The sequence below is a fragment of the Pedobacter sp. P26 genome, from assembly GCF_050632135.1.
In the GTDB taxonomy this organism is placed as follows: Bacteria; Bacteroidota; Bacteroidia; order Sphingobacteriales; family Sphingobacteriaceae; genus Pedobacter.
The window spans coordinates 4325365-4786737 of record NZ_CP192574.1 but is presented as its reverse complement, the minus strand read 5'-3'; the positions used below and the strand labels follow the sequence as shown (position 1 = coordinate 4786737).

Sequence of the window (461373 nt, the reverse complement as noted above, 5' to 3'; positions counted from 1 at the left end):
CAAAAAGGTTTCGAGTTTTGGTATGAACGATAGGGTTTTATAAAAAAAAGCAGCTGATAAAAATGAAAAGAACAGAATCTGGCAACGGTTTTCTCTGAGTAATCAACCAAATACTGCTGTTTGTTTAATTTGACTGGAGATAATCAGATTTATTCCTTTGTGAGGTAGATATTCATCACGCCCCTTGCAGCAGTTTGGTTGGTTCCATAAATAAGCGATTGTTTATCTGTTACCTCCGAGCTAATCCGCATGTACTGATCAGTTTGAGCTACAATGCTCCAAGTGGTCTGTACAGCAAAAATTAGGATTGCTGAAAGTGAGGATACGATTATCTGCATTTCGCCTCAAAATATAGTCTGAAAACTTTACTGATGTATTAATATCAGTAGAAACTTTTACCTGTTTATCATCAAATGTCCAGTAAGATTTTACGGCATCAGCTATGATATGGCTAACTTTGATTCCCGAAGAGTTGTAAAGCTCGAGGTCATACCCTCCGGTCGACCATTTGCCACTCAAGCTTTCACTTGTGGTGTTATCGGTGTCTTTCTTGCAAGCTGATACATTGATTAAGATAAATAACAGAAATAAAATACGTTTCATGCCTGGGCTTTAAGTAATTGAAGTTAAATAAATCAAAATGAATTCGCAAATCTTATTAAGTGAGCTTTTTTAAATTTATTTACCTCAGTTTGTAGCATGTAACGCTATATCCACGTTTATACCTTAAATTAACACTAAGCCTTAATGAAAAAAATCTTACCAATTTTGCTCGCATTATTTTGTATCGCTGGATGTAAAAAGGAAAAACAGGGAAATTATTCTGAAACCATAACAAAGGGAGAAAAATGGGGAATAAAGATAGGCAGCTCGCATGCTGAGGTATACACCCAGCTCCAAAAGGCAGGCCCAACCCTCGACTTTCAGCATGTGGCAATTTTTGGCCACAAGCCTTATAGTTCGCCAGAAAGCCTGGGTCATCTCCTTCCTTATTATTATGCGCTCACTATTTATAACAATGCCGGAACCTTAGATCGTGTAGTGCTGCTTTTTAGCGGAGATAAAGTGCAGCAGATTGCTACAGGCGGCGGTCTCACCACACCAGTAAATAAATGGCCTGAAAATGCGGCTGATGATACCGCGATAAAAGTTGATGATCCGGTTTCAGGTTTAACAGCAAAGCTGATCAAAATCCATCAGTTACCAGCCTATGCAGCTTACGGATTTGTACTTTCTGATAAACCATTAAACAAACCGTACGATCCGGATATGAATAATCACGACGAATGGCAGTTTGGCTTTTCAGACTTTGTAAGTGCGAGCATCAGCGGATCTTCAACAGTAACCCTTCATTTCAAAGCAGGTAAGCTGGAGAGTATAGCGCATGATTATCGCGAAGGGCAAATATTTAATTGATCCAATTTACTGAAATTAAAAGGAAAGTATCAAAAAAATGAGGTGGCCCCGTAAGTGTTTTATCAAATTTAGGGAATCACCTCAAAGAAATACTTTTTTAATGATAGAGGTTTCTTAATCAGTTTTCATATTGTCCATTAACAACACATTGAATTTATGCCCGTCAGGATCGGTAAAGGCAAAACCGTAATAATTGGATTCATCCCGCTCAACCTGCTTAATGATATTGCCGCCGGCCTTTTCTACTTTATTAGCAAATTCGTTAACTTCTTGTTCTGTTTCTGCCGAAATCGTAAAAATAATTTCATTATTATCATTTGCCCCCGGTTTTAAAAACTCGTCTATTTGTGATCCTTGCTCAAAAAAATGAATCACAAAGCCGTCTTCACCAAAAAGAAAACTCGCCAGTGTGGTACCTTTAAATTGTCCATTTGCAGTAAAGCCCAGGTCTGAATAAAATTGATGGGTTCGCTTTGCGTCTTTTACGCTAAAGTTAGCCCAGATTTTTTGTTTCGAATTCATATACAAAGTTTTTTTAGTAGTTGTAGTTCAAAATTATCATTCGGAAATCATAAATCTAGGGTGCATGCGCGACATTTGAAGGTGTTATTTATGCCACAAGTTTCCTTTTATTTGCAAAAAAAGCTGCATCATCCCGCCAATGATACAGCTCCTTTAAAGCAATGAATAATAGAACTATTTTGCTAATGAAGCAGTTTGTGTTGTTTTGGCTACTGGTAAACTCATTTGTGTTTTCATAGCTGCAAATCTGTCCAGATTCAATTTTGGTGTGCTTCCCATTACTAAGATATGTTCTGCAGTAGCTCCGCTCAATTTTAAATCTGCACGACCTTCAATTACGGTATATAAACTTTCTGTATCTGAATCTATCTCGGCAACAGCATCTCCTTTTAAGAATAATTGAAGATATTTTGAATCCAATCTGCCAGCCGTTTTTACCACCGCATTTTCAGAAGCCTGTATTCTATAGATATCTTTTACATAAACGGTAATCTTAGCTATATTCCTATCAGTTGAAGTGATTTTTAATGCATGTCCATACTGGATTACTTTTACGCTACCGGTATTATCGTCATTATAGCTCACACTTTCTTTTTGTCCTTGTACCAAGGTAATCTCCACATTTCCGCTTACAATAACCTGGCTGATGTTTTTAGGTGCCGACATTTTGACTGGCTGTTTCTCGCCTGCCATTACACTTGTTGAGAAAATAGCAGAAGTTAAAACGATACCTGCTAATACTGATTTTGTTAGGGTTTTGATAGAGGTTTTCATAATGCTGTTGTTTATATTTTAATTATATTTTGTTTCTGTTTTAAAGATAAGACGCAGGTAATACAGAAACGTTGCAGCATCAATCAGGGTATTATACCAACACAGGTAAACAATCGACGAACAGCTATAAAAATCGGGTAAACAATATTTTTTTTGAAAGATTTTTAGATCGCTTTTGGCTCCAGTTGGATAATCCAATTTTTTGTAGCCTTTATTTTAACACCAGGAGGTTAGTGAATCAGCTTAAAAATAAAATGGGAACTTCCTGATGGAAAGCTCCCGTTTTTCTTTTGATAAACTATGCTAAGGCTGTATTGTAACTATAGAACTGCCATCCTTGAACTTGTCGAAGGACCCTGTTTTAGATATCTTAGAAAGTGTTTCAACAGGCTCAACATGACAAATTCAATTGGATTACAATTTATGATACAGCATCTAATAAATTGAGGTATCCATTAAATTAATGGGTCAGAACCCTGACTGCGGGGATTGTGCTCCGGAAAGTTCTTATCAAAATGATGGTGACGATAAAAATTTGCACGGTCAATCTCTACAATTTCATCTTCCATCCGCAGTGCCGCCGGACTTCCAATTATATTGCGGATTTGGTTCTCCAATTCAGGCGTAACTTCACCAATAATATATCTCGGCATTGCCCTGAACTGGTCATGATGAACGTTGGGCAAAATAACTTCTTTTTACCTTCGCCTAAATTTACGAGGCCGATTGGGATCAGCACAGCTTTTTCCTCCAAATCTTCGCCCATATCGGCAAGTTCCACAATAACGTACCGAATTGCTTTTTGCTCGGGATCAAATAAGAGATCGCGCACTTTTCCAACCGAATCGCCGACTTCATTTCTTACAGGCCAGCCTTTAATGTCAGCCTCGCCATCTGTTAATTGATAAATACTATTTGAGAGCTCTTCTAAATTGCTGTATACGATAGTTCCTGAATTCATAATTGCTTTTTTAAAAGGGCATTAATTAACGATGCCCATTTTTACAACAAGTTTTTCGGGAGATGGTTTTTATGCTAGTGCACCGGGTTAAAAAGATTGGGCAGCTTGAATAAATATTTTAAAGTGGTAAATTATTGATATTTAGTGTTTTATGTTGGTGTTACGGGATGTGAAAAGCTACAGGATATAAATTAAAATAATTTTTATCAGGTGGCTATCATACCGTTTTACGATTATTTTGTATAATCGTTAAAATAGAATCAGAAGTTAATGAAGAATATAGCTGAATTTAAGATTTCATTAGAAAAGAATGAGCCAGATCGCAATATGTCGGTTCAGCTGCTGGCACTCTGGTACGATGCAAAGGGAGATTGGCATACGGCCCATAACCAGGTCGACCATTTAGGCGATGTTGCCTCAGCCCGCATCCACGCCTACCTGCACCGCAAAGAAGGCGATATATGGAATGCCAATTATTGGTATGCTAAAGCTGGCGAAAAAAGACCACAATTATCATTAGATCAGGAATGGGAAGAATTGGTAAAGTGTTTTTTATCATGACAGGCATAAATCATTTACCATTCAACTCATCCAATAGTAAATGATATTGGGTAGCAGGGGGAGATAATAACAGAAAATGATCTGCTCTCCCCGCGATCTCCAATCCTTTTATTTGGCAGGCATTTTAAATGAAGGTGGAATTGAAGCTTCATCCGCTGCCCAGCGTTTATTCGGACGTTTGCCCATTACCAGCTCCAATTTGCCCCCTCGCATTAAATCCTCGTGAGCAAACCACGATTTGTTCCATACCTGCCCGTTCAGTTTAGCCGATTGAATGTATTTATTTTCAGGAGAATAGTTTATACAGTTCAGCTCAAACTTTTTGCCATTTCCCAAATCCAGTTTTACGTTGGCAAAAGTGGGACTGCCAATTACATACATAGGCAAGCCCGGGGTTATCGGGTAAAAGCCCATCTGCGAAAATACCACAAAAGAAGTAAGGCCACCGCCATCTTCATCGCCTGGAATACCCATCAAATCGTTACGGAACCACTGGCTTAATAAACTCCGTACCCTTTTCTGCGTACGCCAGGGTTGTCCGGCATAATTGTACAAATAAGGAATATGCATAGCAGGCTCATTACCCATAGAGAACTGCCCAACATTACCTGTATGATCGGGCAACTGCGAATAAAAATCAAACCTGCTTTTCCCAAGCGGGGTATTATACATTTTCTCCAGTTCATCAACAAAGGCCTGTTTGCCGCCAATCATATTTACCAAATCGCCCAGGTTGTGCAGTACATCCCAGCGGTAAAGCCAGCCATTATTTTCATCGTAAGTTTCTCTGGCACCAAGTCCGCCTGAAAAGCGGTAATCCAGCGGTTTAATAAATTTACCTTCTGCATCCTTCGGATGAAAAAATCTGGTTTCCGGATTAAACACTGTATGGTAGCTGGTACTTTTATCTAAAAAGTATTTTGCCTCATCGGTTTTACCCAATTGTTGAGCAATATTGCCGAGGCACCATTCATCATAAACCGTGCCCAGGGTTACCGCTATAGGTTGGCGTTTTTCAAAACCATGAACTTCTGCTGCGGTTTCTTTTTCGCCTTCAGGTAAAGCAGGAAAATAGCCCTTATCTTTAAAAAACTGATCTAAAACACCTGCTTTTTTTGACGACCATGGCGCCAGGGTTTTTTCGGTAATGGCTGCTTTACAATACTGATAAGCTTCATCAAGATCAAAACTCCTCAAGCCCTTGTTATAAGCATCAATTATAGTAGCCACACCATGGTTGCTGTTCATCCTCCGGCTATCACCAGTTACCTCCGGAAAAGTTGGCATCCAGTGGTTGTTCATCTGTTGCGCCATTCGCAAATAAGAATTAATCATATTGCCTTCCATTTTGGGCTCAATAATCACACGGAGTGGATGTGTTGCCCGGTAGGTATCCCAAATCCAGTCGTCAGTAAAAAATGGTACGCCATGATCATTGTGCACTTTTCCGTCGAAGGCGCTAAAATAATTTCCATCTTCAGATAGGCTGATCATCCTTTCATAGGTTCGGTAGAGGGAAGTGTAAAATATGGTTTTGGCTGTTTCATCTGTGCCTGTTACTACGATTTTTCCAAGCGTGGCATTCCAGATGTTTTTTCCTGTCTGCGCCACCTGGTTTAGGTTATAGTCCTTAATTTCGCGACGAAGATTCTGCTTTGCCTGTTCTTCACTGATAAATGAGATGCCGTAACGTGCCTTAATTTGTCTGGTTTGCGCGGGAAACTTTAAAATAAGATAAGCATCATGTCCGGAAACAGATTGTTCACCGGATTCAATTTTAGTCTCCTTGTGCCTGCCCGATTCAACAGGTATTAAATCAGTTTCGAAGTAGAGGTAAACCTTGGTGTTATTGTCTAGTTTCTGAAAACCACTTACCACATTGCGGCTCACCTTCAGCGCGCCGTTTCTGGTGTTTAAGATCAGATAAGGCGGAACATTTGTCTGCGAAAAGTTGAGCGCATAGATCCCTGATTGGTGCGATGGCGCAAATTGTACATTTATCCCATAATCATCAAGGTCAACCTCGTAATAATAAGGTTTGATCACTTCATTGTCGTAACCATAAGAAATTATATTGCCTGCGTTTTTGAGATCGCCCTGAAAAGGACTCAAATTAAAGGCCGAGCTGCCCCGGTGGCTGGTAATCACAACAGGCAAGCCATCTATCGTATTACTGGTAAAATTATCACGCTCCGGATAAACCCGCAATAAGCTGTTAGGTAAATGAACAGTAGGGTAAGTGGGCACAAGTAAGTGGCTAATGTTGCCAATGTATGGGTTAACATAGTCTATGGGTTGTTTTTGGGTTTGTGCATGTGCAAAATTGATACCGGCCGTTAACAAAAATATTGTGCTCAATAAAGGATATGTATATTTTTTCATGTCAGGGATTTCGATTAGATACGGCAAATTCAATATCTTTTAAACGATATTTAGCTGATGATGAGTTGCCAGTTTAAAAGCTAAAACGATTTATCAAATCTAACAGAAAGGATCAGTTTATCAAAAAAATCAACAGCAGAAAAGTACGTCCCTGTTTGGCCTATTTGCAACTACTCTGGTAAAATTTAATGCTTTTGCCAAAAAAATACGCTACAGCTTATGGCTAAGCACAGTATGAACAAAAAAAGAGCGATGAATAGATTGCATCGCTCTAAGGTTCTGTCTAAAAATTAAATTAATTCGTTATGTCAGTCTGAGCCTAGTCGAAGACCATTTCAATGCGTTAGTAAAAGCGATCCTGTTATTCAATTGCAGTAATAATTAAAATTTAATCGATAATTTTTCAGAAATAAGCGCATTATTTTTATAGTACTCGAAAAACCAACTTCCATTCTTTTTTAAAACTATGCCATTTGCGCTCCCGTTGTTCGAAATATAACAATCCTCAACCGAGGTTTTTAGTAAGGTCATTACAATTTTAGGTGTTGCATCTATCAGTTGGTAGCCATTGCTTGTGGGTTGTGCATATAACAGTGCACCCTGTTGTTCTATTTTGGTAGCCATAGGCTGATCAGCAGGTAAAGGCGCCGTTTTGATCTCCGTGTTTGTATTGGCTGGCACTGTGCTGGTCGCCACAGTAGGGCTACCCGCTACATATTTAAGATCATTAAAAGATGTAAAAGCATCTTTCAGGGCCAAATTATAAGAAGTTTCATATTCTTTCTCTCTGCTTTTTCCTTCCTTGCTCTTTATTACTACAGCACCCTTACAATCTTTAAGTAAAAGGGTAAGATTGGTAACAAACATGCTGTTTTTTTCCTGCAGTTCTACTACTAAAGCCTTGCATCTGTCGGTTGCAATTTCTTCCGGTATTTCGGCATTGTCAAAGTAGACCGTAAAGCCTTTTTCCTCAAAAAAAGCCTTGATAAGGGTATTTAAGCCATATTGGTTTACCTGCTTGAGAAAATTGAATTTCTCGGGGACTATGATGTATTTATAATTTACAATATTAGACTGTGCATTTACAGAAAAAGAGATTGCTAAAAGGATAATAAAAAGATATCTTTTCATATTGTTAAATGGAGTTTGGATAAGATTCCGCCTCAATTTATAGAATGAAACGGAGAAAATCAAATTTATCGTTTCCATACTACATTCCGTATTAATCAATCGGATATTCGATCAGATCTCACCAGTAAAAGAACAAAGTTTACCATCATCCATTGCATTAATCGATTCAATTGTTTATTATTATAGCGATTAATGATCATAATCTAATCATCACATTGCGCTTGTCGCGTGTAATAAAAACCAAATATTCCAGAAAAATGGAGGAGCGCCAACTCATTAAATTAGAAGGCTGGTTTAAATCCAGGCATATTTCCTGCCTGAAGATTGTAGCCGGAAACCTAAATAAACTACGTACCTGGATTCCTGTTAAAGAACAACTAGCCTGCTTTATTTTAAAAAATCTTTTTATGCCAAATTAAAACCAATTATAACCTAAATCTGAGCACATGCTTAACATTCAAACCACAAAACTATTCTGGGCAAGTTGTCTTGCATTACTAGTCACCTCCCTTTCCTTCGGCATCCGCGCTGGTATAATGAACCAGCTTGGGGTCGATTTTCAATTAAGTACCGCCCAATTAGGCACCATTACGGCTGCTGCTTTCTGGGGGTTTCCACTGGCCATTGTAGTTGGAGGATTTGTAGTGGATATCATCGGTATGAAACGTTTGCTGGTCATGGCCTTTATCTTTCACCTGGCCGGCATTATCCTTACCGTTTTTGCGCAGGGCTATTGGAGCCTGTTTTTATCTACCCTGCTGATTGGCATTGCCAACGGTACTGTAGAGGCCGCCTGTAATCCATTAGTTGCCTCTCTGTACCCTGGGAATAAAACAACCAAATTAAATCATTTTCACTTATGGTTTCCCGGAGGTATTGTAATTGGTACATTGCTGGTTACCCTGTTTGTTCACCTTGGATTGGGCTGGAAGGTGCAGGTTGCCATGATGATTATTCCTACTTTAATTTATGGATACCTGTTTTCAAAATTAGATTTCCCAGTTACCGAGAGGGTATCATCCGGTTATTCCAGTTCAGATATGTACAAAGCAGTACTTTCTCCATTGTTTATCTTTATGTTCATTTGCATGTTCGGTACAGCCATCACCGAGTTGTTTACAGGGCAATGGATAGGCTTACTGCTGAAAAATGTAACAGATAATGCCATTTTGTTGCTGACCCTTACAACTGGGATCATGGTAATTGGCCGGGGTTTTGCCGAACCTGTAGTACACCGTCTTGCTCCTCAGGGCGTCTTGCTCTTATCTGCAATATTTGCTGCAGCCGGACTTTACATGCTGAGCACTTTTACCGGAAATTCAGTTTTCTTCGCTGCAATTGTTTTCGGTATAGGTGTTTGTTATTTCTGGCCAACGATGATCGGTTTTGTCGCTGAAAATGTTCCTAAATCAGGAGCTCTTGGCTTAAACCTAATGGGAGGTGCCGGAATGTTTGCCGTTTCTATTTATACCATGTTTATGGGGAGTTTTTACGATAACCTGATCGTTAAACATTTACCCGCTGGCGCCTCTTATGATGCGTATTTAAAAGCTCCTGAAAATTCTGAATTTGCGCAGGTGCTTGCCAGTGCCAAAAATCTGGCTGGTCCTGAAATTCTGCGTGCTACACTGATCATTCCAGTAATATTAATTGTGGCTTTTGGCGGATTGGTGATCTATCTGCGTTCGAGAAAAAAGGCCAGCGCTTTAGCATCATAATTAACAGATGATGACTTTATAAACTATCCGTTTAATAAATAAGAAGAACAATAGCTGCAAGTTTATGATGCTAAATTTATCATAACTTGTAGCTATTTGAGTTTTTAGTTTTGCTGCCGTTATACCGTTCTTCAATAAATTAATTATAAGAGGGAACTACCCGGTGGGCATTCGTATGGGGCTTTGCCTGGTTCAAAGATCCTGGTGTTTTCACTGCCCTCTGTAGTGATTTTATTAGCTGATATCCTGATCCAATTGCCTTCACGTAAGCCTATTACTTTGATGTCGTTCTGTGTTAGAAATTCCATAATCCTCGTTTCCCTTGTCTCTCCATTATGTTTTAACTCCGGATTTGGGTCAAGATAATGAGGATTAAGGTTAAAAGGAACCAAGCCCATACATTCAAAAGAGCCTGGGTACACGATAGGCATGTCATTGGTGGTTTTCATATTCAAGCCGCCGATATTGCTTCCGGCACTACAGCCCAAATAAGGTTTGCCCAGTTTGATGTTTTCGCTGAGATGCTTCATCAATCCCAGCTCATGGAGTGTTTTTACCAGAAGAAAGGTATTTCCGCCACCAGTAAAAAAACCTTTGGCTGCATAGATGGCGCGAATGGGATCATTAAATTCATGCAGACCTTTAACACTGATATTTAGCTGAGAAAAAAATCGCGTACTTTGCCCGTATATTCATCATGAGAAATACCTCCAGGTCTTGCGAAAGGGATAAATACAATTTCATCTATTCCGGCAAACAGCTTAATAAGCTCATCTTTCAGGTATTCGAGGTAATTGCCGCCGAAGAGGGTCGAAGTAGAAGCAAGGATGACATTCATTTTGTTGTACTTTAAAGGCAATTATAATGTTTTTCATTGAAATAATTGTCCTTTGATCATTAGGTTTTCGGAAAATAACAGGATCAAAAAAATCAGTACCGACATTACCAGTTGCAACACAAGGTTTATTTTGTTACCGGGATGGGATCTACATCTGCAAACGGTTACAGAAACCTGCATTTAAAGCATCTAATTATACTTTCATCATCGCATCTCCATCTTCCGTCATCCTTAATCTATTATGTTCTATTATAGCAAATAAATACTAATTTTGCGCTCTAATTTTTATAACATGAGGCTGGCAATAAATGGTTTTGGTAGAATAGGAAGAACATTTTTACGCTTGGCACTGGCTGAAGGCTTTGACGTGGTGGCCATTAACGATCTGGCAGATGCTAAAACAATGGCACATTTGTTTAAGTATGATAGTGTTCATGGTGTTTTTGCAGGGAACGTTTCGGCAGAGCCTGACGCACTTGTGATTGATGTCCTTTCGATTCCGGTTTTTGCCATTGCAGCAGCTGATAAGCTACCCTGGTCTGCATTGCATGTTGATTTGGTTATTGATTGTACGGGCAGAAATCTCACAAAATCATCAGCTGAAAAACATATTGCATCAGGCGCAAAACAAGTATTAATTTCCGCTCCGGCAGCCGATGATATTCCTATGGTAGTATTAGGGGTAAATGACGATCATGTTGATTTAACGAGTGCTGTACTATCAAATGCGAGTTGTACAACTAATAATATTGCTCCCATGATTAAGATTTTGAACGATAACTGGGGCGTTGAAGAAGGTTATATTACCACTATCCATTCCATGACGGGCGATCAGAATTTGCATGATGCAAACCACAAAGATCTGCGTAGGGCAAGGGCAGCATCATCCTCCATCATCCCAACTACAACTGGTGCAGCAAAAGCCATTACTCATATTTTTCCCGAATTGGATGGCCGTCTGGGAGGTGCAGGTATCAGGGTTCCGGTTTTAAACGGATCCTTAACTGATTTTACCTGTCTGTTAAAGAAGAAAACGACCATTGAAGAAATCAATTCAGCTTTCAAGTATGCTGCCGAAAATGAATTGAAAGGTCTTATTGAGTACACCGAAGATCCGATTGTTTCAATCGATATTATTAATAATCCACATTCGTGCATATTCGATTCGCTGCTAACCTCAATCGTTGGCGACCTTGTTAAAGTAGTGGGTTGGTACGATAACGAATATGGCTACAGCAGCCGTTTAATCGATGTGGTCAGGAAAATCGAAACGCTTTCTAAAGGCTGATTTTAGTCTTTTGCGTAGATTTTAATGCCCAATAAACCAATACCGGTTGAAAAAACAGACGTAAAAAACGTTTACCATCAGTATTAAGTCCAAAGGCACTGCGTTTATGGGTATACTGTGAAATATTTCCCGGAAAAACACTGACAAATAGGCCGGCTGCAATTTTCCCGATTAAAGGTTCGTGTTTTTTCGGAGTAAGCACTAATGCGGTACCCAATGCAATTTCAACAAAACCAGAATAAACAACGGTATCGTCTTTTTTCAAAGGCACCCAATCTGGTACCTGCGCCTGGAAAGGTTTGCGGGCAAAGGTTAAATGTCCGATTCCGGCAGTAATTAAACCTGCGCCGAGTAAAATTCTTGCTGCTGTTTTGATGTTTTCTTCTTTCACTTTACCTGCTTTAAATTCATAATGTTATAATTATCAACAAGTAAATTGGAGGTCTGTTTGCTAATATGTACATTTTACCTTTATTATAGATAATAACTGTTTGATCAGGTTGGTTCTATATCCAAAATGTTAGCACTTTATAACCATTTATATTATCGGGTTTCAATTGCTTTATTAACTTTGCAAACGTTTGCAATGCATCCTATAGCAATGTCTCCAGATATAAGCTAATGATAAATATATGGTCAAATTTATTCTTCCGGAAGAAGTTCTACCTTTAAGAAGCCTTGTTTTACGCAATGGCAAGCCATTTGAAGCATGCGTTTTTGAAGGCGACCTGGCTTACGATACTTTTCACCTGGGGTTTTTAAAAGATGGTGAAATAAAATCTATAGCCACATTTATGCGTAACGATTTTTTTCCCGAAGAAGGAGAGGGCTATCAGCTCCGTGGCATGGCTACACATCCCGATGCCAGCGGAAAAGGTTATGGTGCTGCACTCGTTACTTTTGCCATCGATTACCTGAAAGAATACAATACCGATTATTTGTGGTGTAACGCCCGCTCAACAGCAGCAGCTTTTTATAAAAAAATCGGTTTTACAACCGAATCGCCGGAATTCGATATCCCAGGTATCGGTTTCCATTACGAAATGAAATTAAACTTAAATCAAAAATAATTAAACATGAACACCATTGACCAGTTTGACTTTAAAGATAAAAAAGCATTAATCAGGGTAGATTTTAACGTGCCTTTGGATGATGAATTTAAAATTACCGACGATAAAAGAATCAGGGCTGCATTACCAACCATCAGCAAAATTTTAAAAGATGGCGGCGCGGTTATTTTAATGTCGCACTTAGGGCGCCCAAAAGATGGCCCTACAGATAAATATTCTTTAAAACACATCTTAACTGATTTATCTGCTCTTGTTGGTGTCGAAGTTAAGTTTGCTGACGATTGTATTGGCGAAAGTGCAGTAAAACAGGCCGCTGATTTAAAATCAGGTGAAGTTTTATTATTAGAAAACCTTCGTTTTTATAAAGAAGAAGAAAAAGGTGATGTAGCCTTTGCAGAGAAATTATCAAAATTAGGCGATGTTTATGTAAACGATGCATTTGGTACTGCTCACCGCGCACATGCCTCAACTTCAATTATTGCCCGGTTTTTCCCGGATGCAAAATACTTTGGTTATTTAATGGCGTCGGAAGTAGAAAATGCAGAGAAAATTCTGAACCACGCGGAAAGACCTTTCACAGCAATTATGGGTGGTGCTAAAGTATCTGATAAAATTCTTTTGATTGAAAAATTATTAGATAAGGTAGATAACCTGATTATTGGTGGTGGTATGGCTTATACTTTTGCTAAAGCACAAGGTGGAGAAATCGGTACTTCATTATTAGAAGCTGATAAACAAGAACTTTCTTTAGAACTGATCGAAAAGGCAAAAGCAAAAGGTGTAAACCTGATTTTACCTGTGGATACGGTAATTGCAGATAAATTTGCAAATGATGCCAATAAAAAAGATGTAACCTCGGGGCAAATTCCTGCAGACTGGATGGGATTGGATATCGGTCCGAAATCGGTTGAGTTATTCCAGGAGGTAATCAAAAACTCTAAAACTTTATTATGGAATGGTCCGATGGGCGTTTTCGAGATGGAAAGCTTCCAGGTAGGTACTAAAGCTGTAGCAGAAGCAGTTGTGGCGGCTACTAAAGATAACGGTGCTTTCTCCTTAATCGGTGGTGGCGATTCGGCTGCAGCGATTGCAAAATTTGGTATGGAAGATGAGGTAAGTTATGTTTCTACCGGTGGTGGTGCTTTACTCGAATATATGGAAGGTAAAGAATTGCCGGGGGTAAAAGCCATTAATGGATAAACGACAAAAATCAATAAAAAGGCCTTGCAAATGTCATTGTAAGGCCTTTTTTGTTTAAATCAGGTAAAAATATTATCACCTGTGATTTGAGATGTAGTAATTACCCGTAATCCGTACTTTCGGCGAATTCCGGCTAATTTTACATCTCGGAACTAAATGAATCGAAAGAGGCAGCGTTTAGAGAAACTTATTTTATAATAAAGCCGGCCCGCCTAAAAAACTTCTAATCCGGTATTCAGCAGTAACATATAAACAGCTAAATAACAAATCAAAAATGCCGTTGATAATGCAAAATACCGTGTTACCTTATGGCTGCCTTTTTTAAATGGGAGTAAAAACAGGATATTGAATACTTCAGATAGCAAAGCACAGATGAAATTTAAACAGACCATTATGCAGCTAAACGCCACAACGAAAATGGCCGGCTGGATGATTATTCCTGACGGAAGGCCATAGAGTCCTCCCATAATAAAACTGATCAGCAGGATAATCATAGCATATTTTAAACCCGATTTAAACTGGATCAGGAAATAGCTGCCCAATTTTGGCAGTGGTGTCCCGATTTTTGCAGGCTTTGGTTCTTTTTCAACTTTAGGGATTTCTAAAGCTTTATTTAAAGCTGCTTCATTTGTTTTTTGTTTTTTACCCTTCTTTTGTTTTTGATAACGTGGCCACCAGATGATAAATCCGGTAATAAAAAGCGCCAAAGGCATTAAGCCGGCAATAAGCGCAATAACCTGTGTTGGCCGGCCGCCGAAACTGCCATAATGGATAGGTGTTAACCAGCTGAGATAAGCATTACCAACATTAGGGAAATCCTTGCGGCTGTTCAGCAGTACCTTGCCCGTATATTGGTCAACAATAATCATTTCTCTTTTTCCAGCTTTAGGTAGGTTTCCGCTTAGCATATCTAAACGGTAAGTACCGGTTTTATCGGCCGGAAAAGCAATGCCGCCAATATAGGCATCAGGCATGTTTTGTTTGGCAGCTGCTGTAATGGCTTCGAGCGGGAGTGGAGTGGCCTGCGCATGCCAGGACGATTTAGCGCCTAATAATTGAGCTACGCCCTGCGGCGATTTTCCGCTAAGCGCAAATAACAGCGGAATAACAAGCGTAGAAAAAGTAATAGAAAAACCGGTAAGGCTCAATATCGCCACAATGGGAGAGGAATAAAAACCTAGCGAGTTATGCCAATCGTAATTTTGTCGCTTAAATGATCCGCTAAACCTTACCGTAAGTACCGATTTTAATTGTTTCCATTTTTTAGGGATCCATAATCGCAGACCCGAGATCGTCAGGATTAAAAGGCAGAGCGAGGCAAGGCCGCAAATGTAACGCCCTGCAACAGGAATCAGCAGCGTTCGGTGCAGTTCGGTAACCACGTGGATGAAAGAACTGGTATGTATTCTTTTACCACCTGTTTTTCCGGTATAGGGATTAATAAAAGTTTCCTCATTACTTTTTAAATTCATCACGCTATAAGCTTCATTGGGGTTTTTGAAGTTATTTAGCATCAGGTAATCTACTTTTAGCCTGGGGTAATTCTTTTTTATGAGTGGCACAATTTCTTCCACCGGCATCTTTTGCTTTTGCGCAATCACCTCAAACAGATCTGGATTCAAGGCCCGGTCAATCTCGTCCTGAAAAACAAGAATGCTCCCTGTAACGCCTACAAAGGCTACAATTGCCCCGGCAATAATGCCTGTATAAAGATGCCATTTACCAAACCACCTTTTTTGATGTTTTGCCCAGCTTAATTTTTTAGAATTCTGTTCTGATTTCATTTTGAGCGTAGTTACGCTTATATAATAGTTAATCCGTTTATATCCACAAAGAAATCATTTTAATTGTTATTGTACAAATTATATTTAATAAGTCTAAATAAGATATTTATGGGTGAGATAAATATGAAGAGGTAGCTCAAACGACGGCTTATTTTTTCGGCTGGTTTATTTTTTAGGATGGCTATTCTTATTGGCATTTAGTCTTAGTCTTTAGGAAGCGATAATTGAGGTATATTATACCATGATATAAGGTATTAAGGCACTCATTTTTAACGCTATTTAAATTTTATGATGAAAATTGGGTGAACGTGACACTTTCGGATAATATATTTTTAACCTGCTTATTATCAGTTATTAATGCTTTTGTAATAGCGCAATTAGGCTTATTCTAACTATATTGGCTGACCATTATTGTAACAAAAAAGATGTGGAAAACTTTTTTGTGGTAAAAAGTGGTAAAAAGTGGTAGAACTATTTACTTTTACACTAGATAAAAAGTGTAGATACCACTATGACCCAACTTTTAGGAGAATTCGATTGTAAACTTGACGCAAAGGGACGCCTTATGGTGCCTGCTGCGCTTAAGAAACAATTGCCTGAATCTGAGAAAGAAGGGCTGATCATTAACCGTGGTTTTGAGAAAAACCTGGTGATTTATCCAAAGAAAGTCTGGGATGCTATCGTTACTGATTTAAGCAAACTGAATATTTACGAAAAAAACAACAGAGAATTTATCAGGTCCTTTACCAGGGGTGCAACTGAACTTTCGCTTGATGCGGCGGGTCGTGTGCTTTTGCCAAAATCGCTGGTTGATTATGCAGGTATTGGAAGTGATCTTGTGCTGGCTTGTCAGTTAGATCGTATCGAGGTTTGGGATAAAAAATCTTACGAAGATATTTTTGATGATGTGCCGGAGAATTTTGCAAACCTTGCTGAGCAGGTAATGGGTGGAAAGAAAGGAGTGGCTGATGGAGAATAATTATCATGTGCCTGTAATGCTGCAGCCGTGTATTGATGGCTTGAATATTAAGCCTGATGGAGTTTATGTTGACGTAACCTTTGGTGGCGGTGGTCATTCGAAAGAGATTTTGAAGCATCTTGGGTCAAAAGGAAGATTAATTGCTTTTGATCAGGATCCTAATGCTCAGGCAAATGTTCCTGCTGATGATCGTTTTATTTTTATCGACCAGAATTTCGGTTTTCTGAAAAATAACCTCCGTTTAAAAGGTTTTAAGCAGGTTGATGGTATTCTGGCAGATCTTGGTGTTTCCTCTCATCAGTTTGATGTGCCGCAACGTGGTTTTTCGATCCGTCATAATGCAGATCTGGATATGCGTATGGATCAGCACCGCGATTTAACGGCTGCTGAAATATTGAATACCTATACGGAAGATAAACTGCATAAGATATTTGGAATTTATGGAGAAGTTAAAAATGCGAAATCTTTAGCACGTGCTATTGTGACTTCACGTTTAGAGCAGCCCTTTACCGATATCGATAGTTTGAAATCAGCCATTGCTGGTTATATCCCCAAAGGAAAAGAGAATAAATATCTGGCGCAGGTGTTTCAGGCATTGCGAATAGAGGTGAATGCGGAAATTCAGGTGCTTGAAGATTTTTTAATGCAGGCTGCCGATGTGTTGAAGCCGGGTGGTCATTTAGTAGTGATGTCTTATCATTCTTTAGAAGACAGGCCGGTTAAAAACTTTATGGCGAAAGGCAAATTTCAGGGTGAGGTAGAAAAAGATTTTTTCGGAAATCAGCAAAAGCCATTTAATGTAATTACAAGGAAAGCGATCATTGCCACAGAAGAGGAGATTGCTCAAAACAATAGGGCCCGCAGTGCGAAACTTAGAATTGCAGAGAAGATATGAACAGGTTTAGGGAGGAGATAGAAGAGGAAGAGGTAGGGCCCGAACCAGAGCTAAAAGCTGCGCCCAAAAGGCCAAAAACTGCTGAAGAAAAAATGGATAGCAATTCATTTATCAGCAAGCTTTTTAATGATGGCTTGGTAAGTAAAGAGGCGGCAACTGATGCTTTGCCTTATTTATGCTTTCTGGCTCTTTTAGGGATGATTTATATCGCCAATAGCCATTTTGCGGTAAACAATGTGCGCCGTATTGATAAATTAAATAAAGAAGTAAAAGAATTAAGATGGGAGTATAAATCCCTTAAGGCCGACCTGATGTTCAAGAGTAAACTGACGGAGGTTGCTAAAAAGGTAGATACCCTTGGTATAAAAGAACTGATTGAACCACCAAAAAAAATAATTGTTAAAAGCGATGAATATTAGAGCAAACATCTTGCTTCGTGTATATCTGGCATTTGGCTTAATTGTGCTTTTTGCTTTCGCGGTGTTTTTACGCCTCGGTCAGGTGCAGTATGTGCAGGGAAAAAATGGAGGGCTATGGCAGACAGCCTCTCTACTAGATATGTAAATGTGGAGGCTACCCGTGGAAATATTTATTCTAACGATGGTAGTTTGCTCGCGACTTCGATACCGGAATACGAGCTGCGTATGGATATGTTTGCAGGCGGCATAGCTGATGATAAAGTATTTAATGAAAAGGTAGATTCCTTAGGTTATAAATTAGCGCAGCTTTTTCAGGATAAAACCGCCAAAGAATATGCCCGGTACCTGCGCAAAGGTCGCCAGGATAGTGCTCGTTATTTATTGATTCACCGTAAAGTAGGTTATGCCGATCTTAAAACCATCAGAACTTTTCCGCTTTATAATATTGGTAAGTTCAGTGGTGGCTTAATTGCTGTACAGCAAAATAAACGTATTCTTCCTTTTCAGGCTTTAGCTGCCCGTACCATTGGTTATAAAAACGAAAATGTGGCTAATGGTGTAGGCTTAGAGGGCGCGTATAAAGAATATATCAATGGTGAAACGGGAAAAAGATTAATGCAGCGTATTGCGGGCGGTGTTTACATCCCGGTGAACGAAGAGGCTGAAGTAGCGCCAAAAGATGGTGCTGATATTATCTCGACCATTGATGTAAACATGCAGGATCTGGCACAAAGTGCTTTAGAAAAACAGCTGATTAAATCGCAGGCCGATCATGGTACTGTGATATTGATGGAAGTGGCCACGGGCGAAATCCGTGCGGTAGCCAATTTTTCTAAAGTAGAAGAAGGGGTGTATAAAGAGAAGTTTAATTATGCTATTGCGGGTAACCAGGATCCGGGATCGACTTTCAAACTAGCCTCTTATATGGCTTTGTTGGAAGATAAGCTAATAGATACCAATACGATGATCGGGACAGGTTACTATCAGATCCCCGGAAAACTGATCACAGATTCGCACCCGAAAATTGAAACGGTTACCGCAAAAAAGCCTTTGAAACGTCTTCCAATGCTGCAATTGCAAAGCTGATCAATATGCATTATGGCAACGATCCGATAAAATTTACCAATCACTTATATGATTGGCATCTGAATCAAAAAATGGATTTACAGATCCCTGGCGAAGCAATGCCTGTGGTTAAAAATCCTAAAACAAACAAAAGCTGGAACAAAAACATGACCCTTCCTCAAATGGCTTATGGTTATGAAATGCAGCTAACACCGTTAAAGATGCTTATCATGTATAATGCGGTAGCCAATAACGGAAAAATGGTGGCACCAATTTTTGTAAAAGAGATCAGAAGATTGGGCAATCCGATCGAACAGTTTAAAGCAAGGGTGATCAATGATAAAATCTGTTCGGATGTTACCCTTAGCAAAATTAAAAAAATGCTAGAAGGGGTAGTGACTGAAGGCAGTGGAAAGCAGGTTGTTTACAATCCATTATATCCGATTGCAGGTAAAACAGGTACTGCCCAGGTGGCTGATGCGAATAAGGGATATAAAGCTAATAAACAATATCAGGCTTCTTTTGTGGGGTATTTTCCTGCAGATAAACCGAAGTATTCTTTGATCGTAGTAATCAACGATCCAAAAGGGGCCTATTATGGTGCTACGGTTTCGGGTCCGGTGTTCAGGGAGATAGCTGACCGTATTTACGCCAGCGACATGCAAATGTATAACGATGTGCCTACACGTTTGGTGGGGAATACCGGAACACCACCTACTAAAGCAGGGCAAAGTAAAGCGACTCAGAAAGTATATAAAGCATTCGGATTTAAGCCGCTTTTTGCTTCAAAATCTGAGTATTACAATATTATAGATACCAGTGCAGGAACAATTTTTCAGGAAAATAGCGAGCGTAAAGGCGTAATGCCTAACGTGGCAGGAATGGGACTGAAAGATGCATTGTACCTTTTAGGTAACGCTGGTTTAAAAACAAAAGTTTTTGGATCGGGCAAAGTGATCAGTCAGTCTATAGCTGCTGGTACAAAAGTGGGCAAGGGATTAGGTGTACAAATTGAGTTGAATTAAGGTTAGGGTAGAAGGTATAGGATTTAAGGCCTTGCTACTCGATACTAAACAAAGGTAGAAGGTTGAGGGTAGAAAGGTTTAAGGCCTTGCTACTCGATACTAAACAAAGGTAGAAGGTTGAGGGTAGAAAGGTTTAAGGTCTTGCTACTCGATACTAAATACCTGATACTAAAAGAATAAAAAATGCAATTACAAGATTTACTTTATGGCGTAACGATTAAAGAATTGGTTGGTAAAACCGATAGGGAAATCAGTGCACTGAATTTCGATTCGCGTAAAGTAGGTAAAGATGATATCTTTTTTGCAATAGTAGGTACTTTGGCTGATGGGCACCAATTTATTGAGCAAACCATTCAACAAGGCGCAGCTGTAATTATCTGTGAAAATTTGCCAGAAATCAATGATTTTACGGTTACCTATATTAAGGTGGAAAACACATCGGTTGCTTTAGGGATCATTGCCGGTAATTATTTTGGAAATCCGTCAGCAGATTTAAAATTGATCGGTATTACAGGAACAAACGGAAAAACTACCATTGCTACCCTTCTTTTTAAATTATTTAAAGATCTGGGTTATAAAACCGGGCTTTTATCAACAGTAGAGAATTATATCAACGATACTGTAGTAACTGCTACGCACACTACACCGAATCCTATTGCCTTAAACCAACTTTTAAGGGATATGGTAAATGCGGGCTGCGATTTTTGCTTTATGGAAGTGAGTTCGCATGCAGTATCACAACACCGGATCGAAGGCTTGACTTTCTCGGGCGGGGTGTTTTCGAATTTAACACATGATCATTTAGATTTTCATAAAACTTTTGATGCTTATCTGAAAGCTAAAAAGGCATTTTTTGATATGCTACCTAAATCGGCATTTGCATTAACCAATATCGACGATAAAAACGGTACGGTGATGCTGCAGAATACCAAAGCACATAAAAAGACTTATGCCCTTAAACAACTGGCCGATTTCAAAGCAAAAATAATTGAAAATCAGTTTAGTGGCTTGCATTTAGATATCGATAATGAAGACGTTTACTTCAAACTGGTAGGCTCTTTTAATGCGTATAACCTACTGGCTGTTTACGGGACTGCAATTTTGCTGGAACAGGATAAATTAAAAGTGTTGACCTTATTGAGCCGTTTATCAGGTGCTGAAGGGAGATTTGATTATATCACTTCCGCCGATAAAATTATTGGTATTGTGGATTACGCGCATACGCCTGATGCTGTTCAGAATGTGTTGAGTACCATTGCCAATATCCGCAAAGGAACTGAACAGGTAATTACTGTAATCGGTTGCGGTGGAGATCGTGACAAAACCAAACGTCCGATTATGGCTCAGGTGGCCTGCGATTGGAGTGACAAGGTGATCTTAACTTCTGATAATCCACGTACAGAAGATGCACAAGCTATAATTAACGATATGGAAACTGGGGTTTCGCCAACCAATCAGCGTAAAACCTTATCCATTTTAGATAGAAGAGAAGCCATAAAAACAGCCTGTCATTTGGCACAACCGGGAGATATTATTCTTGTTGCGGGTAAAGGACATGAAAAATATCAGGAAATTAATGGTGTAAGGAACCATTTTGATGATAAAGAAATTTTACTTGAACAATTAAAACCAATCAGCTAATGTTATATTTATTATTCGAATACCTGCATAAGCATTATGATATACCTGGGTTAAGGTTGTTTCAGTACATCACTTTCCGTGCTTCTATTTCTATAATTTTATCATTGATCATTACCACCGTTTACGGACGTAGGTTGATTGATTACCTGCATAAAAAACAGGTTGGAGAAACGGTAAGAAATTTAGGTTTAGAAGGCCAGATGCAAAAACAGGGTACGCCTACCATGGGTGGTATCATTATCCTGCTGGGTATTTTGATCCCTACCTTATTATTTGCAAATATTTCCAATATCTATGTGATTTTAATGATTATCACCACGATCTGGATGGGTGCAATTGGATTTTTAGACGATTACATCAAGGTTTTCAAAAAAATAAAGAAGGTTTAGCTGGCCGTTTTAAAGTGGTTGGCCAAGTAGGACTCGGACTGATAGTAGGCATTACGATGTATTTTCATCCAAATATTGTGGTGAGGGAAACCGTTCAGGATAATGTTAAAAGCACTTCTACGGTTCCAATGGTATTGCGTCAGAAAGGCGAAACTTTTTATTATACGCAAGATGTAAAATCGACCAAAACCAATATGCCCTTTTATAAGAACAATGAGTTCGATTATGCCAAGGTATTGAAGTTTTTAGGTGGCGATTATCAGAAATATGCATTTATCATATTCCTCATCTTTACGGTGTTTATTATTACGGCAGTTTCAAATGGGGCCAATATTACCGATGGTATTGATGGGCTGGCTACCGGAACCTCAGCGGTAATTGGGATCACCCTGGGTATTTTGGCTTATGTATCTGGTAATACAATCATGGCCGATTACCTGAACATCATGTATATCCCAAACTCAGCAGAGCTGATGATTTTTGCCGGAGCCTTTGTTGGAGCATGCGTAGGTTTTCTTTGGTACAACTCTTACCCTGCCCAGATTTTTATGGGTGATACCGGAAGTTTGGCCATTGGAGGTATTATAGCCGCATTCGCCTTAATGATCCGTAAAGAACTGTTGATCCCGATTTTATGTGGAATCTTCCTGATAGAACTGGTGTCGGTAATTATGCAGGTATCTTATTTTAAGTATACCAAAAAGAAATTTGGCGAAGGACGGAGGATTTTCCTGATGTCGCCGCTACACCACCATTATCAAAAGAAAGGTTATCACGAGGCCAAAATTGTAACCCGCTTCTGGATTATCGGAATCATGCTTGCGATTATGACTATTGTAACATTGAAGTTAAGGTAGAGGGTTAGAAGGTTTAGGGCTTAGCGGTTTAATGCCGAAAGACTAAAGCTGAAAAGTAAAAGAGAGAATAATAAATAAATTAAAAAATTAAAATGTGATGGTATTAATGTCTTGATACTTGATACTCACCACTTGATACTAAAATAAAAATGAGCACAAATAATACTACATCAGGCAATACTACGTCAGCAATGGCAGGGCATGGTCGTGTAGTTATTTTAGGTGCTGGTGAAAGTGGTGTTGGCGCCGCAAAATTGGCACAGGCAAAAGGCTTCGGTGTTTTTGTTTCCGATTATGGGGTAATCGCCGATAAATACAAAGCCGCATTGGAAAAGCTTGGCATACCATTCGAATCTGAAAAGCATACTGAAGAATTGATTTTAAATGCTACGGAAGTAATTAAAAGTCCGGGTATTCCGCCGACAGCGCCAATTATTAAAAAACTTGTCGCTCAAGGTATTCCGGTGATTTCAGAAATCGAGTTCGCCGGAAGATATACCGATGCAAAAACAATCTGCATTACCGGTTCAAATGGTAAATCAACTACGAGCCTGTTAACTTATCACATCTTAAAAAATGCCGGGTTAAATGTAGGCTTGGCCGGTAATATCGGACAGAGTTTTGCTGCGCAGGTAGCTACAGAAGATTATGAATATTATGTGCTGGAAATCTCAAGTTTTATGCTCGATGATATGTTCAAGTTTAAAGCCGATATCGCAGTTTTACTGAACATCACACCAGATCATTTAGATCGCTACGATTATAAACTGGAAAATTATGCCGGATCCAAAATGCGCATTGTCCAAAACCAAACGGCAGATGATGTTTTTATCTATTGCGCTGATGACGAAGAAAGTTTAAAAGCAATCGCTCTAACAAAACCTTTGGCGAAAACCTATCCATTTTCAATTGTTAAAAAGGTTGAAACTGGTGCTTACTTAGAAGAAAATACGATACATATCCTTACAGAACCTAATAACCAACTAACCATGTCTATTTCAGATTTAGCCTTACAGGGCAAGCACAACATTTATAATTCTATGGCCTCAGGCATTGTGTCTAAAGTTTTAGAATTAAGAAATGAAACCATCCGCGAAAGCATGGGTAATTTCAAGAATATTGAGCACAGGTTAGAACATGTGGCCAAAATTTCGGGGATCGATTTTATCAACGATAGTAAAGCCACAAATGTGAACTCCACCTGGTACGCTTTAGAAAGTATGACCAGTGATGTGGTGCTGATTATGGGTGGTGTGGATAAAGGTAATGATTATAACATGCTTAAGGATTTGGTTAAAAGTAAGGTAAAAGCCATTGTTTGTTTAGGTAAAGATAATAGACGTATTCACGATGCTTTTGAGGATGATGTAGACATAATCGTAAATACTTTTTCGGCTGAAGAAGCTGCGCAGATTGCTTTCCACCTGGCTAAACGTGGCGATGCAGTATTGTTATCGCCTGCATGTGCAAGTTTTGATTTATTTAAAAATTATGAAGACCGCGGTAACCAGTTTAAAGCGGCAGTTAGAGAATTATAATAGGAGGCTTAAATATGTTTCAGGCATTGCTTAATAAAACAAAAGGAGACAGGTGGATCTGGTTGATCATCATCCTGCTTTCGCTTATATCAGTAATGGCTGTGTATAGTGCAACAGGTACTTTGGCGTATAAAAAAGGGGAAGCTGTAGAAAAGCTTTTGCTTACTAAACACTTAATTTTTGTGTTGATGGGTATTGGGATGATTTATATCGCTCACCTGCTCGATTACCGCTATTACGCTGGTATTTCGAAGGTGCTGATGATTGTAACCATTCCTTTGCTGTTTTATACATTAATATTCGGTACCAACTTAAACGATGCTTCGAGGTGGGTTAAAATACCGGTAATCGGATTAACCTTTCAAACTTCCGATTTGGCCAAGCTGGCATTGATTACCTTTTTGGCACGTATGCTAACCAAAAAGCAGGAAAATATTAAAAACGTAAAAGAATCATTTATACCAATTATGGGTTCGGTTTGTGTGGTGTTTGTTTTAATCGCACTGGCCAACTTGTCCACAGCATTAATGCTGTTCGGTGTAAGTATATTGCTGTTGATTATCGGTAGGATCAGTATTAAACAGATTGCGATTGTTTGTGCGGGCGGCTTTGTGCTGCTGTTGTTCGTTTTCTTTTTGGGTCCAAGGAGAAAAACATACATGTCGCGTATCAATACGTTTATGCATCCCGAAATGCAGCATTCAGACAAAACTTTCCAGGCAGATCAGGCAAAAATTGCCTTGGCTACTGGTGGTGTTTTTGGTAAAGGACCAGGTAATAGTACACAACGCAATTTCCTGCCACACCCGTATTCCGATTTTATTTTCGCCATTATTATTGAAGAATGGGGAACGGTGGGAGGAATTGTAATCATGATACTATACCTGGTGCTTTTATACCGGTGTATCAAGATCGTAACCCGGGCGCCCAAGGCATTCGGGGCTTTACTGGCTGCAGGACTAAGTTTTAGTCTCACCATCCAGGCTTTTGCTAACATGGCCGTAGCGGTAGGTTTAGGCCCGGTAACAGGGGTTCCACTTCCATTGGTGAGTATGGGTGGTACATCAATGATTTTTACCAGTGTGGCCTTCGGAATTATTTTGAGCGTAAGCCGCGATGTGGAAGAAAACGCAAAACTGACACCGAAAGATGAAAAAATAAATAATAAAATAATTGTTGGAGAGATTCCATCATTTGGATAAATAAAAATAACCACAAAGAAACAAAAGAACACAATAGCTAAAATGAAACCTAGTAAAGCATACCTAACGGATTTAACTTATCAGGTCAATGGGGCTGCTATTGAAGTGCATAAGTCTCTTGGGGCTGGATTGTTAGAAAGTGCGTATCATAAATGCATGAAACATGAGCTAGTGTTACGAGGGATTTCTTTTATGACTGAAATGCTTGTGCCAGTGAATTATAAAGGAATGGCTATAGATGCAAATTTGAGGTGTGATTTATTTATTGAAAATATATTAACCGTTGAATTAAAATCTGTGGATAGATTAATGCCTATTCATGAAGCTCAAATCATTACTTATATGAAGCTATTAGGTTCTCCACAAAGAATAATTTATAATTTCAATACAGTTAATTTATATAGTGAAGGACAAAACATACGTAAACGATTTATTCAGACTATTACCTGAATAATAGAATATTAACTATTGTTCCATTGATGGGCGATACTTACAATAAATAAAAAACAACTTTTGTTCACTATTGTGTCTTTTGTGGTGAAATGGTTAACATTAAAAACAGTTTAAAATGAATAATTCCCCAAAAATTATCATATCAGGTGGTGGCACCGGCGGGCACATTTTTCCCGCCGTAGCCATAGCCAATGCGCTAAAACGCTTGGTGCCAGCCTGTGAAATCTTATTTGTGGGTGCAATAGGTCGAATGGAAATGGAAAAAGTTCCTGCAGCCGGATATAAAATTATAGGATTAAACATTAGCGGGATGCAACGCGGCTCGATTATTAAAAATCTGGCACTCCCGCTCAAAGTAATCGGTAGTGTGCGTAAAGCCATGCAGATTATCAATGATTTTAAACCAGATGCTGTAGTAGGCGTTGGTGGTTATGCTTCAGGACCGTTATTGTACGCAGCTTCTTTGAAGAGAATTCCTTACCTCATCCAGGAACAGAATTCTTATGCAGGAATAACCAATAAGTGGTTAGGCAAAAAGGCTTCGAAAATCTGTGTCGCCTTTGATGACATGGATCAGTTTTTTCCAGCTGACAGGATTTTGAAAACAGGAAATCCGGTTCGCCAGGAAGTGGTTGATATTAAAGGTAAACACCATGCAGGAGCCGAACTATTAAAACTCGATCCATTGAAAAGAACCATTATGGTAACCGGTGGAAGTTTAGGTGCAGGAACACTGAATAAAGCAATTGAAAAACATTTACCCGAGATTATTGCACAAGATGTGCAGGTAATCTGGCAAACAGGTAAGTATTACTACAAAGGGATTATAGAAAGATTGGGTTTAGCCTATCATCCCAATGTGCGTATCCTAGAGTTTTTAAATAAAATGGATCTGGCTTATGCCGCTGCAGATGTGATCATCAGCCGTGCTGGAGCAGGAACCATAGCAGAGCTTTGTTTGATTAAAAAGCCGGTGATTTTGGTGCCTTCGCCAAATGTAGCAGAAGATCATCAAACTAAAAATGCCATGGCCCTGGTTAAAAATGGAGCAGCAATATTAATTAACGATCGCTCCGCGGAAGATACCCTGGTTAAGGAAGCACTGACATTGCTAACAAATAAAGAACAGTGTGAAACGCTGGCTCAAAACCTGGCTAAGATGGCATTGCCAAAGGCAGATGAAATTATTGCGAATGAAGTGTTGAAATTGATTAATAGAGATATGAGAAACTAGATGTGTAATTTGAGATTAGACTATTTGTATAGTGTCTCAAATCTCCCATCTCAAATCTAAAAAAATGGAACTAAGTAAAATAAATAGGGTTTTCTTTGTAGGTATCGGTGGTATCGGCATGAGTGCGCTTGCCCGTTATTTTGCTAAACGCGGACAGGTGGTTTGTGGTTACGATAAAACATGTACCAAGCTGACCGAAACTTTGGAACAGGAAGGAATTTTGATTACCTATCTTGATGAAACCACTTCATTGCCTGGGGAATTTTTGGATAATCAGGATGACACCCTTGTAGTTTATACACCCGCAATTCCGAAAGATTCGAAAATTTTAAACCATTTTATTGATAAAGGTTTTGCACTTAAAAAGCGTTCAGAGGTTTTGGGTATCATCAGCAAGGGCATGTTCTGTATTGCGGTTGCGGGTACACATGGTAAAACCACCACATCGTCTATTGTAGCGCATATTCTAAAGGATACCGGTTACGATTGTACGGCATTTTTGGGTGGTATAACCAGTAATTACAACAGCAATGTACTTTTTGGCGATAACAATGTGGTGGTAGTAGAAGCCGATGAATATGACCGTTCTTTCCTGACATTGCATCCTGATGTAGCCGTGGTGACCTCGATGGATGCTGATCATTTGGACATCTACGGAGATAAAAGTCAACTCGAAGAATCTTTCAGGTTATTTGCCGGGCAGCTGAAGGCCGAAGGTACACTTTATGCACATGAAGGATTGCCTTTGGAAAATAGCATCAGTTATGCTGCAAGTCCAACTGCTACGGCAAAAGCAGAAAATTTAAGGGTAGAAGGCTCGAAATTTGTTTTCGATTATGCAGATACCACGCAACGCATAAAAGATATCAGCTTGATGATTCCCGGTAAACATAATGTAGAAAATACAACCGTTGCCATTGCCATTGCTTTGCAATTGGGTATTGATGTGGAAAAGGTGAAACAGGCTGTTGCAAACTTTAAAGGGGTGAAACGCCGTTTCGAATATATTGTAAACAGTGGGACTCAGATTTATATTGATGACTATGCACATCACCCTGAAGAACTGAAAGCCTGTTTTGATGCGGTGAGACAATTGTATCCCGATAAAAAACTAACAGTAATTTTTCAACCGCACCTGTTTACCCGTACGAGGGATTTTGCAGATGAATTTGCAAAAGTTTTAAGCACCGCTGACGAACTGCTGCTGTTGGAAATTTATCCGGCAAGAGAATTGCCCCTTGAAGGCATTAACGCACAGTTTTTATTGGATAAAATCACTTTGGCAGATAAAAGAGTATGTGGAAAAGATTTTGTGGTTCAGCATGTTAAGGACACAAAACCGGAATTAATTTTAACAGTAGGAGCGGGCGATATCGATACCATTATAGAACCCTTAAAAAATATATTGAACAATGCTTAAACGGATAAACTGGAGTGCAATTTTTACTGGCTTTGCCTGGCTGATCAGTCTGGCAGGGGTGGTTGTGCTTTTGAGTTTTATCAATGTGAAAAAGCAAACTGTTAAATGTACAGATATTAAAATCCTGATTCCTGGAGCAGATAATTTTATTGAGCGCGAAGAGATCGATGCTATTTTAAAAGAAGATCAAGGTGTGCTTTTAGGGCGTAACCTCGAAAATATCAATATTCATAAAATTGAGAAAAAACTGCAGTCTAACCCTTATATCGGTTTTGCTAAAGTGTATATAGATATGGATGGGGTGCTGCACATCGAAGTAAAACAGCGTCAGCCTATCCTTCGCATATTTAACGAGAATGGACAGGATTTTTACATTGATAATGATGGATTGAAAATGCCTATTTCATCAAATTTCACTGCCAATGTGCTGGTGGCAACGGGACATATTACCGAGGTTTTTGGCAGTAGAATCGATACCCTGCATACACAATTGGCGAGAGATTTATATAAAACTGCACAGTACATTAAAAAAGATACGCTTTGGGATTCTCAGATCGAACAGATTGTGGTTGATCAGAAAAACGATATCGAACTGATCCCGAGAGTAGGTAATCAGCGGATTATTTTAGGTAATGCTGATTCTCTTGAAAAGAAAATGAAAAACCTGTTGTTGTTTTATAAAAAAGCAATGCCGCAGGTAGGATGGGATACTTATAAAACGATCAACATTAAATATACCAACCAGATTGTTTGCGAAAAAAGAGATTCGACAGCATTAGGAAAAAAAGCGAAAACAATTTCGGCGGCAGATAGTTTGAGGATACAGCGGAACGTAACCGATTCACTGATCAGAAATACCATCAGCACGGTAATGGACGATCGATCTGAAGCCGATCAGCCAGAAGAGGTAGCGCCTAAAAAGCCTGAACCTAAAAAGGTGGAAGCCAGGAAAGAAGAGCCAAAGAAAACAGAAATAAAAAAGGTAACGCCTAGAAAGGTTGAACCAGTAAAAACAGAAGTAAAAAAGCCGGTAGTTGTAGCGGCTGTTAAACCAAAGGAAACAAAACCAGCGGATAAAAAAGAGAAACCGAAGCAAACCGGAGCAACGCAGCCAAAGACGGCAAAATCTGAGGCTCAGTTGAAAAAAGAAAAAGAAGCAAGAGAAAAAGAAATCAGAGCCCTAGAAAAACAGTATAAAACTCAGCAAAATTAACGAATATGGACAAGGCAAAATTTACCAGTCAGTCGCCCATTGTAGTAGGATTGGATATCGGTACTACAAAAATTTGTGTTATCGTTGGTCGTAGAACACAGCACGGTAAGATAGAAATCTTAGGAATAGGCAAGGCAGAATCGGCGGGTGTGACACGTGGAGTGGTTTCTAACATTCAAAAAACCGTACAGGGCATTGCTCAAGCAGTTGAAGTAGCAAGCGGACAATCCAATGTAGAAATACAGGTGGTAAATGTGGGTATTGCTGGTCAGCACATTAAGAGCTTACAGCACAGAGGAATTTTAACAAGAAGAGAATTAAATAACGAAATCGGTAAAAAAGACATCGATAAGTTGATCGATGATATGTTTAAACTGGTAATGCCACCGGGTGAGGAGATCATCCATGTTTTGCCGCAGGAATTTACTATCGATAACGAGCCTGGAATCAAAGATCCAATTGGTATGGCAGGGGTTCGCCTTGAAGCTAACTTCCATATCATCTCTGGTCAGGTTACAGCCGTCAAAAACATTATCAAATGTGTCAACAATGCAGGACTTCAAACTCAGGATTTGATTCTTGAGCCGTTGGCTTCTTCTGAATCGGTGTTGAGCGAGGAAGAAAAAGAAGCTGGTATTGCATTGGTTGATATTGGTGGTGGTACTACAGATATAGCCATTTTCCATGAAGGTATTATCCGTCATACTGCAGTTATCCCTTTTGGCGGCAATAGTGTTACTGAAGATATCAGAGAGGGTTGCTCAGTAATGCGCAATCAGGCTGAATTGTTAAAAACACGCTTTGGTTCGGCATTGGCTGAGGAGAATAAAGAAAACGAAATTATTTGTGTTCCCGGATTACGCGGCCGCGAACCAAAAGAAATTTCGGTTAAAAACCTGGCCTACGTCATTCAGGCACGTATGGAAGAGATTATTGAGCACGTATATTACGAGATCAAATCTTCCGGATATGAGAAAAAACTTATCGGTGGTATTGTAATTACCGGTGGCGGAGCATTATTAAAACACTTATCTCAGGCGGTTGAATATGTAACCGGTTTAGATTGCCGTATTGGTTATCCGAATGAGCATTTATCTAAGTATGAAGATATGCCTAAAGCCATTTACGACGATCTGAAAAGCCCAATGTATGCAACCAGTGTAGGTTTACTGATCAAAGGAATCCAAAAAGCAGAAGAGTTAATTGAAGAAATGAAACAGCCTGGTGTTTTTGTAGAAAAACCAAAAACAGCAAAAGAAAAAGAGAAACGCGGACCGGGTTTGTTTGATAAATTACTGGCAAAAACAAGAACTTTCATTCAGGACGACATGAATGTAAGTGATGAGGATTACTTGAAAAGTTAATTATTTTTCCACAAAAGATGAGTTTTCCACATTATTAACAGTTGTGGAAAACGTCTGTTGAAAAAATGTTAATATTACATTGAGTAATGAACAGAATTTAAAAATTTTTAAACAACTGATTCATAAAGATATGCAGTTCGAAATGTTAAAAGATAAGTCTTCAATCATCAAGGTAATTGGTGTTGGGGGCGGTGGCGGCAACGCAGTGAACCATATGTACCTGTCTGGTATTACTGGTGTAGATTTTATTATTTGTAATACAGATGCCCAGGCATTGGAATCTAGCCCTATACCTAACAAGGTACAATTAGGCGCTAGCTTAACCGAAGGAATGGGAGCTGGCTCTATTCCTGAGGTTGGTAAAAACTCAGCTATAGAAAATATAGATGATATTAAAGCCATGTTAGGTAGTACAACCAAAATGCTTTTTATTACAGCAGGAATGGGTGGTGGTACCGGAACAGGGGCTTCTCCAATCATTGCGAAAGCAGCTAAAGAGCTTGACATTTTAACTGTGGCCATCATTACTACACCATTTTCTTTCGAAGGAAAAAGACGTAAACTGCAGGCTGATGAGGGAATGGAAGAGTTGAAAAAGTACGTAGATTCTTACCTTGTGATCTCTAACGATCGCCTGCGCGAAATCTTCGGAAACTTAACTTTGGGTTCTGCCTTTGGTCAGGCCGACGATATTTTAACCACCGCTGCAAAAGGTATTGCAGAAATCATTACAGTTCCCGGTTATATCAACGTGGATTTTAAGGATGTGCGTACTGTAATGAAAGATAGTGGCGTAGCCATTATGGGTAGTTTTGCCGCTGAGGGCGAAGACCGTGCATTACAGGCGGTTGAAGGTGCTTTGGCTTCTCCGTTGTTAAAAGATAATGAAATTGAAGGTGCCCGTTATATCTTATTGAATATCAGCTCTGGTTTGCGTGAGGTAACCATGGATGAGGTTTCTATTATTACGGACTATATTCAGGAGAAAGCTGGTTTATCAGCAGACTTAATTTGGGGTAACTGTACCGAGGAATCTTTAAGCGATAAACTTTCTGTAACCATTATTGCAACAGGCTTCCAAACCTCAGAAGAACGTGTGCATGAAGAAAAAAATAAAAAGAAAATATCACTTTTAACACCAGAAGAAGCGCCGCTGGTTCGCCCTGTTGAACCAGTAAACTCTTTTATTCAGCCCAAAACAACGCCATCTTATGAGCCTGTTTTAAAAACGAAGGAAGAAGTTTCACAAGCAGATCTTTTTGGTGGTATGTTCAATAAACCGGAACCTCAAAAAGTTCAGGAACCAGAAAGTAATGTGGTTCGTCATACTTTAATTGAAGAAGAGCCTCAGGTAGAAGAAGTCAAAGAAACCGGATTCGAGTTTGAAGTTAAATTGGCAGAAACCAACTTTGTATTCGAAACACCAGTAGCTCAGTCAGCACCTATGCCACAACCTGAGCCAGAAATCGAAATGCCGGTTGTTGGATTAGACGACGACAAAAGTGACGAATCAATGGAAGAACAATTGAAAAAATCTAAAGAGCGTATTTTACGCTTGAAAGATCTGAGCATGAAATTGCGTACAACCAATGGTTTACAGGAATTGGAAAACGAACCTGCATACAAACGCAAGCAAATGCAGTTGCAACAAGTTCAGCATTCTTCTGAATCGCAGGTAAGCAGGTTTACTTTAAGTAACGACCAGGACGGTGGTACTGAAATCAGACCTAATAATTCTTTTCTGCACGATAACGTTGATTAAAACAAACCAAATATAATTATAGAGCCCCGTTGTAAAATCGGGGCTTTTTTGGCATAAAATTGGATCACTAAAAAGCTTAATTGGAGCCTGAAAGATCATTAGGTTGATTTTAAGCCGAATAAAGCGTAAATTCGCAAAATTTCATTATAAAAAATACATAATACATTGGATATATTTGATAAGATAGCAAAGCACATGGGGCCACTTGGCCAACACCAGAAATGGTCTCATGGGTATTTCTCATTTCCAAAATTAGAGGGAGAAATTGCACCTCACATGCAATTTCGTGGAAAAGAGCATTTGGTTTGGAGTTTAAACAACTACTTAGGCTTAGCCAATCACCCGGAAGTTAGAAAGGCAGATGAAGAAGCTGCTGCAAAATTCGGCATGGCTTATCCTATGGGAGCCCGCATGATGAGCGGTAACTCGAACTATCACGAACAGCTGGAGCAAGAGCTTGCAGAATTTGTAGGCAAACCTGATGCATTTTTATTAAACTATGGCTACCAGGGCATGGTGTCTATTATCGATACCTTGGTTGATAGGAATGATGTGGTGGTATATGATGCAGAATCACACGCCTGTATTGTAGATGGATTACGTTTGCACATGGGTAAACGTTTTGTCTACAAACATAATGATATTGAGAGTGCCCGTAAGCAGTTAGAACGTGCAACTAAACTTGTTGAAGAAACTGGCGGCGGTATTCTTCTAATTACAGAAGGTGTTTTCGGAATGAGCGGCGCTCAGGGGAAATTAAGGGAAATCGTTGATCTTAAAAAAGATTTCAATTTCCGTATCCTGGTTGATGATGCACATGGTTTCGGTACCATGGGTAAAACCGGTGCCGGTACGCATGAAGCACAAGACTGTATTGAAGGAATTGATGTTTACTTTGGGACCTTTGCCAAATCAATGGCAGGTATTGGTGCGTTCGTTGCTTCAACAGAACAAATTACCAATTTCTTGAGGTATAATATGCGTTCTCAGACTTTTGCTAAAGCATTACCTATGCCAATGGTAATTGGTTTATTAAAGCGCTTAGAATTGCTAAAAAGCAAGCCTGAGTTAAAAGATAAACTTTGGGAAATCGCAATGACCCTTCAAAAAGGATTACGTGAGCGCGGATTCGATTTAGGTGTTACCGATTCAGTAGTTACTCCGGTTTTCTTAAAAGGTGAACTTTCTGATGCCACAGCAATTACTTACGATTTACGCGAGAATTATAGCATCTTCTGCTCAATTGTAGTTTATCCGGTAATTCCAAAGGGCATGATCGAACTTCGTTTAATTCCTACAGCTGTTCACACGCTTGAAGATGTACAACGTACGCTGGATGCTTTTAGCGAAGTTGCTGAAAAATTGGAAAATGGATATTATAAAGAAAATCTTTTCGCTACCGTTTAAGATCAATGAAAATTTTATAAAGCCCTTTAAATATGTTTAAAGGGCTTTTTTGTGTAATTTTATTTTTTAAAAATCTGTATTTCAGTTAGTTAATCAGGTTTCTTGTTGCATAATATGTTTATAAATCCATTCATGTGGAAAAAAACGTTTTAGAAGGCTGTTTTTTATTATTCTAAAAATTTTTTTATTTCGTTAAACCTTTTAAATTAGATAATTAAAACCAAAAACCTTAAAGAACCATAGGAGCAATTAAAAATGAAAAAATTCGAAGAAGTAAAAAGTTTAGTGGCAGCTTTAGAAGCTGATGCAGACAAATTTTATAACAAAGGTAACAGCGCAGCTGGAACCCGTATACGTAAAGGCATGCAAGATTTGAAAAACTTAGCTCAGGCCATTCGTTTAGAAGTTCAGGAAACCAAAAATAAAGCTTAAACAAATAAAATATTATAGTGAAGAGCCTCAGAATTTTCTGGGGCTTTTTTGTAACCTATATTTTCTTATTCGTCAGTAAATATTATCTTTGCTGTAAAATATATAAGACAAATTAACATTCAATGCGTAAGTTTTCTTATTATTTATTATTTGCTCCAGGTAGTCTTTCAGATATAGACATTTGCGGAAGTTTTGATTTTACGATGTGTCGCAAGCTTTGTGTAAGGCAAAGTAAGTAGAATACTGAAGTGCGCGAATGATTTGGTTTGAAGTGATAATATTATTAGCAGGATACGGTGTCAAAACATTTGCAATACAACAAGGCAGAAAGTAAGGATGTAGGTTATATATTGAATGTGCTCAGTAGCGTACATACAGTAGATCAAAAATTGAAAGAAGAATTTGAGAAACATCTTTTAAGGCTCAGGATTAAAAAGGATCAGATACTCTTCAATGAGAACGAGGTATGCGAATACATATACTTTATTGTTAGAGGCGCTTTAATGGGATGCACCACGCATAATAAACAAAAAATAACTACCTATATTTCAATTGAAAATGATTTTGTAAGTTCTATATCGGGGCTTCATGGATCTGATCATTCTCAGGAATACGTAATCGCTGTTGAAGATACAGATTTGCTGGCCATCCACAATAATGAACTCAATCGTCTTTTTACATACCATTTCGGGCTCAATTATATCTTTAGAGTTGTTTTAGAGAAATATTATAAAGCTGCTCAACAAAGGTCACATATTATCCGTGTTGGAAACGCAAAGGAAAGATACCTGTATTTTGCAAAAACCAATCCGGGTTATTTAAACCGACTGCCCTTAGATCTGGTAGCTTCATTGTTAAATGTTAAAACTTCAACACTATTGTCCATCAGGAAAAATTCTTCTAAACCCAAAGAAGGCAATGTTGATCTTGCTGAATTTGGGCAAAAACTGGAGCGTTATGTTAACGATCATCAGCTATTCAGGCAAAAGAATATCAGGCTCCATTCTCTCGCTCAAAAGGTCGGTATAGGCAGTCATAAGCTTTCTGTTGTGTTAAACAGTTATTTCAATAAAAGTTTTATTGATTATATTAATCAGTATAGGGTAAACTGGATAAAGGATAGTATCCGTAATCCAGAGATTATGCAAAATTTCACGCTGGAGGCATTGGCTTATAGTGCAGGTTTTTCATCCAGGAGTGCCTTCTATAATTCTTTTAAAAAATTAGTGGGAATGAGCCCTCTTGAGTATTCAAGAAATATTGGAGAAGAAATACTTTAGCTTAACGTTTTTGTTACTGATATGCTGCTTGAGGTTACTTTTAGCCGGGCTTTTGTATTGATTTATAATACAGGACAAACTTGATCCTGTTCTCTTCGACAAATGAGGCCTGGTTGGCTAAATTAGTTTAATTGACAATTTAATATATAGCTTTTACTGGCTTTGAGCCGCAATTGATTAAACTATGATAAGGATGATGCGCGCTGCAGATTGGAGTGAGATAAATGACATTTATCAGGAAGGAATCGATACAGGTACCGCAAGTTTTAGAACCCCGGATATTTCATGGAAGGACTGGGATTCATCACACCTCAAGACCTGCAGATTTGTGAGTTTACAGGGTAAGGAAATTGTTGGGTGGTGTGCACTTTTGCCGGTAATCGCCAATTATGACGTTGGTGGTGTTGGAGAAATTGAAGTTTATGTTAAACAGGGCTACAAAGGCCAGGGGATAGGCTCTGCTCTATTAAATGCCCTGATTATCGAAAGTGAAAAAAAGGAATCTGGATGCTTCAGGCAGGAATTTTCCTTCAGAATTCAGCCTCATTAAAAATTTATGAAAAAGCTGGATTCAGGGTGGTAGGCTATCGGGAAAAAATAGGTAAAGCAAAAGGTGTTTGGCAGGATAATCTCCTGATGGAAAGAAGAAATAAATTGATCGCCTAATATTTTAAGACTAAGAACGTGTTTAAAATAAAATAGAAGTTATTTCGTATGTCAGTCTGAGCGTAGTCGAAGACCATTTCTGCTTTTGGGAATTTCTGAATTTTTTAAAATGACCTGGAGCAAAAGGTTTCTTTAAATTGTTACCAAGTGTAAATATTTTAAATAAAATAAGCGCACATGTCTAATTTTATTATCTGAATTAGCTAAATTTAGTGCATGTTTAAGCACGTTTTTTTAGGTCTCCTGTTGTTTTTTTCTCATGTAGCTGCACATGCTCAGTTTCGTTATGCTAAAATAGCCGACAGTTTATATGCTGTTAAAATTTATGATCAGGCAGCGCATTATTACCTGCTTTCTGGAGAGGCCAGTGAATTTTCCCGTGCAAAACAAGGGGCCTTTTATAATGCTGCCTGTTGTTTTGCCCTATATGGCAAGGCCGATAGCGCAATGCTATTGCTGAAACAATCCATTCAACTTGGGAACGATAATGTGGCGCATATCAGTAAGGATACCGATCTTAACTCGTTGCACCAACGCGCCGACTGGCAGAAACTCATTGCAGGTTTGCATCCACGTATTAAAAGCACTAACGATCCGACAAAAGCACGGTTAATTACTACCGACGTACGCAATTTCTGGGATGCTTATGACCGTGCTCAGAAAGATACGGCCAACCGTTTAAACATTTACCGCAAATATTACATCCAACCCGGAACGCCCGGTTTACAGGATTATTTTACTTACAAGGTATTTGACCTGAAATACTTTGTTATGGGGCATGATAAGCGCCCTAATTTTTATGCCGCCATCCGCAAAAATACTTATGCTGTAGAGCAACAGAAGCCACAGATGATAAGCAGCTTTGTAAAGCTTAAAGCACTATATGCCAAAGCTTCGTTTCCTGATGTTTATTTTGTTATCGGTGATTTCTCTTCAGGTGGTACCTCTTCAGATAATGGCTTGCTCATAGGTCTAGATCAAGGTGTGCGTACACCCGATATCCCTACCAACGAACTAAACTTATGGCAACGCAACAATTTCAACAACCTGGTTGATTTGCCGCATCTTATTGCGCACGAGCTGATCCATTTTAATCAGGGCGGCATGGCTGGCGATACAACCTTATTACGTGCTGTCTTAGCTGAAGGCATGGCCGATTTCCTGGGCGAACTGATCTCTGGTAAAACGGCTAACGAACGACTGCATGTTTGGGCCAGGGGTAAGGAAAAACAGATTTGGAGCGATTTTGAAAAAGAAATGTATCTGAACAGGGCCAAAAACTGGATAGCCAACTCTGATCAGGAAACTGCCGACAAACCTGCTGATCTGGGGTATTGGGTAGGTTACCAGATCTGCAAAGCTTATTATAACCAGGCTGCAGATAAAAAACAGGCCGTGGCGGATATGCTTAACGTTAAAGATTACAAGGCATTTTATGATAATAGTGGCGCAAGCCGGATGTTTAAATGACAGGGCGATAAATAGAAGGCGGTTAATTTATTTGAGTAATTTTTTATTTGCACAAAAAAACAGATTGTTTTCATTTACTTTTCAGCAAAATCAAACAATCTGTTCCTGAAAATATTCTTGTAAGCGAATTTAAGCAACTTCGCTTAGCTTTTCTATTTCTGCAATTATTGATTTTTCTAAAAATGCAGATGCTTTAACCAATGGCAACCTTACGGTATCGCCGCAAACACCTAAATGTTTTAATGCAGCTTTTATGCCTGCCGGATTACCTTCTGCAAATGCCAGGCGAGTAAATTCTATTAAGCCTAAATGAGCAGGCAAAGCGGCCTTGTAATCGCCGGCTAAACAAAGTTTTACCATGTCAGAAAATTGCTTAGGTACAGCGTTTCCGATTACCGAGATAATGCCTGCAGCACCCAAAGCGATCATTGGCAAAGTAACCGGATCATCTCCGGAGATTAAAAGAAAATCTGCAGGCTTATCTCTCATAATCTGGTTAAACTGATCGAAGCTTCCTGATGCTTCTTTAGTAGCAATAATATTTTTAAAATCATGAGCCAGCCTGCAAGTTGTTTCCGGACTCATATTGCTTCCTGTACGACCTGGTACGTTGTATAAAATCAAATCTAAAGGAGAAATTTCAGCTAAATATTTATAGTGTTGATAAATTCCTTCCTGAGTAGGTTTGTTGTAATAAGGACTAACAGATAAAATTGCACTATAACCGGAAGCATCGAAAGATTTAATGTCTTCAGCTACAGCTAAAGTGTTATTGCCACCTATGCCGGCAACCAATGGTAATCTATTGTTGTTAATTTCAGCAGTATAGGCCCACACTTTCTTCTTCTCGTCCTTGGTCATTGTAGCAGTTTCGCCGGTTGTACCTAAAGAAACGAGGTAATCGATCCCTCCTTCTACCAAATGATTAATCAGGTTTTTTAAACCATCATAGTCAACTGATCCATCTGTGTTGAAAGGTGTAACCAACGCTACACCAGTACCCTGAAATTTGTTCATTTTAATTTATAATTATTGAATTTTGAATGAGAGATTGACCAAATGCTTTTACATGCTATCATTCACCAATTCCGTCATTCTCTCATTTTATCATTTCCAAAAGCTCAGCATCGCTGATGATCGGAACGTTTAGTTTATTTGCCTTTTCCAGTTTCGATGGACCCATATTATCGCCTGCTACGAGGTAATTCAATTTGCCCGAAATGCTGCTCAGCATCTTTCCTCCATTGGCCTCAATCATATCTTTGAGCTCATCGCGGCTAAAGTTTTCAAAAACGCCCGAAATTACGAATGTTTTTCCAATAAGTCTATCACTATCCAGCGTAATTACCTTTTCTTCAATTTCAAACTGTAATCCTGCTAATTTTAATAATTCTACCTGCTTTAAATGCTCAGATTTTCCAAAATACTCAACAATACTCTCCGCAATGCGCTGTCCGATCTCATCAATGGCGATTAATTCCTCTACGGTAGCCTTAGCAAGATTGTCGATATTTTTTACACCAGCGGCAGTTTTTCTTGCTACTGTTTCGCCTACATAACGGATGCCCAGGCCGAAAAGCACTTTTTCGAAAGGCATTTCCTTCGATTTTTCGATTCCGGTAAGCATGTTTTCTATCGAACGTTCTCCAAAACGGTCTAAGTTTTTGAGCTGATCCGATTTTTGATACAAAGTATATAAATCACTAATATGATTTACAAGCCCATGTTTGTAAAAGGTTTCGATGGTTTCATCGCCGAGTCCATCAATATTCATGGCCTTGCGCGAGATAAAGTGCTGAATTTTTCCAACAATCTGCGGCGGACAACCTTCATCATTAGGACAGTAGTGCACTGCTTCTCCTTCTCTCCTGATCAATTCTGTTCCACATTCGGGACAATTGTGTAAATATTGAACCTTTGTAGCGCCGGGCAATCGCTTATCTAAATTTACTATGATAATTTTTGGAATAATCTCACCACCTTTTTCTACATAAACGGTATCACCTTCATGTAAATCTAAACGATCTATTTCGTTCGCATTGTGCAATGTAGCACGTTTAACCGTAGTACCGGCCAATAAAACAGGTTTTAAGTTGGCAACCGGCGTAACTGCACCGGTTCTGCCTACCTGATAGGTTACTTTTTCTAAAACAGTTTCAACCTCTGCTGCTTTGTATTTATATGAAATGGCCCAGCGTGGTGATTTAGACGTAAACCCCAATTCCTGTTGTTGTGCATAACTGTTTACCTTAATCACAATACCATCAATATCGTAACTTAATTTAAAACGTTCGTTTTCCCAATGGTGGATAAATTCCAGAACTGCATCGATATCAGAAACCAGTCGGTTATGTTCACAAACATGGAAACCCCAATCTTTTACAGCATTTAAACTTTCCCAATGAGTTTTGAATTCGTTTTTATCGGTGTACAGGAAATAAATAAAACCATCCAAAGGCCGTTTTGCAACTTCCTTGCTATCCTGCATTTTTATGGTGCCCGAAGCAAAATTTCTGGGATTTGCATAAGGGATCTCACCAAGTTCTTCACGAGCAGCATTTAAGCGTAAAAATGCCGCTTTGTGCATAAAAATCTCCCCACGGATTTCGAAATGGTCAGGGGCAACGGTCGATTTGATCTGGTGTGGAATGGTATGGATGGTTTTTATATTATTGGTTACATCGTCGCCTTTGGTGCCATCACCACGGGTAACCGCACGTAAAAGCTTGCCATTTTCGTAAGTAAGACTGATAGAAAGGCCATCAAATTTTAACTCACAAACATATTGGAAATTATCGCCGATGGCTTTACGGATGCGTTCGTCAAAATCACGGAGATCTTGCTCGTTATATGTATTCCCCAATGATAGCATGGGGTATTTATGGTTTACGGTAATAAAGTTTTTGGTAATATCGCCACCAACACGCTGTGTAGGCGAATTCGGATCGGCAAAATCAGGATTTGCTTTTTCTAGCCCGGCGAGGTGTTTTAATTTTTTATCAAACTCATAATCTCCAATGGTGGGCATAGCCAGCACATAATAGTTATAATTGTGCTGGTTTAATTCGGCCACCAGGGCATCCATTTCTTCTTTTATTGCAGTTAAAGGCATCTACAAATATAAAAAAAGGATGAATCGGTTTTTAAAATGAGTTGAAATAAATATACATAATACTCTGGTTAATTTAGCGATTTGAACTATTAAAATCTATCAAAGAAAGCTATCGATTTTAATGATTATTAACTACTGTTTGTATAACGCGTTTGGCCTTTTTAAAGATTTCTCCTTTTGAATTGTGGCATTGAATTTGTATTTTTACATTAGATTAAAGTATTGCAATTATGGAGTTGACTAATCTAGAAACAGAAACTAAGCAAGAGAAATATCTTGATGTTTTACGTAATCTGCGTGCAAAGAACTTCAGTCGTAATCTGCCTTTTCTTATCCTCTCTAATAAGCTTCCGAAAGGTCAGGTTTATAAAGAATATAATGATGGTCGCATAGAGATTCAGGAAGTTTCTTCAGCCGGAAAAAAATTAATGTTAAAGTATTGAAGACTTTGGCAGTAAAAGAAGCAGATCTGGTTCGTATTGACTATGGATTATTCTAATCCAACACTCTTGGTTATTTCGGGTCCAAATGGAGCAGGTAAATCTACCTATATTCAAAGTATGCTTCCTGTAGAATTTGAAGGAATATGGTCTTTTAACAGAGATGAAGTTCGCGTTCAGTTCGAAACCCAACTTATAGAAGAAGGAATTCCTAAAACAGATAGATTAAAAAAAGCCACAGCAATGATGGAGGCGAAACTGGTTAGTGAAATGAAAAGTGCAATCGTTGGGCAACAACATTTTGTGCTGGAAACTCCTCTGTCTGATCCATACTACTGGACTTATTTAAATTTATTTGAGGATTCCGGTTATCATATTCAAATTAATTATTTATGCCTGAATACAATCGAGCATTGTAAGGCAAGAGTTCAGCAAAGGGTTTCAGAAGGTGGACATGCCGTTTCTCCTGAAACAATAAAGGGAGTTTATAATATGAATCTAGTTCATATAGATAGTCAAATGGCTAGTTTTAAGAGGTTAGAATTTTACGATGGGACTATTATTCCAATCATGCTATGTGCCATTGAAGATAACCAGGTAGAATATTTCTCTCCCGAAGCTTTAAAAAAGAAATGGATAAAAAATGGGCTTCAATCGCTTTATAAAATGTTAAGGGATGCAAAGGCCTAACTATTTTCGCTAAAATATTTAAGCCAACTTCCCCTCAATCTCCTCAAAAATATGCATGTAATCTTTTTCTAGGACGGTTTTATAAATCCCAAGTTCAAAAGTAAGTGACTGAAGTTGATTTTCGTTCAATGTTTCGGGCCATAAACGCATGCAGATTCTGTTCAGCGCATAGCTGATATTTTCGAGTTTTTGATAACTCAGCAGATACTTGCTGCTGATAAACTTTTCCAAAAAATTAAAAAATACCTCAGGGTTTTTAAGGTTACAGTGTTCAAGGAAATCACTTAACGATTCTTTTTTTACCGAACTCAGCTTGTCATAAAAATGGTTTACCTGGATTAAGTTATCCTCCACCAATAAATGATCTAACAAAAGTTCCAGGCCGATGTGGGCAAGAAAAGAAGGACGCACAGCGGTATTTTCTACAACCGGCTTAATGAGTTGTTTAAGTTCGGTGGTTTTCTCCAGGAAAAAATTAGAGGAATGAAAAAGCAGGTCGACGGCTAAATGTCTTTTCCAGCCAAGCAACAGATTTTCTTCATCTGGGTTTCCTTTAAACAGGAATTCATTCTTCTGGGGGTATAAATTCGCCTCTTTTGCTGCATTTTTAATCAGATCTGGCAAAACCGTTCCCATTACCACATGGGCATCATTATTTGTCCGGTCGAAATAATAATGGGATAAAAAGTTCATCTTGCAAGGTAATGTTTTCTGGTATGGTTGTAAAGGCCGAGTTCAATTATGATAACTCATTTACAAAACCAACTAATTTGCTTTAAACTAAGCTAAAATTTTATCTTTGCACGCACATTATTAAAGTGTTTGTACAATGACGAATTTTGTTGAAGAGTTAAGATGGCGTGGCATGCTGCATGATATTATGCCGAATACGGAGGAAAAGTTAAACGAGGGTATGACTTCCGGTTATATCGGTTTCGACCCTACTGCAGATTCGTTGCACGTTGGTCACTTAACGCAGATCATGACCCTGATTCATTTTCAAAATGCTGGTCACAAGCCGTTTGCTTTGGTTGGCGGAGCTACGGGTATGGTGGGCGATCCGTCAGGAAAATCTGATGAACGTAACCTTCAGACACCTGAAATGATTGAGCACAACCTGAAAGGAATGAAAAAGCAATTGGCTAAATTCTTAAAATTTGAGGAAGGCGGGAACGGTGCAGTAATGGTTAATAATGCCGATTGGTTTAAGGATATGAATCTTTTTACCTTTATCAGGGATGTTGGTAAACACATTACTGTGAACTACATGATGGCAAAGGATAGTGTTAAAAGACGTTTGGAAGGTGATTCTGGTCTGTCTTTTACTGAGTTCTGTTACCAGTTGATTCAGGGTTACGATTTCTATCATTTATGGAAAAATGAAAACTGTTTGGTGCAGATGGGCGGATCTGATCAATGGGGCAATATTGTTACCGGCACCGAACTGATCAGAAGGAAAGACGCTGGTACAGCTTATGCCATTACTACACAGCTGATTAAAAAGGCAGACGGAACCAAATTCGGCAAAACCGAAAGTGGTGCAGTTTGGCTGGATCCGGAAAAAACTTCTCCATATAAATTCTACCAGTTTTGGTTAAATGCATCAGATGATGATGTGAAAAAATGGATCCGTATTTTTACGCTTAAAAATAAAGAAGAAATTGAGGCTTTGGAAAAGGAACATGATGCCGCACCGCATTTGCGTATCCTTCAAAAAGCTTTAGCTGAAGATATCACCATAAAAACCCACTCAGTAGAAGCTTTGGAAGCTGCCATTAAAACATCTGAGTTTTTATTTGGAAACGGTACACTTGAATTCTTGAAAAGCCTAACAGAAAAGCAAGTATCAGAGATGTTCGAAGGTATTCCTCAGTTTAACATTTCGAAATCAGAACTAAATATTGGAATTGATGCTGCAACTTTACTGGCAGAAAAATCGACCATTTTTCCATCAAAGGGAGAGGCTAAGAAAACCATTCAGGGAGGCGGAGTTTCTGTAAACAAAGAAAAGGTAGCTGAAATGGCCCAAATATTCAATACAGATCATTTAATAAACGATAAGTTTATCGTAGTACAAAAAGGAAGAAGAAATTACTTCCTTTTAATTGCAGAATAACATTTTCAAGCCCAATGAAATTAAAGATAAGAGATCTATTCATTGGGCTCGAATTTAAAATTGAACGGGAAGTTGAAATCCCGGAAGAAATTCTAATAAAACGTATCATCCAGGAATTAAGAAAACTGGATTATGAAGTTGTTGACCGAACGGAGAAAAAATCTTGTTCGGAGAAAGATGGCATGGCGGTCCATATATTACCAAACAATCCGATTGGGATAGGGTAAATAATGGAAGTTTCGAAATTATCGGGGCTAGCGAAAAACAAAGTTTAAAATTTCAATTTTCGGTATCCATATTTGGTATCATGCTAGGCATTTTAATGCTCGTTGGATTGTCTTTTGTTGCGCACTACTTCATTTTGCCTTTTGTACTTTGTTTTGTTGTCTTGAACATACAAAGAGCTATTGATCTAAAAAATAAAATTCACCAAATCTTTAATGCAGTTACCCGACCAGAAGTAAATTGATTAACAGTGTTCTAATAAATTTGAGATCAATTGACATGATTTACTTCTTCTAAAAAGACTCTTTTTTAAAAAATGATAAGATCTTCGTTAGATTTGTGTTTCTGGATCTACTCCTGGTCTGGCAAGCGATCCTTTTCATCTTTCTTGCGGTTAAAACTGCCATTTTTTTCATATCATAGACTATTTTTTAAAGTAAGACACGTTCAAAAGGATTCTTAAAGTGGTTTTTTGTTTTGTAAATTTCCACTTCTGTTTCAGTTAAGAGGCAATATTCAAGCGATTTTTTTAACTCATCATTGTTCATTTCCTGCCCAATAAAAACAAGCTCGTTTTTACGGTCCCCATAATCATTGTCCCAATCTGCATCAATTTCAGCTCTGTTTTCCTGGTAGTCCTGGTATTGCTCACGTTCATGCTCTTGCATACTTGCCCACCAAACACCTGCCAGATCGATGCGTAAAGAACCACCGGCTTGCGAGAAATTAATAGCCTTTTCGGGCATGGCAGCTAAATAGAAAATACCTTTCGAACGGATAATGTTCTGTGGAAATTCTTTATTGATGTAATGCCATAATCTTTCAGGGTGAAAAGGTTTTTTGGAGCGGAATACGGTTGAACTAATTCCATATTCTTCAGTTTCGGGTTGATGGATTTCTACCAGCTCTTTTTCCATCCGGCACCATCTGATGCGGATTCAAAATCGAATAAACCGGTATTTAAGATTAAGGCTGGATTTATTTCTCCAAAAAGTGTCTGATAAATTTTAGCTGTAGGGTTAAGTTTTGCAATTAACGCCTTAAGTACATTAAGATCGATATCACTTACCAGATCTGTTTTGTTTAATAAAATCACATTGGCAAATTCGATCTGGTCGGTAAGTAGATTTACGATAGTGCGTTTATCCGCTACGTTATCAACCATATTACGGTCGGCAAGTTTATCTGCCGAGCCAAAGTCCTTATAAAAGTTATAAGCATCTACAACGGTTACCATTGTATCTAACCGGCTAAATCTGCTCAGATCGATACCAGAAGCTTCATCAATAAAAGAAAATGTTTGTGCAACCGGGATGGGTTCAGATATCCCTGTGCTTTCGATCAGCAGGTAATCGAATCGGTTTTCTTTTGCCAGTTTTTCCACTTCAATCATCAGGTCTTCACGCAAGGTACAGCAAATGCATCCATTGCTCATCTCTACCAGTCGTTCTTCCGTTTTGGATAGGGTGTTTTGGTTTTTAACCAGTGAGGCATCGATGTTGACCTCACTCATATCGTTCACAATTACGGCAACTTTTAAATCTTGTTTATTTTTTAAAATAGCGTTTAGCAAAGTGGTTTTGCCACTGCCCAGGAAACCGCTTAATACGGTTACCGGTAATTTTTTCATCATGTTAATGCAATTATATTGCAAATATAGTATTGATTATTTTAAATGCAACTAAATTGCTTTTGTATTTGTGTATTAAATTTTTTAGTTATCTTGATGGTGCCTTTACATCATGAGATATTCTTGCCGTAATACGCGCCTGCCTGGATTAAGAATGGTAATTTCTTATTTATCATTCTTAATTATTGGAACCTGTTTAAAATTAAATAGAATTTATTTCGTATGTCAGTCTGAGCGTAGTCGGAGACTATTTCAACGCATTAATAAAACAATCGACTACGCTACTATTAACAGACTCCAATAGAATGGTCGTCATCTCGACCGGAGCAACACGAAGTGGATAGATCTTTGTACTATTTATTGAAATCAAATTTAAAAGATTTTGCTTCTCAGAGCGTTCGGGTTCTCTACTGCGGTCGAAATGACTGTCCATTAAGATCATTCACCTTCTTTATCCATCTGTCAGTTCATATTGATTTTTATACCATAAATTATCTCTCAGTGTAATAGCAAATGGTCATTTATATTTGTTGTAAAAATTTAAACAGGCTCTTACTTTCAGTAAATTAAACCAATCTTTACACCTGTACATTTGCCGCTGTGCATACCAGCGCTTGCCTAAAATGTAAGATTATATCAGGGCAGGTCAATGAAATGATCGAATAATTTTGGAGTCGTTGTTATGACTTTTATGCTTTTTTGAAGTAAAAAGGCACTTTTAGCGCTACTTAAACAAACTGGGTATAAATTTAAACAATTGTGGTATCCTTAAAATGGTAGTTTTCTTAGCTTCGAATATTCAATACAGGTAGAACCATTACCTTTCCGTTCGAACATGATGCTGAAGTAAGTAAGACCAAACACTTACCCTAAGAGCCTTAACGCTGATCTCAAATCTCAATGAGATGCCAAAGGCAGATTGTTCAAAATCAGGAAAGCTAAAATTGGTTTTTTATTGTAAGGAGCTAACCAAATAAATATGAACCAAACTGAACAAATGCTCATGGAAGCACCCGGTTAAATCTAAATCGATCTCATACCGATACAGATGAATTCGTTCAACGGTATCGAATACAACTCTAACCAAAATAAACCAAAATTTATGACCAAAAACTACTACTACTACAAAGAGGGATTAATCCACTCTTCGCTTCCTGAAACAGTTGAAAAATCTGTTTTGATGACCCTAATTGATTAGGCCTGACATACAATTATCCAATTCTATTTCTCTTTAAATGATTTTAAATAATGGAAAAAATAACCAATATGGGTAATGGTGCGCGCTCCGGATATAAGGGGGCAAAGCAGTTATTACTCGTGATGTATTTAACACTGATTACTTCCGCTCTGTTCGTTAATCCAGCTGTAGCCCAACAACGACGAAGGATAACCGGGACGGTAGCTGATGAACAAAAGCAGCTGCTAATAGGAGCCACTATTACTGTAAAAGGCACTAATTCTAAAGTACAAACCGGTACGAATGGCGAATTTGCCATAGAGATACCCGCCGACAGGCAGATACTTATCATTGCATATATAGGTATGAAGACGCAGGAGGTGAGTGTTGCCGGCAAAAACACCGTAAACGTAACAATGAAATCTAATTCCGATCAATTGGGTGATGTAGTGATTGTGGGATACGGCGTTCAGAAGAAACAAAGTGTAGTTGGTGCGATTTCTCAAACAACCAGCGAAGTGTTGGAAAGAACAGGTGGTGTATCTAGTTTAGGTGCCGCATTAACTGGAAATTTGCCAGGTGTGATTACTACTGCCAGCACCGGAATGCCTGGAGATGAAGATCCTCAGATTCTTATTCGCGGGCGCAGCACCTGGAACAATGCCAGTCCGCTTATTTTAGTTGATGGAGTTGAGCGATCGATCAATAATATAGATATCAGCTCTGTGGCTTCTGTTTCAGTACTTAAAGATGCATCAGCAACTGCGGTATTTGGGGTAAAAGGAGCAAACGGAGTAATCTTAATCACAACTAAAAGAGGGCGCGATGGGAAGGCAGAAATCAGGGCAGCTGCTAATACAGTAGTTAAGTCTGCATCTAAACTGCCTGGTAAGCTCGATTCTTATGATATGTTCCAGGCACGTAACCGAACAATCGAATATGAACTGGCACTCGCTCCGGGGGCCTGGAGTTCCTATCTTCCCGAAGCTGTGATGCAAAAATACCGCTCGCCAGCCAATCTTGAAGAAGCCGAGCGTTACCCCAATGTAGATTGGGTAAATACCCTGTTCAGGGATAATGCAATGTCTTATAATGCCAATCTTAACATCAGCGGTGGAACACCATTCGTAAAGTATTTTTCTTCTGTTGATTACCTTGACGAAGGAGATTTGTTTAGAAGGTTTAGTAACGATCGTGGCTATAGCGGTGGCTACAGTTTCAAAAGATTGAATGTAAGAAGTAACTTAGATTTTCAAATAACGCCATCAACGGTCTTCAGAACAAATATCTCAGGTTCACGAGGCGTATCTGAGCGTCCATGGATTGATGTTAACCCTTACAATACCTGGACTGCTGCTTACTCTGCAGCGCCAAATCTCTATCTTCCTGTTTATTCTGATGGTACATGGGGGTATTATAAACCTAATGAACAACAAAGTTTAAACTCTGTACGAATTTTATCTACCAGTGGTATGCAGACCACCACAACTTCACGTATTACAACAGATTTTACCTTAGATCAAAGCTTAAATTCTCTTGTTAAAGGACTGAGCCTGAAAGGAACATTATCTATCGATAATACATTTATCGAAGCTGGCCGCGGAATCGATGACCGTAATAACGGAACACTGAGTAAATACATTGATCCTGAAACAGGAGTAGTAAGTTATTCACAAACTAAGGATGCGGCAACGGAGCTTGAATGGAGAGAAAGTGTAAGATGGGCAAGCCGTGCAGGTGATGTTAACGATGGCGCAACTTACCGCCGGATGTTTTCCCAAATGCAAATCAATTATGCCCGAACCATTGCTCAAAATCATAATGTAACGGCTATGGGGCTTTGGAGCAGAGATAATACGGCTACCGGAAGTATTATTCCTTCTTACCGTGAAGACTGGGTTTTCCGTACCACTTATAATTATGCAGGTAAATACAGTTTCGAATATAACGGAGCTTATAACGGTTCTGAGCGATTTGCACCTGCCTATCGTTTTGATTTCTTTTCTTCCGGAGGACTTGGATGGATGATCTCTGAAGAAAAATTTATGAAACCGATCAAATTCATCAATTCATTGAAATTACGTGGATCGTATGGTGGAATTGGTGATGATGGTGGTTCTCCCAGGTTTGCCTTCCTGACAAACTGGGCATTTGGAGGCACTACACCACTGGGTACTACTGGTGAAGCTGCAGAGAATAGTCCTTACAACTGGTATAGGGAAACTTCGGTAGGTAATCCAAACGTACGTTGGGAAAAGGTTGTAAAAAAGAATATTGCACTTGATTTCGGATTTTTGGAAACATGATCTCTGGAAGCGTAGATTTCTTCCAGGACGACAGGAGCGATATCCTTACCAGCAATCGTGCTGTTCCAAGTTACTATGGTGCCACTCCACCTACGTTTAACGTTGGGAAAGTGAAATCAAGAGGATTTGAAATAGATCTGCGTTTTAACAAGAAAATCAACAATAACCTTACATTATGGAGCAACATTAATTATACACATGCCAGGAACAAAGTTACCTATGCTGATGTTGCCGGATTGTTACCGTTATACGCTAAGCCTATTGATAAACAGATTGGACAGGCTTATTCTTATGTAAGCGCTGGTTATTACAATACCTGGGATCAGCTCTATGGAAGTACTATGCACAATGCCAATGACCAATTGAAAATACCGGGAAACTATCATCTGGTAGATTACAATGCGGATGGGGTAATTGATGCAAATGATAACATTCCTTATGGTTACTCCGGTGCTCCTGAAAACACCTACAATGCCACTATAGGTTTTGAATGGAAAGGATTTAGTGCATTTGCTCAGTTTTACGGAGTGAACAATGTTACCCGCCAGGTTGTATTCGGAACATTTTCTGGAAAAAATACGGTTGCCTATGATGAAGGAAGTTATTGGTCAAAAGACAATACAAACCCTGATGGCCCGATGCCACGTTGGGAAACAACACCTGCGGGTTTTTACACGGCAGACAGGTACTTCTATGATGCTTCTTATCTGCGTTTAAAAAATGCTGAGATTGCTTATACGTTTAGACAGGACTGGGTTAAAAAAGCCGGAATATCAAGTATACGTGTATTCCTAAACGGGAACAATTTATACGTGTGGACTAAGATGCCTGATGACCGTGAAGCAAATTACCAAAGTGCGGGCGGGCAGGGCTGGGCATCGCAAGGTGCATACCCAACTGTAAAGCGGTATAATCTGGGTGCTAATTTCATCTTTTAAACATGATCGTTATGAAAAAATATATAAAACGCCTATTATTAATAGGAATGATTTGGGCGGGAACCGGCATGGTATCTTGTAAAAAATATTTAGACAGGGATCCCGAAGCAACTGTGACGGCAGAATCTGCCTTTAAAGACTTTCGTAGTTTTCAGGGTTTTACCGAAGAGCTCTATAACTGTATTCCAGATTTTACCAATCGTTATTGGACCAACAGTTTCAACTGGGGTGAAGATGAAATCCAGTCTACAGTTCAAAATTTCCACTTTGTTAATAAAATTGATAATGGTGATTTCTGGGGATGGCAGCGTGAGTTTGACGGATGGGGTGCAGGATTTTTAGATAATGCCAACGCCAATACAAATAACGATCGTTTTACCAAGGGCCTCTATCCATTAGCCTGGTATGGCATTCGTAAAGCAAATTTAGGTCTTGAGAACCTGAACCTTATGGTAAATGCAACTGATGAAGAACGTAATCTGATCAGGGGTCAACTGCTGTTTTTTAGAGGCTGGTTCCATTTCCAGCTCATGCAATATTTTGGAGGGCTTCCTTATATTGACAAGGTATTGCCAGCCGATGAAGAATTGAGATTGCCGAGGCTAAAGTATCAGGAATGTGCAGCAAAGGCCGCGCTGGATTTAAGAGCAGCCGCCGATCTTTTGCCAATCAATTGGGATAATACAACAGCCGGGATCCAAACCCTGGGTAAAAACCAGTTGCGCATTAATAAAATCATGGCGCTAGGTTATTTAGGTAAAAACTACCTGTGGGCTGCTAGTCCATTAATGAACTTAGAATCTACTGGTAGCAAAACCTACAATGCAGAACTGAGTAAAAAAGCGGCTGCTGCATTTGCCGAGTTATTGAAACTAACAGAAAGCGGAGTTGCTCCTCATAAATTATTGCCTTTTGCACAATACAGTACCAATTTTTACACAACCGGTCAAAATTTCTTAATCCCGGGAGGTACTGAAGTCATATTTACAGGGCCATATTGGGGCGCACATGGTTCAACCTATGGTACGGCAAAACAGTATACACCAGCAATTGTAGGTGCCGATGCACTGGTATTTGCGCCTACCGCAAATTATGTTAATTATTATGGAATGAAGAATGGCTTGCCCATTTCGAATTCTGCCCAGGCTGATCCCAGTGGCTCTGGATATGATCCGCAATTTCCCTGGCGTGATCGGGATCCCAGGTTTTATAATGACATTATATACGATGGGGTTAAAGTGGTACAGGGAACTTTGGCCGCAAATATGGAACCACACCGATATGCAAACCTGTATACAAACGGCAGTTACAGAGATGAACGTTCTGGTAGCCGTACCGGATATATGATGTTCAAATTTGTGCCCAGAACTGCCAATAACTTTGATCAGGGCTGGAATTATGGACAGAATCTGAACATTAAGGTTTCATATATGCGTTTGGCCGATATATACCTGATGTATGCAGAATCGGTTGCTGCAGGGTACGACTCCCCAGGCGCAACCGCAGAGGGATTTAGCAAAACTGCCGTAGATGCCATCAACGTAATTCGGGATCGTGCCGGTGTTGGTCACGTTGCCACACAGTTCTTAGCATCAACAGCAGAATTTATGAAAGAAGTAAGACGCGAACGAGCTGTTGAACTTGCCTTTGAAGGACATCGGTTTAATGACCTTCGTCGCTGGCATTTGCTTGCCGAAGTACCATATACTTTAAAAACAGCCGCAGAATTTGATCGTGCTGCTCCTTTAAATACCACAACCGATACCAAATTAAACAAGGTTGTAAACTATCGCGAGCGGTTAATATTACAACGCCCATTTAGTGAAAAGCATTATTGGCTGCCACTTAAGCGAGCAGATGTAAATATGTATAAGGAGTTTGCGCAAAACCCCGGATGGTAAGGTAGTTCATGATCATAAATAATTAAAGACAAGAATGATGAAATTTTTAAGAAATGCATTGGCGCTGTGTGTCTTTTTTACACTGTTTGTCGGTGTAATCAAAGGTCAGGACGCCGTTAAGATACCTATAAAAGCTGTTGTTCGTGATATTAATGGAAATCCGGTAAAAGGGGCATCCATAACTGTTGAAGGAAACGACGTGCTCACTATAGCAAACCAGGCAGGTGAATTCTCTTTATCCGTAAATGAGAACAGCACATTTTCGGTAAGTGCCAAAGGCTACAAGACCTCACTGGTAACCGCATTAGCCAACCTAAAGCAAGTTACTTTAACTAAAGAGGATAGACTGATAAACGTGGGCTTTAAAAACGCCGCCGAAAGTAATCTTCCTGCCGGCGTTTCAAGTGTTAACCTGGCACAGCTATTTGAGAAAAACTTTATAACCTATGGTTTGGACGGGATAGAAGCTTTTGCTCCTGGCTTTAATGGCAACAACCTTTGGGGTATGAATACCTCGTTTATATTGGTTGATGGAGTTCCGAGAGATGTGAATAGTGTTACACCAAATGAAATTGAGGAGATCACTTTTCTCAAGAGTGCCTCGGCCGTTGCCCTATATGGCAGCCGCGGTGCAAAAGGGGTAATCTTGATCACCACAAAGAGAGGTACACCAACTAAGCAAAAAATAAATGTTCGTTCCAATATCGGAATAAATACGCCAAAAAGATTTGCTCAATACCTGGGCTCTTCTGAGTACATGACCTTGTACAATGAGGCTTTATCAAATGATGGTTTGGCGGCGGCTTATACTCCGGAAACTATTTATAATCACTCTGGTGTTAACCCATATCGTTATCCAAGTGTAGATTACTACTCATCAGAATACCTCAAAAACAGTTTTTCACGTTATGATGGCGTGGCAGAAATTTCTGGAGGGAACGACCGTGCCCGTTATTACACTAATGTTGGGTTCGTATCTACAGGTTCGCTGCTTAATTTCGGCGAAGCAAAAGAAAATAATACATCAGAACGCTTTAACATCCGCGGAAATGTTGATATGCAGCTCACCAGAGCACTAAAAGCCCGTGTAGATGCAAGCGCTGTGTTTTCCAGCAGTGGCGGAGTAAATACGAATTACTGGGCTAACGCTGCAACACTGCGGCCTCATTTATTTACTCCATTAATCCCAATTAATTTATTGGAACAGAGTGATGAGGTGAGCAAAGCGATGATCAAAAATGCCACAATTATTGATGGGCAATACATTCTTGGTGGTACGCAATTAGATCAAACCAATCCCTTTGCGGCCATTTATGCAGGCGGTAACAATAAATTTGTACAACGCCAGTTTCAGTTTACCACTGGTATTGATGCTGATTTGAAAGGAATTTTGAATGGACTTACTTTTAGTACCACTATGGGGGTTGATTATCTGAACAGCTACAATCAGGGTTATCGAAACGGATATGCAACTTACCAGCCCAATTGGACAACCTACTCTGGTACAACCCTAATCGGAAGTTTAACACGTTGGGGAGAAGATACTAAAACCGGAGTTCAGAACATTGCAGATAGTTATTACAGACAAACTATTTCGTTATCTGGCCAATTTAATTACAATACTACATTCCGTAATAACCATCATATCTCAGCAGTATTGCTGGCTGCGGCATATCGTCAATCTCAATCTGAAATCTATCAGCCAATAACAAATTCTAATTTAGGGTTGCAGTTAAATTATGATTTCAGCCGTAAATATTTTGCCGAAATTACCGGAGCTGTTGTACGCTCGCCAAAAATGCCGCCAGGAAACAGGACTGCACTTTCTCCTGCAGCTTCTATCGGATGGCACCTTAGCGAAGAGCCGTTTTTGAAAAAAGTTTCATTCATTAACGACTTAACGCTAACCGCATCAGCAGGTGTTTTAAATACTGATCTCGATTTTGATGAGTATTTTGCTTATGAAAGTATTTATACAGCCACAGGCGGTAACTGGTATGGCTGGAACGACGGTACAGGCACACAGTCTACAGATTCGCGCCGTGGTTCCAACATGGACTTAACTTTCGCTAAAAGAAAAGAAATCAGCATCGGGATAAAAGGTGGAATGTTCAAAAATCAGCTTAATTTCGGAGCAAATGTTTTCAGAAATAACATCACCGGAATTATCGGTCAGATTAATGTTCTTTATCCAAATTATTTCACTACCGCATTTCCTAGTTCTTCTTTTGTTCCTTACAGTAATTATAATAGCGATCAGCGTACCGGTTTGGATTTTTACTTAAATTTCAATAAGCGCATTGGTGCTGTCGACTGGATATTGGGAGTTTCAGGAACGTATTATACGACCAAAGCAACTAAACGTGCTGATATGTTAACTTACGAAAACAGTTATCAGTACCGTGCCGGAAAACCACTCGACGCGATCTGGGGATTAAAAAGCAATGGTTTTTACATGGATGCCAGCGAAGTGGCAGCAGCAGATGGAATTAACAGCGCAAAACCTGCATTTGGTTCGGCATTGGCTCCTGGTGATATCAAGTACATCGATCAGAATGGGGATAAAATTATCGATGATAAGGATCAGGTATATCTTGGACGCGGTGGATGGTTCGGTGCTCCTTTTACAGCAGGATTAAATTTAACTGCTAAGTGGAAAAACCTTACCTTGTTTGTTTTGGGTACAGGCCGCTTCGGTGCAAGCGCCATGAAAAGCGATAACTATTTTTGGGTTAACGGAAGCGATAAGTATTCGGCAGTTGTGCGCGACAGATGGACACCTCAAACAAAAAATACGGCAACCTTTCCGCGACTTACCACTTTAAATGGAGATAATAATTTCAGAGCGTCTGATTTCTGGTTATACAGCACAGATCGGTTTGATTTATCTAAAGTTCAAATCTCCTATACAGTATCCGATAAATTGTTCAAAAGTAAAGTATTAAAAGAACTGGGGCTGTATGTGGCAGGATTTAATCTTTTAACAATAGCAAAAGAAAGAGAGATACTGGAGCTGAATTTAGGAGGTGCCCCACAAACAAGGTTATATAACCTGGGCGTAAAGGCAATGTTTTAATTGAATATTAGATTAGAAAAGATGAACAGAATATTAATACGATTTGTAGTTGTCGTTGTGATGCTCTCGGGCTGTAAAAAGTTTACCGACCCCGCTCCACAAAATAATGGAGATTTTGATAACATCTATACTGAACCCGCACTTGCACATGGGTTATTGCTAAATGGTTACACAAGGCTTCCATCAAATGGCTGGTCCTTTAACGATGTAGCTACAGATGACGCGGTAAGTAATGATATCAATAATAATTTTAGGAAAATTGCCACCGGGCAGTGGTCGGCTGCAGTTAATCCATTAGATCAATGGACCAATGCCAGAGCTGGTATCCAGTATATCAACTTATTTTTGGCAGAGACAGACAAGGTGCTATGGGATTCTAAAGACCCGGTGTTGAGTAAAATGTTTAACGACAGGCAAAAAGGTGAAGCCTATGCTTTAAGGGCCTACTTAATGTCGTATATGCTACAGGCACATGCCGGAAAAGTAGGGGGTAATTTATATGGTTTTCCTATTGTCCTCGAACCCGAAACACCGACTTCTAATTTTAACCAGCCAAGGGCTACATTTGATGCCTGTATTAAACAGATTTACAGTGATTTGGATAAGGCCGAACAATTGCTTCCCTTAGATTATGCCGATATCAATAGCACCGGTCAGATCCCGGCAAAATATGCCGGAATTAATGTAGAAACCTATAACCGGGTTTTCGGTAAGTTCTTTAATCAGCGAATGACTGGTCGTATTTCTAAAGCCATTCGGGCCAGGGTAGCACTAATGGCTGCAAGTCCGGCTTTCAGTACAGGAAACTCTACCACATGGGCCGATGCGGCCGGTTACGCAGCACAGGTACTTACACTTAATAACTGGTTAGCTAACTTAGATCCTAACGGTGTTACCTGGTATGATAACAAGTCAGAAATTGATGCATTGGCTTCCGGCGCTAGTCCCAGAGAAGTGCTTTGGCGCACAAATGTTGGGTCAAACAGTGATTTAGAAGCAGCTAACTACCCACCAACCTTGTCCGGACAGGGCCGTATAAACCCAACTCAAAATCTGGTTAATGCTTTCCCGATGCAAAATGGTTATCCAATTGCCAATACGCCGCAGAGCGGATATAATCCTGCCACTCCATTTACAGGTAGAGATCCGCGTTTAGCAAAATTTATAGTGTACAATGGAAATACGATCGGGCCAACAAACAAGGTAATTAATACCACTACAGATGTGGCAACCAATGATGATGGACTGAATAGAAAGGAAGTTTCTACACGAACTGGCTACTACATGAAAAAGTTGTTGAGGCAGGATGTTAGCCGTACACCAACCGTAAATAATCAGAAACACTACAGGCCACATATCCGCTATACGGAAATATTCCTCATCTATGCAGAGGCAGCAAATGAGGCATGGGGCCCTACAGCAAATGGTGGCAATCCTTATTCTGCTTATGATATTATTAAAGCTATTCGCGCCAGGGCTGGTGTTGGAACTGCAAACGGTGATGCTTACCTCGAATCGATTAAAACAGATAAAGATGCCATGCGAACATTGATTAGGAATGAACGTAGGTTAGAGTTGGCTTTTGAAGGATTCCGTTTCTGGGATCTTCGCAGATGGAATGCAACATTAACTGAACCGGTGAAAGGAGTAAGTATCTCACAGGGTAACTATCAGGAAATCAATGTGGAGGCAAGAAACTATCAGGAGTATATGAGATTTGGACCAATTCCTTATAGTGAAACGCTAAAGTATAATGCTTTACAACAGAACACAGGGTGGTAATATTCAATCGCTATAAAAAATAACATCATGAAAAATAAAATATATATTTTACTTGCGCTTGTCTTAGCACTTAGCGCCTGCAAAAACGAAGAATGGGCATTTCCAGATAACGATGTACAAACGGTATATTTTGCGTACCAGGGACCTATTCGGACCATCACCATGGGCGAAGATATTTTTGATACTTCATTGGATAACCAGCATAGATTTCAGATTATGGGTACAGTCGGCGGAGTTTACTCAAATAAAGAAGATATTACGATTGGTATCAGTGTGGATAATGCGCTAACTCAGGGATTATCCTTTCCATCGCCCTACAGCGGTATTGTAAGGCCTATGCCAGCTAACTATTATACACTTGCGGCTAACAAAATTGTTATCCCGAAAGGAAGTTTGGTAGGTGGTGTAGATGTTCAGCTAACCGATGCTTTTTTCGCAGACCCATTGGCTGTTAATACCACTTATGTGATCCCTTTAACAATGACCAGTGTTGATCAGAATAAAACGATCTTGCCCGAAAAAAATATACATTGTATGCTGTAAAGTATATCAATACATGGCAGGGTTTTTATCTCCGCAGAGGAAAGGATGTGATTACCGGGAAAAATGGCAATACCTCACTCAATCAATCGACCGTTCGCCACATGAAATATGTGGAGAATGATGAAATCAATAAGTTAAACACACGTTCACTAACCCAGGCCGAGTTTCCTGTTACATTTAAAGTAACAGGGGGAACCAGCATCAGCCGGACCTTATTGTTAACTTTCGATAATACGGGCAACTGTGCAATTACAGCTGGTGATGCCAGTTTTACAGCGAGTGGCACCGGAAAATTTGTTAAACGGGGTGAGAAAAACAGCTGGGGCAACCAGGATCGCGATGCCCTTTATCTGAACTATCAGATCGATTTGAATGATAGAACGGTGAATAGCTTAGATACCTTGGTAATGCGCGACCGTGGCGTGAAGGCCGAAACATTTACACCGGTCAAATAATTAATATTTAATCAAACAATTGAGAAAATGAAACGATTATACAAAATAGCATTTGGTCTGGCAGTGGCAATGTTGCTTGCTTCCTGTCACAAATACGAGGCACTGGATTATCAGGTGGCTAAACCCACCAGTTTCGCGGCCCAAGAGATGATTGATGCCTATCAGCCATTAAAAACCTATATTGATAGGGCAGCAAATCCTAAATTTAAATTTGGTGCCGGAGCAAGTCTGCAACCTTATCTCTCCAAGGGCGTAATTTACAGGCTCATCAACAGCAATTTTGATGAAATTACACTAGGTTATGAAATGAAGCATGGTGCCGTTGTACAGGCTGATGGAAGCCTGGCCTTAACTAATGTGAAAAACCTGCTGGAAACAGCATCTAAAGCCGGTATTACAGTTTTTGGGCATACACTGGCCTGGCATGCCAATCAAAATGCAACATATTTAAAAGGACTGATTGCTCCGGTGGTAACCGCTTCAAGTAGTGGTCCTACCTGGGACTTGGTAATTGGAGCGGATTTTGAAACAGACAACGCTTCGGTTTATCAATCCAACACCAATGCTGTTGCCTCTTTCACTGCAGCTGGCGAAGGCTTTAACGGTACAGGGCGGGCTTTGAAAATTAGTAACTCGGCGGTACGAACCAATGATTATGATGCGCAATTATTTCTTAAGTTTCCGGCGGTAGCAGTAGGAGAGAAGTATGAACTTAAAATGAATGTACGTTCTGATGTAGCGGCATCGTATCCTACACAGGCTCATACTACGCCTGGCGCCTATAAATTTTATGATTTTTTTGGTGCAATTTCTTCAACACCAACCTGGACAACCTATACCAAAGAAATTACAGTTACCGCAGAAATTGCAACAAGTGGTTCTGTGGCTTTTAATCTGGGTAAAACAGCAACAAATTTTTATTTCGATAATATCACGCTTAAAAAATACAATCCGCTTGGTGGCACTACCATTGTAGAAAAAACTGCCGAGCAGAAAAAGGCCATTTTAACTACTGCACTAGAGACCTGGATTAAAGGTATGGTTACTGCTTCAAAAGATTATATTAAAGCCTGGGATGTGGTAAACGAGCCAATGGATGATGCAAAGCCAACTGAGCTTAAAACTGCTGCGGGCAGAACTACCATTGCAGCTGATGAATTCTTTTGGCAAGATTACCTGGGTAAGGATTATGCGCTAAAGGCATTTCAATTGGCCAGGCAGTACGGCAATGCAAATGATATCCATTTTATTAATGATTATAACCTGGAATATAGCATCGATAAATGCAAAGGATTAATTGAATACGTAAAGTATTTAGAAGACAAGGGCGCAAAAATAGATGGTATTGGTACGCAAATGCATATTGTAGCTACTTCTGATAAAGCCAAGATAGAGGAAATGTTCAAATTATTGGCCGCAACCGGCAAACTGATCAAAATATCAGAATTGGATATGGGTTTTACAGGAAATGTAAAAACTGCACAGGCAACAGCCGAGCAATATGCCGCTCAATCAGAGATGTACAAATATGTAATCAAGAAATACTTTGAACTTATTCCGGCCGCTCAGCGATATGGAATTACGATATGGGCCCCTCAGGATAGCCCGGCCACCTCAAGTTGGAGAGCAGGGGAGCCAATAGGCTTGTGGACAGAAGGTTTTGTGCGAAAACCAGCCTATGTTGGCACAGCCGAAGGCTTAAAGAATAAATAAAAAAATACGCTCTTAAAGCCAGAGACTTCGGTTAACGTTGTTTCTGGCTTTTTTATTAGAAAACTACTAATAAGCTTTGCCAGGATCTGTTTTTAATTTATGCTATCGCTCCTGTTACCATAAATGATCACCTCATTTCCCCTTGTCTCCCGATACCCCTGATTATAAAAATTCGATGTAGCAATGCAATCGATTGTTTTTTTCGAAATTAAGTGATATATTCGGTTAGGAATTACTCAGATATTGAGTATACCTTCTTAAAAGGATAACCAAATATTAATACCTTAATGATGCATTGCTGTAATAAAACCAAACGAGGGATTGGTAAGCACCCATATTTTGCCGGAAATTATATATTGTCATATTTCATAAGTATGATCATAAACACTTATCTTCCGCTTTATGCTTTGCTCTTTACTACTTTAGTTCAGCAGCAGGCTTACTAACAAACCTTAAAAGGTTTGTTAGTAAGCCTGCTGTTCCAGTTCTAGACTTGAATAAAATAGTTTAAGACAGAGCTGTTATCTATATTTAAGCGCAAACCAAATACAAACTATTGTGTACCAACCTCAGTTAAGCGGGCCTGCACAAATACAATCACAATCCAGATCGCTAAAGCTTGAATCTATTGTTATGATGTTAAAACAAGTATCGAGTATCGGCGCAATGTCATTCCTAATGATGTTGTTATTAAGCTACACTATTGTAAGGGGACAAAATAATCCCAACTTCATTACCCTTAATACTAAAAATGGTCTTTCTTCAAATACTGTAAATACTATACTTCAGGATCATAATGGTCTGGTGTGGTTTGGTACCAGCGATGGATTGAATAAGTTCGATGGTACCAATTTTACCGTTTATACCACTAAAAGCGGTGATAGTACAAGCATTCCGTCTAACAATATCTCAGCTCTTTTAGAAGACCGGAGGGGAAGACTTTGGGTAGGTACAAACGGAGCTGGCTTAGCTTATTACGATGCTAAGCAAAATACATTTAAATCATTTGTAGGTGAGGGTATCCCGAATCGTAACACCCCTTCAATGTATTAACACTCTACGAAGATAAAAGCGGAAATATATGGGTGGGTACCTTTGGTGGGTACCGGGTGATCAATCCAAAAACGCTTAAGGTAAAAAACGTGGGAATAAATGCCCTGATGGGCAATGGTTCTAGCGTAATTTCTTTTCTTCAGGCTAACGACAACAAGCTATGGATTGGCACCAATGTTGGGCTTTTGGCACTTAACTTAACCAGCGGTGGCACTGAGAAATTTATCCATCATCCCAATGACCCTTCAAGCCTAACTGATAATTTCATCAAAACTATTGTAAAGGATGAAAAGGGACGGATATTTTTTGGCACCAACAATGGCCTCAATATGTTGCTGGATGATGAAAAGCATTTCAAATCTTTTTTGCAATCGGATAATAAGCTATTTTCAGACGACATTATTTATGCCGCCAGCTTAGAAAAGGAAGGTAAATTGTGGTTAGGGACCGAGGACGGGGTAACAATTTTTGATACCGCCACCGAGGCTTTCTCTAATATTCGTCCCAACAAACGTGAATCCTTTGGTCTTAGCCATAAGTCGGTTAGGAGCATCTGTATGGCTGATAATGGCATTATCTGGCTGGGTACCTATCAGGGTGGCGTTAGTAAGTTCGATCCAAATTTAGCATTGTTTAACCTAAAGCATAGCAGCCCGTTTGATCCCAAAGGACTTTCATCACCCATTGTTACCTCCTTTGCCGAATTCTCAAAACGAAAAATATTTGTAGGCACGGATGGAGGAGGATTACACTTTTTCGATCGTGATCAGGGCGTTTTCGAGCATATTGACATGAAGAGCAAAATTGATTTTTCCCGAAATCCATTGGCGATACTTACTTTAATGCTTGATTCGAGGGGTATGCTTTGGGTGGGGACGTACCAACATGGCTTATTTGCCTATAATTCCAAAACTAAAACCTACAAACAATACCTGGCCGGCCCATCGGCAACCGATCTTAGCCAGAATGAAATTTTCGCTATAAAGGAAGATAGCAAGGGTTTAATATGGATTGGTACAAACGGAACCGGTGTTAATGTATTTGATTATAAAACGAATTCATTTACGAAATCTGGCACACAATCCCTGCCACCTATGCTGCTCCCCAGCAATGGCTTTATACGGGCAATTGTAGAAGATCCTTATGGCGATATGTGGCTATCATCCAGCGGAACGGGAATAGCTGTATTTCAGCGTAGTAATGGGAAATATAAAGTATATCGAAAAGCAAATAGCGGACTTTCCAACGATGTGGTATTAAGCTTGTTATGCGATAGTAAAGGGAATATATGGGCCGGAACTGATGGTGCCGGGCTTGATCTTTTCAACCGCCGTACTGGAAAATTTACCAATTTTAACGAAACAAACGGATTGTCTAACGCTATTGTTTACAAAATACTGGAGGGTAAAGACGGATTGATTTGGCTCAGTACCGATAATGGCATCAGTTGTCTTAATCCTGAAACAAAAAAATAAAAAACTTCGGGCGTCCCAATGGGGTACAAGACAGTCCTTTTATATTGGGTTCTGGAATAAGCACTTCAGATGGAGAGTTTTATTTTGGCGGGCAAGACGGTTTCAACTACTTTAATCCGCTCGAATTGCCCACCAACACTGTGGTTCCTAATGTGCTGCTTACCGAACTAAAGGTCTCTAATACCGTTGTGCTCCCTGGCGAAAAATCACCCATTCAGGAACAAATTGGCTTCGCAAAAGAAATTAAACTGAGTTATGGACAAAATTTCTCAATTAGTTATGTAGCGCTTAATTACACAGCGCCCCAGCAAAACCATTATTCCTATCGCCTGGTTGGTCTGGATGATGATTGGAACGAGGTTGGCAAAGAGAAGACAGCATATTATACGAATTTAGATCCTGGAGATTATATTTTTCAGGTAAGGGCAAGTAATAACGACGGCGTTTGGAGTAACAAAATCACTTCAATTTCTGTTCATATACAGCCACCCTTATGGAGAACCACTTACGCTTATATTTTTTACGTAGTTTTAACTGGTACAATCCTATTTGCCATCCGGCGAAGGGGAATTCAGCGCATCAAACAGCAACTTGCCATTGAACAGGCCCAGATCAATGCTGAACAAAGGATATTACAACAGCGAAGGGATGCCGAACGTGCCCATGCGTTAGATATACAAAAGATTAAATTTCTTACCAATCTAAGTCATGAGTTTAGAACACCAATCTCGTTGATTTTAGCACCTGCTGATAAGTTGCTTGCTGTTAAACAGGAATCTTCTGTAGCCGGCCAGGTAAAGATGATACGTAGAAATGCACGAAGACTGTTAAATCTGGTAAATCAACTGCTCGATTTTAGAAAAATGGAAGAACAGGAACTGAAATTAAACCTGAATGAGGCCGATCTCATTACTTTTATCAGGGAAGCCGCAGAAGCATTTCAGGATCTTTCAGAGCGCAAGAAAATTTCACTTCATATTAACAGCGATATCAAAAGTCTGAAAACACATTTTGATCAGGATAAAATGGAAAGAATTATATTTAACCTCCTTTCCAATGCATTTAAATTTACAAAAGAAGGTGGTGAAGTATCTCTTAACATGTTCATCAGAGCCGCAGTCCATGAGACTAAACCTTTATTTTGTATTGAGGTTTCAGATACTGGGATAGGGATTGCACATCAAAGTAAAGATAGGGTGTTCGATCGTTTTTTTATGGATAACAATGTAACCGAGATTTTAAATCAGGGAAGTGGAATAGGGTTATCAATTGTAAAGGAGTTTGTAGAACTGCACGGTGGGCAGATTACCGTGGAAAGCGAACCTGGAAAAGGAACTACGTTTCTGGTTTCGCTGCCGGTTGATATGATAAATGAAGATAATAATCAGCAAATTGACGATGCAGAATACAGTTTAACGAACGAAGAAACAGGTGAAACTGCTGTAGAAATGGTACCTGCCGAGAGCAAGATGGCTACGATCCTGCTGGTAGAAGATAATGAAGAATTTAGATTTCACCTGAAAGATAGCTTACAGCCTTTTTATCATATCATAGAGGCGGCAAACGGAAAGGAGGGTTGGCAAAAAACACTTTCCGGACACCCAAAATTAGTTGTTACCGACATCAGCATGCCCGAAATGAATGGTATTGAGCTTAGCCAGAAAATAAAGGCAGACAAGAGAACAAGTCATATCCCGGTTATTCTGCTTACCGCAATTAGTGGAGAAGAAGACCAGATTAAAGGTTTAAAATCCGGAGCTAACGATTACCTGACCAAGCCTTTTAATTTTGACATTCTTCACGCAAAGATTGACAACTTATTGTCCTTTAATCGTTCCGTTAAAAATGCGTATTCTAAACAAGTGCAGGTACAGGCTAAAGAAATCGAAATTGAGTCTGGCGAAGTTAAATTGTTGAATAAAATTGTTCAATACATTGATGAAAAACTCAACAACCCGGAACTTTCAGTAGAAGAACTAAGCAGGCATGTGGGGATGAGCAGGGGGTCTCTTTATCATAAACTACTTGAAATTACCGGTCTAACGCCAATCGAATACATTAGATCTGTAAAACTGGAAAGGGCAGTGGAGTTGCTGGAGAAAAGTGATTATAATGTTGCACAAATTGCATACATGACAGGTTTTGGTACACCAAGCTATTTTTCTAAGCTTTTTAAAAATCAGTTTAATATGCTTCCCTCTGAATATATTAATGCAAAACGAAAAGATAAACGCGAGAAGATTTAAAAATCTATTTAATTACATTTTCTAATCTAAAAACAAACATCATGGACTTTCTTTAAATAAATGGTTCATGGAGGTATGAGCCTGTTTAAAATTAAATTAATTCGTATGTCAGTCTGAACGTAGTCGAAAACCATTTCAACGCATTAAGAAAAGCAATCCATTATGTTGTCAATGACAGATTTAAAATCACTGGCATTTCGACTGAAGCGCGGCGAAATGGAGAAATCTTTGAACTATGTTAATAGAGTTACTACCTTTAAAGAAAACGGTTTCTTGGTAATTTACTACTACTTTTGGTTAGTTTGATTGTTTTCTGTAACGGGATTGATTCAATTAAAAACATTCGTCACATAGATTTGAACAAAGCCGTTCATTGATCTGTATATTTGTGAATAGCTTTGAAAACCGAATATAAACGCAGTGCAAATTGAAAAGCTGACTAACCTGTATGAAGAATCTTAAATTATTTACATTATCGCTCTTTTTTGTGTTAATTACAGTTGGTGTTAATGCCCAAAAAGCTACCAATCCGATCATTTTTGCTGATGTTCCCGATCTTTCGATGATCAGAGTAGGAAAAGTGTATTACATGAGCAGCACCACAATGCACATGAATCCAGGTGTGCCGATCATGAAATCAACCGATTTGGTAAACTGGAAAATTGTAAATTATGCTTATGATATTCTAGGAAATACTGATGAATTAACTTTATCTAATGGAAAGTGGGATTATGGACGGGGATCCTGGGCAAGTAGTCTTCGTTTTTATAAAGGCATTTATTATGTGAGCACTTTTTCCGGTACTACAGGCAAAACGTATATCTACAGTACAAAAGATATCGAAAAAGGCCCATGGAAGCTCGCATCATCATTTAAACCTTCATTGCACGACCATTCCCTGTTTTTTGAGGAAGATGGAAAACCCTATATGGTATATGGGACTGGAAAAATTACCTTGGTGGAGTTAAAGGAAGATTTATCTGGAATAAAACCCAATACGGAACCTTTAACGATCATCGAAAACGCAAGTCTTCCGGCAGGTACGGGTGCCGGATTACCAGCTGAGGGTTCCCAACTGTTTAAAATTAAGGGTAAGTATTATCTTTTCAACATCACCTGGCCGCGAAATGGGATGCGTACGGTTGTTGTACACCGTTCCGACAAACTTACAGGACCGTATGAAGGTAGGGTAGCGCTTAAAGATCAGGGTGTTGCACAAGGTGGTTTAATTAATACCCCAGAGGGGAAATGGTTTTCTTATCTTTTTAGAGATTTTGGATCCGTTGGCCGCATTCCGTATTTAGTTTCGGTTAGCTGGGAAGATGGGTGGCCGGTACTTGGCATTAACGGTAAAGTTCCGGAAACACTGGAACTTCCGGTTAACAAAGGTTTAATCCCAGGCATTGTAGCATCAGATGAATTTACCCGCAAAAAGGGAGACCCCGCGCTTCCACTGGTATGGCAATGGAATCACAATCCAGACGATGCACTCTGGTCGCTAACTAAACGCCCTGGATTTTTACGGATTACCACTTCAAGAGTGGATACTAATATTCTTCTGGCCCGTAATACACTAACCCAGCGTACCATTGGGCCGGTATCAACCGGAACCACTTCAATTGATGTTTCCGGCATGAAGGCTGGAGACCAGGCAGGATTGATGCTGCTGCAGCGCAAATTTGGTTGGGTTGGCGTAAAACAAACAGGATCAAAGAAAACGGTGGTAGCGGTAAGTGCCCAAAATGGTACTATAAATGGTGAAGATGTTCCGGCTGGACAGCAAACCATTTATCTCAAAGCAAGATGTGATTTTGAGAACCGGACAGATAAAGGTTATTTTTTTTACAGCTTTGATGGTAAAACCTGGAAACCTATTGGTGGGCCGCTGCAAATGTCATATACGCTTCCCCATTTTATAGGATACCGTTTTGGACTGTTTAATTACGCAAGTGAAAATGCCGGAGGATATGTTGACTTTGACTATTTTAGAATTGAAGCAAAATAATATTCACCACTAAGATAACGGCTACTCTTAAATCTCATCTATTTTCTTAACATCGTATTGAGCGGCCTGGCCGCAACCGCTTAATACGGTTACTGGTAATTCCTTTATCATTTTAATGCAATTATGTTGCAAATATTAATTTGGTTGTTTTAAATGCAACCAAATTGCTTTTATATTTGTGCACTAAATTTATTTTAATGAAACAGCGGAGCTACAAAATTAACCTCGACCGCATAGGCATTACGGCTTCAACGCTTTGTGCCATACATTGCGCAGTATTGCCATTTATAATTACTGTTTTACCTATATGGGGAATGGGTTTCCTGGCCAATGAAGCGGTTGAAATCACGATGATTGCAGTTTCGTTGATTATTGGCATCTGGAGTTTAAGTTCGGCATATCGCAAACAGCACCGCCGTATGATGCCAATTCTGGTACTCATTGCGGGATTTGCCTGCATTGCATTGGGGCATTTTTCAGGCATTGAACCATTAGAACCAATCTTAATTCCTATTGGTGGCTTCACCATTGCTGCGGCTCATTATATCAATTTAAAAATGCTTAAATCCTGTCCATTGGGTCATCAATAGTCAATTAATTATGTCAACGAACCATAAGATCTTATTTATTCCTGCATTGCTGTTTATGATTATGTTAAACCCTGCCTGTAAACATAGTACAAACGATGGGATAGAACTTTACAGGCGTTATGCCATCAAAAATCTAAACCTCAAAAAAGTGCAGAAGGCGGTACACCATGATTAAGATCAGTTCTTTAGCACACGTTTATGAAAAGGGGAGAAGATTGAAATTTCCTTCATGGGAAATTGCCGATATGGAACAATGGCTTTTGTTAGGTGCATCCGGCAGTGGCAAGAGTACCCTTCTAAATATTATTTCAGGTCTTTTAAAGCCAGCCCAAGGGGAAGTTTTAATTAACGGAACTGATTTGTATACTTTGTCTGCAAGAGGGCGGGACAGGTTCAGGGGGCAGCACATCGGCATCATTTTTCAAAGGCCACACCTTATCCGATCTCTTGACGTGCTCGATAACTTAGAGCTTGCTGCGGTAATGGCGGGTTTGCCAATAGATTATGAACGAAACCTTTCGCTTTTAGCAGATTTGGATATAGCCGGGCTGGCTAAAAATTATCCTGATGAATTAAGTCAGGGGCAGTTGCAAAGGGTTTCAGTAGCACGTGCATTGGTAAACAGGCCCGATTTGTTGATTGCAGATGAACCTACCTCTAGCTTAGATGATAAAAATGCCAATCAGGTAATTCAGATGCTGACTAGCCAGGCCAAAGATAATGGTGCTGCACTGATTATTGCTACGCACGACGGGAGGGTTCAGGACTACATTACTAAAACGTATCTACTCTAATGAATATCTTTAAAATCAGTAGCAAGAACCTCGTCAGAAATAAGCTTACAACAATTTTGAATATCATTTTAGTTGCCTTTGGTGTGGGCATCCTGTCTATTCTCTTTTTAGCTTCCACACAGATTAACAATAAACTGGAAAAAAATGCGAAGGATATAGACCTGGTTGTGGGGGCAAAAGGAAGTCCTTTACAGCTAATATTAAGCAGCATTTACCATATCGATTACCCAACGGGAAATATCCCGGCCAAAGATGCCTGCAAATTGATGCGCAACCCAATGGTTAAAAGGGCCGTTCCATTGGCGTTGGGCGATAATTATAATGGTTACCGGATCGTTGGTACTGATAGTACTTTCTCCAAGCTTTATGGTTTATCTATCCAAAAGGGCAGTTTTTGGCATAAAGATTTGGAAGTAACCATTGGTAGCACTGTTGCCATAACATCAGGACTGAAGATTGGCGATACTTTTTTCGGTGCACATGGTTTAACCGGTAACGGAGATGTTCATAAACAACATGCTTACCTGGTAAAGGGGATTTTGAAATCAGAGGGGAATATAACCGATAATCTGATTCTTACCAATATTGGGAGTGTCTACAAAATGCACGAAGAGAAGCATGCTGAGGGCCATAGCCACTCGGCGGCAGAAGAAGCCAAAGAAATTAATGATAAGCAGATTACAGCTTTACTGATTCAGTATAAATCACCAATGTCGGTTATCCTTTTTCCGAGGATGGTTAACCAGAGTACAAACATGCAGGCTGCATCTCCGGCGATGGAAAGTGCAAGGCTGTTTTCGCTCATCGGTGTTGGAATAGATACCCTGCAATGGTTTGCCATATTTATTATGGGAATTGCAGCCCTGAGTATTTTTATCAGCCTCTACAACGCGATGAAAGAGCGGAAATACGATCTGGCTATTATGCGTTGCCTGGGCGCATCAAAATCGAAACTATTTTTCCTGGTTATGTTTGAAGGGGTTTTAGTTACGTTTATCGGTGCCTGTTTGGGACTAATAATCGGGCATACTGCCCTGGAGTTAATCGGCAGCTACCAGGAATCCTCGCAGGCAAAATTAACGGGACTTACTGCAGTTCCGCAAGAGATCTATTTAATCTGCATCGGGCTGGTTATAGGTACTTTGGCTTCGCTTATTCCTGCTATGCAGATTTACAAAGTTGATATTACTCAAACCTTAACCAAAGACAGGTAAATCTGAAGATTTATAAAATGAAGAAATTGATTTTATTGGTTGTTTCTTGTTTAGTTATCCACGTAGTAGCGGCACAGGTTAAGGTACATACCGACATGCGCACGCCTACCTGGAATCTGCTCGGTTTAAGGTATGACACCGAAATTGCTCCAAAGAAGTGGGGAAGCGTTTTTCCTCCGGCATTAAAGGCATTAAATAATAAGGTTATAGAACTGCCTGGTTACATCATCCCAATAAAAGTGGGATCGAAATTTAGCGAATTTATGTTCTCTATCGTGCCCATTGCCTCCTGTCCTTATTGTGGCTCAGGCGATATTCCATCAATGGTACAGGTAAAGATGTTAAAAGCTATACTCATTACAGAAAAACCCGTCAAACTCAGGGGCATCTTCATCATTAACGATTCTGGCGATGATAGGAGTGAATTTTTTCTTTTAAATGCAAAACAGCTATAGTCTTATGGGATCATGAAAAAATATATTCCGATACTTTTGGTTTTAATCTCCATTACTGCATCTGCCCAGGTAGCTGTTCATACCGAGATGCGAACTGCCACCTGGAGCCTGATCGGTTTAAAATATGATAAACAGGTAAAGCCTTTGGTTTGGCAGGCTGTTTTTCCACCCGAGTTAAAGGCCATCAATAATAAGGTAATTGAACTTCCTGGCTATATTATTCCCACAAAAGTTGGCAATAGCTTCAGCGAGTTTATGTTTTCTATGGTACCTGTTGCCTCGTGCCCATATTGCGGTACGGGCGATATTCCTTCGATGATAGAAGTGAAGACTCTGAAACTCATTAACTGGACCGAAGAGCCCATTATCCTTCGGGGGAAATTTATAATCAACAATTCTGGCGATAGCCGGTCTGCCTTTTTCTTTTAGATGCGGTAAAACGATGAAAAAGTTATATGTTCTGCTCCTTTTGCTATGGGGAAGTGCTGCTTTAGCGCAGACACAAAAACATAACCCAAACGATCAGCTGCGGTCTTTAAACTGGGATGTAATCGGATCGGTGAAGTTTGAATTAACCGAAAAGAATGAGCTCTTGCCTCTTTTTACAGAATCGATCAGGCGTTTTGAAAATAGGGAATTTGATCTCACTGGCTACCTCATCCCGATAAAAAGCGGACAGAAACAGCAGAAGTTCTTATTGGCAACTTTGCCCATAAACCAATGTTTTTTTTGCGGACAAAATGGTGTTCCGGTAATGATTATGATTGAAATGGAAAGTGCTACAGTTTACAGCCAAAAACCTATCCATCTGAAAGGGATTTTGAAACTGGAGCAGAAGGATGCGAGTTATGCCCCGCCAATCACCATCAAAAATGCAAAACTCATTAATTAATTGCTTATTTTTGTATTGCTATGGAAAACAAAACAGAGCGTTTCGAAAAACTTTTGGTTAAAAACGGTTTAAAAAGGACCGCGCCACGTTTGCAGGTGCTGGAAATTTTGAGTGGGAGAGATTCTGCAACTTCACAGCCTTATTTAGAACAGGTAATGGGCAAGGATGCAGACCGTGTTACTTTGTACCGCGTTTTGCAGGCTTTTGAAGAGAAGGGCATTATCCATAAAGTTTTAGATCAACAGGGAACCGCCAATTATGCCATTTGTTCGGATGGTTGCAGTGCGCATGAGCATCATGATGAACATGTGCATTTTAACTGCAATAACTGCCATAAAATTTACTGTTTGGATACTGTTAAAATTCCGGCATTAAAAGTTCCGGCAGGGTTTAAAGTAGATCACCTTAATCTGATTGCTACCGGTTTATGCGCCGGCTGCTCAGATAAGGTAAATTAAGAATTATTGTACTAAAAGGTTACATCCCCTGATATCCGCATTATCAAACCGGCCCAGTACTTCAAAACTTTGATCAGGATTAATCCTGCCCAGATCCTGTGTGGCTATAAACGAACACGAATTGAGATTGGCCAGGTCAATTACATTGATGCCGCCAGTCCTGCCATTTGCTATCAAACTTAAAGGATCGTTGGTATCACGAATCAAAACCTGCATCCAGCCAGGACAATTGAAGATACCTTCACCCAAAGAATAGGCTTGAGATAGTAGCTCGGTCATTCCATATTCGCTATGAATAGCTTTTACGCCAAATCCTTTAGTTAACTGTTCATGAAGCTCCTCGCGCACCATTTCTCTACGTTTCCCTTTCATTCCTCCGGTTTCCATCACAATGAGTTCAGGAAAATCGATATCGAAATTTTCAATGAAATCAAGCAGGGCATAGGTAACACCGATTAAAACGGTTTTCTGTTTTTTTGATTTAAGATCTAGAAGGGTTTTCAGCAATTCATCATGGTTGTTTAAAAAGTAACCACTTTGTGGATGCCTGCTTTTTTCGATTAGATCGTTAACCATGTAGATTAGCGATGATCCAGCTCGCTGTTGGTAGGAAGGAAGCAGGGCCAAAAAGCAATATTCGGTAATGTCTCCGTAAAATTGTGCAAAAGCCTGCAAATAGCTCTGCTCATACAATTTAACGTTAGTTACATGATGGCTGCTCTGTACCATGCCCGTAGTGCCAGAACTGCTGAAAGTAATCTCTACGGGGTCATTATTGCTCAGAATAGAATGGCTTTTAAAAAAGCTGATGGGCAAAAAAGGGATTTTTGCTATTTCGGTTACCGCATCAGCATCAACACCCAGGTGAAAGATATATTCACGGTAAACATTGCAATTTTGGGCCTGTAACTTAAAAATATTTAAGGCAATGGCGTTAAATGTATCTTTATCTTTTACAGAAAATATATCGTTAGCGGTTAAATTCACAACGCAAAAGTACAAAGCATTATGCTATTTTCTCGTCAGTTTTTTTAGCCAGCATAGCCATTCGGAACTGATAGCCACAATAACCGCTAATTCCGGCCACTAAACCACTTAATAGGCCGGTAACCAATAACAATGCCCACCACAGTTTTATACCTGTCATGATCGCTACACGGCCAGCGAGTACATTATCGTTAGGCAAGCTTTTAAATAAAGCATACCCTATCCAAAGCAAGAAGATGGCAAGAAAAGATTGCCAAAAGGCTATTTTTCCAGTTTTGCCAATAATGCCACAGGTGGCAAAAGAAATCACAATAATGATCCACCAGGGGGCAATCATTTGTAAAAGGAAACAGATTATTAATATAACAATGAAAACCATTTTAGCCTATTTAGAAATTTTTAAACGAGAAATAACTGTACCCGATTGATCATCAGGACTTTGCATATAAAATAGATCGTACAATTTGCCATTTGCCCAGGTATCGATCATATTATCATAAAATTTGCTTCCGGGATTGCCTGATTGACCGCCCGGATAAACGCCGTGCCCTTTTGGCGTTTTACCCAGTTCAATTACCATCCGCCACGAAGGCCCATTGGTTTCGCTCAAAGCATTAATAGTGGTTTTGGCACCACCAATCTGTAAAACCTTCGAACCGAATCCAGGTATTTTGGCCAGGTGCGGTACATTGGTCTGTTTTACATTTGCCCAGTTCCAGTCTTTATTTATTGGTCCGAAGCGCCTTTCCAGACTATCACAGCTATATTTAAAAGCTTCATTAACCAGGTCAGATAATGTTTCTTTTTGCTGGTATTGATATTATCATACCAGGTTGCATTGGGTTCTTTCAAGATCATTTCTACCGTACGGTCTCTTGAGGGATAACGCATCGGAATGCCTTTCACTTCAAATTCATCTGCCCAGATATCATACGATAAGCGTTTTGTCCATATTTCGAATACGCTGGCTGCAATTTCATCTGCATCATAACGTTTGTTCCATTTTTTCAGGTAAGCCAATGCTTCTTTTTGTGTAGCATTTAACTGTTCATTGTTCAATAAAGGTAATAATGCAGGAACCAGGTTTTGCGCCATAATGCTATAGTTGTCGGTCTGCATCAGGCGGATACTGTCTAAAGTGGCTTTGTTCATCGCCGATAAACGGTCGTTGATGCGCTTGCCCCGCTCGTACGGAGCAAATTCCCAATTAATGTAATATGGATAAGTAGTATCGGTGGAAGACTGGTTGGCCGAACTCACAAAACCGCGTGGTGGATTTTTAACCGTTGGATTCTGTGCATTTGGGATCCATCCCTGCCAATCGTAAGCCGGGTCTGTTCCATCCAGTATAAATTTGCCCTGATCTTTCCATTTTAAAGGGAATTTTCCGTTTGGCGTAATGGCAATATCATTATCCACACTGGCAAAGACGAAGTTCTGCGCAGGTGCGGTGTAAAAAGTTAACGCCTTGCGATAGTCATTATAGTTTTTACCACGGTTGAGGTAATAAAAAGTCATGAGTTCATTCGATTCATCATGTGCTATCCACCTTAAGGCATCGCCAACAGGCACATTGTCTGCCCTGCCATATTTCGGTTTCTGGAAATAGACTACCGGCCCATGATGGGTGTAGTAAACGGTATCTATTTCATCTTTTCCACCACGGATTTTAATCGTTTCCAATCTCTTTGTTGTGGCTTTCCATTTATTATTGTACCAATATTCATTATGGGTCGAATCCTTAAATTTGATCTGATAAAAATCGAGCACATCAGCAGCAACATTGGTTACACCCCAGGCTATTTTCTGGTTAAAACCAATAATTACCTCAGGGGCACCAGGTAAAGAAACACCATAGGTATTTACACCCGGCGCATGTAACTGAATCTGGTACCAGATAGACGGAAGTGTTAAATCTAAATGGGGGTCATTTGCTAAGATCGGATATCCTGAGGCGGTTTTAGCGCCAGATAGTGCCCAGTTATTACTACCGATACCTTCTACTTTTTCAGTTGTTTTAACCTCACCGGTTTGAGCCTGAGTGAAGCTTTCTGGTGTTTTAGGTATTGTTAATGGAGAGAAATCCCATTTTGTGCCCACAGGTATAATCGGGTCTTCGCGGAAAGGGTAATCCGGGAAAAGATTTTTGGTCACCTCCGGACCGAATTTTTTCAGGATATTGGTCATGTAAAATTCATCTGAACCCATGGCCAACACTGCCGACATCTGTTTTAAAAGTAAAGCACATTTTACAGGTGTCCAGTTTTCAGGTTTAAAATCGAGTATTTTATATTCTAAAGGGTAATTGGCTTTAGAAAGTGTTTTGATGTAGGCATTGATCCCTTCAGTGTAAGCTAAAATCATTTCTTTTGCTTTGGGATCAGCCATCATGCCTTTTAATGAGTTTTCTGCGCCGTAAACCATGCCCATTCTGCGTTGGTACCGGTCTACCTCTATCGCTTTGTCGCCCACAACTTCACTAATTCTTCCAGCGGCAAAACGGGTCTGGAAATCCATTTGCCAAAGGCGGTGCATGGCGGTTACGTAACCTTGTGCCAGATACAGATCGTGATCATTCTGCGCAAAAATATGCGGGATCATGCGGTCGTCAAAAACGATTTCGATTTTATCTATTGCACCTTTAATCTTCGCTTTATGGTTAAACATAAAATGATTGTTCTCTGCATTTTGCCAGAAACCCATAAAAGGATTTAGAAATTTTAGCAATGGAGGCGTATTGCCTAATTTGGTATTAAATAAAAAAGCTAATGCTATCGGAATGACGATGCAGAAAATGGCTTTAATTTTATTCATAATGGCTAGCTAACAAGTCTTTTGCTAAGATAGGGCAAAATGACGGTTTATGTTTAATGCAAAATACAACAAACTGTATATCAATCAAAATTATAATTGAATTGGAATTATTATGCTTACATAATTTGTTTAATTCAAAAAAGAATTTATGTTTATATAACTAATAATACAAATAACCAAATTAAATCGCGTATGAGCAGAATTTTTACACAGATCTTCTATGTGTTAATATTTGTGTTTGCTGGTAATATGGCAGCACAGGCACAGAGTATTACGGTAAGCGGAACCGTAAAGGATAAGCAATCTAAAGAAGGACTGGCAGGGGTTAGTTTAACCATCAAAGGCCAATCCGGCGGTACAGCATCAACAGCCAATGGAAGTTTCAGCTTTAGTACAACAGCAAAAGTGCCCTTTACATTAGTCGCATCTTATGTAGGATATGGTACAGTAGAACAGCAGATTACCGGAAGTACTTCAGGTATTAACCTGGAACTGGAAACAGCGGTTGTACTGGGAGGTGATGTAGTTGTTTCTGCTTCGCGTACACCAGAGCGTATTTTAGAATCTCCTGTTTCCATCGAGCGGATGAGTGCAGCTACCATCAGGGAAATCGCTGCGCCATCGTTTTACGATGCTTTGAACAATATGAAAGGCGTAGAAAGCAGTACGCAGAGTTTAACTTTTAAATCAATAAACACCCGTGGATTCAACTCTAACGGAAACACGCGTTTTAACCAATATATTGATGGAATGGATAACCAGGCACCTGGCCTGAATTTCTCAGTAGGTAATATTGTGGGCATTACCGAACTCGATGTAGATAATGTAGAGTTATTGCCAGGTGCTTCCTCAGCGCTTTATGGTGCGGGTGGTATTAATGGTACTTTGTTAATGACTTCAAAAGATCCGTTCAAATATCCTGGCGCGAGTTTTCAGTTTAAAACTGGTATGAATCATGTGAACGATGGCGACAGTAAAGTGCAGCCTTTTAAACAACTGGATGTACGCATGGCAAAATCGTGGAACAATAAATTTGGGGTAAAAGCAGCATTCTCGTTTTTACAGGCCAAAGATTGGTTCGGTAATAACTATTCAAACTTCGATAGGGTTGCAAGAACCGCGAAATCGGGTGACAGAAGTAGCGATCCCAACTATGATGGTATCAATGTGTATGGTGATGAAGTGAGCCAGAATATGCGTAATGTTGCACTAAGCGTTCAAAACGGAACTATAGCTGGGATCAATGCCGCTACCGGTGGTTTAATTCCTAATATAAAATCAACTTTGGATGGTGCTTTTGGAGCAGCCATTCCAAATGCAGCCCAACAGGCAGGTTTCTTAGCCACCTTACCAGCGGCTTTACGTTCTACCGTACAAAATTATCTGCCTTTTTATGTTGGTTTAAAAGCAGGTTTAATTCCTGATCAAAATATATCGAGAACAGGTTACAATGAAGAAAACCTGGTTGATTATGACACCAAATCCTTAAAAGCATCAGGTGCTTTATATTACAACATCAGTAATACAGTTCAGGTAGTGGGTCAGGCCAATTGGGGTACGGGAACTTCTGTTTACACCGGTTCTGACCGTTATTCACTGCGTAATTTTAATATCGGCCAGTACAAGTTGGAGCTAAAAGGTGAAGACTTTTTCTTAAAAGCCTATACCACCCAGGAACGTTCAGGTGATTCTTATATCTCTTCTATTTTGGGAAGTTACATCAATGAGGTTTCTAAACCATCAACTACCTGGTTTCCGCAGTATATCGGTAATTATGTAGGTGCAAGGGCTGCAGGACAAACAGATGCACAGGCACAGGCTTTTGCACGGAGTGTTGCAGATCAGGGACGTTTTGTGCCAGGTAGTGCGCAGTATGAGGTAGCAAAAGATAAAATTTTAAACACGACCATTAGTGCAACTAATATAAACTCGGCTGACCCTTCTAAAAGTGTTTACGGAGCAAAATTCGATGATAAATCGAATCTTTACCATTATGAAGGCATGTACAACTTCACCAACCTTTTTAATAAGGTAGTGGAGTTTCAGGTAGGTGCATCTTATCGTTTATATGATTTAAATTCGGCAGGTACTATTTTTAACGATTTAAACGAATCTATCGATATTAAAGAATACGGCGCTTTTGCACAAATCGGTAAAAAACTCTTTAACGATAAAGTTAAATTTACTTTTGCCGGCCGTTATGATAAAAGCCAGAATTTTGAAGGCAGGTTTACCCCTAGGATAACTGGTGTATTCACCGTTGCCAAAAACAATAACATCAGGGTTTCTTATCAAACCGGTTACCGTAATCCAACTACCCAGAATCAGTACATCGATCTTTCGGTAGGTGGCGGATCTCAAAGACTGATCGGTGGTTTACCTGAAATCATGTTCAATAAATACCATCTTGATAGCAATAAACCTTTTACAGATGTAAGTTACCGTGCGTTTTTAGCTTCAGCAGCAACAGGAGCACCTAATCAGGCACTTTTACAACAATATACTTTTGATTCAAAAGGTGTTCGTCCGGAAAGTGTTCAGTCTTACGAATTAGGTTACAAAGGTCTGATCCTTCCTAATTTATTGATTGACGCTTATGGTTATTACAACATTTACAAAGATTTTATCACCGCTGTTGATGTATACCAGAATGTAAACGGCAGTTTTGTGAAATTCGGTGTTCCCGTAAATGCGGCAGGTAAAGTAACCTCCTATGGTGCTGCCTTAGGCCTGGATTACCTGGTGGGTAAATATGCCATTAGCGGTAACGTTTCCTATAACCAGATTGGCGATCTTCCTGAAAACTACATAAACGATTTCAATACGCCAAAAATCCGTTATAACCTTGGTTTAGGTAATAAAGAGATCATTAAAAACTTTGGTTTCAATGTTTCTTATCGCTGGCAGGATCAGTTCTACTGGAATTCTTCTTTTGCCTCAGGTCAGGTGCCTGCATACAGCTCGCTTGATGCACAGGTGAGTTTAAGAATCCCTTCAGTACAATCGGTAATTAAACTGGGCGGCTCGAACGTATTGAATAAATATTATTTCACTTCTTACGGTAACCCATCGGCAGGAGCAATCTACTACGTGGCCATTAGTTTTAATCCATAACTAGTTAATTGAGCTTTTAAAGGCCTTCTATGCTAAAAAGTATAGAGGGCTTTTTTGTGCCGTTTAAAAGGCTCGTTTATCATTGTTGCTGTCAATCGCCTCGATCAGATCTTCTTTAATGAACTCCCAAACTTTTCCTTTTAAACATATTGGATCAAAGTCATTGTCTGCAGTGAAAAAATTTGTAAAGTTTCTTCTGATCATATCTTCATCGTGAGTCCATTCAAAACGTTTTTTATGAAGTTCAATCATATCATTTATGCTATAATTATCTAGCAATTCATGCAAGTCCCAAAAATCTTTCTTTCTGCCTCCTCTTTGTATAATATCAATCTTCATTGCAATGATTTCAGGTATGGTTGCCATGCGAACGCCATCATGATCCGCAAAATCTTCAAAAAATGGGTCCATGCTGTAAAAGAGGTCTAGTTTAACTATATTTTCTTTATTAGTACCAATCAAGTATGACTTTCCTAAGCCTGCAAATTGACCAAAATCACCTTGAACGAAGGCAAACTTATCTGTGAGTAACTTCTCAATTCGGTCAAAGTCGATTGATCCATATGTTACATCAGTAAAAAGATCGATATCTACTGATAAACGATGACCGAGATAAAGACTAAGTGCTGTTCCGCCAACCAACCTAAACTCAGATAGCTCCTTTGCCTGCATAAGTTCAAGCAAGCTGTTTTTTAAGATTTCATTTACGGTATTCCAATACATAATTTGATCTTTAATTATCTCGAACGGTTCGGTCAGTAGTATTAACAGCTACTTTGTTCACTAAATCTTGTCCGTAATATCGGATTAGCTCATTTTTTTCATCACGATTTCCACGCTCCCATACTCTTTGAATGACAGATTTATATTGGTTTTTCCAGTTTATTTTATCAAAGTCTGTATCCCAAAAGAGAATTTTTCTGAGTATTGATAAATTGGGTTTATCGGATGCATTCAGTTTATCTTTTTCTTTCTGTATCTCATAGTAAGCCTGAAGTATCAGCATTGTACCTTCTTCCAAACCCAAAATTTGATCTAACTTAATGGAAAGTGAAGCTGTTACTCCTCTTTTGCCTTTTGTAATATCGTTTAAGGTTTGAGGATATTCATTTAAGGAAAGTGCTAGCGGACCCTTTTTAATCCCCTTTTTTTGAGTTCCCTTTCAAGTATAAGGCCAGGATGGATACCTTTAAACTTTGCGATCAATTTTTCCATATTCAAAAATAAACAAAAATGTTTATAATTTTATGTTTATAAATTGATTTACTAAAATGCTACTTTAACTGTCAAATTAAAACAGAATAAACGATCATACTTCGTTTATCTTGCTATAAATTTACATTTTTGAATGCTATGGCTATAATAATTAGATCATTCAGCTCAGCCATTTCCTTATTAAATGCCTTAGCTTAGTGTAAAACTTACACTATTAAAACCATCTTTTCAAAAAAAGCTACATCCCTTTTATAAAATATTTGTATTATAGTACTTTCTTAAGCACATCCCGGTTTAAGAGTTATGAATTTAAAATTTGAATAAATAAGGATGGAAGCGCAAAACGACAAACCGAATGAAACAAATGACCTGATCGAAAAGGAGCAGGAAATACAGCATTTAAACAATCCGGTTGATATATCGGTTAAACCAATCGTTAAACAATACCTCGGAGAAGTTAAAAAAGTAAAGAAAGAAGGTAACCGTTTTTATTTTTCTGATGGAGATGCAAGAGTAGAAATTCGGGTGGTAAGCGATGACATCATCAGGGTACGCCTGGCACCACACGGCGTTTTTCTTGATGATTTTTCTTACGCAGTACCTGAAGTAGACCAGAAAGTTTCTGTTTTTAAGATGCAGGAGCATGATGATCATTATACTGTTTCTACCCATGCAGTAACCTGTAAAATAGAAAAGGCAAATTTCCACATTTCGTTTCACGATAATATTACCAATGTGATGATGGTTGATGAAGCCAACTCTATGCACTGGGAAGAAAATGTAGATTTTGGTGGTTATTATATCTACGCAACCAAAAAATGTCACCCTGAAGAGAATTTCTTCGGTCTGGGTGATAAATCTGGCAATTTTAACCTGCGTGGCAGGCGGTTCGAAAACTGGAATACCGATGCTTATTCTTTCGGTTGGAACCAGGACCCGCTTTACCGAACTATACCTTTTTATATCGGTCTGCATAATCAGGCTGCCTACGGTATTTTTTTCGATAATACCTTTAAATCGTATTTCGATTTCGGTTCGGAAGATGTAAATAAAACGAGTTTCTGGGCTGATGGAGGAGAACTGCAATACTATTATATCCACGGGCCACATATTATGGACGTGGTTAAACGTTATGCAACTTTAACCGGCACACACCCGATGCCTCCAAAATGGACTTTGGGTTATCAGCAGTGTCGTTGGAGTTATTATCCTGAAACAAAAGTTAAAGAAATAGCCAGGCAGTTCAGGGAGCGTAAAATTCCTTGCGACGCCATTTATCTGGATATCGATTACATGGATGGCTACCGCTGTTTTACCTGGAATAAAAAGTATTTTCCAGATCCACGGAGAATGATTAAAGAACTTTCTGATGATGGCTTTAAAACGGTGGTCATGATCGATCCGGGAATTAAGGTAGATGATGATTACTGGGTTTTTAAAGAAGGTAAAGAGAAAAGATTTTTCTGCCGCCGCAGCGATGATTATTATATGGAGGGACATGTTTGGCCGGGCCGTTGTCAGTTTCCCGATTTTACCAATCCAAAAGTAAGGAGCTGGTGGGGTAATTTATACAAAGAGTTGGTTGATATGGGCGTGGCAGGCTTCTGGAACGATATGAATGAACCAGCTGTGTTTGGCTCAGGAACTTTTCCTAACGATGTTCGTCATAATTATGATGGTTACCGCGGCTCACACCGTAAGGCACATAACGTTTATGGCATGCAGATGGTACGTTCTACCTACGAGGGTTTAAAGAAATTGATGCGCAATAAACGCCCCTTTACCATTACAAGAGCTGGTTATTCAGGCATGCAACGTTATGCAAGTGTCTGGACAGGCGATAATATTGCAACCTGGGAGCATTTAAAGATTGGAAATATTCAGTGTCAGCGTTTATCGGTTTCCGGCGTGCCTTTCTGTGGAACAGATATTGGTGGATTTAGCGGAGAGCCGGATGGCGAATTATTTACCCGTTGGATCCAGCTGGGTACATTTTCTCCTTTCATGCGGGCACACTCTGCCGGCGACACTGCTGAACGGGAACCCTGGAGCTTTGGCCAGTTTTTCGAAGATATTAACCGTAAGTTTATCGAATTAAGATACCGTTTAATGCCATATCTGTATTCGGTATTTTGGGAGCATCACCGTTATGGTTTTCCTATCTTAAGGCCGCTGGTCATGCTTGAACAGGAAAATATCAGCAACAGTTTTCGCCAGGATGAATTTTGCTATGGTGATAAACTATTAATCTGCCCGGTTTTAGAACAAGGTGCAATTTCCAGAAAAGTTTATCTTCCAAAAGGCACCTGGTACAACTTCTGGACCAATGAAATTCTTGATGGCGGTAACGAATATACCGTTGATGCCAAGATAGACAGTATGCCGATGTTTGTGCGTGCTGGTACGGTTTTGCCAGAATATCCGGTAATGCAATATGTAGATGAAAAATCGATCACCGAGGTAATCCTGAATATTTATCATAGCGATTACGAAGTGAACTCATACATGTATGAAGATCATGGCGATACATTTGCCTACGAACAGGATATTTACCTGGAAAAGAAATTTACCGTAAAAGGAGATAACCAGGCTATCAGGATAAACCAACGCAGCGAAGGTTTATATACACCTAATTACGAATTTTATGTTTGCAATATTATGGGGGTAAAATTCCAGGTTAAAAAGATCATTATCGATAATAAAGAGGTAAAAGATTTTTATACCGACGATCAGAATATTCTACATTTTAAATGCAATAAGAACTTTTTAGAAATACAGATCTTAAGTCTGTAACAATGAGCCCCAAATGCTGTTTAGTATTTGGGGTTTCATTTAATAACCAAAATACCTATGCCAGCACCAAAAAAAGTTCCAGTAAAAAAAGTATTCGAACCAGAAATTGATAAACAGAAATCCGTTTGGATCCACAGTTTATTTACCGATTACGATATAGATCTTTTTCTTGTAGGAAAGCATTTTAGGCTTTACGAGAAAATGGGCTCACACTTAATTACCGTTGACGGGACGGCCGGAACTTATTTTTCAGTTTGGGCCCCAAATGCCATTCGTGTAAGTGTAGTGGGTGATTTTAATAATTGGGACAACAATTCTCATCCGCTGAGTGTAAGGTGGGATAAATCGGGTATTTGGGAAGGTTTCATCCCTGGCATTGCAAAGGGCGAAGTTTATAAGTATTTTGTCAAAGGCTTTGATGAGTCGGAACATTTAAAAGGCGATCCATATGCCAGAAGATGGGAACATCCTCCACAAACAGCCTGCATTGTTTGGGATACTGATTACACCTGGAAAGATAAAGCCTGGCTTAAAAAAAGAGCAAAAATAAATGCTTTGGATCAACCCATCTCGGTATATGAAATACATTTGGGTTCGTGGGAGCGTGATCCGGATAATCCGGAACGTGTTTTAACCGCGAAGGAAGTGGCTGGCAGGTTAGTGCCTTATGTTAAGGAAATGGGTTTTACGCACGTAGAACTGATGCCTGTAATGGAGTTTCCATATTTTCCGAGCTGGGGTTATCAGATAACAGGTTATTTTGGGGCAAGTTCACGCTATGGTTCTCCGCAGAATTTAATGTATCTGATTGATGAACTCCATAAAGCAGATATTGCGGTGATATTAGATTGGGTCCCTTCTCATTTTCCCGGTGACAGGCATGGTTTATATGAGTTCGACGGAACACACTTGTACGAACACGCCGATATGCGGAAAGGCTTTCATCCCGATTGGAAATCATATATATTCAATTACGACAGAAATGAGGTGCGTTCCTTCCTCATCAGTAATGCTTTGTTTTGGTTGGATCAATATCATGCCGACGGATTGAGGGTAGATGCAGTGGCATCAATGTTGTATTTCAACTTCTCCAGAGAAGATGGAGATGCCGCAACAAACGAATATGGAGGAAGTGAAAACCTCGGAGCCATACAGTTTTTGCAGGACCTGAATGTCGCCGTTTATGGAAATTTTGATGGTGTACAAACTATTGCTGAGGAAAGCAGTACTTATCCTGGTGTAACTCATCCGGTACACGACGGAGGACTAGGCTTTGGTATGAAATGGATGATGGGCTGGATGAATGACACGTTAAAGTATTTTAAAGTTGAAACTATCGGCCGGAAACACCACCACCATCAGTTGAGTTTCAGCATGACTTATGCTTTTACCGAAAACTTTATGTTACCTTTCTCTCATGATGAAGTAGTGCATGGTAAATCGCCAATGCTTTATAAAATGCCTGGCGACGATTGGCAGAAATTCGCCAACCTAAGAGCACTTTATGGTTACATGTTTACTCATCCGGGAGCAAAACTGCTGTTTATGGGCAATGAATTTGGCGAAACCAATGAGTGGAACTTTACACAATCATTGGATTGGCATTTATTGCAATATGCGCCGCATAAAGGTATGCAGGAAACCGTTAAAGCTTTAAATTTTCTGTATCGCAAGGAACCAGCATTGTATCATTTCAATTTTAGTTATGAAGGCTTTCAATGGATTGATGCCGATAATGCAAACGAATCTGTATTTGTGTATATGCGAAAAGGACCAAAGGCTAAAGACACTTTGGTTATTGCCATAAACTTAACTCCGGTGGTTCGGGAGAATTATAGAATTGGGGTGCCGTTTAAAACCAAATGGAAAGAGATTTTTAATACCGATGATATTGTTTATTATGGCGGCGGCATAAACAACAGAGGTGATATTGTTCCCGCTCTGGAAGAATATAATGAACAGGAGTATTCAATAATTGTTGATTTGCCACCTTTGGCCGTAACAATTTTTAAAAGCAAGTAGAATATTATTGGTTCCTATATCGCGCCAAAACCACATATAAAAACATAGTTTGGTGTGATATGGGTTTTTGTATTGCACCAAAACTAAATTTTGGGTCACATTTTTTTCTTTAAATTAAATGTTTATGCAACAGGTTGTTGAAAGGACTGAAGAAAAATGCTGCTAAAAAAGATTGATAAATCTGGCAGGAGCAAATTGAGCGTTTTTCTTAACTATGATCACAACTTATCGAAACGCAAATAGTGAACGTTACCCAGGTTTAGTACAAAAAGAGATGACGATGCATGCAGTATCTGATGATTCGCGGGGAAACCGTCTATCAATTTAAATAAGAAAAGCTTCCCATTGCTGGAAAGCTTTCTTAAACTCTGGAGTGGAAGCTTCCAGAGAGGGTGCAAAGATACAATAACCATTGTATCCTGCAAATATTATTTTTTGAATAATATTTATGCTAACAATAGCTGTTTGAAATTTTAATATAAAGTGTTGATAATTAATGTTTAATTTTTTTTGGCGTTAATACTTCTTCTTTAGAATGGGCCGAATATTATCGGATTTAGATTAAGGTTCACGCCCTTAACCACAATTTGTACCTGTTCTGGCAGGTATCAGTAAGTTTTGCATGGATAAACCAACATTCTAACAAATCATATAATTAATCCGGAAGTGATGCAAGCGTTCGGCCAATCTAAAAAAGATCTTCATTGCGAATAAACATGAGGTATGTGGCCTAAAAAATAGGAATAACGTCCTATATATGCTTTCTAACATATTGGGTTTAAGATTTTGCATCCTGCAAAACTCATTGAGCTAAGATATCTATGGTGGTCGTAAAAATTAAAGACTAGGCAGTTTAATTAACCACTTTAGACACCTAAGAACATCTAATTCATTAAATAATCCTTTAGGCTTTCCTACTATAGGACATATAAGCTTATATGGTTCTTAAATGTCTTATATGGTCAAAAAAATAACGCTAAATATCAGTTTTTTACATAAACGTCATGATAAGGAGGCCTTATCAGTGGACCAAGCAATCTTACAACTATCGCAAGTAATAACATTGAGTAATCGGCAGGGTGCGAAGGTTTAATAGCTGGGCCGAAATTTTCATCCTGAAGTAGGTACCAATTACCTCCAGGTGATTTAGTCTGGTTGATGAGTAGTAATAAAACAGGTGTTCATGTCTTGATTGAAAGACTTTAATGAATAAAGTGAACGGATAATGTAACGTTAGTTCGCAATACTTTTGTATTACTAGTAAACAAACAAACTAAATTTTACATTATCCCAAACTTACATTGAAAAGGCGCTCTGGTCAATTTTTCTTGATATTTGTGTTATTTTTTATACCTGCGTATTTATATGCACAGTGTGAAAATACATCACGTACATACGCAAATTTTCAGGGGGCATATCTTGATGGATTGAGTGTTTTAGGAGTGGGGAGTTTATATGGCAGTATCGCTAATGCGCCGAATGCTGTAAACGGACAGGTTAAAGATGCATCAACATTATCAGTTCCTATTGGCCTCGTTGGGCTTACAGGTTCAGCTACACAATTTCTGGAATTTACTACTGATGGTACCAACGCTGGTAAACGTACAATTGCTGCAAATACTCCTGTAACAGTTAAACTGGCCTTACCAAAGGAACTTCTTGGACTTTTGAGCAGTTTTGAAATTGGAAGTTTTACTAATCTAAATGCTGTTGCAATAAATAAACCCGTATTTGGTACTGGGAATGAGGCTGGTTTTGATGCAACGAAGAGTCCGATTTATACTTCTGCGAATATTGCCGGGGTAATTGGCGGGGGAGGAGAGATGGAGATTAGGGTAACACCTACACAGGCTTTTAACGGCATATATATCAAGATTGTGGGTGCGGTATTATCTACAGCTTTATCAGTAAAAGTTTTCCATGCTTATATTATGGAGCCTAGTACAGGATCAATCAATTGCGACGAGGCGATTGATGTGCTCTCAGGTGTAAAGCCAACTCCTTTAGGTGGTATTGCAAACCTAACTGGTACGGTTACCAATCCCTTTAATGCCATTGATACAGATCCAAATAGCTTCGCACTGATTGATGTGGGCACTTCCGTGCTCAATCAGGTATATCTTACATCTATTTTTAATAAACCTTCGCAACCTGCCGATTCAGTTAGTATCATACTCGATAATCCAGGTGGCGGACTATTAGATCTGAGCCTTTTAACAGGTTTTACCATACAACCTTATTTGAATGAAGTAGCGGCCGGACCAGCATTTAAAAACACAAGCACGTTTTTGAACCTTAAATTACTACCCGGATCAACAAGTAAATATATCTTAACGTTTTTGGTAACCGATGTATACGATCGTTTGGAGATCACAATGGGCGGACTTACTGGTGCATTTAGTCGTTTAAGGATTTACGACATTAAACGTAAACTGGCAAAACCACGTACATTGGTTAATCCCTCAACTACTGATGAAAAAATAGTTTGCCAGGGACAGACTGCAATTTTTTCTGTTCAGAATGCGCAGGCCTGCACCGAATACAAATGGTACGATGCCGAAACAGGCGGTAATTTTTTGTATACCGGTTTAACCTTCACTCCCCCAAATACGCTCGCAGCAGGTGATTACAATTATTATGTTCAGGCGAGCAGGACGTATTGTGTTACCGCGGTTTCTGAAATGTTGAGGGTGAAACTTAAGGTTAATCCCTTACCTACGCTTACAGTACCCGGAGTAATAATCTGCAGCGGCTCTTCAACAGTGCTCTCGGTTACTGCGCCTGATGCAGGTTTTACCTATAACTGGTATTCATCATCATCTGGCGGAACCCCATTTAATGTTGGCACCACTTATACTACTCCTGCCTTAATGGCTACTACTATTTATTATGTTGAAGCAGTTAACACGGCAACAGGATGTAAAAATGCTGGCGGTGCTCTGGCCGTAGAAGTTAAAGTAAAACAGTATGCTCCTGTACCTACAATAAACGGCGCAGCTACCATCTGTGCAGGTACAAGTGCAACATTTACAAATATTTATCCAAACGGAACATGGAGCACGAGTGATGCTGCCATTGCAACAATAGATGCAACAGGTAAAGTTACCGCAATGGCTGCCGGTAATACCGTTATTAATTATACAGTTGCTGATGATGCTACTTATTGTGGTAAAAAAGTAGATTTCCCTTTAACCGTAAATCCACAGCCCAATTTAATATTGGGGCCAGATGCGAGTATTTGTGAAGGATTAACCACAACCAAAATTACTTACAGCAATCCTGTTTTTAACCCAATAACCTATAGTATTTCCTGGACAGGGAATTTACTCCCCGCTGTGCTAAATCAGGCTTTACCAGCAAATGAAATCACCATTACTATACCCTCAACAACTCCTGTAGCAGTTTACCAGGGAGTCTTGACTATTAAAAATGCAAACGGCTGCGTACGGGCTATCCCTTTTAGTTTTAGGGTAAAGCTTGTGCCACACAAACCAATAGTATCTATTAACTAAAAACAAAATAAATTATTCACTCAAACAAATTAAAATCATGACAACAAAAACTAAAAAACGTAATCTAAGAATCTTTGTATTCTTAATGTTCTTATTGCCACTGGGTGCCTTTGCGCAAACGCCAAATGCATACCTGTGCGGAACCAGTACAGTGAAATTGACTCCAACTTTTAACGGGTATACGCCTGCAAATGGTGATAAAATTGTATGGACCGTCGACGGAACTGCGGAAGCTCCGGTAGTATATAATGGATCAAATGCTTTTTACCAGATCGCTGCAGGATTAGCTGTTGGAAACCATACTTATTCAGTTGTGGTAATACCGGCTGATGCAAATCTTTGTCCTAGTGATGCCTCTGATAATACGGTTATAGAAAAATTACCTACTCCTGTTATCGCTGTTGCAGCTCCGGGAAGTACTTATTGTACCGATCAAACAGCGGCTACTGTAATTACGGCGAGTAAGGATGCTTCAATAACATTACCAGCTGGGGTAACTATGACTTATGTCTGGTCAGCAACACTAGGTGGCACTGCGGTAACTGATATTTCAACTTTGGGTACAGCATCTGGTTCAGGAGATACTTTTACACTTAAAGCTGGCGTGGCTCCAGGTGATTACGCTTTTGCTGCTGTTGGAAGTTATGCTACTGGTGCTGTTCAGATCGTGAATGCAGCAAGTTGTACTGCAACTGCAAGTAAAGCCATAACGGTTACTGCTAAACCAGGTAAAGCAACTATCTCTGTAGCGCCATAGGTATTACTGTTGAGCAGGTTTAATCATTGTGATGTTTAACAGATTTGGGATAATTGCGTTCAGCGTGCTGCTGCTTGATGCAGTGGCATGCTTTGCGCAATCTTCTAATCCGAACACGCTGAACATTAAACCAGGCGTTGCCGTTAAACTTCGGGCTAACGGTACAGGTGCTACATCGTATCAATGGTTCAAAAATGGAGAGGCCATTCTGGGTGCTACCTTGCAAGATTATGTGGTAAATGCTGCCGGAAAATATACGGTGATTACTTTTAGTTTAGGTGGCTGTAGTTCCGATCCTTCTGAAGAGATGGAAGTGATTGTGGAGTCACAGATCTCAGCAGATGTTTCCATTGTTAAAAGGTCAGAAAGCAGGCAGGTAATAAATACAGAGACATTTAAATACAATTTATTGGTTCGTAACAATGGTCTGGGCACGGCTACCAATTTAAAGGTGAAAGACGATCTTCCGGAAAATCTAACCTTTGTAAGTGTTGATCCTGCGGTTGTTGGTACTACAAGTTATAATGATCAAACCAAAACAGTTTCATGGACTATACCATCACTTGCTTACGGTAGTTTTGTTGAACTGATCATTAACGTAAGGTCGATGAAACCTGGTAATGTGGTTAATAGTGCCACTGTTTCCATTGATGAGCCAGATCCCGATCCATCAAATAACATTTCTGTGGATACTAAGGAAATTACTGGGCTTAAAATCCCAAATGTGTTTACTCCAAATGGTGATGGAAAGAATGAAACCTTTTTTATTGAGCGGTTGGACCTTTACAGCGAAAATCAGCTTACCATTATTAACCGCTGGGGAAGTACAGTTTATGAAAAGAAAGGCTATTTAAATGACTGGACAGCGAGTGGTCTGGTAGATGGAACTTATTTCTATGTGATTAAGGTGAAAACGGCAAGTGCTCAATGGCAGGAATTTAAAGGTTATGTAACCGTAATGAGATAAATGAAAGTTAAAATGTGAGGATATGAAAAAGATAGTTTTAACGACATTGTTTAATTTATTCTGCCTCTGTCTGTTTGCCCAGCAGAATGCACAGTTTGGACAATATATGTTTAATGGTTTGTATATCAATCCGGCTTATGCAGGCTACAAGGAAGAACTCTATATGCAGGCTTTCGTCCGGGCCCAATGGACGGGTATTCAGGGTGCTCCCCAAACGCTTTCCATATCGGTAGATGAAGCAGTTAAAGAAGAAAGTATGGGTTTGGGTTTATTGGTATCTAAAGATAAAATTGGTGCACAAAACTCGTTAAACCTATCCGGAAATTTTGCTTATCGTATTAAATTGAACCGTACTGAAACCAACGTACTTGCATTTGGTCTTGGAATTGGTGTAATGCAGATGGGACTGAATGGAAGTTTACTAGATCCGACCGAAACTGGCGATAACAGGATTCCGACCGGATATGAAAGTAGGACTGTGCCCGATGTTAGGGCAGGGGTACATTACTCGAACGAGAAATTCTTTATCGGTTTCTCTGCCAATAACTTGCTTGCGCAGTATCTTCCGGTTTTCAGAGATAATAATCTTCTTAGTATTACTTCCAAGCCGCATTTTTATTTAACTGCCGGTATGTTATTTCCAATGGATAATGATTTTAAGTTCAAGCCTACTTTTTTGATTAAAGATGATTTGAATGGGCCAACTTCATTAGATCTCAATGCTTTTTTAATGATCAAGGAAAAGCTTTGGTTAGGTGTAGCGTATAGAACCTCTGTAAAACTTTATCCTAAGCCAGCACTGCAAAACGATTTAAGGGCAAGAAGTGCCATCGGACTCGTAACCGAATTTTTTGTCCGCGAAAACCTCCGGATTGGCTATGGTTACGACTACAGTTTAAATAAATTGGGTAGCTATGATTATGGCTCACACGAAATTTCTATCGGTTATTACTTGCAAACCGCAAAAAGCAGAAGACCAAAGTGTTACTTCTGATAATCAGACATCTCTAAGCCAAATTTCTGGTTTTAGCTTTTTATCTGCTAGCCTAAATTTCTTTGAACATATACTATTTTGCTATTCACTTTTTCTGTAAAAAATTAACAAAATAAATATTGTAAAGTGCTTCGCCGGAAATTTTCGTGTTTTATTTGTCACGTTATGTTGCTTATACTCCATTCGGTTGTTTGATTTTTGACCAATGTATAAACAAACAAATATTCAGTCTGTTAAACAATAATGTCAAATCATTCAGGCAATCTTTATGTAAAAAAGTTACCCTTCCAAATAAGTGTTGGTCAGGGATCTGGTTTATCCGGCGATAAGCTCTTTTTTACTACAGCAATAGCGGATGATCGTGATGCATTTAAGTCCCTCTACAAGAGGTATTCGGCAGCAATTTATGGTAATATTATTCGGCGTGTAGGCGATGAAGAAAAAGCTAAATTAATCTTAGAGGAAACATTCTGTGAAGCATGGCATTCTTTCCCACAATTTGATGAGACTAAATTCAGAATTTTTACCTGGATAAATCAGTTTGCGATTCAAAACATTAAGAAATCTACATTTCAAAGCTTGGAAACAGCATAATGGGCTCATTAATTTAGCTTATTTTTGTATTTCATTCTTAATTACTATTCTTAAGGATTTAAAGTCTATCTCTATTGGTGTATGCCTGAATCCTGAAAGGTATTTTGGTAAACGATGTATTAAATAATTTCAGCTGGTTATGTCATATAACTTCCGGATTTATCCAGGAAATAAAAATGTGTGGGTCTTTAATCGTGAAGAATAAATACACATTATCATCTATTGATAATAATGTTATGCTTTTTTTGTGGTATCAGGTTTGGAGATAGGTTTGTCAAAGATGGGAATAAGAAGATTACCACCTGATCAGATTACACTAGTATGCCCCTCTTTTAAGGAAGGTTTATTGTTATCAGCCTGCCTTTGTTTATATAACAGTTAAGCCTTGGTTAGATATTGTTAATGTGTCTGATTAGTAGTATATTTATGTATGGAAGTAATACTTGGATTATTAATTATGGCGCTTAGCATTCCTTGGAAAAAGTTAGAGAAATGGATGGGGGCTGAAAAGTAGTGGCATCGAGATATGAATGAAACGCTCTGGAAAAGTATACAGCAATTTGATTTCGATCATCCACCGGGCGAATATAGCTTTTCGATCAGGTTGGCTAGTGAAAACCAATGGACAAAAGACTTTACCGAAAAAGCTATATTAGAATATAAGAAATTTATGTATCTGGCTGCCATTTCTGATGTAATGGTTTCGCCTTCCAACATTGTTGATACGGTTTGGCATCAGCACCTTATCTTTACACAATCTTATCAGAATTTTTGTGCGTTGGTTGGCAAGCAGATCCAGCATGTGCCCTCTACACATCAAAAAGAGCAGGCAGATCAGTTTAGGCAGGCAAAAGAACGGACGAAGCGCATTTACCTGGAACATTTTGGAGCACAACCCAAAGCGATTTGGGAATATGACACCATGTTGGCCAGCTTAAAGATTGAACCGGCCAAACTTAAGACTGGTTTTTTTGTCTTATACATTGTACTTGTTTTTATCCTGCTAATTGTTCCTTTTTATTATTTGCTTAAACCTGTTTATATCCATATTGATAACCCTTATTTTATTTTGGGTTTTCTCGGGTTGGCGCTTCCCGTCTATGTAATACTCAGTTTATATACCAAAAACAGATTTAAACAGATTGCCCGTGATTTTGATCGGCAATCGTTCGTTTACCACCTTAAACCATTTGAACTGGTTTACCTTGAAAGACAGAAGCTTGTCGAGGTAATAAACGGGGCTATAGGCGAACTTATTCATGCAGGTGTACTAAATGTAAATGCTCATCACCGTATTTATATTTTAAAGGATGTAGATAACCTCTCCGGAGAGCAGCTCCAGGTTGTTTCGGTGTTAAAAGATAGAGGAGAAATCTCCTATCCCGAACTGTTAAAGCAATTGCAGACAAGTGCAATTTTTAGAAATACCGCCAAAAGTATGGACATGTTTAAATGGCATTTCAGCCAATCGAAACAATTTGCGCGACTGTTTTACATAAATTTTACAGTTTTTGCAACACTTATCATGTTTCCACTCATTCGCCTGGCAACAGGTATTATTAGGGAAAAGCCCGTTTTTCAGATCGTACTTCTGACAGGATTTTTGATAATTTTTATGATTAAACGTCTTTATGGGCTTGATAAGCAGTTTTGTATACGTACGATCCCTGATTTGTATAAATCTGCAATTTTGCCTGTAATAAAAGATGAACAGGATTGGCGATGGAGTTACTTTTTATATGGATCAGCTGTGTTAACCGCAACCCTTGCTCCATTGATAAATTACGAAAGGAGTAGAGGGGGAGACGGCGGCGGAGCCAGTTCTTGTGGTTCATCCTGTGGAAGTTCTTGCGGTAGCTGCGGTGGCTGTGGAGGCGACTAATAATTTTTTTTGCAATAACTTAAAATCTTCATCAAATCTTAATCTTTGTGCCGTAATATTGTAGGCATAAGGGGTGAGAGCCTTATACCAACTTCATAAGTTGAGAGCGTTAATTTAGATAGGGGATGTAGCCAGTGGCTACATCCTTTTTTTGTTCTGGGTTTGGATATGATTGTTATGACCAAAGTTTGCAGTTGGTTTTCTTTTGGTTTTTTATAATCAGTTACTTTGTTCCAATGGCTTATCTCTGGTGATCTTTTTCTGTCTTATAGAATGTGGTACATTAAAGACCATCCTTCGGAGAAAGGAAGGTTTTGCAATGATCGTCAATTAAATAGTCGGTATCGATAATACTTTTGTTGCCCGCGAAGTAGATTTATTTCAAGGTATTTTGAAATAAGTGATGAAATAATTTTGGAATTAATTTATGCTAGTCGGTTATCGGCATGCTTTCTAATTTGGGTAACGAAATAAAAAAGAGCTACCTAAATCTTTACCTGCGCTATTTGCCCAAACCTTGCCACCATGCAGTTGCACGAGTGTTTTAACAATATAAAGTCCAATGCCATTAGAGCGTTCTTTTGCAGTTGGTACTGACGATAGTTTGGCGAACTTGGTAAACAATTTGGCGATATCGTCGGTGGTCATGCCTAAACCATAGTCTTTAAATTCAAATACAATATTGCTGTCCTCTGCGATACAAATTATCTCTATGGTTGCACACATGTGCGAATATTTAATCGCATTGCTGAGCAGGTTATTGAAAACATCATTGATGCGTTCCTGATCTACCTGGATATAACCATCTGTTTGGCAATTTATTTTGAGCGTTTGTTGCTTTTGTTTTAAGGTAAAATCAAAAGTTGTGGCCACTGCCTGTAGTAAATCCATTACTTTAACGGTTTTAAATTCGAGGTCAATAGCGGCATTCTCGTTTTTGGCCTCGTTTAGCAGATTATTCATTGTTAGCTCAATTTTGCGACCAGTGTGCTCAATTTTGTTGCCTAATGATGCAAGTTTTTCCTGGGAAAGCAAATTTTTGTCCAATAGTTGCCCATAAGCAATCAAAGAAGTAGCTGGGTTTTTCATGTCGTGGGCCAGGCGATGCAAACGGTCATCGTAAGCGCGTACAGAAATACGGTTAATTAGTCGCGATTCCAGTTTCTCGAGGGTAATCCGGGCTAACCATTTCAATACGCTTAGCTGGTCTTGTTTAATATCATACCTGGGTTTATCGTCCATTACGCTAACCGTTCCAATTACAAAACCTTCCATAGTGGTAATTGGTGCGGCTGCATAAAATCGGATTCCGTTATTTATTTTAACGTAGGTGTTATCTTTTACTTCTATACAAGTTTCGGTATTCTCGATCAGGGTGATGTCTGCCGATTTTGAAGCAATGGCGCATAAGCTATCTTCTTTACTGATTATTGAAACCTGTATCGGGCTGGTATTGGCTTTAAGATATACCTGAGTTTCGTCGATAAATGAAACAAATGATCCTGCTGCTTTAAAGGTGATCTTCGCTATCTCGGCGATCAGATCGAAAAGAAGTTCGGGCGGTGTATCAATAATGTCATAACGCTTAAGCTTATTAAGACGCTGTGATTCATATTCAGGTGTGGTATTTGAGGGCTTGCTAAACTTACTCATGAATGAGGACTGTTTTAAAATTCACGATGATCATGATTTCTAACAAATATAAAGTAAAGAAGTTTTATTCCGGAATTTAGCTTATTCTGATGGGGAATGTTTCAGAATAGTGAATCTAATCGTAAAAATCCACAGTTGGGTTGAAAGGAATCTGTGTTCTTAATTTACTGCATTGCAGTTGTGGTTCTGTATTACTTTACTTTTTAAATTAATAAAAATCCCATATAAAAGAAAAGAGATACTCCATCCAGACGTATCTCTTTTTTCTAACCAAATATAAACCTGTTATGAGCCAGGCTTTGTCTTTAACTTTCTTTCTAAACCGGGGTCTATCCAGAAGGTGATTTATCTTTTTTTATTGTTAACAAACATCGTTCCGTTTATTACTCTACAAATATAGTAAAAAAAATGATAGTGTAAAAAATACACTAAGAAAATTTTAAGTATTTTTTTTGTCATTTTTTATTTCTTGTCCTTTTTTCATGAGCTTTTGGGATTTAAAATGATGGTATTGCAAATATAGGGTTAAAATATGTTAACAAATTGTTAAATATTACCAATTTATGGTATTATTTAGTCAAATATTGGTTGGTTGTTGGTTAAAAATTAATTTAGCATGATTTTTTTTAAATTATTCTGGTTTTTATGCTTTCTAAATGAATTTTTAATGTAAGAATTTAATAAAATTATTTTTTATGTGATTTTAAAAAGTGGTTTTACAGGTGAAAATCATATTTAAAACAAAAAGGCAACATTAATTGAATAATGTTGCCCTTTATATGATTTAAAATATCGCTTAAAGCATTTTTCCGTTACAAACTTGCGTAATATTCTACAAATTTAGCTAGTGCAGAAGAATATCCCCATTCGTTATCATACCAGGATACCACTTTAACGAAATTATCATTTAATGAAATACCAGCTTTGGCATCAAAAATAGAAGCGTGGTCATCACCGATGAAGTCAGAAGAAACAACTTCATCCTCAGTATAAGCCAACACGCCTTTCAATTCGCCTTCAGAAGCTGCTTTCATAGCAGCTTTAATTTGCTCATAAGTAGCTGGTTTTTCTAAACGTGCAGTTAAATCTACTACTGACACGTCAGCAACAGGAACACGGAAAGACATACCTGTTAATTTACCTTTTAATTCAGGTAAAACCATACCTACAGCTTTAGCAGCACCAGTAGAAGAAGGAATGATGTTAGAAAAACCACCGCGGCCACCTCTCCAGTCTTTAGCCGAAGGACCATCAACTGTTTTTGAGTTGCAGTTACTGCGTGAATTGTGCTCATTAAACCTTCTACAATACCGAAGTTATCGTTTAAAACTTTAGCAATTGGTGCTAAACAGTTTGTAGTACAAGATGCATTAGAAACAATAGTTTGATCTGCAGTTAATTTATGGTGGTTAACACCCATTACATAAGTAGGGATGTCGCTATCTTTAGCAGGAGCTGAGAAAACTACTTTTTTGGCACCAGCAGCGATGTGTTTCTCTGCATCAGCACGGGTTAAGAATAAACCTGTTGATTCGATTACTACTTCAACACCTACAGCATCCCATTTTAAATCAGCTGGATTTCTTTCTGCAGTTACGCGGATTGTTTTGCCATTAACAACTAAATTACCATCAACAACTTCAATAGTGCCATCAAATTTGCCATGTGTAGTATCATATTTTAGCATGTAAGCCATATAATCAGGCTCGATCAAATCGTTAATCGCTACAATATCTAATCCTCTTTTTAATGCGGCTCTGAAAACCAGTCTGCCAATACGGCCAAAGCCGTTTATTCCAATTTTGCTCATTGTTTTGTTAATTAGTGTAATGTTTTAATAAATTTTGTATTGGTTCTTTAATGATGCTTTTAATTTTTAAATCGTATTTACCGGCCACAAACCTTAAGCGGTCTTCCAGTTCGGCGGCCACTTTGCCTACAATATGCAGGTCACTATGTTTATGTTTCTGTGATGTAGGCAGGATATAGGTTTCGAAATATTTTTCGAATCCATCATCAATCAGTTTACGGATATATTCATGTTTGCTGTTCTGGGTAATGAAATCGAAAAACGAAGTTAGAAAAATATTCGCCTGTGGCTTATTGTAAATACGTTCTAATATTTGAGGGCGGTCCAGATTGTGTGTTAATATAAATTTGGCCTCGATATCCTTTGGCATTTTTTGGCTTAAATATTCTTTCAGGAGTATTTTCCCAAAATAATTTGAAGAGCCTTCGTCCCCAAGAATATAACCTAATCCGAAGTTATTATTCAGTGGTTTTTTTCCGTCGAAATAGGCACAATGTGCCCCGCTGCCCAGCATGCCAACTATACCGGGCTGATCGTAACAAGCGGCTTTAGCTGCCCCGAATAAATCATTTTCGACTACAATTTTGCTGTATTTGAAAAATGACGCCAGGGTTTTGGCTAATTCCACTTTTCTATCTGATGATGATGCGCCGGCAGCAAAAAAATAAATCTTTTTAATATTTTCTGCATTATTAACCAATACAACTTTTTTGTTTAATATCTGTAAAATTGTTTTTGGATCAACAAAGCAGGGATTTAAGCCGGTAGTATTACAATGTGCTACTACCTGTCCATTTTGTGTTATTTTCCAAAACGCTGTTTTCGATCCGCTATAAACAACTGCTACCATATTATATTGAAAGTACCTCTGTCATTTCCATTAAATCGGGTTCGAGTTTAAAAGAATGAGCCGTTAAAGCCTCTCTTATGCTGGTTAATCTTATTTCATTTCCTTTTAAACCTACCATTTGCTCCGTTTCGCCTGCAATTAACGCATTTACTGCGGCAAAACCTAAACGACTGCCCAAAATTCTGTCAAAACTGCTTGGACTACCGCCTCTTTGGAGGTGGCCAAGAATGGTTACTTTGGTGTCGTAATGATCAAAAGTTTCCTTTACTTTTTTGGCAATATCGTAAGCACCACCTTGTTTATGGCCTTCGGCCACGATAACGATACTTGATGATTTTTTGGTTGCTGCGCCTAAGGCCAGTTTATCAATCAATTCATTAACACTGGTTTCCTTTTCTGGTAGCAATACCGCTTCTGCACCGCAGGCAATCCGAACTTCTTAAGGCAATACAGCCAGAATCGCGCCCCATTACTTCTATAAAGAATAACCGGTCGTGCGCATCTGCCGTATCCCTGATTTTATCAATCGCTTCGATTACAGTGTTAATAGCTGTATCGTAACCTAAAGTAAAATCAGATCCAACTAAATCGTTATCAATAGTTCCGGGTATACCGATAACCTTAACACCAAAAGTTTCCGAAAAACGTTTAGCTCCGGTGAATGTTCCGTCGCCACCGATTACCACTAATCCATCGATGTCGTTTTTCTTTAAGTTATTGTAGGCAATCTGCTGACCTTCGTCTGTCTTAAATTCTAAACAGCGTGCCGTTTTTAATATGGTACCGCCCAAGTGTAAAATATTACTTACAGAACGGGCGTCCATTGGTTTTATGTTGTCGGTTATTAAACCCTGGTAACCTTGCATTACACCAAACATGTTAATGCCATGGTAAATTCCGGTACGAACAACAGCTCTGATTGCTGCATTCATTCCAGGGGCATCGCCTCCGGAAGTTAGTACAGCTATATTTTTTATATTTGGTTCCATCTTTATAATACGAATATAGTGTGTATTTTTTACACTAAGTAATTTATTTTATTTTTTTACTTAATATTGAAAGTCATACCTTTATCTGCTTAAAATAACTAAATTTTACTTTGGAACAAATTTTACCTCATTTAGATTCTGTATTCTCGATAGATTGCGTTTTGTTTGGATTTGATGGTAAGGAATTAAAAATCCTGCTAATTGAAAGGAATGAAGAACCATTTAAAGATTGGTGGGCATTGCCTGGTAACATTGTTGGCCCTGATGAAAGTTTAGATCAATCAGCCTCCCGGATTTTATACGAACTTACCGGTTTGCGCGGTATTTACATGGAGCAGTATTACGCTTTTGGCGATCCGCACAGGCACCCGCAAGGTAGGGTAATTACTTTGGCATACTATGCTTTAATCCGTTTGGGGGAGATAAAGAACTCCGCCCGATCAGTACCTATGCCAAGCGGGCCAATTGGTTACCGATTACGGATCTGCCCAAACTGGCTTTTGATCACCAGAAAATTTATGATAAAGGATTAGAAAAAATAAAACGCCGGATTAAACACCAGCCTATTGCTTTCGAACTCCTGCCGGAGAAATTTACCTTAACACAATTGCAACATGTGTATGAGTTGGTTTTGGGTAAAAAACTGGATAAACGCAACTTTAGAAAGAAAATTGTAAGTTTCGGGGTATTAAAAGAACTCGACGAAAAACAAAAAGGTGTATCGTACCGTGCAGCTACTTTGTACCGCTTTGATAAACGTAAATACGCGAAACTTTTTGGCAAAGGAGATTTCGTTCTAGCGTTGAGCGGAGGGAGTTTGGCGTTGAGCTGGAACTAAAGACCAAAAGCAATATGGCTTTTTATAAATAAAAAAACCCGGTTTGAAATTTCAAACCGGGTTTTTTTGCTTGTTTATTATATACGACTCCGGACTAAAGACTCCAGACTTAGGACTGAAGACTAAGCCTTAGGCGCTAACTCCAGGTGATAATGTACCAGGTCATCTATAGGTGAGCGGATAATTTTACCCACCCCCATTTCGTAACGGTCGGCTACAATACTTAAAATATCACGGAAACTATAACCTACTGAACCTACACAGTTCAATTTGTGGTCTTTGTAGTTGGGATAGTGAATGACCAAAGCTTCGAAAAATGCAGTAAAAGCATAATCGATGGTAGCAAAAGCATAATCTTCGTAATTATCTTTAAAATCGTATAAGAATTTACTAAAGCTTGCGCAGAAACGGTTTGGCAATGGCTTATTGTAAATGTTATCGAAAATATCTTCGTTGGTTAAAGCATAATTATCGTAAAAAGCTTCGCGTAGTCCTTTTGGCATGTAACCTTTCATGTAATCGCTTAAAATACGTTTACCAATATACGAACCGCTACCTTCATCACCCAGGAAATAACCCAATGAATCGATGTTCATGGTAATTTCAGATCCATCATACAGGCATGAGTTTGTTCCTGTGCCTAAAATAGCAGCAAATCCTGGTTCGTTTCCAAGGAGCGCTCTGGATGAAGCAAGTAAATCATGGCCTACAAAGATTTTTGCATTAATGAAGATCTCTTGCATGGCATCAGCCACAATCTTAACATTTGCAGGTGTAGAACAGCCGGCACCGTAGTAATAAACTGCTGTCAATTTCTCTCTTTCCAAGTGGTCTGGAAGAGTCTCATTCAAAGACTTTACAATGTACTCTCCTTTTGAAAAATATGGATTGTAACCTTCGGTGTTAAAGTAAATTTTTCTGCCGGCCTCGTTAATCAAACACCAATTTGTTTTGGTAGATCCGCCGTCTGCAATTACTATCATTTTATTTATTTTTGGTTTTAGCACGATAAAAGTATAAAAAGTCTTATATTTTGTATCCTTTTTTTAATAATTTTTTAACAATTTGTTGTTGTCGAAAATTAAGTGTGTAAAAAATACACTATATAGGGCATTTAATGGCCGAAAAACCTTAAAATTATACCAGAAAGGGCAATGGTATTTTTTTATTGTCAACAATATTTTACAACAAAATAGCGAAATGAACAACAGATTTTTAGATTTCAGGAGTGATACGGTAACCAGACCAACTGCGGGAATGTTGGATGCGATGATGAATGCAAAAGTTGGCGATGATGTTTTTGGCGAAGATGAAACGGTGCATGCATTAGAGACAAAATTGGCCTCGACCTTTAATATGGAAGCGGGATTGTTCTGCCCATCCGGAACGATGACCAACCAGATTGCGATCAAGTGTTTTACCCAGCCCATGGACGAGGTAATCTGCGATCAGACGGCACATGTTTATCGTTATGAAATTGGGGGCATTGCTTTCCATTCCGGCGCATCGGTAAGGCTGTTGCATGGCGAACGTGGAATTTTGACTCCAGAGCTAATCGAACCTGAAATTAACGAAGATAATATCCACTATCCCAACACCAGCTTGGTTGTTTTGGAAAATACAGTAAATAAAGGTGGCGGGAGCTGTTATACCTTATCACAGATTGCGCCTATTCATCACCTTTGTAATATAAAAGGATTAAAACTGCATTTAGATGGTGCACGTATTTTTAATGCACTAACAGCCACAGGCGATAAGGCAGGAGAATATGGTAAATATTTTGATGGCATTTCAGTTTGTTTATCTAAAGGACTCGGCGCACCCGTTGGTTCGGTATTATTAGGCAGTAAACAGATGATCCGCAAAGCGCGTAAAATCAGGAAAGCTTTTGGTGGAGGCATGCGACAGGCCGGGTTCTTAGCCGCTGCTGGTATTTATGGGCTTGATAACCATGTAACACGTTTAAAGGATGATCATGCCCATGCACAGGTTTTAGCCGATGCACTGGCGAGGGCAAAGTATGTAAAATCGGTAATGCCGGTTGAAACTAACATCGTTATTTTCGAAGTAGAAAAAGGTTCGGCAGAGAAAATTGTGCATAATTTGAAAGAAAAAGGCTTGCATTGCAATACCACCAGTGCCAGCACCATTCGTTTGGTAACACATTTGGATCTGAGTGCTGAAATGATCGATCAGGCAATCGAAATAATATTACATTTGTATTAGCCGGAGGTCCGAAGTCGGGAGTCCGAAATCAAATAGTTTTATAGTTCATGGTCAATAGTCAGGTAGTTCATTTACGATCTGCATATACATAAAGTCTAACCAACATGCCCAATAACTCCAAACCCCTAACTCCCATCTCCAAACTCTTAATCGCTAACCGTGGCGAAATTGCTTTGCGTATCATGCGCTCAGCAAAGGAAATGGGGATTAAAACCGTTGCTGTTTTTTCTGAAGCAGACCGGAATGCACTGCATGTGCGTTACGCCGATGAGGCAGTTTGTATTGGTCCGGCTCCCTCTAATCAGAGTTATTTGGTCGGTGAGAAAATTATCGATGCCTGTAAACTAATGGGTGCTGAAGCCATCCATCCGGGATATGGGTTTTTATCAGAAAATGCAAATTTTGCACAAATGGTTGCCGATGCCGGACTCATTCTGGTTGGTCCTTCACCACAAGCGATGGAAACCATGGGTAACAAATTATCTGCAAAGGCAGCAGCACTACAATATAACATTCCTATGGTTCCTGGAACGGAAGAAGCCATTCAGGATGTAAACGAGGCAAAACAACGTGCAATCGAAGTTGGTTTCCCGATATTAATCAAAGCAGCTGCAGGTGGCGGAGGTAAAGGGATGCGTATTGTAGAGCGGGCTGAAGATTTTGAAGAACAGATGCAGCTTGCCGTAAGTGAAGCTACTTCGGCATTTGGAGATGGGGCCGTTTTTATTGAACGATATGTTACTTCGCCAAGGCATATCGAAATACAGGTTTTGGGTGATACGCATGGCAATATCGTGCATCTTTTTGAACGGGAATGTTCTGTGCAGCGCCGTCACCAGAAAGTGGTAGAAGAAGCCCCCTCATCTGTTTTAACTGAAGAAATCAGACAACGGATGGGTAAATGTGCGGTAGATGTAGCCCGTTCGGTTAATTATACGGGTGCTGGTACGGTAGAGTTTATTTTAGATGAGCATCTCGATTTCTTTTTCCTGGAAATGAATACCCGCTTGCAGGTAGAGCATCCCGTAACCGAACTTATCACCGGCATAGACCTGGTGAAAGAACAGCTAAAAATTGCTTCTGGCGAAAAATTGAGCTTTACTCAGGAAGATTTAAAAATCAGTGGACACGCCATCGAACTTAGGGTTTATGCCGAAGATCCGGCCAATAATTTCCTGCCTGATATTGGTACTTTACACACCTACAATACCCCTAAAGGAAACGGCGTAAGGGTTGATGATGGCTTTGAGCAGGGTATGGAAATCCCGATTTATTATGATCCGATGATCGCTAAACTGATCACTTACGGTAAAGATAGGGAGGAGGCTATTGAGCGTATGGTCAGGGCAATTGAAGAATATGATATTACTGGGATAGAAACTACTTTGGGTTTTGGTAAATTTGTCATGCAACATGAGGCTTTTAAAACAGGTGATTTCGACACACATTTTGTAGGTAACTACTTTAAGCCAGAAAGTTTAAAGGTACAGGATGAAACGGAAGCCTTAATTGCTGCGGTTATTGCTGCAAAACTGTTTGAAAAGAAAGAGGGGAAGTTGAGTGATAGCTTTGTTAAAAATAGCTCTGATTGGAGAAAGAACAGATTGAAGTATTAAAATAAATTATTCATTGCAGGGATCGTCATTCCCAACTTGATTGGGAATCTTGATGCCATAGTCGAGTTTGTATATAGCATTAAGGTTCCCGCCTGCGCGGGAATGACGTGTAGAAAAAAGAGAAACACAAAATGTTCACAGGAATTATAGAAACACTTGGCGAGGTTACTGCCATTAAAAACGACCATACCAATATTCACTTTACCATCTCTTCTGCAATCAGCCATGAGTTGAAAATTGATCAGAGTGTAGCCCATAACGGCGTATGTTTGACGGTGGTGGCGCTGAATGATGGAACACATACCGTTACCGCTATAGATGAAACGCTAAACAAAACCAATCTCAATGGTTTAAAAGTGGGTAGTAAAGTTAACCTTGAGCGCTGCATGCAGATGAATGCCCGTTTAGATGGACATATAGTACAGGGCCACGTAGACCAGACGGCAGTTTGCATTAAACGCGAAGAACTGGATGGCAGCTGGGAATATCGCTTTAAATATGATGCCAGTGCCGGAAATGTAACTGTAGAAAAGGGTTCTGCCTGTGTAAACGGTATCAGCTTAACTGTCGTAAATTCTGCAGACGACGAGTTTTCGGTATTTATCATCCCTTATACTTTTGAACATACCAATTTACAGGAAGTTGAAGTTGGTGATACCGTAAATTTAGAATTCGATATAATCGGGAAATATGTAGCCCGACTAATGAATAGGTAATTCTATCTCCCTTTTTAGTTAAATATCTGTTTTTGTAGCTGGGTGTGGTAACAGGCGTTACTTTAACGCTTAATTTTTCATGACAGTACAGGATGGTTGGTTGAATTATATTGCTGAATATAGTAGTGTTAAAACTAAAAAATTTAACGCTAACCATTTATGAACAGAATCTCCTGCAAGTTAAGCGCAATGTTTGCCATTGCTTTACTATTTTTATTTACAACTAATGCCTCAGCACAGAAAATCTCTTTAAAAGATTTAACTGTTGAGCATTTAGTAAATCCTTTTAGTATTGATAATCCGAAACCCAGATTTAGTTGGAAAATTGTCTCTGTCATCAAAAACACCAAACAAAGTAATTATGAAATTAGACTGGGAACTACTGCAAAAATTGATAAAGTTTTGTGGAAGACTAGGGTAAATAACGATCAATCGGTATTGATTGCTTATGATGGTCCTCAATTATCATCAAAAACTAAATATTACTGGCAGGTTAGGGTAAAAGATAATCATGGAAATGCATCTGCATGGTCGCCCGTTCAGTTTTTTCAAACAGGTTTAAAACCTGAAGACTGGAGCGCAAAGTGGATTTCGGTATCAGGAAAGGATACTTCCCTGGCCAGCCCTTTGTTCAGAAAAGAATTTAACCTTAAAAAAGAAGTAAAATCTGCAATGGCTTACATTACCGCTAAGGGCTTGTATGAAGCCAGTATCAATGGCGGGCGCGTTAGTGATGCTTATTTTGCACCAGGCTGGACAAGTTATAAAGATCATATTCAATACCAGGTTTATGATGTTAAGCAATCGCTAAAAAAAGGTGCCAACGTAATTGGCGTTTCACTAGGCGATGGCTGGTATAAAGGGCGTATCGGATTTAGTAATCAAAAACAATTTTATGGCGATACCAGGGCATTGTTAATGCAACTGGAAGTTGAATATACCGACGGAAGCAAAGAAACCATCGTAACGGATAATAGCTGGAAAACAGGTTATGGGCCGATACTGGCTTCCAATATTTACGATGGAGAAACCTACGATGCCCGGTTAGAACGCAGTGGCTGGAACAATATTGGATTTAAAGACGCTGGCTGGAAACCTGTACAGGAGCTGACCAAGGGGTCGGAAAAACTGGTTGGGATGAGCGGACCGCAGGTAACCAAACACGAAACGTTTAAAGCCTTAAAAATATTTAGAACCCCAAAAGGTGAAACCGTGGTTGATTTCGGGCAGAACTTAGTGGGCTGGGTAATGTTAAAAGCTAAAGGTGCAGCAGGTAACAAAATTACCATTAGCCATGCTGAAGTACTAACCAAAGAAGGCAATTTTTATACCACTAACCTCCGGTCAGCCAGGCAACAGAACAATTATATTTTAAATGGCAGAACCGAACAGGTATTCGAACCACATTTTTCTTTTCAGGGCTTTAGGTACGTCAAAATAGACGGATACCCGGGTGAACTGAAGTTGGAAAACCTGACCGCAGTAGCTGTTTATTCGGACATGAAAACCAGTGGTAAATTCAGCACCTCTAATCCTTTACTAAATCAATTGCAGCATAATATTAGCTGGGGACAGAAAGGGAATTTTGTTGATGTGCCAACAGATTGTCCACAAAGAGATGAACGTTTAGGCTGGACAGGGGATGCCCAGGCATTCGCCCTAACTGCGGCATATAATATGGATGTATCGGGCTTTTTTACCAAATGGCTAAAAGATGTTTCTGCAGATCAGCTTCCGAATGGTAGTGTTCCATTTGTAATACCAAATGTGCTGAACCAAAATGATGCAGGTTCTGCAGGTTGGGCCGATGTGGCTACCATTGTGCCATGGGACATGTATGTATCCTATGGAGACAAAGGCATTTTGGAAACGCAGTATGAAAGTATGAAAAAGTGGGTTGATTATATTTCATCAGTGGCAAAAAATAACCTTTGGAATACGGGTTTCCACTTTGGCGATTGGCTGTTTTACCGGCCCAATGATGACAACGATGGACGTGCCGCAGTGACAGATAAGTATATGATTGCCCAAACATTTTACGCACACTCAACCCAGTTGCTGATAAATGCCGCAAAGGTATTGGGTAAAACAGACGACGTAAAGAAGTACAATGCGCTTTTGGAACAGATTAAAACAGCTTACATCAAAGAAAATATGACGCCAAGCGGCAAATTGGTCTCTAATACCCAAACGGCTTACGTACTGGCTTTACAGTTTGATATGCTGCCTGAAAACTTACGTGCGAAGGCTGCGCAAAGACTGGTAGATAATGTAAGGGATTATGGAAACCACCTGACTACAGGTTTTTTGGGTACACCATATCTTTGTCATGTATTGAGCCGTTTTGGACACGAAGATGTTGCTTATGACCTGTTATTGCAGGAAAGTTATCCTTCATGGCTGTATCCGGTTAAGATGGGGGCAACCACCATTTGGGAGCGCTGGGATGGCATTAAACAGGATGGATCTTTTCAAACAGCAGATATGAATTCTTTTAACCACTACGCTTATGGTGCCATTGGCGATTGGATGTATAAAAATATTGGCGGTATTAATCCCGTATCAGCGCAAGCAGGTTACAAAAACATTTTAATTGCACCCAGACCAGGTGGGAAATTAACCAATGCTTCAGCAGAACTGGAAACGGTTTACGGTACGGTTAAATCATCATGGGCTATTGCAGATGGCATTTTTAAGCTGGATGTAACCGTGCCAGCCAATGCAAGTGCTACAGTTGTATTGCCAAAAGCAGATAAAAAAGAAGAAATAGGATCAGGTAACTATCATTTTGAATACAAATATTAATCGCTTATAATTGCAGCTTTGCTAAAAGTAGGCGAATGGTCGTCATTCCCAACTTGATTGGGAATCGTAATGCGGTGAGTAGTAAGATTCCCGCCTGCGCGGGAATGACGATTTTAGTTTAATAATGATAAGCCTCTATTAGATGCTAAAAAAATAATGTATAGTAAAGAAGAAGCAGCCCGTTTGCGGCAACAATTTTGGATCAGTTTTGGGCAATATATGAAACCTGTCCCTTCAGCAAGTGGTTCAACCGTAAACTGGACGAACTACAAAACTGGAGTGAAGAACATCTTCTTTAAAATGGATGTTGATGGTAAGAAGGCATTTATCAGCATTCAACTGTCGCATCCTGATGCTGAAATCAGGCACCTCATCTTCGAGCAGTTTGAAGAATTTAAACTCCTGTTTAGCAATACTGTAAACGAAAAGTGGGACTGGATTAAAGATGCAACTGATGATTTCGGAAAAACGGTATCTCAGATTTCCATCAGCATAACCGGAGTAAGTATTTTTAATCAACAGCACTGGCCGACGTTAATTTCCTTTTTTAAACCTAGAATAATTGCCCTGGATGAATTTTGGGATAATGTAAAACCTGTTTTCGAAGATCTGGTTTAATCCGTCAGGTTCAGTTGTGCAATCCTATCTCTTGAAAATTTGATTTCTTCTTTATCATCAGTCAAGCTGGGCTTGCTTTTTAAGTAAAGGTTATAATATTTAAGTGCATTTTTCCCTTGTTTTAATCTGGTATCGTAAAATACTGCTAAACGGTAATACAGGGTAGGCATTGCTTTAAACTGCAGTCCTTTCTTGTAGGCGGCGTTAGCCAATGTTAACTGGTTGTTTTCTTCGTAAACCAGTCCTAATAGCGAGTAATAATTAGAGGTATTTGGCGAAATGGCTTCATCTATGGTTTTCTTAGTATAAAGAGCCGCCTGTGGATAATTTTTTAATGCCCGGTAACTGAGTGAGGTATAATATAAAGTAGCCTCATTCTGCATGGCTGCAACTCCTAACAATTTAAAAAGATCAATCGCTTTCTGATATTTTTTGGTGTAATAATAAGCTTTTGCTACATCTTTTATTACTCCAGCATCGGCACCATCCTTCAATAATTTTTCTCCGGAGGAAATTACCTCTGCATATTTTTTAAGCTGATTGGTTATCGGGAGTTTTGCTCTTTGCAGCACCAGGTTGTCACTATCTCCCTTAATGGCAATGTCAAGTACATCATAAGCCTTTTCGTATTGCTGATATGCAGCATGAACCTCAGCCAGATCCGCAGCAACATGACCCTCCAAGGGATTAATCTGATTAGCCTTTAACAGGTAAACGAGTTTCATTGAATCTGTTGGCAATGGATAAAGATTGGCTAACAGTTTGTAAACATTAAAATTATTACGGTCTATCTGCACAATTTCCCCATAATACTTTTTGGCCTTTTCGGTATTCCCCCTTTTGTTATTGATGCTGCCCAAACTAAAGAGAATAGGGAGGTTTTGTGGCTGCAGTGTATAGGCTTTGCTGTAAAATTTTTCGGCTTCTACATTATTGCCAGCCATTAAAAAACAATAGCCAATCTGGCTAAGGGTTTTAAAATCGTTTACTTCTTCTCCATAAATGCTTTTTAAATATTGAGCAGCATCGGCATAACGCTGGGTCTGATAGAAGTCGAAAAGTTTTTCCTTATCTACAGCGCTTGCATTTTGTGCGTAACCGGCTAAATTTAAATTAAATAAGAACAATAGTGTAAGGAAATTTTTCATAAAAGTTCATAAAAGATAATTTTAACTAATTTATTAGTTGTTTTAGATAATTCCAAATCTGTTTATTAAAAGATTGAGAAATAAAACAAAATACTGGCTAAGGGGTTTATAAGGAATAGTTTAACTAAAAATAAGAATCTATGAATACTTTAAAGAAGTTTGAATTGATGGAAAAGATCGTGCGTGAATTGGAAGATTTGCAAAACTCTCAGCAGGCACTTATTCAAAAAATTGGTAAAATTGAAGTAGATAACATCGAATTGGGCGATAGCCGCCTTGAAAAAGATTTACCAGATATTCATCAAAATTTAGCTGATAACTTAGATACTATATCAGGAATTTTAGATTACTTTGCGGGTAAAACACAAAACTTTGGTGATAAAAACAATGTTGATGCTTTAAAAGAACAAGAAGCCATTAACAATGCCACCAGCTAAATTTAATCGCATATGAAATTTTTATCTTTAACCGTTGCCTTTTTGCTTGTTGGCTTATTCGCCAGCGCACAGGTACTACCGTCTTTCCAGCTGGGCATTAAAGCTGGTGCAAATTTTTCGAAATTTGACAGTGAAAACACTTTTAACAGCAATAACCGCACAGGTTTTTACGGAGGCCTTTGGGCTAGAGTAGGTGCCGCTGGAGTTTATTTTCAACCAGAGCTTTATGTATCAGGGAAAAAAGCGGATTTAGTAAGTGATGCAACGGGAGAGGTAAATAGAGTGCGTTTTACAAGTCTTGATGTGCCACTATTGGTGGGTACAAAATTTGGTGCCGCCGGAGTCGGACTCCGTTTAAACACGGGACCAATGTTCTCATTGATATTAGATGAAAACCAAAGTTTTGGTCAGGCTGCAGGGAACGTTTTCAGGGCCGATTTTAAAAATCAGGCCTTGGCATGGCAGTTTGGTGCAGGTTTAGACCTTAAAAAACTAAGCTTTGATGCACGTTACGAACTGGGCTTATCAAAAATCAATAAATCAGGCTATCCTGGTACTAAGTTAAACTTATTTACCGTTGGCTTAGGTTATAGGATTCTGTAATAGAAATTAATAAAAACCGAAAGGTGTTCATTAAAAAATGGACACCTTTTTTTATGCATTTTGTATTATTTCCAACTGTATGGAAAAGGCCATACCTGAACTGCTAAAAATAAAAATTTGCTTTTGTAAAATAGTTGATTAAATTTGTATCGTAAACGATACAATCGTTTGCGATACAAATAAAAATAGAATATGAAAACGTTGTATGAAACAAGCGCCACAGTAACTGGCGGACGTAATGGAAAAATAACAAGTGAAAATGGTGTTTTAGAACTTGAAGTGAGAATGCCAAAGGAATTGGGTGGTACCGGTGAGGGCTACACCAATCCTGAACAGCTTTTTGCAGCAGGTTATGCAGCTTGCTTTGATAGCGCACTAAACTTAATTATGCATCAGGATAAGGTGAAGTCCGAAGAGCCTTCTACCGTTAAAGCAAATGTTTCGCTGCATCCAGATGAAAAAGGAGGCTTTAAGTTAGGCGTTTCGTTACAGGTGCATATCCCAGGCATTGAAGCCGCACAGGCTCAGCAATTGGTAGAGAAAGCGCATACAATATGTCCATATTCAAATGCAACCCGTGGAAACATCGATGTTAAATTGGAAGTAATTTAATTATTGAATTAAGTAGGGGGGATGACAGATGGAGATGGGGCGTCATTTCGATAGTAGTGGAGAAATCTTTAAAATAGCTTAAAGATTTCCCTGCTCCATCTAATTAACAACAACCGATCTTTTGTATTCAACAGCAAATTCGGAGAAAATGATTTACTTTTTTGTATATTTTAATGTTGATTATTGTTAAAGAAAAACAGAGTGATGGAAATAGATGAGTCTTTAAAACTGGAAAATCAATTGTGTTTTCCACTTTATGCTGCTTCGAGGTTAGTAACCAAGTGTTATCAGCCTGTGCTTGATACCCTGGGCATAACCTATCCCCAATATCTGGTATTAATGGTGTTATGGGAAAACGATTCAGTTAGCCTAAGCCTGCTTTCACAGAAATTGATGCTGCAATCGAATACCTTAACCCCTTTGCTTAAACGTATGCAGGAAACCGGACTTGTGGAACGCGTGAGGTCATTAAAAGATGAAAGAAGCATCGTGATATCGCTTACAGAAAAAGGATTGGCATTGAAAGAAAAAGCACCAGCTTTACGGGCTCAGCTTGGCGATCATCTGGGTATAAACCTTGAAGAAATTATCCAATTGAAAGCCCTGCTTGATAAACTGATCAAAAACCTCGCGGTATAAATTAAGTTTACCAATTAAAAGGCTGCATTTAGTCTTAATTTTCCGGTTCAACTTCGGTTAGTTCATAAGCGAAAGACCCATTTTTGGGTATAATGGGGGTGGCCCTTCCCACGCTCAATGCTTTAATAAATGAAGCGCCGAAATAGAATATCAATGAAGAGTAGAATACAAAAAGCATAATTACGATAATCGATCCAGCTGATCCATAGATGTTGCTGATGTTACTCAGTGGCAATAAAATCCGTAAGATATATTTTCCGGCAGTAAATAAGCATCCGGTGAGTAAGCCTCCTGAAATTGCTGCCCGCCAGGTAGGACGACCATTGGTTAAATACCTGAAAAGTATAGTAAACCAGGTGGTTACAATGATTACAAAAACCAATTGATTGATTATTGAAGTTAAGACCAATCCAAAAGAAGGGGCTCCGTTTTTTAGAAATGCACCAATATAGGCCTGCATACTATCTGCAAGCAAACCTATAAAGAATAATATCCCGGCCAATAAAATAATGGTAACAGATATAGCTCTTGATTTAAGGGTGTTGATGATACCTTTTTTATCTTTCTGGCCTATATTCCAGATCTGTTCTAAAGAGTTTTTAATCACATTGAATAGCGTGGTAGCTACAAAAAGGAAAAATATAAAACTGAACAGCGTAACATACCAGGCTTGATCAATCCCCCGGATGTTTCTTAATGTAGTTCTTATTTGTGTAATACTTTCATTATCAAGAATACTGGCCAATCGTTCGAACAGGTGTGTAGCCAATAGCCTTCTATCAGTAAACATACCAAAAAGTCTGATCAGGATAATTAATATTGGAGGTAAAGCGAAATTGGTGAAAAAGCGGTAGCACCGGCCAAACGTAAGGGATCATTCTGTTGAAATAAATTAAATGCTTTTCTTATGGTCGAGAAAAAAAACTTCAGATCTGGTATTATCGATGGCATTACTTCTGCGTTAACTCAAAAGGCCGAAAATAGTAAAAAATACTTTGTTCAGCCTTTTTATACATGTAAAGATTCTAGTTAGTTTTGCTGAAAACCATCAAGGTTTTATCGCCATTTAACAGATATAGTTTATTATCAGTCATTTTAGCACTATTAACCTGATTAAGGGCGTGTAAGTATGCGCGTTCGGCAGCATCTGTTTCCTGACAGAACATTTTTGTGCTAAAAACATTTTTAACGGTTATTTTATGATCAGCAATTTCTCCCTGTCCGCCATAACTGTTACAGAATGATTTTCCGCTGATTTTAAGACTGTCAGCAAAGTTTAGTGTTGCTTTTGCTGTTGAGGGTAAAGTTAATCCTGGCAGCTCCGTTAATTCCCATTTGGTATTGGTAAAACTTGCCAGATTTAATTTTTCTTTACAAGAACTCAATAATAAGATCAACATTCCACAGTAAATAAGGTGTTTCATAACAAAAGTTTTATGTGATTTTCCTTTTTAACATCAAAAACTAAACCATAAAAAGATAAAATTGTCTTTTGATTAAAATCGTGCTTATTTTTCAATCTTCATCCAATGGTGTTTTATACTATTGTAATCGAAAATAGAGATCCGTTTTAAACCTGCTTTTTCCAGAACATGGATAGATCCCAGGTTATTGATATCTGCAATACCAATAATCTCATTCAATTTGAGTTCATTAAAACCATAGTCGCGTGCGGCAATTGCAGTTTCTGTAGCATAACCCTTTCCCCAAAACTGTTTACTAAACCGATAGCCCAAATCGTAATAATTAATATGGTTATTTGTAGCTTCTTTGATGAGTTTTAAGCCAGACCAACCTACGAAATTACCTGTTGCTTTTTCGACAACAGCCCATCTCCCTATACCATTTTCGGTATATTGTTTTCTGATAAATTCGATCTCTGCGATACTTTGTTCAATTGATTTTACAGGCCTGTTGCCAAGATAAAGATGAACATCGGGGTCACTGTCCATTACAAACATACCCTCAGCATCGGTAGGCATTAGTTCGCGTAAAATTAAGCGTTCGGTTTCGGCAAAAATCTTCATTTCTATAGTCTTTTGATCAAAATTAGTATAAATATATATCATGGAATGGATTCTGCATAGCAATGCGGAATCAGCAGAAACCACCAGTTTTTGTTCCCGCATATTTAAGGAGATTTGTGGAGACGGTAGAGAATATAAATTTAATACGGATGATGGAATTAACTTACATTCAACTCTGCGAACTGTGCGTCATCGTCGTGTTTTTTATGGTTAACAAACTTGTACTTAAACTGCTTTTTCAACTATTGGTATGCCTGGTTTTCTTTTTAAGATCAGTGCGGCAACGAATGATATCAAAATACCTACTGGTAAAATTTCCATATAGGTAAACAATACCACCATTATGGGGTTTTTATATAACTCCTGACCTGAAGCCAACTCCTTAGCTTTGTTAGCAAGTTCTGTTGCAGATGCACCACTTTCTTTGGCTTCTCTTAATGCCTGAGCAATATACCTATCCATAAAATCAGGAATAAATATATAAAAATCGATCAGCCATACCACAACGTATATACTTGAAGCAATCAAACTGATTAATAGCCCGATTTTTAAGGCTTTACCAAAGGTAATCAATCCATCGTTGTACTTATCACGGTAATTTTTAATTCCTACAAAAATAAAAGAGAAAGCCAATACCATCGAAGCATAGCCAACAAGCATGCTGTGTTCAAGGTTCGGGTCGTTATAACATCTTGATATTGAAATTATCATTAATACCGATACGATTAAGCCGGCAATTAATCCGAATACAATTACGTTCTTTTTCATGTCTGATTTTTTTATTGGTTTACACCACAAAATTGCTCTGATTAATCTTTTTTAGCTTCATACTTTAGGGTGATTTTTCTGAAATCAGCTTATTTAATACTAAAGTACCAATGCGATCAAGCGATGAGGTTAAGTTTTTTAGCGGTTTCTATGGCCTGTATCCGGCGTTTTACTTCCAGTTTTTCGAAAAGCCTGGCATTATGTGTTTTAATGGTATTCAATGAAACAAATAACCGCTCTGCCATTTCCTGGTTGCTCAAACCTTCCGACATCAATTGTAAAACTTCCAGTTCTCTTTTGCTGATGTTTAACCTGGCCAATGCTGTTTTGTTAAGAATGAAATTTTCAGGCTGCTCAATAAAAACCTGTTTTTCGATCAGTATGGTTTTGGGGCTGGTTAATTTTAAGGCCAGCCAAATACCTAAAGCAGTAAAAATTATAGCGATTGAACCTGCATAAATTTCGAAGGCATGGTTAATGATAAGAAAACGAAGCTCTAACCACTTCAATAAAAAAAGTAATGCCGCGAGGAACACCCCATATAAGATTATACTTTTATTTCTAGTGAGAAAGTTTGTTGAGCCCGGCATTGGATGATCGTTTAATCAAAAATAGGAAATTTAGTTTTAAGTGTGGAGGGTAAAATTGGAGAGGTTAGGTAAGGAGGAAGAATGGAAGATGAGAAATGTAAGGCGAATGATGGAATGAGTTCTGCGGTGATCTGTGGAAACCTTTTGATTTTTGTTCCCGCAGATTTAAGAAGATTTGCGCAGACGTTAGAGCATGTAATATGGATGATGGAATGGGGTCTGCGGTGATCTGCGAAATCAGCGGGAGACTATTGGGTTATTGCTCCTGCCGATTTACGTAAAAGGTAAAAAATGGAAGATGGGAAATGTAAGGCGAATGATGGAATGGGTTCTGCGGTGATCTGCGAAATCAGCGGGAGACTATTGGGTTATTGCTCCTGCAAATTTACGTAAAAGATAAAAATGAAAGATGGATAATGTAAAACGGATGATGGAATTCCAATGCTGTGCCTTTTCCTTGTGATCTCTATGGTAAAAATGAAAGATTGCATCGAGAGCTATTGTCTGCCTCGCGGTTAAAACTCTTCTAATATCCCATAAATCAAATTTTTAACCAAAAGCGGTAATTTTCTGGTGACTTTAATAACAGAAAAGCAATAAAGGTTATAAATTAGCAAAAAAATAAATAGCTAAACCCATGAAAATTACGCTTTATGCACTCTTACTTTCCGTTGTTTTATCTGGCTGCGGAGGCAATTCTGAAAAAACTTTTAAAGCACGCGCATTTGCGACGACTGATGATTTTAATGTATTTCCAAAATCAACAAAAGATATATTAACCATTGTAAAAACCGATTCAGGAAAACTAGCCGCTGCCGATCGCTTTGCCATTAAATATAAGGATACTGTCATTACGATTGATGATGCGCCAAATGCTGAAACAAAGAAATTTAAGGTTGCTTCTTTCATCAATACGCAAAAAACAGCCGTATTGGTGCAGAGTGCAAATGAAAAAGAGAAAATGGATCCTTTTTATATTATTTATGTAAATGGAGGAAAAGCAGATGTGGTGAGCTTAAACAAGTCATCAAAAGGTGCTGAAGATAAAAAATATACAAATGGATTAGAGGAGTTAACGAGGAGCAATCTGTTGGTGAACAACGATTTCTTTATCACAACGATCAACTCAAGGGTTTACCCGATTAAGCGTCAAAATGAAGATGAGCGTATCCAGGGGAAATTCTTTATGTATTCCAGCGATAAAACTACATTGGCATTTTTGACGGCAAATGCTTTATACCAGGTAAATACCAAAACAGGAGAAACTTTTAATCTACCTCTGCCTGCATCATTAACCAGTCAGCCTGAAACCTTGGTAGCAAATATCCAAAGAGACTACACGTGGGTACCAAATGAGCACGGAACCTCTTTCTTAAAGAAAAATGCCGACGACGACCGCATTGTAGATATTAAGGAGTTTAAGCATTAAAAAAAAATGCTTTGGTTCGTAGTGGCAGAAACCAAAGCAAATTAAAGTACTTTTTAATCAGTCAGGATTAAACCACCATTGTTCTAAAGGTGAGGTTTACCCTTGGCTGATTTACTTTTTTAGTAGGGGGAAGGCGATGAAGCCAATTCGTTTGCGTTTCATCTTTCATCACCAGCAAACTGCCATGCTCTAAAAATAAAGTAACCGTTTCTTTGCTCTGCTTGTGTTTGAAAAGAAATCTCCTTTCGGCGCCAAAACTTAAAGATGCAATGGCAGAATCTTTTGCCAAAGCTTTTTCATCATCACTGTGGTAAGCCATGCCTTCATCTCCGTTATGATATAAATTGAGCAGACAAGAGTTATAAGTTTGGCCTGTTTGTTCTTCCGAAATTCTTTTGAGTTCAAGAAGTTCTTTTGTCCATGGTAAAGCTGTTTTGGATTTATTAGAATAGGTGTACGCATAGGATTCATCTCCATACCAGGCTACTTTTCTTTTGGTAATAATGTGTTTGCCCATAATAAAAGCTTCATCATTTTTCCACTCAATCGTATTCATCAATGCATCGAAATAATGATCAGCTTCTGGTATCGGGAATAATTTGCCATAATAATTTACTGTTCCGCCATGAGGAAGCAGATTTTGGTTAATAGCTATTGTGGTGTTGAATAAATCCATTTTTTATATGCCGTTTTTAAGCAATGCCCGCAAGGGCGGTAGCCATGTTGAAGCACTTCATCTACAGAACGGAAAAATACACGGTTTTCTTTCTTCATCCGCTTTCCCGACTTACATTTAAGTAGTCCGTAAATTTTCAACCGGGCATTTCCGCCGAAGCAAATATCTTTGTTTTTAAAATGCTTTTTTAATTCTTCAGTTGAAATATCAATATGTTTGATCATGCGGAACTAAACATTGGTTTTTGCTGCTTCCCAACCAATCATGGCTGTTTTTCGGTTTACTCCCCAATGGTAGCCGCCCAAAGCACCGCTTGATTGTATTACCCGGTGGCAGGGAATGAGGAAGGCTACCGGATTATCGCCAATGGCTGTACCTACCGCTCTGGATGCGTTGGGGTTTTGTAGTTGTTTTGCAATGTTTCCATAAGTGGCTAATTTGCCCATAGGGATTTTTAACAGCGCTTCCCAAACTTTTAACTGGAAATTCGTCCCTTTTAAATGCAGTTTAATCTGGTGCAGTTTGCTCCAATCGTGACTGAAAATGTATAAAGCATTTTGCTGTTCTTTATCCAATATCTGCTGGTATTGAGCCGCTGGAAACTGGCATTGCAGATTTGCAAAAGCAGTATTTTCATCGTCGAAAAAAGCGATATGGCAGATTCCTTTTGAGGTGCTGGCTACAATAACATTACCAAATGGACTTTCTGCAAAACTATAATTGATACAAAGGTTTTCGCCGCGATTTTTGTATTCGCCAGGTGTCATACCTTCAATATTTACAAAAAGATCGTGCAGTCTGCTGGTTCCCGATAAGCCGGTTTCTAATGCAGTGTCGAATAAACTTTGGTTTTCTTTCAGCATTTCTTTAGCATAACCAATGCTAATGTATTGCAAAAAACGTTTAGGAGTAGTGCCTGCCCACTCGCTAAATAATCTTTGGAAATGAAAAGGGCTTAGGTTTACTTTTTCTGCAATTTGTTCTAAACCAGGCTGTGTTTTGAAATTCGCCTTGATATAGCTTATGGCTTCGGCTATCCGGTTAAAATTGATTTCTCCTTGTGCTTTCATGGTCTTGAATAATTTAATATCCAAAAATAGTTTGGAAAGAAACGCTAAACTACCCGAAACTTGCTAAGTTTAACCGGATTTTAAAATCCCGTTTATTTAATTCCGTTGTCAATTAATTTCTTCGCCCTTGTAAGATCGGTATTTCCATTGATGTCAATATGAAGAAAATAAGGCGTTTGCCACTGTTGGGTTTTCTCTGCCTGTTTATTTGTTACTATATCCCAGGGTGGATAAACCCTAATCCCTCTTTTACCTTCTATTCCATTTGCCGTGATAATTTTATATTTTGCCAATATGGCTTTTGGAAAAATGAACTGGCCTGATTGGCCGGCATCATTAGCAGATATAATCAATAGGTCAAATTCATCCTGATCTGTAAACGGAGTCGTAATTCCGGCTTCATCCCGCTTCCATATAGTTACAAATTGCCCTGTCTTGGTTGGGGTGATTTTAGAAAGGCGGTGTTTAATTTTTAGCCTGTTTAACTCAAAAGTACAAGCTACATATTCCTGACTTTCATTTTCAATTTGCAGATTGTTTATTTGATAATCAAGCGGGCTGTAAACTAAATCGGATGCGGTTAGTAATATAGATGATAACCGGTTTGTGAGATTTTCTTTGATAAGCATAACAATTGTAAAGAGGTCTATTTGTAATTATGCTTATTGCTCTTCAATGATAGATTGTCCTTTCGATTGATCTCTCGATGTCTACTGCCAGGTTTCATGGAGTCTGATTTTGACATTGGCTAATTGTTCTGGCTTTGAATTGCAGATTCCGGTCATTAATTCACCTTGCTTATTTACATGGTGATAGCACATTTCGATGTTGCCATTTTCATCCACTAAGCCAATCAAATGCCCAGAAATAATCTTTCCACCCTCATATTCAGCAGTTAGGATATTTCCTGATTGTTTATATTTAAAAACGGTTTCATTTGATGTTTCGCCGTTTTCTGTATGATTTACGGGTTTAAAAAGCTTATCATTATAGTTTATCATAGTTGATAAAACTAATCATCTCCTCTTGAATAAAAAAATCACGCGCCTGGCTTCCGCAAATTTTAGGTGTTTAAATAGCGGCAAACCGAAGCATTTTAATGAGGCTAACCTAAGCTTTCTTCTTTTTTTACCAGCAGATAGCTATCATCATTTAGAATTAAGTAACCGTATTCGTAGCAAAAAATATAGGTGTTCCCATTGTGGGTTTCATAACTATAGGTGTGATATTCAAAATTAAAGCCTGCTGAAACCAGCTTTTTACTGGTAACCTTTGTTTTACCATTTGGATTAAGCGCAGCCAGGATAGCACGATTCTTTTTTAGTATGTTATTTACCCTTTTAATCACGAGGTTATCTTCAATCTTTAAACGATTGTTGTAATTGCTGCGGCAAGAATCATCGCAGTATTTTTTATCGGCCCTTCCTCTAATCAGGGTTCCGCAGTCTAAACATAAACGTTCCATAATAATTTCTTTTTTTATTATGGGATGATGTTCTAATTTATAAAATAAAATGGTGGAATAAAAAAATAAAAACATCATATTGAAGGTTCAGAAGTATATTATCCGTGTATAAACGTTTATAAACGACTATAAATGTTTACAATCCGACTAATTTTTGATGCTGTTTGCAATTTTGTCCTGTCGGTTATCGAGGTGATGACTGTTCGTTAAACATTTAGAAACTTAAAATTTAAAGATCATGGAAAGTGCAATTAACAAAGTAGTATTGAGCGGATTTGCAGGAGCAGATGCAGAGATTAAAACTTTTGGAACTCAAAAATTGGCAAAGGTTAACCTGGCCATAAACGAAACCTATAGAAATTCTGGGGGTGAGGAAGTAAAAAGAGTACAATGGTTTAATTTAACTTTCTGGAATGCAAAAGCCGAGCTTGCCGAAGCTCAGGTTAAAAAGGGTACAGGCTTAACTGTAGAAGGCAGGTTACAAACAAATGTTTATGATGGTACAGACGGTAAAAAGCGCTATGCCATAGAGATAGTAGTGAGCGATGTGACCATCAGGGAAAGAGAAAAACAAGAAGCCTTTTAGTTTATAGCATAATCGCATCATATAGATGTTCAATTTATATGATGCGATTTAAAGATTACAATTGAATAGAGAGGCCGGTATAAAAATTAATTCCTGGGGCTGGGTTAAAATACCTTCCATTGGTTGCGTTTAAGTCATTGCCTAAACTGTATTTCATGTTGAGCAGGTTATTTACCCCCGCAAATAGATCTAAATGAATTTTGTTGACGCTTAAATTTCTGATGCCTAATTTGCTTTCAACCAAATGATATCTTTTTGCAAAAACGGTATTGTTATCGTTTAAAGGGATTGAAGCGGTATAATTGTGTTGCACAAAAAGGTAAAATGCTTTCGGAAAATTAAACTCCAAACTATTAACTAAAATGCTTTCCGGAACTCCGGTAAGTTTGTTGCCGCTAAAAGTAATGGTGCCGTTTACAAAATTTTCAAATCTAAAATGGCTAAAAGTATAATTACTTCTCCATTGTAAACCTGTTAAAAAGGAGTCATCATTTCTGATGATCCAAAGGGTAGTTTCCAGTTCAATTCCCTGTTGTTTGGTTCCCCCGGCGTTGATAAAATACTCGGCATCGTTTTGATTTAACCTTCTAACTATAGCATCCTTCAAACGGTAAGTGAATAAGTTTCCTGTGGCATAAAAACGTTTATTTTTGGTTTTATAACGCAGCCCTAATTCATAATTCCAACCGAGTTCTGCCTGCAGGTTGTTATTGATATTGTTATCAGATGACCTTACTTCTGCAATCGTTGGTGGCGAATAACCTTTACTGATTGAAGCCCTGGCCGAAAAATCAGAAGTGATGAGATAAGATACTGCTGCCTTTGGCATAAACCGGGCATCGAATTTTCTTTGTTTTGAGGCAATAACAATTGGGAAATAACTCCCATAATTGTACCTGTAGAAATTTAAACTCGAAGCAAGTTCGATCAGGAATTTATTGCTGATATCGAAATTTAGCATGAAATAAGCAAAATCCTGACTGGCTTTTAAGCGGTCTGAGGCCTGCATTTTAGTCGCTTCACCACCATTATTATCGAAATTTTTAATCTGGCTTTTTGTGGCTGAACTTTCTAACCCGATCTGAGCGTTAAATTTGAAATCTTCTTTTGTCTGCGCATATTCTAAAAATGTTCTTAATCCGAATGTACTTTCATAGCGCTGTTCGTAATTGGTAATAAAAGGGTTCTTGAAATCGGTATAAGAGGTGAATAAAGCAATAACGTGTTTAAACCGCCGGCTGATCTGGTAGGAGTTAGCTATTCCCCCGAAAATGGTTTTATTATAAATGGCAGCTTGCTGTGAAATGGCGCCGGGTAATGTTGCTGTCGCGGGGCGGGCCAGCTTAGGATCTTGATCTAATTGTGCAGCTGTTAAACCACCTGGTGTTTCGTATTTTAAATCGCTATAAAAAGCAAAAGCCTTTAAATTACCGGCATTGCTATAATTCCATTGCTGCAAAGTTTGAAAATATTTTCTACCCATTGCACTGTTTTGTCGATACCCATCACTTCTCTCGTATCCTTCGTTAAAACTGAAACTATACTTTTTATATTGCTGTGTGATTGATGCCGTTTGATGGAAGAGGCCGTAGGAACCGCCATTAGCTGAAATATCAATTTCATTGCGGTTTATTGCAGGAGGATTGATTAAGATAGCACCACCTGTATTTGCACCAAAAATACTGGCTTCCGGCCCCTTATAAATTTCCATCATACCTACCGCAGAAACATCTAAAGCGTTTAGGTAGGTATTTCCACCTGCATCAGTTAAGGGGAAATCATCGATGTAAATTTTAATATTTCGTATGCCAAAAGGAGACCGGAGTAAACTGCCACGGAGCGATAAACGATAGCTGCCAGGCGAACGTTCTTCCATCCGTACCCCGGGCACAGTATTTAACACGCTCACAAATGAACTGTTGGATTGGTTTTTTATTAAGCTACTATCTACCACGCTTACAGCCGATACCGATCTTAGTAAGGTTTGGTGATTATAGTAACCTTTTACGGTAACTTCTTCGAGTTTTTTGGTCGAATCTGGTTTAAGAGTCTGCGCTAAGCTGGTAAAAAAATAAGGTAAAAAGTAAAGTAAAATTCGATTTCAAGTGAAAAGAGATTAGTAGTTTAGCCACAAACAGGCAGATAAATTTACTGCATATTCTGCTAATCTGTGGCTAATTATAAATTATTTTACAGCTACTTTCCAGATTATACCGCTAACATCGTCTGCAATCAGTAAAGCACCATCGGGTGTTAAAGTAACGCCTACCGGGCGTCCATATACCTCTGCCTTATCTGCATCTGCGATAAAACCAGTTAAAAAATCTTCAGGTTTTCCAGTTGGTTTGCCATCTTTAAAAGGCACAAAAGCTACTTTATACCCAGAAATTGCAGACCGGTTCCATGAGCCATGCTGACCAATAAATGCACCTCCGTGGTATTTTTGAGGATATTTTGTTGCTTTATAAAATGCGAGGCCCAAAGAAGCCGTATGCGCACCAACAGGAACATCCGGAGCGATGGCTTTTTTACCATTTCGGGGTTTTGGCCTTTTAGGCGAGGATCTTCATTCTGGCCATAATAGGAGTACGGCCAACCATAAAAAGCGCCTTGTTTAACACTCGTAATGTAATCTGGAACCAGATCGTCGCCTAATCCATCCCGCTCGTTAACAGCTGTCCAAAGCATATTTGTAGATGGTGCCCAATCTATTCCCACTGGATTTCGCAAACCACTGGCATAAATCTTTTCGCCGGTTCCATCTGGATTAATTTCTAAGATATTGGCTCTTCTTACCTCATTTTCCATTCCGTTTTCGCCAACATTACTACCCGATCCAACAGTGATATAAATCTTACTTTTATCGGCATTGGTAATCAGGTTTCTTGTCCAGTGGTTATTGTATCCACCTGCCGGAAGGCTCAGGATCTTTTTACCTGTTGCAGTAATTTTGGTGTCGCCGGTTTTGTAAGGATATTGCCACAAACCATCGGTATTGGCTACATAAAATGAATTGCCAATAATCAGCATACCGAAAGGTTGGTTCAGGCCATTTAAAAAGGTGGTAACCATTTCGGGTTTACCATCTTTATTCTCATCGCGATACAGTAGAATGGCATTGGCACTTTTTCCTGGTACTTCTGATTTTGCCTTACCTGTTACCGCATTGGCGACTGCTTCTACTGTACTTCTTTCTGAATTGGAAAGTGCTACCAATACATCACCATTGGGTGCTATATACGTATTGCGCGGACTTTTAATGTTGGCTGCAAATTTGGTTACCGTAAAGCCTTCTGGTGCAACAGGTGTTTTTCCGTCTGGCCAGCCAATTACCTTACTGAATTTATTTTTAGCGGCATTGGTATCCGGAGCGGGCAAATTTACTGTCCCGTTTTTAGTTGTTATGGTGGTATCTTCTCCCTGTTTTTGTGAATTGGAATCAGATTGACATCCAAAAAGGACGGCGGTAGAAAGCATTGATGCGTAAAAAATCTTATTTTTCATGTTAACCGGTTTTTTGATTAAGAATTTATCCTTAAAAAATATAACATCGAAAACGTAGAGAAGTTTTTAGCGCTGGCATAATTGCTGCAAGGCTTAAATAATAAAAGGAAAGCACCCGAGAGCACCTTCCTGGAGAGCGCATATTATTTCCCCTGATTTAATGCTATAATGATAACAGGGAAGTACTTTTATATTCCTTTAAATTAAGTTCTTGATTGTTTATAAAAATCAGTTCATCAAAAGATGATATAATTTTAGCTTGGAGGAGTGGAGTAAAGAAATTTGATCATAAATTTTCCGGCGTTAAATTTGAAGGCGATTAGTTAGAACTAAATTACAGTATTACACCTAATTTTTTAGTTAAATTTTGTTAAATTGTTTTTAATTTAGACCTGGATTTTCTGGCCTTTATTTCACCAAATTTTCCTGTAATTTTTTCTCGATGTCTTTAGCACTTAGTAACAGTGCAGAGAATTGTGGATCGGATTTTACCAATAAGAATTTCCCATCAGGAAGCACAATGGCTGAAGTACCGCAGGTGGTTGCCTCGTTAAATAGTAGCTTTTTTAAAAATCCCGGATCAGTTTCTATTTCCAATCCTTTTGATTAATCTGACTAAAGCTTTCGCCTACCTCGCGGTATTGATAAATGGCAACTTTTGGTCGGGCCTCGGCTTTTTCCTGAATGTTTTTTTGAAAGGCCCATCTTACATTATTCAGGAATTCTGCGTTCTGGTAGCTAAGGTATTTCCAACAGTTGTCTTTATTGAAATCATATTTAATAATGACGGTGTCTTTTAAAGCAAGCCTGTCGTTTTGTTATAAGAAAGTATGCAGCGAATCGATCTGTGCCTCGGTTAATGTACCCGCCTGATAACGTTTGTTTTCGTCTACATACAATTTGGGAGAGCAGGCATAGAAAAAAGGGAAAGAAAGAGAGAAGTAGATAACTGGATTTTGAGTTTAGGGATACATTTCATTTGTGTGAGCATTAATATTGACTAATAAATTTAGAACTAAAAATTTATTAGTCAATATTTTTCAGTAGAAATTTCGTCCTTTTGGCTGAAGCGCAGCGAAATAGAGAAATCTGCTACTATAGATCTCCCGACCATATTGCACTCCCTGCCATTGAGATTCCATTAGCTTATTCGTCATTCTCGCGCAGGCGGACTTTAAAGCTTATTGCATTAAGATTATTCACAAGTTTCCCTTGTTTCAAAGGCATTCATGAGCACTTCGTGGTTCCCAATCGTGTTGGGAATGACGACTCCCAGCAGTATAGCAATTCTCTAAAATCCAGCCGTTATCTATGTTACTTTATGAAATAAATTGAAACACAGCATTGAAGTACCTTAAAGCTAATCAGCTACATTGGAGTTTCAACTCAAACTTTTAAAATCTTCGCTTTCTCCGCATCGAATTCTTCCTGCGATAAAATCCCGGCATCCAGTAGCTCTTTTAAATCTAATAAAGCCTGTTTTTTTGCAGCCATATCATTTTTGGAGCTTCGGCAGTATGACCTGTTGATGCTGTACTGGTAGCCTGTACATTAGAATTAGCCGCGGGACCGTATTTCAACAAGAGTTCAGTAATTTCATTAAAGCCTTTAATATTGGAATAATCAATTGCCTTTTGCTCTTTCACATTCACAATGGACGGATCGGCAGACTTTTCGAGTAAAAACTTAACTACATCTTTTTTACCGTTTGCAGCGGCATAATGTAAAGCTGTGTTGCCGCTTTCATCCTGAATATTCACATTGGCGCCTTTTTCCAGTAATAATTTCAACATGCTTAAATGGCCACTTTTGGCTGCAACATGCAACATGCTTTCGCCGCCGTAATTGTAATTGTTATCGAAAGAGAAACTTGCCGAAATGGAAATGTTATTGGCGGTTTCTACCCACTCAAGATACGAATACATTGAATCATCATTACCTGAAAGTGGTTTGGCATAATTTACATCCACACCATTTTCCAAAAATAAATCGACAATCTCTTTCTGGTTATTGGCGCAGGCATACCAGATTGGCGACAAACCATTTTTTGAAGATACAAATACATCTGCACCCTTTTCTACCAGGATTTTGGTGAGCATCCGGTTGGCATCGTAACAGGCAAGCAATAGTGCCGATTCGCCTCCATGGTTAACATGGTTAATGTTGGCACCTTTATCAAGGATCAATTCAACCATTGGTGTATTTTTAGATTTAACTGCAAAAATCAGTGGTGAATCGCCATTTTTATTGGTGGTATTGATATTGGCGCCAAATTCCAGTAGTTTCTGAACTACTTCTTTATTTCTCCAGGCAGATGCGAAAAGCAGGGGCGTTTCTGCTTCGTTATTTTCAACGTCCACACCCAGGCCTTTATCAAGCAATTTTTCTAAAACTTCAATCTGGCCGTTTTGGGCAGTTAAATGCAGTAGACTATTACCTTTAAGGTCTTTAATGTCAACCCTTGCACCTTTATCTAACAGATATAGTGCCGTTTGTTTCTGTTTTTGCAGGCAGGCAAAATAAAAAGGTGTTTCGCCGTCATGGTCCTCATAATCTAAATCTGCGCCACGCTCGATTAAAATTTTTACCAGGTCTAAATATCCATGATGGGCGGCATAATGCAATGCAGTTCGGCCTTTTTCATCTGTATAACCCACTTCTACCTCATTATTGGCCAATAAAAGTTCGGCTATTTTCCGTTTGCCACTTTCGCAGGCAATTATAAATGACATCGACATATTTTAAGATTGTTTCATGAGCAGTTCAACAGTTTTTATTTTCAGGTTATCGTCGGAGGCCAGCATTAAAGCCGTTTGATCCTTATCGTTACTCAACGTCGTATCTGCTCCGTTTTCGATCAGGAGTTTCACTTTACGATAGGTTTCTTTTGCTTTTTCGGCTTCATAATTGACATTGTAAGCACAAACTTTATGTAGCAAAGTATTTCCCTGATCATCAGTTCTGTTGATATCTACCTGTCCGCTTTCTAACACTGCTTCCAAAATATTGGCCTGTTTTTCTGCAATTACGTCCAATGGAGTTTTATCAGCATTGTACCAGGTACTGTTTTGGTATAAATCGGCCCCATCGCCAAGCAATTTTTTAAGAAAGTTGATGCTGCTTTCACTGTTCGACATCATGCGTACGTATTCAAATAACAATGTTTCTCCTTTTTTGCTAACCTGATCAAATTCTGGTGTGGCAAAATTGCGCATTGTATCGTATATGTTTTCGCTTTGCGAATGTGCCACTGCATAAAAGAAGGCCGAATTTCCATCGCGGTCTGCTTGATTTGGATCTGCACCGTTTTCGAGCAGATGTGAAATTAGACTTTTCTTGTTAAATTTTATCGCAGTAATTAAAGGTGTTTCCTGTACTATATTGCCTTCATTAATGTCGATACCTTCGTTAATGAGGATATCGATATAACCCTTAAGCAGATCAGTAGTTTGTTCATCGTTTAAGTTGTAACGGCGAAAATTGCTTTTTACCACCTGATGAATATAATTTTCTTCCGCATTGTTTTTAAAATTGATGGTGCAGCCTGCGTCGATACAGGCTTTGATTACGCCTAGACTTACACCATTTTCGAAGAGGTAACCCAATAAGGTTTTTGCATTTACTTCGTCGTTCAGGTTATCGAAGTGGCCAATAAATTCGTTGAAGAAAGCAATGTCTTCATCTTCGTTGCCCAGGTTGTAGATGATACTATGAAAAATACTTTTGTCAAAATTGTCGAATTCATAAATATCGGTTTCGATGGTTTTATCCTTTATCATCATGTTTAGGATTTCATACTGTTTTTCTTTGATGAGGTTGTCGAAAATTGATGATTTCTGATGATCCTGTAGGTTTTTGGAGAGTTTTTCGCCGTTTTGCATCAAGCTTTTGGCTTCGTCAAATTTTCGGGCATTTAACTGTTGATCTAAGGTAGTTTCGGTCATTTCAATTAAAATTTTTAAAATAGATATATATGCTTCCTACTACAAAAGTTTAGCCAAAGAATTTGCGTAATCTAAAACTATCGGGAATGTTGCAGTGAATCAGAATGATAAAGAATGTCTTGTTAGTCGCTTATTTTTTGGAAAGCAATTGAAGTGTTCTATAGGTTAATTACTTCCTGCTCTACCTGCTGCCATGAAAAATGGCATTCGTTCGATCAGGTTTAACTTGGTCATTTTTCTGCTGCTATGCAGGTTGTCCGTGCCACAGGCCTGAGTTCATAGCCCTGATCGGAGCGGCATCCCCGATATTTCATCGGGATAAAGCGCAGAGCAGGACTAATTTAAAAAAAGCGAATGACAATGCGCTCCACTATCTTAATATTTATTATTAGATGGGTTTTTATTTTTAGGAATTTTAGGAAAGCAATTGTAGTATTTCATAGGTTAATTACTTCCTGCTCTACCTGCTGTCATGAAAAATGGCATTCGTTCGATCAGGTTTAGTTTAGCCATTTTCTGTACTATGCAGGTTGTCATGTGCCACAAGCCTGAGTTCATAGCCCTGATCGGAGCGGGCATCCCGATTTTTTCCATCGGGATAAAGCGCAGAGCAGGACTAATTTTAAATATAGTAAATGACCCTGCGCTTCCTAAAAACAATAGTATGTTGTATTATTATTTCACTATGATGAAGATTATCGGTTTTTAATAAATGAATGGTTCATCCAAACCAGAAATAACATTGCGATGTTCCTTAATTCATTCGATTATTTTATCTTTAGGCGATTTTAAAAAGATCGGTCTACAAAGCCATAAACTGATCGGATCATTAAATAAATAAGCAAAATCAATATAATATGTCAAATACATCAAAAATTATCTACACCAAAACCGATGAGGCGCCAATGTTGGCAACCTACTCACTTTTACCTATCGTACAAGCTTTTACCGCATCAGCAGGTATTGATGTAGAAACCAGAGATATTTCTTTAGCAGGAAGAATTTTGGCCAACTTTCCGGAGTATTTAAAAGACGATCAAAAAATTGGTGATGCGCTAGGAGAGCTTGGTACTTTGGCTACCACCCCGGAAGCAAACATTATCAAATTACCAAATATTTCTGCTTCTATCCCACAATTGATAGGCGCAATTACTGAGCTTCAGGCGCAGGGCTTTGCTATTCCAAATTACCCTGATAATGCACAGAGCGACGAAGAAAAGGCAATTAAAGCTAAATATGCAAAAGTTTTAGGTTCGGCTGTAAACCCGGTTTTACGTGAAGGTAACTCTGACCGTAGGGCACCTAAAGCCGTTAAAAACTACGCTAAACAAAACCCGCACTCCATGGGTAAATGGTCAGCAGATTCAAAAACCAAAGTGATCAGCATGACTGAAGGCGATTTTTATGGCTCGGAGAAATCTACAACTGTTGCTGAGGCAAGCCAGTTTAAAATAGAATTTGTAGCTGCGGATGGTACTGTGACCGAATTAAAAGGTTTATCGCCACTAAAAGCAGGAGAGGTGATTGATAGTTCTGCATTGAGTTTATCGGCATTGAAAACTTTTGTGGCCAAAGAAATTGCTGAAGCTAAAGCTGAAGGCGTTTTATTATCAGCGCACTTAAAAGCAACGATGATGAAGGTTTCCGATCCAATTATTTTCGGTGCCATTGTTGAAGTTTATTTCGCAGCTGTTTTTACCAAATATGCAGACCTTTTTAAGGAACTAAATATTGATACCCGCAATGGTTTAGGTGATGTTTATGCAAAAATTGCAGGCAACCCTAAACAAGCAGAAGTTGAAGCCGCTTTGGAACAAGCCATTGAAAACGGACCAGCTTTAGCCATGGTAAACTCTGATAAAGGGATTACCAATCTACACGTACCATCTGATGTGATTGTTGATGCTTCTATGCCGGCAATGATCCGTACATCAGGCCAGATGTGGAATAAAGAGGGTAAACCTCAAGATACAATCGCTTTAATTCCAGACCGTTCTTATGCTGGTGTTTACACTGCAACCATTGATGACTGTAAAGCACATGGTGCTTTTGATGTAACCACCATTGGTTCGGTACCGAATGTTGGTTTAATGGCTCAAAAAGCTGAAGAATACGGTTCACACGATAAAACTTTCCAGGCTACAGGTTCGGGAATAATTCGCGTGACCGATGCTGATGGAAAAGTATTTTTGATCAGAAAGTAGAAAAAGGCGATATCTTCCGCATGTGCCAAACTAAAGATGCACCAATTCAGGATTGGGTAAAATTAGCGGTAAACAGGGCGCGTTTATCAGAAACCCCTGCGGTTTTCTGGTTAGATGAAAAAAGAGCACATGATAGAGAAATCATTACTAAAGTAAATACTTATTTAAAAGATCACGATACTACAGGTTTAGATATCCGTATTTTAGCTCCAATAGAAGCGACTAAGTTTACTTTAGAGCGGATTCGTAAAGGTTTAGATACCATTTCGGTTACCGGTAACGTACTGCGCGATTATTTAACCGATTTATTCCCGATTTTAGAGTTAGGAACTTCAGCGAAAATGCTTTCTATTGTTCCGTTAATGAACGGTGGTGGTTTATTCGAAACCGGTGCTGGTGGTTCTGCTCCAAAACATATTGAGCAGTTTATCGAAGAAGGTTATTTACGCTGGGATTCGCTTGGTGAGTTTTTAGCGCTTCAAGCTTCCTTAGAGCATTTAGCTCAAACTCAAAACAATGCAAAAGCACAGGTATTGGCTGATGCTTTGGATGAAGCAAATGCTAAGTTTTTGGCAACTGATAAATCACCGGGTAGAAAATTAGGAACAATCGATAACCGTGGTTCTCACTTCTATTTAGCTTTATATTGGGCTGAGGCATTAGCGGCTCAGAGCAAAGATGCTGATCTGAAAGCCAGATTTGCACCATTGGCTAAAACTTTGTTAGAAAATGAAGCCAAAATTAACGAGGAGTTGATCGGTTCGCAAGGAAAACCTCAAAACATTGGTGGTTACTACAACCCTAACGATGAATTGGCAAGCAAAGCGATGCGCCCAAGTGAAACATTAAATACCTCTTTGGCTAGTTTATAAGCTGAGTTGTCAACTTTAATATGCTTCTGGCATAGGAGTTAGCAAATGTTGAAATATTTAGCGTCCTGATGTGAAAATCGGGACGCTTTTTTTATGATGTATAATTCTCAACTTTTATTCATTTTGCCAGGATTTGAAGATTCTTATACATTTGGAAAGCAGATGCAGAAGCTTTTGGGTTACAACAGTCCCGCTCCCGCTTCTGCTCCCGATGAAGGATCGGGAGCATCCCGCTTGATCGGGTTTAGGTGGATTGGCCAGCGATACTATTTGCGTAGATGTATCTATCGGTCTGTGTCCCCACAGACCGAAACGGAAACCCAATTAAGTTATAACAATCTACATGTCATATTTAATCTATAGCTTACAATTCGATGATTACCGGCGCTTTGCCAGCGTGAGGGATAGTAACGGAAAGTCCACAGCCATTAGGAACGAATGGCAAGGACTTGGAGTGTATAGCCCGACCCTTGCGCAGCTTGGGGGACGCCCAAATAATAACAAAATTCTTTAGCTAAAGAAAAACCTTATCTACACCGCTTTGTTATATCCATATAAATTAAAGGAGACCTATACCATGGCAATTAACGAAAATAAAGGATCGCAGGATAAAATACACAGCACTACAGAAAATAGCGAAATCAATAAAGAGAACCTGGCTTACGATGAAAATAAGCAAAGTTATGAGCTGGATGTAAAAGGAACGGACAGCGAATACGATCATCCGATGGGATATGAAACGGTGGCTGCAGGTGCAAAGGATGATGATTCTACCTATGATGAGGCAAACCCTTATGTTGGTGATGAATATGCCAGGAATGAAGAAATTGCTGAAGATAACTTAGAAGAACTAGGTATGCATGTAGACAACGGTGAAAGTGTAAAACTTAGTCCGGAGGATGAAATCCTTGCCCGTACACCAGAAGATAACCGTGATGATCTGGATGAAGAAGGTTATCCGATTAATGATGCGCCGAAAGACTAATCAGCAGTTTCCAGTTGGCAGTTTTTAACTATAGTTTAGTGGAAAGCTGCGAGCTGGAAAGTGACTAAGGATTAATATCTAAATTAAACCTTCTCCGCAGGTCATCTAATTTTGGATTTTTGTTTACCAGGTAATCGTACTTCTCGCGGTTGCCGTAAAGCCTGTTTTCTATTTTACGTTCCATTAACTTATAAGTAACCTCAACACCAAAGTTTCTAAGTTCATTCCGTAAAAAATTTAAAAGTTCAACAGATTCTTGTTGTACAAGATGTTCCTGCGTTTTACTCTCTACCGAAATCTCGATCAGTTCAGGATTTAAAAGTGTCGGGGCAAAGTTGTTTAAGATGGTAAAAAGATTAATCCGATCGGTGGCCTTCATCTTTTGGGTAAAGGCATTCCATACTTCCAGTAAGCGGTCGTAACTGAAAGGTTCTCTGGCATCGCCGGTAACTTTCTTTGGCCCCTTATCATCATCTCCCTGGGCTACACGTTCTAAATCATTCAATGAAGGGATGAGTGTACTGATTGCGTTTGCTTTCTGAATATTGATGCTGATAGAAGTTGCAGATGGTGGAGGACCAACCCGCGGACTTTCTTTTGGCTTTTCTGCTACTGGTAGGCTAGGCGAAACAGGAGTATTAACAACAGGTGCTGCAGCTTGATCGGTATTTTCAACCTCAACTTTAGGCTTTGGGCTTTCAGCTGGCTCAGCTACGACATTAGTTTTTTTTATCCTGATCTGCGTCAGTTGCTGTGTTATTAGGGCTTAAAGGCTGTTGTGCTAGATTGACGACTGACCTGATGTGGCACATTTTAATCAGTGCCAGCTCTACCTGTAAACGCTGATTTTTAGAGTTTTTATAGTTTAAATCGCAGGTATTAGCTAAATTCAGGGCTGTTAACAAGAACGATAATTCTGTTTGCCTGCACTGATCGAGATACTTTTGTTTGATGTTCTCACTCACCTCCAACAATTTAATGGTAGCAGCATCTTTACCTACTAATAGGTTCCGGAAGTGAGTAGCTAAACCATTGATAAAATTATTGCCGTCGAAACCATTGTTTAAAATTTCGTCGAAGAGGAGCAGTGTCTGACTAACTTCTGCTGCGGTTAAATAGGAAGTAAGCTTGAAAAAATAGTCGTAATCTAAAATGTTAAGGTTGTCGATTACCGCTTTATAAGTGATGTTTTTATTGGCATAACTGGCAATCTGATCGAACATCGAAAGCGCATCACGCAAACCACCATCAGCTTTTTGCGCAATAATATGCAAACCATCACTTTCGAAAGCAATATTTTCGCGCCGGGCAATGGTTGACAGGTGACTGGCAATATCCTCTACCTGGATACGGTTGAAATCAAAAATCTGACAACGTGATAAAATGGTCGGCAGGATTTTATGTTTCTCGGTAGTGGCCAGGATAAAAATGGCATAAGAAGGTGGCTCTTCCAATGTTTTCAGAAAGGCATTAAATGCACTCTGCGACAACATGTGAACCTCATCAATAATATAAATCTTATACTTTCCGGCTTGCGGTGGTATTCGAACCTGTTCAATTAAACTACGGATATCGTCAACAGAGTTGTTCGAGGCCGCATCTAACTCGTGCACATTAAAAGAATGTCCGTTCTGGAAGGAAAGACAATTGTCGCATTGACCACAAGCTTCCATATCGGCTGTAGGGTTGGTACAGTTAATGGTTTTGGCAAGGATACGAGCACAGGTAGTTTTACCCACCCCACGCGGGCCGCAGAATAAAAATGCCTGCGCAAGCTGGTTGTTTTTGATGGCGTTTTTTAACGTACCGGTAATATGCTGCTGGCCAACAACGGTTTCGAAGGTGGCTGGGCGGTATTTACGGGCAGAAACGATAAAATTTTCCATCGGCACGAAAATAGGAAAAATTTAGGTGTTGTAAGATTGAAAAGTTGGAATGTGGAAAAGTTGAAATACTGAAATGATTTGTAAAAGATTGCGTAACATTTAATGATAAAATTAATCTAATCGTAAAACTTTATAAATGAGGATTTTAATTTTTATTAGCGCGATATTGTTGTCTTTTACGGGCACTTCGATGGCACAGGTTGATACCATAAATGCACAAAATCATAAATTGGTGATGAGCAATCTGAAAGAGGGGAAAAACAGCTATCTGGTTTATATGACTGATTCTCTTGAAACGAAACGGACTATTGGAGATATATGGGAAAGAACAACTGCTTTTAAAAAAAGAGATAAAAATGAAATTGTAGAATTTGCTTGGAAATGGTTCCATAACGATTCACTTTTCGCCACAATAACAAACATTTGTGACCGAAAAACGATGTCTCCAATTTATCATTATGCCAGTTATAAACGCAGAGGTATTTTTGCCTACGATTATAAAAATGGCTTGATGCAGCCGTCCGATACCGTAAAAAATAATGATGCAATCAAAAAAGGTCCGGTTAAATTGGATATTCCGATCATTTCGTGGGAGCAGGATTTAGAAACTTACCCATTATTGCCAATTAAAAAAGTTGGCCAGCAGTTTGATATTTCCTTTTTTGATCCAAACGAAAAATCAGCAACCTATCATCGTTATGAAGTGGTTGGCAAAGATAATTTGAAATTGAATGCAGATATAACAGCTAATTGCTGGCTGCTTAAAATTAATTACAGCAAAGACAGTTATGCCATTTTCTGGTTAGCCGAGAAATCAAAAGAGGTGGTTAAAATGAAAGAATATTATAAAGGTAACTACCGTATAAAAGTGAAGCAATATTGATGTATTAATGATGCAGGTTGTAAAACTGTTTATATCTTTCTTCAAACTTGTCAAAACTGCCAAAAGTTAGTTCAATTGATTTTTCGGTATCGTAGCCTTGAGTGTTTAGTTTTATTATATTTTTAAGCAGGTCTGTTCTTTTCGATTTTATAAAAAAGTAGATCACACTGTAAGCCGTATTGTAGTTGTCATCTACATCATGCCGGTAAAACGAACCGCTATATATTTTAAAGAAATTTTTTAACCTTTCGCTGTCTTTCGAATCTATTCCCGCTTTTATGCTCTTAATTCTGCCACTTTGCGGGTAAGCATATAAATTCCCCTCGCTGTCAAAATCCAGTGTTTCAAAAAATTCTGCTAATCCTTCGTTTAACCATTTGGGAGAATTTTTAAAATTGAACTGAAAAATACTATGACTGGCCTCATGGAGTGCTACCGAAATGAAATCGCTGCTCTTGTATACAAAGGCTTCATTAATTGCGGCAATATAAAATCCGGCACTATTTATTGGTGCGTTATATGTTTTTTGCGCTAACCTGTAATCTTTATTTTTTCCATAGAGGTTTATTTTTACCGGGGCAGTAATGTTTTCTCTTGTCTCAAAAATTTCGTTGCAGAACATGCGCTCATAAGCAATTAGTTTTTCTATTTTCTTTTGCTCGTTGTCGTTTATTTTACAGTTAATCAAATTAAGGTCAACGTATTGGGCGTAAAGAGATATACTGATCATATTTGCTATTACAAGCAAGATAAATTTGTTCATGTTTACTTTCTTAAATCTCTGTTACAAGTGTTCTTCTAAAAGTTTTTTAATTTGTCTGTTATCCATAAATCCCAAAGCCGGGTTTACCACTTTGCCTTCTTTATTAATCAGCACCTGATGCGGAATGCCTGTAATTTTAAATTTGTCAGCTAAATAACGCCATTCATCACTTTTTAACCTATAGTGCTGTCCTTTTATAGTGGGTACTAAGTTCTGGTAAGTAGCTAAAGGTGAGCTTTCATCAGTAATGTAAACGAATATAACATTGCTATCTTTCATTTCTTCTTTCAATGGCCTGATTTCTGCAATTCCGTTAAGACAGGGACCACACCATGTTGCCCAAAAATCAACTAAAATAACCTTGCCTGCATGTTTGCTGATAATGTTATCTAAAATTTTATCCGCTTCTACTTTTGGTGTTTGGTTTACAAAATATCCCCCGTTTTTTTTATTGGCGATGATCTGTTTTTCGGAATCGTTGTTTCTGAGTTTAATATAATCTTTTACAAACTGATTCTTAATATCTGATAGGGCATAAGGCAAATTGTTCTGGCTGATTGGAGAGAGTTCACTAACAATTGGTCTTAAAATATCTTGTGCGTTCATAATATCAACTAAAATCCCTTGGTTAATATTAAATGCCGAATCGACTAATTTGATATAATAATTTGAGAAATTTTTTTCGTTAAAGATTTTGATAAAATCATCATGATCTTGCAACCATGCATCTTGTATGGGTTTATCAGCACTATCTATTTTTAATGAAAGTCCATCTGATGATATCAATTTTTCGAAAGATTTGTCTAAATCAGTAAGTGTGATATTACTGGCTTTAAGCGCATGTAACATATCAGCATAATTATGAGTATAGCTATATCTTTCAGGTCTTACTCCCGGTAAGAATTTAAATCTGTTAATAAAGGTGTTATAATTTCCACTGATTACTGAAAGTTCATCATTGATGATTTTTTGGTCTAAAAAATTATAGTAATCGCTTGGATATTTTTCAGCCTTTTTTTAGTCTCCTTGTTTGCAGATTCATAATTCCAGTTATACTCAATAATATGGTTGGCATAACCGCATACAATATCTAACCTTTTAACTTGATAGGCTTTCTCTGAAAGGGTTCCTAGCTGGTGGATGGAGTCTAACCTGGAAAGTTCTGTTTTTTGAAGGTTCAGTAAATAAGTTTTATAGTCGTTTGGCTTCATATCAACTATTCTTTTTTGGATGTCTTCATAGTCAAATAAATCAAATTTATTTAAAAGAGAAAGATCCTCATTTAATTGTGCCAGCTCACCTGTATATCTGGTATTTTCATCACCAATGACAACAAAAAGTTCTTTGCCAGGCTCCAGGTAGATGTCGTTTTCATTGCATATATCCGACCTCAGGAAAATCCTTTCGGGGTGATAAATCCCTACCTTGGTTGAAAAATAACCGTTTTTCTGAATTGCTATGATCTGGTTTTCCTGTCCCCCCGATATAATATTGTCTATGTACAACATCAGGGTTTTAGTAGCCAATTTAGGACTGTAGTTTTTAATATAACCACTAAAAGTAGCACTGTCGTTTTTGAAGATGGGAAGCTGATAGTTTTCCTTGTTAAGAATTCGTTTACAATCTGCCTGGTTTTTACTTAACTGAACTGTTTTATTATCTATGGTAAGTTTGATCGTGTTGTTTTTTAACCCGCTAATTGAAAGCTGTTTGGTTTCTTTCCCGTTGGTAATAAATATAGTGGTATTAGCGCTGTTGGTTTTTTTAACGATATTTTTATACGACCAAATTTTATTTTTGTAAACTATTTCTTTATTAAAAAAAGCAACTTCAAGATTACTATTGTTTTTGTTATACCAGCTCGTATAAATAGAGTTTGGAAGTAAGTTTTTATTTTCTTCCAGTGCAATATCATAGATTTTCCAGCCATTATCATCCTCTTCTCCATAATCAATACTTGTGGCTTTTGTATTAATTTTTGGAAAAATAAGCTGATAAGATACGCTACCACTTGGCGGCATATAGTACTGCTTATCTAATGGAATGCCTATTGTTTTCCTGATGTAGTATTTGGCGATACCGGTATTGTCTTGAAGATAAGTGTTCTTAGGTATCCTGATCCATTGACCCGCAGGATGGGTGGTGGTGAACCATAACACAGTAGCGGTATCTGATGTTACTATTTTTGTGATTTTCAGCGTTGATGAGGCGCTGTTAAAACCAACAACGGGATTGGTTATTGTTTTTTGAGCATGCAGGCCAACTGTAACTATCGACAGAAAAAAGGCCAGAGCGATTTTTTGGTGTAGAGAACTGGTTTTCATTGTTTTAGATTGAAAAACAATGATAACTAAAAACGGGTTATTGCCTGTTAAATTCTGTTAAATAAGCAATGTAAGTTATTTAATCACCGATTTCAATTCATTTCTATATTCTGAAGCGCTTTTGCCCGTAAACTCCTTAAATAATTTATTGAAATGGCTAAAATTGTTAAACCCACTTTCATAAGAAATATTGGCAATGCTGGTTGGTTTTTCGGCTAAAAGCTTTGACGCGTGTACTACACGATATTCGTTTACGAAATGCGTAAATGTTTTCTTGGTGATTTTTTTGAAATAACGGCAAAAAGAAGGGACAGTCATGCTCGACATTTCTGCAACATACTGCAAACTGATCTGTTCCTGAAAATGGTCTTTCACATAGTTGAAGATCATATTGATGCGGTCATTATCCTGTACCTGCATTTCCATCGAAAAACCATCGGCATTTAAGATTTTATAATCTTTCGCATGTTCAAGTTCCTTTAGTACGCTCAATAAAGTTAAAAGCCTTTCAAAGGGCTGCTGGTCGTCCATCATTTCTATTCTGTCGCCAACAATACGCATGGTTTCACTACCGAAGGCAATTCCGGCCTTTGCTTTGTCGAACAATTCTTGTATCCCTTTTATTTCCTGCAGGCCTAAAAAAATGCTGCCCAAAAAATTGGGTTTCATCTGGATAACAGTTTCGTTTTTGTTTCCGGTATTGGTATCGGTAAAGCCACAATGGGGAAGATTGCTGCCAATGAGAATCAGGTCACCTTCGGTGTAATAGGACACGTGGCTGCCGATCTGCCTTTTGCCGGCCCCGCCGTTAACAAATACCATTTCAATTTCAGGGTGGTAATGCCAAAGGTGCGCCATATTATTGGCGTTCTCTACATATTTTGAATAATAAAATGAACTTCCAAAAGAGGGCTCAACAACTTCAAAACTTGGTTTCATGTTTTGCTGAATTATAGTTCTAAAATACATAAAAAATATGCTTTATTATATATTCTGTTAAAATAACAGTTAGTTGAAGGTAATATAGCATAGATATTGGCAAATATGCAATCAACTATCTTTCAGATGTGTCCGTACCTTAGTGGTATCATATAGTTATTAATTATTTAAAAATATTGGTTATGAAAAAGTTCTTAAAAATCGGTTTAATAGCAGCGTTATTTTTTACTGCTACGGGTGTACACGCTAACGATGATGATTTTACTTTAAAAGTAAAAGGTGAAAAGGAAAAATTTATCCGTTTCTCTGTAGATAAAGCAGAAAACGTTAATTTGTCGCTCATTGATGCATACGATGAAGTTTTATTTGAAGAAAACATCCATGCTTCAGCCTCTTCCAGCAAAATTTATGATCTGAATGAACTTCCTGATGGAAAATATACGCTTAAAGTAGAGTCGGATGTAAAAGTTGCAAAATATAATGTGGTCATTAAAAACGGCGAGGCCCTTGTTTCTGAGCCGAAAGTTTCTAACATATTTAAACCTGTTTATACTAAAAAAGATCAGGTAATTACGCTTAATCTTGAAAACCTGGAGAATAGTCCGGTGGAAGTTAAAGTGTATAACGAATACAATGATTTGGTTTATAGTGAGGCATTCAAAGATAAATCGCAATTGGTAAAGAAATTCAATATTGGTAAAACAGATTCTAAAGAATTAACTTTTGTAGTGAAGTTCAAAGAAGAGAGTTTTGTTAAAACGATAGAAACATATTAAAAATTTTACAGCTAATTGATGGGGGAGATTGTCGGATAGATAGTCTCCCTTTTTTATACGTAAGACGGACGATTTGAGATGGATGATGTAGTGCGCATTGTTCCCATTCTCCATCTTCCATATTCCATCTTCCATTTACCTTATTACATTATGTCTCATAAATTCTCATTAATCATTTGATTTTAAGAAATATATTGTTACTTTTGCATCCCCGTAATATACCTCGGGATTAAAAAAATTAAAAACATAATTTATAACAATGAATCAGTACGAAACTGTTATCGTTCTAACCCCGTTGTTATCTGAAGAGGCTGCGAAAGAAGCATTAGCTAAATTCAAAGCAGTTCTAACTGATAACGGAGCCGAAATTATCCAGGAAGATAATTGGGGTTTGAGAAAATTAGCGTATCCAATTGAGAAAAAATCAAACGGATTCTTCAACTTAACTGAATACAAAGCTTCAGGTGATTTGATCGCAAAATTAGAGCTTCAATTAAAACGCGATGAGCGTGTGTTACGTTTCTTAACTATCCGTTTAGACAAACACGCTGTTGCTTACAATGAGAAAAAGCGTAGTGGTGCTTTTAACAAAAAAACTAAGGAGGTTGCAGCGTAATGGCAAGAGAACAAATACAATACGTAACAGCCCCTAAAGTAGAGGATAACCGTAAAAAATATTGCCGTTTCAAGAAAAACGGAATTAAATACATCGATTACAAGGATGCAAACTTCTTGTTGAAATTTATTAACGATCAGGGTAAATTATTACCACGCCGTTTAACCGGTACTTCGTTAAAATTCCAACGTAAAGTGGCTCAGGCCGTTAAACGTGCCCGTCATATCGGTTTGTTACCTTTCGTTGCTGATCAATTAAAATAGGAGGCTAGAGATATGGAAATTATTTTAAAACAAGATATTAAAGGCCTTGGTGAGAAAGATGATGTAGTTACAGTAAAGCCAGGTTATGGCCGTAACTATTTAATCCCTCAAGGATTTGGAGCACTAGCTACATCTTCTGCTAAAAAAGTTTTAGCTGAAAATTTAAAGCAAGCTGCTTTTAAACAAGATAAAATTAAGAAAGATGCTGAAGGTGTTGCTGAGCGTTTAACTGATGTTAAACTTTCAATCGGTGCTAAAGCTGGCGAAAGCGGAAAAATCTTTGGAGCGGTTAACACCATCCAGATTGCTGAAGCATTAAAAGCTCAAGGCTTTGATGTTGACCGTCGTCGTATCACTTTCGAAACTGAACCTAAATTTGTTGGCGAATATGTAGCTAACTTAAACTTACACAAAGAAGTTAAAGTTCAGGTTCCTTTCGAAGTAATCGCTGAATAAGCATCCTTTAAAGAATCAATAAAAAAGTCCCGATTTTCATCGGGACTTTTTTTATGGAAAACGGATAAGGTAAGAGAGATGATGGAGACGATTGAGTGAACAATTTTCTGTATTGATTTTTCAATTGATTTAAATTTTCCTTAATAGATTGTTTAAACTCTATTTTATTGATTTTGTAACAAAGTCAACCCAAATAATTGCATTTTTTGTAACAAAGTCAGGGCAATTTATATTGTAAATAATAATTACTAGTATAAAACAGACTAAAATGACGTTAAATTAGCAAAGTCTACGGGAAACAATTAATGCTTCCCGCAGTAAAAAATAAGAATAATTTATTCATGTCGTAGAATTAACTACATCTTCCATCATCCATCTCACATCTTCCACTCTTACTATCCTTTTGGTGTTGTTGGTCTGATTTCCACTTTGCTTGGTAGTGTTCTTGCTGGCATGGCTAATAAATCAACAATCAATTTGCCCATATCCTCTGGCTGGATTTTCCAGGCATCATCTTCAGCATTCGGCTGATGATCGTTAAAATGGCTCGCTACCGATCCTGGCATAATGGTACTTACCTTTACGCCATATTTTCTTAAATCGAGCATAATCGATTGAGTAAAACCGGTCAAGCCAAATTTACTGGCATTATAAGCCGATCCTCCGGCGAAAAAATTCGTGCCTGCCAAACTGGAAATGGTGAAGATATGTCCCTTTGTTTTTTAATCTCCTCTACCGAGGCTTTAATGCTGTAAAAAACACCTGTTAAATTGGTGTCAATGGTTTCTTTCCATAAATCTATATCCAATTCATCAACCGGTGCAAAATGACCAACACCTGCATTGGCAATCAGTACATCCAATTGTCCCCATTTTTCGAGTATCAGATTTACAGCATCCTGCTGAGATTTAAAATCCACAACATCTGCTTCAATGGCCAATACGTCACCGTATGCTACCAGATGAGATGCGGCCTGGTTTGCGCTGGCCATTGTCCTGCTGGTAATGGCTACTTTATAGCCTTCTTTTAAAAGTGATTCGGCAATGCCGAAACCAATTCCTTTGCTTCCGCCTGTAATTAATGCAACTTTCATGTTGTTGTAACGTATGATATCGAAAAATGTTTAATTAGATTTTTTCTTATTGTAGTGAGGAAGCTCCATAATCTGAATATCTTTAAAATCTACCGGCTGTCCTTCACTTTGTAAGGCAATAAAACCCTGAGTAAGGGCTTTTCCGTCAATTTTAATTTTCGGGTCGTAACGGTTAGCTACCCCGCCACCAATCTGTGGTTTGCTATATTGTAAAACGGTATCGCCGTTTATAATATGCGTTACAAGCGAATCGCCGAGAACAATCAATTCGGCAGATACCCATTGGTCACCATCGTAAGTTTTTGATTTGGAGTCCAGGCAATGCCCATCATATAAGTTGCCGTGATAAAAAATATCTGTACCAGGAGAACACATATTTCCTGTTGGGCGTGGACGGCCATCACTCAAGCCGCCTAAAAACTGCATCTCAATGGAAATTGGCCAGTCTTGTTCCTTAGGCATCGTTTTCGGGTCCTGAGAATGGAACATCACACCGCTATTCCGCAGGGTATAACTGGGTGCCCCTTTTTGCAGTTCGCCAACAAAGCGATACTTTAGTTTTAAGTGATAATAAGAAAATGGTGTTTTATAGTAAAGATGACCGAACTGATCATTGAAATCGCCATATTGGTCATATCGCACCTGAATAACTCCATTTTCGACTCTAAAAGTATTTCCGACATTTACATTGTAATCGTGGTGATGGATTTTAACATTCCAGTCCTTAATGTCTTTCCCGTTAAAAAGTGTCATCCACTTTTCAGAACTGTTATTGACGTTTTTGGTTATACTGCAGCCCCATAGTGTAACAGCAAGAAAGAGATAGCCTAGCTTTTTCATTTAGTTAATTTTGTTTGCATTCTGTTTAAAATATGAATCCCAAAATACATAAACAAACTGATTTTAATGTACAATAAAGGTTTACCACAAGAATTTTGCATTTTGGTTTTGTTATTTTGATGGCAAAAACTTTTCACGTTATTCCAGGCCTCTGCATTTCCCATCTTCCGTCCCTTTAATTACCTTTGCGTCATGGCGAAAACGCAGACAAGCAGAACCAAAAGTAAGGCAAAATACCCTCTTCTGAAGAAGATTACCAATATGGCTACGAAAGTATTTTTATATTTTTTGTTGGTTTCTGTGTTTTGGGTAATCGCGCTGCGTTTTATTAATCCACCTATTACCCTTTTAATGGTACTACGGAACATTGAGCGTAAAGCGGATGGGAAACCTTTTAAAACGGAAAAAAATGGGTTAAGTTTGATGATATCTCTGATAATATGAAAAGGGCCGCTGTATCTGCTGAAGATCAGCTCTTTTTAACACATATCGGTTTTGATATGAAAGCTATTGAGAAAGCTTTTGCCAGTAATGCCAAAGGAAAAAGGGTGAAGGGCGGGAGTACCATTTCGCAACAAACAGCTAAAAATGTTTTCCTGTGGCCTGGCCGATCGTGGATAAGAAAAGGTTTTGAAGCTTATTTTACTTTACTTATAGAGCTGTTTTGGAACAAAGAAAGAATATTAGAAGTTTACCTGAACGTAATCGAAATGGGTGATGGAATTTATGGTGCCGAGGCTGCTGCCCAGGAGTATTATGGTAAATCCTGTACAAAATTAACTAAGAAACAAGCCGCTTTAATTGCTTCCTGTTTTCCAAACCCCAGAAGGTGGACACCCAAAAATGCAACCCCATACATCAGGCACCGTCAATACCTGATTTTAAGAAATATGAACAGATTAGGGCCGCTGGATTTTTAATGTAAAATGGTCGATGTAAGATGGATGAGGGTAATTTAAATTCCATCATCCATCTTACATTTTTCTTCTATTAATCATGATCCTTATTCCACCTGATCTTTATTCCGCCTTTTTCGTCATCAATAGCTTTTAAGTGCAATACGATTCCACGCATACGGGCTTCTCTTTTTTCTGATTTGGTTAAGTTTTCATCTCCTTTTGGATTTCTCAGTGGAATGTCCATCTCTACATTTGTACCACTTCCTAAAGCGTAAGTGCCTTTTACGTTAAAGTTTAAAGCGCTGGAGTTTATCTGCATTGGACTGATTTCTACCTTATCACCATGGATGTTAAGGGTTCCATCAAGGTTTTTGATTTCTACGTTTGATAGGTTCCTGTTGGCAAAAGCAAATTTTCCAACCTTAACCATCGGATTGAAATTAACCAGTGCGGCATTGTTCAGATTGAACACCACTTTACCATTTATCGATCGTGGAAGAATTTTTCCTGTATGTGATATCCTGCCAGAAATGTTAACCAACGACGACAAATAACCTTTTAAATTTTTGTTGGTAATGGTATTCTGTCCAAAATTATCGAAAGAGTAGAAGAAATCTTTAACACTTACATGGCTAATTTTCGAATTGATTTTAAAACTGTTAGAGGCGGCCTCCTGCATAATATTCCCATCAAGCGATAATTGTCCGCCAGCATGAGCCACACTGATTTTATTGAAAAAAATGCCGCCTCCGCGCAATGAAATATCAGCATCAAGGTTTTTGGCCAGAAAATTATCGTAAATGGCTTTATCAACCGTTAAACGGATATTCATTTTCGAAAGTTCCAATACATTGCTCAGCTCTTTCGAAACCACTTGTTTGTTTCCACTCGATTTTTTCTTCGCTGTTCTCGGCCCTAAGAAGGGTAAGAACTCTTTTAGGTAGAGTTGAGGGCTCGACATTTTTAAGTTCACCAATATTTTTTCGGGAGCCGTATAATACAGGTTGGCAAAATTGGCGATGCTACAGCTTACATTGAGCTCGCTTTTGCCCAATTGGAAATGCCCGTTCTGTATCGATAAATCATTCTGGTTAAAATTGATGTTTAAAGCACTTTTTACCAGGTGCAACTTCCTGGGGATATAAAGGATGTCTGCATCGGCAATCTGTATTTTACCCGAAACAACCGGTTTTGTGAACCTGAAATTATCAATATCGGCTTTGCAATATAACCTTAAGTTCGCTGTACCGTTTTTAAATTCAAAATCGTTTGTACCTAACGAATTGTTTAAGTTGGTTAGGGGAAATTGTGAGGTGACTAATCCGGTGGCAATCGGGCGAGCTAAATTATTTACCGTGAAGGTGTCGATTTTAAGCGGCGCATTAAAATATTTTGCCGTGAGCCTGTGGAACTTAATGGACGAGTTTTCGTCGCCAATAATGCCGCCAACGGTATCACGATTAGTAAAGGAGCCATCAAAATTACATGCTGTTAATTTGCCTGCCGGAATAGAAACCACATTATCTCTTACTGTTATGCCGACCTTAATTAAGGGATCTCCGTATTTTCCTGACCCGTCATCAACGATATTTCCCCGGATATTGATCGGTTTTTCAATGCCAAATTTTAAAAGTTTTGAAGAAATGTTAGGTGATAAGAGCAGGGCAACATCTCTGAACAAAATATCATCAACAGCAATGCTAATGGCAAAAGCAGATTTATCTAATTCTATTTTAGCACCTATTTTGAAAGGATGGCCACCAATGTTTAATATTTCGGGATTTAGTATTACTGCGTCGAGATCCCGGTTGTAATGTGCGTTTAAGGTTCCTTCTAAGGTTTTATCTTTTAGAAAGCTGCCTTTACGCGTATTAAAGGCGAAACTGTTTACCTTAGTCATTAACTTGATTTTACCTGTCCAGCCGCTATCAGGATATTTCATTCTGCCCTGGATCTGATCAATATCAAAATTGAATAACTTGAACCTTTTTTTATTGTCCAATATTAAACTCACCTTATTAAAATCAATCTTTTTAACTTCTAGTGCGGAGGATTTTGATGACGATTTTTTATCGGTTTTTGATTTACTTTTAAAAATACTGGTGTTGCTATAGCCTGTAGAATCGGTATAGATATAAATGGAAGCATTATTAATCGCAATTTGTTTAATATTGATATTGCCTACAATAAGTGAGAGCACATTTAAAGAGACGTCTATATCCTGTGCTTTTAAAAGATCGTGTTTATGTTGGTTCCATAAACTATCTCTCAGTAGAACACCGTTTAGTGATACCGAAACTCCCGGAAAGCTTTTCAGAAGCGTTGGCTCCATACTAGTGGCAGTAATCTGTCCATTTAAATTTTTATTCAGTTGCGAAAGGATAGAAGCCAGCACTTCTTTCTTATTGCGGCTAATGTAAAACGCACCTGCCAGCCAGGTTAATATAATCAGTACAACTAAAACCGATACAATTTTTAAAGAGATTTTTAGCCAGCGCTTCATACACATTATTTGATTTAACCAATATAATGTTTTTTGTTAGCTAATTGTTTGGCTGACAGTAAAAAATAGCTGCAATAGCAACAGGTCTTCTGAACCAGTTAGCCTAAAAGAGATTCCAGATCAGGGTGGTGCTGTGAGGTTAGGAAATGTGTAATCGTGAAATCGGCCAAACGGTGTTTATAAAAGGGATCTTCCATCAGGATTTTTTTCAATTCAGCCTCATCTTTAGCCAGGGCCAGAATAATTCCACCGGTTCGGGGCACCTTTCTGCCCGAAGCCACGAAAATGTTTTTTTTATAGTATTTCTTTAAATATTGCACGTGGGCTTCCATATGTGCATCTAACTCGGTTAGCGGAACAATGTATTTAAGATCTACGATGAACACAGGCTTAAAGTAAATGTGCAAAAACGGTAGAATGCCAGCTGTTTTGAAAAGGAACTTCCCACTTAGATTCAAGTTCAGCCAGGTTTTGAACCATATTGTTAAATACAATAGTTTCTGGTGTTACCTGCTTTATATTTACCAAAGTTTCAAAATCTTCCTTGCTGTTTACCACAACTTCTCCATTTACTTTATAGGCAATGTTGAAACGGTTAAAAAGGTCTACATGATACTCCTGTTCAATTTCTTTAATTAGACGAACAGAGCTATCAATGGAGCAACCGGTAACACCAGCCTGACTTTCATCTACTGTTAGGATAATAAAAAAGCCATAACGTACTTCTGCTTTTGCAAGCAATTCATTTCCATGTGCTTTCCACTGGTTAGTAAAAGCTGCCAATTTGTTTAAGATCTCAGTTTCTTCCGTAGAAGTAAATTTGCGATCGCTTTGGTATATCCAAACTCTTGATTGTGGAGAAAAACTCATATACAAATTTATGATTTTAATTAAATTGGTATGATTAAAACGCTAACCCGATGAAAAAGTTTACACTCTGCTTGAAAATATCCCTTGTTTCGGCTTTTTGTATGTTTTTATGTGCTTTTTCAGACCCCGAATCCATGGAGCAATATGCCCTTTATCTTCATAAAACGCTTACTGATCATTATGACAGTAGCCAGGAAAGCGATCAGGTAAAACGTTATGAGCTAAATGTTACCAACAATGGTTTTTGCCGTTACAAGCGGTATTTTAATAACGGTAAAACGGAGTATTTCGCATTTAAGTTATCGAAATTTAAAGATATGGACTATTATGGTACAACTACTTCAGGTAAATTATATATCCATACCAAAGGTGATGACGTAATTGTACAGACTTATAAAGACAGGGGAGGCGATGTAGATTCGATGGCCATACAGCTGGTTATTCCATTAAAAAATATGGAGGCCGAAGATTTAAATCTTATCCGTGATAACCTGAATAAAATTAATGCGGAAGTTTCAATTTCTCAGAAGCTATAGTTAGGGAAATTGACCTATGGAATACTCCAATTGCTTTCCTGGCGTAAGAAACCATCAGATCTTAATGTTAATCATGATGCAGGTTGCGCCATTAGTATATGATATGAAGTAAAATATAAGCGATTTTTTTGGAGCGCATTGTCATTCGCTTTTTTTAAGTTAGTCCTGCTCTCCGCTTTATCCCGATGAAAAAATCGGGGATGCCGCTTCGATCAGGGCTATAAACCTGGCCTGTGGCACGGAAACCGACATAGGAGCAGAAAACTACCCCATCTAAACCTGATCGAACGAATGCCATTTTTCATGGCAGCAGGTAGAGCAGGAAGAAATTGACCTATAGAATACTACAATTGCTTTCCTAGCATAAGAAACCATCAGATCTTAATGTTAATTATGATGAAGGTTGCACGAGTTATATGATATGAAATAGAAAAGAGTTGGTGTCTTTGGAGCGCATTGTCATTCGCTTTTTTTAAGTTAGTCCTGCTCTCCGCTTTATCCCGATGAAAAATCCTACCGTGTGGATACAATTAATTATAATATTTTTCAGCCGCTCTATGCCGCGGTGGCATGGTACTTTGGAGCGCCAAAGTACCCAAAGCGCTTCGTCAATCCAGCAATGAGCCTTTTGCACAATCCTATACGCATCAAAAAAATAGTGGCACTTCGTTTTGTGTTCAATATTTTTTTAAAATTTAAATCATCGTCTATGAACACAAAACCACTGCGTTTCAGGTTTGTTAGTGCCAATTTACCTGAAATGCAACTGTTTTTTTGATTTCCCTGGCTCTTGGGATTGACAGCGTACTTGGTTAAAATCCATGCTTGATTAAAGTTGCTTAGCAAAATGCCTAAACTATTCTTAAAAAGATGTGTCCACATGGTAAGATGAAAAATCGGGGATACCGCTTCGATCAGGGCTATAAACCTGAGCCTTTGGCACGGAAAACCGACATAGGAGCAGAAAACTACTCTAGCTAAACCTGATCGAACGAATGCCATTTTTCATGGCAGCAGGTAGAGCAGGAAGAAATTGAGCTATGGAATACTACAATTGCTTTCCTGGCATAAGAAACCATCAAATCTTAATGTTAATCATGATGCAGGTTGCGCCATTAGTATATGATATGAAGTAAAATATAAGCGATTTTTTTTGGAGCGCATTGTCATTCGCTTTTTTTAAGTTAGTCCTGCTCTCCGCTTTATCCCGATGAAAAAATCGGGGATGCCGCTTCGATCAGGGCTATAAACCTGTCCTGTGGCACGGAAAACCAACATAGGAGCAGAAAAATACCCTAGCTAAACCTGATCGAAAGAATGCCCATTTTTCATGGCAGCAGGTAGAGCAGGAAGAAATTGGCCTATAGAATACTACAATTGCTTTCCTAAAAATAAGGAAATTATAACATTGTAATTTCATTGGTGTACAGTTGGCTTAACCAGCATATCATATTTACTAATGCTGGTATAAAAACATTTCTTAGCATTATTTTACATTTACTCATCTGTTAAAATCGAAATAGAAATTTCGGGAAATAAGTTAAAAAACTTATATTCAGACATATTTAAACCATCTCATCTTGAAACGTAGAAACTTTATTTATTTAACTGGTGTGGGGGCTGCTGCGGCTATGCTTCCTGCCATTCCGGTTTTTGGGAAAGAGATTTCCCCGAGCAGGCCTTAGAATATATTGATCCTGCAGCTAAAAAAATCATGTCGGATGTGGCTTTGAATGCGGCAAGATCAAAAGGTGCAACTTATACTGATGTGCGTGTAGGCAGATACCTTAACCAATATGTTGTTACACGTGAGGATAAAGTAGAGAATATTGTAAATACCGAATCGTATGGCATCGGTATCAGGGTAATTTCGAATGGAAGCTGGGGATTTGCAGCAACCGATAAATTGGATAAGGATAGCATCGCCAAAGCAGCTGAACTGGCGGTAACTATTGCCAAAGAAAATGCCCGTTTGTTAAGAGAACCTGTAAAGCTAGCCCCACAAAAAGGATATGGCGAAGTAAGCTGGAAAGCGCCGATTGAGAAAAATACTTTTGAAGTACCCGTAAAAGAAAAGGTAGATTTATTGTTGGCGGTGAATGATGCGGCGATGAAGGGTGGTGCAGATTATATTAACTCCGTATTATTTGCGGTAAATGAACAAAAATATTTCGCTTCAACTGATGGTTCTTATATCGATCAGGATATTCACCGCATCTGGCCAACTTTCTATATCACTAAAATAGATAAGGTAACCGGTAAGTTCGAAACCAGAAATGCATTGAGTGCCCCGACAGGTAAAGGCTACGAATATCTAAATGCCAGGCCAGAGGATAAAATACAAACAGCTTCTGGTACGCTTTACAAAGGCAGGTACGATATGCTTGAAGATGCTACACAGGCGGCCAGACAGGTAGGCGAAAAGATGAAGGCAAAATCGGTAGAGCCAGGCAAGTATGATCTGGTATTAGATCCTTCACATTTATGGTTAACGATTCATGAATCGTGTGGACACCCGACCGAGCTCGACCGTGTATTGGGCTATGAAGCCAATTATGCGGGAACAAGTTTCCTAACCTTAGACAAATGGGAATCTAAAAAATTTAATTACGGTAGTAAGGAAGTTAATATTACTGCCGATAAAACCGAAGTTGGATCGTTAGGGGCTGTTGGTTATGACGATGAAGGTGTGAAATGCGGAAAATGGGATGTAATTAAAGATGGCATATTGGTAAATTATCAGGCCATCAGAGATCAGGCACATATAGTAGGTTTAAATGCATCGCAAGGATGTTGTTATGCCGATAACTGGAGCAGTGTTCAGTTTCAGCGCATGGCAAATATTTCTTTGCAACCGGGTAAGGCCAAATTGAGTATAGCAGATCAGATCAAAAATGTAGAAAAAGGCATTTACATTGTAGGCGACGGATCTTTTTCTATCGATCAGCAACGTTATAATTTCCAGTTCGGTGGTCAGCTGTATTACGAAATTAAAGCCGGGAAAATAGTTGGTATGCTAAAAGATGTGGCTTATCAGGCAAATACCCAGGAGTTCTGGAATTCGTGTGTGGCCATTTGCGATCAGAGCGATTACCGTTTAGGAGGCTCGTTCTTTGATGGTAAAGGCCAGCCTGGTCAGGTAAGTGCTGTATCTCACGGATCGGCAACCGCACGTTTTAATAAAGTTAATGTGATCAACACCGCTAGAAAAATCTGATAGAAATTATGCCAATCTTAACAAAAGCAGAAGCAAAGGCACTTTTAACTAAGGTACTTTCTTACTCTAAAGCAGAACAATGTGAAGTCAATCTAAACTGCTCAGATAGCGGGAACCTAAGGTATGCCAGAAACGCAGTTTCTACCAGTGGTGGAATTAGTGCTAACAGTTTGGTGGTGAGTTCAGCCTTCGGGAAAAAACTGGGTACGGCCACTATAAATGAATTTGATGATGCCTCGCTGGAAAAAGTAGTGCGCAGAGCAGAAGAACTTGCGCAGCTTGCCCCGGAAAATCCTGAATTTATGCCTTTTCTAGGGCCTCAGGAATATGGTCCCGATTCACCCACATTTTCTCCTGCTACAGCAGCTGTTACGCCAAAAGATAGAGCTGATGCAGTACAGGCCAGTTTAAAACAGGCTATGGATAATAAACTGAATGCCGCAGGATTTTTGTCGAACAGCGTGGGTTGCGCTGCATTGATGAATAGTAAGGGGTTATTTGCTTATAATACTTCAACCGATGTTGCTTTTAACATTACGGTAAGAACTGATGATGGCAAGGGCTCAGGTTATGCCACCAGAGGATACAACGATTTTAGCAAGCTTAATGCAAAGGCCGATACAGCTATAGCAGCAAAAAAAGCAATGTCGTCAGTAACTGCAAAAGCGATAGAGCCGGGTAAATATACTGTTATTTTAGAGCCAACCGCCGTAGCAGTAATGTTAGAAAACTTATTCTTCTCGCTGGACGCCAGACAAGCGGATGAAGGAAGAAGCTTCATGAGTAAAACCGGAGGAAAGACCAAATTAGGGGAACAGCTGGTAGATGAACGGGTAAATATTTATTCCGATCCATGGAATCCTGAGCTTCCAACTTCAACATGGTCTGGAGATGGAAGGCCTCAGGAGAAGATAAACTGGATAGAAAAAGGAGTAGTGAAAAATTTATACAGTTCGAGATATTGGGCAAAGAAAACCGGAATTAAGGCAATACCAACTCCTGGCGGTGCCATTATGCAAGGTGGAACCAAGACATTGGAAGAACTGATTAAGGGGACAGAAAAAGGTATATTGGTTACGCGTTTATGGTATATCCGTACGGTAGATCCACAAACCTTATTGCTAACCGGGTTGACCAGGGATGGTACTTTTTACATCGAAAACGGAGAAATCAAATTCCCGGTCAAAAATTTTCGTTTCAATGAAAGTCCGGTTATCATGCTGAATAACCTGGATGAGATTGGAATAGCCGAAAGAACAGTCAGTGCCGAATCAGAAGCCAACTATCTATTGCCGCCATTAAGAATAAGGGATTTTACTTTTACTTCTTTGTCTGATGCGGTATAGGAGATTTAGGTCGTCAATACTATAATAAAGGCTGTATCATTAATATTAATTTGTCATCCTGAGGGGTGATCTATGGTATAAAAATCAAGAAGTTCAAGGAGATAGCTCCTCCCTTAAGCTTTCGTCATTTCGAGCGGAGTGCAACCTGTGCCGATTTTACATCGGTAACGCAGTCTAGAACCCGAAGGCTCTGCGAAGCGAAATCGGCCTGGATAGATCTCTCCACTTAGCGCTGCTCCGGTCGAGATGACGATCTTTCTATTGAAATTTTGCCATTAATAGAGGTTAGAATTTTTCAAATACATCGGAGGGTTGATGACAGATATACAAGGGGCGTCATTTCGACCGCAGTGGAGAAATCTTTGAACTATATTAAAAGATTTCTCCATTTCGCTACGCTTCATTCGAGTTGACAATCTTTCTATTGGAGTCCATGATTGATAGCTTTTCGAAGGATCTGTTTAATTACAGATTTACGCGTTTCGGGAGGCTCCACGTGAGACAGATCGAATAGAGATTAACGCTTATATGATACCGCTTTTTATTAAGTGAATCTAAAACGATCGTTACAAGCCGTTTGCCCTTGCCGTAATTTCTGCAATATCCAATACCTTAACTTCCTGTTCTTTATCTTTTAATTTAATACCATCGCTCAGCATTGTCATACAGAATGGACAGCCCGCTGCAATAAATTGTGGATTGGTTTCAAGTGCTTCGTCAATACGTTCAACATTGATGTCTTTATTTCCTTTTTCGGGTTCTTTAAACATTTGTGCACCACCGGCACCGCAGCATAAACCATTGCTTTTGCAGCGTTTCATTTCTACCAATTGCGCATCTAAAACTTCTAATGCTTTTCTTGGCGCTTCGTAAATTCCGTTTCCACGGCCCAAATAACAAGGATCGTGATAAGTGATTTTTTTGCCTTTAAAGCTTTCTCCACCTTCAGCTTTTAACTTACCCTCGTTAATTAAGTCTTGGATAAGTTGTGTATGGTGGATCACCTCGTAAGTGCCGCCCAGGCCAGGATATTCATTTTTAATGGTGTTGAAGCAATGCGGACAGCCGGTTACGATTTTTTTAATGTTATAAGCATTCAAAACTTCGATATTGGTCATGGCCTGCATCTGGAAAAGGAACTCGTTCCCAGCTCTTTTAGCCGGATCTCCGGTGCAGCTTTCTTCGGTCCCCAATACCGCATATTTTATACCTACATGATGTAAGATCTTGCAGATGTCGCGGGTGATTTTCTGTGCCCTTTCATCGTAACTTCCGGCACAACCCACCCAAAATAATATTTCTGGTTCTTCACCTGCGGCCATTAACTCGGCCATCGTAGGGACTTTAAATTCCATTTGTCTATTATCTAGTGTCTATTTTCTAGTATCGAATACCAGGTATCGAGACCTGATGTAATTCTATTTAATTCAATGTCAACTTAAAACTGTTAACGGAAGACTGTCAATTGCTAACTTTCTTGTGCCCAGTTAAAACGATCGGCTGGCGAGTATTTCCAGGGTGCCTGGTTGTTCTCGATATTTCCCAGCATTGCATTAATGCTTCCTGGTGCCTGCGATTCTTCCATTACCGCAAAACGGCGGAGCTCCATAATAATCTGTAATGGATCGATGTTTACCGGACAGGCCTCTACACAGGCGTTACAACTGGTACAGGCCCAGATCTCTTCTCTGCTGATATAATCGTCTAATAATGATTTTCCATCCTGATGTTCTGCACCATGTTTATCAATGTTCTGACCCACTTCGGTAATACGGTCGCGGGTATCCATCATAATTTTCCTTGGCGATAAAAGTTTACCTGTAATATTTGCCGGGCATACCGAAGTGCATCTTCCGCATTCGGTACAGGTATAGGCATTCATCAGGTTTACCCAGCTTAAGTCGGTTACATCTTTTGCTCCAAATTTACCAGGTTCGGTTTCTGCCGGAACAAAAGAAGGATCGAGCATTGCTTTTACCTCATTGGTAACTGAGGCCATATTAGTGAATTCACCTTTAGGCTCCAGATTTGAAAAGTACGTGTTTGGAAAGGCGAAAAGAATATGGAAATGTTTCGAATAAGGCAGATAATTTAAGAAAGCCAGAATCCCGATAATGTGGAACCACCAGCAGCTGCGCTCAATAATAACCAATGCATGCGCTGTTGAAGGAAGAATGTTCATTAAATACTGACTTACCGGAAAAGCACCTGCATTTACATAGTGTTTTGCACCTAAAAGCTGGAGTTTTGCATCAGCAGCATTCATGAGCAGGAAAGCACTCATTAATAAAATCTCTGTGATGAGAATATAGTTCGCATCAGATTTTGGCCAGCTTTTCATCTCGACGCCACTAAAGCGTTTAAGTTTTAGTACATTCCTGCGAATAAGAAAAATAGCACAGGAAACCCAAACCGTAAAGGCCAGGATTTCGAAAGAACCGATCAGAAAGTTATAAAGCCCACCCAAACCATTAAAAATACGGTGAGTGCCGAATAATCCATCGATCATAATTTCGAGTACTTCGATATTAATGATCACAAAACCGATGTAAACAAAAAAGTGGAGAAATGCAGGAATAGGGCGGACAACCATTTTGGATTGACCAAAGGCTACCCGTAACATGGTCATTAACCTTTTTTGCGGTTGATCTTTTCGATCTACTGCTTTGCCTAAGCGGATATTGCGAATTATTTTACGCAGGTTAACTGTAAACAGCGCAATTGCTGCAAGTGTAAGTACTAGAAAAAGGATCTGTGCCACCATGCAATATTAGATTGTTTTACGCTAAATTAGGATATTAATCTCAAAAAAATACTATGCATGCATAAAAAAAATGATAAAATTGTTTGTTTGTATTCATTCTAAGCAATAATTATGGCCTGCTTTAAGAATTGTGAAAAATTAATTAATTGATAATCAGAGCGCCAATGAAATAATCGAAAAAAAGTTTTGCTTTTGAAAAAAGAACACTACATTTGCAATCCCAAACGGATGGTGCCATAGCTCAGTCGGTAGAGCAAAGGACTGAAAATCCTTGTGTCCCTGGTTCGAATCCAGGTGGCACCACTTCCAAAAGCCTTTCAGAAATGAAAGGCTTTTTTGGTTTCATAACTTTAGCTATTAAGGATCATTCGTAAAAAGCGGGAGGGCTGAGTTTAAATTTTTAACTTAGTAGTTTTAGCACCAAGCCATGGAGATCGAACTACCTAAACCATTACTACCACCAGATTTTGCAGATCAAATTGATCTTATCCGTATTAAAACGATGAATGATTGTAATCATTTATTTTTGGACGAACGGAACCAGCCAACGCAAGCACTTCATGCTCACCGGATGGAGTGAAGAGGTATTTTGGATCAAGTCATTCTACGCGACTTTCATTTACGTGTCATAGCCTAATTTCTGCATTTTCGCTGTCGCATGGCATGACCATATTACAGGGAGAACTACTATATAGTTCCTGGGATTCGGTAGTAGGTGGCATACGTTAACAAATAACCTAAAACAAAAAATGAACAAAAATATCATCAAGCTTATCAGGATAACTGCAGTCATTGCTTTCCTGATTTTAATAACGTTTACTGTGTCTTTTCTCTTGCCAGGAAGGGATGCGGATACTAATACTATTGATAATAAAGGACAGCAAATAGGTGGGATATTTGTCCGTTATCAAAACCAGGTATATGCGGCTGTGCCAAGTAATGGAAACTATATGATTAAGGAGGCTGATGCCAACAGCTTCAGGCTAGTTGACAATAGCTACCAAAACCGCCAGTTTGGGATAGATAAAAATAACGCTTACTGTGGTAACCTTGTTGTAAAAGATTTCAATCCAGCTACAGCCAAAGCAATTGGTAATAATTATTTCACCGATGGTAAGCAAACCTGCTACTGTTCTTCAATGAGTGTAGAAAATGAAGACTTATCAATTTTCTCCTGGTTGAGCCAACAGAGTTTATATGGTCTTGGAGTAGGGGATAAGCCACAGACCTATATTTACCCGCTCGCTAAACTTGAAGCCGGGCCAGTTCCTTATCGAGTTATTCTTAAAACTGAGGTGGTAACTAATGGAACCTTGTGTTACTATCAGGGTAAAATTCTTCCGCAGGCCCATGGTGCGAGCCTGAGGCAGATCTCTGAGTTATATAATGATGGCGATATCCGTGAAAGTCAAAACTATCTGGCGGATGGACAATCTGTATACTATAAAAATGCCCTGTTGCCACTTCAGGATCACCCGAACCTGCAAGCCATTGTTATTGATGGTCAAAATCAGGAAAATTATCTCTTAGATCCTAAGCAAGGTATGGTCTACGTCAATGACCTGCCTTTTGATAAGCAATATAGTCCTTATAACATATTGTCTCTAAATGGGGCACATGTCTATCATGCTTTATTTTTAAGTAAGCATGGAATCTTTTATTTTGATAAGAAGAAAAGGAAAGTTTTAAGGTTCAAAGATAACCCATTTGATGGTGGCAATTTCAGAGAAATTGCACCACTTATTTTTTCAGATGGTCATCAAATTTTATACACTGAGGCCAGTCAGATTTGGGGTGGAAATAAAAATCCGGGGCTTAAATCCGAGTCAACACATATTTATAGATTAGATGAGCCTACAACAGGAAACTGGCAGAAAATAGGTATGGTTGGAGGCAGTTATGGCTCAGTATGGAAAAATGGAAATGCTTATTATTACTTTGACGAGCTTGGCGATTCTCAACTAATCCCACAAACCATTTATCGCATTACTGATCAGCATGCAGTAGCCGCTTTATTTGCTCCTCAAATCCGTACAGATGACATTCGCAAACTTGTTGATACGGGTGGCCTGTTAAAAGTTAAACGCACAGAATTGATTGAAGTGGAGACAGGATTTTCAAAGGGATTTGGAGAGGTGATATTGATCGTATTAGCTGTCCTCACAGGTGTTCTATTATTTCTATGGATACTGAGAAAATTAGGTATCAATCTCAAACCTTCTATCATCAAAGATTAGTGCCTGGAAGATTTATATTGTCTATTTTGAATATATGCTGAAAAAACTGGCAGAATGGATAAATATTTTTTTAATAGCATCTTATTGATAGTCAGAAAAATGAATGCATTTGGTTAAACAGGTCTTCATTCTTTTTGAATAAATTTTAAATCCTTTTTTGGATTTGAGAAAAAGAATACTACATTTGCAATCCCAAAAGGGGGTGCCATAGCTCAGTCGGTAGAGCAAAGGACTGAAAATCCTTGTGTCCCTGGTTCGAATCCAGGTGGCACCACTTCCAAAAGCCTTTCAGAAATGAGAGGCTTTTTTGGTTTATAAGTATTTCTAATTTTGATTAATTTTTTATACCCTTTCGGGTAAATTTTATTGATTTTAATGTGCTTTTACACCCTTTCAGGTATAAATGTTACATGCATCGGGGGAAAGCTAGTTATCTCAGGAAGATCTTGCATTTAAGGCTGGGGTTGGGCTACGCTTTCTCCGTGAGCTGGAAAGAGAACCAGATCATGATTAATAAGGCAAAAATTTTTTATGGTGACCAATTAGCCAGTTAAAAGGCCCATAGCCGTTTGAAGAAATCACAAAAAAGCCTCCGTTTTACAAGAGGCTCATTCGCTTTTATGTTTCTGCATGATCATTTTATTTCTCGGCTATCTCCTTAACCTTATCCAGTGCTTTTGGCCAGGTCTTTTCGAAATAGTCAAGCCATTCTTTGATAATTTCCATGTCGATTATAATTTCCGTTTTACCGTCTTTTTCGGTTAACGTATAATTTTCGAAAGATTCGCCCCAATTATGAAGGGTTTCCTTCCCATCCTTTATTTCACCAATATGTTTGATAGACATGTATTGATTGGGTATGTTTTCTTCAATAATAGCAAGCATTCCATCTCCCTTCCCATCGTGAAACAGGGCCTTGCTTCCTTTTCTCCAATCGGTTTCCACACGCGATCCTTCCATAAAAACAGCTGTCCATTTGGGGTATGTTTCTACGCCAAACAGCGCATTCCAAACTTTTTCTGCTGAGGCGTTAATTGTGGTTTTAAATTCGATCTTTTCCATGGTTTTTAATCAGATAAGTTATACAACAAATTTGCCCAGAATTTTGTTGAATGAACCGGGGCAAAGGCGACAATTTACGGGGGATAAGGACTATGGTAAAAACACCGGTTTAGTTTACCTTGTTAAAATTTGCTAAATATCTCAGTGAAAAGTAATTTAATAAGTAGATTTACGTAGTTCATTAATATACAGGCGCGAGCGCATAATATTTTGAATTAAATTGAGTTGTTGGTAAAAGTTTATTTCTGAACAACCTAACTATTGCCTGATACGTATATAGAGATAATATTACTATAATTTCCATGAGAAATAAGAAATTCTTTTACCTGGTAACACTAGGTTTTTTAAGCTTCGGTGCCATTAGTGGCTGCAAAAAGAGCAGTTCTGCGCCTGATGAGCCTGTAACCCCACCAGTTGTTACCACGCCTTCCGGAACGCGGGATGAATTGACTAAAGATTCTATCTTTTTATATGGGAAAGAACTTTATTATTGGAATACTTCGCTACCCACTTATGCCGTGTTTAACCCGCGTGGATTTAGTTCAAATGAAGCTGAACTATATGCCATGACACAATATTCTTTAGATCCGGCAACAGGAAAACCATACGAATATGTAAGCACTTCCAGTGAACCTAAATATTCGTTTTTCGACTATACGGCAGCTACAACAGGTAAAACAGGAGTACTTAAGGCAGATGTAAACGGATCAGCCAATGATTATGGTTTTTCCGTTCAGTATAATTATAACAGCACGACCGATTTGAGGGTAAAATATGTTTATCCAAACTCGCCGGCTGCATTACAGGGTTTAACACGTGGCTGCAGGATAACCGGTGTGAATGGAAGAACAGACCTGACCTATCCTGGTGCAGTTAGTTTTTTAAATAATGCTATTTTTGGAACCAATGCAACGGTGACTTTGGCTTTTACTGATATTGGCGGAAACCCTAAAACAGCGGTTATATCCAGTGGTTTGTATACTGTCAATCCGATATTGTTTACCAATGTTTATACGGTTGGAACAAAGAAAGTGGGGTATATGGTATTTAATAGTTTTACTAATAATGCCTCTTCAGCCATAAATGCAGTTTTTGCTAATTTTGCTACCCAGGGAGTAAGCGAATTGGTTATTGATTTACGCTATAATGGTGGAGGCTATGTTTCAACAGCTACTGACATCATTAATTTGGTAGCCCCGGCAGGCGAAACCGGTAATACGATGTTTACTTCTTATTACAATAACTATTTACAGTCGATCACTACTGCCCAGCGCAAAGCCTCTGTTTTGGCACACCAGCCACTGTTAGATGATGAGGGGAAATTACAGACCTTTACCTCAGGTGTAAACGGAAAGTACGCCACTTATGCTGATTTAAATTATTTGCCTACAGCTGCTGACAATATAGAGAAATTTGCAAAGTCCGGCTCATTATCTTTAAACAGGGTTTATTTTATAGTAACCGGATCAACAGCCTCGGCAAGTGAGTTAACCATTAACAGTTTAAAACCAGTTATGGATGTAAAATTAATTGGTAGAACAACTTATGGTAAACCTGTAGGCTTCTTTCCGATCAGAATAGATAAGGTAGATATGTATATTCCGGAATTTGAAACCAAGAACAAACTTGGCGTTGGTGGCTATTATTCTGGCCTAACGGTTGATAAAGAATCAGCAGAGGATTTAAGTAAGGCATGGGGAGATGAAACAGAGACATTATTGTCTTATGCTTTGTTATATGCTAAGAATGGGAATTTTGTAACTACAGCTGCAAAAACAGCTAGCTTAAGTACAACCACGACAGCAATGCCATCAAAGCTATCAGTAGCAGAACTAAGGGCATTAGATGAAAAGTTGGATCCAAAAGGATTTAAGGGGATGGTGATGACACCGGATAAGAAATTTTAATAAAAGCTTATAACGAAAATGCCCGCTTAACATATTTAGTTAAGCGGGCATTTTTTATTTGTGGCGGTATTTTACAATAATATTTTACTGCTGATATCTTTGTTAATGGTAATGTAACCCGGATATTTAACAGGTGTATTGCCCAACATAAAGGTTGGCTTTATTTTAATGGTTAATAAACCTAGTTTTTCATCTTTTGAAGATGATCCTTTTTGAGCTGCCTTGATGATATCGTTAAATACATTGCCATTAGATATTAATCCATAAATATTGCTCACCAACTGTACCGGAACAGTAACTGTTTGGCCTTGCGCAATGCTTACATTTTGATTAACAATACCTTGTGCCAAATCGGTATTGTTGACCAGTATTTTATATTCGAACTGGTTTATCGCAGCTAAATTGCTTGATGGATTGGTTATTTCTAAATTTAGATTGGCTTTTAAAGGAATGTCTTTTCTTAATAAACCCAATGCAACCCCAGGCAAGCTGTTTAAACTAAAGCGCTGCTGATCCATTAACGTTTTAACATCTGTACCTGCAATCGATACCTGTTGTACACTTGTAATTTTATAGGTGCAGTCTTCCAGGGCTTTTATCTGCTGTGCCTGCCTGTTTATTCCGCAACCAAAAATGCTTATGGTAAACAGGAAAAGCAATATTTTTTCTTTCATATTATTCATAACGCCAAAATACTAAAACTATTTCAGCTGCAATGTGAGTTAACCAAAATTAACTCAGGGGCCTGGTGTAGCGGTTTCGATATCATCACGTTTATCGTCGGTATCAGTTTTGTTTTCTTCGGAAGGTTTCTCCGTAATATCTGCTGCTTCATCCTGATCATTCAATTTTTCCCATCCTTAACTTCCTCCGTTTTTAATGCAGGCTCACCTGGTTTATCGGTTTCCTTTTCTGTTGAAGGCGTTACGGTTTCTATTTCCAGCTGTACATCATCTGTTGGTTTTGGATGACTGTTGCCTTTAAGTGCTCCTGTTTTATTTTCTTCGTTTTCCATGGTATAATCTGTTTTAATATTTTATAAATAAAATTCAATAGCATTTTGTTTGCTTTTATTAAAAAGCAGTTACTCATTTTTTAACTTTGCAACAAATTATAGTAATATGGCCATTACCCTTAGAAAGATCACTCCAACAGATAATATTGCTACTGCTTCCATGATCAGATCGGTTTTAAAAGAATTTAAAGTAGACAAGCCTGGTACTGTTTATACCGATCCTACAACCGACGATTTGTCAACTCTTTTCGAACATCCTAAATCTGCTTATTGGTTAGCCGAAGAGGATGGAGTTATTATTGGTGGCTGTGGTATTTATCCAACAGCTGGCTTGCCAGAGGGTTGTGTTGAACTCGTTAAATTTTATGCTCTGCCAGCTTCGCGCGGTAAAGGTATCGGTAAAATGCTAATGGAAAAAAGTATAGCATCTGCTCAGCAATTTGGTTATAATGAAATTTACCTGGAGTCTTTTCCGGAACTTGCCAAAGCCATTACCATTTACGAAAAGGCTGGATTTAAAAAACTCGCAGGTCCGCTGGGCAATTCTGGTCATTATGCCTGTAATATTTGGATGCTATTGGTTTTATAGCTCGTTTAATTGTTGAAACGGATTAATCGGCTAACTGTAGAAATCCAGCTTAGTTAACCGATTTTATCTTGCCCTCATTTTTTAATTTTTGCCAACCCTGTTTTCTTCATCGCTTGTTCCGGTTTGTCTTTTACGCGCAGTTTTGATTTTCATGTTCCCGAATTTATAGGTGAAACTTAAGTTTATCCTGCGGCTTTCCCATTCGTTCTGCCAATAGGTTTTAATATTATTGTACTCCAGGTTGGCCCTAAATTTACTCGTATTAAAAACGTCGTTTACTTTTAAGGCTAATGTGGCATTTTTGTTCCAGAATAATTTTTTAGCACCGATATTGAGCTGGTAACTGCCTAAACTTCGGAAAAGGCCGGAAACAGAAGGGGAATCGTAAAAAGCATAAGCCGATAAGCTATAGTTTTTAGGTAAGGTGATGGTGTTATCTGACATTATAGACCAGTTCCAGGAGAAAGCATCATAACCATTGCCCTGTACAGCTGATTCGGTGCGGTTAAATCCAGCCGAAACTTCAGTACTGTTGTTCCACCATTTGGTTACATCAAAAGGACTTCCGGTTGCCATGTAAAAGTTGGTGGTACGGTTAAAGTTTTCTGGTCGGGAGATACTTTCTTTGGTCGCATCATTTTGATAAACTACTTCCCATATCGAGCCATTGTTAACCGAATAACTCAACGTTAATATCCTGAAATTTTTAAATGAGTAGTTAAATTCAAAGCTATTGGCGTAAGAGGGCTGTAAAAACGGGTTCCCCTGCAAGGCGGTGTAAGGGTCGCTATAAAAAGTAAAGGGATTTAAACTGCTGTACGATGGGCGATTAATACTTTTGCGGTAGGCAGCCGTAATCAGGTTGTTCGAATCGAGTTTTAAGGAAATAAAGAGTGTTGGAAAAAGCTTCCAGTATTTTCTGTCGATCAGCGTATTCGTTCCCGATGAACTGCCATTGCCCAAAGTCTGCTCCGCACGTAAACCCGCTTTGATCTGTAAATTTTTAAAGCTTTGATCTAATGAAAGATAACCTGCATTAATGTTTTCATTGTATAAAAATAGATTTGTCCTTCCTGGATCGGTGATCCAGCCAGCGGTTTTCAGCGAATCGAAACGCACATCGCTCAGCGATTTTACCCAACTACTTTTCCAGCCGGTTTCCATTTTTAGGATTTTGTTAAAATTCAGGGTATAATCAGCTTTGATAGAATAAATGGATACCTTGCCCATACCATTATTACGCAGATCGATTGGATTGCCAATGAGCTGGTCGTTTGCATCAAGGTAATTGTTGGTGAAAGTTTCGTTTCGGCTGTTATCGTAATGCACATAATCGGCATCAAATCCCAGCTCGCCTCCCAATGTATCGGTTTTTAAACGGTAATTTAAATTAATGGCGTGGTTTTTCTCTGTATTGCTTTGAGGGTTAAACATACTTGTGCCACCTATTTTTGCCCCTGCAGCATTGTAGTTTATAGAATTACTATTTACCTTGGTTTCTTCCGGAGCGGTATAACCTTTTACCATAATGCCCAGGGTATTTTTATCATCAATAAAATAATCTGCACCTGTTGAATAATTTAAGCTATTCGTAACCGGGTGCCAAAAGTTAAGCTGGTTATATTGTTCTTCCTCTATGGTTCTGTTTAAAGTTAACCTGTTGTATGAGTTATAGTGTCCGGCGTCTAAACGCAGATAAGTACTCACTTTACCGATATTGTAATTCAGGTTGGTGCCTGCATAAACTTTTTCATAACGACCGTAACCACCACCCATATTCATGTTTCCGTTAAATCCCTGCATTTTATTTCTTTTGAGTTTGATGTTGATGATCCCTGCCGTGCCTGCCGCATCAAAAGAAGAAGGTGGATTGGAAATCAACTCTATTTTACTTAATACAGATCCGGGTAGCGATTTTAAATAAGTGGTTAATTCCAAACCCGTCATGTAACTCATTTTACCATCAATCATCACATTGATTCCTTTTTTCCTTTCAGTACAATGTTATCATCCTTATCCAGTTTTACACCTGGCGACCTACTGATTACTTCTAATGCATTATCACCTGCGGTATTCATCTGTTCTACGTTTACAATTACCCGGTCTGCTTTTTGATTAATTACGGGCATTTTTGATATAATGTTTACATCTTTCAGATTTTGAGTGTGCTCTGCCAGTGTAATTGATGGAACCTTAACAGCTATATCTTTCACTTCAAATGGTGCGGATTGGTTTTTTCCATAACCCATCATTAAGGCTTTAATTAAATACCTGCCAGATTTTACGTTACTAAATTCATACAAACCCTGTTGGTTAGAGGCCTGTAATGCCACCGAAGCAGAATCTGGTAGGTGGATCAGGGCTACAGAAGCATAATCAAGTGCTTGATTGTTTTTATTGGTAACTGTTCCTGATATTTTGATATTTTGGGCAAAAACGGTTTTAATGCTAAAAAGGAAGAAGAAAATAAGGATGGTTTTAAGTAAGCGGTTCATTTTATGTTTGTTTAATATTGACGATTCAAAGATGAAGAGCTTGCGGCAGGCTAAAAATTATATAATCCCAACCCTTTAAAATATTATCCCAATCCATTTTTATACAATAAAAGGTGTTCATACTTAAATTGTACAGGTTAGGATAATTATTTGCATGTTTGGAATAAGAAAATAGGCGGTTAAAAAAGCTTTGTATAGTTTTAGGCCATGAAAACAATAAAAATCATTTCCATTCACATACTTTGCTGGTTACTTGTATTGGGCTATTTTTATGGTGGCTATTTAATTGATGGTACAACTTTTAGCAAGGCTGCTTTAAGTATCTCTATGAATTTTATTCAATTGATAGAGTTCTACATCTGTTACTTATGGGTATATCCAAGATTTTTGAAAAAAAATAAAGTACCTCAGTTAATCGGAGGGATTTTGTTTACCATTGGGGTATTTATTGCACTTAGGTATTTAATAGAAGAAGTACTTTATTTAAAATGGCTTGGTTTTCACAACTATAACGATGGTATAGCTGCCTGGGATTACATTTCGGATAATATTTATTGGAGCATTGGTTTTATTGTTACACCGGCTGCAGTTTATGGTATCGAACAGAGCTTCAAGTCAGAACAGGTTAACCGAAAACTGAAGGAAGAAGTGGTTAAAGCGGAACTTTCATTTTTGAAATCGCAGATCAATCCGCACTTTCTGTACAATACCTTGAATTATGTTTATTCCCTGGCTATTCCTGTTTCCGATCAACTGGCCAATGCCATTTTGCGTTTATCAGATCTGATGCGTTATACATTGAACGATAGTCCGGATGGTAAAGTAAGTTTAAGCAAGGAAGTGGAGTATTTAGAGAGTTATGTAGCGCTTTTTAAAATGCGTTTTGAACCAAAGTTTTATGTCGATTTTATAACAGACGGAATTGCTGATCAAAAAATAGCTTCGCTTATATTAATCCCTTTTGTTGAAAATGCTTTTAAACATGGTGTGGTAAATGATGAAGCCCAGCCCGTGCGTATTAAGCTGAAAGTGCAGAACAAACGATTAAGTTTCGAAGTAAGCAATAAGATCAGTCACGCACAAAAGGACCACTCAAGCGGTGTAGGTATGGTAAATATTCACCGTAGGTTAGATTTGATCTATCCCGAAAAACATGAGTTATTGATTTCTAACAACGGCAATACCTATAAAAGTACTTTGATCTTAAATCTCTGATCGATAATTTGAACAGTTAAAAAACATGTTGACAATATTTACGCTAAATGCCATATACTAACCCCTAACCCCCTAATTCCACTATGATCCGTTGCCTTGCTGTTGATGATGAATCTTATGCTTCAGATATTATTGCTGTTTTTATCAATAAAACCCCTTTTTTAGAATTGGTTGGGACCACTACAAATGCTTTTGAAGCCCTTAATCTGGTGCAGGAAGGTAAGGTAGACCTTGTTTTTTTGGATATACAGATGCCTGAATTAACCGGGATCCAGTTCTTGAAGATCTGTGGAGGTAAATGTAAAGTAATCTTAACCACGGCCTATTCTGAATACGCTTTAGAAGGCTTTGATCTTGATGTGGTAGATTATTTGCTTAAACCGATCTCCTATGAGCGTTTTTATAAAGCAGCTACGAAAGCGCGACAGATTTTAATGCCAGTAGCGCCTGTTCGGCAGGAAGTTGTTATACAACAAACCGCACAAGGAAACGATTTTATTTTCATCAAGGGTGATACCAAAAACAAATTTATCAAGGTTAATTACGAAGATATCCTGTACATAGAGGGGTTGAAAAATTATGTTTCAGTGTATACTGCTACCCAAAGGATTGTAACCTATCAGGCATTGCGTGAGCTGGAAATCGAACTACCTCAGCCACCTTTTTACCGTATCCATAAATCGTATATTATCTCTATCGAAAAAATCAAGATGATAGATGGGAATACCGTTTATATCAACGATCAGGCTATTCCCATTGGCGAAACCTATAAAGAAGAATTTTTAAAGTGGTGAGGGAGGGTAAAAAGAATGGTTAATTGAGGAAGAATTAAATATTGTTAGATTGTTCAATTGTTGGGGTTCATCTTTCAATTAACCAGTTTCAACAATTAACGGATTAACCATTCTCAGCAGTTGTCAGTTAGCCATTTGAAGATAACAATTTTGTAATTACCATGGGGGCATTTAACCAGTTCGATAATTAACTAATAACCATTCTCAACAGTTTTCAGTTGGCAATTTGCAGTTAACAATTTAGCAATGCAAGAATTAAACAATCCAGTTAGCAATTCTACTTACAATTAACCATTTTCAACAATTAACCGATTAACCTTACAGTGTGTGCATAAATTCTCCCCAATATTTCTCCTGATTTTTTTAAGTTTGCTGCGTAAAGATTAAATCAAACATTACCATGCAAGAAACCAATTCGCTAAACCAGGTAGCGGAATTTCACACTACCTTTAAACATCCTATACTTGAAAATCCGGTTATTCCATCAAAACAGAGAGCTAATCTGCGTATTTCGCTTTTGGCTGAAGAATTAAAAGAATTACAGGAAGCAGTAGAAAATGATGATCTGGTAGAAGTGGCCGATGCCCTTTGCGATCTGCAGTATGTGTTGGCCGGAGCCATTCACGAGTTTGGTCTAGGTGGAAAATTTAAAACTTTATTTGATGAGGTTCACCGCTCTAACATGAGTAAAGCCTGTAAAACAGTAGAAGAAGCTGAACAAACGATTCAGTTTTATTTAGACAAGGATCAAACTGAATCTTATTATAAAGAAATTGACGGATTGTTTTTGGTGTTCAGGAAATCTGACGATAAAACTTTAAAATCGATCAATTATTCTCCTGCAGATTTAAAATCGCATTTGGTTTAACCCGTAAATAAGCTCGAATTGAAAAGACTAAAACAAATTGCAAACGAGCTGAAATTAACGCAGGCAAATCCTGATGCAGCTTTAATGCGTGAGTTTATTTTTTACTCCCCAAAAATGCCATTGCGCCTGCATCAGGAACAGCTTATTGCCACTTCAAAACAATTTAGCCTTCAGGTTTTTGATACCTATTTTACCAATGCCAACGTAACCTTTAACTGTTTTAGCTGGGGAAATGGAAAAAGAAAAGTGTTGCTTACGCATGGATGGGCCTCAAAAGCTTTAGATTTTTATGAGCTGATTATTGAACTCCAGAAAATAGAAGACCTGGAGATTATTGCTTTTGATGCGCCTGGTAACGGAAGTTCAATCTCCGAATTTTCTAACCTGATGTTATATGCCGATTCGGTAAAGTCTATTGCATTAAACTACGTACAGCCAGATATATTAATTGGACATTCGCTAGGCGGAATGGCTAATGTAATTGCGTTGCAAGAATTAGGAGTAACTCCCGATCTGCTCATCAGCATTGCTCCATTAATCCGGCTCAAAGAAAACTTCGAACAGAGCCTTGATTCAGTAAGCATCGGAGCAAAAGATCAGGATATATTTTTCGCGAATTTTGCAAAAGAGTTCCCCGTTTCTGCTGGCCACTTTAACCTGACTGAACTTTATCAGTTAAGTCCGGATTTAGATCATTTTCTGGCTTATGATCCCGCCGATCATATTTCACCTTTCCCATTTCTGAAAGACTTTTTAGATAAAAATCCTGCCATCAGTTCAAAATCTTTTGAAGATGTGGGGCATTATAAAATCCTGAAATCTGCTGATGTTATTGAAGATATTGTGAGGAGGATTTCCTTATAAAAACCGTCATCTCAACTGGAACGCAGTGAAATGGAGAGATCTGTCTTGATAGATCTCTCGACTATGTTACTCTCCGCTCAAGATGACGACTTTTTTCGCGCAAATATCCAACCCCTCTCCTGACTTATCTAATTCCATCATCCATTATACATCTTCCATCCACCATATTATTTCTCATCCATAACAGTGCATAACAGTTAAAGTTACTGCAAATTCTATTTTAGGGCAACCAAATATTAAATTAGAGCATGCAAGCAATTTTAGGTGTAATTTTTCATTTCTTCGGTGGTTTCGCCTCCGGAAGTTTTTATATTCCGTACAAAAAAGTTAAAGGCTGGGCCTGGGAAAGTTACTGGATCGTTGGGGGAATCTTCTCCTGGCTAATCGTTCCGCCACTTGCTGCATTTTTAACCATCCCTAATTTTACAACAATTATCACCAGTACCAATGGTAGTATTTTATGGTTGACCTATTTTTTTGGCGTGCTTTGGGGCATTGGAGGCTTAACCTATGGTCTAGGCGTTCGTTATCTGGGTGTATCATTAGGAAGTAGTATCATTTTAGGTCTTTGTATGGTTCTAGGTTCAATCCTTCCATCCATTTACTTCGATTTTTTCCCGCAGGCAGGTAAAGATACTTTTACTATGTTTTTGCATACCGATTGGGGACGTATGGTATTACTGGGGCTTTTGGTGTGTGTGGTTGGAATTATTATCTGCGGTAAAGCAGGTATGATGAAAGAAAAGGAAATGAAATCTGGTATTACCGATCCGCATGGCATGGAGGTGAAAACCGAATATAAATTCGGTCTTGGTTTATTCGTAGGCATTGTTTCAGGTGTTTTAAGTGCCTGTTTCAATTTCGGTATTGAAGCCGGAAAACCAATGGCCGAGGCTGCAAACACCATCTGGAAAGCAGCAAATCCTGCTGAAACCGGTAATTTTTTGTTTCAGAATAATGTTACTTATGTAATTGTACTTTGGGGAGGTTTAACCACCAATTTTATATGGTGTATGGTGCTGAATGCCCGAAACAAAACATTTGGCGACTATACAAATTCAAAAACGCCGCTGTTAAAAAACTATATTTTTTCTGCACTGGCAGGTACCACCTGGTTTTTACAGTTCTTTTTCTATGGAATGGGCGAGAGCAAAATGGGTAACGGTGCCAGTTCGTGGATCTTGCACATGGCTTTTATCATTTTGATCGCCAACGTATGGGGACTCGTGTTGAAAGAATGGAAAGGGGTATCCAAAAAGACCTTGTTTACTGTTTTGGCGGGTATTTTAACCATCATTGTTTCGGTACTCATTGTTGGTTATGGTAATTCAATAAAAGGTTAATAAATAAAAATTTAAATAGAATATAAGAATGTCAATCAATACGAAAAGTTATAAGCACGTAAGCTATCTATGGGATGAAGAGGAAGCCGCAAAACTGGCTGGAGATGAAGTTGCCCTCTTAATTTATCGCTCTAATTTATTGGGGGCTGATTTACGCTTAACCAATTATGGTGGGGGAAATACCTCGTGTAAAGTATTGGAAAAAGATCCGCTTACCGGTCTGAAAACCGAAGTAATGTGGGTAAAAGGTTCAGGTGGCGATTTAGGTACTTTAAAGAAAAGTGGTCTTGCAGCATTATATGTTGATCGTTTGCGAAGTCTGAAAAATATTTATCGGGGAGTAGAACATGAGGATGAAATGGTTGAACTGTTTAATCACTGTATTTTCGATTTAAGCTCTAAAGCACCCTCAATTGATACGCCTTTGCATGGTTTCCTGCCATTTGCGCATATCGATCACTTGCACCCTGATGCGGCCATTGCCATCGCTGCGGCTAAAGACGGTAAAAAAATTACGGAAGAATTATTCGGAGGAACCATTGGCTGGGTGGAATGGAAAAAACCGGGTTTCGAACTGGGACTACAACTAAAACAGTGTTTAGATGAAAATCCGGGCATTCGGGGCATCATGTTAGGCTCACATGGTTTATTTACCTGGGGAGATACCGCTTACGAAAGTTACCTGAATACTTTAGAAGTAATCGAAATCTGCTCTGACTACCTGAGCCAAAATTATGGTAAAAAAGGTCCGGTTTTTGGTGGACAAAAGATTGAAAGTGCAGCAGCAGATCAGCGTAAAAAACAAGCGGCTGCTTTAGCGCCTGTTTTACGTGGTTTGTGCTCTTCCAAACAACAGATGATCGGTCATTTTACTGATGACAGTCGTGTATTGGAATTTATCAATTCTAACGATCTCGATCGCCTTGCGCCAATGGGAACCAGTTGTCCCGATCATTTTTTAAGAACTAAAATCAGTCCGCTTGTTTTATCATTAGCAAGCGATGCCGATTTATCAGATGTTAAAGCACTAAAAGAACAATTAAAACCTGCTTTCGAAGCTTATAGGGAGATGTACACGGCTTATTATGAAGCTTGTAAACATCCAAACAGTCCCGCAATCCGCAATACCAACCCTGTGGTGATTTTGTACCCTGGCATCGGTATGTTTACTTTCTCTAAAGATAAACAAACAGCGAGGGTTGCTGCAGAATTCTACATCAATGCTATTAATGTAATGAAAGGCGCCGAAGCGGTTTCTGAATATACTTCATTACCACATCAGGAAGCTTTTAATATCGAATATTGGTTGTTGGAAGAGGCAAAATTACAGCGTATGCCAAAACCAAAACCTTTAACAGGTAAAATTGCCCTGATTACAGGCAGTGCCGGTGGAATTGGTAAGGCGATTGCTAAAAAGTTTGTTGCCGAAGGTGGTGTGGTGATCTTAAATGATATGAATGCTGAGCGTTTGGAAGAAGCAGGTAAAGAATTTGCGAGCCTTTATGGTAAAGATTCTTATAGTACCGCAATTTTGAATGTGACCAGTGAAGCAGATATTAAAGCCGCTTTTGATTCGGCAGCGCTGGCTTTTGGCGGTGTAGATATCGTGGTAAACAACGCAGGTTTATCAATCTCTAAAACCATTGCCGACCATACCGAAAAGGATTGGGACTTGTTATATGATGTTTTGGTAAAAGGCCAGTTTTTTATTACCCAGGCTGCAACAAATACGATGCAAAAGCAGGATATTGGTGGAGATATCATTAATATTGTAAGTAAGAATGCTTTGGTAAGCGGACCAAATAATGCCGGTTATGGCAGTGCGAAAGCTGCACAGTTACATTTGAGCAGATTAAATGCTGCTGAACTCGGAGCAGATAATATCCGTGTAAATGTGGTTAACCCTGATGCTGTAATCAGCGATAGCAATATCTGGGCTGGCGGTTGGGCCGAAGGCCGTTGCAAAAGCTTATGGCATTACTGTTGCAGAGTTGCCCGCTTATTACGCAAAACGTACTTTGTTAAACCAGATTATATTACCAGATGATATTGCCAATGCCTGTTTCGCCTTTGTGGGAGGCTTGTTGCACAAATCAACCGGGAATGTTTTAAATGTTGATGGCGGAGTAGCCATGGCATTTGTAAGATAATACAAGCATATATTCTCGGCCTGTGTCCCCACAGAACGAAACGGATAAACAAATTAGTGGTCTGTCGGGGGAGATAGCACGGTAATAAGAGTAGAACGTATTAAATAAATTTAACCACAGATAAAAAGGATACACACGGATACAAATCTGTGTGTATCTGTGTAAATCTGTGGCTAAAAATAGTTGTCTTTGGAGACACAGAACACGGCGATAAGACAAAATTGAAAATTCAGTTTTTTCAGTTTTTAACCGATCTGTGCAAAGCATAGACCGAAAAGATTTTAATTTTTTTATAATCGTCCTCGTTTGAAACGAGGATGAGCGAGAACGGCGATTGTATCGCCACAACGATTAGCAATAAAAACCAAATATCCTCATGAATATCGATCAGAACCAAATAGAAAAACATAACGACTCCCTTTTAACTTCACATCAACGCAAACTTGCTTTTTTGAAAGAAGATTGGTCACACGCTGATCTCGAAAGCGTAATCCAAAAATTGGTCGATTTTCAAATTGCCATTCCAAGCTGGGCATTGGGTACTGGTGGAACACGTTTTGGCCGTTTTGCCATTACCGGTGGTGAGCCACGTAACATTGAAGAAAAAATTGAAGATGTAGGCTTACTTCATGCCCTTAATGGTGCAAGTGGCGCCATTTCGCTACACATTCCGTGGGATATCCCTCAAAATGCAGAAGCGTTAAAATCCTTAGCATCTGGCTATGGTTTAAAGTTCGATGCCATGAACTCCAATACCTTTCAGGATCAGAGAGGATCAGCACATAGCTATAAATTCGGTTCGCTTCAAAATGTGAATAAAGACATCCGCAAACAGGCAATTGAACATAATATTGAGGTAATTAAACACGGTATTGCATTGGGATCTGATGCGCTAACTGTTTGGCTTGCCGATGGTTCTTGTTTTCCTGGTCAGCTTAATTTTCGTAAAGCATTCGAAAATACTTTAGAAAGCCTTCAGGAAATCTATTCAGCCTTGCCGGAAGATTGGAAAATGTTTGTGGAGTATAAAGCCTTCGAGCCTAACTTTTATTCAACAACAGTTGGCGATTGGGGTCAATCACTGTTATACGCCAGTAAACTGGGTAAAAAAGCCTATACCTTGGTGGATTTAGGTCATCATTTGCCAAATGCTAACATTGAGCAAATTGTGGCTTTATTGTTAATGGAAGGGAAATTGGGTGGTTTCCACTTCAACGATTCTAAATACGGCGATGATGATTTAACTGCCGGAAGTATTAAACCTTATCAATTGTTCCTGATCTTTAACGAACTGGTAGAAGGTATGGATGCAAAAGGCATGAACCATACAAAAGATTTAGGATGGATGATCGATGCTTCTCACAATGTGAAAGATCCTTTAGAGGATTTATTACAGTCAGTGGAAGCCATTATGATTGCCTATGCACAAGCCTTATTAGTTGATAGAAAAGCATTAAACGAAGCGCAGAACAACAACGACGTAGCCAAAGCACAGGAAATTTTGCAGCATACTTTCCGTAGCGATTTAAGGGCTTTAGTAGCCGAAGCCAGATTAAGAGCTGGAGCAGCTTTATCACCGATTGTACTTTACCGTGGTTTAGAAGTTAGAAATCAATTAGTTAATCACCGCGGAAATACTGTTGCCACAGGTTTGTAAGTAGAGAATAAAATGACTAAACCTGTAATCGCCATATTTGATGTTGGGAAAACAAATAAAAAACTGTTCTTGATCGACGAAAGCTATAGTATTGTTTACGAGCGGTCAGCACGTTTTGTAGAAACTGTTGATGAGGACGGCGAACCGTGCGAAAATCTCGAAAGCCTGCGTTTATCCGTTTACGATTCCCTGCATCAGGTTTTGCAGTTAAAAGAGTTCGATGTTAAGGCCATAAACTTTTCTACTTATGGGGCTAGTTTTGTTTATCTTGATAAAAACGGCGATCCCCTGACACCACTTTATAACTATTTAAAAGAGTATCCTGAAGCGCTTAAAAATGCCTTTTATGCAAAGTACGGTGGCGAGGAGAAGATTTCATTAGAAACGGCCTCACCAATTTTAGGCAGCTTAAATTCAGGGATGCAAGTGTACCGCATGAAAAATGAAAAGCCCGAAATATTTAAAAAAGTAAAGTGGGCGTTACATCTGCCTCAATATTTAAGCTATCTGATTACGGGTAAGGCTGTGGCAGATATTACCAGCATTGGTTGTCATACCCAACTCTGGGATTTCAATAAAAACCAGTACCATAACTGGGTATCGGCAGAAAAGCTCGACGATAAGTTTGGAACCTTTACTCCGGGCGATTCCAGCCTGAAAATCAATTTTGAAGGTAAAAGTATTCAGGTTGGAGTAGGTCTTCACGATAGCTCCGCAGCGCTGATTCCTTACCTGGCTAATTTTAACACACCATTTGTGCTCATTTCAACCGGAACCTGGTGTATCAGTTTAAATCCTTTTAACCAGGAAGCTTTAACAGCCGAAGAACTTAAACAGGATTGTCTGTGTTACATGCACTTTAAAGGGAAGGCGGTTAAGGCTTCGCGTGTTTTTGCAGGTTATGAGCATGAGGTACAGCTTAAACGGATCGCCGAACATTTCAATCGCGCGGCCTATCTATTTAAACATTTGAAGTTTAACCCCTCCATGATTTTGAAACTGGCTAATAAAATCCCTGAAAACCAACAGGAACAACAAGGTTTTTCGGCAAGTTCTGCATTTCAAGCGCGTGATCTGAGCCTCTTCCAAACCGCGGAGGAAGCCTATCATCAATTGATTTTTGACCTGATTAAACAACAGATTTATTCGTTAAAGTTAATTTTAAATGCAGGTGTGAAAAGGATTTTTGTAGATGGTGGTTTCGGTAAAAATGCAATTTATATGCATCTGTTGGCTATTTCTATTCCAGATATAGAGGTTTATGCTTCCTCAGTTTCGCAAGCTACGGCAATTGGTACGGCGTTGGCAATAAATGACGCCTGGAACGAAAATCCTGCACCAACAGATATGATCCAGTTAAAATACTATTCTGCCATACAACGCACCATAGATTTTTAGGGATTTCCGTATATTAGAATTTCCTACATCAATATAGTCAATTTGAAACCAGAAGATTTAATCCCGTATCTTAACGTCGACGAGTATTCATCGACGCCAAAATACAAGCAGTTAACGAATGCTATTTTGGCGGCTATTGAAAGTGGTAAACTTCTGAAAAATAGTTTGTTGCCTTCGATAAATGAGTTGAGTTTTAGTCTGGAGATGTCGAGAGATACCGCCGAAAAAGGTTACCGTAATCTCCGGAAATTAGGGGTGGTTGATTCTGTGCCTGGCAAGGGTTATTTTATTATCAATACCGATTTTTCACGGAAACTGAAGGTTTGTTTGCTTTTTAATAAACTCAGTACACACAAAAAGATCATTTACGATTCCTTCACAAAAACCTTAGGAGAACGTGCTGCGATTGATTTTTATATCTACAACAACGATTTCGCCCTGTTTAAAAAAATGATTGTGGCCAAACGCGGCGATTATTCGCACTTTGTAATTATTCCACATTTTTTAGAAGGAGGTGAAAATGCGCACGAAATTATCAATACCATCCCAAAAGAACAACTGGTTATACTTGATAAACTTTTACCTGGGGTAACCGGCGATTATGCTGCGGCCTACGAAAACTTTGCACAGGATATTTACGCAGCTTTAGAACAGGCATTAGACCGCCTTTCGCATTATCGAACCTTGAAAATTATCTTTCCAAAAAACAGTTATTTCCCGCACGAAATACTCACAGGCTTTTACAGGTTCTGCCAGCAATATGCTTTTGATCATAAGGTAATCCACAACATTAAAGACGAGGAAATTAATCCTGGGGAGGTATACATTAACCTGATGGAAGATGACCTGGTAACACTGATTGAACGCTTAATTGCCCAGAAACTTAAAATCGGGAAGGATGTTGGCGTAATTTCTTATAACGAAACGCCTTTAAAAAGAATTATTTTGGATGGGATTACCACCATTTCAACTGATTTTAGCGAACTGGGCGCTCAAGCTGCTGAATTTATCCTTAACGGAAAAACTGAAAAGGTAGCCGTGCCTTTTTATTTGAACCTGCGTAAATCGCTTTAAGTTAGGTTATTCTCAACTTGCTACGCACTAGATTTAGTTAATAGGTTTACTCAGTAAACGCATTCTTTAATGTAGCTAAATATTTTGAATTTGTTATCTAATTAGCTAACTTTGAGTTGACCTAAATCTGGTTAATGAACGAGGAATTTATCAGGGACATTTTTTACTTTGAAGAGTATTTTGGATTTTTATGGGTAGCTTAAGCCCAACGTAAAGAAGAAATTCAATTGGACTTTACAATTAATCGCTACACTTGAAAAAGTTCCTGAAAAATATTTTAAGCACATCACAGGTTCAACAGGACTTTTTGAAATTAGGGTCGAAGTTGGTTCAGATATTTTTCGGGTATTTAGTTTCTTCGATAAGGGAAAACTGATCATCCTGGTAAATGGTTTTCAAAAGAAAACTCAAAAAACACCTAAAAATGAAATTGAACTGGCTGAGAAACTTAAAAAGAAATATTTCGATGGAAAAGACAAAAAATAAATTGACATTATTTGCTGATCATTTGGACAGCGAATACGGCAAACGTGGGACTGAAGAAAGAGAAATCTACGAACAAGAGTTTGAGAGTTTTAAGCTAGGAGCCATGCTTCAGGAACTTCGGAAAGAAAAGGGATTGACGCAAGAGCAGCTTGCAGAAAAATGTGGTACTACAAAAACCTACATTTCAAGAATTGAAAATAATGCAAGTGATATTAGACTTTCGACTTTAATGAGGATTATTAAAGTTGGACTTGGGGACATTTGAACTTAAACGTGAGTTTATAAAAAGCAATATTATCTTATTTAGTTTAAATGAGTGATCAGGTAACCGCGCATCCAGTATCAGAACAAAATCCTTACGATTATATCTTAAAGGATTTTAACCTGAAAAATCTGAGCCAGATTGTTATCCTCAAACATTTAAACGGATTGATTCATACTGATGTTAAAGGCTTTTATCAGCTTGTTCCAGAGCAGATTGAAATCGATTTTGCAGCTTTTAGCGATGAAGCCTCCGGATTACCTTTTCCAATTGTTCAGGTTCAGCAGTACCCAAACTCGGTAAAACTTTCTTGCCGGTGCAGTACACCAAAATATAAACTATGTGAACATCAGGCGAGGGTTTTATACAACATCCTTCAGCGTCAGGATCTGCTCATTTTTTCGACAGTAACCAGCGGAAACAAAAAGCTGGCCAAAATTGCAATCGATTATGGATTGGAGAAAGAGGATAATCTCGATCTTCTGTTTAATCTCCGCTACGAGAATGACCAGGTAACCATCCGGCCAAAAATGGATGCCCTCCAGCCATTTAACAAAGAAACACAGCAAAATTTACAGGAACTTTTACTGCCGGCAAGTAAACCTAAAATAAAAGCGCCTGTCAAAAACAACCCGGGTAAAATGATCCTGGTTTTTGGGCAACATCGCTATTACAACAATTTAACGGTAGAATTATTTGAAGCCCAAACTACTAAGAATGGAAAGGTTAAAAATCCTTTAAAAGGAATTAATCCGGCTGATTTGCTCTTTAAAACAAATGATAACGATGAGGTAAAGTTTTATAGCGGTATTACCACTTTTCAGCAGAATTACAATAATGATCAAAGCGAGGTGGAAATTGAAGCCTTAAAAGCGATCGTGAAAAATCCTCAACAGATTCCTTTTTACCTGCAGGATAGTAAGCAGTCTGTGGCTATTCAAGCCTCCACCATTATCGCAGTTAATGCACATTTACTGGAAGTAGATTTACATCTTTCGGTAAACCAGCGTGATGATTATTATGAAATTACAGGGCGGCTGATCATCGAAGGGAAATCATGCGAACTGGATAACCTGGTATTGGTACACCAGTATTTTGTTAAACTTAACAATCAACTCTATCTAATTGGCAGGCTGGATTTTCTACGCGTAATTGGTTTTTTCAAAAAGCAGAGCAACAAGTTAATTCTGCACAAAACCAAATATCCGGAATTTCAAAAAGTTATTCTGGTGCCTTTAGAAGGAAGTATCCATGTTGATTATTCTTATTTAAAACCTGCCACAAAAAGCCAGATCGAAGAAAAGGGTTTCGATCTTGAAAACGAACAGTTAATCTACCTGTCAGAATCTGAAGATTACATTCTTCTTACACCGGTAATGCGTTATGGAAACCTGGAAATTCCTGTGCTGTCTAAAAGAAAATCCAGGCGCAGGATAAACTGGGTAATCTCTTTACCTTGCATCGTGATGAAGATGCCGAACTGCAGTTTATCGGGAACGTTTTGAAACAGCACCCTTATTTCTATGATCAGGAAACCAACGATTCTTTTTATCTGCACCGCAAAAGGTTTCTGGAAGAAGCCTGGTTCCTTGATGCTTTTGAAGTATGGCGAAATAAAGGAATTCATATTTTAGGATTCAACCAGCTCAAAAACAACAAATTGAGCGAATTTCAGGCAAAAATCAATATCGAGGTATTGAGTGGGACGGATTGGTTTGAAACCAAAGTAAAGGTAAAGTTTGGTAAACAACAGGTTGCGTTAAAACATCTCCATAAATCGATCAGGAACAAAAGTAAGTTTGTAATGCTTGATGATGGAACCCAGGGCATACTGCCAGATGAGTGGATCGAAAAATTTGCAGCTTATTTTAGTGCTGGCGAAGTAACCGAAGATGCCATTCTTACGCCTAAAATTAAGTTTGCTTCTATAAACGAGCTTTATGAAGATGCTTTGCTGGATGGTGATGTAAAAAACGAATTAAAACTGTACAGACAGAAATTTGAAGGTACCGAATCGATTCAAGAGGTAGCGGTGCCAAAAGGTTTAACCGCAACTTTACGCCATTACCAGAAAGATGGCTTAAACTGGCTCAACTTTTTAGATGATTTTAATTTTGGTTGTTGTTTAGCCGATGATATGGGATTGGGTAAAACCATTCAGGTTTTGGCTTTCATTTTATCACAGCGCGAAAAAGTAAAGCATAATACAAATCTGGTGGTGGTTCCGGCTTCGTTAATATTTAACTGGAAGGCTGAAGTAGAGAAGTTTGCACCATCCATAAAAGTAAAAACCATTTATGCTGGCGAAAGGACCAAAACAACTGATACTTTCGATGATTACGAAATCATTTTAACCTCTTACGGGACATTACTTTCTGATATCCGTTTCCTGAAAGATTATCGCTTTAACTATATCTTTTTAGATGAATCGCAACTGATTAAAAATCCGGAATCGCAACGTTATAAAGCAGTCCGGATGCTGCAGTCGCGAAATAAAGTAACCATGACGGGAACGCCGATTGAGAATAATACCTTTGATTTATATGGTCAGCTATCATTTGCCTGTCCGGGTTTGTTTGGCAGTAAACAGCAGTTTGCCGATTTATATTCAACCCCAATTGATCAGTTTAAAGACAGTAGAAGGGCAGAAGAACTCCAGAAGAAGATAAGGCCGTTTATTCTCCGCAGAACCAAGGAACAGGTAGCGAAAGAACTTCCCGATAAAACAGAAATAATATTGTATTGTGAAATGGGAGCTGAACAGCGCGAAGTATACGAAGCGAACAAAAAGGAAATTCAGGATTTTATTTTGGGTAAACAGGAGGATGAGCTGCCTAAAAGTTCGATGCATGTACTGAAAAGTATTACCACCTTAAGGCAGATCTGCAATTCGGCTGCCTTACTCGCTGATGGAAAATCTTATCTGCAGGCTTCTTCAAAAATTGATGTGTTGATGGAGCAGATTGAAAGCAAGGCCGGAAAACATAAAATTCTTGTTTTTTCTCAATTTGTTACCATGCTCGATCTGATTAAAAAGCAATTGGAAAGCAAGGGAATCAGGTATGAATACCTCACCGGACAAACACGCAAAAGAGCTGAAGCGGTTGCCTCATTTCAGGAGAATGCCGATATTCCGGTTTTTCTGATCAGTTTAAAAGCCGGGGGTACCGGATTGAATTTAACCGAAGCTGATTATGTTTACCTGGTGGACCCATGGTGGAACCCCGCAGTGGAGAACCAGGCAATTGACCGCGCTTACCGGATCGGGCAGCATAAAAATGTGATGGCTGTACGGCTAATCTGTCCTGACACGATTGAAGAAAAAATTATGAAACTTCAGGCGACCAAAAAAGATCTGGTCAAAGATCTGATCCAGACAGAAGGTAGTTTGTTTAAAAACTTGACTAAGAAAGAGTTATTAGGGTTGTTGAGCTAAATTCCCCGTGTTGTAAACAAATAGATCCGCCTGGATTTAAAAATCGGTCGTCATTCCCACGTAGGTGGGAATCTTAAAGCCATTGTATTACGATTCCCAATCAAGTTGGGAATGACGCTTCGACTCTCAGTTGAGGCGAACATTTAAATCCCCACCTCAAACGCATAACCCAAAAATTCAGGTACATTCAAACTTTCTACAATTTTCCAATCCTTCTTTTCTGCAATAAAATTGGGTTCAGTAAGGCCCGTAGATTTAGCCGCATTAGTGTAAAATTCCATTTTTGCAGGATGGCTTGGCGAGCAGGCATTATACGTTCTGCCGAATGCCTGTTTTTCCAAAAGGTTTACCGCAACGCCTACCGCATCTGTTTGATGAATCAGGTTCACCGGCGCTAAACCATTTGGTACATTACTTTTTCCGGCAAAGAATCTGCCAGGGTTACGGTCAGGACCAATTAAGCCTGCAAAGCGGATCACTGTGTAGTTTTCCGGAAATAGTTCCTTAAATAGTATTTCGGCGGCCAGAACGACCTTTCCCGAATCCGTATCGGGATTTGGCTCGCTGTTTTCATTTACTGTTTTGTTTTCATCCGCATAAACACTGGTCGAACTGATCAACACCACGTGTTTTGATTTATCTTTTGCAGCTGCTAAAATTGAGTTGACCTTTTGAGGATAATCAGGAAGTTCAGTCGAATTACGTCTTGGTGGAATGCAGATAAACAATACATCTGCATCAAAAAAATCCTGATCTGCTGAGATCTGAGCAGCCGTTAAATTGACCAGAAACGGCTGAATGCCTTCTTCTGAAAGTTTTGATAACTTTTCAGGAGTTGTGGTAGAGCCTTTAACCTGGTAAGACAATTGAATCAGTTTTCGGGCAAATGCCAGACCAAACCAGCCACAACCCAAAATCGATATGGTTTTAATGCTGTTTTTATGTGTCGTATTATATTGAATCATTTGCCCTAAAGATAAATAGTTGGCTTTATAATTTGCCCTGATTCGTGTCAATTCTGCTTTTTGTACATGGTTCTGGAAAGTTTTAATATGCCGTCATTATAAGAAGTAGGTTTGAAGTTGAATGCCTTTTCGAATTTGGTAGAATCGAAGTGATAATCATGATCGTACTGATAGTACATTTCTATAGTACCTGCAACTACCTTTTTAAATAACCCTGCTAAACGTAACATCAGTTTATTAATGATCAGATATTGAGGTTTGGTTTCATAAATCTTTGCAGCCATTGCTATAAAAGCTTTCCCTTTTAAAGGGGCTGCAGTTGGCAGGTGCCATATCTGGTTGCCAGAATCGGGTGTTTGTCCTAACAGGAATAAAGCTTTCCCCGCATCTTCAATGTATGTAAAACTGTGTAGCGTATTTGGATTTCCTATCCATTGCGCTTTGTTCTTTTTGGCAAACTTATTAAGTACCATCATATCAAAAAAGCTGTTCATGGAATCTGCTCCGTAAAAATCTGCCGCACGCGCAATGGTTACGTTTATTTTACCCGCTTTGGATTCATTCATTAATTGTTCGGCTATCTTTGCCCTTACTTCTCCTTTTAAACTACACGGATGGTAAGGTGTTGTTTCTATCATTGGGCCATTTACGAGGCCATACATATAAACATTATCGAAAAAAATTAACCTCGCACCAGTACGTTTAGTTAAGTTAATTACATTTTGAATAATAACCGGCCATTGTTGTTGCCATATTTTGATGTCGTAAACCAAACCGGCACACAGGTAGATTACTTTCGAACCTTCGGCAGCAGCGAAAAGTTCAGTTTCATTTAATAAATCGGCCTTAACCCAGCTTATATATGGGTTGCTTGTAGCTATTGGTTTTCTGCTAATCAGCCTAATGGTTTCGTTAGCATTGGTTAATTCTCTGGTTAGTGCGTTTGCTGTTGGTCCGCCGGCGCCAAGTATAGTATGCATATCATCATTCTTTGATTAGTTCAAAGTTATGCGGCATGGAACCATCAAAACGTTAACAAAAGATAAGGATTTTAGATTATTCCAGAATTGACGACTTTAATAGCCTGTTTGCTGGAAAATTGTCAACTCTTTTAGTGCAAAAGTGTTCTTTTACGGATCCGGGAAAGTGAGACAGGCGTAACACCTAAAAAGTTGGCAATAAAGTGTTGTGGAACGCGCTGGAAAACATCTCTTGCAATTTTCTCCAGTGCAATATAACGTTCCTCGGGGCTCTGGGTAATAAATGCAGCAACACGGTCCTCGTAACAGCAGATGTAATATTCAGCAATCAGACGGCCAAACCGCTCCATTTTCAATGCCAGAAGAGGGTGCTTTAACATTTGTTGGAGATTGTGTTGTGAGATCATCACCAATTCTGTTTCTTCAAGAGCCTGAATGTAATTGGCATTAGGTGTACGTCTCAGGAAACTTTTATAGGCACTCATTAACTCATTTTCAAAGCTAAAGTATCAGGTAATTTCCTGCCCGTCTTTAATATGGTAGTAACGAACGGCACCACAGGTAATAAAGCAGATGTAGTCGCACACTTTTCCTTCAACTGCAAAATGTTCTTTTTGCTTAGGATAGAAAAACTAAGGTATTGAATAAAGATTTCCCATTCCGCATCGTAAAACGTTACAAATTGGGTAATGCCGTTTCTAAATGCTTCAAGTTGAGCTCGTTTATCCATATCGATATTGAATCCGGTTTAAAGATACAGATTAATCAATTATGGTTATCCTTTGTCCAGATTGTAACAAGCCCTGCAACGTGGCTCATAACTTTCCTTTTCGCCCAATAAAACTGTAGTTTCATCGGCAACTGTACGGTAACTGTATAGGGCGGGGTTACCACAACAAACACAAACTGCATTTACCTTGGTAACATGCTCGGCAATGGCCATTAAGGCTGGCATAGGACCAAAAGGTTTACCTGTAAAATCCATATCCAGGCCGGCAACAATAACGCGTATTCCCCTATGGGCTAGTTTGTTGCAAACATCAGGTAGTTCATTGTCAAAAAACTGAGCCTCATCTATACCCACCACCTGTGTATTGGTGCCCAGTAATAAAATGGCTGACGCACTATCAACAGGGGTAGAGTTTATTGAATTTAAATCGTGCGAAACCACAGCGGTTTCATGGTAGCGGGTATCGGTACGGGGTTTAAAAATTTCGACATTCAGTTTAGCAATCTGTGCTCTCTTTAGCCTTCTGATCAATTCTTCCGTTTTACCAGAAAACATAGAACCACATACTACTTCTATACTTCCCGAAAATTCGCCTCTTCTCCTAAAATTTTGTTCGCTAAATAACATGCCTGTTTTTTTATTCCCCTAGGTCTATTCTTTAATTTTAAACTGAACAAATATGAGAATTATCTGTTGTTCCTGGGTATACACTTACTAACATAATTGGGGTAAAATCTTTTTATTTTCAGATAAAAGAAATGTATTTAGTGTGAGATAAATTCTGATAATTTAATTTCTGGTTTTATTAATGCTTTTTAAAGAAAAATGAAATAACAATAAAAGCAATAAGTGGAGTGGTAAATATGCCCAATAGTATCGATCCGCCAAAACCAAACCACGTATCTCGTCCATACCTGCCCAAAGCATATAAAACTGATATGATCAATAAAGCAAGAACTATTTCTATTATCCCCATAACCCAAATATAATTATTCTCCTCAAAAATTATAGGTAAAGCTGATCACAGGCAAACAATAAACATATTTGTTACGTTTCTGTTATATATTGACCTGTTTTAGCAGTTAAGTATTTTATTGCAGGTATTTAAATATACTCCTTTTGGATTCCAAAGGAATGAATTAAATATGAAAATTATGTGTTATTTTTGAACACATAGTACCAACATAAACCGACTAAAAATTCGTTTTAATTTTATGATGAACCAACAAGATATTTTCAGAAAGATCGGCAGCATTTTAACAGAATTAAATGAGCAGTACCAGTTTTTAGCTCAAAATCCTCAACAATTGAATGATTTGGAGCTCGAGCTTTTCTCGCTAATGCCAATTTCCTTTCTGATCATGTTAATATCGTCAAAAAATTAAATGCCACAACAGAAAATAAATCAACTGAAGTTGGAAACCATACCTTGTTGGCCGAACAGAACACCATTATACTGCCAGAAGCTGAAAAAAGTTATATAGCGGATGATGAGTGTTTCGATCCGCAGGAACTGGAAGAAGTAGTAACAGCCCAGGAAGAAGAAGAACGGGTGGATGTAAAGCCTGAACAGGAGGTACTGGACGATGAAACGATTGAAGAAGAAAAAGCTGCGTCGATTTTGAATAAAGATTTCTTTAAACCCGACCAGGACGACCATACTTTTGAGTTTGTACTGGGTACACATGACGAAAGTGATCAGTTTGATTATGAAGCAAAACCGATAGCTATCGGATCTGTTGAAGAAATTTTCGATCGCCCTTTAAGCAAAGAAGAAGCAGAGATTTTAGCACGTAAAAAAATAATTCACGAGAAGGAAGATGCTTTAGCTTTTCAGGAAGAGTCTCTGCCAGCTGAAGAAGATGAAATTGGTCCTGAACCTTTTTTAATTCCGCACGAAGAAGAAGCGCCTGAAATAATTGCGGATGAAACACCTGTTGTGGATACTAAAATAGAAGAACCTATGCCGGTAGCTGCTCATCAGCCTATTGAGGCACTGAAGGATGTTAAACTGGATGATCCTGTTATTTCGCCGCCCGTTGAGCAGGAGCGTCCGTTATTTACCCCGGAAGCTGTTCCTGTAAAACCAACTCCACAGCCAACAGCTGCTAAACCAGCCCCAAGTTTAAACGACTTACTGGCTAAAACAAACAGCCAGAATAATGAACCTGTTAAAGCTCCGATTGCTGATTTAAAACAGGCGATTAATTTAAATGAGAAGTTACTCTTCATTAAAGATCTCTTTAATGGATATAATCTCGCCTATTCGGAAGTAATTGATATTATTAATAAGATGAGTAGCTTCGAAGCCGCAGATAGCTACCTTCAGCATAATTATGCAGCGAAAAATAACTGGGCCAATAAACAGGCCACTGTTGATCAGTTTTATGAATTGCTTAATAGAAGGTTTAGTAAGTAGGGCGGATGGCGTTTGGTGGATAGCGTAATATTGTGCTCGTTATCTTACTAATTCGGTCGTCATCTCGACTGAAGCGTAGCGAAATGGAGAGATCTATACAAGTGAGATTTCTCGATCGACTTGCACTCCGCCCAAAATGACGTATCTTTCTTAATTACGCGAAATATCGACTCCGGACTAGAGACTTCAGACTCAGGACTAAATAAATCCCATCCGGTTAGAATCGAGTTTTATAAAGATAAACAGCAAATACGAAATTAAATTCATTTAATTTTAAACAGGCTCTAAATGGCGATAAAAAACAATTTTGGTTTTTTCATCAGGAAATGAAGGTTAAGTGTTTCACGGGTGCTGTAGCCCCGCCATCATTTCAATCTTTTTGCTAAGGCTGCTGCACAATATGAATATAACTGCTTCAAAAAGTATTTTCATTTTGTCGGGTTTATTAATCCAGGATAGAAGCACAGAATTGACGACCTAAACCCCATAAAAGCGAACACGAAGTAAAGCGTTTAGCGGGAGCGGGCAATAATTTTAATGCAGGTTGTGCTTTCCAAAAAACAACCAATATCTCCTGTTTTGATCATCTGAGGTAAAGATCTTAAAATCACCTCACGATGACATTCTATACTTCGAGGTATCGACTCCAGACTAAAGACTTCAGACTTAGGACTAAATAAATCCCATCCGGTTAGAATCAAGCTTTAAAAAGATAAACAGCAAAATCGTAAAACTCCATAATGATGAACCGCCGTAACTAATAAAGGGTAGCGGAATCCCGATTACCGGAATAATACCAATGGTCATTCCGATATTGATGAATACATGGAAAAAGAGGATGCAAGCCACACTGTAGCCGTAAACCCTCGAGAAGGTAGACCGCTGCCTTTCTGCCAGGTTAATCAATCTCAATAATAAAAACATATATAAGCCGATTACAACTGAACAGCCCACAAAGCCCCATTCCTCGCCAATGGTAGAGAAGATAAAGTCGGTACTTTGCGCGGGTACATAACCGTATTTAGTTTGCGTACCCTGTAAAAAACCACGACCGGTTGCCTGTCCTGAACCAATGGCAATCTGCGATTGGATTACATTATAACCTGCGCCCTTATTATCGGCTTTAAGACCTAACATCAGCTCGATACGGCTACGCTGATGCGGCGCCAAAACTTTTTCGTAGGCAATTTTAACCACAAATAAATAAGCAATGGCGATAATGGTTACCAATACGGTAGAAATAATGATTTTCTGTTTTCGCCTGTTATTGTAGATGAAAAGTCCGCCAATAGTGGTGAGGATAAGAACCAGAATGTAAGTTGGTACCAGGAAATCGGCCACAAACAGTACAATCATCCCAAGGAAAATTAACAGGAAATAACCTGATAAGCCCTCCCGGTATAAAGGGAACATAAAAGCGAGGAAAACCAGTGCAGAGCCCGTATCGGGTTGCAGCATGATCAATAAAAGAGGTGCCAGTACAATCAATCCGGCTATTACAATTGATTTAAAATCTCTGAATTTGGGATTAAATGTGCTTACATATCTCGCGAGCAGCAAGGCAGTACCGAATTTGGCAAACTCTGAGGGTTGCAACCTAAAGGAACCAATGGGGATCCAGGCCTGGTTTCCACCTACATTTCGTCCTACAAACAATACCACAACGAGTAAAAAGAGGGTAGCGCCGTAAATAAAGGGCGCAAATACGTTAAACAACCTTCCGTCGAACAATAAAATCGATAAACCCAATATCAGACCGGTAATCACATATATTAACTGTTTGCCATAACTGCTTGCAAAATCGAAACCTGCAGCTTTATCGGGATTGTAAATAGATGCATAAACATTTATAAAACCAACTGCACATAAAGCAATGTAGATTAAAACGGTAATCCAATCTACATTAAAAAAGAAACGGTTTCCCTGTTGTTGGATCATTACTTATTGGTTACAGGTTTAAGGGTTACAATAGGTTGATTTACTCTCGGCTTAGTGGCAGCGGTTTGTTTTAGTATTGCCGGTTTTATTTTTAAACTGTCTTTAACCCTTTTAAGCGAATCTGTCTTTCTTAGTTTTAAACTGTCTAATTTTGTCAGTTTAACTTTTTTTGTCTTATCGATTAATGCGGGTAAAAGATTGGTTTCGGAGAACGCTTTAACAGTATAACCATTCGAACGTGGCTTAATGCTGTCAGTTAAGTATTTTTCAACCATAAAACTCGATATTGGTGCAGCATACGAACCTCCAAAGCCACCATTTTCTACAATCACTGCAATGGCAATTTTAGGCTTGTCCATTGGTGCAAAACCGATAAAAACCGAGTGGTTTTTGCCATGTGGGTTTTGTACGGTTCCGGTTTTTCCGCACATTACGATATTGGGTATCTGAGATTCTTTTGCTGTTCCCCAGGGACTGTTTACTGCATCCCGCATTCCATCAATTACAATAGGGAAGTATTTCTCATCTATACCCACATAGTTTTTAACCACATATTCTTTTTTAACTACATTTTTATCTCCGATGCCTTTGATTAAGTGGGGCTTTAAATAATAACCACGGTTGGCAATTGCCGCCATAACGTTTGCCATTTGTAATGGGGTAGAGGTAATCTCACCCTGACCAATGGCCTGCGAAATTACAGTAGTGTAACCCCAGCGTTTCCCATAAATTTTATCGTAATGCTCAGCCTGGTAAAATATTCCCTTTTTCTCAAAAGGCATATCGATGCCCAATTTCTGGCCAAAACCCCATTTCGCAATTTGCTCATGCCAATTGGTATAAGTCTGGCGTTGGTTTTTCATGCCGTTTTTAGTAATGATGTTCTGAAAAACATGGCAGAAATAGGTATTGCAGGAACGGGCAATACCGCGTTGCATATTGATGGTACCATCTACGTGCTCGCATTTTACTTTATGATTTCCGGCCATGTAATAACCTGGACAGAAAAAGGTCGTATTTGGATCAATTGCGCCATCCTGAAGTGCTACCAAAGCATCCACAGGTTTAAATGATGATCCGGGTGAATATTGTCCTGCAATAGGCCTTACAATCTGCGGACGATAAGGATTTGCAATCAAACTCATGTAGTTTTTGCCCCAGTCTTTACCTACCAATTGATTAGGGTCGTAGCCAGGGCTGCTTACAAAAGCCAGGATTTCACCGGTTGAAGGTTCGATGGCAACAATTGCACCTACTTTATTTTTCATCAATTCTTCGCCAAGGCGTTGGATCCTGATGTCTAAAGAAGAAATTAAACGATCTCCTGATACGGCATTTACATCATATTTTCCGTTGGCATAACTGCCCTGGGCAATGTTTTTAGCATCGTATAATGTATTGATCACTCCCTTTTCACCCCTTAAAAAATCTTCATAAGATCGCTCGAGGCCACTTTTTCCAATAAAATCGCCTGGTTTATAATAACCATCCGATTTTTCAATATCATCGGGACTTACTTCCTTAACATAACCGAAAAGCTGTCCGGCTATACTATCAGGATAATGCCTGATCGTCCTATCCTGCGTTCTGAAGCCCGGAAAACGGTACATAATTTCCTGTAGACGTGCGTAACTCTGTACAGAAATCTGTCTTTCGAAAAATGTAGACTGATAAGAAGACTGTGCCCTTGCTTTTTTCAGTTTTTTACGTACATCCTCAACAGTAATTTCTAAAGCATTGGCTAATCCAAGGGTATCGAATGGTTTAACTTCGTTTGGAGTAACCATTAAATCGTAAACGGGTTCGTTCTGTACAATTACCTTCATGTTGCGGTCGAGGATGGCACCACGGGCAGGGAATTTATAAATTTTACGCAACACGTTACTTTCGGCAGAGCTGAAGGCTTTATCGCTAATAATCTGGATATAAAATAACTTTCCCAATAAAATCAGGGCGATTACAATAAATAATCCTTGAACGATATATTTCCGGTTAAATAACTGATCCATTAACGTGGTGTTCTTCTATAGAATATAAACTCTACCAATAAAATAATAAGTAGCGTAAAGATACAACTTAAACCGCATCTCATTAAGGTATAACCAATTTCGGTTAGCTTAAAAGTTTCTAAAAAGAACAGCACCAGATGGTGTGTAATCACGCAGAGAAAAGTATAAAGTGAAAACCATTGAAAACCCATATAACTTAATGAAGGTTCTGGGTCGTCAATTGCGTCGCGGTTTAAACTGATTGAAATAAAAGAAATCCTTACAAAAGCTAATACCACACATGCCGTAGCATGTACGCCCATGGTATCGTAAAAAGCATCGAGGGTTAATCCTGTTATAAAGGCCAGTAAATACAATACGATATTCGGAATGCCAAAAGGAAGCAGAAGTAAAAACAGTACATAGATAAACGGTGTAGAAAGATCATAAAAGCCCATATTCTTGAGCAGGAATATCTGCACAAAAAGTAGCAAAAACCACCTGATCACATTTACAATTATGATTCTACTATTCATTCGGTTTCGCGATGCCTTCTAAAGCTTTTTGCTCTTCAGCCTTTTTATATTTAACCACATATACATATTGCAATGTGCTAAAATCTGTAAATAAATTTAATTCTGCCGATAAGAAATTATCATTGGTAGCCACATTTGGCTTGCTGATCCTGCCGACCAGAATCCCTTTCGGAAAAGATGCAAAACCCGAAGTCACTACCGTATCGCCCACATACATTTTAATGTGGTTGGGTACTTCCTTGATAAATGCCTTTTTAATGTCGAAATTGCCATCGCCCCAAACCAAAGAGCCTAAAGCGTTATTCTTTTTCAAAGTCACACTTATTTTGGTGTCTTTATGCAATAGTGATTGGATGGTTGCGAGGTGCTCAGAAACATCGCGGATAAAGCCAACCACGCCTTTTTGCGGTGCAATAACGGCCATTCCGGCTTTAATGCCGTCAACGCTCCCTTTATTGATCGTCATGATGTTATTGCGCAAAGTAATAGAGTTTTTAATCACTTTAGCGGCAAGATAGGTGTAATCCTGATTGGTAATGGTATCAACAACCTTAACATCTTTAGCAGTATCAACAGTAGTTAAACTTAACAGCTGACTTTTAAGCTTGGCATTTTCTGCTGCAAGGCTATCGTTTACCATCCCCAGGTTTAAATAGCGTTTAAAAACATTCAACCTTTCGTAAGCAGTGCCCACCACCTCATTGGTAGAGTTTAAGGTTACGCTACGCTGATAGGAATTGTTCTTCACCGTTAGGTAGAGCCCAATGATAAAAAAATGATAAACAGGAAAAATGCGTTGTATCTGCTGATGAAAATCCAAAGGTTACGCATTGCTCATGAGATATGAGATATCAGATGTGAGATATGAGTTTGGATAATTAGTCTCAAATCTCATATCTCACATCTCAAATCCAGGTTATTGCATTAAGAATTTATATCCGCCAATATTTTTAAGGGCGATTCCGGTTCCGCGTACTACTGCACGAAGCGGATCTTCTGCAACGTGAACAGGTAATTTAGTTTTAGCTGCTACACGTTTGTCTAATCCTCTTAATAATGCACCACCACCGGTTAAATAAATACCAGTTTGGTAAATATCTGCCGAAAGTTCCGGAGGGGTAATCTCTAAAGCTTTTAAAATTGCTTCTTCAATTTTAGAGATCGATTTATCTAAGCAGTGTGCAATTTCGGTATAAGAAACGGTGATCTGTTTTGGGACACCCGTCATTAAATCGCGACCTTGAACCGCAAAATCGGCAGGAGCATCCTGTAACTCTGGTAAAGCTGCACCAACCTCAATTTTAATTTTTTCAGCAGTACGGTCGCCAATCATGATGTTGTGTTGACGGCGGATGTAGTTTACAATGTCAGAGTCAAAGTTATCTCCCGCAACACGGATCGATTGATCGCAAACAATACCAGATAAAGCGATAACCGCAATTTCAGTGGTACCACCACCTATATCGATAATCATGTTACCCATTGGCTCTTCCACATCAATCCCGATACCTACCGCAGCAGCCATTGGCTCATGGATCAGATATACTTCTTTTGCTCCTGCAATCTCTGCAGAGTCGCGCACCGCACGTTTTTCTACTTCAGTAATACCAGATGGGATACAGATTACCATACGTAAAGAAGGAAACATCCAGCCTTTACCGCCGTTAAGCATACGGATCATCCCTTTAATCATCGCTTCAGCAGCATTGAAATCGGCAATTACTCCATCCTTTAGTGGACGAACGGTTTTAATATTATCGTGGGTTTTACCCTCCATTTGCATTGCCTGACGACCTATAGCAATGACTTTGTTTGTGGTACGATCGAAAGCAACGATAGATGGCTCATCTACAACTACTTTGTCGTTATGTATAATCAGGGTGTTCGCAGTACCTAAATCGATGGCAACTTCTTGCGTAAACCAGTTAAATAATCCCATGTAAGGTATGTTTTCTTTATTTTGTCAAATCTATACTATTCCTAATGTAAAAATAGCTTTTTTATTGTTTTAAGTTTTATTTTCTTCAGTTATTAAATTGTTTTTAAGGCAATTAAAATGTTTAAAAAATCAAAACCTATAATAATTGGGTTTGAACTGTTTTTGATATAAGATAATGCACAAAAACCTTTCGCCTTTAAACCCTCAACCTTCTACCTTTCTAATGTTTAAAGTGTCTTACCCCGGTGGTTACCATGGCAATACCTTTTTCGTTTGCTTTTGCAACAGAATCGGCATCTTTAATCGATCCGCCTGGTTGCAAAACAGCAGTAATTCCGGCCTCGGCAGCAATTTCAACACAATCCGGGAAAGGAAAGAAAGCATCAGAAGCCATTGCAGCACCTTTAACGCTGAAACCGAATGAAGCCGCTTTTTCAATCGCTTGTCTTAAGGCATCAACACGTGAAGTTTGGCCAACACCGCTTGCAATCAACACATCATCTTTAACCAAAACAATGGTATTCGATTTTGTGTGTTTTACAATTTTGTTAGCAAAGAAAAGATCTTTCAACTCTTGTGCTGTTGGTGCTTTATCGGTAACAGTGGTCATTTGCTCCGGACCTTCGATAATTAAATCTTTATCCTGCTCAATTACACCATTTAATAAGGTTTTAAATTGTTTCTTGCTCAATTCAACCTCGTTGCGTTGTAAAATTACGCGGTTTTTCTTTTTGCTGAACAGCTCGACTGCTTCTGGCTGGTAAGAAGGAGCTATCAACACCTCAAAAAACAAGTTGTTGATTTCCTCTGCTGTTTCCAGGTCAACTTCCACATTGGTGATCAATACTCCACCGAAAGCAGAAACCGGGTCGCAGGCTAAAGCATCAATCCAGGCTTGTTTAACGGTCGGGCGTGAGGCAATACCACAGGCATTTGTATGTTTTAAGATCGCAAAAGTTGGATCTTCAAATTCGTCGATCAAAGCAACTGCTGCATCCACATCAACCAGGTTGTTGTACGAAAGCTCTTTACCATTAAGTTTGGTAAACATGGCGTCTAAATCACCATAAAATACACCACTTTGATGAGGGTTTTCGCCATAACGTAAAGTTTTAGCTTCAGTTACACTTTGTTTAAAAACATCAAGCGGCTCTTCAGTATTGAAATAATTAAAAATTGCAGTATCGTAATGAGAAGAAGTATGGAATGCTTTTTTAGCAAATGTTTTACGCTGAGCTAAGGTAGTTTCGCCATTTTGTTCTGCCAATTGGGCTTCTAAAGTAGGATAGTCATTTTTTGATGCGATAATCACCACATCGTTGAAGTTTTTAGCAGCGGCACGGATTAAGGAAATACCACCAATGTCTATTTTTTCAATAATTTCTTCTGGTGTTCCGCCTGCTTTTACAGTTTCTTCAAATGGATATAAGTCAACAATAACCAAATCAATTTCAGGGATCTCATATTCAGCAATCTGCTCCTGGTCGCCAGCTAAAGCTCTGCGGTTTAAAATTCCGCCAAATACTTTTGGGTGTAAAGTTTTAACACGTCCGCCTAAAATAGATGGATAACCGGTTAAATCTTCAACCGCCGTAACCGGAAGATTTAAATCTTTGATGAATTGTTCTGTTCCACCGGTAGAAAATAACTGCACACCTTGCGAGGCTAACAATTTTACCAATGGCTCCAAACCATCTTTATAATATACTGAGATTAAAGCGTTTTTGATTTTAATGGATTGACTCATTCGACTGAAAATTTTGAGCCGCAAAGGTAGTAAAACAGGATTGTTTTTTAATGAGATTTACCGATCAATATTAAATTTTATTCCACTATATATAATAATGTATAGTGGCCAGTCAGGTTGGCTATGCTAAATTTATTTTAATAGCCTTATTAACCTGTGTCGAATCATTTATTTACTGATCTTTTTAACAATGGTTTCCACCACACGAGGATAATGCTGGTGTTCCAGCTGCTGACCTTTAAATTTTACCATTTCAAGGTTATCGCTCTTATCTATTCTGTAGCGGGCCTGGTAAATGTATTCGCCTTCGTCATAGTTTTCATTCACATAGTGGATGGTGATTCCACCTTCGGTTTCGCCTGCGGCCATAACGGCGTGGTGTACATGATCTCCGTACATACCCTTACCTCCAAATTTAGGAAGGATTGCAGGATGGATATTCACAATTCTGCCGGGGTAAGCATGGATCAGGTTTTTAGGGATCAGCCAAAGAAAGCCTGCCAGCACAATAAAATCGATTTCAAGATTTTTGAGAAGATCCACAACTTCATCGGTTTTATAGAATTCGTTTTTGTCGAAAATATGAGTGGGGATTTCGAAATTATCAGCTCTCTGTAATACATAAGCGTCGGCATTGTTGGTTAATACCAAAGATATTTCTATTTCATTACTCCGTTTAAAATGCTCCATCAGTTTTTGGGCATTGGAGCCAGAACCTGATGCAAAGATGGCTATTCGTTTTTTCACTCAAAAATCGTTTGGTCCAAAAATAGTATTTTTAAGCCTGTTTTCTTAATCCAAAGGAAATTTTATTGAATTAAGTTAAAGTATTTATAATGAATAATTTTAATGTATTTTTGTCCTTCGGAAATAGGGTTCAATTTTAATGAAAAAAAGTTGAAAGTGTTTTGTAATTTAAAAACATTAATCCTATATTTGCAACCCGAATTATAGGAAACGAATAAGAAAAATAAAAGGCTAAATAGAAATGGCAAATCATAAATCTTCATTAAAAAGAATTAGAGCAAACGCAACAAAACGTTTACGTAACAGATATCAGGCAAAAACTACACGTACCTTTATTAAAAGATTACGTGCTGCAGAAGATAAAAAATCTGCATCTGATTTATTGCCTAAAGTAATCTCTATGTTAGATCGTTTAGCTAAAAAGAATATTATCCACAAAAACAAAGCGGCAAATAACAAATCAAAATTAACGAAATTCGTTAATGGTTTAAAAATAAGCCAATTTTTTTACGATATTAAGGCATCCTAATCAAAAGTTAGGATGCTTTTTTTCTAAAAAAATGAAAAATTACGAACAGAAAGTAGGGATAAAGTTATGGGCTGAAGAAGATCGCCCACGTGAAAAACTTTTATTACACGGCCGAAGACATTTAACAGATGCCGAACTGATTGCTATTTTAATTGGCTCTGGAAGTAAAAATGAAACCGCTGTAGATTTAAGTAAAAGGATTTTGTCTTTTTACGATCACAATTTAACAAAACTGGGAAAAGCTTCTATTCTGGATCTTTCCAGGTTTAAAGGTATTGGAGAAGCCAAAGCATTAACTATTATTGCCGCTCTAGAGTTGGGTTTGAGGCGAAAGGAAACCACAGAGGAGGTGATTACGCATGTAACTACTTCTAATGATGTTTATAAATATTTACATCAAACCTTTGCCAATCTCAATCACGAAGAGTTCTGGATATTGCTGCTAAACAGGTCTAACCGGGTAATCGGTAAATTTTTGATCAGTAAAGGTGGGCAGGCAGGTACAGTAGCCGATCCGAAAATTATTTTTAAAACAGCTTTAGAAAACAATGCCGCAAATATTGTATTGGCGCATAACCATCCTTCAGGGAATATAAAGCCCAGCGAGAGCGACGATAAACTGACAAAGAATATGGTTGCCTCAGGCAATTTGCTTGGTTTGTATGTGGTTGATCACCTGATTTTTGCCAATAACCGCTACTATAGTTATAGAGATGAAGATTTAATTTAAAAGATATCAGGTTGTTAAAGTACAATTAACGTTAAATTATTATAATAGCGGCTTAAAATTAGGCGTTACTTGCTAACCGGAATTAATTAATAGTGTAATTATGTTTATGAATACTTTAAAAATCATCCCTGTTTTCCTTTTATTAACGATTATGGCTTTCGCTCAAAAAAAGCTGTTCCAATTAATATCGTCACGTATAACATCCGCTTAAATGTAGCATCAGATGGTGTTAACGCCTGGCCAAACCGAAAAGATAATGTAAAAGCTTTAGTGAAATTTCATGATGCCGATATTCTTTGCGTTCAGGAAGCTTTGCCTGAACAATTTGATGCATTGCTCGAAAATTCCAATTTCGATGTGGTAGGTGTTGGTCGAGATGATGGAAAAAGAAAAGGAGAATTTTCGGCTGTTTATTTCGACAAAGATCGCTTTATGAAAAAAGATGGCGGAACGTTTTGGCTGTCGCAAACACCCGATGTGCCTTCAAAAGGATGGGATGCCGCTTTAAACCGCGTGTGTAGCTGGGTTAAACTGTACGATAAACTGAACGAAAAAGAATTTATCGTTTTTAATACCCATTATGATCATATTGGGGTTCAGGCGAGGATTGAATCGGCCAAATTGTTGAAACAGAAAATACAGCAGATTGCACCAGCATTACCTGTTATTTTTACCGGCGATTTAAATGTAACGCCTGAAACAGAAGCCATTGCAACCATTAAATCTTTTCTGACCGATGCTAAAGAGGTTTCGGTAGAACCACCTTATGGCCCTGCAGGTACTTTTAATGGTTTTCATTTCGATAGCGACCTGAAAGACCGGATTGATTACATTTTTGTAAACAAAGGTTTTAAGGTGCAAAAGTTTGCCGTTTTAACAGATAGTAAAGACAAAAGGTATTATTCTGATCACCTGCCAGTTTTTTGTAGACTTTTCTTTCAATAAATGCTACTAAAAGCCCTGTCAGTCTTTCCATTTCAGTTCGAATTTTCTGGTACCCAATACCATTATCATTATATTTTCGAAACGCTCGCATTTATAATTGGTGTCAGGCTTTATTACTATTATAAAAAAGGCATTGTAGATCAGATTTCTGACGAAAACAGGCTGTGGATTATGTTGGGAGCGATGTTAGGCGCGCTGATAGGCTCGCGGGTTGTAGCAGTACTCGAAACTCCTGAAGTAATCAATCACCTGACGTTTTCAATTTTATATCAAAGTAAAACTATCGTTGGTGGCCTGCTTGGAGGGTTGTTTGGCGTAGAATTAATAAAAAAGATAATTGGTGTGAAGGTTGCCTCTGGGGATATTTACGTAATCCCCATTTTAGTGGCGCTGATTATCGGACGCATCGGCTGCTTTTCTATGGGAATTGATGAGCCAACCTATGGTATTCGTACCCATCTTTTTACAGGGATGGATTTGGGCGATGGTATACCCCGGCACCCCATTATGCTTTACGAAATAGTTTACCTCGTGCTTTTGATTTTTCTTTTTAACCGCTTAAAGCATAAAGAACTGATCAATGGCGACCGCTTTAAACTATTTATGGTATTGTATTTCTTTTTCCGCTTTTTAATCGAATTTATTAAGCCATACCAACCATTATTTTTAAATTTAAGCAGCATTCATTGGTCTGCATTGTTTATTTTTATTTATTATTATAGATTCATCATCAGGATTTCTAAAAAGATAGCTGCTAAAAAGTAAACATTATGGCCAATACCAGAGATTATATATACTACGATTATACCAAGAGCCTTTGTCCGGAATGTTTACAGCTTTGCGATGCGAAAATTGTTTTTCAGGATGCTAAAGTGTTTATGTTGAAAAACTGCAGAACGCATGGTGATAGTAAAGTGATGATTGCTGATGATGTTGAATACTACAAGCAGATCCGGAATTATAATAAACAATCGGAAATGCCGCTTAAGTTTAATACCAAAGTGCATTACGGTTGTCCTTACGATTGTGGCTTGTGTACTGATCATGAACAACATTCGTGTTTAACCGTAATAGAGGTTACTGATCGTTGCAACCTGGCCTGTCCGACTTGCTACGCCATGTCGTCGCCAAATTATGGCAGGCACCGTACGCTGGAAGAAGTAGAGCGCATGATGGATGTTGTAGTGGCCAACGAGGGCGAGCCTGATGTGGTTCAGCTTTCGGGTGGGGAGCCAACAGTTCACCCTGATTTTTTTAAGATTTTAGATCTCGCAAAAACCAAACCCATTAAACACCTGATGGTGAATACCAACGGGATCAGGATTGCCAAGGATATTAATTTTGTGGAAAAACTGGCAAGTTATATGCCTGATTTTGAAATCTACCTGCAGTTTGATAGTTTCAGTCCCGAAGTATTAACAAAGCTAAGGGGCGAAGACCTTACCGAAGTGCGAAGAAAAGCGATCGATCATTTAAATGAGTTTAATGTATCTACTACTTTGGTAGTAACTTTGCAAAACGGGTTGAATGATCATGAAATTGGCGATATTTTGGACTATGCATTAAAGCAGAAATGTGTTCGCGGCGTTACTTTCCAACCTACTCAGGTTGCCGGAAGAAATGATGACTATAACGATCAGCAGGGAAGAATCACCTTAACTGAGGTACGAAGAAAAATTTATGAGCAATATCCAACCTTTACCCCACAGGATTTAATTCCTGTGCCATGTAACCCTGATGCATTATGTATGGCTTATGCTTTAAAAATTGGTGATGAGGTGATCCCGATGACACATTTGATCAATCCCGAAGATTTGCTCAACAATTCAAAAAATACCATCGTATTCGAACACGATGAAAAATTGAAAGAGCACATGCTCAACTTGTTTAGCACAGGTGTTTCTGTAGATTGTGCCGAAGATACCTTTGGCGAATTGATGTGTTGCCTGCCCAGGGTAAAATCAGATAGTTTAAGTTATGATAATTTATTTCGGATCATTATCATGAATTTTATGGACCCGCTGGACTTTGATGTGCGTGCAGTTAAAAAATCATGTGTGCACATTGTGAGCGATAAATATAAAATGGTTCCTTTCGAAACCATGAATATCTTTTACCGCGACAATAAAATAGATCTGATTAGGGAAAAATTAAATATGAACTAATATGGGTGGTTTATTTGCCTTATTTGTGATCTATTGTCTTACTGCAATCGTACTTTTTGTAGTTGGGATTATTCAGATTATTATTAAATCATCCAGGAACGAACCTGTAAAGCCCGGCTTGAAATTGCTTATTATTTCGGTAATTATGGTGGTAATCGGTTTTGGCGCTTGTGCCGTATTGCTCGCTAATAGTTAATTTCAAAATAAATCATGGGAATTTTTATTGTATATTGGGTAATTGTCGTATTGTTATTTGTAATTGGCATCATTCAGATCGTTGTAAAAGCAGCTAAAAATCAACCCGTTAAATCAGGTCTTAAATTGGTTATTGCTTCAGTGATCATGGTGGTAATAGGTGCCGGTGCATGTGCAGTCATTCTATCCAATCTGAATATTGGTCATTAGTCATTTATATTGTGTGTTTGAACCAGGGTTTTAGCGTTCCTAAGTCTCAAATCTCATGGCTGGAATCTCAAATCTCAATAATTTAGCTTTCTCCTTTGACCTTTAAATAATATCTTTGCGTTTTATAGAAATAGAGTATCAGTTGAGATTTGTCTTGATACCTGATACTCAAACTTGATACTCCAAAATGAAAATATCATATAACTGGTTAAAACAATTCGTACAAATTGATAAAACACCTCAGGAACTTTCGTTAATCCTTACCAACGTTGGTTTAGAAGTAGAAAGTGTAGAAAAAGTGCAGCCTGTTGTGGGCGGTTTAGAGGGTTTGGTTATCGGCGAAGTATTAACCTGTGTTCAGCATCCCAATGCTGATCGTTTGCGCATTACTACGGTTAATGTTGGCGGTAAGGAAAACCTGCAGATTGTATGCGGTGCTCCAAATGTAGGCGCCGGGCAAAAAGTAGTAGTAGCCACAGTAGGTACAACGGTATATCCTTTAGAAGGAGAACCTTTTAAAATCAAAGAATCAAAAATCAGGGGAGAACTTTCTCAGGGAATGATCTGTGCCGAAGATGAAATTGGTTTGGGTAAATCGCATGATGGGATTATGATCCTTGCCGAAGATACCGAAATAGGTATCCGTGCAAAAGATCATTTCAAAATGGATGATGATTTTGTTTTCGAAATCGGATTAACACCAAACCGTGCCGATGCGGCTTCACATTTGGGTGTGGCGAGAGATTTAGCGGCTTATTTCAGAAGTGAATATGAAATGCCTGATCTTTCTGCTTTCAAAACCGATAACGAGAATCTTGTGATTCCGGTAGAGGTAGAAGATTTGGCTGCCTGCCCGCGTTATAGCAGTTTAACCATTTCGGGTGTTACCGTACAAGAATCGCCAGACTGGTTAAAAGATAAATTAAAGGTAATTGGTTTACGCCCGATCAACAATGTGGTTGATATTACCAATTATGTGCTTCATGGTTTAGGTCAGCCGTTACATGCTTTCGATGCTGATAAAATTAGTGGCGGAAAAGTAATTGTGAAAAAAGTTGCTGAAGGTACCCCTTTTGTAACCCTTGATGATGTTGAACGTAAACTAAGTGCTGATGATTTAATGATCTGCAATGCCGAAACTCCAATGTGTATTGCAGGTGTTTTTGGAGGGAAATCATCAGGTGTGGATGCCAATACTAAAAATATCTTTTTAGAAAGTGCTTACTTCAATTCCGTTTCTGTTCGTAAAACATCGAAAAGACATGGTTTAAAAACTGATGCCTCTTTCCGTTACGAGCGGGGTACCGATCCGGAGATTACAGTTACTGCCTTAAAATACGCGGCTTTATTGATTAAAGAATTAGCAGGTGGTGAAATTTCATCCTCAATTTCTGACATTTATCCAAGTCCTATCAAACCGTTCGAATTTGAAGTAAGTTATACCAATATCAATAAATTAATCGGTGCAAATATCCCTTCAGCCGAAATCAAACACATTATTACCGCTTTGGGTATTTCGGCAACCAATACTTCTGATGATACTTTAGCTTTAAGAGTACCATCGTTTAAGGTGGATGTAACACGCGAGTGCGACATTACAGAAGAGGTATTACGTATTTACGGTTATGATAATATCGAAATCCCTTCAAAGGTAAATGCATCGCTTTCTTATAGCATTAAGCCCGAAAAAGAAAATACGCATAATGTAATTGCAGATATGCTCACTTCAAATGGCTATGCTGAAATTATGTGTAATTCGTTGACTAAATCAGCTTATTCCAAAAATTTAGATGAAGCGGTATTTATTTTAAATCCCTTAAGCAGCGATCTAAATGTAATGCGTCAGAATTTATTGATGCCTGCTTTAGAAAGTGTAGCTTACAACCAGAACCGTAAAAATGCGGATGTGAAGTTTTACGAATTCGGTAAAACATATCATTTAATCAATGAGCAGTATGTAGAGCGCCCAAGGTTGTTATTGTTGATTTCGGGAGCTAAACAAAGCGAGCAATGGAACCACAATGCTAAACCGGCTACTTTCTATAATTTAAAATCAGCAGTGGATGCCATTGTATCACGTTTGGGTATTACAAGCTATCAGTCTGACGATTTAAACGATGAAAACTTTGCTTACGGAATCAAATATTTCCGTGGAGATAAAACCCTGGTAAGTTTCGGTGCGGCTTCAAAAGCCGACCGCAAAGTGGCTGATGTAAATGCTGAGGTATTTTATGCTGATTTCGATTGGGCAACCTTATTAGATATTGTAAGGAAAAATAAAATCGTACACAGAGATGTTTCTAAATACCCGCAGGTTCGTCGCGATCTTTCATTGTTGATTGATCAAAATGTAACCTTCGATACCTTAAAAGGTATTGCATTTAAAACCGATAAAAAGCTGATCAAGGAAGTTGGTGTATTCGATGTATATGTTGGTGATAAATTACCAGAGGGGAAAAAATCGTATGCCTTAAATTTTATTTTGCAGGATGAGGAACAAACCCTAACCGATAAGCAGATTGAGCATACCATGCAGAAACTAATCGCGAATTTAACAGCACAAGCTGGTGCAGAAATTAGGAAATAAAATATAAATTCGTATTTTTAGAAATAAATTCATGGCTTCTGTTGCAGATCAGTTAGATAAAGTATTACAAAAAACAGCTCAGGTAATTGAGTTATGTAATGCGCTACAGGAAGAAAATGATTTATTAAAGCTTGAAAATCAATCGTTAAAAGTAGCACTCGATACGGCGAAGAGCAAAAATGTAGAACTTGATGAAAAATTAAGGGTTACAAAATTGGCTAAAAGTATAGAGGGGACAAGTGAAAAATCGCTTGACATTAAACAAAAAATTAACGATTTTGTGCGGGAGATTGATAAGAGTATTGCATTATTAAAAAAATAATGATGCAAAGAAATCAGAAACTAAGCTAAACAAATGGGAGAAATCTCGATTAAAATAACCATTTCCGACCGCATTTATCCACTAAAGGTAAATATGGAAGAGGAAGAAATTGTGAGACGGGCAGCAAAAATGATCAATGAGCGCATAAAAGATTATCAGGATAATTATGCGGTTAGAGATAAGCAGGATCTTCTTTCTATGGCTGTGTTGCACTATGCAACAGCTGTATTGAGAACAGAAAACAAAGTACAAAACCAGGATACTGCTGTTGCCGATAAAGTTGAAGAATTGGATGTTTTACTCAATAATTTCTTTTCAAAATAAGGTTCGTTCTTTCGGCAATTCGTCACGCTGAACTTGTTTCAGCGTCTGTTAATAAGATCCTGAAATAAATCCAATAGTTATCGGATCAGGGACGGTGCCAATATTTAGCATAAAAACATAGCCGCGGCTAGTTTTTGAGTTTCAAATTTTATAAAACTTAACACTTCAATATCTATAGGGTTAAGAGGGCGTATTTCATCTGCTATGGCACCTGAAAATGGCTTAAACCCTAATTATGCTTAGTTGAGGTTTAAAATGTATGAGACTTTAAAAATTAGTTGCGGTTTTTTTTTACATAAAAAACAAAATGGAAATAGTTGAAATATTAGGATACGTATTTGCCGTAATAGCGGGTATAGCTATCGGAGTAGTGGTAGGAAGATTCCTCCTGCGTAACTTGCTTAAACAGCAGGAAGTTGCCGCACAAAATAAAGTGAAAAAGATTTTAAAAGATGCAGAAAACAATGCAGAAATCTTAAAAAAGAATAAACTTTTAGAAGCAAAAGAAAAGTTTTTGCAAATGAAAGCGGAGCATGAGCAAGAAGTGAATGCCAAAAACAATAACATTAACCAACGCGAAAACACCATGAAGCAGAAAGAGCAATCGGTGAACCAGCGCATGGAAAACTTCAATAAAAAAGAACAGGAACTGGATAAGCAAAAAGCTAATCTTGAAAAACAAACCGATCTTGCTGTAAAGAGACAAGAAGAAGTAGAAGTATTAAAAAATCAGCACCTTAAACAATTAGAAACCATCGCTGGTCTTTCTGCGGAAGAAGCGAAAGAACAATTGGTAGAAAACCTGAAACAAGAAGCCCGTACCCAGGCCATGATGCAGGTGAAGGATATTGTTGATGAAGCCAAATTAACAGCGAGCAAAGAAGCTAAAAAAGTGGTTATCCAAACCATTCAACGTACCGCTACAGAGGCTGCTATTGAAAATTCTGTGTCTATATTCCATATCGAAAGCGACGAGATTAAAGGACGCGTTATTGGTAGAGAAGGTAGAAATATCCGTGCTTTAGAAGCTGCAACCGGTATTGAGATTATTGTGGATGACACACCGGAAGCCATTATTTTATCAGGTTTCGACCCGGTAAGAAGAGAAATAGCCCGCCTGGCTTTACACCGTTTGGTAACAGATGGTCGTATCCACCCGGCACGTATTGAAGAAATTGTAGCGAAGACCAAAAAACAGATCGAAGACGAAATTGTAGAGATTGGTGAACGTACCGTGATCGATTTAGGTATTCACGGTTTACACCCTGAATTGATCCGTATGGTTGGCCGTATGCGTTACCGTTCATCTTACGGACAAAACTTGTTACATCACTCTCGTGAGGTAGCTAATTTCTGTGCAACAATGGCTGCAGAATTAGGCTTAAATGCTAAAATGGCTAAACGTGCAGGTCTATTACACGATATAGGTAAAGTGCCTGATGATAATCCGGAATTGCCACATGCAATTTTAGGTATGCAACTGGCCGAAAAATATAAAGAACACCCTGAAATTTGTAATGCCATTGGTGCCCACCACGATGAAATTGAGATGACTTCGATGATCTCTCCAATAGTACAGGCTTGTGATGCGATCTCTGGCGCTCGCCCGGGTGCACGTCGTGAGGTGGTAGAAAGTTATATTAAACGCCTTAAAGATTTAGAAGAACTCGCTTTATCTTACCCAGGTGTGGAAAAAACTTTCGCCATTCAGGCTGGTAGAGAATTACGTGTAATTGTAGAAAGCGAACGCATTACTGATGCGCAGGCAGAACTTTTAGCTGCTGATATTTCGACACGTATTCAAACCGAAATGACTTATCCGGGGCAGATTAAGGTTACCGTAATCAGGGAAACCCGTTCTGTAGCATTTGCTAAATAATGATTAAGAGACCAAACCTATAAGGTCTCTAAGATTAAACAATATAGTAAGCGATGGAATATCCATCGCTTTTTTTATTTTTACATAATGAGCAAGCAAACCATTCAAATTGAACCAAAGAGACCTGTAGATGTGCTTTTTGATAAGTACGCCGAAAGTCACCAAAACCCGACTAACAAACTGGTACACTGGATTTGTGTGCCGTTGATCGTATTCAGTTTATTGGGTTTAATCTGGCAGATTCCTTTTCCGCATCTCGGTTTTCTGGGCAGTTATAATGGGTTCTTTAACTGGGCTTCGTTCCTTTTGGCCTTTAGCTTGTATTATTATTTCACTTTATCACCCGTATTGTTTTTCATGATGATCTGGGTGGTGGGGTTAATGAGTTACATCATCGTAAAAATTGAGCAGGCGGTAGGCTTAGGAAGTGGAACAGCTTATGCCATTTATGCCGCAATATTTGTTGCGGCCTGGGTTGGTCAGTTTATTGGTCATAAAATTGAAGGAAAGAAACCATCATTTCTGGATGATGTTAAGTTCCTGTTAATTGGACCGATCTGGTTATTGCACTTCATTTGCAGGAAAACGGGGATTAGATATTAGGATTGAAATGTTGTTAACTCAGAATTAACCTTAAGGTAAACAAACCTTAATTAACATCTAACCTGAAGTTAACACTGTGGTAATAATTTTGCCCTTATCAAATAAAGGCAAATTGGAATTACTAAACTCTTTTAAAAGAGCGGCACTTACTGTGTTCGCTTTGACGATGAGCATACTTTCGTATGCACAAACTGGAAAAATTTCCGGAACAGTTACCGATAAAAAAACGGGAGAAACCTTAATTGGGGTAACGGTTAAAATTAAAGGAACAACTAAAGGTACTTCTACAGGTGCTGATGGTAAATATATTATCGCTGCATTACAGGATGGTAAATTTATAGTAGAAGCATCTTACGTAGGTTATGCTACAAAAGAAGTACCCGCTGTAGAAGTAAATGGTGGAGGTATAACAACCTTAAACCTGGCGCTTGATGAATCGAATTCTCAGAAATTAGCTGATGTACAAGTAAAAGGTGTAGCTGGTAAAGAAAGCGAAACCGCTTTACTATCATTGCAAAAAAATGCTATTGAGATTAAACAAGGTATCGGAATCCAGGAATTATCCAGAAAAGGAGTAAGTGATGTTGAAGAAGGATTAACAAAAATTACTGGTATTACTAAAGTAGACGGCAGGGGGTTATTTGTAAGGGGTTTAGAAGACAGGTATAATAATCTCTTAATAAATGGTTTGGCTGTACCTTCTAACAATCCCTTCAAAAAAATTATCCCGTTAGATCTTTTCCCGACAGACATTGTAAGTGTTTTAGAAACCTACAAAACATTCAACGCAGGTTTATACGGCGATTTTGCCGGTGGAACATTCAATATTGTAACCGCTAAGGGCGAAAAAGCAATAACTAAAATTAATATCGGGACCAGCTTTCTTTCAAACAGCAGCTTTAAGAAATTCTTAAGGCCTGAGGGTGAGACTTCAATTGGTGATTACTTCGGTTTTACAGGAAGTGACCGTAAACTACCTAAGGTTTTTCGAAAGGCACCTTCAGCATATACGATGTCGGCAAGCGAAGCCAATTCACAGTTCGGTTCGGGATTTGACGTTGAGGAGGGCAATGCACCACTAAATACAAACATAGGCATATTACACACGCAGAAAATCAGGTTTGAAAATAACCGATATTTCCAGTATCTGGTCTCTGTAAATACAGATAATAACTTTCAGGTTAGAGAGGGAGTCGATCGTTTTTTCAATACAGCACAAGGTATTTATGACAATAATTTATACACCACCAAGTATAGGTTTTCTACCAATTCATCTTTATTGGGTGCTATTAATTATGGTTCAAATAGGTTAAACCTGAATTTAAATGCATTTTATTTAAAGGGAACTGAAGCCATGATACAGGATCAATTGGGTTATACGAATAGCCAGGCTACTGCCACTAACTCGTTTATCCGCCTAAATCAATTGCAAAAAACCGATTTCTTTACTGGTCAGTTATTTGCAAATTATAAAATAACTGCAGATGATACACATAGCGTAAGGGCTGGGGTTTCTTATTCAAAAACAGATTACCAACTACCAGACAGGAAGTCGTTTAAAGGAGCAATGCTCGATGAGAATACCACATCGATCAGTTACACGGGGAATAGTATTACCAGACAGTATATGGATTTTAACGGTGATTTTTTCGGCTCTGGTTTATTAGAATATAATTGGAAATTTGGAGAAGACGACAATGGAGCAAAGGCGCATAAATTATCAGTTGGTTATAACGGATCTTTTAATAAAATCGAATCTAATTTTAGATTCTTGGTTTCACAAAATCTATTATCTAATAACGCCACTTTAAACACAAATAAACCTGACGCTACACTTTCAGAACAAATTGCTAATGGTGGTTTTACTTATAACGAAGGTTCGGGTGCAACCTATATTGCTAAAATGCAGGAAAGTGTAAATGCCGGTTACGCTGATTTATCTCTTAAAATTAATGAAAAACTAAATTTAAATGGTGGTTTAAGGATTGAACAGTCACAAAGGATTACTAGGTTCAGGAATCCGGGAGATTTTGATGCCCCTTTTCAAAAGGTAACAAAAAATAATACGGATCTTTTGCCAGCTGTAAACTTTAAATATTCGGTCTCCGAGAAAACAAACTTAAGACTGTCGCTTTCAAAAACGTTAACCAAGCCGGTTATTATGGAAGCTTTCCCTTTAGAGTTTGTGAATCCCGATGCCACAATTGAAAACGGTAACCCAAATGTAGTTAACAGTCAAAACTACAATGCTGATCTGAAATACGAATTTTTCCCTTCCAGTACCGAAATGTTTGCCATAACAGGTTTTGCTAAATATTTAAAAAACCCAATCGAGCGTCTATTTCTACAATCAGCAGGTAGCGGTGGATTGGCCATTACCTATGATAACTCTAAAAAAGCAATATTATACGGTGCTGAATTGGAATTTTTATTACAACTTTCTAGGCTCAGCGAATCGCTGTCTAATTTCTCTGTAGGTTTCAATACCTCGTTGATGTACACCCAAACAACCATAGATAAGGTGAAAAATAGTGCAGAAACTGCTGCGATCGGCAACGATAATACCCGCAGGCTTCAAGGGGCTTCGCCATGGTTAATCAATGCTGACATAAAACACGAAACTGATTTTAGCAAAAAATGGAAAAGTACCATGACATTGGCTTACAATATTTATGGTGAACGTATTTATGCTGTAGGTACAAATGGATTAGATAACTATTACGAAAAACCATTTGGTAAACTCGATTTTATTTGGAACAACAAAATCTCAAATAAATGGGATGTGAAGTTTGGCGTAGAGAATATTTTAAACCCAACTTACAAGATTGATTTGGGGGAGAAAAGTACAGTAAAGATATATGAGAATGACTTAACGGTTAAAGATTATAAAAGAGGTGTTGGCGTGTCATTAGGTCTGGGGTATACATTTTAATCTAAGATTACATTTATTAATCTTCGGTTTACGCAATGTTAAAACTGAGTTAATGTATTGAAAACATAGGAAAACTAAATTTACAAAGGAAAATTAAAAAAGAGTTAAAATGAAAAAATTACTTTATGCAATTGCTGTGTCAGCTACAATTTTTACGGGCTGTTCAAAAGATGATGATGAGGAAGTACCTACAAAAGTTCCGGTGGTAGGTGAAATCACTGGTGATATTACAACTAACAGAACACTAGCTTTTGGTAATTATACGTTAAAAGGTATTGTTAAAATTCAATCAGGTGTTACCTTAACTATCGAAGCAGGTTCTACTTTTACTGCAGATAAAACTGATGGTGATGATGGTTTAGTTGTATTAAATGGTGGTAAGCTAATTGCCAATGGAACTGCTGATAATCCGATCGTATTAACAGAGAAATCAAAAATTGGTGGCTCTTGGAACGGTATCATTATGTATGGTGATGCGCCAATCGTAAATTCTGCAACAAAACCAGCGCCGCAAACAGCTACTTCAGAAGATGGTTTAACTTTGTCGTATGGTGGAACTAATGCAACACACAATGGCGGTTCATTAAAATATGTAAGAGTAGAATACGCAGGTCGTGTAATTACTACGAACTCAAAAGAACAAAACGGTTTCTCTTTCTATTCAGTAGGTAGTGGAACGGTTCTAGAGAATCTGGTTTCTTATAAAGGAAATGATGATGGTTTCGAATTTTACGGTGGTACTGTAAGCGCTAAAAACTTAATCTCTTATGGCAATGCTGATGATTCATTCGATTGGCAAGACGGATGGAGAGGCCAAGACAATACCAACTGGTTTGCTTATCAAACGGGTGTTGGGAATTACGGTATGGAAGTAGAATCAAAAGGAGTAAACAACGAGTTCTGGCCAAAAATTACAAACATAACTTTAAAAAGAGCTGCTGGTACAACAACCGAAGCACAGAGCGAAATCCAATTAGATGCTTTTCAGTTTAAAGCAGAAGGTAATGGCGATTACAGCAATATCATAATTGATGGATACAATAGTCAAACAACTCCTACAGCATTTGCAGGTGGTGCTGTTCAGATTAAAGATTTACTAACCTACGACGACCAGGTATTGACAGGTAAAATCAAATTAACAAATGTTAAAGTAACTAATACTCCAACTTTGTTCATTACTGGTGCAGCAGGATTTACTGTATCTGCTGCTAGTTTTGGTACAAACTGGACAACCTCTACAACTGCAACTGGTGCTTCTTTAACAAAAGGCAAATGGGCAACTGTTGATGGTGTAGATTTGTTAGCTAATCTATAATCATTACACTTCCTGTACCAACAGGTATTAAAAGGGTGTTCATCATGATGATGGACACCCTTTTTTTGTGCGCTGGGAATGGCAATCAACTATCGGCTTGAAGGCTCGAACACTCGAACACGCTTAATAGTTGGAAGTGTTAGATAGAGAAAAAGGTGTCGTGGGTGACTGCGAATCTCAGGGAAGTCGGCTGCAAATATGGGGGCTTACTAACAAAAACCGTATATAAGTCGGATTTAGTTAAGGTGATATTGCCAAACAAACAAGCCTAATATTGGACGGGAACTATTACATAGATACAGTCGCCACATCCATAGGAATTAGATTGACTTATCCCAGCAGGGGTGAATGAGTGCTGTCGAATGTCTATTGGACGAAAGTATTCCAAATAATTATTTGATTAGCCCTGGCCATTACCCTAATTAATGGCTTCAGAAGAGATAATTACCTTTTGTGGTTACCAGATTATCCCCAAAACTACTTCTCCTGTACCGTCTGTTTACCAATCCTTTACCCTTTAAGTAATAAATAGGTAGAGAAAAGGTAAGCAAAGGGTTAACAAGGGGTTAACCTGGTGTAGAGAAAAGGTAAACAAAGGGTAAAGAATAGGTAGAGAACGTAAACGACATTTTGTCTGCCCAACTAAAAAATAATGGCACAACAATCCGTAATATCATATTAAAATACACTTATATTCTATTTTTATTTTATGTATGTTTTATCATTTCTTTTTGTGTTTTTATGTTTAAATATTTGTATTTTTTATTAGCAATAACTTAATAATTTATTTATTATAGCTTAACAGTAAGATGGTTAATTTGGATAGGAAAACCTAACTATGAAAAAAACATCTACTTTAAGCTCATTCTCCAGGAAAATGGGCTTGGCAGCTTTGCTGCTAACCTTAAGCATCTATTCATGTAAAAAATCTGAACCCTCTGTTATCGCGACCGAAAGCAAAGCACAAGTTGACGCTACTGCACTTGCAAAAATCAAAGAAATGGGCTTTCAAACAGATGGTATTAAAGAATCTGGCGATTACTACGTGGTGGAAGGGGATATCCTGATCTCGAAGAAATCGCTATCCACAGATAAAAATACTGAAAAAGCAACAAATGCAAGTGGTAAAATAGCGCAGGGTAATACCAATCAGTTAATTCAGGGAAACCTCACAAATGTTATTATCACCCAGGAAGATTTCGATACCAGGTGGTTTTATGCAATTCGGGAAGCGATAACTGCCTGGAATGCGATAGGTAACTGCCGCATCAATTTAATCCATTCTTATAATCAATTTTATCCACCTTACACAAGTCCTGTTACCCCTAATATTACCATTAGAAAAGTAAATCTGGGGACAGGTGCATTTGGACAAGCAGATTTCCCAACCGATGCAGGACAGCCCGGAGCTAATATTTGGGTAAATCATGTTACCAATAATGTTACCAGTACAGGTGCCGACAATGGTATACCAAGAAGCCATGCCCAGGATGTGTTTATGTTGATACACGAAATTGGCCATTGTTTGGGCTTGCGTCATACAGATTACAATGGAGAAGGTAACTACGATGCTTACGGTAGGTATGTAGGCGTTAATGCTATACCTGGCACGCCCTCAACAGGCGCTGCGTCGGCAGATCCAAATTCAGTAATGAACTCTGGCAGACTTGGTACTTCAAGAACCTGGACTGATTTTTCATCGTATGATGTAATTGCCGCTCAGTATTTATACCCGCCGGTAACCACTCCATTTGTAAGTACCTTTAAAAATGTGATTAACGGGCCATCTTCCAATTCGGCAGGTGCAACGGTGACTAGTACAGCAGGCGCCACGTACAATGGTGGTTATTATGAATGGAGAATGTTAGATCAAAGTTTAAATGTTGTATTGCCGGTAAGCAGTTTTAGTGATTTTCCACAGCAGGAATGGTCGTACGGTACTCCTGGAACTTATTATCTAGAGTGTCGTTTGGTTGGTTTAGAATGTCAGGGAGAATGGGCAAGGCAAACCGTTACTTTTAATTAGATAGTAGTAGAAATAGAACATAAAAAGCAGGGTATTTCCATTAGAAAATTATCCTGCTTTTTTATTTAAAACTGGTTATGCACTAAAAGGTGATTTATGACCGTATGCGGTTAACTAAATTTTAATTTACTCCGCTATCGGCTCTTTTTTTACTGCTTTCTTTTCTGCAATAGGTTTAGCTGTTTTAGCCTTCGGAGTTGCAGGAGTAACCTGCTCTTCTTTGATATATGGCGTTATAGAATCATCCTGAGTATGGAAAGTAACTTTTTTAGTCAATTGCTTTGCAAATTTTTCGATTACTTTATCGGCTTTTTTGGCTTTGCCGTATTGGATAACAAGTTCGTTAAATACAAGGGCTAATTTCGACTCTAATTCTTTACGTAATTTTTTGCCTGTCGAATGATTTTTCGACTTAGATTTATTCTTTTTCATTTAAAACTTATGGGTTTTCCCAAAGATAGAGAATCGGAAAGTTAAATTAGTATTATCATTGTGTTAACAGATAGTTTGCTGCTTAACATATAAAATATTTCTCCTAACTTGTGTTAAATCTAAGAGGTTAGCATTTAATCGAACGAATATGAATTACTCAATAGTAATCGGCGTTGCAGTGTTAGTGGTTATTTTAATTGCTTACCTGATTAAAAGAAACCAAAAGGATGAGGAAGCGTTTGAGGAGGAGGTAATCCAATCAGAACTTCCCCCGGAGAAAGACGATAAAGAAAATAGCTAAAAGTATTTCCCGGCGCGATTTCGCCACCCAGATCCAGTGTATTCTGAAACCCTTCGAGGTATTGTAGTAAATGCCGCTCAGCATTTGCGTAAGAAGTAAATGTAGATGCCGGTTCATAGGCGTCAGCATCAGTTTTGCTTTTGTAAAATGAACTGATTTTGAAAACGAAAATTTTGTCGTCGTTAATAGGCGACATAATTCTAGCCTTTATGGCGTGGCCGTTTACCTCAACAAAAATTCTTTTATAACAGTATAGATAACAGCAGACATAGACAAGGTTTTAGATTTAACTCAAATATAAAGGTCTAAATTACCTTAAATAGCTCATGAATCAATCTGTTGTTGATAAGATAACATTTCATTAACATTAAATTAACTTTTAATTAAGGTGCTGAATACTTATCGCCTGTTTAAAAATTGAATAAAATTATCTCGTATGTCAGTCTGAGCGTAGTCGAGGACCATTTTCAACACATTGATAAAAGCAATCCATTACGCTCAGCGTGACAGCAAAATGCTGAGTAATATTTGCTATAAAAATTTAAATAGGTGCTAAATCTTTAGCGTTTTATAGGCTCGTAGGCATAAACCACTTCATATTTACTGTTCTTAAAATTTGAAGAAAGTTGCCCGATTTTTAAGTTTTGTGACTGAGGTGTAGGTTCACAATACGAATATTTTCTGCCTTTATAAGTAACGGGTTCGCCAACTGGTTTTTCAAACTGTACGGCAATAGTTAAATGTTTAGGGTATAACAAGGCAATCATCGGCAGGTTATATATTTCCTTTACCAGATAGAAAAATAATGCAGCCCGGTCATCGCAATCGCTGTAGGTACTTAATAATGTTTGTTCAGGCGAAAAACGTTTTTCCTTACCAAAGTTTTCATCGTCATCTTCATATAAAAAACCATAACGGGTAAATCTCATCAGGTAATCAACACCTTTTTTCTGATCCATGCCTTTTAGGTTTTCTTTTAAGGTGGGAATAAGAGAGCTGTATGTTTCCCGGCTTAAAGGAATATTAAAATAACTCTCAAAATCCACTACTGGATAATTTTTAAAAATGGTTTGTACATCTTCATTAACTTTTAACTTAAAATGATGAATTTTTTGACGGTAACTAAATTCGATATCCTTCTCCTGGTAACTTTCTGGTTTAAAATCGGGCATTCTGGTAACCTTATAAGAGAACGGATTTTTACCCTCCGGAATTGAAATTTTAACGGGCTTGTAAGCATTGGCCTGTTTAAACAGTTTACCATAATCATGGTAATTAAGGCACATAAACTTTTTATTGTCAACCATAAAAAACGGAATATCGCTGATATCCTCTTCATTTCTTACATAAAATATAACCTGATCATTACCTACGGCTAACCTTGCATCGTAACCGCATTTACTCAGTAAAAACCATTTGTATAAAGTATAGCCAAAATAATTATCTGCTTTCGGACTAATCTGTTCGGCCGTCTTACGGATCAGTTGATAATAAATCCAGTCGTTTAAATGATATTTTTTCTGGTATTTTTCTAAAGAGGAAATAAGGGGCGCATACTGACCAGATGAGATGCGGCTGTAAAAGTTTGAAACAGCTGATGTAGTAGCTGTTTTAGGTATAGGAAAAACGACTGAAGAATCTACACTAAAGTTAAAAGTTCCATCATAAAAATCGAAAGAATAGTGCTGTCCCTTCGAGATGACGGTATTCATCATCAGGCAAAAGAACATAATGGTACTCAAAACATATTTGTAAATCCCTCTTTTCAAACCGCTTTATATTTGGTTACATTAAATTTACTTATTATTAACACAAAAGCAACAATTTCTTTATGTGAATAATGAGATAGCGTTTAACGGGAAATTAACATTGGGTTTTTATGAATTCGGACCAGGTTACTTTTTTAGGGCATAAAGTCCCTTTCTTAAATGGTTTAAAAGTGAGGTATTACAATCTTTACAGTCTATTTCTTTCAAATGGATGGGTTTGCCAATACTGATTTTTAACCGATGACCATTTTTGTTGAATAACTCTGAAATCAGCTTTGCTGTTTGTAATGAAGGATGTATAAACTTCAGCAGGCTAAAAAAGATGCCGTTATTGCCATGAAAATACACCGGTAGTATCGGTACATTGGCCTTGGAGATGATTTTTCCAACCACGGGATGCCATTCACGGTCTGTAATCTGATTTTTTCTGAATTTATAAGAAGAAACTTCGCCTGCCGGAAAAATAGCAACCGGACTACCAGCTTTTAAAACTTTTAAAGTTGTTTTTAATCCGCTAATACTTGATGAATCCTGAACTTTTTCGAAAGGATTTACCGCGATAATACATTTCTCCAGATTTGGGATTTTCTTTAACAGAAAATTCCCCATGAACATCGTATCAGGTCGGTGATTGGCAAGTATGCTTAATAATGCCAATGATTCTATGGCGCCGTAGGGATGGTTTGCAATCGCAATGAATGCGCCTTCTTTTGGAATATGGGCTAAATCCTCATCACTGATCTGAATAGTAACCCCCAGAACCTCCAGGATATGATTGGCAAATTTTTCTCCTTCTAAGGTATTGGCATCTCTAATAATTCCGTTGAAGTCGTTAATCTTTAAGAACTTCATTAAGAAGGAAGCAAGACCAGGAATTGGAATATTACAAATGCCTGTTGCCTTTGAAAAATTCTCTTTAGAAATGACTGTCATAATGAAAGTTCAAAATTGATTCCATTAGGGAAGCAATTTGATAAATGATTTTTTATTGAGTTAAATATAAGGGTGGGAAACATTCGGTTCTCACAAAGAAGAATGTTTATCATAGCTCATACAGAGTACCTAAAGATAATGGAATAATATGAACAACTGCGTATTAATCGATTAAGAAATTGTAAGGAATGAAATTTTATAAATAATATTTCATTAACACCAATTTAACAAGGTAAACCTACTTTTGTGGCATAAATATTTGGTTAGTATTTATAAAGTTTAGGTTAGTTGATAATAAAAAACCCAGATGGATGTCTGGGTTTTTTTATTGAATTAATTTATAGATTTTTGCCGAGTTTTTCGAGCATTTCAGGTGGAATATTATGTGTATCTACCACTAAGAAGCCATCTAAACAATCAGAAAATTTAGGATCGATATTAAATGATATAATTTTTGCATTCAGGTTCATATATTGTCTTAGCAATACCGGGATCTTGATATGCGAGTTTTCAATGTCTCCGATAATACTGTCTAAATCTTTAAAAGACTCGCTGCTATCAACCAGGGTATCGGTAGAAATAGGCAATAAATCGGCTTTGAATTTGTTCCGGGGTTTAACATATTTAGCCATCTCATAATCGAAATGGTTTTTGGTAATATAATCTACAATTAGGGCCTTACTGAATTTTGAGAAATTGTTGCTGATACTTACCGGACCGAACATATAACGGTACTGTGGGTTATCGATCAGGTATTTTAGAATTCCTTTCCAAAGCAGGAACAGTGGTAGCGGCTTACCCTGGTATTCTTTCCTGATCCACGATCTGCCCAACTCGATACCCTGCTTCAACATGGGGTAAAACTGATCTTTCATTTTAAAAAGTTCAGAAAGGTAGAAACCACGGCGGCCCATGCTCTCTAAAATTTCATCACCTTTACCTATCCGGTAAGCACCTACAATATTTTCTAAATCTTTATCCCATATAAATAAATGGTTATAGTAGATATCGTAGTTGTCGAGATCGATTTTTTTGTTGGTACCTTCACCTACTTCACGGAAAGTAATTTCTCGTAAACGGCCAATTTCCCTTAAAATATTCGGGATTTTTAAAGTCGGAACAATATATACCTCGTAATTTTTCTCCGTCCAAACCCTGAAATCTTCCAGAAGCGCTACCTCATTTTTAATTAAGAGCCTCGAAGTTTCTTCAATTACCTCAGCAGGTTTCTTTTTAATTTTAAATAAGTTTAACGGGTTAAAGAGTTTTTTCTCTGTGTCTAAACCAATACCAAGCGCATACGTACGGGCTCTTAAAAAGTCCATCAGTTTATTGCTGCTGTTCATGTGCGAAATTTCAGATACGGCTATTGGTTTACCAATCCGTACCTTAATGGTGCGCCCATGTTTATTTAAAAACTCCGAAGGTAGTTTTGCTGTACGCAGGGTAGGGTGTATGAAACTCAAAATGTTAAAGAAAACACCGTTATTACCATGAAAATAAATAGGTACAACAGGTACTTTTGCTTTGGCAATCAGTTTTCCAACAACAGGATGCCACATCCTGTCGGTTACCTGCTGAGCATCTAATTTAAAGGTAGAAACTTCTCCTGCAGGGAAAATACCAATTGGCGTTCCATTTCTAAGTAAATCAAAAGTAGTTTTTAATCCACTGATACTTGAAGAATGCTGCACATTTTCGAAAGGATTTACAGCAACAAAAAATTCATCAAGGTTTGGTATTTTTTTCAAAATGAAATTTACCATTACCTTTGCATCGGGCCTAACCGTACACAATAGTTTAACTAAAGCCAAACCTTCTACACCACCATAAGGGTGATTTGCGATTGCGATAAAAGGGCCTGTTTTAGGAATACAATTTAAATCATCATCATCAAATTCTATAGAAACGCCAATGGTTTCTAATATCTTGTCTACAAATTCTAAGCCTTTAAAATGTTGATTTTGAGCAAATACGTCGTTAATGTCGTTCAGTTTCATGATCTCCATCATCAAACCTGCCAAACCTGGTACACCTAGCTTATCTATCTTTGTTGCTTTCGCAAACTCAGATGTAGTTATGATCTTCATATAAATTCTTAGATTGTTGATAGGCAAAACCTATTCTGTTTTGCAATCCCAAAAATAAGATTTATATTTATAATCCACATGTCATATCGCATCAATGAGAATTTGGTTCAACAAAAATTTTGGTGTCAGCAAAAGTGAATTCAACGGATTGTTGTTTCTCGTCTCTATTATTGTTGTAATCAGGGTTATTCCAATTATATATGGCTACTACCAGCCAATTTCGAACGATGATCCAAATCTTTTAGCACAAATTCAGAAGATAACCATAACAGATCAGGCATATGCCAATACTATTCGCGATCGGATTGAAGATTCTAGCCCTCGGAAAACAGTTAAACTTTTTAAGTTCAATCCTAACAGTTTAGATGCAGAAGGTTGGCAAACTTTAGGTCTGTCGGCAAAACAAGCGCAATCAATTATAAATTATACCACTAAGGGCGGTAAGTTTTACAAAGCCGAAGATCTTCAGAAAATGTATACCATTTCGCCAGAAATGTATAAAAAGATATTGCCTTATGTTAACATACCTGATCAGCCCATCAATGCCTCAAGGAATTATGTATCTTTTGAAAAAAGGAATATGCTAAAAAAGCTGTTGTGATTGTTGATATCAACAAAGCAGACTCGACACAATTGGATGGTATTAAAGGTATTGGCGGAACTTTTGCCCTTAGAATTATTAAATACCGTGAACGTTTAGGCGGCTTTTACAAAAAAGAACAACTTCTTGAAGTTTATGGTTTAGATTCCGGTAAGTATGCCGAAATTAAAGATCAGATTGAAATCAGCAATACTCCATTAAAAACAATAAATATAAATACAGCAACTTTTAACGATTTAAAGCGCAATCCATACCTTTCTTTCAAACAGATCAATGCCATTATTCAATACCGTAAGCAGCATGGTAATTATGCTAACCCATCCGATTTAAAAAAGATCATCATTTTAAACCAGCAGGTTATAGATAAAATTACCCCTTATATTTCTTTTTAGAAACTTAGCGCCTGTTTAAATTTTTATAACAAAAATAAATGGCCTTTTGCTGTCACGCTGAGGGATAATTTAGTGTATAAATTCAATATAAATGCCAGTAAAATTTAATGGAAATAAATCTTCCCAAAGGATCGTCATTTCGGGAAGGCTTTTTCAGCCGACAGCCTGCCTCGATTTTCGGGGAAGCAATCTTTATAGCAAGGACACAAGCATGATAGATTGCTTTGTCGTTCATCCTTATAATGACCTTTATTTAAACAACTGATATTTAGTGTTGTTTTTTGACCATATAAGACATCTAAGGACCATATAAGCTTACATGTTCTTATATGGTTTGAAAGCCTAAAGGATTATTTAATGAATTAGATGTTCTTAGGTGTCTAAGGTGGTTAATTAAACTGCGTAGTCTTTAATTTTTACGACCACCTTAGACATCTTAGCTCAATGAGTTTTGCAGGATGCAAAATCTTAAACCTAATACGTTAGAAGCCGTATATAGGACTTCATTCCTATTTTTCAGGCCACAGACCTGATGGTTACTCGCAATGACGACCTTTTTTGGAGTCTGTCAATGGTAGAGGTGAGAATTTTTCAAATACATCGGAGAGCTGATAACAGATATACAAGGAGCGTCATTTCGACCGCAGTGGAGAACCCGAAGGCTCTGCAAAGCAAAATCTTTTAACGTAGTTCAAAGATTTCTCCATTTAGCCGCGCGTAGTCGATTGCTTTATTAATGCGTTGAAATGGTCTTCGACTACGCTCAGACTGACATATGAAATAAATTTTATTTTAAACATGCTCTTAAAAGCTTAAATTTTAAATGCGATTTGGAAAGCAATGATTGTGCTAATCGGTTTCGAAAGCCCTGCTTTACAATTACTCACCCGATTAAAAACCTGTGAAACAAGTAAGCACACAATAAAAGTAAAAACAAGTGCTTAAACCGGGATTTATGTTCGTTCCAATCAGGTTTAATTATGGAAGAACAGTACATTTAAACCCGAAATCATAGTGTCGGCCCGTGCCACCTAAACCTGATCGGAACGAACACGGAATGCAACGAAGTAAAGTGGAGAGCAGGGCTGAATAGTGCCAAATACTTCTGTACCTGATTTCCAAAAAAGATAACCCGGTTAAAAAATATACATTTCCTTTTCCAGGTTAGTTATAGGAGTTAATTGCTTGTAAGGTTTAAAACGAATCCATTTTCAACAAATATGTTGCGAAAAAGAGAATGTATACATCTGTTATCATTCCTTCAATTTCATCTATATTCGTCAAAAACTCCATATAACTAACTTATTCGGCTATAGTTGTAGGAAAAATAAAAAAAACTTTCTTCGTTAATTTCAAGGTTTAAAATTAACCGATAAACTAATTGAACCGAATACCATTTCATTCTGTAATTGCACGAATATTTAATGGTAACTAACTATGAAATAATTGATTATAATTGCCCCCGAACTAACTTAAAATATAAATTTAATGAGCGTAAGCTTCGATTTTTCAGAAACAGAAACTCAGCAAAGTGTAAAGGCTATGGTCCGCGATTTTGCAGAGAAAAATATTCGTCCAAATATAATGGAATGGGATGAGGCACAGCATTTTCCGGTCGAATTGTTTAAACAACTTGGAGAATCAGGCTTAATGGGCGTTTTGGTTCCCGAAGAGTATGGAGGCTCTGGATTGGGCTACCAGGAATATGTTGATGTGATTGTGGAAGTAGCCCGGGTTTGCGGTTCAATCGGCTTATCATTAGCCGCACACAACTCTTTATGTACTGGTCATATTTTGGCCTTTGCAACCGAAGAGCAGAAGCAAAAATGGTTGCCGAAGCTGGCTACTGCCGAATGGATTGGTGCCTGGGGTTTAACCGAAGCAAACACAGGTTCGGATGCCTTAAGGATGATGACTACTGCCGTTGAAGATGGTGAAGATTACATTATAAACGGCGCAAAAAACTGGATTACCCATGGCAAAAGCGGAGATATTGCGGTTGTGATGGTAAGAACAGGGGAGCAGGGGAGCTCGAAAGGGATTTCGGCCATTGTAGTAGAACGCGGTACACCTGGTTTTACTGCTGGGAAAAAAGAAAATAAACTAGGTATGCGGGCATCAGAAACCACAGAAATGATTTTTGATAATTGCCGCGTACCGAAAGCTAATTTATTGGGTAATGTTGGCGAAGGTTTTAAACAGGCGATGAAAGTGTTAGATGGCGGAAGGATTTCTATTGCGGCACTGGCTTTAGGTATTGCGAAAGGTGCTTTTGATGCAGCGGTAGCTTATTCAAAACAGCGGCAGCAGTTTGGTCAGCCCATCTCCAGCTTTCAGGCCATTAGTTTTAAACTGGCTGACATGGCTACAGAGATTGAAGCAGCCGAATTGTTGATCCGCCAGGCAGCAGATTTAAAGAACAGGCATTTGCCTATGACAAAAGAATCGGCCATGGCGAAATATTTTGCCTCAGAGGTCTCGGTAAGAGTAGCAACCGAAGCGGTTCAAATATTTGGGGGTTATGGTTATACCAAAGACTTTCCGGTTGAGAAATTTTATCGCGATAGTAAGTTGTGTACAATAGGCGAGGGCACTTCTGAAATACAAAAGATAGTTATTGCCAGAGAAATATTATCAAGGTAGAAGGTTTTAAGGTAGAAGGTTTAGGGCTATATTTGTTGAACCTTATACCCTAAGCCTTACGCCTTCAACCTTATATACAACAAACCAAATATATTATGAGTAATCCGGATGATTTAACCACTTCCGGATTTTTTTTGTTTTAAAATTTTGAAAACCAACTTTCAGTTGCCGGTGTTTTTACTAAATACTAAATACTAAATACTAAATACTAAATACTAGTTGGGTTTGGAGTGGGGAGTTTGGCGTTTGGCGTCAATTAACGGATTTAAACAATTAATCGATTAGAGATACTAACTAATGAACTAAAAATATGGCAAAGTATTCAGAAAAAGCTGGTGAGAAAGTAGAAAAAACCATGCACGAAATGAAAGCAGGTAAGCTTAAGAGCGGATCAGGTAAAAAAGTGATTTCCAAAAAGCAGGCAATTGCTATCGGATTATCCGAAGCCAAAAAAGCAGGAGCGAAGGTACCTAAAAAAGGTTAAAAGCTTAAAGACTAAAGACCAAAGCAAATAGGTTTGGTGCCTAAAACTATCTTCTCAGAGCTTTAATCTATGGATTTTTCGCTCTGAGCTTATTGCGGTATATCTTTCGAAGTTAAAATGCTGTCGACCACATAAACGCTAAATCCCCGCCATGGTAGGGAATGTTTATATTCTTTGTAGTGTAATTCGAAAAACTTACCACTGTTGGCCATCATTTTTTCAGCAATTTCCTGGTTAGCGATAGAAAATTCGAATTCGTTGTTCTGCAGCGTTCCTGTTTGCCGGGATTTTATTCCGCTTTGAATTAATTTGCCCTCGTATGTTTTAAATATATAGCCTTTTTTTACTACATAGTTTAACTCCCCAGCTTTAACACCTTCACCAAAAACAAAGAAATAACGGTAGTAACAAATTGCGATTAATGTGATAACAACTATAACTGCGATAATTGAACCTACTTTTTTGCCTGTTGTCATATATGATTATATATATAAATGTAGCTAAACAACACATAAGTTCAACTAATGATTTAAATAAAATTTCTTTTTATAAATCTTTCTCGTTTTCAATATTTTGCTTACATTTGCAGCCCCGATAACACGGGAAAATTTAAAAACCACGAGAGGAGGTATTTCAGCGTTATGATCATTATCAACATTAAAGACGGCGAATCATTAGATAAAGCCCTTAAACGTTTCAAGAAAAAGTTTGAAAAAACTGGTGTATTGAGAGAACTACGTAGTCGCCAGGCATACGAGAAAAAATCCGTTGCCCGCCGTACTGAAATTAAACATGCTGTTTACATTCAGAATATGAATCAGGATACAACTGCATAGTTGTTTAAGATATAAATACAGTAAAGTCCTTCCGATGTTAAATTGGGAGGACTTTTCTTTTTTAAAAGGAAATCAAAAACATTTCAATAAACGATTAGTTAATGATTTCTTTATATCAAAACTATTTGTAACTTCATATCAATGCCCCGCAAAAAGATATTGAATGTTGCTAAAAAGTTTTATCACCTATTTAACTCACGAGAAGCGCTATTCTCCACATACCATTACCTCTTATCAGGTAGATTTAGATCAGTTTGAAGTATTTACTAAGGCATTAGAACTGGATTTCCCTGAAGTTAAACATGCTCACCTGCGCAATTACCTGGTTGAGCTAATGGAAACGGAAAATTCGGAAAATACCATTAACAGAAAAATATCTGCTATACGAAGCTTTTATAAATTTTTACATAGAACCGGAGCGATTGATCAAAATCCTGCTGTTTTAATCAAAGCGCCAAAAATACCTAAAAGGCTGCCTGTATTTATAGATGCACAGAAAATGGATCATTTACTGGATTCGCAGCAATATTTCGATGAAAGTTTTCCTTCTGTTCGCGATCATTTGGTTATTGAACTGCTTTTTGGAACGGGTATCCGTTTAGCTGAACTGTTGCAATTAAAAGAGACTGATATTGATATTTATTCAGGAACGATAAGGGTGCTGGGTAAAAGGAGTAAGGAAAGAATTATTCCTGTGAATAAACAGCTTATCAATCAGATAAATACCTACATTGACCTAAAAAAGTTGCAAAACTTTAATAACAATTTGCTTATATTAATCGTTACCAATACAGGTGCAGCGGCATATCCGAAATTAATATACCGTATTGTTACCTCATACCTAAACCATGTATCAACCAATGAAAAGAAAAGTCCCCACGTGTTGCGGCATAGTTATGCCACTAGCCTGTTAAATGCAGGAGCAGATTTAAATGCGATTAAAGAACTTTTGGGCCATGCCAGTTTAGCAGCAACCCAGGTTTACACCCACAATTCGATCGAAAGATTAAAAACAATTTATAAACAAGCCCATCCAAAGGCGTAAAAAAAGGAGGAAAAATGAAAATCGGAGTTCAATCAATCCACTTCAGTGCAGACAGTAAGTTGTTAGATTTTATACAGAAGAAAGCAAACAAGCTTGATCAGTTTTTTGACCAGATCATTAGCGGAGAAGTGTATTTAAAGTTAGAGAACGTAGAGGACGAGGCTAATAAAATTAGTGAGATAAAACTGATTGTACCAGGAGGTACCCTCTTCGCTAAAGAACAATGTAAATCATTTGAAGAAGCCACAGATCTGGCAATCGAATCGTTAAGAAAGCAGATTACAAAACATAAAGATAAAACACGTGCAAAATTAAGTGAGCATAAAGCAATTTTAAGTGAGAGCGAAGCCGCTGATTATTAGTAAAGCACAAAAATATAATGCAAAGGGGCGGTACAGTTAAATGTACCGCCTTTTTGTTTTGGTGATAACTTCCCAGGTTACCGTCAATCGATGAAAATTGAAAGATAATTCCCTTCGGCGGCGTCATCTCGGGCGGAGTGTAACGTAGCCGGGAGATCTATCTTTAGAATACTTTTTATTTAGATCTCTCCGTTTCGCTGCGCTTCAGTCGAGATGACGACTTTTTTTATATTAGTTTCTTCAAATAATTTAAAGAAATCGGAAGCTATTCGTACAATTTCTATAAACCAATTTTAATTTTCTAAGCAATTCTCCGTGAAAAAATAGACCTCGAGATATAAATTTTAACTTTTATTGAGATTCATGCATTTGTTATTTTCTGTTCATTATTGTGATTAGAGGTGGTAATCATGTTTATTAGGACAATAAACATAAAAAAAATATTCGATTTTAAGAGATTGATTATTAAGCTCCTTCAGGTGTATGATGAGCACTAACTAAAAATAACTTCATTATTTTTTTCAAATTTATTTTGAACTGAAATATAAGTGTGTATATTTGCATTCCCTTTCGGAAACGGTGTTAGATCAGGAAGAAAAGGGTTGTTCTTTAAAAAGATAAAAGTTTTAAAAAACACGTTAATAGTATGAAAAATGAAGATTTTTCGTATCATTGCAGAAAATTTAAAGCCTCCTTAGCTCAGCTGGTAGAGCAACTGACTTGTAATCAGTAGGTCATTGGTTCGATTCCGATAGGAGGCTCTTTTTATTTTAAAGTGTTAGCATTTTAAAGTAAAAAATGGGGAGATTCCAGAGCGGCCAAATGGGACAGACTGTAACTCTGTTATCGCAAGATTTCGAAGGTTCGAATCCTTCTCTCCCCACACTTTAAATGAATGGCCAAATGTTTTAATGATAGAGTAATTCTCTCATTCTTTCATTCAATCAATCACTGGTTTTTAAAAGCGGAAGTAGCTCAGTTGGTAGAGCGATAGCCTTCCAAGCTATAGGTCGCGAGTTCGAACCTCGTCTTCCGCTCCAATAAAAATTAGAAAGTGGGCAGTTGTTGGTAACAGTTTTAATATAGTTAAAACTAAAAGCTGGAACTGGAAACTAAAAAGCCGACTTAGCTCAGCGGTAGAGCACTTCCTTGGTAAGGAAGAGGTCGTGGGTTCAATTCCCATAGTTGGCTCAGGTATAATAAAGCTTTGTTAAATCTGTTTAATAAGCAGAGTAGACAAGGTTTTTTGTGTTGAAATAACAATAAATAAAAAATAATAAAAAGTTAACCTACTAATTAGTTATAAATAAAATGGCAAAAGAAAAATTTGACCGCAGTAAACCGCACTTAAACATCGGTACAATCGGTCACGTCGATCACGGTAAAACAACTTTAACAGCAGCTATTACAAAAGTTTTGGCTGATGCTGGTTTAACTGAGGCACGTTCATTCGATTCAATTGACTCTGCTCCAGAGGAAAAAGAAAGAGGTATTACAATCAATACAGCTCACGTTGAGTATTCAACAGCTAACCGTCACTATGCACACGTTGACTGTCCAGGTCACGCGGATTACGTGAAAAACATGGTTACTGGTGCTGCTCAGATGGACGGTGCAATTATCGTTGTTGCTGCTACTGATGGTCCAATGCCACAAACTCGTGAGCACATCTTATTAGCTCGTCAGGTTGGTGTGCCTTCATTAGTTGTATTCATGAATAAAGTGGATATGGTTGATGATCCTGAATTATTAGAATTAGTAGAAATGGAAGTTCGTGAATTATTATCATTCTACGAATTCCCAGGTGATGATATTCCTGTAATCCAAGGTTCTGCATTAGGTGGATTAAACGGCGATCCTAAATGGGTTGGTAAAATTATGGAATTAATGGATGCTGTTGATAGCTACATTCCAATTCCTCCACGTTTAACTGATCTTCCATTCTTAATGCCTGTTGAAGATGTATTCTCGATCACTGGTCGTGGTACTGTAGCAACTGGTCGTATTGAGCGTGGTGTAATCAACTCTGGAGATCCGGTTGAGATCTTAGGTATGGGTGCTGAGAACTTAAAATCTACAGTAACTGGTGTTGAGATGTTCCGTAAAATCTTAGATTACGGTGAAGCTGGTGATAACGTAGGTTTATTGTTACGTGGTATTGAGAAAACTGATATCCGTCGTGGTATGGTAATCTGTAAACCAGGTTCAGTAACTCCTCACACTGATTTCAAAGCTGAGATCTATGTATTATCAAAAGCTGAAGGTGGTCGTCACACTCCATTCTTCAACAAATACCGTCCTCAATTCTATTTCCGTACTACAGACGTTACTGGTGAGATTTCACTAGCTGAAGGTACTGAGATGGTAATGCCAGGTGATAACGTTACAATCACTGTAAAGTTGATCAACGCTATTGCAATGGAAAAAGGTCTACGTTTCGCTATCCGTGAAGGTGGTAGAACAGTAGGTGCCGGTCAGGTAACTGAAATTTTAAAATAAAACCCCAACCCCTTAGGGGGCTTAGGTAAATAACGGAAAGCAAAGTGCTTGAATTCACTTAAGCATTTTGCTTTCTAAATACGGGAATAGTTCAACGGTAGAATAGAGGTCTCCAAAACCTTTGATCAGGGTTCGAATCCTTGTTCCCGTGCTCAAAACAATGGTTGAGTAATTGAATGAGTGAAGGATTGAATTTGAAAGTTTACTTTCGGATATTATCATTCACTCATTTACTCATTCAGTCATTCAATAAATTAAATATGGCTAAAGTAGTTGAGTTTATAAAAGAATCGTACGATGAAATGACCAATAAGGTTACATGGCCTACTTGGGGCGAACTGCAAAGTTCGGCAATTCTTGTATTAGTGGCTTCTTTAATTATTGCATTGGTTATTTTTGCAATGGATAAGGGATCGACATTTGTGTTAGATACTTTTTATAAATCACTTTCTAATTAATATTTACTAATGAGCGATCTAAAGTGGTACGTTGTAAGGGCTGTTAGCGGTAAAGAAAAGAAAGTAAAACAGTACATTGATGCTGAGATCAGCCGTTTAGGTTTCTCTCATTTGGTTCCTCAGGTTTTAATACCAATGGAAAAATATTACCAAATGAAAGATGGTAAAAAAATTGCCAAAGAGCGTAATTTTTATCCTGGTTATGTTTTAATCGAAGCTACATTAGATGGAGAATTAGAACATATTATTAAGGGCATTAACAGTGTTATAGGTTTTTTAGGCGATAAAGCCGGTAACCCTATCCCAATGCGCCAGGCAGAAGTGAACCGTATTTTAGGTGTGGTTGATGAGATGAGCGAACAGGGCGAAACCATGAATGTGCCTTATTATGTTGGCGAAGGCATCAAAGTGATGGACGGACCTTTCAACGGTTTCTCAGGTATTATCGAAGAGGTAAACGAAGAGAAGAAGAAACTAAAAGTTATGGTTAAAATCTTTGGGCGTAAAACACCGCTTGAGCTTAACTACATGCAGGTAGAAAAAGAGTAAAAAATTATTTAAAATATTTGAAAGCCCCGATCAATTCGGGGTTTTTTTATGCCTTTATTTTTTAGAGACATTTTTGTATTATTTGTTTGTAGCTTTGGATTTGTGGTATATTGGCTTAAATTATTTTACTATAAAATATTCTTTTTATGGTAACTATTAATGTAAATAACAATGGAAAAGAATCTATTTAACGAAAATCTATTTAAGATTTCACTCTCATTATTATGCATTTCATTTCTCTTGATACAGGGGGTAAAAAGGATGATGTTAATCAGGTAAGCTTAAACGATACCAATTTAAAAGTGCGAAAATCTGGGTACAGTTGAATTTAAAAAGGGTAGATACCAATCCGTTTACAACAATTGGGGAGGCTTACAAACATGACGCTTTATACTTCTAACCTAACTGCCAATCAACGTACTCAAATTGTAGATATTAACAATCGTCGCAAATCTAAGACTGTATCAAATAAATTAGGAACGTATTGCACACCTTAATCAAAATCAATATGCGAAGAAATATACTCATACTTTTAAGTCTTAGCTTTTCCATCTGCCAGGCTCAAGAGAAAAAGCCATCATTCGAGAAGGTAATAGAACATTATTTGTTTAAAAGCACATCCGATAGACTTTTTGATGCCCAAAAAAATCAAGCCTATATTTATAGCATGGGTATTTCATTTAATGATAAGGGCTTAATAGATACGCTTTACTTTTCTGATAAAATCGATTCTGTGGTTCGTGACATTTTTATGTTAGACGACCGAAAAGTAAAGTTGTTCAAATCCATAACCATCCCTTTTAAGGAATATGCAAATAGAATAGTTGTTTTAACCTTGTACCACTATAACAGTGAGGATGGAATGTTGGACTATGGTTTTGGTTTGCTCAGACAAGTTGAAAAACTATATCCAATAATAAACTCGTCTAAGCCTATTGTTTTGCACCAACCAATTGTTTTTGGCTTTATCAGGCATATCAATTAACCCTGAAAGGTATCAAAGTAATGGACTGACCTTTCAATGGTTTCTCAGGTATTATCGAGGAGGTAAACGAAGAGGAGAAAAAATTGAAAGTAATGGTTAAAATCTTTGGTCTTAAAACACCACTTGAGCTTAACTGCATGCAAGTAGAAAAAGAGTAAGAAAATTATTTAAAATATTTGAAAGGCCCGATCAATTCGGTTTTTTTTTTATGCCTTTATTTTTTAGATACCTTTTGTATTATTTGTTTGTAGTTTTAGATTTATTGGTATATTGGCTTTAAATTATTTTACTATAAAATATTCTTTTTATGGTAATTATTAATATCAATAACAGTGGAAAAGAATCTATTTAACGGAAATCTATTTAAGATTTCACTCTCATTATTATGCATTTCATTTCTCTTGATACAGGGATGTAAAAAGGATGGTGTTAATCAGGTAAGCTTAAACGATACTGATTTAAAAAGTGCGAAAGCATGGGTACAGTTCAATTTAAAAAGGGTAGATACCAATCCTTTTACCACAATGGCCCCCAACTGGGATGATATTTATACTACTACTCAGGATAACCAGACCATTATTGAGGTAGGCTTAAATAATCCAAATAGAATTTTTATTGGAGATAGTCCCAATGATGCCAATGAGCCCAGATTGGGTTTATCAAAAAGTAACATCAGATTGGTTTTAATTAAAAACACAGATAAAAATACAATCGTTGCCGGTTGTTATATGGCTATTGTAAATAATGCACAACTGAACAAACCAGAAAGCTTACATTATAAAAATGTAGGCAACTTAAACGGTAAAGTGTATTATTTTAATACTGATGGTAGTTTTAGCAATGGTTCGCTTTACGCCAACGGGCAAATTGCAAAAAGTACAGGCAAACTAAATTTATTAAATCAATCTTTATTAAATATAAAGCTGCAACGCGCGGATGCAAAAGAATTAAACCTAAGCTTAAAAGATAAATTAGTTGCAGTAAAATCACCCTGTGCTGATGGAGTAGAGATACCAATATGGGGGCAATCTTGTGTGGGGGCAGAGGGATATGAGGTGTGCTCGCCTTATATATCTGGTTTTGCTCATTTACCAGGAAGTTGTGATGGGGATTATGGCGATAATGAAGGATATGCCGGTACGCATGGGGGGTATGGAGGAGGTGGTACTACAAGTTCAAAGAAAGTTGATGTAGATCCTAATGCCCGGCAATGTTTAAAAGATATAAAAGCAGCATTAGAAGCATTGGGTATGAAAAATAGCAGTATAAGCGCAGGCTTAATTGCTAATGTATTGAATAAATTGAATTTGAGTACGGGCTCTAATTTTAATGGAATAATTACCGAGGGTAAACTAACAAGTAGTCATTTGGCTGAAACTGTTTGGATAATAAATCCGGACCCTAATCAGGGACTTCTTACTCAAATAAAGTTTAATTCAGATCATCTAAATAAGATGACGGATTTGGCTGTTGCAGCTACAATGATGCACGAATATGTACATGCTTATTTCGACTGGAACCTCCGTTTAATGAACGAGGGAAAAACTGGGTACGATGCTAATTTTGTAGCTAGTTATAACCTTTTATTTGACAAAAGCGGAATGCCCTTAAATGATCAGCTTGGAACTATTCAACATGAACAGATGGCGAATAGTTTCGCGACTTCAATTGGAGAAATGGTGAAAAAATATGCTGATGCTGAAGGGATAGGTTATCCTGCTGATCCTGATTATTTTAAGAAGATCGGATGGATTGGGTTAACCGGCACCCAGGCGGCAAAACATGCACCTTCCGGAACGCCATATACCCTCGCTGCTGAGCGTGGACAAGAAGGTACTAGTCCGTTAACCCAAAGCCTAAAGTGTAAATAGTAATTTCTAATCCGATGAAATACCAAATAATATTTGTTCTAATGTTGACGCTTCAGAGTTCAATGATTTCTGCTCAGAAAAAACATAATACTACGCCAATATATAAATACTTAAAAGCTAACGCGGATAGTACAATCATTATGAACTATGAAAGTAACTGGGAAATTAATCCTGAGTATTTCATGTTAAGCAAAAAAGGAGATACTATTAATGCTTACACTTACAAAATTGTTTCCAGTTTTGATCAGAGAATTGTGGTTCCACATAATTTGAGATATAGGCTATATCAAAATACTCAGGTTCCTGTAGATATAAATTCTTACTTTACCGCCAAATATTTATCTGCTGATAGCCTTAGGAAATTCTGGCAAGAACTTATTATGCTAAAACCATGGAATATCAACGATGATCAAGTAGATGGTGCTGGCTGTCCTATTGATCAGGGTAGTTTACAAAGGCAAATCCGTGATGCTTCAAGTACAAAGTTAACGCTAATAACAAAAAAAGTATTAAAGAGTTGAGTTTTTATGCTCCTCAATATTATGAAAAGGAAATATGTCCAGGTAGAAAAGGTAGGCAGGCAATTATAAAAATTGAGAATTTCTTTAAAACCTATTTCAAATATGAATGATAAAATAGAAACGCTGATGTTTATAAACCCCTCTTTGGTGCATAAGTGTCGCATGTGATAATCTCTAATTAATTTTATAATAATATTATAATTTGTATGTATACAGGAAGTATTACAGAGGATTTTCTACTATTCAATTGTTAAAATTGTACAGAATGGAGATGTTTTGAAGAATCTGCTTTTGGTTTAATAATAGAAAATGATGGTGTTGCACCATATAATTATAGGATTAGACTTTATAAGAAATGAGAAGAATAATCATATTAAATATTTGTCTTTGGCTAATGACACTGTTTTTTATTTATCATGCAATAGAAATGAAACTAAGATCCTCGATAATAGAGATTCGGTATTAGTTCTAAAGCTACCACTGTATTATATTTTAAAACACTTATTAGACTTAAAGGATTTAATAAGGATGTTAAAATAATGGTTAATGGAAAAGAGTGCGTTGTACTACCGGAAGGTACACTGGTGAAGGATATTTTAAGTAAAATGGATATTTATAAGCCTTTGCCTTTAGCGGAAGTTGTACAATTGAAATCGAAAGATGAATTAATATATGTTGAGATAATTTTTAGATCAACTGGTCACGACTTTCTATTGAGAGTAAAAAGAAACAAAGGATTTGAAATCTTAGGAATAAGTGAAAAGACAATTTAGCTTATTGCATCTATTAATACTATCAGGACTTAATAATGTCCTGAAGAGTTAAGAATAGGCTTAGTGAGGGGTTCCAGGTACTTCCCTATGGCAGGATAGTTATAAAAATGATTCATTTAAGATTGGGGGGACAAATCAAACAATAGATTTTTCTACAATGAAAGGTTTAGAAAATGCCCACCATTCAGGATACGCAGATAACAGCACGCCCTTTTGCCCTAAAAAATAGTTAATATGAGATTTATAGTTTATTTATTTGTTTTTTGTTTTTCTTATTTAAATGTCCAAGCTCAAAACTACTTAGGGATTACCCCAATGCATAAATTTTTTCAAAAACATGCAGATAGTACCTATATAATTTCATCTGCTAATCAATATCATATAGAATATCAAATTCTAAGTAAAGTTGGTGATACAATATCGACCTATACCTATAAAAGCAACACGAAACTTGGTCCTAAATTGAAAGAAATTCCAAGAGCATTTAGAGAGGCTTTTTTAAAGAAGAATGCAAATTTAATATATTTTATACCCGTTGATATAAATGTTTTTTTTCAACCAAAATATTTAAATTTAGATAGTTTGAAACAATTCTGGACAAAATCCGCAAAATTAAAAATGTGGAGCGTTAGTGATGATAAAATTGACGGAGAAGGGTGTGATTTAAAACAACCCGGTTACGCTATCTCCGACGGCGGTCAAATTTATTTACATCTTATCACTAAAGATAACATTAAGGAACTGTTTTTTTATGCACCAGATTATTATAATGAAAAATGTCCGGGCAGAAAAGGAAGGAAAGCTATTTTAGAGTTGAGTGATTTGTTTAATAGTTATTTCAAAGAGAAATAATATATTTCTTCTTATCTATTGCAGTAATGTAAGATTATCCATATCTTTGCAGTCCTTTAAGCTTTATAGGAGCTATAAGGAATTAAATGTTACATGCTTCCAATATTTAACATTGAGTTTTAAATAAACAAAAAACACAAAATGGCAAAAGAAGTCAGTGCAATGATCAAATTACAGATCAAAGGCGGAGCGGCAAATCCATCGCCACCAGTAGGACCTGCATTAGGTGCTAAAGGGGTGAACATCATGGAGTTTTGCAAACAGTACAACGCTCGTACCCAAGATAAAGCAGGTAAAGTATTGCCAGTTGTAATTACTGTTTATGCTGATAAGTCATTCGATTTCATCATCAAAACCCCTCCGGTAGCTATCCAGTTAAAAGATGCTACTAAATTACAGAGTGGTTCTGCTGAGCCTAACCGTAAGAAAGTTGGGTCGGTGACCTGGGACCAGATTAAAGTTATTGCTGAGGATAAAATGCCTGATTTAAATGCATTTACAATCGAATCAGCAATGAGTATGGTTGCTGGAACAGCACGCAGTATGGGAATCACCGTTTCTGGTGACGCACCCTGGAACAATTAATTAAAAAACAGTTTACAACAGTGGCGAAATTAACTAAAAATCAAAAAAAGGCACATGCTAAAATAGAAGCTGGTAAAGCTTATACTTTGAAGGATGCTGCTGCTTTGGTAAAAGAAATCACTACTACTAAATTCGATGCTTCAGTTGATATTGATGTATCTTTAGGAGTAGATCCGCGTAAAGCCAATCAAATGGTACGTGGTATTGCTACTTTACCACACGGAACAGGTAAAACTGTACGTGTTTTAGCTTTAGTAACTCCTGACAAGGAAGAAGAAGCAAAAGCAGCTGGCGCAGACTTCGTAGGTTTAGACGAGTATGTTGCTAAAATTGAAGGTGGTTGGACCGATGTAGACATTATTATCACTACACCAGCTTGTATGGCTAAGGTAGGTAAATTGGGCCGTGTTTTAGGTCCAAGGAACTTAATGCCTAACCCAAAATCTGGCACAGTAACCAACGAAGTTGGTAAAGCTGTAACAGAGGTTAAAGCAGGTAAAATTGATTTTAAAGTAGACAAAACGGGTATCATACACGCCTCGATAGGAAAAGTATCATTCCCAGCAGATAAAATTTATGAGAATGCACTTGAAATCATTCAGGTAATTTCTAAATTAAAACCATCTGCTGCAAAAGGAACTTATTTTAAGAGCATTCACGTGTCTTCTACAATGAGTCCTGGGATTGCAATTGAAACAAAATCAGTAGCGGGGATCTAATCATGAACAGAGAAGAAAAAACGAAGTAGTTTTAGAACTACAAGGACAAATGCAAGAGTTTGGCAATTTTTACATTGCTGATACCTCTAGCCTTTCTGTAGAGCAGATCAATAACATCCGCCGCAAATGTTTCGAAGGTGATATCGTAATGAAGGTTGCTAAGAACTCTTTAATTCGCAAAGCGATTGAAGGTTTAGATGGCGATGCTTCTGAGATATACGAAGCGCTTAAAGGTTCATCATCATTATTATTCTCAAAAACAGCAAATGCTCCGGCTAAGTTGATTAAAGCTTTGAGAAAAACTTCTGATAAGCCTGTGCTTAAAGCAGCATTTATAGATTCATCAGTATACGTTGGCGATGACCAATTGAATAACTTAGTAAGCTTAAAATCAAGAGAAGAGCTTATTGGCGATATCATTGGATTATTACAGTCACCAGCTAAAAATGTGCTATCTGCGCTTCAATCAGGCGGTAACAAAATTGCAGGAATTGTTAAAACTCTTCAGGAAAGAGAAGGTTAACGAACACCTTAAGTTCGCAAATTAAACAAAATTATTACACACGTAAATTTTTAAAATCTTAATAAAATGGCAGATTTAAAAGCGTTTGCTGAGCAATTAGTAAACTTAACAGTAAAAGAAGTTAATGAATTAGCTCAAATCTTAAAAGATGAGTATGGTATTGAGCCTGCAGCTGCTGCTGTAGTTGCTGGTCCTGCTGCTGGTGGTGATGCACCTGCTGCTGCTGCAGAAAAAACATCTTTTGATGTAATCTTAAAAGAAGCTGGTGGTCAGAAATTAGCAGTTGTAAAACTTGTTAAAGACTTAACTGGTTTAGGTTTGAAAGAAGCTAAAGACTTAGTAGACGGAGCACCAAAAGAATTAAAAGCTGGTGTTGCTAAAGACGAAGCAGAAGCTCTTAAAAAACAATTAGAAGAAGCTGGAGCAGTAGTTGAGATTAAGTAATCACTTAACTTAGCTAAGCTAAAAATGTATCAGACACCGACTGAAAATGTCGGTGTCTTTACCTGTTTATAAACATCTCATTTTGTTTGGTTAATGAGCATGGTTAGAACGAAACCAAACAAATAGTTTATTCTTAAACTAAAATCTTTTAGTCCATTGGCAAAGACAGTCGAACAAAGAGTAAATTTTGCAACTAGTAAGCACATTATAGACTATCCGGATTTTCTGGATGTGCAATTGCAATCATTCAGAGAATTTTTCCAGATAGATACCACATCAGACGATCGCTCAAGCGAAGGTTTGTTCAAAGTGTTTGCTGAAAACTTTCCAATAACAGATTCAAGAAATATCTTCGTATTAGAGTTTCTTGATTATTTTGTTGATCCGCCACGTTACGATATACACGAGTGTATTGAGCGTGGATTAACCTACAATGTTCCATTAAAAGCAAAGCTGAAGCTTTCTTGTAATGATGTAGAACATGAAGATTTTGAAACCATTATTCAGGATGTGTACTTAGGTACTATCCCGTATATGACACCAAAAGGTACGTTTGTTATTAACGGTGCAGAACGTGTTATCGTTTCGCAATTACACCGTTCTCCAGGAGTGTTCTTCGGCCAAAGCCGTCACACTAACGGAACCAAATTGTATTCTGCCCGTGTAATTCCTTTCAAAGGTTCATGGATCGAGTTCGCTACAGACGTTAATAACGTGATGTATGCTTATATCGATCGTAAGAAAAAATTCCCGGTTACCACTTTATTACGTGCTATCGGTTACGATTCTGATAAAGATATCTTGGAACTTTTCGATCTTGCTGACGAAGTAAAAGTTAGTAAATCTGGTTTAAAGAAATACATCGGTCGTAAACTGGCTGCAAGGGTATTAAAAAAATGGGTTGAAGATTTTGTTGATGAAGATACTGGTGAGGTAGTTTCTATCGACCGTAATGAAGTGATTCTTGAAAGAGAAACCGTTTTAGAAGACGAACACATTGATATGGTTATCGAAGCTGGCGTAAAAAGCATCATCTTGTCAAAAGAAGATGGCGCAAGTCAGGCTGATTATACCATTATATATAATACATTACAGAAAGATACATCAAACTCAGAAAAAGAAGCTGTAGAAAACATCTATCGTGCTTTGCGTAACGCAGAACCACCTGATGAGGAAACAGCCCGTGGTATCATTGATCGTTTATTCTTCTCAGATAAACGTTACGATTTAGGAGATGTTGGTCGTTACCGTATCAACCGTAAATTAAAAATGAATACCCCTGATGAGGTTAAAGTATTAACAAAAGCAGATATTATTGCAATTGTGAAATACCTGATCAAACTGATCAACTCAAAAGAAGAGGTGGATGATATCGATCACTTGTCTAACCGTCGTGTACGTACGGTGGGTGAGCAATTGTACGCACAATTTGGTGTTGGTTTAGCCCGTATGGCCAGAACAATCCGTGAGCGTATGAACATTCGTGATAACGAGGTGTTTACACCAACTGATTTGATTAATGCCCGTACGTTATCATCGGTAATCAACTCTTTCTTTGGTACTAACCAGTTATCTCAGTTCATGGATCAAACGAATCCATTAGCAGAGATCACGCACAAACGCCGTTTATCGGCTTTAGGTCCAGGTGGTTTATCACGTGAGCGTGCCGGTTTCGAGGTACGTGACGTTCACTATACACACTATGGTCGTTTATGTACTATTGAAACTCCGGAGGGACCAAATATTGGTTTGATTTCATCACTTTGTGTGCATGCAAAAATCAATAATTTAGGTTTCATTGAAACACCATACAAACGTGTTGAAGATGGTAAAGTAGTTGTAGATTCAGACGTTATTTATTTATCTGCTGAAGATGAAGATGGTAAAACCATCGCTCAGGCCAATGCAGAGTATGATGATAAAGGTAACTTTACCACACCGCGTGTTAAAGCGCGTTATGAGGGTGACTTCCCGATTATTGAGCCTGAGAAATTAGACTTAATGGACGTTGCGCCTAACCAGATTACTTCAATCGCTGCTTCGTTAATTCCGTTCCTGGAACATGATGATGCGAACAGGGCTTTGATGGGATCGAACATGCAACGTCAGGCCGTACCATTGTTACGTCCTGAAGCACCAATTGTAGGAACAGGTTTAGAAGGTCGCGTGGCACGTGACTCAAGAACTTTGATCAACGCAGAAGGTGACGGTGTTGTAGAGTATGTTGATGCTAACGAAATCACCATTAAATATGAGCGTAACGAAGATGATCGTTTAGTTTCGTTTGAAGGTGATAGCAAAACTTACCGTTTAATTAAATTCAAAAAACCAACCAGAATACTTGTATCAACTTAAAACCAATCGTTAAGAAAGGTCAGAAAGTAACTAAAGGACAAGTGCTTTGCGAAGGTTATGCGACTGAAAATGGTGAATTGGCACTAGGTAGAAACTTGAAAGTGGCATTCATGCCTTGGCAAGGTTTCAACTTTGAGGATGCGATTGTAATTAACGAGCGTATTGTTCGTGATGACGTTTTCACTTCATTGCATATTGAAGAGTTTGAATTAGAAGTACGTGATACTAAGCGTGGAGAAGAGGAATTAACACCAGATATCCCGAACGTTTCTGAAGAGGCTACTAAAGACCTTGATGAAAATGGTATTATCCGTATTGGTGCTGATGTAAAAGAAGGTGATATTTTAATTGGTAAGATTACGCCAAAAGGAGAATCTGATCCTTCACCGGAAGAGAAATTACTACGTGCAATTTTTGGTGATAAAGCAGGTGATGTTAAAGATGCGTCTTTAAAAACTCCTCCTTCTATCCAGGGTGTGGTAATTGATACTAAATTATTCAGCCGTGCTAAGAAAACTACAAAAGCTGAGGAAAAATCAGCAATTGAGAAATTAGACAAAGGATATAACAATATCACTGAGAAATTAAAAGCAGAATTAGTTGACAAATTATTCACTATCGTAAATGGAAAAACATCTCAGGGTGTATTTAACATTTACAAAGAATTATTAGTTGCTAAAGGCGCTAAATTTACTCAGAAAATTTTAGCTGAGCTTGATTATAATCACATTAGTCCTAACAAATGGACTACTGATGATGATAAAAACGAGATGATTAAAATGTTGCTTCACAACTACGGTATCCGTGTTAACGAGGAACTTGGTGCTTACAAACGTGATAAATTCGCGATCAGTGTAGGTGATGAGCTTCCTTCAGGAATCGTACAGATGGCAAAAGTTTATGTAGCTAAAAAACGTAAATTAAAAGTAGGTGATAAAATGGCGGGTCGCCACGGTAACAAAGGTATTGTAGCGCGTATTGTACGTGATGAAGATATGCCTTTCTTAGCTGATGGTAGTCCGGTTGATATCGTGTTGAACCCACTGGGTGTACCTTCACGTATGAACCTTGGTCAGATCTACGAAACCGTATTGGCATGGGCCGGTAAAGAATTAGGTGTTAAATTTGCAACTCCGATTTTTGATGGTGCTACGCATGATGAGGTAGAAGAATGGATCGCTAAAGCAGGAGTTCCTGCTTCAGGAAAAACCTACTTATACAATGGTTTAACAGGTGAGCGTTTCGATCAGACTACAACTGTAGGTATTATCTACATGTTGAAATTAGGTCACATGGTTGATGATAAGATGCACGCCCGTTCAATCGGACCATATTCATTAATTACACAACAACCATTGGGTGGTAAAGCCCAGTTCGGTGGTCAGCGTTTTGGTGAGATGGAGGTTTGGGCATTAGAGGCATTTGGTGCAGCTAATATTCTTCAGGAGATCTTAACCGTTAAATCGGATGATGTAATCGGAAGAGCGAAAACTTACGAAGCCATTGTTAAAGGTGAAAACCTACCAACGCCAGGTGTACCAGAATCGTTCAACGTATTGGTACATGAGTTACGCGGATTAGGTTTAGATATTACGTTAGATTAACTAAGGTAGAGGGTAAAAAGGCAGAAGGTTGAGGGTTTAAATGCCCAGACCTTCCACCTTTCCACCCTCCGCCTTTAACCTTATACAAGAGATATGTCTTACAAAAAGGATAATAAATTAAAAAGCAATTTCACATCAATCACGATTAGCTTATCGTCTCCGGAAATTATTCTGGAACGTTCAAGCGGTGAGGTGTTGAAACCAGAAACCATTAACTACCGTACTTACAAACCTGAGCGTGATGGTTTGTTCTGTGAGCGTATTTTTGGTCCGGTAAAAGATTACGAATGTCATTGCGGTAAATACAAACGTATCCGTTATAAAGGTATTGTTTGCGATCGTTGTGGTGTTGAAGTAACGGAGAAAAAAGTACGTCGTGAGCGTATGGGACACATTGCTTTAGTGGTTCCTGTTGCACACATCTGGTACTTCCGCTCTTTACCAAACAAAATCGGTTATTTATTAGGTTTACCTACTAAAAAATTAGATTTAATTATCTATTACGAGCGTTACGTAGTTATTCAGTCAGGTTTAATGGCTGAAGAAGGTATCAACTATATGGACTTCTTAACGGAAGAAGAATATTTAGATATCTTAGATAAATTACCTAAAGAAAACCAATACTTAGACGATAAAGATCCTAATAAATTCATCGCCAAAATGGGTGCTGAAGCATTAGAAGATTTATTAAAACGTATTGATTTAGATACTTTATCTTATGATTTACGTCACCAGGCAGCTAACGAAACTTCTCAGCAACGTAAAAATGAGGCTTTAAAACGTCTTCAGGTTGTTGAAGCTTTCCGTGGAGCTAATACGCGTATCGAGAATCGCCCTGAGTGGATGATTGTTAAAATCGTTCCGGTTATTCCACCAGAATTACGTCCGTTAGTGCCATTAGAAGGTGGTCGTTTCGCCACTTCCGATTTAAATGATTTATACCGTCGTGTAATTATCCGTAACAACCGTTTAAAACGTTTGATCGAGATTAAAGCACCAGAGGTAATTTTACGTAACGAGAAACGTATGTTGCAGGAAGCTGTAGATTCGTTATTCGATAACTCACGTAAAGTTAACGCGGTAAAAACTGAAGGTAACCGTGCTTTGAAATCACTTTCAGATATCCTGAAAGGTAAACAAGGCCGTTTCCGTCAGAATTTATTGGGTAAACGTGTGGATTATTCAGCCCGTTCGGTAATTGTTGTAGGGCCTAGCCTTAAATTACACGAATGCGGTATTCCTAAAGATATGGCTGCTGAGCTTTACAAACCGTTCATTATTCGTAAGATGATTGAGCGTGGTGTAGTAAAAACAGTTAAGTCTGCTAAGAAAATCGTTGATAGAAAAGATCCGTTAGTTTGGGATATCTTAGAAAATGTATTAAAAGGTCACCCGGTATTATTAAACCGTGCACCAACACTACACAGACTAGGTATTCAGGCTTTCCAGCCAAAATTAATTGAAGGAAAAGCAATCCAGTTACACCCATTAGTTTGTACTGCATTCAACGCCGATTTTGATGGTGACCAGATGGCTGTCCACTTACCGTTAGGTAACGCAGCAATTTTGGAAGCCCAGGTATTAATGTTAGCCGCACACAATATCTTAAACCCTGCAAACGGTACACCAATTACTGTACCTTCTCAGGATATGGTTTTGGGTCTTTATTATATTACTAAAGGCCGTAGAACAGATGAAACCAGAGTTGTAAAAGGACAGGATTCGAATTTCTATTCTCCGGAAGAAGTTATTATTGCTTATAACGAGAAAGAATTAGACTTGCACGCATTTATCAAAGTAAGGGTAAATGTTAAACAAGCCGACGGTTCTATCGTTAATAAATTAACTGAAACTACTGTAGGTAGAGTATTGTTCAACCAGATGGTTCCTGAAGAAGTTGGTTATATCAATGAACTATTAACCAAAAAATCTTTAAGAGATATTATTGGTGAAGTAGTGAAAATGACTGGTATGGCGCGTGCTTCTCAATTCTTAGATGATATCAAAGAATTAGGTTTCAAAATGGCATTCCAGGGAGGTTTATCGTTCAACTTACAAGACGTAAACATTCCGGTAGAAAAACATACTTTATTAGAACAGGCAGCAGCTGAGGTTGAAGAGGTAAGAAACAACTATAACATGGGTTTCATTACCAACAACGAGCGTTACAACCAGATTATCGATATCTGGACCCGTATCAACAACAGGTTAACTACATTCGTTATGACTCAGTTATCGTCAGATAACCAAGGTTTTAACTCGGTTTACATGATGCTTGATTCAGGTGCACGTGGATCTAAAGAGCAGATTCGTCAGCTTTGCGGAATGCGTGGTTTGATGGCGAAACCTCAGAAATCAGGTTCAGGTGGTGATATTATCGAAAACCCGATCTTATCAAACTTTAAAGAAGGTTTATCTGTATTAGAGTACTTTATCTCTACTCACGGTGCACGTAAAGGTTTGGCGGATACGGCGTTAAAAACGGCTGATGCGGGTTACTTAACCCGTCGTTTACATGATGTGGCGCAGGATATGATTGTTAACGATAACGATTGTGGTACTTTAAGAGGTATGTATACGACCGCTTTAAAAGATCAGGAAGATATCGTTGAGCCATTATACGACAGGATTTTAGGCCGTACTTCACTACATGATGTGTACAATCCATTGGATAACACTTTATTGGTAGGTGCTGGCGAAGATATTAACGAAGATGTTGCTAAATTGATCGAAGAATCTCCACTAGAGGGTATCGAGATCCGTTCAGTATTAACTTGCGAATCTAAACGTGGTGTTTGTGCATTATGTTATGGACGTAACTTAGCGTCTGGTAAACGTGTTCAGAGAGGTGAGGCAGTTGGTGTAATTGCAGCACAGTCTATCGGTGAGCCGGGTACACAGTTAACACTTCGTACTTTCCACGTGGGTGGTACTGCATCAAACATTGCTGCAGAATCTAACATCGTAGCTAAGTTTGATGGTGTAATCGAATTCGAAAATATCCGTACTGTTGATACACAAACAGAAGAAGGAACAGTTCAGGTGGTATTAGGTCGTTCAGGTGAGTTCAAAATCGTTGAACCTGGAACCGGACGTATCATTGTAACCAACAACATTCCTTACGGTGCATTCTTGTTCGTAAAAGAAGGTGATAAACTTTCTAAAGGTGATAAAATCTGTTCATGGGATCCATACAACGCGGTTATTCTGTCAGAATTTGCCGGTAAAGCACAGTTTGATGCCATTATTGAAGGTGTAACCTTCCGTGAAGAATCAGATGAGCAAACTGGTCACCGTGAAAAAGTAATTATCGATACCCGTGATAAAACGAAAAACCCTTCAGTTCAGATCGTTGATAAGAAAGGTGAATTCATTAAAGGTTATAACATTCCGGTAGGTGCCCACGTTTCAGTTGATGAAGGTGAAACAATCCAAACTGGACAGATTATCGCTAAGATTCCTCGTGCAACTGGTAAAACCCGGGATATTACAGGTGGTTTACCTCGTGTAACGGAATTATTTGAAGCACGTAACCCATCTAACCCAGCTGTAGTAACTGAGATTGATGGTGTGGTAACTTTAGGTGGCGTTAAACGTGGTAACCGTGAAATCACTATCGAATCGAAAGATGGTGAAGTTAAAAAATACCTGGTTCCATTGTCGAAACACATCCTTGTTCAGGATAACGACTTTGTAAAAGCAGGTATGCCTTTATCAGATGGTTCAATCTCTCCTGCCGATATCTTATCAATTAAAGGCCCTGCAGCGGTTCAAGAATACTTAGTAAATGGTATTCAAGAGGTTTACCGTTTACAAGGTGTGAAAATTAACGATAAGCACTTCGAGGTAATTGTTCACCAGATGATGCAGAAAGTTCACATTGAAGATCCAGGTGATACTATTTTCTTAGAAAACAATGCTGTTGACCGTTGGGATTTTGCCGATGAGAACGATGCAATGTACGACAAGAAAGTTGTTGAAGACGCAGGTGATTCTACAGATTTCAAACCAGGTCAGATTGTTTCATTACGTAGATTAAGAGACGAAAATTCTCAATTGAAACGTAAAGATTTAAAACAGATTACGGTTAGAGATGCAAGACCAGCAACTGCAAGTTCTATCTTACAAGGTATTACACGTGCATCATTAGGTACTAAATCGTTCATTTCTGCGGCTTCGTTCCAGGAAACTACGAAAGTATTAAATGAGGCAGCAATTGCAGGTAAACGCGATAATATGTTAGGCTTGAAAGAAAACGTGATCGTTGGTCACTTAATCCCTTCAGGTACTGGTGTACGTGGTTACGAAAGAATCATCGTTGGTTCTCAGGAAGAATACGATAAATTATTAGCTTCGAAACAAGAAGAAGTAGAAGCTTAATATTTTTGATATTTGTTTAAAACTCCCTCAATATTGGGGGAGTTTTTTGTTTGGAATAGATTTTGTAACTTTAGTAAAAAATAAACACATGAGTGTTACAGAAATTCAACTTTTTCAGATCCTAAAAGCTAGCTAGGCGAACGAGAAGCAGAGCAGTTGGTTTCTTTTGTAAAAGAAGAAGTAAGAACTGAATTAGATAATAAAAAAGAAATCTTGGCTACAAAGGAAGACATAGCTAATACAAAGGAAGCATTGGCTAATGCTAAAGCTGATATTATAAAATGGATGTTTATTTTTTGGATTGGCCAAATTGCAGTTACTGTTGGTTTTATATTAATGTTTATTAATAAATAGTAATCTGATTTAAAATTCATTATTAAATTATTAGAAAACTGTATCATAAAGACAATTTCTTGATTTTTGTTGCCATTGATTAAGATCATCCTTATCAATATCACATTATACCAAATCTTGTATAGTGTATTCACCATCCATTCATAGCATTAAATTCAGGCAGCGTTCATAAACTAGCTATAAGCTACCAACAGATGCTTTGCACGTAGAGTACTTGAAAAAGAGTACTCCAAATCAGTAAGTAGGGTAAAACTTGTCAAAATACCGGGAGATCCAGATTGTTAATTGAATTAACGATTCAGTTTATAGATTTTATTTCAAACATTATATCTTAAATTCCGCCATTAAGCAGCGGATTTTTTTATTTTTGAACTATTATGGAAGAACAACAAAACGAGAACCAATTAAATATAGAGTTATCTGAAGAAATTGCTGAGGGAATTTTTTCTAACCTGGCTATTATTACCCATTCAAATACTGAATTTGTATTGGATTTTATTCGTGTAATGCCCGGAATACCAAAAGCAAAGGTAAAATCGAGGATTATTTTAACGCCAGAACACGCAAAACGTTTATTATCAGCTTTAGAAGATAATATTCAAAAATTCGAAGCCGTAAACGGCCGGATTAAAACCCAGGAAGAACCACCTTTTCCTATGGGGTTTGGTGGGCCGACTGCTCAAGCCTAAAACGCATAAAATTCTTACAAACAAATATTTGTTTGCTATGTTAGCATAGTATATATTTGTGTATAACCATTTATAAATGAAAAAAATTTTATTGAGCGCATTACTTTCTGCTCCACTTTGGGTTTTGGGGCAGGGTTTCCAGGTTAATTTACAAGGTCAGAAACAAATTGGTATGGCAGGTGCAGGTTCTGCATTGGCTTTAGATGAGGCTTCTGTATTTTACAATCCCGGTGCAGTAACTTTCTTAGAGAAAAACTCAGTTTCCGCAGGTGTAAACCCACTATTATTTAAATCAGCTTTTAAACAGAGCGGTTCGAATGTTACAGAAGATGTAAAGAATAAAATTGCTCCTCCTTTCGAATTTTATGCAGTCTGGGGACCAAAGTCAAATAAGTGGAAGCTAGGCCTGGGGGTTTATACCCCATTTGGTGGTTTAGTTGACTGGGGAAATGACTGGTCTGGTAAATATGCGTTAACCTCATTAAATTTAAAAGCCATCTATTTTCAGCCTACTCTAAGTATTAAAATTACGGATCGTATTGGTATAGGTGCTGGTTTTGTATATAATCATGGAGATGTAAATCTTCAAAGAGCACTACCGGTAAACTATCCCGACGGGCGCTCTGGCCATGTTACATTAGATGGTACTGGTAAAGGTTACGGATGGAATGCTGGTTTATATATTAAAACCTTAAGCAATATATCTTTTGCCCTCGTTCATAAATCGAAAGTAATCACCAAATTGGATGGTGGTACTGCAGATTTTACAGTTCCGCAATCGTTAACAGGATCTTTTCCTGCTGGCAATACATTCAATGCCGAACTGCCTTTACCAGCAACAACCAGTTTAGGTGTAGGTATCCCTTTATCGAAAAGTACAGTTTTGGCATTTGATGCAAGTTGGGTACAATGGCACATTTACAAAGAACTGGCTTTTGATTATGCAACAAATACTTCGGCCTTAGCTGATACAAAATCAGCACGAAATTATCGTGATGGTTCTTCGTTTAAATTGGGTATTAACCACCAGGCCTCAGAAAAACTTGCATTAAGGGCAGGGGTTGGTTATGCTTTTTCTCCAGTTCAGGACGGTTATGTAACACCAGAAGCACCAGATGCTGATCGTTACATCTTAAGTGCAGGTTTAGGTTATACACCAACCAGTCATTTCGAAGTGAATGCCTCTTTCTTCTTTGAAGATGTTAAATCGCGTAAACAGAAGAACATCGAAACGGGCCTGGATGGTACCTTTAAAACTTTGGTTTATGCACCAGGTATTTCGTTAACTTATAAATGGTAGGAGAACTTACAAATGAAAAAATATATATTAAATAGTTTCGTAGCTGCTGCTATTCTTTTTACCTCAGCCTGCAAACCAGAAATAGAAACACCGGCGGGTACATCGGCAGGACAAGCGAATTTCAGCAAATACATTGCTGTGGGTAATTCATTAACTTCAGGTTATGCAGATGGAGGCTTATATTTAGAAGGCCAGAAAGTCGCATACCCGAATTTAATTGCAGCAAAGATGTCTTCAGTAGGGGGCGGAGCTTTTACTTCTCCATTTTTTACCGAAGAGCATTCAAATGGCTCAGGTTATATTTCTTTAACAGCACTGGTTAATGGTACGCCAACTTTAACTCCTGTGATTGATAAACTTGCTATAAGAGATGCAGCTAAGCATTTAGAAAAATATAGTGGCGAAATTCAAAACCTAGGTATTCCGGGCATGCGTGTTGATTTGGCTTTTGCACCAGCATTTAGTGCAGCAAATCCATTTTTTGAACGTTTATTAACCGATGCCCAGGTAGGTACTACAAGTTATTTTCAATATATTCAAACCAAAAACCATACTTTCTTTTCATTGTGGCTTGGAAATAATGATGTACTAGGTTATGCTTTAAATGGAGCGGTAACTGTGTCTACTGATCCAACAACCACTTTAACTGATAAGGTTACCTTCTCTTCTTTGTATGCTAATTTTTTAAATGCGTTAACTGCTGGTGGCCAAAAAGGTATTGTAGGTACTATTCCTGATGTAACTGCTGTTCCTTATTTTAATACGGTAACGGTGGCGGCTTTATTAAATGCCGCTAAGGCAATTAATCCAGCGGCAGCAGCTATTTATATCCAAACTGGAGTAGGTACGGTAAGGCCTGCAACTGCTGAAGATTTAATCCGTTTGCCGTTTCAATCAGAAGGTATATTTGGAAAACCAAATAGTTCTGGCATTCCTTATGGTTTGCACCCTTTAAATCCGATTGAAAATAAGTGGGTATTGGATAAGGATGAAGTGATTAAAGTGAAGGATTATGTGAATAGCTACAATAGCAGCATTAAATCTTTAGCTACAAGCAAAGGTTTAGCCATTGCAGATACTTATGCTTATTTTAATCAGGTTAAAACCGGTATTAATGTTCAGGGTGTCGGTATCAACGCTTCATTTATTACTGGTGGCGCATTCTCTTTAGATGGCATTCACTTAACGCCACGTGGAAATGCGGTAATTGCCAATGTATTTATCGATGCCATTAATGCTAAATACGGTTCTACTGTACCAAACATTGATATTACGCAATACAGAGGGGTGAAATTCCCGAATTAACCCAAAAAGATTTTATATTTTAAAAGGTTCTAACGCTGTTAGGACCTTTTTCATTTTAGCCTATCATGGATAAGATTGATTACCTTTTCTTTTTCAATAGGTTCAAACCAATTGATCTCTTCATCTCTTCTAAACCAGGTGAGCTGGCGTTTGGCAAAGCGACGTGTATTTTGTTTAATTGCCGAAACAGCATCTTCAAGAGATGATTTTCCTTCCAGGTAATCGAAAAGTTCACTGTAACCTACTGTGTTTAAGGCATTGTATTTTTTAAAGGGTATTAACGATTTTACTTCATCTACTAAACCATCGGCAATCATTTGGTCAACCCTTCTGTTAATTCTATCATAGAGAACAGCCCGATCGGTATTTAAACCAATTTTGATGATATTAAATGGCCTTTCCTTTTTTGTAGCTGAAAGCATTGAAGAAAGTTTTTGACCTGTTGATAAAAATACCTCCAGACCCCTGATCATTCTTTGTGGATTTTGTTGATCTACTTTTGCAAAATATTCTGGGTCTAATTGGGCCAGTTGATTTTGTATAACTGCTAAACCTTCTTCTTCAAACTGTTTATTCAGCCTTTCCCTGATCGATAAATCGATATCTGGCATTTCATCCAAGCCATTTAATAATGCGTTTACATATAATCCTGAACCCCCGACCATAATAGCCAGAGCGTGGTTTTTGAAAATTTGATCGAGGGTATTTAGACTTTCTATTTCAAAATCGCCTGTACTAAATAGTTGTGAAACCGAATGTGAATCGATAAAATGATGTTTTGCCGCTGCTAATTCCATAGCGTTGGGCTTTGCTGTGCCGATGGCCATTTCCTTAAAAAACTGGCGTGAATCTGCAGAAATAATTTCTGTGCCAAAATGCTGAGCCAGTTGAATAGCCAAAGCTGTTTTGCCAATTGCAGTAGGACCAACAATGGATATCAAGGTTTTTGGTTGAGGCATGGGGTTTGTATAAAATAAAGGCTGCCAAATTTAAATATTTGGCAGCCTTTTGTAGTATTATTTTGTTGCTAATTAATAGTCGTCTTTATGGCTATCATCTTCGAAGTTATCGCTATCAGAAAATTCATCTCCAAATTCGTCTTCTTCATTTTCCTCATCTTCATCTCTCTCTTCTTCATTAATGCCCATTTCGCCCATGGCTTCTAATTCGTCGGTGTCTTCAGGTACAAAATTCATTTCATTTAAGAAATCAAATTCGCTGGCAGCCGCAGCAGCACCTCTGGGGTCAACAGCTTGTGGACTATTCTGTTCCATTATTTTTGGTGCTTCGCCAGTGCTTTTAGCTAAAAATGGGTATTCGATATTTGGGTCCGCGTCAAGAATAATTTTTACCAATTCTACATGGAAATCATAAGGGCGATCGAAATTATAGATGTAGTAAAACTTTTGATGCGGATCTTCAATAAAACCACTCAGTTTAGAATTCTCCATTAAAACAACACGGTCTTTTTTACGCTCGCTAGGTAAATAAGCAATTTCATCACCTTTTAACCAATTATCAGTGCTTACGTAAAAAGAGGAAGATTTTTCGGCATTATAACCTGTAGATCTGTGAATAGCCTTATGGAGGTCTTCAAATGTTTGGTTTGATTTAATGTCGATCTCTCTCACAACATCATCAAAATCTTCGAAAGTAATTCTAAATTTATAAATAGCCATTATTGTATTTTGGAATCGTAAAAATAAAGTTAATTTATAATTACCACAAACATGATGTGCCATAAAAGACACCATATTCATATTGTTACGGCAATTAAATTATTTATTAACAGGATTTAATCCCATTTGTTTTGCCTGATTGAGCATAAAATTAAACGCTTCCTGGTAATCATTTGTGATCTCACCTTCCAATATCGCCTCACGGATGGCATTTTTAATTATGCCGACTTCTTTGCCTGCATTAAGACCAAAAGTTTCCATAATATCGTTACCAGAAATTGGAGGTTGCCAGTTTCTGATTTTATCGCGTTCCTCTACGTCCTTTAGCTTTTGTTTTACCAGTTCAAAGTTATTTCTATATTTTGTTTTTTTGTATTCGTTTTTCGTTGTGACATCGGCATTGCAGAGTAACATTAAGCTTTCAATTTCTTCTCCGGCATCAAAAAGTAATCGCCTTACGGCAGAATCAGTAACGGTTTCCTGTGCCAGAACAATCGGGCGTAAATGAAGCTGCACCAGTTTTTGCACATACTTCATCTTTTCATTTAAAGGAAGTTTTAGTTGTGCAAAAATTTTGGGAACCATGCGGGCGCCACGGTCTTCATGACCGTGAAATGTCCAACCATGGCCTTCTTCAAAACGTTTGGTTGCTGGTTTGGCAATATCATGCAAAATAGCTGCCCAGCGTAACCATAAATCATCGGTATCTGCACAGATGTTATCCAATACCTCTAAAGTGTGGTAGAAGTTGTCTTTATGGCCTTTTCCCTTAATAATTTCCACGCCATAAAGCTGTGCCATTTGAGGAAAAATGATATGCAATAATCCGGTATTAAAAAGATGTTTAAAACCTATAGACGGTTTTTTAGATAAGATGATTTTATTCATCTCATCAGTAATCCGCTCCCTGGAAACAATGCTGATGCGCTGCTTCTGTGTTTTAATGGCATTAAGCGCTGCCGGATCGATATCGAAATTAAGTTGTGAAGCAAAGCGGATGGCCCGCATCATGCGCAATGGATCATCCGAAAAAGTAATTTCCGGATCGAGCGGGGTACGGATCAGTTTATTTTCTAAATCTTTAACCCCATCAAAAGGATCTAAAAGTTCGCCAAAATGCGCAGCATTTAAATTAATTGCCAATGCATTGATGGTAAAATCCCTGCGGAGCTGATCGTCTTCTAAAGTGCCGTCTTCAACAATGGGTTTACGCGAATCCGATCGGTATGACTCTTTTCTCGCTCCTACAAATTCGACCTCTAAATCCTGATATTTGATGTTTGCCGTACCAAAGTTCTTAAATACAGCCACTTTGGTACCTAATTTTCGGCCTACAGCTTCTGCATATTCGATTCCACTACCCACCACAACTACATCAATATCTTTTGAAGGGCGATCTAAAAATAAATCGCGAACAAATCCCCCGATGACATAAGCTTCGGTTCTGCTTTTATCGGCAATTAAGGATAAAGTTTTAAATATTGGATTTTGTAGGTGTTGTTGCATCAAGTTAGTTATTTTGTCACGCCGAGATGGAAAGCGTCTGCGAGCTATGAAACAGATCCTTCATGCCTCAGGATGACAATAAGAATTACAAAAGTAATAAAATTACTTCCGAATAAATTCAAATTGTCCACCAGGAGAAAGTTTCATAATGGTCGATGGTTTTCTACTGCTTCGATTTTCCTGCTCAAAGTCTACCACGTAATCAACTGCATCAAGAATAGCCGGATCAATATCATCAAAGAATTTTGGTGAAGGTTGTCCGCTTAGATTTGCAGAGGTTGATACGATAGGTTTTCGAAAACGTTGGATTAATGGTGTGCAAAAATCATGTTTAACAATCCTGATGCCTACACTACCATCAGCATTGATTACATTTTGGGCCAGGTTTTTGGCATCCGAAAAAATGATGGTCAGTGGGTTTTCTGCATATTCGATCAGATCGTAAGCCACGTCAGGTATTTCTGCAACATAACTTTGCAGTTTGCTGTCTACATCGAGTAAAACGATTAAGCTCTTTTCGGCCGGACGGTTTTTTATTTTAAGCACTTTATCCACGGCTTCAGGATTGGTAGCATCGCAGCCTATTCCCCAAATGGTGTCGGTAGGATAGAGGATTACCCCACCCGATTTTAATACTTCAAAAGCTTTGTTAATCTCGTCTCTTAGCATTTTGCAAAGTTAATTTATAAAGCGGAAGTTAAATAATGTTAATCTACGGTTTTTAACCTCCCAACTTCATATTTTTAAACAAACTCGAAATTAATATGAAAAAAATAATAGTTATCACAATTTTCTTTTGCCTGTCTAAAGCGGTTATTGCCCAAAAAAAGATCATTTTTCATTATAGGAATATCGAAAACTTAAACGGAAGAATTAGTGATGTAAAATTGGAGCAATACTTTTGCAACGGGAAGTCTTTAGAAATGCCAGTTGTAAATAAAAGCTTAAAGAACGATTCTTCTTATGCTGATGACGAAATGAATAGTAAAAAGATAATAGTTGGTGATCTAGAACGTATGCCATTTATCCTGAAATCAAACGATGGTACCGGGCTTATTTATGCTGAAAATATCTGGCTAAAGAGTATGTTTTTGGTTTTTGATACGCTAAATAATTTTAACTGGGAAATATCAAATGAAAAGAAAAAGATCAATAATGAAATCTGTACAAAGGCTGAAACCGATTTTAGAGGTCGCAGATATATTGCCTGGTTTAAAAAAGACAATTTAACTAAAGTTGGTCCTTGGAAATTTGGGGGCTTGCCTGGAATTATATTTCAAGTATCCGATAATGAAAATATTTACAGTTATACCTTAGAAAATATTGAATATGTAGATCAATTTCCAGCAGAATTAAAAGTACCCAATGCTTACGCTAACGATGAAAAAATTAGTCACAGCATATTTATTTCGAAATGGAAAGCTAATAAAAGGGATTTGGAAAAAGATAATAATGTTCTTACTTATACATTAACAGGTTCAACAAATATTAAGAATATAGTTGCCCCGATAAAAGAGCTATATTGATTTCTACGATTGTAACTTATTATTTATCATTTATTTACTGCAGCCAATATGTTTTAATCCAATAAACCTGTATTTTAGTGATAGGTTATTAAATAAAACATAAAATGAAACACACACTTAAATGGGGTATGCTGTTTACTATTGTAATGGCATTTACCAGTTGTATTGCCGTGCTTACGGCATCAGATTACGACAAAAAGATCGATTTTTCTAAGTTAAAATCCTTTGCTTACTTCGAAAAAGGAATTGAACATTTAGAATTAAACAACCTCGACAAGCCCAGGATGTTAGATGCCCTTGAAACTGCCCTGGCTAAAAAGGGCTTTACTAAAGCTGGCCAACCAGATTTTTTGGTTAATGTAGTGATTTTGAGCAGCATTAATGCGAGGGCAGATTGGGGTTATAGTGGAGGCGGTTATCAATGGGATGCAGTTTCATCTTCGTACCAATGGAGAGATTCGCAATTCGGACCGCTCAACAGCAGCAAACAATATCAAACGGGTACCATTATCATTGATTTTTTGAATCCCGAAACCAAAGCAATTATGTGGCACGGGGTAGGATCGGGCTTTAATTTTGATGATTATGAAAACAGGGAGGAAAGAATAAAACTGGCAGTAAAACAGATCTTATCGGAATACCCGCCAATTTATTGATTTATCCATTTAATCCAATTGTAAAATATTTAGTCTGAGTGATATAACATCAAAACATAATCAAATAGAAATCGTTTTACAGATAACAATCTGATTGTAAAAAATGTTAAATGATTTGCCATTTGGTTTACAATATCGTTATATTTATGTCAGGTTATTTATACAACAGCGCACAAAATGAGAACAGCACAAAAATTATTAATGCTTTTTACAGTTGTATTGGCATTAGCAGGATGTACAACACTCCGCACCGCATCAGATTATGATAAAAATGTTGATTTAAGCGGTTACAAAACTTACAATTTTTACGATAAGGGCATTGCAAGGGTTAAGCTTAACAATTTGGACAAGCGCAGATTAATGGCTGCGGTTGAATCTGAAATGAATGCAAAAGGATTTACAAAATCAGATCGTCCGGATTTATTGGTTAATTTGGTGGTGGTTGCCCGGGAAAAAACTGACGTGTATGGCCCGGGTTATTATGGTGGCTGGGGTTGGGGCTGGCGTGGAGGCTGGGGAAATCCTTTCTGGGGCGGAGGCGGAACCTATGTGAATCAATATATTGATGGTACCATTATCATCGATTTTCTTGATCCGGCTAAAAAGATTTTATTCTGGCACGGACAGGGATCAGGTTTTAACCTCGATAACTTTAATAAAAGAGAACAACGTTTATACACCGGTGTAAAAGAAATATTGGCACAATACCCACCAACAGTTACTGCGGCTAAATAAGGTGTAAATGTTAAATTAAGCTAACAAGAGGGCTGTTGAATTTTTAAATAAGTTCAGGCCCTTTTTCTTTTGTTGCTTTTTAGCTTGTATTTTTTAATTACTACTACAGGCTGTCCAAATTTAAACCTGACATTCGCGGAAAGCCCGGAATCAGATCCTTCATCGGATGAGGACTTGCAGCATTGGCAGGACTAACATTTAACAGCAGCACTAACCTTGCTTTTCAAATATTAAAACTAAATTTCTGAAAATCGATCTAAATAAGTTACACATTCATTATGCGTTAAGCTATTATGAACGTAATTTAAGGATTATTAAAGAGATAAGTAGCAATTCATTAATTGCTGCGTAACCAAATTGCTGTTGAATTTTTGAACAAATTCCAATCCTTTTTCCTTCATCTTTTTTTGCAGCTGAGGACTTTCCAGAATTTGGTTAATTGCTTTTGCGAGTCCTTCGGCATCGTTTGGCGAAACGTATAAGCTATATGGTCCGCCAGCTTCTTCCAGGCATGAACCTGTTGCCGCAACCACCGGAACACCTGAATATAAAGCCTCTATAATGGGGATGCCAAAACCTTCGTAAAATGAAGGATAAACGAAAACACTGGCCATCTGGTAAATGCCGGGCAGATCGGCAAATGGAATATTTTTTAGAAATACGATCCTGTTCTTTAATCCAAGCTTTTCGATTTCTTTTTCTACGGTTTTAAAATAAGCCGTTTGTTTGCCTATTACTACGAGTTTATATTCCTCACTAACCTCTTTTAAAGCCTGTACAGCCAATTTGAGGTTTTTGCGCTCCTCGATGGTGCCAACGTTCAGGATGTATTTTGCAGGGAGTTTATAGGTTGCCTTGATACGGCTTAAGGTTGCTGTGGTAAAAGCTGTTTTAAAACTATCATCACAGCTTTGGTAAATCACTTCAATTTTTTCAGGACTGATCCCGTATAAATCAATAATGTCTTCTTTTGTTTTTTCGCTGATGGCGATAATTTTATTGGCACGTTTACAGGCCGATTTGCTTTTCCATCCGTATAATTCCCGGTCAATAAATTTATAGTATTGAGGAAAACGCAGAAAAATCAGATCGTGTATGGTAACAATCGATTTAATCCTGGTATGCTGTATGGCTAATGGGATTTCGTGACTCAGGCCATGAAAAATCTGGCAGCCGTCCTGATTTAAATCTTTTAGGATATTTAAGGTTCTCCATAAAAAAGAGCCGTTTTTAGGGAGTTTAAGTTTGATGTTATCTTTTTCAAAAAATGAACCAATCTGTTTGGCCGCTTTTACTTTTGGAGTATAAACGAGATACTCGTGTTCAGGATACTGGTCTGCTATATGTTCAATTAAAGACCGGCTGTAATTGCCCAATCCGGTTAAATTGTTGGCCGCACGTTTGCCATCGTATCCTATACGCATACTTCCCCCATCCCCCTAAAGGGGGAGTAGTATGCGTAAATGTTTTATTCGAGCTAAGCATTTTTGGTCTGCTAAAAGCCCCTTTAGGGGTTTGGGGTTATACTGCTACATTATTTTCTCTCAACGCATCGTTAAGCGAAGTTTTCTTATCTGTACTTTCTTTACGTTTTCCGATAATTAAAGCGCAAGGCACCTGAAATTCGCCGGCCGGGAATTTCTTAGTGTAACTACCAGGAATTACTACTGAACGTGCAGGAACAACACCCTTATATTCTACCGGAGTTGGGCCGGTTACATCGATAATTTTAGTCGATGCCGTTAATACCACATTGGCACCGAGTACCGCTTCTCTTTCTACTTTAACACCTTCTACAACAATTGCTCTTGAACCTAAAAAGGCATCATCTTCGATAATTACCGGAGCAGCTTGTACCGGCTCTAAAACACCACCAATACCCACACCACCACTTAAGTGAACGCGTTTACCAATCTGTGCGCATGAACCTACAGTAGCCCAGGTATCAACCATGGTACCTTCATCAACATAAGCACCAATGTTTACATAAGATGGCATCATGATTACACCTTTTGCTAAAAACGAACCGTAACGTGCGCTTGCCATAGGCACAACACGTACACCAGTTGCTTTATAATCAGTTTTTAATTCCATTTTATCATGGTAAACAAACGGACCGCTTTTAATTTCCTTCATCTCACGGATCGGGAAATATAAAATTACCGCCTTTTTTACCCATTCATTAATGCCCCAGGAGTTTAAAACTGGTTCAGCAACACGGATTTCGCCTTTATCTAAACCCTGAATTACGGTTTCGATGGCTTCGCAGTAGTTGCTATATTGTAAAAGGGTTCTGTCTTCCCAAGCGGCTTCAATTAATTTCTTTAAATCTGAATACATGATGTTTTTAAATTTTACGCAAAATAAATCAATTTTTGTTTATTAAAGGGTTAATTGTTTAAATTGTTTTGTAGTTAGGTGAGTGCAAAAGATTGTTGAATTGTTCGATTGTTCAGATTGCCAGCCTTAACGGGTTTAAAATGATTAGAATGATTTAACAATTAAGCAATAAAACAATTTAACAATTATTTACTTTTGAACCTTTATGACGGAGACAGAAAAACTTAGGATAGATAAATATTTATGGGCCATCAGGTTGTTTAAAACCCGGAGCCTTGCTACTGATGCCTGTAAAGCTGGAAGGGTGAAGTTGAAAGGGCAGAATATTAAACCTTCGGCCATCGTAAAAGTTGGTGATGTTTATCAGGTATCGAAAGGAATCGAGAAGAAAATCATTGAGGTAGTCGAGCTTTCATACAACAGAACTGATTCGCCAACGGCCTTAACTAAATATAAAGATCTAACGCCTGTTGAAGAAACCCATGCTTTTAAATCAATGTTTCATGCACCAAGCTTAAAACGCGATAGGGGTACAGGACGCCCAACTAAGAAAGACAGACGTGAAACGGATGACCTGATAGGCGGGATGTTCGAAGAAGAGTAGTTAGTTCTCAGTTTTCAATTTACGGTTTTCAGTTTCTTGCGAACTGATAACTGCGTACTGTAAACTGAAATACCTCATTCTATAACTCATCATGGCAGTTTTACCCAATTTTTCGATCAGTTTATAGTTGGCAACAGCTCCTACCGCTGCACCAACAAAAGGTAACATTTGGGCAAGTTTTGCCAAATCGATGTAATCGCGGTATTGTTGTTGGAAAGTGAGCCAGTCAAATTCATCGATATTGGTGGGTAACTGATGGGCTTTATCATCCCAATCCTGCATTTTAAAAAACACATTCTGACTTTCTTCCTTGCTCGAAAAGGCCAGTTGAAAAATGTGTAAAATGTATAAACGCTCGCGGTAATCTTTCACATCATAGCCGTAAACCGCGGCAATATCAAAAAGCATCTTCATTTTTATGCCCAGCAGTAAAGGGAAATCTGCCAGGCTCATTAAAAAACCGCCAGCACCCGTAATTCCACCTTCTGCAGCACCCGTTTTTTTGTAGCTATCAATTTTTTGCTTCGCCGATGCTTCGCGGTGCATTAATGTTAAATCTGTGATGGGCCTCGCAGTGGTAAATGTAGAGCCAAAAAGAGCGGCCTTAACCATTTGTTTAATTGCTGTCGTAATGGCATTATGGACCTTGTCGGGAATATAGCTATTTATTTTTTTCTGCACTTTATCCGTCACCTTACTCAAAAGTGAAGGTTTTTGTAAGATTTTAAATTTCCAGAAATCCAGTTCACTATTTATCTTATGTTCGTAGGTCATGTTCATTATCCTACAATAATTATTCCTTAAATTTTAACACAAATTAACTATGAAAAAAGATAAATAAACTATATATTTAGTTTACCTAATTAAAACTTAATTCTTTCATTATGAAAACCTTAAAATTGTTCTGTTTACTGCTGTTGGCTGCGGGAGCTGCTAATGCTCAAGGGGTAAAGTTTTCTGCTGACCAACCTGCGGCAGGAAGTACCGTTAAATTTACCTACGATCCAAAAGGAACCAATCTGGAAAACCTGACCGATGTAAAATGTACCAGTTATACTTTTTTTCGAAATCCAATCCAAAAAACACCAAAATTGAACTGGTAAAAGAAGGGGCGATTTATAAAGGAGAAATTTCAACCCCGGATAGCGTTACCTTGGTTGGACTTGCTTTTTCGGTTGGCGATCAGAAAGATGAAACGCCTGCTGGTTATGTTATTGAATTTACCAAAGGTGGAAAAGTACCTGCTGAAGCTTATCTTAATGAAGCCTTTTTATACGGATTGGCCGGAAATTATTATCTTGGGCTTACCATCGATCCAGAAAAAGCAGTTACTTTATATAATCAGGCATTCGCCTTAAAGCCAGCGCTGAAAAAGAAAAACCTGCAACAATATCTTTCGCTTGAGTATAAAGCAGATAAAGATAAGGGAACAAAGCTCATCAACGAGAATATTTTGGCCTTATCTAAATTAAAAGAACCTAAAGAAGAAGATTTAAGCACTGTTATTGGACTGTATTCATTGTTAAAGAAAAAAGCTCAGGCAGACTCGGTAAAAATAATTCTTTTGAAAAAATATCCGACAGGAAATTATGCCTGGGGAGACGATATGAATGCGCTATACGGTACAAAAGATTTTGAAACACAGGAGAAAAAAGCAGCAGGCATGATTGCCAAATTCAAATTCGATGCTAGCAAAAAAGCAGATGCCGATAAGTTAAATTCAATTTATGGCATTTTGGCAAACGCAAGTATACAGGCAAAAAATGCCGATAAATTTGAACTTTATGCTGGTAAAGTAACTAATAAACAAACCAAGGCTAATTTGTATAATTCTTTTGCCTGGCCGTTGGCTGAGAAAAAAGAAAACCTGGAACTAGCAACACAACTCTCTAAAAAATCGCTCGATTTAATAGAAGAGGCTAAAAATAGTGAAGTACCAGTTTATTTTTCTTCAAAAGATGAGTACATAAAATCGCTTGATCGGGCTTATGCCATGTATGCCGATACTTATGCACTATTACTGCATCATCAGGGTAATAACAAGGAAGCATTGGCTTATCAGGAAAAAGCTAAGGCTTATAATGATGCTAGTGGAAACGAACGGTACATCATGTATTTAAATTTAACGGGTAATAAAGATAAAGCCTATGCTGAAGCCGAAAAGATCATAAAAGAAGGGAAAGCTACTGACTCTTTGAAAACAATTTTCAAAACGCTTTACACTTCACTAAAGAAAGAAGGAACTTACGAAACCTATATTGCCAACTTAGAAAAAGCAGCACTGGAAAAAGAAAGAGCGGAGTGGACCAAAAAAATGATCAGTATCCCTGCGCCTGCGTTTTCTTTAACCAATCTTAAAGGGGAAAAGGTAAGCTTAGCCAGTTTAAAAGGGAAGATTGTAATTTTAGATTATTGGGCAACCTGGTGCGGCCCTTGTGTAGCTTCTTTTCCGGGGATGCAAAAAGCCATGGTGAAATATTCAGGTAATCCCAATGTAGTATTCTTGTTTGTAAACACCTGGCAAAATGAAGAAAACAGGGAAAAAGTGGTTACCGATTTTATTGCCGAAAAGAAATATAATTTTAACGTGCTTTATGATACTAAAAACGCAAAAGACCCCTCAAAATTTGATGTGGTAAGTGCCTATAGGGTTGATGGAATCCCTACCAAATTTGTGATAGATGGTGATGGTAATATCAGGTTTAAAGCCGTTGGTTTCTCAGGCTCTGATGATGGTGTGGTGAAAGAAATAGATGCCATGGTCGGATTACTGGCTTCTAAAGAATCGGGTAAATAAACGCCTCAATTTAACAACAAAAGGTGCTGAATTATCGGCACCTTTTTTCGTTTAATAATCTACCCGCATTGCAGAAGTTTCCCATAGCTTAAAAGCCGACAAAGCTTCATCCCGCATCAGTTGGATTACCGGAAGGCTTCTTTTTTCCATCGGTTTATCTAATTCTTCATAAATAAACTTATCACTAAAACCAATGTTTTCGGCATCTGCCTTGGTATTTGCATAATAAATGGTATCAATTTTTGCCCAATAAATAGCACCCAAACACATAGGGCAAGGTTCGCAACTGGTATAAATTACACAGCCACTTAAATCGAATGTATTCAATTCGGTACAAGCTAACCGAATGGCCGAAACCTCGGCATGTGCCGTAGGATCGTTGGTTGAAGTTACCTTATTGGCCGATTTAGCAATCAACTTGCCATCTTTCACCACCACAGCGCCAAAAGGCCCGCCAATACTTTCGCTTACATTCTGTACAGATAGGTCTATTGCCATCTGCATATATTCCTGATGTTGATTCTCCATTTTATATCCTGATTAGTTCCACTGTCGTTAAAATTCTAAAATAACAGCACAAAAAAAATGCCCCGATTTATGCGGGGCATTCTGGTTTAAATATCTTTTTAACTTATTTTTTGCTGTATTCTGCGTTTAAGCCTTTAATTACTTCCGAAGTAACATCTAAACTTTCATCAGCAAATAAAATAGCGCTGTTACCTTTTGAATAAGTTAAAACCATTTTATAACCCTTTCCTTTAGCGTAACCTTTTAAATATTCTGCAACTTTATCATACAATTTTTCGTTTTCAGCAGCTTGCTCATTCTGTAAAGCACCACCGGCATTTTGTTGATAAGTTTGCAATTCCTGTTGCTTACGTGCTAAACGCTCTTCAGTGCTTTTACGTTGATCAGCAGATAAAGTTTGTGCCGATTGTTGGTATTGTGCTACCTCTCTTTGGAAAGCCTGACCTTTAGCCTGCATGTCTGCCTGTGCATTTTTGCTCTTGCCTTCAAATTTCACTTTAAGATCTTTGAAGTATTCATATTTTGTAAGTAACGAGTCGGAGTTTACATACACAATTTTCTCAGTTGGAGAAACCGCTGCAGTAGTACCCTCTGTTTTTTTAGTTTCAGTAGTTTTAGTGTCTTTGTTCTGGCATGCAGAGAAAGCAGTTATCAAAGTTGCTGTTGCAAGTAAACCAAAGGTTTTAAAGGTTCTTCTTTCCATTCTTGTTTAATAAATTTTAGCAAACTTATATAAATTAGTTTTGATATGCAATTTAAAGAAACGGCTATTGCGCTACAAGGGTACTTTTGCATTTAGCGCAGTACGTAAATCATTTAATTTACTGAACGCTTGCCACTCAATCTGATAGAGGTTATTTGAAAAGCAAAGCCTGTGTTTCAAACGGCTGTTTGCCCCGCTGTCCGCTTTATTTCATGCCCGCTTCCATCGGGTTTAGGTGGCATGGCAGGTACTACTATTTGGGGCTGCAGGGAGGCAATAGCAAATTTTAAAACACCAAACGTTCCTACGGAACGAAAACGCCAATTAAACAATTAGCTACCTATGAACCGTCCCTAACGGGACGGCAGGCAAGTATTAGTTTTTTTAAAAAAATATCCGCTGTGGCTTGTCATTAAGTTAATTCATCTGCGCAGGTAACATATTTAACCACAGATAAAAAGGATTCAGACAGATATAAAAATCTGTGTTTATCTGTGTACATCTGTGGTTAAAACCCTTAACTTAATGACAACGTTTTTAGGGACGTTTGATGGTTAATTCGTTAATATCCTGTACCATTTGCCCACCAAACCCAATTGAAATGAAAATCTCGTGCTTCTTCTGCGGGACTTATAATTAAAAGTGGGAGGAGACATAGGTTGGAATGCAGGTTTTGCTTTCCAAAACCTGATTTAAACCAGTTTTAATCGCTTTAACAGTAATCTCTTAACAGCTCAAAACTTATCCACATATTAGTTTAAATGCCAAAATTTCCGTATTTTTGATACTTATTGTTTTTAATTAAAATATGAGCGAAGAACAGGATTTAAAGTCAAATTATTCGGCAGATAATATACAGGTTTTAGAAGGTTTAGAAGCGGTGCGTAAGCGCCCTTCAATGTATATAGGTGATACTGGTGTTAAAGGTTTACACCATTTGGTTTACGAGGTTGTGGATAACTCTATTGATGAGGCTTTGGCCGGTCATGCAGATACCATCGACGTTCGCATTTTAGAGGGTAACTCTATCAGGGTTGAAGATAATGGTCGTGGTATTCCGACCGGGATCAATAAAAAAGAAAACAAATCGGCGCTTGAAATCGTAATGACAGTTTTACACGCCGGTGGTAAATTTGATAAAGATACTTATAAGGTTTCGGGTGGTTTGCACGGGGTGGGGGTAAGTTGCGTTAACGCATTATCTACCGATTTAAAAGCAGAAGTGCACCGCGAAGGCAAGATCTGGATGCAGGAATATAAAATTGGCGTTCCGCAGTATGATGTTAAAGAAGTTGGAACTACCGATAAACGTGGTACGATTGTAACATTCACTCCGGATGAAACGATTTTCACCCAAACTACCGAATACAAATACGATACTTTAGCTGGCCGTTTGCGCGAGTTATCTTTCTTAAATAAGGGGATTAAATTAACGTTAACTGATGAGCGTGAGAAACTGGATGACGGTTCTTATTTTTCGGAAACTTTTCATTCAGAAGGTGGTTTAAAAGAGTTTGTAGCCTTTTTAGATGATACCCGTACTTCTATTCTGGCCGAGCCGATTTATATTGAAGGTATTAAAAATGGTGTTCCGGTTGAGCTGGCTTTCCAGTATAATGATAGTTATTCTGAAAATGTGCACTCTTATGTAAACAACATCAATACCCACGAGGGCGGTACACACATTGCCGGTTTCCGCAGGGGTTTAACCCGTACTTTAAAAAACTATGCCGATAAGGAAGGTTTATTAAAGAACGTAAAAATGGAAATTACCGGTGATGACTTCAGGGAAGGATTAACCGCAGTAGTTTCGGTAAAAGTACAGGAACCGCAATTTGAAGGACAAACCAAAACCAAACTGGGTAACAGTGAGGTAATGGGATCTGTTGATGTTGCAGTGGGAGAGGCGTTGGGTAATTATCTGGAAGAAAACCCGAAAGAGGCTAAAATGATTATCAATAAGGTAATCTTAGCGGCTACAGCGCGTGCTGCGGCCCGTAAAGCCCGTGAAATGGTGCAGCGTAAGAGTGTAATGGGTGGTTCGGGTTTACCGGGTAAGCTTGCAGATTGTTCTGACAGTGATCCCGAAAGATGCGAGATTTATCTGGTAGAGGGTGACTCGGCGGGTGGTACCGCTAAACAAGGTCGCGATCGGAACATTCAGGCCATTTTGCCTTTAAAAGGTAAAATCCTGAACGTAGAGAAAGCGATGGAGCACAAAATTTACGAAAATGACGAGATCAAAAACATGTTTACAGCCATTGGGGTAAGCATTGGTACACCAGAGGATAATAAAGCATTAAACTTAACTAAACTGCGTTACCACAAGATTGTAATCATGACGGATGCGGATATCGATGGTTCACACATTACCACTTTGATCTTAACTTTCTTTTACCGTTACATGAGAGCGTTAATCGAAGCAGGTTATGTTTATATTGCTTCGCCACCACTTTATCAGGTCAAAAAAGGTAAAGAATTTGAATATTGCTGGAATGACGTTCAGCGCGATGCGGCTGTACAGCGTTTAAAAGGTGCAGGTAAAGAAGATAGTGTACATATTCAGCGTTATAAAGGTTTAGGTGAGATGAACGCAGAACAATTGTGGGAAACTACTTTAAATCCTGCAACACGTACTTTATTACAAGCTACTATCGAAAGTGCTGCAGAGTGCGATCATACTTTCTCTATGTTAATGGGCGATGAAGTTGCTCCACGCAGGGAGTTTATTGAGCGTAATGCAAAATATGCGAAGATTGATGCTTAACCCCTAAATCTCCTAAACGGGAATTAATATACGAACCCTCTTCGACTTAAGTTGAAGAGGGCTTTTTTGTGTTATATTAATTATCTCGAGACACTAAATCATCCTATAATGTTTGCGCTACAAACTATTAATCGCTTAATAAACAAAGCCATTCAAAAAAAATGAATGGCTTTTATTTTATTTATACACTATGAACCATCGATTCTTTTTATCCAAAAAGAAAGCTAATGGTATTAACTAACCATCTCAACAATGAGATTTATTTTTAGGCTTTGCGGTAATTACAAAATGTAATATGAGCCAACCGGAGCCAGTTCTGTTTGAGGTTTGTCCTCATATATTTTATTATCGTCTAACATCTGGCAAAGATCGCGTTCAATAGTTCTGCAGATGGTTGTAGTTGGGGTATCCGTAGGTTTATTCTCGAAGGGATCCTGAAGATGAACGGCCATTTTTTCCACCAATAAAAAGAATGCTGCAATAGCAACGACTAAAGGAACTTCCATGTAACCAAAGTATTCGATCAATCCGAAAGGCAACAATACGATGAATAAATGGATAGACATATTGATATATTTGCTATACGTAACGGGGAAAACGGTGTTTTTAATTCTTTCGGATCCACCCATGTGGTTACATAAACCTGTTATCGTTTTGTCTATTTCTATCTGCTGGTATTTATTGATCCAGCCTTCCTGTAATGCCCTTTTTAAATCCATGGCGTGTAACTCCAATATGGTGGCGGTTACATTTTTACGTTTTTTGATAAAAGCGATTTCATCTGCATTAAGGTATTCTTCAAGGCCTTTCCGTGCATTAAACCCCCTGAGCGATTGACTTAAAGCATAACACCAGGCAATCTGTCTTTTAATAAAACGGGCCTTAAATTCCTCAATTTCATCCAATCCATAAGGATTTTCAACGAAAGACAATATCTGGCGGGAAAGCGTTCTCGAATCGTTAACTATGGCGCCCCAAAGAATCCTTGCCTCCCACCATCTATCGTATGCCTGGTTAGACCGAAATGCCAATAGAAGCGAAATGATTGTTCCCAGTAAAGCTGGTACAGCAACAGGAATGGAAATGCGGGTAACGTGAAAGTTCTCATACAATACCACAATACCTATAGAGTAACCAATAACAAACAGGAGTTCTTTTTTGATCTTTCCGAATATATAAGTGAGCGGAATATTATTTCGTAATAGCATAATATAAAGTTTGAAGGTGATAATTAAGAATTTGCTTCTTGCAACTGCGTTTCGTGTATTTTTGTGTCAATTAAGTTTTCGCTGGCATGAACTGTCAATGCGTTTAATTGAATTACTGTGCAGCCTGCACGTTCCGTTAATATTTTAGGATCGATGCTATATTTGTTGATTGGCGTAAAATTGTATTCTTTTAAATAGGCAATGCATTCTATATCAAAAGCTTCGATAAAGTTTTTGAAAGCTGCTACTGTACTTCCGTAAAAATATTCGATCCCGATTGTATTGATCTGAGTAGGATACTTTGTTTTGGCTTGATTCATCTGCTGATAAAATTCGTCGCTCACATTTTCATAATCGCGGCTGCGGCGACTCAACATTAACATATCAGTGATCGAATCTGATAATTTAAAGGCGTGTACAAAAATGATATTCAAACTTTCATTTTTTTGATGTTGAACCAGCGCATCAATAATTTTAATGCTATCTAATTTAAAGTCGGTCGGAACTAATACTGTTTTCATCGCTATATCTTGTTTAAATGAATTGAAATATTATTTATACAAGTTTAGTGTGATGTTATTATAGCGAAATAAGAGTAAGATTAGAATGAGATTAGAACGTACTCCTTTTTGGAGTTACCAGTTTATTGGTTCACTTTTCAATAGTTCATTTGTGTGATAGAGTTGCAAGTGATCTTTAATTGTTGATTGCTCGATTGATAAATTATTTAAGTCTGAGAGAACAAAAAAACCTTAATGTTCTTAATTTCTTAATGATCAAAGAATGTAGGGTGAAAGGGTAAAGTAATGACCATCCAATAAGCAATGGCAATTGAAAACTAAGCTATCAACCATGAACTAGTTTACAAATGGCCAATGAACTAATGAACCATTAAAATGAACTAACTTTTCGTCGGTAATAAAACCTTTATTTCTGAACCAATTCCTACTTGTGATTTAATGGCGATACTGCCTCTGTGCAAACGGATGATATTAAGTGAAAGTGGTAAACCAACGCCATAACCTTTAAAATCAGAAGTGTTCGATGCCCGGTAGAAAGGTTCAAATATGTGCTGAATATCGGTTTGTGGAATACCAATACCTCTATCGGTTACAGCAATAGAAAGCATATTAGCATTACTTTCTATACTAATGCTCACCAGATTCTCATTAGAATATTTGCAGGCGTTGCTTACAATATTACTGATGGCCAGTTTCATCAGGTTCTTATTTACCCTGAGCGAAAGCAGTTCCTCGTCGTCGGGAAGTTTGCTGAAATCGATCTCTATTTTACTGTTAGGATGTACCTGGTTTACCGAATCTTTAATTTCCCATAACAGTTCGTCCATTCTTACTTCTTCCCAGGGCTGGTTTTTCCCGTTGAAACCCGATTGTGCCAGGCCTAATAAACTGGTTAAGATATGTTCCAGCCTTTCTGCCTCATCTTTAATTTTCGATAATGCTTTTTCCTGTTTAGCCTTATCTTCTATGGTTTTCATGGCCAGTTCTACCTCTCCACTAATGATGGTTAAAGGTGTTCTCAGCTCGTGTGAGGCATTACTGATAAAATTATTCTGCGTTTCGAAAGCGGTTTCCAAACGGTTGAGCATATTATTGAAGGTTTGGGCCAACTGCGACATTTCATCATTTCCTTTTTTAACATCCAACCTTAAGTGTAAATTTTCGGCCTTTATTTTTTTACACTTTTAATGATGTTTCGAAGTGGCATTAACATGTAATTGGAAAATTTCCATCCCACTACAAATGATAGTATTACAGAAAGAAAAAAGCCAATAATTAAAATTCTTTGCAGGTCTTTTAACTCGCGGAAACCAACAGGATCATTTGCAGAAACAATAACGATATATCCTCCATTCGAATTTTTAAAGAATTTACCGGCATAGAAGTGATTTTCGGTGCGGTATCGGGCTACATAACCGGCTTGTATCCGATTATAAAAACTTGCAGGTAATTCGCGGTCTACCTTATTGGTTGGTTTGCCTGCTTCAATGATATACTCTTTTTCAGATGGCAAACGCTCCAGGTATCTATTCCGCATTTTCGCATAAACCTTATTGTTGTCATCTTCGTATAGTTTAATCTGAGCGGCAATGTTAACTCTGGCCTCCAGGCGTTTATAAAAATCTTCAAAGGCGAAGTCGTTAGAGAAATACCAAACAAAACCACTTAATAGGGATATAATAATTGCCGATAAAATGGCAAAGAGTAAAGTGATTTTTTTTGCTATCTCCATTTATTTTTCTCTTAATATATAACCTAAGCCTACGGCAGTATGGATAAGCTTTTGATCGGCATTTTTATCTATTTTTTTGCGAAGATAATTAACATAAACATCAACCACATTAGTGCCAAGGTTAAAATCGATATCCCAAACGTTTTCTAAGATGTCTATTCTGGATAAAATTTTAGATTTGTTTTTGGCCATGTATTCGAGTAACCGGTATTCTGTTGCGGTAAGTACAATTTCCTGTTGGTTTCGTTTTACCGTTTTTGCACTTAAATTAATCTGGAGGTCTCCTACAGAAATAATGTGATCTTGTGAAGCCGAGCCATGATATCGCCTCAATAGCATTCTGATCCGCGCAAAAAGCTCAGCAAATTTAAAAGGCTTTATTAAGTAATCATCTGCACCATTATCAAGTCCGTTTACTACATTTTCGGTAGTACCCAAAGCCGTAAGCATAATAATGGGCGTATTTGGTTTTCGTTCTTTAATGATTTTGCAAAGTTCCAATCCATTTATTCCAGGTAGCATGATATCGAGAATAATCAGATCGAACTGATTTTCTAAAGCCATCTGTTTCCCGATTAAACCATCTGGAGAAATACTCACGGTAAATCCCTCATCAGTTAAACCTCTCGAAATTACAGATACAACGCTCGGTTCATCTTCTACTAGTAATAAATTCATTTGCTGGCAAGTAATCTAAAAAATAGGGAATTACAAAATCTTAATAGGTAGTTAGTCGATTTTTAATGTTTTTTAACGCAAAGCCGACACAATTGTTTGAATTATTGCAAATTGAAGCAGAAAGCCTCCCGAAGAGAGAGGCTATTAATGTTTTTAACCACAGAGGTAACAGAGGAAAGGCAGAGAGGACGCGAAGCTTTTCTCTAGCCGACTTCAGCTCGACACAGCGAAGCGTAATGGAAAGATCGGTTAGGATTTCTCGACTTCGTTGCACTCCGCTCGAAATGACGGTAACTTGAGCGCATTTTTGCATATAGATTGATTGCCGCTATCATGGCTTTTATGAAATAAATTATTCCTCAGAATGACTTTTAATTAACCCCTTTCTCTGACTTTTCTTTCAGGGATTTTAACCCATCTTCAAAATCTTTTCCGATCATTTTATCCATAAATAAGCCAAACCATTTATTGATTATTCCCTTGCTTTCTCCGCTCATTGTCCAGGTTACTTTATTTCCGTTTCCGGCTTTTTCTATGTCGAAACGGGTATCTGCAGTGCTTTCCATAGGCTTGATAAACTTTAATTCCATATCAACCATCTTATTTGCCTCTACCTTGTTAATTAGCATTTGTCCGGTGCCGTTTTTTTCTCCATTCCATTGATAAAGGTGACCAGGCTGAGCTGCAATTCCCGTAATTGTTATCTTAGCTTGTGGATCCATTTTTGACCAGGCATTCCACTTGTAGAATTCATTATAATCGGCAATGTTTTTATAAATAACACTGTCTGGAGCAAGAATTGTTATTGTCCGATTAACAGTGTAACTTTTTGGTAGAAAAAAACTACCCCCAATAATGATTATTGCCAAAACGACAATAATGCTAAGTAAGATTTGCAGGAATTTCATAATTGATTTAAGTTTGGTTACTTAAATTTATGAAGAAACCAGGGTAAATCAAAACAAAATTTTCTTACACGATTTTGATTTTCGACTGGGGAGAATTGATTTTAAAATGCATTAAATCAGCAATAGATTGAGATTTTTGTTTGATCAGTTCTGCATTTTCGCCCTCAAAAAGATCGTCGACCGTATGGAAGAATATGGTCTTCCAGGTTTCAAATTCTGCTGTTTGCAGGGGGCTTTTATTATTCAATGCGAAATGAACCAGCATCGGGTTGCCTTTATAAATGGCTTTGCCAAAAAGGATACTTTCCCAGAAATCATACATTTTTGGAAGGTGGTGTGACCAGTCTACTTTTGCAACCTCGGTAAATATCGGCCCTATTTTATTATTCTCCTGTACCATCCCATAAAAGGTATTGACCAGGAGGATGATATCTTCCCTGTTATGTATGTCTTTTTTCATTGTGCAATGATTTTAAATTTAAAAAACCGACAATAACCAGGGATAGAAACTTCACCATATCAATAATGATGTACACAATATGATGGTAGCTTTTGGCCGGAGCATGGCCTGTTAAAACCATCTTGGCCCTTTCATCAAGTAAAGGCAATAACCAAAATGTATCCACCATTAAAAGAATGGTAACCAGGAAAAGTAAAATGCTCTTTATGTTGTTTAAAGGGGCTGGTAGTGAGCAAGCTAAAATGACTACCAGCAATACGATCTCAATTTTATTAAGTGCCTGGAAAACCAATTGACCGATGCCTAAACCAAGTGTAACTGTGATCCCTGGAGCCTGGAATTTTAATGGAGCTTCCAAAAAACTAATTCCGGCGAGAAGTCCTGCCCAGAAAATAATGCAGAAAATTCCAATTAACTTTTTCATGGATTGCAAATATCAGTTAAAGTGACACTTCAGAAATGATTAGCGTCACAAAATGGGATTTTTTACCTGTAAAGCCGCAATTGAAGTTTATTATAATCGATAATCGCTTTGTACTGCATTAAAATATCGCCACCAATAATGCCCATAATGGGCGGGTGGCCGAACTGTTGGTAGGTGTCGCTAACCGATTGCAGGTCGAAAGCAACAGTTTCGTAGGCTTTGATTTTTAAGGTGCCGATTTTCACTTCGGGTATAGTGGCCTGGATGGTGGTTGTAGTAGTAAAAAGTGTAGCCGCATTAATCTCATCTGATACCTGAAGCGTTTCGGATAAGTGTTGTTCGATTAATGATTTATCGAACACGCTCCGCGATGCACCGGTATCCACAACAGCAAGGTGTTTTTCCTTAAAAAGAATAACTTCCATTAAAAGGTGGAAGCCGTCATCCTGTAGGTTGATCAGTTTTAAAGGGATAGAGATGGCTTTCATAGCAAATGTTTATCTCCCTAAAATAGACTAATTACCCGAAAACCATGTCAGAAGTTGGTTATTTGTTTTTGATGAGTTTTTTAACAAATTCCATTTCAGTGTCGTAACCGTTTAAATATTCTTCAATTTTGGGCTGAACTTCGTAATCTGGCATTACACCATGACCGAAGGGGATCCCATTTTGCTTTTCTTCAACAACAAACTTAATGAGCGGAATACGGCCCGTTAATTTGGAGGTGGGCAAAGTATAATGGATAAAATAGCCACTGGTGTTACCGTAATAGCCACCACCTGTTTCTTCACCTATAAAATGTGCTTTAGTGTAGTTTTTCGCCAATGCAGCAAACTCCGAACCACCCGAAAAAGATAAACCACCGATAAGGATGTATACATCCCCTTTAAAATGATTTACCTGTGGAGTATCACTTTTATATTTTCCAGGTATGTCCAGATAGCGTCCATCATTGCTACGGTAAAATTCGCCCCTCAACTCTTTCTCGAAATCATCCCGCGAATTTTTATCGTGATATTCGGTATAATCGAGAAACGAATAGGTAAAGGATGGAATTTCTGCATATTTATATTTAGGATATTCTTTATCGATCAGGTATGACATCAGGTGATCTTCCATGCCTTGTGCACCACCTTCGTTTTTCCTGATATCGACAACAAGATGCTGTATTTTGTGATCTGCAATGTTTTGGAAACCCTTCGCCAGAAATTCCTTAAAACCCTTTCTCCCGTTTTTGTAATTACTGGTCGAAAATGTATTTACCGTTAGCATTGCTGCGCTATTCAGTGTATCGATCTTTAATGTGGCAGGCTCTTTATAGCTGTAATTGGGGATAGATTTTGTTTCTTTTGATACAAATTTTCCATATTGTTTAAAACTCAATGCCGGTACCTGGTTATAGATAATCTTTTCGCTGGTTTTGGGGTTGATCAGTTCGAGATTAAATGCATTGGGCTGTTGTTCGAAAAAACGGAGGTAATATTTGGAGAAGGCTGTTTCTATCCAGTGGTATTTGCTTGTGGTATTGTAACCATCGGCTGGTTCTATGTTTAGAAACTGTTGCATGATGCTTTCAATACTATTTCTGTTGATTTTGGAAATCAGCATTCCTTTGGCTTTATAATTATCCAGATCATTCAGGATATAAACCTTTTTATCTACAATCTTTACTAAAAAAGGGAAATACCTGCCGTTTTGCCTGATGTAATTATTCGTTTCCTCAGAAGGCTGGATTGCGCTGTGGCCTTCTTTGGTATAGGTAACCACAGGAGCGACAAGCTGGTAAAAATCCAAAGCGGTCATTTTATCCCTTATCTTGCTTTTTTGCACCTTGCAGAGACTGTCGAATTGGGTATAGGTATTGTACCACAGGCCAACATGTGTTTCTATAAAAGCGTTTTTCAGGATATTAAAATCTTGCTCGAGGCCTTTGTAACTTAACTGTTTTAAGTTTTTGGGCGGACTTTGAACCAAAACCGAATAATTGCCTTCCTTTGCATTAGTTGTATCAGCTAAGGGTTTAACCGAGAGGGTGAAATTAGCCGTGCTATCGGGTGAGAAAACGATTTTTTCGCTGCCGAACCTGCCATTTGGCGAATCTACATCCTGTATGGTTTTTCCATTATGATTTTTTAAGCGGATGGTAACATCAATCCCTTTTTGTTCAACAATTATCGAATAATAAAAATCTTTCTTCAGCAGGAAGCTAAATGTGGTTTCTTCGCCCTGTTTTAAAGTTAAATCGGCTGTTACTTTGTCTACCTTAAGGGGAATCAGGTTTTTGCCAATCTGCGCATTTGCGGAAAGACCAAAAACTAAAAATACAAGGATGGCGATGCTATCTTTTTTCATTTGTGTTTGATTGTGATAGCAAAAGTAAAGCTTAAATGCCTGAAGCTGTTGTACGATATTGCAATTGCTGGTTTAAGCCCTTTTATACTCGGAAGGTGTTACACCAGTAAAGCGTTTGAAGTGCCGTGATAGGTGTGCCACATCATAAAAGCCCGTTTCGAAGGCAACATCCATCAAATCTGTTTCTTTGGTGATGAGTTTTTTACATTTTTCTATCCGCTGTAAAAGGATGTAATTGTTGGGCGTTAAACCCGTTTCGTGTTTAAATAAACGCAGGAATTTATATTTATCCAATCCAAAATGCTTAGCCGTATCCGTTAAAGAAAACTTCTCCATCAGGTTTTCGCTGATGAAACTTTGAAACAGCGCTGTTTTTTTATATTCAAAATGCAAGCTTATCGCATAACGCGCAACCAGTTTTTCTAAAACACGAAGGAGTTCCTTTTCGAGGTTAACCTCTGGATTGTTAAAATGCATGGATAAATAATAGAAAGTGTTGAAAAGGTCGTGATCGTAGATGATCTTATCCTCAAAAAAAACATTATGGCCTTTGTTTAAGCTCTTGAGTACATCGGGCGAAACGTAGAAAGTGAAGAAAGAATTGCCCAGTTTATTATCGCAGGGAGTTGCATGTACTTCGTGCGGATTGGTGATCGACAATGTACCAATTGGTGCCTGTAAAAATTTATCGTTAAGTTTCGTACAAAAAGTCTGATTTAAAATTAGTGTAATATTAAAGTTGTTATGTGTGTGAAAAGGGAAATCGATGGTGTGTTTTTTAGCATTTAGCAATTCCAGACCATCCAAAATGGGTATTTTATGGTAGGTGCTGATGTTGTGTGTATCAGCCGGTATGTTATCTACACCTTTGATATTCAATGTTTAAATTGTTTAAAATGAAGGGGTTTAAGATAGAATCGTCATCTCGACTGAAACGCAGTAGAATGGAAAGATCTATCTAGACGGATTTCTGTAGTTAGATTTCCCGGCTTCGTTGCACTCCGCTCGAAATGACGATTCAATAATTTTAAACCAGCTTCATTTCTGCCAGTACACTGTTCATATTTCTTACTGCATCGGCACTTTTGTTAAATGCGGCCTGCTCATCTTCTGTCAATTTGAAATCGATAATTTTTTCCCATCCGTTGCGGCCGATAATTACAGGTACGCCTAGGCAGATATCTTCCTGTCCGTATTCTCCTTCAAGCGAGACACAGCAGGTAAATAGTTTTTTCTCATCACGTAAAATGGCTTCAACCAGTGCTGCTCCGGCTGCTCCAGGTGCATACCATGCCGAAGTTCCGATTAAACCTGTTAAAGTAGCACCACCAACCATGGTATCAGCAGCAACTTTATCAAGCGTAACTTTATCCAATAAATTGCTTACCGGTAAACTTTGGTAAGTAGCTAAACGGGTTAGCGGAATCATGGTTGTATCACCGTGACCACCGATTACAAAACCCTGTAAATCGTTCGGGTTGCAGTTTAAAGCCTGCGATAAGTAAAATTTGAAACGTGAACTATCCAAGGTTCCACCCATACCGATAATGCGGTGTTTAGGTAAACCTAACGATTTTAAGGCGAGATAAGTCATGGTATCCATCGGATTACTGATCACGATAAAGATCGCCTCTGGAGAGAATTTTAAAATATTTTCGGCAACGCCTTTCACAATACCTGCATTAATGCCGATCAGTTCTTCGCGGGTCATTCCCGGTTTACGTGGCAAACCCGAAGTAATCACCACTACATCAGAACCAACGGTTTTGCTGTAATCGGCAGTTACTCCTGTAATTTTAGTGTCGAAGCCCAAAAGAGTTGCAGTTTGCATTATGTCGATTGCTTTACCTTCGGCAAAACCTTCTTTAATATCCAATAAAACAAGTTCGTTCGCTAATTCTTTGCGGGCAATATTATCTGCACAAGTGGCACCAACTGCGCCTGCGCCAACAACCGTTACTTTCATATATTTATATTTTTAGTGGTTTGCAATCGTTAAATATCTATCGAAGGTAGAAATAAATATAAGGTTTAAAAATGCTTTTCAAAACTTTATAATTTAATCAGGGTTTACTTAGTAAGTATTAAACAGCGTTTTTTTTGTTCTAACAAATTATGGAAAACAAGCCCATTTCTAATATCGATTATAAAGCCTTTGAGGGTAAATGGTATTCATTATATTCTATCCCGACCTTAATGGATAAACATTGGAAACAAACCACCGAGACTTATACTTTGGCGGACGACGACCATTTTGATGTGTACACCACCTACCATAAAGATGGAAAACCCGAAGAAAAATCGATCACCTCGAAACTGTTTTTTGACGAGGAAAAAGCTGATGGCGATATGAAAGCCCAGTTTTTATGGCCTTTTAAAATCGGTTACTGGATTATAGAGCTGGCTGATGATTATAGTTATGTAGTGGTTGGGCATCCCGATGAAAAATACCTCTTTATTATGGCCCGTAAACCTGAAATGGAAGCCGATTTATTGGTGCATATTATAGAAAGGTGCAGGCAGAAAGGATACGAGGTGAGTGAGTTGGTGAGTCAGGAGCACTTTTAAACAGTTTTCAGTTGGCGGTTTTCAGTTTACAGCTCTTGTCATTCTGAACACAGCGAAGAATCTCATCATTATTTTAAAAAGATTTATCAATTCGGCATGGAAAGCAGATACAGTAACGTTTGGGTTTTTGCAGTCCCGCCCCCGCTTCTGCCGATTGAAAAAATCGGCATCTCGCTACGGTCGGGTTTAGGTGGCGCCGACTGTGCTACTATCTGTTGTAAATAAACCCGATTGTAGTGAACATTCCGATCCTTCATCGGAATAAAACGGAAAGCGGGGCTGGATACCGCCATGAAAAACCGAACCACTCATTTCCAAAAAATAAGAGGATAAAAAAGGTCAAAATGATGATGAGTTCGGTACTAATACTTTGAAAAGGCCCATCTTTAATTAGATGGTTTTGTGATTTTCTTGATCTCGTCCGGCGTATATGCTTTATAAACAAAACCAAATCGCCTGGTGTTCTCTTCAACTGTTGTATCGAAACCTGCTTTCTTACGTCTTTGGTTTACGTTTTTAGCGTCTTTGATAGGGATAACATATTGGAAAAACTCCTTTTTACCTGTTTTTGAGTTAACAATCTGCAGAGAATAAACTTGTGTGCCATAAATCTGTTCCTTCCCTTCGCTGCTCAATTTTCTGTCTAACATCATTGCGGCATATTTAAAAGGCAGTTCTCCGCTTTTCCCCGCTTTTTCAATTAATGGGTAATATTTTGAAATAATATCAGGATTATGCTGTATTACATAAAATACTGCTGTATTTGCTGGCTCGCCAACAAGTGTTTTTCCTGGATAACCATACTTTGCAACAATGGCTTCAACTTTTTTAAGATGAATGGAATCCATTTCCTTCATTATCATCCATTGACTTTTTTTAAGTACCTCTTTCGAATAATTAAATAATGCTGCAATAGTGTCTTTTCTTTTTTCAGAGGTTTCGGTATCTCCAAATTCTCTAATGCCTTGATCAAGTTGTAAAATAGAATCGAGTTGCTTTTTTAATTCTATATTAATCTGCTTTTGTGCAGATGCCATTGAGATGGTTCCAAAGATGAAGATAGAAAGTAAAATGAATTTCATGGCGTATGTTGGCAATTTTGACTTATAGTATACTCCTAAAATAATAGTTTTTTGATTGATATCTTTCTTGTTAAGCAAGGTTAACTTAATTTAACAAGCTGTTAGCATATCTTCCCCATTGGTGACGTTAAATACTAGATTAATTAACCGCGCACTTAGATGCACTCAGGTGACTTGGGTGGTTAATATTATTTAGAAGAGACGGGTTCGGTGCTTTTAGGTTATGAAAGTTCCGCTATCCGCTTCAAAGCCTTGGCTCGTTCCTCACCTGCGGGTTTTACGCTGCTATCGGGTTTATTAAACAAAAGTCATTTGTTTTTAACATCCAGACTTCTCAGGGTTTTTAAAACCTGCGAGGTTTGTTGCCTGATCCTCGTTTGCAAACGTAGACTATTTTAAGTTCTGTGTACATACTTTTGCATTGCAATAACGAAATATATTTTTTCTTTTATACCACATTTTGTTGATAAAACGATGACAGCATCAACCCTCAAATTCCCTATTTTTGAAGAACCGTTATTATTCTACAACGGTTAATTCTTTGCCGCACAATATGTACTTAATTTTTGATACTGAAACCACGGGTTTGCCCCGCAATTACAATGCACCTATTACCGATACGGATAACTGGCCGCGTTGTATACAAATTGCCTGGCAATTGCACGATGAGATGGGGAGATTGGTTGAGCATCAGGATTATCTGGTTAAACCAGAGGGATTTAACATTCCGTATGATGCAGAACGGATCCACGGTATTTCGACCGAACTTGCTGCCGAGCAGGGGATTGGTTTTGACGAAATGCTGGCTAAGTTTAACGAAGTTTTAAACAAAGCCAAATTTGTTGTGGGCCAGAATGTTGGCTTCGATGTAAACATTATGGGCTGCGAATTTTACCGTTTTGGTGTAGCCAACCGCCTGGCCGAAATGCCTGTTTTGGATACCTGTACTGAAGTTACCGCACAGCTTTTACAATTGCCTGGAGGTAGGGGTGGTAAATTTAAACTGCCAACCTTAACAGAATTGCATTCTTACTTATTTGGCGTTCCTTTTAACGAAGCCCACAATGCTACTGCCGATGTGGAGGCAACCACGCGTTGTTTCCTGGAGCTGGTAAAAAGAGAGGTTTTCAAAAAAGAAGAACTGCTTGTTGATGTTGAATATTTCCCACGCTTCAGGGAAGTAAATCCTGGTACTATTGAAGGAGTTGGTTTAAAACACATCAACCTAAAAGCCGCATCTGATGAAATCCGCAAACGCCAGCAAAAAACAGAGGGCAGCGGAATTTCTAAACAAACGTTAGCAGGTAATAAACAAGAGCTTGCTGCAGCAACTTTTGTACATTTGCATAACCACACCCAGTTTTCGGTATTGCAGAGTACCATCAGTATTCCCGATCTGGTAAAAGCGGCAGCTGCACAAAAAATGCCTGCGGTAGCGATGACCGATCATGCGAATATGATGGGGGCTTTCCACTTTGTTAACCATGTTTTAAACCATAATAAAGCTGCCGAAGCTAAAAACGCAGCTGCTATTGAAGCGGGCGAGCGCCCAACTGAAGTGGTAATGACGCCTATTGTTGGGGTAGAATTTTTTGTTTGTAATAACCATTTAGACCGCACGGCAAAAGACAACGGTTACCAGATGGTACTGTTGGCGAAGAACAAAAAAGGCTATCATAATTTAGCTAAAATGTCGTCTATAGCCTATACCAAAGGTTTTTATTACGTCCCACGTATCGATAGACAGGTAATTGAACAGTACAAAGAAGATATTATTGTCCTTTCTGGAAACCTTTCAGGAGAGATTTCGAATAAAATATTGAACCTCGGCGAAAATCAGGCAGAAGAGGCTTTACTTTGGTGGAAAGCTCAGTTTGGTGATGATTTTTACGTAGAGGTAATGCGCCACAACCAGGAAGATGAAGACCGTGTAAACGAAACTTTAATTGCCCTGGCCAATAAACATGCGGTTAAACTGGTAGCCACCAATAACACCTATTACATTAATAAAAAGGATGCCAACGCGCACGATATTTTACTTTGTGTAAAAGACGGTGAAAAACAGGCTACGCCGATCGGTCGCGGTCGCGGTTACCGTTATGGATTGCCAAACCAGGAGTACTACTTCAAATCGGGCGATGAAATGAAGACGCTTTTTGCCGACCTGCCCGAGGCAATCCTGAATATTCAGGAAATTCTTGATAAAATTGAAATTTACAAACTTGCCCGCGAGGTACTCTTACCGAAATTCGATATTCCTGAAGAATTTTTGGTTGCCGAGGATGAAGCCGACGGTGGAAAACGCGGAGAGAATAAGTTTTTACGTCACCTTACTTACGAAGGAGCTAAAAAACGTTATGGTACGTTAACCCCCGAGGTTACTGAACGTTTAGACTTTGAATTACAAACCATTGAGAAAACAGGTTATCCGGGTTATTTCCTGATCGTACAGGATTTTATTGCCGAAGCCCGGCGAAGAGACGTTTCAGTAGGTCCTGGGCGTGGTTCTGCTGCCGGTTCGGTGGTTGCCTACTGCCTGTGGATTACGAATATCGATCCGATTAAGTACGATCTCCTTTTTGAGCGTTTCTTAAATCCCGATCGTGTATCCATGCCCGATATCGATATCGATTTTGATGACGAGGGCCGGGGCCGCGTAATGGAATACGTAATCAATAAATACGGTTCCAGCCAGGTGGCGCAGATTATTACCTACGGAACCATGGCGGCAAAATCTTCTATCCGGGATACGGCCCGTGTATTGGATCTGCCACTTTTCGAGGCCGATAAAATTGCCAAGCTGATCCCGAACATGAAGCTGGCCAAACTCTTTACCCTCGATGAAAAGAGTTTAAAAGATGCTTTGCGCCCCGATGAATACGAACGTGTAGTAGAGTTAAAAAACTTAGGCAGTTTAAAAGATTTAAGTGCCGAAACCATACAACAGGCACAGATTTTAGAAGGATCATTGAGGAATACAGGTATTCACGCCTGTGGGGTAATTATTACACCGAGTGATATTACCAATTTCGTTCCCGTATCCGTAGCCAAAGATTCTGATTTATACGTTACCCAGTTTGATAACTCCGTTGTAGAAAGCGCAGGTTTATTAAAAATGGACTTCCTGGGGTTAAAAACCTTAACCCTGATTAAGGATACTGTAAAACTGGTAAAGAAACGACATGGCATCGACCTTAATCCGGATAATTTCCCGATTGATGATGTAATGACTTACGAACTTTTCCAGCGTGGTGAAACCATCGGTATCTTCCAGTACGAGAGTCCGGGTATGCAGAAGTACATGAAAGAACTTAAGCCAACGGTTTTTGACGATTTAATTGCCATGAACGCCTTATACCGCCCTGGACCGATGGAGTATATCCCAAGTTTCGTGCGTCGTAAAAATGGTGAGGAAGAAATCAAATATGATTTAGATGCCTGCGAAGAATACCTGAAAGAAACTTATGGTATTACCGTTTACCAGGAACAGGTAATGCTTTTATCGCAGAAACTGGCCGGATTTACCAAAGGTGAGGCCGATGTACTGCGTAAGGCGATGGGTAAGAAACAGAAAGATGTTCTGGATAAAATGAAACCTAAATTTGTGAAGCAGGCGGCCGAAAAAGGTCATGATGCTGCAACTTTAGAAAAAATATGGAAAGATTGGGAAGCTTTTGCATCCTACGCTTTCAACAAATCGCACTCTACCTGTTATGCCTGGATTGCTTATCAAACAGCATATTTAAAGGCGCATTACCCTGCCGAATATATGGCCGCGGTACTTTCGAATAACATGAGTGATATTAAACAGGTGGCTTTCTTTATGGAAGAATGTCGCCAGATGAGTGTTACCGTATTAGGGCCTGATGTTAACGAATCTGATCTTAAATTTTCAGTAAATGCCAAAGGTGAAGTCCGTTTTGGAATGTCGGCAGTAAAAGGTGTGGGCGAAAAGGCGGTAGAAAGTATTATAGAAGAAAGACTGGCAAATGGGCCTTATAATAGTGTTTACGATTTTGCTAAGCGCTCTAATACCCGCATTGTAAATAAAAAGGCTTATGAGAGTTTTGTATACAGCGGGGCTTTCGATGCATTTGGCGGACACAGGGCACAATATTTCTATATCGGGCCGAATGATAAAATGAATGGCATTGAAAAGATTATTAAATATGCCAACGACTTCCAAAATAACGAAAGCACTTCTCAGGCTTCATTGTTCGGTGGATCAAAAGCCGATCTGATTTTAGAACCTAGTTTGCCTGTTTCTCCGGAGTGGGCTTTAATGGACAGACTGAAGTATGAAAAAGATGCCATCGGGATTTTCCTTTCCGGTCATCCACTGGATAACTATAAACTCGAACTCGATAAATTCTGCACCCATGGTGTGAGGCAACTCAGTATTATTAACAAGGTACGCATGGGCGATAGTAATGAAGAGGTTCTGGCAGAGTTCGAAAAACTTAAAAACCGCGAGCTTTGCGTAGGTGGCTTAGTGGTAGCGGCATCGCAACGCATTACCAAAACCGGTAAACCATTCGGAACTTTTGTTTTCGAAGATTATGAAGACGCCAGCGAAATGGCCTTGTTTGGTGAAGATTTTCTAAAATTTAAATCGTTTTTAACCGAAGGATATTTCCTGCAGATCAGAGGAAGGGTAGGTGAACGTTTTGGAAAAGCAGGCGATTGGGAGTTTAAAATTACCTCAATCAACCTGATGTCTGAACTACGGGATAAATTAGCGAAGAGTTTAACTATTCAGGTGCCTATTGAGCGGGTTAACGATCAATTAATGCGAGAAATTGAGGCGATATTAGCAGACAATAAGGCAAACTCCGAACAGCAGAACTGTCAACTTAACTTCGCTGTTTTTGATAGCGAAAAGCAGATTATGCTCGATTTACCTTCTAAAAATTTAAAAATAAACCCCAACAATAAGTTCTTAGAACAATTGATGGGAATGAATGTTGTAAATTACAAGCTTAATTAAGGCGGAAGGCGGGAAGGTTTAAGGCGAAAGGCTTAAGCATCTAAAACCTTCAACCCTTTACCTTTATACCCTATACCTCAAAATAATGTCAAATTGACATTACAGATGTTATGGCATTACAATTGAATACATATATTTGAACATAAAAAAAATAATTATGGCATTAGAAATCACAGATGCAAACTTCGAGGAGCTTGTATTAAAATCAGATAAACCCGTATTAGTAGATTTTTGGGCAGAATGGTGTGGCCCTTGTCGCATGGTTGGTCCAGTTGTAGAAGAAATCGCAAAAGAGTATGATGGTAAAGCGGTAGTTGGAAAAGTAAACGTTGATAACAATCCTCAAATCTCGATGCAGTTTGGTATCCGTAACATCCCTGCTTTATTATACTTTAAAGATGGCCAGGTGGTAGACAAACAAGTTGGTGCTGTTCCTAAATCAGTATTAGCAGAAAAATTGAACAAGCAATTGGCTTAGTTTAAGCTTAAAGCAAAAAGATCAAAGCCTAAAGGCTTGTAACATATTTAAAACCCAGGTTCATTTGATGGATTTGGGTTTTTTATTGCAAACATAATTTTGTTTCTTTAATAAAAAACTAACAATCATGTCTATTCACTTATTTAACAATAAAACTTTAGGGATTTTAGTGGCAGGTTTTGCACTAAACTGTGCAAATATTGCCTGTGTTTCGGCTCAAAACCCTGTTGAGACCAATGAACCTTCAGCTGATTATAAACCTGCCTTTGCCGGGCAGACCAGAATTGCAGGCATAAAAACCAAAACCCCTCTGGATATTACGGTCATCAATGAAAAATTAGAAAATCCATGGGCAATTTCAGTACTTCCCAATGGTGGTTTTCTGATCACACAAAAGCAGGGCACCATGGTGATCCTTACCCCTGATGGAAAACTAAGTAAAAAAATTACCGGTTTACCAAAGGTTGATCCATCCGGTCAGGGTGGTTTACTGGATGTAACCTTAGATCCCAACTTTGCAAAAAACAGAATGATTTATTGGGCTTATTCGGAGCCACAGGATAAAGGCGTTTTATTGGCCATTGCTAAGGGTAAACTGGCTGCAAACGAAACTTCGATAGAAAACCAGACCATTATTTACCGTGCTACACCTGCTTATACGGGTAAACTTCAGTATGGATCTAGAATTGTTTTTGATAAAAACGGAAACTTATTTGTAAGTACAGGCGAACGTTCAGGTAACGATATCAGGATACAGGCACAATATTTAAATTCTTCATTAGGTAAAATTTTGCACCTTACCCCAGAGGGAAAAGCGGTTGCAAATGGTCCATTTGCTGGTCAAGCGGATGCCCGACCTGAAATTTATGCTTATGGACTCCGTAACCCGGATGGTTTAGCCATTAATCCGTCAACAGGCGATTTATGGGAGGCAGAGTTTGGACCAAAAGGTGGTGATGAAGTAAATATCATTAAGCCGGGTAAAAATTATGGCTGGCCAATCATTACCTACGGAACAGAATACAGCGGTAAAAAGGTTGGAGATGGTATTCAGCAAAAAGAAGGAATGGAACAACCGGTTTATTACTGGAATCCAAGTATTTCACCTGGTTGTATTGCGTTTTACAACAGTAACAGCATAGCCGAGTGGAAAGGCAATTTATTTGTAGGCGGTTTGGGCGGTTCGCACATTATTCGTTTGGTAATTAAGGACAATAAAATTGTTGGCGAAGAGCGCTTGCTGGAAGGTAAGGGTGAGCGTTTCCGCGATATGGCAGAAGGTAAAGACGGAGCACTTTATTCGGTAACTGATAACGGACATTTGTATAGGATTGCGAAGAAATAATATTTGATAAAACTGTTTGGTGAGCCACCAAGCAAGGAATCGAAAATAAATTGAAAATATTTTCCGATAATACCCCGCAGGTTTAACTTGCGGGGTATTATTTTATAAGTTCTGTCCAAACCCTGCAGGTTTTTAAAATTTACAAGGTTTGGATATTATGGCATTTTAATTGCTGTAAAATTATTATTCCCTATTATTTTATTGTGATTTAATAATTAGTTGTCAAAACATTAATAAGATAATTATGGAATATTCTTTAAAGGAAAAAAGGAATGCAGGTATTTTATTTACTTTTTATGATCCTTTTAAATCATTTCAGAGTTTTAACTCATGTTCATACTCCAGCTCTTCAATAACGTTAATTATTGATACTATTCATAAAAATTATGTAGTAGAAAAAAATTTGCAAAAGGTGGGGTGGATATAGATTATTATCATCTCGATTCGGGAATAATTTGGGATAGAAGAAGAGTGATAAAGTTTAACAAAAAGACAAACTCTTTGCTATTAATTGTTGAAAATGGATTACCCAGACATTTAAGGCCAACTTGGGATGATACAACAAATAAAAGAATTTTAACTTTAGATAGAAGATTGCAAAATCCTGCAAGAGAATTTATCAATACAGTTGAAGAGGAGCTTGGGATACAATTGAGGATTGTACAAGCTTTAAGAACGATTGCTGAACAAAATGCGTTATATAATCAGGGGAGAACAACTCCAGGTAATATTGTTACCAAGGCAAAGGGTGGTTCAAGTTATCATAATTATGCTTTAGCTATGGATGTGGTAATTGTGAAAGAAGGGCAGGCAATTTGGAGTATTTTGCCAAGAGAAGTCGTTCAATTTGGAGAACAACTCGGATTTGAATGGGGAGGGAATTGGAAGGGGTTTAAAGATTATCCACACTTTCAGATGACTTTTGGGAAAAGTATTAAAGATTTAAAAAATGGAAAATAGCATGAAGAGACTTCTAATATTGTTAATTGTTGTTATTTGCAGCAGCAATAATACTTTTGCAGTTGATAACAATCCAGTTAATGATGCTATAGATAGCGTGGCTATAATAAAGAAAATCAAATCTGATTTTGCCTCGATCAACAAAAAACTGAAGTTTTATAAAAAGAAAAAAAGAGATGCTTTCGGAATGTCGGCGGAAGGTGGTGAGGTAACTGGCTATTATAGTAAAGGCGCACTTAAAAAGATACATTGTGTTTTTTATGGCGAAACCGGAAAGGCCGAATCTGATTATTATTTCAACAACAGTGGTTTGTTCTTTTTATATAAGAAAGAAGTATTTTACAATAAGCCGATTTCTTTAAAAGGGTTTAAAATTAAAAGTAGCATAGAAACCCGTTATTATTTGTTTGGAGATAAGGTGATTAAAACTATAGTAAAGCCCAATACTTTAGTATTATCATACGTTGAAATAAAAGCTGGGCTTGAGCAAATTATGGATATTTTAAATGAAAAATAGGTTTTAGACCTCGCAGGTTTCATAAACCTGCGAGGTCTTTTTTATCATTTTAAAGCGGTAGGTTTTGCGTTAGGGATTGTAAGGGTCCAGTACCGATCTTTCATCGGTACCGGAGCGAAGCGCAGCCCTGCAAAGCCTGCCCCTTGCGTAGCTTGGGGAACGCCCTAATCAGTTTACAGTTTTAAATTTTAAGTTTTCAGTTGGCTACTGTGTTGCGTTTGAAACTTTGGAAGTGTTGGCCAGTTTTTCATTTTTTTAATAAATCTTTTACTAGCTTTACGATATGCAGGTTGTAAACTACGAGAATGAAACAAGCTATGGTAATTTAGAATTGCTGGCCCGGCAAGTGGTAGAAGGTTTTATTACGGGCTTGCATAAAAGTCCGTTTCATGGCTTTTCCGTTGAGTTTGCAGAGCACCGCCAATACAATAATGGCGATAACGTTAAAAATATCGACTGGAAATTATATGCTAAAACCGATAAACTTTACAGCAAACGTTTCGAAGAAGAAACCAACCTACGTTGCCAGTTTGTAATCGATGTTTCCTCATCGATGTATTTCCCGGAGCCGAAAAATAACAAACTGATTTTCTCGATACAGGCTGTGGCATCTTTAATGTACCTGCTAAAAAAACAGCGCGATGCTTTCGGATTAAGTCTATTTACCGATGAGATATTGTTAAATTCTCCGGCAAAATCGACTACGGTGCATCAGAAATATTTATTTACCCAACTGGAAGAACTGCTGCAGAAACCAAAGGTAAATGCACAGACTAATTTAAGCGAGGCACTGCACCAGGTGGCAGAACTAATCCACAAACGCTCATTGGTAATTGTCTTCAGTGATCTCTTCAATACGCAGACCAATGCCGATAAAACCGATCAGTTTTTTGATGCTTTACAGCACTTGAAATTTAACAAACATGAAGTAGTGGTTTTTAATGTGGTTGATAAAATAAAAGAGGTAGATTTTAATTTTGAAAACCGCCCATATCAGTTTATTGATATGGAAACCGGCGAAACTATTAAAGTACATACCAATCAGGTAAAGGAAAATTATACTGCAGCTGTTTCCGGTTACCGCCAGCAGATTGCTTTAAAATGTGCCCAATATAAAATCGACTTAATTGATGCCGATATGAATGAAGGATTTTATCCTGTTCTCCAGTCATATTTAATTAAAAGGCAAAAATTAGGCTAAGCTTTTGTTTCAAAACAAAAACAACAGTACGGGTACACTGTTAATTAATAAACGATTTAATTTAAACTCGATAATATGTTAGAAAAAGGCGCTACAGCACCAGATTTCGAATTGAATGCTACTCCTGATCAGAAAATAAAACTTAAAGATTTTAAAGGCAAAAATGTTATCCTGGCTTTTTATCCTGCGGATTGGAGTCCGGTTTGCAGCGACCAAATGGCACTTTATAACGAAATGCTAAAATATTTTAACAAGTATGATGCACAGATTTTTGGTGTCTCTGTAGACAGTGTTTGGTGCCACCTTGCTTTTGAAGAAAACAGAAAACTACATTTCCCGTTACTGGCTGATTTTGAACCAAAAGGTGCGGTCTCTAAAGCTTATGGTGTATATGATGATGAAGTTGGCGAAAGTAAACGGGCACTGTTTGTGATTGATAAAGACGGAAAAATTGCCTGGAGTTATTTATCACCTGTAGCCGTTAACCCTGGTGCTGATGGGATTTTGGATGCATTGGAAGAATTAAGCAAAAAATAAAAGCGATGAGCACATTAAAACCCGAAGTAAACGATCAGGATCATATTCAAGGTAATGATTCGGCAAGTATTACCATTGTGGAGTTTGGCGATTATCAGTGTCCATACTGTGGAGATGCTTATCCCATCATGAAAGAAATTGAAGAAACTTTTGGTCATCAGATCAGATTTGTTTTCCGCCATTTTCCTTTGGCCAATGCGCACGAATATGCTTTTCCGGCAGCCATTGCGGCTGAAGCAGCGGCATTGCAAGGCAAATTTTGGGATATGCACGATGCACTTTACGAAAACCAGTATCGTTTAAATGGCGAGCTGTTCGACGAACTGGCCGAAACCATTGGGTTGGATTTAGAACAGTTTCAGAAAGATAGTGCTTCAGAAAAGATCAAAACTATTATAGAAGACAATTTTGACAGCGGTATGCGCAGTGGCGTAAATGGAACACCATCATTTTATGTAAACGGAACCAAATTTGATGGCGGAGCTGCTGATTTGTATCAAATGCTTAAGGAAAGTACGGAGTGATTTTAGAGAAGTCAAGTTTTAAAAACTTGATTTCTCTTTTTTATATTCGTGGCTAAACATTTAGCCATCATTATATTTATTGTTGATACCGTTTCGGGTTTCGGGATCTTTTCTGCTAGATAGACCCTGAAATAAATTACCTGCGGTGAGCTCGCTTAGGGCTCGGTTTAATGTCTCTTCCGCTATACTACAGGTCAGGGTGATGAATATTATTAAAAATATCTATAGGAAACCTTTAAAATATTTCACTAATTCGAACTGAGGTTATTGGCTAATTTATAAAAAAAACCTCATGTATTTTGCAATACATGAGGTATCAGATAAGGGTAACCGGAAAACTAAAAAACTAATTATGAGTTTTTAGAATTTAACAAAATTGAAATCGCTTCGTGTTTTGTTATTTCAAAGGTGCACTTCATTTATGAAGTTTTAGTGAAGAAACTTCATGCAGCTATTATAAACTTTACTTATGTTACAAATTGTTGGTATAAAGTCTTTGTAAGGTCAGATTGGTTCTTTTCTGCTTCTAGGCTAAAACAATATACCAGCTTCTTCTATTTAGTAGCTATATAAAATCCATCATTAAAAAATACTTTCATGGGTAAAAATGTTGCAGAACAACTGGTTGAAATGCTGGTTGAGGTTGGTGTAAAAAGAGTTTATGCCGTTACCGGAGACAGTTTAAATTATTTTAACGATGCTGTAAGAAGAAATGGCAAAATAAAGTGGATCCACGTACGTAATGAAGAGGCTGGTGCATTTGCAGCAGCAGCCGAAGCCGAACTTGACGGGATTGCCTGTTGTGCGGGTAGCTGTGGTCCGGGCCACGTGCATTTGATTAACGGCCTTTACGATGCACATCGATCACATGTTCCCGTAATTGCCATAGCCTCCACCATACCAACAGGGGAATTTGGAATGGACTTTTTTCAGGAAACGAATACCATAAAATTATTTGATGATTGTAGTTATTATAACCAGGTAGCTACCACTGCGGAGCAGGTACCAAGAATGTTTCAAACAGCTGTTCAGCATGCCATTCATAAAAAAGGTGTTGCCGTATTCGGTTTGCCTGGTGATGTAGCGCAAATGGATGCAGTGGAGAGCGTAACATCTATGCAATTGTTCAACAATAAACCGGTGGTCCGGCCATCAGATCTGGAATTAAATGAACTGTCAACTTTACTGAATGGTGAAAAGAAAATTATGCTTTATTGTGGGATAGGCGCTGCCGATGCACATGATGAAGTGGTAGAATTAGCAGGTAAATTAAAAGCGCCGGTAGGGTTTTCATTCAGAGGGAAAATGGGGATACAATACAATAATCCTTATGAAGTGGGTATGACAGGACTTTTAGGACAGCCATCTGGCTATCACGCCATGCACGAGGCCGATGTAGTGCTTCTACTGGGAACTGATTTTCCTTATGTAAATTTCATGCCTGTAAAGAACAAAATTGTGCAAATTGATGAAAAACCTGAGCGTTTGGGCAGGAGGGCTAAACTTACCATAGGTTTATGTGGAAACATCGGCGATTCGATTAAAGCATTATTACCACTTCTCTCCGAAAAGAAAGATGATAGCTTCTTAAAATCTCAATTAGAGTTTTATCAGAAAGTGAAAGAACAGCAACAGGTTTATGTTAAAGATCAGGGTGAGGAAAATAAAATCCAACCTGAATTTGTAGCTGAAACCATAAATCGTTTAGCAGCCGATGATGCTATTTTTACGGTAGATACCGGGATGTGCTGTGTTTGGGGAGCACGTTTTATCGATGGAACAGGTAAACGTAAAATGCTTGGATCTTTTAATCATGGTTCTATGGCCAATGCTATGCCGATGGCCATTGGTGCAGCCTTGGCGCATCCACAGCAGCAGGTAATTGCGCTTTGTGGTGATGGCGGCTTATCAATGCTTTTGGGTGATCTGGCAACCATTAAACAGTATAACCTGCCGATAAAATTGATTGTTTTTAACAACAGGGCCCTGGGAATGGTAAAGTTGGAAATGGAAGTGGATGGCTTACCCGATAATGAAACCGATATGATTAACCCTGATTTTGCGTTGGTTGCACAGGCCATGGGCTTTAAAGGAATAACTGTAGCCAGGCCTGAAGAGGTGGAAACTGCGATTAGTCATGCGTTAAACGAGGAAGGACCTGTGTTGTTAAATATCATGACCAATCCCAATGCCTTGGCAATGCCACCAAAAATAGAATGGGCACAAATAAAAGGTATGACAGAATCGATGGCAAAATTAATGCTGGGTGGTAAAATGAGTGAAGTTCTGGATACGATAAAATCGAATTATAAACATTTGGGAGAAGTATTGTAGTTGAGAAAAGTTTCATCATTCCCAACTTGATTGGGAATCTTAATGCATGTTAATGTTTCATAAGCATTAAGATTCCCGCCTGCGCCTATCGTGTGGACACATCTTTTTTAAGAATGGTTTGGGCATTTTGCTAACCAACTTTAATAAAGAACGAATTTTAGCCAAGGACGCTGTCAATCCCAGGAGCAGGGGAAATCAAAAAAACAGTAGCAGTCCGGATAAACTTGCACTAACAAACCTGAAACGCAGTGGTTTTGTGTTCATGACGATGGATTTAATTTTTTAAAAAGAGATTGAACACAAAACGAAGTGCCACTGTTTTTTTGATGCGTATGGGATTGTGCAAAAGGCTCATTGCTGGATTGACGAAGCGCTTTGGGTACTTTGGCGCTCCAAAGTACCATGCCACCGCGGCATAGAGCGGAAGAAAATATCGTAATTAATTGTGTCCACACGATATGCCTGCGCGGGAATGACGAGCTAAATAAAAAACGTCATCTCGACTGAAGCGAAGCGGAATGGAGAGATCTATCTAAAACAGATCTCTCGACTACGCTGCACTCCGCTCGAGATGACGGAATTACTATAAATTACCTCTCAATTCCTGCTCACGTTCCAACGATTCGAATAGTGCTTTGAAGTTACCCGCACCAAAACTCTGCGCACCTTTACGCTGAATAATCTCGAAGAAAAGGGTAGGGCGGTCTTCAACAGGTTTGGTGAAAATCTGCAATAAATATCCTTCTTCATCGCAATCGACTAAAATGCCCAGGCTTTCCAATAAGGCTATTTCTTCATCAATTTTGCCCACACGCTGAGGCATCATATCATAATAAGCTTCTGGTGGAGCACTTAAAAATTCAACGCCACGTGATTTTAATTCTTTAACGGTTTTAACAATATCTTTTGTTGCTACGGCAATATGCTGAACGCCTTCACCCTCATAATATTCCAGATACTCTTCAATTTGCGATTTCTTTTTGCCTTCGGCAGGCTCGTTAATCGGGAATTTCGAATAACCGTTACCATTACTCATCACTTTACTCATCAAAGCTGAATATTCGGTATTGATTTGCTTATCATCAAAAGATAGAATATTTACGAATCCCATTACATCCTCATACCATTGTACGGCTTCGTTCATGCGGTTCCAGCCCACATTACCCACACAATGATCAATATATAAAAGGCCCGCATCAGCTGGTTGATAATCGCTTTCCCATACCCGGTAACCTGGCATAAAAGTTCCGGTATAGTTTTTACGTTCTATAAACATGTGCACCGTTTCGCCATAAGTGTAAATACCGCTCATTTTAACTTCGCCATGTTCATCAGTTAAGGTTTTAGGCTCCATGTATGGCCTGGCGCCACGTTTTGTGGTTTCTTCAAAGGCACTATAAGCATCATCCACCCAAAGCGCCAATACTTTTACGCCGTCGCCATGTTTTTTTACATGCTCTGATATCGGATGATCAGATTTTAATGCTGTGGTCAGGATCAGCCTGATTTTACCCTGTTGCAATACATACGACGAACGATCGCGTACGCCAGTTTCCGGTCCGGCATAAGCCAGGCTTTGAAACCCAAATGCCGTTTTGTAGTAATGAGCCGCTTGTTTTGCGTTGCCTACATAAAATTCGATATAATCTGTTCCGTTAATAGGCAAAAAATCTGGTGCTTTTGATATTTTTTCTGCGAATGTTTGTGTTTCCATTTGTTTTTATTTAAGTCCGAGGTGGGAGGTCCGAAGTCGGATGTGATATGTTGTTTTTAAATGTTTTAAGGTTGTAAAGTTTAAATGTTGGATAACTGCTAGCCATCTATTTCGTCTGCAAGTTATCTTCGGACCTTGATCTCCCGACTTCCTACTAATTTTATTCTACATTAATCTGCCAGCTTTTGTGATAATTCTCATCCTCTATATCCAAAGCATCCTGTGTAAGCATTAAAGGCTTAAAAGGATCGATCATTACTGCCAGCTCATCTGTTTTTTCTTTCCCGATTGATTTTTCTACAGTACCCGGATGTGGCCCATGTGGAATACCGCCTGGGTGTAAGGTAATCTGACCTTTAACCACACTCTTGCGGCTCATAAAATCACCATCTACATAATAAAGCACTTCATCACTATCCACATTACTGTGATTATAAGGCGCAGGGATCGAATCAGGATGGTAATCGTATTTGCGGGGAACAAAAGAACAAACCACAAAATTGTGTCCTTCGAAAGTTTGATGAACCGGAGGCGGTTGGTGCAGGCGTCCTGTTATCGGCTCAAAATCGTGGATAGAGAAAGCATAGGGATAATGATAACCGTCCCAGCCAACATAATCAAAAGGATGCGTACCATAAGTGTATGGATAAATTAAGCCCTGTTTTTTAATGAGTACTTTAAAATCGCCGTATTCATCGTGTGTTTGCAGGTTTTCTGGTAGCCTCAAATCGCGTTCGCAGTAAGGAGAATGTTCCATCAACTGCCCAAACTGATTTAAATATCTTTTTGGCGGTCTTAGCGGACTAAAACTTTCTACAATAAACAACCTGTTTTGTTCGGTATCAAATTCCATTTGATAGATGGTTCCCCTTGGAATGATCAGGTAATCGCCGTAAGCAAACTTAATTTCTCCGAATCCTGTTTTCAGCTTTCCAGAACCTTCATGTACGAAGATCATCTCATCGGCCTGACTATTTTTGTAGAAATAGTCGGTCATTGTTTTCCTAGGCGCAGCCAGAACGATATGCAGATCGCTATTTACCAAAACAGCTTTTCTGCTTTCTAGAAAATCATCTTCAGGTTCAATATTGAAACCGATTAAACTGGTGTGCTTCAGGTGTTTTTCACGTGCGATTTTTGGCTCAACACTATAAGGTTCTCCCAAATGTTTTACCATGGTTGGCGGATGACAATGATAAACCAACGAATATAAACTGGAAAAACCTTCGGTTGATACCAATTCTTCGGCATAAAGATTTCCATCAGGTTTACGAAAAACCGTGTGACGTTTAGCTGGAATCTGCCCCAATTTATGATAAATAGGCATAATTATATGATGTTATGGTTAGAAAAGAAAAATCCTAATGAATTAACAATTAAAACGGCTACGCGTTTCAATTAAAAAGAAGGGTGAATAAAATTACAGTGAATACTGAGCCATGATCAGCTTGGATAGCATCTTATAGCGACGGGCTGCAATAGCGTCGTTTACCAGATTAATATGTAATGCTTTTAAGATCATGGTTTTAATACTACTAAGGTAAGTATTTTATTCAAAAGTTAAAATTTTAAATACTTAATATGCAATCATCCCAATGAAAAATATTTTTACAGGTTTAATTTTTTTAGCCTATCGATAAATTGGGAGAAGCGGGGTGCCTACTGCTACAGGTGTACCATTGGGAATATCGGGTGGATGATTGGGGGGTATTTCCAATTGAAAACGTTTCAAAGTACTTCAGCCAAAAGATTTTCGGGTAATAAAACCAACCCTTCAACAATATACCGTGTTAAAATAATACGGCTTAAGTTTTATTTTGAATAACCTAATTGCTTAGCTTTACCGCGTATTTAACCAAATCATATATGAAACTAGTATCCTATAAAACCGAAGACAGAGAGCATCTTGGTGTGTTTGTAAGTGGGCATATCTATAATTTAAATAGCTGCGATAAGCTTATTCCTGACAACATGAACGAATTTTTGCAGGGAGGAGAGGTGTTAATGGAAAGGGCAAAACGCATTGATGATCAGATTAAAGAAGGAAGCCTGGAGGCTAAAGAAGAAATTTTTTATGAGATTTTGGCGCCTGTTCCACATCCTGCCAGTTGTCGTGATGGTTACGCTTTCAGGCAGCATGTTGCTGCGGCACGTAGAAACAGAAAGGTAGATATGATTCCTCAATTTGATGAGTATCCAATCTTTTATTTCACCAATCACAACGCTATTCAGGGTACAGGAGATATAGAATGCATGCCAGATCATTTTGATAAACTGGATTTCGAATTGGAGCTTGCTATTGTTATCGGTAAAAAAGGAAAAAATATTAAAGCCGCTGAGGCTGATGAATACATTGCAGGTTATATGGTAATGAACGATATGAGCGCCCGTACTTTGCAGATGGAAGAGATGTTGTTGAATTTAGGCCCTGCAAAAGGAAAAGATTTTTCTACCGTAATTGGCCCATGGCTGGTAACGCCTGATGAATTATTGCAGTACAAGGTTGCTCCTAAAGAAGGGCATGTAGGTAATGCTTACGATCTTAAGATGACCTGCAGAGTAAACGGCATCGAAGTTTCAAAAGGAAATGCTGCTGATATGGACTGGACTTTTGCCGAAATTATAGAACGTTGCGCTTATGGTGTCGATATTCTTCCTGGTGATGTAATTGGTTCAGGAACGGTGGGTACGGGTTGTTTCTTAGAATTAAATGGTACTGGTTTACTTAACGATCCAAATTATAAAGTACAATGGTTACAGCCAGGTGATGTTGTGGAGATGGAAATAACAGGGCTTGGTGCTTTGACCAATACGATTACGAAGGCTGACACGGATTTTTCGATTTTAGCCTTAAAGAAAAATTAATTTCTGAGGTTTAAGGAAAGCAAGGTTCTGAGCATTTAGCTTGGTGAAGCCTTGCCATCCGCTTTACTTCGCAAGGGCTGAACTAGCCCTTACTTCGTGTTCGCTATTGTCAGGTTTATATTACTTAGGTCAACCTTGCTATGTAAACCCGGCAACAGCGGCTATCTTCCGATTTTTCATCGGGAATAATAACGTATAGCGGGACTGCTGTTTCCCAATAACCACTGCATTTGCTTTCTAAAAAAGAATAATTTTAAAATCTAACTCAATAAAACCTTGCTGACCTTAAATACCTCCGATTTAACCCCTGTAGAACTACAAAACTACCTGCAGTACGCTATCGCTCCGCGACCGATCTGTTTTGCCTCAACTATTGATGCCGAAGGAAATATAAATTTAAGCCCCTTCAGTTTCTTTAATATGTTTAGTACAAATCCACCCATCTGTATTTTTTCCCCATCGAGGAGGGTACGCGATAATACCACTAAACATAGCCTGGAAAATGTACTACAGGTTAAAGAATGCGTGATCAATATTGTAAACTACGATATGGTGCAGCAGATGAGCCTGGCCAGTACCGAGTATGCAAAAGGCATAAATGAGTTTGAGAAAGCTGGTTTTACCATGCTGAAATCTGATCTGGTTTGGCCGCCAAGAGTTGCCGAGGCGCCAGTGCAATTTGAATGTGTGGTAAATGAAGTAATTTCGTTGGGTGATAAGCATGGCGCAGGAAACCTGATTCTGGCTGAAATAAAAGTAATCCACATCAAAGAAGAAATTTTAGATGAAAACGGTAGGATCGACCAGCATAAAATTGATCTGGTAGCCCGTTTGGGTGGCGACTGGTATTGCAGGGTTACAAAGGATAATTTGTTTAAAGTGGCAAAACCTTTAGCTAAATTGGGTATCGGGGTTGATCGTTTACCACAATCAGTCCGCTTTTCGAAAGTATTAACAGGAAACGATTTAGGCATGCTCGGCAATGTTGAGCAAATACCCACTGATGAGGAAATTGATCTGATCAACACAAATCCCGAAGTTAAAGAAGTACTCGATGCCACAATTGGCGACAGTACCAACCGCGAAAGGGAGTTGCATGAACTTGCGAAGAAATTTCTGAATAATGGAGATGTAGACCTTGCTTTAAAGGTTGTTTTGCTTTAAATTTATTATTGTAATCTCTTAGTTATGCACACAATTGTTCAGGTAGACCAGTACATTATTAATTCGGCAGCGTTTGCCATTCCGATTTTGGATCATTTAAGGAGTCTGGTGCATAAGGCGGATGCACGGATTGAAGAGAAAATTAAATGGGGGATGCCGTTCTTCGATTATAAAGGTACGGTTTGTCACATGGCGTCTTTCAAGCATCATTGTGCCTTTGGTTTTTGGAAAGGCTCGTTAATGCAGGATGAGTATGGCATCTTTAAAGAACATTCTGAAGCCATGGGCTTATTGGGTAAAATAAAATCTTTTGATGACCTGCCATCTGATGAGATCCTGATTGCCTATATTCAGCGAGCCATTCAATTAAATGAGGATAATATAAAACTACCACCAAAACCAAAAGCTACTGAGAAGAAAGAACTGGTTATACCTGAATATTTTATGGAAGCTTTACAAGAATACCCTGAAGCTTTAGCGACATTCCAGAATTTTAGTCCATCCAATAAAAAAGATTATGTATTGTGGCTTGAGGAAGCTAAAACGGAAGCAACCAGAATAAAAAGATTGGAAACCACTTTAGAATGGCTTGCAGAAGGCAAAACGAGAATGTGGAAATATAAAAAATAATTAAAGAATACTCACAATTTTCATGAAGCGGGCCTTATAATGACCATCAAGATCGGTAATGGTTACCTGGTGCGCTTTACCCGAAGAGGCATGAATAAATTTGATCCCGTTTTCATCAATAGAATAAACAATTCCAACATGACCGATTCTTCTTATTCTTGAATTACTGCCTGTGAAAATCAGTACGTCGCCAACTTTTGCATTTTCCAAACTGGTTTCTTTACCCGCATAGCTAAATTCTCTTGAAGAACGTGGAACTTTAAAGCCAAAATTGCTAAACACATAACTTACAAAACCAGAGCAATCAAAACCAACTTTCGGGTTACTTGTAGCATAACGATAGGGGATTCCTAACATACTTTTGGCAAAATCGATAAGGGTTGTGGAGTTTGTGGAAGAGTTGTTTTCCGTAACTGTTGCATTTTTTGGAAGGCTGGCAACTAATTTCTTTACCAGGTCCTGGTATTGAGCGGGTAAGATTGTTTGGGCTTTTCCTGCCGTGGCAGACAAAATGAAAAACAAAATCGGGATTATTATTTTCTTCATATGTTGGAGCCAAAGATATAAAAAATATCTAAAGTCGATTAAAATGTTGAAAATGAGTTAAAACAAAAAAGTCCGGGTTAACTTACCCGGACTCGAATTAAAATATTTGGCTTCGATTATATACTTGGGAACATGGTTTGCGCTTTGTCGCCGATTAACGGAAGTGGTTTTTGCTCACCATTATTCGCACTTATAGCACCCAGGATGATCAAAATAATGTAGGCAATGTAAACTGCATAACTTAAATAACCAAATATAGCAGTTGGCACAATCATAATCAGTATCGTTACCGCTACATTAAGTACAATGATGGCCAAATGAAGCAATAAAGACTGTCTTAAATGATAGCTGGACAGCGCTGTTTTATTGTCTTTGTACATAGCAAAGTACGATACCAGCCAACCGATTAAAAAGATGTAACTAACAACAGCAGCATTTTTTCCACTGTCGACTGTTTTAAAGGGAGAATTTGTTTCCATAGATTTTTTTAGTTTTTCGATGCTGCAAATTACTAAAAATTATCACATTATGGTGTAGTAACTGCTACCGGTAAAATTTTTCCATTAAAAAATTTATGTCCGGTTTTTGCAAAATCAGCAACATATTTTCCCATTTCAAAAGCCATCACCGGGCTTTGGTAACCAGGGAAAGCTGCTTCCAGCATCTCTGTCTGTGCAGATCCTAGCGCAAGGCAATTAATTTTAATTCCTGTCTCAGCCAATTCAAAAGCCAAACATTCTGTTAACGTGTGCAAGGCAGCTTTACTTGCCGAATAGGCAGAAAGCCCCGGGAATTTAACACTCCCTTGAAAACCACCCATGCTACCAATGTTTACAATGTGGCTTCCGCTTTGCATTAAAGGCAAAATATGCTGAATCATCCTGAAATGTGAGATCACGTTGCTTTGTAACATTTCGCCTAAATCAACCTCGGTGGTTTCTAAAAAAGGTTTATTAATTAAAGCGCCTGCATTGTTGATCAGGATATCAATTGTACCCAAACGTTCTTTTAAAAAGGAATCAGGGCCGCATAATCATCATTTACTATATCAAACTCTACAGGTAAAAGTGTACAGTCGGGATTAATGCCTTTAGCAATTTCCAAGAGTTTTCGCAATTTATCTGCTGAGCGGGCAATAGCAACAATCTTGTTTTCTTTATGTAAGCTAAGCTCTAAAGCGGTTTCGAAACCGATTCCGCTGCTGGCACCTGTAATTATAATATTCATTAAAAGGAATTAAAAATTGTTGTAAAGTTAAAAGGTTGAAGATATGAGAATTAAACGCTTTTATGAATTTAGCGGGTTAACAAATATTACAGTACTATTTATTTTTTCAAAATCAGCAGTATTATTTGTTAAGAGTTTCCCATTCATTACTTGCGCTGTAGCATAAATAATAGCATCTGGCAGTTTGATTTTGTTAGTTTTTCTGATAGCTATAGTCATATTTACTATAGCATCATTTAAAGGTATAACGTTTAAAGAACCAATTAGCTCGCTGATGTATTTTTCTTCCAATCTGTCTTTAAATCCATATCCAGGTAATTCCATTTTTGATATCATGGAAATAGAATAAATGATGTTTTCTGCAAATACTTTTTCGGGAGCTAAAAGTTTTTTAGATAAATAGATAACTATGTTCGTATCAAATATTACGTTCCCATTCATCTCTTAAATCACTTTGCCATTTAGATGGATCTTTAATATCCTTAAACATTAAATTGCCTTCGGTATTGTCAATTGCTTTTTTTAATTTCTGATAAGATCCCCTAGGCTCCTCAACCATATTAGGCTGATGGGTTTTGATATCAACATCTTCTACAAAAGATAATGCCTTCAGCATCTTTTCAAGAAGCGCAGCATTTTGTTCGTTATCTACTTGTACTGTGATGGTTGTCATAACGTAAAGTTAATGAAATTAAAGCGATTAATCAATCTTCCACAAGGAGCTGACTTACCGGATTCTTAATCACATGTAAGCCGTCATTAATCAGTTTGGTATGATCTAATTCTTTGCCTGCTTTAATTTCAAGATAAACCTGAATTTCCTTTTCCAGCTGATGGTAAATCTTTTTATGGTAAATAATTTCGAGAATTTCTAAGGCACAAAGCCAATCCTGACGGTGGTTTGTTTTTAGTTGTAAGAAAATTTCGCCAAGCTGATCCAGGTTTTCACCATTTTCCCTGATCGCTCTAACTGTTTGGTATAAACCGTGCAGTTTTAATGTTTTATCATCATAGGTAATTTTATACGTTTTCTCCTTGCTAATTAACGTAATCTCCTCGTAAGCATCTTTATCGGCAGCTCCATTAAAAACTGAAACGATGGTTTCGCCTATAGCCATATCATAAATGCCCCACTCGGGTTTAAACAGCATGTTTCCGTTATTTTCGGTAACCGTACAATCGTTAAAGGCAATTAAAATCAACTTACTTTTTTCGGTAATAATATCTTTAACTATTCCTACAACTTTAATTCCGCTTTCAAACGTAAGTTCAGTTTTCTCTCCTTTGATGATGTTTAAAGATTGTAATTCTGATGGACTATAATCCTCAAATGGTTTTTCTGCTCCTTTTAAACGGCCAACCGGCGACGAAAAGCCATCTGCATGGTAATCCTTCCCGTGGCCAGCCAATTGTTTACCACTAAAGGCCAATGCAGATGGCCCTGTGGTTTTAATAAAAGTTACTTCGTCATTAGCGTTAATGCCTATATCGGTAAATACACCGCTCACCTGTAAACCCGAACTGTAAACTGCAGTAGCTACATTTTTACAGGCAATGGCTTTCATAATGCTTTCCGATCCACCTTTTCTAAAAGCCATGGTATTGGCAAATTCTTCCAGCACATCAATCAGGTTTTGGAAAGTTTCGGTTACAAAGAGCTGTGGCTGCGGTTTAGTAATATCATAAGCGTAATTAATTGTATCGATGTTATACCAAAGTTTTACGACGTCTCTTTGCATGCAGGTAGCGCTTTCACCGATGGAAGAAAGCAGACCTGCACCGTAAATTTTTGGGTTTTCTAAAGTACCAATCAAACCATATTCAACTGTCCACCAGTGTAAGCGACCAAGTAATGCCATTTCAGAGGGTTCGCCCATATTTTCACTAATGTAGCGCAATTCTTTTTCTGCCCCGGCAATCGCAAATTCATCGGCATTTACAGCTTCTTTCAAAATCGATAACTTCCTGATGGCTTCGTAAAGTTCAAAATCTTTCGCCGAAAACATGGCTTTCGCACCAATCGAACCAAAATAGCTTAAATAATTATTGTAATCGGTATCGGCAATGATAGGTGCATGGCCGGCACTTTCGTGTATAATATCTGGTGCTGGTGTATATTCGATGTGATTAATCTGGCGGATATCTGCAGCAATTACCAGCACCCGATAGGCCTGATATTCCATGAAAGCTGCTGGTGGAATAAAGCCATCAACAGTTACCGCTCCCCACCCAATTTTACCAAGGTTATCATTCATGGTTTGCAAATCAGGAATGTATTCGATACTTAAACCTGCCCGCTGTAAGCCTTTTATGTAAGGGTAATATGCTACATTTTTAAGGTAACTGTAATTCTGGCGCATTACATAACGCCATACCGCTTGATCGATTGGGGTGTATTTTTCGTAGTTCTGGTCAACAATAAATTGTTTTAAATGATTGGGCAATTTTGCTACCTGCGCATTATTAAAATCATTAAAATGGCTCATGGTTATTTATGAAATAAGTTGGTCGGCAGCTAAGTTAGGATGTTGTTTTTATCTTATCAAGAAAGCGGCGGCATAAATTAACAGGTTAACGTAATAAAGGTTTCGGGTGGTTAAAATAATGGATTAATAATTTGGAAAGATGCTGTAGCATTTTATCGGGGGGCTCCGGTCGGGCTGTTCGCTATGTCTTTTGCTGCCTTTCGGCTCCGCTCAGGCCGACAGCAAAAGGATGCCGCTTCCATCCCGTTTATGTACAACGGTTTTTGCTGATGAACCTGGTTTTTTCTACATTTTTCTAAAAAAACGAAAATATAAGCACTGTTTGGCCACCTAAACCCGACTGGTGCGTAACGCCCGGAGCGAGGCACGAGTGAGGACTTGGAGCAAAGGCGGGACTGAATAAACCCAAAGGCTTGTGTCACTGCTTTCCAAAAAAATGATTTGATAGTATGAGGTTAATAATTAGGAAAGGTGCTGTAGCATTTTGTCGGGAGGCTCCGGTCGGGCTGTCCGCTATATCTTTTGCTGCCCTTCGACTCCGCTCAGGCCGACAGCAAAAGGATGCCGCTTCCATCCCGTTTATGTACAACGGTTTTTGCTGATGAACCTGGTTTTTTCTACAGTTTTCTAAAAAAAAACGAAAATATAAGCACTGTTTGGCCACCTAAACCCGACTGGTGCGTAAAGCCCGGAGCGAGGTACGAGTGAGGACTTGAAGCAAAGGCGGGACTGAAGAAACCCAAAGGCTTGTATCACTGCTTTTCAAAAGAATCAAGATTATAATTAGGAAAGGTGCTGTAGCATTTTGTCGGGAGGCTCCGGTCGGGCTGTCCGCTATATCCTTTGCTGCCCTTCGGCTCCGCTCAGGCCGACAGCAAAAGGATGCCGCTTCCATCCCGTTTATGTACAACGGTTTGTGCTGATGAACCTGATTTTTTCTACAGTTTTCTAAAAAAAAGAAAATATAAGCACTGCTTTGGCCACCTAAACCCGACTGGCGCGTAAAGCCCGGAGCGAGGTACGAGTGAGGACTTGGAGCAAAGGCGTGACTGAATAAACCCAAAGGCTTATGTCACTGCTTTCCAAAAAAATGATTTGATAGTATGAGGTTAATAATTAGGAAAGGTGCTGTAGCATTTCATCGGGAGGCTCTGGCCGGGCTGTTCGCTATATCTTTTGCTACCCTTCGACTCCGCTCAGGCCGACAGCAAAAGGATGCCGCTTCCATCCCGTTTAGATACGAAAGCTTGTGCTTATAAACCTTAAGCCTTATTTTTCGACACCATTAATTCCGTGCTTTCTATACCTCCGTGGCAAATAATTGCTGTGGTTGATTAATCCTGCTTCCCTTTTTTATCTCCAATTTTCTTTACGCTGAATGTAAAGTAGTGTTGATACAGATAGCTAAATAATGCCATTAAAACCGAAACCACAATCCGCGAAAGCATCGATAGTGTTGGGTAATCGCGTAAAAGTTCCAGTAAAAACTTCAATAACACGTAATTAGCCAGGATATTGATAAACTGCAGGTTCATAAACCTAAAAAGTTGTACCCGGCCTTTTAGCTCGCTGTGCGTAAATATGACGTATTTGTTAAGTAAAAAACTGGTTGGGATGGCAACGGTATAATCTACCAATAACGAGGCCGTTTCTCTTTGCAGCACGATTACTCCAAAGTTTACCTCCTCAGTTTTAAAAATGAAAAAGTAAGCAAAATAATAACTTAAAATTCCCAATAATAAAGTGCTGCCACCAGTGGCCATGTACCGGAAATTATGTATGGAAATAATTTTTTTAAATGGAGGATAAAAAAATCTATGACGGCTAAAATGGCGTTACGCATTACTTAAAATTGTTCGTTGTTATTTTTGCGCGCAATTTACAATTAAATTTTTATTGCCGCCGTAATTAGATCATTTAAGCCTTTTATTGATTATTGGTGTAATAGGCCGGTTGTGCTACAAAATCGATTACCGCACACCAGGTGTAGGATGGGTGTGGCTGGATGCTCACGCCAACAGTATTCAGTTTGTACTTTTGATCGAGCAAATTAAACCGGTGACCAAGCGAAGGCACGCCACAATCTAACAATAAATGGCAGACAATATCCAAACTGTTCGAATAACCAAAGTCGATATTTTCACTCATTGCTTTATTGGGGAAATATTTTGATAAACGTTTAGAAAATTTATCGCCGTTGCTGCTTTCGTGTGTATCGAGGTTATTTCTGTTCAGGTCCTGGGCATGGCTACGGCTTAAAGAAGTCAGTTTATCATCAGGATAAAACACCTGTAGGTTTTTTATGCCTCTTAAATGCTTTAGTAAAGAAGTATAATAGCTATTGTTGCGGGTAATCCGAAGTTCATTGTAGTTTCTGTATTGCCTTACTTTAGTGTTGTAGTTGTTAATGTAATCTTCTAAAAAGGTATAATAAAATTTTTCGCCATCAATACGGATCAGGTTCATATACATGACTACATTTTTCTCTTCGTTGGTTAAATAAGAAGCATTTGCTGCAGTATTGGCCCTGCGGAACTCCGCATCTGTCCATTTTTGGGCATTTGCATCGGTAACAAAAATGAAGAATAAAAGGGTGGGTAGAAGTAGTTTAGGCATCTGGTGGTTTTCATGGATAACGCCATTTGATGCAGATTATTTTCTGGTTGGGAATTTAGATCGTGTTTAGCGCGTGGCGTTTAACGGTTAACGTTGACTAACTACCGTCAAAAAATAACCATCGGAGCACAAAGAACACAAAGAAATCAATCTTTGTGCCCTCGTGTCTTGGTGGTTAAAATTGCGAAGAGTTTATAAAAACATACCGCCAGAAGCTTCAATGCGTTGTGCATTAATCCATCTTGCATCTTCGGTGCATAAGAATGCCACCACTCCGCCAATATCATCTGGTAAACCTACGCGACCTAAAGCAGTATTAGCCGCTATTCCAGCGTTTAGTTGATCATTATCGCGCACCACACCACCGCCAAAATCGGTTTCTATAGCACCTGGAGCAATAATGTTCGATCTGATTCCTCTTGCACCCAATTCTTTTGCCTGGTATTTTGTTAAGGTTTCCATGGCGCCTTTCATCGAAGCATAGGCCGCATAACCTGGAGTTGCAAAGCGAGCCAGTCCGGATGATACATTAATGATTCCGCTACCGTCGTTTAATAAAGGCAAGGCTTTTTGGGTTAAAAAGAAAGCTCCTTTATAATGGATGTTTACCAGGGCATCAAATTGTTCCTCAGTAGTATCAGCAAATGAAGCGTGGATCCCAATCCCGGCATTATTGATCAGGAAATCGAATTTTTCGGCATTAAAAACAGATTTTAGTACGCTTTTAACTGCAGTAAAAAAGGCATCAAAAGTTTTAGAATCGCCAACATTTAACTGTATTGCCGCTGCGGGTACACCTAAAGCTTTTATTTCGTTTACTGTATCTTCTGCTTCCTCTTTTTTAGATTGATAGGTAACAATTACACCCATTCCTTTTGCAGCGATTTTTAAGGCCGCGTTTTTTCCCAGTCCGCGGCTACCACCGGTTACCAGGGCAATTTTATTTTGTGTTTCCATTTTCTATTTATTTGTTAAACAAAATTAGATGGAAATCGGCTGTAAAAATGGTGACAGCTTAAGTAAAAATGGTGAATGTTTAAGTTTTATATGGTGACAATTTCCTTATTTGTAGCTAAAGACTCAAAATAAGCCTCTCTATACTGTTTTGGTGTTTGGCCAGCAAAGTGCTTAAAAAACTTGGTAAAGTTAGATGGATCGTAAGTTAATATTCTGGCAATTTCGGCAATAGGCATGCTTACATTCTGTAACATTGTTTTGGAGATTTCCATTAAACGCTCTTCGAAAAAGAAACATGGCGAGTGTCCGGTAGCGGCTTTAATGGTATTGCTTAAATGCGTGGGATGTACATGGATTAAACCGGCGAAATCTCTTACTTCAAACATTTCTGTCGCACGGCCGGATACGATGTCGTCAAGGTGTTTATCTAATTCTTTTAAATAATCTGCCGCAATTTCATGTCGACGGGCAAAAAACTTCTGTGGAATTTTCATATAAATGATTTTGATCGCTAAACAAATATACCATTCAAGCCATTGATTATGAAATTACCTAATGGGCATTTGTTTTTTGTGACTGAATGATTACCGGCTAAAAATTCCATCAAAACAAAAGCCGTTGATCGCTAAATCAATGGCTTTATATTTGTATTCTTCAAAAATGCTTCTACAATTTACTAAAAGGTAAATCAAAAGTTCCGTCTGTAATATTTACTGAGGTGTTTATGGTAGTATTCTGGTTGCCACCACTGAAGAAAAATGTTCCTTTCAACTTATTTCCGGTTTCGCTTGTAATAACCAAAGTACCCGCATCGGCATAAAATGAACCGGTTTGACTTTGGTCTTTCATATAAACACCGGTTCCGTCCTTTGCTATATCGTAAGTTCCTGCGCCGTTGTATCCGGCTATCGAAATAATCAGGCGTTTATCGCCATTTACTGTTGTAATGGTTAATAATTTGCCTAAAGGAGAATTTATAGATGCCGCTTCGCCAGTAAAGCCAATTGCAGTACCATCTACCTTTGCATTTAAATTGTTTGTATTATTATTTGATTCAGGGATTTTTGCTGGCACTAAACTAATGTTAAATTGCCCATCACTAATGGTTTTTGTGGCTAAAGTTACATAGTTTTGTCCTTTAAATTCGAAAGTGCCTTTAATGTATTGATCAGCTAAATAACTTGTAATCTTAATTGTACCATTGGAGGCACTGAGATAAGCCTCTTTGGACCCTAGATTATTTGGAAGATAGGTAGCTACATTACTTTCGGATAAAGTATATGTACCCACCCCTTTAAAATCACTTATCACTAAACTAAAACCACTGGTTACTTTGTTCCCCAAAATCTGGACAGTTGTTTTTCCTCCGATCGCATAAGTTTGGGCTGTTGCAAATGTACATTGCAATAAAACTCCATCAACTTTTCCGCTCATAGATGATGAATCCCATTCAGGACGATAATCAATTTCTTTTTTACACGATGAGGTAATGAGGAGGCACAGCAATGCCAATATGGATAATTTAAAAGGTACTTTCATGAGCGCTAATTTGTTATGGGTAATAAATTTATGCAAAGATAAAGAATTTAGTCAATCGCTAATGAAAAGGTATGCAGCTTTTTAACAAATCTTTCCCGCTGGTACCAATCATTATAAACCAGTTCTAATTGCTTCACTTCGAAAGTACCGAAATCGAAATTCCTGTATTTTTCGATCAGATCAATAAAGGCAGCTTGATTTTTTAATTCCGATCTGAAACGAATTACAGTGGAATGGGCCGTTTGAATAGTATACCGTTCGTCGATGCTTTGTTGCAGATCTGAATTTTTAAAGGTTTTGCGGAGATCATCTCTGATTTCGTTTAAGGTATCGGTTAAAAAACCTTGAATGAGTATACACGATGGAGAAGCCGTAATTCCTTTAAACTGAATTTTGAAACTTTGATGCCTGGCTAAAACTTTTTTAATAAAGTTAATATAATCCTGAACATTGATATCCTTTAAATCAAAGCCATCATAACAGGAAATGACCGACATTAAAGTAATATGGATATCTGCATTTTGATAATAATACTGATCAGGCTCAATGGTTTTTACTTCAGCCAAAAACTCCTGAATACTATGATTCGTTGCGGCATCAGGTCTGATGACCAAAGTAATGCCAAAACGATTATCAGCGTCAGAATCGATTAAACGATCTATTTCGTAGTTTCCATTAGCTATTTTAGCAATCGAATCCCTGTAAAGTTTGTTATAATGTTCGGCTAAATTCATTTTAATTATACAAAAAAGTCACAGGGGATAAATCCTGTGACTAAATAATAAGGTCGTTATCTCGACTTCGTTGCGATCATCGATAAATGAGTGTTTTATAATTTTTAATCGCTATTTCAACGATTTTGAATCATATCTGAAATATCATAATAATGACACTTTTTATGCCAGCAATGCCTTCCAGCTAGTAGCCTTACCAATAATACCAGCTAAATCGGCAATGGCTACACGTTCCTGCTCCATGCTGTCGCGGTGGCGAATCGTAACCGTATTATCCTCTAAACTTTGGTGGTCAACCGTAATACAGAAAGGCGTACCTACTGCATCCTGACGGCGGTAACGTTTACCAATCGCATCTTTCTCTTCGTAAATACAGTTGAAATCGAATTTCAGTTCATCCATAATTTCGCGTGCTTTTTCCGGCAAGCCATCTTTTTTGGTCAATGGGAAAATGGCTACTTTATATGGGGCTAAAGCAGGGTGTAAACGCAATAAAGTACGGCTATCCTGTTTATCTTCGGTGCTTAAATCCTGCTCTTCAAAAGCATTTATCATCGTTAACAGGAACATGCGGTCTAAACCGATCGAGGTTTCGATTACATAAGGGATGTAATTGCCATAAGGTTTACCTTCTTCATTTAAATCGTTATCAAAATACTGCATTTTCTTGCCAGAAAACTCCTGGTGCTGCTTTAAATCGAAATCGGTGCGACTGTGGATTCCTTCAACCTCTTTAAACCCGAAGGGGAATTCGAACTCAATATCAGTTGCTGCATTGGCATAATGCGCCAGTTTCACGTGGTCGTGGTAACGGTATTTTTCAGGATTGGTACCTAAAGCTTTATGCCATTTTAAACGTGCTTCTTTCCAATACTCAAACCACTTTTTGTCTTCACCCGGGCGAACGAAAAATTGCATTTCCATTTGCTCAAACTCGCGCATACGCATAATAAACTGACGGGCAATTACCTCATTTCTGAAAGCTTTACCAATTTGCGCAATACCGAAAGGAATTTTCATCCTTCCTGATTTTTGAACGTTCAGGAAGTTTACAAAAATTCCCTGGGCTGTTTCCGGGCGAAGATATACTTCATCACTGCCTTCAGCCATGGCTCCGAACTGTGTGCTGAACATCAGGTTAAACTGGCGTACATCTGTCCAGTTTGAAGTTTTAGAAATCGGGCAGATTATCTTATAATCAACAATTAAATCTTTTAGCTGTGCTAAGTTTTCAGATTTAAGTGCAAGGTTCATTTCTACTTCAAGCGCTAAACCCTTTTTTACAAATCTCCAGCTTGCTTCATTAACAAATGGATATTTTGCATTGTCTAAAATGGTCGCCTCATCTTTAAAACTCGGAATCCAGGCGGCTTGTCCTTCATCACTTAAACCCAATATTTCTTGCTGGAACTCCTCAAATCTGGCTTTGTTTTCTGCGCTGAAATTGGCTAATTCCGAATATAATTCATCAATTTTATTTTCCAATAACTGATCGGCGCGGTAACGTTTTTTCGAATCTTTGTTGTCAATCATCGGGTCGTTAAAACCATCCACGTGTCCGCTAGCTTTCCAAACCTTAGGATGCATAAAAATTGCAGAATCAATCCCTACAATGTTTTCGTGCATCTGTACCATGGCTTTCCACCAGTACGTTTTAATGTTGTTTTTTAACTCGGCACCCAATTGGCCATAATCGTAAACAGCACTTAAGCCATCATATATTTCGCTGCTCTGGAATACAAAACCGTATTCTTTAGCGTGTGATATTACATTTTTAAATTGTTCGTCGTTATTCTTTTGAGCCATAATGCAGCAAAGATAATAAAAAGGCGGAGGGTTTAAAGGTATAAGGCTGAAGGTTTTTGATGAAGCTAAAACGGACTATAAATTTGAGAATGTTGGTGTTTAACTCAAGTGTCCTTAGGTGGCTCGGGTGGTTAGACAGGGTGAAAGGCACCTTGACTAGTGAATTTATATACTCTTAAATTTCTTATATGGTTCAAAATATTAAGAAAGCAATAGTTTGCTTATTGGTTCCAGCGTTCCTGCTTTCCGCTTTACTTCGTCACACTTGTGCTCACTGCAATCAGCTTAGGTGGCGAAAACGTAGCATGATTAATGTTCTAAACGAGTTTGAATTATATAAATTGATTAACATTTAACATTCCGTTTCACCTCTTCCATCTTCCATTTTTTCCTACTTTTGAAACATGAAATTCCATCATTTACTATTTTTGGTTATTGTTGCAGTTTTTACCTCATGTAAACCAGAAGAAAAAAAACATCACTATATTAAATTTAATACACCTGCGGAGTTATATCAATTCTTAAAATGGTCGCCAGAAAACCGTTTTCCATTAATTAGTGCCCATCGAGGAGGCCCAATGCCTGGTTTCCCTGAAAACTGTATCGAAACATTCGATAATGCCACTACCTATAATCCGGTAATAATCGAATTTGATATTGCTTATAGTAAAGATTCCGTCATGGTGATTATGCACGATGATCAACTCGATCGCACATCTACAGGGAAAGGTCCAATTGGCAATTATACCTCCGAAGAGTTGAAAGCTTTTAACCTGAAAGATGAGGAAGGCAAGGAAACAAAATTTAAAATCCCCACTTTGGATAGCGTACTGAGCTGGAGCAAGGGAAAAGTTTTGTTAACCATCGATTTGAAAAAAGGTGTTTCTTATGCAAAAGTAATTGAAAAAGTAAGGCAATATAAAGTAGAAAGTAATTCAATTATCATCACCTATACTGCAGATCAGGCAAAAGAAGTGCATCATTTGGCACCTGATTTAATGATTTCTGCATCTGTTCAAAAGAAAGCCGAATTGAAACGCTTAAATAATATTGGTATTCCCAATAACCGGATTGTAGCTTTTGTTGGTGTTTCTGCTCCAGATAAAGAATTATATGAATACTTACATAATAATGGTATTACCACTATTTTAGGCACAATTGGCAATATTGATAAAAGTGCCATTGCCAGTCCGGCAAAAAATGTTTATTATCATTTGGTTAACAACGGTGCAGATATTTTGTCTGGGGATAATTTACAACAGGCATCAGAAGAGTTGGATAAATTTAGGTACAATAAAAAAATAAGTTCACCGCATATTAATTAACCACAGATGGAAAAGATGAGCACAAATCGGTTTAACCAATTATGAAAGCTGTGTTTATCTGTGCAAATCTGTGGTAAAAAATAAAAAATGAGTATTTCAGTTAAAAATCTTTCTAAACATTACGATAAGCAAAAAGCGGTTGATTCCATCAGTTTTGAGGCTAAACCAGGGCGTATTTTGGGTTTTCTGGGTCCTAATGGCGCCGGTAAATCTACCACCATGCGTATGCTTACCGGTTACTTATCGCCTACTTCTGGTGAGGCTGAAATTTTTGGTAAAAGCATTCTTTCTGATGCCATTGAAGCTAAAAAGCATATTGGCTACCTTCCTGAAAATACGCCGCTTTATACTGATATGTATGTAAAGGAATTTTTAAACTTTGTTGGTCAAACGTATAAACTTATCAATTTACCTGCAAGGATTGACGAAGTGATTAAAATGGTGGGCTTAACACCAGAACAGCATAAAAAAATTGGGATGTTATCTAAAGGGTATCGCCAAAGAGTGGGGTTGGCCCAGGCAATCATTCATAATCCAGCGGTTTTAATTTTAGATGAGCCTACTTCTGGTTTAGACCCCAATCAACTGGTCGACATCAGGCAACTGATCAAAACATTGGGCAAAGCTAAAACGGTTGTTATTTCTACCCACATTATGCAAGAAGTTGAAGCCATTTGTGATGACATCATCATTATTAACAAAGGTAAAATTGTAGCAAGCGATTCACTCGAGGGACTTAAAAAAGTGCACCAACAACAATCATTAGAAGATATTTTCAGAAAATTAACCGCTTAAATTTCATGCGTAGCATAAAAATAATACTTATAGCTTTTTTATTTTCAAGTCCGTCACTTTTAAAAGCTCAAAATAACGCTAACATTGGTATTGCGGCGGAAATTGGTCTGCCATCAGGCAATTTTTCTAACCTTTCAGGAATTGGCCTGGGTGCATCAGTAAAAGCTGATCTTCCTGTTGCAGAAAATTTTGCCATAACTTTAAATGCAGGTTTTATGAATTTTTTTGGCAGACGGAACCAACTTTTCAGTGTGCACGATTTAACCTATATTCCTGCAAAAGCCGGACTGAAATACCAATTGAGCGAAAGCTTTTATGCTGAAGGTCAATTGGGAGCCGCTTTACCCTTAAATAAGGAACAAAAAACCTTATTTATTTGGTCGCCTGGTATTGGCAATCAATTCAAACTTTCAGGAGGAAATAGACTCGATTTAGGGATCCGCTACGAAGCATGGACAGGTAAAAACAATATTGCCGGCTTAAACAAATCCGATAGTAAAGGATTTGTGGGAATTAGATTTGCCTATTTATTTGGGTTGTAAAGCAATCATGATGATAAATTGTTTGATTTTTTATTCAGTTAATCAGTTTTTTTTATAGTAGTTAGGGCTCTGTTGTTTCTAAACTGCATCATTGCAACGATATGAAAAAAAATAATAAACTATTAAATTAGTTTATTATCATTGTAGCGTTTTTGCCAAAACAAGCAAAAGCACGGAAAATAAAAAACAATTCTTATAACAACTCTCAAAATTATGAAAAGGTTAGTATTATCTTTATTAACAGTTGCGGGCTTAGGCTTTGCAGCTTCAGCTCAAACAGAAAAACCGGTAACTTTTGGCGTAAAAGCAGGTGTGGCTTTTCCAAACATGACCATCTCATCAGGCAGTACTTCAGTAAGTTTTGATGCCAAAACCTCATTTTACGTTGGCGGTACAGCAGAATTTGCGGTATCGGATGTAATCTCAATCCAACCCGGCTTAACCTTTATCAGCAAAGGAACAAAATTTAATAGTAACAGCTTTGCTTTTGAAGATAGCGATTTTGGAAGCACAGAGAAAGTTACCTTAAACTTTAATTACCTCGAATTGCCGGTAAATGTATTGGCTAATTTTAAATTGAATGGTTCTGGTAAAATATTTGTTGGCGCCGGCCCTTATTTTGCTTATGCATTGAGTGCAAATGGCAAATATGGATCAATGAAAGAGGACATTAAATTTGGTGAAAATGAATCTGAATTTAAACGTACCGATTTTGGCTTAAATTTTCTGGCAGGTTACCAATTAAACAATGGCTTTAATATTCATGCTGGTTACGGATTAGGACTAAGCAATATAGCGGATACAGATCTCTCTGATGAGATTACCTTTAAAAACAAGGTTTTCACCGTTGGTATAGGTTTTTCTTTCTAAACCAAACCGAGACATCAAGAAGAGGTTGTATCATAAAGACACTTTCTCCTCAGATTTTGTCATGTTGAGCCTGTCGAAACACATAAAGTGATTTAACTAAGTCCTTCGACAGGCTCAGGATGATAATTCGAAATTTATGATACTGCCTCTTTTTAAATTTAAATATTGCTGATTTGATAATGCATTCATTTAATCAATTCCTTTTAAATTTGCAGGAATAAATGGTTAACTTCGGCGTTTTATTAGCAGATGTACGCAGTTTTTAAACGCGAGTTATTCAGTTTCTTGAGTTCGATGGTTGCCTATATAACCATTGGCATTTTTCTATTGGTTTCTGGCCTCTTACTTTGGTTTTTTCCTGATACTTCAGTGCTTGATTATGGTTATGCCGAACTTGACGGTTTTTTCAGTTTGGTTCCTTATCTTTTTATGTTTCTCATTCCCGCCATTACCATGCGCTCTTTTGCCGAGGAAAGGAGAGAGGGGACTTTCGAACTTTTAATTACCCGGCCCATCCAAATCTGGCAGATTATTGCGGCAAAATATTTAGCGAGCCTGGTTTTGGTATTATTTGCCTTAATCCCAACCTTAGTCTATTATTATAGCATCTCAAAATTGGGTTTTCCTGAAGGAAATATCGATTCAGGATCGGTTATTGGCTCCTATATCGGTTTGTTTTTATTGGGTGCTGCCTTCACATCAATTGGTATTTTCTCTTCTGCATTAACTAAAAATCAGGTTATTGCATTTGTCATCAGCGCGGCCTTATGTGCATTTGCTTTTTTAGGCTTCGATTATAGCAGTCAGATTGCTGCATTTCAAAGTATGGAGAATATCGTTCGCAACTTAGGCATTAATCAACATTATACTTCCATAAGCCGTGGCGTTTTAGACACCAGAGATCTGATTTACTTTATCTCCTTTTCGGTACTTTTTTTATTGTTCACCAAATTAATCATAGGAGGTAAACGATAATGAAGCTGAAGAATAAATGGATTAATTTGATCGTCTTAATAACTACACTGGTTATTATAAATATTTTAGGTCAGTACGTTTTCTATCGTTTTGATTTTACTGCCGATAAACGTTTTACACTGAGTGAGAAAACAAAAGGCTTACTGCAGAAAAATGAAAAACCGGTAATTATTACTGTGTTTTTAGCTGGTGAGTTACCACCTGCATTTAAACGTCTGCAAGCTGCGGTATCGGATATTTTATCTGATTATAAAGCTTATGCTAAAACGGAAGTTAAAGTAGTTTTTGTCGACCCCATAGCCGGGCTTAATCAGGCCGATCAGGATACAGTAATCAATAATTTGTACGAAAGAGGAATAGAAGCAACCAATTTAAGTATTAAAACAGAAAGTGGGTTAACGCAGAAACTCGTATTTCCGATGGCCATGATGGAAAGTGAGGGTAAGGAATTCCCCATTAAACTTTTTCAGAATTTAGATATCCGTGGGAATTACGAAGACAATATAAACCGCGCTATTGAAAATCTGGAGTACATTTTTACTTCAAGTTTAAAGAAGGTACTTTCGGGTGATAATCCGCGGATTGGTTTCTCTGAATCAAATGGCGAACTCTCTGATTTGCAACTGGCTGATGCGATTCACACCTTATCAAATAGTTATCTGGTTGGCCGAATTGATTTAAATAGTATTGATAAGGCAGGGCTTGATAAATTGAAAATGCTGATTATTGCCAAGCCCAGGAAACCATTTACAGAAGCTGAAAAATACAAAATCAACTATTTTGTAATGAATGGCGGGAGGGTAATCTGGAGTATCGACCAGGTAAATGCCGAATTGGATAGTTTAGGTGGGAAAAGTGGACAGATGGCTGTTAATAGTAATCTGAACCTGGATGATATGCTTTTTATGTATGGCGCAAGGATCAATTATAATATTATTGCTGATCCGGCGAACAGTGCCGAAATTCCGGTTTCAACAGGGGTTGTAGGCGGACAGAACCAGATGCAGCTGGTGCCCTGGATTTATTATCCTATCTTATTACCTGATACGGCTGGAAGTGTAGTGAAAAAGCTGGATGGTGTAAAATCTGAATTTCCAAGCACGGTAGATACTATTGGAGTTAAAGGTGTGAAGAAATCTTACATTTTGAATACCTCGCCTTATAACAAAGTATTTAATGTGCCGAAATTGTTTAACTTGCAAATGGTAGGCGAACAGTTAGATCCACGATCTTTCCAGAGTAAACCGCAACATGTTGGTTTGATCTTAGAAGGTCATTTCCCATCGGTTTTTGCCGGGCGCCCCTTACCAGCTACCATTACGCAGCCTTATACCTTAGAAAGCACCAGCAAAGCTTCTAAAATGATCGTAATAGGAGATGGTGATATTTTTAAAAACCAGGTATCAGCGCAAAACGGAACGCCCTTTCCATTAGGTTTCGATCGTTATTCGCAGCGTACTTTTGGCAATAAGGCTTTATTACTCAACATTGTCGATTATTTTACAGATAACGATAACTTAATTGCTCTAAGGAATAAAGAAGTAAAAATTAGATTGTTGGATAAGGCGAAAATTAAGCTCGAAAAAACAAAGTGGCAATTTATAAATGTTGTGGCGCCCTTGTTATTGTTAATATTCTTTGCAATTTTTCAACATTATTACCGCAAATACAAGTACGCTAAATAATTTTTATATTTTTGAAGAAGACTAAATAACATCATGAGATTTATTGTATCCACATCAACTCTATTAAAACACTTACAAACCGTAAATGGTGCATCAAGCAGCAGTACGGTTTTGCCTATATTAGAAAATTTTCTCTTCGAAATTAAAGATGGAAACTTAACTATCTCTGCTACCGATCTGCAAACCAGCATGACAACTGCTTTGGCTGTAGAGTCAAAGGAAGAAGGCAAAGTGGCTGTTCCATCTAAAATTTTATTAGATACGCTTAAAACGTTACCAGATCAACCGATCGCTTTCAATATCGATGATAGTACTTTTGCGATCGAGATCAGCGCCGGTGATGGTAAATATAAATTGAGTGGTGAAAATGGTGATGATTTTCCGAAGATTCCTGTAGTAGAAAACGCGTCTTCTGTAAATTTACCAGCATCAGTTTTAACCGAAGCCATAACAAAAACTATTTTTGCGGTAAGTAATGATGAGTTGCGCCCGGCTATGACAGGTGTATTCTGTCAGTTATCTCCTCAGCACATCACCTTTGTAGCTACTGATGCACATAAATTGGTGAGATATCGCCGTATGGATAGCAAAGCAGATAAAGCAACCTCATTTATTCTTCCTAAAAAGGCCTTAACACTTTTAAAAGCTGCTTTACCTTCAACAGATATTAATGTATCAGTAGATTATAATGCAACAAGCGCTTTCTTTAAGTTCGAAAATATCAACTTAGTGTGTCGTTTAATAGACGAGCGCTATCCTGATTATGAAGCAGTAATTCCAACCAATAATCCAAACAAGCTAATTATCGATAGAAGTTTGTTTTTAAATACCCTTCGCAGGGTTGTAATTTTTGCCAATAAAACGACGCATCAGGTAAGATTGAAAATTAGTGGAAGTGAATTAAATATCTCTTCTGAAGATTTGGATTTTGCTAACGAAGCACATGAACGTTTAAGTTGTCAATATGATGGTGAAGACCTCGAAATTGGCTTCAATGCACGCTTTTTGATCGAAATGTTAAGTAATTTAAGTGGTGATGAAGTTACTTTAGAACTTTCCACACCAAATAGAGCCGGACTTTTAATTCCGCAAACCAATGACGAAAATGAAGACGTCTTAATGTTGGTGATGCCTGTGATGCTAAACAATAGTTATTAAAAAAAACTAATTCATTAGTTTAATGGAAAAATGGCTTGGTTTTTGACCGAGCCATTTTTGTTTTTAATCAACCAACACAAACTAATGAAAATCTATAACAACCTCTCGAAACTCCTGCTTTTGCTCATTGCCTTATGCAGTATAGGCTTGTCATCCTGTAAAAAAAATAATCCTGGTGAAGTAGTTAATGGCGAGGCCAGGTTAAAAATGGTTAATGCTTCACTGGCCGAGGATCATCAGGATTTTTATTTAGATAAGGAGAAACTAACCACTTCGGCGTTAGCATTTGGAGAAACGAGCGAATATGTAAAAATACCTTCAGGTAATAGAAGCGTTTCTTACACCGGAACAAATAATACGGGTACAGATACTTCATTAAACTTTACCCCATCTATCACATACACTACTTTTTTGGTTACCAATAAAAAGGGCGAACTGGAAATTGTTAATTATGAAGATAATCTGAGTAATACAGAATCAGCCAAAGCAAAAATTAAACTGATTAACCTTACGCCCAGTTTTGCGACAGGTATAAACGTTATGGTGGAGGGAGGTACACAATTCGTTAACGGATTGGCTTTTAAAGAAGCCTCGAATTATTTTACGGTAGATACTGGTGTAAATTTAAGATATTCAGTGGTAGGTTCAGGTAGTATTAAAACGATTGAAAGCACAAACTTGTCAGGAGGTAAAATTTATACGGTCTGGTTTAGTGGTACTACCGCTGCAACATTAACTTCACATATCATTACCGATAATTAATTTCAAAGTTTAATATGCTTTCTGCTATCTTTACGTTTTATTAGCATTGGCAATTTTATATGAAAAATACAGTATTGTTTTCCAAAATATTCCTTCTTTTTGCATGCGCTTTTTTAATCAGCTCTTGTATCAAAAACAATAATTTCATTAAAGGAGATGCGAAAATCCGTTTTTTTCAAGCGGCTTCCACCGATACAACTCAAAATTTTTATTTAAATGGGATACAGATTGGAACTTCGGTAGCTTATAATACAAATACAAGTTATGTTGTTATACCCGGCGATTCTGTTTTTAACATCACTACCAAAAATATAGGCACTGGTGTAGATGCTACTTCATTGACGAATCAGACATTTAAAATTGGTCAAAATTATTCTGTTTTTTATTACAAAGAAAAAACCGGCGATCCTGCAAAATTGAAAGTTTATACGGATGATGTAAAACCAGATCTGGATTCTGCTAAGTTAACTTTTATAAACCTGGGTTACACACTTGGATCTAACGTTGTAATTACAGATAGTACAAATACAGCTAAACCGATTGAATCTTCACTCGGTTATGGTGAGACTAAGACTTTTAAAGTAAAAGTTAATAAGATCATGAAATATGCATTTAAATTATCTATCCCTACAGCAACAAATCCACCACCCGTTGTCACACGTTTAGATTCTCTCACCATTAATAATGGACGAGTTTACCTGATATTACTTGACGGAGATAAAAAAGGTGAGCTTAAAAACCGGATCATCTCATCCAACTAATTATTTATTACTATTTTAAGCATTAATCTCTTTACTATTTATACTTTTGCCCAAAATCAGATAAATTGGAATTACTACAGCAGCTTTTAGATTTTATTCTTCACATTGATGTTCATTTAGCCGAAATTGTTAATGAATATCGTACATGGACCTACCTTATTTTATTCCTGATCATTTTTGCGGAAACAGGTTTTGTGGTTACACCGTTCCTTCCCGGCGATTCATTGCTTTTTGCGATGGGTGCATTAATTGCAGGCGAACATGAAACTGGTTTAAATATCTGGATTATGCTCCTTATATTAATTGTAGCTGCGATTTTGGGGAATACAGTTAACTATAAACTGGGAAGTGTTTTGGGCGCCGGGGTATTTAAAGAGAAAAATAAAATCTTAAAACTTAAATATTATCACCAATCGCATGAATTTTTCGAAAAACATGGTGGTAAAGCCATTATGTTGAGCCGGTTCTTGCCGATTTTCCGAACAATTGCGCCTTTTGTTGCCGGTATAGCGAAAATGCCTTTTGGCCGTTTTACCTACTATAATATTATTGGTGGTGTAACCTGGATTTTCGCCCTATTAATTGGTGGTTACCTGTTAGGACAGATTCCGGTAATCAAAAATAACTTCGAACTTGTCATCATCTTTATTGCCGTAGTTACTTTTGTTCCTGCCATTTGGGCTGCCATCAGGAGCCGCATGGAGCCTAAAAAGGTTGAAAAAATTATTGAAGGAGAGGATCCCAAATCATAACTAAAGTTCCCGGCCGATAAGTATACCATTTTGGTATTTCTTTTCGGTTTCTTTTTCCTCTTTTTGTTCATCAGGCGATATTTCTGTTTTAACCAGGTTTTTGAGCACCGGCTGTCCGGCATCTACCCAGGCTGAATACCAAAAAGAACCTATGGTTAATATGGCAGCGCGCATCTGTTTTTCGACCATATTGTTCATCTTATCGTGATAGGCTTTTGAATATTCTCTGGAGTATTGTTTGAGCACGGTATTGTTCCGTTCTGAAAAGCTATACTTTTGCCTGGAAGGAAATGATGCATTTAATGCTGCTTCACAACTTAGAACAGTATCAACCAAACTATAGGTATGTTTAAGTACTTTCCAGATTTCCTGCAATGGGTTTTCAATATAATCTGCCTGGCCTACAACAAAATTGTACTGAGTTGAAAACAATTCAGGTAAACGGCTTTCCCAAAAAGCGTGGATACCAACTTGATTGGTGAGTTGCCCGTTATGGTTGGCAGTGGTGTGTAAAGGAACGTGTGCATCGCCAATGTAATGGCCCAGATCTGCAGAATATTTTAATATTTTTACCGAATCATGCATTTTAAATGCTTTAACTAAACCAAAATAGCTACGCTGTATTTGCCAGGGGATAATACCATCGGTGTTCAGCTTTTTTAATCCATATCTGGCCAGGGCATCATCCCATTTTTCAGGAATGCTATCAATATTTTTTTCATAATTTTCCACATCAAGGTAATGCCGTGGTGCTTCTAGCGTATCAGCATATCTCCGTTTATCTGGATCAACAGCATGTTCGGTAATGTATTTGATGTTCTTTTTATAGAAACCGATCATGTCAGGAGGCAAAGTAAAAACAGCAAGATTGTTTATCCTTTGATGTGCAAAGAACCCCCAGGAGGTACAAAAAAGTATAGGGATGATTAACGCGGTTAAAATCGTTAATCTTTTCATATAACCTAAGATAAGTAATTTTCTTTGTACTCCCCAGGTTAGAAGCAAAAATTATGCGTTTTCCATTTTTTTCATGTCCAGCTTTTTCATCTGCATAACCACATCCATTACTCTTTTTGCTCTTTCGGGTTCAGCCATTAGCGTACCAATGATTGATGGAACAATTTGCCATGAAAGTCCGAATTTATCCTTTAGCCATCCGCAAACACTCTCTGTGCCTCCATCATTTATAAAAGTATCCCAGTAATAATCTATTTCATTCTGACTGTCACAGTTAACCATAAGTGAAATAGCTTCATCGAATTTAAATTGTGGCCCGCCATTAAGGCCCATAAATTTATTTCCATTTAATTCAAAAGTAACTACCATAGGGGTAATCTGAGTAATTTTGGAATCTTTAAAAACGGTGCAGTAGTATTTTGCTGCTGCTTCGGCTTGTCCGTCAAACCAAAGGCATGTTACAAGTGGTTTTGTCATTTTGTATAAGTTTTTTTGTTACCACAAGTTAGGTAGGATTTTTAGTCTGCGTAAGGTTTAAAAGTGACGATTTAAGGGGGCGATCTGGACAATAATTTGCTATTATTTGCCTGGAATTAAGCCCCAAATTATACTAAATGAAGATTCAGGTGTTTATAGGACATGTTGTTTCACTCCGTTTTTGCTAATGGACTAAATGAACGTGATTCTCTATCGCCGGAATAGGCTTCGTCAAGTTGTTGGGTTTAATTAATGTAATCGATTAAATGCCGAGGGTTGGAAAATGTTCTTCATGGTTTGTTTAGTTGCCCATAAATCTATTAAATGATTGCCAATATTTATCTCTGTAAATTTCGTAAGATATCTGAAAACTGCCGGCATATTTTTTGATGAATTGGGGCATTATTTTCGAGGGTTTCCTGAATTCTTTACAAGCGAAGAAGATCTCTCTTGTGCCATTTGCGGTCTCTCTGCCGATGTTCAAATATCCATCAGTATCTTTTAATAGCATTAAAATTTCATCTTCCAGCTTATTTAGCTGATCGTATTCATCTTTATTGGGTAATCCATTCCCGTCCGGAGAAAATCTAATTTCAACATTTAAAATCCATGGGTGCGACGCTTTATCCTCCCAGGATAACAAACCGGTATTTACAACAGCAATTAATGGATTGCCATTTTCTAATTCCGCTTCCAGCATATTATAGCTGTCATTTTCAGTACTGTGAATTATGCCATCGTACTTTTCTATAAATTCCTTTTCACGCCAGATCAGAAAATCTTTTAATTTTTCTATCGGGATAAGCTCTTTTTCGTGCTGTTCTTTTCCAACTATATTTAACCGATCTATGGTAGTTGCGAAGTTCAGCTCCCCCAGGTAATTATCAAGAAAAATATATACCCCGTTTGTGATTACGTTGGCATTCTGTTGGTTTAAATCGTCATGGACAATGGTTAGATCTATTTCATCTGGCAAATTTGGATGTACGGTATAATAAAAATTTAAATTTTCTCTATTAAACTCGTAATTACCCATACTTATGTTTACATTTTCTATAGCTAAGGGTGATTTTAATGCAGTAATGGTCCAACCGTCAATATTTGGTGCGGCGGCAACAAGCTCTTCTACAAAAACGATATTTTTAATGTTCCCATCGGCCGTAAGAACCAGTTCAGCGGTATTGTTATTGATCATTCCTGTTAAAAAGAAATAACCATCTTTCAATTCGGCCAATTTGGGCGAAAGCTTATCGAAGAAGTCTTTTTCAAAATCCCCACTTGTTTTAACAACATTGAAGAAATCCTTTTCATTTTTCCGGAACCAGATCCAGAAATCTTCATTCGATTTTATTTTATCTTCTTTTTTCCCAAATAAATTTTTTAACAAACTCATCTTAATAATAAATCTTAATTCTTTAACATTTTAAATGAAAACCAGCCCAATAACACAATAATCACTACCATTAGCACCCAAAGCCAGGCTTTATTTTCGAATAGTGGTTTTTCTGTTTTTATGGTGTAAGCCGGGTTTTGCTGTTCCGCTCCAATGTTTACGCTGGTTAAATTAACCGGAATTTTATTTTCAAATTTTTCAATTTCATAAACCGGAGCAGTTACCTTTTCATTGCCATAATAGAGGGCATATTCATTTTTTGGCTGATCAAACCGGGCAATAATTTCGTAAATATTTCCTTTTAACTGTAAGCCATTTAATCGTAATGGTTTATTGTCGTTGTTTTGGATAGTAATTTTTAACCTGGATGTAACGGTATTTTCAAAATTGAATGCCGCTTCTTCTAAAGAACTTATTATGCCCTCATAAAGATTCACATAATTGTACTGAATGCCTTTGTCGGTTTTAAAACTGTCTGTTGCATATTCTATTTTGATTGGACGGTAAAAATCGAAATCGCTTTGTGCATTCAACTTTAGATAGGATAGAGGAATAGGATCGGCCAAGGTTACATCAACCACGGTTTCTTTTTTGGATACATCATTTTTAAGGTCGAAAGATTTGTACCTAACCTCTTTATAGGTTCCTTTTATGGTATCTGTTTTCGAAATTTTTGCTTCCAACAAATCAGGCTGTATGGGGCTTTTTAACGCAATCCTAAAATATTGATATTTCGAATCAGGAAAATTCAGTTTGGTAAACTGGTATTCTGTATCGCTATTTTTGATTGATAAAATTCGGTAGTCTGATAAGATGGAAAACCATTCTTTGTTATCATTACTTCCTTCGAGGGTAACTTTCCAATCGAAGTTTTCTTGTTTAAAAGCCAACTTAATCTGATTAATTAAGTTTATTCCCAGCGATTGAAAAGTATAATAGTAACCATTTGGACTGGCACTTTGGTTAATCTGTTTAAATGTAATATCATTTGAAGTTACTTTATCTACACGTTGTTTTAACAGGTAAGGAATCTCTATGGTATCTTTTCCGTTGAAGCCAAAAATCCTTAAATCATCGAAACCTGCATTTGCATTTTTATATAAATCATCTGGCAATGCAATTTTATGCCAAACAGAATTAACACCCATTATACGCCGCTTAAATTTATAAGTATTAGTTTGTGCATTTGTAATGCTGGCACAAAGTAAAAGCAAGGTAAATAGGTTAATTTTCAACTTTAGCATCATCTATAATTAAATGTTTGTATTTATTGTAAAGGAAAGAAATGATAAGTAATAATACCCCTAACGACACAAAAACTATGGTTTTAGAGATTGTGCTTAAAGAATAGATATCGTAAAAGAAAAGCTTGATCAAGGTTATTCCAAATAAAACCATCGCCCCAATGCGTAAGTGTTTTTTGTTTTTGGCCAGGCCCATGCTAATTAAGAATAATGAGAATATGCCCCAAAGAATGCTCAATCCGAGTTTATAACTTCCTTCTGAATGTGATAATTCTAAAATGTTGATCAATTCGCTGCTGATGATCCACAACAGGGAAACATAAAGCAAAAAATCGAACATCATTTTCAAATCTTTTTTCAATAAGCCCGAACGTTGCAGTTTGTGGCATTGTACAATCAGTAAAGCAAAAAAAGCGATTGCTATATACCTGATGCCAATATTAAATGAGCCAATACTGAAATATTTACTTTCAGGAAGTAAATAGGCATCTCTAAGCTCGCTTAAGTTATAAAGCCCGAAGGTTAGAAACGCTACGATAACCATGAGGTTAATAAGAAGGTTAGCCATAGCAAGTTCGCTATTTTTTAGTTTTTTAATGTTCAGATAACTTAATGCTGAGGCAAAAAACAAGGTATAAATATAAAGCCATGCTGTTTTTAAAATCAGGTAGTTATAGTTGTATTCACTGCTTGAGTCATAAAACTTTGTTTTTGGATTGAGGGTAATCTTGTTCAGTTCAAAAAGGTTGTTAAAGTTTTTAGAGATCTCAATCCTAAAGGTCATATAGATCACAAAAACCAGAATAGCGGGAATGGAATAACTAAGTATCTGTCTCATCCAGATCCATTGTACAGGCTCTTCAATTTCTTTTTACTAATGCGAAACATCCAGAAAAAACAGGCAATAAATATGCATGCAGTTAAAAAACCTACATTAAGGATTGGCGTGATTACAGTTGCATTTCCGTTATAGATATCATAATAAGTTATCCAATCTTCCAGCAAACTAAAAAAGGCAAGAAATATTAATGGGAAGGATAATTTTTCATAAATAACTATCTTTTTCACCCTCGCTAAGTAGAACAGTACCGCGGCCTCTACCACCCAGAAAATGGTAACCCAACCGCCATCTAACTGAACAGGAACAGCCATGGTAATAAAAGTAATCACCATTGCCAGTATAAGATAAAACAGATTTTTATCTGCCAGGTTTTTCTTGTAAATAATCAGGCATACCAAAAAATGGATCACAGCATTTGCCAATGTAAACAAGCCTAGCAATTCAGCGCTGTTTTTGTTATCTGATAATATTAGGTAACCTATTCCGTAGTATACAAATGAATTTAAAAGTAAAATCACCACATCGCTAAAGCCAAAAACTTCTTTTTTGCTCACTTTGTACGCTAAGTTGGTAATGTAGAAAGTGAGGAAAAATAGCGTTGAAAATAATATTGCTAGGCCAAAGTAATTGTCTGTATTGCTTAAATCTAAACGCCAGGCCGAAAAGATGATCCATGTTAAACCAAAAGATGCATAAAATAGGGGTTTCCAGTATTTTTTGAAACTAAGTACCAGGATGCCGATGTTGATAATGGCCATATAGGTAAATAAAACACCTACTTTGCCCGAACCATCGCTCAATAAAAAAGGGACAGCATAAGCGCCAACTAAACCAATATGGGCGATAACCTGTTTATTATACTTAATTGCTGCAACAACCGTAAATGAGGTGAATACAACCATTAAGGCAAAGGCCAGTGCCTGCGGAATTAGCGCATAGAAATCGTAAGCTGCATAGGTGATAAAATACATAATAGCAATTGCACCGCTAACCAACACGGCTGAAAAATTCTCATATTTGGCTTTAAGCTTAATGGCAAAAGCCATTAAACCGGTACCAACGGAATAACCTAATACAATTCTTGTAAGCGGACTAATCATATCATGATCAATGGCATATTTAGCACCGATTGCCACACCGATAATTAAAATCAGGATACCAATTTTGCTGATCAGGTTTTCTCCTACAAACTTCTCGAAATCAGATTTAACCATGTTTTCGCGGTTAAATCTATCGGCGAAATTAGGTTTTGCTTGGTTTACAGGAGATGGAATAGGTGCAGGAATAGATTGAGGTGATGCTGAACGTTGTGTGGCAAAGCTCGGAGGCGTATTTCTCGGGGGAGGTGCAATTGTTGGTTCAAGATTTACTGCTGGAGGTATAGGCACTGAACCTGGCGATTGCAGCGCCTTAACCTCGTTTCTTAAAGCCTGAATTTCGGCTTCAAAGCTTTGTTGCCTGAGCAAGAGGTTTTCCAGCTTAATCAATAACAGATTTAATTTTTCGGAATTATCCATTCTATATTTTGTAGTACGTATTTTTTAGTTTACTAAATATAGGAATGTATTTCTATTGGGTACAGAAAATTTTGCGAATGAGCTGAGAAATGCTCTCCCCATCTCTCGCTCCTCCTAAAATAGGAGGGGAGCAGGAACTGCTGAGGTAAGATCAGTTCTCACTATCGAGGTTTGTAGTTTGAGCCCTTTGGCTATGTTTTGCAAAATAAATCAGCTCCCCTCCTTATTTGCAAAGAGGGGTTGGGGCAATGTCATTAAGTTAAGCTATTGGTACAGGTAAAAATAGTTTAACCACAGATAAAAAGGATACACACAGATATAAAAAACCGTGTTTATCTGTGTAGATCTGTGGTTAAAAAACTTAACTTAATGAGGTTGGGGGAATTGTATGCCATTAAATTAATTTGCCGATTTTTACAGCAAAAATTCTTTTTACTGATTTTTTTGTAAAACAAAAACGTTACTTATTTATTTAAAGCTTTGCGTACTTTAGGCGCAATTTTGCTTCCGAGCAACTCTATCGATTTCATCATTGCGGAATGAGATGGTCCGCCAACATCCATGTGGGCAGAGAAACGGGTTAAGCCAAAAGTTTCTTCCATTGCCAGAATTTTATCTACCGATTCGTTTACATCGCCAATAATTAAGGCCCCGCTATTGCTTCTGCCAGTGTCGAACTGGTTACGTTGATAAGGTGCCCAACCGCGTGATTTACCAATCCTGTTCATCTGAGCTGAATACAGCGGGTAATAGTAATCTGCAACTTCGTTACTGTTTTCGCCAAATAAGGAATGCATGTGAACGCCCACTTCGAACTTGTTCATATCATGGCCATAGGCTTGGTACACTTTTTTGTAATAATCAAAAAGTGGTTTAAATTGTATAGGCTGCCCCCCGATAATAGCAAACATGACAGGTAAACCTAATCTACCAGCGCGTTCTACTGATTCTGGGGTTCCACCAACGGCTACCCAAATTTTTAAATTGTTGTTTACCGCCCTTGGCAAAACTTCCTGATTATTCAGTTCTGGTCTGAATTTACCTTTCCAGCTAATTTTGGTTTCCTTATTTATTTTAAGGAGTAATTCAAGCTTTTCTTCATAAAGTTCGTCGTAATCTTGTAGGTTATAACCAAACAAGGGAAACGATTCGATAAAACTTCCGCGACCAGCCATTAACTCTGCTCTTCCGTTCGAAATTAAATCTATCGTTGCAAAATTTTGATACAGTTTAACAGGATCAGATGAACTTAAAACCGAAACTGCACTGCTTAATTTAATGTTTTTGGTTACTGTGGCAGCAGCGGCCAGTATAATTTCTGGGCTCGATACGGCATAATCAGGGCGATGGTGTTCGCCAATACCATAGAAATCTAAACCAACTTCGTCCATTAGTTTTATTTCTGCTATAATTTCCTGAAGTCTTTGCTGGGCGGGCTGGATTTCTCCCTTTGCATTGATCTGCAGATCGCCAAACATTCCGATACCTAATTCCATAGTGTTAAAATAATTTTAACAAAGTTAATACCTTAGGGTTTATCGGTTTTTGATGTATGGTAAGAAAAAGAGAATATTAAACATTCAGTCGTGAACCCTGCAATCTGAGTTTTTTACGCTGGCCCTAGTGAGTTAAACCCGATTATAGCGAACACGAAGTGCAACGAAGTAAAGCGGTAAGCGGGGCTTTCGGAAACGATTAGCATTGTCTTCGCTTTCCAAAAAAATTGGAATGAAGATATTAAGCAGATTTAAAACGTATAAGGAACATAAGGTCGTATCAGCTTATAATCTGGAAAGATTCTGAAACGAGTTCAGAATGACGTATCCATAAAAGCAAGTTCAGGATGAATCAACTAAGTTAAAATCGGCAATTGTTAACTGAAAACTGCTGATTTCCAACTGAAATTACTCTATCTTCTTGCCTCTCATTGCCGTAGAAATCGCAGCGTCCATTACACGCTCAGCAAATGGGCGGGTAAATTCATTCAGTTCATCTGCTTTCTTTAAAATGGTATCTTTTTCCTGTGAGGCTAAAGCTGTTTTTAACGCTTCGATATGGGCCACGGTTTCTGCAATTTCGGTCTCGCTTAAATGTTCTGCATGTTTTTTAATAAAACCTTCGGCTGTGTAAACCAATTGTTCTCCTTCGCTTCTCGCTTCAATTAGCATGCGTTGCTCAACGTCACTTTTGGCGTGGGTAATGCTGTCGATCAACATTTTTTCTACCGTATCATCACTCAAACCATAACTCGGAGTAATTTCAATTTCCTGTTTAACACCAGAACGCAATTCTATCGCCTGAACGGTTAAAATTCCATCGGCATTGAGTAAAAAGTTGATATCAACCTTTGGCAAACCAGCAGGCATTGCAGGGATTCCTTTTAAATCGAATTCGGCAAGTTTCCTGTTTTCCTTAACTAAATCGCGCTCACCCTGGTAAACAGATATTTTCATATTTACCTGTCCGTCAATAGAAGTGGTGTATTGGCGGCCGGCTTTAGTGGGTACTTTGCTGTTGCGGGCAATAATAACATCCATTAAACCACCCATAGTTTCGATTCCCAAAGAAAGTGGGGTTACATCCAACAATAAAATATCAGAACGGTTTCCGGCCAAAACATCAGCCTGGATGGCTGCTCCAAGTGCCACTACTTCATCAGGATTGATATTATCCTGCGGTTTTTTGCCAAAGAAATTTTCTACCGCCTGTTTTACAAAAGGGGTACGGGTAGACCCCCCACAAGAATTACTTCATCGATATCACTTGCCGTTAAATCAGCATCCTTCAATGCATTTTTGCAGGCTGTGATGGTTTCTTCCACTTTTGCAGAAATCAATTGCTCAAAAGTTTGTTTATCTAAAGTGCACCAGATTTCGCCAACCTGTTCGTTATATAAATTTTGGGTTGATAACGCTTTTTTAGCAGCTTCGGCCTGTAAGCGTAAGGTTTGCATCAAAATATTATCCTGAGCAACCACATTTACATCAAGGTTGTTTTTCTCCAGCCAGTAATTTAAAATGGCACGGTCGAAATCATCACCGCCTAAATAGGTATTGCCGTTGGTTGCCAAAACTTCGAAAATGCCGTTTTGGATTTGCAAAATGGAAACATCGAATGTTCCTCCACCTAAATCGTAAACTGCAATGGTTTTCTGTTGCGTAGGATCTAAACCGATTCCGTAAGCTAAACTTGCAGCAGTAGGCTCGTTTACAATGCGCATTACATCTAAACCCGCTAATTTTCCTGCATCACGGGTGGCTTGGCGCTGACTATCGTTAAAGTATGCCGGAACAGTAATTACCGCTCTGTTAACAGGCGTTTTTAAAGCATGTTCTGCTCTAGCTTTAAGTTCTTTTAAAATTTCTGCGGACAATTCGATTGGTGTATAAAAGCGGTTTCCGGCCTGGATTTTCACCAAAGCATCGGTATCGTCGTCGATAATTTTGTAAGAAAAAATAGCTGCATGTTCGGCTACGTCTTTATAAGATCGGCCAAGAAGTCTTTTAACAGAGAAAATCGTGTTAGAAGGATCGGTAGTTAAGTATTCTTTCGCCTCGTTACCTACAACCGCTTCATTTTGGCCATTAAAATAGACCACTGATGGTACCAATATTCCTTTGCCAGCATCGTTAATTACCTGCGGATTTTTATCTGGATTGATAAACGCCACCAAGCTATTGGTTGTGCCTAAATCTATTCCAACTATAATTTCTTCCTTCTGAAACGAACCTGTAGCAAGGTTAATTGATATTTTTGCCATAGGAGCAAAAATATGCTTTTTAAATAAAGGTTATGTCATTCATTTGTTAGCAAGAAAATATAAACCTAAAGAAATATGACTAAAAATAGCGTATAGTTTATTTCTAAAAACAAAATAATAACGATGAATATTTTTTAAATTTTGAAATTTGTAATAAAATATTTGATTTTTTTCTCTCAAATCTGCTTTTTTTGCTTATTTGGCGTTGTTTTATGTAAATTTTAATGTGTTTTTTTTGTTTATGGTGTTTTTTTGTAAAAATTGTAGCCATAATATTTATATTGCCTATACATTTATCTAAATTAATATGAAAAAACAGCTATTTTATGTATTGTTTGGGCTTTATTTGCTCCCATTAACCTCTTTTGCGCAAAATATTATAAAAGGTAAGGTTACAACATTGAAAGGAGAAGGAATTATAGCCGCCTCTGTTAAAGAGAAAGGTACAGGAAAGGGTACTGTTACCGATCAGAACGGAGATTTTCAGATTTCAGTTTCTGATAAAGGAGCCTTAGTTGTAAGTGCTATTGGATATGAAACCAGAGAAGTAGTAACAACAACCGGACCTTTAACAATTATTTTATCGGAAAGTGCACAAAATCTAGGCGATTTTGTTGTGGTTGGAACCCGTGGTAAAGGCCGCTCTTCTATTCTTACACCTGTTCCCGTTGATGTGATTAAAATTAATCAGGTGAACATGCCTACTGCAAAAATGGATTTAACTTCGATTTTAAATGCTGCTTCACCGTCTTTTAATTTTAACAAACAAAGCGGATCGGATGGTGCAGATCAAATAGATTTGGCTACACTTAGAGGTTTGGGGCCAGATCAGACATTGGTTTTGGTAAATGGCAAACGTCGTCACCAAACAGCCTTTGTTGCAGTATTCGGAACCAGGGGAAGAGGGAATTCAGGGACAGATTTAAATGCGATTCCAGAATCTTCGATAGATCGTGTTGAGATTTTACGCGATGGTGCATCGGCACAATATGGATCGGATGCAATTGCAGGAGTAATTAACTTAATATTGAAAAAGGATGTTGGTGTTTTAAGTGTTAATACCGGATATTCAGGTTATTATGATCCAAGAAACAACACCCATTATGCTAAAGAGCTGGGACAGTATCGCCACAGTGGCGCAATTGATGGGAATGCATTTTCTTTAGGAGCCAATTATGGTGTTGCACTGGGTAAGCATAATGGTTTTATAAATTTCTCCGGAAACTTTTTTGCCAATGGAAAAACATTCAGGCAAAATCTGAATACAGATTTAAGTACCAAAGATGGTTTGCCTATTAATACGGTGAGGAGATCTACTGGTGATGGATCGGTAACTTCTGGCGGCTTAATGTATAATATGGAACTGCCAATTGCAAACACAAAAACAGTCATTTATTCATTCGGTGGGGGTAATGTAAAAGCTTCGGATGCTTATGCGTATACCAGAAATTTATCAGAGCGGCCTGAACGTTTTCCTGACGGGGTTGCAGGAAATCCAATTTTACAAACCACTGTTGATGGAGAAACTTATTTTGACCCGATTATTCAGACTAAAATCCAGGATTTATCTTTTGCAGCAGGTGTAAAAGGTATCTGGGGTAAAGACTGGAACTGGGATTTAAGTAATACACTGGGACGTAACAATTTCCATTTTTATGGAGATCAAACATTTAATGCTTCTCTTGGTGCCAGTAAAACTCATTTTGATGATGGGGGTTTTTCATTTTTGCAAAATACAGTCAACTTTAATTTGAGTAAAGCAATTCCAACTGTTGCATCGGGTTTGAATTTGGCTTTTGGCTTAGAGCATAGATATGAAAACTATAAAATTTACGCAGGAGAAAAAGATTCATATTCAAACTATAACCCAGATAAAGCTACAGGTTCTCAAGGTTTTCCGGGTTATCAGCCAGGAGATGAGGTTAACGCGGGCCGGTCTAATGTTGCTGCTTATGTTGATGCAGAATTGGATGCTACCGATAAGTGGCTTATAGGTGTTGCTGTTAGGGCAGAAAATTACAATGATTTTGGCTTCACCAGTAATTACAAATTTGCGACCCGTTATAAATTAACAAACAATTTTAATGTTCGCGGATCGATAAGTACAGGTTTTCGTGCACCATCACTACAACAAATTAATTTCAGTAATACGTTTACAAACGTGCAGGGAGGTAATGTTTTCGAAGTTAAAATCGCGCCGAACTACAGTCCAATTACAAAAGCAGCCGGAATTCCTGACCTGAAACAAGAAAAATCTGTTAATGCAAGTTTAGGCTTTTCGTGGAAACCGATTTCTGAAATTACGGTAACCCTGGATGGTTATCGCATTAATATAAAAGATAGGGTGGTATTATCTGGTCAATTTGATGAAAGTATCCCCGCTTTAAAACCAATTTTGAATCAATTAAATGTTGCGCAGGCACAGTTTTTTGCAAATGCAGTTAACACCACAAATTATGGTTTGGATTTAGTGGTAGATTATAACAAACGATTCGATAATAAGAGCATCAGGGTTTTATTTACCGGAAACTTAAACCACTTAAATATTGATAACATTAACATTCCTAATGCTTTAAATGGTTCTTATGAAAATCAGCAGGCATTTTTTAGTGACAGGGAGCAAGCGTATATTAAAGCATCTGCTCCTCCTGTAAAACTGGGCTTAAACTTAGATTATGGGTTTGGTAATTGGATGGTTGGAACGCATTTTCTATACTATGGCAAAATTTCGATTTTAGGTTATGGTTATGCAAACACTTATCCACCATTGGTAGAACTGGATAATGATCCAGGCAAAACGGTTTTAGAACAGTTTAATTATTCAGGCAAAATGGTTACCGATATTTATGGCTCTTACAAAATCTCGAAAAAAGTGACGGTGTTTTTTGGTGCAGATAACGTTTTTAATATTCACCCTGATTATGGTTACGTACAAGGCGCAAAACTTTCTGCCTACGATGGTGAAACAGGTGGTGCATGGGATGCCGTTCAAATGGGTTTTAATGGCCGGAAACTCTTTACTAAATTGGCTTTTAACTTTTAAAAGGGGCTGAATATCGATGCTTAAAGAGGCTGTGTTGTAAATATAGAATTGTCATCCTGAAGAATAATTAATTGTTTAAAATCAATAAGAGTGAGGTGTAATTCTCTTTTTTTGTCCTACGGCGCGGTCTTGCCTCGGCTCGCCACCGCCGAAGGGCTCTTTCTTTTGGCATCAAAAAGAAACAAAAACTGCCGGCTGAAAATTTTTCTTTCGAAGCTAGCAGGTTGGCTTAGACAGTGCAGCCCGAAAAATTTGTTAGTCCGGATTTAAGTAGAACGGGGATACCTTACTATGGCCTAGTTGGATGGAAATGCGAAAGCAGTTAAAATGCTGATTAATAATAATTGCAAAATAACGTTAATGGTAGCTTGCCAAAAGACTTGTTTTAAATGTCTTACAGGGCATTTCGACAGGCTCAACGTGACAAATCCAAAATGAATTACTATTTATGATACAGCCTTTTTTTCTTTTTCCCCCACCAGATCAAAAATCCGGTAGTGGGCAAGGTTGCAATAATTAATGAAGCCATAAATGCCAGTATCTTAGTAGGCCAGCCAAATAGGCCACCATCATGCATATCAAGATTTGAATTACGCCATTTTACACCCAATGGCTTATTCTGATGTAACATTTGATCCGTAAGCAAACCCGTATTTGGATTGAAGTAGAAATAACTTAATCCCCGCCAGGCATCTCCCGAATGAATGATCTGAACGGTAGCCATCATACTTGCTTTTTTTCTTCAGGATAATTTAGCAGGATCGCTTTGTAATTCCCTTTATTTAATCTGATCAGCGTATTTAAGGCCAGATTACTGGCTAATCTGGTTTTATGTTCAGCCGGAGATTGTACGTATTCTCTTAACAGCTTCGGCTTTTTAGCTGTGCCCAATGATTTATAAATGCCCAGTTCCCACCATTTAAATGACCACACCAGGCCTGTGATAACGATTACCAGTGCAAATGGAATCACATAAAAACCAAACGTACTGTGCAAATCCCAGTTAAGTCGTTTAAACCTTGCATTCCATTTTACTGTTAAGCGTTGTCTGATGTTTTTTAGCTTTTTGGGGAGCCAGATGATAAAGCCTGTAATAATGATCACTAAGAACAGGAGGACAGAAGAGCCTACGATAAGACTTCCAATAGGTTTCTTAAATAACAGGTATTGATGAATCAGTCTGACTATACTGAAAAATTCATGTTTAAGATCAATAACACCGAGAACCTTTCCGCTAAACTGATCGATATACACATCTTTATTATATGCTACCTGACCAAGATAAAAAATTGATTTAGCTTTTTTATTGGCTTTAGAAGCTGAAAATACATAGGCGTATTGATCTGATTTTACTTCTACTCGATTAAAATTTTCATCAGCAGGAAGTGCCTTCTGCGCTTTTTCTTCTAAAATATACAAAGGCAATGGTTTGCCAACTGCCTTTGTATAAACAATACCCTGATGGAAAAAATTGAACAACTCCTCTTCGAAAACGTATATACAGCCCGTAAAGGCTACAATAGTAATGATAACACCACTAATCAGGCCAAGCCACAGGTGTATTAAAGCAGCTATTTTTTTAAATTTTTTCAAGATTTTAATTGAAAGTATAACCCAGCGTAAATAAATAATTTGAAGGCGTACCCGGGAAAAGTCTTAAGTAATCGTACCCGCCAACCCAATGCGCTTTATTCGTAATATTATTCATGTTAAACTGTACTTGTACCTTACCAACATTATAATAAAGTGCAGCATTGAATAAAGTATAGCCTGGAATCGTTTGATTAAAATTCAAAGATAAAATTCTGGAATCTACATAATTTGAACCTGCACCAATCCCTAATCCTTTCAAAATACCATCACTAAAGTTATATTTTGCCCAGATGTTGGCGGTATGATGAGGTGCATTTGGTTTCTGTATACCAATTTCTGATGCAACAGGACTATCTGTAATCATTGCCTGATTATAAGAATAAGAAGCCAATATGCTCAATTGAGGAATAATGCGGCCAATAACATCGAATTCAATCCCTCTTGAACGTTCTTCGCCTACGGAACGTAAAAGATCTGGTTGGCCGGCAACATTTGCTGGATAAAGCACGTTGGTTTGTTTAATCTGGTAAATGGCTGCAGAGGCCGTTAAGTGATCATCCATCCAACTCGTTTTTGCACCAAATTCAATCATATTGCTTTTTAGAGGATCAAATGGTCCGCCGGCATTTGGGTTGGAAATGGCCGAAGCAGTTTGTGGCGTATAACCCATTACGTAAGTTCCGTAAAGGTTAATGTTTTGTGTGGCTGAGTAAACTAAACCAAATCTCGGTAGTAATGCTTTAGAATATGCTTTCGCTTCAGTCGGTTTAAGATAGTTTGCAAAATCCGTATAATATTCATATCGTAAACCCACTAAGGCTTGTAATTTACCAAATTTGATATTATCCTGTACATAACCGGCATGTAGAAAATAGTATGTTGGATCATAGGCAGCCTGGGTAAAAAAGTTTTTACTATCATCCTGCATGCGTTGTGATCCCATTACATCATTCAGGTTGAACGATGGTACATTCGGTACCAGCAAATTATTTACCACAAGGAACCGCTTGATATAATTGGTAGGATCCTTATCATAGTCTGACTTCACAAAGCTTATAGCGCCGGTATTTGCTGCATTGCGATAGTTGTTGGCCGTTAGTTGGGAAGCGCCAACCGGAAGTTTTTCACTGGCAAAATCATATCCGGCTACAATGGTTTGCTCAATTTTTCCGGTTTTTATTTTATAATTAATAAAGCCGGAGAAGTTATCAATATACCTTTTTCGGATACGGTTAAAAATTTGCATGGCAATTAGATTATCCACAGGTTTTCCGGTAGCATCTAAAGCATAGGCGTTGGCACTTCTATGTTCATACAAATCTTCACTGTATCCTGTCTTCATGTAAGAAGCTGTAAAATTCAGGTTATCACTAAAACGGTGATTTAAGGAAAGCGCAACATTATAAGTTTTCTCATTCAGCCGATCGTTTCCAGTATTTAGTGAAGTTGATTGTGGCGTAGAATACAGGTTCCCATTCCCAAAAACGGATTGACCACGATCTAAACGGCTTTTAGAATCATTGTAAACCAGGTCGAAGTTTAAACTGGTGTTTTTCGAAGGTAAGAACGTGAGTGATGGCGCAATAACCACATTTTTATCAAATTGTAAATCGCGGAATGAATTTGCATCCTCGTAACCAAAGTTTAAGCGATAAAGTAATGTACTATCTTTGTTTGCAGGTCCTGTTACATCGGCAAGAGCACGGAAAGTGTTGTAACTTCCCATTGAAAGGCTCAGTGATTTACGCGTTTCTGCCAAGGGTTTTTTGGTTACGCGGTTAATCACACCGCCGGGACTCGCATTGCCATAAAGTGCTGATGAGGGGCCTTTCAATACTTCAACACGCTCCAGGTAATTGGCCAGAGGCTGTTTCCAGAAACCAGTGCTGGTACGCATGCCATTAATTAACTGGGTATTGCTACCGCCATTAATTCTGAAACCACGGATCGTGATGTCATCATAAAATGTGAACTGATTTACACCACTGAAGTTTTTGACCACTTCACCAACCCGTACAGCACCCTGATCTGCAATTAGTTCTTTACTTGCATAAGAAACCGATTGTGGTAAATCTTTTAATAAAATTTCTGATTTACTTCCAATAAATGTGGCTGTATTTTTATAGGTTTTTTCTTTCCTGCCGGTTATTTCAACCTGTTGTAAATCTGATTTTGTTGGAGATAAGCTCACATTCAAAGTGATTTTATCACGATTCAGATTAATATTTCTGCTGGTAGTGATGTAACCAACATAGCTGAATTTAATTATCGATATGGTTTTGCTCACAGATAAATTAAAATTTCCCTTTTGATCGGTGATTGTTTTTTCATTTCCATGGTCAGCATATACATTAACTCCAGGGATCACTTCACCGGATTCATCGGTTACTTTGCCATTAATGGTCACCACTTGCTGAGCCGAGGCAAGGGCATAAATACCCGTAAAAACAATCAGAAATAACAGTTTCTTATAAAGATTAGACATTGAAATTTGTTTGGTTTTTATTTAGACTTATTTTAAATAATGCGCAAATCTAATATATTTCTGAAATGTTACAAAAGGAAAATAAAATAATTGGAGGCTTTTGTGAGTTGGGAAGATGAGTGGTCGGTAAGATATAAGATATCCAAATAGACTATTTCTTGTTTTTTTCTTCAATCCACAAGCTCATGTATTTTGTACTCAGTACCGTGTGGTGATTTAATATCTGTCCGAAAAAGTTATTTTGTCGGTGTGTAGTTAGATCTGAAGCTAATCTTTCGATTTCTTTAATGAACTGATCAGCAAAATATTTTGCTGAATATCTTTGGTTAATGATTTGTACACCGTTCTGCTGTGCATTTTGCCAGGCATTTTTATCTTGATAAAGTTTTACAGCTTCCTCGATAAAAAGCTCCAGATCATCTTCGATACCGCCATTCCAATCTAAATCACCTTTCATGGCTTCTGCACCAACAGATGTAGTTACCGACGGCGTGCCAACCCGCATGGCATCAATAAATTTACCTTTTACACCTGCGCCAAATTGAATAGGGGCAAGTAATATTCGATGTTTAGCAATGGTTTCCTTTGCATTTACAGCTCTTCCTTTAATTAAGAATTTTTCGTTTTTATTATCTAGTTGCAGCACTTTTTGCGAGGCATAAGATCCGAATATATTCAAATTTGTGCTTGGGAGCCTTTTTCTGAGCAGAGGCCAGATCCTGGTTTTTAAAACCTGAACGGTATTCCAGTTGGGCTCATGAAGGAAATTGCCAATGAAAACAAAATCTGTCCGGTCTTCAAAGGGAATCCATTTTTCAACCACCTGCTGATTGATTTCTTCTTCAAGAAATGGTAAATAATAAATCAGTGAAGGATCAATTTTGAATTGATTTTTCAGGATATCCATCTCCACTTCTGAAATGATTAAAGATAAATCGCAACGTAAAATTGAAGCAATTTCGCGCTTTGCAGTATCAGAAAACAAATCGATTTCGGTTTGCTTTTTATCGCTTTGCTGGCGGGCACTTCGCAGGCAATGTAAATCTTCAGTATCTAGAATCCTTAATGCATTGGGGCATTCCTGTTGAACCCTCCAGCCATATTGTTCTTCTACCATAAAACGGTCGAACATGACAATTTCAGGGTTTAGTGTTTTTAAAAATGAATTAAAGCTTTCATCATTCAGCTTTATTTGCTGCTCAATAACAGGAGTTTGTGTGAAATCATAACTGAAATCACTTTTTGATGCAGCGGAGGCAAAAGTGATTTCGTAATCTTTGTTCAAAAATAAATCGATCAGTTGAATCATCCGTGTTCCCGCTGCCGAAGAAGTGGGTTCGGGCCAGACTAATCCAATAATCAATAATTTTTTTACGCTTCTACTCATTTTCTACAAAATAAGCTCTTTTTTTGCTCCCGCAGATAAATGTGATTTTCGCGGATTAAAATCTAGATTTGCAATTATCTACTAAATCTGCGGGATATATAAACGTATCTTAAATATTCTTAATTTTGCAGCTCAATTACACCACCAGATGTTAGGATTAAAATTGTTGACAGACCCACGTTGGGCGAATATTGCGGAATCGAATTTAGAAGAAATCTTATCTGACCATGCCTGGTGCGAACAAAAAGCGGCTACCAATGCCATTACCCTGATCACTCAAAATTCTGAACATCAGGATCTGGTAGATGAACTAACCGCCATTGCCATTGAAGAAATGCAGCATTTCCAGATGGTAATTGAAATTATTAAAAAACGGGGTTACACCTTAAGCCGCGAACGGAAAGATGATTATGTTGGTCGTTTGGTGAAATTCAGTAAAAAAGACGGAAGCCGGAATATGGCTTTTATTGACAGGTTATTGTTTGCGGCAATGATTGAAGCCAGAAGTTGTGAACGGTTCAGGGTACTTTCGTTAAATATAAAAGATCAGGAACTCGCCAGGTTTTACCATGAACTTATGGTTTCAGAAGCAGGACATTACACGACATTTTTAAACTTTGCCCGTAAATACAGTACCGATGTAGATGTAGATAAACGCTGGAAGGAATGGCTGGATTTTGAAGGGGAGTTGATTCAAAGTTTCGGAACTAAAGAAGCGATACATGGTTAGTCCGAAGTCAGATGTCCGAAAGTCTGAAGTTTTTAGCGCATAAATTTTACTTACTGTCTTCTGACTTCGATCTTTCCGACCTCCGACTTATGTATATTCCACAGCCAAATAACTATATCCTGATAGCTATCGATACCTTTTTTCTGGTTGTTGAGTTTTAAAAAGCGATCGAAAGCGGCATCCATATAACCGAACATATCGCCATTGTATTTGCGCCAGAATTCTTTTTCGGTTTTAAAATCGGCCAGCACCTGTGGTAGGAGTTTTGCACGAAGTGTTTTATAATCTTCTGGTGATTTCATCCTGATTTCGAATAAAATATACCGTAACATTTCGTAATTGGCAGAATATAGGTAATTCACGTCAGGACTGTTATTTGCGGTCAGGTATCCCATAAGATTAGCTTCATCTTCGTAAGCAATGCCTAATTGGTGCCCGATTTCGTGGCAGCTCACATAAGGTTTTACGAAATCTGGCAAATTCATGTTCATATTGGCTTCGCCAGAAAGCGGTGCGTAATAACCCTCGATTCCAATTTTACTGATGATCCATGAATTTAAAACCGATTTTAAACAAGGATTGGAATATCTGAATACTGAGTTTTTTCTCCATAAATGAGTAAGCAGCTGCAGGTTTAGATTCGAGCTCATTAACCGTGTAAGCGGGCACTTTATTTTGTTTCAATTTTAAGGCATTGGTTTTATCAACGAAATAATTGCCCAGAACAACTAATTCTTTAACATTATATTTTTCGTTGCCAATCCCTAACTCTTCGCTAATGCTTGGTCGGCTATAATTTAAACCCCATACGATTTTGAAAATGATATAGAGAATTAAGAAAAAGTTTAAAATCTGTAAAGGAATAACAATTCTATCCTGCTTTTTTAGTGATTCCCTCCTTTTGTAAAATCTAACGATTTTATAAAGTACAAAGCCAATAAGTAAAACATATATCATATCTCCAATAGCAAAAGGAAACAAAGAAGATACAAACCTCAAGGCTGAAGAAATGTAAGGATAAAAACCTGTTGAATAATATTTTTGGACAAGGGTAGGGAAGAAGCCAAAAAGGTAGATCAGCAAAGCAATGATTAAAACTGCAATGAATTTTGAATAGATAGATTTATTTTTTCGCATTTTATATTACCAGCTAAAAATAACGACTATCATCAGGATAACAAATATAAATATCGGTCTTAACAATTGTTGTTGGTTTACTTTTCTTTCGAAACCATCTTTTCTCAATTCCCAGGAAACCATAACCTCAAAAAACGTTGTTAAGGAACTAAATATAAAATTGAGGTATCAACCATTATTATTTGGTCCGCCATTCATTTATTGATTTTCTTGCGTCATCGATTTTTTGAATTTGTGTTTCAGAAAATACCGGGCCATTTAATAAAAGATCTGAAAATTTTGTGCCATATTTTACAGCAGGCTCTTCAACTTTGTTGTCAGAAATTATATTTCTATTCTTCGCTTTTTCTTTCAACTGAGCAACAAAATCAGAGACCTCCTTCTTCATGTTTGAAGGGAGGGCTGAAATCTCTGAAAATAACTGTAAATCTGTCATTGCTAATTTCTTAAGCTAAACAAATATAACAAATCTATCTCACAAATGTCAAACGTTTTCCGATCTGATCAGTCGTAAATTTGCCATTTTGATAAGCTAAATTTCCTGATACGAAAGTGTGGGTAATACTTGCCTGGAAGGTATCTCCATCAAAAGGACTCCAGCCGCATTTGTAGAAATTGTTAAGCTTGGTTACTTTCCAGGAATCTTTCAGGTCTACCAGCACTAAATCTGCCCAGTAGCCTTCGCGGATGAAACCACGTTTCTCGATGTCAAAACAAATCGCCAGATTATGAGCCGTTTTTTCGACAATTTTTTCTAAAGAAATTTTACCCTGTAAATGCATTTCTAATAATGTCGGTAAGGCATGCTGTACCAACGGGCCGCCAGATGGAGCTTGAGCGTAAGGCTGCTGCTTTTCTTCCAATGTATGTGGGGCGTGATCTGTTGCAATCACATCAATATAATCTTCAAGAACGCCTTTAAGCACGCCTTTTTGATCGTCTTCTGTTTTTACAGCAGGATTCCATTTAATGAAATTTCCTTTTGAAGCGTAATCTTTATCGTTAAACCAAAGGTGATGTACACAAGCTTCTGCCGTAATTTTTTTATCCTTTAACGGGGTGATATTATCAAATAAGGCTATTTCTTTTGCTGTAGAAATGTGCAGGATATGCAAACGTGTTTGGTAAGTTTTTGCCAGTTCTACAGCTAGTGATGAAGATTTATAGCAAGCTTCTGCACTGCGGATCAGTGGATGCATTTCAATCGTGAGGTCATCGCCATATTTTGCTTTAAATTCGGCCAGGTTATGGCGGATGGTTGCTTCATCTTCGCAATGTGTAGCTACCAATATTGGTGCTTTGCTAAAGATTTTTTCTAAAGTTTTCTCGTTATCTACCAGCATATTACCAGTCGATGAACCCATGAAAACCTTAATGCCGCAAACATTCTTAGGATCGGTTTTTAAAACCTCTTCAATATTGTCGTTACTGGCACCCATGTAAAATGAATAATTGGCCAATGAGGTTTGGGCAGCAATTTCGTATTTATCGGCCAATAAATCCTGTGTTAAGGTATTAGGTACGGTATTGGGCATTTCCATGAAAGAGGTAATTCCTCCGGCTACAGCAGCCATACTTTCGGTAAAAATATCGGCCTTATGGGTTAATCCAGGCTCGCGGAAATGAACCTGATCGTCAATCATCCCTGGTAAAAGGTATTGTCCTTCTGCATTAATTTCCTGCGCATCAGGTGCTGATAGATTTTGGCCGATTTTGGCAATTAATCCATCTTTTATCAATACATCAGCAACAATTTTTTGTCCTTCATTTACAATTGTCGCGGCTTTTATCAGGTAAGTATTCATGGTTTCAAAGGTAAAAATAGATTTGAGAAGTTAGATATGAGATTTGAGAATTTCAATGGTCTATTTCGACGTATGAAAGGTACAGAACTGAATTTAACGTACTGTTTTGGGTTAAATAAACCTGATAGTAGTGGGCATCCCGATTTTCATCGGGATAAAACGGATAGCAGGACTGCCACAACCGAAGAATTACTGAAATTGCTTTACTCCTGATGTTGAAAAAAGAAGTTTGGATTCCACATCGGACTGAAACCTTCTGCCTTATACCTTCAAACCCTCAACCTTAATCACTATCTTTGTGCGCTATGGCAAAATCGTTCGAAGAATTTAAGTTAAACAGGCAAATTTTAAATGCAGTTGCCGATGCAGGTTACACCGTTGCCACGCCGATACAGGAAAAAGCAATCGCCCCAGTATTATCCGGGCAGGATATTTTTGGTATTGCCGAAACTGGTACAGGAAAAACCGCGGCTTTTGTTTTGCCGATTTTAATGCAGTTGAAATATGCTCAGGGCGATCATCCAAGGGCACTGATTTTATCTCCAACGCGCGAACTGGCTATGCAGATTGCAGAGCAGGTAAAGTTATTTTCTACCTATACTGATTTACGTTCTTTAGTTATTTTTGGTGGAATTGGTCCGAAAACACAGAAAGAGCAGATTGCAAAAGGCATTGATATCCTGATTGCTACGCCAGGAAGATTCTTAGACTTATATTTAGCTGGCGATATTAATACCCAGAGCCTAAAGTTTCTGGTATTAGATGAAGCCGATAAGATGATGGACATGGGCTTTATCGGCTCTATTCACCGGATTCTGGAGGTCGTTCCACGTAAACGTCAGAATTTGTTGTTTTCAGCAACAATGAGCGACTTAGTTCAGAAAATTGCCGGCGATTTCCTTAATAATCCGCTTGTAATTGAGGCATCTGCGCAAGCAACTCCTGCTGCAAACGTAACGCAGACTTTATATTACGTTCCGAATTTCAAAACGAAAATTAACCTATTGCAGCATTTACTGAAAAATGATGAGACTTTTAATCGTCTGATTATTTTCTGTAAAACCAAAACGGTTGCCGATAATATTTTCAGTTTTATTGAACGTAGGTATGGTGCTGAAAATGTTCGTGTAATCCATGCCAATAAAGGACAGAACACCAGGATTAACTCTATAAATAGTTTTAAAGAAGGTAATATCAGGGTGCTGGTGGCTACAGATGTGGCGAGTAGGGGTATTGATGTGAGTGATGTGAGCCATGTGATCAATTTCGATGTGCCGATTATTATTGAAGATTATGTACACCGTATTGGCCGTACAGGCAGGGCTTTTGCCAAAGGTGATGCAATTACCTTTGCTACTGATGCCGAAAAATATTATATCCGCAAGATCGAAAAATTGATTCGCCAATATATTCCTGTGGCAGAAATTCCGGAAGGTGTATTCATTGATGAAACCCCTTACGAGGAACGTCAGCACATTGCAAAAGAAATCGATATGCAGAAACGTAAGGAAGATCCTGATTTTAAAGGGGCTTTTCACGAGAAAAAACATGCTGCGGCAATAGAAAAAAGGTGAGGGAGAAAGCCAAAGCAAAGGCTGGTAAACAGCTAAAGAGTTTTAAAAAAGGAAAAAAATTCGATAAGAAAAAGTAATGAACCCGACACAATTAAAATAATTATTAATTTTCTAAATAATTATTTCAATTGTCAAAGGCTCCATCTGACAATTGAAAACAAATAAATAAACACAGATGAACCTTAGGATTACACCTTTAAATATTGTAAGCGCAGCAGGACTTGGCCTGGTGGTTGTAAATCTTGTTTCGGAGAAAAGTGCAGCACCACGACATGTAAACCTGGATGGTTTTTATCTCCTTATATTGGGCTGTTTAATTGTGGTAACATTTATTACAGATATGATTTTCCGCTTTACCCTAAAGGATATTAAAAGAATTTGGATTGTTGAATTGATTTTTATTGTTATTGCGGCCGTGTTAATGTTAATCTTACAAAAGGTAGTAGCGTAATTAAACCGTAAAAATATCCCAACAATGTTAGTCAGTGTAATCTACTCATCTGTGGAATCAAATTAATTAATCATCTTTGCATCCGTAAAAAAATAAACCGATAATCTTTAATCAGTGAAATCAATTTATCGGTGTTATCCACTAATCGGTGAAATCAAATTAAGAAAATGAAAAAAGCAGAAATAAAAATAACCGTTGAGTTAGATGAAGGCAATAACCCGGATAACATACTTTGGGAAAGCACAGATTCTGGAAACGCTGATAAAGTGCCTGCGAAGGCGATGTTTTTATCAGTTTGGGATCACAATTATAAAAATACCTTAAAGATAGATCTTTGGACAAAAGATATGCCTGTTGATGAGATGAAACGTTTTTTCTACGAGACTCTACAAACCATGGGCGATAGCTTTTTAAAAGCCACAAACGAAACTTTAATTGTTGAAGATTTACGCGATTACTGTGCCCACTTTGCAGATAAGATGGGTATTATTGAAGGGCAGTAGTTTAGTCATTAGTCATTAGTCATTAGTCATTAGTCATTAGTCATTAGTCATTAGTCATTAGTCATTAGTCATTAGTCATTAGTCATTAGTCATTAAAAAATGCCAGGCAAATTAGCTATAAACTATTAAAAACAATTAACCAATTTATACAGTTAACCGATTAACCAAAAAGTATGTTAGTATTAAATAAATTCAGGGCTTGGTTAGGCATTTTGTTATGCATTATTGCAGGTTTTTGTCCAATATTAAAAGTTCCGATTAAAGGCAATTGGAATCTGTACCAATCTGACGCCCGTTTGTTTTTGATCACTTATGCCATTATCGTCATTTCCGTATTGTTTCTGTTCATCAGAAAAGTAGGAGCCTTTAGGTTTATGAGTTTTGTAATGGCTATCTGGTATGTTTTAGCGGTAGTTGCTGTTTATTTTACTGCAAATAATTATACTAAATATGGCTTCGCCAATAAAGTTATCGGTAAAGTTGTTCATTTCCAATGGGGCTGGATTGTACTTTTAGTAGGTGTTATATTTATGCTTTTTAGTGTTAAGAAATCACAATTAGAGGTAAAACCTTAGCTCATTTAATAGAATAGTTTAGAGAATAGCTGGTAGCCGTGATTTTATTGGCCGCCAGCGTTTAGAAGTGATATTTGGAGATGAATAAGTAATAAAATCTTTATAGTAACCGCACGTTTAGAAATTTTTAACGATTACTTTAAAAACTTGCCCCTTTTCTCCATCTTGACCATCTAATCCATTGCCTAATGTTCTCGGCTCTGGGTAGTTACCATCGTCAGCATCAACTCCTCGGCCACACCACCCATTTTTGCCTCCCCCTGCCTCCATATCCGGGTTTTCCAGCTTTGCCACCATTTCCGCCTATTCCACCATTTCCTCCCCTTATATAAAATTTTGTAGTGTTAACTAAAACCTCTGTATAGGTCTCAACAGATATGAAGTAAATAGAAGAACCATTGCTGCCATTGCCACCTTGACCACCTTTGCCACCTTGTCCAGAATTTGCACCAGCACCACCATTGCCGGCACCTTCTTTACAATCAAATAAGCTATCCGCACCTTCTTTACCATTTGAACCATTTCCGCCATTCCCTCCACTTCCTCCATTTCCGCCGTCGCCTCCGTTTACTCCGTCAAAATCTAAAACTATTCTAGAATCTTCAATATTTTGTAGGGTATCAATACAAACCATTTCCTTTGTTATAATATATAGATTTGGATTATTTAGGCTATCACCTTGTTCACCTGTAAGACCGCTTTGGCCTACAGAACCTGGTTGGCCTTGTCTGTCGATTTCACCCACACCATTTGCACCATTGATTCCCCCAAGTCCATCTTTCCCCTTTGTCCCTTCAATGGTTTGATCAAGTTCGATCCTAATCGGGAAATTATTGTCTTTTAATTTAAGTTTGTCACAATATATTATCCAAAAGGGCACATTAATGTTTGTGAAAGTCAAAGTAGCGTTAGGTTGAAAAATAATTTCGTTCGCTTTTAAAATCTGTCCATTAAAGATTTCTCCAATATTTACTGGAAAGATGCTGTTTATAATAGCAGTATCGTTAATTAAAGTCATTACCTCTTTTGGCAATGCTTCATTGAGATTATCAAATGTTAATTCTTGTATGTTCATTTGGTCGATTTGTTTTTTCGCCTACTTTGTAATGCGGTGTTCGGCGCGTCCGTTTATTATTGTATTATTTTTAAAATGGCTCGTCGCTTATTAATACGATCCATGTTGGTATTTTAGATGTTGTAGCTATGCCGATGCGCAAATCTGAATACTCATAAATAATTGCCATCCGGCCACGGGTTGCACTTGCAAAATAACTATTCGCAATATCGATTTCGTAATACCTGGCTACGGCATCGGCTTCATTTATTTTATTGGTATTAAAAAAAGCTATTTTACCATAATAGGGTTTTGCATAGCCCGGCTTGGTGATGGTAATGGCATAGTTTTTAATTTTTTGCTTTTTAAATATTTTTAATGCTGTTTTTATATTGGTGGAATTGATTGTAGTTTTTGAAATCTGACCTTTGTTTGGCTCAATATTTAATTCGGCCAGCGTGAAAAATTGATTAGGCTTTACAACCGCATTTTTTTCGGTAAATTGTATGGTAAAATCTCCATCTATTTTACCCCTGTTAATTGGTATTTTTAAGGATGTGCCACAAGAACTTATAATTGTGAGGCCCATCACCGCAGTACACATAGAAAATATTAGTTTTTTCATAATTGTATAATTTTAAAATGTTTGTTTGAAAAATATTTACCCTGATAATATATCTTCGCATTAGTGCTTTTTATTTTTTCTCTGGTATACAATAAAATTCTTCCTCTTTTAGAACAACTGCACCTGGTACCCTCCATTGTGCTACCATCTGCATTACGATTATTAATGTCGCCATCGGTATCTCTATCGTTTTCATCCCCATCTTTATCTCTATTGTTTTTATCCCCGTTTTTATCCCTTTTGCTTCTTTTTCCCTTCGTACTGCGGTCAGCAATTTCTCCACCACTTTTTCTGTTACCAGTATTACCATCATTCAAACGGCTGCTATTGTCTCCATCATCGTCCCTGTCGTTTCCATCGCCGTCTAATAATCGGCAAATGCAGTCGCCACCTATGCTATACACTTTATTTCCTGCTATAAACAAGGTTTTATGCGTGGTATCTGCAATTGTTTTTATTTCGGCATTGTTGTTTGCTAAACCGATATAACTGAATGTTCCATCTTGGCAATACCCAGCAGAGTAACACAACATGGATATTAATAATGTTAATATTTTCTTCATATCGTTTTTCGTTTGATTTATACTTTTGTTGTTATCCATAATCTCTCTTCAGTCATTCTAAACCATGAATTTTTAGTAAGTTTTAATTTACATATCAAATTTAAGTTTCCATTTTTCTTTGGGGTTGGCAATTGAGTGAAGTATCTTCTTTTTGCTATGAGCTGTAGGTAATAGGCTGTGTAGTGAAAAATAAAGCGGAAACCTGAACGAAATTTTGGGCATTTTGAGCTACGCTAAACAAAAAACAACATACTTCGCATTGGTAAACCCGCATCTCACGCATTTTTAAGCTTTTTTGCTCCTTTTCTAATTATCTTTAGTAACACCTTTTTTGGTTTCACTGGAATGGTTATAAAAAGCAAATTTTTTAAATGTTTAATGCTTTTAGACTTTGTCTTGATGGGCAACAGTCTTAATGCGGTTGCGCAAGAGAATATTAAGCCGATAAATATCACTCAGCAAAGCAAAAACGTTAGTCTTTTAAACCAGGCATATTATACGCTATCGAAAAAAACAATAAAACTTATGCCCAACTCCAGGAACTAGATTGGCACTTTTTGGACAGTAACATAGCAGCACAAAAAGAGTTTCCAGATACGGTTTTACAATGTTGGATCAATTTTAGTATTCGCAGTACTTTTGATAGGGATACCAGCTTACTGTTGAAATTAGACAGTAAAATGCAACAAACTCAATTGTATGAGCGTGTAGGAAATCGATTGGTACTGGTTGGGCAAACGGGTTTTGGTGCTAAAATTTCAAATCTCTCGATAGCTACTGATTATTGGCGGATACATTTGACCTTAAAACAAAAAGAAACACAATATTTTTATGTGCTCATTCAAAAATACCTATACAACATTGTTCCACAATATCCGCAAATAGAAACCTATGATACCGCCTACAGGGAAAAGAACAGAGAACTGGTTTTGTTTCCGTTAAGTTTTAGACATGTTAAATTGTGGGTTGCAGGTTTTTATTTCGCCGTTTTTATTTATTGTTGTTTAAAATATTTTCTTCAGCGGAGAGATAGAGCGTATCTGTATTATGCGTTAGCATCATTATGTATGTTTTTTAGGTATTCGTTACAGGTAGATGCCATTCTTTTAGAAGTGAATTGGCTACCGATAAATAATGATTTTATATTTCTACTCTCTTTTATTCCCCAAACTTTTTTTTATATTCTTTTTTTGGGCGAATTTTTACAGGTTAAAAACAACAGATACCTTAACTTATTTTTAAAATTTTGTTTATGCCAATGGGTTTTAATGATTGTAGTAATGATTGTACATTATTTACGGCCCGAACTTAGCCCGATTACAAAAATATTTTGGATTTATAATTCTTTGCCATTTTTTATCCTTACCGTTTTGCTCAGTTATTATGCCCGGCCAAAACCAAACAAAGGCTATTTGCGGTTTGCATTTACAGGCTTGGCCGCCATATCATTTTCGTTATTATTTGTTTTGGCGCCTAAATGGCTGGATATCTATAACCATTTGCCAAGTTGGTACTACGCTATTAACAATTACGTAGATTTAGTAACACTGGCTTTTGCAATAGATGCCGTTTTGTTTTTAACAGCGTTGGCATACAGAGACCGCCTTGACGAGCTGGAACGAATTGACTTAAAAATTAAAAATGCAGAGAACGAACATAAGATTTTAAGGTTGCAAATGAATCCACACTTTATTTTTAACTGTTTAAATTCAATAAATTTATATATCGAACAGAATAACAGTGTATTAGCATCTGATTATCTGAGTAAATTCTCTCAGTTAATGCGCTTATCCCTTTCGCACTCGAGGAAAGATAAAATCGTATTAGCAGAAGAAATCAAAACTATAAAGTTGTACCTAGAAATGGAAACCATGCGTTTTAAAGGTAAACTGAAATATATTTTTGACATTGATGATCATGTTGACGCCGATTTTATAGAAATACCACCGATGTTGGTGCAGCCCTATATCGAAAATGCCATTTGGCATGGCCTGATGCATAAAAATGTTGGTGGTGAAATCCTGATTAAAATTTCTCAGGATTTTACACAGCAGATTTTACTCGTAATCATTGAGGACGATGGAATAGGGAGGGTAAAAGCATCGGAGCTGAATAGTAAGGCTGCCGAGAAAGAAAAATCGTATGGAACATTGATAACCGGCGAGCGTATTGCTAATTTTAATAGGGAATTTAATACCAATACACAGATCCATATCGAGGATCTTTATGGCGCAAATAACGAAGCCAAAGGGACCAGGGTTTTAATCAGTATCCATTTAATTTAAAAACAACCTAATATATCATCAATCAAAATAAATCTAAAATATGAAAGCGCTCAATATTGTAATTATAGATGATGAAGAAGATAGTATAAGTTTACTGCGTATACAGTTAAAAAAACATTGCGGGCAAGTTGGAGCCATTTATTCGTTTAACAGCCCAATTAAAGCATTACAGGAGATAGAAAGCTTAAATCCGGATTTGGTTTTTTTGGATATTGAGATGCCAGAATTAAATGGCTTTCAGCTTTTGGAGAAATTAATGCCGATCAGCTTCAAAGTGGTCTTTACCACAGCTTATAATGAGTTTGCCATCAAGGCCTTTAGGTTTAGCGCCTTAGATTATCTGGTTAAGCCTGTTGATATAAAAGATCTGGTTGAAGCCGTTAACAGGGCTGTAATTAAAAATAATTTTTCTGATAAACAACTCAATCATTTTCATCGGCAAATGAATATGGAACGCGTAAATAAAATTGCCGTAAGTTCGCTTTCAGGTATTGTTTTTATTAACCTCGACGATATTCTGTATGTTGAAGCCAGTAGCAATTACTCTATTCTGGTCTTACTGAATGGCGAGAAGGTGATTATTTCAAAAACGCTAAAAGATGTTCAGGAAATATTGGAGGACAGAAATTTCTTCAGGATACACCGGCAGTATATCATCAATTTAAACAAAGTGAAATTTTTTAACAAGAATGATTGTTTGCTGACATTGGAAAATAACAAACAGTTACAGGTAGCAAGGATACAGAAAGATAAACTGATAGAGAAATTTGGAGCCGTATAGGATTTGTTAATTTTAATCAAGTTAATTGTTTAAATCAGTTAACTGCAAACTGCCAATTGCGAACTGTTAACTGCCACTTGAATGCTGCTGCGAGGTTAATTTAGCTACCTCATATCCCTTTGCCTTACATCTGGCTACAATTTCATCATGGGTTTTCTTAGGCATTGTCTGATAACGGCTCATGATGAACAAAAATTTATGATCGGGATGCCCCACCACTACATAAGAATAATCGTCTGCAAGTTCGATAATCCAGTAATCTACTTTTATCGGCCAGATAAATTGTGCTTGTAACTCCCCTTTATCGCCATCTTCTGATGGAAACATTTTAGAACTTCTGGAATAAACTTTATCACCGCCTGGTTTTTTATAGGTGGTGAGAACATTGTAATAGCCATCCTTATTTAAGGTATATTTAGTAGTGGTTTCTCGACTGCCCTTGTCAAAAATCGTCGGAATAGAATATAAAGAATACCACGTTCCCGAATATTTTTTAGGTCTAGCTTAGTCACCGGAACATTTTTTTCCATCGGCAAATAGGTAAAGAGAACAAGAAGGAGGGAGCAGACCGTTTTCATCATATCATCAGTTTTGATATGATTTACGCAATTGACCTGATCCTGGTTTTGAAGATCTTAATCCGCCATAAAATAATCGTTGGTATTATCCTCTAATGGAATATAGATTCTTTCCCATTCATTGCCACCCACTATTTCCCAGGTGTGCCCTTCGCCAGCTGTATCGTTGGCAATCAGTACAATACCTGGTTCGATGATAAAAGTATCACCATTGCTTACTGTAAAACGGAGTTTACCTTTCAGTGTAATCACATATTGCCTCCTAGGCGCAGGGTGGGGAATTTTTTCTAAAGTTGATACATCAGTTTGGGCAAAAAAATAATTGGCATTAATATGCTGACGAATAGGGATTTTTCCAATTTCAAATGCACATTTGTTTTCTTCAATATTAATTAAACGAATTGCTTTTAGATAATTATTTGGTGTTCCGGCTTGATCTGTACTCATCTGTGGAAAATATGGTTTAAAATTTTAATTCAGTTTGTCCTTTTTGGGCAACTTCACGTTCATGTTGTAGCAGCCACTGTTTACGCCACAGTCCTCCTGCATAGCCAACCAGTTTGCCGTTGCTGCCAATTACCCTGTGACATGGTACTACAATGGCAATATTGTTTTTGCCATTTGCAGAAGCGATTGCACGGATAGCTAATGGTTTATGCGCCGAAAATTTAGCGTAAGAAGTAGTTTCGCCAAAAGGTATGGTCAATAAATTCTGCCATACTTCCTGTTGAAAACCGGTTCCTTTCTGTTTCATCGGGAAATCGAAATCCTGAAGATTTCCATTAAAATATTCTTTTAATTGATTGGCAACTTTTATGGTGAGTTCGTTTGCTGTCAGATCAGCAATATCCTTTTCTTCAAAAGTAACGGCATGCACAAAATCCTCATCAGCCAGGATGCGTAATCTGCCAATAGGCGTTTCTATAACTGATGCGTAGTTCATATTTCTATTTTACCACAGATCTACACAGATGAACACAGATTTTTGTGCGTATTGGGTTTTCTTAGTCTTTTTTGTGCCTCCATGGCCAATTAAATTTTAAATGCCTTTAACCTCGTTTATGCTACTTCGAAAGAATAGCATCTGTCTTTATCATTATCCGTGGTTAATGGTCTTTCTCTGTGTCTAGGTGGCCAACTAATTTAAAATGCCTGTAATCCCGGTTATACTGCTATAAAATACCATCTGTGTTTATCCTTTTTATCTGTGGTTAAATCTTTCTCTGCGTTCCTGTGACTAAATTATTTGCCAAACAAAATTACAACAATACAACAATTTAAGCATGCAATATTTATCAATAAAAGTATCTTTGCGGTTATGCAATTGGCCAAAGAGGTTAAATATTTAATTCACAAGGAAGTATTGTTAGAGTGGCGCTCCAAATATACCATTAACGGTGTGTTGCTTTATGTGGTTTCTACTATTTTTACCTGTTATCTGTCGTTTGTAAGCCTTGGCGATAAATTAACCTGGAACGCACTGTTCTGGATAATTATGCTTTTTGCCTCCATCAATGGTGTTTCAAAGAGTTTTTTACAGGAAACAAAGGGGCAACAACTTTACAGTTACATTCTGGCAAGCCCGGCTGCGGTTTTGATTTCTAAAACAGTTTATAATACCCTTTTGATGCTGGTGCTTACCACCATAGCATTGGGCTTTTATACTTTGGTTTTTGATTCCTTTACACCGCCCGATATGCTATTGTATTACGTGGCAGTGGTATTGGGCAGCATGAGTTTCTCTACCGTGTTTACCATGGTTTCGGCCATTGCGAGTAAGGCTGGTAATGGTGGTATGTTAATGGCGATATTAAGTTTTCCGATCATTATTCCCGTATTGATCCTTTTGATCAAACTGGCTAAAAATGCAGTTGATGGCCTGCCATGGGAGAATAGTTATGACGAAATTGCGATGTTGCTGGTGGTGAATGTGCTGATGGTGGCAACCTCTTTATTGTTATTTCCTTACCTTTGGAGGGATTAAAAAAATGATTGAATGAGAGACTGATTGAATTATAGAATGAGAAATTTGCAAGTATAAATACTTGATGATTTCTAAACTATAAAAAAGAATATTTCTCTCATTCCAAAACTCAATCATTCAAAATTATATATGTATGAATAAAACTTGGTGGAAAATTTTAGGTTCAATTCTGGTAATTTATACTGCAATTGCAGGATTATTACTTCACGTACCTCGTTTACCTATTTTAAATGAAACAATAAGAAATCTGTATTTCCACGTACCCATGTGGTTTTCGATGATTGTACTTTTTTCGATCTCAGTTTTTTATAGTGTAAAATCGTTGAGTAGTAAAAGTGAAATCGACGATATGAAGGCTGTGGAGAGTGTAAATGCTGGAATTATTTTTGGCCTTTTAGGTTTGGTTACTGGTGCAATCTGGGCTAAATACTGCTGGGGAGAATTTTGGAGTTTTGATCCCAAACAAAATTTTGCCGCTATTTCTGTTTTATTATACTTTGCGTATCTCATTCTCCGCAATGCGATAGACGAAGAACAGAAAAGAGCGAAGATTTCGGCCATTTACAATATTTTTGCCTTTCCAATGATGGTGGTGTTGCTTTTTGTACTACCCCGTTTAAAAGATTCATTACACCCTGGCAACGGCGGCAATCCTGGTTTTAACAGTTACGATTTAGACAGCCGCATGCGCATGGTATTTTATCCGGCATGTTTAGGCTGGATATTAATCGGCTATTGGGTATATACCATCCGTTTCAGAATTCGCAATATTGAAACCATTATGAACACACCTACTCATGACGAAGTAAAAGGTGTTCATAATAGCTTCGTTACTATTGAAAATCAATCAACAACAAACGAAAACAAACAACAACATAACTAAAATGAAGAAGATATTTTTCTCCCTGATATTAATGATGGCCACCATGCAGTTATTTGCACAAGATAATGGCGTAGAAATGGCTGATGGCCTTCGCAGCAATGGAAAGATATATGTTGTGGTGATATGTATCGTAATTATTCTGGTAGGACTGCTTGCCTATCTTTTCTCTATTGATAAGAGATTGAAGAAAATTGAAAAAGAAAACCACATCAATAAATAAAACGCGTCGTAATTACGATAGTCCGGATTAATTTTAAAAGGAGATCAAAACGATATTGATCTCCTTTTTTTATGTCTTATTTCTGATGCAGAATTTATGATATTCGTAATTATTGTCGTGTTTTTGTTTGTCGATTAATTAGTATCGTAATAAAATGGCCTTGTGGATATTTTTTTTATAATTTTTTTCATCAGAATAAGCAATCATAAAACCTATGAAAATAGTCGTTTTAATCAGGTTGAGGAGTCAATATATCCCTGTTTAAACCGGTTTAAATATTGTTTTTGAACAGTTTTGCATAAACGGTATAAAACCTGTTTCAAAGCCTGAATAGGGTGGTGTTAGCTATACACTAAGTATTTTTGCATTTGGATATGTGCAGTTTTTTTAGGCAATTTTGCACCGAAAACTTATTCAATATAAAAAATAAATAATGGCTAATCTAGCAGACGAGAACAAGTTCTTTGCAGATGTTTGTAAAAACTTTGACAGTGCGGCTCAATTCACCAATCATCCGGAAGGTTTATTGAACCAGATTAAAACATGTAATAGTGTATATCGTTTCCAGTTCCCAATTCGCCGTGGAAACGGTTTTGAAGTAATTGATGCCTGGCGCGTAGAACACTCTCACCACATGAGCCCTACTAAAGGAGGGATTCGTTACAGTGAAATGGTAAACGAAGATGAGGTTATGGCACTTGCTGCCTTAATGACTTACAAATGTGCCATTGTTAACGTTCCATTTGGTGGTGCAAAAGGTGGTATTAAAATTAACACTAAACAATACAGTGTTGCCGAATTGGAAACCATCACCCGCCGCTATACTACAGAATTAATTAAGAAAAACTTTATTGGCCCTGGTATTGATGTTCCTGCTCCAGATTATGGATCTGGCGAACGCGAAATGAGCTGGATTGCCGATACTTATATGACTATGAACCCTGGTCAGTTAGACGCTTTAGGCTGTGTAACTGGTAAACCAATTGCTTTACATGGTATTCGTGGTCGTAAAGAAGCTACCGGCCGTGGTGTGGCTTATGCCGTTCGCGAATGTGTGGAAGTTGCAGAAGATATGGCAAAAATTGGTTTTAAGGCTGGTTTAGGCGATAAAAGAGTAATTGTACAAGGTTTAGGTAACGTGGGCTACCACTCGGCTAAATTCTTAGCAGAATTTGGTGCTACAATTGTTGGTCTTTGTGAGTTTGAAGGTGCCATTTATAACCCTAATGGATTAAACGTTGACGAGGTTTTTGCACACCGTAAAAATACAGGTTCAATTTTAGGTTTCCCTGGTGCTACCAGCTTTAAAAATTCGATGGAAGGTTTAGAGCAAGATTGCGATATCATTGTTCCGGCAGCTTTAGAAAACCAGTTTACTGAACTTAACATCCGTAATATTAAAGCCAAAATTATTGCTGAAGGTGCAAACGGACCAACCACTCCAGAAGCTGAAGCTATTTTTACCGAAATGGGCGGTATTATCATTCCTGATATGTATTGTAATGCAGGGGGTGTTACGGTTTCTTATTTCGAGTGGTTGAAAAACCTATCGCACGTGGCCTTTGGCCGTATGGAAAACCGTTATGCCGCTAACTCAAATGCCAATCTGATCAATACTTTAGAGAACTTAACTGGTAAAACGATTCTTCCGGAGCACCGTTTAATGATTGTTAAAGGCGCATCTGAAATGGAATTGGTAAACTCTGGTTTAGAAGATACCATGATTCATTCTTACCACGAAATTCGTGAAACCAGAATGAACAAACCAGGTACGCAAACCTTAAGAACTGCTGCTTTTGTAAATTCAATCGATAAAATTGCGGTTTCTTATATGAACTTAGGCGTTTGGCCGTAATAAGGCCTGGGGTAGGAAGGCAGAAGGTTTAAGGCTTTCCCTCAACGGTAAATAAAAAAACCTTACAGTTCTAAAAACTGTAAGGTTTTTTTTGTTGCCTAATTTCGTTACTGCGAAGCCATCTTAATCTTGCAAATGTTAGCTTATGAGGGGCGTCATTCCCAACTTGATTGGGAATCGTAATGCAAGTGCTTTAAGATTCCCGCCTGCTCGGGAAAGACGACCACTCTATTGAAATCTGTCAATCGTATACAATCAAACGACTTGTATGATTTATAAGAATAACATAAAAGATCACAATACTCTGCGTAAATTACCTTGAATCTGCGGGAAATACTCTACTTGTTTGCCGGAATATCAATATTAAAATTTAACGAGCTGTTGAAGCCATTTTTAAACGTATTTAAAAGTTGGATGAGGGCATTAGCATCCCCGTTTAAAAATAAAAGTTCCGATTCAAGTTTAATTTTGTCCTTTCCTATGCTTTTTGCCTTAATTTCTAATTGATTAAAAGTACCCAGTTTATCTGCAATTAAGGGTATTGATGTTTGTTTAATCAACTTTTTAAAATCTACTTTAAAATAAAAGAAATCATCTGATGATGCTCTTTTTAAATCAGGTTTAGCACCTTGAACTGTACTTAATAAAACATTACCGTTATTGCCTTTAAAGTAAACCTGGTACAATGGAATCATCAAACTGCTAATCTTTCCGGTAGATTGATCCAATGCACCTAGCGATTTGAGATAATCACTCACTGCTTTATCGTCGACACTTAGATTTATAGCAATCGAAGGAATCTTTCGATCCTGAAGTATTTTTTTCTCTACCTGCTCAAAGTCATCATTGTATTCATAACCCACAATGGTATCTACCTGCGTAATCGTTTTTGTCCATTCAAAATCCGCATAATCTTTGTAAAACCTGAAAAAACTATCTTTTGAAAATAGAGAAGGACTTACCGTATGATTTTTTTTAATTAAATCCGATTTAATTTTTCCGTTTAACCACATACTCATTGTACTTTCGGGATTTAGAATCCGATGCTTGGGTTCGGCAGCAGGTTCTATCCATCTATTCACCAATTCACTGCTAAAATCAATTTTTCCATCCGTAAAATTAATCTTACTCAAATTTTCTGCATTTTGAAAAGATAGGTGATCGGAAAGGTTGGCTATATGTTCAAACTTGCTATCGTTAATTTTAATCATGTTTTTCTGATCCTGTATTTCTTCCAGTATGTTTTTTACCAGCTCCTTTTTCGTAGTAAATGCTAAGCTTACAGTAGTTTTGTTAAACAGCAGGGAAAATGTTGAGTCTGCGGACTGGAAAAATGAGCTTCCTTTTTTATTAATGCAAGCTTTTTCAGCATAAAACGGTTAAATGCCAAACTATCGGCTATTTCTAAACGCGTGAAAAAAGTATTTTCAGCTTTTCCTTTTAAAGTGTATATGTAAATGTTTGCGGGTATTGTTAAACCTGTATTTAAATCAGCTATCTTTTCTTTTATGCCTTTTTTGTCTCCTCCGGAATATTGACCGGGATGTTTAATATAACTAACCGCAATGGTTTTGTATAGTTCATCTACATTTATTTTAAACAAAGTCTCGGTAGTAAGAGGAATTAATATTTTGTTGGCCTGGATTTGCCTGTATTTAAAAAAGCCAAAATAAAAAACAAGCAGCAATATGACTATCGCTGCTGTTATTTTTTAAAAATTTCTTCATAGAGAATGGTTCATTGGTTCATTTGTCATTCGTTCATTGGTTATTGCAAACTGCCAGCTTGAAACTGAAAGCTAATTGTTAGTATTGGTTAAACTGTTTAAACCGGTTAACTGTAAACTACCAACTGATAATTGCCAACTAAACTACTTAGCTGCATTCTCAATAAGCGAGAACAAATATTTTAAAGCATTTTCATGCCCATTCGGAATTTCGGCGCTAATGTCTGCTGAAACCAATCTGCCCTTAATCGGATTCGATTTCATATATACATTGCCCATTTTTTCTAAAGTACTGTTAAATTTCTTAGCGGTTTCTTCACCGCCAATCTCCGAATCAGGCACTTTGCCTACCAGGTTTTTAGCATTAAACAAAAAGCTGAAATTATTTTTGCTCAACAGGTCTTTGTGCAGTTTGCTGATTTTGTTATTGTATTGATTATTACTGATGCTTTGCATCTCGCTTAACGAATTGCCAAAAAATACAATTCTGTCTTTAATCATAAAGTAAATATCGATAGGGCTTTTCTTCTCCTGGATTTTATAAATATTGTTCTCAACTGTTACCATGTTTTTATGGATACCATATTTGATCAATTTTTCGATCAATCTGGTGTCTTCAGATGAAAACATGAAAAGAAAATCAGGTAAGGTTTCATTTTTGGTTTTTGTTACCTCTTTTTGTTTGTAATCATCGTCATACTCATAAGTGGTATAAGTAACTTCTTTGGTTTTTAATCCATTGATTACGAATAGTGCATCACCTTTAATTACCTTGCTTACCGCTTCTTCATCCAATAAAAGAGAAAACAGATCAGTTCCCAATTCAACCTCTTCGTCCATTTTACCGCCTAAAAAAGAACCGTAAGTTTGTTTCATTAACTTCGGAAATTCTTCTAAATAAGCTTTAGTATCAATAGAATAGCTCATAAAACCAAGTGCTTTCTCGCTGTTTACATAATTCAGGAACTTTTTGTTCAATTTCCTGTTCATGATTTTTTTATAAGCGTCAGCCTGTTCCTGGGCCATTTCTAAACCGGTAGAAATACGGAAACTTTTGTTATCCATAAAAAGTTTAGCATTTAAACTGCCATAACCTTTCATTAAGCCTGCTTTACCATAAGTGCCAAATTCAGGCGCAATTGAATTGTAGACATCCTGTAAGCTCGATACCCAAAGCTCTGCAATGGCTTTGTTATCCAAACTTGTGGTATAAGATTTATTCGTCTCAATAGATTCATAAGTGCCATTAAAAATCTGATCAGCCTGAACGGTCATCCAGGTAAAAGCCAGTCTTTTTTCTTGGCATCTTGTTCTGCACGTTCCTGCTGATAGGTGTCGTATTGTTCATCAACAATGCCATGAACTGGAGTCATGCCGCTTGCCGTGTCAATTGCGAGTTCTTCTGACTGATCAAAATCTGTATTGATTTTAGTGATTTTTTTAGATTTTTTGGTGTTTTTTCTTTTTGCCGGTTTTTTTCGCAGCAACAGTTTTTTTAGTATTCTTTTTTACCGTCGGTTTTTTCTGAACTTTTGCTTTTTCAATAACCGGGGCTTCAACTACCTCTACCATAGGTTCGGCCGTAGTTGTGTAGGTAGAATCTGTAACTACAACACTACTATCTGCAATGGCTACATCATCATAATTATTCTGAAACCTGATATCTTTTATCCCATAACGGGCAGATTTAACCGAATCTGCAAAAAATGAACCCTTGATGCTTCCTGTTACAAAATAAAGCATGTTGTTGTTCCATTTGATGATGCTCGTGCTATCTGGTAAAACCATCGTACGGATATCGCCCTGTTGGGTAAATTTTTTCTCTTTGTTTTCAATTAAACTTTCAAATCTCTTAGCATCCTTTATAGGGATTAAAAAACAGTTGTAGGTAATGCTATCGCTTAACTGGTTAAAGTAATACATGTTTTTCTCCAGGTTGATGCCGAAATCTTCGATACTTGTGAATTTTTTATCCAGAGATTTAGAGGTTTCCGTCAATAATTTCTTGCCTACAAAAGATTCGTTAAAATCTTTTACAAACATGAGTTTAAAAACATTATCGCCTTTAATGGTGGCTACTGTGAAAGCATTTGAAGGGATTTTTTGACCAGATCTTGCGCCTGAGCCAAATTGAATGATAAAAAGAGGGAGATGGCAACTAGAATTTTTTCATTTAGATAGATTTTTTAGAGATAAGCCTCGTGTCTTGTCCATGCGACAAAAGACAAGGGTGATTTTATTTAGATAGTTGGATAGTATTAGATACGTTAATTTTTCCGTTAATTAAATCCATGATATTGCTTTTTAGCATTACTGCTTTTTTTGATTTCGATACATTTGATGCCGGGTTGGTGCTACTTGTTACAGGAGATTCGAAACGATAAATACTTGTATAGGTTGCGCCATTAAAAACTGCCTTATCTTTTGCTTTTAATTTATTGAATTCCGTTTTAGCGGTACCGATTGCCTGATATTTTCGGCTAAAGGTTTTAGTAGCTTTGTTAAAGGTATAGGATGAGGTATTGGTCGCCTTAATTTTTTGCTGAGCAAGAATGTTTTTGGTGATGCTATTGATATTCGAAACATCTTTAAAAGAGAAGCTGATGGTTGCGATGTAATTGTTAAAATCACTCGTGCTTTTTACATTCGATATTCCTTCCGACTTTCTCAAATAAGCTACTGCTTCATTTAATTCCTGCTGAATTTTCTGTTTACTGGGAACTTTATAACCTTGTACGCTATCCAACAGCATTACAGAAGCTACCTTTGTTTTACTCTGACTCAGGTTTATGGTGAGCACAACATCACCAGTACCATCGTTTTTCATCGAAATTTCTTCAATTACCTCAAAGCAGGAGCTTAAAATGGGTATCAATACGATAAATAACAAAAACTTATAAAACTGTTTCAAATTCATATTAATCCGGTTTATATTTTACTGTGGAATGCAAAAAGGAATGACTATCTGAGTGTCCAAACTTAATAAATTCAGTCCAAACTTTTAAACGTTTTAAGATATTCATTAAGATCAGTTATAAATATGGGCTGCTGAAAAAATATTTCGTTTGAAAAATCAGATGATTGTCAATATAAAGACAAGAAAAATGTAAAAGAATGCTGGCTAAGCCTATTTTTCTATCTTTGTTGCCAGCTTTTACAACAAGTATAACCATGAAGAAAAGTGCAATCATTGGACTGATTACCATCGCAATTTCCGTAGGAATTTTATTTAGCTTAAACGCAAATACTGACACCTACTCTAATTTCAAACAGGCAGCTCTTTCTGAGAAAGAAGAACATGTTATGGGCTATTGGGTAAAATCAATGGGCACTTACTACGACGCCGTAAAAGATGCGAACCATTTTTCATTCCACATGAAAGATGAAAAGGGAGAAGTGAGAGAGGTAATTTATGCTGGTACCAAACCGCAGGATTTCGAAAAATCAGAAAAATTAGTGCTTATTGGTAAAATGGATAAGGACAAATTCTACGCATCAAAAATTTTAATGAAATGTCCTTCTAAGTATAACGATAATATGGTAGAGGTCAATAAGGACGGCAAAGTCGAAGAAGTAAGTAAAGACGGCGGGAAAAAATATAACTAATTTATTTAATGGATATTCAATTTGTAGGCGAGCACCTGTTACCAGGTAAAATCGGACAGTTTTTTATTGTTCTGGCATTTAGTGCATCATTACTATCAACTATATCGTATTTTTTTGCCAGTCGCGATAAAAATTTAGAAGAAAAATCCTGGAGAAACTTAGGCCGGATTGGATATCTGGTTAATTTTGCCAGCATTATAAGCATTGGAGCAATTTTGTTCTACCTGGTTCTTGGTCACTATTTTGAATACTATTACGTTCAATCTCACTCTTCAAAACAACTTCCTGTATACTATATTATATCTTCTTTCTGGGAAGGACAGGAAGGTAGTTTTTGGCTTTGGGCTTTCTGGCAATCATTTCTGGGCACATTGTTGATTTGGAAAGTAAAATCATGGGAAAGCCCTGTAATGACAGTAATAGCCTTTTCTCAGGTATTTTTAACCTCAATGCTTTTAGGCGTTGAGATTTTTGGAGAGCGCATCGGAAGTTCACCTTTTATACTTTTAAGAGATGCGATGGATTTAAAAGCACAGGCACCTGTTGTTTTTGCAAATCCGGAAAATTACAAAAATTACCTTAAGTTCATAACCGATGGAAAAGGATTAAATCCATTGTTACAAAACTATTGGATGGTGATCCACCCACCAACTTTATTTTTAGGTTTCGCTAGTATGGTGGTTCCTTTTGCTTATGGTATTGCGGCTTTATGGCAAAAAAGATATAAAGAATGGATTAAACCAGCTATGCCATGGACGCTTTTTGCGGTAATGGTTCTGGGTACCGGTATTATTATGGGTTCTTTCTGGGCTTACGAAGCATTAAACTTTGGGGGTTTCTGGGCATGGGATCCGGTTGAAAACGCTTCTTTAATTCCATGGTTAACCCTAATCGGGGCGGTACACGTCATGATTGCCTATAAAAACACAGGTCATGCTTATTTTACCGCAATCGCTTTAGTATTCTTAAGTTTCTTATTGGTGCTTTATGCATCATTCTTAACCCGTAGTGGCATTTTGGGCGATACATCTGTACACTCATTCACCGATATGGGCATGTTTGGACACTTGATTTTATACAATGTGGTGTTTGCTGTTTTAGCAATTGTACTGATTGTAATAAGATGGAAAGAATTGCCAATCACCACCAAAGATGAAGAAACCTATTCGCGCGAATTCTGGATGTTTATTGGCGCTTTAGTGGTAACCATTGCTTGTATCCAGGTCATATTTTCCACATCGGTTCCTGTATTTAACAAAGCCTTTGGAACAAACTTTACGCCTCCAATTGATGCGGTAAAATATTACAATCAATGGCAGGCGCCTTTTGCGGTACTGATTACCTTGATTTCTGGTTTCTCCCAATATTTAAAATATAAAAGGACTGATCCACGTAAATTTTATAGCAGTCTGGTATCGGCAATTATTTTTTCGACAGTATTAACAGCTGGTTTGGTATATGTTGCGGAGATTTATACCAATACCATGTACATACTGATTACTTTCAGTTGCTTGTTTGCGGTACTTTCTAACGCTGCGGTATTATATCAGGCTTTCGGTGGCAAGGCTAAACTGGCCGGATCAGCAATTGCACACATTGGTTTTGCGCTACTTGTTTTAGGCGCATTAATATCGGCGGCTACGAATAAGCCACTTTCCATTAATGCCAATAAATTTATTCCTGTTAAAGATTTTGAAAAAACAGAGAAACCTGGCGAAAACATTATGTTGTACAAAAACGAGCCTAAACAAATGGGCAAGTACACCGTAACTTATGTAAGTGACACTACTCAGGCCCCGAATACTTTTTACACACTTAACTTTAAAGTTGTAGATAAAGACGGGAAGGTTAAAGAAGATTTTAATTTACATCCTCATACTCAGGATAATGAGAAAATGGGTTTAATCGCTTCCCCTGATACCAAACATTACCTTACGTATGATGTATATACGCATATTACCAGTGCAGCAATTAAGCAATCCTCGCACGATGATCACGAAGGACATTCTGATGATGAAAATTATAAGGCACCACGTATTGTTAAGGTTTCGGTAGGCGATACCATTCATACCTCAAGTGGTGTGGTTACGGTGAAAGATTTAGATAGAAAACCCACTGCCAAAGATTTAGCACTTGCGCAAGGCGATTATGCTGTGGGTTTGCCACTAGAGGTAAATGCTGCCGGAAAAGTTTATAACACAGAGCCGATTTTCTTAATCAAAGGAAATAATACTTTCGATTTTGCACGTAAAATAGATGAATTGGATTTGAAATTCCGTTTCTCCAGAGTATTGCCGGATGAGAAAAAAGTAGAACTTCAAATTTTTGAGAAACCACAACAGGCTAAAGATTGGGTTGTTTTCAAAGCGATAGAATTTCCTTTCATCAATTTATATTGGGCTGGTACCATTGTAATGGTTATTGGTTTTTTACTTTCAATTTTCAGAAGGAGAAAAGAGGCCAAAACCGCATAAATCATGAAGATCGTTTTATTGGGTTCGGGAAACGTTGCCACACACTTAGCAAAAGTACTAAAAGCTACAGGTGAAGATGTGGTACAGGTGTACAGCCCAAATTTAAATCATGCAAAATTATTGGCGGGTACGATTGAAGCTGAAGGAGTAAACGAACTTACTGAAATTGACGAAAATGCTGATTTATATATCATCTCTGTAAAAGATGATGCGATTGAAAGCGTTGCTAAATCATTGAAAAATGTGAAGGGCTTAGTGGTACATACCTCTGGGACTACAGATATTCATATTTTATCATCACAAGTTACTAACGCTGGTGTTTTTTATCCATTACAAACTTTTTCAAAAGATGGAGAAGTTTCATTTGAAAATATCCCGCTCTGTATCGAAGCAAGTGATGTAGATCAGTTGGCTATTTTAAAAGGACTTGCAGCCAAAATCAGCACTCAGGTTTATGAGCTGGACGGGGAGAAGAGAAAAGTATTGCATCTTGCTGCAGTATTCGCCTGTAATTTTCCAAATCATTTATATGCTTTAGCCAATCAGATTCTCAGGCAAAACGATTTGGATTTTGAAATCATCAGGCCATTAATTGCTGAAACGGCCGATAAGGTAATGCATAATTTACCTGAAAATGTCCAAACCGGGCCAGCGATAAGAGCCGATGAAAACACTTTAAATAAGCATTTGAGCATATTACACAATATGCCGGAATTGCAGAACATTTATCAAACATTGAGCAATAGCATAAAATTAATGCTTAAATAGCATAATTTCGGCTTTTGCTTATTACTTTTGCAAAATAATTATGAGCATTTTTAAACTAAAAATAAACTTTGAAGAAGCAGATCACGAATCTATTGAATTACCAATAGCAGCTGGCGAATCTGTCTTAGATGTTTGCCTGGATAATGGAATCGAATTACAACACAACTGTGGTGGTGTTTGTGGTTGCAGTACCTGCCATGTGTACGTAACAAAGGGCATGGATAATATCGAAGAGATTTCTGATAAAGAAGAAGACTTTATTGATAGGGCTGTACGTCCGAAAATTACTTCCCGCCTGGGTTGCCAATGTGTGGTAATTAATGGAGATATTGAAGTGACCATTCCAGATCAGTCTGACTTTATGGGACACTAATTAGTTCGGAGTCTAGAGTCCTTAGTTGGGAGTCGATTAACCAATTCAAACAATTAACCTATAACAAAACATGAACAACGATAAATTTGCTTTACCTTTTTATTGGAATGATTACGAAGATATAGCAATGTCTTTATATGAGAAATTTGGTGATGATTTTACAGAAGCCAAAATCTACCGTGTCCGTTTTACCGAACTTTTAGATTGGGTTTTATCATTGCCCAACTTTAAAGGAACCCGTGAAGAAAGTAGTGAAGGCCATTTAGAGCAAATTCAATCTGCCTGGGTTTACGAATGGAGAGATAATCAATAATTAGTTTTGAGTTCGGTGTCCTTGGTCCAGAGTCAGCACCGAGCGCTTAATCCTAAACGCCAAACGCACGAATGTTTTTACAGAAATTAAAAGAGATCACCACTTTCATTTTCGATGTAGATGGGGTGCTTACCGATGGATCAGTTCAGGTTACTGATAATGGTCAGTCGTTGCGCACTTTTAACATTAAAGATGGCTATGCGATGCAATTGGCTGTTAAAAGAGGTTATAATATTTGCATTATATCTGGTGGAGATGGTATTGCCATGGGCAAACGTTTCTTCAACCTTGGTGTAACTGATGTTTTCTTAGGAACAGGAGATAAGGTGGCTATTTTCAATCAATATATTCAAAATAAGGATATTACAGCAGGAGAAGTGCTTTATATGGGCGACGATATCCCTGATTTAAAAGTAATGAAACTCGTAGGGCTTCCAACCTGCCCGGCTGATGCCGTAGAAGAAATAAAAGCGATAGCTACATTCATTTCTCCTTACAATGGAGGCAAAACCGCTGTCCGCGATATTATCGAAAAAGTAATGAAAGTTCAGGGCAGATGGCATGATGAAAATCCAAATGCTGCCGATTCGGGGAAATAAGTTTATTGGTTCACTTGTCATTAGTTCATTGGTAATTGCTAGTTGAACATTATTCATTACCCTTCCGCACTTGCCATCCTGATCGTAGTCGAAGGATCTTTACAAGTATTTTTAAGAATTTAATCGTGGATTTCCCCACCTGGTCATTGCAAATTGAACATTGGTCATTTGCTTACCGCGATTATCATCCCGAGCGTAGGTGAAGGAGCTCTTTACAAGTATTTCTAAGAAATAATTTAGTAGTGGATTTCTCCACCTGTGGAATTGCAATAGTCATTTCAAATTGAATATTGGTCATTTGCTTACCCGCGATTGTCATCCTGAGCGTAGTCGAAGGATCTTGGCTACATACTCCATACCAGAATGACGCTCCCGTTATAAATCTTCAACTCTAAAATTTGCATACAATAAGATTATATCCGAAATTTACATTGATAAATTAATCAATCGATTGATTAATTTATCAATGTAAAAAACGTTAATTTTAATATCATGAGCACATACCTTGTACCTGTAGATTTTTCTAAAACAGCAGATCATGCTGCCAAATATGCTGCCAGGTTGAGTTTTGCAATGGAAAATGCGAAAATCATCCTGCTTAATGCTTATTACGTTTCTGAATACGAGAGCATTCTTCCTACGCCCGATATGATCATTACTACCGATGAACATATCGCCGACGAAATTACGATAAGGCTCGAAGCACTCGAAAAACTGAAATCAAAAATGCTGGAGATTAATCCTAAGGCCGAAATAGAGGTTTTTTTAACAAGGGAAACCTTATTAAGATCAATCATCGATTGGGTAAATAGGGAAGAGATCGAACTCATTATTATCGGAAGTAACGGTAAAAAAGCGAAAGATGAAAGCGATATTGGTTCTAATGCGATTAAAATTTCTAAATCAAGTCCGGTTCCGGTTTTGGTTGTTCCGCCTAAGGCAGATTATCAATCGATCCGTAAAGCCATTTTAGCCTGCGATTTTAAAAAGGTTAAGGAAGTAATCCCGATGCACGCCTTAAAAAATATCCTGAGCAAACATGCCCTCGAACTTTTGGTGCTCAACATCAATTCCGGTCATACGATCGATTCGCAGGAAGAACATTTTTTACACGAAATGCTTAAAGACTTTTCGCCGGCATATCATTATGCTGATCATCCCGATACTATTAAAGGAATCGTAAAATTTGCCAAAAGCGAAGAAGCTCAGTTAATTATCGCACTTCCAAAGAAGTATAGTTTTTTTGAAAGTTTGCTGCACGAAAGTGTATCTCAAAGGTTAACTATTAAATCCCATGTGCCGGTATTGTTGTTGAAAGATTGATACATACTTATTTTGCAACAGCTTAGTTACATAGCGTCTTTAAACTTTCATTTTCTTTTACACTCCAATAAATTCAATTTGGACCAAAAACAACAAAAGAACAACATGAAAAAATTAATGATGATTTGCGGATTAATGCTAGGTATAGCTGGTTTCGCTAACGCGCAACAGGGTGGCGGACAAGGCAGAATGATGATGAAACCTGAAGAAAGGGTAAAATTGCTTGACGAAAAATTAAAGTTATCTGATGATCAGAAAACAAAGTTAACTACTGTTTTTACCGAGCAGGCTGAAACCATGAAAAAAATGCGTGAAGAAATGCAAGGTGGCGGGGATAGAGATGCGATGAGAGAGAAAATGCAAAAAATGCGTGCTGATAATGACGCAAAAGTTACTGCGGTATTAACTGACGATCAGAAAAAGCTTACGAAGCCTGGCAAAAGGAGCAACGGGCTGAAATGGAAAAACGTAGACAAGGTGGTGGAAACAACTAATCTTATTAAATATCAAATAATAAAAGCGGCTTTATGCCGCTTTTATTATTTTAGCAAAAAATTAAATATGCCTGTAAATTCTCCTCCTATCATTTTAGCCTCTAAATCGCCTCGAAGACAAGAACTTTTAACGCTTATGGGCTTAGATTTTAAAGTTGAACTAAAAGATGTTGATGAAAGTTATCCTTCGGATTTAAATCCAGCAGAAATTGCCATTTACATTTCGGAACAGAAGGCCAGGGCTTTTACTGCTGATGGCGAAATAGTGATTACAGCGGATACTATTGTTGCCTTAAACGGGGAGATTTTAGGTAAACCAGAAGATAGGGCACATGCACAAGAAATGTTGAAAAAACTCTCGGGCAGTAAACATGAGGTTTTTACAGGTGTAACCCTTGTTAAGGGAGATCAAATGCATTCATTTTATGATCGTACTGTTGTCTACTGTAGGGCTGTTACAGCAGATGAAATTGATTTCTATATCGATAATTACAAACCATTCGATAAGGCCGGTAGTTACGGCGTGCAAGATTGGTGGGGTATTGTGGTAGTAGAACGCATCGAAGGCTCTTATACAAACGTAATGGGCTTGCCAACAGAAAAGCTCCATAACGAGCTGTTAAAATTTATTTAATTTATGGGATGATGTATGGAAAATAAGGCCATATCTCATCATCTGTTTCAAATGCTTAACCTAAAACGTAGTCATTATGAAACAAATCTTTATTTTTCTTTTTTCGGTTTTTTCGGTCAGCTGCTCCGCCCAAAACGAATTTAGCCCCAAAAACAATGAACTGATCTATTCAGATCATACTATAAAACAGTTAAAATTTATTGTCGACTCCTTAAATCTTAAGTTTAAAACCTGCGATCTCGATAAAGTTTACAGAGCTAAGGCGCAGGTAAAAGGCAATTACATTTTTCTTTCCGGTACCAGGGCAAAGGAGGCCAAAAACGATATTGAAAAAAACATCTCATTTGATGATTTTATCAGAAAATATCCTGCAGCTACGGTTAATAAAGATCTGCTGATCGTAAAATTTAAATATAAAGACTACAATAATGCTGACGTTTTAGCCTTTAATAGCGTAGAGTTAAACAATAAATACAATTATAATATTACGTTCCGGGATAATTTTGCCAATTACGAGAAGCCATCCAAATATTCGTGGGTTTTAAACCATCAATCTGCTACACAATACAATGAAGCATCTATCAGCGCATTCTTTTTTACCGGTAATTTTAAAGAAAATGTATTGCCATTAAACTATGCCAAACTGCTTCAGTACTCAGAGTGCATGATCGATACAGCTACACAGATATTTTATCAAAAAGCAGTAAAAACTGGTGTAAGATTTTCTATTGATAATAATAAAAAAATAGAGGAAGTAGAAAATTATATCGCTCAAAAAACATTAAGACCAACCTATGATAGAAGTGAAAATGATGAGGTTTTTTATAAGAAAATGAGTGAATGGAGAACAATTAGAGGAATAAAAATTGATAGTTTGTATAAAAAGGACTCATACTTTATTTCATTATTTAAAGAAGCAGTGAAAGAAGTAATAGAAAAAGGTGGAGGAAACGATGATTTTGAAGAGCTTGTAGGATTATATTATACAAAGAAAACAGCCCTTGAATTAAAACGCAACAGAATCGTAGTCGGCGGGTGCAGTATGGATGATAGTCCTAGGATACATGCAATGAATATTGCGAAATTATCAGCCGAAACTGCAAACTGGGAAGTTTTTCTACGCGCCCATCTTGATATCATGAACGATAGATTCGATCGGATGAGTGACGGTAGTTATGCGCAATCTGGAAGGAAAACTTACATCAAAGAATTAGAAGTTTTAGATATAAACGTTTTGGAGTTATTATTAGGAATCAGTTTAAGGGCAGAAAATACAAGTAACAATCATTATTACGGTAATATTGGCCGTTTAGGCAGGGCATTAGCTGAAACAAAGGATAGGACTTTGATTGAAGAAAAAATGTTGAGCATGGTGGTTGATCCTAAATTGGATGATTATAACCGGATTTTAATTTACTATTTGTTTTTAAATTATAATTACAATTTAAATGACAAACATATTCAAGCTTTAAACGACAAAAAGTTAAATCTGGCAGTTAAAACATTACCAAATTATCTTGCAAATAAATTGGCCGCAGGAGAAAAAAGTAAATAAATACCTTTTATCCTTATGGATTTTATGATTTCCTGTCATCATGCTAAAAATAACTACAATGAAAACGAGAATTAACGAAGTTACTATAACAGAACCCTGTACACAAAACTGGGATGAAATGGAAAAAGGTGCAGGTTTTAGTTTCTGTACAGCCTGTAGTAAAAATGTAATCGATTTTTCGGGTTACACCAATGCCGAAATCATCAATGTATTGGCAAATGCAGGTTCTTCTGTATGCGGTCGCATGAGTCAAAGCCAATTAAACCAGCTCAATTATCATTTGGCTATTGTTCCAACAAACAATAGAAACTGGATGAAGTACCTTGGTGTGCTGGCTATAGGCATGAGCATTTTTGTGATGGATGCCAGGGCAGAAAATTTAAAAGAACCTGTTGAAATAACCAGAAGCATAAATAACAAAACGGATAATAAAAAGCCAGTTGTACCCAAAAAAGTATATGGTTATGTTGTCGGGGCCGATAATAAGCCACTTGCTGGGATAAGGTTATCGATTCTCGATACCAAATATGCCACTTTGACTGATAAAAACGGTCGCTATGAAATTCTTTTGGATAATAAGTTTGATTTCAGTAAAAACCAGCTGATGGTTGAAAGCATCCGTTATTCAGCCTTTTTAACACTCGATTTTTCTAAAGAAAAACAAAATAACCTCAAGCTCAAAAAAGCTGAACCCATGATTATGGGTAGAGTACTAATTGCGCCAAAAAGGAAATAGTCCTAAATTAATATACGCTAAACTCTCGGTGATCCATCTGCTCATGATGGATCATTTTTTATATCAGACTGGCCAATACACCCATTTTCAAATCGTAAGTGGAAAGCGTTAAGCGATTTATTTTACATCTGCCTAAAACATAGTTCGCAATTAAAACCGCAATTACAATCATATCAACCCTTAATGGGATTATTCCAGGCATTGCTGATCTCTCTTGGTGGGTAGAATTCAATAATTTACCTGCAATTTCGATATAGTATTCAAAGTTAAATTCGAAAGTTTTGATGGTAGTTATATCTGTTTTCAGGTTGTTTTTTCTGATCGTGAGCTCTGCAAAGGTTTCAAATGCACCAGCCGATCCGATCAGCACCTTAGGCTGGTATTTTTCGCAGATTTCGAATAGGTCGGACAATTGATCTTGAATATGAAATAAAATGGCATTTTTGTCACCATCATTTATGGGGTCTGATTTAAAAAACTGCTGCATTAAACGTGCTGCACCGATGTTATAACTTCTTTTCCAGATTAGTTTTTCAGTATCGCAAAGAATAAATTCTACGCTACCGCCGCCAATATCCATAATCAGCGAAAGACCAGTTATGGCTCCACTGAGTTTTACACCCTGGTAAATTAATTCAGCTTCTTCATCACCGCTAATCGTTTCAATGCTTATTCCAGTTCTTTCCTTCACCACATCAATGAAATCTTTCCCGTTTTCTGAACTCCTAATGGCAGATGTCGCCGTAGCCCTGATTTTATCAACCTGGTAATCAGCAATAATTTCACTAAAATCTTTAAGACAATTTATCCCTCTTTCAAATGCTGCCGGAATAATAATGTTATCGTTAATTCTTCCTTCACCCAATTTAACGGGAACATTGGTTTTGTAGAGAATTTCCAATTCTTTACCTGCTTTTTCAGCAATAAGTAAGTGGAAAGTATTTGTTCCAAGATCGATAATGGCAACGCGCATATTTTTATTTTATATTTTTTTGGAAAGCAGAAGCGGTATTTCTTCGGGGTTGCAGTCCTGCTATCCGTTAAATTTCGTTAATGTTGGTGCTAAATTAAAGCTAGTTCACCGAAATATCATTGTTATCAGGTTTATTTTTTCAGGTCTGTAGTACTTCGGCAAAAATGCAAGATGCTTAGGGTTTTTCCATAAATAGTAGTGCCAGCTACTGTTAATAAACAGGATAGTAGCAGCAGCCTCAGATTTTTTCAATCTGAGCTATAGCGTATAGCCCGACTAACATTAACAAACACCACTGCAACTGCTTTTCAAAAGGCCGAAATATTTGGTGTTACTTTCTTTTTTGGAAAGCAGAAGCAGTATTTCTTCGGGAGCTGTAGTCCTGCTATCCATTAAATTTCGTTAATGTTGGTGATAAATTAAAGTTAGTTCAGCGAAATATCATTGCTATCAGGTTTATTTTTTCACGTTAGTAGCTTTTGGCAAAATAGCGAACGGCCAGGAAAATCCCCATGGTGTCTGATGTTACCATCTGACATTTTGTTAAGATGCTCCGAGCAGTCAGATGGTAACATCTTACTGCACCAATATGGTTCTGCTATCCAAAATAGTAGTACCAGCCACTGTTAATAAACGGGATAGCAGCGGCAGCCTCAGATTTTTTTAATCAGAGCTACAGCGTATAGCCCAACTAATATTAAAATATACCACTGTCATTGATTTTCCAATCCTATTTCACTAAACCCTGCAATTGTTTCGCATTATGTAATGCCCCAATGCCCCAGGTATTATTAAAATAAACAAAAACTTCATTAACACCGTCTTTAATCTGATTTTTGAAGTCTGTAATTGTATTTATGTCATATTCGGATTTATACAATACAGGCTTCCCGTGAAAACGGTAATAAACAGGTGCTGTATTTTGAATTACATTATCGGGTAGGGCAGATGGATAGCTTTGTCCGCTGAAAGTGATATTGTTTTTGCCTAATTTTTTGTAAATTTCTTCGTCAAACCAACTGATGTGTCGAAACTCTACCACGTTTTTTAAATCTGGTCTTAAATTTTCGATCAATAGATTTAACCGCTCAGTATTATAATCGAATTTCGGTGGAAACTGAAAAAGTACACAACCCAATTTCTCCTTTAGTCCGGTTTGAATAGCCACGTAAAAATCGTTGATAAGTTGTTCGCATTCATTCAACTGTCTATAATGTGTAATCAGTCGCGGTGCCTTAATCGTAAATAAAAAATCATCCGGACTTTCATTGTACCATTTATCGAACGATTTTTGAGTTGGCATTTTATAGAAAGTAGAATTGATCTCTATTGTATTAAAATGTTCGCAATAATACCTGAACCAATCTTTTTGTGCCAAACCTTTTGGGTAGAAAACCTCTTTCCATTCGCGGTAATAGAAGCCTGAACAACCAATTCTCCATTTCATCTATAGAAAACAGGATATAAATAGAAAGGTTTATTATCAGTTATAAATGGCGGCGAAAATAATCAATGAGATTCCAATGTAACCTGATATTTTTAAATAAATGTTTCCTTTTTTATTTAGAAAGCCTAATACCACCATAGTTAATAAATAAAGCATTGAGCCTATTAAAAATCTGGTAAATAGCGAATGATGATTCTTTAATAACGTTTCATTTTTTGCGGGCGAAAATAAAATCTCCATTAAGATTGGTGAAATCCATCCAATTAAATACAATGCAAATATTACCGATACAATGGGATTTTTTCTGAAAGCAGTACTGAGTTCGTCCATATTTTATAATTAATGCTTATTTTATCGATATGGTAACCCGAAAAATTAGCAATTTATGCCCAGATGCCCGTGATGTCCAATGTTACCATCTAATAATGCGAAAAATCAAATATTTATTTTACTTATCTGGTTTTTATAGTCAGATGGTAACATCTGACTTCACAAAATAATTTATGCTTAGTTGACCTCAGGTGACTTAGGTGGTCAATATTTTATGCAAATGCAAGAATTTAAGGTTACAAATGAATACCCATAGTGTCAGATGTTACCATCTGATACGGCGAAAAATTAATTATCAAAATTTACTGGTATGGTTGTAATAGTCAGATGGTAACATCTGGCTTCATAAAACCGGATCAGCCTGACGATTTGCTGTAAAACAAAAAAACCGATGCTTGCGACATCGGTTTTCCAATTGATATTTAATTAATTACTCAAAGTATTCTTTCATCCTTTCGAAGAAACTCTTATCATTTTTACCCGGTTGAGGCTTAAAGTTCGGCGATTCACGTAATTTCTCCAAAGCATTACGTTCGTCGCTACTTAAAGCTTTTGGTGTCCAGATGTTGATGTGGATAATCTCATCGCCTCTGTGATAAGAATTCACTTCAGGCAAACCTTTACCTTTTAAACGCAATAATTTTCCACTTTGGGTACCTGGTTCAATTTTTATTTTTGCTTTACCATCAATTGTTGGTACTTCGATGCTCATCCCTAAAGCAGCATCAACAAAGCTTAAATGTAAATCGTAAACAATGTTATTGCCTTCACGTTTTAGCGTTTCGTGAGGTGTTTCTTCAATTAAAATAATTAAATCGCCAGGGATGCCGCCATTAGGTGCTGCATTTCCTTTTCCACTCATGCTTAATTGCATGCCTTCACTTACACCTGCGGGGATATTGATGGTAATGGTTTCTTCACCACGTACAACACCGTCTCCATGACAAACTGTACATTTTGAGGTAATTTGCTGACCGCTACCGTTACAGGTAGGACAGGTTGATGCCGTTTGCATCTGACCCAAAATAGTATTGGTTACTCTACGCACCTGGCCGCTACCACCGCAGGTGCCACAGGTACTTACCGATGATTTATCTTTTGCACCAGAGCCATCGCAGGTTTTACAAACAATTAATTTATTAACCTTGATTTTCTTTTCTGCACCATGTGCAATTTCTTCCAATGTTAATTTAACCTTTATACGTAGGTTAGTGCCTTTGGCTACACGCCTGCCTCCACGTTGCTGGCCGCCACCGCCACCACCAAAAAAACTTTCGAAAGGATTTTGACCTCCAAATACATCTCCGAAATTGCTGAAAATATCGTCCATGTTCATTCCGCCACCGCCATAACCGCCGCCACTCGCGCCTCCAACACCCGCATGACCGTATTGATCATAACGTTGTTTTTTATCGGCACTGCTTAAAACTTCGTAAGCTTCGGCAGCTTCCTTAAATTTATCTTCAGCTGCTTTATCTCCCGGGTTTTTATCCGGATGATATTTAATCGCCATCTTGCGATAAGCTTTCTTTATCTCATCAGCAGTTGCGCCCCTGGTTACGCCTAATACGTCGTAATAATCTCTTTTACTCATCTTTCTTTATAAAATGATCGAATGATTGCGCGATGGAATGAAAGAATATCAATTCAATCATTCAAAATTCAATCATTCAATAATTATTTCTTACGCTCCAACTACAACTTTAGCAAAGCGGATTACATTATCATTTAAGGTATAACCTTTTTCCACCTCATCGATCACTTTCCCTTTAAGGTCATCACTAGGAGCAGGGATATTGGTAATTGCTTCGTGGAAATCGGTATTGAAAGGTTGGCTAATGCTTTCTACATCTTTCAACCCTTTTTGTGCTAAGGTATTTTTCAGTTTTGTGCTTACCAATAATATACCTTCTTTAACCGGAGCTACCTCAGTAGCAGTTTCCATTGCTTTTAATGCGCGGTCAAAATCATCTAAAACAGGTAAAAGTGAAACAATTACATCTTTACCTGCAGTTTGCAATAGTTCTACACGTTCTTTTTGCGTACGACGTTTATAATTATCGAACTCAGCGTATAAACGTAAATATTTGTCGTTAAGTTGTTGAACCTCTGCTTGCAATTTTTCTTCTGCAGATAATTCAGGTGCCTGCTCAGTTTCAGCAGCAGGAGCATCAGTATTCTCTACATTCTCAGCAGTATTTTCTGATGTGTTTTCAGGATTCATTATATTTTCTTCTTTATCGTTATTTTTTCTTCTTATTAAACATAATACTGGGCTGAATTTTTTTGTGTTAATCTCAACTATTTTGCCATAAACAGAAATCAGCCAAGCTGTCAGATTTATTTGTATTTATCTGAACAGATTGGCTGATTAGCTGACGGATGTCAGAATTTTTTATACGATTTGTGCATCTTCATGTACCACCCCGCTTTCACATTTGATAATGCGGGAAGGGAAAGTACGGATGATGTGGTAATCATGCGTAGCCATTAAAACGGCAGTTCCGGCCTGGCTGATTTGCTTTAACAGGGTTACAATTTCTTCAGATGTTTCCGGGTCTAAATTTCCGGTAGGCTCATCAGCAAGAATAATTTCCGGGTCATTTAACAAAGCTCTTGCAATAACAATACGTTGCTGCTCACCACCAGAAATTTCGTGTGGCATTTTTTTAATTTTAGACCGCAAACCAACTTTATCTAAAACATCTTTAATGCGTTCGTTAATTAGTTTTTCATCTTTCCAACCTGTTGCTTTGAGTACAAATTCGAGGTTTTTTTCAATAGTTCTATCGGTAAGCAGTTGGAAATCCTGAAAAACAACGCCTAACTTACGGCGTAAAAATGGCACCTGGCTTTCTTTCAGGTTTTTAAGGTCGAAACCAGCAATATTACCTTCGCCATTGCCAATATGTAAGTCGCCATATAATATTTTAAGCAAGCTACTCTTACCTGAACCTGTTTGACCGATCAGGAACACAAATTCGTCTTTTTCGATGTGTAAATTTACGTTTGAGAGGACTAGATGTTTTTGTTGAAAAACATCAACATTGCTTAAATGAATTACTGAGTTGCCTGCCATATTATATTTCCAATTTTGCAATCTGCCCGAAAGGCAAACCTTTAACCATTTCCATAATGTAATCCTGCTTGTCACCAAGTCCGAGTTTTTCCAGCGATTTGTCAGGTCTATCCACCCTAAAGTAAGCCAAGAGCGTAAACTTATCATCTCTTAACTGTACGTAATCCGGAATTTTGGCTATGCCTTTAACTTTAACGATATACATTGTGTCCAAAAGTAGCTATTTAAGCTGAAACACCAAAGGAGAAAGCTGAAAGACTAAAGTTGAGAAATTCTAATTTAGGTGGTTTAAGAACTCAACTGTATTCACGTTATCGGCATAATCCCAAAGTTTTGGATGCTGGCTTTGGCCAAAATCAAAAGTGTTAACGTTTAACGGCGATTTGGTGATGATACACTGAATTTTCTCTGCATTTTCCCTTAGTTTATCTTCTACTTCTTGTAGGTTATCATACTCTTCATAAAAAAGTACAGCTAAGGGAGAAGTTAAGCTTTCATCTTCTTTTAATAACAAAAAGCCATTGTCGAAGTGTTTAGCGGCATTAACCAGATAGATAGATTTATTATAATCGTAGTTGTTATTGTATTTAAAATGGTTGATAATGGGCTGGAAACTTTCAATCCCTTCGTAAAAATTTGCAATGTCGTAATCTTTAGGGAAATAGATTTTAGATACATTTCTACAGCCCAATCCAAAATAATCAAATATATCGGCACCTAAATGCTGTATATCTTCAAAACTTTCGGTACCATTTAAAACTGCTACACTATTTCTGTTTTTCCTGATAATATTGGGTACTTTACTGAAATAGAAATCAAAATAACGGGATGAATTGTTGCTCCCTGTGGCAATAACCGCTTCAAAATCTTTCAAACGCTCTACATATTCAATTCTGGCCTCAAATGCAGGCTCTATTTTAATCAATTCGGCAAGCACAGCTTTAATCAATTTTTCATCAGCTGAAGAAAGTTTGATTAATGCAATATTTCCGGTAGCCAATACACATAAAACATCATGTAAACCCACCATCGGAATGTTGCCTGCCAGGATCAGTCCCACCTTTTTAGGCGATTGGCTAAAGCCTATTGATTTAAACCAAATGGTTAAATCTGCCTCGTTTAACATCTCAGCAAAAGATAAAACAGATTTTTTTACGTTTTCTAAGGTGAACCATGCATTGGCATTTTCGGCGTTATAAATTGTATTTCCTAGTATGTCAGTAGGGTTTGTAAGCAATATGCCTAGTTTGTTAAAGGCGCTAATTACTTTTTCTTGAGTTAATGCTGACATATTTAGAATTATTATTAAGTGATTATATATTATATTTGCAAGCGCAAAGGTAAACTAAGCAAAAGAATTAGACGAAAACATGGCGATTAAAATAACAGATGAGTGTATAAATTGTGGGGCTTGCGAACCGGAATGTCCAAATAACGCAATTTACGATGCCGGTACTGCATGGCGTTTTTCTGATGGTACAAACTTAAATGGTATCATTGATTTTGGTAATCAACAAATTGAAGCAGATGCTGCTCAGGAAGCAGTTTCGGATGAAGTATATTACATTGTGTCCGATAAGTGTACAGAATGTAAAGGCTTTCATGACGAGCCTCAGTGTGCGGCAGTTTGCCCGGTTGATTGTTGTGTAGATGACGAAGATATCCGCGAAACGGAAGAAGAATTATTGGCTAAGAAAGCCTGGTTACACCAGGAAGGATAAGCTTCAAAAAAAATATTATAAGGAAAGTCTCGCTTAAAGTGAGACTTTTTTGTTTAAAAAGGATTTCAGCTGACAGTTTTCAATTACCAATTAACCAGTTTTCAAACACAAATAAATCTATATCTCATCCTAAGTTTCGTCATTTCGACTGTAGCTCAGCGGAATGGAGAAATCTATCCGGGCACATCTCTCCGATGCGGTCTAAATGACAATACTTCGAGACAATATTGAACCAATGAACTAATCTATTTCAAATTTATTAGGGATAATCAAAACAGGGCAAGCAGATTTTCTCGCTACATGCTCAGCAACGCTTCCCATTAAAAAGTGGTACAAGCCTGTACGACCATAAGTGCCAATTACAATTAAATCAGATCCCCATTCGTCTGATTGTTGGATAATGCCGTGCGCTGCGGTATCTACTATGCTTAAATAAGTTGTTGTAATGCCCTTACCATATTTTGTTTCCATTTCTTTCAATAGAATATGGCTGTTTTCTTCGCTGTTATCATAAGTTTCTAAAAACACTGGTGCAAGCGTTAAATCGGGATTTACATTAGCTGGAACGGGCTCGATAATGTTGACTAACGCTACTTCTGAGCCAAATTTTTCAGCCATGTCGTAACCGGCTTTTGCTGCTTTTTCTGAGCAGGTACTGTTATCAACGGCAATTAATATTTTTTTAAAATTCATGGCGAGCATATTTAAAAGGTGATCATTGTAAAAATAACAAATTTCAAGGTAAAATGTTAGGCAATGGATGTATTTTATTAGTTTTACAATAGTTTAACGGGCAAGTTTAAATGGAAAATCAATACGGTATTTGTAGGGTTGCTGTAGCGCCTTTAAGAGCAGATGCATCAGATAAAGCAGAAATTGTTTCGCATCTTTTATTCGGCGATCATGTAGAAATTATTCAAAAGGAAGAGCGTTGGTGGCTGATCCAGAATGGTTACGATGGTTATAAAGGCTGGATGGATTTCAGGCAGTTAGCATCAATCAGTCGGGATCAATTTATAGAAATGCATGATTGTAAATTATTGGCTCCATTAAGTTTCAATAATGTATTAACTGCAACTGATGGTAGTTCTTATCATTTAAGTCCGGCAAGTAATCTTCCTTTTTTAAAAGATGGATATTGTTATGTCGGAGAAGAAAAATTTAAGCTGAATTTCGAAGCATACGATAATCGTGCTGTAAATTTTACCGATCGGGTTACCGAAACAGCTAAATTTTTTCAGAATATCCCATATCTATGGGGTGGCAGACATTTATTTGGTCTGGATTGCTCAGGTTTTACGCAAACCGTATTTAAAATGTTGGGCATTAAATTAAACCGCGATGCCTCGCAACAAGCAGAGCAGGGCGAACTGGTAGGCTTTTTGGCGGAGTGTAAGGCAGGTGATGTAGCTTTTTTTGATAATGATGAAGGCAGAATCACTCACGTTGGTATCATGCTGAGCTCAAATGAAATTATCCATTCCTCAGCAAAGGTAAAAATTGATCCGATTGATGATCAGGGGATTTTTAGTAAAGAATTGGGGAAATATTCGCATAAATTGAGAATTATTAAACGTTTTGTGGAATAGTAGCCAAAAATGTATCCTATATAAAAGATACATTTTTTATGCCATCTAAATTTAAAATCCAGATTGCCAAACCTTGCCATGAAGAATGGGAGAGCATGCAACCCAATGTAAATGGTAAATTTTGCGGTTCCTGCCAAAAAGCTGTAACAGACTTTACTCACTTCACAGATGAAGCGCTGAAACACTGGTTTAATGAAAATCAGGAGAGTAGCTGTGGGAGATTTAAACCAGAGCAGCTTGACCGTTTAATCAATGTGAAAGAGAGCTATACATTCAGTAGATTTAAACCAAGCTTAATTACAGCATCTTTAATAGCTTTTTTGAGCTTTCCGAAATTGGCTAATGCAAATATTTCATTATCATATCCAACCTTTCAGACGGACAATAAAAAATCTTTAAAAGAAGTTATTTTAGAAAGATCTTGTGAAGATGGATTTGTTACGGTACAAGGAAAAGTTATAGATGGAGATAATAAACTCCCAATTATAGGTGCAGCTATAATGATTAAAGGCTCGAAAATTAGAACAGTTACAGATCGAAATGGAAAATTCGAGTTTAGGCTGAACAGAAAGGAATTTAAGAATAATATTTTTCTGGATCTAAGATATATTGGATATGAAATTAAACATGTAAAGGTAAAGCTAGAGAAAGATAAAGTGGTTTTTATAAAAATGAAGATGGATAGTTATGTTTTAGGAGGGTTGGCCATTATTAAGCAACCTACATTTTTAGAGCGAATAAGTCAATTGCTAAATGGCTAGGTTAAATCTACTCCATCTCCCAAACTATTACCTGCCTGTCATCTCCTGTAGAAATCAGATATTTGCCATCACGGCTCCAGATAATTTTATTGATGGAATGGCTATGGCCAATACCTGCTTTCTCCAGACTTAATATTTTATAAAGTTTAAAATTTTCTGCATCCCAGAGTTTAATGCTTTTATCCTGACTGCTTGTAGCAAAATACGGAAGGGTAGGATGAAAGGCAATATCGTAAACAGTAAACATATGTGCAGGAACCGTTTCCCTCAGTTCATAATTTGGCAGATTCCATATTTTTAGCTGGGCATCCCTGCTTCCCGAAATCAGGTATTTGCCTGTAGGATGATAAGCCAGAGATGTTACAGGTAATGAATGACCTTCGAGGGATTGTTTTAAACTATAATCGGCAAGGTTATAAATCCTGATCAGGTGATCTTTACAGCCGAAAGCCAATTCATTTTCATTTGGTGCAATTGCAATGGCCCTCACGGTATCGTAAGCTACCTGGAAACGGTAAATTTCCTTAAAATCATTTAAAGACCAAACCGCAACAGTGCCATCCTCACCTGTGGTTAAAAGCTCATTTTTACTTTTTACCGTTTGTATATCGAAAATAGGTTTAGTATGCGCATTAATCCTTAAAATTACCTTTTGTTCTTTTAGGTCGTAAACACTAAAAGCACCGCTCCGTTCTCCAACAAACAATTGCTCATTGTAGTAATGAAGGCAATAAACAGAGCTTTGTACCGGCATTTTAACCTTCACAAAAGCCATGTTAAGTAGTGACCATTCTACTACGCCCTTATCATTTCCAGCGCTAAAAAATATGCCATCTTCGTCAGGGTTGGCTAAAGCGTAAACAGGGTTTTGATGTCCGGGTAAGGTGTGTAGATGTTTGAGCATTTCTTGAGGTTTAGGGTTTAAGGTTTAGGGTATAAGGTTAGGCATCTGGAACCTTAAACCTTACGCCTTTTACCTCAAACCTTATTTATGTCTTTTCTCTAAATTTTTAGCAATATCCTGGATAGATAAACCTTTTTCTTTCAATAAAAATAATAAGTGAAAAACAAGATCTGATGCTTCTCCAATAAGTTCTTCTTCTGTTTCAGCAAGCGCAGCAATTACAGTTTCTACACCTTCTTCGCCAACTTTTTGCGCAATTTTATTTAAACCTTTGTTGCGCATTTTGTTGATGTAAGAACCCTCAACCGGATTTTCATATCGATCATTAATGATGTTTTCGAGTTCGAAAATGAAATTCTGATTGAAATCTGTTTTAAAACAGTTGCGGCTTCCGGTATGGCAGGTTGGGCCAACGGCATCAGCCTTGATCAGAATGGTGTCATTATCACAATCAACAAAAAGTTCTTTAACAAACAAAAAGTTATTGCTGGTTTCACCTTTTGTCCAAAGGCGGTTTTTAGAACGCGAAAAGAAAGTTACTTTGCCTTCTGCCTGCGTTTTCTCCAGTGCTTCAGCATTCATATAGCCCAGCATCAAAACCTCTAAAGTTTTATAATCCTGAATAATTACGGGAATTAAACCCCCTGTTTTCTCCCAATCAAGGGAACTGGTATTGATTGTCATTTTATTTTTTTATTTCGGAAAGACAGACCCATGACTCTGGACTGCCGGCTCCGGACTTATTTATATTCTTACCGGAATGTGATTCCTTTTTAATTCTTGTTTTAAATCAGGGATCAGAATTTCGCCATAATGAAATACCGAGGCTGCAAGTGCGGCATCAACATTGGCTTTTTGGAAAACCTCTGTAAAATGTTCCATGCTACCTGCTCCACCCGATGCAATAATCGGGATATTGATCATTTGGTTTATTTTGCCTAACAATCCACAATCGAAACCCGCTTTGGTGCCATCGTGATCCATAGAAGTTAACAAAATTTCTCCTGCACCTAAATCTTCCGCCTGTTTGATCCAGTTTTCGGTTTCCAGCTCGGTAATTAATCTGCCGCCATTTAAGTGGACCATGTTTTTGTCGTTTACATGTCTAGTATCGACTGCTAAAACCACAAATTGTACCCCGAAGGTTTTGGCAAGGTCTTCAATCAGTTTAGGGTTACGTACGGCTGCAGAATTAATACTTATTTTATCTGCACCTGCATTTAAAAGGGCATCAGCATCTGCAATTTCTGTTATTCCACCACCAATGGTAAAAGGAATATTTAATTGCCTGGCAACCGATTTAACCATTTCGATCATCGTTTTACGACGTTCATGTGTGGCCGTGATATCCAGGAAAACTAACTCGTCGGCACCTTGTTGTGCGTATTGGGCCGCCAGTTCGACAGGGTCACCTGCATCGCGTAAATCAACAAAGTTTACACCTTTTACCGTGCGGCCATCTTTAACGTCTAAACAAGGAATTATTCTTTTTGAAAGCATATTTTATTTGGTTGTCATGCTGAGGAACGAAGTATCTTTTTCATCGGGTGCAGATCCTTCATTCTTCAGGATGACATAAATATTTATGGAATTAAATCGAACTCAAAGCCTTCAAATTCCAATCCTTAATCTCTTCAATAGTTATCCGGTCTTCGTAAATTGCTTTTCCGACTACTACACTTCTGATTGGGTATTTGGCCAATTCGTAAATATCTTCCATCGAACTCACTCCGCCAGAAGCAATTAATTTAATCATTGGAGAGTGTTCGAGCAGTTTTTTGTACAACTCAACAGCTGCACCACCTAATTTTCCATCCTTACTGATATCGGTGCATAAGAAACGGAAAAAACCAAGTGAAAGGCATTTATCCACATAATCCATCAGTTTAATCGGCGAGCTTTCCATCCAGCCGGAATATTTAATTACTTCATCCAAAACGTCGATTGCGATGACAATGCGGTTTGCATAATCGTCTTTTTTAGCAAAAGCTTCACTTAGTTGAGGTAAAAAATCAGGATTGGTAATGGCCTGCGTACCTACAATTACACGGTGGATGCCGGCATCAAGCAGGTTAGTTACCTGCTCAATGGTTCTGATCCCACCGCCGTACTGCACTTTCATCTCGGTTTTTTTAATGATCTCGAAAAGTGATTTTTGGTTACTAAAATCGCCTTTTGCTCCATTTAAATCAATAATATGGATAAAATCTGTACCATTTGAGCGGTATTTTTCTATCATTTCGGCAATAGAAACATCGTACTCTGTTTTTTGGTTGTAATCGCCTTCACGCAGACGGACTACTTTTCCATCCAAAATATCAATAGCAGGTATTATGTACATTTTATAAGCTTAAGTTTGAAAAATTTTTTAATACTAATTCGCCGGCTTTTCCCGATTTCTCGGGGTGGAACTGAACGCCGTAAAAATTGTCTTTTTGTATCGCTGCCGAAAACTTTAAACCATAGTCAGCAGATGCGATGTCAAAAGTAGGGTTATATTCAATAAAGTACGAATGCACAAAGTAAAATTGTGTATTATCTTCAACACCAGTAAATAGCGGATTGTTTTTTGTGCTCACCGCATTCCAGCCCATGTGTGGTATTTTGATATTCAGCGACTTATCGAATTTTTTGGTTTTCACAGGAACGATATCTAAAAGAGTCGCATCGCCCTCTTCCGAATACCCGGTAATGAGCTGCATACCCACACAGATGCCAAGCACGGGTTTGGTCAGTTTTTTAATGGCTTCAACAAGGCCGGTGCCTTTTAGTTTTTCCATGGCGGCCCCCGCATGGCCAACACCAGGGATAATGATGTGGCTATATTTTTCGAGGTCATCTTCTGTATTTACCATGCCGTAGGTCACATTTAAGCGGTCTAGTGCTGCGGTAAGGGAGAAAATGTTGCCTGCTCCGTAATTTATAATTCCAACCATAGTTTAATAGTTCAGATTTCTCTTTTATAGGTTTGAAAATGAATGTCAGTTTTTCATGGGTACTGTATTCCCGCTATTCGTTTCAAGTCCCGATGAAGAATCGGGAGCTTTCCACTGCTATCGGGTTTATTTAACAGCGGGTTAGCTTTAAAACCCTCCGCCTTAAGCCTTTCATCCTTCCACCTTTCTTACAACACTCCCTTTGTGCTTGGCAATACCATTTTCTCTGCATCGCGCTTGATTGCCATTTTAATGGCTTTGGCGAAAGCTTTAAAAATAGCCTCAATTTTATGATGTTCGTTATCGCCCTCAGCTTTTATGTTCAAATTGCATTTTGCGGCATCACTGAAAGATTTAAAAAAGTGGTAAAACATTTCTGTAGGCATATCGCCCACTTTTTCGCGTTTAAACTCCGCATCCCAGACAATCCAGTTTCTTCCACCAAAATCAATGGCAACCTGTGCCAGGCAATCGTCCATTGGTAAGCAAAAACCGTACCTTTCGATGCCTAGTTTATTGCCTAAACCTTTGGCAAAAGCTTCACCTAATGCAATTCCGGTGTCTTCTATGGTGTGGTGCTCATCGATGTGCAAGTCACCTTTTGCAATCACCTCTAAATCTACACTTCCATGTCTGGCAATCTGATCAAGCATGTGATCGAAAAAGTTCAATCCGGTTTCGATTTTGGCTTTTCCTGTTCCGTCCAGATCAAGGTTAATGGTAATATCGGTTTCGTTCGTTTTGCGCTCATGGTGAATTTTTCTGCTTCCCGCTTTGAGCAAGTTATAGATATCTTCCCATTTTTTCGTTTCTAAAATAATAATATCTAAAAGCGTTTCATGTTTATCCAATGCCTCTGTAGAGCCCAATGCATCATTCTGACGTAAGAAAATGGCTTTGGCACCAAGATTTTTGGCTAAAACCACATCATTTAAACGATCGCCGATCACAAAAGAATTTTTCAGATCGTAATCTTCGCTGAAATATTTTGTTAATAAAGCCGTGCCGGGTTTACGGGTAGGGGCATTGTCTTTTGCAAAAGTTCTATCTATTACAATCTCGCTAAAATGAACGCCTTCTCCTTCAAAAGTATCCAACATGAAATTATGGATTGGCCAGAAATTTTCTTCAGGATTTGACAATGTTCCCAGTCCATCCTGGTTGGTTACCATCACCAGTTCGTAATCCAGCTCGGCTGCAATTTTCGATAAATAATATAACGATCGCGGATAAAATTTAAGCTTTGCAAAACTATCTACCTGTTCATCATCAGGCTCAATATTTAAGGTTCCATCGCGGTCGATAAATAGTACTTTCTTCATTTTAAAATTTTTCTAAAACAGTTAATAGTTTGTCGTTTTCTTCTTTCGTGCCAACAGTAATCCTTAAACAACCTTCGCATAAAGTTACTTTAGAACGGTCGCGTACAATGATGCCCTCATCTACCAAAGTATCATAAATCTTCAAGGCGTTGGTAACTTCTACGAGTATAAAATTTGCATCAGATGGATATACTTTTGTTACTGTATTTATACTGTTTAATGCGATTGATAAACGCTGTCTTTCTGCAACAGATTCTTTAATCCAATCGTTCACCTGGGCAATATTTTTTAAGGCTTCGAAAGCTAAATCCTGAGTAGCCTGATTGATGTTGTAAGGTGGCTTAATTTTGTTCAAAACATCGATCACTTTTGTTGAAGAAAAAGCCATGCCCAAACGTAAAGCGGCAAGTCCCCAGGCCTTCGAAAAAGTTTGCAAAACAACGAGGTTTCCGTACTCGGTTAACTCCTGTATAAAGGTCTTCTGACGGGCGTAATTTATATACGCTTCGTCTACTACAACGATGCCGTTAAAGTTGGCTAAAATGGTTTCAATATCTTCACGGTTTATCGAATTTCCGGTTGGATTATTTGGTGAACAAATGAAAATTAATTTGGTGTTTTTATCGATCGTTTCGGCGATCTTTTCCATGTCCAACTGAAAGTTGGTAAGCAGGCTTACTTTGCGTATTTCTACATCGTTTATATTAGCCGATACTTCGTACATTCCGTAAGTTGGAGGCAGTACAATTACGTTGTCTTTTCCGGGATTACAGAAAGCGCGGAATAATAAATCTATCGCTTCATCGCTACCATTTCCTAAAAAGTATTTTCAATTGGCACACCTTTTATTTTACTAATTGCATCTTTCAAATCCAGTTGCAAGGGATCTGGGTAGCGGTTGTAATTTGCCGGTAATGGCGAACCATAACTGTTCTCGTTCGCATCTAAAAAAACAGATGCCTGGCCTTTAAATTCGTCCCTGGCAGTAGAGTAGGGGCGAAGGTTTTTTATATTTTCTCTTACTAAATCGTTAATGTCCATTTTTTAAGGTAAAAGGTAAAAGGTAAAAGGTAAAAGGGATTGGCATGTTGCCTTAATCTTCTATCTTATTCCTTCCACAGTTTTTAATCTAATTGTAATTGCATTTTTATGTGCTCCCAGGCCTTCTGCTTCTGCAAGGATCTCAACCGTTTTACCAATATTATCTAAGCCTTCACGTGATAATTGCTGAAAAGTGATCTTTTTAAGGAAAGCATCCGTAGATACGCCTGAATAAGCTTTTGCAAAGCCGCTGGTTGGTAAAGTATGGTTGGTTCCCGAGGCATAGTCGCCGACACTTTCTGGCGTAAAGTTACCCAAAAACACCGATCCTGCATTGATAATCAAAGGAATAAGGCTCTGAAACTGCTCTGTAGCCAATATTAGGTGCTCAGGTGCATATTCGTTAGAGAATTGCATCGCTTGCTCCAGATTTTCTGCTAAAACCGCATAAGAATTGGCGATTGCTTTGGCTGCAATATTTTTCCGTGGAAGAATAATCATCTGTTTTTCAACTTCTTTTAATGTTTCAGCGATGATATGACTAGAATTAGACAGTAAAATAGCCTGACTATCAGCTCCATGTTCTGCCTGTGCAAGTAGGTCAGCAGCAACAAATGACGGATTGGCAGTCTCATCAGCAATAACCAATACTTCCGATGGTCCGGCAGGCATATCAATAGCTACTTTATTTTGAACCATCGTTTTTGCCGTTGTTACATAGCGGTTGCCGGGGCCAAAGATCTTATACACCTGTGGTACACTTTCCGTTCCGAAAGCCATAGCAGCTACTGCTTGTGCACCTCCGATCAGGAATACTTTTTCGATACCCAATAGCACCGCACAATAAGCCAGATAACAATTGGTTTTTCCATCACTTTGCGGGGAGAGCATACCACAATTTCTTTACAGCCTGCAATGATTGCAGGGGTTGCGAGCATTAAAAAAGTACTCGGTAAAACAGCCGTTCCACCGGGGATATAAAGTCCTACTTTTTCAATTGCTCTAAACTCGCGCCAGCATACAACGCCTGGCATCGTTTCTATTTTATCTTCAGTTTTTAACTGCGACTGGTGAAAAGTTTTGATGTTCTGGTAAGCTGTATCAATGGCTTTTTTTGCTTCAGCCGGAATGGTAGATGCAATTGCTTGCAATTCTTCAACATCTAGAAACAGCTTCTGCAAATCAACTTTATCAAACGCTTTTGCGAAGTTGAAAAGTGCCTGGTCGCCATCTTTTTTCACCGTGCTGATGATGTCAATTACCCGTTCTTCAACCAATTTATCGTCTTCAATCTGCCTTGAACAAAGTTCTTCAATTTTTGATTTAGATAAATCTGTATAATTGTAGATTTTCAATGTTTTATAATTTAAAATTAACTAATAGTTAATGTGGGTTTAAACGATTTTACTTGATTATTTTCTCGATGGGCATTACCAAAATGCCTTCAGCACCTGCTGCTTTTAAACTGTTTATTTTATCCCAGAAATCTTCCTCGGCAATTACAGAATGAACGGCTACCCAGTTCGGTTCGAAGAGTGGAACTACCGTCGGACTTTTAACACCCGGAAGTAAATCGACTACTTTTTGAAGGTTATCTTTTGATACATTTAGCACCACGTATTTGTTCGATTTTGCGCTGAGCACAGAGCGGATGCGTTGAAGCAATTCTGCAACTTCGGGATTGTCGGCTATCGATTTGTTTCCGATTAAAACTGCTTCAGATTGCATCACATCCGCGAAAGGTTTCAGGCCATTGCTTTTTAATGTTCCACCAGTTGAAACGATATCAAAAATGGCATCACTTAAACCTAAACCCGGACCAATTTCTACGGACCCTGAGATGGTTCTGATATCCGACTTGATGCCTTTTTCCTGTAAGAATCTTTCGAGGATTACAGGGTAAGAAGTAGCAATTGCTTTACCGTTTAACTCTTCCAGTTTTTGGATATTACTGGTGGCCTGAACAGCAATTTTTAAAGTGCATTTTCCGAAACCTAATTTTTGTAGATAGTCTACTTCGGCTTTGGTTTCTACGATTACATTTTCACCAACAATACCTAAGTCGGCAATGCCATCCTGCACGTATTCCGGAATATCATCGTCACGAAGGAAAAGAATTTCTAAAGGGAAATTGGTAACGGTTGAGATAAGTGAACTTTTGTAGTTTTCGAAAGATAAACCACAGTTTTTAAGTATTTCTACAGATTTTTCGTTTAATCTACCCGACTTTTGGATAGCAATTTTAAGTGTTTTCAAAGTATTGAATATAGAGTGAACAAGAAATTATTTTACGGAAAAAAGTTTTGAAGTACAAAACAAACATATCATATCGCCTCTCGGCGATGGTGTAAATGTAAGTGATGGTTCAAAGTTAAATTCATAAATTATTTCTGCCAGTATCAATGCTTTAGCTGATAAGCGCTGGCAAATATAGTGTTTGAAATGGGAAAACAAAAAATAATGGCACTTAATTTGTCATTATGCTGTTTTTGTTCCCAATAACCATTATTTATATTAAAATTTTACAAGTTTGAAAAAGTTTCGCTTTCTAATACTACCCTTTATTTTATTTGTTTCAGCCTGTGGATGGTTTAAAAGCCCACCAGAGATCGGCAAAGTACTGTCTGAGCATTTCAAAAATAAAATTTATAAAGATTTTGATACTGTAGCTTATGATAGTGTTTTTGTGAAAACAATAGACAGTCTTTCAAGTAAATTTGTTAACCCTAAAACTATAAAAGCATTTTATGCCAATAATAATGCTCAGCCTAAATTGGTTACGCAATTCTATATTAATGGAGAACTGGATTCATTAGTGAGTTATTTAGATCAAAGCAAGGTGCATGGCTTTAATCCCAAGATTTTTAAAGGAGACGAAATTAAAGCCCTGTTGGACGAATTAACTACCAATAAATTTAAAAAAGTGGAGGAAAGTTATCCGGTAATTGCCAAACTAGAACTGTTATCGGCAAATGCTTATCTGAATTATAACAACTACCTGAAATATGGCGTGATAAATCCCCGTTCTATTTTCTCACGGTATTACATAAAAGTGAGGCGTCCGGACAGCGTTGGAATGCTTAATCTTTTGAACAGTAAAAACATGTTGGATACTTTAAGAGCTGTTCAGCCAAAGTCGGTTCAATATAAAGCTTTACAGCGCGCCTATTTGAATACAGATTCTGAAAGTGAGAAGCGGATTTTATTATTGAATATGGAACGTTTCCGTTGGAAAATGCCAGAGACTGGAGACAATTATGTGCAGGTAAATATTCCTGATTTTAGATTGACCTGGCTTGATAAAACAGATACCGTAATTACGATGAAAGTTTGTGTTGGTGGCAAGCGCGAAAATGGTTACGAAGAGAAGCTTAAGGCCTTTGCAAAATCGGGTAATTTAGATGATAAACCGAAGAATCATGAAACACCTTTATTGTTCAGTAAAATCAATTCCATTCAGGCCAATCCCATCTGGAATATTCCGGTAAGTATTGCCCAAAGTGAAATCTATTGGATGGCAAGAAAAGACCCCTTTTATTTGTCGAACAGTAACATTAAAGTTTACTATAAAGATAAGCTAATTGGTGAGCCTGATACCATCAATTGGAACAAGTATTCAAGGGATAAATTACCATTCAAATTTAAACAGGGATCGGGTGGCGGAAATGCCTTAGGAAAGTTCAAATTTATCTTCGATAATAGCTCGAGTATTTACCTGCACGATACCAATAACAAGAACGGATTTAACCTAACCAATCGGGCCATTAGTCATGGTTGTGTGCGGATTGAAAAACCGCTTGAATTTGCCGAACTTCTGGTAAAAGATTCTTACACTTATGACAAGTTAAGAGCGGAAGTTGATTTACCACCAATAGATAGTACGCATGTAAAATGGTATAAAAAACGCATGGCCCAAAAGGCAGATACTACGAAAACTTTTCAGTTAAAACCAGCGTGGTTCGGACCGAAAAAAGCCGTTCCATTAATTATCACATACATTACAGCCTGGTCGCAAAATGATAAGATTGAATATCGACCAGATGTGTATGGCATGGATGAGAAACTTTGGGCTGCGATGAAGAAGTTTAGGTAAAAAATTAATCAGTAGCATTCGGTCTTTCTTGTTAAAAGAGTTAACTTTGTGTTGTTTTTACACAAATTAAGGAATGATCGATCAAAATATCAAAATCGCTGTCGATGCCATTGTTTTTGGCTACGAAAAAGGGACGCTTTATGTATTGGCTGTTCAGCAGCGCTTTGGTAAACTGGCCGATCGTTGGGTGTTGCCCGGTGGTTTTATTTTGGATGATGAACCTTTAATAACCGCAGTAGAGCGTGAGCTTAAGGAAGAGGCCGGGATAACTGTAAATTACCTCGAACAGTTGAGTACTTTTGGCGATGATATTAAACGCGATGAACGTTTCAGGGTAATTTCTGTAGCCTATTTTGCATTGGTAAATCCGAAAAATTTTGTGTTAAAAGCCGATACCGATGCAAAAGATGCCAAATGGTTTCCTATTAATGAAATTCCACGATTAGGGTACGACCATAATGAAATGGTTAACTTTGCACGTCTGCGGTTAAAAAGCAAACTCACTTATCAGCCCATCGGATTTGACCTTTTGGATCAGGAATTCCTCTTCTCCGATCTCGAAAATTTATACTGTTCCATTTTGGAAAGGGATATTGATAGAAGAAATTTCAGAAAAAAGATATTAAGTTTTGGAATTGTTACAGAAACTGATAAAGTTATTAAAATAGGCTCCAGCGGGCGGCCAGGCAAACTTTTTACCTTTGACAAAGCTAAATACAATCAGCTTTTAAAGGAAAATTTCCAGTTTGATATTAGGTTTGCGTAAAATAAACGCAAATTATTCTTTGCATTTTAAAAATCATTTTTATATTTGTGTAAATAATACGCAAATATATGTTGAATCTAAATCCAAGTTTTACTCCGCTAGGCGAAAATAACTTAATCGAATACAAATCTTTCTTATTCGCAGGGGGCGAACCACACATTAAAATTTCAAATCATTTTGATGTCAGTCTTCCGGTTACCATTACACACCGAATAAATTCTTTTAATGATTTAGGCATGATCTGCATTACCGTTGATGCTTTGAAAAGAATGGGTGTGAAGGAAATTAATCTTTTTATTCCATATTTTCCAGCAGCAAGGCAGGATAGGGTGATGATTCCAGGCGAACCTTTATCTGTAAAAATTTATGCCGATATCATCAATGCAATGACTTTGGAAAGTGTAACCATTTTCGATCCACATAGCGAAGTAACCCCGGCATTGCTCAATAACTGTGTTGCCATTTCTAATCACGAATTTATAAAACAGGTTATCGAGAAAATTGGAAACGATGTAAAACTCATTTCTCCTGATGGTGGGGCTTTAAAGAAAATTTATAAAGTTTCTGAGTTTTTAGGAGGTGCTGAAGTGGTAGAGTGCTCAAAAAGCCGTGATGTAAAAACAGGGAAACTTTCAGGGTTTAAAGTATACAGCGATGATCTGGGTGATGCCGATTGTTTAATCGTAGATGATATCTGTGATGGTGGTGGTACATTTATCGGTCTGGCCGAGGCATTAAAGGCTAAAAATGCAGGGAAACTTTATTTAGCGATTAGCCATGGCATATTTAGCAAAGGCTTTGATGAATTAGGCAAATATTTCGAACAGATTTTTACTACCGATTCCATTAAAGAAGTTGATCATGCCGGCGTAACGCAGATAAAATTAATGGACATTTTATAAAATAATATGAGAACGATACTTCCTCCACAGATTATTACTCCATCCGATGTTTCGGTGTTTTTGGCCGGAACCATTGATATGGGAAATTCGATCGATTGGCAACAAAAAATTATCGATCAGGCAAATAAAGAAGAAACTTTAGATGGTGTAGTCGTTTTCAATCCACGAAGAAAATCCTGGGATCAAAGCTGGACGCAGTCGATCGACAACGTGCAGTTTAGCGAGCAGGTTAACTGGGAACTGGATACGATGGAGAACGCAGATGTGATCTTGTTGTTCTTGGAAAGTAATTCTAAGTCACCCATTTCAATGATGGAACTGGGGTTATTTGCTGATTCTGGTAAGTTAATGGTTTGTTGTGAGGAAGGATTTTGGAGAAAAGGCAATATTGATATTGTTTGTAAAAGAAAAAGCATTGACCAGTACGATACTTTCGATGAGCTTAGCGCTGCTGTAATTGCAAAGCTTAAAAAGTTGGTAGAAAGTAAATAGAAATTGATTTTAAGAACAATTGGTTATGATGTATGATATAAATTGGTTACTCAAAACGGTAGATGAAAAAGAAGTTGACTTTTTATTGTTCTGGGGGCATCAGAGAAGTAAAGATGGATCTATTATTAAAACCTGCATGAGCCAGTGGTGGTCATCTCCATTTGTTGAAAATGATATCACCTATCAAACAGCAGAGCATTACATGATGGCACAAAAAGCGCTGTTGTTTAGTGATCAGGAAATTTTTGAAAAAATATTAACAAAAAATTCGCCGAATGATGTAAAAGACCTAGGGCGACAGATTAAAAACTTTGATGGTGCAAAGTGGGATGCTCATAAATATGATATAGTAAAACAGGGAAATTTGCTTAAGTTTTCTCAAAATGAGGCATTGAAATCGTTCCTTTTGCAAACCAAAAGTAAAATACTGGTAGAGGCCAGTCCGGTTGATGGAATTTGGGGGATCTGTTTGGCAGAAGATCATGTAGATGCAAAAATACCAAAGCATTGGAAGGGGTTAAACCTATTAGGGTTCGCATTGATGGAAGTTAGGGATAAGATATCAACTAATAAAAATTAATGATGAAATGTTTTTAATCGACCGTCATCTCGACTGAAGCGCAGCGGAATGGAGAGATCTATTTAGATAGATTTAGCTTCGCTGAGCACATGGTGGTTCTTGACTGCGTTGCACTACGCTCGAAATGAGAATGTTTTTAAGAAAATTTGTGTTGGAACAGTTTATAAATAAAAATCATCAAAAAATGATTTTGGAACTAATCAAAGCCGATATAACAACAATTAAAGCCGATGCCATTGTTAATGGAGCAAACAGTTCCTTATTAGGTGGCGGTGGAGTTGATGGTGCCATTCACAGAACAGGTGGTAAAGCAATTTTAGAGGCTTGTGTAGCCATCAGGAATAAACAAGGAAAATGCAAGACGGGAAATGCAGTAATCACTACGGCAGGCAACTTACCTGCAAAATATGTGATCCATACGGTTGGGCCGGTTTGGAACGGAGAAAGTGAAAAAAATAAGGCTTTGCTTGCAGATTGCTACCGTAACAGTTTAGCCTTAGCGGTTGAAAATGAGGTTAAAATTATTGCTTTCCCAAATATCAGTACCGGGATTTATCATTTCCCTAAAGATAAGGCAGCAGATATTGCCATTACAACGGTAAATAATTTCGCTGGAAAAGAAAAAATAGAAAAGGTAATCTTTGTTTGTTTCGATGATGAAAATTACATGCTCTATGTGAAGAAAAACTCAATCGCATTAACTAGTGATATGAGTGATTAACAGTATTACAAAATGAAAATAATAGTAAAAAAATATAATGAACAACTATTAGAATGGCCAAAATCAGGATGCCATATCATGGCCCAGTATGACGATGAGAGAATAATAGTTTATCAGGCTTATCGAAAAGAAATCGGTGAGTTTGCAGTCAAAAATCAATTTTTCGGAGGTGAGTTCAGTTTAAATAGGATGACCTGGATAAAACCTAACTTTTTATGGATGATGTACCGAAGTGGTTGGGGAACTAAAGAAGGTCAGGAAGTTACGCTGGCGATCTACCTCAAAATTACAGCCTTTCATAAGTATCTTCAACATGCGGTTTATACTTCTTTCGATCAAACAGAAGGTATTTCTCACGACGAATGGAGAAATGAACTGGAAAATTCAAATATCAGGTTGCAATGGGATCCGGACCACGACGCTTATGGTGTAAAACAGGAAAGAAGAGCCATACAGATCGGATTAAAGGATAATTTTATCAGGTCTTTTGCAAAAGATGATATTTTGTTAATTGAAGATATCAGTCAGTTTGTAAAAGAACAATATGAATTTGTTCAAAACAGACAACTGGAAAATTTAACTGTACCTGCAGAAAAACCTTTCGTGTTTAAAGATGAAGCACTGAACAAAAAATTGAAAATCAAAAATGAATACGCTCATGGACACTAAAATAACAAAAGGCATAAGCAAATTGCTGAGCTATATTTTGAGGCATTCGCCGGAAACCATAAAGCTAAAGCTTGATGAAAATGGTTGGGCAGATGTGAACGAGCTGATTGCCAAATTCGACCTTTATAATCTAACATTAGATTTAGAGCTACTTCAATACGTTGTTGAAAATAACGACAAAAAAAGATTTTCCTTTAACGAAGATAAAACCAGGATCAGGGCAAACCAGGGGCACTCCATTGCTGTTGAATTAAACTTAAATGAAACCGAACCTTTGGAATACCTGTATCATGGTACGGTTGAAAAGTTCCTGCCAGATATTAAAGCGCAGGGACTGCAAAAATTGAGCAGACAGCATGTGCACTTAAGCGCCGATAAAGAAACCGCTAATAAAGTGGGTGGCAGGAGAGGAAAACCGGTTATCCTAATCGTTAACAGCGGGGCGATGCACAGGGAAGGATATAAATTTTACTTATCGGCCAACAACGTGTGGCTTACAGATGTTGTGCCTGCTGAATATATAGAATTTTAACATGGGCAGAACATTAGTAATTGGCGATATACACGGCGGATTAAAAGGCCTGATCCAGCTATTCGAGCGTGCAGAAGTATCAACCGAAGATAAGCTCATTTTTCTTGGTGATTACGTTGACGGATGGAGTGAGTCGGCCCAGGTGATTGATTACCTGATGTTGTTGGAAGAAAGCCATCAATGCATTTTTATCAAAGGTAATCACGATGCCTGGTGCATAGATTGGCTTGATAAAGGTATTATAGATGATGTTTGGTTTGTCCACGGCGGTAAATTAACCATGGAGAGTTATCAAGATTTATCTGGTGCGACCAGACGGGAACATCTGAACTTTTTTGAACGGATGCGCGATTATTATGTGGACGGGCAGAACAATCTCTTTATCCATGCCGGTTTTTCTTCCATGCATGGGCCTGAAAAAGAACGTTACTCTTCCAATTATTCCTGGGACAGAACGCTTTGGGAAATGGCCCTGACCATGGATAATCGGATTAAAAAAGATTCGGAAATTTATCCGAAACGTTTATTGCTCTATCACGAAATCTACATCGGCCATACGCCAACGCTCTATTACAATGTTAATGTGCCCATGCAGGGCTGCAATGTTTGGAATATCGATACCGGTGCTGCATTTACCGGAAAATTAACCTGTTTGGATATCGAAACCAAAGCATTTTGGCAGAGCGATACCTTAAAAAGCCTCTATCCCCAAGAAAAAGGAAGAAATCAATAAAAGTTAAATACATCAAAACCATGAATCCATTATTATTAACAGACGGTTATAAAGTTGACCACCGCAGGCAATACCCTGAAAATACCACATTAGTTTATTCTAACTGGACGCCTAGAAAAAGCAGGTTAGAAAACGTAAATCGCGTGGTACTTTTTGGCTTACAGTATTTTATCAAAAAATACATTATTGAAGATTTTAACCAGAATTTCTTTAAACAACCAAAAGAAGAAATTTTAAAGAAATATGCACGCAGGATCAATAATTACCTGGGCGAAAATCTGGTAGGAACACAGCACATTGCCGATTTGCACGATCTGGGTTATATCCCTATGGTTTTTAAATCGCTTCCTGAAGGGGCTGAAGTTCCTTTGCGCGTGCCGATGTTCACCATGTACAATACCAAACCCGAGTTTTTCTGGCTGACCAATTATTTCGAAACATTGCTTTCTGCAGTAGTTTGGTTACCATGTAATTCGGCTACTATTGCAAAACAATACCGCACCATTCTGGATCATTATGCAGCAGAAACCTCATCGGTACCAGAATTTGTAGACTGGCAAGGACATGATTTCTCTATGCGCGGTATGGGTGGGATAGAAGCTGCAGTAACTTCGGCAGCTGGACATTTATTGAGTTTCACCGGAACTGATACCATTCCAGCCATCGATTTTTTAGAAGAATATTATAACGCAGATTCAGATAAAGAGCTGATCGGTGGCTCCGTAGCCGCTACAGAACATTCGGTAATGTGTATGGGAACCAATACCGGAGAACTCGAAACATTTAAAAGGTTGATTCTCGAAGTTTATCCAAAAGGAATTGTATCCATTGTTTCCGATACCTGGGATTTATGGAAAGTATTGACTGAATACCTGCCTGTTTTAAAAGATGATATCATCGCCAGGGAGGGAAAAGTAGTAATCAGGCCAGATTCTGGAGATCCGGTTGATATTATCTGTGGAAATCCTAATGGCAAAAACGAAAATGAGAAAAAAGGTGTGATCGAACTGCTTTGGGATGTTTTCGGTGGAAAAACCAACGATAAAGGATTTAAAGAGCTGGTTCCGCAAATTGGTGCCATTTATGGCGATAGCATCACTACCGAAAGGGCTGTACAAATCTGCGAACGTTTAAAAGCGAAAGGCTTTGCCTCAACCAACGTGGTTTTTGGTATTGGGTCTTTCACCTATCAATACAATACACGAGATACTTTTGGTTTTGCCATGAAAGCCACTTATGGCGAGGTAGATGGCGTTGGCCGTGAGATATTTAAAGATCCCATTACCGACGATGGAACCAAAAAATCGGCTAAAGGTTTATTGCAGATTTTTAAAAATGCGAGTGGAGAATATGAACTCAAAGATCAATGCAGCTGGGAAGAAGAAGCACAAGGCGAATTGAAGGAAGTTTTCAGGGATGGAAGCTTATTGATCGATTATTCTCTTGCCGACATTAGAGAAAGGCTAAAGAATAGTTAACTTCGCCAAGTTTTTGAAGTGGTATCATTAATATGGAATTGTCATCCTGAGCCTGTTGAAGGACATACTTAAGCATTTCGACAGGCTCAATGTGACAGATTTAGATTTATTTATGACACACCTCATTTAATGTAAGATACCATGCAGAACAATTCCACATTTAACCATCAAGCCGATATTGTAAATAGTGCCATCAGATTTATAATTGCATGGTTTAAACAATCGAAGGCGATTACCGACGAATTAAATGATTTTTTTATGCTTCCAGGTAATAAAATTATCGGCAAAGATGTCATTATTGGGAGGTTAAAAGGTGTTTTCGGACAATCTGATGAGTATGTTGGCGGGCGTTACGATATTATTGATGTCAACTTCGAATTGTTTGATGGTGGCAAAGGGATGGGCTTTGTTGAAGGTGTTGCCGGTTATCGGGATGTTCTTCAAAAACAATCCAAAATTGTAAGCGGACCTTTTAAGCTGTATTTCGCGTTATATAATGGCAGTTGGAAAATTGTAAATATCGAATTTCCGGGGTTTAGTTATTGATTAATTTTTACATGCTTTCAGGAAGTATTGCGATGGGAGTATATATAGTGCCAAGAGCTACGCGCGATTTTGATTTTATTATTCATCTTCAACAGGAGGATATCGATGGTTTTGTCGCAAATTTTAAGGATGGCTATTATTGTAATATTAATTCGGTAATGCAGTTAAACAACAAAGTTTATTTAATATAATTGATCATGAATCAGGATATAAGGCTGATTTTGTGATTTTAAAAAACGAGAATTTCAGACAAGAAGAATTTAATAGAAGGGTTGAGATGGAATACCTAGGGAAATCAGTATATTTGGTTACGGTTGAGGATTTATTGATATCTAAATTAATCTGGATTCAAGTTCTGCAATCTGCTATCCAAATTCAAGATATAAAACATCTTGCTGAATTAGATACTTTAGATTGGGAATACATTAATAAATGGGTTAAAGAACTTAAGCTTGCAACATTTAATCTTTTTTAAAGAAATGAAAGATACTTCAGACGAAATTAAAGAACTACAACTTAAACTGTGGCTATCAAAAACTCCGAGCGAAAGATTGTATCAAATGTTGATCGATAATGAATCATTATATAAATTTTGGGATAATGTAAAACCTGTTATTAAAAAGTAACATTGATAATAATAAATAAGGAATATTATCCCCAATTCCATAATTTTTCTATCTTTGGTTTTTAATGAATTTCCTTTATCCGGGCTTTCTTTTTGCACTCATATCGGTTGCCATTCCGGTTATCATTCATTTATTCAATTTCAGAAAATTTAAAAAAATCTATTTCTCTAATGTTCAGCTTTTAAAAGAAGTAGAACAACAAAATTCATCAAAGGAAAAGCTTAAAAACCTGCTCATTCTCTTTTCTCGAATCTTAGCGATTATTTTTTTGGTCTTGGCATTTGCTCAACCCTACATTCCGGCGCACGACCAAAAAACTACTGCTTTAAATAATGTTGTAAGCATTTATATCGATAATTCTTACAGTATGGAAGCCATTAATAAAGATGGTAGTCTGCTCGATGAAGCCAAGCGTAGGGCAAAAGAATTGGTAAAAGGTTTCGGTATTAACGACCGTTTTCAGCTTTTAACAAACGATTTCGAAGGGAAGCACCAGCGATTATTAAACGAAGAGGCATTTTTGAAAGCATTGGATGATGTAAAAATCTCGGCTGCAAACCGTAATCTCCAACAGATTTTGAACAGACAGGCCAATGTTTTAACCGGTGCAGGAAACAGGTATAGCTTCTTGATTTCTGATTTTCAAAAAAATATCTCCGCTACCAATAAACTCGAAACAAGGGCCGATATTCAATATTCATTTTTGAAACTCAACGCCAATACCCTACCTAATGTAGCGGTTGATAGCGTTTGGGTACTTTCGCCAAATCATCAGCCTGGCGCAAATGAGCGTTTAGTGGTACAATTAAAGAATTATTCCGGAGAAGAAGCCAAAAATGTCCCATTAAAACTCAGTATCAACAACAAGCAAAAAGGATTAGGCGCTGTAACCATTCCAGGAGGAAAAACAGTTAAGGATACCTTAAATTTTTCCGGACTGGCAGCAGGCTGGCAAAAAGGGATGGTTACCATTAAAGATTTTCCGGTAACCTTTGATGATACGTTATCTTTCAGTTTTAAAGTGGATGAAAGTTTTCCGGTTTTAAGTATTAACGGCGCTAATGCAGGGAATTATATCAAAGCGCTCTTTGCTGCCGATAGCTACTACAAGCTTGCTGAAAATGCCGAAAGCAATGTAAATTATAGTAATTTCGCTAATTATGGCTTGATTGTATTAAATGGATTGAAAAGCCCTTCAACCGGATTGGCGCAACAACTTAAAACATATCTTAGTGCAGGTGGCACAGTAGTGCTTTTTCCTGATCTCGATGCCGATATCCAGGTATACAACTCATTTTTAAGTGCATTATCGCTTCCAACAGTTCAGTCGCTCAATATCACCGCTACAAAAGTCGACCAAATTGACCTTCAAAATCCGATTTTTAAAACTGTTTTTGAGGAAATCCCTAAAAATTTAGATCTTCCCTCAGTTTCTCGTTATTATTCCTTTATAGAAAAAAATAGCTCCAATAAAGAAGAAATCATGTCTTTGCCTGGCAGGAAATCTTTTTCTCTAAATATGGTGTAGGTAATGGCCAGGTGTATTTATCTGCTTCCGGTTTAAATACAAATGATGGTAATTTGGCCCGTCATCCGGTTTTTGTTCCATTACTTTACCGGTTGGCACTGAGCGGCGGAAATGAAACTCCATTGTATTACAATCTGGGCAATGATAATGCGCTGGCCAGTAAAAAGATTACTTTAGGTAAAAACCAGACTTTAAAAATTACCGCCGACCATTTCGAAGCCATTCCTGAAATCCGCCAGGCAGATGGAAAAACATTGATTTATATTGCCGACCAGATTAAAAATGCAGGTTTTTACAACTTAAATCTTGCCGATTCTTTACTCGCTGTTTATAGTTTCAATAGTGGGAGAACAGAATCTGACATGCATTATTTAAGCAAAGCAGAACTAGAGCAATTGGCAGATAAAAGCAACCTGAAAATATTCGACACGGATAAAGATGCCGTTAAATTAATTGCTGGCGACAATAAAATCGGACAAACATTATGGAAACTTTGTCTAATTTTGTCGCTGATTTTTATTGCAGCAGAAATTTTGCTCATCCGATTTTTTAACAACACAAAAAGAATAATATGAATCTCCTGGTTAAAAATGTAACCATTGCCGATCCGCAGAGTAAATTTAACAACCAACAATGCGATGTTCGGGTTGAAGATGGTACAATTAAAAACATAGGTAAATTAACTGCCGATAAAAACGAAGCTATTTTTGATGCCCAGGGCGCTTTCTTAACGCCTGGTTTTTTCGATTTAAACTGCGTAGCCGGCGATCCGGGTTTCGAAACCAAGGAAGATATCCAAACGCTTACCGAAACGGCAAAGGCAGGCGGATTTACAGGTCTGGCTCTTTTGCCACAAACCAATCCGGTGGTGCAGTCAAAATCTCAGGTAGAATACATTATTAACAGGGCGAAAAATAACCTGGTTGATGTTTTGCCGGTAGGGGCCATTAGTCAGAACCGTGAAGCAAAAGAACTTGCCGAATTGTTTGATATGCAACAAGCCGGTGCAGTTGCCTTCTCTGATGGAGATAAAGCTTTGCAGGATGATGGTTTTATGAGCCGTGCTTTACAATATGCCAATGGTTTTAATGCGCTGTTAATGGTTTATCCCGAAAATAAATCGATCGCAGGTAAATCGCAGATTAACGAGAGCAAAAATTCTGTGCTTTTGGGTATGAAAGGTTTGCCGGCATTGGCAGAAGAAATGCATATCGCACGCGATATCTTCCTGGCTTCTTACAACGAAACCAAAATCCACATCAGCAATATTTCAACAGCAGGGGCTGTGGCTTTGATCCGTAAGGCAAAGAAGGATGGTGTTCAGGTTTCATGCGATGTAACTGCTCATCACCTGGTATTTACAGAGGAACTTTTAAGCGATTTTGATAGTAATTATAAGGTTAAGCCACCATTACGTGGAAAAGCTGATGTTAAAGCATTAATTGCTGGTTTAAAAGATGGAACCATTGATGCCATTACTTCCCAGCACCGTCCAGAGGAAATCGAATTTAAAAATGTAGAGTTCGAAATTGCCCATTATGGAATTATTGCTTTGCAAACCGTACTGTCGTTATTATTAAAGGCAGGACTGGATATTGCTTTAATCGTAGAGAAATTGGCCATTAATCCACGTAAATTGTTAAATTTAACTCTTCCGGTAATTGAAGAAGGTGCCAAAGCCAACTTTACGGTTTTTAACACCGCAGAAAAGTGGTTGTATAATTCGGCAAGCAACCATTCAAAATCGGCAAATAGCCCATTGCTGGGTACCGAACTTACTGGTAAGGTTAATTTGGTTTATAATAATAATCAATACTCTCTGAGGTAGAAAGCTAAAGGGCGGAAGGTATAAGGTTTTCTTGCCAGAGCATAATTAAAAGGTAGAATGTGGAAGGTTTTTGCGCCAAACAAAAAAAATAGAATTCGAAAATAGTATTATACAATAAAACAGGCTGATGGATTAAAATACATAAACAGGAAGTAATAAACTTGCTGTTTAAAGCAAATGATCCTGTACCTGCAATCTTAAAAATCTTAATCCTATGGATAATAGAGTAAAAAAAGCACTGAGTGCAGCCATTAACAAGTATGCTGAGGTTTCGGCTATTAATGTAGAAGGTTTTGAAACGGAATTAATGGCTGCTTTTGAACTTGATGTTAACTTTTTAGATAAAGCAGAGGCTTTTGATGCGGTTTTCGATTCTCATCCGAAATTTGAAGAATTACGTGAAGTATTTTTCGATTTATTGATGGTGAATTTCTTTAGCAGTGATGTGCAGAAATTGGAAGACGATTATTTGGAAAGTGAAGAATGGGCAAATATTGAAGAGGAAACCATCGATAGGGGGACTGAACTGTTAAACTTGTTGCTTTACATTAAAGAATGTAAAGATGAAGACCTCGATCCTGAATTGGGAGATTTCTTAAAAGAATTTTTATTGGTAGAAGATGATGAGTTTCAGGATGAATTTGAGATTTACGAGGAACTGATCAGCAACCAGCAATTGGCAGAGAGCAGTGTAGAAGAGATATGTAAAACGGCTGAAAAATTAAATATCAGCGAAGAAATGCAGGAATTGTTTGTGCCGTTTATGGCTTTTTTCCTTGATGTTGAAGGAAGTGCAGAAACCACGAAAGAAATAATTCAATTTAGCAGTAACAAATCGTTCGATTCTGCTACTTATGTATTAATTACAACAATTAATAATTAACTAAAATTTAAAAAAATGGACAAGAGTGCTCTTATTTCCAAACTGGCTTTAAAAAATGGATTAATGCTGGCTGCGGTTTCAATCATTTTATCATTAACCCTATACTTTATTGATCCTGTATTAATTTACACTAGCTTTGTGGCGCAGATAGCAATATTTGTTTTATTTATTGCCTTGTTGGTAGCGGTAGGGATTAACATTCGTAAAGAAATTGGTGGTTTTTGGACATTTGGAGAAGCTTTTAAAGCTTTTTTAATTGTTTCATTAATCCTTGCATTTACTGCGACACTTTACAATGTAGTATTGATGAAAATTATTGATCCTGATCTTCCGGCGAAGGCTGCAGCTGCCATCGAAACAGCACAAAGGGCGATGATGGAGAAATTTGGAATGGCTAGCGAACAAATTGACGAAGCTATCGCTAAAGCTGGCAATATGCAGGAGAAACTTGAGCCGACTTTCAAAAATATATTTACCAGTTTTGGAGTTTCACTTGCATTATATGGCGTTCTGTCTCTAATCCTTTCAGCGATTTTAAAGAAAAAGGAACCTGTAAGATTCGACTCGTTTCCTCAAGAAGTTTAATTTCTTTTATAAAATTTTGAACGTGCAGGTTTTATCATTTAGTTTGGTAAGGTTGCACGTTTGTTTGTTTTTCTCGATCTCGAATACATTATATCCCGCTTATCTTAGACTGATTCAGAAAGAAAAGTCGTCATCTCGACTGAAGCGTAGCGGAATGGAGAGATCCATTGAATTAGATTTCTCGACTTCGTTGCACTCCGCTCGAAATGACGATATTGGGAGTATAGCGATTTACAATTTATTGCCGAAGGCAATTTAAAAAATGAAATAACTATCTTTGAACAAAATACTTGGTCAAAATTTAACTTCTTGCCAAAAGGAAAATAAGGATAATGTCGAATTAAGAGAAAAGATACATTTAGGTCTCAGCTTAGCTTTCAAAAAACTGGTTGCTTACAAAGCTAAGAGCGATGGTGTTTTAATTTTTTCAAATCAAGGAAAAATTGTGAAAGTAAGAGCCAAAGACATAAAATTATAATATAAGATCAAAAATTTAGAACGTGCAGGTTTTATCATTTAATTTGATGAAATTTGCACGTTTTAATTTAAACAAACCTCGCCGGTTTTTAAAACCTGTGGGGTTTATGCTTAAAAAATGGATATATCAGTTGTAGTACCCTTATTTAATGAAGATGAATCTTTGCCAGAATTAACGGCCTGGATTGATAAAGTGATGATCGACAATAATTTCAGCTATGAAATTATTTTGGTTGATGATGGTAGTACTGACAGATCGTGGGAGGTGATTGAAGAATTAAGATCTCAAAACCCTGCTATAAAAGGCATTAAATTTAGACGTAACTATGGTAAATCTGCGGCGTTAAACGTTGGTTTCGAAGCCACGAAAGGCAATGTTGTGATTACGATGGATGCCGATTTACAGGATAGTCCGGATGAAATTCCTGAATTATACCGTCGAATTAAAGAAGAAAAACTCGATATTATATCAGGCTGGAAAAAGAAACGTTACGATCCGATTACAAAAACGATACCTACTAAACTCTTTAACGCAGCTACCCGCAAAATGAGCGGTATAGAACTGAACGATTTTAACTGTGGCCTGAAAGCTTACCGGAGCGATGTTATTAAGACAATTGAAGTTTATGGCGAAATGCACCGTTATATCCCGGTAATTGCTAAATGGGCTGGATTTAGTAAAATAGCCGAGCAGGTGGTAGAGCATCGTGCACGTAAATATGGCACGACAAAATTTGGTTTCAGCAGGTTTATCAATGGCTTTTTAGATTTACTTTCTATTTTCTTTGTGGGTAAATTCGGCAAACGCCCGATGCACTTTTTTGGTTCATTAGGCGTGTTGAGTTTCTTACTAGGAACATTTATGGCTCTTTGGATGATAGGAGTGAAGCTTTATCATATAGCAGCAGAAATTCCTTATAAAAGAGAAATTACCGATCAACCTTTATTTTATATTGCCTTGGTTGCAATAATTGTTGGATCTCAAATGTTTTTAACTGGTTTTGTAGCCGAATTGGTTACTCGAAACGCACCAGAAAGAAATCAATATTTAATAGAAAAAGAACTTAAATAAGTTCGGAGACTAAAGCTTAAAGCTTAAAGCGCTTTTATCTTTAGTCTTTCAGCTTTCAGCTTCAAGACATGTTTTTCTCCATCATAATCCCCTTTACAATCGTCCTCAGGAAATTGACGAGCTTTTACATACCTTAACTAAACAGACTTATTTACAGTTTGAAGTTTTGGTTATTGAAGATGGTTCGAAAAACGATGCAAAGGCAATTGTGGATTCTTATGCCGATAAACTGGATATTAAATATTATTTCAAGGAGAATGCCGGACAGGGTTTTGCCCGTAATTTTGGTTTCGAAAAGGCTACAGGCGATTATTTTATTATTTTTGATTCTGATATCCTGGTTCCGGCCGATTATCTAGAAATTGTTAGAAATTACCTTTATGAACATCATTTGGATGCCTATGGAGGTCCGGATGCTGCGCACGATAGTTTTACACCGGTACAAAAAGCAATCAGTTACGCCATGACATCGCCATTCACCACCGGTGGTATTCGTGGTAATAAGCAACATGTAGGGCAGTTTCATCCACGTAGTTTTAATATGGGCGTTTCCCGTCAGGCCTGGGAAAAGGTAGGGGGCTTTATTTTAACCCGTTTGGGAGAGGATATTGAATATAGCATCCGTATCCATGAAAATGGTTTCAAAATCGGCTTGATCCCAGATGCAAAGGTTTACCATAAACGCAGAACGAGTTTCAGCCAGTTTTATAAACAATTACACTTTTTCGGTAGGGCAAGAATCAATATTTATAAACATTTCCCGAAAGAATTAAAGCCGGTTCACTTTTTTCCTGCCTTATTTACTTTAGGATTTGGTTTCACGATTTTATGTAACTTTATCTATCCGCCATTGGCGTATGTTTGTAACTTCTTCTTATTGATTTACTTTATGTTGATATTTTTTCACTCCTGGTCAGTAAATAAATCTTTAAAAGTTGCATTTTTGAGCATTATATCTTCATTTATCCAATTAACCGCTTATGGTTTAGGATTTATACAGGATTTATTTAAACGTGTGGTATTCAAACAACAATGATCAATTATCTAAAAGAAAGTACGTTCGCCGTTAACGATGTAATGCAAAAAGCATGGGGCATAACTAAGAAACATTATTTCTCGATTGCTACATTATGTTTTTTAATGTTTATCACCGCTAGCGCATCAAGTTTGATGGCCTTTTTTATTAAAGACGTTAGCAAGGCTTTAAGCATTATCATGGTGATTATTTTCGTTTTACTCTATTTTACCATTAATCTTTCACTGTTTAAGTATATTTTCCATTTAATGGACGATGAAGAAAGTGATGTTAAAATTGTGGATACCCTACCAACCAGGCAGCAGATCATCAGGTTTTTGGTTGCTACGCTATATTTCGTAGGCTGCATTTTAGGTGTTTACCTGGTAGTGATCTTAGTTGCCTTTCCTTTTATTTATACTGGGATCAATGTCTCGATCGTTAAAAATGTAGCCATATCAGTGGGTATTATTGCTATTTTCATTACCTGGTTAAGAATTTCTTTCTTCCCATTTTTTATTATTGATAAAGGTGCAACACCATTCGATTCTATAAAGTTAAGCTTGGCTACAACTAAAGGAAATTTCACCAAGATCTTATTGTTATTGGTTGTTTTAGGTGGAGGATATTTAATTTATCTGTTGTTAAACTATCTGCAATGGCCCTTAATCGCTTTCATTGTCAATATTTTAAGTTCATTTATTATCGTTCCGCTTTCCAGTGTAGCTTTAACGGTTGCATACCGTAAAATTTCGAGCGAATATAAAGGCGACAAGCATCCGGATATTTTACATAATATAGTCTAACCCCAGCCCTGAAGCGGAGTTAAAAATCAGATTAAAATTTATGGAAAAAGAAAAGAACGGTAGAAGGGAAAAGTCCCCTTCAGGGGGTTGGGGGCTTAAAGCAGCGTTAAGTAAACCCTTTGCGGCATTTGCAGTTTGGCAAATCAACAAATGGAAGCATAATGCCGTAAATGCTCAAAATAACATGCTGAAAAAGCTTGTTGATGAAGCTAAACATACTGTTTTTGGTAAAGACCATCATTTCTCTGAGATCAAAAACTATACAGATTTTAAAAAGCATGTTCCTGTTAAGGATTATGAAGGTTTAAAACCTTATGTAGATCGTGTGGTGGCAGGCGAAGCTGATGTGCTTTGGAAAGGAAAACCGCTTTATTTCGCCAAAACATCAGGCACCACTTCGGGCGTAAAATACATCCCGCTTTCTAAAGAGTCGATGCCTGAGCACATTAAAGCTGCACGGAATGCCATTTTAACTTATATTAATGAAACAGGTAAGGCCGGTTTCGTTAATGGAAAGATGATCTTTCTGCAAGGAAGTCCGGTTTTAAGTGTGAAAAATGGGATCAATGTGGGGCGCTTATCAGGGATTGTAGCCCACCACGTGCCAGCTTATTTGCAAAAAAACCGCCTACCTTCTTACGAAACCAATATCATCGAAGATTGGGAGCAGAAAGTGGATGCCATTGTGGAGGAGACGATCAATGAAAACATGACCTTGATTTCTGGTATTCCACCCTGGGTACAAATGTATTTCGATAAACTTTCAGAGAAATCAGGAAGAAAGAAAATCGCTGAAATTTTCAGGAATTTTAGCCTGTTTATTTATGGAGGGGTAAATTTCGAACCTTATCGCGCAAAAATTGAACAGAGCATCGGGAAAAAATTGATGCCATTGAAACCTATCCGGCTTCAGAAGGGTTTATTGCCTATCAGGATTCGCAAAAAGATAAAGGCTTACTATTATTGGCTGATGCGGGAATTTTTTACGAATTTGTCCCCGCTGATCAATATTACAATGATCATCCAACACGGTTATCACTTGGCGAGGTTGAGCTTGATATCAACTATGCATTGATTTTAAATACCAATGCAGGCTTATGGGGTTACAGTATTGGCGATACCGTGAAATTTGTTTCGAAAAATCCATATAAAATTGTAGTTACCGGGCGGATTAAACATTTTATTTCTGCCTTTGGTGAACATGTAATAGGAGAAGAGGTAGAACAAGCGATTTTAACGGTAGCAAATGAAGAGCAGGTAGAAATTACAGAATTTACAGTGGCACCGCAGGTTAATCCGGCAGCTGATCAATTGCCTTACCATGAGTGGTTTGTGGAGTTTTCATCAGCGCCAAAAGATCTGGCTGCTTTTAGTAAAAAGGTTGATGAAGCTTTGCAAAAGAAAAATATTTATTATTTTGACCTGATTGAGGGAAACATCCTTCAGCCATTGATTATACGTACTTTGCAAAAAGATGCCTTTGTAAACTATATGAAAAGTGAAGGGAAGTTAGGCGGACAGAATAAGGTTCCGCGGTTGAGTAATGATAGGAAATTGGCAGATGGGTTGGAGAAATATATTGTTTAATTGCTACATTGTTGAATTGTTGTACTGGCGCCTTAAACATGGCGGTAGAATATTGTTGGATTGTTTAACATTGTGCAGATGAAAATTGCTAAATTGTTGTTAGTAATTAACGGTTCAGCACATGGAAAAGAATTATTTACAATTGAATCATATAACGGCATATACAAAATCGTTTCATCTTAGCAATTTTGTATGGGATTTGGTATCTGGTTGGGATAGCTTTGCAAAGTATACCATCGGGCAACAGTTTGTTGATGCTGTTGATTCTATTTCAGCTAATATTGCTGAAGGCTTTGGTCGTTATCATAAGAAAGATAAGATCAAGTTTTATTATTATAGATTTGGTTCGGTTAAGGAATGTTTAGACTGGAACGAAAAAGCAAGAGTTCGAAAGTTGGTAAATGAGGAAACGTATTCAAAGATTTTTGCAACTTTGGAAACTTTGCCGAAAGAAATTCATCAACTGATAAAATTTACAAACGAAAAATTGAAAATTTAATCGAATGCTATTAAAACAGTTAAATTTTTAATACGAGAGAAAGAAAACAATTGAACAATATAACAATACAGCAATCTGTAAAAAGAATAACCATATTAGGTTCTACAGGGAGCATAGGTACACAAGCACTTGAAGTGGTTAGGGATCATCCTACGGTTTTTAAAGTTGCCGTATTATCTGCACTGAAGAATTCAGCATTACTCATTCAACAGGCAAAGGAATTTAAACCGGCAATTGTTGTAATCTGTGATGAAAGCAAATACAGCGAAGTTAAAGATGCTTTGTTTGGCCTTGATATAAAAATTTTGGCCGGAGAAGCGGCCTTATCAGAAGTAGCTGCTTATGCTGATAGCGATGTAGTGCTTACTGCATTAATGGGATCGGTTGGTTTAAAACCAACTGTTGCAGCGATAAAAGCAGGGAAAAACATCGCTTTAGCCAATAAGGAAACTTTGGTGGTTGCAGGCGAACTGATTACACAATTGGCAACTGAACACCAGGTTAAAATTTTACCGGTTGATTCAGAGCATTCGGCCATATTCCAGTGTTTGGTAGGGGAAGAGCAAAATCGGATCGAGAAAATTTACCTCACGGCTTCCGGCGGGCCATTTTTGGGCAAAACAAAAGATTTTCTTTCTACAGTAAAAAAAGAGGAGGCCTTAAAACATCCTAACTGGGTGATGGGTGCAAAAATCACCATTGATTCTGCTTCCTTAATGAATAAAGGTTTAGAAGTAATTGAGGCAAAATGGCTGTTTAGCCTCGATGTAGACCAGATTGATGTTATCGTTCATCCTCAATCTATCATCCATTCCATTGTTCAGTTTAACGATGGTTCAATGAAAGCACAAATGGGGGTTCCTGACATGAAATTGCCCATTCAGTATGCTTTAAATTATCCCGACAGGCTAAAAAACAATTTTAAACGTTTTAACTTCTTGGAATATCCAAACTTTAGCTTCTTGAAAGCAGATATGGAAACCTTTAGGAATTTGGATCTGGCATTTACTTCTTTACGAAAAGGGGGAATATGCCTTGTATTTTAAATGCGGCAAATGAAATTGTTGTGGAAGCATTTTTGAAAGATAAAATCGGTTTCCTGCAGATGAGCGAGGTTATAGAACAGTGTATGGAAGAAATTGGTTTTATTGAAAAACCACAATTGAGTGATTATTTAGAAACTGACAAACATAGCCGTATCTTAGCCGGCGAATTAGTAACAAAAAGTATATTGTAACATCTAACATAAAATTTTATAAGCGAATATGAACGGATTGATTATGGCGGGGCAGCTGCTGCTCGGATTGTCTTTATTGGTAATATTACACGAATTAGGGCATTTCCTGGCAGCCAGAGCATTTGGTATTAAAGTAGAAAAATTTTATTTATTTTTTGATGCCTGGGGTTTCAAACTTTTTAGTTTCAAAAAAGGTGATGTTGAATATGGGGTGGGGTGGTTGCCACTTGGCGGTTATGTAAAAATTGCCGGAATGATTGATGAGAGTATGGATACTGAGCAAATGGCTCAACCTGCTCAACCTTGGGAATTCCGTTCTAAACCAGCCTGGCAACGTTTAATTGTAATGCTTGGTGGTATTATCGTAAACGTAATTGTAGGTATTTTTATCTTCTGGATGTTAACCTTCAACATCGGACAAAATTATACCGTTAACAGTAAACTAAACGATGGTATTTCTGTAGGTGCTATTGGTAAAGAAATCGGTTTGAGAAATGGAGATAAAATTTTAGCTATCAATGGCAATAAATTAATCCGTTTTGAAGATGCGATTTCGAGCAAAGTACTGTTTGATGGGGCACAATTAACCATTTTAAGGGAGAATAAAACCCTTTACATCTCTGTTCCAGATACCATTCTAAATAAAATATCGAAAAACGATAAAGAGAATTTTATCTCACCAAGATACACTATGGAGCGTGTAGATAAGGTAAGCGCACCTGATGAAAAAGTGGATAAGCCATCATTTTTTGATAAGTTATTTGGCAGAAAGTTCGAGAAACCATTGTATCCTGCTTATGCTGCCGGTATTAAACCAGGCGATAGTATTTTATCTGTTAATGGAAAACAGATCACTTTTTTTGATCAGTTTAAAGAAGAGGTTTCTACAAATAAGTTAAAACCCGTTACCATTAAGGCATTGCGCAAGGGAAAAGAAGTAACATTCGATCTTAAAGTAAGTAAAGATGGAACAATTGGAATTATTCCTAACTTAAAGATGCCTGAAACTGCACATGTAGATTTTGGTTTTATTGAGTCGTTACCAGTTGGGGCAACCATGGCCTGGAGTACTTTTGTAGATAATGCAAAAGGTATTGGTAAAATGATTACAGGTAAATTAAGTGCGCGTAATATTAGCAGTCCGATTGGTATTGCAAAAGTTTATGGCAGTACTTTCGACTGGGTTAAATTCTGGACTTTAACCGGATTGATTTCGATGGCCCTGGCATTTATGAATTTATTACCTATTCCAGGCTTAGACGGAGGCCATGTAGTGTTTCTCTTAATAGAGATGGTACAACGTAAGCCTGTTAGCGAGAAAGTACTTGAGAAGGCACAGATTGTGGGTTTTGTAATCCTGATCTGTTTAATGGTGTTTGCTTTTGGTAATGATATTCTAAAATCTTTCGGTAAGTAAAACCAAATTTATATCATTGCCGCAGATGCGCAGATTTGACCAGTCAATCTGTACATCTGCGGCTTTTTAATTTAATACACAACATGAGCGAAGCGAAACCAGATATCAATTATTTCGAATTTTACGATTTACCGATTCAGTTTAATCCAGATCAAAATGCGGTAAAAACAAAGTTTTATGCTTTAAGCAAACAGTTTCACCCCGATTTTTATGCCAATGAAAGTGAAGAGAAACAGCAGGAAGTACTCGATCTGTCGACATTGAATAATAAAGCCTACCAGACATTGAGCAACGCTAAAAAACGCTTAAAATATGTGCTCGAATTAAAAGGGATAGTAGAAACAGACGAAGGTTATCAACTGCCACAATCCTTTCTAATGGAAATGATGGATGTAAATGAGGCTTTAATGGACTTGGAGTTTGAGCCAGATACCGAAAAATTACTTCAAGTAAATAATGATGTGAATTTGATTGAAAAACAATTGAATGATGAATTAAGCGAACTGGTTAAAAAATTTGATGAAAACCCATCAGAATCTGATCTAACATTACCTTTGATTAAAGACATTTTTTACAGGCAAAAATACATTAGCAGACTAAGAGAGCGTTTGTCCAAGCAATAATAAATAATAGGAGATGGAAAATGTATGGAATAGGTTCTCTGCACCAAAGTATAACATTCCATTTCGATCGTCATCCTGAATCGATAGCTATCGGATTTATTTCAGGATCTTGCACCGCATTCTTCCGTGGCAAAAAATATGAACACCCGATTGTAAAATCATTTTTTAGTTTTTGTCAGGCAAAAGCTTTGCTCTACTTTAGGAGAAAACAATCAGATCAATGAATAGCTCCCTTTCTATTTTCCGTAAAGTAGCCGTAGCAGAAGGAATATCGTACCTGCTTTTACTATTTGTAGCCATGCCACTAAAATACTTCGCCGGATTACCTTTGTATGTAAAGTATACCGGATGGGCACATGGCCTGTTATTTGTATTATATGCTGCTACCTTAATTTTGGCCTGGCAAGAGCAAAAATGGAAGTTTGGTAAAACTGTTTTGATTTTTTTAGCATCACTTTTACCATTTATGCCCTTTGTGGTTGATCGGAAATTAAAAGACGAAAGGCCAAAATAATTGTTTCTCAATGAGTTAAAATTAATTGAAAATAATTTTGTGATTTAGGCTTTCGTTATCTACATTTGCAACCCCGTCCAATACGAATGCCCGGATGGCGGAATTGGTAGACGCGCTGGTCTCAAACACCTGTGGGAAACCGTGCCGGTTCGACTCCGGCTCCGGGTACAACTGGGCCCAAGCCCAAAACCTTGAAGGGTTGCTCTTTAAAAAGCAACCCTTTTTGTTTGACCTTCAGCATGTTATCGTTGGGTCAATAAAAGCTGTTCCAAACATATCTCACCCTATACCAGATTATCTTTGCCCCTCTTGTTGGGCATCTCAGCAAAAATGTATTAGTACGATAGAAGTGTAGAGTTTTTCTGCCATGAACCATATCTCTCACCGCATATAGGAAAAAGATTATCTGAAGTGTTGTTTACCTATTGCTAAGTCTATGTCAAAAGCAGTGTGTTATGATCAGAACGATATCAAAGTTGAGACGAATCGACAAAATATTGAACAGATAATAAAATCACTATTTCTTTACTTTGACTTCAATTAACCAAATAACAAACCTTACTGCAATTTCTTCAACAGGCAACACCATGCTTTTTGCAGTGTCAAATTTTATTATGAGAAAACAGATATTTATTTCAGACAGCTGATCATCAGTGCCGTATCAAAAATCAACTAACCAGGGAAATTAAAACTAAATTTATATGATGCTCAATAATTACTCATCTGTTCCGAATATATTTCTTGTACTACCGGCCGTATCAGAACTACACTAATGCGCAAGGAATAAAACCGGTGTCATTTACGGTTTACAAACAATTTTCTGAAATCATCGCTGAGTCGGCGCAACATAGCTGTAGCTTTTTACAGCGATGTGGTTGGCATTTAATGTTTTTGTATTCCATTAAATATTGTTTTACCGTAAAAACGTTTTAGTGTTTTTGGGTATCCAGCTTAAAGTTAGCAATCATTTTTACGCAATAAGGGTTGGTTTGGCCGATACCTGCAACCGGCATTACGTTTATAAGGCCGAAAGGGAATTCCTTTGTCCAAAATTTGGGAGTGTTTTTGCTTGCTTCCTGTAGTACCATAACAGCCTGTTAAAAATCCCCGGGTTCTAAAGAATACCATTGGTTTATAACGTACAACCAGTGGGTAACAGTTAAAATCATGTAATCCGGGCCAGAACCGGAAAAAACGTATGTGTATATGAAAACAAACAACGATGTTAAAACCTTGCGCTGGCAGATCCATTGGATATTGCTTGCGCTGATTGCACTTTCTTTAACACAGTGTAAACAGGAAAAATTGCAGCAAGAGGATGGTTACGATCCCTCTAAAGAAGTGATGATCACTGATTTTTACCCCAGACAGGGCGGTGTAGGCAATAACCTGATTATTTATGGCGATAATTTCGGGAATGATATCTCTAAAATAAAAGTAACCATTGGTGGAAAACCAGCCAAAATTATCGGGGTCAAAAACAATAGCCTTTATTGTATTATTCCGGAGGAAGCTTACGATGGCAATATCAAAATAACCATAGTTGACGGCAACAACCAGCAACTTGCAAAGGCAATCTCAAAAGAAGCCTTTTCTTATACACGAAAACTGCTCGTTTCTACATTTTTAGGTAAATATTATCAGGTGGCTTCCAATTTTGAAGAAAAAGAGGGGCCGTTTAATGATTGTGGCGCCTTTAAAGGAGTCACCTGGCTTACACTCGATCCAAAAAATCCAAATCACCTCTATTTTTCAGCAGATATTAACAGTTGCCGTTTGATCGATTTCGAAAAAAATATGTAAGTTATTTCAGAACAGACCTGGACAGGGTATCCATCATCAATTGGAGAATTGATGGCAACCAGGACATGATTGTTTCGCACAACCACTCCAGCGATACCAAAAACGGCAATTACATATTTACCCGTGAATCCAATTTTCTGCAAAAGAAAGCAATTGAAGTTTATGCCCGTGGGGTAAACGGCACTATGGTGCACCCGCAAAACGGGGAACTATATTATTCCAGGTATCGGGCAGGCGATATCCGAAGGTACGATTTTAATACCAGGGAGGATAAACTGGTATTTTCTAACCCTTATAGTGCCGTAGCCGTTTATATGGTGATGCACCCCTCGGGCGATTACGCCTATCTGATTGAATATGAAAAGCATTTTATTATGCGTACCGATTATGATCGTGCTACAAAAACCTTCAAAACACCTTATACCATTTGCGGTGCTGCGGGTAATGCGGGTTATGCCGATGGTATTGGTACCAATGCCAGGTTAAATAGCCCTGTACAAGGCGTTTTTGTTAAAAATCCTGACTATGAAGCTGCGGGAGGAGACCAGTACGATTTCTATTTCTGCGATAAGGCCAACCATGCCATCCGCACCTTAACACCGCAAGGAAGGGTAAGTACCTTTGCCGGGCGTGGCAATAATGGTACAAGCGGTTATGCCGATGGTGATTTACGTACCGAAGCCCGTTTTAATAGTCCACAGGCCATTACCTATGATGAAACCAGGAAGTGTTTTTACGTCGGCGATACTGGCAACTGGCTTATCCGCAAAATAGCTAAAGAAGAATAATTTATAAACACGCAAAATATAATGATGAGATTTATTTTACTTACCTGCCTCATGGTGCTTGGAATTTCCTTTACTATCCGGGCACAGGAGGTGACTGTTAAAGGGACGGTAACTGACGAGAAAAATCTACCCATACCAGGGGTGAGTATATCGGTGAGCAATCTGCCAGGTTTGGGGGCCATCACAGATGGAGAAGGTAAATACAGTATAAAAATGCCCGCCTACCAAACCCTCGTATTTTCTTATGTGGGTTACGAAAAGAAAGAAGTTTTGGTAAAAGAACAGCGCGTAGTTAATGTTACCTTAAAAGAATCGGATGCCAGCGTACTTAATGAGGTGGTGGTCACCGCCACCGGAGCCGAAAAAAGATAGCCATTACTGGTGCAATTACGACGGTAAATGTGGATCAGCTTAAATCCAATCCATCCACCTCCATTGCCGATGCCCTTGCCGGGGTAGTACCGGGTATACAGGCCATGCAAACTTCGGGACGGCCCGGTAGTATTTCAGAATTCTGGGTGCGCAGTATTTCTACTTTTGGTGCCAGTAATGCGGCCTTGGTGCTGATTGATGGTTTCGAACGGGACATGAACGAAATCAATGTGGAAGATATAGAATCCTTTTCCTTACTAAAGGATGCTTCTGCAACCGCTATGTACGGCAGCAGAGGTGCCAACGGAGTAATCCTGATCAAAACCAAAAGGGGTAAAGAAGGAAAGGTAAATATTAACGCCAAGGTGGAAGGGTTTTACAACACACTTACCAAACTGCCGCAGTTTGTAGATGGTTATACCTATGCCTCCATGGCCAATGAGGCAAAAATTGTCCGCAATCAGGAGCCACTTTTCTCCCGTCCCGAGCTTGAAGTACTGCGTCTGGGGCTTGATCCGGATTTGTTCCCCAATGTAGATTGGATGGATGTAGTGCTACGCGATGCGGCAAAAAGCCAACGCAGTATGCTCAACCTGAGCGGAGGTGGAAAAACGGCCCGCTATTATTTATCAGGCAGTTACCAGAACCAACAGGGGATGTATAAGGTTGATGATGCCTTAAAAGATTATAATACCAATGCCAGTTTCAATAAATATACCTATCGTTTAAGCGTGGATATGGATATTACGAAATCTACCCTGTTAACCGTTGGGGTATCGGGCTCCTTGCGTAAACAAAATGATCCTGGGGTAGGCAGTGATGCCATCTGGACCGCCCTGATGGGCTACAATGCCATTACCTCGCCATTAAGGTACTCGGACGGAAAAATCCCTGCAAGTGATGATGGAGACAATAATCCGGATAATGATATGGACCGTTTTAATCCATGGGTGCAGGGCACTATGACGGGTTATAACGAAAGCTGGAGCAACAATATCCAAACCACCTTGAACCTGAATCAGGGCCTCGATTTCATTACCCCGGGACTCCGCTTTGTAGGACGTTTCGGATACGACACCTACAACAACAATTACATTAAACGTTACAAATTTCCAGAATTGTGGAGTGCTAACCGATACCGCAATACCGCAGGTGAACTGATATTTAAGCGCATTAAAGAAGAACAAAAAATGACGCAGTCATCCGGTTCGGATGGTAATAAAAATGAGTTTTTCGAATGGGAAACCCATTATAACCGCAGTATCGCTGCACATAATTTCGGTGCGGTGATCAAATACAGCCAGGCTTCCAAAGTTTTTACCCAGAATATTGGTACCGATCTTAAAAACGGAATTGCCCGACGCAACCAGGGATTGGCTGGACGTGTTAATTATAACTGGAACTCGCGCTACTATCTTGATTTTAATTTCGGCTACACCGGTTCAGAAAATTTCCATAAAGATTACCGCTTTGGGTTTTTTCCGGCCATTTCGGGCGCATGGAATGTGGGCGAAGAACCGCTTGTGAAGAAACTGGGATGGGTAGATATGTTTAAAGTCCGCTATTCGTATGGGAAAACCGGTAACGATAATTTAGGCAATATCAGGTTCCCTTACCTCTACAGTTTAGAACAGACGGCGGCAGGCGGTTATAATTTCGGGGATTTCGATTCTTCAAACCCCTGGACGGGGATCCGTTACTCTTCGGTAGCGTCGCCAAATGTAACCTGGGAAGTGGCCACCAAGCAGGATTTGGGGATCGATTACTCTTTATTCCACGATAAGATCAGCGGTTCGGTAGATTACTTCAAGGAAAGGCGGGACGGCATTTACATGAGCCGGAATTTTCTACCCGGATTTGTAGGCCTCGAGAACAATCCATCAGCCAATGTGGGTGAGGTAAAAGCACATGGCTTTGACGGTAGTTTTACCTTTAAGCAGCAAATCAATAAAGTCGATTTTACCCTGCGGGGCAATGCCACTTATAGCAAGAACGAAATTATTGAACGGGATGAAGAAAATACCATTTATAGCTATAAACTGCAGGAAGGGCACCGGGTAGACCAAGCCAGGGGGCTGATTGATTTGGGCCTGTTTAAAGATTATGATGATATCCGTAACAGTCCGAGGCAAAGTTTTGGCACAGTGATGCCGGGCGATATCAAATACAAAGATATTAACGGAGATGGGGTTATTGATGATAACGACATTGTGGCTATTGGGGCAACAACCCGACCCAATTTTACTTATGGCTTTGGGATGTCCGCAAGCTGGAAGGGCCTTGATATCAATGTGCATTTTCAGGGTGTAGGCAAATCGACATATTTTATAAACGGCTCTTCAGTTTACATGTTCAGTTTAGGACAGAACTGGGGGAATATCTTAACTGATATTGCTAACAGCAATCGCTGGACTTTGGGTGTTAATGAAGATCCCAATGCGGATTATCCACGTTTAACCTATGGCCCGAATGATAATAACTACAGGGCATCAACCTTTTGGCTCAGGGATGGTTCTTATCTGCGTTTAAAAACTTTGGATATCGGTTATTCTTTACCCAAAAGCCTGGTAAACAGGGCACATTTAAACAATGTCCGTTTCTTTTTAATCGGTACTAACCTGCTTACTTTCAGTAAGTTTAAGCTTTGGGATCCGGAGTTAGGAAGCTCAACAGGGAAAGTATACCCGCTTAGCAAAACATTATCAATAGGCGTATCAGTTAATTTATAAGCAATGAAGAATTTGAAAAAAACAGTGGTGGTTTTAGGTATTCTAGGCACAGTTATAATCATCAATGGGTGTAAGAAATTTCTCGATTCCGATTATCTTTTTGATGAAAGGTTAACCACAGAAGAGGTATTTACCAATCCCGATTATGCAAACAGGTGGCTGGCACAAGCCTACTCTTTTTTGGGCAGTAATTATATGCAGGAGGTAAGTAGCAAAAAATCGGTACCCTTTAATTTTGCGGATGATATGTATTATGGTGACGAAAGTGACGGATACAAAAGATGGAAAAACGGACAATACACCGAAAATGGTCTGAACGGTGAGAGCAAAGAAATCTGGAATACTGCTTACAAGGGTATCAGGCAGGCTTCTGTTTTCATCAATAACATTGATATCAATACCAGATTTACTGCAAAAGAAATTGCCGATTTAAAAGGGCAGGCCCGCTTTTTAAGGGCTTATTTTTATTGGATATTGTTGCGTACCTATGGTCCTGTGCCCATTGTACCCAACGAAGGTATAGATTATACCAAAGAATATGATGACATTGCCCAGCCGCGTAATTCCTATGAAGAATGTGCCGTTTACCTTGCTAATGAGCTTGCTGAGGCGGCCAAAGGCTTATCTATCCAACAAGGTATACAACAAGTTGCAAGACCAACCCGGGGTGCGGCTTTGGCGCTGAGGGCAAGGATATTGTTATATGCCGCAAGTCCGCTGGCTAATGGAAAAGCGCCCGCAGAAGTTGCTGCAGCCATGGTAACCAAAGATGGAAAGCCCTTGCTTTCCCGCACCTATGATGAATCGAAATGGGCGAGGGCAGCTGCTGCTGCAAAAGATGTAATAGATTTAGGGCAGTATCGCTTGTATGTGGCCTATAAAAAAGCAACGGGCGATGCCGCTTATCCGGCCACGGTAACACCACCTTTCGACAGTAATTTTTCTAACAGTGCCTGGCCTTCTGGCTGGAGCGATATTGATCCTTTCGAATCTTACCGTGCTTTGTTCAACGGTACGGTACCGGCTTACCAAAATCCGGAACTGATTTTTACCCATGGTCAAAACCAGGGTGGGGAAGGGATTAATGTGCTGGTATTGCATCAGCTGCCCCGGCTGGAAGGTAAAGGTTATAACTCGCACGGTATGACGCAGAAGCAGGTAGACGCCTATTACATGAACAACGGTAGCGATGCACCCGGCATGAACAGCATGTATGCGGGGAGGCAGGGTTACGAAGGCCGTTTCAATTCGGCACCGCGGGCAACAGGTTATGTAAAACAAGAAGAATTGGCCAGTTATCCGGAATTGGGACCCATGGGTTTAGGGGTAAATAAACAGTTCGCACGCCGCGAACCCCGTTTTTATGCTTCGGTTTCTTACAATGGCTCTACCTGGAATTTATTGAATGCTGAAACTGTAAAGGATGAAAAGAGTAATGTGCAGATATTTTATTACCGGGGCGACCCTAATGGCTATAAAAATACCTCTTACTGGCCTCGTACGGGTGTAGGTATCAAAAAATATGTCCACCCGGATGATATTAGCAATGTAGCCGTTACCGCTTACGATCAAACCAGGATGAAACAAAAAGTAGATCCTGCCATTCGCTATGCTGAAGTATTGCTCATTTACGCAGAGGCCTTAAACGAATTAAATGGTTCTTACAATATTCCTTCGTGGGACGGGAGCAGGACGCATGCCATATCACGCAATATTTCAGAGATGAAAAGGGGAATTCAGCCCATCCGCATCCGTGCCGGGCTGGCTGATTATGCGGGTGATGTATATGCTGATCCGAACAGGTTCCGCATTAAATTAAAAAGAGAACGGCAGATTGAGCTTTTTGCAGAAGGACAGCGTTATTTCGATCTGCGCCGTTGGACGGATGCGCCGTCAGAAGAATCGGCTCCGGTTTATGGATATAATGCCTATGCCACCAAAGCACAGGCCGATCTTTTCCATACCGTGGTAGAAACACCTTCTTTGCCTTCCATTTTTACCCTTAAAATGTGGTTCTGGCCCATACATTATGATGAATTAAAACGCAATAAATACCTCACCCAAAACCCTGGCTGGACAAATCCTGAATAAGATTAACATTTACAACAATGAAAAAAATATATATCTACTATTTTTAATAGTCACAACAGCAATATGCTTTGTATCCTGTAATGATGAATGGAAAAAAGAACAGTTTGTCCAGATGGCATCATTTAAATCAAACCCGACAGCGCAGGGCGTAACCTGGTGTTACATCCGTTATAATGCCCAGGGGAAATTACGGTTTAACCTGCCGGTTATCATCAGCGGTTCTACCCCCAATGTTAAAAACCGCACCATCCACATCGGTTTAGATCCTGATACCCTGGCAAAATTAAACCAGGAACAATATGGGCACAGGCAGGAACTGTATTTCAGGCAGCTGGATAAAAAATATTATACGATGCCCCCAAGTATAGAGGCTCCTGCCGGTGTGAGCATGGTTACCATACCGGTTGATTTTTCCCTCGGCGACCTCGACCAGGCAGATAAGTGGGTCTTGCCCTTGCAGATTTTAAGCGATCCGTCTTATGATTACCAGGCGAATCCAAACAAATATTTCCGCCGGACGATGCTGCGCATTACTCCTTTTAACGATTACTCTGGCGAATACGGCGGTACCCTTTACAAGATATTTTTAGAAGGGGATACCGAACCTTTGACTTTAAATACCCACAGAACTTTTGTGGTGGATGATAAAACCATTTTTCTTTATGCGGGGATAAGGGATATCGATTACCTGGACCGCAAGAACTATAAAGTATTTATAAAATTTACCGACGAGAAAATCGACCTTCAGAAGAAGAAACTGGAAATCTGGAGCGATAATGCAGGTAATAATAAATTTAAGGTGGGAACAACACAATCTTATTACACCAGGGATGAGGCTATGGATCCAAAACTTCCTTATTTAAAACATGTTTACACTACCCTTTACCTGTCATACGAGTTTGAAGATTATACCACCGTACCCGGACAAAGACTGAAATATAAAGTTGAAGGTACTTTATCCATGCAGCGCGATATGAACACGCTGATACCGGATGAAGATCAACAGATTCAGTGGTAAATGAATTACTCCCTCTGATGGTCGGTGTCTCATCGACCATCGTTAAAAGTTCGACATCAGGCTTTTTACTCCAATCGATACCTTAATAAGGTAACCTGATTGTCGTCTTCCCACCGACCATCATAAAAATAATATGATAACTATATAAAAATTAATTATTCATCAACTTAAAACTACTAAAATTTCCTGTTTCCGATGGATTTCCCTTTACCACAACGCCTGCCCTATATCCCATTCCCCAAGGCACGTATTTAGCTGCTAGAAAATCTGTACGATAAAAACTAAGCCATTCTGTTCCCTGTTTTTTATAGAAAAATTCGATCTGTTTGCCATCGTCGCTAATCAGCATTTTCAATTGCACTGGAGCGGTCAAACTTTCTGTTGATGTTTTATGAACCCTGTATGTGTCTTCAAAATTATCAAAAACAGTTAAACCATTTTTCGAAGCCGTAATCCCTATGCCGCCAAGCTCGCCAGGCCACTTACTTTTAAAAATCGCTCCTCCCAAACAAATGCCTGTTTTAGCTGGGCCAGGATTTACTTCTGCACTAATGCTAAAGTTTACGGATTTAATGTACTGACCTAAAAAGGTGCCAAGCGCATGGTTTTCGTCAGATGCGGCCAATTTTAAGCCTTTATCAAAAAACATCGGCGGTCTTTGCGATTTAGATGGCCACTGCCAGGCAAGATCCAGTTTTTGATCCTGCTCAAAATTATCGGTGAAATTAAGATCGGCTTTTGGCCGGTTGGGAAGGGTTGCATTATGCAATACAGGCCAGCCATCAGCGCCAACCATCAACTCCTCTATAATGCCTTCACGACCTACAAAAACATCGTATTTTTTGTTAAAAGCATGGTAAAGCATAAACATTCTGTCCTCCGCAGTTTTTACCACCGTGCCATGGCCCGGGCAGTTCCATTTATCATTGCTCACCATAATCGGATTGTTGCTATATTTTTCCCATACGCCACTATTCAGGTCTTTCGTCCTCGCAATTCCGGTTTTATAATTGCACTTGGCATCGCAGCAACCACCAACTGAATAGAGACTGTAGACATATTCTCCCAAAGTAAAGAAACAGGCCCCTTCTACAAGTCCCGTTTCCCATGGCTGACTATTGGTAAATACCTTGCTTTTTTGCCCGAGCAATTTCGTACGGCTGTCGTTAATTTCCTGTTTCCAGATCCAGCTTTCTTTGCCACAGCCATTGCCGTCGTTTTTCCAGAACGCATAAATTTTACCATTTTGCTGTAACTCAAATGCATCTATGGCACCACATTCATCTTCGATAATTACCGGGCCATTGTCGGTAAATTTACCATTTTCAATTTTATCAGCATCAATCCAGGCCGTACCGCACTGTAAACCAGGATTACCTTTTGTCGCCCGGTTATGGGCTGTATAATAAGCATAAATCCGGTTTTGCTTTTGATCGTAAACCAGTTCCGATGCCCAAAAGTTATTCTCGCCCCACTGGTTTTTCATATCCTTAAATCCATCCGGGAAAACATGATTGATCAGCTTCCAGTTTTTAAGGTCTGTTGATTTATAAATGGTGAAATAAGGAGCCCATTCGTTTGTGGTAGAAGTGGCATAATAAACCTTTCCAACCCTGATGATAGAAGGATCCGGATTATCGCCCGGTAGGGCTGGGTTTACCAATAAAGGGGCAATATCCTCTGTATTTGAATTTACAGACTGCGTTTTTTTAACCCACAGGAATAGAGGCACAAGCTGATCAGCAATGCAAATAAGCAAATTGCTATGGGTTGTTTTGGTGCTGTCAGAGGCTTTTGTGCGACTGACTTTTTTTGATTTTTTATAAGCTGAACGCCATTTAAAAATTGGTTAAAAAAAGTAGATAATCGAAAATTAATCATGTATTTCAAGGTGTAAATTGTCTTTTTGCCGTCTGGTTATTTGTCCGAAAATAAACAATTATATACAGAGAGGAAGGGCTGTTGATGCCGGATGGCCAGGCTTAAATGCATCGTTTATGACTGCTTACAACGGCTCAATCTGTTCCTTTTTAGCTTCTATTCTGTTGGTTTTGTCTGTTGTAATTTGTTGATTTTTAGTGTGTTGTTTTTACGTTTTTAGATCTTATTATATTTTTTGGTAACTGTTTTTCAGATAGGAGATTCTGCGTCTTTTCTGCTTTTTGAGCAGGTAAAATGAGACAAATCAACAATAAATTGAACATATTTTACAAGGTTCATTGGCTTACTTTGGCATATCAACCAATTATAAACTTGTTAAGCACATCAAATGCAAATGTTGGAGATATTTATGAAACCAGATTCCCTCTATCCGGCTTAAACACCTGGTACCACCTGAAAACTACATTTTTTAAACACATAACAATTACTATAAATTAAATTCAATGAAAAACTACAGGTTATTTTATATGCTATTATTGAGCATTTTTGCCGTAAACCTAACTTATGCTCAAAATACACTTAGCAAAATCGAGAAAAAAGACGGATTTAAGATGCTATGGAATGGTAAGGATGCCACTGGATGGCGCGCGATATTCAAAGAGCAGTTTCCTGCCAAAGGCTGGGAAATGAAAGATGGGGTGCTAACGGTACTGGCCTCAAACGGACAGGAGCAGGGCTCTGGTGGCGATATTGTAACCCGGGATGAATTTTCGGCCTTTATTTTAAAGTTCGATTTTAAACTTAGTCCAGGTGCCAACAGCGGCATAAAATACTTTGTAACCGAAGAAGAAAAACCAACCTATCGGGCATTGGTCTCGAGTTTCAGGTATTGGATGATGAAAAGCATCCGGATGCTAAACTGGGCAAAAACGGTAACCGCAAACTGGCCTCTTTGTACGATCTCATTCCATCCAACAAACCCGCTTCGGTAATTAAACCAATTGGCGAATGGAACAGTGGCGAAGTGCGTGTTTATCCCAACAATCACGTAGAGCACTGGTTGAACGGCGTAAAGGTAGTAGAATATGAGCGTGGATCGGATGATTTCAGAAAATTAGTAGCCGGAAGTAAATATAAAACATGGAAAAACTTCGGGGAGGCTAAAAAAGGACATATTCTGATACAGGATCATGGTAACAATGTTTCGTACCGGAACCTTAAAATAAAAACACTTAAATAACTGGCACGATGGAAGAATCGAGAAGAGACTTTATAAAAAAGGCGGCAATTGCTGCGGCTGGCACCTATGTAGGCAGTTTTGGAATGTCGGCAAAAAGTTATGCGAATATTATTGGTGCCAACGATCGGGTAAGGGTTGGCATAGTGGGCTTTTCAGACCGTTTTAAGGATACACTTTTCCCATGCTTTTTGAACCACAATAAAGAACTGAATTTTGATGTTGTTGCACTTTCCGACCTTTGGAATTACCGCCGTACTTTAGGTGCTGAACATATTAAAAACAAAATTGGCCATGGCATTACCTCCTGTAAAAACAATGATGAACTTTATGCCCTGAAAGATCTTGATGCGGTAATCATCAGTACGCCCGATTTTGCACATGCATCTCACGCCATCGAAGCGGTTAAAAATAAAAAGGATGTATATTGCGAAAAACCTTTCGCCGAAACCATGGAAGATGCCCGTGCTGCTTTAAAAGCGGTAAGGTCTTCTAAACAGATTCTGCAGATCGGCTCACAGCGCCGCAGTGGACAGAATTATAAAGCAGCTGCCGATTTCATTAAAGAGGGTAAATTTGGCGATATTACCATGGTGGAGTTAAGCTGGAATGTAAACCAGCCGGGCCGCTGGCGCCGTCCTGATCTGGTCACCAGACTGAAACAAGAAGATACCGATTGGAAACGTTTTTTGCTGAACCGCCCGTATGAAGCCTTTGATCCGAGGATTTATCTGGAGTACCGTCTTTTCTGGCCCTATTCTTCGGGTATGCCCGGGCAATGGATGAGCCACCAGATTGATACCGTGCATTGGTTTACCGGTTTATCACACCCCAGAAGCGTAACCGCAAATGGTGGTATTTATCAATGGAAAGATGGTCGCCGGAACTGGGATACCACCACTGCTGTTTTTGATTATGGGCCATTTGACGACCTTACGAAAGGTTTTCAGGTAGTCTTTACCTCCAGAATGCACAATGGAGATGAAAAGCCTGCGGAGATTTATTATTCGAACGGCGGGGAACTGAACCTGATTACCAACACCATATCACCACATGGCGGGTTAACTGAGAGGGCAGCAGCGGCCATGAAAATGAAACCGAATCTTTTGCCCGAAATTAAACTTGCAGCGCCGTCGGCCGCGGCGGCATCGGCCAATACGGGAGCCGATGTATTAAGCTCTAACCATATGCGCAACTGGCTGGAATGTATCCGCAGTAGAAAAGAGCCTAATGCCCCTGTAGAAGCGGGTTATCAGCATTCTATTGCAAACATTATGACCAATGCTGCAGTGCGAACCGGTGGAAAAGCAACCTTTGATGCCACCCGCCAGGAAGTAATGGTAGAAGGAAAAGTATTTAAATATTAACAGCCTCAAACAACAAAGTGCCTGGTCTGTGGGAACACAGACCAGGTTTTATTTTTCACACATAAGGTACTAAGGGGCATATAGCTTATATGTTCTTTTATTTCTTAAATTGGGTGAGATGGTGTACAAAAGTTTGTGTCCTCAAAACTTTTGCTTAAGAAAGTATTTTTGGTTTATGACCACCTGAGTCAAGTAAACTCACCTGAGTGCCAAGGTCTGTGCCCTCAAAGATCTTTCGCATAAAGCTTTATGTTTTGTGGTCACTCCGCTACCTGATTTAAGCCGCCGGTTTCCTTACTCAGCGAATTCATGTATTCCTGCGGCGACACTTTAAAATACCTCAAGAAATTTTTATTAAAAAGGCTCTGTGAGCTGTAACCCACCATTTTTGCAATCTCAAAAAAGTAAACTCATTTTGGGCAATCAGCCTGGTTGCTTTTTTAAGTCGTGTCACGTCAATAAGTTCTTTCGGCGATAGGGCAGAAATGGCTTTTATCTTGCGGTAAAGGGTAGGTCGGCTCATGTGCATGTGCTCGGCCAGCTGGTCGATATCCAGGTAAGGGTCCTGAATGTTTTTACGGACATATTCATCCAGCCTTTTTAAAAAAGCTTCTTCAATTTTAGAATTGGCCACCACGCGTACATCCTCGAATGGCGAACTTGCAAAATGGGCCTTTATTTTTAAGCGGTTCTGAAGCAGGTTAGTCACCTGAACACGTAATAACTGTGGGGAAAATGGTTTTTTAATGTACAGATCTGCACCCACTTCCAGGCCTTCAATGTGTGCCTTGTAAGTGTTTTTGGATGTTAATAAGATAATGGGGATGTGGCAATATTCTACGTTCGATTTGATGAGCCTGCAAAGCTCAAAACCATCAATGCCGGGCATCATAATATCCGAAATAATCAGGTCTACGATTTCATTGTCTAAAATTTCCTGGGCAACTTCACCATTAATTGCCAAATGCAATTTATAGGTGTTTCCGAATACCTGCGTTAAAAACTCCAGGATATCTTCATTGTCGTCAATAACTAAAATGCTCTCCATCATATTTTATTTTATCTTTTTCCAACTACTCAGTTTGAATTCAAATTTTTGGTGTATTGGTAAAATCAACTCAAAAATTACTTTATCCACACTTCCCTCCAGTAAGCTCAATGAGCCATTATGCAGTTCAGCTAACGATTTTGCCAGCGAAAGCCCGATGCCTGTACCTGGTTTATCTTTGCCATATAGCCTGAAAAATGGTTCGAAAATTTGCGAACGGTACTGCTGGGGGATTCCTTTTCCATCATTGGTGAAAGTAATGATAAACCGGCCTTCCGTTTCTTCAGCACTGCCGAGGCGCACAGTTACCTTGCTTGTTCCGTATTTTATGGCATTGGAAATTAAATTGTTGAAGATCTTGATCAATGCTTCCCGATCGGCAAATGCAATGATATGCGTCCCGGGCAGCTCAAGATCAAGTAAGATGTTACTTTTTAGGGCTTCCTGTTCAAAGGCATTCACCTGTTCTTTTAAAAGGTTGTTGATATTGGTATTTACAAAATTTAAGCCGAACTGGTGCATTTCGGTCTTGCGGAAATCGAGCAGCTGATTGGTCAGTTTGGCCAGGCGGTTCGCATTTTTTTCGACCATTAGTAGACTGCTTTTAAGCGGCTGTTCTTCTGCGTCTTCCAGCATCATTTCAACAGGTCCTAAAATGAGCGTCAGCGGAGTCTGTATCTCGTGGGCGATATTGGTAAAAAATTCAATTTTAGCCTGGTAAATTTCTTTTTCCTTTTCGTGTTCGAACAACTGAAGCTTATTGAGATTTTTGCGCTCATTATAACGGTGATAATAGCGGATAGCGAGAAATAATACTATCGTAATCATCAAGAGGTAACAGACGTAAGCTGTAATACTTTTCCAAAAAGGTGGAAGGATTTTAATAAATAGCCTTCGCTCTTTACCACTCCAGCTTTCTACATTGCTTTTTGCCCTCACCAGAAAAGTGTAATTACCGGGCGATAAGTCCGTAAAATAGGCTTTTCTATTATTGTTAAGATAGGTGGTAGCCTGATCTACACCTTTCATCACATATTCGTACCTGGTTACTTCAGGAGAAGAATAATTGAGCGCCGCAAATTCGATACTGAAATTATTCTGATTATGAGCAAGTACAATGGTATCGGTATAGGAAATGGATTTGATCAGCGAACTGTTTTCTGTATTGGGAAGAACTTCCTTATTGTTGATCTGGAAACCGGTGATAAAGGTGGGCGGTGCTTTATCTTTCCGCTCAAAATCTTTTGGATCAAAAGAAATCATTCCCCTTACCGATCCAAAATACATTCTGCCGTTTGGTGCTTTATAGGCCGAACTGAAGTTAAACTGATCGGTAATCAATCCATTTGATTTGGTATAGATTTTAAACTTTTCGGTCTGCATGTCAAAACAAATCAAACCTTTAAGCGAGCTTATCCATAAATGTTTTGAATTGTCCTCCAGCGCACGGAAGAGGATATTGGTGGGCAATCCGTTTTCGGTCGTAAATTTTTTTAGTACTTTCCTGTCCGGACTTAACCTGATCAGGCCACCGCCTTCAGTGGTAAACCACATCGCATTGTCACTGTCTTCCATAATACCACATACCGGAAACTCATGGACACTCTTGTTGTTGAGTTTGTCGCCAAAGGTGATGTTGCCATGTCTTCCGGTTTTTGGGTGGTAATAAAATGCCCCGCGTGAAACGCTGCCTGTCCAGATATTACCGAACCTATCTTCCCAGATATCATAAACATACGAGTTGACGGGAATTTCTTTAATCCGTTTAAACGTTCTTTTCTTTTGATTAAAAACAAACAGACCCGATCCCATATTATAGCCCGATCCCACATAAATGGTACTGTCTTTGGCAAGGTGGATAGAAAGCACAAAGTCGCTGGTCTCTTCATATTCTTCGCCAATGGTTTTAAAACGGTCTACCACTTTACCTTTGTTGATATCCATAATTTCCAGACCATGCAGAAATGGCCCTACCAGTAGTTGATTGTCCAATGCAAGCAACCCATGAATATTGGGGTAGGATACATTCCCGGCTTTGCCATTGGCTGTATAATTGGTGAAAAGCCCGGTTTTAGGGTTGAATTTATTTACACCAGCATCTTCGGTACCGATCCATAAATTGCCTTTATTATCAGGACAGATTTCTCTTACCGCATTTCCAGAAATGGAGTTGGTGCCTATTAGCGGATAATATTTTTCGAACCGGGCATTATTTTTAGAGAAATAACTCAGTCCGCCAAAATAAGTGCCGGCCCACATGCCGCCTTCATTATCCTTACAAACCGTATAAACGGCATTATCTGGAATCGAATAAGGATCGCCAGGCCGTTTACGCAAGTTGATTTTGGCATTGGTGGCCAAATTGTAAATATAAATACCAGATTCTGTGGCAATCCAATACTCATGGTTTTCGCCCGCAGTAATGTCTCGTACATAAATATCCGTATTGTCGCTGTTTTTAAGGATCAGTGGTTTGATCAGACCAGTTTTGGTATTGTAACTTTTCAAACCCCGTTTAAAGCATCCCACCAGTATATTATCGTTTCCCGTTGGAAATATTTTACTGATCGACCGTAGGTTTGCAGGGACATTTTTACCGATTATTTTTACACTTGTTTTAGATCCCTCCTCTGGGTTGTAGGTAACGAGCTCTCCATCATCATTCCCTATTAAAATATTCCTGTGCTCATCAATGGCAATACAAGCCGCACTAATTTTTAGGTCTATTACCTTATTGTCTCGTTGTACGTATTTAAAAAGCGCCCTGTTCGCTAAAAAGAACAGGTTGTTTTCATGATCTACCAGAATAGAATTGATGTATTTTTTGAGGTTGGGGCCTAGGGGCGTAAATACCTCTTTAACGGGGTCATATTTAAAAATACCGCGACCTGTACCCACCCACAACATGCCCTTTTTATCTTCGGCAAGGCTAACAATAATGTTATTACCGATGTTGCCGAACCTGCTTTTTTCGTCTTTAAAGGTTTTAAAAGTATAACCATCGAAACGGTTTAAACCGCCCCGGGTGCCCACCCAGATCATGCCTTTTTTATCCTGTATAACCGTATTTACCGAATTATGTGCCAAACCATCATCGGCTTGGTACTGCTTAAAATAATGGGATTGCCCTTCGCAGGTATAAACTGCAAAAAAATGGCTCAGTAACAGAAAAAATAATACAAAACGCATATTCAAGTTCATATCAAATATATATAAATCGCATTGTTGTGTAATCTATGTTTTGGTACCTTTTAGTCGGGTTATAAAATGATGGTTTTTTAATTGCTGATTATCAATGTTTTGTGTGATTTTGAAGTAGTGGTTTGAGACATATCGACAAAAAGATGAACAAATTTTACAAACATCATTCCTTTACTTTGATCTGAAGTTAACCAAATTAATAACCCTGCTGCAAATTCTTCTATCGGCCTTACCACGCCTTTGCAGTTTTAGTATTTTTATATGAGAAACAAATTATTGATTTATCTGGCAACTGCTTTGGTAGTTTTAACAGGTTCCTGTCAAAAGGCACCATCAACCGAAAGTATCGAGGTAGATAAGATTGGAAAACTGGCCGCTTTAAATGTAATTGCTGCAGCGCCTCCCTTAGGCACCTTGATAGATGGTGCAATATACCGGATCCGGGGGATTTCGTCTTTACCCAATGGTCCGGTGGTGGAAGTTACAGGTAACTCCACTGCAGAAAATGCAACTATACAGCAATGGTCGTGGTTCCCTAACAATGGCCAAAAATGGAAGCTAATAAAAACCGATGCCACATACTATAAACTGATCAATATTACCAGCAATAAATGCCTTAAATCGCCATCAGCTACATCGGGTGATATTTTGCAACAGGGTACCGATGATGGCAGCGACGCGCAACAATGGGCTATCGATTATACGGGCAGCAACAATGTATACACCCTTACCAACAAGGCTACCGGGATGAAAATGTCCGTTGACCCTGAAAGCAGTAGCCCTGGCGCTAAAATCAGGCAGAAAACTACGCTAACAGGTACGCAGGGGATGTTTAATTTTTATGATACCAATTTCCAGAATCCCCTTATTAATGCCAGCAGGGCCGATCCCTATGTTGCGCAAAAAGATGGCTATTATTATTTTATGTATACCCGCGGGAGTAATATCGGGCTGAGAAAAACGAAATCGATGTCTCTGCTTTCTACAGCAATAGAAACAGTGGTATGGACACCGCCTGCAGGTGCTGCTTATTCTTCTAATATCTGGGCGCCCGAATTACATTTCCTTTCTGGTAAATGGTACCTTTACTTTGCCGCAAATGATGGGGGCGATGTAACCCACCGCATGTTTGTGCTTGAAAACCCGAATGCAGATCCTACCACCGGTACATGGACGTTTAAAGGGAAAATCAGCGATCCCAGCGATCAATGGGCCATTGATGGGTCGGTATTGACCATAGGCACCACAAACTATTTTATCTGGTCTGGATGGGAGAACGTGGCTACCAAATACAAACAGTACATCTACATCGCTCAAATGTCTAACCCATGGACAATAAGCAGCGACAGGGTAAAAATATCATCACCCACCAACAGTTGGGAAAAATATGAACCAAGCGGCTCTCTGGGGGCGGGTGTTAACGAAGGACCGATTATGCTCAGAAAAGATGCCAGCAGTCCGGTCTTTATTATTTATTCTGCCAGTCGCTATAGCAGCGATAATTATTGTTTGGCTCAGATACAGTTAAAAGACGGTGGTGACCCCATGGTGCCCGGCGACTGGATCAATAAAAAGCAGGTGTTTGTTAAAAGTGATGCCAATGGGGTGTATGGCCCCGGCCACAATGGGTTTTTTACCAGTAGTTATACCGATGCGAATGGAGTATTCCATAGCGAAAACTGGTTTATTTACCATGCCCGTAGCGTAGCCAATACCGCCAATGGATCGAGAACGCCGAGGATGCAAAAGCTGAGCTGGAATGCGGATGGCTCGCCTAATTTTGGAATTGCCGTTGCAACAGGGCTTAATATTCCCGTGCCTGTAGGCGAATGATGGGATTGCAGCCGTTTACAATTGCTTAACGTGTTAAGCCATTCATTTCAATTTGAGATAAAACGACAAAGGAATGAACAGTATTTGTAAACCGCATTTTTTTACTTTGATACCAGGAAACCAAATATAAAATCCTGCATTACCGCTTTGCAAATTCTGCTTAGCCAATCATGCCGATTTACGATAAGGTTTCGCGCATCCAATAATTTAACCAAATATGAAATATAGAATTCTACTCAAAAGAATTATAACCTTAACTTTTTTGCAGGTCGTGATATTGGTCATTTCCATAACAGCGCGCGCCGGCAATAATGGTAATGCAACTATGGTGATGAATAAAAAACCTCGATTTACAAGCATTAACCAGGCTGACATTAGCATAACCGGTAAAGTAACGGATGAAAAAACAAAATCTCCTATACCCGGGGTTTCGGTTAAGGTTAAAAATGGTACCACCACTGCTGTAACCGACGAAAATGGTGTGTACAAAATTAGTGTACCTAATGAGCAAACGGTTCTTTTGTTTTCTTATATCGGTTACGATGTACAGGAAGTAGCGGTAGGCAATCTAAAAAACGTTAATGTAATTTTAAAATCTTCCCAGGCCAATCTCGATGAGGTGGTGGTGGTAGGCTACGGAACACAGAAAAAAGCCGATGTAACAGGTTCTGTGGTGAGGGCAAATCTCGATGATTTTAGAAATTCACCCACCACCAACGTGGCCAATCTTTTACAGGGAACGGTTCCGGGTTTAAATGTGGGGCAAGTTAACCGCGCCGGCGCAACGCCAGGAATTAGTATCAGGGGGCAAAATACGCTGGGTGGGAACCAAAACGTACTGATTATTTTGGATGGAGTGCAATACAATGGCTCGTTAACTTCAATTAATCCGGATGATATTGCCTCGATAGATGTGCTGAAAGATGCAAGTGCTACGGCCGTGTATGGGGCGCAGGCGGCAAATGGTGTTATTCTCATTACCAGTAGAAAAGGTGCCATTGGTAGAACCAGAATCTCTTTTTCTTCTCAGTATGCTACTCAAAAACCAAATATCGATTTAAAACCAATGGCCAGAGATGAATATTTGGATCATATTAAATATTTATACTATGATCAGGCTTTTTTAGCGACTGATTTTACACAACCAAATCCGGCATTCGATCTGGTGAGCAAAGTTGATGCATCGATGAAAGATGCGCAGGGAAAACTGCTGCCAAATGATTTTAGCTGGTATGATGAAGCGACTAAAACCGGAGCAATTACAGATAACCAGCTTAGCGTTTCGGGCGGAACCGATAAGATCAATTACCTGTTATCCGGCAGCTTAACCAGAAACTCAGGATTTATCAAAAATGATGTTTTTAAAAGAAAAACCATCAGGGCAAACATCGAAACGAAAGCTACAGATTGGCTTACCATTGGCCTGCAATCGTTCGGGACTTTTGTGAATGAGGACGGGGTAGAGCCAAATTTCGTTGATATCAATTTAATGTCTCCGTTAATCCTTCCCTGGGATAATAATGGAAACCTGAAAATCAATCCATTTAATACGAATGTAACCAATCCGCTGTTAAACTATCAGGCTGATGATTACGACCGTCACAACTATTTCTTTGCCAATGTTTACGGTAATTTACAGCTGCCTGTTAAAGGCTTGAGCTATAAAATAAGTTTCGGTAACAATTACCGTCTCGATTTTAAAAACATTTCTAATATGTATGATGCTAACCTTACCGGGCAGGCTTCAAAAGAAAATACCACTTATTACGATTATACGTTTGATAACCTTTTAACCTATAATAAAGTTATAGGCAAGCACAGCTTTACCGGAACTTTACTTTATGGCGCCATAGAGCGAGATAATAGCTATACCCGGGCTTACTCAACAGGTTTCTCGAGATTAACGCTTGGTTATAACAACCTGCAACAGGGCACTAACCGCTTTGCGATATCCAATGCATGGAAAGAGACTCTGAATTACCAGATGTTCCGCTTAAATTATAATTTCGACAGTAAGTACCTGTTCACCGGTACCATTAGGAGAGATGGGTTTTCTGGTTTTGCAGAAAACAATAAATATGGTATTTTTCCTTCGGTATCAGCTGGTTGGGATATTTCTAAAGAATCATTTTTTAAGGTTAACTGGGTTGATAACCTAAAACTGAGGGTAGGATATGGTGTGGCCGGGAACCAAACTTCCCGTTACTCATCACTGGCCGCTGTTGGTTTAGGGGCTTCGTATGTTTTTGGCGATGGCGGTTCAACCCAACTGGGGCAGCAGGTTAATTCATTGCCTAATCCTGACTTAAGATGGGAACGTACCACCGGTGCTAACCTCGGTCTCGAATTTAGTATACTGAAAAACAGGCTATCAGGCGTAGTGGAGTATTACAATACGAAAACTACCGACCTGCTTTATTCTGTCAATATTCCGGTAATAACAGGTTTTAATAATATCCTAACCAATATCGGACAGCTGAATAACAAGGGGATCGAACTTTCTTTAAATTCAAAAAACATCAATAGTGGTGGCTTTCAATGGAATTCTACATTCAGTTTTTCCCATAATAACAATAAAATAGTTAAGCTTTTGGGAGATCTTAATGGCGATGGTGTAGAAGACGACCTCCCACAAAGCGGACTTTTTATCGGGCAGCCGACTGCGGTAATTTATGACTATCAGGTGAACGGGATTTACCAGATCGGTGAAAAGATACCCACAGGCTATTCGCCGGGCACATACCGCATTGTCGATCAGAATGGCGATGGAGTAATCAATGCCAGTGACAGGGCCATTTTGGGATCATCTGCACCTGCATACCGGTTGAGCCTGTTAAACAACTTTCAGTATAAGAACTTTACTTTGAGCATCTTCTTAAATGCTGTCCAGGGAGGAGATAAATCTTATCTCGCCGGAAATACGCCAAGGCTCATCAGAGATGATAACTCTGTCAGGAATAATTACCTGAGTGGGATAGATTTTTGGTCCCCGGATAATCCAAATGGTAAATATCCGCGGTCATTTGTATCAGCTACGTTAAATCCGCCACTTTTCCAGAACCGCAGTTTCGTGCGTTTGCAGGATGTATCGCTCTCTTATAAATTCAGCGGAAAACTGATCGAAAAGATGAACCTTCAGAACCTGAATGTGTTTGTAAGCGGACGTAACCTGGCCACCTGGACCAATTGGGAAGGCTGGGACCCGGAGACCAATCAGGGCCTCACTAATGATGGAAGACCTGTATTTAAAGGATATGCTGTGGGCTTAAATGTTACATTTTAAATTAAACCGATGAAAAAAATTACCTTCATTATAGTGGCTATTGCCATTTCGTTTATCTCCTGTAAAAAGGATTTTCTGAACGAAAAACCACTTGATTTCTTAATCACAGATAATGCTTATACCACCGCAAAGGATTACGAAGCGGCCTTGAATAACCAATATAACCGGGTAAGAAGCGAATTTTATAACAGTGGAGAACAACGTCCTTTCGATTATGTGTTTGGCTGCGATCTGGTTTTTGATGGTCAGCCAGCCACTACAAGGCATACCAATATGGTTGCTGCATATTCTCCCTTAAGTACAGAAATTCCGTTAATTCACTGGACTTCATTATACAAAATAGTAGCAGAATCGAACACCATTATCGATCGTATTCCGGGCTCGTCACTAACTCCTCCCGAAAAGATATTAATGGAAGCCAGGGCGAAATTTTTCAGAGGCCTGGCCTACCGTACACTGGCCTATTTATATGGTGGTGTACCCCTGAATATCACAGAGGCTGTTAATCCTAAAACAGATTATACAAGGGCGACCAAAATAGCTGTGCTTCAGCAGGCCATCAGCGACCTGAAATTTGCAGCAACGAATCTTCCGGCCATTAACATGGTTCAGGATGGAGAAGTAAATAACCTGGCTGCCTACCATCTTTTATCGGAAGTTTACCTGGCGGCGGGGCAGTTTCAAAATGCGGCAGATGCTGCCTCTACTGTAATCAGTAACCCCAATGTTGGCCTGATGACCACCAGGTTTGGGGTGAAATCAACAGATGTTACCAAAAATGTATATTGGGATCTTTTTCAAAGAGGTAACCAGAACAGAAAAAACGGTACCAACAGGGAAGCTCTGTGGGTAATCCAGTTCGAAACAGATGTACCGGGCGGTGGCGCCGTTTCTACAGGTATTGGTGGTTCTTATCAGATGGAAAGGCATTTTGCACCACAATTTCTCACTTTCAGGCTTGCTGGCAGCAGTGTTCAACCGTTTTTATACCCTATAAGCGATTATACCGGTGGCAGGGGAATCGGTTGGGCAATACCCACCAAATATTTTTCGGACGTCATCTGGCAGAGTGATTTTAATAACGACCTTAGAAATGCACCCTTTAATTTTGTACGCGAATTTAAAGTAACCAATCCTGCACATCCACGCTTCGGTCAAACCATATCTACCATCAATCCACCGGCGGGTATAACCGTGCCAAGAAGAGATTTCTATGCTTTTCAATCAAAAGTAACTACTCCAGGCGACCATCCTGATGGCATGTTCCAGGATAAATCGCAGCTGCTGCTTAAAGCAAGTGCAGGCGGAACTTATGCTGATCAGTATATGTTTCGGTTGGCAGAAACTTATTTGCTAAGGGCCGAAGCCTATTTGGGTTTAATGCAGCCCGATAAAGCTGCAGCCGATATTAATGTGGTACGCAGCAGGTCTAATGCATCTCCAGTGCTGCCGGCCAATGTAAACATTGATTACATTTTAGACGAGCGGATGCGAGAGTTGGGGTCGGAAGAAAAAAGACGGATTACCCTGATGAGGCTCGGCCTGGTTTACGATCGTGTAAAAAAATGTAATCCCTATTACAACGATGTGTTAACTACTTACAACCTGTGGCCCATTCCTGCTTCCGAAATTGAGCGTAACAATGGTGCAAGATTGGAACAGAATCCTGGCTATTAATCATTGCAAGCTCATTTCAGAAAAATGCCATTAAGGAGAATAATACGGGAATATGATCGGTAAAGTGCTAGAAAAAGTAGAAGTTCTGATTGATCTTGCGGGCTACGGAATTCTCGGTAGCCAATAGTCTGCAGCATCAGGCCACACTAAATGTGGTATCTGATTATTTTTTAAAGAAAAAATTGTTCCTGTGAAAGAACTTTAACCAAATTATAAATCAATATGTGTAGAAAATTAATTGCCTTATTTTTATTCTTAATTCCCTGTCAGTTTCTGTTTGCCCAGAAAAATATGCTTAAAGATTTTCCGGAAGGATTTGGTCCAAAGGAAGTTGGAAAACGTTTAGCTTATCGCATTCTCGATAGAAAACACATGCTCCATGCCGGCAAATGGATCAGCTATCCTGAAACCTTTAATTGGACAGGAGCGCTTCGGTATGCTAAATTAACAAAAGATAAAAAGCTCTTATCGCTTTTGGAAGAAAGGTTTGAGAAACTCACTTCGCAGGAAAAACAGCTCTTGCCGATCATGAACCATGTTGATTTGAATATGTTTGGCAGCCTGCCCCTTGAACTTTATCAGATTACTAAAAACAAGCATTATTTTGACCTGGGTATTCCCTATGCAGATACCCAATGGGACGTTCCGCAAAATGCTGATAAAAAGCAAAAAGAATGGGCCAATAAAGGATTTTCGTGGCAAACCCGTTTATGGATTGATGATATGTATATGATCACCATTGTGCAGGCGCAGGCCTATAAAGCAACCGGAAACCCGAAATATATAGAACGTGCTGCAAGTGAAATGGTGCTTTACCTTGATGAACTGCAAAGGCCGAACGGCCTGTTCTACCATGCGCCAGATGTACCGTTTTACTGGGGGCGTGGTAATGGCTGGATGGCTGCGGGCATGACGGAACTGTTGCGCCTGCTGCCCAAAGATAACAAGGATCGACCGCGTATCCTTAAGGGTTATGAAACGATGATGAAAAGTTTGAAGGATTTTCAGCGGCCCAGCGGCATGTGGAACCAGTTAATCGATGAGCCTGATTGTTGGGCCGAGACATCCGGATCAGCCATGTTTACGTACGCGCTGATCAGCGGGGTGAAACAGGGATGGCTGGATCAGCATGAATATGCACCGGTTGCCCGTAAAGCCTGGTTGGCATTGGTACCTTATATTAACGAAAAAGGCGATGTCGCAGAAGTGTGTGTCGGGACAAACAAGAAAAATGATAAACAGTATTATTATGACCGTCCAAGGAGTGTAGGCGATTCGCATGGGCAATCTCCATATTTATGGTGCACTTTCGCCCTTCTGGAAAAATAACGTTTTTGTGTGCCGTATTTGGTATTGCACCGGCTACTCTCATACAGCCGGTAGGCGCACACTACTGATAACCCTGGGGAATTGTTGTCCCCAGGTTATCTACATCGTTTCTCCCCTCAGGAGTTAATCTGCTGTTTTATTGAGTTTTCTGCCAGCAAATGGGAGTAAAATAAGAACTTAGGTTTTGTCTATTCCGGATAGCAGCATATTTTTGGTAAAAGGAAAAGGTTAATTGTCTTCTCCTGCATTGGGCTCATCTTCCGGCATGAACGCTTCGATCTTAACAGGTTGTTTATCACGCTTTAACCTATCACTGTGTTGCAGGCATTTTAAATAATTGCAGGAAGGCAGCTGCTATTGGCTTGGCAATGCAAGAAAACTAACTTTTTCTCACAAAATAGGGACACAGGCAGTTTAAAAATTTTTATTTCCACCCGGAGAATTAAAGGAAGAGTTTGAAAATAAATATGTTCTAAAACCTGATTGCAAATTATTGAGGTAGAAAAAATACCTGGCGCTTGCAGAAATTATAAAGAATTTCGTTTTAGTGTCTTATTAAATAGTTTTAGCTTTGAGGATCTGATCACGTGCCTTAGATCTTAGTATGACCTTAATTAAAATGCCACGGATTTAAAGTGGAATTTCCAAATTTGGAAATCAGCATTCAAAATATTATGTTTATTAATGAAATCTACTATTTTTGTAGACTATGAATGTTGTCAAAGATTCAGAGGCGGAACTGGTGCTAAAGTTGAAAAATGGCAGCCAAACTGCTTTTTCTCTTCTTTATGAACTGCATGTAAAAAGGATTTACACATTTGCACTGAAGATTTTAAAATCCCCTGCGCTCGCAGAAGACATCGTTCAGGAAGTATTTGTGAAATTATGGGAAACCGCTCCTAAATTGGAACCCAACTTACCCCTTCAGTCTTATCTGTTTACCATAGCCAGAAATTTATCTTTGAATGTGATTCGAAAAGCTGCTAAAGAAACAATAATTACTGAAGAGATAGCTAGATATGCTCTGGATCAGGGTGATGACGGACTCGCTTTCGCCCAGTATAGGCAGACAAAGGAATTTGTTTCCCGTGCTGTTCAGCTGTTGCCCCCGCAGCGCAGAAAAATCTACGAGCTTTGCCATGGATCTGGCTATAGCTATAAGCAGGCAGCTGAAGAACTTGGTTTAAAAGATGCAACCATCAACAGCCAAATGGTTAAAGCCATCCGCTCGATCAAAAGATACCTCGTCAGGCACGGGGCGCTTTTGTCGTTATTTTTTTAGTCCAGTTTAAATTTCAATGTGTTTTCCCCTACTAACAGATACGGGAAAAATAAAAAATATTTTCTTCCCGGGTAAATGTTCCATACGCTTTATGTGTTATGATATAAAACGCAGCACTATTTTGGAACAATCGATAAAGCAACTTTTTTTAAAGTACATACGGAACCTGACATCACAGCAGGAAAATGATCAGGTGCTCTTGATGATGAAGAATGATAACTATCAGGAAGAGTGGGCAGAGGCTTTGACGGAATTTCAGTATGAATTTGAAGCCGGAAAGGAAGAAACTGAGCTGGCTGATCAGCAGGCACTTTTTCAAAAAATAAAAAAACATGCAACTTTAAAAACGGTAAAAAAGCCATTGCATTGGATTGGCTATGCTGCATCTGTGCTATTGATATCGGCAATCGCATATTTTTTACTTAAACCGGTAAATAAGCCTATTATCGTTGCAAAAAACAAGACAGATAAACCTGCTGAAAAGACAGGGGGGCATAAATGGATTAAGTTACCAGATGGAACCTCTGTGCAATTGAACAACGATAGCCGTTTGGTGTATGACCAGGATTTTAAAGGAAAGCAAAAAAGAGAGGTAACCTTATATGGGGAAGCTTTTTTCGATGTGGCTCACGATGCAGCACATCCTTTTATCATTCATACGGGCAAAATCACGACAACTGTTCTGGGGACCGCGTTTAATATTTCTGCCTATGATCATCAGAAAGCGGTAACTGTAACGGTTACCAGGGGTAGGGTTTTGGTTCAGCGTGCAGATAAAACTTTGGCCGTATTAACTTCAAACCAGCAATTGAGCTGGAAAATCGGCCAGGAATATCAAAGCAAGCAGACTGTAAATACCGAAACTGCTACCGCCTGGAAGTCGCAGGATCTGATTATGGATGATATTACACTTTTGCAGGCTTCGGAGCTGATTGCAAAGCGTTACGGCATAGAAGTTTTATTTAAAAGCGATAAAGTAAAGAAGTGCCGCTTTACCGCTGCTTTTTTAAACAGGAATGATATCAGTCAGGTTACAGAAGTGCTTAGCGCGATTACCGGAGCTTCTTTTGAACGCAAAGGGAACCAACTTCTGATTGACGGTGAAGGGTGTGAAAATTTATAAACCAACAAAAACATAAAATTTGATGAAGAAAAAAGTATCACCAACATGATATAGGAGCGGAATTAAGTAAACCCCGGCGGCCACCGGGGCTTACAATAGTTTTAAATTATATATCGAACAACCTAAAACCATTGCAATGTATTATAAAAATACACTTTATGCAAGTCAATCCCTATTGACTTATCACTACACTATTATCCAAAAATTAAGATTTTTCATGAAAGTAAATGCGATCTTATTGGTTATCTCATTATTTGCCGTCAGTAGCCTATATGCTGTTAACAGTTCTGCCCAGGGCCTGCAGGAAGTAACTGTATCTTTAGGCTTTTCGAAAGGAAATTTACAGGAGGCTTTTGCAAAAATCGAACAGCAGACCGATTTTCGTTTTGCTTATAAAAAAGAGGTCATCTCAGGTGTAAAAGTACCACAACTTGAGGCCAGGCAGCGTAGCGTAAAACAAATCCTTGATGCGCTTTTACAGGGCAGCGGATTAAACTATAAGCTGCTCAATAATAGCATTATTATTTTTAAGGCTCCGGTTCCCCTTACACCGGTCAATAATTACAGGGAAGAAATTAATGGTGTAGTAAAAGATGAAAAGGGTAATGAAATGCCTGGTGTTTCTGTTAAGGTGAAAGGCAAAACCATTGCCGCCATAACAGATGGCAACGGCGCGTTTAAGATCCAGGCCTCGGCAGATGATATCCTGATCTTTAGTTACATAGGTTATTCTACTATCGAGAGACCTGTGCAGAGTGCTAAACCAATGAATATATTCCTGGAGCCGCAAAGCGGAACATTAGATGCCGTTGTGGTAATCGGGTATGGAACCACTACCAGAAGAACCAATACCGGTTCTGTAACCACGGTAGGCGCAAAACAGATTGCCAACCAGCCTGTAGGAGATCCGATTGCGGCCTTGCAGGGCAGAGTTGCTGGCCTTGATATTTCTTCGGTAACTGGTTATCCGGGGTCAGCTTACAATGTACGCCTGAGGGGCCAAAATTCGATTACCGCAGGTACCGCACCTCTATATATTGTTGATGGTATACCCTTTATATCAGAAAGTCTGAGCCAGTTTTCCGGGGCAAATGGGAACCAAAGTCCGCTAGCCAGTATCAATCCCGCCGATATAGAGCAGATTGATATCTTAAAAGATGCAGATGCAACGGCAATATATGGATCCAGGGGAGCAAACGGCGTGATTTTGATTACCACTAAAAAAGGAAAATCAGGAAAACCAGCGTTTACGGCGAATGTATACACCGGAATTTCTACGGTAAGTAAACGCGTAAAGATGCTTAATGGTTCAGAATACCTGGCCATGAGGCGCGAGGCCTATGCAAATGACGCGGTTACCCCGACAGATGCACAGGCGCCGGATCTGTTATTATGGGACCAGAATCTTGATCAGAACTGGCAGGATCTGCTGATCGGTAATTCAGCCAATCTTTCTGAACTTCAGTTGGGTCTCAGTGGCGGTACAGAGCAGACTAAATACCTGATCAGCGGGACCTACCGGGACGAGAAAATAGTTTTACCCGGTGATTTAGGTTTTAAAAGAGGAGCATTGAATATGTCGCTTAACCATAGCTCGGTTGATCAAAAATTTCAGTTCACCAGTTCTTTAAAATATACACTCGATGAAAATAACACCTTACAAAGTGATGTAACCAGCTTTTTTAACCTTGCACCAAATTTCCCGATCTACGATGCGCAAGGGAATTATTACTGGATCGGAAATGAGCAGAACCCCATGGCTTATTTTGAACGTACAAATGTGAGCAATACTAACAATATTTTTGGGAATACCACTTTAAGCTATCAGTTTTTGACGGGCCTTACCGCCAAAGTAAGTGCCGGTTTTAACAAGATGGATATGAAACAGACCCAAACGCTTCCAAAATTGGGCTTCAACCCGGTCAGCTACACGGGGAGCAGCGCAAACTATGGAACCAGTAACTTAAATTCGTACATCGTAGAACCCCAGCTAAATTATAATGTTAGACTGGGCAAGGGCAGTTTAGCTGCTTTAGTGGGTGGCACCTGGCAGCACAGCCTGAGAGAAGGACAAGGTGTGACCGGAAGCGGTTATATCAGCGATCTGCAATTGGATAACATTAAGGCAGCTACACTGATCACGCCAAGAAGTTACAGTTATACCAAGTACCGCTATACATCAGTTTTTGGAAGGCTTACCTATAACTGGGATGAAAAATATATCGTAAACGGTACCTTCCGCAGGGATGGGTCTTCTAAGTTTGGTCCGAATAACCGTTTCGGAAATTTTGGCGCTGTAGGTGCAGCCTGGCTGTTTAGCAATGAGAATTTTATAAAAGAAAATCTTCCCTTCCTGAGTTTTGGTAAATTAAGGGGAAGTTTTGGTACGGTAGGGAATGACCAGATCGGTGATTATCAGTTCCTGGACAGCTGGACACCAACCTCTTATCCATACGGCGGAATTGGGGGAATATCACCTAGCCGTTTCCCGAACCCTGATTACAGCTGGGAAGTGAACAGGAAGCTGGAAGCAGGTTTAGACCTTGGTTTTTTTAATGAAAGGTTGCTACTTACTACAAATTTCTACCGCAACCGCTCAGACAATCAGTTGATCGGGAGCACACTTTCCTCGCAGTCTGGATTTACCAGCTACCAGGCCAATTTACCGGCCCAGGTAGAAAATAAAGGCTGGGAATTTGAGCTGAGTTCGATCAATATCAAAAAGAAAGATTTTTCATGGAACACTTCCTTTAACCTTAGCCTGGCCAAAACCAAATTACTGAAATACCCTGACCTGAAAAACTCGGCGAATGCAGCTAAGTACGTTATCGGCCAGCCCTTATCGATCGTGATGGGTTTCGATTTTCTGGGAATAAATCCACAAACTGGTGTTCCCGAATTCAGGGATCTTAACGGAGATAAAGCCATCACCGATCCGGCAGATCTTATCGTGATAGGAAATACGATGCCTAAATTCTATGGAGGTATCCAGAACAGTTTTACCTACAAAAACTTCAGTCTTGATTTCTTTTTTCAATTTGTAAAGCAGGAGGGGCCACTGTTAAACTATGGTTATCTGAGTTATTCCAATGGTTCTGCACTTAGAAATAAGGACATCAGTGCGCTTGAAAGATGGACAATGCCGGGCATTCCGTCGATGATACCGGGAGCAAGTGCAACTGTCGGTAAACTGATCTATACTGCATACCAGAATAATTACCGGCTGTCGAATGCGGTTTGGGGCGATGCTTCATTTATCAGACTGAAGAATGTTTCTTTGAAATACAACTTCAAAGATTTGCTTAAAAGCTGGAAATTCAACAATATCACCATGTATGTTCTGGGACAGAACCTCTTTACGATCACTTCATACGATGGCTTTGACCCTGAAACAAAAGGATATTCAATGCCTCCAATAAGTGTTTACACCGCAGGTTTACAGGTATCATTTTAACTTAAAATTAATTCCGATGAAAATTATCTATTATATATTGTCCTTTGCCTTGATCAGCGCAGGTCTGTCATGCAAAAAATATGTAGAAATCGAAGATCCAAAAGATCAGTTGGCTACTGGAACCGTTTTTACCACCGATGCTACTGCAACTGCCGCAATGGTGGGTATTTACAGCGATATGAATGCTTCTAATTACCAGTTTGCTAATGTACTCACCAGCTTTACTTGTGCTATGGCCGCTGATGAGTTCGTGTATGCTTCTGTACTGGCCAATTTTGACGAATTCAAGAACAATGCCCTAACCTCCGGAAATACCTATGTGGGGATTATGTGGTCTTCGCCCTATAATTTTATTTACCGATCTAATGCCGTTATAGAAGGCGTTTCGGCTTCTAATACACTTACACCAGCAGTTAAGAACCAGTTATTGGGTGAGGCTAAGTTTATGCGTGCCTTCTGCCATTTCTATCTGGTAAATTTCTTTGGTGATGTACCGCTCATCCTTAATACTGATGTATTGAACAATAGCAATAAAGCCAGAAGTCCTAAGGCTGAGGTTTATGCTGCGATTATCCGGGATTTAAAAGATGCCAAAAGTTTATTGGTAGCCGCTTACCCTGGAGCCGGCGAGCGTACACGCCCAAATAAAACAGCAGCTACACTTTTGCTATCGAGAGCCTATCTATATACCGGGAACAACGCTTTGGCAGAGTCTGAAGCCAATGAGGTAATCGCGAATACAACACAGTACTCGATTTTAAAAAATGCTGATCTAAATGATGCCGCAAGCATGACCAAGACTTTTTTGAAAAACTCAAACGAAGCTGTTTGGCAGCTTCAGGTTGTGAATACGCTTGGCGGAAGAAACACCTGGGAAGGGAATACCCTTATTCCAACAGCCTCACCATTTTACAGGCTTACCAAAGGAATATACGGCCTGGAGACAGGTTTCGAAGCGGGAGATAAGCGGTTCAGCAATTGGGTTGGTAGCTACAGCACTACTACAACCCCTATTGTAACGCATTATTATCCTTTTAAATATAAGGTGAGGGTTGGAGCAGCAGGTGCTGCGGTAAGCGAATATTCAATGATACTCCGTTTTGCCGAAGCTTACCTGATCCGCGCGGAGGCCAGGGTAGGACTGGGCAGATTTTCTGAGGCCAAAGATGACCTTAATGTACTTCGCGCCCGTGCCGGACTAACGCCTCTGGCTGTTGCAGCAAGCCAGGCAGTTGCCATGGCGCAGGTTGAACAGGAAAGAAGGGTAGAGCTGTTTTCGGAATGGGGACACCGCTGGTTCGATCTTAAACGGTGGAAAAGTGTGTCGGGGGATCCTTTAAAATCCCGCGCAGATGATATTCTGCCACTGAGCAAGCCATTCTGGAAACCTACCGCAGTACTTTTTCCTATTCCGGTAGAGGCCATGCGTACCAATCCCAATATGGTTCAGAATCCAGGTTACAATTAATTAATTCCTATGAAAAAAATAGTATTCAGTTATATGCTCCTCGTGCTTGCCATTGTGCAGGTGCGTGGGCAAAGCGTAACCATTAAGCCCGAAAAAATAAAGAGAGGAGATACCGTTACCATCAGTTACGACCCTACAGCTACCTATGCTAAAATAACACCTGACGCACCCTCCGTAACGATCGTTTTCACCTATTCTACTTTTTACGACCTGCCTTGGAAAATGCCAATGGTAAAAAAGGGCAAAATATGGACAGCATCTTTTGTAGCCGGCAGGTTTGCAACCTTTGCGGCTTTTTATCTCCAGAGCGGAGAGCAGATACAGCAACCTGCTGCCGATCAACACTATGTTTTGCGTGTTTTTGATGGGGAAAGGAGAGTAAAAAGCAGCTTTTTGCACGAATCTTATAGCCTTTCTGCCCAAATGCCAAAATCTCCTGATCTTCAGGCTAAAAAGCTGATTCTGCTCGGCGAAGAACTAAAAAATAATCCTGATCATTATGAGGCTAAGGTAGCACAGCTCAACACCATGATGATTATGGCAAAAAGCCCTCAAGAAAAACTGCGGTTAAGGGAGCAGGCCAGGAAAATCATTGCAGCGAAATTTGAAGAAAATCCTACGCTGCCGGGAAATGTGAACCTGGTTACGATGGGCTATCTGATGATCGGCGAAAAGAGCAGGCTCGATTCGGTGCGCAAAGTAATTATGCAGCGCTTCCCGGATGCAGATATCTCCAAAGACTTCCGCGCCGCAGTTATCGCTAAAGAGCAGGATACTGCCACCAAAATTGCAAAGCTGGAAGCGATGTTAAAGAAAAGCGATAAGCCTGGTGAAGAAGGGTCTGAAGGTATTCATAAAATGCTATTTGATTATTATGCATCGGTCAAGGATTCTACCAGGGCATTGTTTCATGCTTCCAAGCTGAACATAAAAGTTAGCCCTTACACACCTCAGGCACTTAAGGATATTGCAGCCAGGCTGACCGAAAATAAAATCGCCCCATCAGCGGCTATTGCTTATGCAGACAGATCGTTGCAAATTTCCGGTACCTGGCCGGTAGGGATTATCCGTTATTTCCCTGAGTTCGGTTATATTCCTTCCTATGTACCGGATACCACAAGAAAACAGGCCATAGCAGAGGCAAGGTCTGCGCTGCTTTCTATCAAAGCACTCAATTATTTTGAGCTGCACCAAATCGATTCAGCAAGACTGCTGGCAGACCGGGCAGTAAAACTTTCGGATGGAAGAGAGGGGTTGATTAACAGTGCCCAGGTATCTGTAAGGTTAAATGAAAATCAGAAGGCTTTTAATATCCTCTGGAAGCTGCTGATTAAAAATCCGACAGATTCAACGGTACTGAAAAGCGCAAAAATCAATTTTTTAAGATATAACCAGTCCGAAGCCAGTTTCCGGTCAAAGGTAGCGGAGCTGGAAGCTTTGGAAATCGCCCGGCTAACTGCTAAAACCACATTATCGATGATGAATAAGCCCGGACCGGAATTATCGGGCCTGGTGGACCTCGAAGGGCGGCCGGTTACCGCAGAAATGATGAAGGGAAAGATTGTAATCCTTGATTTCTGGGCAACCTGGTGTGTTCCCTGTATGCAGGAAATGCCTTATTTCCATAAGGTTTTCGAAAAATACCGCAACAATAAGGAGATCATGTTTATGGTGGTCAACAGTGGTTCCAACAATACCCTCGAAGATGCTAAAAAATGGGCAAAACAGAACCCGCAATATCAGTTTCCGATTTATTTCAACAACGATAAAAATATAGGAGAAAAAGTAGGCTTTACGGTAATTCCTACTATCGCTGTTTTAGATCAGCAGGGAAAAATGCAGTTCAGGACCATTGGGTTTGAAGGTGAGATCCTTCAGAAAAAACTTGATGTTGAAATCGCTGTTCTGCTTGAAAGAAAGCAGAAGGGTGAATAAAGATACCGACGGGCATTGGATGGTTTTTCTTGCATCTTATGCCGGTCATTTTATGTTTTAATTTTATTTTTAATGTTCTATCGCTTTTGCTTAAGAATGGTCAATTCGCTGCCCAATCACTTGGTGAGGGTTTCCGAAATCTCCGTTTAACAAAGCACAGCGTTCAATTATAGCTAATCTCTTCTGCTTTCAACCGTATAGATGAAGCTATCTGCCTTATAAAATCCGAGGTTGTATTCGATTGGTTTTTCGTCAATATCATACACAAAACGCTTCCTGAATAAGATAGGCGAGCCTACATTCGCCTCCAGTTTGGCTGCGATGAATTCATCCGCGAGCAAGGCACTGATTTCCTCTTTGGAGATCATCGCAACGACCGAATGTTCCTTTTCCAGCATTTCATAAAGGGGAGCTTTGTAATCCTCTTCGCCAGTTAGACCCACACCTGGATGGAAGTATGATTCAAAATATACGAACGGACCCTCAGGGCGGCCCCTTAGCCTAACCAATTTTAAAACTTTTTTGTCTTCCTTGATCTGGAAAAAACTTGCCAGTCTTTTATCGGGATATACCCAGCTTACATGTAATTCGAAATTTCGGATCGGAATTCCCCTGGCACTCATTTCCTGAGAAAAACTCATCCAGTTCTTCGATTTTGAACTCAGCGATTTTGATTCGGCCACCTTAGTGCCGACCCCTTTTTTGCGTATAAGCAAGCCGTCGTAAACCAGTTTATTTATCGACTGGCGTAAAGTAGTGCGTGATATGCCTAATTCTTTTGATAACTCTACTTCGTTGGGAAGCAGTTTGCCACCAACATATTCGGGGTTTTCAATTAATTTCCTTAACAATGCTTCCGCCTGTACATGTAATGGCACCTGACTTTTATGGTCTATTGTTAGTTTCATACTCGATACAATAATATAAAAATTTCGTCTCATTTACATCATGTACATACATTCTGTTGTTTTCTGTGATCATTGCACTATTTAATTCGAATCAAAAGCATACACCGCAAAAAATAATTAAAATAAAAATTTGGAAGTAATTAATTTAATAATACATTTGTATGTACATACTATAGAATGTATAATCTAACCAGATAATTAGTTGATTTCAAAAAAAATGCATGATGTTGAGCCGGATACTTTTTCTAGATACCTTTTGTATCAATTTTCGATATAATGGTGTGCCTATAATTAAAATAGGAGCCTCTTTACCGGAACAGAAAGATTTCTTTTTGTATCTATAAAATCTGCTGATGTAAGAACATTGTATGAACATGAACCAAATTCAAAATATAATTTATCAGAATCCTCATATCGATATGTCAATAGAAGAACCGATGCGAAAGACCGAGCAGGAAATTATGCCGGCATTTAGGAAAGAAATCAGCAAACCGCAGGGTTACGATATCTACCCATACTTTGCGCTGGGGGAAAAACAAATTTTCAATGGTTACGCGACTCTTGCTCATCACATTACCTTACAAAAAACTGTCATTATTGATGGTTATGTGGGGGTGTACTGGAATCTTTTGATCAGCTCGCTTAAGAAAGAACTTGTTTCCAGAGGGCTGCAAGTTAACATCATAGATACAGCTTCTTTTCTAAAAGACGAAGACTTGATCGATGAAATGGTTGAAGAGTTTCTTGGCGAGAAGGATGCCGTTTGGGGAAAAAAGACCACACTAAACTTAGGTGATTTTTTTGATCTCGAAGCTTTAAAGGCTTCAGAAGTTAATGAAGATTGCGATGTAAACCTGATTATAGGTTGCGGCGCTTCATTAAGTGAGTGGGATGCCTCCCTAATTTATGTGGATTTGCCCAAAAATGAATTACAGCATCGAATGAGTGCCGGTGCAATCTGCAATCTGGGTAAGTCTGGTCCGCAGGAGCAGACCGAAATGTATAAGCGTTTTTATTTTGTAGACTGGGTTGTACTCAATGCCCACAAAGAGCAACTGGCAAAAAATGTAGACGTTTTTGTTGATGCGCAGTGGGATGAAGACATCAACTGGGGCTACGGTGATGCTGTTCGGGATGGGCTTAAGAAAATGTCTGCATCCGTATTTCGTGCAAGGCCATGGTTTGCCCCGGGTGCCTGGGGAGGGCAGTGGATGAAACAACGCATGCCGCAACTCGATCAGAATGAGATTAATTATGCATGGTCTTTTGAACTTATCGTTCCGGAAAACGGATTGGTATTCGAAAGTGATGGGCTGCTTTTAGAGGTTTCTTTTGATCTGCTCATGTTTGCACAGGCAGGAAATGTATTGGGTAAACACTTTGAACGGTTTGGAAATGAATTTCCGATAAGATTTGATTTTCTCGACACGTTTGATGGTGGCAATCTTTCGATACAATGCCATCCAGGTCTTGAATACATCAAAGAACAGTTCGGAGAAAATATCACTCAAGATGAAACCTACTATATTCTGGATTGTAATGATGATGCGGGCGTGTACCTGGGCTTTCAGGAAGATATCAATCCGCTTGCTTTCAAACAGGTGCTTGAAGATAGTAACCTAAATGGTGTAGCGGTAGAAATTGAGCAATACGTACAGTGCCATAAAGCAAAAAAGCACGATTTATTTCTGATTCCGAATGGCACCATTCACAGTGCAGGTGCACAAAATTTGGTGCTTGAAATTAGTGCAACACCATATATTTTCACTTTTAAGATGTATGATTGGTTGAGACTAGACCTAAATGGCAAACCACGCCCAATTAACATTGAACATGCTTTTAAAAATCTCGATTTTTCCCGAAAAGGAAGTAAGGTACAACAGGAATTGATTTCTAAACCAAGTATTCTTTTTGAAAAGGATGGCTGCACATGTCTTCACCTACCTACCCACAAAGAGCATTTTTACGATGTGCACCGCCTAGACTTCGATTCATTCGTTGAAGTTGAAACAGAAAATGTTTGCCATGTGCTGATGCTTGTTGAAGGCGATTCGGTTAGTGTAACCACTGCCGATGGTTCGACCATGAATTTTCAATATGCTGAAACTTTTGTAATCCCTGCAGCAGCCGGAAGCTATAGTATTGTGAATAACTCGGACCGGCAGGCAAAAGTAATTAAAGCCTTTTTAAAATAACTCACCATGACGATACAAGAAAAACATATCGATCTCAAAAAAAATCGTTCCTACTTATACCTGGTATGCCTGGTTGCTGCCCTGGGAGGCTTTTTGTTCGGTTTTGATACTGCCGTAATATCCGGTACAATTAGCCTGGTTACAAAAGACTTTGGCCTTGATGCAGTTAGTGAAGGATGGTTTGTGAGTTGTGCCCTTCTGGGCTGCATCATTGGGGTGGCTATTTCAGGCAAACTTAGCGATAGATTTGGAAGGAAAATCGTCCTTATCCTTTCGGCATTTCTTTTTCTAACTTCTGCTTTGGGCTGCATGTATGCAGGATCTTTCTCTTCTTTGATTACCTTCAGGCTGATTGGCGGTATCGGAATCGGTGTGGCCTCAATGGTATCACCACTTTATATTTCAGAGTTTGCGCCTTCAAGACTGAGAGGAACCATGGTTTCGCTCTACCAGCTTGCCCTAACCATCGGGATTGTTGTGGCCTATTTTACGAATGCATACCTGGCAAATCACACCGGCGAAGCGCATTCGAGTGCAGAGTCACAGAAAATATTGTCTGCAGAAGTATGGCGTGCCATGCTTGGTCTGGGCGCTCTTCCTGCACTTATTTTTCTTTTGGCACTCTTCGTTGTCCCGGAATCGCCAAGATGGCTGCTCACTAGGGGGCGCAAAGATTTAGCAGAGCGGATACTCATCAAAATTGATGGAGAAGCAGCTGCAAGGAAAGAACTCGAGACTTTTTCCAGTCAGAAAATTTCTGGTGAAGAGGGTTCATTAAAAATACTTTTTAACCCGGTATACCGTAAGGCACTTTGGATCGGCCTTTTGCTTCCATTTCTCTCTCAGGTTTGTGGCATTAATGCCGTAATTTATTATGGTCCAAGAATATTAGAACAAGCAGGCTTTACGCTGAATAATGCCCTGGGTGGGCAGGTAACTATCGGTATAGTAAATGTGATATTCACGTTTGTGGCCATTTTTACGGTTGATAAATGGGGGCGTAAACCCCTGCTCTATGTTGGTGTAGGGGGGCGGTAATCTCGCTGATTATTATTGGCATGCTTTTTCAGTTTGGCATAATCTCAGGGCCGTGGATCCTCATTTTTATACTCGCTTTCATTGCTTGTTTTGCTTTCTCTTTCGGGCCGGTATGTTGGGTTGTTATCGGAGAGATTTTTCCTAACGGCATCCGGGGCAAAGCCATGTCTCTGGCTACGCTTACCCTTTGGATCGGTAATTTCTTTGTTGGTCAGCTTACACCTGTAATGCTTCAGGGACTCGGATCGTCCTGGACCTTCTGGATTTTTGCCATCTGTTGTTCTCCGGCACTGCTCCTCACCTGGAAGCTGATCCCGGAAACCAAAGGACGCTCGCTTGAAGAAATTGATGAACACTGGCAGCGAAGTCACCGTATCGCCAAATAAATTAACACTAAAAGAACCTAACCATATATTTCAGATGCCAAAAAGCATCCTAATCAACCAAAATGTTATGAGACTCAAAATTTACCAATCAACAAAACTTAAGCGACTCTCCCGCAGTCAGCTAGCCTTGCTGGTAGCGGTACTGATGCCTTTTATGCCCGGTTACCTCTCCGCCAAACCCTTTGCTTTGAGGCCATCGGAGCAGGGTTTTAAAAACATTACTGTAGGCGGAAAAGTATCAGACGAGAAGGGTATCGGCCTTCCTGGGGTGAGCGTACAAATCAAAGGCACATCGGTTGGCACTGTTACAGATGCCAACGGTAACTACAGCATCTCAGTTCCTGATAATCTGGTATCGGGAAGCCTCTCTTTTTCCTATATTGGTTATGCAGGGCAGGAGATCGCCATTGGCTCACGAAAAACAATTAATGTAAAGCTGCTTCCTTCATCTGGAAACGAATTGAATGATGTGGTGGTTGTGGGGTATGGTACACAAAAACGGGTATCTATAACCGGTTCAGTGAGTACTATTGATGCAAAGAATATCGAAAATAAGCCTGTACTGAATGCTTACCAGGCATTGCAGGGCGAAGCGCCAAACCTGATCATTCAGCAAACCAACCTCAATCCGGGAAGTGATGTTACAGTGAACATCAGAGGAGTAGGAACCCTGGGAGACAATACGCCTCTGGTGGTTGTGGATGGCATTGTCGGAGGGAATTTAAATACAATTAATCCAAATGATATTGCCAGCGTTTCCGTACTAAAAGATGCAGGTTCTGCTGCAATTTACGGTTCAAGAGCAGCAAACGGAGTAATATTGATTACAACGAAAGCGGGTAAGCTTAATCAAAAAACTACAGTTTCTTATAATGGAAGTTATGGTATTCAGGATGCCAATGTGCTGGTTCATAAAGTTCCGGCCTGGCAAAACGCCTATTATAAAAACGAATCTTTGGTCAATTCAGGTTTAAGCCCGGCTTATTCTCCGGATCAGATTCAGCAATTAAAAGATCAGGGAGATGGTACCTGGGATATAGAACACCTTTTGCGCACCGCGCCACAACAGTCGCACAATGTAAACATTGCCGGTGGTGGAGAAAAAGTGCTTTCTACGTTTCGGCAGGTTTCCAGGATCAGCAAAGTAATTTTATTGGCAACGGGGGTGAGGGATCAAAATTTGGATATCAGAAATACAATTTGAGATTAAACCAGACCAATGTTATCGGAAAATTAAGAACGAATTTCATTTTGCTTTACACCAAAACCAGAAATAAAACCAACAGCGTTGGCGACAACAATATTTTCGCCGATGCAAACAGGGTTCCTCATAATTTCAACTGGCAAGACGAAAATGGGAACTACCTGACCAATCCTTTTGCTTCACAGTACAATGAATACGGCGTATTGGAAAAAGGCGGATTTAACCAGGCAGATAATGATGAGATCTTCGGATCATTTAATGGCCAGTTTAACATTACGAAAGACTTAAAACTAACTGGCGAATTCGGTGGAACACTGCAAAACAATGGCACATTTTTCCGCCGTACCCAGGTAAACTATCTTCCTTCAGGTGTTTATGGAGATGACCGCTCGGTTTTGGATGCCAATAGCAAATCGCAGCTGTTCAATACCAAAGTTTATCTCGAATACGGGAAAAAGATTTTAGCACACGATTTTAAGGTTCAGTTGGGGGCTTCGAGCGAAAATTATTCACAACGAGGCTTTCAGCTTCAAAAAACATTAACAGATCAATTGCTGGGTACACCAACAACAGGAACTATCGTCGATCCCATCAATTCCAATAACAGCTTAGCCATTAATTCCAATAGTTTGCAGTCTTTATTTGGCAGGCTAAATTATTCCTTTAAAGACCGTTATTTACTCGAAGCAACAGCACGTTACGATGCTTCCTCAAAGTTTGCCAGGGGCAACCGCGGCAGTTTCTTTCCATCGGTGAGTGCAGGTTGGCTGATCTCTCAGGAGTCTTTTATGGAATCCCTGAAGCGTACGGTAAGCAATCTGAAACTTCGTGCCTCTTATGGTGTTTTAGGAAATCAGAATGTGGGTAACTTCCAGTATCAAACCACCTATTTTAACTATGCAAGTGCATACGGCTTCAATAACATTCCGGTAGGTGGGGCGGGTACATTGTTATCTAACCGGGATTTGACCTGGGAAAAAGCAGCTACTTTAAATATCGGTTTAGAAGCAGGGTTTTTTGACAATTCATTAACAGCTACTTTTGATTACTTCAATAAAGTAACCAGAGATATTCTTCAGCCAAGGCAGGATATTCCAGCAATCTTTGGTGCAGCAACGCCTGATTTTAACGTGGCAAAAGTGAGGAGCAAAGGCTGGGAAGCGTCTGTTACTTATAACCTGCGTGGAAAAAATGTAACTCAAAGTTTTAGCCTTAACGTTGCCGATAACCAGAACAAGCTGCTTAAATTATCAGGAGGAGCAACCGAACAGATCATTAATCAGGATGTATTCCAATTGCTCAGACGTGTTGGCGAACCAATTACGCAGTATTACGGATATCAAACCAATGGATTTTTTCAAAATCAGGCAGACATCAACAACTCTCCGAAAATTGCCGGAAACGCAGTTGTGCCCGGAGATGTAAAATTTAAGGATCTGAACAACGATGGCGTAATTGATGCAAAAGATAAAACTGTATTGGGCAACCCCTTCCCGAGATATACTTTTGGATTTACTTACCGGCTGGCTGTAAAAGGCTTTGATCTTCAGCTGTTCATTCAAGGTGTGGGGAAACGCGAAACTTTCCTTCGCGGAGAGCTTGTTGAGCCTTTCCATTACGGTTATGGTGCTACAGTATATGAACACATGACCGATTACTGGAGCCCGGGAAATCCTGATGCACGTTACCCGATTTTTGCCAACATCGGATCGCCATCGAATACGAATAACTGGAGAACGGGGTCTGACCTTTACAAATATGATGCTGCTTATGCACGCTTGAAGAATGTAAACATCGGCTATACCTTGCCACAGGCACTCACTCAAAAAGCAGGTATTCAGCGCCTGAGAGTTTCCCTTATCGGGCAGAATTTGTTTACGCTTTCAAAACTTAAATTTATCGATCCGGAAACTTCAGAATTCGGGAATAACCTGAGTACCGGTTCCGCCTCGAACAGTGCCCGTCAGTATCCGTTACCGATTTTTTACGGAGCAGGTCTGGACATCACCTTTTAATATTCACGGCTAGAATTACTTATATGAAATTTTTAAATAAAAACCTCATCATTGCTTTCAGTCTTTTTGCTTTTGCAGGGTGTAAAAAGCTCGATATTGCGCCAACGGACCGGTTTTCGGATTTAACATTCTGGACCGTTGATGTAAACGTAAGCAGTGCCCTTAACAATAATTACAGCTTGCTTTACAACAGCTCATTGTACTTTGAGCCCGAGGCACTCTCTGATAATGCTTACTCTCCTTCAGGCGACCTCAACCTCATTGCAAGCGGAAATGCAACTTCCCTTACCGCAAAGTTTGCCGGAGACTGGGCAAGTTATTATAAAACCATAAAATCAGTCAACATATTTTTAGAAAATGTAGACCAAAACAAAACCCTCCCAGCGGCTACGATTGCCAGGATGAAAGCTGAAAACCAGTTTATGAGGGCTTTTGCATTGTTTAACCTGAGTAAATGGTATGGCGATGTGCCCCTTCCGGATCATGATCTTACACCAGAGGAGGCTCAGGTGATTCCGCGTACCTCAAAGACGGCGGTAAGCGACTACATTATTGCTCAGCTTGAAGCTGCTATACCCAATCTTCCAAGTAAAGATCAGCTCCCGGCCAGTGAAAACGGTAGGATTACAAAAGCTGCGGCACTTGCCCTGGAGATGAGAACATTGCTTTACCAGGGAAACAAAATGGCTGAAGTAGTGGCGGTTTGCGAAAAATTAATTAACAATCAGGCAACCTACGGCACCTATTCATTAACCCCAAATTACAGTGCTTTATTTAGCGACCCTGCAACCAACAAAACCAATAGCGAAAGTATACTATCCCTTCAATATGTTCCAACAGTCAGGACCTGGCAGAATTTCTGGGATTTCGCTCCAAGAACAGTTGGCGGAAGGGTGAGTGCGATGGCTCCGACACAGGAGCTGATAGATGACTACATCATGCTCAACGGAAAAGGAATCAAAGAAGCAGGTTCAGGGTATGTGGAAAGTAACCCTTATGTAAACCGCGATCCAAGGCTCACCGCAACAGTGGTTTACGATCGGTATACATGGGTAAATCCAAACAATAGCACCAAAACGATTTACATCAGGCCAGGTTCAGACCCCGTTCAGCCGGGCTTGGATGAATATTCGCCAGGTTCGCAAAGTGCTTCTGCTACAGGTTATTATTGGCGAAAATACTTCGATCCAATTGCTTTATCAAGTTTTGTATCCGGAAATAATTTGCACCTTTTCCGTTATGCGGAGGTATTGCTCACTTATGCAGAAGCGAAAAACGCTTTAGGGCAGATGGATGCCACCGTATGGGCAAAAACAATTGGTGCGCTCCGGTCGAGAGCTGGTTTTACCGATGCAGCAGCCTTAAGTTTTCCATCCGGAGATTTAACCGCTGTTATTCGTCGTGAACGTAGGGCTGAGCTTGCAATGGAAGGTTTAAGAACTGATGACATCAGACGCTGGAGAGTGGCGGAAGTTACCATGAATGGCTTTGCCCACGGTGCAAAATTTGCAACTGACCAAAACGTAGATGGTGGCTACATCAGAACACAACAACGCAAGTTCAATCCGCAAAGGGATTACTTATGGGCAATTCCGTCAAGCGAGGTAAGCCTGAACAAAAATTTAACACAAAACCCTGGTTACTAACCCTTATTAGAATATGAAAAATCTCAAAACATTATTCGCCATGGTAATCGTTGTATGTACCGCTGCAATCTCCTGTAAAAAGGATGAGAAATCACTCAACGAAAACATTAGCACAACTGCAGCATTAAGCCTGCCGGCAAATATGGCGAACATAAAACTCACCCCGTCTAACGCATCTGCCTCACAGCAATTCAAGTGGACTGTGGCAAGTCCCGAAGATGGAGGACTTATACTTTACGAGGTGGTCTTTGACAAGGAGGGTGGAAATTTCTCCAACCCGGTTTTCAAAGTGCTTTCTGATGGTGGAGGCATACAACCCCAGGTTACCATATCGCACAAAGACTTAACCAAAATTGCTGCATTATGTGGTATTAACTCCTCTTCTACCGGCAAAGTCAACTGGACGGTAATCGCTTCAAAAGCCAGCAACAAGAAAACCAATCAGGAAACCAGAACACTTCAACTCGAACGCCCGGCAGGATTCGCTGAGGTGCCAACCGACCTTTACCTAACAGGTTCGGCAACAGAGAATGGTGATGATGTAAGCAAAGCAATCAGGTTTAAAAAGCTTGAAGACGGTGTATATGAGCTGTATACTTTCTTAAAAGCCGGAACTTATCAGCTTACAAACAAACCAGTTGCAGCAGGAAGAAAATTTTACGCTGAAGGCAATTTGCTAAAAGAAGGCGCTTCAACTATTACCGTTACCGGCAATACGAAAGTCTATTACCTAAAATACGATTTTAATGTAGCAAGTGTTGTAGAGGTTAGCGAAATTCAGAGCTTAGGGCTTTACATGTCTGCGTATGCCAGCGAAATTGGACAGTTAAACTACACTGCTAACGGCACATGGCAATCTGGCGTAATACCAGTTGTTTTTTATCAGTTTTCATGGGGCAGAGATGAGCGCTACAAATTTGCGCTTCATACCTCTGCAGGTATAAAATATATGGGCAGCAGCAATGTAAACAATGTAAGCCCGGCAGGTCAGGCAGCATCCTATTTTTATCTGAATACTGTATCTAATGATCAATGGAACAATACCTACAAGTTCGATCCTTCTGCCGATAACAAAAGTGTTAAGGCAACCGTTAGCCTGGGTGCAGCTGGTCCTTATACACATACTATCATTACCCAATAAATTAAGCGCTGCCACCGGTGAGTTACCGGTGGTTTTTAAACCTGTTTTATGAAAGCAATACTCAGATATACCGTATTTATGCTCGCCTTCTTCTTTGCAGTTTCATGTAAAAAAGAACCCGCGCCAGCACCAGTTCCTCCACCGCCTGTAGTGCCCCCGGGAGTTCCGGGCGCACCGGTTAATTACCTTCAGCTAGCAAAGGACACCCATAATTTTACGATGAATAACCTACTTACCGCTAGCTATGGATACCGGGCCAACACCACATCCAAATCTTCGAATTGCTTTGAGTGGTATAACGTAAGCCAGATTTATGCCGATGCCGCAATGGTTGCTGCAGGAGAAAGTAGTTATTTGGTGTACATGAACAATACATTCAAATTCATGGATAACATGTGGGATAAGAAAGACCTGCGAGGTGGGTATTTCGCCTCTGTGAACCTTGACGGTAGCGGGGCAGGCGGCGACAAATATGTAGATGATAATGCCTTAAGCGGAATGGTGTACCTGGAAGCTTATGAAGTAACAACGGGTGCTGATAAACAGGCCTACCTGGCAAAAGCTAAAGCCTGTGCCGACTGGCTGATTAACAGTGGCCTCTGGGATAACGTTTACGGTGGAGGCTTTTACTGGAACACGCAGAAACCTGAAAAACCAACGCAAACCAATGGATTAACGCTGCAATTGTTTTCTAAACTGTATGGTTTGACCGGAGAATCCATCTACAGAGACTGGGCAAGGCAGGTTGATGCCTGGTTGAGTGCAAAGATGTTCGATCCGAATACCGGCCTTTACATCTGGAAAATAGATGGAGCAGGTGAAGGCTTAAAACACAACGAAAAGTTTACCTACGATAATGCCATAATGGTAGAAGCTTTCCTGATTTACAGTAAGGCTTTCAACGACCCTTCTTATCTAACCAAAGCTCAAAATTTGGGAAAAGCCATGAATAATACACTCTGGAATGCACTATATAAGGGTTATGTTTTTAATACCGCAGAAACCAGGATCAATCCGGCATGGTGTGCCTGGGGTTCACAAGCCATGATCCGGCTTTATGAGGCTGACAAAAATGAATCATGGCTGGTATACGCCAAAGAAAATATCAACCGACTGAATATTGCCAATCGAAATTCAACTACATTGGGTTATTATTTCTTTGCCGGCTTCGATGGTCAGAACCGTTCTGCAGAAATGGAAACCGTTGATCAGGCCTGGATGCAAAGACTACAAGCAATGTTATCAAAATTTTAACAACAGATCCTCAATTTTATGAAAACAGGTCACAAATCTATATCCGTTCTCCTCGTTTTACTTTTTTTAATGCTGTTTCCTACGCACAAGATGTGCTGAAATTTGTGAATCCTAACATCGGCACCGCACACAGCAGGTGGTTTTTTTACACCCCGGCTGCCGTACCTTATGGAATGGCAAAACTTGCACCATCTACAAATGGCAGTTATGGAAACCTGCAAGGCTGGGAGGCCGTTGGCTATGATACACGACATACGTCTATAGAAGGCTTTGTGCATTTTCATGAGTGGCAGGTTGGTGGGATCAGCTTTATGCCAACTGCGGGTGTACTCAAAACTGTTCCCGGAGCACTCGAAAAGCCCGGAAGCGGTTACCGCTCAAGTTTTTCAAGAAAAAATGAAATTGCAGAGCCCGGATACTATTCAGTAATTTTGGACGATTTTAAAATTAAAGCAGAACTTACTGCTACAAAGCGGGTTGGCTTTCATAGATATACCTTCCCGAAATCAGACAGTTCCAGGATTATGCTATCCATAGGAAATATCCAGGGCGAAAGCGGACCGGTAACAGATGCATCGGTAGAAATGATTGATGATACCCATTTTCAGGGCTATGTGATCACTTATCCGAAATATGTTAAAACCTATGATGAGGGCGGACGCGTAGCGATGTACTTTTTTGGGGAGCTTAATAAAAAGCCAGTGACAGTGGGGGCCCTGGCTAGAGAAGCCTCGATAGCGAATCAAAAATCATCAAAAGGAATTGGTGCAGGCTTATATTTAGGCTATAAAACTGTAGAAAAGGAAAGCATCGAAATTAAGGTTGGCCTTTCTTATACCTCCATTGCTAATGCAAAGCTCAACCTTAAAACTGAAGCCGGACACCTGGGTTTTGCTACTGCAAAAGCGGCTGCTCAAGACGAATGGAGTACTGCGCTGGGTAAACTCAAGGTATCAACCAACAATGTTGCCGCTAAAACAAAATTTTACACTGGCCTTTATCACGCACTTTTGGGAAGGGAATCGCCAGCGATGTGAATGGTAATTTTCCAAGACACGATGGGACCATAGGTCAGTTGCCTAAAGATGCAAAGGGGAAATTCAGCTACAATTTTATGAATACTGATGCGATATGGGGTGGTTTCTGGAACCTTACCCAACTATGGGCACTTTCTTATCCTACCCATTATAGTGATTTTGTGCACACCCAGCTGGAAATTTATAAAGAACGTGGCTGGTTTGGTGATGGAATAGCCAATAGCAATTTCGTTTCCGGCGTGGGCACCAATTTCGTGGGTTTAGCCATCTCAGGGGCTTATCAGGCAGGCATTCGTGATTATGATTTGAATTTAGCCTATGAAGCCGTAATGGGAAATGAACTCGGTTATCAAAATCGTCTTGTAGGTTCTGGCAAAATGGACACCAAAAGTTTTATCACAAAGGGATATGTGCCTTTTTTAGATGCCGACAAAACTGATTCTACAGGATCTCATTTTTCAGGATCGCATACACTTGAATACAGTTACAGTGCATTTGCGGCAGCACAATTTGCCAAAAGATTGGGCAAAACAACTGATTATCAGAAAATGATCCAACTGTCAGACGGTTGGAAAAACATATTCGACAGCGGGCTAAAGCTTGTGCACCCTAAAAAAGAGGATGGTACATTTATCAGCAAGTTTGACCCTTTAGAAGCCTGGCGTGGCTTTCAGGAAGGAAATGCCACACAATATACCTTTTATGTGCCGCAGAATCCTAAATCCCTAATTAGTGAGATCGGAGAAAAAACCTTTAATGTTAGGTTAAATGAAATTTTCGAAACCTCCAGAAAAAATGCTTTTGGCGGAGGCAAAACCATAGATGCATTCGCAGGCATACAGTCTCTTTACAATCATGGTAATCAACCAAACTTGCACATCAGCTGGCTATTTAATTATTCTTCAGCACCTTGGCTTACTCAAAAATGGACGAGAGCGATATGTGATGAGTTTTACGGAACCGAGAGCATACATGGTTATGGCTATGGCCAGGACGAAGATCAGGGCCAACTGGGTTCCTGGTATGTCATGTCATCGCTTGGACTCTTTGATGTAAAAGGATTGACGGATTTTAGGCCAACGATCCAGCTTGGAAGTCCTGTTTTTGACCAATCGGTCATTACACTGGGCAACGGAAAATTGCTGACCATAAAAGCCGAAAACAATTCAAATGAAAATGTTTTTGTGCAATCAGCTTCCTGGAACGGAAAGGTACTTAATCAGGCTTGGCTGTATCGCGATCTACTGATGCAGGGCGGAACGCTTATCCTGAAGATGGGAAATAAGCCTAATAAAAACTGGGGTGTAAAAGTGCCGCCTCCATCAGTTCAGTAAATCGGGGTAGATTCTAAAATATATGAGAAAAATTATCTACATCCTGCTATTGCTTTTCTGTGGCAGGGCTTATGCTCAAACTCCCATCTTAAAAAATATATATAAAGCCCGGGCCGGGGAGATGTTTACCAAAATTTGGACGCACTATCGCGTGGATGGTTTTCCAGGGCTTTTTAGTGAACATTATCCATCAGATACAAAGGTTAATCTCGATTATTTTCAGGGATCTCAGGTACAAGAAAAAAGTTAGCTTTTTGTGGCCTTTTTCCGGGATGTTCTCTGCCGCCAATGTGCTGGTTAAATATCCCGATTTAAGGACAAAATATACGCAGTATCTGGATTCACTGACGACAGGCGTTTTGGCCTATAGAGATACCTTGCGTAACCCATCAGGTTATCAGGCATACCCGGTAGCACTAGAAAAGGCAGATCGGTACTATGATGATAATGCATTGGTGTGCATCGATTACCTTGAAGCTTACTTTAATACAAAGGATATGCTTTACATCAGAAAAGCCAAAGAAGTATTCCGGTTCATCGAAAGCGGTTGGGACGAGCATCTGCAGGGCGGTGTCTATTGGCTCGAAGGCCACAAGGATCAGAAACCAGCCTGCAGTAATGGGATGGCCACCCTGGCGGCGCTAAAGCTCTATCAGGCGACTCACGAAAAGGTTTATTTAAGGTGGGGAAAACGATTTTACCATTGGATGCATTCCAGGCTTAGAAATCCCGGTGGCATTTATTACAATGATATTAAGATGGACGGTGCTCAGAATGCTACCTACTATACTTACAATACTGGTGCTATGCTAGAGGGGGCCGTACTCTTGTATCGTTTTACAGGCAATCGCACTTATCTCTCTGAGGCCCGGCTCGTCGCAAAAAACGCTTTCGGTTTTTTTCAACCCGGGAAAATGGGGAATTCCGATTCAGGATTGATCTTCCCTGGTTTGTTACGGTTTTATTCAGGGGATATGAGGCATTATATAAGGTAGACCATAATCCAACCTATCTCAATGCAATAGCTTCAGAACTAGACCGCGCCTGGAAACTTTCTAAAGATCAATATGGGTTCTTAACCGCAAAATGGGCCACAGATAAAGAAAGTAAAGAAAAGCCAAAATGGCTGCTTGATGAAGCCTGTATCGCAGAACTTTACGGGCGGCTCGGATTGTTGAACATCAAATAATTAAATACAATGCATGAACATATCATTCTTGGAGCCGATATCGGCGGTTCTCACATCACTGCCGCTTTGGTCGATGTAAAGTCCGGTATTTTAATTCCTGGATCTACCAATCGGGCAAAAGTTGATTCGAAAGCAAGTCCGTCACATATTATACAAAGCTGGTGCAAGGTCATCGCCAAAAGTTTAAACAGTGCTGCACATTCAGGACGGGTTGCAATTGCCATGCCCGGCCCGTTTGATTATGAAAAGGGCATCGCTTACATGAAAGGTATGGATAAGTATGATGCGCTTTATGGCATGGATATCCGGGAGCTAATGCTTGCTGAATTGGGCCAAATCATCATTGAAATACATTTCATCAACGACGCGGGATGTTTTTTACAAGGAGAACTCACACACGGAAAGGCCTCTGCATACAACAAAGTTATGGGATTTACATTAGGTACTGGCTTTGGTTCTGCCAAAAGTGTAGGCGGCAAAGCAACCGATGCCGATTATTGGCAATATCCTTTTATGGGAGGTATCTGTGAAAATTTCTTTTCATCCAGATGGTTCACTGCTAAATATGCAGTATATTCAGGACTGGATACGCCTAACGTAAAACATTTGATCGAAGCAGCAGAGACCGGAGGTGCCTTGCTGCAGTTATTTGACGAGTTCAGTATGAATTTTGGAATTTTTCTGAGCCAGATTTATAAAAAAGAGAATTTTGACTGCATCGTGTTAGGTGGGAACATCTCAAATGCCTGGACACTCTTTTTGCCTCAGCTTCTTTACTACCTGGACATTCGATCTGTTTCAGCTCCGGTATATATTTCCTCACAAGGCGAATCTGCTGCCTTAATTGGTGCAGCCTGCAGTATTTGATGATCAAAAATAACACAATAGGCATGTTTAGCCAGGTGTAGCTATCTAAATGAAAAGTCTGGGTGGATAAACAAATAAAGATTGGGCCCTTTCCAACAGAAACAAATTTGTTGTAAATTATTAGGTGTCTTTCTATTATTGTTTGGCGGGTAAAATGAATTGATTTTTCCAGGTTGTGTCTAAAACTTCTAATCCTCAAAATGTCAGGTTTTTTCGTTTAAAGTTTCCCGGTTATGATTTTTTGAAAATGTTATAATAATACTATTAAAGTCGGATTAGTATAAAAAAAAGTCTTTTCATTATAAAGATCTACATGTCTCTACTGATAAATTTGTTTTTATTAGATCATGCTAACCAACGTATATGAACCGTAGAAAACTTATTCAAAGCCTTGCCCTTGGTTTACCAGTTTTATTCCTTTCCAATAAACTTTCTGCATTCTCAAGTGAGAATGAAGCTGCAAAACAGTTTGTGGAGAAAATTTTAGCTGGACCTTTTTCTCCTACCTGGGAATCGCTCGCGAAATATCAGACCCCTGATTGGTTTAGAGATGCAAAATTTGGAATGTGGGCACATTGGGGCCCGCAATGTCAGCCGGAAGCAGGTGACTGGTATGCAAGGGACATGTACATGGAGGGAAACTGGAAATACAAATACCATGTTGAAAAATATGGACATCCCTCTAAATTTGGTTTTAAAGACGTTATCAATATTTGGAAGGCAGAAAAGTGGGATCCGGAAGCATTGGTTTCTTTATATAAAAGCGTAGGTGCCAAATATTTTATGGCGCTCGCCAATCATCACGATAATTTAGATCTTTACGATAGCAAATACCAGAAAAACTGGAACTCGGTAAAACAGGGCCCTAAAAAAGATATCATTGGTGGATGGGCAGCCGCGGCAAAAAAACATGGTCTTCCATTTGCAGTAAGTGTTCATGCGGCGCATAGCTGGAGCTGGTTTGAAACCGCTCAGCGATCTGATAAAACCGGGCCATTGGCTGGTATACCCTATGACGGAAAATTAACCAAAAAGGATGGTAAGGGCAAATGGTGGGATGGACTTGATCCACAGGAACTTTACGCCCAAAATCATGAGCTAAGTAAAAACAGCGAAGATGATGGGATGATCCATAAACAATGGCATTGGGGTAATGGTGTAACACCCCCTACAAAGACATATATCGACAAATTTTTTAACCGGACAATTGATTTGATCAATAAATATAATCCAGACATGATTTATTTTGATGATTCACAATTTCCAATGTGGCCCATTAGCGATGCAGGTTTGAAAATTGCCGCACACATGTATAATAAAAGTATTAAAGATAAAGGTAAACTGACCGCAGTAATTACGGGTAAAATACTTACTGAAGAGCAGCGTAAAGCCATGGTATGGGATATTGAACGTGGGCAGAGCAATAGCATTGAACCACTCCCCTGGCAAACTGATACCTGCATAGGTGACTGGCATTATGATAGAGGTATTTACAATAGAAATGCTTATAAAACGCCTAAGACAATTATCCATACATTGGTTGATGTGGTGAGCAAGAATGGCAACCTCATGTTGAATATTCCTGTTCGTGGTGATGGTTCAATTGATGAGTTGGAGCGTCAAATCGTTGAGGAAATCGGCGTCTGGATGAATGCCAATGGAGATAGCATCTACGGCACCAGGCCATGGAAAATATTTGGAGAGGGGCCTGCGCAAAAGCAAGCTGCAGCATTAAGCGCACAAGGATTTAACGAGGGTAAAGGCAAACCTTTCAGTCAGGAAGACATACGCTTTACTGCAAAAGGTAAAACAATTTTTGCTACAGTAATGGCATGGCCAACAAATGGATCGGTTCTTATCACCAGCCTGCAAGCAGACAGTTCATATTATCCTGGAAAAATAAATAGTGTACAATTGGTAGCAACAGGGCAGGAGCTGAAGTTTGAAAGAAATGCAGAGGGCCTTAGAGTGTACTTTCCTGATGCAGCACCTGCAGCTTCTTATGCAAATCCGTTAAGAATTGTTTAATATGGCTCCTATTAGCAGTACAATTGGTGGTTATAAAGGTGAAATTGCAGGCTTATTTTTATCTGTTTTTTAGGTTTTAAACCAATCTTTTCACATTTTATATCTCTCATTTTAAGATGGTACAACAATTACAATAAATTAGAATGTTAAAATGAAATCCTTCAGGCTCATTTAGTATTCATTTTGTTAGAAAATATCCTTTAACACGCTTTGAACTATGAAAAAATATGCACTTGCACTTGATCTTATAGATGATGCTAAACTTATTGCTGAGTATGAAGCATACCATAAGCAGAGCTGGCCAGAAATAACAGATAGTATTATTGATGCTGGAATTTTAAAAATGGAAATCTTTAGGATTTCAAACCGACTCTTTATGTTGATGGAGACGACTGATGATTTTACTTTTTCCCGCAAGCAACAAATGGATCAAAACAATGAAAAAGTTCAGCTTTGGGAAGAATTGATGTGGAAGTTTCAACAACCTCTGCCCTTTGCAGGTGAAGGAGAAAAGTGGGTTTTAATGGAAAAAATATTTGAGCTGGATAGTGCCGAAAATAGTACAATATAATTTATTGAGCAAACAATTGAAACCACCCAGAAGCCATAATTTATATTTGTAACAAGTTTCTATGTAATATCTGCCAATCAGAAGCCTGCCAGCGTATTGATTGCTAAGCCCGTTTTCCTGGCTGCTGAGTTCTGCTCCATTCAATGATAAATACCATTCTATGGATAACTGAGCTGATTTTTATTAAGAAAGCTAAGCTAATCAGAAATCATTTTAAAAAAATGGCAGGAACATAATGCGCTTGGCCGCATTATTGTCAATCTGTATTCGCTAGAGTCTAAAACAAAATTATTAAGGAATTACAAATGGATTAATTTTGTTGGCTAATATTGTATTGACATTAGTGTATTAAGTTTATCTCCCTAACCAAGTATTCCATATGATGATTGTCTTCAGAATGTTTTTTTCATTTTGTTTGATAACAGTTAATTTCCAATGGGTTGTTGCTCAGTCGGCAAATGATCTTGCCACAAGCAAAAGATGGGGAGCTGTCAAAAATTATACGATAGCTACCGGACTCCCGTCAAAGGGCACTACAGCTACAATCAAGGATAGGAGGGGATTTATATGGGTTGGAACCCAGAATGGCCTCTGCCGTTTTGATGGCTTCAATTTTAAAGTTTTTTCCAGCAAAACCGGTGATCGCAGTTCGATATCAAATAATTATATCAATGCATTATGTGAGGATCATCAAGGGAGGATATGGGTGGGCACAATGGAAGGACTCAATTTGTTCGATCCGCTTTCCGAAACTTTTCAAAGATTTGTCCACAATGACATTAAGCCTGGTTCCCTAAGTAACAATAAAGTGTGGTCCGTTTTATGTGATAGAAAAGGAGTGGTTTGGATCGGAACGGATGATGGATTTAATCAGTATTTGCCTAATACTAATGAATTTCAGATATATAGGCCAGATTCCTCTAAAAAGAGCGCGATGGTTGGCAAATCCGTAAACGCCATTATTGAAGATGATAGAGATAACCTGTGGTTGGGCAATTGGAGTGGGGGATTGAATAGGTTTGAAAAAAAGGAAGCTGTTTACCAACTTCCCTCAGGATCATACAGCAGCGAAAAAAAACCCTAACGATATCTGGTCATTGTGTTACGCACCAAATGGAAGTATCTGGGTAGGGACATACTGGAACGGACTTTTCAACTTCAATCCAAAAAGTGGAAAATTCTCTAAAATCGAGCATCCTGGAAACAATAACAACTCCATTCTTAGCATCATTGCTGCAGATAAGGAGTCTCTTGTCATTGGAGTAGGCAATGGTTTTTATTTTTATAATATGTCACTGAACCAATGGAGCAAGATTGCTGGCATTCAAAATTACATCTCTGGCGACATATATAAAGATCGGGATAGCATTTTATGGATTAATGCACGCAATGGACTTTACAAGATAGATCATCAGCGCTATAAATTTGCCCTTAAACCTTTACCCTATAAAGGTAAAACAATGAACAGCATGCTCATCAACAAATCAGTCATCTGGTTTGGAACCGATAGCGGTCTTTTTAGACTTGATAAGAAATCTGGAAGATCAAGAATATTTACAAAAAACCAGGCAAATAGTAGTTTAAACAGCAATAATATCAGTAAACTTTATCTCGACAGCGAGGGGATGCTATGGATATTAACAGAAAATGGTTTCGAT

At 38.4% G+C, this 461373-nt stretch carries 411 protein-coding genes, 8 tRNA genes and 19 pseudogenes (1 of these 438 only partly in view); 270 read left to right on the top strand and 168 right to left on the bottom strand.

The genetic code is table 11. The features are described 5' to 3' along the window. Nucleotides 1-258: 258 nt before the first annotated feature. Nucleotides 259-603, bottom strand: a complete 345-nt coding sequence (locus tag ACQ86H_RS22205) for a hypothetical protein (protein ID WP_431292511.1) — start codon at nucleotides 601-603, stop codon at nucleotides 259-261. 144 nt (nucleotides 604-747) lie between these two features. On the opposite strand from ACQ86H_RS22205, the gene ACQ86H_RS22200 reads away from it, so the two are divergent. Further along, nucleotides 748-1416, top strand: a complete 669-nt coding sequence (locus tag ACQ86H_RS22200; RefSeq protein WP_138820469.1) for a hypothetical protein — start codon at nucleotides 748-750, stop codon at nucleotides 1414-1416. A 114-nt stretch (nucleotides 1417-1530) separates the two neighbouring features. On the opposite strand, the gene ACQ86H_RS22195 is transcribed toward ACQ86H_RS22200, so the two are convergent. The 3 genes from ACQ86H_RS22195 to ACQ86H_RS22185 form a co-directional block, all read right to left on the bottom strand. Beyond that, complete coding sequence (locus tag ACQ86H_RS22195) at nucleotides 1531-1938, bottom strand: VOC family protein (protein WP_431292510.1); 408 nt, start codon at nucleotides 1936-1938, stop codon at nucleotides 1531-1533. A 174-nt stretch (nucleotides 1939-2112) separates the two neighbouring features. Continuing rightward, on the bottom strand, nucleotides 2113-2712 hold the full coding sequence (locus ACQ86H_RS22190) for a GIN domain-containing protein (RefSeq protein ID WP_431292509.1): 600 nt from the start codon (nucleotides 2710-2712) through the stop codon (nucleotides 2113-2115). A 592-nt stretch (nucleotides 2713-3304) separates the two neighbouring features. Continuing rightward, nucleotides 3305-3673 (bottom strand): PRC-barrel domain-containing protein, encoded by a 369-nt coding sequence (locus tag ACQ86H_RS22185; protein WP_431292508.1) that lies wholly within the window; start codon nucleotides 3671-3673, stop codon nucleotides 3305-3307. 270 nt (nucleotides 3674-3943) lie between these two features. On the opposite strand from ACQ86H_RS22185, the gene ACQ86H_RS22180 reads away from it, so the two are divergent. Then, nucleotides 3944-4234, top strand: coding sequence for a hypothetical protein (locus ACQ86H_RS22180; protein ID WP_431292507.1), 291 nt, complete (start codon nucleotides 3944-3946; stop codon nucleotides 4232-4234). 108 nt (nucleotides 4235-4342) lie between these two features. Here the strand turns inward: ACQ86H_RS22180 and ACQ86H_RS22175 are convergent, their stop codons facing one another. Beyond that, nucleotides 4343-6616, bottom strand: coding sequence for a GH92 family glycosyl hydrolase (locus ACQ86H_RS22175; RefSeq protein WP_431292506.1), 2274 nt, complete (start codon nucleotides 6614-6616; stop codon nucleotides 4343-4345). Nucleotides 6617-6997: 381 nt separating this feature from the next. Then, nucleotides 6998-7747 (bottom strand): hypothetical protein, encoded by a 750-nt coding sequence (locus ACQ86H_RS22170; protein WP_431292505.1) that lies wholly within the window; start codon nucleotides 7745-7747, stop codon nucleotides 6998-7000. Nucleotides 7748-7968: 221 nt separating this feature from the next. Between ACQ86H_RS22170 and ACQ86H_RS22165 the strand changes: the two genes are divergently transcribed. Further along, a complete protein-coding gene (locus ACQ86H_RS22165; protein WP_431292504.1) occupies nucleotides 7969-8166 on the top strand; it encodes a hypothetical protein in 198 nt (65 codons plus the stop codon). Between the two features lie 27 nt (nucleotides 8167-8193). Further along, nucleotides 8194-9465 (top strand): MFS transporter, encoded by a 1272-nt coding sequence (locus tag ACQ86H_RS22160; protein WP_138820476.1) that lies wholly within the window; start codon nucleotides 8194-8196, stop codon nucleotides 9463-9465. A gap of 143 nt (nucleotides 9466-9608) precedes the next feature. Here the strand turns inward: ACQ86H_RS22160 and pepE are convergent, their stop codons facing one another. Beyond that, entirely contained in the window at nucleotides 9609-10082 is a 474-nt protein-coding gene (gene pepE, locus ACQ86H_RS22155; protein ID WP_431295443.1) for a dipeptidase PepE, read from the bottom strand. A 38-nt stretch (nucleotides 10083-10120) separates the two neighbouring features. Beyond that, nucleotides 10121-10303, bottom strand: a complete 183-nt coding sequence (locus tag ACQ86H_RS22150) for a hypothetical protein (protein ID WP_431292503.1) — start codon at nucleotides 10301-10303, stop codon at nucleotides 10121-10123. A 292-nt stretch (nucleotides 10304-10595) separates the two neighbouring features. On the opposite strand from ACQ86H_RS22150, the gene gap (ACQ86H_RS22145) reads away from it, so the two are divergent. Further along, nucleotides 10596-11591 carry a type I glyceraldehyde-3-phosphate dehydrogenase gene (gene gap / locus ACQ86H_RS22145; protein ID WP_431292502.1) on the top strand — a complete coding sequence of 332 codons (996 nt, stop codon included), beginning with the start codon at nucleotides 10596-10598 and terminating at the stop codon, nucleotides 11589-11591. Here the strand turns inward: gap (ACQ86H_RS22145) and ACQ86H_RS22140 are convergent. Beyond that, a complete protein-coding gene (locus tag ACQ86H_RS22140) occupies nucleotides 11581-11982 on the bottom strand; it encodes a DoxX family protein (protein ID WP_138820479.1) in 402 nt (133 codons plus the stop codon). The genes gap (ACQ86H_RS22145) and ACQ86H_RS22140 overlap by 11 nt on opposite strands. A 241-nt stretch (nucleotides 11983-12223) precedes the next feature. Here ACQ86H_RS22140 and ACQ86H_RS22135 point away from each other — a divergent pair, with 241 nt between their 5' ends. Then, entirely contained in the window at nucleotides 12224-12661 is a 438-nt protein-coding gene (locus ACQ86H_RS22135; RefSeq protein WP_431292501.1) for a GNAT family N-acetyltransferase, read from the top strand. 6 nt (nucleotides 12662-12667) lie between these two features. Continuing rightward, a complete protein-coding gene (locus tag ACQ86H_RS22130) occupies nucleotides 12668-13861 on the top strand; it encodes a phosphoglycerate kinase (protein ID WP_431292500.1) in 1194 nt (397 codons plus the stop codon). Nucleotides 13862-14073: 212 nt separating this feature from the next. Here ACQ86H_RS22130 and ACQ86H_RS22125 read toward each other — a convergent pair whose 3' ends face one another. Continuing rightward, nucleotides 14074-15645 carry a PepSY-associated TM helix domain-containing protein gene (locus ACQ86H_RS22125; RefSeq protein ID WP_431292499.1) on the bottom strand — a complete coding sequence of 524 codons (1572 nt, stop codon included), beginning with the start codon at nucleotides 15643-15645 and terminating at the stop codon, nucleotides 14074-14076. 511 nt (nucleotides 15646-16156) lie between these two features. On the opposite strand from ACQ86H_RS22125, the gene mraZ reads away from it, so the two are divergent. From mraZ to ACQ86H_RS22030, 19 genes and pseudogenes are all read left to right on the top strand, one after another. Continuing rightward, on the top strand, nucleotides 16157-16624 hold the full coding sequence (gene mraZ, locus ACQ86H_RS22120) for a division/cell wall cluster transcriptional repressor MraZ (RefSeq protein WP_138820483.1): 468 nt from the start codon (nucleotides 16157-16159) through the stop codon (nucleotides 16622-16624). Further along, nucleotides 16614-17519 (top strand): 16S rRNA (cytosine(1402)-N(4))-methyltransferase RsmH, encoded by a 906-nt coding sequence (gene rsmH / locus ACQ86H_RS22115; RefSeq protein ID WP_431292498.1) that lies wholly within the window; start codon nucleotides 16614-16616, stop codon nucleotides 17517-17519. The genes mraZ and rsmH overlap by 11 nt, the downstream gene beginning before the upstream one ends. Further along, nucleotides 17516-17938, top strand: a complete 423-nt coding sequence (locus ACQ86H_RS22110; protein ID WP_108199761.1) for an FtsL-like putative cell division protein — start codon at nucleotides 17516-17518, stop codon at nucleotides 17936-17938. Before rsmH ends, ACQ86H_RS22110 begins: the two co-directional genes overlap by 4 nt. Then, nucleotides 17928-20028 (top strand): annotated as a pseudogene (locus tag ACQ86H_RS22105) (penicillin-binding transpeptidase domain-containing protein). The gene ACQ86H_RS22110 and the pseudogene ACQ86H_RS22105 overlap by 11 nt, the downstream one beginning before the upstream one ends. A gap of 183 nt (nucleotides 20029-20211) precedes the next feature. Then, nucleotides 20212-21669, top strand: coding sequence for a UDP-N-acetylmuramoyl-L-alanyl-D-glutamate--2,6-diaminopimelate ligase (locus ACQ86H_RS22100; RefSeq protein ID WP_138820486.1), 1458 nt, complete (start codon nucleotides 20212-20214; stop codon nucleotides 21667-21669). Further along, nucleotides 21669-22915 (top strand): annotated as a pseudogene (gene mraY, locus ACQ86H_RS22095) (phospho-N-acetylmuramoyl-pentapeptide-transferase). Before ACQ86H_RS22100 ends, mraY begins: the two are co-directional and overlap by 1 nt. 149 nt (nucleotides 22916-23064) lie before the next feature. After that, nucleotides 23065-24453: a UDP-N-acetylmuramoyl-L-alanine--D-glutamate ligase gene (murD, locus tag ACQ86H_RS22090; protein ID WP_431292497.1), complete on the top strand. Its 1389-nt coding sequence runs from the start codon at nucleotides 23065-23067 to the stop codon at nucleotides 24451-24453. 14 nt (nucleotides 24454-24467) lie between these two features. Then, a complete protein-coding gene (locus ACQ86H_RS22085; protein WP_138820488.1) occupies nucleotides 24468-25655 on the top strand; it encodes an FtsW/RodA/SpoVE family cell cycle protein in 1188 nt (395 codons plus the stop codon). A gap of 42 nt (nucleotides 25656-25697) precedes the next feature. Then, the gene (locus ACQ86H_RS22080) at nucleotides 25698-26105 is read left to right on the top strand and encodes a GxxExxY protein (RefSeq protein ID WP_431292496.1); all 408 of its coding nucleotides are present in this window, start codon (nucleotides 25698-25700) and stop codon (nucleotides 26103-26105) included. 118 nt (nucleotides 26106-26223) lie between these two features. Then, nucleotides 26224-27342 (top strand): undecaprenyldiphospho-muramoylpentapeptide beta-N-acetylglucosaminyltransferase, encoded by a 1119-nt coding sequence (gene murG / locus ACQ86H_RS22075; RefSeq protein ID WP_138820489.1) that lies wholly within the window; start codon nucleotides 26224-26226, stop codon nucleotides 27340-27342. A gap of 64 nt (nucleotides 27343-27406) precedes the next feature. Next, complete coding sequence (murC, locus tag ACQ86H_RS22070) at nucleotides 27407-28762, top strand: UDP-N-acetylmuramate--L-alanine ligase (RefSeq protein ID WP_431292495.1); 1356 nt, start codon at nucleotides 27407-27409, stop codon at nucleotides 28760-28762. Next, complete coding sequence (locus ACQ86H_RS22065; protein ID WP_431292494.1) at nucleotides 28755-29975, top strand: cell division protein FtsQ/DivIB; 1221 nt, start codon at nucleotides 28755-28757, stop codon at nucleotides 29973-29975. Before murC ends, ACQ86H_RS22065 begins: the two co-directional genes overlap by 8 nt. Nucleotides 29976-29980: 5 nt before the next feature. Then, complete coding sequence (ftsA, locus tag ACQ86H_RS22060) at nucleotides 29981-31339, top strand: cell division protein FtsA (protein WP_086545007.1); 1359 nt, start codon at nucleotides 29981-29983, stop codon at nucleotides 31337-31339. A 130-nt stretch (nucleotides 31340-31469) separates the two neighbouring features. Further along, entirely contained in the window at nucleotides 31470-33101 is a 1632-nt protein-coding gene (ftsZ, locus tag ACQ86H_RS22055; RefSeq protein WP_431295442.1) for a cell division protein FtsZ, read from the top strand. Nucleotides 33102-33266: 165 nt separating this feature from the next. Continuing rightward, nucleotides 33267-34508 carry an aminotransferase class I/II-fold pyridoxal phosphate-dependent enzyme gene (locus tag ACQ86H_RS22050; protein ID WP_138820492.1) on the top strand — a complete coding sequence of 414 codons (1242 nt, stop codon included), beginning with the start codon at nucleotides 33267-33269 and terminating at the stop codon, nucleotides 34506-34508. A gap of 255 nt (nucleotides 34509-34763) precedes the next feature. Next, the gene (locus ACQ86H_RS22045; protein ID WP_029278061.1) at nucleotides 34764-34940 is read left to right on the top strand and encodes a hypothetical protein; all 177 of its coding nucleotides are present in this window, start codon (nucleotides 34764-34766) and stop codon (nucleotides 34938-34940) included. Between the two features lie 296 nt (nucleotides 34941-35236). After that, nucleotides 35237-36220, top strand: coding sequence for a helix-turn-helix domain-containing protein (locus ACQ86H_RS22040; RefSeq protein ID WP_138820493.1), 984 nt, complete (start codon nucleotides 35237-35239; stop codon nucleotides 36218-36220). 193 nt (nucleotides 36221-36413) lie between these two features. Next, nucleotides 36414-36770 carry a GNAT family N-acetyltransferase gene (locus tag ACQ86H_RS22035; protein ID WP_431292493.1) on the top strand — a complete coding sequence of 119 codons (357 nt, stop codon included), beginning with the start codon at nucleotides 36414-36416 and terminating at the stop codon, nucleotides 36768-36770. A gap of 332 nt (nucleotides 36771-37102) precedes the next feature. Then, the gene (locus tag ACQ86H_RS22030) at nucleotides 37103-38356 is read left to right on the top strand and encodes a TPR end-of-group domain-containing protein (RefSeq protein ID WP_138820495.1); all 1254 of its coding nucleotides are present in this window, start codon (nucleotides 37103-37105) and stop codon (nucleotides 38354-38356) included. 129 nt (nucleotides 38357-38485) lie between these two features. On the opposite strand, the gene dapA is transcribed toward ACQ86H_RS22030, so the two are convergent. Then, a complete protein-coding gene (dapA, locus tag ACQ86H_RS22025) occupies nucleotides 38486-39373 on the bottom strand; it encodes a 4-hydroxy-tetrahydrodipicolinate synthase (RefSeq protein ID WP_138820496.1) in 888 nt (295 codons plus the stop codon). An 82-nt stretch (nucleotides 39374-39455) separates the two neighbouring features. After that, complete coding sequence (ligA, locus tag ACQ86H_RS22020) at nucleotides 39456-41468, bottom strand: NAD-dependent DNA ligase LigA (protein ID WP_138820497.1); 2013 nt, start codon at nucleotides 41466-41468, stop codon at nucleotides 39456-39458. 230 nt (nucleotides 41469-41698) lie between these two features. Between ligA and ACQ86H_RS22015 the strand changes: the two genes are divergently transcribed. Then, nucleotides 41699-41911 carry a hypothetical protein gene (locus ACQ86H_RS22015; RefSeq protein WP_431292492.1) on the top strand — a complete coding sequence of 71 codons (213 nt, stop codon included), beginning with the start codon at nucleotides 41699-41701 and terminating at the stop codon, nucleotides 41909-41911. 42 nt (nucleotides 41912-41953) lie between these two features. Then, complete coding sequence (locus tag ACQ86H_RS22010; protein ID WP_431292491.1) at nucleotides 41954-42598, top strand: zeta toxin family protein; 645 nt, start codon at nucleotides 41954-41956, stop codon at nucleotides 42596-42598. Nucleotides 42599-42616: 18 nt separating this feature from the next. Here ACQ86H_RS22010 and ACQ86H_RS22005 read toward each other — a convergent pair whose 3' ends face one another. Further along, nucleotides 42617-43291 (bottom strand): ACP phosphodiesterase, encoded by a 675-nt coding sequence (locus ACQ86H_RS22005; RefSeq protein ID WP_431292490.1) that lies wholly within the window; start codon nucleotides 43289-43291, stop codon nucleotides 42617-42619. A 136-nt stretch (nucleotides 43292-43427) separates the two neighbouring features. On the opposite strand from ACQ86H_RS22005, the gene tyrS reads away from it, so the two are divergent. Then, complete coding sequence (gene tyrS / locus ACQ86H_RS22000) at nucleotides 43428-44714, top strand: tyrosine--tRNA ligase (RefSeq protein ID WP_138820501.1); 1287 nt, start codon at nucleotides 43428-43430, stop codon at nucleotides 44712-44714. Nucleotides 44715-44728: 14 nt separating this feature from the next. After that, the gene (locus ACQ86H_RS21995) at nucleotides 44729-44941 is read left to right on the top strand and encodes a hypothetical protein (RefSeq protein ID WP_431292489.1); all 213 of its coding nucleotides are present in this window, start codon (nucleotides 44729-44731) and stop codon (nucleotides 44939-44941) included. Nucleotides 44942-45370: 429 nt separating this feature from the next. On the opposite strand, the gene ACQ86H_RS21990 is transcribed toward ACQ86H_RS21995, so the two are convergent. Together ACQ86H_RS21990 and ACQ86H_RS21985 are read right to left on the bottom strand one after the other, a co-directional pair. Further along, nucleotides 45371-45856 (bottom strand): GTP-binding protein, encoded by a 486-nt coding sequence (locus ACQ86H_RS21990; RefSeq protein ID WP_431292488.1) that lies wholly within the window; start codon nucleotides 45854-45856, stop codon nucleotides 45371-45373. Next, complete coding sequence (locus ACQ86H_RS21985; protein ID WP_431292487.1) at nucleotides 45838-46572, bottom strand: GTP-binding protein; 735 nt, start codon at nucleotides 46570-46572, stop codon at nucleotides 45838-45840. Before ACQ86H_RS21985 ends, ACQ86H_RS21990 begins: the two co-directional genes overlap by 19 nt. 1045 nt (nucleotides 46573-47617) lie before the next feature. Here ACQ86H_RS21985 and ACQ86H_RS21980 point away from each other — a divergent pair. The 21 genes from ACQ86H_RS21980 to ACQ86H_RS21880 all read left to right on the top strand — a co-directional run bounded on the left by ACQ86H_RS21980 (nucleotide 47618) and on the right by ACQ86H_RS21880 (nucleotide 71642). Next, the gene (locus ACQ86H_RS21980; protein WP_168202357.1) at nucleotides 47618-47767 is read left to right on the top strand and encodes a hypothetical protein; all 150 of its coding nucleotides are present in this window, start codon (nucleotides 47618-47620) and stop codon (nucleotides 47765-47767) included. A 50-nt stretch (nucleotides 47768-47817) separates the two neighbouring features. After that, nucleotides 47818-50052 carry a SusC/RagA family TonB-linked outer membrane protein gene (locus ACQ86H_RS21975; protein WP_431292486.1) on the top strand — a complete coding sequence of 745 codons (2235 nt, stop codon included), beginning with the start codon at nucleotides 47818-47820 and terminating at the stop codon, nucleotides 50050-50052. Next, entirely contained in the window at nucleotides 50049-50990 is a 942-nt protein-coding gene (locus tag ACQ86H_RS21970) for a hypothetical protein (RefSeq protein ID WP_431292485.1), read from the top strand. Before ACQ86H_RS21975 ends, ACQ86H_RS21970 begins: the two co-directional genes overlap by 4 nt. An 11-nt stretch (nucleotides 50991-51001) precedes the next feature. Continuing rightward, nucleotides 51002-52891, top strand: a complete 1890-nt coding sequence (locus ACQ86H_RS21965; protein WP_138820503.1) for a RagB/SusD family nutrient uptake outer membrane protein — start codon at nucleotides 51002-51004, stop codon at nucleotides 52889-52891. A 34-nt stretch (nucleotides 52892-52925) separates the two neighbouring features. Beyond that, on the top strand, nucleotides 52926-55967 hold the full coding sequence (locus ACQ86H_RS21960) for a SusC/RagA family TonB-linked outer membrane protein (protein ID WP_431292484.1): 3042 nt from the start codon (nucleotides 52926-52928) through the stop codon (nucleotides 55965-55967). 21 nt (nucleotides 55968-55988) lie between these two features. Then, nucleotides 55989-57749, top strand: a complete 1761-nt coding sequence (locus ACQ86H_RS21955; RefSeq protein WP_431292483.1) for a RagB/SusD family nutrient uptake outer membrane protein — start codon at nucleotides 55989-55991, stop codon at nucleotides 57747-57749. A gap of 27 nt (nucleotides 57750-57776) precedes the next feature. Next, nucleotides 57777-58292, top strand: a complete 516-nt coding sequence (locus ACQ86H_RS21950; protein WP_431292482.1) for a DUF1735 domain-containing protein — start codon at nucleotides 57777-57779, stop codon at nucleotides 58290-58292. After that, on the top strand, nucleotides 58280-58747 hold the full coding sequence (locus ACQ86H_RS21945; protein WP_431292481.1) for a DUF5627 domain-containing protein: 468 nt from the start codon (nucleotides 58280-58282) through the stop codon (nucleotides 58745-58747). Before ACQ86H_RS21950 ends, ACQ86H_RS21945 begins: the two co-directional genes overlap by 13 nt. A gap of 27 nt (nucleotides 58748-58774) precedes the next feature. After that, on the top strand, nucleotides 58775-60460 hold the full coding sequence (locus ACQ86H_RS21940; protein WP_431292480.1) for an endo-1,4-beta-xylanase: 1686 nt from the start codon (nucleotides 58775-58777) through the stop codon (nucleotides 60458-60460). A 633-nt stretch (nucleotides 60461-61093) separates the two neighbouring features. Next, on the top strand, nucleotides 61094-61513 hold the full coding sequence (locus ACQ86H_RS21935) for a ligand-binding sensor domain-containing protein (protein ID WP_431292479.1): 420 nt from the start codon (nucleotides 61094-61096) through the stop codon (nucleotides 61511-61513). 32 nt (nucleotides 61514-61545) lie between these two features. Further along, nucleotides 61546-62988, top strand: coding sequence for a ligand-binding sensor domain-containing protein (locus ACQ86H_RS21930; RefSeq protein WP_431292478.1), 1443 nt, complete (start codon nucleotides 61546-61548; stop codon nucleotides 62986-62988). 44 nt (nucleotides 62989-63032) lie between these two features. Next, the gene (locus ACQ86H_RS21925; protein ID WP_431292477.1) at nucleotides 63033-65234 is read left to right on the top strand and encodes a hybrid sensor histidine kinase/response regulator transcription factor; all 2202 of its coding nucleotides are present in this window, start codon (nucleotides 63033-63035) and stop codon (nucleotides 65232-65234) included. Nucleotides 65235-65682: 448 nt separating this feature from the next. Beyond that, nucleotides 65683-67239, top strand: a complete 1557-nt coding sequence (locus tag ACQ86H_RS21920; protein WP_431292476.1) for a glycoside hydrolase family 43 protein — start codon at nucleotides 65683-65685, stop codon at nucleotides 67237-67239. 197 nt (nucleotides 67240-67436) lie between these two features. After that, nucleotides 67437-67829, top strand: coding sequence for a MerC domain-containing protein (locus ACQ86H_RS21915; RefSeq protein ID WP_431292475.1), 393 nt, complete (start codon nucleotides 67437-67439; stop codon nucleotides 67827-67829). Nucleotides 67830-67839: 10 nt separating this feature from the next. Beyond that, nucleotides 67840-68004 (top strand): hypothetical protein, encoded by a 165-nt coding sequence (locus ACQ86H_RS21910; RefSeq protein WP_431292474.1) that lies wholly within the window; start codon nucleotides 67840-67842, stop codon nucleotides 68002-68004. Next, nucleotides 67997-68623, top strand: coding sequence for an ABC transporter ATP-binding protein (locus ACQ86H_RS21905; protein ID WP_138820510.1), 627 nt, complete (start codon nucleotides 67997-67999; stop codon nucleotides 68621-68623). The genes ACQ86H_RS21910 and ACQ86H_RS21905 overlap by 8 nt, the downstream gene beginning before the upstream one ends. Then, nucleotides 68623-69837: an ABC transporter permease gene (locus tag ACQ86H_RS21900; RefSeq protein WP_431292473.1), complete on the top strand. Its 1215-nt coding sequence runs from the start codon at nucleotides 68623-68625 to the stop codon at nucleotides 69835-69837. Before ACQ86H_RS21905 ends, ACQ86H_RS21900 begins: the two co-directional genes overlap by 1 nt. Nucleotides 69838-69854: 17 nt before the next feature. Continuing rightward, nucleotides 69855-70292, top strand: coding sequence for a hypothetical protein (locus ACQ86H_RS21895; RefSeq protein ID WP_431292472.1), 438 nt, complete (start codon nucleotides 69855-69857; stop codon nucleotides 70290-70292). Between the two features lie 12 nt (nucleotides 70293-70304). Continuing rightward, nucleotides 70305-70721, top strand: a complete 417-nt coding sequence (locus ACQ86H_RS21890; RefSeq protein WP_431292471.1) for a hypothetical protein — start codon at nucleotides 70305-70307, stop codon at nucleotides 70719-70721. A gap of 13 nt (nucleotides 70722-70734) precedes the next feature. After that, nucleotides 70735-71184, top strand: a complete 450-nt coding sequence (locus ACQ86H_RS21885) for a hypothetical protein (RefSeq protein WP_138820514.1) — start codon at nucleotides 70735-70737, stop codon at nucleotides 71182-71184. 20 nt (nucleotides 71185-71204) lie between these two features. Next, on the top strand, nucleotides 71205-71642 hold the full coding sequence (locus ACQ86H_RS21880; RefSeq protein ID WP_431292470.1) for a Fur family transcriptional regulator: 438 nt from the start codon (nucleotides 71205-71207) through the stop codon (nucleotides 71640-71642). 3 nt (nucleotides 71643-71645) lie between these two features. Here ACQ86H_RS21880 and ACQ86H_RS21875 read toward each other — a convergent pair whose 3' ends face one another. The 3 genes and pseudogenes from ACQ86H_RS21875 to ACQ86H_RS21865 all read right to left on the bottom strand — a co-directional run bounded on the left by ACQ86H_RS21875 (nucleotide 71646) and on the right by ACQ86H_RS21865 (nucleotide 75230). Next, entirely contained in the window at nucleotides 71646-72629 is a 984-nt protein-coding gene (locus ACQ86H_RS21875) for an acyl transferase (protein WP_431292469.1), read from the bottom strand. A 19-nt stretch (nucleotides 72630-72648) separates the two neighbouring features. Beyond that, nucleotides 72649-73008 carry a hypothetical protein gene (locus tag ACQ86H_RS21870; protein WP_431292468.1) on the bottom strand — a complete coding sequence of 120 codons (360 nt, stop codon included), beginning with the start codon at nucleotides 73006-73008 and terminating at the stop codon, nucleotides 72649-72651. 6 nt (nucleotides 73009-73014) lie between these two features. Next, nucleotides 73015-75230, bottom strand: a pseudogene (locus ACQ86H_RS21865) (penicillin acylase family protein). 405 nt (nucleotides 75231-75635) lie between these two features. Here ACQ86H_RS21865 and ACQ86H_RS21860 point away from each other — a divergent pair. Continuing rightward, complete coding sequence (locus tag ACQ86H_RS21860) at nucleotides 75636-78557, top strand: TonB-dependent receptor domain-containing protein (RefSeq protein WP_431292467.1); 2922 nt, start codon at nucleotides 75636-75638, stop codon at nucleotides 78555-78557. Nucleotides 78558-78620: 63 nt separating this feature from the next. Here ACQ86H_RS21860 and ACQ86H_RS21855 read toward each other — a convergent pair whose 3' ends face one another. Further along, the gene (locus ACQ86H_RS21855; RefSeq protein ID WP_431292466.1) at nucleotides 78621-79280 is read right to left on the bottom strand and encodes a nucleotidyl transferase AbiEii/AbiGii toxin family protein; all 660 of its coding nucleotides are present in this window, start codon (nucleotides 79278-79280) and stop codon (nucleotides 78621-78623) included. 10 nt (nucleotides 79281-79290) lie between these two features. Next, nucleotides 79291-79578 carry a DUF6922 domain-containing protein gene (locus tag ACQ86H_RS21850; protein ID WP_431292465.1) on the bottom strand — a complete coding sequence of 96 codons (288 nt, stop codon included), beginning with the start codon at nucleotides 79576-79578 and terminating at the stop codon, nucleotides 79291-79293. A 524-nt stretch (nucleotides 79579-80102) separates the two neighbouring features. On the opposite strand from ACQ86H_RS21850, the gene ACQ86H_RS21845 reads away from it, so the two are divergent. The 8 genes from ACQ86H_RS21845 (at nucleotide 80103) to ACQ86H_RS21810 (ending at nucleotide 93293) form a co-directional block, all read left to right on the top strand. Further along, nucleotides 80103-82565 carry a glycoside hydrolase family 31 protein gene (locus ACQ86H_RS21845; protein ID WP_431292464.1) on the top strand — a complete coding sequence of 821 codons (2463 nt, stop codon included), beginning with the start codon at nucleotides 80103-80105 and terminating at the stop codon, nucleotides 82563-82565. A gap of 57 nt (nucleotides 82566-82622) precedes the next feature. After that, the gene (gene glgB, locus ACQ86H_RS21840; RefSeq protein WP_431292463.1) at nucleotides 82623-84587 is read left to right on the top strand and encodes a 1,4-alpha-glucan branching protein GlgB; all 1965 of its coding nucleotides are present in this window, start codon (nucleotides 82623-82625) and stop codon (nucleotides 84585-84587) included. Between the two features lie 1337 nt (nucleotides 84588-85924). Further along, entirely contained in the window at nucleotides 85925-88099 is a 2175-nt protein-coding gene (locus tag ACQ86H_RS21835; RefSeq protein ID WP_431292462.1) for an Ig-like domain-containing protein, read from the top strand. A 37-nt stretch (nucleotides 88100-88136) separates the two neighbouring features. After that, nucleotides 88137-88856 (top strand): hypothetical protein, encoded by a 720-nt coding sequence (locus ACQ86H_RS21830; RefSeq protein WP_431292461.1) that lies wholly within the window; start codon nucleotides 88137-88139, stop codon nucleotides 88854-88856. A 31-nt stretch (nucleotides 88857-88887) separates the two neighbouring features. Beyond that, complete coding sequence (locus ACQ86H_RS21825; RefSeq protein WP_431292460.1) at nucleotides 88888-89823, top strand: gliding motility-associated C-terminal domain-containing protein; 936 nt, start codon at nucleotides 88888-88890, stop codon at nucleotides 89821-89823. Nucleotides 89824-89845: 22 nt separating this feature from the next. Continuing rightward, nucleotides 89846-90817, top strand: a complete 972-nt coding sequence (locus ACQ86H_RS21820) for a PorP/SprF family type IX secretion system membrane protein (RefSeq protein ID WP_138820526.1) — start codon at nucleotides 89846-89848, stop codon at nucleotides 90815-90817. Between the two features lie 243 nt (nucleotides 90818-91060). Further along, nucleotides 91061-91411, top strand: a complete 351-nt coding sequence (locus ACQ86H_RS21815; RefSeq protein ID WP_431292459.1) for a hypothetical protein — start codon at nucleotides 91061-91063, stop codon at nucleotides 91409-91411. A 526-nt stretch (nucleotides 91412-91937) separates the two neighbouring features. Then, nucleotides 91938-93293: a glycine-rich domain-containing protein gene (locus ACQ86H_RS21810; RefSeq protein WP_431292458.1), complete on the top strand. Its 1356-nt coding sequence runs from the start codon at nucleotides 91938-91940 to the stop codon at nucleotides 93291-93293. A 453-nt stretch (nucleotides 93294-93746) separates the two neighbouring features. Here ACQ86H_RS21810 and ACQ86H_RS21805 read toward each other — a convergent pair whose 3' ends face one another. From ACQ86H_RS21805 to pfkA, 4 genes and pseudogenes are all read right to left on the bottom strand, one after another. After that, a complete protein-coding gene (locus ACQ86H_RS21805) occupies nucleotides 93747-94946 on the bottom strand; it encodes a GAF domain-containing sensor histidine kinase (protein WP_431292457.1) in 1200 nt (399 codons plus the stop codon). An 812-nt stretch (nucleotides 94947-95758) separates the two neighbouring features. Then, nucleotides 95759-96756, bottom strand: a pseudogene (gene gap / locus ACQ86H_RS21800) (type I glyceraldehyde-3-phosphate dehydrogenase). A gap of 7 nt (nucleotides 96757-96763) precedes the next feature. Then, nucleotides 96764-97606 (bottom strand): hypothetical protein, encoded by an 843-nt coding sequence (locus ACQ86H_RS21795; RefSeq protein WP_431292456.1) that lies wholly within the window; start codon nucleotides 97604-97606, stop codon nucleotides 96764-96766. Nucleotide 97607: 1 nt separating this feature from the next. Then, nucleotides 97608-98595 (bottom strand): annotated as a pseudogene (gene pfkA / locus ACQ86H_RS21790) (6-phosphofructokinase). Between the two features lie 110 nt (nucleotides 98596-98705). Here pfkA and ACQ86H_RS21785 point away from each other — a divergent pair. Both ACQ86H_RS21785 and ACQ86H_RS21780 read left to right on the top strand, forming a co-directional pair. After that, nucleotides 98706-99128 carry an NUDIX domain-containing protein gene (locus ACQ86H_RS21785; RefSeq protein WP_431292455.1) on the top strand — a complete coding sequence of 141 codons (423 nt, stop codon included), beginning with the start codon at nucleotides 98706-98708 and terminating at the stop codon, nucleotides 99126-99128. Between the two features lie 83 nt (nucleotides 99129-99211). Further along, complete coding sequence (locus ACQ86H_RS21780; RefSeq protein WP_431295441.1) at nucleotides 99212-99433, top strand: NrtR DNA-binding winged helix domain-containing protein; 222 nt, start codon at nucleotides 99212-99214, stop codon at nucleotides 99431-99433. Nucleotides 99434-99555: 122 nt separating this feature from the next. On the opposite strand, the gene ACQ86H_RS21775 is transcribed toward ACQ86H_RS21780, so the two are convergent. Then, complete coding sequence (locus ACQ86H_RS21775; RefSeq protein WP_138820531.1) at nucleotides 99556-100416, bottom strand: N-acetylglucosamine kinase; 861 nt, start codon at nucleotides 100414-100416, stop codon at nucleotides 99556-99558. A gap of 217 nt (nucleotides 100417-100633) precedes the next feature. Between ACQ86H_RS21775 and ACQ86H_RS21770 the strand changes: the two genes are divergently transcribed. From ACQ86H_RS21770 to ACQ86H_RS21750, 5 genes are all read left to right on the top strand, one after another. Then, nucleotides 100634-101659 (top strand): threonine aldolase family protein, encoded by a 1026-nt coding sequence (locus ACQ86H_RS21770; protein WP_431295440.1) that lies wholly within the window; start codon nucleotides 100634-100636, stop codon nucleotides 101657-101659. Between the two features lie 104 nt (nucleotides 101660-101763). Next, nucleotides 101764-103275, top strand: coding sequence for an acetyl-CoA carboxylase biotin carboxylase subunit (accC, locus tag ACQ86H_RS21765; protein WP_138820533.1), 1512 nt, complete (start codon nucleotides 101764-101766; stop codon nucleotides 103273-103275). A 131-nt stretch (nucleotides 103276-103406) separates the two neighbouring features. Then, a complete protein-coding gene (locus ACQ86H_RS21760; protein WP_138820534.1) occupies nucleotides 103407-103991 on the top strand; it encodes a riboflavin synthase in 585 nt (194 codons plus the stop codon). 159 nt (nucleotides 103992-104150) lie between these two features. Then, nucleotides 104151-106796 (top strand): family 78 glycoside hydrolase catalytic domain, encoded by a 2646-nt coding sequence (locus ACQ86H_RS21755; protein ID WP_431292454.1) that lies wholly within the window; start codon nucleotides 104151-104153, stop codon nucleotides 106794-106796. A gap of 156 nt (nucleotides 106797-106952) precedes the next feature. Further along, nucleotides 106953-107414 carry a DUF4268 domain-containing protein gene (locus ACQ86H_RS21750; RefSeq protein ID WP_431292453.1) on the top strand — a complete coding sequence of 154 codons (462 nt, stop codon included), beginning with the start codon at nucleotides 106953-106955 and terminating at the stop codon, nucleotides 107412-107414. On the opposite strand, the gene ACQ86H_RS21745 is transcribed toward ACQ86H_RS21750, so the two are convergent. After that, nucleotides 107411-108562 carry a tetratricopeptide repeat protein gene (locus tag ACQ86H_RS21745; RefSeq protein WP_431292452.1) on the bottom strand — a complete coding sequence of 384 codons (1152 nt, stop codon included), beginning with the start codon at nucleotides 108560-108562 and terminating at the stop codon, nucleotides 107411-107413. The two genes, ACQ86H_RS21750 and ACQ86H_RS21745, sit on opposite strands and share 4 nt — an antisense overlap. Before the next feature lie 140 nt (nucleotides 108563-108702). Between ACQ86H_RS21745 and ACQ86H_RS21740 the strand changes: the two genes are divergently transcribed. From ACQ86H_RS21740 to ACQ86H_RS21725, 4 genes are all read left to right on the top strand, one after another. Then, on the top strand, nucleotides 108703-108999 hold the full coding sequence (locus tag ACQ86H_RS21740; protein WP_121282359.1) for a hypothetical protein: 297 nt from the start codon (nucleotides 108703-108705) through the stop codon (nucleotides 108997-108999). Between the two features lie 12 nt (nucleotides 109000-109011). Continuing rightward, nucleotides 109012-109602, top strand: coding sequence for a porin family protein (locus tag ACQ86H_RS21735; RefSeq protein ID WP_431292451.1), 591 nt, complete (start codon nucleotides 109012-109014; stop codon nucleotides 109600-109602). A 192-nt stretch (nucleotides 109603-109794) separates the two neighbouring features. After that, complete coding sequence (locus tag ACQ86H_RS21730) at nucleotides 109795-110214, top strand: organic hydroperoxide resistance protein (protein WP_431292450.1); 420 nt, start codon at nucleotides 109795-109797, stop codon at nucleotides 110212-110214. Nucleotides 110215-110397: 183 nt separating this feature from the next. Beyond that, nucleotides 110398-110853: a MarR family winged helix-turn-helix transcriptional regulator gene (locus ACQ86H_RS21725; RefSeq protein ID WP_431292449.1), complete on the top strand. Its 456-nt coding sequence runs from the start codon at nucleotides 110398-110400 to the stop codon at nucleotides 110851-110853. 34 nt (nucleotides 110854-110887) lie between these two features. Here the strand turns inward: ACQ86H_RS21725 and ACQ86H_RS21720 are convergent, their stop codons facing one another. The 5 genes from ACQ86H_RS21720 to ACQ86H_RS21700 form a co-directional block, all read right to left on the bottom strand. Continuing rightward, a complete protein-coding gene (locus tag ACQ86H_RS21720) occupies nucleotides 110888-111643 on the bottom strand; it encodes a YihY/virulence factor BrkB family protein (RefSeq protein WP_431292448.1) in 756 nt (251 codons plus the stop codon). 235 nt (nucleotides 111644-111878) lie between these two features. Then, nucleotides 111879-112277: an META domain-containing protein gene (locus tag ACQ86H_RS21715; protein ID WP_431292447.1), complete on the bottom strand. Its 399-nt coding sequence runs from the start codon at nucleotides 112275-112277 to the stop codon at nucleotides 111879-111881. 84 nt (nucleotides 112278-112361) lie between these two features. Next, nucleotides 112362-112880: a GNAT family N-acetyltransferase gene (locus ACQ86H_RS21710; protein WP_431292446.1), complete on the bottom strand. Its 519-nt coding sequence runs from the start codon at nucleotides 112878-112880 to the stop codon at nucleotides 112362-112364. Between the two features lie 225 nt (nucleotides 112881-113105). Next, nucleotides 113106-113648 (bottom strand): DUF4199 domain-containing protein, encoded by a 543-nt coding sequence (locus ACQ86H_RS21705; RefSeq protein ID WP_431292445.1) that lies wholly within the window; start codon nucleotides 113646-113648, stop codon nucleotides 113106-113108. Between the two features lie 116 nt (nucleotides 113649-113764). Further along, nucleotides 113765-114157, bottom strand: coding sequence for a response regulator transcription factor (locus ACQ86H_RS21700; protein WP_431292444.1), 393 nt, complete (start codon nucleotides 114155-114157; stop codon nucleotides 113765-113767). A 718-nt stretch (nucleotides 114158-114875) separates the two neighbouring features. Here ACQ86H_RS21700 and ACQ86H_RS21695 point away from each other — a divergent pair. Continuing rightward, entirely contained in the window at nucleotides 114876-115667 is a 792-nt protein-coding gene (locus ACQ86H_RS21695; RefSeq protein WP_138820545.1) for a hypothetical protein, read from the top strand. Between the two features lie 67 nt (nucleotides 115668-115734). On the opposite strand, the gene ACQ86H_RS21690 is transcribed toward ACQ86H_RS21695, so the two are convergent. The 6 genes from ACQ86H_RS21690 to ACQ86H_RS21665 all read right to left on the bottom strand — a co-directional run bounded on the left by ACQ86H_RS21690 (nucleotide 115735) and on the right by ACQ86H_RS21665 (nucleotide 118878). Next, a complete protein-coding gene (locus ACQ86H_RS21690) occupies nucleotides 115735-116343 on the bottom strand; it encodes an alpha-ketoglutarate-dependent dioxygenase AlkB family protein (protein WP_431292443.1) in 609 nt (202 codons plus the stop codon). Continuing rightward, nucleotides 116319-116567, bottom strand: a complete 249-nt coding sequence (locus ACQ86H_RS21685; protein ID WP_138820547.1) for an Ada metal-binding domain-containing protein — start codon at nucleotides 116565-116567, stop codon at nucleotides 116319-116321. Before ACQ86H_RS21685 ends, ACQ86H_RS21690 begins: the two co-directional genes overlap by 25 nt. A gap of 6 nt (nucleotides 116568-116573) precedes the next feature. Then, entirely contained in the window at nucleotides 116574-117413 is an 840-nt protein-coding gene (locus ACQ86H_RS21680) for a methylated-DNA--[protein]-cysteine S-methyltransferase (protein WP_431292442.1), read from the bottom strand. 92 nt (nucleotides 117414-117505) lie between these two features. Next, nucleotides 117506-118042: a MepB family protein gene (locus ACQ86H_RS21675; protein WP_138820549.1), complete on the bottom strand. Its 537-nt coding sequence runs from the start codon at nucleotides 118040-118042 to the stop codon at nucleotides 117506-117508. 81 nt (nucleotides 118043-118123) lie between these two features. Continuing rightward, nucleotides 118124-118414 carry a n-acetylglutamate synthase gene (locus ACQ86H_RS21670; RefSeq protein WP_138820550.1) on the bottom strand — a complete coding sequence of 97 codons (291 nt, stop codon included), beginning with the start codon at nucleotides 118412-118414 and terminating at the stop codon, nucleotides 118124-118126. A 104-nt stretch (nucleotides 118415-118518) separates the two neighbouring features. Beyond that, complete coding sequence (locus ACQ86H_RS21665) at nucleotides 118519-118878, bottom strand: hypothetical protein (protein WP_138820551.1); 360 nt, start codon at nucleotides 118876-118878, stop codon at nucleotides 118519-118521. 238 nt (nucleotides 118879-119116) lie between these two features. Here ACQ86H_RS21665 and ACQ86H_RS21660 point away from each other — a divergent pair, with 238 nt between their 5' ends. Beyond that, the gene (locus ACQ86H_RS21660) at nucleotides 119117-119464 is read left to right on the top strand and encodes a single-stranded DNA-binding protein (RefSeq protein ID WP_138820552.1); all 348 of its coding nucleotides are present in this window, start codon (nucleotides 119117-119119) and stop codon (nucleotides 119462-119464) included. A gap of 55 nt (nucleotides 119465-119519) precedes the next feature. On the opposite strand, the gene ACQ86H_RS21655 is transcribed toward ACQ86H_RS21660, so the two are convergent. The 7 genes from ACQ86H_RS21655 to ACQ86H_RS21625 all read right to left on the bottom strand — a co-directional run bounded on the left by ACQ86H_RS21655 (nucleotide 119520) and on the right by ACQ86H_RS21625 (nucleotide 126912). After that, entirely contained in the window at nucleotides 119520-121559 is a 2040-nt protein-coding gene (locus ACQ86H_RS21655; RefSeq protein WP_431295439.1) for a TonB-dependent receptor, read from the bottom strand. Between the two features lie 90 nt (nucleotides 121560-121649). Continuing rightward, nucleotides 121650-121829: a hypothetical protein gene (locus ACQ86H_RS21650; RefSeq protein WP_431292441.1), complete on the bottom strand. Its 180-nt coding sequence runs from the start codon at nucleotides 121827-121829 to the stop codon at nucleotides 121650-121652. Nucleotides 121830-121834: 5 nt separating this feature from the next. After that, entirely contained in the window at nucleotides 121835-122968 is a 1134-nt protein-coding gene (locus ACQ86H_RS21645; protein ID WP_431292440.1) for a PQQ-dependent sugar dehydrogenase, read from the bottom strand. Nucleotides 122969-123376: 408 nt separating this feature from the next. Beyond that, on the bottom strand, nucleotides 123377-123565 hold the full coding sequence (locus ACQ86H_RS21640; protein ID WP_431292439.1) for a hypothetical protein: 189 nt from the start codon (nucleotides 123563-123565) through the stop codon (nucleotides 123377-123379). 789 nt (nucleotides 123566-124354) lie between these two features. Beyond that, complete coding sequence (locus tag ACQ86H_RS21635) at nucleotides 124355-124462, bottom strand: SHOCT domain-containing protein (RefSeq protein ID WP_431292438.1); 108 nt, start codon at nucleotides 124460-124462, stop codon at nucleotides 124355-124357. Then, a complete protein-coding gene (locus ACQ86H_RS21630) occupies nucleotides 124435-125700 on the bottom strand; it encodes an ankyrin repeat domain-containing protein (RefSeq protein ID WP_431292437.1) in 1266 nt (421 codons plus the stop codon). Before ACQ86H_RS21630 ends, ACQ86H_RS21635 begins: the two co-directional genes overlap by 28 nt. 9 nt (nucleotides 125701-125709) lie before the next feature. Further along, entirely contained in the window at nucleotides 125710-126912 is a 1203-nt protein-coding gene (locus ACQ86H_RS21625; RefSeq protein ID WP_431292436.1) for an ankyrin repeat domain-containing protein, read from the bottom strand. A 472-nt stretch (nucleotides 126913-127384) separates the two neighbouring features. Here ACQ86H_RS21625 and ACQ86H_RS21620 point away from each other — a divergent pair, with 472 nt between their 5' ends. From ACQ86H_RS21620 to ACQ86H_RS21610, 3 genes and pseudogenes are all read left to right on the top strand, one after another. Further along, entirely contained in the window at nucleotides 127385-127621 is a 237-nt protein-coding gene (locus tag ACQ86H_RS21620; RefSeq protein ID WP_431292435.1) for a hypothetical protein, read from the top strand. Nucleotides 127622-127769: 148 nt separating this feature from the next. Then, nucleotides 127770-129988: pseudogene (locus ACQ86H_RS21615) on the top strand (NADP-dependent isocitrate dehydrogenase). Nucleotides 129989-130565: 577 nt separating this feature from the next. Beyond that, complete coding sequence (locus ACQ86H_RS21610; protein WP_138820558.1) at nucleotides 130566-130973, top strand: hypothetical protein; 408 nt, start codon at nucleotides 130566-130568, stop codon at nucleotides 130971-130973. A 64-nt stretch (nucleotides 130974-131037) separates the two neighbouring features. Here the strand turns inward: ACQ86H_RS21610 and ACQ86H_RS21605 are convergent, their stop codons facing one another. Continuing rightward, entirely contained in the window at nucleotides 131038-131478 is a 441-nt protein-coding gene (locus ACQ86H_RS21605) for a hypothetical protein (protein ID WP_431292434.1), read from the bottom strand. Nucleotides 131479-131692: 214 nt separating this feature from the next. Then, nucleotides 131693-132859: a DNA polymerase III subunit gamma/tau gene (locus ACQ86H_RS21600; protein WP_431292433.1), complete on the bottom strand. Its 1167-nt coding sequence runs from the start codon at nucleotides 132857-132859 to the stop codon at nucleotides 131693-131695. 136 nt (nucleotides 132860-132995) lie between these two features. On the opposite strand from ACQ86H_RS21600, the gene ACQ86H_RS21595 reads away from it, so the two are divergent. Then, nucleotides 132996-133742 (top strand): hypothetical protein, encoded by a 747-nt coding sequence (locus ACQ86H_RS21595; protein WP_431292432.1) that lies wholly within the window; start codon nucleotides 132996-132998, stop codon nucleotides 133740-133742. Nucleotides 133743-133746: 4 nt separating this feature from the next. Here ACQ86H_RS21595 and ACQ86H_RS21590 read toward each other — a convergent pair whose 3' ends face one another. The 4 genes from ACQ86H_RS21590 to ACQ86H_RS21575 all read right to left on the bottom strand — a co-directional run bounded on the left by ACQ86H_RS21590 (nucleotide 133747) and on the right by ACQ86H_RS21575 (nucleotide 137768). Beyond that, nucleotides 133747-134505, bottom strand: a complete 759-nt coding sequence (locus tag ACQ86H_RS21590) for a DUF1570 domain-containing protein (RefSeq protein WP_138820561.1) — start codon at nucleotides 134503-134505, stop codon at nucleotides 133747-133749. A gap of 21 nt (nucleotides 134506-134526) precedes the next feature. Continuing rightward, nucleotides 134527-135354: a TlpA family protein disulfide reductase gene (locus ACQ86H_RS21585; protein WP_431292431.1), complete on the bottom strand. Its 828-nt coding sequence runs from the start codon at nucleotides 135352-135354 to the stop codon at nucleotides 134527-134529. Between the two features lie 125 nt (nucleotides 135355-135479). Then, on the bottom strand, nucleotides 135480-136829 hold the full coding sequence (locus ACQ86H_RS21580; RefSeq protein ID WP_431292430.1) for a hypothetical protein: 1350 nt from the start codon (nucleotides 136827-136829) through the stop codon (nucleotides 135480-135482). A 75-nt stretch (nucleotides 136830-136904) separates the two neighbouring features. Further along, nucleotides 136905-137768 carry an AraC family transcriptional regulator gene (locus ACQ86H_RS21575; RefSeq protein ID WP_246862723.1) on the bottom strand — a complete coding sequence of 288 codons (864 nt, stop codon included), beginning with the start codon at nucleotides 137766-137768 and terminating at the stop codon, nucleotides 136905-136907. Between the two features lie 182 nt (nucleotides 137769-137950). Here ACQ86H_RS21575 and ACQ86H_RS21570 point away from each other — a divergent pair, with 182 nt between their 5' ends. From ACQ86H_RS21570 to rplI, 4 genes are all read left to right on the top strand, one after another. Further along, nucleotides 137951-138544 carry a hypothetical protein gene (locus tag ACQ86H_RS21570; protein ID WP_431292429.1) on the top strand — a complete coding sequence of 198 codons (594 nt, stop codon included), beginning with the start codon at nucleotides 137951-137953 and terminating at the stop codon, nucleotides 138542-138544. A gap of 259 nt (nucleotides 138545-138803) precedes the next feature. Further along, on the top strand, nucleotides 138804-139160 hold the full coding sequence (rpsF, locus tag ACQ86H_RS21565) for a 30S ribosomal protein S6 (protein ID WP_029283098.1): 357 nt from the start codon (nucleotides 138804-138806) through the stop codon (nucleotides 139158-139160). Then, nucleotides 139160-139423 (top strand): 30S ribosomal protein S18, encoded by a 264-nt coding sequence (gene rpsR, locus ACQ86H_RS21560; RefSeq protein ID WP_010599582.1) that lies wholly within the window; start codon nucleotides 139160-139162, stop codon nucleotides 139421-139423. The genes rpsF and rpsR overlap by 1 nt, the downstream gene beginning before the upstream one ends. Nucleotides 139424-139435: 12 nt before the next feature. After that, the gene (rplI, locus tag ACQ86H_RS21555; protein ID WP_025144599.1) at nucleotides 139436-139879 is read left to right on the top strand and encodes a 50S ribosomal protein L9; all 444 of its coding nucleotides are present in this window, start codon (nucleotides 139436-139438) and stop codon (nucleotides 139877-139879) included. Nucleotides 139880-140274: 395 nt separating this feature from the next. Here the strand turns inward: rplI and ACQ86H_RS21550 are convergent. Then, a pseudogene (locus ACQ86H_RS21550) lies at nucleotides 140275-140972 on the bottom strand (SDR family oxidoreductase). 30 nt (nucleotides 140973-141002) lie between these two features. After that, entirely contained in the window at nucleotides 141003-141812 is an 810-nt protein-coding gene (locus ACQ86H_RS21545) for a 3-keto-disaccharide hydrolase (RefSeq protein ID WP_138820566.1), read from the bottom strand. 192 nt (nucleotides 141813-142004) lie between these two features. On the opposite strand from ACQ86H_RS21545, the pseudogene mtgA reads away from it, so the two are divergent. After that, nucleotides 142005-142732 (top strand): annotated as a pseudogene (gene mtgA, locus ACQ86H_RS21540) (monofunctional biosynthetic peptidoglycan transglycosylase). Between the two features lie 70 nt (nucleotides 142733-142802). Here the strand turns inward: mtgA and ACQ86H_RS21535 are convergent. The 3 genes from ACQ86H_RS21535 to ACQ86H_RS21525 form a co-directional block, all read right to left on the bottom strand. Then, on the bottom strand, nucleotides 142803-145214 hold the full coding sequence (locus tag ACQ86H_RS21535; RefSeq protein WP_431292428.1) for an AsmA-like C-terminal region-containing protein: 2412 nt from the start codon (nucleotides 145212-145214) through the stop codon (nucleotides 142803-142805). Between the two features lie 98 nt (nucleotides 145215-145312). Beyond that, complete coding sequence (locus tag ACQ86H_RS21530; RefSeq protein ID WP_431292427.1) at nucleotides 145313-145600, bottom strand: YciI family protein; 288 nt, start codon at nucleotides 145598-145600, stop codon at nucleotides 145313-145315. Between the two features lie 4 nt (nucleotides 145601-145604). Next, complete coding sequence (locus ACQ86H_RS21525; RefSeq protein WP_431292426.1) at nucleotides 145605-146084, bottom strand: ABC transporter ATPase; 480 nt, start codon at nucleotides 146082-146084, stop codon at nucleotides 145605-145607. A 50-nt stretch (nucleotides 146085-146134) separates the two neighbouring features. Here ACQ86H_RS21525 and ACQ86H_RS21520 point away from each other — a divergent pair, with 50 nt between their 5' ends. The 4 genes from ACQ86H_RS21520 (at nucleotide 146135) to ACQ86H_RS21505 (ending at nucleotide 151183) form a co-directional block, all read left to right on the top strand. Then, a complete protein-coding gene (locus tag ACQ86H_RS21520; protein WP_431292425.1) occupies nucleotides 146135-146620 on the top strand; it encodes a hypothetical protein in 486 nt (161 codons plus the stop codon). Between the two features lie 1580 nt (nucleotides 146621-148200). Beyond that, nucleotides 148201-148305, top strand: a complete 105-nt coding sequence (locus tag ACQ86H_RS21515; protein ID WP_431292424.1) for a twin-arginine translocation signal domain-containing protein — start codon at nucleotides 148201-148203, stop codon at nucleotides 148303-148305. 29 nt (nucleotides 148306-148334) lie between these two features. After that, entirely contained in the window at nucleotides 148335-149837 is a 1503-nt protein-coding gene (locus tag ACQ86H_RS21510; RefSeq protein ID WP_431292423.1) for a TldD/PmbA family protein, read from the top strand. 8 nt (nucleotides 149838-149845) lie between these two features. Next, the gene (locus tag ACQ86H_RS21505) at nucleotides 149846-151183 is read left to right on the top strand and encodes a TldD/PmbA family protein (protein WP_431292422.1); all 1338 of its coding nucleotides are present in this window, start codon (nucleotides 149846-149848) and stop codon (nucleotides 151181-151183) included. Between the two features lie 566 nt (nucleotides 151184-151749). On the opposite strand, the gene ACQ86H_RS21500 is transcribed toward ACQ86H_RS21505, so the two are convergent. Both ACQ86H_RS21500 and ACQ86H_RS21495 read right to left on the bottom strand, forming a co-directional pair. Then, nucleotides 151750-152538, bottom strand: a complete 789-nt coding sequence (locus ACQ86H_RS21500; protein ID WP_113948060.1) for a (Fe-S)-binding protein — start codon at nucleotides 152536-152538, stop codon at nucleotides 151750-151752. 113 nt (nucleotides 152539-152651) lie between these two features. Further along, on the bottom strand, nucleotides 152652-153947 hold the full coding sequence (locus tag ACQ86H_RS21495) for a (Fe-S)-binding protein (RefSeq protein ID WP_138820575.1): 1296 nt from the start codon (nucleotides 153945-153947) through the stop codon (nucleotides 152652-152654). Nucleotides 153948-154177: 230 nt separating this feature from the next. Here ACQ86H_RS21495 and ACQ86H_RS21490 point away from each other — a divergent pair. The 3 genes from ACQ86H_RS21490 (at nucleotide 154178) to ACQ86H_RS21480 (ending at nucleotide 156458) form a co-directional block, all read left to right on the top strand. Continuing rightward, nucleotides 154178-154250, top strand: a tRNA-Phe gene (locus ACQ86H_RS21490). Between the two features lie 446 nt (nucleotides 154251-154696). Beyond that, nucleotides 154697-156184: a DKNYY domain-containing protein gene (locus tag ACQ86H_RS21485; protein ID WP_431292421.1), complete on the top strand. Its 1488-nt coding sequence runs from the start codon at nucleotides 154697-154699 to the stop codon at nucleotides 156182-156184. Nucleotides 156185-156385: 201 nt separating this feature from the next. Continuing rightward, a tRNA-Phe gene (locus ACQ86H_RS21480) sits at nucleotides 156386-156458 on the top strand. A 365-nt stretch (nucleotides 156459-156823) separates the two neighbouring features. On the opposite strand, the gene ACQ86H_RS21475 is transcribed toward ACQ86H_RS21480, so the two are convergent. Next, nucleotides 156824-157246, bottom strand: coding sequence for an SRPBCC family protein (locus ACQ86H_RS21475; RefSeq protein ID WP_431292420.1), 423 nt, complete (start codon nucleotides 157244-157246; stop codon nucleotides 156824-156826). Between the two features lie 302 nt (nucleotides 157247-157548). On the opposite strand from ACQ86H_RS21475, the gene ACQ86H_RS21470 reads away from it, so the two are divergent. After that, nucleotides 157549-159153: a S41 family peptidase gene (locus ACQ86H_RS21470; protein WP_431292419.1), complete on the top strand. Its 1605-nt coding sequence runs from the start codon at nucleotides 157549-157551 to the stop codon at nucleotides 159151-159153. A gap of 71 nt (nucleotides 159154-159224) precedes the next feature. On the opposite strand, the gene ACQ86H_RS21465 is transcribed toward ACQ86H_RS21470, so the two are convergent. Both ACQ86H_RS21465 and ACQ86H_RS21460 read right to left on the bottom strand, forming a co-directional pair. Beyond that, nucleotides 159225-159827: a hypothetical protein gene (locus ACQ86H_RS21465; RefSeq protein ID WP_431292418.1), complete on the bottom strand. Its 603-nt coding sequence runs from the start codon at nucleotides 159825-159827 to the stop codon at nucleotides 159225-159227. A 170-nt stretch (nucleotides 159828-159997) separates the two neighbouring features. Then, nucleotides 159998-160168 carry a hypothetical protein gene (locus tag ACQ86H_RS21460; protein ID WP_431292417.1) on the bottom strand — a complete coding sequence of 57 codons (171 nt, stop codon included), beginning with the start codon at nucleotides 160166-160168 and terminating at the stop codon, nucleotides 159998-160000. A gap of 106 nt (nucleotides 160169-160274) precedes the next feature. On the opposite strand from ACQ86H_RS21460, the gene ACQ86H_RS21455 reads away from it, so the two are divergent. Next, nucleotides 160275-160757 (top strand): GNAT family N-acetyltransferase, encoded by a 483-nt coding sequence (locus tag ACQ86H_RS21455; RefSeq protein WP_431292416.1) that lies wholly within the window; start codon nucleotides 160275-160277, stop codon nucleotides 160755-160757. A gap of 81 nt (nucleotides 160758-160838) precedes the next feature. On the opposite strand, the gene ACQ86H_RS21450 is transcribed toward ACQ86H_RS21455, so the two are convergent. After that, nucleotides 160839-162728 carry an outer membrane beta-barrel family protein gene (locus tag ACQ86H_RS21450; protein WP_431292415.1) on the bottom strand — a complete coding sequence of 630 codons (1890 nt, stop codon included), beginning with the start codon at nucleotides 162726-162728 and terminating at the stop codon, nucleotides 160839-160841. Then, a complete protein-coding gene (locus tag ACQ86H_RS21445) occupies nucleotides 162728-163252 on the bottom strand; it encodes a carboxypeptidase-like regulatory domain-containing protein (protein ID WP_431292414.1) in 525 nt (174 codons plus the stop codon). Before ACQ86H_RS21445 ends, ACQ86H_RS21450 begins: the two co-directional genes overlap by 1 nt. 207 nt (nucleotides 163253-163459) lie before the next feature. On the opposite strand from ACQ86H_RS21445, the gene ACQ86H_RS21440 reads away from it, so the two are divergent. The 13 genes and pseudogenes from ACQ86H_RS21440 to ACQ86H_RS21380 all read left to right on the top strand — a co-directional run bounded on the left by ACQ86H_RS21440 (nucleotide 163460) and on the right by ACQ86H_RS21380 (nucleotide 178799). After that, nucleotides 163460-164467 carry a sensor histidine kinase gene (locus ACQ86H_RS21440; RefSeq protein ID WP_138820583.1) on the top strand — a complete coding sequence of 336 codons (1008 nt, stop codon included), beginning with the start codon at nucleotides 163460-163462 and terminating at the stop codon, nucleotides 164465-164467. An 83-nt stretch (nucleotides 164468-164550) separates the two neighbouring features. Then, nucleotides 164551-165261 carry a LytR/AlgR family response regulator transcription factor gene (locus ACQ86H_RS21435; protein ID WP_431292413.1) on the top strand — a complete coding sequence of 237 codons (711 nt, stop codon included), beginning with the start codon at nucleotides 164551-164553 and terminating at the stop codon, nucleotides 165259-165261. A gap of 400 nt (nucleotides 165262-165661) precedes the next feature. After that, nucleotides 165662-166129: a nucleoside triphosphate pyrophosphohydrolase family protein gene (locus ACQ86H_RS21430; RefSeq protein ID WP_167293229.1), complete on the top strand. Its 468-nt coding sequence runs from the start codon at nucleotides 165662-165664 to the stop codon at nucleotides 166127-166129. A gap of 18 nt (nucleotides 166130-166147) precedes the next feature. Next, nucleotides 166148-166993, top strand: coding sequence for an alpha/beta fold hydrolase (locus ACQ86H_RS21425; protein WP_138820586.1), 846 nt, complete (start codon nucleotides 166148-166150; stop codon nucleotides 166991-166993). Nucleotides 166994-167241: 248 nt separating this feature from the next. Then, nucleotides 167242-168336, top strand: coding sequence for an L-rhamnose/proton symporter RhaT (rhaT, locus tag ACQ86H_RS21420; RefSeq protein ID WP_138820587.1), 1095 nt, complete (start codon nucleotides 167242-167244; stop codon nucleotides 168334-168336). Nucleotides 168337-168364: 28 nt separating this feature from the next. Beyond that, nucleotides 168365-170486, top strand: a pseudogene (locus ACQ86H_RS21415) (bifunctional aldolase/short-chain dehydrogenase). 376 nt (nucleotides 170487-170862) lie between these two features. Next, the gene (locus tag ACQ86H_RS21410) at nucleotides 170863-172143 is read left to right on the top strand and encodes a sugar isomerase (protein ID WP_431292412.1); all 1281 of its coding nucleotides are present in this window, start codon (nucleotides 170863-170865) and stop codon (nucleotides 172141-172143) included. Nucleotides 172144-172155: 12 nt separating this feature from the next. Beyond that, entirely contained in the window at nucleotides 172156-173541 is a 1386-nt protein-coding gene (locus ACQ86H_RS21405; RefSeq protein WP_138820590.1) for an FGGY-family carbohydrate kinase, read from the top strand. Between the two features lie 42 nt (nucleotides 173542-173583). Then, nucleotides 173584-174615, top strand: a complete 1032-nt coding sequence (locus tag ACQ86H_RS21400) for a GntR family transcriptional regulator (protein ID WP_431292411.1) — start codon at nucleotides 173584-173586, stop codon at nucleotides 174613-174615. 243 nt (nucleotides 174616-174858) lie between these two features. Further along, nucleotides 174859-175101 carry a type II toxin-antitoxin system RelE/ParE family toxin gene (locus tag ACQ86H_RS21395; RefSeq protein ID WP_138820844.1) on the top strand — a complete coding sequence of 81 codons (243 nt, stop codon included), beginning with the start codon at nucleotides 174859-174861 and terminating at the stop codon, nucleotides 175099-175101. Further along, nucleotides 175082-175366: a helix-turn-helix domain-containing protein gene (locus tag ACQ86H_RS21390; RefSeq protein ID WP_431292410.1), complete on the top strand. Its 285-nt coding sequence runs from the start codon at nucleotides 175082-175084 to the stop codon at nucleotides 175364-175366. Before ACQ86H_RS21395 ends, ACQ86H_RS21390 begins: the two co-directional genes overlap by 20 nt. Before the next feature lie 47 nt (nucleotides 175367-175413). Further along, nucleotides 175414-176868, top strand: coding sequence for a hypothetical protein (locus ACQ86H_RS21385; RefSeq protein ID WP_431292409.1), 1455 nt, complete (start codon nucleotides 175414-175416; stop codon nucleotides 176866-176868). Beyond that, entirely contained in the window at nucleotides 176820-178799 is a 1980-nt protein-coding gene (locus ACQ86H_RS21380) for a DEAD/DEAH box helicase (RefSeq protein ID WP_431292408.1), read from the top strand. Before ACQ86H_RS21385 ends, ACQ86H_RS21380 begins: the two co-directional genes overlap by 49 nt. A 143-nt stretch (nucleotides 178800-178942) precedes the next feature. On the opposite strand, the gene ACQ86H_RS21375 is transcribed toward ACQ86H_RS21380, so the two are convergent. The 6 genes from ACQ86H_RS21375 to ACQ86H_RS21350 all read right to left on the bottom strand — a co-directional run bounded on the left by ACQ86H_RS21375 (nucleotide 178943) and on the right by ACQ86H_RS21350 (nucleotide 182450). Further along, entirely contained in the window at nucleotides 178943-179815 is an 873-nt protein-coding gene (locus ACQ86H_RS21375; RefSeq protein WP_431292407.1) for an SDR family oxidoreductase, read from the bottom strand. After that, nucleotides 179812-180744 carry an NAD-dependent epimerase/dehydratase family protein gene (locus ACQ86H_RS21370; RefSeq protein WP_431292406.1) on the bottom strand — a complete coding sequence of 311 codons (933 nt, stop codon included), beginning with the start codon at nucleotides 180742-180744 and terminating at the stop codon, nucleotides 179812-179814. The genes ACQ86H_RS21375 and ACQ86H_RS21370 overlap by 4 nt, the downstream gene beginning before the upstream one ends. Before the next feature lie 131 nt (nucleotides 180745-180875). After that, nucleotides 180876-181229 carry a Crp/Fnr family transcriptional regulator gene (locus ACQ86H_RS21365; RefSeq protein ID WP_138820595.1) on the bottom strand — a complete coding sequence of 118 codons (354 nt, stop codon included), beginning with the start codon at nucleotides 181227-181229 and terminating at the stop codon, nucleotides 180876-180878. Continuing rightward, nucleotides 181229-181474 carry a hypothetical protein gene (locus tag ACQ86H_RS21360; protein ID WP_431292405.1) on the bottom strand — a complete coding sequence of 82 codons (246 nt, stop codon included), beginning with the start codon at nucleotides 181472-181474 and terminating at the stop codon, nucleotides 181229-181231. Before ACQ86H_RS21360 ends, ACQ86H_RS21365 begins: the two co-directional genes overlap by 1 nt. Nucleotides 181475-181519: 45 nt before the next feature. Further along, nucleotides 181520-182101: a thymidine kinase gene (locus ACQ86H_RS21355; RefSeq protein WP_138820597.1), complete on the bottom strand. Its 582-nt coding sequence runs from the start codon at nucleotides 182099-182101 to the stop codon at nucleotides 181520-181522. 178 nt (nucleotides 182102-182279) lie between these two features. Further along, nucleotides 182280-182450 carry a hypothetical protein gene (locus tag ACQ86H_RS21350; RefSeq protein WP_168202361.1) on the bottom strand — a complete coding sequence of 57 codons (171 nt, stop codon included), beginning with the start codon at nucleotides 182448-182450 and terminating at the stop codon, nucleotides 182280-182282. 238 nt (nucleotides 182451-182688) lie between these two features. On the opposite strand from ACQ86H_RS21350, the gene ACQ86H_RS21345 reads away from it, so the two are divergent. Together ACQ86H_RS21345 and ACQ86H_RS21340 are read left to right on the top strand one after the other, a co-directional pair. Continuing rightward, on the top strand, nucleotides 182689-182859 hold the full coding sequence (locus ACQ86H_RS21345) for a hypothetical protein (RefSeq protein WP_431292404.1): 171 nt from the start codon (nucleotides 182689-182691) through the stop codon (nucleotides 182857-182859). A 47-nt stretch (nucleotides 182860-182906) separates the two neighbouring features. Beyond that, entirely contained in the window at nucleotides 182907-183893 is a 987-nt protein-coding gene (locus ACQ86H_RS21340; protein WP_431292403.1) for a hypothetical protein, read from the top strand. A 672-nt stretch (nucleotides 183894-184565) separates the two neighbouring features. Here the strand turns inward: ACQ86H_RS21340 and rodA are convergent. From rodA to ACQ86H_RS21305, 7 genes are all read right to left on the bottom strand, one after another. Next, a complete protein-coding gene (rodA, locus tag ACQ86H_RS21335) occupies nucleotides 184566-185831 on the bottom strand; it encodes a rod shape-determining protein RodA (RefSeq protein ID WP_431292402.1) in 1266 nt (421 codons plus the stop codon). After that, complete coding sequence (gene mrdA, locus ACQ86H_RS21330) at nucleotides 185831-187840, bottom strand: penicillin-binding protein 2 (protein WP_431292401.1); 2010 nt, start codon at nucleotides 187838-187840, stop codon at nucleotides 185831-185833. Before mrdA ends, rodA begins: the two co-directional genes overlap by 1 nt. Continuing rightward, on the bottom strand, nucleotides 187840-188355 hold the full coding sequence (locus ACQ86H_RS21325; protein ID WP_138820601.1) for a rod shape-determining protein MreD: 516 nt from the start codon (nucleotides 188353-188355) through the stop codon (nucleotides 187840-187842). The genes mrdA and ACQ86H_RS21325 overlap by 1 nt, the downstream gene beginning before the upstream one ends. Beyond that, nucleotides 188348-189103, bottom strand: a complete 756-nt coding sequence (mreC, locus tag ACQ86H_RS21320; protein ID WP_431292400.1) for a rod shape-determining protein MreC — start codon at nucleotides 189101-189103, stop codon at nucleotides 188348-188350. The genes ACQ86H_RS21325 and mreC overlap by 8 nt, the downstream gene beginning before the upstream one ends. Before the next feature lie 168 nt (nucleotides 189104-189271). Further along, nucleotides 189272-190294 (bottom strand): rod shape-determining protein, encoded by a 1023-nt coding sequence (locus ACQ86H_RS21315; RefSeq protein WP_010601761.1) that lies wholly within the window; start codon nucleotides 190292-190294, stop codon nucleotides 189272-189274. 220 nt (nucleotides 190295-190514) lie between these two features. Next, nucleotides 190515-192041 carry a bifunctional phosphoribosylaminoimidazolecarboxamide formyltransferase/IMP cyclohydrolase gene (gene purH, locus ACQ86H_RS21310; RefSeq protein ID WP_431292399.1) on the bottom strand — a complete coding sequence of 509 codons (1527 nt, stop codon included), beginning with the start codon at nucleotides 192039-192041 and terminating at the stop codon, nucleotides 190515-190517. Between the two features lie 168 nt (nucleotides 192042-192209). After that, on the bottom strand, nucleotides 192210-192788 hold the full coding sequence (locus ACQ86H_RS21305; RefSeq protein ID WP_138820604.1) for a phosphoribosylglycinamide formyltransferase: 579 nt from the start codon (nucleotides 192786-192788) through the stop codon (nucleotides 192210-192212). A 241-nt stretch (nucleotides 192789-193029) separates the two neighbouring features. On the opposite strand from ACQ86H_RS21305, the gene rpsT reads away from it, so the two are divergent. The 15 genes from rpsT to ACQ86H_RS21230 all read left to right on the top strand — a co-directional run bounded on the left by rpsT (nucleotide 193030) and on the right by ACQ86H_RS21230 (nucleotide 209550). After that, nucleotides 193030-193317, top strand: coding sequence for a 30S ribosomal protein S20 (rpsT, locus tag ACQ86H_RS21300; protein WP_431292398.1), 288 nt, complete (start codon nucleotides 193030-193032; stop codon nucleotides 193315-193317). 31 nt (nucleotides 193318-193348) lie between these two features. After that, nucleotides 193349-194047: a RadC family protein gene (gene radC / locus ACQ86H_RS21295; RefSeq protein ID WP_138820605.1), complete on the top strand. Its 699-nt coding sequence runs from the start codon at nucleotides 193349-193351 to the stop codon at nucleotides 194045-194047. 141 nt (nucleotides 194048-194188) lie between these two features. Next, nucleotides 194189-194992 (top strand): endonuclease/exonuclease/phosphatase family protein, encoded by an 804-nt coding sequence (locus ACQ86H_RS21290; RefSeq protein ID WP_431295438.1) that lies wholly within the window; start codon nucleotides 194189-194191, stop codon nucleotides 194990-194992. After that, nucleotides 194993-195757, top strand: coding sequence for a prolipoprotein diacylglyceryl transferase (locus ACQ86H_RS21285; protein ID WP_431292397.1), 765 nt, complete (start codon nucleotides 194993-194995; stop codon nucleotides 195755-195757). Between the two features lie 5 nt (nucleotides 195758-195762). Continuing rightward, nucleotides 195763-197157 carry a radical SAM protein gene (locus ACQ86H_RS21280; RefSeq protein ID WP_431292396.1) on the top strand — a complete coding sequence of 465 codons (1395 nt, stop codon included), beginning with the start codon at nucleotides 195763-195765 and terminating at the stop codon, nucleotides 197155-197157. 1 nt (nucleotide 197158) lies between these two features. Next, entirely contained in the window at nucleotides 197159-197353 is a 195-nt protein-coding gene (locus ACQ86H_RS21275; protein ID WP_138820609.1) for a hypothetical protein, read from the top strand. 14 nt (nucleotides 197354-197367) lie between these two features. Next, a complete protein-coding gene (locus ACQ86H_RS21270) occupies nucleotides 197368-197562 on the top strand; it encodes a hypothetical protein (RefSeq protein WP_431292395.1) in 195 nt (64 codons plus the stop codon). A gap of 187 nt (nucleotides 197563-197749) precedes the next feature. Continuing rightward, a complete protein-coding gene (pheT, locus tag ACQ86H_RS21265; protein WP_431292394.1) occupies nucleotides 197750-200149 on the top strand; it encodes a phenylalanine--tRNA ligase subunit beta in 2400 nt (799 codons plus the stop codon). 31 nt (nucleotides 200150-200180) lie between these two features. Beyond that, a complete protein-coding gene (locus tag ACQ86H_RS21260) occupies nucleotides 200181-200471 on the top strand; it encodes a hypothetical protein (protein WP_138820612.1) in 291 nt (96 codons plus the stop codon). A 33-nt stretch (nucleotides 200472-200504) separates the two neighbouring features. After that, a complete protein-coding gene (locus tag ACQ86H_RS21255; RefSeq protein ID WP_025143281.1) occupies nucleotides 200505-200795 on the top strand; it encodes a cell division protein ZapA in 291 nt (96 codons plus the stop codon). 307 nt (nucleotides 200796-201102) lie between these two features. After that, nucleotides 201103-202674, top strand: a complete 1572-nt coding sequence (gene rny / locus ACQ86H_RS21250) for a ribonuclease Y (RefSeq protein WP_431292393.1) — start codon at nucleotides 201103-201105, stop codon at nucleotides 202672-202674. An 87-nt stretch (nucleotides 202675-202761) separates the two neighbouring features. Further along, a complete protein-coding gene (locus tag ACQ86H_RS21245) occupies nucleotides 202762-203277 on the top strand; it encodes a DUF962 domain-containing protein (protein WP_431292392.1) in 516 nt (171 codons plus the stop codon). Nucleotides 203278-203389: 112 nt separating this feature from the next. After that, nucleotides 203390-206209, top strand: coding sequence for a TonB-dependent receptor domain-containing protein (locus ACQ86H_RS21240; RefSeq protein ID WP_431292391.1), 2820 nt, complete (start codon nucleotides 203390-203392; stop codon nucleotides 206207-206209). Between the two features lie 109 nt (nucleotides 206210-206318). After that, nucleotides 206319-207524: a hypothetical protein gene (locus ACQ86H_RS21235; RefSeq protein ID WP_431292390.1), complete on the top strand. Its 1206-nt coding sequence runs from the start codon at nucleotides 206319-206321 to the stop codon at nucleotides 207522-207524. An 838-nt stretch (nucleotides 207525-208362) separates the two neighbouring features. Further along, entirely contained in the window at nucleotides 208363-209550 is a 1188-nt protein-coding gene (locus tag ACQ86H_RS21230) for a M57 family metalloprotease (RefSeq protein ID WP_431292389.1), read from the top strand. A 126-nt stretch (nucleotides 209551-209676) separates the two neighbouring features. On the opposite strand, the gene ACQ86H_RS21225 is transcribed toward ACQ86H_RS21230, so the two are convergent. From ACQ86H_RS21225 to ACQ86H_RS21205, 5 genes are all read right to left on the bottom strand, one after another. Continuing rightward, on the bottom strand, nucleotides 209677-209982 hold the full coding sequence (locus ACQ86H_RS21225) for a hypothetical protein (protein ID WP_431292388.1): 306 nt from the start codon (nucleotides 209980-209982) through the stop codon (nucleotides 209677-209679). 209 nt (nucleotides 209983-210191) lie between these two features. After that, entirely contained in the window at nucleotides 210192-210479 is a 288-nt protein-coding gene (locus ACQ86H_RS21220; RefSeq protein ID WP_431292387.1) for a hypothetical protein, read from the bottom strand. A 364-nt stretch (nucleotides 210480-210843) separates the two neighbouring features. Then, nucleotides 210844-212052, bottom strand: a complete 1209-nt coding sequence (locus ACQ86H_RS21215; RefSeq protein WP_431292386.1) for a hypothetical protein — start codon at nucleotides 212050-212052, stop codon at nucleotides 210844-210846. Nucleotides 212053-212178: 126 nt separating this feature from the next. Next, entirely contained in the window at nucleotides 212179-212985 is an 807-nt protein-coding gene (locus ACQ86H_RS21210; RefSeq protein WP_431292385.1) for a lysophospholipid acyltransferase family protein, read from the bottom strand. A gap of 338 nt (nucleotides 212986-213323) precedes the next feature. Next, on the bottom strand, nucleotides 213324-215075 hold the full coding sequence (locus ACQ86H_RS21205) for a lysophospholipid acyltransferase family protein (protein WP_138820622.1): 1752 nt from the start codon (nucleotides 215073-215075) through the stop codon (nucleotides 213324-213326). 94 nt (nucleotides 215076-215169) lie between these two features. On the opposite strand from ACQ86H_RS21205, the gene ACQ86H_RS21200 reads away from it, so the two are divergent. The 4 genes from ACQ86H_RS21200 (at nucleotide 215170) to ACQ86H_RS21185 (ending at nucleotide 219195) form a co-directional block, all read left to right on the top strand. Then, the gene (locus tag ACQ86H_RS21200) at nucleotides 215170-215676 is read left to right on the top strand and encodes a ComEA family DNA-binding protein (protein WP_431292384.1); all 507 of its coding nucleotides are present in this window, start codon (nucleotides 215170-215172) and stop codon (nucleotides 215674-215676) included. Continuing rightward, nucleotides 215673-216068 carry a ComEA family DNA-binding protein gene (locus tag ACQ86H_RS21195; RefSeq protein ID WP_431292383.1) on the top strand — a complete coding sequence of 132 codons (396 nt, stop codon included), beginning with the start codon at nucleotides 215673-215675 and terminating at the stop codon, nucleotides 216066-216068. The genes ACQ86H_RS21200 and ACQ86H_RS21195 overlap by 4 nt, the downstream gene beginning before the upstream one ends. A 1488-nt stretch (nucleotides 216069-217556) precedes the next feature. Beyond that, nucleotides 217557-218711 (top strand): acyl-CoA dehydrogenase family protein, encoded by a 1155-nt coding sequence (locus tag ACQ86H_RS21190; RefSeq protein WP_138820624.1) that lies wholly within the window; start codon nucleotides 217557-217559, stop codon nucleotides 218709-218711. 310 nt (nucleotides 218712-219021) lie between these two features. Further along, a complete protein-coding gene (locus tag ACQ86H_RS21185; protein WP_431292382.1) occupies nucleotides 219022-219195 on the top strand; it encodes a DUF6496 domain-containing protein in 174 nt (57 codons plus the stop codon). An 89-nt stretch (nucleotides 219196-219284) separates the two neighbouring features. Here ACQ86H_RS21185 and ACQ86H_RS21180 read toward each other — a convergent pair whose 3' ends face one another. Then, nucleotides 219285-219671: a hypothetical protein gene (locus ACQ86H_RS21180; protein WP_138820625.1), complete on the bottom strand. Its 387-nt coding sequence runs from the start codon at nucleotides 219669-219671 to the stop codon at nucleotides 219285-219287. Between the two features lie 165 nt (nucleotides 219672-219836). Here ACQ86H_RS21180 and rpsU point away from each other — a divergent pair, with 165 nt between their 5' ends. The 27 genes and pseudogenes from rpsU to ACQ86H_RS21045 all read left to right on the top strand — a co-directional run bounded on the left by rpsU (nucleotide 219837) and on the right by ACQ86H_RS21045 (nucleotide 244204). Further along, entirely contained in the window at nucleotides 219837-220031 is a 195-nt protein-coding gene (rpsU, locus tag ACQ86H_RS21175) for a 30S ribosomal protein S21 (protein ID WP_086549247.1), read from the top strand. Nucleotides 220032-220194: 163 nt separating this feature from the next. Then, the gene (locus ACQ86H_RS21170; protein ID WP_431292381.1) at nucleotides 220195-221076 is read left to right on the top strand and encodes a tyrosine-type recombinase/integrase; all 882 of its coding nucleotides are present in this window, start codon (nucleotides 220195-220197) and stop codon (nucleotides 221074-221076) included. Nucleotides 221077-221090: 14 nt separating this feature from the next. After that, a complete protein-coding gene (gene hpf / locus ACQ86H_RS21165; RefSeq protein WP_025143266.1) occupies nucleotides 221091-221438 on the top strand; it encodes a ribosome hibernation-promoting factor, HPF/YfiA family in 348 nt (115 codons plus the stop codon). Nucleotides 221439-222126: 688 nt separating this feature from the next. After that, nucleotides 222127-222199, top strand: a tRNA-Thr gene (locus ACQ86H_RS21160). A gap of 39 nt (nucleotides 222200-222238) precedes the next feature. Beyond that, nucleotides 222239-222321 (top strand) — tRNA-Tyr (locus ACQ86H_RS21155). A gap of 81 nt (nucleotides 222322-222402) precedes the next feature. Next, nucleotides 222403-222478, top strand: a tRNA-Gly gene (locus ACQ86H_RS21150). 79 nt (nucleotides 222479-222557) lie between these two features. Next, nucleotides 222558-222629, top strand: a tRNA-Thr gene (locus ACQ86H_RS21145). Between the two features lie 120 nt (nucleotides 222630-222749). Next, nucleotides 222750-223937 (top strand): elongation factor Tu, encoded by a 1188-nt coding sequence (tuf, locus tag ACQ86H_RS21140; protein ID WP_086545150.1) that lies wholly within the window; start codon nucleotides 222750-222752, stop codon nucleotides 223935-223937. Nucleotides 223938-224017: 80 nt separating this feature from the next. Then, nucleotides 224018-224088 (top strand) — tRNA-Trp (locus ACQ86H_RS21135). 109 nt (nucleotides 224089-224197) lie between these two features. Then, nucleotides 224198-224395: a preprotein translocase subunit SecE gene (gene secE, locus ACQ86H_RS21130; protein ID WP_025143264.1), complete on the top strand. Its 198-nt coding sequence runs from the start codon at nucleotides 224198-224200 to the stop codon at nucleotides 224393-224395. Nucleotides 224396-224404: 9 nt separating this feature from the next. Then, entirely contained in the window at nucleotides 224405-224944 is a 540-nt protein-coding gene (nusG, locus tag ACQ86H_RS21125) for a transcription termination/antitermination protein NusG (protein ID WP_025143263.1), read from the top strand. Nucleotides 224945-225452: 508 nt separating this feature from the next. Next, entirely contained in the window at nucleotides 225453-225929 is a 477-nt protein-coding gene (locus ACQ86H_RS21120; RefSeq protein WP_138820628.1) for a hypothetical protein, read from the top strand. 5 nt (nucleotides 225930-225934) lie between these two features. After that, nucleotides 225935-226087, top strand: a pseudogene (gene nusG, locus ACQ86H_RS21115) (transcription termination/antitermination protein NusG); the annotation flags it as partial. 174 nt (nucleotides 226088-226261) lie between these two features. Next, nucleotides 226262-227800, top strand: coding sequence for a hypothetical protein (locus ACQ86H_RS21110; protein ID WP_138820629.1), 1539 nt, complete (start codon nucleotides 226262-226264; stop codon nucleotides 227798-227800). Between the two features lie 14 nt (nucleotides 227801-227814). After that, nucleotides 227815-228321: a hypothetical protein gene (locus ACQ86H_RS21105; RefSeq protein ID WP_431292380.1), complete on the top strand. Its 507-nt coding sequence runs from the start codon at nucleotides 227815-227817 to the stop codon at nucleotides 228319-228321. 539 nt (nucleotides 228322-228860) lie between these two features. Next, a complete protein-coding gene (locus tag ACQ86H_RS21100) occupies nucleotides 228861-229094 on the top strand; it encodes a hypothetical protein (protein ID WP_138820631.1) in 234 nt (77 codons plus the stop codon). 234 nt (nucleotides 229095-229328) lie between these two features. Beyond that, nucleotides 229329-229946, top strand: a complete 618-nt coding sequence (locus ACQ86H_RS21095) for a hypothetical protein (RefSeq protein ID WP_138820632.1) — start codon at nucleotides 229329-229331, stop codon at nucleotides 229944-229946. Between the two features lie 141 nt (nucleotides 229947-230087). Beyond that, a complete protein-coding gene (gene rplK, locus ACQ86H_RS21090) occupies nucleotides 230088-230531 on the top strand; it encodes a 50S ribosomal protein L11 (RefSeq protein ID WP_010601094.1) in 444 nt (147 codons plus the stop codon). Between the two features lie 20 nt (nucleotides 230532-230551). Beyond that, nucleotides 230552-231250 (top strand): 50S ribosomal protein L1, encoded by a 699-nt coding sequence (gene rplA / locus ACQ86H_RS21085; RefSeq protein WP_025143259.1) that lies wholly within the window; start codon nucleotides 230552-230554, stop codon nucleotides 231248-231250. A 49-nt stretch (nucleotides 231251-231299) separates the two neighbouring features. Further along, entirely contained in the window at nucleotides 231300-231773 is a 474-nt protein-coding gene (gene rplJ, locus ACQ86H_RS21080; protein WP_431292379.1) for a 50S ribosomal protein L10, read from the top strand. A gap of 66 nt (nucleotides 231774-231839) precedes the next feature. Beyond that, nucleotides 231840-232217, top strand: coding sequence for a 50S ribosomal protein L7/L12 (gene rplL, locus ACQ86H_RS21075; RefSeq protein ID WP_010601097.1), 378 nt, complete (start codon nucleotides 231840-231842; stop codon nucleotides 232215-232217). A gap of 156 nt (nucleotides 232218-232373) precedes the next feature. Beyond that, nucleotides 232374-236176: pseudogene (gene rpoB / locus ACQ86H_RS21070) on the top strand (DNA-directed RNA polymerase subunit beta). Nucleotides 236177-236269: 93 nt separating this feature from the next. Then, the gene (gene rpoC / locus ACQ86H_RS21065; protein ID WP_131030857.1) at nucleotides 236270-240556 is read left to right on the top strand and encodes a DNA-directed RNA polymerase subunit beta'; all 4287 of its coding nucleotides are present in this window, start codon (nucleotides 236270-236272) and stop codon (nucleotides 240554-240556) included. A 156-nt stretch (nucleotides 240557-240712) separates the two neighbouring features. Next, nucleotides 240713-240910 (top strand): hypothetical protein, encoded by a 198-nt coding sequence (locus ACQ86H_RS21060; RefSeq protein ID WP_431292378.1) that lies wholly within the window; start codon nucleotides 240713-240715, stop codon nucleotides 240908-240910. Between the two features lie 377 nt (nucleotides 240911-241287). Then, on the top strand, nucleotides 241288-241599 hold the full coding sequence (locus ACQ86H_RS21055; RefSeq protein ID WP_029279713.1) for a DUF3467 domain-containing protein: 312 nt from the start codon (nucleotides 241288-241290) through the stop codon (nucleotides 241597-241599). A 76-nt stretch (nucleotides 241600-241675) separates the two neighbouring features. Further along, nucleotides 241676-242899, top strand: a complete 1224-nt coding sequence (locus ACQ86H_RS21050) for an OmpP1/FadL family transporter (protein ID WP_431292377.1) — start codon at nucleotides 241676-241678, stop codon at nucleotides 242897-242899. A gap of 12 nt (nucleotides 242900-242911) precedes the next feature. Further along, on the top strand, nucleotides 242912-244204 hold the full coding sequence (locus ACQ86H_RS21045; RefSeq protein ID WP_431292376.1) for a G-D-S-L family lipolytic protein: 1293 nt from the start codon (nucleotides 242912-242914) through the stop codon (nucleotides 244202-244204). Between the two features lie 50 nt (nucleotides 244205-244254). On the opposite strand, the gene miaA is transcribed toward ACQ86H_RS21045, so the two are convergent. From miaA to ACQ86H_RS21025, 4 genes are all read right to left on the bottom strand, one after another. Then, nucleotides 244255-245163, bottom strand: a complete 909-nt coding sequence (gene miaA / locus ACQ86H_RS21040) for a tRNA (adenosine(37)-N6)-dimethylallyltransferase MiaA (protein WP_431292375.1) — start codon at nucleotides 245161-245163, stop codon at nucleotides 244255-244257. Nucleotides 245164-245235: 72 nt separating this feature from the next. Next, nucleotides 245236-245883, bottom strand: a complete 648-nt coding sequence (locus tag ACQ86H_RS21035; RefSeq protein ID WP_138820637.1) for a plasmid pRiA4b ORF-3 family protein — start codon at nucleotides 245881-245883, stop codon at nucleotides 245236-245238. A gap of 99 nt (nucleotides 245884-245982) precedes the next feature. Further along, complete coding sequence (locus tag ACQ86H_RS21030) at nucleotides 245983-247389, bottom strand: CCA tRNA nucleotidyltransferase (protein WP_431292374.1); 1407 nt, start codon at nucleotides 247387-247389, stop codon at nucleotides 245983-245985. Between the two features lie 102 nt (nucleotides 247390-247491). Beyond that, nucleotides 247492-248058 (bottom strand): L-threonylcarbamoyladenylate synthase, encoded by a 567-nt coding sequence (locus ACQ86H_RS21025; RefSeq protein WP_138820639.1) that lies wholly within the window; start codon nucleotides 248056-248058, stop codon nucleotides 247492-247494. Between the two features lie 95 nt (nucleotides 248059-248153). On the opposite strand from ACQ86H_RS21025, the gene ACQ86H_RS21020 reads away from it, so the two are divergent. The 3 genes from ACQ86H_RS21020 (at nucleotide 248154) to ACQ86H_RS21010 (ending at nucleotide 250306) form a co-directional block, all read left to right on the top strand. Then, nucleotides 248154-248915 carry a GLPGLI family protein gene (locus ACQ86H_RS21020; protein ID WP_431292373.1) on the top strand — a complete coding sequence of 254 codons (762 nt, stop codon included), beginning with the start codon at nucleotides 248154-248156 and terminating at the stop codon, nucleotides 248913-248915. Nucleotides 248916-249019: 104 nt separating this feature from the next. Further along, nucleotides 249020-249571 carry a DUF4136 domain-containing protein gene (locus ACQ86H_RS21015; protein WP_431292372.1) on the top strand — a complete coding sequence of 184 codons (552 nt, stop codon included), beginning with the start codon at nucleotides 249020-249022 and terminating at the stop codon, nucleotides 249569-249571. 177 nt (nucleotides 249572-249748) lie between these two features. Beyond that, nucleotides 249749-250306 (top strand): DUF4136 domain-containing protein, encoded by a 558-nt coding sequence (locus tag ACQ86H_RS21010; protein WP_138820642.1) that lies wholly within the window; start codon nucleotides 249749-249751, stop codon nucleotides 250304-250306. Nucleotides 250307-250620: 314 nt separating this feature from the next. Here the strand turns inward: ACQ86H_RS21010 and ACQ86H_RS21005 are convergent, their stop codons facing one another. Both ACQ86H_RS21005 and ACQ86H_RS21000 read right to left on the bottom strand, forming a co-directional pair. Continuing rightward, the gene (locus ACQ86H_RS21005) at nucleotides 250621-251730 is read right to left on the bottom strand and encodes a glycosyltransferase family 4 protein (RefSeq protein ID WP_138820643.1); all 1110 of its coding nucleotides are present in this window, start codon (nucleotides 251728-251730) and stop codon (nucleotides 250621-250623) included. A gap of 97 nt (nucleotides 251731-251827) precedes the next feature. Beyond that, nucleotides 251828-252646, bottom strand: a complete 819-nt coding sequence (locus ACQ86H_RS21000; RefSeq protein ID WP_207908365.1) for a 2,3,4,5-tetrahydropyridine-2,6-dicarboxylate N-succinyltransferase — start codon at nucleotides 252644-252646, stop codon at nucleotides 251828-251830. A 205-nt stretch (nucleotides 252647-252851) separates the two neighbouring features. Here ACQ86H_RS21000 and ACQ86H_RS20995 point away from each other — a divergent pair, with 205 nt between their 5' ends. After that, nucleotides 252852-253250: an RNA-binding S4 domain-containing protein gene (locus ACQ86H_RS20995; protein ID WP_138820644.1), complete on the top strand. Its 399-nt coding sequence runs from the start codon at nucleotides 252852-252854 to the stop codon at nucleotides 253248-253250. Here the strand turns inward: ACQ86H_RS20995 and ACQ86H_RS20990 are convergent, their stop codons facing one another. Then, the gene (locus ACQ86H_RS20990) at nucleotides 253251-254024 is read right to left on the bottom strand and encodes an EcsC family protein (protein WP_138820846.1); all 774 of its coding nucleotides are present in this window, start codon (nucleotides 254022-254024) and stop codon (nucleotides 253251-253253) included. A gap of 110 nt (nucleotides 254025-254134) precedes the next feature. Between ACQ86H_RS20990 and ACQ86H_RS20985 the strand changes: the two genes are divergently transcribed. Beyond that, nucleotides 254135-254353: a hypothetical protein gene (locus ACQ86H_RS20985; protein ID WP_431292371.1), complete on the top strand. Its 219-nt coding sequence runs from the start codon at nucleotides 254135-254137 to the stop codon at nucleotides 254351-254353. Beyond that, on the top strand, nucleotides 254293-256047 hold the full coding sequence (locus ACQ86H_RS20980) for a TlpA family protein disulfide reductase (protein WP_431292370.1): 1755 nt from the start codon (nucleotides 254293-254295) through the stop codon (nucleotides 256045-256047). The genes ACQ86H_RS20985 and ACQ86H_RS20980 overlap by 61 nt, the downstream gene beginning before the upstream one ends. Before the next feature lie 51 nt (nucleotides 256048-256098). On the opposite strand, the gene ACQ86H_RS20975 is transcribed toward ACQ86H_RS20980, so the two are convergent. Together ACQ86H_RS20975 and ACQ86H_RS20970 are read right to left on the bottom strand one after the other, a co-directional pair. Further along, nucleotides 256099-256575, bottom strand: coding sequence for a nucleoside deaminase (locus ACQ86H_RS20975; protein WP_138820646.1), 477 nt, complete (start codon nucleotides 256573-256575; stop codon nucleotides 256099-256101). A 103-nt stretch (nucleotides 256576-256678) separates the two neighbouring features. Next, a complete protein-coding gene (locus ACQ86H_RS20970; RefSeq protein WP_138820647.1) occupies nucleotides 256679-257278 on the bottom strand; it encodes an OmpH family outer membrane protein in 600 nt (199 codons plus the stop codon). Nucleotides 257279-258086: 808 nt separating this feature from the next. On the opposite strand from ACQ86H_RS20970, the gene gyrB reads away from it, so the two are divergent. Then, the gene (gene gyrB / locus ACQ86H_RS20965) at nucleotides 258087-260045 is read left to right on the top strand and encodes a DNA topoisomerase (ATP-hydrolyzing) subunit B (RefSeq protein WP_138820648.1); all 1959 of its coding nucleotides are present in this window, start codon (nucleotides 258087-258089) and stop codon (nucleotides 260043-260045) included. 281 nt (nucleotides 260046-260326) lie between these two features. Here the strand turns inward: gyrB and ACQ86H_RS20960 are convergent, their stop codons facing one another. The 12 genes from ACQ86H_RS20960 to ACQ86H_RS20905 all read right to left on the bottom strand — a co-directional run bounded on the left by ACQ86H_RS20960 (nucleotide 260327) and on the right by ACQ86H_RS20905 (nucleotide 270294). Then, complete coding sequence (locus ACQ86H_RS20960) at nucleotides 260327-261253, bottom strand: bestrophin family protein (RefSeq protein ID WP_138820649.1); 927 nt, start codon at nucleotides 261251-261253, stop codon at nucleotides 260327-260329. Nucleotides 261254-261276: 23 nt separating this feature from the next. Continuing rightward, entirely contained in the window at nucleotides 261277-261774 is a 498-nt protein-coding gene (locus ACQ86H_RS20955; RefSeq protein ID WP_138820650.1) for a hypothetical protein, read from the bottom strand. Between the two features lie 380 nt (nucleotides 261775-262154). Continuing rightward, nucleotides 262155-262919: a HAMP domain-containing sensor histidine kinase gene (locus ACQ86H_RS20950; protein ID WP_431292369.1), complete on the bottom strand. Its 765-nt coding sequence runs from the start codon at nucleotides 262917-262919 to the stop codon at nucleotides 262155-262157. A gap of 23 nt (nucleotides 262920-262942) precedes the next feature. Next, on the bottom strand, nucleotides 262943-263506 hold the full coding sequence (locus tag ACQ86H_RS20945) for a hypothetical protein (RefSeq protein WP_431292368.1): 564 nt from the start codon (nucleotides 263504-263506) through the stop codon (nucleotides 262943-262945). Further along, on the bottom strand, nucleotides 263507-264184 hold the full coding sequence (locus tag ACQ86H_RS20940) for a response regulator transcription factor (RefSeq protein WP_138820652.1): 678 nt from the start codon (nucleotides 264182-264184) through the stop codon (nucleotides 263507-263509). Between the two features lie 371 nt (nucleotides 264185-264555). Further along, nucleotides 264556-265092: an SRPBCC family protein gene (locus ACQ86H_RS20935; RefSeq protein WP_138820653.1), complete on the bottom strand. Its 537-nt coding sequence runs from the start codon at nucleotides 265090-265092 to the stop codon at nucleotides 264556-264558. 64 nt (nucleotides 265093-265156) lie between these two features. Beyond that, a complete protein-coding gene (locus ACQ86H_RS20930) occupies nucleotides 265157-265552 on the bottom strand; it encodes a group III truncated hemoglobin (RefSeq protein ID WP_138820654.1) in 396 nt (131 codons plus the stop codon). Further along, nucleotides 265533-265976, bottom strand: coding sequence for a hypothetical protein (locus ACQ86H_RS20925; RefSeq protein WP_138820655.1), 444 nt, complete (start codon nucleotides 265974-265976; stop codon nucleotides 265533-265535). The genes ACQ86H_RS20930 and ACQ86H_RS20925 overlap by 20 nt, the downstream gene beginning before the upstream one ends. A 62-nt stretch (nucleotides 265977-266038) precedes the next feature. Continuing rightward, nucleotides 266039-266464 carry an aspartyl protease family protein gene (locus tag ACQ86H_RS20920; RefSeq protein WP_138820656.1) on the bottom strand — a complete coding sequence of 142 codons (426 nt, stop codon included), beginning with the start codon at nucleotides 266462-266464 and terminating at the stop codon, nucleotides 266039-266041. Nucleotides 266465-266522: 58 nt separating this feature from the next. Beyond that, complete coding sequence (locus ACQ86H_RS20915; protein WP_138820657.1) at nucleotides 266523-268328, bottom strand: S41 family peptidase; 1806 nt, start codon at nucleotides 268326-268328, stop codon at nucleotides 266523-266525. A 72-nt stretch (nucleotides 268329-268400) separates the two neighbouring features. After that, on the bottom strand, nucleotides 268401-269207 hold the full coding sequence (locus ACQ86H_RS20910; RefSeq protein WP_210419446.1) for an AraC family transcriptional regulator: 807 nt from the start codon (nucleotides 269205-269207) through the stop codon (nucleotides 268401-268403). Between the two features lie 148 nt (nucleotides 269208-269355). Continuing rightward, nucleotides 269356-270294: a malate dehydrogenase gene (locus ACQ86H_RS20905; protein WP_431292367.1), complete on the bottom strand. Its 939-nt coding sequence runs from the start codon at nucleotides 270292-270294 to the stop codon at nucleotides 269356-269358. Between the two features lie 149 nt (nucleotides 270295-270443). Between ACQ86H_RS20905 and ACQ86H_RS20900 the strand changes: the two genes are divergently transcribed. Next, nucleotides 270444-270896 (top strand): lipocalin family protein, encoded by a 453-nt coding sequence (locus ACQ86H_RS20900; RefSeq protein WP_138820659.1) that lies wholly within the window; start codon nucleotides 270444-270446, stop codon nucleotides 270894-270896. 386 nt (nucleotides 270897-271282) lie between these two features. Here ACQ86H_RS20900 and ACQ86H_RS20895 read toward each other — a convergent pair whose 3' ends face one another. Next, entirely contained in the window at nucleotides 271283-271978 is a 696-nt protein-coding gene (locus ACQ86H_RS20895) for a DUF6624 domain-containing protein (protein ID WP_431292366.1), read from the bottom strand. 553 nt (nucleotides 271979-272531) lie between these two features. Here ACQ86H_RS20895 and dnaE point away from each other — a divergent pair. The 9 genes from dnaE to ACQ86H_RS20850 all read left to right on the top strand — a co-directional run bounded on the left by dnaE (nucleotide 272532) and on the right by ACQ86H_RS20850 (nucleotide 284861). Next, nucleotides 272532-276965: a DNA polymerase III subunit alpha gene (gene dnaE / locus ACQ86H_RS20890; protein WP_431295437.1), complete on the top strand. Its 4434-nt coding sequence runs from the start codon at nucleotides 272532-272534 to the stop codon at nucleotides 276963-276965. Nucleotides 276966-277122: 157 nt separating this feature from the next. After that, nucleotides 277123-277443 carry a thioredoxin gene (gene trxA / locus ACQ86H_RS20885; RefSeq protein WP_029275428.1) on the top strand — a complete coding sequence of 107 codons (321 nt, stop codon included), beginning with the start codon at nucleotides 277123-277125 and terminating at the stop codon, nucleotides 277441-277443. A gap of 127 nt (nucleotides 277444-277570) precedes the next feature. Then, nucleotides 277571-278788, top strand: coding sequence for a PQQ-dependent sugar dehydrogenase (locus ACQ86H_RS20880; RefSeq protein WP_431292365.1), 1218 nt, complete (start codon nucleotides 277571-277573; stop codon nucleotides 278786-278788). A gap of 417 nt (nucleotides 278789-279205) precedes the next feature. Further along, complete coding sequence (locus tag ACQ86H_RS20875) at nucleotides 279206-279748, top strand: M15 family metallopeptidase (RefSeq protein ID WP_431292364.1); 543 nt, start codon at nucleotides 279206-279208, stop codon at nucleotides 279746-279748. A 1-nt stretch (nucleotide 279749) separates the two neighbouring features. Then, nucleotides 279750-280265, top strand: a complete 516-nt coding sequence (locus ACQ86H_RS20870) for a hypothetical protein (protein ID WP_431292363.1) — start codon at nucleotides 279750-279752, stop codon at nucleotides 280263-280265. Nucleotides 280266-280548: 283 nt separating this feature from the next. Beyond that, on the top strand, nucleotides 280549-281466 hold the full coding sequence (locus tag ACQ86H_RS20865; protein WP_431292362.1) for a DUF58 domain-containing protein: 918 nt from the start codon (nucleotides 280549-280551) through the stop codon (nucleotides 281464-281466). A gap of 75 nt (nucleotides 281467-281541) precedes the next feature. Further along, nucleotides 281542-282003 (top strand): redoxin domain-containing protein, encoded by a 462-nt coding sequence (locus tag ACQ86H_RS20860; protein WP_138820667.1) that lies wholly within the window; start codon nucleotides 281542-281544, stop codon nucleotides 282001-282003. 5 nt (nucleotides 282004-282008) lie between these two features. Next, a complete protein-coding gene (locus tag ACQ86H_RS20855; protein ID WP_138820668.1) occupies nucleotides 282009-282527 on the top strand; it encodes a DsbA family protein in 519 nt (172 codons plus the stop codon). 597 nt (nucleotides 282528-283124) lie between these two features. After that, on the top strand, nucleotides 283125-284861 hold the full coding sequence (locus ACQ86H_RS20850) for a thiamine pyrophosphate-dependent enzyme (RefSeq protein WP_431292361.1): 1737 nt from the start codon (nucleotides 283125-283127) through the stop codon (nucleotides 284859-284861). A gap of 583 nt (nucleotides 284862-285444) precedes the next feature. Here ACQ86H_RS20850 and hppD read toward each other — a convergent pair. Together hppD and ACQ86H_RS20840 are read right to left on the bottom strand one after the other, a co-directional pair. Further along, complete coding sequence (gene hppD / locus ACQ86H_RS20845; protein WP_138820670.1) at nucleotides 285445-286575, bottom strand: 4-hydroxyphenylpyruvate dioxygenase; 1131 nt, start codon at nucleotides 286573-286575, stop codon at nucleotides 285445-285447. A 160-nt stretch (nucleotides 286576-286735) separates the two neighbouring features. Then, entirely contained in the window at nucleotides 286736-287902 is a 1167-nt protein-coding gene (locus ACQ86H_RS20840) for a homogentisate 1,2-dioxygenase (RefSeq protein ID WP_138820671.1), read from the bottom strand. Nucleotides 287903-288441: 539 nt separating this feature from the next. On the opposite strand from ACQ86H_RS20840, the gene ACQ86H_RS20835 reads away from it, so the two are divergent. The 3 genes from ACQ86H_RS20835 to ACQ86H_RS20825 all read left to right on the top strand — a co-directional run bounded on the left by ACQ86H_RS20835 (nucleotide 288442) and on the right by ACQ86H_RS20825 (nucleotide 291234). Beyond that, a complete protein-coding gene (locus ACQ86H_RS20835; protein WP_138820672.1) occupies nucleotides 288442-289440 on the top strand; it encodes a fumarylacetoacetate hydrolase family protein in 999 nt (332 codons plus the stop codon). A 276-nt stretch (nucleotides 289441-289716) separates the two neighbouring features. Further along, nucleotides 289717-290604, top strand: a complete 888-nt coding sequence (locus tag ACQ86H_RS20830) for a flavin reductase family protein (protein ID WP_138820673.1) — start codon at nucleotides 289717-289719, stop codon at nucleotides 290602-290604. 24 nt (nucleotides 290605-290628) lie between these two features. Further along, complete coding sequence (locus ACQ86H_RS20825; RefSeq protein WP_138820674.1) at nucleotides 290629-291234, top strand: YdeI/OmpD-associated family protein; 606 nt, start codon at nucleotides 290629-290631, stop codon at nucleotides 291232-291234. Here the strand turns inward: ACQ86H_RS20825 and ACQ86H_RS20820 are convergent, their stop codons facing one another. The 13 genes and pseudogenes from ACQ86H_RS20820 to ACQ86H_RS20760 all read right to left on the bottom strand — a co-directional run bounded on the left by ACQ86H_RS20820 (nucleotide 291235) and on the right by ACQ86H_RS20760 (nucleotide 303145). Then, nucleotides 291235-291780 carry a C40 family peptidase gene (locus ACQ86H_RS20820; protein WP_138820675.1) on the bottom strand — a complete coding sequence of 182 codons (546 nt, stop codon included), beginning with the start codon at nucleotides 291778-291780 and terminating at the stop codon, nucleotides 291235-291237. It lies immediately after the preceding gene. Between the two features lie 116 nt (nucleotides 291781-291896). Beyond that, the gene (locus ACQ86H_RS20815; RefSeq protein WP_138820676.1) at nucleotides 291897-292259 is read right to left on the bottom strand and encodes a DUF4870 domain-containing protein; all 363 of its coding nucleotides are present in this window, start codon (nucleotides 292257-292259) and stop codon (nucleotides 291897-291899) included. A gap of 47 nt (nucleotides 292260-292306) precedes the next feature. Then, nucleotides 292307-293007, bottom strand: a pseudogene (locus tag ACQ86H_RS20810) (SDR family oxidoreductase). A gap of 60 nt (nucleotides 293008-293067) precedes the next feature. Then, nucleotides 293068-293448, bottom strand: a complete 381-nt coding sequence (locus ACQ86H_RS20805; protein ID WP_138820678.1) for a type II toxin-antitoxin system VapC family toxin — start codon at nucleotides 293446-293448, stop codon at nucleotides 293068-293070. Beyond that, nucleotides 293426-293680, bottom strand: coding sequence for a hypothetical protein (locus tag ACQ86H_RS20800; protein WP_132394920.1), 255 nt, complete (start codon nucleotides 293678-293680; stop codon nucleotides 293426-293428). The genes ACQ86H_RS20805 and ACQ86H_RS20800 overlap by 23 nt, the downstream gene beginning before the upstream one ends. A gap of 31 nt (nucleotides 293681-293711) precedes the next feature. Then, nucleotides 293712-295493, bottom strand: coding sequence for an aromatic amino acid hydroxylase (locus tag ACQ86H_RS20795; protein ID WP_138820679.1), 1782 nt, complete (start codon nucleotides 295491-295493; stop codon nucleotides 293712-293714). A 1334-nt stretch (nucleotides 295494-296827) separates the two neighbouring features. Further along, nucleotides 296828-297256, bottom strand: a complete 429-nt coding sequence (locus ACQ86H_RS20790) for a GtrA family protein (protein WP_431292360.1) — start codon at nucleotides 297254-297256, stop codon at nucleotides 296828-296830. Between the two features lie 163 nt (nucleotides 297257-297419). Next, the gene (locus ACQ86H_RS20785; protein ID WP_431292359.1) at nucleotides 297420-298109 is read right to left on the bottom strand and encodes a CAP domain-containing protein; all 690 of its coding nucleotides are present in this window, start codon (nucleotides 298107-298109) and stop codon (nucleotides 297420-297422) included. 192 nt (nucleotides 298110-298301) lie between these two features. Further along, nucleotides 298302-299066 carry an SDR family NAD(P)-dependent oxidoreductase gene (locus tag ACQ86H_RS20780; protein WP_138820682.1) on the bottom strand — a complete coding sequence of 255 codons (765 nt, stop codon included), beginning with the start codon at nucleotides 299064-299066 and terminating at the stop codon, nucleotides 298302-298304. Nucleotides 299067-299152: 86 nt separating this feature from the next. Next, nucleotides 299153-299560 carry a helix-turn-helix domain-containing protein gene (locus ACQ86H_RS20775; protein WP_431292358.1) on the bottom strand — a complete coding sequence of 136 codons (408 nt, stop codon included), beginning with the start codon at nucleotides 299558-299560 and terminating at the stop codon, nucleotides 299153-299155. A gap of 172 nt (nucleotides 299561-299732) precedes the next feature. Further along, nucleotides 299733-300605, bottom strand: coding sequence for a DUF6252 family protein (locus tag ACQ86H_RS20770; protein WP_431292357.1), 873 nt, complete (start codon nucleotides 300603-300605; stop codon nucleotides 299733-299735). A gap of 47 nt (nucleotides 300606-300652) precedes the next feature. Continuing rightward, nucleotides 300653-301339, bottom strand: a complete 687-nt coding sequence (locus ACQ86H_RS20765) for a 2'-5' RNA ligase family protein (protein ID WP_431292356.1) — start codon at nucleotides 301337-301339, stop codon at nucleotides 300653-300655. A gap of 162 nt (nucleotides 301340-301501) precedes the next feature. After that, nucleotides 301502-303145, bottom strand: coding sequence for a glycine--tRNA ligase (locus ACQ86H_RS20760; protein WP_138820686.1), 1644 nt, complete (start codon nucleotides 303143-303145; stop codon nucleotides 301502-301504). Nucleotides 303146-303549: 404 nt separating this feature from the next. Here ACQ86H_RS20760 and ACQ86H_RS20755 point away from each other — a divergent pair, with 404 nt between their 5' ends. The 10 genes from ACQ86H_RS20755 to ACQ86H_RS20710 all read left to right on the top strand — a co-directional run bounded on the left by ACQ86H_RS20755 (nucleotide 303550) and on the right by ACQ86H_RS20710 (nucleotide 312770). Then, on the top strand, nucleotides 303550-304470 hold the full coding sequence (locus tag ACQ86H_RS20755) for a glycerophosphodiester phosphodiesterase family protein (protein WP_431292355.1): 921 nt from the start codon (nucleotides 303550-303552) through the stop codon (nucleotides 304468-304470). An 87-nt stretch (nucleotides 304471-304557) separates the two neighbouring features. Beyond that, nucleotides 304558-305265: an ATP-binding cassette domain-containing protein gene (locus ACQ86H_RS20750; protein WP_431292354.1), complete on the top strand. Its 708-nt coding sequence runs from the start codon at nucleotides 304558-304560 to the stop codon at nucleotides 305263-305265. A gap of 5 nt (nucleotides 305266-305270) precedes the next feature. After that, entirely contained in the window at nucleotides 305271-305807 is a 537-nt protein-coding gene (locus tag ACQ86H_RS20745) for a hypothetical protein (RefSeq protein WP_138820689.1), read from the top strand. Nucleotides 305808-306020: 213 nt separating this feature from the next. Then, nucleotides 306021-306677, top strand: coding sequence for a porin family protein (locus tag ACQ86H_RS20740; protein WP_138820690.1), 657 nt, complete (start codon nucleotides 306021-306023; stop codon nucleotides 306675-306677). Between the two features lie 249 nt (nucleotides 306678-306926). After that, complete coding sequence (gene gldF, locus ACQ86H_RS20735) at nucleotides 306927-307652, top strand: gliding motility-associated ABC transporter permease subunit GldF (protein ID WP_138820691.1); 726 nt, start codon at nucleotides 306927-306929, stop codon at nucleotides 307650-307652. Between the two features lie 26 nt (nucleotides 307653-307678). Beyond that, entirely contained in the window at nucleotides 307679-309337 is a 1659-nt protein-coding gene (gldG, locus tag ACQ86H_RS20730; RefSeq protein ID WP_431292353.1) for a gliding motility-associated ABC transporter substrate-binding protein GldG, read from the top strand. Nucleotides 309338-309370: 33 nt separating this feature from the next. Continuing rightward, nucleotides 309371-310495, top strand: coding sequence for a DNA polymerase III subunit beta (gene dnaN, locus ACQ86H_RS20725; RefSeq protein ID WP_086545224.1), 1125 nt, complete (start codon nucleotides 309371-309373; stop codon nucleotides 310493-310495). 84 nt (nucleotides 310496-310579) lie between these two features. Beyond that, entirely contained in the window at nucleotides 310580-311257 is a 678-nt protein-coding gene (locus ACQ86H_RS20720; RefSeq protein WP_168202365.1) for a DUF4397 domain-containing protein, read from the top strand. A 59-nt stretch (nucleotides 311258-311316) separates the two neighbouring features. Beyond that, nucleotides 311317-312018, top strand: a complete 702-nt coding sequence (locus ACQ86H_RS20715) for a DUF4397 domain-containing protein (RefSeq protein ID WP_138820694.1) — start codon at nucleotides 311317-311319, stop codon at nucleotides 312016-312018. A 65-nt stretch (nucleotides 312019-312083) separates the two neighbouring features. Continuing rightward, nucleotides 312084-312770, top strand: a complete 687-nt coding sequence (locus ACQ86H_RS20710) for a DedA family protein (RefSeq protein WP_138820695.1) — start codon at nucleotides 312084-312086, stop codon at nucleotides 312768-312770. Here the strand turns inward: ACQ86H_RS20710 and ACQ86H_RS20705 are convergent, their stop codons facing one another. From ACQ86H_RS20705 to dnaK, 8 genes and pseudogenes are all read right to left on the bottom strand, one after another. After that, on the bottom strand, nucleotides 312771-313727 hold the full coding sequence (locus ACQ86H_RS20705; RefSeq protein WP_431292352.1) for a zinc dependent phospholipase C family protein: 957 nt from the start codon (nucleotides 313725-313727) through the stop codon (nucleotides 312771-312773). It lies immediately after the preceding gene. Between the two features lie 51 nt (nucleotides 313728-313778). Beyond that, nucleotides 313779-314204 (bottom strand): VOC family protein, encoded by a 426-nt coding sequence (locus ACQ86H_RS20700; protein ID WP_431292351.1) that lies wholly within the window; start codon nucleotides 314202-314204, stop codon nucleotides 313779-313781. Between the two features lie 301 nt (nucleotides 314205-314505). Then, nucleotides 314506-315597, bottom strand: a complete 1092-nt coding sequence (locus ACQ86H_RS20695; protein WP_431292350.1) for a DUF695 domain-containing protein — start codon at nucleotides 315595-315597, stop codon at nucleotides 314506-314508. 14 nt (nucleotides 315598-315611) lie between these two features. After that, the gene (locus tag ACQ86H_RS20690) at nucleotides 315612-316745 is read right to left on the bottom strand and encodes a DUF3999 family protein (protein ID WP_168202366.1); all 1134 of its coding nucleotides are present in this window, start codon (nucleotides 316743-316745) and stop codon (nucleotides 315612-315614) included. A gap of 76 nt (nucleotides 316746-316821) precedes the next feature. Further along, complete coding sequence (locus ACQ86H_RS20685; protein WP_431292349.1) at nucleotides 316822-317679, bottom strand: DUF2339 domain-containing protein; 858 nt, start codon at nucleotides 317677-317679, stop codon at nucleotides 316822-316824. Next, nucleotides 317676-319199 (bottom strand): DUF2339 domain-containing protein, encoded by a 1524-nt coding sequence (locus ACQ86H_RS20680; RefSeq protein WP_431292348.1) that lies wholly within the window; start codon nucleotides 319197-319199, stop codon nucleotides 317676-317678. The genes ACQ86H_RS20685 and ACQ86H_RS20680 overlap by 4 nt, the downstream gene beginning before the upstream one ends. 464 nt (nucleotides 319200-319663) lie before the next feature. Beyond that, nucleotides 319664-320695 carry an Atu2307/SP_0267 family LLM class monooxygenase gene (locus tag ACQ86H_RS20675; RefSeq protein ID WP_431292347.1) on the bottom strand — a complete coding sequence of 344 codons (1032 nt, stop codon included), beginning with the start codon at nucleotides 320693-320695 and terminating at the stop codon, nucleotides 319664-319666. 408 nt (nucleotides 320696-321103) lie between these two features. Continuing rightward, nucleotides 321104-322959, bottom strand: a pseudogene (gene dnaK / locus ACQ86H_RS20670) (molecular chaperone DnaK). Nucleotides 322960-323266: 307 nt separating this feature from the next. Between dnaK and ACQ86H_RS20665 the strand changes: the two are divergent. Then, entirely contained in the window at nucleotides 323267-326002 is a 2736-nt protein-coding gene (locus ACQ86H_RS20665) for a TonB-dependent receptor (RefSeq protein WP_431292346.1), read from the top strand. A 442-nt stretch (nucleotides 326003-326444) separates the two neighbouring features. On the opposite strand, the gene ACQ86H_RS20660 is transcribed toward ACQ86H_RS20665, so the two are convergent. The 4 genes from ACQ86H_RS20660 to ACQ86H_RS20645 form a co-directional block, all read right to left on the bottom strand. Further along, the gene (locus tag ACQ86H_RS20660) at nucleotides 326445-326729 is read right to left on the bottom strand and encodes a PepSY domain-containing protein (RefSeq protein WP_431292345.1); all 285 of its coding nucleotides are present in this window, start codon (nucleotides 326727-326729) and stop codon (nucleotides 326445-326447) included. Next, nucleotides 326726-327595, bottom strand: coding sequence for a PepSY-associated TM helix domain-containing protein (locus tag ACQ86H_RS20655; RefSeq protein ID WP_431292344.1), 870 nt, complete (start codon nucleotides 327593-327595; stop codon nucleotides 326726-326728). The genes ACQ86H_RS20660 and ACQ86H_RS20655 overlap by 4 nt, the downstream gene beginning before the upstream one ends. Before the next feature lie 4 nt (nucleotides 327596-327599). After that, nucleotides 327600-330080 carry a TonB-dependent siderophore receptor gene (locus tag ACQ86H_RS20650; protein ID WP_431292343.1) on the bottom strand — a complete coding sequence of 827 codons (2481 nt, stop codon included), beginning with the start codon at nucleotides 330078-330080 and terminating at the stop codon, nucleotides 327600-327602. A gap of 151 nt (nucleotides 330081-330231) precedes the next feature. Continuing rightward, the gene (locus ACQ86H_RS20645) at nucleotides 330232-331467 is read right to left on the bottom strand and encodes a glycosyltransferase (RefSeq protein WP_431292342.1); all 1236 of its coding nucleotides are present in this window, start codon (nucleotides 331465-331467) and stop codon (nucleotides 330232-330234) included. A 148-nt stretch (nucleotides 331468-331615) separates the two neighbouring features. Between ACQ86H_RS20645 and ACQ86H_RS20640 the strand changes: the two genes are divergently transcribed. Beyond that, the gene (locus ACQ86H_RS20640) at nucleotides 331616-332197 is read left to right on the top strand and encodes a tRNA-(ms[2]io[6]A)-hydroxylase (RefSeq protein WP_131028685.1); all 582 of its coding nucleotides are present in this window, start codon (nucleotides 331616-331618) and stop codon (nucleotides 332195-332197) included. A 50-nt stretch (nucleotides 332198-332247) separates the two neighbouring features. On the opposite strand, the pseudogene ACQ86H_RS20635 reads toward ACQ86H_RS20640, so the two are convergent. From ACQ86H_RS20635 to ACQ86H_RS20625, 3 genes and pseudogenes are all read right to left on the bottom strand, one after another. Then, nucleotides 332248-333334 (bottom strand): annotated as a pseudogene (locus ACQ86H_RS20635) (DUF3810 domain-containing protein). Nucleotides 333335-333512: 178 nt separating this feature from the next. After that, nucleotides 333513-333770, bottom strand: coding sequence for a hypothetical protein (locus ACQ86H_RS20630; RefSeq protein ID WP_431292341.1), 258 nt, complete (start codon nucleotides 333768-333770; stop codon nucleotides 333513-333515). 34 nt (nucleotides 333771-333804) lie between these two features. Further along, nucleotides 333805-335139: a dihydroorotase gene (locus ACQ86H_RS20625; RefSeq protein ID WP_431292340.1), complete on the bottom strand. Its 1335-nt coding sequence runs from the start codon at nucleotides 335137-335139 to the stop codon at nucleotides 333805-333807. Between the two features lie 305 nt (nucleotides 335140-335444). Here ACQ86H_RS20625 and ACQ86H_RS20620 point away from each other — a divergent pair, with 305 nt between their 5' ends. The 4 genes from ACQ86H_RS20620 (at nucleotide 335445) to ACQ86H_RS20605 (ending at nucleotide 338242) form a co-directional block, all read left to right on the top strand. Further along, the gene (locus ACQ86H_RS20620) at nucleotides 335445-336713 is read left to right on the top strand and encodes a DEAD/DEAH box helicase (RefSeq protein WP_431292339.1); all 1269 of its coding nucleotides are present in this window, start codon (nucleotides 335445-335447) and stop codon (nucleotides 336711-336713) included. 175 nt (nucleotides 336714-336888) lie between these two features. Then, entirely contained in the window at nucleotides 336889-337164 is a 276-nt protein-coding gene (locus ACQ86H_RS20615) for a hypothetical protein (RefSeq protein WP_431292338.1), read from the top strand. Between the two features lie 167 nt (nucleotides 337165-337331). Continuing rightward, nucleotides 337332-337667, top strand: a complete 336-nt coding sequence (gene gldC, locus ACQ86H_RS20610; protein ID WP_029275370.1) for a gliding motility protein GldC — start codon at nucleotides 337332-337334, stop codon at nucleotides 337665-337667. Between the two features lie 173 nt (nucleotides 337668-337840). Beyond that, the gene (locus tag ACQ86H_RS20605) at nucleotides 337841-338242 is read left to right on the top strand and encodes a hypothetical protein (RefSeq protein ID WP_138822399.1); all 402 of its coding nucleotides are present in this window, start codon (nucleotides 337841-337843) and stop codon (nucleotides 338240-338242) included. 223 nt (nucleotides 338243-338465) lie between these two features. Here ACQ86H_RS20605 and ACQ86H_RS20600 read toward each other — a convergent pair whose 3' ends face one another. The 3 genes from ACQ86H_RS20600 to ACQ86H_RS20590 all read right to left on the bottom strand — a co-directional run bounded on the left by ACQ86H_RS20600 (nucleotide 338466) and on the right by ACQ86H_RS20590 (nucleotide 340484). Then, a complete protein-coding gene (locus tag ACQ86H_RS20600) occupies nucleotides 338466-339317 on the bottom strand; it encodes a hypothetical protein (RefSeq protein WP_431292337.1) in 852 nt (283 codons plus the stop codon). Nucleotides 339318-339387: 70 nt separating this feature from the next. Next, nucleotides 339388-339921, bottom strand: coding sequence for a hypothetical protein (locus ACQ86H_RS20595; protein WP_138822403.1), 534 nt, complete (start codon nucleotides 339919-339921; stop codon nucleotides 339388-339390). Then, on the bottom strand, nucleotides 339918-340484 hold the full coding sequence (locus ACQ86H_RS20590) for a hypothetical protein (protein ID WP_138822405.1): 567 nt from the start codon (nucleotides 340482-340484) through the stop codon (nucleotides 339918-339920). Before ACQ86H_RS20590 ends, ACQ86H_RS20595 begins: the two co-directional genes overlap by 4 nt. Nucleotides 340485-341041: 557 nt before the next feature. Here ACQ86H_RS20590 and ACQ86H_RS20585 point away from each other — a divergent pair. After that, nucleotides 341042-342769: a sensor histidine kinase gene (locus ACQ86H_RS20585; RefSeq protein ID WP_431292336.1), complete on the top strand. Its 1728-nt coding sequence runs from the start codon at nucleotides 341042-341044 to the stop codon at nucleotides 342767-342769. 40 nt (nucleotides 342770-342809) lie between these two features. Further along, the gene (locus ACQ86H_RS20580) at nucleotides 342810-343550 is read left to right on the top strand and encodes a LytR/AlgR family response regulator transcription factor (protein WP_138822409.1); all 741 of its coding nucleotides are present in this window, start codon (nucleotides 342810-342812) and stop codon (nucleotides 343548-343550) included. Nucleotides 343551-343616: 66 nt separating this feature from the next. On the opposite strand, the gene ACQ86H_RS20575 is transcribed toward ACQ86H_RS20580, so the two are convergent. From ACQ86H_RS20575 to ACQ86H_RS20565, 3 genes are all read right to left on the bottom strand, one after another. Next, nucleotides 343617-344000, bottom strand: a complete 384-nt coding sequence (locus tag ACQ86H_RS20575) for a lipocalin family protein (protein ID WP_431295436.1) — start codon at nucleotides 343998-344000, stop codon at nucleotides 343617-343619. Between the two features lie 185 nt (nucleotides 344001-344185). Then, nucleotides 344186-344575, bottom strand: coding sequence for a hypothetical protein (locus ACQ86H_RS20570; protein ID WP_431292335.1), 390 nt, complete (start codon nucleotides 344573-344575; stop codon nucleotides 344186-344188). Nucleotides 344576-344591: 16 nt separating this feature from the next. Continuing rightward, nucleotides 344592-345071, bottom strand: coding sequence for a methylated-DNA--[protein]-cysteine S-methyltransferase (locus ACQ86H_RS20565; protein WP_431292334.1), 480 nt, complete (start codon nucleotides 345069-345071; stop codon nucleotides 344592-344594). 375 nt (nucleotides 345072-345446) lie between these two features. On the opposite strand from ACQ86H_RS20565, the gene ACQ86H_RS20560 reads away from it, so the two are divergent. The 4 genes from ACQ86H_RS20560 to ACQ86H_RS20545 all read left to right on the top strand — a co-directional run bounded on the left by ACQ86H_RS20560 (nucleotide 345447) and on the right by ACQ86H_RS20545 (nucleotide 349070). Continuing rightward, nucleotides 345447-346112, top strand: a complete 666-nt coding sequence (locus tag ACQ86H_RS20560) for a heme exporter protein CcmB (RefSeq protein WP_121282627.1) — start codon at nucleotides 345447-345449, stop codon at nucleotides 346110-346112. 112 nt (nucleotides 346113-346224) lie between these two features. Continuing rightward, nucleotides 346225-346995 carry a cytochrome c biogenesis protein CcsA gene (ccsA, locus tag ACQ86H_RS20555; RefSeq protein ID WP_431295435.1) on the top strand — a complete coding sequence of 257 codons (771 nt, stop codon included), beginning with the start codon at nucleotides 346225-346227 and terminating at the stop codon, nucleotides 346993-346995. Between the two features lies 1 nt (nucleotide 346996). Beyond that, nucleotides 346997-347215, top strand: a complete 219-nt coding sequence (locus tag ACQ86H_RS20550) for a CcmD family protein (RefSeq protein WP_138822416.1) — start codon at nucleotides 346997-346999, stop codon at nucleotides 347213-347215. 433 nt (nucleotides 347216-347648) lie between these two features. Then, nucleotides 347649-349070, top strand: coding sequence for a Glu/Leu/Phe/Val family dehydrogenase (locus tag ACQ86H_RS20545; RefSeq protein ID WP_138822418.1), 1422 nt, complete (start codon nucleotides 347649-347651; stop codon nucleotides 349068-349070). A 338-nt stretch (nucleotides 349071-349408) separates the two neighbouring features. Here the strand turns inward: ACQ86H_RS20545 and ACQ86H_RS20540 are convergent, their stop codons facing one another. From ACQ86H_RS20540 to ACQ86H_RS20515, 6 genes are all read right to left on the bottom strand, one after another. After that, nucleotides 349409-350281, bottom strand: coding sequence for a hypothetical protein (locus ACQ86H_RS20540; protein ID WP_431292333.1), 873 nt, complete (start codon nucleotides 350279-350281; stop codon nucleotides 349409-349411). A 68-nt stretch (nucleotides 350282-350349) separates the two neighbouring features. Then, nucleotides 350350-350673, bottom strand: coding sequence for a hypothetical protein (locus tag ACQ86H_RS20535; RefSeq protein WP_431292332.1), 324 nt, complete (start codon nucleotides 350671-350673; stop codon nucleotides 350350-350352). A 267-nt stretch (nucleotides 350674-350940) separates the two neighbouring features. Next, nucleotides 350941-352071 (bottom strand): hypothetical protein, encoded by a 1131-nt coding sequence (locus tag ACQ86H_RS20530; protein ID WP_431292331.1) that lies wholly within the window; start codon nucleotides 352069-352071, stop codon nucleotides 350941-350943. Beyond that, nucleotides 352068-352283, bottom strand: a complete 216-nt coding sequence (locus ACQ86H_RS20525; protein ID WP_431292330.1) for a hypothetical protein — start codon at nucleotides 352281-352283, stop codon at nucleotides 352068-352070. Before ACQ86H_RS20525 ends, ACQ86H_RS20530 begins: the two co-directional genes overlap by 4 nt. Next, nucleotides 352237-352839, bottom strand: a complete 603-nt coding sequence (locus tag ACQ86H_RS20520) for a hypothetical protein (RefSeq protein WP_431292329.1) — start codon at nucleotides 352837-352839, stop codon at nucleotides 352237-352239. Before ACQ86H_RS20520 ends, ACQ86H_RS20525 begins: the two co-directional genes overlap by 47 nt. Before the next feature lie 193 nt (nucleotides 352840-353032). Then, nucleotides 353033-353713, bottom strand: coding sequence for a hypothetical protein (locus ACQ86H_RS20515; protein ID WP_138822424.1), 681 nt, complete (start codon nucleotides 353711-353713; stop codon nucleotides 353033-353035). Nucleotides 353714-353967: 254 nt separating this feature from the next. On the opposite strand from ACQ86H_RS20515, the gene ACQ86H_RS20510 reads away from it, so the two are divergent. From ACQ86H_RS20510 to ACQ86H_RS20465, 10 genes are all read left to right on the top strand, one after another. Next, a complete protein-coding gene (locus ACQ86H_RS20510) occupies nucleotides 353968-354402 on the top strand; it encodes a cytochrome c maturation protein CcmE (protein ID WP_138822426.1) in 435 nt (144 codons plus the stop codon). A gap of 8 nt (nucleotides 354403-354410) precedes the next feature. Beyond that, nucleotides 354411-356876 (top strand): heme lyase CcmF/NrfE family subunit, encoded by a 2466-nt coding sequence (locus ACQ86H_RS20505; protein WP_431292328.1) that lies wholly within the window; start codon nucleotides 354411-354413, stop codon nucleotides 356874-356876. A 3-nt stretch (nucleotides 356877-356879) separates the two neighbouring features. Then, the gene (locus tag ACQ86H_RS20500; protein ID WP_138822430.1) at nucleotides 356880-357644 is read left to right on the top strand and encodes a Rossmann-like and DUF2520 domain-containing protein; all 765 of its coding nucleotides are present in this window, start codon (nucleotides 356880-356882) and stop codon (nucleotides 357642-357644) included. A 40-nt stretch (nucleotides 357645-357684) separates the two neighbouring features. Beyond that, on the top strand, nucleotides 357685-358017 hold the full coding sequence (locus tag ACQ86H_RS20495) for a 2Fe-2S iron-sulfur cluster-binding protein (protein ID WP_029275355.1): 333 nt from the start codon (nucleotides 357685-357687) through the stop codon (nucleotides 358015-358017). 70 nt (nucleotides 358018-358087) lie between these two features. Continuing rightward, nucleotides 358088-358330, top strand: coding sequence for a Fe-S cluster assembly protein IscX (gene iscX / locus ACQ86H_RS20490; RefSeq protein WP_138822432.1), 243 nt, complete (start codon nucleotides 358088-358090; stop codon nucleotides 358328-358330). A 71-nt stretch (nucleotides 358331-358401) separates the two neighbouring features. After that, a complete protein-coding gene (locus tag ACQ86H_RS20485; RefSeq protein WP_138822434.1) occupies nucleotides 358402-358929 on the top strand; it encodes a KdsC family phosphatase in 528 nt (175 codons plus the stop codon). 492 nt (nucleotides 358930-359421) lie between these two features. Then, nucleotides 359422-360252, top strand: a complete 831-nt coding sequence (locus ACQ86H_RS20480) for a universal stress protein (protein ID WP_138822436.1) — start codon at nucleotides 359422-359424, stop codon at nucleotides 360250-360252. A gap of 105 nt (nucleotides 360253-360357) precedes the next feature. Beyond that, entirely contained in the window at nucleotides 360358-361380 is a 1023-nt protein-coding gene (locus ACQ86H_RS20475; protein ID WP_431292327.1) for a Maf family nucleotide pyrophosphatase, read from the top strand. A 76-nt stretch (nucleotides 361381-361456) separates the two neighbouring features. Further along, nucleotides 361457-362935 carry a hypothetical protein gene (locus ACQ86H_RS20470; protein ID WP_138822440.1) on the top strand — a complete coding sequence of 493 codons (1479 nt, stop codon included), beginning with the start codon at nucleotides 361457-361459 and terminating at the stop codon, nucleotides 362933-362935. Between the two features lie 58 nt (nucleotides 362936-362993). Further along, entirely contained in the window at nucleotides 362994-363671 is a 678-nt protein-coding gene (locus ACQ86H_RS20465) for a carboxypeptidase-like regulatory domain-containing protein (RefSeq protein ID WP_138822442.1), read from the top strand. A 58-nt stretch (nucleotides 363672-363729) separates the two neighbouring features. On the opposite strand, the gene ACQ86H_RS20460 is transcribed toward ACQ86H_RS20465, so the two are convergent. From ACQ86H_RS20460 to ACQ86H_RS20425, 8 genes are all read right to left on the bottom strand, one after another. Then, a complete protein-coding gene (locus tag ACQ86H_RS20460; RefSeq protein ID WP_431292326.1) occupies nucleotides 363730-364644 on the bottom strand; it encodes an exopolyphosphatase in 915 nt (304 codons plus the stop codon). A gap of 730 nt (nucleotides 364645-365374) precedes the next feature. Next, nucleotides 365375-366091 carry a DUF72 domain-containing protein gene (locus tag ACQ86H_RS20455; RefSeq protein ID WP_138822446.1) on the bottom strand — a complete coding sequence of 239 codons (717 nt, stop codon included), beginning with the start codon at nucleotides 366089-366091 and terminating at the stop codon, nucleotides 365375-365377. 36 nt (nucleotides 366092-366127) lie between these two features. Next, nucleotides 366128-366421 (bottom strand): hypothetical protein, encoded by a 294-nt coding sequence (locus ACQ86H_RS20450; protein ID WP_431292325.1) that lies wholly within the window; start codon nucleotides 366419-366421, stop codon nucleotides 366128-366130. 430 nt (nucleotides 366422-366851) lie between these two features. After that, complete coding sequence (gene dnaJ / locus ACQ86H_RS20445) at nucleotides 366852-368015, bottom strand: molecular chaperone DnaJ (protein WP_138822450.1); 1164 nt, start codon at nucleotides 368013-368015, stop codon at nucleotides 366852-366854. Between the two features lie 90 nt (nucleotides 368016-368105). Continuing rightward, nucleotides 368106-368645 carry a nucleotide exchange factor GrpE gene (locus tag ACQ86H_RS20440; protein ID WP_431292324.1) on the bottom strand — a complete coding sequence of 180 codons (540 nt, stop codon included), beginning with the start codon at nucleotides 368643-368645 and terminating at the stop codon, nucleotides 368106-368108. 171 nt (nucleotides 368646-368816) lie between these two features. Continuing rightward, a complete protein-coding gene (locus ACQ86H_RS20435) occupies nucleotides 368817-369500 on the bottom strand; it encodes a cell division ATP-binding protein FtsE (protein WP_025143130.1) in 684 nt (227 codons plus the stop codon). Between the two features lies 1 nt (nucleotide 369501). Further along, the gene (locus ACQ86H_RS20430; RefSeq protein ID WP_025143129.1) at nucleotides 369502-369705 is read right to left on the bottom strand and encodes a hypothetical protein; all 204 of its coding nucleotides are present in this window, start codon (nucleotides 369703-369705) and stop codon (nucleotides 369502-369504) included. 69 nt (nucleotides 369706-369774) lie between these two features. Next, on the bottom strand, nucleotides 369775-370791 hold the full coding sequence (locus ACQ86H_RS20425; protein ID WP_138822454.1) for an acyl-CoA reductase: 1017 nt from the start codon (nucleotides 370789-370791) through the stop codon (nucleotides 369775-369777). Nucleotides 370792-370870: 79 nt separating this feature from the next. Between ACQ86H_RS20425 and ACQ86H_RS20420 the strand changes: the two genes are divergently transcribed. Then, a complete protein-coding gene (locus ACQ86H_RS20420; protein ID WP_025143125.1) occupies nucleotides 370871-371221 on the top strand; it encodes a 4Fe-4S dicluster domain-containing protein in 351 nt (116 codons plus the stop codon). A 240-nt stretch (nucleotides 371222-371461) separates the two neighbouring features. Here the strand turns inward: ACQ86H_RS20420 and ACQ86H_RS20415 are convergent, their stop codons facing one another. Next, entirely contained in the window at nucleotides 371462-371914 is a 453-nt protein-coding gene (locus tag ACQ86H_RS20415) for a universal stress protein (RefSeq protein WP_138822458.1), read from the bottom strand. Nucleotides 371915-372024: 110 nt separating this feature from the next. Between ACQ86H_RS20415 and ACQ86H_RS20410 the strand changes: the two genes are divergently transcribed. After that, on the top strand, nucleotides 372025-372810 hold the full coding sequence (locus ACQ86H_RS20410; RefSeq protein WP_431292323.1) for an NlpC/P60 family protein: 786 nt from the start codon (nucleotides 372025-372027) through the stop codon (nucleotides 372808-372810). Between the two features lie 38 nt (nucleotides 372811-372848). Next, nucleotides 372849-373571, top strand: a complete 723-nt coding sequence (locus ACQ86H_RS20405) for a carboxypeptidase-like regulatory domain-containing protein (protein ID WP_431292322.1) — start codon at nucleotides 372849-372851, stop codon at nucleotides 373569-373571. A 7-nt stretch (nucleotides 373572-373578) separates the two neighbouring features. Here the strand turns inward: ACQ86H_RS20405 and ACQ86H_RS20400 are convergent, their stop codons facing one another. The 9 genes and pseudogenes from ACQ86H_RS20400 to hisG form a co-directional block, all read right to left on the bottom strand. Further along, complete coding sequence (locus ACQ86H_RS20400) at nucleotides 373579-374475, bottom strand: WD40 repeat domain-containing protein (RefSeq protein WP_431292321.1); 897 nt, start codon at nucleotides 374473-374475, stop codon at nucleotides 373579-373581. Nucleotides 374476-374556: 81 nt separating this feature from the next. Next, the gene (gene hisIE, locus ACQ86H_RS20395; RefSeq protein ID WP_431292320.1) at nucleotides 374557-375159 is read right to left on the bottom strand and encodes a bifunctional phosphoribosyl-AMP cyclohydrolase/phosphoribosyl-ATP diphosphatase HisIE; all 603 of its coding nucleotides are present in this window, start codon (nucleotides 375157-375159) and stop codon (nucleotides 374557-374559) included. A 60-nt stretch (nucleotides 375160-375219) separates the two neighbouring features. Next, nucleotides 375220-375975, bottom strand: a complete 756-nt coding sequence (gene hisF, locus ACQ86H_RS20390; protein WP_431292319.1) for an imidazole glycerol phosphate synthase subunit HisF — start codon at nucleotides 375973-375975, stop codon at nucleotides 375220-375222. A 91-nt stretch (nucleotides 375976-376066) separates the two neighbouring features. Beyond that, nucleotides 376067-376816 carry a 1-(5-phosphoribosyl)-5-[(5-phosphoribosylamino)methylideneamino]imidazole-4-carboxamide isomerase gene (hisA, locus tag ACQ86H_RS20385; protein WP_138822474.1) on the bottom strand — a complete coding sequence of 250 codons (750 nt, stop codon included), beginning with the start codon at nucleotides 376814-376816 and terminating at the stop codon, nucleotides 376067-376069. Nucleotide 376817: 1 nt separating this feature from the next. Next, nucleotides 376818-377411, bottom strand: coding sequence for an imidazole glycerol phosphate synthase subunit HisH (gene hisH, locus ACQ86H_RS20380; RefSeq protein ID WP_431292318.1), 594 nt, complete (start codon nucleotides 377409-377411; stop codon nucleotides 376818-376820). Nucleotides 377412-377599: 188 nt separating this feature from the next. Further along, entirely contained in the window at nucleotides 377600-378733 is a 1134-nt protein-coding gene (gene hisB / locus ACQ86H_RS20375) for a bifunctional histidinol-phosphatase/imidazoleglycerol-phosphate dehydratase HisB (RefSeq protein ID WP_431292317.1), read from the bottom strand. A 1-nt stretch (nucleotide 378734) separates the two neighbouring features. Next, nucleotides 378735-379774, bottom strand: a pseudogene (hisC, locus tag ACQ86H_RS20370) (histidinol-phosphate transaminase). 60 nt (nucleotides 379775-379834) lie between these two features. After that, a pseudogene (gene hisD, locus ACQ86H_RS20365) lies at nucleotides 379835-381129 on the bottom strand (histidinol dehydrogenase). A gap of 49 nt (nucleotides 381130-381178) precedes the next feature. Next, on the bottom strand, nucleotides 381179-382030 hold the full coding sequence (gene hisG, locus ACQ86H_RS20360) for an ATP phosphoribosyltransferase (protein ID WP_138822484.1): 852 nt from the start codon (nucleotides 382028-382030) through the stop codon (nucleotides 381179-381181). A gap of 274 nt (nucleotides 382031-382304) precedes the next feature. On the opposite strand from hisG, the gene ACQ86H_RS20355 reads away from it, so the two are divergent. The 28 genes and pseudogenes from ACQ86H_RS20355 to ACQ86H_RS20220 all read left to right on the top strand — a co-directional run bounded on the left by ACQ86H_RS20355 (nucleotide 382305) and on the right by ACQ86H_RS20220 (nucleotide 406151). After that, nucleotides 382305-383867: a L,D-transpeptidase family protein gene (locus ACQ86H_RS20355; RefSeq protein ID WP_138822486.1), complete on the top strand. Its 1563-nt coding sequence runs from the start codon at nucleotides 382305-382307 to the stop codon at nucleotides 383865-383867. Between the two features lie 73 nt (nucleotides 383868-383940). Then, nucleotides 383941-384633, top strand: a complete 693-nt coding sequence (locus tag ACQ86H_RS20350) for an NUDIX hydrolase (RefSeq protein ID WP_210419448.1) — start codon at nucleotides 383941-383943, stop codon at nucleotides 384631-384633. 68 nt (nucleotides 384634-384701) lie between these two features. Then, complete coding sequence (gene prs / locus ACQ86H_RS20345) at nucleotides 384702-385535, top strand: ribose-phosphate diphosphokinase (protein ID WP_138822488.1); 834 nt, start codon at nucleotides 384702-384704, stop codon at nucleotides 385533-385535. Nucleotides 385536-385541: 6 nt separating this feature from the next. Further along, complete coding sequence (locus ACQ86H_RS20340; protein WP_138822490.1) at nucleotides 385542-386027, top strand: nucleoside 2-deoxyribosyltransferase domain-containing protein; 486 nt, start codon at nucleotides 385542-385544, stop codon at nucleotides 386025-386027. Nucleotides 386028-386052: 25 nt separating this feature from the next. Further along, nucleotides 386053-386607 carry an NADAR family protein gene (locus ACQ86H_RS20335; protein WP_138822492.1) on the top strand — a complete coding sequence of 185 codons (555 nt, stop codon included), beginning with the start codon at nucleotides 386053-386055 and terminating at the stop codon, nucleotides 386605-386607. 184 nt (nucleotides 386608-386791) lie between these two features. Continuing rightward, nucleotides 386792-387328 (top strand): O-acetyl-ADP-ribose deacetylase, encoded by a 537-nt coding sequence (locus ACQ86H_RS20330; protein WP_431292316.1) that lies wholly within the window; start codon nucleotides 386792-386794, stop codon nucleotides 387326-387328. A gap of 12 nt (nucleotides 387329-387340) precedes the next feature. Continuing rightward, on the top strand, nucleotides 387341-387997 hold the full coding sequence (locus ACQ86H_RS20325; RefSeq protein WP_431292315.1) for a DUF4291 domain-containing protein: 657 nt from the start codon (nucleotides 387341-387343) through the stop codon (nucleotides 387995-387997). Further along, nucleotides 387987-388529 (top strand): RNA 2'-phosphotransferase, encoded by a 543-nt coding sequence (locus ACQ86H_RS20320; protein ID WP_138822498.1) that lies wholly within the window; start codon nucleotides 387987-387989, stop codon nucleotides 388527-388529. Before ACQ86H_RS20325 ends, ACQ86H_RS20320 begins: the two co-directional genes overlap by 11 nt. 1 nt (nucleotide 388530) lies before the next feature. After that, nucleotides 388531-389262, top strand: a complete 732-nt coding sequence (locus ACQ86H_RS20315; RefSeq protein WP_138822500.1) for a metallophosphoesterase family protein — start codon at nucleotides 388531-388533, stop codon at nucleotides 389260-389262. A 20-nt stretch (nucleotides 389263-389282) separates the two neighbouring features. Next, nucleotides 389283-390740: a nicotinate phosphoribosyltransferase gene (locus ACQ86H_RS20310; RefSeq protein ID WP_138822502.1), complete on the top strand. Its 1458-nt coding sequence runs from the start codon at nucleotides 389283-389285 to the stop codon at nucleotides 390738-390740. Nucleotides 390741-390881: 141 nt separating this feature from the next. After that, nucleotides 390882-391286, top strand: a complete 405-nt coding sequence (locus ACQ86H_RS20305; protein ID WP_138822504.1) for a hypothetical protein — start codon at nucleotides 390882-390884, stop codon at nucleotides 391284-391286. A 223-nt stretch (nucleotides 391287-391509) separates the two neighbouring features. Further along, nucleotides 391510-391761 carry a hypothetical protein gene (locus ACQ86H_RS20300; RefSeq protein ID WP_431292314.1) on the top strand — a complete coding sequence of 84 codons (252 nt, stop codon included), beginning with the start codon at nucleotides 391510-391512 and terminating at the stop codon, nucleotides 391759-391761. 215 nt (nucleotides 391762-391976) lie between these two features. After that, on the top strand, nucleotides 391977-393440 hold the full coding sequence (locus tag ACQ86H_RS20295; protein ID WP_431292313.1) for a BatA domain-containing protein: 1464 nt from the start codon (nucleotides 391977-391979) through the stop codon (nucleotides 393438-393440). Nucleotides 393441-393451: 11 nt separating this feature from the next. Next, nucleotides 393452-394015: a hypothetical protein gene (locus tag ACQ86H_RS20290; protein WP_431292312.1), complete on the top strand. Its 564-nt coding sequence runs from the start codon at nucleotides 393452-393454 to the stop codon at nucleotides 394013-394015. Further along, nucleotides 394012-395268, top strand: coding sequence for a dihydroorotase (locus ACQ86H_RS20285; RefSeq protein ID WP_138822510.1), 1257 nt, complete (start codon nucleotides 394012-394014; stop codon nucleotides 395266-395268). The genes ACQ86H_RS20290 and ACQ86H_RS20285 overlap by 4 nt, the downstream gene beginning before the upstream one ends. Before the next feature lie 214 nt (nucleotides 395269-395482). Continuing rightward, complete coding sequence (locus ACQ86H_RS20280) at nucleotides 395483-396151, top strand: hypothetical protein (protein WP_138822512.1); 669 nt, start codon at nucleotides 395483-395485, stop codon at nucleotides 396149-396151. A 63-nt stretch (nucleotides 396152-396214) separates the two neighbouring features. Then, complete coding sequence (locus ACQ86H_RS20275) at nucleotides 396215-396736, top strand: DUF4199 domain-containing protein (protein WP_246862728.1); 522 nt, start codon at nucleotides 396215-396217, stop codon at nucleotides 396734-396736. Nucleotides 396737-397013: 277 nt separating this feature from the next. Continuing rightward, nucleotides 397014-397214, top strand: coding sequence for a hypothetical protein (locus tag ACQ86H_RS20270; protein ID WP_431292311.1), 201 nt, complete (start codon nucleotides 397014-397016; stop codon nucleotides 397212-397214). 117 nt (nucleotides 397215-397331) lie between these two features. After that, nucleotides 397332-398285: a glycosyltransferase family 2 protein gene (locus tag ACQ86H_RS20265; protein ID WP_431292310.1), complete on the top strand. Its 954-nt coding sequence runs from the start codon at nucleotides 397332-397334 to the stop codon at nucleotides 398283-398285. Between the two features lie 68 nt (nucleotides 398286-398353). Beyond that, nucleotides 398354-399321 (top strand): annotated as a pseudogene (locus ACQ86H_RS20260) (glycosyltransferase). Further along, nucleotides 399318-400106, top strand: coding sequence for a hypothetical protein (locus ACQ86H_RS20255; protein ID WP_138822520.1), 789 nt, complete (start codon nucleotides 399318-399320; stop codon nucleotides 400104-400106). Before ACQ86H_RS20260 ends, ACQ86H_RS20255 begins: the two are co-directional and overlap by 4 nt. 40 nt (nucleotides 400107-400146) lie before the next feature. After that, a pseudogene (locus ACQ86H_RS20250) lies at nucleotides 400147-401693 on the top strand (GH3 auxin-responsive promoter family protein). A gap of 121 nt (nucleotides 401694-401814) precedes the next feature. Next, on the top strand, nucleotides 401815-402192 hold the full coding sequence (locus ACQ86H_RS20245) for a four helix bundle protein (RefSeq protein ID WP_138822524.1): 378 nt from the start codon (nucleotides 401815-401817) through the stop codon (nucleotides 402190-402192). Between the two features lie 65 nt (nucleotides 402193-402257). After that, nucleotides 402258-403429 (top strand): annotated as a pseudogene (locus tag ACQ86H_RS20240) (1-deoxy-D-xylulose-5-phosphate reductoisomerase). Nucleotides 403430-403457: 28 nt separating this feature from the next. Further along, complete coding sequence (gene rseP / locus ACQ86H_RS20235) at nucleotides 403458-404846, top strand: RIP metalloprotease RseP (protein ID WP_431292309.1); 1389 nt, start codon at nucleotides 403458-403460, stop codon at nucleotides 404844-404846. Between the two features lie 83 nt (nucleotides 404847-404929). Then, nucleotides 404930-405469 (top strand): Fe-S protein assembly co-chaperone HscB, encoded by a 540-nt coding sequence (gene hscB, locus ACQ86H_RS20230; protein WP_431292308.1) that lies wholly within the window; start codon nucleotides 404930-404932, stop codon nucleotides 405467-405469. 220 nt (nucleotides 405470-405689) lie between these two features. Next, nucleotides 405690-405983: a DUF3817 domain-containing protein gene (locus tag ACQ86H_RS20225; RefSeq protein WP_138822530.1), complete on the top strand. Its 294-nt coding sequence runs from the start codon at nucleotides 405690-405692 to the stop codon at nucleotides 405981-405983. Nucleotides 405984-406071: 88 nt separating this feature from the next. Continuing rightward, a tRNA-Leu gene (locus ACQ86H_RS20220) sits at nucleotides 406072-406151 on the top strand. A 761-nt stretch (nucleotides 406152-406912) separates the two neighbouring features. Here ACQ86H_RS20220 and ACQ86H_RS20215 read toward each other — a convergent pair. Further along, complete coding sequence (locus ACQ86H_RS20215; protein WP_168202370.1) at nucleotides 406913-407071, bottom strand: hypothetical protein; 159 nt, start codon at nucleotides 407069-407071, stop codon at nucleotides 406913-406915. 118 nt (nucleotides 407072-407189) lie between these two features. Here ACQ86H_RS20215 and ACQ86H_RS20210 point away from each other — a divergent pair, with 118 nt between their 5' ends. The 6 genes from ACQ86H_RS20210 to ACQ86H_RS20185 all read left to right on the top strand — a co-directional run bounded on the left by ACQ86H_RS20210 (nucleotide 407190) and on the right by ACQ86H_RS20185 (nucleotide 414784). Then, nucleotides 407190-407786: an IPT/TIG domain-containing protein gene (locus ACQ86H_RS20210; RefSeq protein WP_431292307.1), complete on the top strand. Its 597-nt coding sequence runs from the start codon at nucleotides 407190-407192 to the stop codon at nucleotides 407784-407786. Next, nucleotides 407753-408574, top strand: a complete 822-nt coding sequence (locus tag ACQ86H_RS20205; RefSeq protein ID WP_431292306.1) for a hypothetical protein — start codon at nucleotides 407753-407755, stop codon at nucleotides 408572-408574. Before ACQ86H_RS20210 ends, ACQ86H_RS20205 begins: the two co-directional genes overlap by 34 nt. Nucleotides 408575-408595: 21 nt before the next feature. Further along, complete coding sequence (locus ACQ86H_RS20200; RefSeq protein WP_431292305.1) at nucleotides 408596-408946, top strand: carboxypeptidase-like regulatory domain-containing protein; 351 nt, start codon at nucleotides 408596-408598, stop codon at nucleotides 408944-408946. A gap of 29 nt (nucleotides 408947-408975) precedes the next feature. After that, nucleotides 408976-411675 (top strand): SusC/RagA family TonB-linked outer membrane protein, encoded by a 2700-nt coding sequence (locus ACQ86H_RS20195; RefSeq protein WP_431292304.1) that lies wholly within the window; start codon nucleotides 408976-408978, stop codon nucleotides 411673-411675. A 3-nt stretch (nucleotides 411676-411678) separates the two neighbouring features. Then, nucleotides 411679-413766, top strand: coding sequence for a RagB/SusD family nutrient uptake outer membrane protein (locus ACQ86H_RS20190; protein WP_431292303.1), 2088 nt, complete (start codon nucleotides 411679-411681; stop codon nucleotides 413764-413766). A gap of 112 nt (nucleotides 413767-413878) precedes the next feature. Continuing rightward, nucleotides 413879-414784 (top strand): DUF4973 domain-containing protein, encoded by a 906-nt coding sequence (locus tag ACQ86H_RS20185; protein WP_431292302.1) that lies wholly within the window; start codon nucleotides 413879-413881, stop codon nucleotides 414782-414784. A 151-nt stretch (nucleotides 414785-414935) separates the two neighbouring features. Here ACQ86H_RS20185 and ACQ86H_RS20180 read toward each other — a convergent pair whose 3' ends face one another. Next, nucleotides 414936-416543, bottom strand: a complete 1608-nt coding sequence (locus tag ACQ86H_RS20180; protein WP_431292301.1) for a glycoside hydrolase family 43 protein — start codon at nucleotides 416541-416543, stop codon at nucleotides 414936-414938. Between the two features lie 625 nt (nucleotides 416544-417168). Here ACQ86H_RS20180 and ACQ86H_RS20175 point away from each other — a divergent pair. The 3 genes from ACQ86H_RS20175 to ACQ86H_RS20165 are packed head-to-tail and all read left to right on the top strand — an operon-like array spanning nucleotide 417169 to nucleotide 419269. Beyond that, nucleotides 417169-417657, top strand: a complete 489-nt coding sequence (locus ACQ86H_RS20175) for a 3-keto-disaccharide hydrolase (RefSeq protein WP_431292300.1) — start codon at nucleotides 417169-417171, stop codon at nucleotides 417655-417657. Further along, nucleotides 417555-417905 (top strand): 3-keto-disaccharide hydrolase, encoded by a 351-nt coding sequence (locus ACQ86H_RS20170; protein WP_431292299.1) that lies wholly within the window; start codon nucleotides 417555-417557, stop codon nucleotides 417903-417905. The genes ACQ86H_RS20175 and ACQ86H_RS20170 overlap by 103 nt, the downstream gene beginning before the upstream one ends. A gap of 8 nt (nucleotides 417906-417913) precedes the next feature. Further along, nucleotides 417914-419269, top strand: coding sequence for a Gfo/Idh/MocA family protein (locus tag ACQ86H_RS20165; RefSeq protein WP_431292298.1), 1356 nt, complete (start codon nucleotides 417914-417916; stop codon nucleotides 419267-419269). Nucleotides 419270-419609: 340 nt separating this feature from the next. On the opposite strand, the gene ACQ86H_RS20160 is transcribed toward ACQ86H_RS20165, so the two are convergent. Together ACQ86H_RS20160 and ACQ86H_RS20155 are read right to left on the bottom strand one after the other, a co-directional pair. Next, nucleotides 419610-420320, bottom strand: a complete 711-nt coding sequence (locus ACQ86H_RS20160; protein ID WP_431292297.1) for a response regulator — start codon at nucleotides 420318-420320, stop codon at nucleotides 419610-419612. 3 nt (nucleotides 420321-420323) lie between these two features. After that, on the bottom strand, nucleotides 420324-423518 hold the full coding sequence (locus tag ACQ86H_RS20155; RefSeq protein ID WP_246862730.1) for a ligand-binding sensor domain-containing protein: 3195 nt from the start codon (nucleotides 423516-423518) through the stop codon (nucleotides 420324-420326). Nucleotides 423519-423779: 261 nt separating this feature from the next. On the opposite strand from ACQ86H_RS20155, the gene ACQ86H_RS20150 reads away from it, so the two are divergent. The 9 genes from ACQ86H_RS20150 (at nucleotide 423780) to ACQ86H_RS20110 (ending at nucleotide 440902) form a co-directional block, all read left to right on the top strand. Next, the gene (locus ACQ86H_RS20150; protein WP_431292296.1) at nucleotides 423780-425351 is read left to right on the top strand and encodes a family 43 glycosylhydrolase; all 1572 of its coding nucleotides are present in this window, start codon (nucleotides 423780-423782) and stop codon (nucleotides 425349-425351) included. Between the two features lie 217 nt (nucleotides 425352-425568). Next, complete coding sequence (locus ACQ86H_RS20145) at nucleotides 425569-428634, top strand: SusC/RagA family TonB-linked outer membrane protein (RefSeq protein ID WP_431292295.1); 3066 nt, start codon at nucleotides 425569-425571, stop codon at nucleotides 428632-428634. A gap of 9 nt (nucleotides 428635-428643) precedes the next feature. Beyond that, nucleotides 428644-430311, top strand: coding sequence for a RagB/SusD family nutrient uptake outer membrane protein (locus ACQ86H_RS20140; protein ID WP_431292294.1), 1668 nt, complete (start codon nucleotides 428644-428646; stop codon nucleotides 430309-430311). Nucleotides 430312-430533: 222 nt separating this feature from the next. Continuing rightward, the gene (locus tag ACQ86H_RS20135; RefSeq protein ID WP_431292293.1) at nucleotides 430534-431640 is read left to right on the top strand and encodes a glycoside hydrolase family 88/105 protein; all 1107 of its coding nucleotides are present in this window, start codon (nucleotides 430534-430536) and stop codon (nucleotides 431638-431640) included. Between the two features lie 709 nt (nucleotides 431641-432349). Beyond that, on the top strand, nucleotides 432350-432922 hold the full coding sequence (locus tag ACQ86H_RS20130) for an RNA polymerase sigma factor (protein WP_138822556.1): 573 nt from the start codon (nucleotides 432350-432352) through the stop codon (nucleotides 432920-432922). Nucleotides 432923-433043: 121 nt separating this feature from the next. Then, nucleotides 433044-434045 carry a FecR family protein gene (locus ACQ86H_RS20125; RefSeq protein WP_431292292.1) on the top strand — a complete coding sequence of 334 codons (1002 nt, stop codon included), beginning with the start codon at nucleotides 433044-433046 and terminating at the stop codon, nucleotides 434043-434045. 136 nt (nucleotides 434046-434181) lie between these two features. Continuing rightward, a complete protein-coding gene (locus ACQ86H_RS20120) occupies nucleotides 434182-437499 on the top strand; it encodes a TonB-dependent receptor (RefSeq protein WP_431292291.1) in 3318 nt (1105 codons plus the stop codon). Nucleotides 437500-437515: 16 nt separating this feature from the next. Further along, on the top strand, nucleotides 437516-438967 hold the full coding sequence (locus ACQ86H_RS20115; RefSeq protein WP_138822562.1) for a RagB/SusD family nutrient uptake outer membrane protein: 1452 nt from the start codon (nucleotides 437516-437518) through the stop codon (nucleotides 438965-438967). Between the two features lie 9 nt (nucleotides 438968-438976). Continuing rightward, entirely contained in the window at nucleotides 438977-440902 is a 1926-nt protein-coding gene (locus tag ACQ86H_RS20110) for a TlpA family protein disulfide reductase (protein WP_431292290.1), read from the top strand. A gap of 173 nt (nucleotides 440903-441075) precedes the next feature. Here the strand turns inward: ACQ86H_RS20110 and ACQ86H_RS20105 are convergent, their stop codons facing one another. Then, nucleotides 441076-441810 carry a GntR family transcriptional regulator gene (locus ACQ86H_RS20105; RefSeq protein WP_431292289.1) on the bottom strand — a complete coding sequence of 245 codons (735 nt, stop codon included), beginning with the start codon at nucleotides 441808-441810 and terminating at the stop codon, nucleotides 441076-441078. 419 nt (nucleotides 441811-442229) lie between these two features. On the opposite strand from ACQ86H_RS20105, the gene ACQ86H_RS20100 reads away from it, so the two are divergent. The 17 genes from ACQ86H_RS20100 to ACQ86H_RS20020 all read left to right on the top strand — a co-directional run. Continuing rightward, complete coding sequence (locus tag ACQ86H_RS20100; protein ID WP_138822568.1) at nucleotides 442230-444005, top strand: class I mannose-6-phosphate isomerase; 1776 nt, start codon at nucleotides 442230-442232, stop codon at nucleotides 444003-444005. 6 nt (nucleotides 444006-444011) lie between these two features. Next, nucleotides 444012-445043, top strand: coding sequence for a sugar porter family MFS transporter (locus ACQ86H_RS20095; protein ID WP_431292288.1), 1032 nt, complete (start codon nucleotides 444012-444014; stop codon nucleotides 445041-445043). Nucleotides 445044-445063: 20 nt separating this feature from the next. Then, a complete protein-coding gene (locus ACQ86H_RS20090; RefSeq protein ID WP_431292287.1) occupies nucleotides 445064-445429 on the top strand; it encodes an MFS transporter in 366 nt (121 codons plus the stop codon). 67 nt (nucleotides 445430-445496) lie between these two features. After that, entirely contained in the window at nucleotides 445497-446633 is a 1137-nt protein-coding gene (locus ACQ86H_RS20085) for a TonB-dependent receptor plug domain-containing protein (protein ID WP_431292286.1), read from the top strand. Beyond that, on the top strand, nucleotides 446582-448648 hold the full coding sequence (locus ACQ86H_RS20080) for a SusC/RagA family TonB-linked outer membrane protein (protein WP_431295434.1): 2067 nt from the start codon (nucleotides 446582-446584) through the stop codon (nucleotides 448646-448648). The genes ACQ86H_RS20085 and ACQ86H_RS20080 overlap by 52 nt, the downstream gene beginning before the upstream one ends. Nucleotides 448649-448671: 23 nt before the next feature. Beyond that, nucleotides 448672-450294 carry a RagB/SusD family nutrient uptake outer membrane protein gene (locus tag ACQ86H_RS20075; protein ID WP_431292285.1) on the top strand — a complete coding sequence of 541 codons (1623 nt, stop codon included), beginning with the start codon at nucleotides 448672-448674 and terminating at the stop codon, nucleotides 450292-450294. Between the two features lie 13 nt (nucleotides 450295-450307). Next, a complete protein-coding gene (locus ACQ86H_RS20070; protein ID WP_431292284.1) occupies nucleotides 450308-451435 on the top strand; it encodes a SusE domain-containing protein in 1128 nt (375 codons plus the stop codon). Between the two features lie 48 nt (nucleotides 451436-451483). Continuing rightward, complete coding sequence (locus ACQ86H_RS20065) at nucleotides 451484-452689, top strand: glycoside hydrolase family 76 protein (protein ID WP_138822576.1); 1206 nt, start codon at nucleotides 451484-451486, stop codon at nucleotides 452687-452689. 104 nt (nucleotides 452690-452793) lie between these two features. Then, on the top strand, nucleotides 452794-453726 hold the full coding sequence (locus ACQ86H_RS20060; protein WP_431292283.1) for a glycoside hydrolase domain-containing protein: 933 nt from the start codon (nucleotides 452794-452796) through the stop codon (nucleotides 453724-453726). Then, nucleotides 453723-455060 (top strand): glycoside hydrolase family 92 protein, encoded by a 1338-nt coding sequence (locus tag ACQ86H_RS20055; RefSeq protein ID WP_431292282.1) that lies wholly within the window; start codon nucleotides 453723-453725, stop codon nucleotides 455058-455060. Before ACQ86H_RS20060 ends, ACQ86H_RS20055 begins: the two co-directional genes overlap by 4 nt. A gap of 22 nt (nucleotides 455061-455082) precedes the next feature. Then, nucleotides 455083-455310, top strand: coding sequence for a hypothetical protein (locus ACQ86H_RS20050; protein WP_431292281.1), 228 nt, complete (start codon nucleotides 455083-455085; stop codon nucleotides 455308-455310). Between the two features lie 4 nt (nucleotides 455311-455314). Then, nucleotides 455315-456055: a glycoside hydrolase family 76 protein gene (locus ACQ86H_RS20045; RefSeq protein WP_431292280.1), complete on the top strand. Its 741-nt coding sequence runs from the start codon at nucleotides 455315-455317 to the stop codon at nucleotides 456053-456055. 203 nt (nucleotides 456056-456258) lie between these two features. Then, nucleotides 456259-457116: an ROK family protein gene (locus ACQ86H_RS20040; RefSeq protein WP_431292279.1), complete on the top strand. Its 858-nt coding sequence runs from the start codon at nucleotides 456259-456261 to the stop codon at nucleotides 457114-457116. A gap of 363 nt (nucleotides 457117-457479) precedes the next feature. Then, on the top strand, nucleotides 457480-459144 hold the full coding sequence (locus tag ACQ86H_RS20035) for an alpha-L-fucosidase (protein ID WP_431292278.1): 1665 nt from the start codon (nucleotides 457480-457482) through the stop codon (nucleotides 459142-459144). A 217-nt stretch (nucleotides 459145-459361) separates the two neighbouring features. Next, nucleotides 459362-459715 (top strand): L-rhamnose mutarotase, encoded by a 354-nt coding sequence (locus tag ACQ86H_RS20030; RefSeq protein WP_138822586.1) that lies wholly within the window; start codon nucleotides 459362-459364, stop codon nucleotides 459713-459715. Between the two features lie 415 nt (nucleotides 459716-460130). Further along, nucleotides 460131-460799, top strand: a complete 669-nt coding sequence (locus tag ACQ86H_RS20025) for a ligand-binding sensor domain-containing protein (protein ID WP_431292277.1) — start codon at nucleotides 460131-460133, stop codon at nucleotides 460797-460799. Then, nucleotides 460735-461373, top strand: partial view of a ligand-binding sensor domain-containing protein gene (locus ACQ86H_RS20020; protein ID WP_431292276.1) — the 5' portion only. Its footprint extends 411 nt past the window's final position; 639 of the gene's 1050 nt are visible here — the first part of the coding sequence; its start codon is at nucleotides 460735-460737; the stop codon falls past the right edge of the window. The genes ACQ86H_RS20025 and ACQ86H_RS20020 overlap by 65 nt, the downstream gene beginning before the upstream one ends.

Coding starts and splice junctions, on each gene's coding strand:
- ACQ86H_RS22205 (WP_431292511.1), bottom strand. CDS start 603: ATGAAACGTATTTTATTTCTGTTATTTATCTTAATCAATGTATCAGCT.
- ACQ86H_RS22200 (WP_138820469.1), top strand. CDS start 748: ATGAAAAAAATCTTACCAATTTTGCTCGCATTATTTTGTATCGCTGGA.
- ACQ86H_RS22195 (WP_431292510.1), bottom strand. CDS start 1,938: ATGAATTCGAAACAAAAAATCTGGGCTAACTTTAGCGTAAAAGACGCA.
- ACQ86H_RS22190 (WP_431292509.1), bottom strand. CDS start 2,712: ATGAAAACCTCTATCAAAACCCTAACAAAATCAGTATTAGCAGGTATC.
- ACQ86H_RS22185 (WP_431292508.1), bottom strand. CDS start 3,673: ATGAATTCAGGAACTATCGTATACAGCAATTTAGAAGAGCTCTCAAAT.
- ACQ86H_RS22180 (WP_431292507.1), top strand. CDS start 3,944: ATGAAGAATATAGCTGAATTTAAGATTTCATTAGAAAAGAATGAGCCA.
- ACQ86H_RS22175 (WP_431292506.1), bottom strand. CDS start 6,616: ATGAAAAAATATACATATCCTTTATTGAGCACAATATTTTTGTTAACG.
- ACQ86H_RS22170 (WP_431292505.1), bottom strand. CDS start 7,747: ATGAAAAGATATCTTTTTATTATCCTTTTAGCAATCTCTTTTTCTGTA.
- ACQ86H_RS22160 (WP_138820476.1), top strand. CDS start 8,194: ATGCTTAACATTCAAACCACAAAACTATTCTGGGCAAGTTGTCTTGCA.
- ACQ86H_RS22150 (WP_431292503.1), bottom strand. CDS start 10,303: ATGAATGTCATCCTTGCTTCTACTTCGACCCTCTTCGGCGGCAATTAC.
- gap (WP_431292502.1), top strand. CDS start 10,596: ATGAGGCTGGCAATAAATGGTTTTGGTAGAATAGGAAGAACATTTTTA.
- ACQ86H_RS22135 (WP_431292501.1), top strand. CDS start 12,224: ATGGTCAAATTTATTCTTCCGGAAGAAGTTCTACCTTTAAGAAGCCTT.
- ACQ86H_RS22130 (WP_431292500.1), top strand. CDS start 12,668: ATGAACACCATTGACCAGTTTGACTTTAAAGATAAAAAAGCATTAATC.
- ACQ86H_RS22125 (WP_431292499.1), bottom strand. CDS start 15,645: ATGAAATCAGAACAGAATTCTAAAAAATTAAGCTGGGCAAAACATCAA.
- mraZ (WP_138820483.1), top strand. CDS start 16,157: ATGACCCAACTTTTAGGAGAATTCGATTGTAAACTTGACGCAAAGGGA.
- rsmH (WP_431292498.1), top strand. CDS start 16,614: ATGGAGAATAATTATCATGTGCCTGTAATGCTGCAGCCGTGTATTGAT.
- ACQ86H_RS22110 (WP_108199761.1), top strand. CDS start 17,516: ATGAACAGGTTTAGGGAGGAGATAGAAGAGGAAGAGGTAGGGCCCGAA.
- ACQ86H_RS22100 (WP_138820486.1), top strand. CDS start 20,212: ATGCAATTACAAGATTTACTTTATGGCGTAACGATTAAAGAATTGGTT.
- murD (WP_431292497.1), top strand. CDS start 23,065: ATGAGCACAAATAATACTACATCAGGCAATACTACGTCAGCAATGGCA.
- ACQ86H_RS22085 (WP_138820488.1), top strand. CDS start 24,468: ATGTTTCAGGCATTGCTTAATAAAACAAAAGGAGACAGGTGGATCTGG.
- ACQ86H_RS22080 (WP_431292496.1), top strand. CDS start 25,698: ATGAAACCTAGTAAAGCATACCTAACGGATTTAACTTATCAGGTCAAT.
- murG (WP_138820489.1), top strand. CDS start 26,224: ATGAATAATTCCCCAAAAATTATCATATCAGGTGGTGGCACCGGCGGG.
- murC (WP_431292495.1), top strand. CDS start 27,407: ATGGAACTAAGTAAAATAAATAGGGTTTTCTTTGTAGGTATCGGTGGT.
- ACQ86H_RS22065 (WP_431292494.1), top strand. CDS start 28,755: ATGCTTAAACGGATAAACTGGAGTGCAATTTTTACTGGCTTTGCCTGG.
- ftsA (WP_086545007.1), top strand. CDS start 29,981: ATGGACAAGGCAAAATTTACCAGTCAGTCGCCCATTGTAGTAGGATTG.
- ftsZ (WP_431295442.1), top strand. CDS start 31,470: ATGCAGTTCGAAATGTTAAAAGATAAGTCTTCAATCATCAAGGTAATT.
- ACQ86H_RS22045 (WP_029278061.1), top strand. CDS start 34,764: ATGAAAAAATTCGAAGAAGTAAAAAGTTTAGTGGCAGCTTTAGAAGCT.
- ACQ86H_RS22035 (WP_431292493.1), top strand. CDS start 36,414: ATGATGCGCGCTGCAGATTGGAGTGAGATAAATGACATTTATCAGGAA.
- ACQ86H_RS22030 (WP_138820495.1), top strand. CDS start 37,103: ATGTTTAAGCACGTTTTTTTAGGTCTCCTGTTGTTTTTTTCTCATGTA.
- dapA (WP_138820496.1), bottom strand. CDS start 39,373: ATGAACAAATTTCAGGGTACTGGTGTAGCGTTGGTTACACCTTTCAAC.
- ligA (WP_138820497.1), bottom strand. CDS start 41,468: ATGCCTTTAACTGCAATAAAAGAAGAAATGGATGCCCTGGTGGCCGAA.
- ACQ86H_RS22015 (WP_431292492.1), top strand. CDS start 41,699: ATGGAGTTGACTAATCTAGAAACAGAAACTAAGCAAGAGAAATATCTT.
- ACQ86H_RS22010 (WP_431292491.1), top strand. CDS start 41,954: ATGGATTATTCTAATCCAACACTCTTGGTTATTTCGGGTCCAAATGGA.
- ACQ86H_RS22005 (WP_431292490.1), bottom strand. CDS start 43,291: ATGAACTTTTTATCCCATTATTATTTCGACCGGACAAATAATGATGCC.
- tyrS (WP_138820501.1), top strand. CDS start 43,428: ATGACGAATTTTGTTGAAGAGTTAAGATGGCGTGGCATGCTGCATGAT.
- ACQ86H_RS21995 (WP_431292489.1), top strand. CDS start 44,729: ATGAAATTAAAGATAAGAGATCTATTCATTGGGCTCGAATTTAAAATT.
- ACQ86H_RS21990 (WP_431292488.1), bottom strand. CDS start 45,856: ATGGAAAAAGAGCTGGTAGAAATCCATCAACCCGAAACTGAAGAATAT.
- ACQ86H_RS21985 (WP_431292487.1), bottom strand. CDS start 46,572: ATGATGAAAAAATTACCGGTAACCGTATTAAGCGGTTTCCTGGGCAGT.
- ACQ86H_RS21980 (WP_168202357.1), top strand. CDS start 47,618: ATGAATTCGTTCAACGGTATCGAATACAACTCTAACCAAAATAAACCA.
- ACQ86H_RS21975 (WP_431292486.1), top strand. CDS start 47,818: ATGGAAAAAATAACCAATATGGGTAATGGTGCGCGCTCCGGATATAAG.
- ACQ86H_RS21970 (WP_431292485.1), top strand. CDS start 50,049: ATGATCTCTGGAAGCGTAGATTTCTTCCAGGACGACAGGAGCGATATC.
- ACQ86H_RS21965 (WP_138820503.1), top strand. CDS start 51,002: ATGAAAAAATATATAAAACGCCTATTATTAATAGGAATGATTTGGGCG.
- ACQ86H_RS21960 (WP_431292484.1), top strand. CDS start 52,926: ATGATGAAATTTTTAAGAAATGCATTGGCGCTGTGTGTCTTTTTTACA.
- ACQ86H_RS21955 (WP_431292483.1), top strand. CDS start 55,989: ATGAACAGAATATTAATACGATTTGTAGTTGTCGTTGTGATGCTCTCG.
- ACQ86H_RS21950 (WP_431292482.1), top strand. CDS start 57,777: ATGAAAAATAAAATATATATTTTACTTGCGCTTGTCTTAGCACTTAGC.
- ACQ86H_RS21940 (WP_431292480.1), top strand. CDS start 58,775: ATGAAACGATTATACAAAATAGCATTTGGTCTGGCAGTGGCAATGTTG.
- ACQ86H_RS21935 (WP_431292479.1), top strand. CDS start 61,094: ATGATGTTAAAACAAGTATCGAGTATCGGCGCAATGTCATTCCTAATG.
- ACQ86H_RS21920 (WP_431292476.1), top strand. CDS start 65,683: ATGAAGAATCTTAAATTATTTACATTATCGCTCTTTTTTGTGTTAATT.
- ACQ86H_RS21915 (WP_431292475.1), top strand. CDS start 67,437: ATGAAACAGCGGAGCTACAAAATTAACCTCGACCGCATAGGCATTACG.
- ACQ86H_RS21910 (WP_431292474.1), top strand. CDS start 67,840: ATGTCAACGAACCATAAGATCTTATTTATTCCTGCATTGCTGTTTATG.
- ACQ86H_RS21905 (WP_138820510.1), top strand. CDS start 67,997: ATGATTAAGATCAGTTCTTTAGCACACGTTTATGAAAAGGGGAGAAGA.
- ACQ86H_RS21900 (WP_431292473.1), top strand. CDS start 68,623: ATGAATATCTTTAAAATCAGTAGCAAGAACCTCGTCAGAAATAAGCTT.
- ACQ86H_RS21895 (WP_431292472.1), top strand. CDS start 69,855: ATGAAGAAATTGATTTTATTGGTTGTTTCTTGTTTAGTTATCCACGTA.
- ACQ86H_RS21890 (WP_431292471.1), top strand. CDS start 70,305: ATGAAAAAATATATTCCGATACTTTTGGTTTTAATCTCCATTACTGCA.
- ACQ86H_RS21885 (WP_138820514.1), top strand. CDS start 70,735: ATGAAAAAGTTATATGTTCTGCTCCTTTTGCTATGGGGAAGTGCTGCT.
- ACQ86H_RS21880 (WP_431292470.1), top strand. CDS start 71,205: ATGGAAAACAAAACAGAGCGTTTCGAAAAACTTTTGGTTAAAAACGGT.
- ACQ86H_RS21870 (WP_431292468.1), bottom strand. CDS start 73,008: ATGGTTTTCATTGTTATATTAATAATCTGTTTCCTTTTACAAATGATT.
- ACQ86H_RS21860 (WP_431292467.1), top strand. CDS start 75,636: ATGAGCAGAATTTTTACACAGATCTTCTATGTGTTAATATTTGTGTTT.
- ACQ86H_RS21855 (WP_431292466.1), bottom strand. CDS start 79,280: ATGTATTGGAATACCGTAAATGAAATCTTAAAAAACAGCTTGCTTGAA.
- ACQ86H_RS21845 (WP_431292464.1), top strand. CDS start 80,103: ATGGAAGCGCAAAACGACAAACCGAATGAAACAAATGACCTGATCGAA.
- glgB (WP_431292463.1), top strand. CDS start 82,623: ATGCCAGCACCAAAAAAAGTTCCAGTAAAAAAAGTATTCGAACCAGAA.
- ACQ86H_RS21830 (WP_431292461.1), top strand. CDS start 88,137: ATGACAACAAAAACTAAAAAACGTAATCTAAGAATCTTTGTATTCTTA.
- ACQ86H_RS21825 (WP_431292460.1), top strand. CDS start 88,888: ATGTTTAACAGATTTGGGATAATTGCGTTCAGCGTGCTGCTGCTTGAT.
- ACQ86H_RS21820 (WP_138820526.1), top strand. CDS start 89,846: ATGAAAAAGATAGTTTTAACGACATTGTTTAATTTATTCTGCCTCTGT.
- ACQ86H_RS21815 (WP_431292459.1), top strand. CDS start 91,061: ATGTCAAATCATTCAGGCAATCTTTATGTAAAAAAGTTACCCTTCCAA.
- ACQ86H_RS21810 (WP_431292458.1), top strand. CDS start 91,938: ATGAATGAAACGCTCTGGAAAAGTATACAGCAATTTGATTTCGATCAT.
- ACQ86H_RS21805 (WP_431292457.1), bottom strand. CDS start 94,946: ATGAGTAAGTTTAGCAAGCCCTCAAATACCACACCTGAATATGAATCA.
- ACQ86H_RS21795 (WP_431292456.1), bottom strand. CDS start 97,606: ATGGTAGCAGTTGTTTATAGCGGATCGAAAACAGCGTTTTGGAAAATA.
- ACQ86H_RS21775 (WP_138820531.1), bottom strand. CDS start 100,416: ATGATAGTAATTGCAGACGGCGGATCTACCAAAACAAATTGGTGTTTG.
- ACQ86H_RS21770 (WP_431295440.1), top strand. CDS start 100,634: ATGAACAACAGATTTTTAGATTTCAGGAGTGATACGGTAACCAGACCA.
- accC (WP_138820533.1), top strand. CDS start 101,764: ATGCCCAATAACTCCAAACCCCTAACTCCCATCTCCAAACTCTTAATC.
- ACQ86H_RS21760 (WP_138820534.1), top strand. CDS start 103,407: ATGTTCACAGGAATTATAGAAACACTTGGCGAGGTTACTGCCATTAAA.
- ACQ86H_RS21755 (WP_431292454.1), top strand. CDS start 104,151: ATGAACAGAATCTCCTGCAAGTTAAGCGCAATGTTTGCCATTGCTTTA.
- ACQ86H_RS21750 (WP_431292453.1), top strand. CDS start 106,953: ATGTATAGTAAAGAAGAAGCAGCCCGTTTGCGGCAACAATTTTGGATC.
- ACQ86H_RS21745 (WP_431292452.1), bottom strand. CDS start 108,562: ATGAAAAATTTCCTTACACTATTGTTCTTATTTAATTTAAATTTAGCC.
- ACQ86H_RS21740 (WP_121282359.1), top strand. CDS start 108,703: ATGAATACTTTAAAGAAGTTTGAATTGATGGAAAAGATCGTGCGTGAA.
- ACQ86H_RS21735 (WP_431292451.1), top strand. CDS start 109,012: ATGAAATTTTTATCTTTAACCGTTGCCTTTTTGCTTGTTGGCTTATTC.
- ACQ86H_RS21730 (WP_431292450.1), top strand. CDS start 109,795: ATGAAAACGTTGTATGAAACAAGCGCCACAGTAACTGGCGGACGTAAT.
- ACQ86H_RS21720 (WP_431292448.1), bottom strand. CDS start 111,643: ATGTTTACTGATAGAAGGCTATTGGCTACACACCTGTTCGAACGATTG.
- ACQ86H_RS21715 (WP_431292447.1), bottom strand. CDS start 112,277: ATGAAACACCTTATTTACTGTGGAATGTTGATCTTATTATTGAGTTCT.
- ACQ86H_RS21710 (WP_431292446.1), bottom strand. CDS start 112,880: ATGAAGATTTTTGCCGAAACCGAACGCTTAATTTTACGCGAACTAATG.
- ACQ86H_RS21705 (WP_431292445.1), bottom strand. CDS start 113,648: ATGAAAAAGAACGTAATTGTATTCGGATTAATTGCCGGCTTAATCGTA.
- ACQ86H_RS21695 (WP_138820545.1), top strand. CDS start 114,876: ATGAAAATTACGCTTTATGCACTCTTACTTTCCGTTGTTTTATCTGGC.
- ACQ86H_RS21690 (WP_431292443.1), bottom strand. CDS start 116,343: ATGGATTTATTCAACACCACAATAGCTATTAACCAAAATCTGCTTCCT.
- ACQ86H_RS21685 (WP_138820547.1), bottom strand. CDS start 116,567: ATGATCAAACATATTGATATTTCAACTGAAGAATTAAAAAAGCATTTT.
- ACQ86H_RS21680 (WP_431292442.1), bottom strand. CDS start 117,413: ATGAAAGCACAAGGAGAAATCAATTTTAACCGGATAGCCGAAGCCATA.
- ACQ86H_RS21675 (WP_138820549.1), bottom strand. CDS start 118,042: ATGCTTATCAAAGAAAATCTCACAAACCGGTTATCATCTATATTACTA.
- ACQ86H_RS21670 (WP_138820550.1), bottom strand. CDS start 118,414: ATGATAAACTATAATGATAAGCTTTTTAAACCCGTAAATCATACAGAA.
- ACQ86H_RS21665 (WP_138820551.1), bottom strand. CDS start 118,878: ATGGAACGTTTATGTTTAGACTGCGGAACCCTGATTAGAGGAAGGGCC.
- ACQ86H_RS21660 (WP_138820552.1), top strand. CDS start 119,117: ATGGAAAGTGCAATTAACAAAGTAGTATTGAGCGGATTTGCAGGAGCA.
- ACQ86H_RS21645 (WP_431292440.1), bottom strand. CDS start 122,968: ATGAAAAATAAGATTTTTTACGCATCAATGCTTTCTACCGCCGTCCTT.
- ACQ86H_RS21635 (WP_431292438.1), bottom strand. CDS start 124,462: ATGGCTGCAAAAAAACAGGCTTTATTAGATTTAAAAGAGCTACTGGAT.
- ACQ86H_RS21630 (WP_431292437.1), bottom strand. CDS start 125,700: ATGTCATTTATAATTGCCTGCGAAAGTGGCAAACGGAAAATAGCCGAA.
- ACQ86H_RS21625 (WP_431292436.1), bottom strand. CDS start 126,912: ATGACCGAAACTACCTTAGATCAACAGTTAAATGCCCGAAAATTTGAC.
- ACQ86H_RS21620 (WP_431292435.1), top strand. CDS start 127,385: ATGAAAAATGGCATTCGTTCGATCAGGTTTAGTTTAGCCATTTTCTGT.
- ACQ86H_RS21610 (WP_138820558.1), top strand. CDS start 130,566: ATGGCAATTAACGAAAATAAAGGATCGCAGGATAAAATACACAGCACT.
- ACQ86H_RS21600 (WP_431292433.1), bottom strand. CDS start 132,859: ATGGAAAATTTTATCGTTTCTGCCCGTAAATACCGCCCAGCCACCTTC.
- ACQ86H_RS21595 (WP_431292432.1), top strand. CDS start 132,996: ATGAGGATTTTAATTTTTATTAGCGCGATATTGTTGTCTTTTACGGGC.
- ACQ86H_RS21590 (WP_138820561.1), bottom strand. CDS start 134,505: ATGAACAAATTTATCTTGCTTGTAATAGCAAATATGATCAGTATATCT.
- ACQ86H_RS21585 (WP_431292431.1), bottom strand. CDS start 135,354: ATGTTACATGCGCTTAAAGCCAGTAATATCACACTTACTGATTTAGAC.
- ACQ86H_RS21580 (WP_431292430.1), bottom strand. CDS start 136,829: ATGAAAACCAGTTCTCTACACCAAAAAATCGCTCTGGCCTTTTTTCTG.
- ACQ86H_RS21575 (WP_246862723.1), bottom strand. CDS start 137,768: ATGAAACCAAGTTTTGAAGTTGTTGAGCCCTCTTTTGGAAGTTCATTT.
- ACQ86H_RS21570 (WP_431292429.1), top strand. CDS start 137,951: ATGAAAAAGTTCTTAAAAATCGGTTTAATAGCAGCGTTATTTTTTACT.
- rpsF (WP_029283098.1), top strand. CDS start 138,804: ATGAATCAGTACGAAACTGTTATCGTTCTAACCCCGTTGTTATCTGAA.
- rpsR (WP_010599582.1), top strand. CDS start 139,160: ATGGCAAGAGAACAAATACAATACGTAACAGCCCCTAAAGTAGAGGAT.
- rplI (WP_025144599.1), top strand. CDS start 139,436: ATGGAAATTATTTTAAAACAAGATATTAAAGGCCTTGGTGAGAAAGAT.
- ACQ86H_RS21545 (WP_138820566.1), bottom strand. CDS start 141,812: ATGAAAAAGCTAGGCTATCTCTTTCTTGCTGTTACACTATGGGGCTGC.
- ACQ86H_RS21535 (WP_431292428.1), bottom strand. CDS start 145,214: ATGAAGCGCTGGCTAAAAATCTCTTTAAAAATTGTATCGGTTTTAGTT.
- ACQ86H_RS21525 (WP_431292426.1), bottom strand. CDS start 146,084: ATGAGTTTTTCTCCACAATCAAGAGTTTGGATATACCAAAGCGATCGC.
- ACQ86H_RS21520 (WP_431292425.1), top strand. CDS start 146,135: ATGAAAAAGTTTACACTCTGCTTGAAAATATCCCTTGTTTCGGCTTTT.
- ACQ86H_RS21510 (WP_431292423.1), top strand. CDS start 148,335: ATGTCGGATGTGGCTTTGAATGCGGCAAGATCAAAAGGTGCAACTTAT.
- ACQ86H_RS21505 (WP_431292422.1), top strand. CDS start 149,846: ATGCCAATCTTAACAAAAGCAGAAGCAAAGGCACTTTTAACTAAGGTA.
- ACQ86H_RS21500 (WP_113948060.1), bottom strand. CDS start 152,538: ATGGAATTTAAAGTCCCTACGATGGCCGAGTTAATGGCCGCAGGTGAA.
- ACQ86H_RS21495 (WP_138820575.1), bottom strand. CDS start 153,947: ATGGTGGCACAGATCCTTTTTCTAGTACTTACACTTGCAGCAATTGCG.
- ACQ86H_RS21485 (WP_431292421.1), top strand. CDS start 154,697: ATGAACAAAAATATCATCAAGCTTATCAGGATAACTGCAGTCATTGCT.
- ACQ86H_RS21475 (WP_431292420.1), bottom strand. CDS start 157,246: ATGGAAAAGATCGAATTTAAAACCACAATTAACGCCTCAGCAGAAAAA.
- ACQ86H_RS21470 (WP_431292419.1), top strand. CDS start 157,549: ATGAGAAATAAGAAATTCTTTTACCTGGTAACACTAGGTTTTTTAAGC.
- ACQ86H_RS21465 (WP_431292418.1), bottom strand. CDS start 159,827: ATGAAAGAAAAAATATTGCTTTTCCTGTTTACCATAAGCATTTTTGGT.
- ACQ86H_RS21460 (WP_431292417.1), bottom strand. CDS start 160,168: ATGGAAAACGAAGAAAATAAAACAGGAGCACTTAAAGGCAACAGTCAT.
- ACQ86H_RS21455 (WP_431292416.1), top strand. CDS start 160,275: ATGGCCATTACCCTTAGAAAGATCACTCCAACAGATAATATTGCTACT.
- ACQ86H_RS21450 (WP_431292415.1), bottom strand. CDS start 162,728: ATGATTGATGGTAAAATGAGTTACATGACGGGTTTGGAATTAACCACT.
- ACQ86H_RS21445 (WP_431292414.1), bottom strand. CDS start 163,252: ATGAACCGCTTACTTAAAACCATCCTTATTTTCTTCTTCCTTTTTAGC.
- ACQ86H_RS21440 (WP_138820583.1), top strand. CDS start 163,460: ATGAAAACAATAAAAATCATTTCCATTCACATACTTTGCTGGTTACTT.
- ACQ86H_RS21435 (WP_431292413.1), top strand. CDS start 164,551: ATGATCCGTTGCCTTGCTGTTGATGATGAATCTTATGCTTCAGATATT.
- ACQ86H_RS21430 (WP_167293229.1), top strand. CDS start 165,662: ATGCAAGAAACCAATTCGCTAAACCAGGTAGCGGAATTTCACACTACC.
- rhaT (WP_138820587.1), top strand. CDS start 167,242: ATGCAAGCAATTTTAGGTGTAATTTTTCATTTCTTCGGTGGTTTCGCC.
- ACQ86H_RS21410 (WP_431292412.1), top strand. CDS start 170,863: ATGAATATCGATCAGAACCAAATAGAAAAACATAACGACTCCCTTTTA.
- ACQ86H_RS21405 (WP_138820590.1), top strand. CDS start 172,156: ATGACTAAACCTGTAATCGCCATATTTGATGTTGGGAAAACAAATAAA.
- ACQ86H_RS21390 (WP_431292410.1), top strand. CDS start 175,082: ATGGAAAAGACAAAAAATAAATTGACATTATTTGCTGATCATTTGGAC.
- ACQ86H_RS21385 (WP_431292409.1), top strand. CDS start 175,414: ATGAGTGATCAGGTAACCGCGCATCCAGTATCAGAACAAAATCCTTAC.
- ACQ86H_RS21370 (WP_431292406.1), bottom strand. CDS start 180,744: ATGCATACTATACTTGGCGCCGGCGGACCAACAGCAAACGCACTAACC.
- ACQ86H_RS21365 (WP_138820595.1), bottom strand. CDS start 181,229: ATGAGTGCCTATAAAAGTTTCCTGAGACGTACACCTAATGCCAATTAC.
- ACQ86H_RS21360 (WP_431292405.1), bottom strand. CDS start 181,474: ATGGATAAACGAGCTCAACTTGAAGCATTTAGAAACGGCATTACCCAA.
- ACQ86H_RS21355 (WP_138820597.1), bottom strand. CDS start 182,101: ATGTTATTTAGCGAACAAAATTTTAGGAGAAGAGGCGAATTTTCGGGA.
- ACQ86H_RS21350 (WP_168202361.1), bottom strand. CDS start 182,450: ATGGGGATAATAGAAATAGTTCTTGCTTTATTGATCATATCAGTTTTA.
- ACQ86H_RS21345 (WP_431292404.1), top strand. CDS start 182,689: ATGATGAACCAACAAGATATTTTCAGAAAGATCGGCAGCATTTTAACA.
- rodA (WP_431292402.1), bottom strand. CDS start 185,831: ATGATCCAACAACAGGGAAACCGTTTCTTTTTTAATGTAGATTGGATT.
- mrdA (WP_431292401.1), bottom strand. CDS start 187,840: ATGGATCAGTTATTTAACCGGAAATATATCGTTCAAGGATTATTTATT.
- ACQ86H_RS21325 (WP_138820601.1), bottom strand. CDS start 188,355: ATGAATAGTAGAATCATAATTGTAAATGTGATCAGGTGGTTTTTGCTA.
- ACQ86H_RS21315 (WP_010601761.1), bottom strand. CDS start 190,294: ATGGGATTATTTAACTGGTTTACGCAAGAAGTTGCCATCGATTTAGGT.
- purH (WP_431292399.1), bottom strand. CDS start 192,041: ATGAGTCAATCCATTAAAATCAAAAACGCTTTAATCTCAGTATATTAT.
- rpsT (WP_431292398.1), top strand. CDS start 193,030: ATGGCAAATCATAAATCTTCATTAAAAAGAATTAGAGCAAACGCAACA.
- radC (WP_138820605.1), top strand. CDS start 193,349: ATGAAAAATTACGAACAGAAAGTAGGGATAAAGTTATGGGCTGAAGAA.
- ACQ86H_RS21285 (WP_431292397.1), top strand. CDS start 194,993: ATGCTACTAAAAGCCCTGTCAGTCTTTCCATTTCAGTTCGAATTTTCT.
- ACQ86H_RS21280 (WP_431292396.1), top strand. CDS start 195,763: ATGGCCAATACCAGAGATTATATATACTACGATTATACCAAGAGCCTT.
- ACQ86H_RS21275 (WP_138820609.1), top strand. CDS start 197,159: ATGGGTGGTTTATTTGCCTTATTTGTGATCTATTGTCTTACTGCAATC.
- ACQ86H_RS21270 (WP_431292395.1), top strand. CDS start 197,368: ATGGGAATTTTTATTGTATATTGGGTAATTGTCGTATTGTTATTTGTA.
- pheT (WP_431292394.1), top strand. CDS start 197,750: ATGAAAATATCATATAACTGGTTAAAACAATTCGTACAAATTGATAAA.
- ACQ86H_RS21260 (WP_138820612.1), top strand. CDS start 200,181: ATGGCTTCTGTTGCAGATCAGTTAGATAAAGTATTACAAAAAACAGCT.
- ACQ86H_RS21255 (WP_025143281.1), top strand. CDS start 200,505: ATGGGAGAAATCTCGATTAAAATAACCATTTCCGACCGCATTTATCCA.
- rny (WP_431292393.1), top strand. CDS start 201,103: ATGGAAATAGTTGAAATATTAGGATACGTATTTGCCGTAATAGCGGGT.
- ACQ86H_RS21245 (WP_431292392.1), top strand. CDS start 202,762: ATGAGCAAGCAAACCATTCAAATTGAACCAAAGAGACCTGTAGATGTG.
- ACQ86H_RS21235 (WP_431292390.1), top strand. CDS start 206,319: ATGAAAAAATTACTTTATGCAATTGCTGTGTCAGCTACAATTTTTACG.
- ACQ86H_RS21230 (WP_431292389.1), top strand. CDS start 208,363: ATGAAAAAAACATCTACTTTAAGCTCATTCTCCAGGAAAATGGGCTTG.
- ACQ86H_RS21225 (WP_431292388.1), bottom strand. CDS start 209,982: ATGAAAAAGAATAAATCTAAGTCGAAAAATCATTCGACAGGCAAAAAA.
- ACQ86H_RS21220 (WP_431292387.1), bottom strand. CDS start 210,479: ATGTCGCCTATTAACGACGACAAAATTTTCGTTTTCAAAATCAGTTCA.
- ACQ86H_RS21210 (WP_431292385.1), bottom strand. CDS start 212,985: ATGACAGTCATTTCTAAAGAGAATTTTTCAAAGGCAACAGGCATTTGT.
- ACQ86H_RS21205 (WP_138820622.1), bottom strand. CDS start 215,075: ATGAAGATCATAACTACATCTGAGTTTGCGAAAGCAACAAAGATAGAT.
- ACQ86H_RS21200 (WP_431292384.1), top strand. CDS start 215,170: ATGAGAATTTGGTTCAACAAAAATTTTGGTGTCAGCAAAAGTGAATTC.
- ACQ86H_RS21190 (WP_138820624.1), top strand. CDS start 217,557: ATGAGCGTAAGCTTCGATTTTTCAGAAACAGAAACTCAGCAAAGTGTA.
- ACQ86H_RS21185 (WP_431292382.1), top strand. CDS start 219,022: ATGGCAAAGTATTCAGAAAAAGCTGGTGAGAAAGTAGAAAAAACCATG.
- ACQ86H_RS21180 (WP_138820625.1), bottom strand. CDS start 219,671: ATGACAACAGGCAAAAAAGTAGGTTCAATTATCGCAGTTATAGTTGTT.
- rpsU (WP_086549247.1), top strand. CDS start 219,837: ATGATCATTATCAACATTAAAGACGGCGAATCATTAGATAAAGCCCTT.
- ACQ86H_RS21170 (WP_431292381.1), top strand. CDS start 220,195: ATGTTGCTAAAAAGTTTTATCACCTATTTAACTCACGAGAAGCGCTAT.
- hpf (WP_025143266.1), top strand. CDS start 221,091: ATGAAAATCGGAGTTCAATCAATCCACTTCAGTGCAGACAGTAAGTTG.
- tuf (WP_086545150.1), top strand. CDS start 222,750: ATGGCAAAAGAAAAATTTGACCGCAGTAAACCGCACTTAAACATCGGT.
- secE (WP_025143264.1), top strand. CDS start 224,198: ATGGCTAAAGTAGTTGAGTTTATAAAAGAATCGTACGATGAAATGACC.
- nusG (WP_025143263.1), top strand. CDS start 224,405: ATGAGCGATCTAAAGTGGTACGTTGTAAGGGCTGTTAGCGGTAAAGAA.
- ACQ86H_RS21120 (WP_138820628.1), top strand. CDS start 225,453: ATGCGAAGAAATATACTCATACTTTTAAGTCTTAGCTTTTCCATCTGC.
- ACQ86H_RS21105 (WP_431292380.1), top strand. CDS start 227,815: ATGAAATACCAAATAATATTTGTTCTAATGTTGACGCTTCAGAGTTCA.
- ACQ86H_RS21100 (WP_138820631.1), top strand. CDS start 228,861: ATGGTTAATGGAAAAGAGTGCGTTGTACTACCGGAAGGTACACTGGTG.
- ACQ86H_RS21095 (WP_138820632.1), top strand. CDS start 229,329: ATGAGATTTATAGTTTATTTATTTGTTTTTTGTTTTTCTTATTTAAAT.
- rplK (WP_010601094.1), top strand. CDS start 230,088: ATGGCAAAAGAAGTCAGTGCAATGATCAAATTACAGATCAAAGGCGGA.
- rplJ (WP_431292379.1), top strand. CDS start 231,300: ATGCAAGAGTTTGGCAATTTTTACATTGCTGATACCTCTAGCCTTTCT.
- rplL (WP_010601097.1), top strand. CDS start 231,840: ATGGCAGATTTAAAAGCGTTTGCTGAGCAATTAGTAAACTTAACAGTA.
- rpoC (WP_131030857.1), top strand. CDS start 236,270: ATGTCTTACAAAAAGGATAATAAATTAAAAAGCAATTTCACATCAATC.
- ACQ86H_RS21055 (WP_029279713.1), top strand. CDS start 241,288: ATGGAAGAACAACAAAACGAGAACCAATTAAATATAGAGTTATCTGAA.
- ACQ86H_RS21050 (WP_431292377.1), top strand. CDS start 241,676: ATGAAAAAAATTTTATTGAGCGCATTACTTTCTGCTCCACTTTGGGTT.
- ACQ86H_RS21045 (WP_431292376.1), top strand. CDS start 242,912: ATGAAAAAATATATATTAAATAGTTTCGTAGCTGCTGCTATTCTTTTT.
- miaA (WP_431292375.1), bottom strand. CDS start 245,163: ATGCCTCAACCAAAAACCTTGATATCCATTGTTGGTCCTACTGCAATT.
- ACQ86H_RS21035 (WP_138820637.1), bottom strand. CDS start 245,883: ATGGCTATTTATAAATTTAGAATTACTTTCGAAGATTTTGATGATGTT.
- ACQ86H_RS21030 (WP_431292374.1), bottom strand. CDS start 247,389: ATGCAACAACACCTACAAAATCCAATATTTAAAACTTTATCCTTAATT.
- ACQ86H_RS21025 (WP_138820639.1), bottom strand. CDS start 248,058: ATGCTAAGAGACGAGATTAACAAAGCTTTTGAAGTATTAAAATCGGGT.
- ACQ86H_RS21020 (WP_431292373.1), top strand. CDS start 248,154: ATGAAAAAAATAATAGTTATCACAATTTTCTTTTGCCTGTCTAAAGCG.
- ACQ86H_RS21015 (WP_431292372.1), top strand. CDS start 249,020: ATGAAACACACACTTAAATGGGGTATGCTGTTTACTATTGTAATGGCA.
- ACQ86H_RS21010 (WP_138820642.1), top strand. CDS start 249,749: ATGAGAACAGCACAAAAATTATTAATGCTTTTTACAGTTGTATTGGCA.
- ACQ86H_RS21005 (WP_138820643.1), bottom strand. CDS start 251,730: ATGCGTATAGGATACGATGGCAAACGTGCGGCCAACAATTTAACCGGA.
- ACQ86H_RS21000 (WP_207908365.1), bottom strand. CDS start 252,646: ATGTATTCAGATTTAAAGAAATTAATTGAAGCCGCTTGGGAAGACAGA.
- ACQ86H_RS20995 (WP_138820644.1), top strand. CDS start 252,852: ATGACGGAGACAGAAAAACTTAGGATAGATAAATATTTATGGGCCATC.
- ACQ86H_RS20990 (WP_138820846.1), bottom strand. CDS start 254,024: ATGACCTACGAACATAAGATAAATAGTGAACTGGATTTCTGGAAATTT.
- ACQ86H_RS20985 (WP_431292371.1), top strand. CDS start 254,135: ATGAAAACCTTAAAATTGTTCTGTTTACTGCTGTTGGCTGCGGGAGCT.
- ACQ86H_RS20980 (WP_431292370.1), top strand. CDS start 254,293: ATGTACCAGTTATACTTTTTTTCGAAATCCAATCCAAAAAACACCAAA.
- ACQ86H_RS20975 (WP_138820646.1), bottom strand. CDS start 256,575: ATGGAGAATCAACATCAGGAATATATGCAGATGGCAATAGACCTATCT.
- ACQ86H_RS20970 (WP_138820647.1), bottom strand. CDS start 257,278: ATGGAAAGAAGAACCTTTAAAACCTTTGGTTTACTTGCAACAGCAACT.
- gyrB (WP_138820648.1), top strand. CDS start 258,087: ATGAGCGAAGAACAGGATTTAAAGTCAAATTATTCGGCAGATAATATA.
- ACQ86H_RS20960 (WP_138820649.1), bottom strand. CDS start 261,253: ATGCTATTACGAAATAATATTCCGCTCACTTATATATTCGGAAAGATC.
- ACQ86H_RS20955 (WP_138820650.1), bottom strand. CDS start 261,774: ATGAAAACAGTATTAGTTCCGACCGACTTTAAATTAGATAGCATTAAA.
- ACQ86H_RS20945 (WP_431292368.1), bottom strand. CDS start 263,506: ATGGAGATAGCAAAAAAAATCACTTTACTCTTTGCCATTTTATCGGCA.
- ACQ86H_RS20940 (WP_138820652.1), bottom strand. CDS start 264,184: ATGAATTTATTACTAGTAGAAGATGAACCGAGCGTTGTATCTGTAATT.
- ACQ86H_RS20935 (WP_138820653.1), bottom strand. CDS start 265,092: ATGAAATTCCTGCAAATCTTACTTAGCATTATTGTCGTTTTGGCAATA.
- ACQ86H_RS20930 (WP_138820654.1), bottom strand. CDS start 265,552: ATGAAAAAAGACATACATAACAGGGAAGATATCATCCTCCTGGTCAAT.
- ACQ86H_RS20925 (WP_138820655.1), bottom strand. CDS start 265,976: ATGAAAAAGTTAATTGGAATTTTCTGCATTATTTTCTGGGCAGGACTT.
- ACQ86H_RS20920 (WP_138820656.1), bottom strand. CDS start 266,464: ATGAAAGCCATCTCTATCCCTTTAAAACTGATCAACCTACAGGATGAC.
- ACQ86H_RS20915 (WP_138820657.1), bottom strand. CDS start 268,328: ATGAAAAAAGATAGCATCGCCATCCTTGTATTTTTAGTTTTTGGTCTT.
- ACQ86H_RS20905 (WP_431292367.1), bottom strand. CDS start 270,294: ATGAAAGTAACGGTTGTTGGCGCAGGCGCAGTTGGTGCCACTTGTGCA.
- ACQ86H_RS20900 (WP_138820659.1), top strand. CDS start 270,444: ATGGAAAACAAGCCCATTTCTAATATCGATTATAAAGCCTTTGAGGGT.
- ACQ86H_RS20895 (WP_431292366.1), bottom strand. CDS start 271,978: ATGAAATTCATTTTACTTTCTATCTTCATCTTTGGAACCATCTCAATG.
- dnaE (WP_431295437.1), top strand. CDS start 272,532: ATGTACTTAATTTTTGATACTGAAACCACGGGTTTGCCCCGCAATTAC.
- trxA (WP_029275428.1), top strand. CDS start 277,123: ATGGCATTAGAAATCACAGATGCAAACTTCGAGGAGCTTGTATTAAAA.
- ACQ86H_RS20880 (WP_431292365.1), top strand. CDS start 277,571: ATGTCTATTCACTTATTTAACAATAAAACTTTAGGGATTTTAGTGGCA.
- ACQ86H_RS20870 (WP_431292363.1), top strand. CDS start 279,750: ATGAAGAGACTTCTAATATTGTTAATTGTTGTTATTTGCAGCAGCAAT.
- ACQ86H_RS20865 (WP_431292362.1), top strand. CDS start 280,549: ATGCAGGTTGTAAACTACGAGAATGAAACAAGCTATGGTAATTTAGAA.
- ACQ86H_RS20860 (WP_138820667.1), top strand. CDS start 281,542: ATGTTAGAAAAAGGCGCTACAGCACCAGATTTCGAATTGAATGCTACT.
- ACQ86H_RS20855 (WP_138820668.1), top strand. CDS start 282,009: ATGAGCACATTAAAACCCGAAGTAAACGATCAGGATCATATTCAAGGT.
- ACQ86H_RS20850 (WP_431292361.1), top strand. CDS start 283,125: ATGGGTAAAAATGTTGCAGAACAACTGGTTGAAATGCTGGTTGAGGTT.
- hppD (WP_138820670.1), bottom strand. CDS start 286,575: ATGGAAACACAAACATTCGCAGAAAAAATATCAAAAGCACCAGATTTT.
- ACQ86H_RS20840 (WP_138820671.1), bottom strand. CDS start 287,902: ATGCCTATTTATCATAAATTGGGGCAGATTCCAGCTAAACGTCACACG.
- ACQ86H_RS20835 (WP_138820672.1), top strand. CDS start 288,442: ATGAAACTAGTATCCTATAAAACCGAAGACAGAGAGCATCTTGGTGTG.
- ACQ86H_RS20825 (WP_138820674.1), top strand. CDS start 290,629: ATGCACACAATTGTTCAGGTAGACCAGTACATTATTAATTCGGCAGCG.
- ACQ86H_RS20820 (WP_138820675.1), bottom strand. CDS start 291,780: ATGAAGAAAATAATAATCCCGATTTTGTTTTTCATTTTGTCTGCCACG.
- ACQ86H_RS20815 (WP_138820676.1), bottom strand. CDS start 292,259: ATGGAAACAAATTCTCCCTTTAAAACAGTCGACAGTGGAAAAAATGCT.
- ACQ86H_RS20805 (WP_138820678.1), bottom strand. CDS start 293,448: ATGAATGGGAACGTAATATTTGATACGAACATAGTTATCTATTTATCT.
- ACQ86H_RS20800 (WP_132394920.1), bottom strand. CDS start 293,680: ATGACAACCATCACAGTACAAGTAGATAACGAACAAAATGCTGCGCTT.
- ACQ86H_RS20795 (WP_138820679.1), bottom strand. CDS start 295,493: ATGAGCCATTTTAATGATTTTAATAATGCGCAGGTAGCAAAATTGCCC.
- ACQ86H_RS20790 (WP_431292360.1), bottom strand. CDS start 297,256: ATGGCCACTGGTGGCAGCACTTTATTATTGGGAATTTTAAGTTATTAT.
- ACQ86H_RS20785 (WP_431292359.1), bottom strand. CDS start 298,109: ATGCCTAAACTACTTCTACCCACCCTTTTATTCTTCATTTTTGTTACC.
- ACQ86H_RS20780 (WP_138820682.1), bottom strand. CDS start 299,066: ATGGAAACACAAAATAAAATTGCCCTGGTAACCGGTGGTAGCCGCGGA.
- ACQ86H_RS20775 (WP_431292358.1), bottom strand. CDS start 299,560: ATGAAAATTCCACAGAAGTTTTTTGCCCGTCGACATGAAATTGCGGCA.
- ACQ86H_RS20770 (WP_431292357.1), bottom strand. CDS start 300,605: ATGAAAGTACCTTTTAAATTATCCATATTGGCATTGCTGTGCCTCCTC.
- ACQ86H_RS20765 (WP_431292356.1), bottom strand. CDS start 301,339: ATGAATTTAGCCGAACATTATAACAAACTTTACAGGGATTCGATTGCT.
- ACQ86H_RS20760 (WP_138820686.1), bottom strand. CDS start 303,145: ATGGCTCAAAAGAATAACGACGAACAATTTAAAAATGTAATATCACAC.
- ACQ86H_RS20755 (WP_431292355.1), top strand. CDS start 303,550: ATGAAATTCCATCATTTACTATTTTTGGTTATTGTTGCAGTTTTTACC.
- ACQ86H_RS20750 (WP_431292354.1), top strand. CDS start 304,558: ATGAGTATTTCAGTTAAAAATCTTTCTAAACATTACGATAAGCAAAAA.
- ACQ86H_RS20745 (WP_138820689.1), top strand. CDS start 305,271: ATGCGTAGCATAAAAATAATACTTATAGCTTTTTTATTTTCAAGTCCG.
- ACQ86H_RS20740 (WP_138820690.1), top strand. CDS start 306,021: ATGAAAAGGTTAGTATTATCTTTATTAACAGTTGCGGGCTTAGGCTTT.
- gldF (WP_138820691.1), top strand. CDS start 306,927: ATGTACGCAGTTTTTAAACGCGAGTTATTCAGTTTCTTGAGTTCGATG.
- dnaN (WP_086545224.1), top strand. CDS start 309,371: ATGAGATTTATTGTATCCACATCAACTCTATTAAAACACTTACAAACC.
- ACQ86H_RS20720 (WP_168202365.1), top strand. CDS start 310,580: ATGAAAATCTATAACAACCTCTCGAAACTCCTGCTTTTGCTCATTGCC.
- ACQ86H_RS20715 (WP_138820694.1), top strand. CDS start 311,317: ATGAAAAATACAGTATTGTTTTCCAAAATATTCCTTCTTTTTGCATGC.
- ACQ86H_RS20705 (WP_431292352.1), bottom strand. CDS start 313,727: ATGAAAAGATTAACGATTTTAACCGCGTTAATCATCCCTATACTTTTT.
- ACQ86H_RS20700 (WP_431292351.1), bottom strand. CDS start 314,204: ATGACAAAACCACTTGTAACATGCCTTTGGTTTGACGGACAAGCCGAA.
- ACQ86H_RS20695 (WP_431292350.1), bottom strand. CDS start 315,597: ATGAGTTTGTTAAAAAATTTATTTGGGAAAAAAGAAGATAAAATAAAA.
- ACQ86H_RS20690 (WP_168202366.1), bottom strand. CDS start 316,745: ATGGGTGTTAATTCTGTTTGGCATAAAATTGCATTGCCAGATGATTTA.
- ACQ86H_RS20685 (WP_431292349.1), bottom strand. CDS start 317,679: ATGAGACAGATACTTAGTTATTCCATTCCCGCTATTCTGGTTTTTGTG.
- ACQ86H_RS20680 (WP_431292348.1), bottom strand. CDS start 319,199: ATGGATAATTCCGAAAAATTAAATCTGTTATTGATTAAGCTGGAAAAC.
- ACQ86H_RS20675 (WP_431292347.1), bottom strand. CDS start 320,695: ATGGAATTAGGTATCGGAATGTTTGGCGATCTGCAGATCAATGCAAAG.
- ACQ86H_RS20665 (WP_431292346.1), top strand. CDS start 323,267: ATGAAAAAACAGCTATTTTATGTATTGTTTGGGCTTTATTTGCTCCCA.
- ACQ86H_RS20660 (WP_431292345.1), bottom strand. CDS start 326,729: ATGATGGCTACCGTTCAGATCATTCATTCGGGAGATGCCTGGCGGGGA.
- ACQ86H_RS20650 (WP_431292343.1), bottom strand. CDS start 330,080: ATGTCTAATCTTTATAAGAAACTGTTATTTCTGATTGTTTTTACGGGT.
- ACQ86H_RS20645 (WP_431292342.1), bottom strand. CDS start 331,467: ATGAGTAGAAGCGTAAAAAAATTATTGATTATTGGATTAGTCTGGCCC.
- ACQ86H_RS20640 (WP_131028685.1), top strand. CDS start 331,616: ATGTTAGGATTAAAATTGTTGACAGACCCACGTTGGGCGAATATTGCG.
- ACQ86H_RS20630 (WP_431292341.1), bottom strand. CDS start 333,770: ATGACAGATTTACAGTTATTTTCAGAGATTTCAGCCCTCCCTTCAAAC.
- ACQ86H_RS20625 (WP_431292340.1), bottom strand. CDS start 335,139: ATGAATACTTACCTGATAAAAGCCGCGACAATTGTAAATGAAGGACAA.
- ACQ86H_RS20620 (WP_431292339.1), top strand. CDS start 335,445: ATGGCAAAATCGTTCGAAGAATTTAAGTTAAACAGGCAAATTTTAAAT.
- ACQ86H_RS20615 (WP_431292338.1), top strand. CDS start 336,889: ATGAACCTTAGGATTACACCTTTAAATATTGTAAGCGCAGCAGGACTT.
- gldC (WP_029275370.1), top strand. CDS start 337,332: ATGAAAAAAGCAGAAATAAAAATAACCGTTGAGTTAGATGAAGGCAAT.
- ACQ86H_RS20605 (WP_138822399.1), top strand. CDS start 337,841: ATGTTAGTATTAAATAAATTCAGGGCTTGGTTAGGCATTTTGTTATGC.
- ACQ86H_RS20600 (WP_431292337.1), bottom strand. CDS start 339,317: ATGAACATACAAGAATTAACATTTGATAATCTCAATGAAGCATTGCCA.
- ACQ86H_RS20595 (WP_138822403.1), bottom strand. CDS start 339,921: ATGAAAAAACTAATATTTTCTATGTGTACTGCGGTGATGGGCCTCACA.
- ACQ86H_RS20590 (WP_138822405.1), bottom strand. CDS start 340,484: ATGAAGAAAATATTAACATTATTAATATCCATGTTGTGTTACTCTGCT.
- ACQ86H_RS20580 (WP_138822409.1), top strand. CDS start 342,810: ATGAAAGCGCTCAATATTGTAATTATAGATGATGAAGAAGATAGTATA.
- ACQ86H_RS20570 (WP_431292335.1), bottom strand. CDS start 344,575: ATGAGTACAGATCAAGCCGGAACACCAAATAATTATCTAAAAGCAATT.
- ACQ86H_RS20565 (WP_431292334.1), bottom strand. CDS start 345,071: ATGAACTACGCATCAGTTATAGAAACGCCTATTGGCAGATTACGCATC.
- ACQ86H_RS20560 (WP_121282627.1), top strand. CDS start 345,447: ATGCAATTGGCCAAAGAGGTTAAATATTTAATTCACAAGGAAGTATTG.
- ACQ86H_RS20550 (WP_138822416.1), top strand. CDS start 346,997: ATGAAGAAGATATTTTTCTCCCTGATATTAATGATGGCCACCATGCAG.
- ACQ86H_RS20545 (WP_138822418.1), top strand. CDS start 347,649: ATGGCTAATCTAGCAGACGAGAACAAGTTCTTTGCAGATGTTTGTAAA.
- ACQ86H_RS20540 (WP_431292333.1), bottom strand. CDS start 350,281: ATGATTAAAATTAACGATAGCAAGTTTGAACATATAGCCAACCTTTCC.
- ACQ86H_RS20530 (WP_431292331.1), bottom strand. CDS start 352,071: ATGACCGTTCAGGCTGATCAGATTTTTAATGGCACTTATGAATCTATT.
- ACQ86H_RS20520 (WP_431292329.1), bottom strand. CDS start 352,839: ATGTTTGTAAAAGATTTTAACGAATCTTTTGTAGGCAAGAAATTATTG.
- ACQ86H_RS20515 (WP_138822424.1), bottom strand. CDS start 353,713: ATGAATTTGAAACAGTTTTATAAGTTTTTGTTATTTATCGTATTGATA.
- ACQ86H_RS20510 (WP_138822426.1), top strand. CDS start 353,968: ATGAAGAAAAGTGCAATCATTGGACTGATTACCATCGCAATTTCCGTA.
- ACQ86H_RS20505 (WP_431292328.1), top strand. CDS start 354,411: ATGGATATTCAATTTGTAGGCGAGCACCTGTTACCAGGTAAAATCGGA.
- ACQ86H_RS20500 (WP_138822430.1), top strand. CDS start 356,880: ATGAAGATCGTTTTATTGGGTTCGGGAAACGTTGCCACACACTTAGCA.
- ACQ86H_RS20495 (WP_029275355.1), top strand. CDS start 357,685: ATGAGCATTTTTAAACTAAAAATAAACTTTGAAGAAGCAGATCACGAA.
- iscX (WP_138822432.1), top strand. CDS start 358,088: ATGAACAACGATAAATTTGCTTTACCTTTTTATTGGAATGATTACGAA.
- ACQ86H_RS20485 (WP_138822434.1), top strand. CDS start 358,402: ATGTTTTTACAGAAATTAAAAGAGATCACCACTTTCATTTTCGATGTA.
- ACQ86H_RS20480 (WP_138822436.1), top strand. CDS start 359,422: ATGAGCACATACCTTGTACCTGTAGATTTTTCTAAAACAGCAGATCAT.
- ACQ86H_RS20475 (WP_431292327.1), top strand. CDS start 360,358: ATGAAAAAATTAATGATGATTTGCGGATTAATGCTAGGTATAGCTGGT.
- ACQ86H_RS20470 (WP_138822440.1), top strand. CDS start 361,457: ATGAAACAAATCTTTATTTTTCTTTTTTCGGTTTTTTCGGTCAGCTGC.
- ACQ86H_RS20465 (WP_138822442.1), top strand. CDS start 362,994: ATGAAAACGAGAATTAACGAAGTTACTATAACAGAACCCTGTACACAA.
- ACQ86H_RS20460 (WP_431292326.1), bottom strand. CDS start 364,644: ATGCGCGTTGCCATTATCGATCTTGGAACAAATACTTTCCACTTACTT.
- ACQ86H_RS20455 (WP_138822446.1), bottom strand. CDS start 366,091: ATGAAATGGAGAATTGGTTGTTCAGGCTTCTATTACCGCGAATGGAAA.
- ACQ86H_RS20450 (WP_431292325.1), bottom strand. CDS start 366,421: ATGGACGAACTCAGTACTGCTTTCAGAAAAAATCCCATTGTATCGGTA.
- dnaJ (WP_138822450.1), bottom strand. CDS start 368,015: ATGAGTAAAAGAGATTATTACGACGTATTAGGCGTAACCAGGGGCGCA.
- ACQ86H_RS20440 (WP_431292324.1), bottom strand. CDS start 368,645: ATGAATCCTGAAAACACATCAGAAAATACTGCTGAGAATGTAGAGAAT.
- ACQ86H_RS20435 (WP_025143130.1), bottom strand. CDS start 369,500: ATGGCAGGCAACTCAGTAATTCATTTAAGCAATGTTGATGTTTTTCAA.
- ACQ86H_RS20430 (WP_025143129.1), bottom strand. CDS start 369,705: ATGTATATCGTTAAAGTTAAAGGCATAGCCAAAATTCCGGATTACGTA.
- ACQ86H_RS20425 (WP_138822454.1), bottom strand. CDS start 370,791: ATGTCAGCATTAACTCAAGAAAAAGTAATTAGCGCCTTTAACAAACTA.
- ACQ86H_RS20420 (WP_025143125.1), top strand. CDS start 370,871: ATGGCGATTAAAATAACAGATGAGTGTATAAATTGTGGGGCTTGCGAA.
- ACQ86H_RS20415 (WP_138822458.1), bottom strand. CDS start 371,914: ATGAATTTTAAAAAAATATTAATTGCCGTTGATAACAGTACCTGCTCA.
- ACQ86H_RS20410 (WP_431292323.1), top strand. CDS start 372,025: ATGGAAAATCAATACGGTATTTGTAGGGTTGCTGTAGCGCCTTTAAGA.
- ACQ86H_RS20405 (WP_431292322.1), top strand. CDS start 372,849: ATGCCATCTAAATTTAAAATCCAGATTGCCAAACCTTGCCATGAAGAA.
- ACQ86H_RS20400 (WP_431292321.1), bottom strand. CDS start 374,475: ATGCTCAAACATCTACACACCTTACCCGGACATCAAAACCCTGTTTAC.
- hisIE (WP_431292320.1), bottom strand. CDS start 375,159: ATGACAATCAATACCAGTTCCCTTGATTGGGAGAAAACAGGGGGTTTA.
- hisF (WP_431292319.1), bottom strand. CDS start 375,975: ATGCTTTCAAAAAGAATAATTCCTTGTTTAGACGTTAAAGATGGCCGC.
- hisA (WP_138822474.1), bottom strand. CDS start 376,816: ATGTACATAATACCTGCTATTGATATTTTGGATGGAAAAGTAGTCCGT.
- hisH (WP_431292318.1), bottom strand. CDS start 377,411: ATGGTTGGAATTATAAATTACGGAGCAGGCAACATTTTCTCCCTTACC.
- hisB (WP_431292317.1), bottom strand. CDS start 378,733: ATGAAGAAAGTACTATTTATCGACCGCGATGGAACCTTAAATATTGAG.
- ACQ86H_RS20350 (WP_210419448.1), top strand. CDS start 383,941: ATGATCGATCAAAATATCAAAATCGCTGTCGATGCCATTGTTTTTGGC.
- prs (WP_138822488.1), top strand. CDS start 384,702: ATGTTGAATCTAAATCCAAGTTTTACTCCGCTAGGCGAAAATAACTTA.
- ACQ86H_RS20340 (WP_138822490.1), top strand. CDS start 385,542: ATGAGAACGATACTTCCTCCACAGATTATTACTCCATCCGATGTTTCG.
- ACQ86H_RS20335 (WP_138822492.1), top strand. CDS start 386,053: ATGATGTATGATATAAATTGGTTACTCAAAACGGTAGATGAAAAAGAA.
- ACQ86H_RS20330 (WP_431292316.1), top strand. CDS start 386,792: ATGATTTTGGAACTAATCAAAGCCGATATAACAACAATTAAAGCCGAT.
- ACQ86H_RS20325 (WP_431292315.1), top strand. CDS start 387,341: ATGAAAATAATAGTAAAAAAATATAATGAACAACTATTAGAATGGCCA.
- ACQ86H_RS20320 (WP_138822498.1), top strand. CDS start 387,987: ATGGACACTAAAATAACAAAAGGCATAAGCAAATTGCTGAGCTATATT.
- ACQ86H_RS20315 (WP_138822500.1), top strand. CDS start 388,531: ATGGGCAGAACATTAGTAATTGGCGATATACACGGCGGATTAAAAGGC.
- ACQ86H_RS20310 (WP_138822502.1), top strand. CDS start 389,283: ATGAATCCATTATTATTAACAGACGGTTATAAAGTTGACCACCGCAGG.
- ACQ86H_RS20305 (WP_138822504.1), top strand. CDS start 390,882: ATGCAGAACAATTCCACATTTAACCATCAAGCCGATATTGTAAATAGT.
- ACQ86H_RS20295 (WP_431292313.1), top strand. CDS start 391,977: ATGAATTTCCTTTATCCGGGCTTTCTTTTTGCACTCATATCGGTTGCC.
- ACQ86H_RS20285 (WP_138822510.1), top strand. CDS start 394,012: ATGAATCTCCTGGTTAAAAATGTAACCATTGCCGATCCGCAGAGTAAA.
- ACQ86H_RS20280 (WP_138822512.1), top strand. CDS start 395,483: ATGGATAATAGAGTAAAAAAAGCACTGAGTGCAGCCATTAACAAGTAT.
- ACQ86H_RS20275 (WP_246862728.1), top strand. CDS start 396,215: ATGCTGGCTGCGGTTTCAATCATTTTATCATTAACCCTATACTTTATT.
- ACQ86H_RS20265 (WP_431292310.1), top strand. CDS start 397,332: ATGGATATATCAGTTGTAGTACCCTTATTTAATGAAGATGAATCTTTG.
- ACQ86H_RS20255 (WP_138822520.1), top strand. CDS start 399,318: ATGATCAATTATCTAAAAGAAAGTACGTTCGCCGTTAACGATGTAATG.
- ACQ86H_RS20245 (WP_138822524.1), top strand. CDS start 401,815: ATGGAAAAGAATTATTTACAATTGAATCATATAACGGCATATACAAAA.
- rseP (WP_431292309.1), top strand. CDS start 403,458: ATGAACGGATTGATTATGGCGGGGCAGCTGCTGCTCGGATTGTCTTTA.
- hscB (WP_431292308.1), top strand. CDS start 404,930: ATGAGCGAAGCGAAACCAGATATCAATTATTTCGAATTTTACGATTTA.
- ACQ86H_RS20225 (WP_138822530.1), top strand. CDS start 405,690: ATGAATAGCTCCCTTTCTATTTTCCGTAAAGTAGCCGTAGCAGAAGGA.
- ACQ86H_RS20215 (WP_168202370.1), bottom strand. CDS start 407,071: ATGGTACTACAGGAAGCAAGCAAAAACACTCCCAAATTTTGGACAAAG.
- ACQ86H_RS20210 (WP_431292307.1), top strand. CDS start 407,190: ATGAAAACAAACAACGATGTTAAAACCTTGCGCTGGCAGATCCATTGG.
- ACQ86H_RS20200 (WP_431292305.1), top strand. CDS start 408,596: ATGATGAGATTTATTTTACTTACCTGCCTCATGGTGCTTGGAATTTCC.
- ACQ86H_RS20190 (WP_431292303.1), top strand. CDS start 411,679: ATGAAGAATTTGAAAAAAACAGTGGTGGTTTTAGGTATTCTAGGCACA.
- ACQ86H_RS20185 (WP_431292302.1), top strand. CDS start 413,879: ATGGCATCATTTAAATCAAACCCGACAGCGCAGGGCGTAACCTGGTGT.
- ACQ86H_RS20175 (WP_431292300.1), top strand. CDS start 417,169: ATGAAAAACTACAGGTTATTTTATATGCTATTATTGAGCATTTTTGCC.
- ACQ86H_RS20165 (WP_431292298.1), top strand. CDS start 417,914: ATGGAAGAATCGAGAAGAGACTTTATAAAAAAGGCGGCAATTGCTGCG.
- ACQ86H_RS20160 (WP_431292297.1), bottom strand. CDS start 420,320: ATGATGGAGAGCATTTTAGTTATTGACGACAATGAAGATATCCTGGAG.
- ACQ86H_RS20155 (WP_246862730.1), bottom strand. CDS start 423,518: ATGAACTTGAATATGCGTTTTGTATTATTTTTTCTGTTACTGAGCCAT.
- ACQ86H_RS20150 (WP_431292296.1), top strand. CDS start 423,780: ATGAGAAACAAATTATTGATTTATCTGGCAACTGCTTTGGTAGTTTTA.
- ACQ86H_RS20145 (WP_431292295.1), top strand. CDS start 425,569: ATGAAATATAGAATTCTACTCAAAAGAATTATAACCTTAACTTTTTTG.
- ACQ86H_RS20140 (WP_431292294.1), top strand. CDS start 428,644: ATGAAAAAAATTACCTTCATTATAGTGGCTATTGCCATTTCGTTTATC.
- ACQ86H_RS20135 (WP_431292293.1), top strand. CDS start 430,534: ATGTGTAGAAAATTAATTGCCTTATTTTTATTCTTAATTCCCTGTCAG.
- ACQ86H_RS20130 (WP_138822556.1), top strand. CDS start 432,350: ATGAATGTTGTCAAAGATTCAGAGGCGGAACTGGTGCTAAAGTTGAAA.
- ACQ86H_RS20120 (WP_431292291.1), top strand. CDS start 434,182: ATGTATTATAAAAATACACTTTATGCAAGTCAATCCCTATTGACTTAT.
- ACQ86H_RS20115 (WP_138822562.1), top strand. CDS start 437,516: ATGAAAATTATCTATTATATATTGTCCTTTGCCTTGATCAGCGCAGGT.
- ACQ86H_RS20110 (WP_431292290.1), top strand. CDS start 438,977: ATGAAAAAAATAGTATTCAGTTATATGCTCCTCGTGCTTGCCATTGTG.
- ACQ86H_RS20105 (WP_431292289.1), bottom strand. CDS start 441,810: ATGAAACTAACAATAGACCATAAAAGTCAGGTGCCATTACATGTACAG.
- ACQ86H_RS20100 (WP_138822568.1), top strand. CDS start 442,230: ATGTCAATAGAAGAACCGATGCGAAAGACCGAGCAGGAAATTATGCCG.
- ACQ86H_RS20095 (WP_431292288.1), top strand. CDS start 444,012: ATGACGATACAAGAAAAACATATCGATCTCAAAAAAAATCGTTCCTAC.
- ACQ86H_RS20090 (WP_431292287.1), top strand. CDS start 445,064: ATGCTTTTTCAGTTTGGCATAATCTCAGGGCCGTGGATCCTCATTTTT.
- ACQ86H_RS20085 (WP_431292286.1), top strand. CDS start 445,497: ATGAGACTCAAAATTTACCAATCAACAAAACTTAAGCGACTCTCCCGC.
- ACQ86H_RS20075 (WP_431292285.1), top strand. CDS start 448,672: ATGAAATTTTTAAATAAAAACCTCATCATTGCTTTCAGTCTTTTTGCT.
- ACQ86H_RS20070 (WP_431292284.1), top strand. CDS start 450,308: ATGAAAAATCTCAAAACATTATTCGCCATGGTAATCGTTGTATGTACC.
- ACQ86H_RS20065 (WP_138822576.1), top strand. CDS start 451,484: ATGAAAGCAATACTCAGATATACCGTATTTATGCTCGCCTTCTTCTTT.
- ACQ86H_RS20050 (WP_431292281.1), top strand. CDS start 455,083: ATGAGAAAAATTATCTACATCCTGCTATTGCTTTTCTGTGGCAGGGCT.
- ACQ86H_RS20040 (WP_431292279.1), top strand. CDS start 456,259: ATGCATGAACATATCATTCTTGGAGCCGATATCGGCGGTTCTCACATC.
- ACQ86H_RS20035 (WP_431292278.1), top strand. CDS start 457,480: ATGAACCGTAGAAAACTTATTCAAAGCCTTGCCCTTGGTTTACCAGTT.
- ACQ86H_RS20030 (WP_138822586.1), top strand. CDS start 459,362: ATGAAAAAATATGCACTTGCACTTGATCTTATAGATGATGCTAAACTT.